The organism is Sphingomonas radiodurans (assembly GCF_020866845.1).
Classification (GTDB): Bacteria; Pseudomonadota; Alphaproteobacteria; order Sphingomonadales; family Sphingomonadaceae; genus Sphingomonas; species Sphingomonas radiodurans.
Map to the genome: position 1 here is coordinate 1,249,637 of NZ_CP086594.1, position 450,082 is coordinate 1,699,718.

427 protein-coding genes, 3 tRNA genes and 3 pseudogenes (2 of these 433 cut by a window edge) are annotated in these 450,082 nt (G+C 66.5%); 199 read left to right on the top strand and 234 right to left on the bottom strand.

Going from position 1 to position 450,082, the window contains the following annotated elements; genetic code table 11:
• Positions 1-801, top strand: the 3' portion of a protein-coding gene (locus LLW23_RS06045; protein WP_228947867.1) for a class I SAM-dependent methyltransferase. Its footprint begins 84 nt before the window's first position; only the last 801 of its 885 coding nucleotides appear in the window; its start codon lies off the left edge, out of view; its stop codon occupies positions 799-801.
• 229 nt (positions 802-1,030) lie between these two features.
• Here the strand turns inward: LLW23_RS06045 and rpmB are convergent, their stop codons facing one another.
• Positions 1,031-1,327 (bottom strand): 50S ribosomal protein L28, encoded by a 297-nt coding sequence (gene rpmB / locus LLW23_RS06050; RefSeq protein ID WP_228947868.1) that lies wholly within the window; start codon positions 1,325-1,327, stop codon positions 1,031-1,033.
• Between the two features lie 140 nt (positions 1,328-1,467).
• On the opposite strand from rpmB, the gene LLW23_RS06055 reads away from it, so the two are divergent.
• On the top strand, positions 1,468-1,707 hold the full coding sequence (locus tag LLW23_RS06055) for a hypothetical protein (RefSeq protein ID WP_228947869.1): 240 nt from the start codon (positions 1,468-1,470) through the stop codon (positions 1,705-1,707).
• Positions 1,708-1,753: 46 nt separating this feature from the next.
• Positions 1,754-2,203: a nucleoside deaminase gene (locus tag LLW23_RS06060; protein WP_228947870.1), complete on the top strand. Its 450-nt coding sequence runs from the start codon at positions 1,754-1,756 to the stop codon at positions 2,201-2,203.
• Between the two features lie 6 nt (positions 2,204-2,209).
• Here LLW23_RS06060 and LLW23_RS06065 read toward each other — a convergent pair whose 3' ends face one another.
• Complete coding sequence (locus LLW23_RS06065) at positions 2,210-2,887, bottom strand: OmpA family protein (protein WP_228947871.1); 678 nt, start codon at positions 2,885-2,887, stop codon at positions 2,210-2,212.
• Between the two features lie 133 nt (positions 2,888-3,020).
• On the opposite strand from LLW23_RS06065, the gene LLW23_RS06070 reads away from it, so the two are divergent.
• Positions 3,021-4,316 (top strand): hemolysin family protein, encoded by a 1,296-nt coding sequence (locus tag LLW23_RS06070; protein WP_228947872.1) that lies wholly within the window; start codon positions 3,021-3,023, stop codon positions 4,314-4,316.
• Between the two features lie 223 nt (positions 4,317-4,539).
• Positions 4,540-5,253, top strand: coding sequence for an esterase/lipase family protein (locus LLW23_RS06075; RefSeq protein WP_228947873.1), 714 nt, complete (start codon positions 4,540-4,542; stop codon positions 5,251-5,253).
• A 93-nt stretch (positions 5,254-5,346) separates the two neighbouring features.
• Here LLW23_RS06075 and ppc read toward each other — a convergent pair whose 3' ends face one another.
• Genes ppc through LLW23_RS06090 form a run of 3 tightly spaced genes read right to left on the bottom strand, consistent with a single transcriptional unit; the run spans position 5,347 to position 9,045 of the window.
• The gene (gene ppc / locus LLW23_RS06080) at positions 5,347-8,004 is read right to left on the bottom strand and encodes a phosphoenolpyruvate carboxylase (RefSeq protein WP_228947874.1); all 2,658 of its coding nucleotides are present in this window, start codon (positions 8,002-8,004) and stop codon (positions 5,347-5,349) included.
• A gap of 44 nt (positions 8,005-8,048) precedes the next feature.
• Positions 8,049-8,453 (bottom strand): EF-hand domain-containing protein, encoded by a 405-nt coding sequence (locus tag LLW23_RS06085; protein WP_228947875.1) that lies wholly within the window; start codon positions 8,451-8,453, stop codon positions 8,049-8,051.
• Positions 8,454-8,475: 22 nt separating this feature from the next.
• Positions 8,476-9,045, bottom strand: a complete 570-nt coding sequence (locus tag LLW23_RS06090; protein ID WP_228947876.1) for an HNH endonuclease — start codon at positions 9,043-9,045, stop codon at positions 8,476-8,478.
• Positions 9,046-9,144: 99 nt separating this feature from the next.
• On the opposite strand from LLW23_RS06090, the gene LLW23_RS06095 reads away from it, so the two are divergent.
• The 6 genes from LLW23_RS06095 to egtD all read left to right on the top strand — a co-directional run bounded on the left by LLW23_RS06095 (position 9,145) and on the right by egtD (position 14,129).
• Positions 9,145-9,936, top strand: a complete 792-nt coding sequence (locus tag LLW23_RS06095; protein WP_228947877.1) for an enoyl-CoA hydratase/isomerase family protein — start codon at positions 9,145-9,147, stop codon at positions 9,934-9,936.
• Between the two features lie 97 nt (positions 9,937-10,033).
• On the top strand, positions 10,034-10,909 hold the full coding sequence (gene gluQRS, locus LLW23_RS06100; protein WP_228947878.1) for a tRNA glutamyl-Q(34) synthetase GluQRS: 876 nt from the start codon (positions 10,034-10,036) through the stop codon (positions 10,907-10,909).
• 9 nt (positions 10,910-10,918) lie between these two features.
• A complete protein-coding gene (locus LLW23_RS06105) occupies positions 10,919-11,155 on the top strand; it encodes a twin transmembrane helix small protein (protein ID WP_228947879.1) in 237 nt (78 codons plus the stop codon).
• A 100-nt stretch (positions 11,156-11,255) separates the two neighbouring features.
• A complete protein-coding gene (locus LLW23_RS06110) occupies positions 11,256-11,813 on the top strand; it encodes a cob(I)yrinic acid a,c-diamide adenosyltransferase (RefSeq protein WP_228947880.1) in 558 nt (185 codons plus the stop codon).
• Between the two features lie 62 nt (positions 11,814-11,875).
• Positions 11,876-13,129, top strand: a complete 1,254-nt coding sequence (gene egtB / locus LLW23_RS06115) for an ergothioneine biosynthesis protein EgtB (protein WP_228947881.1) — start codon at positions 11,876-11,878, stop codon at positions 13,127-13,129.
• A gap of 22 nt (positions 13,130-13,151) precedes the next feature.
• Positions 13,152-14,129 carry an L-histidine N(alpha)-methyltransferase gene (gene egtD, locus LLW23_RS06120; protein WP_228947882.1) on the top strand — a complete coding sequence of 326 codons (978 nt, stop codon included), beginning with the start codon at positions 13,152-13,154 and terminating at the stop codon, positions 14,127-14,129.
• 4 nt (positions 14,130-14,133) lie between these two features.
• On the opposite strand, the gene kynU is transcribed toward egtD, so the two are convergent.
• Positions 14,134-15,327 (bottom strand): kynureninase, encoded by a 1,194-nt coding sequence (kynU, locus tag LLW23_RS06125; protein ID WP_228948485.1) that lies wholly within the window; start codon positions 15,325-15,327, stop codon positions 14,134-14,136.
• A gap of 29 nt (positions 15,328-15,356) precedes the next feature.
• The gene (locus tag LLW23_RS06130; protein WP_228947883.1) at positions 15,357-16,181 is read right to left on the bottom strand and encodes a tryptophan 2,3-dioxygenase; all 825 of its coding nucleotides are present in this window, start codon (positions 16,179-16,181) and stop codon (positions 15,357-15,359) included.
• Positions 16,182-16,287: 106 nt separating this feature from the next.
• Between LLW23_RS06130 and LLW23_RS06135 the strand changes: the two genes are divergently transcribed.
• The 8 genes from LLW23_RS06135 to LLW23_RS06170 all read left to right on the top strand — a co-directional run bounded on the left by LLW23_RS06135 (position 16,288) and on the right by LLW23_RS06170 (position 24,714).
• The gene (locus LLW23_RS06135; protein WP_228947884.1) at positions 16,288-17,265 is read left to right on the top strand and encodes an NAD-dependent epimerase/dehydratase family protein; all 978 of its coding nucleotides are present in this window, start codon (positions 16,288-16,290) and stop codon (positions 17,263-17,265) included.
• 172 nt (positions 17,266-17,437) lie between these two features.
• Positions 17,438-17,974: a glycoside hydrolase family 108 protein gene (locus tag LLW23_RS06140; RefSeq protein WP_228947885.1), complete on the top strand. Its 537-nt coding sequence runs from the start codon at positions 17,438-17,440 to the stop codon at positions 17,972-17,974.
• Positions 17,975-17,986: 12 nt separating this feature from the next.
• Positions 17,987-18,394 (top strand): holin family protein, encoded by a 408-nt coding sequence (locus LLW23_RS06145; RefSeq protein ID WP_228947886.1) that lies wholly within the window; start codon positions 17,987-17,989, stop codon positions 18,392-18,394.
• Between the two features lie 100 nt (positions 18,395-18,494).
• Positions 18,495-19,058 carry an ATP-dependent protease subunit HslV gene (gene hslV / locus LLW23_RS06150; protein ID WP_270049253.1) on the top strand — a complete coding sequence of 188 codons (564 nt, stop codon included), beginning with the start codon at positions 18,495-18,497 and terminating at the stop codon, positions 19,056-19,058.
• A gap of 255 nt (positions 19,059-19,313) precedes the next feature.
• Positions 19,314-20,735 (top strand): amidohydrolase, encoded by a 1,422-nt coding sequence (locus tag LLW23_RS06155; RefSeq protein WP_228947887.1) that lies wholly within the window; start codon positions 19,314-19,316, stop codon positions 20,733-20,735.
• Positions 20,732-22,024, top strand: coding sequence for an amidohydrolase family protein (locus LLW23_RS06160; protein WP_228947888.1), 1,293 nt, complete (start codon positions 20,732-20,734; stop codon positions 22,022-22,024). Before LLW23_RS06155 ends, LLW23_RS06160 begins: the two co-directional genes overlap by 4 nt.
• A gap of 207 nt (positions 22,025-22,231) precedes the next feature.
• The gene (locus LLW23_RS06165) at positions 22,232-24,190 is read left to right on the top strand and encodes a heme lyase CcmF/NrfE family subunit (RefSeq protein WP_228947889.1); all 1,959 of its coding nucleotides are present in this window, start codon (positions 22,232-22,234) and stop codon (positions 24,188-24,190) included.
• Entirely contained in the window at positions 24,187-24,714 is a 528-nt protein-coding gene (locus LLW23_RS06170) for a redoxin family protein (protein ID WP_228947890.1), read from the top strand. Before LLW23_RS06165 ends, LLW23_RS06170 begins: the two co-directional genes overlap by 4 nt.
• A 23-nt stretch (positions 24,715-24,737) precedes the next feature.
• On the opposite strand, the gene LLW23_RS06175 is transcribed toward LLW23_RS06170, so the two are convergent.
• A complete protein-coding gene (locus LLW23_RS06175; RefSeq protein WP_228947891.1) occupies positions 24,738-25,367 on the bottom strand; it encodes a TetR/AcrR family transcriptional regulator in 630 nt (209 codons plus the stop codon).
• A gap of 78 nt (positions 25,368-25,445) precedes the next feature.
• On the opposite strand from LLW23_RS06175, the gene LLW23_RS06180 reads away from it, so the two are divergent.
• A complete protein-coding gene (locus tag LLW23_RS06180) occupies positions 25,446-26,528 on the top strand; it encodes an aldo/keto reductase (protein WP_228947892.1) in 1,083 nt (360 codons plus the stop codon).
• 112 nt (positions 26,529-26,640) lie between these two features.
• Here the strand turns inward: LLW23_RS06180 and LLW23_RS06185 are convergent, their stop codons facing one another.
• On the bottom strand, positions 26,641-26,952 hold the full coding sequence (locus LLW23_RS06185) for a DUF805 domain-containing protein (protein ID WP_228947893.1): 312 nt from the start codon (positions 26,950-26,952) through the stop codon (positions 26,641-26,643).
• 311 nt (positions 26,953-27,263) lie between these two features.
• On the opposite strand from LLW23_RS06185, the gene LLW23_RS06190 reads away from it, so the two are divergent.
• The 4 genes from LLW23_RS06190 to topA all read left to right on the top strand — a co-directional run bounded on the left by LLW23_RS06190 (position 27,264) and on the right by topA (position 32,587).
• The gene (locus tag LLW23_RS06190) at positions 27,264-28,052 is read left to right on the top strand and encodes a glutathione S-transferase family protein (protein WP_228948487.1); all 789 of its coding nucleotides are present in this window, start codon (positions 27,264-27,266) and stop codon (positions 28,050-28,052) included.
• 29 nt (positions 28,053-28,081) lie between these two features.
• A complete protein-coding gene (locus LLW23_RS06195; RefSeq protein ID WP_228947894.1) occupies positions 28,082-29,437 on the top strand; it encodes a cytochrome P450 in 1,356 nt (451 codons plus the stop codon).
• A gap of 10 nt (positions 29,438-29,447) precedes the next feature.
• Positions 29,448-29,801: a hypothetical protein gene (locus LLW23_RS06200; protein ID WP_228947895.1), complete on the top strand. Its 354-nt coding sequence runs from the start codon at positions 29,448-29,450 to the stop codon at positions 29,799-29,801.
• 218 nt (positions 29,802-30,019) lie between these two features.
• A complete protein-coding gene (gene topA / locus LLW23_RS06205; RefSeq protein ID WP_228947896.1) occupies positions 30,020-32,587 on the top strand; it encodes a type I DNA topoisomerase in 2,568 nt (855 codons plus the stop codon).
• A gap of 138 nt (positions 32,588-32,725) precedes the next feature.
• Here the strand turns inward: topA and LLW23_RS06210 are convergent, their stop codons facing one another.
• Complete coding sequence (locus LLW23_RS06210) at positions 32,726-33,022, bottom strand: hypothetical protein (RefSeq protein ID WP_228947897.1); 297 nt, start codon at positions 33,020-33,022, stop codon at positions 32,726-32,728.
• A gap of 70 nt (positions 33,023-33,092) precedes the next feature.
• Positions 33,093-33,935: a pantoate--beta-alanine ligase gene (gene panC, locus LLW23_RS06215; RefSeq protein ID WP_228947898.1), complete on the bottom strand. Its 843-nt coding sequence runs from the start codon at positions 33,933-33,935 to the stop codon at positions 33,093-33,095.
• An 81-nt stretch (positions 33,936-34,016) separates the two neighbouring features.
• Here panC and LLW23_RS06220 point away from each other — a divergent pair, with 81 nt between their 5' ends.
• Complete coding sequence (locus LLW23_RS06220) at positions 34,017-34,799, top strand: division plane positioning ATPase MipZ (RefSeq protein ID WP_228947899.1); 783 nt, start codon at positions 34,017-34,019, stop codon at positions 34,797-34,799.
• Positions 34,796-35,083, top strand: coding sequence for a J domain-containing protein (locus tag LLW23_RS06225; RefSeq protein WP_228947900.1), 288 nt, complete (start codon positions 34,796-34,798; stop codon positions 35,081-35,083). The genes LLW23_RS06220 and LLW23_RS06225 overlap by 4 nt, the downstream gene beginning before the upstream one ends.
• A 7-nt stretch (positions 35,084-35,090) precedes the next feature.
• On the opposite strand, the gene LLW23_RS06230 is transcribed toward LLW23_RS06225, so the two are convergent.
• Positions 35,091-35,750, bottom strand: coding sequence for a hypothetical protein (locus LLW23_RS06230; RefSeq protein WP_228947901.1), 660 nt, complete (start codon positions 35,748-35,750; stop codon positions 35,091-35,093).
• Between the two features lie 25 nt (positions 35,751-35,775).
• On the opposite strand from LLW23_RS06230, the gene pgmG reads away from it, so the two are divergent.
• The 6 genes from pgmG to LLW23_RS06260 all read left to right on the top strand — a co-directional run bounded on the left by pgmG (position 35,776) and on the right by LLW23_RS06260 (position 42,125).
• Positions 35,776-37,143: a phosphoglucomutase/phosphomannomutase PgmG gene (gene pgmG, locus LLW23_RS06235; protein WP_228947902.1), complete on the top strand. Its 1,368-nt coding sequence runs from the start codon at positions 35,776-35,778 to the stop codon at positions 37,141-37,143.
• 66 nt (positions 37,144-37,209) lie between these two features.
• Positions 37,210-37,968 (top strand): exonuclease domain-containing protein, encoded by a 759-nt coding sequence (locus LLW23_RS06240; protein WP_228947903.1) that lies wholly within the window; start codon positions 37,210-37,212, stop codon positions 37,966-37,968.
• A 58-nt stretch (positions 37,969-38,026) separates the two neighbouring features.
• Positions 38,027-39,538 (top strand): sensor histidine kinase, encoded by a 1,512-nt coding sequence (locus tag LLW23_RS06245; protein ID WP_228947904.1) that lies wholly within the window; start codon positions 38,027-38,029, stop codon positions 39,536-39,538.
• Positions 39,535-39,978: a response regulator gene (locus tag LLW23_RS06250; RefSeq protein ID WP_228947905.1), complete on the top strand. Its 444-nt coding sequence runs from the start codon at positions 39,535-39,537 to the stop codon at positions 39,976-39,978. The genes LLW23_RS06245 and LLW23_RS06250 overlap by 4 nt, the downstream gene beginning before the upstream one ends.
• Positions 39,978-41,003, top strand: coding sequence for a sensor histidine kinase (locus LLW23_RS06255; RefSeq protein WP_228947906.1), 1,026 nt, complete (start codon positions 39,978-39,980; stop codon positions 41,001-41,003). Before LLW23_RS06250 ends, LLW23_RS06255 begins: the two co-directional genes overlap by 1 nt.
• A gap of 15 nt (positions 41,004-41,018) precedes the next feature.
• Positions 41,019-42,125 (top strand): S-(hydroxymethyl)glutathione dehydrogenase/class III alcohol dehydrogenase, encoded by a 1,107-nt coding sequence (locus LLW23_RS06260; protein ID WP_228947907.1) that lies wholly within the window; start codon positions 41,019-41,021, stop codon positions 42,123-42,125.
• Positions 42,126-42,276: 151 nt separating this feature from the next.
• Here LLW23_RS06260 and LLW23_RS06265 read toward each other — a convergent pair whose 3' ends face one another.
• Both LLW23_RS06265 and LLW23_RS06270 read right to left on the bottom strand, forming a co-directional pair.
• Positions 42,277-42,561 carry a hypothetical protein gene (locus LLW23_RS06265; protein ID WP_228947908.1) on the bottom strand — a complete coding sequence of 95 codons (285 nt, stop codon included), beginning with the start codon at positions 42,559-42,561 and terminating at the stop codon, positions 42,277-42,279.
• A complete protein-coding gene (locus LLW23_RS06270) occupies positions 42,561-43,541 on the bottom strand; it encodes a glycerophosphodiester phosphodiesterase (protein WP_228947909.1) in 981 nt (326 codons plus the stop codon). Before LLW23_RS06270 ends, LLW23_RS06265 begins: the two co-directional genes overlap by 1 nt.
• 99 nt (positions 43,542-43,640) lie before the next feature.
• On the opposite strand from LLW23_RS06270, the gene LLW23_RS06275 reads away from it, so the two are divergent.
• Genes LLW23_RS06275 through LLW23_RS06295 form a run of 5 tightly spaced genes read left to right on the top strand, consistent with a single transcriptional unit; the run spans position 43,641 to position 48,806 of the window.
• Positions 43,641-44,159, top strand: a complete 519-nt coding sequence (locus tag LLW23_RS06275) for a 2Fe-2S iron-sulfur cluster-binding protein (RefSeq protein ID WP_228948488.1) — start codon at positions 43,641-43,643, stop codon at positions 44,157-44,159.
• A complete protein-coding gene (locus tag LLW23_RS06280; protein ID WP_228947910.1) occupies positions 44,156-45,130 on the top strand; it encodes an FAD binding domain-containing protein in 975 nt (324 codons plus the stop codon). Before LLW23_RS06275 ends, LLW23_RS06280 begins: the two co-directional genes overlap by 4 nt.
• Complete coding sequence (locus LLW23_RS06285) at positions 45,127-47,331, top strand: xanthine dehydrogenase family protein molybdopterin-binding subunit (RefSeq protein WP_228947911.1); 2,205 nt, start codon at positions 45,127-45,129, stop codon at positions 47,329-47,331. Before LLW23_RS06280 ends, LLW23_RS06285 begins: the two co-directional genes overlap by 4 nt.
• A gap of 4 nt (positions 47,332-47,335) precedes the next feature.
• Positions 47,336-48,259: an XdhC family protein gene (locus LLW23_RS06290; protein WP_228947912.1), complete on the top strand. Its 924-nt coding sequence runs from the start codon at positions 47,336-47,338 to the stop codon at positions 48,257-48,259.
• Positions 48,246-48,806, top strand: a complete 561-nt coding sequence (locus tag LLW23_RS06295; protein WP_228947913.1) for a nucleotidyltransferase family protein — start codon at positions 48,246-48,248, stop codon at positions 48,804-48,806. Before LLW23_RS06290 ends, LLW23_RS06295 begins: the two co-directional genes overlap by 14 nt.
• Positions 48,807-48,978: 172 nt before the next feature.
• Here the strand turns inward: LLW23_RS06295 and LLW23_RS06300 are convergent, their stop codons facing one another.
• From LLW23_RS06300 to LLW23_RS06355, 12 genes are all read right to left on the bottom strand, one after another.
• Entirely contained in the window at positions 48,979-50,187 is a 1,209-nt protein-coding gene (locus LLW23_RS06300) for an ABC transporter permease (RefSeq protein WP_228948489.1), read from the bottom strand.
• A complete protein-coding gene (locus tag LLW23_RS06305; RefSeq protein WP_228948490.1) occupies positions 50,187-50,918 on the bottom strand; it encodes an ABC transporter ATP-binding protein in 732 nt (243 codons plus the stop codon). The genes LLW23_RS06300 and LLW23_RS06305 overlap by 1 nt, the downstream gene beginning before the upstream one ends.
• A gap of 31 nt (positions 50,919-50,949) precedes the next feature.
• Positions 50,950-52,338: an efflux RND transporter periplasmic adaptor subunit gene (locus tag LLW23_RS06310; protein ID WP_228947914.1), complete on the bottom strand. Its 1,389-nt coding sequence runs from the start codon at positions 52,336-52,338 to the stop codon at positions 50,950-50,952.
• Positions 52,338-53,786, bottom strand: coding sequence for an efflux transporter outer membrane subunit (locus tag LLW23_RS06315; protein WP_228947915.1), 1,449 nt, complete (start codon positions 53,784-53,786; stop codon positions 52,338-52,340). Before LLW23_RS06315 ends, LLW23_RS06310 begins: the two co-directional genes overlap by 1 nt.
• Positions 53,787-54,138: 352 nt before the next feature.
• Positions 54,139-56,220, bottom strand: a complete 2,082-nt coding sequence (locus tag LLW23_RS06320) for an acetyl-CoA carboxylase biotin carboxylase subunit (protein ID WP_228947916.1) — start codon at positions 56,218-56,220, stop codon at positions 54,139-54,141.
• 151 nt (positions 56,221-56,371) lie between these two features.
• Positions 56,372-57,394, bottom strand: a complete 1,023-nt coding sequence (gene bioB, locus LLW23_RS06325; protein ID WP_228947917.1) for a biotin synthase BioB — start codon at positions 57,392-57,394, stop codon at positions 56,372-56,374.
• Positions 57,382-57,822: a lysozyme inhibitor LprI family protein gene (locus LLW23_RS06330; RefSeq protein WP_228947918.1), complete on the bottom strand. Its 441-nt coding sequence runs from the start codon at positions 57,820-57,822 to the stop codon at positions 57,382-57,384. Before LLW23_RS06330 ends, bioB begins: the two co-directional genes overlap by 13 nt.
• The gene (scpA, locus tag LLW23_RS06335; RefSeq protein WP_228948491.1) at positions 57,819-59,981 is read right to left on the bottom strand and encodes a methylmalonyl-CoA mutase; all 2,163 of its coding nucleotides are present in this window, start codon (positions 59,979-59,981) and stop codon (positions 57,819-57,821) included. The genes LLW23_RS06330 and scpA overlap by 4 nt, the downstream gene beginning before the upstream one ends.
• Before the next feature lie 182 nt (positions 59,982-60,163).
• Complete coding sequence (locus LLW23_RS06340) at positions 60,164-60,958, bottom strand: enoyl-CoA hydratase-related protein (protein WP_408642020.1); 795 nt, start codon at positions 60,956-60,958, stop codon at positions 60,164-60,166.
• A gap of 23 nt (positions 60,959-60,981) precedes the next feature.
• Positions 60,982-61,401, bottom strand: coding sequence for a methylmalonyl-CoA epimerase (mce, locus tag LLW23_RS06345; protein WP_228947919.1), 420 nt, complete (start codon positions 61,399-61,401; stop codon positions 60,982-60,984).
• 292 nt (positions 61,402-61,693) lie between these two features.
• Positions 61,694-62,065: a contact-dependent growth inhibition system immunity protein gene (locus LLW23_RS06350; RefSeq protein WP_228947920.1), complete on the bottom strand. Its 372-nt coding sequence runs from the start codon at positions 62,063-62,065 to the stop codon at positions 61,694-61,696.
• Entirely contained in the window at positions 62,062-63,588 is a 1,527-nt protein-coding gene (locus tag LLW23_RS06355) for an acyl-CoA carboxylase subunit beta (protein ID WP_228947921.1), read from the bottom strand. Before LLW23_RS06355 ends, LLW23_RS06350 begins: the two co-directional genes overlap by 4 nt.
• A gap of 218 nt (positions 63,589-63,806) precedes the next feature.
• On the opposite strand from LLW23_RS06355, the gene LLW23_RS06360 reads away from it, so the two are divergent.
• From LLW23_RS06360 to LLW23_RS06390, 7 genes are all read left to right on the top strand, one after another.
• On the top strand, positions 63,807-65,168 hold the full coding sequence (locus tag LLW23_RS06360) for a helix-turn-helix domain-containing protein (RefSeq protein WP_228947922.1): 1,362 nt from the start codon (positions 63,807-63,809) through the stop codon (positions 65,166-65,168).
• A 173-nt stretch (positions 65,169-65,341) separates the two neighbouring features.
• The gene (locus LLW23_RS06365) at positions 65,342-68,185 is read left to right on the top strand and encodes a PAS domain-containing hybrid sensor histidine kinase/response regulator (protein WP_228947923.1); all 2,844 of its coding nucleotides are present in this window, start codon (positions 65,342-65,344) and stop codon (positions 68,183-68,185) included.
• A gap of 61 nt (positions 68,186-68,246) precedes the next feature.
• Positions 68,247-68,435: a hypothetical protein gene (locus LLW23_RS06370; protein WP_228947924.1), complete on the top strand. Its 189-nt coding sequence runs from the start codon at positions 68,247-68,249 to the stop codon at positions 68,433-68,435.
• A 23-nt stretch (positions 68,436-68,458) separates the two neighbouring features.
• The gene (locus tag LLW23_RS06375) at positions 68,459-69,145 is read left to right on the top strand and encodes an HNH endonuclease (RefSeq protein WP_228947925.1); all 687 of its coding nucleotides are present in this window, start codon (positions 68,459-68,461) and stop codon (positions 69,143-69,145) included.
• Positions 69,146-69,830: 685 nt separating this feature from the next.
• A complete protein-coding gene (locus LLW23_RS06380; RefSeq protein ID WP_228947926.1) occupies positions 69,831-70,547 on the top strand; it encodes a phosphoribosyltransferase family protein in 717 nt (238 codons plus the stop codon).
• Positions 70,548-70,862: 315 nt separating this feature from the next.
• A complete protein-coding gene (locus tag LLW23_RS06385) occupies positions 70,863-71,462 on the top strand; it encodes a hypothetical protein (protein WP_228947927.1) in 600 nt (199 codons plus the stop codon).
• Positions 71,462-72,538: a helix-turn-helix domain-containing protein gene (locus tag LLW23_RS06390; RefSeq protein ID WP_228947928.1), complete on the top strand. Its 1,077-nt coding sequence runs from the start codon at positions 71,462-71,464 to the stop codon at positions 72,536-72,538. The genes LLW23_RS06385 and LLW23_RS06390 overlap by 1 nt, the downstream gene beginning before the upstream one ends.
• Before the next feature lie 57 nt (positions 72,539-72,595).
• Here LLW23_RS06390 and LLW23_RS06395 read toward each other — a convergent pair whose 3' ends face one another.
• The 3 genes from LLW23_RS06395 to LLW23_RS06405 are packed head-to-tail and all read right to left on the bottom strand — an operon-like array spanning position 72,596 to position 75,437.
• Positions 72,596-72,928, bottom strand: coding sequence for a DUF6527 family protein (locus LLW23_RS06395; RefSeq protein ID WP_228947929.1), 333 nt, complete (start codon positions 72,926-72,928; stop codon positions 72,596-72,598).
• Positions 72,925-74,328: a ThiF family adenylyltransferase gene (locus LLW23_RS06400; protein ID WP_228947930.1), complete on the bottom strand. Its 1,404-nt coding sequence runs from the start codon at positions 74,326-74,328 to the stop codon at positions 72,925-72,927. Before LLW23_RS06400 ends, LLW23_RS06395 begins: the two co-directional genes overlap by 4 nt.
• On the bottom strand, positions 74,325-75,437 hold the full coding sequence (locus tag LLW23_RS06405) for a multiubiquitin domain-containing protein (protein WP_228947931.1): 1,113 nt from the start codon (positions 75,435-75,437) through the stop codon (positions 74,325-74,327). Before LLW23_RS06405 ends, LLW23_RS06400 begins: the two co-directional genes overlap by 4 nt.
• A gap of 165 nt (positions 75,438-75,602) precedes the next feature.
• Between LLW23_RS06405 and LLW23_RS06410 the strand changes: the two genes are divergently transcribed.
• The 4 genes from LLW23_RS06410 to LLW23_RS06425 all read left to right on the top strand — a co-directional run bounded on the left by LLW23_RS06410 (position 75,603) and on the right by LLW23_RS06425 (position 79,028).
• On the top strand, positions 75,603-75,986 hold the full coding sequence (locus LLW23_RS06410; RefSeq protein WP_228947932.1) for a helix-turn-helix domain-containing protein: 384 nt from the start codon (positions 75,603-75,605) through the stop codon (positions 75,984-75,986).
• The gene (locus LLW23_RS06415) at positions 75,983-76,900 is read left to right on the top strand and encodes an ImmA/IrrE family metallo-endopeptidase (RefSeq protein ID WP_228947933.1); all 918 of its coding nucleotides are present in this window, start codon (positions 75,983-75,985) and stop codon (positions 76,898-76,900) included. Before LLW23_RS06410 ends, LLW23_RS06415 begins: the two co-directional genes overlap by 4 nt.
• A 518-nt stretch (positions 76,901-77,418) precedes the next feature.
• Positions 77,419-78,318 (top strand): HNH endonuclease, encoded by a 900-nt coding sequence (locus tag LLW23_RS06420; protein WP_228947934.1) that lies wholly within the window; start codon positions 77,419-77,421, stop codon positions 78,316-78,318.
• 554 nt (positions 78,319-78,872) lie between these two features.
• Positions 78,873-79,028: a helix-turn-helix domain-containing protein gene (locus tag LLW23_RS06425; protein ID WP_333473796.1), complete on the top strand. Its 156-nt coding sequence runs from the start codon at positions 78,873-78,875 to the stop codon at positions 79,026-79,028.
• Positions 79,029-79,040: 12 nt separating this feature from the next.
• Here the strand turns inward: LLW23_RS06425 and LLW23_RS06430 are convergent, their stop codons facing one another.
• Together LLW23_RS06430 and LLW23_RS06435 are read right to left on the bottom strand one after the other, a co-directional pair.
• A complete protein-coding gene (locus tag LLW23_RS06430; RefSeq protein WP_228947936.1) occupies positions 79,041-80,261 on the bottom strand; it encodes a tyrosine-type recombinase/integrase in 1,221 nt (406 codons plus the stop codon).
• Positions 80,262-80,425: 164 nt separating this feature from the next.
• Positions 80,426-80,512, bottom strand: a tRNA-Leu gene (locus LLW23_RS06435).
• Between the two features lie 110 nt (positions 80,513-80,622).
• Here LLW23_RS06435 and LLW23_RS06440 point away from each other — a divergent pair.
• The 8 genes from LLW23_RS06440 (at position 80,623) to LLW23_RS06475 (ending at position 90,453) form a co-directional block, all read left to right on the top strand.
• Complete coding sequence (locus tag LLW23_RS06440; protein WP_228947937.1) at positions 80,623-81,549, top strand: complex I NDUFA9 subunit family protein; 927 nt, start codon at positions 80,623-80,625, stop codon at positions 81,547-81,549.
• A 46-nt stretch (positions 81,550-81,595) separates the two neighbouring features.
• Entirely contained in the window at positions 81,596-82,396 is an 801-nt protein-coding gene (locus LLW23_RS06445) for an undecaprenyl-diphosphate phosphatase (protein WP_228947938.1), read from the top strand.
• Positions 82,397-82,530: 134 nt separating this feature from the next.
• Positions 82,531-83,973, top strand: coding sequence for an NAD(P)-dependent oxidoreductase (locus LLW23_RS06450; protein ID WP_228947939.1), 1,443 nt, complete (start codon positions 82,531-82,533; stop codon positions 83,971-83,973).
• Entirely contained in the window at positions 83,970-84,272 is a 303-nt protein-coding gene (locus LLW23_RS06455; RefSeq protein ID WP_228947940.1) for a nucleotidyltransferase domain-containing protein, read from the top strand. Before LLW23_RS06450 ends, LLW23_RS06455 begins: the two co-directional genes overlap by 4 nt.
• Positions 84,269-84,739 carry a hypothetical protein gene (locus LLW23_RS06460; RefSeq protein ID WP_228947941.1) on the top strand — a complete coding sequence of 157 codons (471 nt, stop codon included), beginning with the start codon at positions 84,269-84,271 and terminating at the stop codon, positions 84,737-84,739. The genes LLW23_RS06455 and LLW23_RS06460 overlap by 4 nt, the downstream gene beginning before the upstream one ends.
• A gap of 91 nt (positions 84,740-84,830) precedes the next feature.
• Positions 84,831-85,481: a hypothetical protein gene (locus tag LLW23_RS06465; protein WP_228947942.1), complete on the top strand. Its 651-nt coding sequence runs from the start codon at positions 84,831-84,833 to the stop codon at positions 85,479-85,481.
• 103 nt (positions 85,482-85,584) lie between these two features.
• A complete protein-coding gene (gltB, locus tag LLW23_RS06470) occupies positions 85,585-90,066 on the top strand; it encodes a glutamate synthase large subunit (RefSeq protein WP_228948493.1) in 4,482 nt (1,493 codons plus the stop codon).
• Between the two features lie 51 nt (positions 90,067-90,117).
• A complete protein-coding gene (locus LLW23_RS06475) occupies positions 90,118-90,453 on the top strand; it encodes a VOC family protein (RefSeq protein WP_228947943.1) in 336 nt (111 codons plus the stop codon).
• 19 nt (positions 90,454-90,472) lie between these two features.
• On the opposite strand, the gene LLW23_RS06480 is transcribed toward LLW23_RS06475, so the two are convergent.
• Positions 90,473-92,599: a transglycosylase domain-containing protein gene (locus tag LLW23_RS06480; protein ID WP_228947944.1), complete on the bottom strand. Its 2,127-nt coding sequence runs from the start codon at positions 92,597-92,599 to the stop codon at positions 90,473-90,475.
• 60 nt (positions 92,600-92,659) lie between these two features.
• Here LLW23_RS06480 and LLW23_RS06485 point away from each other — a divergent pair, with 60 nt between their 5' ends.
• From LLW23_RS06485 to LLW23_RS06555, 15 genes are all read left to right on the top strand, one after another.
• Complete coding sequence (locus tag LLW23_RS06485) at positions 92,660-93,268, top strand: NADPH-dependent FMN reductase (protein ID WP_228947945.1); 609 nt, start codon at positions 92,660-92,662, stop codon at positions 93,266-93,268.
• Between the two features lie 263 nt (positions 93,269-93,531).
• Positions 93,532-94,644 (top strand): hypothetical protein, encoded by a 1,113-nt coding sequence (locus LLW23_RS06490; RefSeq protein WP_228947946.1) that lies wholly within the window; start codon positions 93,532-93,534, stop codon positions 94,642-94,644.
• On the top strand, positions 94,641-96,053 hold the full coding sequence (locus LLW23_RS06495; protein ID WP_228947947.1) for a phosphotransferase family protein: 1,413 nt from the start codon (positions 94,641-94,643) through the stop codon (positions 96,051-96,053). The genes LLW23_RS06490 and LLW23_RS06495 overlap by 4 nt, the downstream gene beginning before the upstream one ends.
• Complete coding sequence (locus LLW23_RS06500) at positions 96,050-98,314, top strand: CaiB/BaiF CoA-transferase family protein (RefSeq protein ID WP_228947948.1); 2,265 nt, start codon at positions 96,050-96,052, stop codon at positions 98,312-98,314. The genes LLW23_RS06495 and LLW23_RS06500 overlap by 4 nt, the downstream gene beginning before the upstream one ends.
• Positions 98,315-98,329: 15 nt before the next feature.
• Entirely contained in the window at positions 98,330-99,133 is an 804-nt protein-coding gene (locus tag LLW23_RS06505; RefSeq protein ID WP_228947949.1) for a crotonase/enoyl-CoA hydratase family protein, read from the top strand.
• Positions 99,133-100,635 carry an acetyl-CoA acetyltransferase gene (locus LLW23_RS06510; protein WP_228947950.1) on the top strand — a complete coding sequence of 501 codons (1,503 nt, stop codon included), beginning with the start codon at positions 99,133-99,135 and terminating at the stop codon, positions 100,633-100,635. Before LLW23_RS06505 ends, LLW23_RS06510 begins: the two co-directional genes overlap by 1 nt.
• A gap of 258 nt (positions 100,636-100,893) precedes the next feature.
• Positions 100,894-102,963 (top strand): malate synthase G, encoded by a 2,070-nt coding sequence (locus LLW23_RS06515; protein WP_228947951.1) that lies wholly within the window; start codon positions 100,894-100,896, stop codon positions 102,961-102,963.
• On the top strand, positions 102,960-103,802 hold the full coding sequence (locus LLW23_RS06520; RefSeq protein WP_228947952.1) for an HpcH/HpaI aldolase/citrate lyase family protein: 843 nt from the start codon (positions 102,960-102,962) through the stop codon (positions 103,800-103,802). The genes LLW23_RS06515 and LLW23_RS06520 overlap by 4 nt, the downstream gene beginning before the upstream one ends.
• Positions 103,803-104,055: 253 nt before the next feature.
• Entirely contained in the window at positions 104,056-104,508 is a 453-nt protein-coding gene (rpiB, locus tag LLW23_RS06525; protein WP_228947953.1) for a ribose 5-phosphate isomerase B, read from the top strand.
• On the top strand, positions 104,505-105,812 hold the full coding sequence (gene glyA, locus LLW23_RS06530) for a serine hydroxymethyltransferase (RefSeq protein ID WP_228947954.1): 1,308 nt from the start codon (positions 104,505-104,507) through the stop codon (positions 105,810-105,812). The genes rpiB and glyA overlap by 4 nt, the downstream gene beginning before the upstream one ends.
• A gap of 11 nt (positions 105,813-105,823) precedes the next feature.
• Positions 105,824-105,994 (top strand): hypothetical protein, encoded by a 171-nt coding sequence (locus tag LLW23_RS06535; protein WP_228947955.1) that lies wholly within the window; start codon positions 105,824-105,826, stop codon positions 105,992-105,994.
• Between the two features lie 46 nt (positions 105,995-106,040).
• Positions 106,041-106,502, top strand: a complete 462-nt coding sequence (gene nrdR / locus LLW23_RS06540) for a transcriptional regulator NrdR (RefSeq protein WP_228947956.1) — start codon at positions 106,041-106,043, stop codon at positions 106,500-106,502.
• A gap of 91 nt (positions 106,503-106,593) precedes the next feature.
• Positions 106,594-107,760, top strand: coding sequence for a TrmH family RNA methyltransferase (locus LLW23_RS06545; RefSeq protein WP_228947957.1), 1,167 nt, complete (start codon positions 106,594-106,596; stop codon positions 107,758-107,760).
• 65 nt (positions 107,761-107,825) lie between these two features.
• Positions 107,826-108,647, top strand: coding sequence for a ThuA domain-containing protein (locus LLW23_RS06550; protein ID WP_228947958.1), 822 nt, complete (start codon positions 107,826-107,828; stop codon positions 108,645-108,647).
• Positions 108,644-109,345, top strand: a complete 702-nt coding sequence (locus tag LLW23_RS06555; RefSeq protein ID WP_228947959.1) for an SDR family NAD(P)-dependent oxidoreductase — start codon at positions 108,644-108,646, stop codon at positions 109,343-109,345. The genes LLW23_RS06550 and LLW23_RS06555 overlap by 4 nt, the downstream gene beginning before the upstream one ends.
• A gap of 143 nt (positions 109,346-109,488) precedes the next feature.
• Here LLW23_RS06555 and LLW23_RS06560 read toward each other — a convergent pair whose 3' ends face one another.
• From LLW23_RS06560 to LLW23_RS06585, 6 genes are read right to left on the bottom strand one after another with little or no spacing between them, the layout of a single operon-like run.
• Positions 109,489-110,247, bottom strand: a complete 759-nt coding sequence (locus LLW23_RS06560) for an SDR family NAD(P)-dependent oxidoreductase (RefSeq protein ID WP_228947960.1) — start codon at positions 110,245-110,247, stop codon at positions 109,489-109,491.
• Between the two features lie 19 nt (positions 110,248-110,266).
• On the bottom strand, positions 110,267-110,785 hold the full coding sequence (locus LLW23_RS06565; RefSeq protein WP_228947961.1) for a VOC family protein: 519 nt from the start codon (positions 110,783-110,785) through the stop codon (positions 110,267-110,269).
• The gene (locus LLW23_RS06570) at positions 110,778-111,554 is read right to left on the bottom strand and encodes an SDR family NAD(P)-dependent oxidoreductase (protein ID WP_228947962.1); all 777 of its coding nucleotides are present in this window, start codon (positions 111,552-111,554) and stop codon (positions 110,778-110,780) included. Before LLW23_RS06570 ends, LLW23_RS06565 begins: the two co-directional genes overlap by 8 nt.
• On the bottom strand, positions 111,554-111,961 hold the full coding sequence (locus LLW23_RS06575) for a nuclear transport factor 2 family protein (protein ID WP_228947963.1): 408 nt from the start codon (positions 111,959-111,961) through the stop codon (positions 111,554-111,556). Before LLW23_RS06575 ends, LLW23_RS06570 begins: the two co-directional genes overlap by 1 nt.
• The gene (locus tag LLW23_RS06580; RefSeq protein WP_228947964.1) at positions 111,961-112,311 is read right to left on the bottom strand and encodes a putative quinol monooxygenase; all 351 of its coding nucleotides are present in this window, start codon (positions 112,309-112,311) and stop codon (positions 111,961-111,963) included. Before LLW23_RS06580 ends, LLW23_RS06575 begins: the two co-directional genes overlap by 1 nt.
• A 9-nt stretch (positions 112,312-112,320) precedes the next feature.
• A complete protein-coding gene (locus LLW23_RS06585; protein WP_228947965.1) occupies positions 112,321-113,706 on the bottom strand; it encodes an MFS transporter in 1,386 nt (461 codons plus the stop codon).
• 71 nt (positions 113,707-113,777) lie between these two features.
• Between LLW23_RS06585 and LLW23_RS06590 the strand changes: the two genes are divergently transcribed.
• Positions 113,778-114,797 carry an NADP-dependent oxidoreductase gene (locus LLW23_RS06590; RefSeq protein ID WP_228947966.1) on the top strand — a complete coding sequence of 340 codons (1,020 nt, stop codon included), beginning with the start codon at positions 113,778-113,780 and terminating at the stop codon, positions 114,795-114,797.
• A gap of 160 nt (positions 114,798-114,957) precedes the next feature.
• Here LLW23_RS06590 and LLW23_RS06595 read toward each other — a convergent pair whose 3' ends face one another.
• Genes LLW23_RS06595 through LLW23_RS06620 form a run of 6 tightly spaced genes read right to left on the bottom strand, consistent with a single transcriptional unit; the run spans position 114,958 to position 121,825 of the window.
• Positions 114,958-116,298, bottom strand: coding sequence for an aromatic ring-hydroxylating oxygenase subunit alpha (locus tag LLW23_RS06595; protein ID WP_228947967.1), 1,341 nt, complete (start codon positions 116,296-116,298; stop codon positions 114,958-114,960).
• Between the two features lie 27 nt (positions 116,299-116,325).
• Positions 116,326-116,859, bottom strand: coding sequence for a nuclear transport factor 2 family protein (locus LLW23_RS06600; protein ID WP_228947968.1), 534 nt, complete (start codon positions 116,857-116,859; stop codon positions 116,326-116,328).
• Positions 116,860-116,865: 6 nt separating this feature from the next.
• Complete coding sequence (locus tag LLW23_RS06605; RefSeq protein ID WP_228947969.1) at positions 116,866-117,387, bottom strand: nuclear transport factor 2 family protein; 522 nt, start codon at positions 117,385-117,387, stop codon at positions 116,866-116,868.
• Positions 117,384-117,890 (bottom strand): nuclear transport factor 2 family protein, encoded by a 507-nt coding sequence (locus LLW23_RS06610; protein ID WP_228947970.1) that lies wholly within the window; start codon positions 117,888-117,890, stop codon positions 117,384-117,386. The genes LLW23_RS06605 and LLW23_RS06610 overlap by 4 nt, the downstream gene beginning before the upstream one ends.
• 4 nt (positions 117,891-117,894) lie before the next feature.
• On the bottom strand, positions 117,895-119,253 hold the full coding sequence (locus LLW23_RS06615) for an aromatic ring-hydroxylating dioxygenase subunit alpha (RefSeq protein WP_228947971.1): 1,359 nt from the start codon (positions 119,251-119,253) through the stop codon (positions 117,895-117,897).
• Between the two features lie 34 nt (positions 119,254-119,287).
• Positions 119,288-121,825 (bottom strand): TonB-dependent receptor, encoded by a 2,538-nt coding sequence (locus tag LLW23_RS06620; RefSeq protein WP_228947972.1) that lies wholly within the window; start codon positions 121,823-121,825, stop codon positions 119,288-119,290.
• 162 nt (positions 121,826-121,987) lie between these two features.
• Between LLW23_RS06620 and LLW23_RS06625 the strand changes: the two genes are divergently transcribed.
• On the top strand, positions 121,988-122,731 hold the full coding sequence (locus LLW23_RS06625; RefSeq protein ID WP_228947973.1) for a TetR/AcrR family transcriptional regulator: 744 nt from the start codon (positions 121,988-121,990) through the stop codon (positions 122,729-122,731).
• 60 nt (positions 122,732-122,791) lie between these two features.
• On the opposite strand, the gene LLW23_RS06630 is transcribed toward LLW23_RS06625, so the two are convergent.
• The 7 genes from LLW23_RS06630 to LLW23_RS06660 all read right to left on the bottom strand — a co-directional run bounded on the left by LLW23_RS06630 (position 122,792) and on the right by LLW23_RS06660 (position 130,419).
• Complete coding sequence (locus tag LLW23_RS06630; RefSeq protein ID WP_228947974.1) at positions 122,792-125,230, bottom strand: TonB-dependent receptor; 2,439 nt, start codon at positions 125,228-125,230, stop codon at positions 122,792-122,794.
• Positions 125,231-125,283: 53 nt separating this feature from the next.
• The gene (locus tag LLW23_RS06635) at positions 125,284-126,531 is read right to left on the bottom strand and encodes a cytochrome P450 (protein WP_228947975.1); all 1,248 of its coding nucleotides are present in this window, start codon (positions 126,529-126,531) and stop codon (positions 125,284-125,286) included.
• Between the two features lie 86 nt (positions 126,532-126,617).
• Positions 126,618-127,370: a TetR/AcrR family transcriptional regulator gene (locus LLW23_RS06640; protein WP_228947976.1), complete on the bottom strand. Its 753-nt coding sequence runs from the start codon at positions 127,368-127,370 to the stop codon at positions 126,618-126,620.
• On the bottom strand, positions 127,325-127,939 hold the full coding sequence (locus tag LLW23_RS06645; RefSeq protein WP_228947977.1) for a glutathione S-transferase family protein: 615 nt from the start codon (positions 127,937-127,939) through the stop codon (positions 127,325-127,327). The genes LLW23_RS06640 and LLW23_RS06645 overlap by 46 nt, the downstream gene beginning before the upstream one ends.
• Before the next feature lie 12 nt (positions 127,940-127,951).
• Entirely contained in the window at positions 127,952-128,356 is a 405-nt protein-coding gene (locus tag LLW23_RS06650) for an MAPEG family protein (RefSeq protein ID WP_228947978.1), read from the bottom strand.
• A 6-nt stretch (positions 128,357-128,362) separates the two neighbouring features.
• Complete coding sequence (locus tag LLW23_RS06655; protein ID WP_228947979.1) at positions 128,363-129,298, bottom strand: SDR family oxidoreductase; 936 nt, start codon at positions 129,296-129,298, stop codon at positions 128,363-128,365.
• Positions 129,299-129,327: 29 nt separating this feature from the next.
• Positions 129,328-130,419: an acyl-CoA dehydrogenase family protein gene (locus LLW23_RS06660; RefSeq protein WP_228947980.1), complete on the bottom strand. Its 1,092-nt coding sequence runs from the start codon at positions 130,417-130,419 to the stop codon at positions 129,328-129,330.
• Positions 130,420-130,566: 147 nt separating this feature from the next.
• Here LLW23_RS06660 and LLW23_RS06665 point away from each other — a divergent pair, with 147 nt between their 5' ends.
• The gene (locus tag LLW23_RS06665; protein ID WP_228947981.1) at positions 130,567-131,355 is read left to right on the top strand and encodes a TetR/AcrR family transcriptional regulator; all 789 of its coding nucleotides are present in this window, start codon (positions 130,567-130,569) and stop codon (positions 131,353-131,355) included.
• A gap of 222 nt (positions 131,356-131,577) precedes the next feature.
• Here LLW23_RS06665 and LLW23_RS06670 read toward each other — a convergent pair whose 3' ends face one another.
• From LLW23_RS06670 to LLW23_RS06700, 7 genes are all read right to left on the bottom strand, one after another.
• Positions 131,578-131,805 carry a biotin/lipoyl-containing protein gene (locus LLW23_RS06670; protein ID WP_228947982.1) on the bottom strand — a complete coding sequence of 76 codons (228 nt, stop codon included), beginning with the start codon at positions 131,803-131,805 and terminating at the stop codon, positions 131,578-131,580.
• A 10-nt stretch (positions 131,806-131,815) separates the two neighbouring features.
• Positions 131,816-132,850, bottom strand: a complete 1,035-nt coding sequence (locus LLW23_RS06675; RefSeq protein WP_228947983.1) for an alpha-ketoacid dehydrogenase subunit beta — start codon at positions 132,848-132,850, stop codon at positions 131,816-131,818.
• Positions 132,847-133,833: a thiamine pyrophosphate-dependent dehydrogenase E1 component subunit alpha gene (locus LLW23_RS06680; RefSeq protein WP_228947984.1), complete on the bottom strand. Its 987-nt coding sequence runs from the start codon at positions 133,831-133,833 to the stop codon at positions 132,847-132,849. The genes LLW23_RS06675 and LLW23_RS06680 overlap by 4 nt, the downstream gene beginning before the upstream one ends.
• A gap of 129 nt (positions 133,834-133,962) precedes the next feature.
• Positions 133,963-135,105, bottom strand: coding sequence for a thiolase family protein (locus LLW23_RS06685; RefSeq protein WP_228947985.1), 1,143 nt, complete (start codon positions 135,103-135,105; stop codon positions 133,963-133,965).
• Entirely contained in the window at positions 135,102-135,551 is a 450-nt protein-coding gene (locus tag LLW23_RS06690; protein WP_228947986.1) for a Zn-ribbon domain-containing OB-fold protein, read from the bottom strand. Before LLW23_RS06690 ends, LLW23_RS06685 begins: the two co-directional genes overlap by 4 nt.
• Positions 135,548-136,777, bottom strand: a complete 1,230-nt coding sequence (locus LLW23_RS06695; protein WP_228947987.1) for an acyl-CoA dehydrogenase family protein — start codon at positions 136,775-136,777, stop codon at positions 135,548-135,550. The genes LLW23_RS06690 and LLW23_RS06695 overlap by 4 nt, the downstream gene beginning before the upstream one ends.
• 13 nt (positions 136,778-136,790) lie before the next feature.
• Positions 136,791-137,549 (bottom strand): 2-oxo acid dehydrogenase subunit E2, encoded by a 759-nt coding sequence (locus LLW23_RS06700; protein ID WP_228947988.1) that lies wholly within the window; start codon positions 137,547-137,549, stop codon positions 136,791-136,793.
• 53 nt (positions 137,550-137,602) lie between these two features.
• Between LLW23_RS06700 and LLW23_RS06705 the strand changes: the two genes are divergently transcribed.
• Together LLW23_RS06705 and LLW23_RS06710 are read left to right on the top strand one after the other, a co-directional pair.
• Positions 137,603-138,607 (top strand): NADP-dependent oxidoreductase, encoded by a 1,005-nt coding sequence (locus tag LLW23_RS06705; protein ID WP_228947989.1) that lies wholly within the window; start codon positions 137,603-137,605, stop codon positions 138,605-138,607.
• Positions 138,608-138,611: 4 nt separating this feature from the next.
• Positions 138,612-138,926 carry a 2Fe-2S iron-sulfur cluster-binding protein gene (locus LLW23_RS06710; RefSeq protein WP_228947990.1) on the top strand — a complete coding sequence of 105 codons (315 nt, stop codon included), beginning with the start codon at positions 138,612-138,614 and terminating at the stop codon, positions 138,924-138,926.
• A gap of 191 nt (positions 138,927-139,117) precedes the next feature.
• Here LLW23_RS06710 and LLW23_RS06715 read toward each other — a convergent pair whose 3' ends face one another.
• The 9 genes from LLW23_RS06715 to LLW23_RS06755 form a co-directional block, all read right to left on the bottom strand.
• Positions 139,118-139,873 carry an SDR family NAD(P)-dependent oxidoreductase gene (locus LLW23_RS06715; protein ID WP_228947991.1) on the bottom strand — a complete coding sequence of 252 codons (756 nt, stop codon included), beginning with the start codon at positions 139,871-139,873 and terminating at the stop codon, positions 139,118-139,120.
• Between the two features lie 2 nt (positions 139,874-139,875).
• A complete protein-coding gene (locus tag LLW23_RS06720; protein WP_228947992.1) occupies positions 139,876-140,670 on the bottom strand; it encodes a ThuA domain-containing protein in 795 nt (264 codons plus the stop codon).
• The gene (locus LLW23_RS06725) at positions 140,667-141,215 is read right to left on the bottom strand and encodes a VOC family protein (RefSeq protein WP_228947993.1); all 549 of its coding nucleotides are present in this window, start codon (positions 141,213-141,215) and stop codon (positions 140,667-140,669) included. Before LLW23_RS06725 ends, LLW23_RS06720 begins: the two co-directional genes overlap by 4 nt.
• Entirely contained in the window at positions 141,212-142,030 is an 819-nt protein-coding gene (locus LLW23_RS06730; protein WP_228947994.1) for an SDR family NAD(P)-dependent oxidoreductase, read from the bottom strand. Before LLW23_RS06730 ends, LLW23_RS06725 begins: the two co-directional genes overlap by 4 nt.
• A 20-nt stretch (positions 142,031-142,050) precedes the next feature.
• Positions 142,051-143,595, bottom strand: coding sequence for an AMP-binding protein (locus LLW23_RS06735; protein WP_228947995.1), 1,545 nt, complete (start codon positions 143,593-143,595; stop codon positions 142,051-142,053).
• Between the two features lie 13 nt (positions 143,596-143,608).
• Positions 143,609-144,973 carry an MFS transporter gene (locus LLW23_RS06740; protein WP_228947996.1) on the bottom strand — a complete coding sequence of 455 codons (1,365 nt, stop codon included), beginning with the start codon at positions 144,971-144,973 and terminating at the stop codon, positions 143,609-143,611.
• A gap of 147 nt (positions 144,974-145,120) precedes the next feature.
• On the bottom strand, positions 145,121-146,551 hold the full coding sequence (locus LLW23_RS06745) for an aromatic ring-hydroxylating oxygenase subunit alpha (protein WP_228947997.1): 1,431 nt from the start codon (positions 146,549-146,551) through the stop codon (positions 145,121-145,123).
• A 129-nt stretch (positions 146,552-146,680) separates the two neighbouring features.
• Positions 146,681-146,998 carry an NIPSNAP family protein gene (locus LLW23_RS06750; protein WP_228947998.1) on the bottom strand — a complete coding sequence of 106 codons (318 nt, stop codon included), beginning with the start codon at positions 146,996-146,998 and terminating at the stop codon, positions 146,681-146,683.
• A complete protein-coding gene (locus tag LLW23_RS06755; RefSeq protein WP_228947999.1) occupies positions 146,995-148,008 on the bottom strand; it encodes an NADP-dependent oxidoreductase in 1,014 nt (337 codons plus the stop codon). The genes LLW23_RS06750 and LLW23_RS06755 overlap by 4 nt, the downstream gene beginning before the upstream one ends.
• Before the next feature lie 80 nt (positions 148,009-148,088).
• Between LLW23_RS06755 and LLW23_RS06760 the strand changes: the two genes are divergently transcribed.
• Entirely contained in the window at positions 148,089-148,871 is a 783-nt protein-coding gene (locus tag LLW23_RS06760) for a sugar phosphate isomerase/epimerase family protein (RefSeq protein WP_228948000.1), read from the top strand.
• Between the two features lie 9 nt (positions 148,872-148,880).
• On the top strand, positions 148,881-149,669 hold the full coding sequence (locus LLW23_RS06765; RefSeq protein WP_228948001.1) for an SDR family oxidoreductase: 789 nt from the start codon (positions 148,881-148,883) through the stop codon (positions 149,667-149,669).
• Between the two features lie 104 nt (positions 149,670-149,773).
• Here LLW23_RS06765 and LLW23_RS06770 read toward each other — a convergent pair whose 3' ends face one another.
• Genes LLW23_RS06770 through LLW23_RS06785 form a run of 4 tightly spaced genes read right to left on the bottom strand, consistent with a single transcriptional unit; the run spans position 149,774 to position 153,438 of the window.
• The gene (locus LLW23_RS06770; protein WP_228948002.1) at positions 149,774-151,054 is read right to left on the bottom strand and encodes an aromatic ring-hydroxylating oxygenase subunit alpha; all 1,281 of its coding nucleotides are present in this window, start codon (positions 151,052-151,054) and stop codon (positions 149,774-149,776) included.
• Entirely contained in the window at positions 151,051-152,268 is a 1,218-nt protein-coding gene (locus LLW23_RS06775) for an aromatic ring-hydroxylating oxygenase subunit alpha (protein ID WP_228948003.1), read from the bottom strand. The genes LLW23_RS06770 and LLW23_RS06775 overlap by 4 nt, the downstream gene beginning before the upstream one ends.
• Positions 152,269-152,326: 58 nt before the next feature.
• Positions 152,327-153,076 (bottom strand): glucose 1-dehydrogenase, encoded by a 750-nt coding sequence (locus tag LLW23_RS06780; protein WP_228948004.1) that lies wholly within the window; start codon positions 153,074-153,076, stop codon positions 152,327-152,329.
• Positions 153,077-153,087: 11 nt separating this feature from the next.
• The gene (locus LLW23_RS06785) at positions 153,088-153,438 is read right to left on the bottom strand and encodes a Rieske (2Fe-2S) protein (protein WP_228948005.1); all 351 of its coding nucleotides are present in this window, start codon (positions 153,436-153,438) and stop codon (positions 153,088-153,090) included.
• Between the two features lie 75 nt (positions 153,439-153,513).
• Here LLW23_RS06785 and LLW23_RS06790 point away from each other — a divergent pair, with 75 nt between their 5' ends.
• Complete coding sequence (locus tag LLW23_RS06790; RefSeq protein WP_228948006.1) at positions 153,514-154,341, top strand: enoyl-CoA hydratase-related protein; 828 nt, start codon at positions 153,514-153,516, stop codon at positions 154,339-154,341.
• A gap of 47 nt (positions 154,342-154,388) precedes the next feature.
• On the opposite strand, the gene LLW23_RS06795 is transcribed toward LLW23_RS06790, so the two are convergent.
• The 10 genes from LLW23_RS06795 to LLW23_RS06840 form a co-directional block, all read right to left on the bottom strand.
• Entirely contained in the window at positions 154,389-156,443 is a 2,055-nt protein-coding gene (locus LLW23_RS06795; protein WP_228948007.1) for a hybrid sensor histidine kinase/response regulator, read from the bottom strand.
• Positions 156,433-157,878, bottom strand: a complete 1,446-nt coding sequence (locus tag LLW23_RS06800) for an ATPase domain-containing protein (protein WP_408642021.1) — start codon at positions 157,876-157,878, stop codon at positions 156,433-156,435. The genes LLW23_RS06795 and LLW23_RS06800 overlap by 11 nt, the downstream gene beginning before the upstream one ends.
• Positions 157,879-158,084: 206 nt before the next feature.
• Positions 158,085-158,549: a DUF1203 domain-containing protein gene (locus LLW23_RS06805; protein WP_228948009.1), complete on the bottom strand. Its 465-nt coding sequence runs from the start codon at positions 158,547-158,549 to the stop codon at positions 158,085-158,087.
• A 31-nt stretch (positions 158,550-158,580) separates the two neighbouring features.
• Positions 158,581-159,210: an SURF1 family protein gene (locus LLW23_RS06810; RefSeq protein WP_228948010.1), complete on the bottom strand. Its 630-nt coding sequence runs from the start codon at positions 159,208-159,210 to the stop codon at positions 158,581-158,583.
• Positions 159,207-159,590 carry a DUF983 domain-containing protein gene (locus LLW23_RS06815; RefSeq protein WP_228948011.1) on the bottom strand — a complete coding sequence of 128 codons (384 nt, stop codon included), beginning with the start codon at positions 159,588-159,590 and terminating at the stop codon, positions 159,207-159,209. The genes LLW23_RS06810 and LLW23_RS06815 overlap by 4 nt, the downstream gene beginning before the upstream one ends.
• An 18-nt stretch (positions 159,591-159,608) precedes the next feature.
• Positions 159,609-160,532, bottom strand: a complete 924-nt coding sequence (locus tag LLW23_RS06820; protein WP_228948012.1) for a cytochrome c oxidase subunit 3 — start codon at positions 160,530-160,532, stop codon at positions 159,609-159,611.
• 35 nt (positions 160,533-160,567) lie between these two features.
• The gene (locus LLW23_RS06825; RefSeq protein ID WP_228948494.1) at positions 160,568-161,092 is read right to left on the bottom strand and encodes a cytochrome c oxidase assembly protein; all 525 of its coding nucleotides are present in this window, start codon (positions 161,090-161,092) and stop codon (positions 160,568-160,570) included.
• A gap of 20 nt (positions 161,093-161,112) precedes the next feature.
• The gene (locus LLW23_RS06830; RefSeq protein ID WP_228948013.1) at positions 161,113-161,253 is read right to left on the bottom strand and encodes a hypothetical protein; all 141 of its coding nucleotides are present in this window, start codon (positions 161,251-161,253) and stop codon (positions 161,113-161,115) included.
• Positions 161,250-162,149, bottom strand: coding sequence for a heme o synthase (locus LLW23_RS06835; protein WP_228948014.1), 900 nt, complete (start codon positions 162,147-162,149; stop codon positions 161,250-161,252). Before LLW23_RS06835 ends, LLW23_RS06830 begins: the two co-directional genes overlap by 4 nt.
• Positions 162,150-162,245: 96 nt before the next feature.
• Positions 162,246-162,944 (bottom strand): nitroreductase family protein, encoded by a 699-nt coding sequence (locus LLW23_RS06840; protein WP_228948015.1) that lies wholly within the window; start codon positions 162,942-162,944, stop codon positions 162,246-162,248.
• Positions 162,945-163,060: 116 nt separating this feature from the next.
• Between LLW23_RS06840 and LLW23_RS06845 the strand changes: the two genes are divergently transcribed.
• The 6 genes from LLW23_RS06845 to LLW23_RS06870 all read left to right on the top strand — a co-directional run bounded on the left by LLW23_RS06845 (position 163,061) and on the right by LLW23_RS06870 (position 170,209).
• A complete protein-coding gene (locus tag LLW23_RS06845) occupies positions 163,061-164,806 on the top strand; it encodes an N-acyl-D-amino-acid deacylase family protein (RefSeq protein WP_228948016.1) in 1,746 nt (581 codons plus the stop codon).
• A gap of 5 nt (positions 164,807-164,811) precedes the next feature.
• Positions 164,812-165,696 (top strand): BKACE family enzyme, encoded by an 885-nt coding sequence (locus LLW23_RS06850; protein WP_228948017.1) that lies wholly within the window; start codon positions 164,812-164,814, stop codon positions 165,694-165,696.
• Positions 165,697-165,773: 77 nt separating this feature from the next.
• Positions 165,774-166,541: an IclR family transcriptional regulator gene (locus LLW23_RS06855; RefSeq protein WP_228948018.1), complete on the top strand. Its 768-nt coding sequence runs from the start codon at positions 165,774-165,776 to the stop codon at positions 166,539-166,541.
• Positions 166,542-166,574: 33 nt separating this feature from the next.
• Positions 166,575-168,320: an N-acyl-D-amino-acid deacylase family protein gene (locus LLW23_RS06860; RefSeq protein ID WP_228948019.1), complete on the top strand. Its 1,746-nt coding sequence runs from the start codon at positions 166,575-166,577 to the stop codon at positions 168,318-168,320.
• Positions 168,321-168,377: 57 nt separating this feature from the next.
• Positions 168,378-169,520, top strand: coding sequence for a glycosyltransferase (locus LLW23_RS06865; RefSeq protein WP_228948020.1), 1,143 nt, complete (start codon positions 168,378-168,380; stop codon positions 169,518-169,520).
• The gene (locus tag LLW23_RS06870) at positions 169,517-170,209 is read left to right on the top strand and encodes a heparin lyase I family protein (protein ID WP_228948021.1); all 693 of its coding nucleotides are present in this window, start codon (positions 169,517-169,519) and stop codon (positions 170,207-170,209) included. The genes LLW23_RS06865 and LLW23_RS06870 overlap by 4 nt, the downstream gene beginning before the upstream one ends.
• A 3-nt stretch (positions 170,210-170,212) precedes the next feature.
• Here the strand turns inward: LLW23_RS06870 and LLW23_RS06875 are convergent, their stop codons facing one another.
• From LLW23_RS06875 to LLW23_RS06885, 3 genes are all read right to left on the bottom strand, one after another.
• A complete protein-coding gene (locus LLW23_RS06875; RefSeq protein ID WP_228948022.1) occupies positions 170,213-170,938 on the bottom strand; it encodes a sugar transferase in 726 nt (241 codons plus the stop codon).
• Positions 170,939-171,029: 91 nt separating this feature from the next.
• Positions 171,030-172,226: a polysaccharide deacetylase family protein gene (locus LLW23_RS06880; protein ID WP_228948023.1), complete on the bottom strand. Its 1,197-nt coding sequence runs from the start codon at positions 172,224-172,226 to the stop codon at positions 171,030-171,032.
• Entirely contained in the window at positions 172,223-173,221 is a 999-nt protein-coding gene (locus LLW23_RS06885) for a GNAT family N-acetyltransferase (RefSeq protein ID WP_228948024.1), read from the bottom strand. The genes LLW23_RS06880 and LLW23_RS06885 overlap by 4 nt, the downstream gene beginning before the upstream one ends.
• 95 nt (positions 173,222-173,316) lie before the next feature.
• Here LLW23_RS06885 and LLW23_RS06890 point away from each other — a divergent pair, with 95 nt between their 5' ends.
• The 8 genes from LLW23_RS06890 to LLW23_RS06925 all read left to right on the top strand — a co-directional run bounded on the left by LLW23_RS06890 (position 173,317) and on the right by LLW23_RS06925 (position 183,082).
• Positions 173,317-174,381: a lipid II:glycine glycyltransferase FemX gene (locus LLW23_RS06890; RefSeq protein WP_228948025.1), complete on the top strand. Its 1,065-nt coding sequence runs from the start codon at positions 173,317-173,319 to the stop codon at positions 174,379-174,381.
• On the top strand, positions 174,374-175,045 hold the full coding sequence (locus LLW23_RS06895) for a hypothetical protein (protein ID WP_228948026.1): 672 nt from the start codon (positions 174,374-174,376) through the stop codon (positions 175,043-175,045). Before LLW23_RS06890 ends, LLW23_RS06895 begins: the two co-directional genes overlap by 8 nt.
• Positions 175,046-175,092: 47 nt before the next feature.
• Positions 175,093-176,652: a murein biosynthesis integral membrane protein MurJ gene (murJ, locus tag LLW23_RS06900; protein ID WP_228948027.1), complete on the top strand. Its 1,560-nt coding sequence runs from the start codon at positions 175,093-175,095 to the stop codon at positions 176,650-176,652.
• Positions 176,649-177,710, top strand: a complete 1,062-nt coding sequence (locus LLW23_RS06905) for a glycosyltransferase (RefSeq protein ID WP_228948028.1) — start codon at positions 176,649-176,651, stop codon at positions 177,708-177,710. The genes murJ and LLW23_RS06905 overlap by 4 nt, the downstream gene beginning before the upstream one ends.
• A 159-nt stretch (positions 177,711-177,869) precedes the next feature.
• Positions 177,870-178,616, top strand: coding sequence for a polysaccharide biosynthesis/export family protein (locus LLW23_RS06910; RefSeq protein WP_228948029.1), 747 nt, complete (start codon positions 177,870-177,872; stop codon positions 178,614-178,616).
• Complete coding sequence (locus LLW23_RS06915; protein ID WP_228948030.1) at positions 178,616-180,592, top strand: hypothetical protein; 1,977 nt, start codon at positions 178,616-178,618, stop codon at positions 180,590-180,592. Before LLW23_RS06910 ends, LLW23_RS06915 begins: the two co-directional genes overlap by 1 nt.
• Positions 180,573-181,883: an O-antigen ligase family protein gene (locus tag LLW23_RS06920; RefSeq protein WP_228948031.1), complete on the top strand. Its 1,311-nt coding sequence runs from the start codon at positions 180,573-180,575 to the stop codon at positions 181,881-181,883. Before LLW23_RS06915 ends, LLW23_RS06920 begins: the two co-directional genes overlap by 20 nt.
• The gene (locus tag LLW23_RS06925) at positions 181,880-183,082 is read left to right on the top strand and encodes a glycosyltransferase family 4 protein (protein WP_228948032.1); all 1,203 of its coding nucleotides are present in this window, start codon (positions 181,880-181,882) and stop codon (positions 183,080-183,082) included. Before LLW23_RS06920 ends, LLW23_RS06925 begins: the two co-directional genes overlap by 4 nt.
• A gap of 9 nt (positions 183,083-183,091) precedes the next feature.
• On the opposite strand, the gene LLW23_RS06930 is transcribed toward LLW23_RS06925, so the two are convergent.
• The 6 genes from LLW23_RS06930 to LLW23_RS06955 all read right to left on the bottom strand — a co-directional run bounded on the left by LLW23_RS06930 (position 183,092) and on the right by LLW23_RS06955 (position 188,869).
• Positions 183,092-183,985: a cupin-like domain-containing protein gene (locus tag LLW23_RS06930; protein WP_228948033.1), complete on the bottom strand. Its 894-nt coding sequence runs from the start codon at positions 183,983-183,985 to the stop codon at positions 183,092-183,094.
• Positions 183,982-185,073 (bottom strand): GNAT family N-acetyltransferase, encoded by a 1,092-nt coding sequence (locus tag LLW23_RS06935; RefSeq protein WP_228948034.1) that lies wholly within the window; start codon positions 185,071-185,073, stop codon positions 183,982-183,984. The genes LLW23_RS06930 and LLW23_RS06935 overlap by 4 nt, the downstream gene beginning before the upstream one ends.
• Positions 185,074-185,181: 108 nt before the next feature.
• A complete protein-coding gene (locus tag LLW23_RS06940) occupies positions 185,182-185,967 on the bottom strand; it encodes an SDR family NAD(P)-dependent oxidoreductase (protein ID WP_228948035.1) in 786 nt (261 codons plus the stop codon).
• A gap of 11 nt (positions 185,968-185,978) precedes the next feature.
• Positions 185,979-187,169: a zinc-dependent alcohol dehydrogenase gene (locus tag LLW23_RS06945; protein ID WP_228948036.1), complete on the bottom strand. Its 1,191-nt coding sequence runs from the start codon at positions 187,167-187,169 to the stop codon at positions 185,979-185,981.
• The gene (locus LLW23_RS06950) at positions 187,169-187,792 is read right to left on the bottom strand and encodes an SRPBCC family protein (RefSeq protein ID WP_228948037.1); all 624 of its coding nucleotides are present in this window, start codon (positions 187,790-187,792) and stop codon (positions 187,169-187,171) included. Before LLW23_RS06950 ends, LLW23_RS06945 begins: the two co-directional genes overlap by 1 nt.
• Before the next feature lie 129 nt (positions 187,793-187,921).
• Positions 187,922-188,869, bottom strand: a complete 948-nt coding sequence (locus tag LLW23_RS06955; RefSeq protein ID WP_228948038.1) for an alpha/beta hydrolase — start codon at positions 188,867-188,869, stop codon at positions 187,922-187,924.
• 93 nt (positions 188,870-188,962) lie between these two features.
• Here LLW23_RS06955 and LLW23_RS06960 point away from each other — a divergent pair, with 93 nt between their 5' ends.
• A complete protein-coding gene (locus tag LLW23_RS06960) occupies positions 188,963-189,439 on the top strand; it encodes a YaiI/YqxD family protein (RefSeq protein ID WP_228948495.1) in 477 nt (158 codons plus the stop codon).
• Here LLW23_RS06960 and LLW23_RS06965 read toward each other — a convergent pair.
• The 7 genes from LLW23_RS06965 to nadB form a co-directional block, all read right to left on the bottom strand.
• On the bottom strand, positions 189,436-190,308 hold the full coding sequence (locus tag LLW23_RS06965; RefSeq protein ID WP_228948039.1) for a copper resistance protein B: 873 nt from the start codon (positions 190,306-190,308) through the stop codon (positions 189,436-189,438). The genes LLW23_RS06960 and LLW23_RS06965 overlap by 4 nt on opposite strands.
• Positions 190,305-192,062, bottom strand: a complete 1,758-nt coding sequence (locus LLW23_RS06970) for a copper resistance system multicopper oxidase (RefSeq protein WP_228948040.1) — start codon at positions 192,060-192,062, stop codon at positions 190,305-190,307. The genes LLW23_RS06965 and LLW23_RS06970 overlap by 4 nt, the downstream gene beginning before the upstream one ends.
• Positions 192,063-192,186: 124 nt before the next feature.
• Positions 192,187-192,639, bottom strand: a complete 453-nt coding sequence (locus tag LLW23_RS06975; RefSeq protein ID WP_228948041.1) for a PaaI family thioesterase — start codon at positions 192,637-192,639, stop codon at positions 192,187-192,189.
• 109 nt (positions 192,640-192,748) lie between these two features.
• Complete coding sequence (locus tag LLW23_RS06980; protein ID WP_228948042.1) at positions 192,749-194,266, bottom strand: lipopolysaccharide biosynthesis protein; 1,518 nt, start codon at positions 194,264-194,266, stop codon at positions 192,749-192,751.
• A 123-nt stretch (positions 194,267-194,389) separates the two neighbouring features.
• Positions 194,390-197,158, bottom strand: a complete 2,769-nt coding sequence (polA, locus tag LLW23_RS06985) for a DNA polymerase I (protein ID WP_228948043.1) — start codon at positions 197,156-197,158, stop codon at positions 194,390-194,392.
• Positions 197,159-197,218: 60 nt separating this feature from the next.
• Positions 197,219-198,340, bottom strand: a complete 1,122-nt coding sequence (locus tag LLW23_RS06990; protein ID WP_228948044.1) for a serine hydrolase — start codon at positions 198,338-198,340, stop codon at positions 197,219-197,221.
• A gap of 326 nt (positions 198,341-198,666) precedes the next feature.
• Positions 198,667-200,259, bottom strand: a complete 1,593-nt coding sequence (gene nadB, locus LLW23_RS06995) for an L-aspartate oxidase (RefSeq protein ID WP_228948045.1) — start codon at positions 200,257-200,259, stop codon at positions 198,667-198,669.
• Between the two features lie 123 nt (positions 200,260-200,382).
• Between nadB and LLW23_RS07000 the strand changes: the two genes are divergently transcribed.
• The gene (locus tag LLW23_RS07000; protein ID WP_228948046.1) at positions 200,383-202,185 is read left to right on the top strand and encodes an aminopeptidase P family protein; all 1,803 of its coding nucleotides are present in this window, start codon (positions 200,383-200,385) and stop codon (positions 202,183-202,185) included.
• Between the two features lie 4 nt (positions 202,186-202,189).
• On the opposite strand, the gene LLW23_RS07005 is transcribed toward LLW23_RS07000, so the two are convergent.
• A complete protein-coding gene (locus tag LLW23_RS07005; RefSeq protein WP_228948047.1) occupies positions 202,190-202,345 on the bottom strand; it encodes a hypothetical protein in 156 nt (51 codons plus the stop codon).
• Between the two features lie 93 nt (positions 202,346-202,438).
• On the opposite strand from LLW23_RS07005, the gene LLW23_RS07010 reads away from it, so the two are divergent.
• The 4 genes from LLW23_RS07010 to LLW23_RS07025 all read left to right on the top strand — a co-directional run bounded on the left by LLW23_RS07010 (position 202,439) and on the right by LLW23_RS07025 (position 205,355).
• Positions 202,439-202,513 (top strand) — tRNA-Thr (locus LLW23_RS07010).
• Between the two features lie 176 nt (positions 202,514-202,689).
• Positions 202,690-203,274 carry a GNAT family N-acetyltransferase gene (locus LLW23_RS07015; protein WP_228948048.1) on the top strand — a complete coding sequence of 195 codons (585 nt, stop codon included), beginning with the start codon at positions 202,690-202,692 and terminating at the stop codon, positions 203,272-203,274.
• Positions 203,275-203,341: 67 nt separating this feature from the next.
• The gene (locus LLW23_RS07020; protein ID WP_228948049.1) at positions 203,342-204,067 is read left to right on the top strand and encodes an alternative oxidase; all 726 of its coding nucleotides are present in this window, start codon (positions 203,342-203,344) and stop codon (positions 204,065-204,067) included.
• Positions 204,060-205,355, top strand: coding sequence for a glycoside hydrolase family 130 protein (locus tag LLW23_RS07025; protein WP_228948050.1), 1,296 nt, complete (start codon positions 204,060-204,062; stop codon positions 205,353-205,355). Before LLW23_RS07020 ends, LLW23_RS07025 begins: the two co-directional genes overlap by 8 nt.
• Here the strand turns inward: LLW23_RS07025 and LLW23_RS07030 are convergent.
• The 3 genes from LLW23_RS07030 to LLW23_RS07040 all read right to left on the bottom strand — a co-directional run bounded on the left by LLW23_RS07030 (position 205,331) and on the right by LLW23_RS07040 (position 209,751).
• On the bottom strand, positions 205,331-207,970 hold the full coding sequence (locus LLW23_RS07030) for a cation-translocating P-type ATPase (protein WP_228948051.1): 2,640 nt from the start codon (positions 207,968-207,970) through the stop codon (positions 205,331-205,333). The genes LLW23_RS07025 and LLW23_RS07030 overlap by 25 nt on opposite strands.
• Positions 207,970-208,968 (bottom strand): L,D-transpeptidase, encoded by a 999-nt coding sequence (locus LLW23_RS07035; RefSeq protein WP_228948052.1) that lies wholly within the window; start codon positions 208,966-208,968, stop codon positions 207,970-207,972. The genes LLW23_RS07030 and LLW23_RS07035 overlap by 1 nt, the downstream gene beginning before the upstream one ends.
• A 117-nt stretch (positions 208,969-209,085) precedes the next feature.
• Positions 209,086-209,751 (bottom strand): VIT1/CCC1 transporter family protein, encoded by a 666-nt coding sequence (locus LLW23_RS07040; RefSeq protein WP_228948496.1) that lies wholly within the window; start codon positions 209,749-209,751, stop codon positions 209,086-209,088.
• A 270-nt stretch (positions 209,752-210,021) separates the two neighbouring features.
• Between LLW23_RS07040 and LLW23_RS17515 the strand changes: the two genes are divergently transcribed.
• The 4 genes from LLW23_RS17515 (at position 210,022) to LLW23_RS07055 (ending at position 212,953) form a co-directional block, all read left to right on the top strand.
• A complete protein-coding gene (locus LLW23_RS17515; RefSeq protein ID WP_270049254.1) occupies positions 210,022-210,153 on the top strand; it encodes a hypothetical protein in 132 nt (43 codons plus the stop codon).
• A 125-nt stretch (positions 210,154-210,278) separates the two neighbouring features.
• Positions 210,279-211,832, top strand: coding sequence for a PAS domain-containing sensor histidine kinase (locus LLW23_RS07045; RefSeq protein ID WP_228948053.1), 1,554 nt, complete (start codon positions 210,279-210,281; stop codon positions 211,830-211,832).
• Positions 211,825-212,481, top strand: coding sequence for a response regulator transcription factor (locus LLW23_RS07050; protein ID WP_228948054.1), 657 nt, complete (start codon positions 211,825-211,827; stop codon positions 212,479-212,481). Before LLW23_RS07045 ends, LLW23_RS07050 begins: the two co-directional genes overlap by 8 nt.
• A 52-nt stretch (positions 212,482-212,533) precedes the next feature.
• Positions 212,534-212,953, top strand: coding sequence for a response regulator (locus LLW23_RS07055; protein WP_228948055.1), 420 nt, complete (start codon positions 212,534-212,536; stop codon positions 212,951-212,953).
• 18 nt (positions 212,954-212,971) lie between these two features.
• Here LLW23_RS07055 and LLW23_RS07060 read toward each other — a convergent pair whose 3' ends face one another.
• From LLW23_RS07060 to LLW23_RS07080, 5 genes are all read right to left on the bottom strand, one after another.
• Entirely contained in the window at positions 212,972-213,157 is a 186-nt protein-coding gene (locus LLW23_RS07060; RefSeq protein ID WP_228948056.1) for a hypothetical protein, read from the bottom strand.
• Between the two features lie 129 nt (positions 213,158-213,286).
• Positions 213,287-214,360 carry an acetate/propionate family kinase gene (locus LLW23_RS07065; protein ID WP_228948057.1) on the bottom strand — a complete coding sequence of 358 codons (1,074 nt, stop codon included), beginning with the start codon at positions 214,358-214,360 and terminating at the stop codon, positions 213,287-213,289.
• A complete protein-coding gene (locus LLW23_RS07070; protein WP_228948497.1) occupies positions 214,357-216,675 on the bottom strand; it encodes a phosphoketolase family protein in 2,319 nt (772 codons plus the stop codon). Before LLW23_RS07070 ends, LLW23_RS07065 begins: the two co-directional genes overlap by 4 nt.
• 53 nt (positions 216,676-216,728) lie before the next feature.
• Complete coding sequence (locus LLW23_RS07075; protein WP_228948058.1) at positions 216,729-217,400, bottom strand: NAD(P)H-dependent oxidoreductase; 672 nt, start codon at positions 217,398-217,400, stop codon at positions 216,729-216,731.
• Between the two features lie 212 nt (positions 217,401-217,612).
• Positions 217,613-218,065, bottom strand: coding sequence for a PA2169 family four-helix-bundle protein (locus tag LLW23_RS07080; protein WP_228948059.1), 453 nt, complete (start codon positions 218,063-218,065; stop codon positions 217,613-217,615).
• Positions 218,066-218,172: 107 nt separating this feature from the next.
• Here LLW23_RS07080 and LLW23_RS07085 point away from each other — a divergent pair, with 107 nt between their 5' ends.
• Together LLW23_RS07085 and LLW23_RS07090 are read left to right on the top strand one after the other, a co-directional pair.
• A complete protein-coding gene (locus LLW23_RS07085; RefSeq protein WP_228948060.1) occupies positions 218,173-219,318 on the top strand; it encodes an AraC family transcriptional regulator in 1,146 nt (381 codons plus the stop codon).
• Positions 219,319-219,355: 37 nt separating this feature from the next.
• Positions 219,356-220,798 carry a S41 family peptidase gene (locus LLW23_RS07090; RefSeq protein ID WP_228948061.1) on the top strand — a complete coding sequence of 481 codons (1,443 nt, stop codon included), beginning with the start codon at positions 219,356-219,358 and terminating at the stop codon, positions 220,796-220,798.
• 22 nt (positions 220,799-220,820) lie between these two features.
• Here the strand turns inward: LLW23_RS07090 and LLW23_RS07095 are convergent, their stop codons facing one another.
• Entirely contained in the window at positions 220,821-221,159 is a 339-nt protein-coding gene (locus LLW23_RS07095) for a hypothetical protein (protein ID WP_228948062.1), read from the bottom strand.
• Positions 221,160-221,306: 147 nt separating this feature from the next.
• On the opposite strand from LLW23_RS07095, the gene LLW23_RS07100 reads away from it, so the two are divergent.
• Positions 221,307-222,944 (top strand): FAD-dependent oxidoreductase, encoded by a 1,638-nt coding sequence (locus LLW23_RS07100; RefSeq protein ID WP_228948063.1) that lies wholly within the window; start codon positions 221,307-221,309, stop codon positions 222,942-222,944.
• 5 nt (positions 222,945-222,949) lie between these two features.
• Here the strand turns inward: LLW23_RS07100 and LLW23_RS07105 are convergent, their stop codons facing one another.
• On the bottom strand, positions 222,950-224,194 hold the full coding sequence (locus LLW23_RS07105; RefSeq protein WP_228948064.1) for an RNA polymerase sigma factor: 1,245 nt from the start codon (positions 224,192-224,194) through the stop codon (positions 222,950-222,952).
• A gap of 10 nt (positions 224,195-224,204) precedes the next feature.
• Entirely contained in the window at positions 224,205-224,564 is a 360-nt protein-coding gene (locus LLW23_RS07110) for a YciI family protein (RefSeq protein WP_228948498.1), read from the bottom strand.
• A gap of 115 nt (positions 224,565-224,679) precedes the next feature.
• On the opposite strand from LLW23_RS07110, the gene LLW23_RS07115 reads away from it, so the two are divergent.
• The 5 genes from LLW23_RS07115 (at position 224,680) to LLW23_RS07135 (ending at position 232,022) form a co-directional block, all read left to right on the top strand.
• Positions 224,680-226,260 carry a cryptochrome/photolyase family protein gene (locus LLW23_RS07115; RefSeq protein ID WP_408642022.1) on the top strand — a complete coding sequence of 527 codons (1,581 nt, stop codon included), beginning with the start codon at positions 224,680-224,682 and terminating at the stop codon, positions 226,258-226,260.
• 37 nt (positions 226,261-226,297) lie between these two features.
• The gene (locus LLW23_RS07120; protein WP_228948066.1) at positions 226,298-227,047 is read left to right on the top strand and encodes an enoyl-CoA hydratase/isomerase family protein; all 750 of its coding nucleotides are present in this window, start codon (positions 226,298-226,300) and stop codon (positions 227,045-227,047) included.
• 121 nt (positions 227,048-227,168) lie between these two features.
• On the top strand, positions 227,169-229,547 hold the full coding sequence (locus LLW23_RS07125) for a TonB-dependent receptor plug domain-containing protein (RefSeq protein WP_228948067.1): 2,379 nt from the start codon (positions 227,169-227,171) through the stop codon (positions 229,545-229,547).
• A complete protein-coding gene (locus LLW23_RS07130) occupies positions 229,547-230,809 on the top strand; it encodes an aminotransferase class V-fold PLP-dependent enzyme (protein ID WP_228948068.1) in 1,263 nt (420 codons plus the stop codon). The genes LLW23_RS07125 and LLW23_RS07130 overlap by 1 nt, the downstream gene beginning before the upstream one ends.
• 109 nt (positions 230,810-230,918) lie before the next feature.
• Positions 230,919-232,022, top strand: coding sequence for a DUF3616 domain-containing protein (locus tag LLW23_RS07135; RefSeq protein ID WP_228948069.1), 1,104 nt, complete (start codon positions 230,919-230,921; stop codon positions 232,020-232,022).
• Here LLW23_RS07135 and LLW23_RS07140 read toward each other — a convergent pair.
• Positions 232,019-232,999, bottom strand: coding sequence for an aldo/keto reductase (locus LLW23_RS07140; RefSeq protein WP_228948070.1), 981 nt, complete (start codon positions 232,997-232,999; stop codon positions 232,019-232,021). The two genes, LLW23_RS07135 and LLW23_RS07140, sit on opposite strands and share 4 nt — an antisense overlap.
• 99 nt (positions 233,000-233,098) lie before the next feature.
• On the opposite strand from LLW23_RS07140, the gene LLW23_RS07145 reads away from it, so the two are divergent.
• The 5 genes from LLW23_RS07145 (at position 233,099) to LLW23_RS07165 (ending at position 238,366) form a co-directional block, all read left to right on the top strand.
• Positions 233,099-233,461 (top strand): hypothetical protein, encoded by a 363-nt coding sequence (locus LLW23_RS07145; RefSeq protein ID WP_228948071.1) that lies wholly within the window; start codon positions 233,099-233,101, stop codon positions 233,459-233,461.
• A 5-nt stretch (positions 233,462-233,466) separates the two neighbouring features.
• Positions 233,467-234,465: a ribosome small subunit-dependent GTPase A gene (gene rsgA / locus LLW23_RS07150; RefSeq protein WP_228948499.1), complete on the top strand. Its 999-nt coding sequence runs from the start codon at positions 233,467-233,469 to the stop codon at positions 234,463-234,465.
• A 69-nt stretch (positions 234,466-234,534) separates the two neighbouring features.
• Positions 234,535-235,959, top strand: a complete 1,425-nt coding sequence (locus LLW23_RS07155; protein WP_228948072.1) for an amidase — start codon at positions 234,535-234,537, stop codon at positions 235,957-235,959.
• Positions 235,926-237,218 (top strand): D-arabinono-1,4-lactone oxidase, encoded by a 1,293-nt coding sequence (locus tag LLW23_RS07160; protein ID WP_228948073.1) that lies wholly within the window; start codon positions 235,926-235,928, stop codon positions 237,216-237,218. The genes LLW23_RS07155 and LLW23_RS07160 overlap by 34 nt, the downstream gene beginning before the upstream one ends.
• 5 nt (positions 237,219-237,223) lie before the next feature.
• Positions 237,224-238,366, top strand: coding sequence for a DSD1 family PLP-dependent enzyme (locus tag LLW23_RS07165; RefSeq protein ID WP_228948074.1), 1,143 nt, complete (start codon positions 237,224-237,226; stop codon positions 238,364-238,366).
• Positions 238,367-238,384: 18 nt separating this feature from the next.
• Here the strand turns inward: LLW23_RS07165 and LLW23_RS07170 are convergent, their stop codons facing one another.
• The gene (locus tag LLW23_RS07170) at positions 238,385-239,110 is read right to left on the bottom strand and encodes a haloacid dehalogenase type II (protein ID WP_228948075.1); all 726 of its coding nucleotides are present in this window, start codon (positions 239,108-239,110) and stop codon (positions 238,385-238,387) included.
• Positions 239,111-239,142: 32 nt separating this feature from the next.
• Complete coding sequence (locus tag LLW23_RS07175) at positions 239,143-241,077, bottom strand: energy transducer TonB (RefSeq protein ID WP_228948076.1); 1,935 nt, start codon at positions 241,075-241,077, stop codon at positions 239,143-239,145.
• 62 nt (positions 241,078-241,139) lie between these two features.
• Between LLW23_RS07175 and LLW23_RS07180 the strand changes: the two genes are divergently transcribed.
• The 3 genes from LLW23_RS07180 to LLW23_RS07190 all read left to right on the top strand — a co-directional run bounded on the left by LLW23_RS07180 (position 241,140) and on the right by LLW23_RS07190 (position 244,313).
• A complete protein-coding gene (locus LLW23_RS07180; protein WP_228948077.1) occupies positions 241,140-241,577 on the top strand; it encodes a TlpA family protein disulfide reductase in 438 nt (145 codons plus the stop codon).
• A gap of 65 nt (positions 241,578-241,642) precedes the next feature.
• Complete coding sequence (locus LLW23_RS07185) at positions 241,643-242,797, top strand: acyl-CoA dehydrogenase family protein (RefSeq protein ID WP_228948078.1); 1,155 nt, start codon at positions 241,643-241,645, stop codon at positions 242,795-242,797.
• A 199-nt stretch (positions 242,798-242,996) separates the two neighbouring features.
• The gene (locus LLW23_RS07190; protein WP_228948079.1) at positions 242,997-244,313 is read left to right on the top strand and encodes a methyl-accepting chemotaxis protein; all 1,317 of its coding nucleotides are present in this window, start codon (positions 242,997-242,999) and stop codon (positions 244,311-244,313) included.
• A 22-nt stretch (positions 244,314-244,335) separates the two neighbouring features.
• Here the strand turns inward: LLW23_RS07190 and LLW23_RS07195 are convergent, their stop codons facing one another.
• Both LLW23_RS07195 and LLW23_RS07200 read right to left on the bottom strand, forming a co-directional pair.
• Positions 244,336-245,874: a methyl-accepting chemotaxis protein gene (locus LLW23_RS07195; protein WP_228948080.1), complete on the bottom strand. Its 1,539-nt coding sequence runs from the start codon at positions 245,872-245,874 to the stop codon at positions 244,336-244,338.
• A complete protein-coding gene (locus tag LLW23_RS07200) occupies positions 245,874-246,176 on the bottom strand; it encodes a hypothetical protein (RefSeq protein ID WP_228948081.1) in 303 nt (100 codons plus the stop codon). The genes LLW23_RS07195 and LLW23_RS07200 overlap by 1 nt, the downstream gene beginning before the upstream one ends.
• Positions 246,177-246,464: 288 nt before the next feature.
• On the opposite strand from LLW23_RS07200, the gene LLW23_RS07205 reads away from it, so the two are divergent.
• On the top strand, positions 246,465-247,856 hold the full coding sequence (locus tag LLW23_RS07205; RefSeq protein ID WP_228948082.1) for a DEAD/DEAH box helicase: 1,392 nt from the start codon (positions 246,465-246,467) through the stop codon (positions 247,854-247,856).
• Positions 247,857-247,929: 73 nt separating this feature from the next.
• The gene (locus LLW23_RS07210) at positions 247,930-248,178 is read left to right on the top strand and encodes a hypothetical protein (RefSeq protein WP_228948083.1); all 249 of its coding nucleotides are present in this window, start codon (positions 247,930-247,932) and stop codon (positions 248,176-248,178) included.
• Positions 248,179-248,440: 262 nt separating this feature from the next.
• On the opposite strand, the gene LLW23_RS07215 is transcribed toward LLW23_RS07210, so the two are convergent.
• Both LLW23_RS07215 and LLW23_RS07220 read right to left on the bottom strand, forming a co-directional pair.
• Complete coding sequence (locus LLW23_RS07215) at positions 248,441-250,960, bottom strand: ABC transporter permease (RefSeq protein WP_228948084.1); 2,520 nt, start codon at positions 250,958-250,960, stop codon at positions 248,441-248,443.
• A complete protein-coding gene (locus LLW23_RS07220) occupies positions 250,957-251,652 on the bottom strand; it encodes an ABC transporter ATP-binding protein (RefSeq protein WP_228948085.1) in 696 nt (231 codons plus the stop codon). The genes LLW23_RS07215 and LLW23_RS07220 overlap by 4 nt, the downstream gene beginning before the upstream one ends.
• Before the next feature lie 21 nt (positions 251,653-251,673).
• Between LLW23_RS07220 and LLW23_RS07225 the strand changes: the two genes are divergently transcribed.
• Positions 251,674-252,378 (top strand): arylesterase, encoded by a 705-nt coding sequence (locus LLW23_RS07225; protein WP_228948086.1) that lies wholly within the window; start codon positions 251,674-251,676, stop codon positions 252,376-252,378.
• 181 nt (positions 252,379-252,559) lie between these two features.
• On the opposite strand, the gene LLW23_RS07230 is transcribed toward LLW23_RS07225, so the two are convergent.
• Positions 252,560-252,946, bottom strand: coding sequence for a VOC family protein (locus tag LLW23_RS07230; RefSeq protein WP_228948087.1), 387 nt, complete (start codon positions 252,944-252,946; stop codon positions 252,560-252,562).
• Between the two features lie 22 nt (positions 252,947-252,968).
• On the bottom strand, positions 252,969-255,716 hold the full coding sequence (locus LLW23_RS07235) for a [protein-PII] uridylyltransferase (RefSeq protein WP_228948088.1): 2,748 nt from the start codon (positions 255,714-255,716) through the stop codon (positions 252,969-252,971).
• A 146-nt stretch (positions 255,717-255,862) separates the two neighbouring features.
• Here LLW23_RS07235 and LLW23_RS07240 point away from each other — a divergent pair, with 146 nt between their 5' ends.
• Both LLW23_RS07240 and LLW23_RS07245 read left to right on the top strand, forming a co-directional pair.
• Positions 255,863-256,039 (top strand): hypothetical protein, encoded by a 177-nt coding sequence (locus LLW23_RS07240; protein WP_228948089.1) that lies wholly within the window; start codon positions 255,863-255,865, stop codon positions 256,037-256,039.
• Positions 256,036-256,425 carry an antitoxin Xre/MbcA/ParS toxin-binding domain-containing protein gene (locus LLW23_RS07245; protein ID WP_228948090.1) on the top strand — a complete coding sequence of 130 codons (390 nt, stop codon included), beginning with the start codon at positions 256,036-256,038 and terminating at the stop codon, positions 256,423-256,425. The genes LLW23_RS07240 and LLW23_RS07245 overlap by 4 nt, the downstream gene beginning before the upstream one ends.
• 154 nt (positions 256,426-256,579) lie before the next feature.
• On the opposite strand, the gene phbB is transcribed toward LLW23_RS07245, so the two are convergent.
• The 4 genes from phbB to LLW23_RS07265 all read right to left on the bottom strand — a co-directional run bounded on the left by phbB (position 256,580) and on the right by LLW23_RS07265 (position 262,350).
• Positions 256,580-257,302 carry an acetoacetyl-CoA reductase gene (phbB, locus tag LLW23_RS07250; protein ID WP_228948091.1) on the bottom strand — a complete coding sequence of 241 codons (723 nt, stop codon included), beginning with the start codon at positions 257,300-257,302 and terminating at the stop codon, positions 256,580-256,582.
• A gap of 32 nt (positions 257,303-257,334) precedes the next feature.
• Positions 257,335-258,342, bottom strand: coding sequence for a ferrochelatase (gene hemH / locus LLW23_RS07255; RefSeq protein ID WP_228948092.1), 1,008 nt, complete (start codon positions 258,340-258,342; stop codon positions 257,335-257,337).
• Positions 258,339-260,543 (bottom strand): molybdopterin cofactor-binding domain-containing protein, encoded by a 2,205-nt coding sequence (locus LLW23_RS07260; RefSeq protein ID WP_228948093.1) that lies wholly within the window; start codon positions 260,541-260,543, stop codon positions 258,339-258,341. Before LLW23_RS07260 ends, hemH begins: the two co-directional genes overlap by 4 nt.
• Positions 260,544-260,634: 91 nt before the next feature.
• Positions 260,635-262,350 (bottom strand): class I adenylate-forming enzyme family protein, encoded by a 1,716-nt coding sequence (locus tag LLW23_RS07265; RefSeq protein WP_228948094.1) that lies wholly within the window; start codon positions 262,348-262,350, stop codon positions 260,635-260,637.
• 71 nt (positions 262,351-262,421) lie between these two features.
• On the opposite strand from LLW23_RS07265, the gene lgt reads away from it, so the two are divergent.
• The 4 genes from lgt (at position 262,422) to pgeF (ending at position 265,720) form a co-directional block, all read left to right on the top strand.
• Positions 262,422-263,303, top strand: a complete 882-nt coding sequence (gene lgt / locus LLW23_RS07270; protein WP_408642023.1) for a prolipoprotein diacylglyceryl transferase — start codon at positions 262,422-262,424, stop codon at positions 263,301-263,303.
• Positions 263,304-263,367: 64 nt separating this feature from the next.
• The gene (locus LLW23_RS07275) at positions 263,368-264,441 is read left to right on the top strand and encodes a class I SAM-dependent methyltransferase (protein ID WP_408642024.1); all 1,074 of its coding nucleotides are present in this window, start codon (positions 263,368-263,370) and stop codon (positions 264,439-264,441) included.
• On the top strand, positions 264,438-264,953 hold the full coding sequence (locus LLW23_RS07280) for a GNAT family N-acetyltransferase (RefSeq protein ID WP_228948095.1): 516 nt from the start codon (positions 264,438-264,440) through the stop codon (positions 264,951-264,953). The genes LLW23_RS07275 and LLW23_RS07280 overlap by 4 nt, the downstream gene beginning before the upstream one ends.
• Positions 264,950-265,720: a peptidoglycan editing factor PgeF gene (gene pgeF / locus LLW23_RS07285; protein ID WP_408642025.1), complete on the top strand. Its 771-nt coding sequence runs from the start codon at positions 264,950-264,952 to the stop codon at positions 265,718-265,720. The genes LLW23_RS07280 and pgeF overlap by 4 nt, the downstream gene beginning before the upstream one ends.
• 89 nt (positions 265,721-265,809) lie before the next feature.
• Here pgeF and LLW23_RS07290 read toward each other — a convergent pair whose 3' ends face one another.
• From LLW23_RS07290 to LLW23_RS07315, 6 genes are all read right to left on the bottom strand, one after another.
• On the bottom strand, positions 265,810-268,587 hold the full coding sequence (locus LLW23_RS07290) for a TonB-dependent receptor (RefSeq protein ID WP_228948096.1): 2,778 nt from the start codon (positions 268,585-268,587) through the stop codon (positions 265,810-265,812).
• A gap of 237 nt (positions 268,588-268,824) precedes the next feature.
• Positions 268,825-269,358: a translation initiation factor IF-3 gene (gene infC / locus LLW23_RS07295; protein ID WP_228948097.1), complete on the bottom strand. Its 534-nt coding sequence runs from the start codon at positions 269,356-269,358 to the stop codon at positions 268,825-268,827.
• 127 nt (positions 269,359-269,485) lie between these two features.
• Positions 269,486-272,296, bottom strand: a complete 2,811-nt coding sequence (locus tag LLW23_RS07300; RefSeq protein WP_228948098.1) for a TonB-dependent receptor — start codon at positions 272,294-272,296, stop codon at positions 269,486-269,488.
• A 145-nt stretch (positions 272,297-272,441) separates the two neighbouring features.
• Positions 272,442-273,011, bottom strand: a complete 570-nt coding sequence (locus LLW23_RS07305; RefSeq protein WP_228948099.1) for a Uma2 family endonuclease — start codon at positions 273,009-273,011, stop codon at positions 272,442-272,444.
• Between the two features lie 9 nt (positions 273,012-273,020).
• Complete coding sequence (gene thrS, locus LLW23_RS07310; protein ID WP_228948503.1) at positions 273,021-275,006, bottom strand: threonine--tRNA ligase; 1,986 nt, start codon at positions 275,004-275,006, stop codon at positions 273,021-273,023.
• 571 nt (positions 275,007-275,577) lie between these two features.
• Positions 275,578-275,922: a glycine zipper 2TM domain-containing protein gene (locus LLW23_RS07315; RefSeq protein WP_228948100.1), complete on the bottom strand. Its 345-nt coding sequence runs from the start codon at positions 275,920-275,922 to the stop codon at positions 275,578-275,580.
• A 138-nt stretch (positions 275,923-276,060) separates the two neighbouring features.
• Here LLW23_RS07315 and LLW23_RS07320 point away from each other — a divergent pair, with 138 nt between their 5' ends.
• From LLW23_RS07320 to LLW23_RS07340, 5 genes are read left to right on the top strand one after another with little or no spacing between them, the layout of a single operon-like run.
• The gene (locus LLW23_RS07320) at positions 276,061-277,029 is read left to right on the top strand and encodes an esterase-like activity of phytase family protein (protein ID WP_228948101.1); all 969 of its coding nucleotides are present in this window, start codon (positions 276,061-276,063) and stop codon (positions 277,027-277,029) included.
• Positions 277,030-277,075: 46 nt separating this feature from the next.
• Positions 277,076-278,125 (top strand): type III polyketide synthase, encoded by a 1,050-nt coding sequence (locus tag LLW23_RS07325; RefSeq protein WP_228948102.1) that lies wholly within the window; start codon positions 277,076-277,078, stop codon positions 278,123-278,125.
• Positions 278,122-278,817 (top strand): methyltransferase domain-containing protein, encoded by a 696-nt coding sequence (locus tag LLW23_RS07330; protein ID WP_228948103.1) that lies wholly within the window; start codon positions 278,122-278,124, stop codon positions 278,815-278,817. Before LLW23_RS07325 ends, LLW23_RS07330 begins: the two co-directional genes overlap by 4 nt.
• A 38-nt stretch (positions 278,818-278,855) precedes the next feature.
• Complete coding sequence (locus LLW23_RS07335) at positions 278,856-279,893, top strand: NAD(P)/FAD-dependent oxidoreductase (protein ID WP_408642038.1); 1,038 nt, start codon at positions 278,856-278,858, stop codon at positions 279,891-279,893.
• A 60-nt stretch (positions 279,894-279,953) separates the two neighbouring features.
• Positions 279,954-282,089, top strand: coding sequence for a transglycosylase domain-containing protein (locus LLW23_RS07340; RefSeq protein ID WP_228948105.1), 2,136 nt, complete (start codon positions 279,954-279,956; stop codon positions 282,087-282,089).
• Here the strand turns inward: LLW23_RS07340 and LLW23_RS07345 are convergent.
• The 3 genes from LLW23_RS07345 to LLW23_RS07355 form a co-directional block, all read right to left on the bottom strand.
• Positions 282,056-282,727 carry a M48 family metallopeptidase gene (locus LLW23_RS07345; protein ID WP_228948504.1) on the bottom strand — a complete coding sequence of 224 codons (672 nt, stop codon included), beginning with the start codon at positions 282,725-282,727 and terminating at the stop codon, positions 282,056-282,058. The two genes, LLW23_RS07340 and LLW23_RS07345, sit on opposite strands and share 34 nt — an antisense overlap.
• Positions 282,728-282,828: 101 nt before the next feature.
• The gene (locus LLW23_RS07350) at positions 282,829-283,260 is read right to left on the bottom strand and encodes a YcgN family cysteine cluster protein (RefSeq protein ID WP_228948106.1); all 432 of its coding nucleotides are present in this window, start codon (positions 283,258-283,260) and stop codon (positions 282,829-282,831) included.
• Positions 283,257-283,838: an SCO family protein gene (locus tag LLW23_RS07355; RefSeq protein ID WP_228948107.1), complete on the bottom strand. Its 582-nt coding sequence runs from the start codon at positions 283,836-283,838 to the stop codon at positions 283,257-283,259. The genes LLW23_RS07350 and LLW23_RS07355 overlap by 4 nt, the downstream gene beginning before the upstream one ends.
• Before the next feature lie 68 nt (positions 283,839-283,906).
• On the opposite strand from LLW23_RS07355, the gene LLW23_RS07360 reads away from it, so the two are divergent.
• Positions 283,907-284,506, top strand: coding sequence for an ankyrin repeat domain-containing protein (locus tag LLW23_RS07360; RefSeq protein ID WP_228948505.1), 600 nt, complete (start codon positions 283,907-283,909; stop codon positions 284,504-284,506).
• Positions 284,507-284,696: 190 nt separating this feature from the next.
• The gene (locus LLW23_RS07365) at positions 284,697-285,995 is read left to right on the top strand and encodes a WcaI family glycosyltransferase (protein ID WP_228948108.1); all 1,299 of its coding nucleotides are present in this window, start codon (positions 284,697-284,699) and stop codon (positions 285,993-285,995) included.
• On the opposite strand, the gene LLW23_RS07370 is transcribed toward LLW23_RS07365, so the two are convergent.
• The 6 genes from LLW23_RS07370 to LLW23_RS07395 form a co-directional block, all read right to left on the bottom strand.
• On the bottom strand, positions 285,939-286,901 hold the full coding sequence (locus LLW23_RS07370) for an acyltransferase family protein (protein ID WP_228948506.1): 963 nt from the start codon (positions 286,899-286,901) through the stop codon (positions 285,939-285,941). The two genes, LLW23_RS07365 and LLW23_RS07370, sit on opposite strands and share 57 nt — an antisense overlap.
• A gap of 35 nt (positions 286,902-286,936) precedes the next feature.
• Positions 286,937-288,361, bottom strand: a complete 1,425-nt coding sequence (locus LLW23_RS07375) for an SGNH/GDSL hydrolase family protein (protein ID WP_228948109.1) — start codon at positions 288,359-288,361, stop codon at positions 286,937-286,939.
• Positions 288,358-288,786 carry a hypothetical protein gene (locus tag LLW23_RS07380; protein ID WP_228948110.1) on the bottom strand — a complete coding sequence of 143 codons (429 nt, stop codon included), beginning with the start codon at positions 288,784-288,786 and terminating at the stop codon, positions 288,358-288,360. The genes LLW23_RS07375 and LLW23_RS07380 overlap by 4 nt, the downstream gene beginning before the upstream one ends.
• 62 nt (positions 288,787-288,848) lie before the next feature.
• A complete protein-coding gene (locus tag LLW23_RS07385) occupies positions 288,849-290,018 on the bottom strand; it encodes a glycosyltransferase (protein WP_228948111.1) in 1,170 nt (389 codons plus the stop codon).
• Entirely contained in the window at positions 290,015-290,941 is a 927-nt protein-coding gene (locus LLW23_RS07390; protein WP_228948112.1) for a glycosyltransferase family 2 protein, read from the bottom strand. Before LLW23_RS07390 ends, LLW23_RS07385 begins: the two co-directional genes overlap by 4 nt.
• On the bottom strand, positions 290,938-291,516 hold the full coding sequence (locus LLW23_RS07395; protein ID WP_228948113.1) for an LbetaH domain-containing protein: 579 nt from the start codon (positions 291,514-291,516) through the stop codon (positions 290,938-290,940). Before LLW23_RS07395 ends, LLW23_RS07390 begins: the two co-directional genes overlap by 4 nt.
• A 303-nt stretch (positions 291,517-291,819) precedes the next feature.
• On the opposite strand from LLW23_RS07395, the gene LLW23_RS07400 reads away from it, so the two are divergent.
• Positions 291,820-293,304 carry a hypothetical protein gene (locus tag LLW23_RS07400; RefSeq protein ID WP_228948114.1) on the top strand — a complete coding sequence of 495 codons (1,485 nt, stop codon included), beginning with the start codon at positions 291,820-291,822 and terminating at the stop codon, positions 293,302-293,304.
• Here LLW23_RS07400 and LLW23_RS07405 read toward each other — a convergent pair.
• From LLW23_RS07405 to LLW23_RS07415, 3 genes are all read right to left on the bottom strand, one after another.
• Positions 293,226-294,317: a glycosyltransferase family 4 protein gene (locus tag LLW23_RS07405; protein WP_228948115.1), complete on the bottom strand. Its 1,092-nt coding sequence runs from the start codon at positions 294,315-294,317 to the stop codon at positions 293,226-293,228. The two genes, LLW23_RS07400 and LLW23_RS07405, sit on opposite strands and share 79 nt — an antisense overlap.
• A complete protein-coding gene (locus LLW23_RS07410) occupies positions 294,307-295,614 on the bottom strand; it encodes a lipopolysaccharide biosynthesis protein (RefSeq protein ID WP_228948116.1) in 1,308 nt (435 codons plus the stop codon). The genes LLW23_RS07405 and LLW23_RS07410 overlap by 11 nt, the downstream gene beginning before the upstream one ends.
• Positions 295,615-295,710: 96 nt before the next feature.
• The gene (locus tag LLW23_RS07415) at positions 295,711-296,676 is read right to left on the bottom strand and encodes an alpha/beta fold hydrolase (protein WP_228948117.1); all 966 of its coding nucleotides are present in this window, start codon (positions 296,674-296,676) and stop codon (positions 295,711-295,713) included.
• A 77-nt stretch (positions 296,677-296,753) separates the two neighbouring features.
• Here LLW23_RS07415 and LLW23_RS07420 point away from each other — a divergent pair, with 77 nt between their 5' ends.
• A complete protein-coding gene (locus tag LLW23_RS07420) occupies positions 296,754-297,458 on the top strand; it encodes a DUF2490 domain-containing protein (RefSeq protein ID WP_228948118.1) in 705 nt (234 codons plus the stop codon).
• A gap of 113 nt (positions 297,459-297,571) precedes the next feature.
• Here the strand turns inward: LLW23_RS07420 and ctaD are convergent, their stop codons facing one another.
• Both ctaD and coxB read right to left on the bottom strand, forming a co-directional pair.
• Positions 297,572-299,248: a cytochrome c oxidase subunit I gene (gene ctaD / locus LLW23_RS07425; protein WP_228948119.1), complete on the bottom strand. Its 1,677-nt coding sequence runs from the start codon at positions 299,246-299,248 to the stop codon at positions 297,572-297,574.
• Between the two features lie 5 nt (positions 299,249-299,253).
• Positions 299,254-300,399: a cytochrome c oxidase subunit II gene (gene coxB / locus LLW23_RS07430; protein WP_228948120.1), complete on the bottom strand. Its 1,146-nt coding sequence runs from the start codon at positions 300,397-300,399 to the stop codon at positions 299,254-299,256.
• A gap of 214 nt (positions 300,400-300,613) precedes the next feature.
• Between coxB and pyrE the strand changes: the two genes are divergently transcribed.
• The 7 genes from pyrE to maiA are packed head-to-tail and all read left to right on the top strand — an operon-like array spanning position 300,614 to position 306,076.
• The gene (pyrE, locus tag LLW23_RS07435) at positions 300,614-301,195 is read left to right on the top strand and encodes an orotate phosphoribosyltransferase (protein WP_228948121.1); all 582 of its coding nucleotides are present in this window, start codon (positions 300,614-300,616) and stop codon (positions 301,193-301,195) included.
• Positions 301,192-302,250, top strand: coding sequence for a serine hydrolase domain-containing protein (locus LLW23_RS07440; RefSeq protein WP_228948122.1), 1,059 nt, complete (start codon positions 301,192-301,194; stop codon positions 302,248-302,250). Before pyrE ends, LLW23_RS07440 begins: the two co-directional genes overlap by 4 nt.
• Entirely contained in the window at positions 302,250-302,990 is a 741-nt protein-coding gene (locus tag LLW23_RS07445; protein ID WP_228948123.1) for a pyridoxine 5'-phosphate synthase, read from the top strand. The genes LLW23_RS07440 and LLW23_RS07445 overlap by 1 nt, the downstream gene beginning before the upstream one ends.
• On the top strand, positions 302,987-303,391 hold the full coding sequence (gene acpS / locus LLW23_RS07450) for a holo-ACP synthase (RefSeq protein WP_228948124.1): 405 nt from the start codon (positions 302,987-302,989) through the stop codon (positions 303,389-303,391). Before LLW23_RS07445 ends, acpS begins: the two co-directional genes overlap by 4 nt.
• Positions 303,388-304,347 carry a signal peptidase I gene (gene lepB / locus LLW23_RS07455; RefSeq protein WP_408642026.1) on the top strand — a complete coding sequence of 320 codons (960 nt, stop codon included), beginning with the start codon at positions 303,388-303,390 and terminating at the stop codon, positions 304,345-304,347. Before acpS ends, lepB begins: the two co-directional genes overlap by 4 nt.
• The gene (locus tag LLW23_RS07460) at positions 304,344-305,438 is read left to right on the top strand and encodes an AI-2E family transporter (protein WP_228948125.1); all 1,095 of its coding nucleotides are present in this window, start codon (positions 304,344-304,346) and stop codon (positions 305,436-305,438) included. The genes lepB and LLW23_RS07460 overlap by 4 nt, the downstream gene beginning before the upstream one ends.
• Complete coding sequence (gene maiA / locus LLW23_RS07465) at positions 305,435-306,076, top strand: maleylacetoacetate isomerase (protein WP_228948126.1); 642 nt, start codon at positions 305,435-305,437, stop codon at positions 306,074-306,076. Before LLW23_RS07460 ends, maiA begins: the two co-directional genes overlap by 4 nt.
• On the opposite strand, the gene LLW23_RS07470 is transcribed toward maiA, so the two are convergent.
• Positions 306,063-307,142, bottom strand: coding sequence for a glycosyltransferase (locus tag LLW23_RS07470; protein ID WP_228948127.1), 1,080 nt, complete (start codon positions 307,140-307,142; stop codon positions 306,063-306,065). The two genes, maiA and LLW23_RS07470, sit on opposite strands and share 14 nt — an antisense overlap.
• A gap of 135 nt (positions 307,143-307,277) precedes the next feature.
• On the opposite strand from LLW23_RS07470, the gene LLW23_RS07475 reads away from it, so the two are divergent.
• The 3 genes from LLW23_RS07475 to LLW23_RS07485 all read left to right on the top strand — a co-directional run bounded on the left by LLW23_RS07475 (position 307,278) and on the right by LLW23_RS07485 (position 309,895).
• Positions 307,278-308,189: a hypothetical protein gene (locus tag LLW23_RS07475; protein ID WP_228948128.1), complete on the top strand. Its 912-nt coding sequence runs from the start codon at positions 307,278-307,280 to the stop codon at positions 308,187-308,189.
• Positions 308,190-308,308: 119 nt separating this feature from the next.
• Positions 308,309-308,704 (top strand): DUF2141 domain-containing protein, encoded by a 396-nt coding sequence (locus tag LLW23_RS07480; RefSeq protein ID WP_333473797.1) that lies wholly within the window; start codon positions 308,309-308,311, stop codon positions 308,702-308,704.
• Between the two features lie 12 nt (positions 308,705-308,716).
• Positions 308,717-309,895, top strand: a complete 1,179-nt coding sequence (locus tag LLW23_RS07485) for a glycosyltransferase (RefSeq protein WP_228948130.1) — start codon at positions 308,717-308,719, stop codon at positions 309,893-309,895.
• A 1-nt stretch (position 309,896) separates the two neighbouring features.
• Here LLW23_RS07485 and LLW23_RS07490 read toward each other — a convergent pair whose 3' ends face one another.
• Complete coding sequence (locus LLW23_RS07490) at positions 309,897-311,306, bottom strand: hypothetical protein (RefSeq protein WP_228948131.1); 1,410 nt, start codon at positions 311,304-311,306, stop codon at positions 309,897-309,899.
• 84 nt (positions 311,307-311,390) lie between these two features.
• Here LLW23_RS07490 and LLW23_RS07495 point away from each other — a divergent pair, with 84 nt between their 5' ends.
• Positions 311,391-313,010: an alkaline phosphatase D family protein gene (locus LLW23_RS07495; RefSeq protein WP_228948132.1), complete on the top strand. Its 1,620-nt coding sequence runs from the start codon at positions 311,391-311,393 to the stop codon at positions 313,008-313,010.
• A gap of 18 nt (positions 313,011-313,028) precedes the next feature.
• Here LLW23_RS07495 and LLW23_RS07500 read toward each other — a convergent pair whose 3' ends face one another.
• From LLW23_RS07500 to crtY, 4 genes are all read right to left on the bottom strand, one after another.
• Positions 313,029-313,985: a phytoene/squalene synthase family protein gene (locus tag LLW23_RS07500; RefSeq protein ID WP_228948133.1), complete on the bottom strand. Its 957-nt coding sequence runs from the start codon at positions 313,983-313,985 to the stop codon at positions 313,029-313,031.
• 62 nt (positions 313,986-314,047) lie between these two features.
• Entirely contained in the window at positions 314,048-314,629 is a 582-nt protein-coding gene (locus LLW23_RS07505) for an LOG family protein (RefSeq protein ID WP_228948134.1), read from the bottom strand.
• A 160-nt stretch (positions 314,630-314,789) separates the two neighbouring features.
• Positions 314,790-316,271 (bottom strand): phytoene desaturase, encoded by a 1,482-nt coding sequence (locus LLW23_RS07510; protein WP_228948135.1) that lies wholly within the window; start codon positions 316,269-316,271, stop codon positions 314,790-314,792.
• Positions 316,268-317,437, bottom strand: coding sequence for a lycopene beta-cyclase CrtY (gene crtY / locus LLW23_RS07515; protein WP_228948136.1), 1,170 nt, complete (start codon positions 317,435-317,437; stop codon positions 316,268-316,270). The genes LLW23_RS07510 and crtY overlap by 4 nt, the downstream gene beginning before the upstream one ends.
• 155 nt (positions 317,438-317,592) lie before the next feature.
• On the opposite strand from crtY, the gene LLW23_RS07520 reads away from it, so the two are divergent.
• The 4 genes from LLW23_RS07520 to pdeM all read left to right on the top strand — a co-directional run bounded on the left by LLW23_RS07520 (position 317,593) and on the right by pdeM (position 320,419).
• Entirely contained in the window at positions 317,593-318,408 is an 816-nt protein-coding gene (locus LLW23_RS07520; RefSeq protein WP_228948137.1) for a sterol desaturase family protein, read from the top strand.
• The gene (locus LLW23_RS07525; RefSeq protein WP_228948138.1) at positions 318,353-318,763 is read left to right on the top strand and encodes a DUF2141 domain-containing protein; all 411 of its coding nucleotides are present in this window, start codon (positions 318,353-318,355) and stop codon (positions 318,761-318,763) included. The genes LLW23_RS07520 and LLW23_RS07525 overlap by 56 nt, the downstream gene beginning before the upstream one ends.
• A 66-nt stretch (positions 318,764-318,829) precedes the next feature.
• Positions 318,830-319,705 (top strand): MipA/OmpV family protein, encoded by an 876-nt coding sequence (locus tag LLW23_RS07530; protein WP_228948139.1) that lies wholly within the window; start codon positions 318,830-318,832, stop codon positions 319,703-319,705.
• Positions 319,706-319,756: 51 nt separating this feature from the next.
• The gene (gene pdeM, locus LLW23_RS07535; RefSeq protein WP_228948140.1) at positions 319,757-320,419 is read left to right on the top strand and encodes a ligase-associated DNA damage response endonuclease PdeM; all 663 of its coding nucleotides are present in this window, start codon (positions 319,757-319,759) and stop codon (positions 320,417-320,419) included.
• A 6-nt stretch (positions 320,420-320,425) separates the two neighbouring features.
• Here pdeM and LLW23_RS07540 read toward each other — a convergent pair whose 3' ends face one another.
• The 5 genes from LLW23_RS07540 to rpmF form a co-directional block, all read right to left on the bottom strand.
• Positions 320,426-320,767, bottom strand: coding sequence for a MerR family transcriptional regulator (locus LLW23_RS07540; protein WP_228948141.1), 342 nt, complete (start codon positions 320,765-320,767; stop codon positions 320,426-320,428).
• Positions 320,764-321,066 (bottom strand): integration host factor subunit alpha, encoded by a 303-nt coding sequence (locus tag LLW23_RS07545; RefSeq protein ID WP_228948142.1) that lies wholly within the window; start codon positions 321,064-321,066, stop codon positions 320,764-320,766. The genes LLW23_RS07540 and LLW23_RS07545 overlap by 4 nt, the downstream gene beginning before the upstream one ends.
• A gap of 86 nt (positions 321,067-321,152) precedes the next feature.
• A complete protein-coding gene (locus LLW23_RS07550; protein WP_228948143.1) occupies positions 321,153-322,121 on the bottom strand; it encodes a beta-ketoacyl-ACP synthase III in 969 nt (322 codons plus the stop codon).
• Positions 322,118-323,149: a phosphate acyltransferase PlsX gene (gene plsX / locus LLW23_RS07555; protein WP_228948144.1), complete on the bottom strand. Its 1,032-nt coding sequence runs from the start codon at positions 323,147-323,149 to the stop codon at positions 322,118-322,120. Before plsX ends, LLW23_RS07550 begins: the two co-directional genes overlap by 4 nt.
• A gap of 70 nt (positions 323,150-323,219) precedes the next feature.
• The gene (gene rpmF, locus LLW23_RS07560) at positions 323,220-323,399 is read right to left on the bottom strand and encodes a 50S ribosomal protein L32 (protein WP_228948145.1); all 180 of its coding nucleotides are present in this window, start codon (positions 323,397-323,399) and stop codon (positions 323,220-323,222) included.
• A 190-nt stretch (positions 323,400-323,589) separates the two neighbouring features.
• Between rpmF and LLW23_RS07565 the strand changes: the two genes are divergently transcribed.
• Positions 323,590-324,036, top strand: coding sequence for an MAPEG family protein (locus LLW23_RS07565; RefSeq protein ID WP_333473798.1), 447 nt, complete (start codon positions 323,590-323,592; stop codon positions 324,034-324,036).
• 23 nt (positions 324,037-324,059) lie between these two features.
• On the opposite strand, the gene LLW23_RS07570 is transcribed toward LLW23_RS07565, so the two are convergent.
• The 4 genes from LLW23_RS07570 to hisG all read right to left on the bottom strand — a co-directional run bounded on the left by LLW23_RS07570 (position 324,060) and on the right by hisG (position 326,714).
• A complete protein-coding gene (locus LLW23_RS07570; protein WP_228948146.1) occupies positions 324,060-324,236 on the bottom strand; it encodes a DUF4169 family protein in 177 nt (58 codons plus the stop codon).
• Positions 324,236-324,703 carry a transcription antitermination factor NusB gene (gene nusB, locus LLW23_RS07575; RefSeq protein WP_228948147.1) on the bottom strand — a complete coding sequence of 156 codons (468 nt, stop codon included), beginning with the start codon at positions 324,701-324,703 and terminating at the stop codon, positions 324,236-324,238. The genes LLW23_RS07570 and nusB overlap by 1 nt, the downstream gene beginning before the upstream one ends.
• Positions 324,704-324,768: 65 nt before the next feature.
• Entirely contained in the window at positions 324,769-326,052 is a 1,284-nt protein-coding gene (gene hisD / locus LLW23_RS07580) for a histidinol dehydrogenase (protein ID WP_228948148.1), read from the bottom strand.
• Complete coding sequence (hisG, locus tag LLW23_RS07585) at positions 326,049-326,714, bottom strand: ATP phosphoribosyltransferase (RefSeq protein ID WP_228948149.1); 666 nt, start codon at positions 326,712-326,714, stop codon at positions 326,049-326,051. Before hisG ends, hisD begins: the two co-directional genes overlap by 4 nt.
• Positions 326,715-326,759: 45 nt before the next feature.
• On the opposite strand from hisG, the gene LLW23_RS07590 reads away from it, so the two are divergent.
• Positions 326,760-327,860, top strand: a complete 1,101-nt coding sequence (locus LLW23_RS07590; protein WP_228948150.1) for a DUF2332 domain-containing protein — start codon at positions 326,760-326,762, stop codon at positions 327,858-327,860.
• Positions 327,861-328,009: 149 nt separating this feature from the next.
• Here the strand turns inward: LLW23_RS07590 and LLW23_RS07595 are convergent, their stop codons facing one another.
• From LLW23_RS07595 to LLW23_RS07610, 4 genes are read right to left on the bottom strand one after another with little or no spacing between them, the layout of a single operon-like run.
• Positions 328,010-328,912 carry a pirin family protein gene (locus LLW23_RS07595; protein WP_228948151.1) on the bottom strand — a complete coding sequence of 301 codons (903 nt, stop codon included), beginning with the start codon at positions 328,910-328,912 and terminating at the stop codon, positions 328,010-328,012.
• Positions 328,909-329,361 carry an NUDIX hydrolase gene (locus tag LLW23_RS07600; RefSeq protein ID WP_228948152.1) on the bottom strand — a complete coding sequence of 151 codons (453 nt, stop codon included), beginning with the start codon at positions 329,359-329,361 and terminating at the stop codon, positions 328,909-328,911. Before LLW23_RS07600 ends, LLW23_RS07595 begins: the two co-directional genes overlap by 4 nt.
• Entirely contained in the window at positions 329,354-330,061 is a 708-nt protein-coding gene (locus LLW23_RS07605) for a glutathione S-transferase (RefSeq protein ID WP_228948153.1), read from the bottom strand. Before LLW23_RS07605 ends, LLW23_RS07600 begins: the two co-directional genes overlap by 8 nt.
• Positions 330,058-330,348: a BolA family protein gene (locus LLW23_RS07610; RefSeq protein WP_228948154.1), complete on the bottom strand. Its 291-nt coding sequence runs from the start codon at positions 330,346-330,348 to the stop codon at positions 330,058-330,060. Before LLW23_RS07610 ends, LLW23_RS07605 begins: the two co-directional genes overlap by 4 nt.
• A gap of 39 nt (positions 330,349-330,387) precedes the next feature.
• On the opposite strand from LLW23_RS07610, the gene LLW23_RS07615 reads away from it, so the two are divergent.
• Entirely contained in the window at positions 330,388-330,975 is a 588-nt protein-coding gene (locus LLW23_RS07615; protein ID WP_228948155.1) for a J domain-containing protein, read from the top strand.
• 299 nt (positions 330,976-331,274) lie between these two features.
• On the opposite strand, the gene pnp is transcribed toward LLW23_RS07615, so the two are convergent.
• The 5 genes from pnp to LLW23_RS07640 all read right to left on the bottom strand — a co-directional run bounded on the left by pnp (position 331,275) and on the right by LLW23_RS07640 (position 336,511).
• Positions 331,275-333,629, bottom strand: a complete 2,355-nt coding sequence (gene pnp, locus LLW23_RS07620) for a polyribonucleotide nucleotidyltransferase (RefSeq protein WP_228948156.1) — start codon at positions 333,627-333,629, stop codon at positions 331,275-331,277.
• Positions 333,630-333,812: 183 nt separating this feature from the next.
• Positions 333,813-334,082, bottom strand: a complete 270-nt coding sequence (gene rpsO, locus LLW23_RS07625; protein WP_228948157.1) for a 30S ribosomal protein S15 — start codon at positions 334,080-334,082, stop codon at positions 333,813-333,815.
• 19 nt (positions 334,083-334,101) lie between these two features.
• Positions 334,102-335,118: a tRNA pseudouridine(55) synthase TruB gene (truB, locus tag LLW23_RS07630; protein ID WP_228948158.1), complete on the bottom strand. Its 1,017-nt coding sequence runs from the start codon at positions 335,116-335,118 to the stop codon at positions 334,102-334,104.
• Entirely contained in the window at positions 335,115-335,804 is a 690-nt protein-coding gene (locus LLW23_RS07635) for a site-2 protease family protein (protein WP_228948159.1), read from the bottom strand. Before LLW23_RS07635 ends, truB begins: the two co-directional genes overlap by 4 nt.
• Positions 335,805-335,935: 131 nt before the next feature.
• Positions 335,936-336,511: a thymidine kinase gene (locus LLW23_RS07640; protein ID WP_228948160.1), complete on the bottom strand. Its 576-nt coding sequence runs from the start codon at positions 336,509-336,511 to the stop codon at positions 335,936-335,938.
• 117 nt (positions 336,512-336,628) lie between these two features.
• On the opposite strand from LLW23_RS07640, the gene LLW23_RS07645 reads away from it, so the two are divergent.
• Positions 336,629-337,090, top strand: a complete 462-nt coding sequence (locus LLW23_RS07645) for a DUF4126 family protein (protein ID WP_228948161.1) — start codon at positions 336,629-336,631, stop codon at positions 337,088-337,090.
• On the opposite strand, the gene rbfA is transcribed toward LLW23_RS07645, so the two are convergent.
• From rbfA to LLW23_RS07680, 7 genes are all read right to left on the bottom strand, one after another.
• Complete coding sequence (gene rbfA / locus LLW23_RS07650) at positions 337,087-337,485, bottom strand: 30S ribosome-binding factor RbfA (RefSeq protein WP_228948162.1); 399 nt, start codon at positions 337,483-337,485, stop codon at positions 337,087-337,089. The two genes, LLW23_RS07645 and rbfA, sit on opposite strands and share 4 nt — an antisense overlap.
• 156 nt (positions 337,486-337,641) lie before the next feature.
• A complete protein-coding gene (gene infB, locus LLW23_RS07655; RefSeq protein ID WP_228948163.1) occupies positions 337,642-340,479 on the bottom strand; it encodes a translation initiation factor IF-2 in 2,838 nt (945 codons plus the stop codon).
• Positions 340,476-341,216 (bottom strand): DUF448 domain-containing protein, encoded by a 741-nt coding sequence (locus tag LLW23_RS07660; RefSeq protein ID WP_228948167.1) that lies wholly within the window; start codon positions 341,214-341,216, stop codon positions 340,476-340,478. Before LLW23_RS07660 ends, infB begins: the two co-directional genes overlap by 4 nt.
• Positions 341,217-341,278: 62 nt before the next feature.
• Positions 341,279-341,518 (bottom strand): tautomerase family protein, encoded by a 240-nt coding sequence (locus LLW23_RS07665; RefSeq protein ID WP_228948168.1) that lies wholly within the window; start codon positions 341,516-341,518, stop codon positions 341,279-341,281.
• Positions 341,518-343,161: a transcription termination factor NusA gene (nusA, locus tag LLW23_RS07670; RefSeq protein ID WP_228948169.1), complete on the bottom strand. Its 1,644-nt coding sequence runs from the start codon at positions 343,159-343,161 to the stop codon at positions 341,518-341,520. Before nusA ends, LLW23_RS07665 begins: the two co-directional genes overlap by 1 nt.
• Positions 343,161-343,712 (bottom strand): ribosome maturation protein RimP, encoded by a 552-nt coding sequence (rimP, locus tag LLW23_RS07675; protein ID WP_228948171.1) that lies wholly within the window; start codon positions 343,710-343,712, stop codon positions 343,161-343,163. The genes nusA and rimP overlap by 1 nt, the downstream gene beginning before the upstream one ends.
• 141 nt (positions 343,713-343,853) lie before the next feature.
• Complete coding sequence (locus tag LLW23_RS07680; RefSeq protein ID WP_228948173.1) at positions 343,854-344,300, bottom strand: AAC(3)-I family aminoglycoside N-acetyltransferase; 447 nt, start codon at positions 344,298-344,300, stop codon at positions 343,854-343,856.
• Positions 344,301-344,486: 186 nt separating this feature from the next.
• On the opposite strand from LLW23_RS07680, the gene LLW23_RS07685 reads away from it, so the two are divergent.
• The gene (locus tag LLW23_RS07685; RefSeq protein ID WP_228948174.1) at positions 344,487-344,630 is read left to right on the top strand and encodes a lmo0937 family membrane protein; all 144 of its coding nucleotides are present in this window, start codon (positions 344,487-344,489) and stop codon (positions 344,628-344,630) included.
• A gap of 40 nt (positions 344,631-344,670) precedes the next feature.
• Here LLW23_RS07685 and LLW23_RS07690 read toward each other — a convergent pair whose 3' ends face one another.
• The 3 genes from LLW23_RS07690 to LLW23_RS07700 all read right to left on the bottom strand — a co-directional run bounded on the left by LLW23_RS07690 (position 344,671) and on the right by LLW23_RS07700 (position 348,532).
• Positions 344,671-345,990, bottom strand: a complete 1,320-nt coding sequence (locus LLW23_RS07690; protein ID WP_228948175.1) for a dihydrolipoamide acetyltransferase family protein — start codon at positions 345,988-345,990, stop codon at positions 344,671-344,673.
• 6 nt (positions 345,991-345,996) lie between these two features.
• Positions 345,997-347,001: an alpha-ketoacid dehydrogenase subunit beta gene (locus LLW23_RS07695; protein ID WP_228948509.1), complete on the bottom strand. Its 1,005-nt coding sequence runs from the start codon at positions 346,999-347,001 to the stop codon at positions 345,997-345,999.
• A 244-nt stretch (positions 347,002-347,245) separates the two neighbouring features.
• On the bottom strand, positions 347,246-348,532 hold the full coding sequence (locus LLW23_RS07700) for a 3-methyl-2-oxobutanoate dehydrogenase (2-methylpropanoyl-transferring) subunit alpha (protein WP_228948177.1): 1,287 nt from the start codon (positions 348,530-348,532) through the stop codon (positions 347,246-347,248).
• A 192-nt stretch (positions 348,533-348,724) separates the two neighbouring features.
• Here LLW23_RS07700 and LLW23_RS07705 point away from each other — a divergent pair, with 192 nt between their 5' ends.
• Both LLW23_RS07705 and LLW23_RS07710 read left to right on the top strand, forming a co-directional pair.
• Positions 348,725-349,477 (top strand): ImuA family protein, encoded by a 753-nt coding sequence (locus tag LLW23_RS07705; RefSeq protein ID WP_228948179.1) that lies wholly within the window; start codon positions 348,725-348,727, stop codon positions 349,475-349,477.
• Positions 349,389-351,737, top strand: coding sequence for a DNA polymerase Y family protein (locus tag LLW23_RS07710; protein WP_228948180.1), 2,349 nt, complete (start codon positions 349,389-349,391; stop codon positions 351,735-351,737). The genes LLW23_RS07705 and LLW23_RS07710 overlap by 89 nt, the downstream gene beginning before the upstream one ends.
• A gap of 43 nt (positions 351,738-351,780) precedes the next feature.
• Here LLW23_RS07710 and LLW23_RS07715 read toward each other — a convergent pair whose 3' ends face one another.
• Positions 351,781-352,185, bottom strand: a complete 405-nt coding sequence (locus LLW23_RS07715; RefSeq protein ID WP_228948183.1) for a type II toxin-antitoxin system VapC family toxin — start codon at positions 352,183-352,185, stop codon at positions 351,781-351,783.
• On the bottom strand, positions 352,182-352,481 hold the full coding sequence (locus tag LLW23_RS07720) for a type II toxin-antitoxin system Phd/YefM family antitoxin (RefSeq protein WP_228948184.1): 300 nt from the start codon (positions 352,479-352,481) through the stop codon (positions 352,182-352,184). The genes LLW23_RS07715 and LLW23_RS07720 overlap by 4 nt, the downstream gene beginning before the upstream one ends.
• Positions 352,482-352,534: 53 nt before the next feature.
• Between LLW23_RS07720 and LLW23_RS07725 the strand changes: the two genes are divergently transcribed.
• The 3 genes from LLW23_RS07725 (at position 352,535) to LLW23_RS07735 (ending at position 358,151) form a co-directional block, all read left to right on the top strand.
• Entirely contained in the window at positions 352,535-355,912 is a 3,378-nt protein-coding gene (locus LLW23_RS07725; RefSeq protein WP_228948186.1) for an error-prone DNA polymerase, read from the top strand.
• A gap of 62 nt (positions 355,913-355,974) precedes the next feature.
• Complete coding sequence (locus tag LLW23_RS07730; RefSeq protein WP_228948188.1) at positions 355,975-357,288, top strand: cytochrome P450; 1,314 nt, start codon at positions 355,975-355,977, stop codon at positions 357,286-357,288.
• The gene (locus LLW23_RS07735; RefSeq protein WP_228948189.1) at positions 357,285-358,151 is read left to right on the top strand and encodes a PaaI family thioesterase; all 867 of its coding nucleotides are present in this window, start codon (positions 357,285-357,287) and stop codon (positions 358,149-358,151) included. The genes LLW23_RS07730 and LLW23_RS07735 overlap by 4 nt, the downstream gene beginning before the upstream one ends.
• Before the next feature lie 36 nt (positions 358,152-358,187).
• Here the strand turns inward: LLW23_RS07735 and LLW23_RS07740 are convergent, their stop codons facing one another.
• The 4 genes from LLW23_RS07740 to LLW23_RS07755 form a co-directional block, all read right to left on the bottom strand.
• Positions 358,188-359,192, bottom strand: a complete 1,005-nt coding sequence (locus tag LLW23_RS07740; RefSeq protein WP_228948191.1) for a fumarylacetoacetate hydrolase family protein — start codon at positions 359,190-359,192, stop codon at positions 358,188-358,190.
• A gap of 98 nt (positions 359,193-359,290) precedes the next feature.
• A complete protein-coding gene (locus LLW23_RS07745) occupies positions 359,291-360,670 on the bottom strand; it encodes a TolC family protein (protein ID WP_228948192.1) in 1,380 nt (459 codons plus the stop codon).
• Positions 360,671-360,693: 23 nt separating this feature from the next.
• Complete coding sequence (locus tag LLW23_RS07750) at positions 360,694-361,770, bottom strand: efflux RND transporter periplasmic adaptor subunit (RefSeq protein WP_408642027.1); 1,077 nt, start codon at positions 361,768-361,770, stop codon at positions 360,694-360,696.
• Positions 361,754-363,451, bottom strand: a complete 1,698-nt coding sequence (locus tag LLW23_RS07755; protein ID WP_228948197.1) for an ABC transporter transmembrane domain-containing protein — start codon at positions 363,449-363,451, stop codon at positions 361,754-361,756. The genes LLW23_RS07750 and LLW23_RS07755 overlap by 17 nt, the downstream gene beginning before the upstream one ends.
• 117 nt (positions 363,452-363,568) lie before the next feature.
• Here LLW23_RS07755 and LLW23_RS07760 point away from each other — a divergent pair, with 117 nt between their 5' ends.
• From LLW23_RS07760 to LLW23_RS07770, 3 genes are all read left to right on the top strand, one after another.
• Entirely contained in the window at positions 363,569-364,480 is a 912-nt protein-coding gene (locus LLW23_RS07760) for a LysR family transcriptional regulator (RefSeq protein WP_228948199.1), read from the top strand.
• A gap of 113 nt (positions 364,481-364,593) precedes the next feature.
• On the top strand, positions 364,594-366,660 hold the full coding sequence (locus tag LLW23_RS07765; protein WP_228948200.1) for a DUF3857 domain-containing protein: 2,067 nt from the start codon (positions 364,594-364,596) through the stop codon (positions 366,658-366,660).
• Positions 366,661-366,767: 107 nt separating this feature from the next.
• The gene (locus LLW23_RS07770) at positions 366,768-367,370 is read left to right on the top strand and encodes a hypothetical protein (RefSeq protein WP_228948202.1); all 603 of its coding nucleotides are present in this window, start codon (positions 366,768-366,770) and stop codon (positions 367,368-367,370) included.
• A gap of 213 nt (positions 367,371-367,583) precedes the next feature.
• On the opposite strand, the gene LLW23_RS07775 is transcribed toward LLW23_RS07770, so the two are convergent.
• On the bottom strand, positions 367,584-367,991 hold the full coding sequence (locus tag LLW23_RS07775; RefSeq protein WP_228948203.1) for a MerR family transcriptional regulator: 408 nt from the start codon (positions 367,989-367,991) through the stop codon (positions 367,584-367,586).
• Between the two features lie 58 nt (positions 367,992-368,049).
• Between LLW23_RS07775 and LLW23_RS07780 the strand changes: the two genes are divergently transcribed.
• A complete protein-coding gene (locus LLW23_RS07780) occupies positions 368,050-368,850 on the top strand; it encodes a MauE/DoxX family redox-associated membrane protein (protein ID WP_456299977.1) in 801 nt (266 codons plus the stop codon).
• 97 nt (positions 368,851-368,947) lie between these two features.
• Positions 368,948-369,310, top strand: coding sequence for a hypothetical protein (locus LLW23_RS07785; RefSeq protein ID WP_228948205.1), 363 nt, complete (start codon positions 368,948-368,950; stop codon positions 369,308-369,310).
• 57 nt (positions 369,311-369,367) lie between these two features.
• Here LLW23_RS07785 and LLW23_RS17655 read toward each other — a convergent pair whose 3' ends face one another.
• Positions 369,368-369,736: a DUF983 domain-containing protein gene (locus LLW23_RS17655; RefSeq protein WP_408642028.1), complete on the bottom strand. Its 369-nt coding sequence runs from the start codon at positions 369,734-369,736 to the stop codon at positions 369,368-369,370.
• Positions 369,672-370,775, bottom strand: coding sequence for a two-component system sensor histidine kinase NtrB (locus tag LLW23_RS07795; RefSeq protein ID WP_228948206.1), 1,104 nt, complete (start codon positions 370,773-370,775; stop codon positions 369,672-369,674). Before LLW23_RS07795 ends, LLW23_RS17655 begins: the two co-directional genes overlap by 65 nt.
• A 113-nt stretch (positions 370,776-370,888) precedes the next feature.
• Here LLW23_RS07795 and LLW23_RS17520 point away from each other — a divergent pair, with 113 nt between their 5' ends.
• The gene (locus LLW23_RS17520) at positions 370,889-371,023 is read left to right on the top strand and encodes a hypothetical protein (RefSeq protein ID WP_270049255.1); all 135 of its coding nucleotides are present in this window, start codon (positions 370,889-370,891) and stop codon (positions 371,021-371,023) included.
• A gap of 33 nt (positions 371,024-371,056) precedes the next feature.
• Here the strand turns inward: LLW23_RS17520 and LLW23_RS07800 are convergent, their stop codons facing one another.
• Entirely contained in the window at positions 371,057-372,244 is a 1,188-nt protein-coding gene (locus tag LLW23_RS07800; RefSeq protein ID WP_228948208.1) for a PAS domain-containing protein, read from the bottom strand.
• A gap of 149 nt (positions 372,245-372,393) precedes the next feature.
• Between LLW23_RS07800 and LLW23_RS07805 the strand changes: the two genes are divergently transcribed.
• Positions 372,394-373,158: a Crp/Fnr family transcriptional regulator gene (locus tag LLW23_RS07805; protein ID WP_228948209.1), complete on the top strand. Its 765-nt coding sequence runs from the start codon at positions 372,394-372,396 to the stop codon at positions 373,156-373,158.
• 110 nt (positions 373,159-373,268) lie between these two features.
• Here the strand turns inward: LLW23_RS07805 and LLW23_RS07810 are convergent, their stop codons facing one another.
• From LLW23_RS07810 to LLW23_RS07835, 6 genes are all read right to left on the bottom strand, one after another.
• Entirely contained in the window at positions 373,269-374,183 is a 915-nt protein-coding gene (locus LLW23_RS07810; protein ID WP_228948210.1) for an alpha/beta hydrolase-fold protein, read from the bottom strand.
• The gene (locus tag LLW23_RS07815) at positions 374,180-375,349 is read right to left on the bottom strand and encodes a putative peptidoglycan glycosyltransferase FtsW/RodA (RefSeq protein ID WP_228948211.1); all 1,170 of its coding nucleotides are present in this window, start codon (positions 375,347-375,349) and stop codon (positions 374,180-374,182) included. Before LLW23_RS07815 ends, LLW23_RS07810 begins: the two co-directional genes overlap by 4 nt.
• Positions 375,346-375,657: a PadR family transcriptional regulator gene (locus LLW23_RS07820; RefSeq protein WP_228948213.1), complete on the bottom strand. Its 312-nt coding sequence runs from the start codon at positions 375,655-375,657 to the stop codon at positions 375,346-375,348. Before LLW23_RS07820 ends, LLW23_RS07815 begins: the two co-directional genes overlap by 4 nt.
• Before the next feature lie 90 nt (positions 375,658-375,747).
• Positions 375,748-376,179, bottom strand: coding sequence for a DUF411 domain-containing protein (locus LLW23_RS07825; RefSeq protein ID WP_408642039.1), 432 nt, complete (start codon positions 376,177-376,179; stop codon positions 375,748-375,750).
• A 76-nt stretch (positions 376,180-376,255) separates the two neighbouring features.
• Positions 376,256-376,687, bottom strand: a complete 432-nt coding sequence (locus LLW23_RS07830; protein WP_228948215.1) for a hypothetical protein — start codon at positions 376,685-376,687, stop codon at positions 376,256-376,258.
• A gap of 194 nt (positions 376,688-376,881) precedes the next feature.
• A complete protein-coding gene (locus LLW23_RS07835) occupies positions 376,882-377,571 on the bottom strand; it encodes a hypothetical protein (RefSeq protein ID WP_228948216.1) in 690 nt (229 codons plus the stop codon).
• Between the two features lie 245 nt (positions 377,572-377,816).
• Between LLW23_RS07835 and LLW23_RS07840 the strand changes: the two genes are divergently transcribed.
• Complete coding sequence (locus LLW23_RS07840; RefSeq protein WP_228948217.1) at positions 377,817-378,212, top strand: DUF4174 domain-containing protein; 396 nt, start codon at positions 377,817-377,819, stop codon at positions 378,210-378,212.
• Between the two features lie 116 nt (positions 378,213-378,328).
• The gene (locus LLW23_RS07845; RefSeq protein WP_228948219.1) at positions 378,329-380,116 is read left to right on the top strand and encodes a YbhB/YbcL family Raf kinase inhibitor-like protein; all 1,788 of its coding nucleotides are present in this window, start codon (positions 378,329-378,331) and stop codon (positions 380,114-380,116) included.
• A gap of 73 nt (positions 380,117-380,189) precedes the next feature.
• On the opposite strand, the gene LLW23_RS07850 is transcribed toward LLW23_RS07845, so the two are convergent.
• Genes LLW23_RS07850 through LLW23_RS07940 form a run of 19 tightly spaced genes read right to left on the bottom strand, consistent with a single transcriptional unit; the run spans position 380,190 to position 397,763 of the window.
• Positions 380,190-381,020 carry an alpha/beta fold hydrolase gene (locus tag LLW23_RS07850; protein WP_228948221.1) on the bottom strand — a complete coding sequence of 277 codons (831 nt, stop codon included), beginning with the start codon at positions 381,018-381,020 and terminating at the stop codon, positions 380,190-380,192.
• A 22-nt stretch (positions 381,021-381,042) separates the two neighbouring features.
• Positions 381,043-381,600, bottom strand: coding sequence for a carboxymuconolactone decarboxylase family protein (locus LLW23_RS07855; RefSeq protein WP_228948223.1), 558 nt, complete (start codon positions 381,598-381,600; stop codon positions 381,043-381,045).
• A gap of 10 nt (positions 381,601-381,610) precedes the next feature.
• Positions 381,611-382,324 carry a DUF3108 domain-containing protein gene (locus tag LLW23_RS07860; protein ID WP_228948224.1) on the bottom strand — a complete coding sequence of 238 codons (714 nt, stop codon included), beginning with the start codon at positions 382,322-382,324 and terminating at the stop codon, positions 381,611-381,613.
• 8 nt (positions 382,325-382,332) lie between these two features.
• Positions 382,333-383,322 carry an MDR family NADP-dependent oxidoreductase gene (locus LLW23_RS07865; protein WP_228948225.1) on the bottom strand — a complete coding sequence of 330 codons (990 nt, stop codon included), beginning with the start codon at positions 383,320-383,322 and terminating at the stop codon, positions 382,333-382,335.
• Entirely contained in the window at positions 383,319-384,110 is a 792-nt protein-coding gene (locus tag LLW23_RS07870) for an aspartate/glutamate racemase family protein (RefSeq protein WP_228948226.1), read from the bottom strand. The genes LLW23_RS07865 and LLW23_RS07870 overlap by 4 nt, the downstream gene beginning before the upstream one ends.
• A complete protein-coding gene (locus LLW23_RS07875) occupies positions 384,110-385,009 on the bottom strand; it encodes a hypothetical protein (RefSeq protein WP_228948227.1) in 900 nt (299 codons plus the stop codon). Before LLW23_RS07875 ends, LLW23_RS07870 begins: the two co-directional genes overlap by 1 nt.
• Positions 385,006-385,773: an enoyl-CoA hydratase/isomerase family protein gene (locus LLW23_RS07880; protein ID WP_228948228.1), complete on the bottom strand. Its 768-nt coding sequence runs from the start codon at positions 385,771-385,773 to the stop codon at positions 385,006-385,008. Before LLW23_RS07880 ends, LLW23_RS07875 begins: the two co-directional genes overlap by 4 nt.
• Positions 385,770-386,636: a polysaccharide deacetylase family protein gene (locus LLW23_RS07885; RefSeq protein WP_228948229.1), complete on the bottom strand. Its 867-nt coding sequence runs from the start codon at positions 386,634-386,636 to the stop codon at positions 385,770-385,772. The genes LLW23_RS07880 and LLW23_RS07885 overlap by 4 nt, the downstream gene beginning before the upstream one ends.
• The gene (locus LLW23_RS07890) at positions 386,636-387,433 is read right to left on the bottom strand and encodes an SDR family NAD(P)-dependent oxidoreductase (protein ID WP_228948230.1); all 798 of its coding nucleotides are present in this window, start codon (positions 387,431-387,433) and stop codon (positions 386,636-386,638) included. The genes LLW23_RS07885 and LLW23_RS07890 overlap by 1 nt, the downstream gene beginning before the upstream one ends.
• Positions 387,433-387,738, bottom strand: a complete 306-nt coding sequence (locus LLW23_RS07895) for an REDY-like protein HapK (RefSeq protein ID WP_228948231.1) — start codon at positions 387,736-387,738, stop codon at positions 387,433-387,435. The genes LLW23_RS07890 and LLW23_RS07895 overlap by 1 nt, the downstream gene beginning before the upstream one ends.
• A gap of 11 nt (positions 387,739-387,749) precedes the next feature.
• Entirely contained in the window at positions 387,750-389,051 is a 1,302-nt protein-coding gene (locus tag LLW23_RS07900; RefSeq protein ID WP_228948232.1) for an amidase, read from the bottom strand.
• Positions 389,051-390,421, bottom strand: coding sequence for a phenylacetate--CoA ligase family protein (locus tag LLW23_RS07905; protein WP_228948233.1), 1,371 nt, complete (start codon positions 390,419-390,421; stop codon positions 389,051-389,053). The genes LLW23_RS07900 and LLW23_RS07905 overlap by 1 nt, the downstream gene beginning before the upstream one ends.
• The gene (locus LLW23_RS07910) at positions 390,418-391,731 is read right to left on the bottom strand and encodes an MmgE/PrpD family protein (RefSeq protein ID WP_228948234.1); all 1,314 of its coding nucleotides are present in this window, start codon (positions 391,729-391,731) and stop codon (positions 390,418-390,420) included. The genes LLW23_RS07905 and LLW23_RS07910 overlap by 4 nt, the downstream gene beginning before the upstream one ends.
• The gene (locus LLW23_RS07915; protein ID WP_228948235.1) at positions 391,728-392,963 is read right to left on the bottom strand and encodes an MmgE/PrpD family protein; all 1,236 of its coding nucleotides are present in this window, start codon (positions 392,961-392,963) and stop codon (positions 391,728-391,730) included. The genes LLW23_RS07910 and LLW23_RS07915 overlap by 4 nt, the downstream gene beginning before the upstream one ends.
• Positions 392,960-394,039: a CaiB/BaiF CoA transferase family protein gene (locus LLW23_RS07920; RefSeq protein ID WP_228948236.1), complete on the bottom strand. Its 1,080-nt coding sequence runs from the start codon at positions 394,037-394,039 to the stop codon at positions 392,960-392,962. The genes LLW23_RS07915 and LLW23_RS07920 overlap by 4 nt, the downstream gene beginning before the upstream one ends.
• Positions 394,039-395,244, bottom strand: a complete 1,206-nt coding sequence (locus LLW23_RS07925; protein WP_228948237.1) for a CaiB/BaiF CoA transferase family protein — start codon at positions 395,242-395,244, stop codon at positions 394,039-394,041. Before LLW23_RS07925 ends, LLW23_RS07920 begins: the two co-directional genes overlap by 1 nt.
• Positions 395,241-396,401 carry an acyl-CoA dehydrogenase family protein gene (locus tag LLW23_RS07930; RefSeq protein ID WP_228948238.1) on the bottom strand — a complete coding sequence of 387 codons (1,161 nt, stop codon included), beginning with the start codon at positions 396,399-396,401 and terminating at the stop codon, positions 395,241-395,243. The genes LLW23_RS07925 and LLW23_RS07930 overlap by 4 nt, the downstream gene beginning before the upstream one ends.
• Positions 396,402-396,430: 29 nt before the next feature.
• On the bottom strand, positions 396,431-396,940 hold the full coding sequence (locus LLW23_RS07935; protein WP_228948239.1) for a MaoC family dehydratase: 510 nt from the start codon (positions 396,938-396,940) through the stop codon (positions 396,431-396,433).
• On the bottom strand, positions 396,933-397,763 hold the full coding sequence (locus tag LLW23_RS07940; RefSeq protein WP_228948240.1) for an HpcH/HpaI aldolase/citrate lyase family protein: 831 nt from the start codon (positions 397,761-397,763) through the stop codon (positions 396,933-396,935). Before LLW23_RS07940 ends, LLW23_RS07935 begins: the two co-directional genes overlap by 8 nt.
• 355 nt (positions 397,764-398,118) lie before the next feature.
• On the opposite strand from LLW23_RS07940, the gene LLW23_RS07945 reads away from it, so the two are divergent.
• From LLW23_RS07945 to LLW23_RS07975, 7 genes are all read left to right on the top strand, one after another.
• Positions 398,119-400,641, top strand: coding sequence for a TonB-dependent receptor (locus LLW23_RS07945; protein WP_228948241.1), 2,523 nt, complete (start codon positions 398,119-398,121; stop codon positions 400,639-400,641).
• Positions 400,642-400,649: 8 nt separating this feature from the next.
• Positions 400,650-401,921: an MFS transporter gene (locus LLW23_RS07950; protein ID WP_228948242.1), complete on the top strand. Its 1,272-nt coding sequence runs from the start codon at positions 400,650-400,652 to the stop codon at positions 401,919-401,921.
• Positions 401,902-403,458 (top strand): FAD-binding oxidoreductase, encoded by a 1,557-nt coding sequence (locus LLW23_RS07955; RefSeq protein WP_228948243.1) that lies wholly within the window; start codon positions 401,902-401,904, stop codon positions 403,456-403,458. The genes LLW23_RS07950 and LLW23_RS07955 overlap by 20 nt, the downstream gene beginning before the upstream one ends.
• On the top strand, positions 403,455-404,513 hold the full coding sequence (locus tag LLW23_RS07960) for a nitrilase-related carbon-nitrogen hydrolase (protein ID WP_228948244.1): 1,059 nt from the start codon (positions 403,455-403,457) through the stop codon (positions 404,511-404,513). The genes LLW23_RS07955 and LLW23_RS07960 overlap by 4 nt, the downstream gene beginning before the upstream one ends.
• Positions 404,510-405,706: a class I SAM-dependent methyltransferase gene (locus LLW23_RS07965; RefSeq protein WP_228948245.1), complete on the top strand. Its 1,197-nt coding sequence runs from the start codon at positions 404,510-404,512 to the stop codon at positions 405,704-405,706. Before LLW23_RS07960 ends, LLW23_RS07965 begins: the two co-directional genes overlap by 4 nt.
• A 67-nt stretch (positions 405,707-405,773) precedes the next feature.
• Positions 405,774-406,136 carry a hypothetical protein gene (locus tag LLW23_RS07970; RefSeq protein ID WP_228948246.1) on the top strand — a complete coding sequence of 121 codons (363 nt, stop codon included), beginning with the start codon at positions 405,774-405,776 and terminating at the stop codon, positions 406,134-406,136.
• Positions 406,133-406,867 carry a hypothetical protein gene (locus LLW23_RS07975; RefSeq protein ID WP_228948248.1) on the top strand — a complete coding sequence of 245 codons (735 nt, stop codon included), beginning with the start codon at positions 406,133-406,135 and terminating at the stop codon, positions 406,865-406,867. Before LLW23_RS07970 ends, LLW23_RS07975 begins: the two co-directional genes overlap by 4 nt.
• Before the next feature lie 75 nt (positions 406,868-406,942).
• Here LLW23_RS07975 and LLW23_RS07980 read toward each other — a convergent pair whose 3' ends face one another.
• Genes LLW23_RS07980 through LLW23_RS07990 form a run of 3 tightly spaced genes read right to left on the bottom strand, consistent with a single transcriptional unit; the run spans position 406,943 to position 409,438 of the window.
• Positions 406,943-407,857 carry a polysaccharide deacetylase family protein gene (locus LLW23_RS07980; RefSeq protein WP_228948250.1) on the bottom strand — a complete coding sequence of 305 codons (915 nt, stop codon included), beginning with the start codon at positions 407,855-407,857 and terminating at the stop codon, positions 406,943-406,945.
• Positions 407,854-408,753 (bottom strand): polysaccharide deacetylase family protein, encoded by a 900-nt coding sequence (locus LLW23_RS07985; protein ID WP_228948251.1) that lies wholly within the window; start codon positions 408,751-408,753, stop codon positions 407,854-407,856. The genes LLW23_RS07980 and LLW23_RS07985 overlap by 4 nt, the downstream gene beginning before the upstream one ends.
• Positions 408,746-409,438, bottom strand: a complete 693-nt coding sequence (locus LLW23_RS07990; protein ID WP_228948252.1) for an isochorismatase family protein — start codon at positions 409,436-409,438, stop codon at positions 408,746-408,748. The genes LLW23_RS07985 and LLW23_RS07990 overlap by 8 nt, the downstream gene beginning before the upstream one ends.
• 82 nt (positions 409,439-409,520) lie before the next feature.
• Here LLW23_RS07990 and LLW23_RS07995 point away from each other — a divergent pair, with 82 nt between their 5' ends.
• The 8 genes from LLW23_RS07995 (at position 409,521) to LLW23_RS08030 (ending at position 417,083) form a co-directional block, all read left to right on the top strand.
• Positions 409,521-410,882, top strand: a complete 1,362-nt coding sequence (locus LLW23_RS07995; RefSeq protein ID WP_228948254.1) for an alpha/beta hydrolase — start codon at positions 409,521-409,523, stop codon at positions 410,880-410,882.
• Between the two features lie 2 nt (positions 410,883-410,884).
• Entirely contained in the window at positions 410,885-411,385 is a 501-nt protein-coding gene (locus LLW23_RS08000) for a DUF3598 domain-containing protein (protein WP_228948255.1), read from the top strand.
• Positions 411,378-412,778 (top strand): 3-isopropylmalate dehydratase large subunit, encoded by a 1,401-nt coding sequence (locus tag LLW23_RS08005; protein WP_228948512.1) that lies wholly within the window; start codon positions 411,378-411,380, stop codon positions 412,776-412,778. The genes LLW23_RS08000 and LLW23_RS08005 overlap by 8 nt, the downstream gene beginning before the upstream one ends.
• Positions 412,775-413,395, top strand: coding sequence for a 3-isopropylmalate dehydratase small subunit (gene leuD / locus LLW23_RS08010; RefSeq protein WP_228948256.1), 621 nt, complete (start codon positions 412,775-412,777; stop codon positions 413,393-413,395). The genes LLW23_RS08005 and leuD overlap by 4 nt, the downstream gene beginning before the upstream one ends.
• Positions 413,392-414,318 (top strand): hydroxymethylglutaryl-CoA lyase, encoded by a 927-nt coding sequence (locus LLW23_RS08015; protein ID WP_228948257.1) that lies wholly within the window; start codon positions 413,392-413,394, stop codon positions 414,316-414,318. The genes leuD and LLW23_RS08015 overlap by 4 nt, the downstream gene beginning before the upstream one ends.
• Positions 414,315-415,439 (top strand): CaiB/BaiF CoA transferase family protein, encoded by a 1,125-nt coding sequence (locus LLW23_RS08020; protein WP_228948259.1) that lies wholly within the window; start codon positions 414,315-414,317, stop codon positions 415,437-415,439. The genes LLW23_RS08015 and LLW23_RS08020 overlap by 4 nt, the downstream gene beginning before the upstream one ends.
• Positions 415,440-415,532: 93 nt before the next feature.
• The gene (locus LLW23_RS08025) at positions 415,533-416,285 is read left to right on the top strand and encodes a GntR family transcriptional regulator (protein ID WP_228948261.1); all 753 of its coding nucleotides are present in this window, start codon (positions 415,533-415,535) and stop codon (positions 416,283-416,285) included.
• A gap of 150 nt (positions 416,286-416,435) precedes the next feature.
• Complete coding sequence (locus LLW23_RS08030; protein ID WP_228948262.1) at positions 416,436-417,083, top strand: hypothetical protein; 648 nt, start codon at positions 416,436-416,438, stop codon at positions 417,081-417,083.
• 75 nt (positions 417,084-417,158) lie between these two features.
• On the opposite strand, the gene LLW23_RS08035 is transcribed toward LLW23_RS08030, so the two are convergent.
• Together LLW23_RS08035 and katG are read right to left on the bottom strand one after the other, a co-directional pair.
• Positions 417,159-418,172, bottom strand: a complete 1,014-nt coding sequence (locus tag LLW23_RS08035; RefSeq protein WP_228948263.1) for a zinc-binding dehydrogenase — start codon at positions 418,170-418,172, stop codon at positions 417,159-417,161.
• A gap of 591 nt (positions 418,173-418,763) precedes the next feature.
• Positions 418,764-420,989, bottom strand: coding sequence for a catalase/peroxidase HPI (gene katG, locus LLW23_RS08040; RefSeq protein ID WP_228948265.1), 2,226 nt, complete (start codon positions 420,987-420,989; stop codon positions 418,764-418,766).
• Positions 420,990-421,082: 93 nt separating this feature from the next.
• On the opposite strand from katG, the gene LLW23_RS08045 reads away from it, so the two are divergent.
• A complete protein-coding gene (locus tag LLW23_RS08045) occupies positions 421,083-421,985 on the top strand; it encodes a hydrogen peroxide-inducible genes activator (RefSeq protein WP_228948266.1) in 903 nt (300 codons plus the stop codon).
• A gap of 201 nt (positions 421,986-422,186) precedes the next feature.
• Here LLW23_RS08045 and LLW23_RS08050 read toward each other — a convergent pair whose 3' ends face one another.
• Positions 422,187-423,026 carry a PhzF family phenazine biosynthesis protein gene (locus tag LLW23_RS08050; protein WP_228948267.1) on the bottom strand — a complete coding sequence of 280 codons (840 nt, stop codon included), beginning with the start codon at positions 423,024-423,026 and terminating at the stop codon, positions 422,187-422,189.
• Positions 423,023-423,358: a UrcA family protein gene (locus LLW23_RS17660; protein ID WP_408642029.1), complete on the bottom strand. Its 336-nt coding sequence runs from the start codon at positions 423,356-423,358 to the stop codon at positions 423,023-423,025. Before LLW23_RS17660 ends, LLW23_RS08050 begins: the two co-directional genes overlap by 4 nt.
• 100 nt (positions 423,359-423,458) lie before the next feature.
• On the opposite strand from LLW23_RS17660, the gene LLW23_RS08055 reads away from it, so the two are divergent.
• Together LLW23_RS08055 and LLW23_RS08060 are read left to right on the top strand one after the other, a co-directional pair.
• Positions 423,459-424,859 carry an aminotransferase-like domain-containing protein gene (locus tag LLW23_RS08055; RefSeq protein ID WP_228948268.1) on the top strand — a complete coding sequence of 467 codons (1,401 nt, stop codon included), beginning with the start codon at positions 423,459-423,461 and terminating at the stop codon, positions 424,857-424,859.
• Positions 424,860-425,573: 714 nt separating this feature from the next.
• On the top strand, positions 425,574-425,804 hold the full coding sequence (locus tag LLW23_RS08060; protein ID WP_228948269.1) for a hypothetical protein: 231 nt from the start codon (positions 425,574-425,576) through the stop codon (positions 425,802-425,804).
• A gap of 508 nt (positions 425,805-426,312) precedes the next feature.
• Here the strand turns inward: LLW23_RS08060 and LLW23_RS08065 are convergent.
• Together LLW23_RS08065 and LLW23_RS08070 are read right to left on the bottom strand one after the other, a co-directional pair.
• A complete protein-coding gene (locus tag LLW23_RS08065) occupies positions 426,313-427,560 on the bottom strand; it encodes an acyl-CoA dehydrogenase family protein (protein WP_228948270.1) in 1,248 nt (415 codons plus the stop codon).
• Positions 427,561-427,574: 14 nt separating this feature from the next.
• A complete protein-coding gene (locus LLW23_RS08070; RefSeq protein WP_228948271.1) occupies positions 427,575-428,690 on the bottom strand; it encodes an acyl-CoA dehydrogenase family protein in 1,116 nt (371 codons plus the stop codon).
• A 542-nt stretch (positions 428,691-429,232) separates the two neighbouring features.
• Here LLW23_RS08070 and LLW23_RS08075 point away from each other — a divergent pair.
• The 5 genes and pseudogenes from LLW23_RS08075 to LLW23_RS17525 all read left to right on the top strand — a co-directional run bounded on the left by LLW23_RS08075 (position 429,233) and on the right by LLW23_RS17525 (position 433,575).
• Entirely contained in the window at positions 429,233-429,907 is a 675-nt protein-coding gene (locus LLW23_RS08075) for a response regulator (RefSeq protein WP_228948273.1), read from the top strand.
• Positions 429,904-430,920, top strand: a complete 1,017-nt coding sequence (locus LLW23_RS08080; protein WP_228948274.1) for a sensor histidine kinase — start codon at positions 429,904-429,906, stop codon at positions 430,918-430,920. The genes LLW23_RS08075 and LLW23_RS08080 overlap by 4 nt, the downstream gene beginning before the upstream one ends.
• A gap of 30 nt (positions 430,921-430,950) precedes the next feature.
• Positions 430,951-432,063: an efflux RND transporter periplasmic adaptor subunit gene (locus tag LLW23_RS08085; protein ID WP_228948275.1), complete on the top strand. Its 1,113-nt coding sequence runs from the start codon at positions 430,951-430,953 to the stop codon at positions 432,061-432,063.
• Between the two features lie 14 nt (positions 432,064-432,077).
• A pseudogene (locus tag LLW23_RS08090) lies at positions 432,078-433,424 on the top strand (efflux RND transporter permease subunit); the annotation flags it as partial.
• Between the two features lie 28 nt (positions 433,425-433,452).
• A complete protein-coding gene (locus tag LLW23_RS17525) occupies positions 433,453-433,575 on the top strand; it encodes a hypothetical protein (protein ID WP_270049256.1) in 123 nt (40 codons plus the stop codon).
• Between the two features lie 71 nt (positions 433,576-433,646).
• Here the strand turns inward: LLW23_RS17525 and LLW23_RS08095 are convergent, their stop codons facing one another.
• Positions 433,647-433,847 (bottom strand): hypothetical protein, encoded by a 201-nt coding sequence (locus LLW23_RS08095; protein ID WP_228948277.1) that lies wholly within the window; start codon positions 433,845-433,847, stop codon positions 433,647-433,649.
• A gap of 26 nt (positions 433,848-433,873) precedes the next feature.
• A pseudogene (locus tag LLW23_RS08100) lies at positions 433,874-433,966 on the bottom strand (IS5/IS1182 family transposase); the annotation flags it as partial.
• A 230-nt stretch (positions 433,967-434,196) separates the two neighbouring features.
• Here LLW23_RS08100 and LLW23_RS08105 point away from each other — a divergent pair.
• From LLW23_RS08105 to LLW23_RS08115, 3 genes are read left to right on the top strand one after another with little or no spacing between them, the layout of a single operon-like run.
• Entirely contained in the window at positions 434,197-435,858 is a 1,662-nt protein-coding gene (locus LLW23_RS08105; protein WP_228948278.1) for a ShlB/FhaC/HecB family hemolysin secretion/activation protein, read from the top strand.
• Positions 435,859-435,909: 51 nt separating this feature from the next.
• Positions 435,910-438,723, top strand: a complete 2,814-nt coding sequence (locus tag LLW23_RS08110; RefSeq protein WP_228948279.1) for a two-partner secretion domain-containing protein — start codon at positions 435,910-435,912, stop codon at positions 438,721-438,723.
• A complete protein-coding gene (locus tag LLW23_RS08115; RefSeq protein WP_228948281.1) occupies positions 438,720-439,361 on the top strand; it encodes a L,D-transpeptidase in 642 nt (213 codons plus the stop codon). Before LLW23_RS08110 ends, LLW23_RS08115 begins: the two co-directional genes overlap by 4 nt.
• Here LLW23_RS08115 and LLW23_RS08120 read toward each other — a convergent pair.
• Complete coding sequence (locus LLW23_RS08120) at positions 439,358-439,888, bottom strand: M48 family metalloprotease (protein WP_228948283.1); 531 nt, start codon at positions 439,886-439,888, stop codon at positions 439,358-439,360. The two genes, LLW23_RS08115 and LLW23_RS08120, sit on opposite strands and share 4 nt — an antisense overlap.
• Before the next feature lie 262 nt (positions 439,889-440,150).
• Between LLW23_RS08120 and LLW23_RS08125 the strand changes: the two genes are divergently transcribed.
• Positions 440,151-441,065 (top strand): IS1595 family transposase, encoded by a 915-nt coding sequence (locus tag LLW23_RS08125; protein WP_228948285.1) that lies wholly within the window; start codon positions 440,151-440,153, stop codon positions 441,063-441,065.
• Positions 441,066-442,093: 1,028 nt separating this feature from the next.
• On the opposite strand, the gene LLW23_RS08130 is transcribed toward LLW23_RS08125, so the two are convergent.
• The 5 genes from LLW23_RS08130 to LLW23_RS08150 form a co-directional block, all read right to left on the bottom strand.
• On the bottom strand, positions 442,094-442,540 hold the full coding sequence (locus LLW23_RS08130) for a hypothetical protein (RefSeq protein ID WP_228948286.1): 447 nt from the start codon (positions 442,538-442,540) through the stop codon (positions 442,094-442,096).
• A 144-nt stretch (positions 442,541-442,684) separates the two neighbouring features.
• A complete protein-coding gene (locus LLW23_RS08135) occupies positions 442,685-442,981 on the bottom strand; it encodes a hypothetical protein (protein ID WP_228948287.1) in 297 nt (98 codons plus the stop codon).
• 341 nt (positions 442,982-443,322) lie between these two features.
• Complete coding sequence (locus LLW23_RS08140; protein ID WP_228948288.1) at positions 443,323-443,532, bottom strand: hypothetical protein; 210 nt, start codon at positions 443,530-443,532, stop codon at positions 443,323-443,325.
• A gap of 318 nt (positions 443,533-443,850) precedes the next feature.
• Positions 443,851-445,002, bottom strand: a complete 1,152-nt coding sequence (locus LLW23_RS08145; RefSeq protein WP_228948289.1) for a hypothetical protein — start codon at positions 445,000-445,002, stop codon at positions 443,851-443,853.
• Between the two features lie 168 nt (positions 445,003-445,170).
• Positions 445,171-445,261 (bottom strand) — tRNA-Ser (locus LLW23_RS08150).
• Between the two features lie 93 nt (positions 445,262-445,354).
• Between LLW23_RS08150 and LLW23_RS08155 the strand changes: the two genes are divergently transcribed.
• Positions 445,355-446,284 carry a peptidylprolyl isomerase gene (locus tag LLW23_RS08155; protein ID WP_228948291.1) on the top strand — a complete coding sequence of 310 codons (930 nt, stop codon included), beginning with the start codon at positions 445,355-445,357 and terminating at the stop codon, positions 446,282-446,284.
• Positions 446,285-446,287: 3 nt separating this feature from the next.
• Here LLW23_RS08155 and LLW23_RS08160 read toward each other — a convergent pair whose 3' ends face one another.
• The 6 genes and pseudogenes from LLW23_RS08160 to LLW23_RS08185 all read right to left on the bottom strand — a co-directional run.
• Positions 446,288-447,451, bottom strand: coding sequence for a hypothetical protein (locus LLW23_RS08160; RefSeq protein WP_228948293.1), 1,164 nt, complete (start codon positions 447,449-447,451; stop codon positions 446,288-446,290).
• A gap of 63 nt (positions 447,452-447,514) precedes the next feature.
• Positions 447,515-447,715, bottom strand: a pseudogene (locus LLW23_RS08165) (PLP-dependent transferase); the annotation flags it as partial.
• 7 nt (positions 447,716-447,722) lie between these two features.
• Entirely contained in the window at positions 447,723-448,154 is a 432-nt protein-coding gene (locus LLW23_RS08170; protein WP_228948294.1) for a hypothetical protein, read from the bottom strand.
• Between the two features lie 31 nt (positions 448,155-448,185).
• Entirely contained in the window at positions 448,186-448,923 is a 738-nt protein-coding gene (gene gloB, locus LLW23_RS08175; RefSeq protein ID WP_228948295.1) for a hydroxyacylglutathione hydrolase, read from the bottom strand.
• A 17-nt stretch (positions 448,924-448,940) separates the two neighbouring features.
• Positions 448,941-449,396: a VOC family protein gene (locus LLW23_RS08180; protein ID WP_228948296.1), complete on the bottom strand. Its 456-nt coding sequence runs from the start codon at positions 449,394-449,396 to the stop codon at positions 448,941-448,943.
• An 11-nt stretch (positions 449,397-449,407) separates the two neighbouring features.
• A protein-coding gene (locus LLW23_RS08185) for a tetratricopeptide repeat protein (protein WP_228948297.1) crosses the window boundary here: on the bottom strand, positions 449,408-450,082 show its 3' portion. The gene runs 42 nt beyond the window's last position; 675 of the gene's 717 nt are visible here — the last part of the coding sequence; its start codon lies beyond the right edge, outside the window; its stop codon occupies positions 449,408-449,410.

Consider the following 450,082-nt stretch of genomic DNA (forward strand, 5'->3'; position numbering starts at 1 on the left):
GGCGACTATCGCTTCATCCGCCCCGAACCGCAGGCCTTGTGGGCGCCGGCGCACGCCGATTGGCAAGCACACGGCGAGTTCATCCCGGGCAGCGACGAGGATGGCGGCGGCCAATGGCATTATAATCGCTCCACCCCGCGCGACGGTTGGCCGCTTAGCTGGGGCATCGGCGCCGAGGCGGTGCGCTTCACCGCGCAGACCACCCCCTTCCGCCACCTGGGCTTCTTCCCGGACATGGCGCCGGTCTGGTCCTGGCTGCGCGAGCGGCTGAACGGCGTCGCCGAGCCCGAGGCGCTGAACCTGTTCGGCTACACCGGCGTCGGCACGCTCGCGCTCGCCGCGCACGGCGCGAAGATGGTCCATGTCGATGCCTCGAAGAAGTCGGTCGAAGCGGCGCGCGGCAATGCGCGGCTGTCGGATCTCGCCGATCGCCCGGTCCGCTGGATCGTCGAGGACGCCGCCAAATTCGTCGCGCGCGAGGTCCGCCGCGGGCGGCGCTACGATGCGATCCTGCTCGATCCGCCCAAATACGGCCGCGGCCCCGATGGCGAGATCTGGCGCCTCGAAGAGCATCTGCCGGCACTGATCGCCGATTGCCGCCAGCTGCTCGACGCGAATTCGCGCGCGCTGTTTCTAACCGTCTATGCCGTGCGCATGTCCGCACTGGCGATCGGCGAGATGCTCCGCCAGGCGTTCTCCGATCTGCCCGGCACGGTCGAGGCGGGCGAACTCGGCGTGCGCGAAGAAGCCCGCGGGCTGGTGCTGCCAACCGCGATCTGGGCGCGCTGGTCGAACGACTGAAACGTGATGACTTGATTTCAGACCGTTCGTGCTGAGGAGGCATTGAGCTTGTCGAAATGCCGTCTCGAAGCACATGGCGGGGCGTGCCCTGCGAGACGAGGCTTCGACAAGCTCAACCCCTCCTCAGGGCGAACGGAAGTGTTCAAGCTCAAGTCGTCACGCGCTAAACGCAAGAAGGCCCGCCGCTCGATCCGAGCGGCAGGCCATTCAACACCGGCAACCGCCAGTCTTAAGCAGCGACGGCAGTCGCCAGCTTCTTCACGACATCGCGCTTCAGGCGGCGCGCGCGCAGCGACAGCTTCTCGTCGCCCGTCTTGACCAGCCAGTTATCCAGCCCGCCGTTATGCTCCACCGAGCGCAGCCCGTGGGTCGAAACGCGCAGTCGCACGCTCTTTTCGAGCGAATCGGAGATCAGCGTCACGTTCTGCAAATTGGGCAGGAAGGTACGCTTGGTCTTGTTGTTGGCGTGGGACACATTGTGTCCAACCTGCCGACCCTTGCCGGTCAGCTCGCAAATGCGCGACATGGTTCAGATCCTGAGTTTCGGGGTAGCCCGGAAAGTCGGCGCGAGTAACCGGCGCGTGCCCGTTCGTCAAGCTTGGAGCCGCTGCAACTTATCTAGATAAGGAGCGCTGTTCCGGTAGCGAATCGGTTGGAGACCTTACAATGCGCGCTTTGCTCGTTCTCGTCGGCATTGCCGCCCTAGTGATTCTCGCAGGGATGGCGACCGGCTTCATCAACATCGATCAGACGCAGACCGCGCAATTGCCCCGGCTCGAAGGCGGTCAGGCGCCCGAGTTCAAGGCGGACGTCGGCCGGATCGATGTCGGCACCGAGACCAAGACGGTCGAGGTCCCTCGGATCCAGCTGCAGAAGCCCGAAGCCCAGCCGACGCCTGCACAATAAGTGCGCCGCTAGACCGGAGAGCATCCGCGGCGCTAGGACGCCGCCGATGTTCCCGCTCCCCGCCCCCATGCGCGCGGCGCTGGATGCCGCGCATGAGGCGGCAGCGGCCGGAGAAGTGCCGGTCGGCGCTGTCGTGATGCGGGAGGGCGCAATCGTCGCGGTCGCGGGCAACGCCCCGCGTCGCCTGCAAGACCCCACCGCGCACGCCGAGATCCGCGCGATCCGCGCCGCCGCGCAAGCGCTCGGCCGTGATCGACTCGAGGACTGCGACCTGTGGGTCACGCTCGAGCCCTGCGCGATGTGTGCCGGCGCGATCGCCCATGCCCGGATCGCGCGTCTCTATTACGGCGCGTTGGACCCAAAGGGCGGCGCGGTCGAACACGGCCCGCGCTTCTTCGCGCAGCCGACCTGCCATCACCGCCCGGAAATCTATTCCGGCATCGGCGATGGCGAAGCGGCCGACTTGCTGCGCGGCTTCTTCGCCGCGCGGCGATGAGTGGCGTTACCCCACTTCGCTTTGCGAAATCGGCACGATCTTGATCTCCACGCGTCGATTGGCCGCGCGGCCTTCCTCGGTCTCGTTGGTCTCGATCGGCTGTGTCTCGCCGAAGCCGCGCGTGCCGATCCGTGCGCTCTGCACGCCGCGGGTCGATAGATAATCCGCCACCGATCGCGCGCGCTGTTCGGAGAGCCCCTGGTTGTACGAATCGCTGCCCGTCGAATCGGTATGGCCGTACACGTCGACATAGGTGCGGTTATACTCGCCCAGCACACCCGCCACCTGGTCCAGCGTGCGCTGGAACTGCGGCTGAACCGTTGCCGAATTGTACGCGAAGTTGATCCCGCTCGGGATGTTGAGCAGCAGGTCGTCGCCCTGGCGGATCACCTGCACGTCGGTGCCGGCGGTGCGCGCCCGCAGGTCGCGCTCCTGCTTGTCCATGTACGCACCGATGCCAGCACCCGCGATGCCGCCGATCCCGGCGCCGACGATCTTCTCGGTCCGATCGCGCCGCCCGCCGACGAGATCGCCCAGCAGATATCCGCCCAGCGCGCCGCCGATGCCGCCGATCGCCGCCTTCGAAATGCGCTGCTCGCCGGTCACCGGATCGGTGGTGCAGGCGGCGGTGGTGACGAGCGTGCCACCGGCGATGGCCGCGATGAGCGCAGATTTAATCCGCATCGAGAAGTCCCCTGTTCTGTTCATTCAGACCTGAAAACCGGCCCTGATGAAGGTTGTTCCGCATCCGTGCTGAACCACCGATGACGCAGATGGTTGTCGGCGGACCGGTTTCCCGCCAATAGAGCCTCACATCATGCTTCCGCCGTTCCCCTGGATCGACGTCCTCATCATCCTCGCGCTCGTGGCGTTGAATGGCGTCTTCGCGATGAGCGAACTCGCCATCGTCTCCGCGCGCCGGGCGCGGCTGGAGGCGATGGCGCGCAACAACCATCGTGGCGCCCGCGCTGCGCTGACGCTCGCGTCCGATCCCGGCAAGTTCCTCTCGACCGTCCAGATCGGCATTACGCTGATCGGCGTCATCAACGGCGCCTATTCGGGCGCGAGCCTCGGCACGCCGACCGCGGCGCGCATCGCCGCGCTGGGGGTGCCGGCGACACTGGCCGACAACATCGGCTTTGCGGTCGTCATCGGCCTCACTACCTATGCCTCGCTGATCATCGGCGAGCTCGTTCCGAAGCAGTTCGCGCTACGCAAACCCGAGCCGATCGCCGCCTGGATCGCGCTGCCGATGACTTACCTGGCCGTCGCGACGCGCCCGATCGTCTGGGTGCTCGATGCATCGAGCGCATTGATCTTCCGCTTGCTTCGGCTGAACCGCGAATCGGAAGAACATGTGACGGCGGAGGAGCTGCACATGATCGTCGCGGAGGCCTCGAAGTCGGGCATTATTGAGGAGCATGAACGCTCGATCATCTCGGGCGTCGTCCGCCTAGCCGATCGGCCGGTACGCGAGGTGATGACGCCGCGTACCGAAGTCGAATGGCTCGATTCGGCGCTCGACGATGCCGCGATCCGCGCCAAGATCCTCGCCTCGGCGCACAGCCGCCTGCCGGTCGCGCAGGGATCGATCGACGCGGTGATCGGCGTCGTCCAGGCACGCGATCTGGCCCGCGCCCTCGCCCGGGGCGAGGTGCTCGATCTCAAGCAGCTCGTGCGCAAGGCGCCTGTTATCATCGACCAGATCGATGCGATGGACGCGCTCGTCGCGTTGCGCTCCGCCGACGTGCCGATGGCGCTGATCCACGACGAATACGGCCATTTCGAAGGCATCGTGACGCCCGCCAACCTGCTCGCCGCGATCGCCGGCGAGTTTGCGTCCGATTCGGAGCCGGGCGACGGCCCCAATGTGGTCGAGCGCGACGATGGCTCGCTGCTCGTCGCCGGCACGATGGCGGCCGACGCGCTGGCCGAGCGGCTCGGCATCGATCTGCCCGGCGACCGCGATTATGCCACCGTCGCCGGCCTCGCGCTCGCGGTGTTCCGCCACTTGCCGGGCGAAGGCGAAAGCTTCGTCGAACAGGGCTGGAAGTTCGAAGTGGTCGACCTCGACGGCCGCCGCATCGACAAGCTGCTGGTCAGCGCGGCGTAAACTTCTCCTTCTTCCCCCCTCCCGCTTGCGGGAGGGGTCGGGGGAGGACCTGTCAGCTAGTACACCGCCCCCGTTACATTCCCTCCCCTAACCCCTCCGGCAATCGGGAGGGCGAAAAGAACACGCACCCCCTATCCCATTCACCTCCCATTATGTCATGGAACTGTAACGCGGCCCAATGCGCTTGGCCCGTTCGCGCCCGCGCGCCGACACAGGACCATGAATGACCGCCTACGCCTTACCCGTTCCCGCCTCCCGCCCCCGCAACTGGGCCGTAGAACCAGCCCGCTCGATCGCCGGCATCGTGTCACTCGTCGGCGCACGCCACAGCCTCCTCGCCGCGCCCAAGGGTGACGGCCGCACCGTCGTCACGCTGCCCGGCCTGTTCACCGGCGATCGTTCGATGTTTCCGATGCGGCGCTATCTCACGTGGCTCGGCTATCACGCCGAAGGCTGGGGGCTCGGCGCAAACTTCGGCGCGCGCACGATTGGCTCCGACTGCGAGAAGCTGTTCGCCCGGCTCGAAACGCTCGTCGCCGAGACCGGCCCGGTCACGCTGGTCGGCGTCAGCCTCGGCGGGATCATCGCGCGGCTCGCGGCACACCGCCGCCCCGATCTGGTGCGCGAAGTGATCACGATCGCCGCGCCCTACGCCGGCGATCCGCGCGCCACCAATGTCTGGCGACTGTTCGAATGGATGACCGGTGAGCGGATCGACGGCCCCGCCGTGCAGGATCGGCTCCGCGAAATCGCCCGCCCCCTGCCCGTCCCCGCCACCGCGATCTGGAGCGCGACCGACGGCATCGTCAACGGCCTGATCTGCCACGCCCCCGGCGAGCCTGGCTGCCGCTCGGTCGAAGTCGTCTCCAGCCACATGGGCGTCCAGCACCGCCCGCAAGTGATGCTCCAGGTGGCGAAAACACTGGCCGGGCGGTAACCCCTAAACTGTCATCCCGGCCTTGAGCCGGGATCCCGCTTCTTCTTTACCGCCTCGGCAGCGAGACCCCGGATCAAGTCCGGGGTGACGAAGTCAGCCAGAATTCCGCAACGCCGTCGCAATCGCATTGATCGACAACAGGATCCCCTCGCCGATCCGCGGGTCCTCATCCCCCGCGCGATGCCGCCGCATCAGCTCGATCTGCAACAGGTTCAGCGGCTCGATATACGGCAGCCGCAACCGGATCGACGCGTCGAGCGCCGGATGCGCCTCCAACAGCCGCGACTGGCCGGTAATCGCGAGTAGCCCGTCATGCGTCGCTTGCCACCCGTCACGGATGCGCCCGAACACGCGGCCCCCCAGCTTCTCGTCCTCGACGAGGCCCGCATAACGCTCCGCGATCCCCATATCGGATTTCGCCAGTACCATTTCCATGTTGGCGAGCGTCGCGGCGAACAGCGGCCAGCCCTGTGCCATCTCGGCGAGCAGCCCCTTTTCCTCGAACCCGGCGATCGCTTGCCCCACGCCATACCAGCCCGGCAGCATCACGCGCGCCTGCGCCCAGCTGAACACCCAGGGGATGGCGCGCAGATCCTCGATCCGCGCCGATTTCGTCCGGCTCGCCGGGCGGCTACCGATCTTGAGCCCGGAGATCTCCGCGATCGGCGTCATCTGGCGGAAGAAGGTGCGGAACCCCTCGGTGCCGTAAACGAGATCGCGATAGGCATGGAACGCCGCCTCGGAGAGCGTGTCCATCGCGCCGGAGAAAGTCTCGTTCTCGGCGTTCGACAGTGGCGCCGGCGACAGGCTCGCGAGCAGCGCCGCCGAGGCCATCGCCTCCAGGTTGGTCGTCGCGCTTTCGCGCGTGCCATATTTGCCCGCGATCACTTCGCCCTGTTCGGTGATGCGAATACGGCCCTGCACCGTGCCCGGCGGCTGCGCGCGGATCGCGGCGAACGCCGATCCGCCGCCGCGCCCCACCGCACCGCCGCGGCCATGGAACAGCTGCATGCCCACGCCCGCCGCCTCGAACACCGGCTTCAGCGCGGTCGACGCTTTCGACAGCTGCCACGTCGACGTCAGATAGCCGCCGTCCTTGTTCGAATCGGAATAGCCGATCATCACTTCCTGATGCCCGCGCTTGCTCGCGATCGCCGCCACCTCGGGCAGCGCGAACCACGCCGTCATGATCTCGGGCGCAGCCTCGAGATCCTCGATCGTCTCGAACAGCGGCACCGCCATCACCGCGGCACTTGGCGGATCGCCCGGCACGTACAGCCCGACTTCCTTCAGCAGCAGGTGCACTTCGAGCAGATCGCTCACCGACTTGCACATCGACACGATATATTGCCGGATGCACCCCGGCCCATACGCCGCATGCGCATCCGCCGCCGCCGCGACGATCGCCAGCTCGCCCGCGGTCTCCTCGCTATACGCGATGAAGCGGCTGGTCAGCGGCCGCGCCGTCGCCAGCTCGCGCGTGAGCAGATCGACCCGCGCCGCCTCGTCGAGGCTAGCATAATCGTCGCACACGCCCGCCGTCTTGAGCAGCTCGGCAACAACGCGCTCATGCACCGCGCTGTTCTGCCGCAAGTCGAGCGTCGCCAGATGGAAACCGAACACCTCGACCGCGCGGATCAGCCGCCCGAAGGCCCCACCGCTCGCAAGCAACCCGCGCGCCAGCGGGCGCGCGATGGTCACGAGATCCGCGCGCAACTCGTCCGGGCTGGCATAAGCCTCCGCCGGCCGCCCCGGCCGCGGCGCACGCGTGCCCGTCAGCGCTTCATAGGTCGCCGCGGTGCGCCCATAGATCCCCGACAATGCCCGGCGATACGGCTCGTCACTCCGCGTCTCGGCATCGTCGCCGCTCGCCTCGGCCAGCGCCAGAACCGCCGCGTCGACCGGCGCATGGTTCATCGAGATCGACAATTCGGCGCCCAGCGCGTGAAGCTGGTCGAGATAGAAGCCAAGCACCGCCCCCGACGCCTTGGCGAGCGCCGCGCGCAGCGAATCGGCGGTCACGAACGGATTCCCGTCGCGGTCGCCGCCGATCCAGCTCCCCGGCTTCAGGAACCCCGGCACGCGCGCGCCCATCGCGCGATCCCAGCGCTGATAGAGCGCCGGGATCACCGGCAGGAACACGTCGCGCAGATAGCTCAGCGCAGTCTCGACCTCGTCCGTCACATACAGCCGCTCGCGCCGCAGCACCCGCGTCTGCCACAGCAGCGCGACTTGCCGCACGATCGCCTCATCGATCAGATCGCCGTCAGGCGATGCCTCGGCCCCCGTATCGCGCAGCGCCATCAGCTCTGCGATGCGGTTGCGGTGGTCAATCATGCTCTTGCGCCGCACTTCGGTCGGGTGCGCCGTCAGCACCGGCGCGATCAGCGCGTGATCGAGCAGCTTTGCCACCGCCGCCTTGTCGACCCCCTCGCCAGCTAGCCGCTCCAGCGCCGAGGCGACGTCCGCGCCCGCGTCCGCCGCAATCCCCTGACGGTCCTCCGCGAGGTTCGCGAGCATCGAGAACAGCATGAAGCCGCGCACGAAATCGAGCGTCTCGTCGAGCGACAGCGCATCGAGATGATGATCGACCGGCGCCCCGCCGTCGCGATGCCGCTCCACCGAGGCCGATCGGATCGCCTCGGTCGCGGCGAACAGCCGCTCCCCGCCAAGCTCGCGGATCACGTCCCCCAGAACGCGGCCGAGATAGCGGATGTCGTCGTTGTTGGTGATCGGCGGAAGCGCGTTCATATCGTCATGCTGCACCGCAACAGCGCCTCGGTCAACGCGCCGATTCAGCGCGCCGCCTGGTCTCCGGACCGGGCATCACGCCGACTCTGGCGCGCGGCAACCCGCTCCTCGGTGGTGACGCTGCCGTCCTTGTTCAGGTCCTGCCGGTCGAATCGCGCAAGCATCAGCGCGCCCCATTCGTCGGAACTCAGGCTGCCATCACCATTCGTGTCGCCGCGCATCAGCACGCGCCGCATCCGCTCGGGCAGTTCATCTTCCGATAATTTGTCGTCGATATTCTTGTCGAGGCGATGGAAACGGCGCTCGATCTGGCCGCCGTAATCGAGCCGCGAAGTCACGCTGGGCGGGCGGTAATTGGCCGCAGCGGCATTCGCATCGGCCGCTTCCTCGGACGTGCCGCACCCGGCGAGCACCGGCAACACCCCGGCCAGCACCATCAAAACCCGCATTCCACCCGACTCCCCCACGCAATTAGGCTTCCAGCTCAACGTCCCAATAAAGCCAATCGTGCCATGTTTCGTGGAGATAATTCGGCGGATAACTGCGGCCATGCTCCTGCAGATGCCAGTTCGTCGGGCGGATCGGATCGAGATGCAGCGGCATCGCCGCTTGCTTCGGCGTCCGCCCGCCCTTCTTCAGATTGCACGGCGCGCACGCGGTGACGACATTCTCCCACGTGGTCCGCCCGCCCTGTGCGCGCGGCACGACATGGTCGAACGTCAGCTCGCGCTGGTGCGTGCCGCAATATTGGCAGGCGAAGCGATCGCGCAGGAACAGGTTGAAGCGCGTGAAGGCCGGGAATTGCGACGGCTTCACATATTGCTTCAGCGCGATCACCGACGGCAGCTTCATCGCATGCGTCGGGCTGCGCACCTCGCGCTCGTACAGCGCGACGATGTCGACGCGATCGAGGAACACCGCCTTGACCGCGGTCTGCCACGGCCAGATGCTGAGCGGATAATAGGATAGCGGGGTGTAATCCGCATTAAGGACGAGCGTCGGGCACGCGTCCGGATGGCGGATCAGATCGGGATGGAACAAGCGCGCTCCTCTTCGATACCGTGTCGGCGGTCGTGTGATACCGCGCGATGACGCCATGATGACAGCCGGGGAATCGACCGGTCAAGAGGAGAGGATATAATGATGGATAGCGTCACGTACGAAGTTGCGGAGAATATCGCGACGATCACGCTCAACCGCCCCGAACGGCGCAACGCATTGAACTGGGATGCCTATGCCAAATTGGAGGCCGCCTTCCGCCGCGCGGTGACCGACGAGGACGTGCGCTGCGTCATCGTCACCGGCGCCGATCCGGCCTTCTGCTCGGGCGATGACGTCGGCGAGATCATGGCCGGCCCCGATGCCTTCGCCAAGCGCAAGGGCGCCCCCGTCGTGCGCCACCAGCCGACCCCCGCGGCGATGGCGGCGCTCGAATGCGACAAGCCGGTGATCGCAGCGGTCAACGGCGCCGCGGTCGGCTGGGGGATGGAACTGGCGCTGTATGCTGACATCCGCATCGCATCCGACAAGGCGAAGTTCGCCGAACTCTTCATCAAGCGCGGGCTCGTGTGCGACGTCGGCGGTTTCTATCGCCTGCCGTCGATCGTCGGCCCGGCGAAAGCGGCGGAATTGCTGTTCACCGGCGACGTGATCGACCCTGCAGAGGCGGCCCGCATCGGCCTAGTCCGCGAAGTGGTGCCGCACGACGAATTGATGGCCCGCGCCCGCGCGCTGGCAGCCCGCATCGCGATCAACCCGCCGCTCGCGCTGCGCTTCATGAAGGAAGGCCTGCGCCGCGCTGCCTATGGCGACGCCCGCGAACTCGGCGGCTGGGCGATCGAAACGATCCGCCGGCTGATGGCAACCGAGGACCACAAGGAAGGCGTCGCAGCTTTCATGGAAAAGCGCGAGCCGGTGTTCAGCGGGCGGTAGCGGGTTCCTTCGACGACCGTCACCCCGGCCTTGAGCCGGGGTCCCGCTACCTTCGCACCAACCAAAAAAAGTAGCGGGATCCCGGATCAAGTCCGGGATGACGGGGGTTGCCGCACCATCCCCCACCCCGCACATCCCGCGCGTGATCGTCACCCGCTTCGCCCCCTCCCCCACCGGCCGGCTCCACCTCGGCCACGCGTACAGCGCCATCCTCGCGCACGACCGTGCCCGCCAAATCAACGGTCGCTTCCTGCTGCGGATCGAAGATATCGACGGCACGCGCAGCCGCCCCGAGCACGTCGCGACGACCCTCGCCGATCTCGCCTGGCTCGGCCTCGCGTGGGACGGCGAGATCGTCCACCAGTCGCACCGACTACCCGCCTACGCCGCCGCGCTCGACCAGCTCCGCGACCTGAACCTGCTCTACCGCTGCTATTGCACCCGCGCCGACATCGCCGCGGCGAGCCTGTCCGCACCCCACGGCGCCGAGCCGATCTATCCCGGCACGTGCCTCCGCTTGACCGATCAGAACAGCGACCGGCCGCATTGCTGGCGGATCGACATGGCCGCCGCCGTCGCCCGCGCCGGCCCACTCAACTGGCGCGATCACGCCACGACGATCACCGCCGATCCGCTCGCCGCGGGGGACGTGGTGCTCGCGCGCAAGGATGCCCCCGCAAGTTACCATCTGGCAGTGACGGTCGACGACGCATGGCAAGGCGTCACCGATGTGGTCCGCGGCAATGACCTGTTCGCCGCCACCCACGTCCACCGCCTGCTCCAGGCGCTGCTCGGCCTTCCCACCCCCAAGTACCATCACCACCGGCTGCTGACCGCGCCCGACGGCACGCGCCTCGCCAAGCGCACCGGCGCGCCGACGCTGGCGGCGCTGCGCGAGGCGGGCGTCGACGGGCGCGCGCTTGCCGACGATCTGCGCGCCGGGCGCCTTCCCAATCGCGGCGAGGCTTCCTAAATACGGAGCATGCAGACGTTCCTGGTCATTCTCCTCGTCGCGGCCCTCATCGCGACGGTCGTCGCGCTGGTCCGCGGCATCGTCGCCTTCCTGCAAAACGCCAGCGACGAAGCGCGCGGGATCACCACCGACGGCCCGAGCGCCAGCCAGATGAAATCGAACAAGATGATGCAGCAACGCATCCTGTTCCAGGCGCTGGCGATCCTGATCGTCGTCGTCCTGTTATTCTCCGCCGGCCGGACCTGAGCGCCGATGCCGGCCCGTCGGACCGTTCGTGCTGAGGAGGCATTGAGCTTGTCGAAATGCCGTCTCGAAGCACATGCCCTACACGTGATCGGCTGAGGCGATGGTAAAGCTCAACCAGATCTACACGCGCACTGGCGACCTCGGCACGACCGGCCTCGTCGACGGCAGCCGCATCTCGAAGGCCGATGCGCGCATGGCCGCGATCGGCGATGTCGACGAAACGAACAGCGCGATCGGCGTCGCCATCGCTGCGCTGGGCAATCATCCCGTCACCACAGCGCTCACGCGAATCCAGAACGATCTGTTCGACCTCGGCGCCGATCTCGCGACACTGGGGGACGATTTCACGCCGTCCGAAATGGTGCTCCGCATGGTGCCCGCACAGGCCGACTGGCTGGAACGCGAGATCGATGCGCTCAACGACCATCTCGAGCCGCTGCGCAGCTTCATCCTCCCGGGTGGCGCAGCCGCGTCGCTGCACCTCGCACGCGCCATCGCGCGGCGGGCGGAGCGCTCGGCGGTGGCGATCGACGCCGGCGTCAATCCGGCCGCGCTTATCTACCTGAATCGCCTGTCCGACTATCTGTTCGTCGCCTGCCGCGCGGTGAACGATGCCGACGGCGGCGATCCGCTCTGGGTGCCGGGCGCCTCGCGCTAAGCGCTTGGGGCGCATCCAATTCGAGTGTCGCGCGTAGTCCGCTTTCTGGAGGGCTGAACCGAATGCGAAATCTCGCCGCATCCCAATGCGATGCGCTGGCCTCCAGCTATGCCCAGGTCCGCGATCTGAGCACCGCGCTCGTCGCGCCGCTGGGCGATGCCGATGCCACCGTCCAGTCGATGGACGATGCGTCGCCGGCAAAATGGCACCTCGCGCATACCACTTGGTTCTTCGAGACGTTCGTGCTGCGCGATCACGTGCCCGGATATCGCCTGCACGATCCGCGCTTCCCGTTCCTCTTCAACAGCTATTACGAGGCCGAAGGCCGGCGCCACGCGCGCGGCCGCCGTGGGATGATCACGCGTCCCAGTCTCGACGAAGTTCGCGATTATCGCGCCGCGGTCGACGCCGCAGTGATCGCGGCCCTGCCGTCGCTCGACGACACGGCCCGCACGCTGGTCGCGCTCGGCTGCCATCACGAACAGCAGCATCAGGAACTGCTCGTCACGGATATCCTGCACCTGTTCAGCGAGAATCCGCTCGAGCCCGCGATCTGGCCCGCTGCGCGCAAGGTACCGGTCGGCATGCCACCGGCGATCAACTGGATCGAGCGCGGCGAGTCGGTGGTCGAGATCGGCCACGACGGTTCCGGCTTCGCATTCGACTGCGAAGGCCCGCGACACCGCACGCTGCTCGCGCCGCACGCAATCGCCGACCGCACCGTGACGAACGGCGAGTGGCAGGCATTCATCGCCGACGGCGGGTACAGCACGCCGCGCTGGTGGCTGGCGGATGGCTGGGCCTGGGTGCAGCGCGGAGGCATCACCGCGCCGCTCTATTGGGAAGAACGCGACTCGGTCTGGACGCGCTTCGGGCTCGACGGGCGCCGTGCGATCGATCCCGCCGCGCCGGTCACGCACGTCAGCTTCTTCGAGGCTGATGCCTATGCCGCCTGGGCCGGCGCACGCCTGCCGACCGAATTCGAATGGGAAGCCGCCGCCGCCGCGCATGATCCGGCGGGCGGCAACCAGCTCGACAACGCCGGCGCGGTCGAGCCGCGCCCGGCCTCGACTGGCGCCGCATTCTTCGGCGACGTGTGGGAATGGACTGGCAGCGCCTATCGCCCCTACCCCGGCTTCACCGCCGCCGAGGGCGCGGTCGGCGAATATAACGGCAAGTTCATGAGCGGCCAGTTCGTGCTCCGCGGCGGCTCGTGCGCCACCCCGCGCGGCCATCTCCGCGCGAGCTACCGCAACTTCTTCTACCCGCACCAGCGCTGGCAGTTCACCGGCGTGCGCCTGGCGCGGGATGTGTGACACCAGGACGGGCGACGATACCATGCTGAAGCCAGAGATCGAGGACGGCCAGGCATCGCTGGCCGATCCGCAATTCCGTGCGGACGTGCTCGCCGGGCTCGAACGCCGCCCGCGCGCGATTCCCGCGCGCTGGTTCTACGATCGCCGTGGGTCCGAGCTGTTCGAACAAATCACCGACCTGCCGGAATATTACCCGACCCGTACCGAGACGAGCATACTCGCGCAGATCGCCACCGAGCTCGCGCGCCAGGTGCCGCCGCACGCCGCGCTGGTCGAGTTCGGCTCGGGCTCCTCGACCAAGACGCCGCTCGTGATCGATGCGATCGCGCCGTCGGCCTATGTCCCGATCGACATCTCGGGCGAGTTCCTGCGCGATTCCTCACGCGTGCTGTCGACCGCTTACCCCGACCTGCTGGTGCTGCCGTTCGAGGCCGATTTCACCCGCCCGCTCGCGCTGCCGCGCACGATCGCCGACGCGCCCAAGCTCGGCTTCTTCCCCGGCTCGACGATCGGCAACCTGATCCCGCTCGCCGCGGTCGATCTGCTGCGCGCGATGCGCGCATCGCTCGGCCAAGGCGCACAACTGCTGATCGGGATGGACCGGATCAAGGACAAAGACGTCCTAGAGCGCGCCTACGACGACGCCGCCGGCGTCACCGCGGCGTTCAACATGAACCTCATCGGCCGCATCAACCGCGAGCTCGACGGCACGATCCCCGAAGACGCGTTCCGCCACCGCGCGATCTGGAACGACGATCGCGCGCGGATCGAAATGCACCTCGAAGCGACGCGCGACGTGTCGTTCACCGTGGAAGGCCGCGACTTCTCCATCGCCTCGGGCGAAACGATCCACACCGAAAACAGCCACAAATACGGCGCCCGCGACGCCCGCATCCTGCTGCGCGCCGGCGGCTGGACGCCGGTCGCGGAGTGGACCGACCCCGACGGTCTGTTCGCCGTCTATCTCGCGGAGGCGCAGGAGCCGCGCCCGGCGCCCTGAGCGCTCAGGTCACCGCCGCGCGCACCGCGTAGGCTGGATCACGCCAGCTTTCGTGCGCCAGCACGTCGGCAATGATCTCCACCGCGCGCCAGACATCCTCGAACGACGTATACAGCGCCGTAAGCCCCAGTCGCAGCACGTCCGGCGCGCGGAAATCGCCCACCACGCCGCGCGCGATCAGCGCCTGGCAGATCTCCCACGCATGGTCGTGCGCCACGCTCACATGGCTCCCCCGCACCGCCGCATCGCGTGGGGACACGAGCGTGAGCGCCGGGCAACGCGCATCGATCCCCGCGATCAGCAACGCGCTCAGCGCGCGGCTCTTCGCGACCACCGCATCCATCGTCACGCCGTCGAACGTATCGAGCCCCGCCTCCAGTGCCGCCATCCCCAGGATCGGCGGCGTCCCGCACAGGAAGCGCTTCATCCCCGGCGCGGCGGCATAATCGTCGCTGAAGTCGAACGGCGCCGCATGCCCCATCCAGCCCGTCAGCGGCGATTGCAGCCCCTCCTGCAACGCGCGCGCGACATACAGGAACGCCGGCGCCCCCGGCCCGCCATTGAGATATTTATACCCGCACCCAACCGCCAAATCGGCGCCGCACCCGTTCAGGTCGATCTCGATCGCCCCGACGCTATGGCTCAGATCCCAAAGCACCAGCGCGCCCGCTGCTTGCGCCGCCGCGGTGATGGCCGCCATGTCGAGCATCGCGCCGCTCTTGTAATGGACGTGCGTCAGCAGCACGACCGCGGTATCCGCGTCGATCGCCGCCGCCACATCGCTGGCGGCATGCACCCGCCGCCCCGGCAGCGTCGCCGCAACGCCCTGCGCGACATACAGATCGGTCGGAAAATTCCCTGCCTCGGTCAGGATCGTTGATTGCCCCGACCGCGCCTCGCACGCCGCCACGAGCAGCTTGAACAGGTTCGCCGAGGTCGAATCGGCGACGATCACCTCGTCCGCCCCCGCCCCGATCAACGGTGCAATCCGCGCGCCCAGCCGCGCCGGCGCGTCGATCCAGCCATGCGTGTTCCAGCTCGCGATGAGGTCAGTGCCCCATTGCCGCTCGACCGTCTCGGCCACCCGCCCCGCGGTCGCCACCGGAAGCGCGCCGAGCGAATTGCCGTCGAGGTAGATCACCCCCTCGGGCAGCACGAACCGCGCGCGGCACTGCGCCAGCGGATCGGCGGCATCCATCGAGCGTACGTCGTCAAGCGTCGGCCAGCTCACAGCACCGCCCTCACCGTCAGCAATTCGGGAAAGAACACCTGGTCGATCACCTTGGCGAGATACGGCACCCCCGCCGTGCCGCCCGTGCCGCGCTTGAACCCGATCACCCGCTCCACCGTCTTCAAATGCCCGAACCGCCACAGCTGGAAGCGATATTCCAGATCGACCAGCTTCTCGGCGAGTTCGTACAGATCCCAATAGCGTTCCGGCGCGGCATAGACGTCGCCCCAGCACGCCTCGACCTGCGCCGATGTCTCATAGGGCTTGGTGAAATCGCGCGTCAGCCGATCCTCCGGCACCGGCAGCCCGGCCCGCGCCAGTGCGCGCAGCGCCTCGTCGTAGATGCTCGGCGCATGCAGCGCGTCCGCCAGCACCGCCTGCAGGTGCGGCGCATCGGCGAACACGCCGATCATCGCTTCATTCTTGTTGCCCATCAGATATTCCATCGCGCGATACTGATGCGACTGAAACCCCGAGCTGCCGCCCAGCGCATGCCGCATCGCCGAATAATCCGCCGGGGTGATCGTCGCGAGGATTTCCCAGCTGCCGATCAGCTGCTGCTGGATCCGCGCCACCCGCGCCATCATCTTGAACGCGGTATCGAGCTGGTCCGCCGCAATCGCCGCGCGCGCCGCGTCCAGCTCGTGCAGGCACAGCTTCAGCCACAGCTCGGACGCCTGGTGGATAACGATAAACAGCATCTCGTCATGCGTGTCGGACAGCGGCGCCTGGCACTTGAGCAGTTCGTCCAGCTTGAGATAGCTGGTGTAGCTCGGTCCGCTTCGTGGTGGGGCGGGGTGATCGGTCTCGCGGGTTTCCATAAGCGGCGGTGTACGCGCAACGATGGTTCACGCGAAACCTGTGAACTACTTCACTACCTATCCGCGCGTAGCTACCCGTCAGAAGCGATCGCGGAGTAACAGGAAGATGGCCTATCTCGTCACCGGCGCTGCCGGCTTCATCGGTGCCGCGGTCGCCCAGCGGCTGCTCGATCGCGGCGAACAAGTGATCGGGATCGACAACCTCAGCGATTACTATCCCGTCCACCTGAAACGCGACCGCCTCGCGACGCTCGCGCACCCCAACTTCACCTTTGCCGAAGTCGATATTGCTGACGCCGCCGCGCTCAAGGCCGCGCTCGCACCGCAGCCGATCACCCACATCATCCATCTCGCCGCGCAGGCCGGCGTGCGCTATTCGATCACCAACCCGGAGGCGTACGTGCAGTCGAACCTCGTCGGCCACGTCAACATGCTCGAATATGCGCGGCGGTGCGACGGCCTCGTCTCGATGAGCTACGCATCGTCGAGCTCGGTCTACGGCGGCAACACCAAGCTGCCGTTCGCCGAGGACGACCGCGTCGACGCGCCGATCTCGCTCTACGCCGCGACCAAGAAGGCCGACGAGCTGATGGGCAACGTCTACGCCCATCTCTTCCGCCTGCCGCTGACGGGACTCAGGTTCTTCACCGTCTATGGCCCATGGGGCCGGCCGGACATGGCGCTATGGCTGTTCACCGACGCGATCCTGCAGGGCAAGCCGATCCGCGTGTTCAACCACGGCGACATGAGCCGCGATTTCACCTTCATCGACGATATCGTCGCGGGCGTCGTCGCGGTCACCGACAGCCCGCCCGCCGATGACGGCAAGGCCCCGCCGCACTGCGTCTACAACATCGGCAACAACAAGCCCGAACAGCTGCTGCGGATGATCGACGTGCTCGAAGACGCGATCGGCATCAAGGCGATCCGCAGCCTCGAACCGATGCAGCCCGGCGACGTCCCCGCCACCTACGCCGACATCACCGCCATCGCGCGCGACCACGGCTTCGCCCCGACCACCCCGATCGAAGTCGGCATCCCAAGGTTCGTAGAGTGGTTCAAGAGCTACACCGGCTTCGAATAAAGCAGCCGTCATCCCCGCGAAGGCGGGAATCCATACGCCCTGACCTCTCGGCGCTATCGCAACCAGCAGCGCCTATGGATCCCCGCCTGCGCAGGGATGACGATCGCACGCGCCTGTCCTACATCGCCCCCAACCCGTATGTTCCTGTTCTGTTCTAATACAGGAGGGAACATTGATCGACGACCTGATCGACGCCGTCATCGACCGCGAAGGAAATTACAGCCACCACCCCGCCGACCGCGGCGGCGCCACGCGCTGGGGCATCACCGAAGCCGTCGCGCGCGCCAATGGCTACACCGGCGACATGCGCCACTTCGCGCGCGAAGCCGCCGCCGCGATCTACCGCCGCATCTACTGGCACCGCCCACGCTTCGATCAGGTCGCCACGCGCGCACCGGCCATTGCGGCGGAGCTGTTCGACACCGGCGTCAACATGGGGCCGGCGGTCGCCGTCGCCTTCCTCCAGCGCGCGCTCAACGCGCTTAACCGCGGCGCGCGCGACTATGCCGACGTGCTGCTCGATGGCCGCATCGGCGCGCAGACGCTCGCCGCGCTCGACGGCTTCCTCGCGCATCGCGCCCCCGCCGGCGAGACCGTGCTGCTCAAGGCGATCGAGGCGCTTCAGGGCGAACGCTACCTCAGCCTCGCCGAGCGCCGCCCGGCCAACGAGGCGTTCCTCTACGGCTGGCTCGCGAACCGCCTCGGTTAAGGGGAAAACGACATGGCATTGCTCGATGCGATCATCGGCCCCGTCGCAGGGCTGATCGACAAGATCATCCCCGATCCCCAGGCGCGCGAGGCGGCAAAGCTCGAACTGCTGCGGCTGGAAGGCACGCAGGAACTCGACCGGATCAAGGCGCAGATAGCCGGCGTGCTGGCCGAGGCCGGCTCCACCGATCCCTGGACCAGCCGCGCACGGCCAAGCTTCCTCTACGTCATGTACGCGCTGCTCTTGTGGTCGATCCCGATGGGGCTGATCGCCGCAATTCGCCCGGAAACGGCGGAGGCGATCGCGCGCGGCATGAACGCCTATCTCGCCGGCCTACCCGAGCCGCTCTACGCGCTCTTTGGCACCGGATATCTGGGCTACACCGTCGCGCGCGAATGGGGGAAAGCCAAGGTGCGGTGAGAAACCGACGATAGCCTCAACTTCCTCAACATTCGCGCCAACAAGCCCGTGTCTCCGCCCGGTCGTTGACCCGCCGGGCGGGGTCACCATATCCCGCCGCATGAGCGAACATAACAGCATGCCGGTGTGGCACGGCACCACCATCCTCTCGGTGCGCCGCGGCGGAAAGGTTGTCGTCGCGGGCGACGGCCAGGTCTCGATGGGGCAGACGGTGATGAAGCCCAACGCCCGCAAGGTGCGCACGCTCGGCCCGGAGGCGAAGGTGATCGCCGGCTTCGCCGGCGCGACCGCGGACGCCTTCACGCTGTTCGAGCGGCTCGAAGCCAAGCTCGAACGCCACCAGGGCCAGCTGATGCGCGCCGCGGTCGAGCTCGCGAAGGACTGGCGGACCGACAAATATCTCCGCAACCTAGAAGCGATGATGATCGTCGCCGACAAGGACGTGTCGCTGATCCTGACGGGCAACGGCGACGTGCTCGAGCCCGAAGCCGGCATCGCCGCGATCGGCTCAGGCGGCAACTTCGCCCTCGCCGCCGCCCGCGCGCTGGTCGATTACGAACAGGACGCCGAAACGATCTGCCGCAAGGCAATGAAGATCGCAGCCGAAGTATGCGTCTACACCAATGACCGGCTGGTGGTGGAGACGCTCGACAGCTCGAGCTAAATCCCCCACCGCACTCGCACCCACCCCCACGCGCCCCGCTCTGCCCCTCCCCCGTTCGTGCTGAGGAGGTGCTGAGCCGCAGGCGAAGTGCCGTCTCGAAGCATGTGGCGCGCATACCCTTCGAGACGGCACCTCGCTCCGCTCGGCACCTCTTCAGGGCAAACGATGAGGGGAGGATCGGTCGAGTCATTCCCCTGATCCCGGGCAACCCCTAACCGCTTGTCATCCGCCCTCCCCGCGTCCAATCACCACCCCATGATCTCTCGCACTTCCGCCGTCGTTCGCTGGCTGGCGACCGGCGCCACCGCGCTTTCGCTGATCGCCTGTTCGCAAGGCGATGCCCGTCCCAAAGCCGCCTCGTCCAAGGCGCCGCCAAAGCCCTATTCCCGCGATCCCTACGCCAGCACCTACCGCGCCTACCCCGGCGTCCCGACGGTCGTCCGCAACGTCACCATCTACGACGGCGAAGGCGGCCGGATCGACAATGGACAGGTGCTGTTCGCCGAGGGCAAGATCGTCGCCGTCGGTCAAACAGTCGATGCCCCCACCGACGCACAAGTGATCGACGGCACCGGCAAGTGGGTCACCCCCGGCATCATCGATATCCACAGCCACCTCGGCGATTATCCCACCCCCAGCGTGCAGGCGCACAGCGACGGCAACGAGGCGACCGGCCCGATCACCGCCGACGTCTGGGCCGAACACAGCGTCTGGCCGCAGGATCCCGGCTTCAGCCGCGCGCTCGCCAATGGCGGCGTCACCACGCTGCAGATCCTGCCCGGCTCGGCGAACCTGATGGGTGGCCGCTCGGTCGTCCTCAAGAACGTCTACGCCCGCACGATGCAGGCGATGAAATTCCCCGGCGCGCCCTACGGCCTCAAGATGGCGTGCGGCGAGAACCCCAAGCGCGTCTACGGCTCGAAGGGTCGCCAGCCCTCCACCCGCATGGGCAATGTCGCGGTCGATCGCGCCACCTGGGCGAAGGCGCAGAGCTATCGTCGCAAGTGGGACAAATACGATGCCGACGGCGGCGACATGCCCGATCGCGACATCGGCATGGACACGCTCCGCGGCGTGCTCGCGGGCGAAATCCTGATCCAGAACCACTGCTATCGCGCCGACGAAATGGCGATCGTCGAGGATATGGCGAAGGAATTCGGCTACAAGGTCATCGCGTTCCACCATGCGGTGGAAGCGTACAAGATCGCCGACATCCTGAAGGCCAACGGCACCTGCGCCGCCGTCTGGGCCGATTGGTACGGCTTCAAGATGGAAAGCTACGACGGGATCGGCGAGAATCTCGCGATCCTCGAGCGCGCCGGCGCCTGCGCGATGATCCATTCGGACGACGAAAACGGCATTCAGCGCTTGAACCAGGAAGTCGCCAAGGTGCTCGCCTCGGGTCGCCACGCCGGGATCGACATCGCGCCGCAAGTCGCGTGGAAGTGGCTGTCGCTCGGCCCTGCCACCGCGCTCGGCATCGCCGACAAGACCGGCAGCCTCAAGCCCGGCAAGATGGCCGACGTCGTCTTGTGGAATGGCGATCCGTTCAGCGTCTACACCCGCCCCGAACGCGTCTGGATCGATGGCGCGTTGCTCTACGACGCGAACGATCCGAAACGCCGCCCCGTCAGCGATTTCGAACTCGGCCAGCCCGGCTCGGGAGACGTTAAGTGAAGCGGGCGTTCCTCCTCCTCGCCACGATGCTGGCCAGCCCCGCGGCGGCACAAACGGTCGCGATCACAGGCGCGACCGTCGCGACCGGTGACGGCTCGGCACCGATCGAGAATGGCACCGTCGTCTTCCAGAACGGCCGCATCGTCGCCGCCGGCGCAGGCGTCGCGGTCCCCGCCGGCGCGCAAGTAATCGATGGCACCGGCAAGTGGGTCGCCCCCGGTTTCGTCGCCGGCTTCAGCGATCTCGGCATCACCGACGCCGCTGGCGTTCAGGAAAGCAATGATTCCGGCGCGCGAACCGCGCCGTTCAACGCCGCGCTCGACGTGTCGGTGGCGATCAACCCAGCCGAAGTGAAGATCGCCAACGAGCGCCTCGGCGGCGTCACCCGCGCGCTGATCGCGCCCGAGGCATCGAACTCGATCTTCGCCGGCCAGGGCGCGGTGATCGACCTCGGCGACGATCCCGACGCCGTCACCCGCCCACGCGCCTTCCAGTTCGTCGAGCTGGGCGAAGCCGGCGGTCGGCTCGCCGGCGGCAGCCGCCCCGCCGCCTACGCCATGCTCCGCGACGCGCTGGCGCAGGCAGAGGATTATCGCCGCAACCCGGCCGCCTTCGGTGGCCGCGAGAAGGATTCGCTGGTCAAGCGCGGCGACGCGCAGGCGCTGCTGCGCGTGCTCGACGGCACCACGCCGCTCGTCGTTCATGTCGAGCGCGCGAGCGACATCCTGACCGTGCTCGCGCTGCCGCGTGAGTATCCCAAGCTCAAGCTGGTGCTGACCGGCGCCAGCGAAGGCTGGATGGTCGCGCGCGAAATCGCCGCGGCGCGCGTCCCCGTCATCGCCGCCGCGCTCGCCGATCTGCCCGCACAGTTCGAATCGCTGGCGGCAACCGAGTCGAACGTCGGCCGCATGCGCGCCGCCGGCGTCACCGTCGGCCTCGCCTCGACTGGCGCCAGCGGCGGCGAGCATAATCTGCGCCAATTCGCCGGCAACCTCGTTGCGATCAGCCGCGTGCCCGGCCATTCGGGCCTCACCTGGGGCCAGGCGCTCGCCGCGATCACCTCCGGCCCGGCGGCAGCGCTCGGCATGGACGGCGAGCTCGGCTCGCTTCGTGCCGGCCGTCGTGCAGACGTCGTGCTGTGGGACGGCGACCCGCTCGAACTCTCCTCCGCCCCCACCGCCGTCTGGATCGACGGCCGCGCGCAACCGATGCGCTCACGCCAGCGCGCGCTGCGCGACCGCTATCTCGTGCCCACCGAAGGCGCGTTGCCGAAAGCCTATGAGCGCTGAGACCTGCGTCATGCCGGGTTCGTCCCGGCATCCACGTCGCCGCTTGGCCATCAGCGCAGGGTGCGCGGCACGGTGGATGCCGGGACAGGCCCGGCATGACGAGGTAGCTACCGCAAGCACCGCCCCCCGCCGTTCCCCGGCGAAGGCCGGGGCCCAGTCGCAAGCGGGCCGTAACTGGGCCCCGGCCTTCACCGGGGAGCAAGAAACATGATCGCCGAAACCGGCCTCATCGCGCTGTGGCTCGCCGCAACGCTCGCGCTGATGCAGCTCGCGCTCGCCGCGCTCGCCGTGCATCGGGGCGACGACACGCTCGCCGCCGCCGTCCGCCCTGTCGCGATCGTGCAAGGCGCGCTGGCACTACTCGCGATGGCAGCGCTGATCCGCGTCTTCCTCACGTCGGACATGTCGGTCGCGCTGGTCGTCGCGAACAGCCATTCGGCCAAGCCGTGGCTGTACAAGTTCGCCGGCGCATGGGGGAACCACGAAGGCTCGATGCTGCTGTGGGTCACGATCCTCGGCCTTGCCGGCGCCGCGGTCGCCGCGCTCGAGCGTCGCCTCGCCGAACGTACGCTCACCGCCACGCTCGGCGCGCAGGCGGCGATCGCACTCGGTTTCTACGCCTTCCTGCTCTTCGCCTCGAACCCGTTCGCGCGGCTGTTCGATCCGCCAGCCGACGGTCAGGGCCTCAACCCGCTGCTGCAGGATCCCGGCCTCGCCTTCCACCCGCCGACGCTCTACGCCGGCTATGTCGGGCTCTCCGTCGCCTTCTCGTTCGCGGTCGGCGCGATGATCACGCGCGATGTCGGCCCGGTCTTTGCGCGCGCGATGCGCCCGTGGGTGCTCGGCGCCTGGATCTTCCTCACGCTCGGCATCACCGCCGGCAGCTACTGGGCTTATTACGAGCTCGGCTGGGGCGGTTGGTGGTTCTGGGATCCGGTCGAGAACGCCTCGCTGATGCCCTGGCTCGCCGCGACTGCGCTGCTCCACTGCGTCAGCGTGCTCGCCACCCGTGATGGCCTGCGCGCCTGGACGGTGATGCTGGCGGTCGTCGCATTCAGCATGTCGATGCTCGGCACGTTCCTGGTCCGCTCGGGGATCCTGACGAGCGTCCACGCCTTCGCCGTAGATCCCTCGCGCGGCACTTTCATCCTCATCCTCCTCGCGCTCTACATCGGCGGCGCGCTGGCCTTGTTCGCGACCCGCATCGGTTCCGTCCGCGCCGGCACCACCTTCGATCCGGTGAGCCGCGAAGGCGCGCTCGTCGCCAACAACCTCCTACTCTCGGTGATCCTCGGCGTCGTGCTGATCGGCACCTTTTACCCGATCGTCGCGGCATCGTTCGGCACGCAGCTCTCGGTCGGCCCGCCGTTCTTCGAAAAAGCCGCCGGCCCGATCGCGCTCGTCCTGTTCGCGATCATGGCCGCCGGGCCGCTCCTGCGCTGGCGCCGCGACGACGCGCGCGCGCTGCTGAAGCGGATGGCGCTGCCGATCGCCGCAACGGCGCTCGCAGCCGTGTCGCTCATCGCCCTCGCCGGCCCGATGACCATCCTCGCGCTCCTCGGCCTCGCGCTGGCCGCCGGGCTGGCAGTGGCGAGCGTCGCGCCGCTGTTCGGCCGCAACCTGCTCCGCACGCCGCTGTTCGTCTACGGTATGGTCGTCGCGCATCTCGGCATTGCGGTCAGCCTCGCCGGCATGACCGCGTCGAACGCCTTCACGCGCGAGACGCTGGTCGCCGCCACCATCGGCGAGCCCGCGCGGGTCGGCCCGTGGCGCGTCGTGCTGCGCGGTATCCGCCCGGTGATCGGCGACAATTGGACCGCGCTCGAAGGCCGGCTCGAGGTACAGCGCGGCGAGGCGCCTGCGCTGCTGCTCAAGCCGCAATCGCGCTTCTTCGCCAATCCGCCCACGACCACCAACGAAAGCGCGATCCTCACCGCGCCCGATGGCCAGCTCTACACCGTCCTCGGCCAGTCCGACGCGCGCGGCCGCTGGCAGCTGCGGCTATGGTGGAAGCCATGGGTAACGCTGATCTGGTTCGGCGGCGCGCTGATCGCGTTCGGCGGCCTGCTGTCGATCGCCGGCCATGCCTTGCGTGACCGGCGACAGAAGCGCCGCGCGATCGAGGCCGAGCGAGCCGCCGCCTATCGCGAGGCCTGGGGCGCGTGAGCCGCTGGCTGCTGTGGCTGCCGCTCGCGCTGTTCGCGATCGTCGCGGTGTTCGCCGCGCGCGAGCTGCGCCACCCCAACGACCGCACCGTCTATTCCGCGATGAACGGCGAGCCGGTGCCCAACTTCGCGCTGCCGCCGATCGTGTCCGGCAAGCCAGGCCTCGCGATCGCCGACCTCAAGACCGGGCAGCCGCGCCTCCTCAACGTCTTCGCCAGCTGGTGCATGCCGTGCATCGTCGAGGCGCCGCAACTGATGAAGCTGAAGGCGCAGGGCATCCCGATCGACGCCATCGCCGTCCGCGACACAGGCCCCGAGCTCGCCGCGTTCCTGGCGCGCAACGGCGACCCCTACGCCCGCATCGGCGACGATCGCGACAGCCGCGTCCAGCTCGCGCTCGGCTCGGCGGGTGTCCCCGAGACGTTCGTGATCGACGGCCGTGGCGTCGTGGTGAAACAGCACGTCGGCGTCATCAGCGACGACGACGTGGCCGCGCTGGCAAAGGCGTGGCGCGACGCGCGGTAGGCGCGAGACTGTCGCGGCAATCGTCAATCAACATCCTGCGGCCACGCATCCATCGCCGTCTCGACAATCGCCAGCAGCGCGTCGCGCGGCGCCCCATCACGCGCCAGAACCGACATGCCCTGCGCCACCGCCATGACGAGCCCGGCCAACGCGGTGGCATTCGCCTCGCGCGGAAGAACGCCGCTCGCCACGTCGCGATCGATCCGTGCCTCGAGGCTCGCGGCCAGCGATCCGCGGATGGCGGCGATCGCGCGCTGGACATCGCCGGAGGCGGCGGAGCCGCTCGCCGTCGCGCTGGCGAGCAGGCAGCCGGGCGGGGTCGCGTCCCCCGTATAGGTAACCGCCGCGCCCATCAGCATCGCGCGGGCCGCATCACGCGCGCTTGGCGCATCGTCGATCGCCCGCGCAGCCGCTTCCTGGTCGCCGGCGTAGCGGCGCGCCGCCTCCAGAAACAGGCGCTTCTTGTCGCCGAACGCCGCGTACAGACTGGGCGCCGTCACCCCCATCGCGGTGGTGAGATCGACGATCGAGGTCGTCTCATAGCCATGCCGCCAGAAGGTCAGCATCGCTTGTTCGAGTGCCGCCTCGCGATCGAACGACAAAGGCCGGCCGATCTTGCGGCGCGACGGATCAGCAATGCTCGAATATTTCATAGTGATCGCTCGGAAAAAGGTTGACGGTCCCAATCAGAGGTAGCATGGCTTTCATATCGAACGCTAGGAAACTTACACATGCCCCTCTCCGATTACCGCACGCTCGGCCGCTCCGGCCTCGTCGTCAGCCCGCTCGCGCTGGGGACGATGACCTTCGGGCCCGGCGAATGGGGCGCTGACGAAGCAGAATCTCGCGCGATCTTCGATGCATACCGTAAGGCGGGCGGTAATTTCATCGACACCGCGGATATCTATTCAGGGGGCGAGAGCGAGGCGCTGGTCGGCCGCTTCATCACCGACAGTAATGCCCGCGACGACCTCGTCCTTGCCACCAAGTTCGCCTTCAACGGCTCCGCAAGCCCGCTGGCCGCGACGACGCCGGGCCGCGGCAACCCGAACGCGGGCGGCGCCGGGGCCAAGAACATCCACCGCGCGCTCGACGCCTCGCTCAAGCGGCTCGGCACCGATTACATCGACCTGTACTGGATGCACATCTGGGACGGCGTGACGCCCATCGAGGAGATCGTCCAGACGCTCGGAGATCTCGTGCGCGCGGGGAAGATCCGCTATTATGGCCTGTCCGACATGCCCGCATGGTTCGCGATGAAGGCAGCAACGATCGCCACCGAGCGCCGCGTCCCCGGCCCGATCGCGCTGCAGCTCGAATATTCGCTGGTCGCGCGCGACGTCGAGGGCGAGCATTTCCCCGCGGCGCGCGAGGGCGGCATGGGGATCATGCCGTGGAGCCCGCTCGCGGGCGGCTTCCTCACCGGAAAATACGCACGCGGAAACACCGCCGACACCGGTCGCCTGAGCGGCGCGAACCCGTTCGGCGACAGCAAGTTCGTCGATCGCAACTGGGATATCCTCGACGTGCTGAAGGCAATCGCAGTCGAGCTCGATCGCCCCGCGGCGCAGGTCGCGCTCGCGTGGACGCTGGCCCGCCCCGGTGTCACGTCGACCCTGATCGGCGCGAGCAAGGTCTCGCAACTCGAAAGCAACATCGCCGCCACCGACATCCACCTAGACGCCGAACAAATGCAGCGCCTCGACACGGCCAGCGCGCCGGCAGCCGGCTTCAGCGCATCACTGACGCAACCCTTCGTCCGCCGGATGATCTTTGGCGGACACGATGTCAGCGGCTGGAGCGAACAGCCATAAGGTCGCCACCGGACATGAATGATTGGGGGAAGTCACGAAAAGGCCGTGACGCGTTCGGGGCGCCACGGCAACCCCTTACGCCCGCATTGGCGTTGATCGCCATAGCGCCTCGCTACCGCAGGCTCGGTCCGAAGCGGTTTGCCTTGCGCGAGCCGGGCAGTGCCATCACGACCAGATAGGCCAGCGCCGCGATAGTATCGATGGCAGGGATCGCACCACCCACGAAAAACAGCGCGAGCCACCATCCCCGCAAGCCCAGGTCGTGCAACCGCCGCACCGTCACCGCGAACAGCGGCACGATCAGCGGCAACAAGGCGAACCCGGCCCATGTCGTGAACCGGTTCTCCAGCGCCCGCTGGCCGCCCGTCGAAACAAGAACGAGCATCACGACGAAGAAGATCACGGCGAGGAGAAGCTGGAACATCCAGTATTCGCGCCGACCGGATCTTCCCGCGAAATCGGCGTACCGGCAGATGGGCATGATCATCGAATTCAAAATCATTTCTCCGTCGCAGCGTCGTGCTAGCTGAAACGCCACAGAGCGTAGGGCCGGACAACCAACTATCGGAATTTAGACGACGAATCGGCAGCGTGCCAACTTGCCGGCGCTGTTGGCGCCGCGCCACGTGCCATTGGTTCGGCGCCAATCCTGGTCGATTAACACTGGATTCCGCCACCGCACCCGCATAGCGTCGCCACCAGAACAAAAGTTATGGGGAGGGCCGAAGCTTGGCCGTGACACTCTGGGATCACCCGCTGTCGCCATATGCGCAGAAGGTGAAGATCGCGCTGCGCGAAAAGGGCGTGGCATTCGAGACCGCGGTTCCCGGCGGGATCGGCGTCGGCGGCGCCGCGGGCGATTTCGTCGCCGCCAACCCGCGCGCCGAAGTGCCCGCGCTGATCCACGACGATGTCAGCATCTTCGATTCGACGATCATCCTCGAATATATCGAGGATGCCTGGCCCGAACCCGCGCTGCTGCCCGCGTCCCCTGCCGATCGCGCCCGCGTGCGGATGATCGAGGACGTCGTCGATACGCATCTCGAAGCCGTGAATTGGGGCCTCTCCGAACTGCGCTGGTTCGGCCGCGCGAAAGGCCCGCTCGGCGATTCGCTGGCCGACAAGGCCGCCACGCAGATCCGCGGCTATCACGCCTGGCTCGAACGCGCGCTGGGTGATCGCACCTGGTTCAATGGCGATGCCTTCGGCTGGGGCGACCTGTCGGTCGTGCCCTATATCAACGGCTCGGCCGGTCACGGCGTGCCACCCGAGGCGGGATCGAAACTCGCCGATTGGCTCGCCCGCGCCAACGCCCGGCCGTCGGTGCGCGCGACGACGGTGGAGGCGGCAGCCGTCGCCACCTCGGGCGGCATGGGCGATGTCGCCAAGCTGCTCGAACAGGGCCTCTTCAAGCGCGAATATCGCGATCACCGGCTCGAATGGATGATCAAGTCGGGCGGGCTCGAGGTCGTCACGCAAGGCATGGCCAAGGACAATATCCGCTTCTCCCCCGATCTCGCCTGATCCCACAAGTTTCACAGGAAAACAGCACGATGCATCTCGTCAGCGACCACATCGTCGAAGGCCGCGCCGGCCCGACGTTCGACCAGGCCTATCCCACGGTTCCCGGCGTCGATCTCATCGACATCAAGCGCTTCACGCAGGGCCAGCCGTGGGACGATTTCGCCCGGATGCGCGCTGAAGCGCCGCTGATGTGGCACCCTATGCCGCGCGGCGGCGTCGGCTTCTGGGCCGCGACCAGCTTCGAGGGCGTGAAGCAGATCAACGGCGATCCCAAGACGTTCAGCTCGGAAACCGGCGGCATCCTGATGGCGCTCGGGCCGCAGGAAACGCGCCATCCGACGCTGTTCTCCGCCTCGACCAATTCGATGATCAACCTCGATGGCCGCCCGCACCGAGAGATGCGCCGCGAACATATGCCGTATTTCACCGCGACCTATATCAAGACGCTGCGTGAACGCGTGTCGGGCGAAGTGACTCGGCTGCTCGATACGATGGCGCCGCTCGGCAAATGCGATCTGGTCGAGAAATTCTCGCAGCGGCTGCCGATCTTCACGCTCTGCGAAATGCTGGGCGTGCCGCATTCGGATCGCGAGCGGTTCATCGGCTGGATCCACTTCCTCGAAATGGCGCAGCAGGTCGCCACCGAACAGGCCGAGCAACTCGCCGGCGGCGGCGAGATGAGCCCGCAGATCCTCGCCTTCATCGAGATGTTCAACAAGAACGTCGCCGAGATGTTCGAATATGGCCGGCACATGATCGCCAAGCGCCGCGCCGATCCGCAGCCCGATCTGATGAGCGCGATCGCCAATGCGGTGGTCGAGGGCGATCAGCTGCCCGATCCGTATCTCGACGGCGCGTGGCTGCTGATCGTGTTCGCGGGCAACGATACGACGCGCAATTCGATTTCCGGCGCGATGAAATTGTTCACCGAGCACCCGGACCAGAAGGCGCGACTGCAGGCCGACGGCAGCCTGCTGACCAACGCCGTCCACGAGATCACCCGGATGGTCTCGCCGGTCATCTACATGCGTCGCACCGCCACCGTCGATACTGAGGTCGAAGGGCAGAAGATCGCCAAGGGTGAAAAGGTGATCATGTATTACGGCGCGGCCAACCGCGATCCGGCGATGTTCCCCGATCCCGACCGCTTCGACATCGGCCGCGCCAATGCCGAAAAGAACATCGCCTTCGGCTACGGCCCGCACATCTGCATCGGCCGGATGACCGCGCAGCTCCAGCTCGAGGAAGCCTATCGCCAGATCTTCGCCCGCTTCCCCGACATCCGCTGGACCGGCGATATGGATATCGCGCCGAACAATTTCGTCCACGCCGTCCGCCGCCTGGAAGTCGAATTCACGCCAGAACGGGCTGCGCAGGCCGCGTGAGGGTGGCAGCATGAATGCACCCCGCTGGGTCCGCTTCTGGTTCCGCATCGCCGCGATCTACGGCCTCGTCGCGCTCCTGCCGCAGTTCCTCCTTCCGCAGCCCGCGGGGGCGGAGCTGGTGGCATACGCCTTCATCGGCACCGCAAGCGCGTTCCAGCTCGTCTTCTGGGTGATCGGCGGCGATCCGGCGCGCTATCGCTTGCTGATGCTGCCGGGCGTGGCCGAGAAGCTCGCGTTCGGCGTTCCCGCCGTCCTGCTCTTCGCGGCGGGCAAGGTCGCGGCGCTGGTCCTGGTGTTCGCCATCATCGATCTGGCGCTCGGGCTCGGCTTCTTCCTCGCCTGGCGCGCCACGCCGCGGCGATAAGTCACCACGCGGGGGGGCGCATGGCCGCGTCCCCCGCCAGCGGCGGAACTCACCCCGCCGATCTCGGAATCTCGGTGTCGCTCGGATATGGTTTGCCGCCGCCCTCCCCCGAAAACACCCCGCGCATGCGCCACCCGCAGATTCAGCATCTGCTTGACGGCGGCTCGAACCGCCGCTCACCCTCGCGCATACGAGTAAGACATCCTAGTTAGGCCCCAATGCAGCTTGTCATCGTCGAATCGCCCGCCAAGGCGAAGACCATCGAGAAATACCTCGGCTCGGATTATCGCGTTCTCGCGAGCTACGGCCATGTCCGCGATCTGCCGCCGAAAGACGGCTCGGTCGATCCCGATGCGGGCTTCGCGATGGAATGGGAAAACTACGCCGACAAGGCTAAGCAACTGAAAGCAATCGCCGATCTCGCAAAGGGCGCCGATCGGCTGATCCTCGCGACCGATCCCGATCGCGAGGGCGAGGCGATCAGCTGGCACGTCCAGGAAGTGCTCGCCAAGCGCAAGGCGCTGCCCAAGGACGTCCAGCGCGTCACCTTCAACGCGATCACCAAGGCCGCGGTGCTGACCGCGATGGCGAATCCGCGCGAACTCGATACCGACCTGATCGACGCCTATCGCGCCCGCCGCGCGCTCGATTATTTGGTCGGCTTCACGCTTTCGCCCGTCCTGTGGCGCAAGCTCCCCGGCGCGAAATCCGCCGGCCGCGTCCAATCGGTGTCGTTGCGTCTGATCGTAGACCGCGAACGCGAGATCGAGGCCTTCCGCGCGCAGGAATATTGGTCGGTCACCGCCGCGATGGAGCAGGACGGCACGCCCTTCACGTCGCGGCTGGTGCAATGGGACGGCAAGAAGATCGATCGCCTGACGATCGGTAACGAGGGCGATGCGCTCGCGGCCAAGGCGGCGGTCGAGGCCGGCCGCTTCGCGGTCGAGCGCGTCGAAACAAAACCCGCGACGCGCAACCCGCCGCCGCCCTTCACCACCTCGACGTTGCAGCAGGAAGCGGCGCGCAAGCTCGGCTTCTCGGCCGATCACACGATGCGGATCGCGCAGCAACTCTACGAGGATGGCGCGATCACATACATGCGCACCGACGGCGTGCAAATGGACGGCAGCGCGATCGATGCCGCGCGCGGCGCGATTGCGAAGCGCTACGACGCGAGTTATGTACCTGACAAGGCGCGACAATATCAGACCAAGGCCAAGAATGCGCAGGAAGCGCACGAGGCGATCCGCCCCACCGACTTCTCGCGCGACAAGGTCGGGTCAGGCGATCACGCGCGGCTCTACGATCTTGTGTGGAAGCGCGCGCTTGCCAGCCAGATGGCGTCGGCGCGGATGGAGCGCACGACGGTCGATTTCGCCGACGGCACGGGCCGCAACATGCTCCGTGCGACCGGCCAGGTCGTGCTCTTCCCCGGCTATCTCGCGCTGTACGAAGAGGGGTCGGACGACAGTGCCGACGAGGATGCCAAGCGGCTGCCGAAGCTGCGCGAGGGCGATTCACCCGCGATCAAGTCGGTCGACGCCGAGCAACATTTCACCCAGCCGCCGCCGCGCTTCTCCGAAGCGTCGCTGGTCAAGCGGATGGAGGAACTGGGGATCGGTCGCCCGTCGACCTACGCGTCGATCATCAAGACGCTGAAGGACCGCGCCTACGTCCGCGTCGAGAAGAACCGCTTCTTCGCCGAGGAATCGGGCCGTCTGGTCACGGCCTTCCTCGAACGTTTCTTCGAACGCTACGTCGGCTACGATTACACCGCCGGGCTCGAGGACGAGCTCGACGACGTCTCGGGCGGGCGCGCGCAGTGGCAGACCGTGCTTGAGAGCTTCTGGCGCGATTTCAAGCCGCGCACCGCCGAGGTGATGGAGTTCAAGCCGAGCGAAGTCACCGAACAGCTCGATGTCTTCCTCGAATCGTATCTGTTCCCCGACAAGGGAGACGGCAGCGACGCGCGGTTATGCCCGAATTGCGGCGACGGACGGCTCGCGCTGCGTGGCGGCCGCTACGGCGCGTTCATCGCCTGCTCGAACTACCCCGAATGCAAATACACGCGCCGTTTCGCCCAAGTCGGCGGCGAGTCTGGCGACAGTGGCGAGCCCGAACAGCTCGGCCAAGATCCCGAAACCGGCCTGCCGGTCGAGCGCAAATCAGGGCGCTTCGGGCCGTACATCCAGCTTGGCGACGGCAAGGAAGCCAAGCGCGCCTCGATCCCAAAGGATATCGGCGAACTCGATCTCGAAATGGCGCTCAAGCTGCTCAGCCTGCCGCGCACGATCGGCAAGCATCCCGAAACGGGCAACGACATCGTCGCCTCGATTGGGCGCTATGGGCCGTATCTGCAGCATGACGGCAAATATGCGCGGCTCGGCGCGACGATGGACGTGTTCGAGACCGGCATGAACGCCGCGGTCGTGAAGCTCGCCGAAGCAGCAGCCGGCGGCGGACGCCCGCAGCGCGGCTCGCGCGAGCCGCTCAAGGTGCTCGGCAAGCATCCGCGCACCGAGGCGGAGATCAAGCTGATGGAAGGCCGCTACGGCCCGTACGTCACCGACGGCGATACCAATGCAACGCTGCCCAAGACGATCGCGCCTGATGCGCTGACACTCGAGGAAGCCGCGCAGCTGATCGACGATCGCGCCGCAATGCCGTCGAAGGGCAAGCCGGCGAAGAAGAAAGCGCCAGCGAAGAAGAAGGCGGCACCAGCCAAGGCAGCCGAGGCAGCGCCCGCCAAGAAAGCCGCACCGAAGAAGGCTGCGGCAAAGAAGTAGCGCAGCCTGCTCCCCTCCCCTTGTGGAAGGGGCTGGGGGAAGGGCGGTGTCTCACCGAGACCATCGTCCCCCAGTGAGACGCTCCTCTTACCCGGCGCGTCAAAAACGGTTCGTTATCAACGAGATAGCTGTAGCGGCTTAGGCCGCCCGGCGCGCGCTCGCAGCGATCCAGTCGCGCGCTGCGCGCTGTGCCGTCGCGATCTCGCGTGCGCTCATGTCGTCGGCGACTTCGGCGCGCGCGGCCTGCGCTGCCTCATATCCGGCAACCGCCGCCAGATTGAACCATTTGTGCGCTTCGATCAGGTCGTAGTCGGCGCCCGCAGTGCCGGTCGAATAGGCAACGCCCAAGTCGTAGCAAGCCAGGCCATCGCCGCGCATCGCGTCGGCAATCCGGCTGTCGATCAGAAAACGCGCACTCTTCAGACTGTTACCCATGTCGATCGCCCCTGTTCATGTCCCCATGCGGCGATCTTGGCGCGATTCGTCTCACCAAATGGTTAATGGGTTAATCGGCATCGATCGCGATGTTGTCGATGAGCCGCGTCTGCCCCATCCGGGCCGCGGCGAGCAGCCGGCGCGGGCGATCGGCGGGCGGTGCCGGCGCAAGCGTCTCGGCATCGACCAGCGCGACATAATCGACCACGAAGCCCGCCGCGAGCAGGCTGTTCTGCGCATCGCCTAGCGCCGTCTCGGCATCGTCCCCACGCCCGATCGCCCGCGCCGCCACACCCAGCGCACGCGGCAGAGCAACCGCCTTCGCGCGCTGCTCGTCGTCGAGGTAGATGTTACGCGAGGACAGCGCGAGGCCATCGTCGTCGCGCTGCGTCGGAACGCCGACGATCTCCAGCCCGAAATCGAGATCGGCCACCATCCGGCGGATCACCGCGAGCTGCTGGAAATCCTTCTCACCAAAATAAGCGGCGTCCGGCGTCACTTGGTTGAACAGTTTGGCGACCACCGTCGCGACGCCGTCGAAATGCCCAGGCCGCGCAGCGCCGTCGAGCCCCTCGGACACGCCCGCCACACCGATGCTGGTCGCAAACCCCTCGGGATACATTGCCTCCACCGGTGGCAGCCACAGGAGGTCGCATCCCGCCTCCACCAGCATGCGCGAATCAGCTGCCTCGCGCCGCGGATAGCGCGCAAGATCCTCGTTCGGGCCGAATTGCTTGGGATTGACGAAGATCGACGCGACGACCTTCGTCCCCGGACGCTTCGCCGCCTCGACCAGCGCGACATGCCCGGCATGCAGCGCCCCCATCGTCGGCACCAGCGCCACGCGCGCGCCATCGGCGCGAAAAGCCGCCACCGCAGCGCGCAGGTCGTTCAGATCACGGACCGTCTGCACGCTCGTTGAAACTCCACTCGTAACGGAAACCCGGGCCATCTATGGGGGACTACCAAAGCGATCAACAAGGGATACGACGACTTGCCGACCGGTTCCGACAACACCCATGTCATCGTCTTTGCCAATGAAAAGGGCGGGACGGGCAAGTCGACGACCGCGGTACACGTCGCGATCGCCCTCGCCGTACGGGGTGCACGCGTCGCGTGCCTTGATCTTGATCATCGCCAGCGCACCATGGGCCGCTATCTCGACAATCGTACCGAAACGGTACGTCGCACCGGAGCGGACCTTGTCGTGCCGCGGCATCGCACCGCGCACGAGGATTTCGAGGAAGCCTTTGCCACGATGGCGCAAGGCAGCGACTATCTGGTGATCGACACGCCCGGCCGCGACGATCCCTACGCCCGCGCTGCGGCCACGCGCGCCGACACGCTCGTCACGCCGATGAACGATAGCTTCGTCGATTTCGACCTGATCGGCCAGGTCCATCCCGAAACCTTCAAGGTGACGCGGCCCAGCTTCTATTCCGAGCTGATCTGGGACGCGCGCAAGGCGCGCGCGAAGGCGGATGGATCGACGATCGACTGGGTCGTCCTGCGCAACCGCCTGCAACACATCGAGGCGCGCAACATGCGCCGCGTGTCCGAAGCGCTCGACCAGCTCGCCAAGCGTGTGGGCTTCCGCATCATCCCAGGGCTCGGCGAGCGCGTAATCTATCGCGAGTTGTTCCCGTCGGGGCTGACGATGCTTGATCCCAAGGAATTCGGCGCGATGGGGCTCGGCCATGTCGCCGCGCGCCAAGAGCTGCGCGAGATGATGGCCGGGCTGGCATTGCCCGAGCCCGCCGTGCCCACGTTCGCATGATGTGGAAGCTGATCATCGCCCTGCTGGTGGCCTATGCCGGCTGGCGGCTGTGGAACGACGCGCTGGGCGCCAAGCCGAAACGGCGCGCCATTCCGACGAGCGAGCCGATCGACGCGGCAGCGGCGCGTCGCCTGCTCGGGGTCGATCGCGCCGCCGACGAGCCGACGATCCGCGCCGCGCACCGCCGCCTGATGGCCGAAGCGCATCCCGACCGCGGCGGCTCGGCCGACGAAGCCCGCGCGCTCAACGCCGCGCGCGATCTGCTGCTCGGACAAGCCGCCTGATCCGCCACTACTTCAGTCGCGCGAACAAGACCGCGATATAGACGACGAGCAATGCGGCGATCGCCACCGCGCCAGCCTCGTGCAGCCGTCGGTGATGACTGATCGCGCAGGCGAGCGCGACGGTTGCAAAGACGACGTGGAAGGCGAGGTTGGCGCCGGACGGCAGATAGCCGTCGATCAGCAGATCCTTGAGCACGCTGACGAGCAGGATCGCAACCAGAATGCCGAAGAAGGGCCGTGTCTCGCGATAGTAATGCGCGCGAAGGTCGGCCGGTTCGCCGAACTTGATGTCGGGCAGCACCAGTGCGGCCAGCATGTACAGCAACGTCGTCTGCACCAGCACGATGCCGAACTCGGCGAAGGTCCATTCGGCATGGTCCGCCAGCCCGAAGCTCGCCCACCACATCTGCACCGCCATCAACAGGATCGTGCCCGCCCACAGCAGCACCGGCGGATAAAGTGCGACATGCCGCCGCGACAGCATCAGCCCGCGGATCCCCTGCAGCACTTGCGTGATCGCAAGGCCCAGGATGATCGACAGCAGGACGGAGAGGTAGGAGAAGGCGTCCATGGCGACATTGGTGTGCTGCCCGGCGGCGGCGCGCAAGTCCGCAATCGCGTCGTCATGCCGGGCTAGCCCCGCATGACGATGATTGATGACGGACAAGGCAAAGGGGCCTTAAACACGTGCGATGCAGCACCATTTCCACCCCTCGATCCTGCGCGAGTACGACATTCGCGGCACCGTCGGGCGTACGCTCGGCCCCGAGGATGCCCGTGCCGTCGGTCAGGGGTTCGGAAGCATCGTGCGACGCGGCGGGGGGCGCCAAGTCGCGGTCGGTCGCGACGGGCGGCGGTCCTCGCCGGCGCTGGAGGCAGCACTGATCGAAGGGCTCGTCGCAGCCGGGATCGAGGTGGTGCGCATCGGGCTCGGCCCGTCGCCGATGCTATACCATGCTGAGCGCAGCCTGAAGGTGGATGGCGGCATCCACGTAACCGGCAGCCACAATCCCGCCGACGACAATGGCTTCAAGATCGTACTTGGCCACCGCCCGTTCTTCGGCGCGGACATCACCGCGCTTGCCGCCCTCGTGGCGCGCGGCGACGTGGAAAGCGGCACCGGCCAGGTCACCGAGGCAAACGTGCTCGCCGACTATGTCGCGCGGCTGGTCGAAGGCCCGCCTCTGCCGCCGTTCCGCATCGGCTGGGATGCCGGCAACGGCGCCGCCGGCCCCGCAGTCGAGCGCCTCGTGCAGCTGCTGCCGGGTGAGCATCATCTGCTGTTCACCGATGTCGACGGCGATTTTCCGAATCATCATCCCGATCCCACCGAGGAAGCCAATCTTGCCCACCTCCGCACGCTCGTGGCGGAGGAAAGCCTCAATTTCGGTGTAGCGTTCGACGGCGATGGTGATCGGATCGGCGCGATCGACGCGCACGGCCGCGTCGTCGCCGGCGATCAGCTGCTGGCGATCCTGGCCGAGCCGGCCCTGCGCGCCCAGCCCGGCGCCGCGATCGTCGCCGACGTGAAGGCAAGCGCCACGCTGTTCGACCGGATCGCCGAACTCGGCGGGCGGCCGGTGATGTGGAAGAGCGGCCACAGCAACATCAAGACGATGATGCACGAGGTCGGCGCCCCGCTCGCCGGCGAGATGAGCGGGCATCTGTTCTTCGCCGAGCTCGGCGGGCACGACGACGCGCTCTACGCCGCGGTACAGCTGATCCGCGCGGTCGGCGCGAGCGGCGGATCGCTCGCCGACCTGCGCGATGCCATGCCGGACGTGGTCGCAACCCCCGAACTGCGCTTTGCGGTCGACGAGCCGCGCAAGACGGCGGTCGTCGAGGAAGTGCTCGCCCGGCTCACCGCCGAAGGAGCAAGCGTCGATCGCACCGACGGCGCACGCGTGACGACCGCGGACGGCTGGTGGCTGCTGCGCGCATCGAACACGCAAGCGATGCTAACTGCGCGCGCCGAGGCGCGCGACCCCGCAGCGCTCGACCGGCTGGTGGAAACGATCGACGCGCAGCTCGCGGCAAGTGGCGTGGTACGCGCCAGGTAGCCGGCGGCGCGCTTTCACGTGCCGGAAGCGGATGACACCGCCCGCCTCAGCCCCCACATGCCCATCATGCGTCAGCAACCCAGCATCATTCGCGTCATCGACCTCGAGACCACCGGCAACGCCCCGCCGACGCATGGCGTGTGCGAAATCGGCTGGCAGGATGTCGCGCTTGGCGCCGACGGGCGCTGGGAGATCTACGGCGAGGGCGGCAACCGGCTGGTCAATCCGGGGCGCTCGATGCCGCCGATCACGCAGGCGATCCACCATATCCGCGACGAGGATGTCGCCGACGCGCCATGGTGGCACGATGTCGCGCGCGCGGTGCTCGATCCCTATCCGCGCCGCGTGGCGCTCGCCGCGCACCGCGCCGACTTCGAGCAACAATTCTGCACCCCGGCGATGACGCATGGCGCCAGCTGGATCTGCACGTGGAAGTGTGCGCTGCGGCTGTGGCCTGATTCACCCAGCTTCTCGAATCAGGTGCTGCGCTACTGGCGCAAGCCGGCCGGTCTCGAGCACGAACGCGGGCTTCCCGCGCATCGCGCCTTCCCCGACGCCTATGTCACCGCCTTCCACCTGCGCGACATGCTCAACGAGGCAAGCGTGGCGCAGCTGATCGAATGGTCGAACATCCCCGCCCTGCTGCCGCGCGTCCGCTTCGGGGTCGACCGCGGCAAGGCCTGGACCGAGATCGAGGCGGAAAGCCTCGCCAAGTTCATGACCGATCGCGATCCCGACGTGCGCTTCACTGCCGAGACCGAGATGGCGCGGCGCCGCGGCGGCGGGTCGGTCGGACGGATGACATCGCAGGAACTGCTGCTCTGATCCTGCCCGCAGTCGCGGCACTGGCGCTTTCCCGGCGCGGTCCGTAAACGACGCGACGATGGCGATCGCATTGGGGCACAGGTTCACGGTACGCGAAGGGCGGATCGGCCAGGTGCTGATCGGCTTCATGATCGCCGGCTTCGTCGCGCTCCTCGCCGCGGGAGTCGCCGGTGCATGGGTAACCAGCGAATTCCAGCGCCACAACGAGGCGGTCGCGCATACCTATGAGGTAGAACTCGCAGTCGCCGATACGCGCCGCCTGATCGAGCAGGGCGAGACGACACGTCGCGGCTATCTGCTTTCGCCCGATACCCCGGGCTTTCTGCGCGCTTACCGGGAAGCGAGCAACGCCTTGCCGCAATCGATCGGGCGACTGCAGCGGCTCACCGCGGATAATCCGCGTCAGCGGACAAGCATACGTGCGCTGACGGAACGCACGCGCGACCTCTTGCAGCGGCGCGAACAGACGCTCGCTCTGGTGGGGGAAGGCAGAACGGCAGCGGCGGTCGCGCTATTCCGCCGGGAGCTGAGCGCCGAGCGGTTGCGCGCGATCCGCGGCGTCTTCGATGCCATGACGCGCGAAGAGCGCCGCCTGCTGCTGGAGCGTGATGCGGAGCAGCAACGCAGCATCATGCTGTTTTACGTGGTGCTCGCGGCCGCCGGCGTGCTGCTGCTGCTCGTCGCGATCGCTGCGTTGCTCATCGTCCTTCGCTACACTGCCGATCTCGGCCGATCGCGCGCGGATCTCCAGCAGCTCAACGAAAGCCTTGAAGCGATCGTGCAGGAGCGAACGTCGGATCTGACGCGCGCGAACGACGAGATCCAGCGGTTCGCCTATATCGTCAGCCACGATCTGCGCTCGCCGCTCGTCAACGTGATGGGCTTCACCGCCGAGCTCGAGACCGCGACGACCGCCTTGCGCGATCTGGTCGACCGCACCGAGGCGGAGTCGCCCGCCTTGCTAACCGAGGACGCGCGGCTCGCGGCGCGCGAGGATCTGCCCGAGGCGATCGGCTTCATCCGCACCTCGACGCAGAAGATGGATCGGCTGATCAACGCCATCCTCGCGCTGTCGCGGCAGGGCCGCCGCGTGCTTGCGCCCGAGCGGCTCGATCTGGCGCAGCTCGTCGGCGGTATCCGCGACTCGATCGCTCACCGGCTTGACGAGCAGGGAGCGACCGTCACTGCCGAGGGCAAGCTGCCGGACATCGTGAGCGACCGCGTCGCGATCGAGCAGATCCTGTCGAACCTGATCGAGAATGCGGTGAAATACCGCCATCCCGATCGCCCGGTGGCGGTGCGCGTGAGCGGCGGCGCGACCGGCGATCGCGCCTGGATCGCAGTGAGCGACAATGGCCGCGGCATCGATCCGCGCGATCACGAGCGCGTGTTCGACCTGTTCCGCCGCTCGGGCACGCAGGATCAGCCCGGCGAGGGCATCGGGCTCGCACATGTCCGCGCGCTCGCCTATCGTCTCGGCGGCACGATCACCTTGCGCTCGGCGCTTGGCGAAGGTGCCACCTTCAGCCTATCGCTTCCCACGACGCTGAGCATTCAGGAAAAGCCATGAACGCACACCAATCCGTCGGCATCATCATGATCGAGGATGACGAGGGCCATGCCCGGCTGATCGAGAAAAACATCCGCCGTGCCGGAATCATGAACGACATCAAGCATTTCGTCGACGGCACCACCGCGCTCGATTATCTCTTCAACGGCGCTGACGGCCCGACGCGCAACGGCCCGGCGCTCGTGCTGCTCGATCTCAACCTGCCCGACATGAGCGGGACGGATATTCTCACCAAGATCAAGCAGTCCGACGGCCCGCTCAAGCGCACCCCCGTCGTGGTGCTCACCACCACCGACGACAGCCGCGAAATCCAGCGCTGTTACGATCTCGGTGCGAACGTCTACATTACAAAGCCGGTCAATTACGAAAGCTTCGCCCAGGCAATCCGTCAGCTCGGCCTGTTCCTGTCGGTGATCCAGGTTCCCGATCTCGAGGATTGATGAACCGCATTCTCTACATTGACGACGACGAGGGCATCCGTCGCCTCGCCTCGCGCGCGCTGGCGCGCCGGGGATGGGACGTGACGACCGCGGACGGTGGCCAGGTCGGGGTGCAGATCGCGTCGGAGCAGCGTTTCCAGCTCGTGGCGGTCGATCACTATATGCCAGGGATCGACGGGCTGGAGACGGTCAACCGGTTGCGCGCGCTCGATGCGCCGCCAAGCATCGTCTATGTTACCGGATCGGAAGAGCAGAGCGTCGCCGTCGCGGCGCTGCGCGCGGGCGCTTCCGATTATGTGGTGAAATCGGTCGGCGATGATTTCTTCGATCTGCTCGACGCATCGTTCCGCACCGTGGTCGCACGCGCGCAGCTCGAACGGCAAAAGGCAACCGCCGAGGAATCGCTACGTGTCTCGAACGCACGGCTCGAGGCGCTGCTGAGCGAGGTCAACCATCGCGTTGCTAACTCGCTCCAGATCGTCTCGGCGATGGTGCGCCTTCAGGCGAGTGCGCTGATCGATCCGGCCGCACGCGCGGCCCTTGAGGATACGCAGCGGCGGATCAGTGCGATCGCACAGGTCCATCGCCGGCTCTATACCGGCGGTGACGTCGAGCAGGTCGACATGCGCGAATATCTCTCCGCGCTGGTCGATGAGCTGGCGGAAACCTGGTCGACCGAGCAGCAGCCGCGCGCACTCCGGCTGGTCGCCGATCCCATCCATCTGCCCACCGATCGCGCCGTCTCGCTCGGCGTGATCGTCACTGAGCTCGTCAGCAACGCGTGCAAATATGCTTATCCGGCGGGCAGCGGCGAGGTGCGCGTTGAGTTGCATCGCGAGGGGAACGACGTGTTCCTGCTCGCGGTGGAGGACGATGGCGTCGGGATGTCCGGCGAAATTTCACCCGGCGGCACCGGCGTTGGCACAAAGCTGATCCGCGCGATGGCGCAGAGCCTTCAGACATCCGTCGAATATGACACCAAGCATCGCGGCACCCGCGCCACGCTGCGCGCCGCGCTTGCCTGAACCGAAGGAAATTCCATGAAGACCCGTGCCGCCGTCGCGTTCGAAGCGAAGACGCCGCTCGAGATCGTCGAGCTCGACCTCGAAGGCCCCAAGGCCGGCGAAGTGCTGGTCGAGATCATGGCGACCGGCATCTGCCACACGGATGCCTATACGCTCGACGGGCTCGACAGCGAGGGGCTGTTCCCCTCGGTGCTCGGCCATGAAGGCTGCGGCATCGTGCGCGAGGTCGGGGCGGGCGTCACCAGCGTCGCACCCGACGATCACGTCATCCCGCTCTACACGCCCGAATGTCGCCAGTGTAAGTCGTGCCTCAGCCAGAAGACCAACCTGTGCACCGCGATCCGGGCGACACAGGGCAAGGGCCTGATGCCCGATGGCACGAGCCGGTTCAGCTACAAGGGCCAGCAGATCTTCCATTACATGGGCTGTTCGACCTTCTCGAACTTCACCGTGCTGCCCGAAATCGCGCTGGCGAAGATCCGCCCCGACGCGCCGTTCGACACCAGCTGCTACATCGGCTGCGGCGTGACGACCGGCGTCGGCGCCGTCGTGAACACCGCAAAGGTCGAGGCGGGCGCGACGGTGATCGTCTTCGGTTTGGGCGGCATCGGGCTGAACGTGATCCAGGGCGCGAAGCTCGCCGGCGCGGCACGGATCGTCGGCGTCGACATCAACCCCGATCGCGAGGAATGGGGCCGCCGCTTCGGCATGACCGATTTCGTGAACCCGAAGGACGTCGGCGATATCGTCCAGCATCTCGTCGCGATGACCGATGGTGGCGGAGACTATACCTTCGACTGCACCGGCAACACGACGGTGATGCGCCAGGCGCTCGAAGCCTGCCATCGCGGCTGGGGCGAATCGATCGTCATCGGCGTCGCCGAAGCCGGCAAGGAAATCGCCACCCGCCCGTTCCAGCTCGTCACCGGTCGCGTGTGGAAAGGCAGCGCCTTCGGCGGCGCCCGCGGCCGCACCGACGTGCCCAAGATCGTCGACTGGTACATGAACGGGCTGATCCAGATCGATCCGATGATCACGCACCGCCTGTCGCTCGACGAGATCAACAAGGGCTTCGACCTGATGCACGCCGGCGAAAGCATCCGCAGCGTGGTGGTTTACTGATAGGGCCTCCCGTCACCCTGAACTCGTTTCAGGGTCCACCGCTCAACGAACGCATGCGTCACGTGTGAGGCGGTGGATGCTGAAACAAGTTCAGCATGACGGCGGCATTGGGCGACTACGGCGGCGATCTGTCCGTATCGCCGGCCCGGCCTCAGTTATCGCGCCCAGCCACATACCCATCATACGCCCCGCAATTCTCCGGATCCTTGCGGCAGCGCTTCTGCCAGTCGCGGCGCTCACGGCCCTCGCGCGCTTCCTTCTTGCGCATTTCGCAACCGAAGTTGCGGTCGGCCTCATCCTGGCTCGTCGTCGCCCAATCCGCGGCCTGGCCGGCGACCTTGAATGGCGCGGTCACCACGCTCGCCGTCGTCCGAATGCACCCGCCAGCCAGAAGCGGCAGCAGCGCCGCTGAGACCATGATCCTTACCGTACGCATCACTTCACTCCCCGTGCATCGTTACGCGCCTTAATGCCGATCGCTGGAAAATCTGTGAAGAATCCGTCGATACCAAGGCGAAGCGCCGCCGCGATCTCGCCCGCAACATCGCCATGCTCGACCGGACTTGCGCCACGTCGGAAGGCGGCGGGCAGAAAATAATTCTCCGCACGATACGTCCACGGATGGACGCGCAGCCCCGCCGCATGCGCATCGCGCACCAGCGGCGCCGGCGTTTCGCCCTGCCACAGCATCGCCTTGTTCGGCCCGAGCCCGAAGGCATAAGTGGCGATCGTCGCGAGCCCCGCCGGCGTCACCATCGCGGCATAGCTCGGCGCGGCCCCATCGGCCGGCGCGCCTTCGCCATCCACCAGCTGGATCAGCCGCACCTTCGTCATGTCCTTCAGCCGCTGCAGGTTCTTCACCTCGAACGACTGGATGAACACCGGCGCGTCGGCACTGTCCCACCCCGCCGCCTTCAGCGCCGCGACGAGCGGCGCGTCGGTGCCCTTGCCGATCGATGCGAAATAGGTCGGGTGCTTCGTCTCGGGATAGATCGCGACCTTGTGCTTCTTGGCGAGCGCGATCACTTCCTCAAGAGTCGGGATCGTCTCCTGCCCGTCGAACGCACTGTTACCCGGCCGCAACTGCGGCAGCCGCTCCTTCGCGCGCAGCGTCTTCAGCTCGGCCAGCGTGAAATCCTCAGTAAACCAGCCGGTCTGTGCGCGATCGTCGATCGTCTTGGTCGCGCGCCGCGCAGCAAATTCGGGGTGATCGGCGACGTCGGTCGTCTCCGAAATCTCATTCTCGTGCCGCGCCACCAGATGGCCGTCACTCGTCGGCACCAGATCGGGCTCGATCACGTCCGCCCCTTGCGCGATCGCCAGTTCATACGCCGCGATCGTGTGTTCGGGCCGCTCGCCCGAAGCGCCGCGGTGCGCGATGACGATCGGCGGTGAAAGCGGCGTGGCAGTCTGCATCAGGGGAACTTGCGGCGAAGCGCAGCCGCCCGCCAGAGCCATAACAAGAATTATCATGGCATACTTGGATCGGGCGATTGGCTGGCGCATATTGCGCTCATGCGCTTCACCATCAACGGCAGCAAGCGCGAGGCCGAACCCGATATTCGCGCCTCGCTCCTCGACCTCCTGCGAGAGGATCTTCGCCTTACCGGCACGAAAAAGGGCTGTGATCATGGTCAGTGCGGTGCCTGTACGGTGCTGGTCAACGGGCGGCGGATCAATGCGTGTCTCACGCTCGCGGTGATGCATCAGGATGATGACATTGTGACGATCGAGGGTCTCGGCTCCGCCGATTCGCTCCATCCGATGCAATCAGCCTTCGTGCGGCACGACGGCTATCAGTGCGGTTACTGTACCCCGGGCCAGATCTGCTCGGCCGTCGGCATGCTCGACGAAGTCGCGAAGGGCTGGCCGAGCCACGTGTCGGACGACCTTACCGACGTATCGCTCGACGATGCCGAAATCTCCGAGCGGATGAGCGGCAACATCTGTCGCTGCTCGGCGTATCCCAACATCGTCGACGCAATTCGCGAAGTTCACGGCCGCGAAGTCCATGGCGCCGAGGTGGACGCATGAAGACCTTCAACTACGCCCGCGCCGAAAGCCCCGAAGATGCCGTGCGCGCCGGCGGCCGCTTCATCGCGGGCGGCACGAACCTGATCGACTTGATGAAGCTGCAGGTCGAAACGCCAGAGAAACTCGTCGATATCAGCCGGCTCGATCTGAATGCGATCGAAGAAAAGGACGGCGGGCTGCTGATCGGCGCTTTGGTGCCCAACAGCGATCTCGCCGCCGACCCGCGCGTGATCGCGCTCTACCCTGCGCTCAGCCGCGCATTGCTCGCCGGCGCCTCGGGCCAGCTCCGCAACAAGGCGACGACCGGCGGCAATTTGCTCCAGCGCACGCGCTGCTATTTCTTCTACGACACCCACGCCGCCTGCAACAAGCGCGCGCCCGGCAGCGGGTGTGATGCACTCGGCGGCTTCAACCGCATCCACGCCGTGCTCGGCACCAGCGACCAGTGTATCGCCACCCACCCCGGCGACATGCCGGTCGCGATGCGCGCGCTCGACGCGACGGTGGTGACGCTCAAGCCCGATGGCGACCGCCGCCGCATCCCGCTGGCGGATTTCTACCGCCTCCCCGGCAACACGCCGCACATCGAAACCGCGCTCGAGCCAGGCGAACTGATCACCCACATCGCCCTCCCCGCCCCACCCGCCGGCGCGCGCCAACTCTACCGCAAGGTGCGTGATCGCGCTTCCTACGCCTTCGCGATCGTCTCGGTCGCTGGTGTGATCACGATCGAGGACGGGAAGATCGCCCACGCCGCGCTCGCCTTCGGCGGCCTCGCGCACCTGCCCTGGCGCGATCCCGCCGTCGAAACCGCGCTAGTCGGCCAGGCCCCGACCGAAGCGACGTTCGCCGCCGCGGCCGACGCGCTGCTCGCCGATGCACGCGGCTTCGGTCACAATGATTTCAAGATCCCGCTCGTGCGGCGCGTGCTGATCGCCGCGCTGCGTGACCTGACGCAGGATGCCGCATGAACGATCTCGCGATGGACGCCCCCTACCGCCCAGCGGCACTCGACCGCGCGCAGCAGGGCCTGCTCGGCAAACCGATCGACCGCTACGAAGGCGCGTCGAAGGTCAGCGGCGCTGCCGCCTACGCCTATGAACAGGCGCCCGAGAACACGGCGTATATGGCACTCGTCACCGCGAGCATCGGCCGCGGACACGTGACCTCGATCGACGCGACGCAGGCCGAGGCGTTGCCCGGCGTGATCGCGGTGATCCACGGCGATCCCCGCATGCCGAGCAACGAATCGAACTCGCGCCAGCCGGCCAATCTTGGCGCGACCGAGGTGTTTCACTACGGCCAGGCCGTCGCGCTCGTCCTTGCCGAAACGCAGGAAACCGCCCGCGCCGCCGCCCGCCTCGTCGATGTGACGTACGATGAGCAGGCCGGCCGCTTCGATCTCGACGCGGTCGAGGTGCAGCGCGATCACAAGCTCGGCTTTTTGCCCCCGATCGACCGCGGCAATCTCGACGATGCGCTCGCCACCGCTGACGTCGTGCTAGACCGCAGCTATACCACCCCGATCCACTTCCCCGCCGCGCTCGAGCCGCACGCCACCACCGCGTGGTGGGAAGGCGATCGGCTGATCGTGCGATCGAGCAATCAGGTGATCGGCGGCGCCAAGGTGACGATCGCCGCCGCGCTCGGGATCGACAAGGATCGCGTCCGCGTGCTCGCACCGTACGTCGGCGGCGGCTTCGGCGGGAAAACGGGCGTTGGCCCCGAAGTGATCTTCGCCGCGATCGCCGCCGAGAAGATCGGCCGCCCGGTAAAGATCGCGCTCAGCCGCCGTCAGACCGCCTACATGGTCCACCATCGCTCGCCGACCACGCAGCGGCTGCGCATCGGCTGCGACGCCGAAGGCCGGATCAGTGCCTTCGGGCACGAAAGCGTCGCCTATCAGAACGATGACGGCGCGTTCCTCGAACCGGTTCCGTTTGGCACGCTACCGCTCTACGCCGGCGCGGCGCGGCGCTTTCGCACCGATCTCGGCCGTATCGATCTGCCCGCCACCGGCGCGGTGCGCGCGCCCGGCGAGGCGATCGGCACCTTCGCGGTCGAATGCGCGATGGACGAGCTCGCCGAACAGCTCGGCCTCGATCCGATCGAACTGCGCCGCCGCAACGAGCCCGAGGCCGATCCCACCACCGGCAAGCGCTTCTCCACGCGCCGCATGCTCGATTGCTACGAAGAAGGCGCCCGCCGCTTCGGCTGGGACCAGCGCAACGCAACGCCGGGCAGCCGGCGCGAGGGTGAGTGGCTGATCGGCATGGGCATGGCAGCGGCACTGCGCGGCAACTTCACCGTCAACGCCGAGGCCGAAGTGACGCTCGGCGCGGACGGCCGCGCGACGGTGCGCACCGATATGACCGACATCGGCACCGGCACCTATACGATCCTCGCGCAGGCGGTCGGCGAGATGCTCGGCCTGCCGGTCTCCGCGATCGACGTGGTGATCGGCGACAGCGATCTACCGCCGAGCGCGGGTTCGGGCGGATCGTTCGGCGCCGGCAGCGCCTGCGCCGCGGCAATGCTCGCCTGCGAGGACATTCTTGCCGAACTGGCGCTGCGCATGAACGCCGCGCCCGAAGATCTCGCGCTCAAGGACGGCCAGGTCACCGCCGGCGGCCGCACCAGCCCGCTCGCCGACCTCGTCCGCGACCGCCCAATCGACGCCAAGGGGAAGACCTCGCCCGGCAAGGAATCGCAAGCGACCAGCCAGGCGAGCCACGGCGCACAATTCGCCGAGGTTGCGGTCAACGCGGTGACTGGCGAAGTGCGCGTGCGCCGCATGCTCGGCGTGTTCGATATCGGCCGCGTTCTGAATGAAAAGACCGCGCGCAACCAGATCGTTGGCGGCATGGTCTGGGGCGTCGCCTATGCGCTCACCGAGGACGGCATCGTCGATCCGCGCAACGGCCGCTTCGTGAACCCCGATTTCGGTGAATATCACGTCGCGGTGAATGCCGACGTGCCGCAGATCGAGGCCTATTTCATCGAGGAAATCGACGACTCGGCCAATCCTGCGGGCGCCAAGGGCGTCGGCGAACTGGGCATCGCCGGATCGGGCGCCGCGGTCGTCAACGCGATCCACAATGCGACCGGCGTGCGGTGCTACGACATGCCCGTGACGCTCGACAAGCTCCTCGCCTCGCTCCCCCCGGTGTAGCCGCATGGCCGATAACGACTCCGTCCTCGCCGCCGCCGAAGCGTGGAAAGGCTCGCGGATGGCAATCGCCACCGTCGTGTCGACCTGGGGCTCGGCGCCACGCCCGCGCGGCAGCCACATGCTGGTGCATGAGGACGGTCGCTTCGAAGGCTCGGTCTCGGGCGGCTGCGTCGAAGGCGACATCCTCGACACCGCGGCGCAAGTGATCGCCGGCGCGCCGTTCGCGGTGAAGGACTATGGCATCGCCGACGCGAGCGCATGGGAAGTCGGGCTGCCCTGCGGCGGCCAGATCAGCGTCATGGTGCAACCGGTGTCGGCCGAGGGCTTCGACCCCGAACTGTTCGACCGCATCGTCGAAGCCCGCGCCGATGGTCAGTCCCTGACCGTCACGACCGATCTCGCATCCGGTCACTCCGACCTGCAACCAGTGGAAACCGGCGAGATCTTCGCCAACCGCTATGATCCGCCACGCCGGCTGATCATCATCGGCGCGGTGCAGATCGCGCAATCGCTCGTCGGCCTCGCGCGCACGCTCGGCATCGAGACGGTGGTGGTCGATCCGCGCGGGCGCTTCCTCACCGATGAGCGCTTCCCCGATACCACGCTTGACGATCGCTGGCCCGACGAGGCGGTCGCCGCCTACAAGCCAGGCCCATCGACCGCGGTGGTGACGCTGAGCCACGACACCAAGATCGACGATCCCGCGCTCCTCGCGGCGCTGTCCGCGCCGACGGGCTATGTCGGCGCGCTCGGCAGCCGCAAGAGCCACGCCGCCCGCCGCGAGCGACTGGCCGCGGCTGGCGTCGCGGAGGCCGATCTCGACCGGATCGACGGACCGGTCGGGCTCGATATCGGCGCGATCGGCCCGGCGGAGATCGCGCTGTCCATCGCCGGCGCGATGGTCAAAGCCTTCCATGATCGCGGCTGAGGACGTCGCTCTAGTCCTCCTCGCCGCCGGCAAATCGACCCGCTTCGGCGACAGCAAGCTGGACGCACTACTCGGCGATCAGCCGCTCGGCCTACACGCCGCGATCACATTCGCGGCAATCCCCTTCGCACGGCGCATCGCGGTGACGGGCCGCTGCCAGCTCGATTACAGCGCGCACGGCTATGCGGTCGTCACCAACGACGATCCGGTCGGCGACATGGCCTCCTCACTCCGCCTCGGCATCGCCGCAGCGGGCGACGCAGCAGCGGTGCTTGTCATGCTCGCCGACATGCCGCGCGTAACAGCAGCGCACGTCGGTCAAATGCTCGAAGCCGCCGACGGCCCCGATGCGATCGTCGCATCCAGCGACGGCGGCGTGCCACGGCCGCCAGCACTATTCGGCCGCGCCTGGTTCGCCACACTCGCAACGATCACCGGAGACCACGGCGCACGCGACCTGATCCGGTCGGGAAAGCAAGTGGCAGCACAGCCAGGCGAGCTGGTCGACATCGACACGCCTGAAGACCTGCAACGCCTCGCCACTTAACCCGCACGGGCGCGCCGTCGCCCCAATTACCTCGTCATGCCGGGCTCGTCCCGGCATCCACGGTGCAGCAAGCGCTCAAGCCGACAAATTGGCGGCACGGTGGATCCCGGGACAAGCCCGGGATGACGGAGCTCTGGACGGGACTTATGCCTTCACAATCATCCCCACCACCTCACTCATGCCGCAAAGCATCGATCGGATTGAGCGCCGCCGCCCGCCGCGCCGGGAAATAACCGAACACCACCCCGATCACCGCCGAAATCCCGAAGGCGATCAGGTTGATCGTCGGATCGAACGTCCACGGCACTTGCATCAGCGGCGTCGCCACCAGAATCACGACCTGCGCCAGCGCCAGCCCGATCAACCCGCCCAGCATCGACAGCGCGATCGCTTCGACCAGGAACTGCATCAGCACCTCGTTCGCCACCGCTCCGATCGCCAGCCGGATGCCGATCTCGCGTGTCCGCTCGGTCACCGAAACGAGCATGATGTTCATGATCCCGATCCCGCCGACCACGAGGCTGATCGCCGCCACCGCCGCGACGATCCGCGTCAGCAGCGTCGTCGTGCCGGTCAGCGTATCGCTGATCTGCTTGGTATCGAAGATGTTGAAATCGTCCTGCTTCCCGCCGGTGATCGTGCGGCGTTCGCGCAGCAGATCGGTGATCGACGCCTGCACCGCCTCGGTCGAATAGGCTTGATCCACCCCGACGAGCATCAGCCGCACGTCGCGGGTGCCGGTAAAGCGCCGCTGCACCGCCTTGATCGGCATCACGACGGTATCGTCCTGATCGCCGCCAAACCCGGCCTGTCCGCGCGCAGTCAGCACGCCAATCACGTCGCAGCTGATCGCGCCGATCCGCATCCGCTGGCCGATCGCGTCGCCACCTCGAAACAGGTTCTGCCGCACGGTATTGCCGATGATGCACACCGCCTTGCCCGCCTGCTCCTCCGCCGGCGTCCAGGTGCGCCCCTGCGCCAATGGCCAGGGCTGAACGGTGAAGATCGCGTTGGTGGTGCCCTGAATCGTCGTCGACCAGTTCGCGCCCTCGTAGATCGCGGTGGCGGTTGCCGACGCTTGCGGCGCGACCGCGGTGACGCCAGCGACCTGCTGCGAAATCGCGGTCACGTCCTCGGGTTCGAAATCCGGCGGGCGCGGTCCACCGCCACCTCGACCGAAGCCTTGGCCGGGCCGTATCTGAAGCACGTTGGTGCCGAGCGCCGAGATCTGCTGCTGCACCGCGCTGGTCGTCGCCTTGCCCAGCGTCACCATCGCGACCACCGCACCGACGCCGATAACGATGCCGAGCGTCGTCAGGAACGAGCGCAGCAGATGTCGGCGGATCGATCGCAGCGCCAGCGACAGCGTGGTGCCGATCATCATGCGCTTGGCTCCTGCACGGGCAGGACCGAGGGTGCGGTGGCAACATCCTGCCCCGGCCGGTGATTGGCGTCGATCCGCTCGACCAGCCCGTCCTTGAAGTGGATCACGGTGCGCGCGAACGCCGCCATGTCGGGCTCGTGCGTCACCATCAGCACCGTGATGCCGCGCTCGCGGTTGAGATCGGTGAGCAATTCCATGATTTCGACCGAGCGTTCGGAATCAAGATTGCCGGTCGGCTCGTCGGCCAGCAGCACGTCGGGATTGGTGACGATCGCGCGCGCGATCGCGACTCGCTGCTGCTGCCCACCCGATAGCTCGGCCGGCGTATGATCCCACCAGTCCGCCAGCCCGACCTTGTCGAGCGCCGCCATCCCGGCATCGTGCCGCGCCTTGCGATCGTCGCCACGATACAGCAGCGGCAGCTCGACATTCTCGAGCGCGCTCGTCCGGCTGAGCAGGTTGAACCCTTGGAAGACGAAGCCGAGATAGCGCCGGCGCAGCAAGGCGCGCTGGTCACGATCCAGCGCCTCGACGTGATGCCCGCGGAACAGGAAGGTGCCCGCCGAAGGCACGTCGAGGCAGCCCAGGATGTTCATCGTCGTCGACTTGCCCGATCCCGACGGCCCCATCACCGCAACGAAATCGCCCGCGGCAATGTCGAGATCGACGCCCTTCAGCGCCTGGAATGCGGTCGGCCCGGCGCCATAGACCTTGGTAACGCCGCGCATCGTGATGATCGGGGCTGGCCCGCCGCTGGGATCAGGCGCCACCGCCCGCCCCCTGCCGCTGCCGGCGCTGCCCCCCGCCGCCACCACCGCCGCTACGCGCGCCGGCCGCACCTTCATCACCCGAAAGCTGCCCGGTGATCACTTGCATGTCGGCGCGCAATCCGCCCGAAAGAACTTCGGTGACCGAGCCGTTGGTGTCACCGGTGGTCACCTGGATCGCGCGTGGCTTGCCGTCCTCGCCCTTCACGTACACCGTCTGCTGCGCGCCGCGGCCCACCGTCACTTGCCGCTCCGCCCCGCCGCCGCGGCGCGGGCGGAAGGTGAGCGAGCTGGCGATCCCCCCGCCCGCGCCCGCCTCTGCGGTCGGCTTGAAGCGGAACGCCGCGTTGGGCACGAGCAACACGTTGCGCTTGTCCGACGTCACGATATCCGCCGTCGCAGTCATGCCGGGCCGCAACTCCATCGTCGTATTGGCCACCGTCAGGTCGGCGGCATAGGAAACCACCTGACCGGTCGTGCTCGTGGTCGTCGTGCTGCTGGACGAGCTTGCGGTGCTCGCCGTCAGGTTCGATCCCAGATCAACGCGCGTGATCTCCGCCGGAAAGGTGCGACCGGGAAACGCATCGACCGCGAACGAGGCCTTTTGCCCCTCCTTCACCGAACCGACGTCCGCCTCATCGATCGCCACCTCAAGCTTCATCTTGCTGAGATCTTCGGCGATCACGAACAGCGTCGGCGTGTTGAACGATGCCGCGACCGTCTGGCCCGGATCGATTTGCCGCGCGAGCACGACGCCATTGACCGGCGAGATGATGATCGCACGCTGCCGCTGCGTCTGGCTCTGCGCCAGCGTCGCGCGCGCCGCGGCGACGTTCGCCTGCGCCACCCTCAGCGCCGCGACCGCGCGCTGCGCATTGGCCTGCCCGGCCTGCAGCTCGGTCTGCGACGGCACCCGCCCGTTCGACAGGCGATACACTTCCTGCAACCGCGCGAGCTGCGCCTGCGCCTCGGAAACGGTCGCGCGCGCCTGGTTCACGCCCGCAATATTGGCGTCGAGCTGCGCCTGGCCGGCGCGGATCTGGTCGTCGATCTGCTCGGGATCGATCAGCGCCAGCGCTTGCCCCGCCGTGACGCGATCGTTGACGTCGACCACCACGCGCGTGACGAGCCCCGACAATTGCGAGCCCACCGTCACCTGGTTGGTCGGCGCGAGCTTGCCCGTCGCGGAGACGGTGACGGTCAGGTTGCCGCGCCGCACCGGCACGGTCGCATAGCCAGTCTCGGGGGTCGGCCCGAAGAAGCGATACGCCAGCAGCGCCAGCAGCAGCACGCCGATCGCGATCGCGACCCACTTGATGTAGCGCCGCCACGCCGGCTGCTGCTTCACGCCGAGAAAATCGTCGAGTTGCTCGGTCGCCATCAGCGAATTCCGTCCTGCGTGGTGCGTTGGGGGTCGGGGGCTTGCGGCGTAACGCTGGCATCCCAGCCGCCGCCCAGCGCGGTGTAGAGCTGCACAAGCGCAGTCGCCTGATCGCCGCGGGCCTGCGCGGCGCTGTTGCGTGCGGACAGCAATGCCGCTTCCTGCTGGCTCAGCGTCGTGAAATCGGTCAGCCCGGTGCGATACTGGCTACGGCTGAGGATCGCCGAGGCGTTCGCCGCATCCTGGGCGATGGCGAACTGCCGCGCGCGCTCTTCGGCGGTGCGCAGCGCCACGACGGCATTCTCGACATCCTCGAGCGCGGTCAGCACGGTCTGCTTGTACGCCGCGAGCGCGCCATCGGCCGCCGCTTCGGCACCACGCACCTGGCTGCGCAGCCGCCCGCCGTTGAAGATCGCTTGCGTCAGCCCAGCGAAGAGTCCGCCGGTGATCGTCTCCAGCAGGCTCCCGAAGGCACCCGCATTGGTGTCGATGCTGCCGCTGATCGCGAGCGCGGGATAGAGTTGCGCCTTCGCCACGCCGATCTGCGCCGTGGTTGCGGCAAGATTGCGCTCGGCCGCCCGAACGTCGGGGCGCTGGCGCAGCACGTCGGCGGGAATGCCGACGCCGGCGGTCTGTGGTCCGCGCGGGATCGGCTTGACCGGTGCCAGCAGCGGCTTGAGCGCGCCGGGTGCCTCGCCCGTCAGCACGCCGAGCCGTGACACAGCGGCATTATATTGCTGCTCGATCAGCGGCACCGACGCGGCGGTCTGTGCGCGCTGAACGCGTGCCTGTTCCTGATCGAGGCTCGACACGAGCCCCGCCTGAACGCGGAACCCAGCGATCTCGAGATTGTCGTCCTGCAGCGCGAGGCTGTCACGCGCGTTGGCGAGCTGCAACTGATAGAGCCGCGCGAGCACATAGTTGCGCGCGACCTCCGCCTGCACCGACAACAGCACCGTCGCCTGATCGAACCCCGACGCTTCATATTGCGCGCGGCTCGCCTCGACGGTGCGGCGCACCTCGCCGAACAGCCCGACCTGATATTGCGCGTCGAGCCCGAGCGAGAAGTTCGATCCCCCGCCCCCGCCGACATTCTGCACCGTGCCGTCGGGCAAAGTGATCAGCGAGCCACCGCCGCGCAGCGTCTCCGATCGGCTCAGCCCGCCCGATCCGCTGATCGTCGGCAACAGGCCAGCGCGGTTCTGCACCAGCGCCTCACGCGCCTGCCGCAACCGCGCGGTCGCCTGCGCAATGTCGAGGTTCGTCGCCGCGGCGCGCTCGACCAGATCGCCAAGCACCGGATCGTCGAAACTGCGCCACCAGCGCGTCAGATCCTCGCGCGTCGGCGCCGACGTGACCGAAAAGGCATCCGGCACGCCGAGCTCAGCGGTGGTACGCGGCCGATAGTCCGGCCCGACGGAGCACCCGCCAAGCGCGGCAGCAAGCATGAGGGAAGCACGGAAACGCTGCATAAGATCGGGATGGCGAGCGCGAGCCCACCGGTCCAGCAATTATATGTCGCGATTTGTCGCAGCGCGCAGGTGAGCGGCCTCGCCGCGGTGCCGTCAGGCACACCAAGCGCGGCCGGCGGGTCGCGCAGCGAATCCGTCCGACGACGCGGGATTTACTCCCGCGTTTGCCGTCAATCCTCCCAATCCTCCCCGGAACGGGGAGGGGAACCACGCGAAGCGTGGTGGAGGGGCTGGCCAGGCGCGACCGTGCCGCCGAGCCAGCCCCTCCACCACGCCGCTACGCGCCGCGGTCCCCCTCCCCAAGCAAGCTCGGGGAAGACAAAATCCCCTACTCCAGCTCCAGGATCACCTGATCCACCTGCAGGCTCCCGCCCACCTCGGCGTTCACCGCCTTCACCGTCGCGCTCTTCTCGGCGCGCAGGATATTCTCCATCTTCATCGCCTCGACCACCGCGAGCGCCTGCCCCGCCTCGACGCGGTCGCCGACCTTCGCGTCGAGCCGCACCAGCAGCCCCGGCATCGGCGCGATCAGGAACTTCGACAGATCCGGCGGCACCTTTTCGAGCAGATGCTGTGCGAACGGCGCGACATGCGCCGGCAGCACGCGCACCTTGTGGCTCGCCCCGCGCGCGTTGAGCGTAAAGCCGGTGCGTGTCTTCGCGAGCTTAACCGTCAGCGCCACGCCCGCGTCGTCGAGCGGCTCGGCAACGATCACGCGATCGCCCGGCGTATATTCCAGCGCCAGCGGCAGATCCTCGCCATCCACAATCAGCGCATCGGGTGAAACGGTGACGGCGTGATCCTTGCCGTCGATCCGCACCACCCAATCGGCTGGCGGATTCAGCTGGTCGCCGAGCTGGCCATCCACCCGCCGCGCCCGATCCGCCTCGGCCGTCGCCGCGAACGCCGCTACCCCCGCGAGCGCGCGGATCGTCTCGTCGGTCGCCGGCGCGCCGTGGAACCCGTCCGGATATTCCTCGGCGATGAACCCCGTCGTGATGTTGCCCGAGCGGAAGCGCGGGTGCTGCATCAGCGCGGAGACGAAATCGAGGTTCGTCCCCGGCCCCACGATCTCGAACTCGTCGAGCGCCGCGATCTGCGCATCGATCGCCCCCTCACGCGTCGGCGCCCAGGTGATCAGCTTCGCGATCATCGGATCGTAGAACATCGAAACTTCGCCGCCCTCGATGACGCCATCGTCGACGCGAACTCTCACACCGGCAGCGCCCCCGTCTCCGTTCGTGCCGAGCAACGTCGAGGCACCCTGTCCCTCGACTTCGCTCGGGACGAACGGGGCTTGGGGCTCGGTCGCAACCGGCGGGTTGTATCGCACCAGTCGCCCGATCGACGGCAAAAACCCGCGATACGGATCCTCGGCATAGACCCGGTTCTCGACCGACCAGCCGTTGATCTTCACGTCCTCCTGCGCGAACCCCAGCGGCTCGCCCGCCGCGACGCGGATCATCTGCTCGACCAGATCTAGCCCGGTGATCTCCTCGGTCACCGGATGCTCCACCTGCAGCCGCGTGTTCATCTCGAGGAAGTAGAAGCTCTCGCCCGTCGTATCGGCGCCCGACACGATCAGCTCAACCGTGCCCGCACTGAAATACCCGACCGCCTTGGACAGCGCGACCGCCTGCTCGCCCATTGCCTTGCGCATCTTGGGCGTCACGAACGGCGACGGCGCTTCCTCGACCACCTTCTGGTGGCGACGCTGCACCGAACATTCGCGCTCGTTGAGATACACGACATTGCCGTGCTGATCGCCGAGCACCTGAATCTCGATGTGCCGCGGGCTTTCGATGAACTTCTCGATGAACACGCGATCATCGCCGAAGCTCGCCAGCCCCTCGCGCTTGGTCGCCTCGAAGCCCTCGCGCACGTCCTGCTCGCTCCACGCGAGCCGCATCCCCTTGCCGCCGCCGCCGGCCGAGGCTTTCATCATCACCGGATAACCGATGCCCGACGCGATCTCGACCGCGTGATCGGTGCTGTCGATCTCCCCCAGGAAACCCGGGACGACGTTGACGCCCGCCGCCTTCGCGAGCTTCTTCGATTCGATCTTGTCGCCCATCGCCGCGATCGCGTGTGGCGGCGGGCCAACGAACGCGATCCCCGCGTCGGCGCACGCCTTGGCGAAGCTCTCGCGTTCGGAGAGGAAACCATAGCCCGGATGGATGCAATCCGCGCCGGTCTCCTTGGCCGCGAGCAGGATCAGCTCGGCTTTCAGATAACTCTCCGCCGCCGGCGCCGGCCCGAGCCGAACGCTCTCGTCTGCCATCAGCACATGCGGCGCGCGCGCATCGGCATCCGAATAGACCGCGACGGTCTTGATCCCCATCTTCTTCGCGGTCCGAAACACCCGACACGCGATCTCGCCACGATTGGCGACCAGGATTTTCTTGAACATGACGGCCCCTAACCAGCGCGTTCGCGCATCGCGCGAACCCTTTTGCCGTCACCCTGAACTTGTTTCAGGGTCCACCGTGCCACGGGCACGGACGGCGCTTGTGGATGATTGGATGCTGAAACAAGTTCAGCATGACGGCTTTGAAACGTCCTCACTCCGCCGCCTCGACCAGCGCTTCGTTGCGGCACGCCCGCATCGGCTCTTCGCCCGCCATCGGCCGCACGCCGAGCTTCGCGAACATCGCGGCATCCGCGCTGTCGCCGCGGTTGCCCGCCGTCAGCAGCTTGTCACCCGTGAAGATCGAGTTCGCCCCGGCCATGAAGCACAGCGCCTGCGTCGCCTCGGACATGCTCTCGCGCCCGGCGGACAGCCGCACCATGCTACGCGGCATGGTGATCCGCGCCACCGCGATCGTGCGGACGAATTCGATATCGTCGATCTTCGCCAACGGCGTATCCGCCAGCATGTTGCCGAGCACGGTGCCCTTCACCGGCACCAGCGCGTTCACCGGCACGCTCTCGGGATGCCGCGGCAGCGTGGCGAGCGCGTGGACGAAGCCGACACGATCCTCGCGCGTCTCGCCCATGCCCACGATCCCGCCGCAGCACACGTTGATCCCCGCGGTGCGGACATGTTCCAGCGTGTCGAGCCGCTCGCCGAAGGTGCGCGTCGTGATCACCTCGCCATAGCGTTCGGGCGAGGTGTCGATATTGTGGTTATAGTAATCGAGCCCCGCCTCGGCGAGCATGTCGGCCTGCCGCGGGGTGAGCATGCCCAGCGTCATGCACGTCTCCATCCCCATGCCGCGCACGCCGCGCACCATCTCGACGATCGCGGGCATGTCGCGGTCCTTGGGGTTGCGCCACGCCGCGCCCATGCAGAAGCGCTGGCTGCCCGCATCGCGCGCTTCGGCCGCCCGCTGCAGCACGCTGCGCACGTCCATCAGCTTGGTTGCCTGCACGCCGCTGTCGGCCAACACCGACTGCGAGCAATAGCCGCAATCCTCGGGGCAGCCGCCGGTCTTGATCGACAGCAGCGTACACAGCTGCACCTCGCCCGCGGCATGGTGCGCGCGGTGCGTCCCCTGTGCGCGCCACATCAGCTCGTCGAAGGGCAGATCGAACAGCTCGGCAATCTCCGCGCGCGTCCAATCGGTGCGGATCAACGGTTCCACATCAGGTTCCTCAATTGAATGGTTCGTTCCTTGGTCAGCCGCGCGAGGCACGCCGCGCGCACCATCGGCTGCATCGATCCACCAGCGGCCTCGCCGCCCTCGATCACGCATTGCGCATCGCGGAACTTGAGCCACGCACGCTGGCTGGCAAGCGTCGCCGCGGCGTAACCGAACCCGCCGCCACGCGAGTTATCCTGCGCGTCGCGGCGCTTCATGGCGGCGTAGGTGCGCGTCCACTGTGCCGACATCGCAGCGTCTTCGCGCCGATAGTCGCTGGCGGCGGCAGCGTTCATCTGCGCCTGCGTCTGGGCGAGCGCGGGTGCCGTCGGCACCGCACACGCAAGTACCCCGGCGAAGGCCGGGGCCCGGTTGCGCGCGGCCCGATGCTGAGCCCCGGCCTTCGCCGCGGTGGAGATAGCGGGGATCACTCCGCCGCCTCTTCTTCCGGCGGCATGTTGTGCCCCAGCAACCGCAGCACATCCTCGGCCGCCTTGATCAAATTCGTCCCCGGCCCGAAGATCGCCTGCACGCCCGAGTCATACAGCGATTGATAATCCTGCGCCGGGATCACCCCGCCCGCGATCACCTTGATATCCGGCCGCCCCGCCTCGCGCAGATGCGCGATCAGCTCGGGGATCAGCGTCTTGTGCCCCGCCGCCAAGCTCGACGCGCCGACGATGTCGACGTCCTTCTCGAGCGCAACGATCGCCGATTCCTTCGGCGTCTGGAACAATGGCCCGGCGACAATCTCGAAGCCGAGATCGCCGAACATCGACGATACCAGATTGGCCCCGCGATCGTGCCCGTCCTGCCCCATCTTGGCGACCAGCATCCGCGGTTTCCGCCCCAGCCGCCGCTCGGTCGCCTCCACGCCGCGCAGCAGGCGCGCCCAGCGTTCGTCGTCCTTGTAGGCGCCCCCGTAAATGCCCTTCACCGGTGTCGGGAAGGTGCCGAAACGCCCGAAAACATCCTCCATCGCCGCCGAGATCTCGCCGAGCGTCGCCCGCGCCCGCGCGCACTCAACGGCCAGCTCGAGCAGATTGCCGCTGCCCTTCGCCCCTTCGCGCAGCGCGTCGAGCGCCGCCCGGCACGCCGTGTCGTCACGCTCGGCCTTCACCTTGGCGATCCGGCGCAGCTGCGCCTCGCGCACCGCATGGTTGTCGACATCGAGTATCTCGATCGGATCCTCATTATCCTTGCGATACTTGTTGACCCCGACGATCACGTCCTCGCCGCGATCGACCCGCGCCGCGCGGGCGGCGGAGGCTTCCTCGATCATCGCCTTGGGCCAGCCGGCGGCGACCGCCTTGGCCATGCCGCCTTCACGCTCGACGCGCTCGATGATCTCCCACGCGCGATCGACCAGATCCTTGGTCAGCGCCTCGACATAATAGCTGCCGCCGAGCGGATCGACGACCTTCGTCATCCCCGTCTCTTCCTGGATCACGATCTGCGTGTTGCGCGCGATCCGGGCGGAGAAATCGGTCGGCAGCGCGATCGCCTCGTCGAGCGCATTGGTGTGGAGCGACTGCGTGCCCCCCAGCATCGCCGCCATCGCCTCGATCGTGGTGCGCATGACGTTGTTGTACGGGTCCTGCTCGGTCAGCGAGACGCCGCTCGTCTGGCAATGCATCCGCAGCATCTTCGAGCGCTCGTCCTGCGCGCCCAAGTTCGTCATCACGCGATGCCACAGCACGCGCGCCGCGCGCAGCTTCGCGATCTCCATGAAGAAGTTCATGCCGATCGCGAAGAAGAAGCTCAGTCGCCCCGCGAACTTGTCGATATCCAGGCCCGATGCGACGCCGTATTTCACATATTCCATGCCGTCGGCGATGGTGAAGGCCAGTTCCTGAACCTGCGTCGCCCCGGCTTCCTGCATGTGATAGCCGGAAATCGAGATCGAATTGAACTTCGGCATCTCGCGGCTGGTGTAGCCGAAGATGTCCGAGATGATCCGCATGCTCGGCTCGGGCGGATAGATGTACGTGTTGCGGACCATGAACTCCTTGAGGATGTCGTTCTGGATCGTCCCGTCGAGCTGCGCGCGCGGCACGCCCTGCTCCTCGCCCGCGACGATGAAGAAGGCGAGGATCGGAATCACCGCGCCGTTCATCGTCATCGAGACCGACATCTGATCGAGCGGGATGCCGTCGAACAGGATCTTCATGTCGTCGATCGTGTCGATCGCGACCCCCGCCTTGCCGACGTCGCCCGTCACGCGCGGATGATCGCTATCGTATCCACGATGCGTCGCGAGATCGAACGCGACCGATAGGCCCTTCTGCCCCGCCTTGAGGTTGCGATGATAGAAAGCGTTCGACGCCTCGGCGGTCGAGAACCCGGCATATTGCCGCACCGTCCATGGCCGCCCGGCATACATCGATGCGCGCACGCCACGCGTGAACGGCGCAAAGCCCGGCAGCCCCGGCTCCCAGCCCTCGACATCCGCCGCGGTGTACAGCGGCTTCACGTCGATCCCCTCGGGCGTCGCCCACGTCAGATCCTTGCCCTTAACCTCCTTCGCGGCGGCCTTCGCCCAGGTCTCCAGCGTGGGAGACGCGGGCGGCGCAGCAATCTCGGTCGGCATCGGCGCCGGCTTGGGAGCGCTGCCGGCGTCTTCGCCGAGGTTGGTTTCAGGCTGGTCGGTCATGTCTTTTCTCGCTCCCCTCCCGCTTGCGGGAGGGGCTGGGGGAGGGCTTGTCCGGAGAGGGCGCCGCTTCTCGACAGCCCCTCCCCTAACCCCTCCCCTAAAGGGGAGGGGAAACTAGATTACGCGCCCTTGAACACCGGCTTGCGCTTCTCGAGGAAGCTCATGCCGCCCTCGCGCGCGTCCTGCGAGCCGCCGGCGAGCCGCTGGCCCTCCGCCTCGGCACGCAGCACCTGATCGAACGTGCCGTCGAGCGCGATGCCGATGTTTCGGCGCATCGCTGCCAGCGCCACCGTCGGGCCGGCCGCGAGCCGCGTCGCGAGCGCCAGCGCTTCATCCATCAGCGTGGCATCATCGACCGCCTTGTAGATCAGGCCCCATTGCTCGGCCTGTTCCGCGCTGATCCGCTCGCCGAGCATCATCATCTGCGTCGCGCGTGCCTTGCCGATCGTCTTGGTCAGCAGCCACGTCGAGCCGCCATCGGGCACCAGCCCGATGTTGACGAACGCCTGGAGAAAATACGCGCTCTTGCCCGCGAGCACGAAATCGCCCGACAGCCCCATCGAGCAGCCGACGCCCGCCGCCGGGCCGTTAACCGCGGTGACGACCGGCACCGACAGGTTCATGATCTGCGACATCAGCGGATTGTAGAAATTCATCAGCGCGCGGTGGCTGGTGTCGCCACCCTTGATCACGCTGTCGCCACCGCCGCGCGCTTGGAGATCGGCACCCGAACAGAACGCCCGGCCCGCGCCCGTCAGAAGCACCGCGCGGGCACCCTGCAGATCGTACAGCGCGACCGTCAGGTCCTCGGCAAGCTGGATCGACGCCGCATTCAGCCGCTCGGGGCGGTTCAGCGTCACGACGAGCACGTCGCCTTTTTTCTCGGTCAGGATCGTTTCGTAATCGGCCATCATCTCTCTCCTATGTTCTGCTTTGATCAGTGATCGCCCTTTGGCGTTTCCATCAGCTCGACGAGCATCCCGCCGAAATTCTTCGGGTGGACGAACACGATCGGCGTGCCATGCGCCCCGATCCGCGGCTCGCCGAGCACCGTCGCGCCATTATCCTTGAGATGCGCGACCGCCTCGTGAATGTCCGGCACCTCGAAACATACATGATGCTGCCCACCCGCCGGGTTCTTCTTGAGGAACCCAGCGATCGGCGAGCTTTCGTCATACGGCTCGATCAACTCGATCTGCGTGTTGGGTGCATCGATGAAACAAACCTTCACGCCCTGCGCCGGCAGATCGAACGGCTCCCCGATCGCTTCGGCGCCGAGCAGCGTGCGGTACGTCTCGATCGATGCGTCGATCGATGGCGTCGCGACGCCGACGTGGTTCAGGCGGCCAAGATTCATCTAGCTCTCCGTCCCTCTAATCGACGAGGGGGTAAAGGAATTGAGGCCAATCGCGGGAACACCTCGAAAAGGCGACCGTCACGGCCAAACTCTGCTCGTGCGGACCGAAGCCCGTCGACCCATGCCTGGAACTGGTACCGTTCGGTCAACCACGGAAGCGCCTGCCGCATTTCGGCTACCGGCAGAACTTCGGACACCAACCATCCGTCGATTTCCTGATCTGTGGCATTTGCGAGCGGGTACCACAGAGGCAGCGTCGCATCGGCGTTTTCGGTAACTTGTTCGCCGTCCTTCATCGCTTCCACTCCGGCTTCCACTTGGCCTCCGTCTCGGCGCGAACCGATACGACCACCTTATCATAAACCATGTTCATGAAGTGCCGTGCGTCCTCTGGAGAATTTAGCATCACCGCTACGCCCAAACCTTCGTTGACCGCAGGTCTGGGGTCAAATTGCGAACCTTCCTCGACATTCCAGTCACGCCACTCACGCAACACCTTCTGCCGATCCTCAAGCCCATAATCGGCGATCGCCGCATCGATGGCGCCTTCGAGTGATCCATGAAAGTCAGGAAAGTCCTGATGGCAGTATGCCGCCAGAAACTGATACAGCGTCGGCCAGCGTTCCTCCGCTGCCCGACGCCGCTCGAACGACTTCCGGCTCACAACGGAATGTTGTCATGCTTCTTCCAAGGGTTCTCGAGGCTCTTGTTCTTGAGCTTGCGCAAACCCAGCGCGATCCGCCGCCGCGTTGAGTGCGGCTGGATCACCTCGTCGATGAAGCCTTTGCTCGCCGCCACGAACGGGTTGGCGAAGCGCGCCTCATATTCGCGCGTCTTCTCCGCGATCCCCTCCGCGTTGAGCCCACGGAAGATGATCTCCACCGCGCCCTTCGCGCCCATCACCGCGATCTCCGCGGTCGGCCAGGCATAGTTCAGATCGCCGCGCAGATGCTTCGACGCCATCACGTCATAGGCGCCGCCATAGGCTTTGCGCGTGATGACGGTGATCTTCGGCACCGTCGCCTCGGCATAGGCGAACAGCAGTTTCGCGCCGTGCTTGATGATCCCGTTATGCTCCTGCGCCGTCCCCGGCAGGAAACCCGGCACGTCGACGAACGTCACGATCGGGATCTCGAACGCGTCGCAGAAGCGCACGAACCGCGCCGCCTTTTTCGATGAATTGATGTCGAGCACGCCCGCCAGCACCATCGGCTGGTTCGCGACCACGCCGATCGTCTTGCCCTCGATCCGCCCGAAGCCGCAAATGATATTGCCCGCATGCGCCGGCTGGATCTCGAAGAAATCGCCCTCGTCGCACACCTTCCGGATCAGCTCGTGCATGTCGTACGGCTGGTTCGCGCTCGGCGGGATCAGCGTGTCGAGGCTCTCCTCGATCCGGTCCCAGGCGTCGGCGGTCGGCCGTTCGGGCACGCCGGCGCGGTTCGATTCGGGCAGGAAATCGATGAAGTCGCGCGCCGCGAGCAGCGCCTCGATATCATCCTCGAACGCTACGTCCGCGACGCTCGTCTTGGTGGTGTGCGTGATCGCGCCACCCAGCGCTTCCTGCGTCACCACTTCATTGGTCACCGTCTTCACCACGTCGGGGCCGGTGACGAACATGTAGCTCGAGTCCTTCACCATGAAGATGAAGTCGGTCATCGCCGGCGAATAGACCGCGCCGCCGGCGCAGGGACCCATGATAAGGCTGAGCTGCGGCACCACGCCGCTGGCGAGCACGTTGCGCTGGAACACCTCGGCATAGCCGCCGAGCGACGCGACGCCCTCCTGAATCCGCGCGCCACCTGAATCGTTCAGGCCGATGACCGGCGCACCGACCTTCATCGCCATGTCCATCACCTTGCAGATCTTCTGCGCGTGCCGTTCGGACAGCGAGCCGCCGAAGACGGTGAAATCCTGGCTGAAGACGAACACGAGCCGGCCGTTGATCGTGCCCGATCCGGTGACGACGCCATCGCCCGGATACACTTGATCCTGCATCCCGAAGTCGACGCAATTATGCTCGACGAACATGTCGAGCTCCTCGAACGATCCCTCGTCCAGCAGCACGTCGAGCCGCTCGCGTGCGGTCAGCTTGCCCTTGCCATGCTGCGCGTCGATGCGCTTCTGCCCCCCACCCAGCCGCGCTCCGGCGCGGCGGCGTTCAAGTTCCTGAATCGTCGACGACATGCATCTCTCCTGACAGTGGCGCTGTCTGCGCCGCCCCGCGCGCAGAGGCAAATGTGAATTTGCGAACTTGCGAAGAAAGAGATTGTGAATACCCGTCCGTTCGTGCTGAGGAGGTGCTGAGCCGAAGGCGAAGTGCCGTCTCGAAGCACCGGCTGCGAAGCACCTGCCCTTCGAGACGGCACCTCGCTTCGCTCGGCACCTCCTCAGGGCGAACGGCTGTGGTGAAACCTAGATTGTACGCCGGCACACAACTCCGCGCCCTGCGCACCGCCGCCGGCTTGAACCAGCGTACCATGGCCACCCGCCTCGGCCTCTCCGTCAGCTACCTGTCGCAACTCGAAACCGGCGAGCGCCCGCTCACCGGCGCCGTCACCGCCGCGCTCGCCCGCCACTATCCGCAAGCGCTCGCCGCAATCGAGGGCGAGGCCCCCGCCCGCCGCCTCGCCGCACTCGGCGACGCGCTCGCCGACCCATCGCTCGCCGGCTTCGATCCGTCCGACCCCGCGCGGCTGGCGGAGCAGCAGCCCGACATCGCCGATCGCCTCATCGCGCTCCACGCCGCCAAGCGCGCCGCGGAGGAACGGCTCGCGCTCGCCGAGGAATCGCTGGTCGCCGGCAGCGGCGCACGACTGCCCTGGGAAGCGGTGCGCGACTGGTTTCACGAGGCCGGCAATTACGTCGATCCGCTCGACCGCGCCGCCGAGCAACTCGCCGCCGACGCACCCAGCCTGTCTGGCGCACTCGCGGAGCACGGCATCGCGCTCGCCACCGATCATGACGAAGTCGCCCCGCTGTCGCGCTTCGATGGAGCGCGGCTCACGCTCAACGCCGCACTCCCGCCCGAAAGCCAGCGTTTCCTCGTCGCGCACCGCCTCGCCGCCACCGCCTTTTCCGCCGAGATCGAGCGGATCGTCGCCGCCGCCGAGCTGCCGGGCAACGAAGCGCGCCGGCTGCTCGCGGTGGGCCTCGCCAATTACGCCGCCGGCGCGCTTGTCATGCCCTACGCGCCCTTCCGCGCCGAGGCGCAGCGGCTGCGGCACGATATCGACCGGCTCTCGCGCCGCTTCGACGTCAGCTTCGAACAGGCCTGCCACCGCCTCTCGACGCTGCAGCGCCAGGGCGCCGAGGGCGTGCCCTTTTACTTCTGCCGCGTCGACATGGCGGGCAACATCACCAAGCGACATTCCGCCACGCGGTTGCAATTCGCCCGCTTCGGTGGCGCCTGCCCGCTGTGGCACGTCCACGAAGCGGTCGCGATCCCCGACCGCATCCTCGTCCAGCACGCCGAAACGCCCGATGGCGTGCGCTATATTTCGATGGCCAAGGGGCTGGTGAAATCGTCCGGCCGCTTCGACCGGCTCGCGCGACGCTACGCCGTCGTGCTCGGCTGCGAAGCGAGCCACGCCGCGGACTTCGTCTATGCCGAAGCGATCGACCGCGGCGGCGCCCCCACGCCGATCGGTATCTCCTGCCGCCTGTGCCCCCGCACCGACTGTGACCAGCGCGCCTTCCCCCCCAGCGACCGGGCGATTGCCGTCGAGCCCGCGATACGCGGCATCGTGCCGTATCGCGTGCTCTAGCGCAGCGACCAATCGCGCCGGCAACAGAACACACAAATGGCGAAACATCTTGGCTTCAGCAGCCCCCCGCCGGCAGACTTCCAGAACTGTTCCCAATGACCTAAGCCAAAAGTGTTGTCTGATTTGCGGCACGGGGCCGCGTCCGGCCGTCGAGCGGAAGAACACCTGCCTGTATGCCCGTGCGTAGCAATGCCGCCAGTTCGAACGGTTCGGACTTCATGACCGGCGGCGAGATGGGTGCCATCATGCGCGCTCACGATTGGACGACTTCGCCGCTCGGCACGCCGGACGCTTGGCCGCAGTCGCTTCGAGCGGTCGTCGGCCTGATGCTCGGGTCGCAATTCCCCATGTTCGTCGCCTGGGGGGATGAGCTCGGTTTCCTCTACAACGATGCCTATGCGGAGATTCTGGGCAGCAAGCACCCGCAGGCGCTCGGCGCCCGCTTCAGCACTATCTGGGCAGAGATCTGGAGCGATATTTCGCCGCTGATCGATGCAGCGATGGCGGGTGAAGCGACGTACCACGAAAATCTGCCACTCATCGTGAACCGCGGCGGCTTCGACGAACAAGCGTTTTTCACCTTCAGCTACTCGCCGGTGCGAGACGAAAGCGGCGCAGTTGCCGGCATGTTCTGCGCGGTCACCGAGACCACCGCGCAGATACTGTCGGAGCGGCGGATCAAGGACGAGCGCGAACGGCAGCGCCACTTGTTCGAGCAGGCACCGGGATTCATCACCATCCTCTCGGGCCCCGAGCACCGGTTCGAGTTCGTCAACGCGGCCTATAATCGGCTCTTCGGGGCGCGTGATTTCGTGGGTCGAACCGTGCGCGAGGTATTCCCGGATCTTGCAGGCCAGCCGTTCTTCGACCTCCTCGACACCTCGTATTCCAAGGGCGAACGCTTCATCGCGCGGGCCACGCCGGTCCGGCTGCAGGAGACACCCGATGCCGAGCCGACCGAGCGCTTTCTCGACTTCATTTACGAGCCGGTGCGCGACAGCGATGGCGCCGTCACCGGCCTCTTCGTGGAGGGTTACGATGTCACCGACGCGCACCGAACCCGCGAGGCATTGCTCGAAAGCGAGGCGCGGCTGAAGCTGGCGTTGGAAGCGGGTCGGCTGGCCGAGGTGACGATCACTCTCCCCAACAAGTTCGTCCATTCGTCAACGTTCGCCGAGCTGCTTGGCCATCCGCCGGAGAAACAGGTGACGCTCGCCGAGTTTCGCGCGCAATACCATCCTGACGACCATGATCGCGTCGTCGCGTTGCGCGCCGAAATTCTGGGCAGTGCCGAAACCTTCTACGAGATCGAGAAGCGGATCATACGGCCGGACGGGGAAGTCCGCTGGGTATACGGCCGTGGCGGCGTTCAACGCGACGAAGACGGGCGCGCCCTTTCGCTGACCGCTGTTTACCTCGACGATTCAGACCGGAAGCTTGCCGAGATCGCGCTCCAAGAATCCGAGGCGCGCTTGCGCGCGGTACTCGACGCGGCTCCGGTCGGGCTCCTGTTCTCGGACTCGTCCGGAAACATCATCGGCGGCAACGCTCATCTCCAGGAGATCATCGGCAAACCGATCACCCTGTCCCACGAGATCAAGGACTATCGCGACGATTATGTCGCGTTCCACGCGGATGGGCGCCAGGTCGAGAGCGATGATTACCCGCTCGCGCAGGTCCTGAAGGGCGAGGCCGACCGCGCGGAACTCGAGGTTCAGGTCCAGCTACCCGATCAGTCGCTGCGGTGGGTGCGCTACATCGCCACCACGATCCGCGACGCCGGCAGCCAGTTGCTCGGTGCGGTCGTCGCATCGCTCGATATCGAGCGGGACAAGCGCTTCACCGAGAACCTGGCGCAGGAGGTCGAACGCGCCGTCGCCGAGCTGGAAGCGGCACAGGAGGCGCTGCGCCAGAGCCAGAAGATGGAAGCCATGGGTGCCCTGACGGGCGGCGTGGCGCATGATTTCAACAATCTGCTCTCGCCGATCATCGGCGGGCTTGATCTGCTCCAACGCCGTGGCGTTGGCGACGAGCGCGCACAGCGGATGATCGCCGGGGCGCTCCAGTCGGCCGAACGTGCCAAGACGCTCGTTCAGCGGCTGCTAGCCTTCGCCCGACGCCAGCCATTGCAGCCGACCGCCGTCGACATGCGGGCACTCGTCGAAGGCATGGCCGATCTTGTCGCGAGCACCACCGGGCCGCAAGTCCACGTCGTCGTCGAGGTGGCGACAGACCTTCCGCCCGCGAAGGCAGACGCCAACCAGGTCGAAATGGCGCTGCTGAACCTCGCCGTGAACGCCCGCGATGCGATGCCGGGCGGCGGCACGCTGACGATCACGGCCGCCGAAAAAGCCGTTGGTCCAGGCCATCGCGCGAACCTCATGCCAGGCAATTATGTGCGCTTGCTGGTGTCGGATACCGGGATCGGCATGGACGCCGAAACCCTCCGGCGCGCGGTGGAGCCGTTCTACAGCACCAAAGGCGTGGGCCAGGGCACAGGGCTCGGCCTGTCCATGGTGCACGGGCTTGCCGCGCAGCTCCGCGGCGGGCTGCACATCGACAGTCAGGTAGGACTGGGAACCACCGTGGAGCTCTGGCTTCCGGTCGCGAACACCGCCTCTCCCGCGCAACCGAAGACGGTGGGGGCGGATGCGGCCGCGGTCACCGGCACCGCGCTGCTCGTCGATGATGAGGAATTGGTGCGGTCGAGCACGGCCGAAATGCTCCTCGACCTGGGGCTGGGGGTCGTGGAGGCGACCTCCGCCGAGGGGGCGCTCCGCCTGCTCGAGGACGGCCTCTCGCCTGACATCCTGATTACCGACCATCTCATGCCCAACATGACGGGAACCGAGCTTGCCCGCGAGGCGCGCGACCGTCTGCCCGGCGTGCCGGTCCTCGTCATCTCGGGCTACGCCGCGGTCGACGGCCTCGCCCCGGATCTCGCGCGCCTGACCAAACCCTTCCGCCGCGCCGATCTCGCCGCCGCGATCGCGGAGCTGATGCCGCGGGTCGCGTAGAAGATCGCTCGCAAGGCTGCGTGGTCACTGGCGTCGAGGCATCGGACGGTTACTCTAACGCATGGCTTACGGCGTCTTCATCCACCGCACAGATTCGATCTACGACGACAGCCCGGCCGAGCGGTACCAGTTCCCCGGCCAGTATCTCGGCCGTGTGCAGGCCTGTATCGGCGACTGGATCCTCTACTATGAACCACGCAAGGTTGCCGACACCCGCGGCTATTCGCTGTCGCCCGGGTCGAGCGGGTAATGCCCGATCCGTCGGCGCCCGGCATGCATCTCGCGCTGATTGAACCCGGCAGCTATCTCGACTTCGCCAATCCCGTCCCGTTCGGCGACGCCGACGGCGTGGTCGAGCGGGGAGTCCTCAACGAGGCCGGACGCATCTCCGGCCGCGCGCAATCAGCGGTGCGCCCGATCTCACCCGCCGATTTCAATCGCATCCTCGAGCGGGGGCTGAACGAGCCCGAGCCGCTGCTGCCGCGGGTCGACATCGCCAAGACTCTGTGGGTGGTTCGCGACGAGCGATCCGAGTTCGTGTTTGAACAACAGCGCGAGCGCATATCCACACTCGGCTCCCGGCTGGTCCGCGACCGAGTGTTCCGGCGGGTGCTGTTGCGTGCCTATGACGAGCGCTGCGCGATCACCGGGCTTAAAATCATCAATGGCGGCGGGCGCGCCGAGGTCGAGGCAGCGCATATCCGCGCGGTCGAGTTCAATGGGCCAGACATTGTCAGCAACGGACTCGCGCTCTCGGGCACTGCGCATTGGATGTTCGATCGCGGGCTGATAAGCTTAAGCAACGATCTGGAGGTACTAGTCTCGCGCCAGGCCAACGATCCCGACAGCGTCCGCGGGGTGATCAACCCAAGCGGTTACGCGCTGCCACCCCGGCGCCCGTCCGACCGGCCGCATCCGCATTTTCTCGCCTGGCATCGCGAGCATTGTTTCAAGGCGTAAATTGTCTCACCCCTTTGTGGTCGCGCTGCCGCCCGCGCTCCGATCGCCCAGACTGCCAACGACAATGAGGAGGCCACCCCGCCCTGTTAAATCCGGCAATGAAGACTGCGATTAGTAGCAGTCCTGACCGCGACAGCGTCCACCCGCGCGCAGGAGAAATGGTGCCAGAAGAGGACTCATATCTGCGGAGTATCTGTCTGATTTGAGTAGGTTATTGCGAAGACAGCAAGCCAGCTTCTACCCTACATCTACCCTCAATTTGGTTCTTTTGGGCGGTTCGATTCCCGGAGGCGGCAGGTAGAGACTTGTCGTTCAAGCTTGCGGCAGAGCGTGCCAGCCGCACGCTCAATCGTCAAAGCGAAAGGCCTGTTTGCGCAACCGGGATATGCCGGGCTTCCACGACTATCGTCTCGCGCGGACCATTGTCGCCGCTCTCCGAGCCTCAGCCATGCATCTTGCAGATTGGTTAGCGCGTGCGGCGAATGGACAAGGGATCGGTGGAAAGCTGCCCGTACGATTGCAAGCGGCGATCAACTGTAAATAGCCACTCGTTCAGGTGACAAGGTTGGGAGCTTTAGCGGATTCCTGCTGAAAGGAATCGCCTGTCCGCTTGAAGCGGCATTGGTCACTCATCATCGGATCGCCGCTATGGCCTCTGTCGGTCACGGCGTTGTAGACAGCCGCGATGGGAATTGATGTCGATGCGGCGAAGGTCGTCACCTATAATCCGACGCATGAGCATCGTGTCGCAACCGATCCGGCCCGGCCCTTTCCAACGGCCCGTTACGGCTCGCTGGAGGTCGTCAGCATTTTTCGCCGACGCCGCGCGAAACATGACGACGACGACGGCAACCCGCTGATTTACGCGCTCAAGGACAAATTCGGCTATACGATCGCCCTCGCCGATGTCCGGCAGTTGCTGATGGCCGGTCAACAGATCCTGCCCCCTGCGTTGGCGACCCTGGCGTTCGATATCGTCGTGCCGCTCCCCTCGAGCTCGCCTGTCGCGAGCATTGTCGCCAAGCGTGCCGCCCGCGCCGGCGGTCCTTGTCCCATCGTCGGATGCCTCGACAAGGCGACAGTTGCCCAGGTTCTGGCGCAGGCGCCTGCACCGGAACAAGTCAAATCTCGGGATCGCGGCTTCTATACCTCGCAGCTGGCGAGGATGCAGGAGACATCCGGCGACGAGATCATCGAGATGAAGTCGGTGCCGCTCCGGGTCCGGCCCTATTTCACGCCGATCGCGGCGAACGCCCTTGCGCCCGCTTGCGCCGGTCGTCATGTGCTGCTTGTCGACGACATTGTCGGATCGGGGACTAGTCTGGTCGCGGCGGAAGCCGCGCTGCTTGCCGCCGGGGCGGCTGGCATCAGCGCGATGACACTGCTGAGCCGCCTGAGCTGATTCATTGACTCTTAGGGCCCAAAGCCTATATCGAACCCTACACGGACCGCACGTACACCTTGCGGTCTTTAAATATGAGGCACTTCTCACAAGGAGTGTAGGATCGGGCAGCGCCACCAGCGGCCAAGCCGTAAGGGCAAGTAGCTGGAGATCGGGTACCGACCGACGATTTCTAAGGGGCACCGGGCAGCCGGTGCCCCTTTTGTTTTGCGCCTTGGACTCGCGCTTGCATGTTAAGATTTATGGCCGCATATGAGGCATAGAAACTTAACACGGACGAAACTGATGGCCGTTGTCGCTAAAGATTCTGAGGTTATGCCCCGGCTGGAGCAGTTGGGCGCCACCAAGGCGCCGCTCCTCGACGTTATCCGCGCTGCGGTCGGCGGTCGGCGCAACGCAACGTCCTATCATCCCTTGAGCGCAGGCGGTCTCCAGTCTTGGATCGAAGGCACCGCGCATCTGCGCCGCGTCTTCCTGCCGCTTGGTTGGGAGATCTGCCGGCGCGACAATATCGAATCGGTCTACAACCCGAAGACCGGCATCAAGATCGTCTTCCAGAACGCCGATCGCGCGGGCGATCCGCTCTATGACCCCATCGCGACGTCCCGGAAAGGCGCCGGCTCGGCGCGTGCGGTCGAGCTCGGGCAATTTGAGCTTTTTGCCGAGGACGAGGAACGGAAGGAAAAGGAAATCGCCGAATTGACGGCGGCGACCTGGATGTTGTTCGTCCATGCCGATCGCGATGACGTACGCGCCGAACTGTCGTGCCCGATCGCGATCAGCGACGAGCAGTTCGATGGATTTCACGAGCGCATCCTGCTCGTGCAGAAGGGCGAGTGGGACGGTCCCGATCCGCTGGCGGACGACGATGAGCCGCCGGCCGACTATAAGGTGAACGTCTCCCGCAAGGGTTGATGGCCGCAGTGTTCAATCCTCAACGACTGATTCTTGGCCGCAAGCGGCGCAAGCTGACCGCCCGTGCGCTGGCCGGTGCGGTGGGCGTGTCGCCCATCACGATCTCGCGCCTGGAAAATGGTGCGAACGAACCGGAGATCGAAACCGTCGAGGCGCTGGCGCAGGCGCTGTCGTTCCCGAAGGCATTCTTCTACGCCGAAGACGTCGACGAGCTGCCCGCCGAAGCGGCGAGCTTTCGCAGCCTGTCATCGATGACGGCGAAGGAGCGCGATGCCGCACTGTCCGCAGGCGTGATCGCCTATCTTTTCCACGACTGGGTCGCCGAGCGGTTCAACCTGCCGGAAAGCGAGGTACCGAACCTGCGCGGCGATGCGACGCCTGAGTCTGCCGCGCAGATCGTGCGCGCGCAGTGGGGGCTTGGCCAGCTGCCGATCTCGAACATGATCAAGCTGCTCGAGTCCAAGGGCGTCAGGGTCTTCTCGCTGTACGAGGACACCGCCAATGTCGATGCATTCTCCTGCTGGCGCGACGATCAGCCGTTCGTGTTCCTCAACACGTTCAAGTCGGCCGAGCGCAGCCGCTTCGACGCGGCGCACGAACTGGGGCATCTCGTCATGCACAAGCATGGCGCGCCCCAGGACAGCCGCCAGGCGGAGAGCGAGGCCGACCGGTTCGCATCCGCGCTGCTGATGCCCGCAGACGACGTAACCAGCCGGATCCGCTATGTCTCGGACCTCGACAGCCTCATCCCGGCAAAGAAGCGCTGGGGCGTATCGGTCGCAGCGCTCGCCTATCGGCTTCACAAGCTCGGGGTGGTCAGCGACTGGCAGAACCGCAGCTTGAACATCGAGATTTCGAGCCGCGGCTATCGCCGCCGCGAGCCCGAGGGATTGCCGGGGGAATCCTCAGCGCTGTGGCCGCAGATCTTCACGACGCTGTGGCGCGAGCGGATCACGCGCGACCATATCGCCGCAGAGATTCATGTACCGACCAGCGAGCTCGACGGTATCTTGTTTCAGTTGACGGGCCGATGCTCGGCAGCCGGCGACGAGCTGGCGAGGATTCGCGTTGTCTGAGTGAAGTTGCCTCGGGGATTAGCACGCGCCGGGTTAGTACGCCGTTCGCGCAATACCCTAGCCGCACCATTCTACGCGGCCGCCGCGAACCCAGAAATGCGACCGGCAGCCGGCGCGCCGCCACACCGAGGGCGACAAGCTGGGCCGGCCGTGGCGGTCGAATGCCAGCGACCAACGGGGCTTGGCCTCGGCGACCAACACGAGCTCGATCGTATCGCCGCATCCGCACGGGCAGCGCATGCCGACGCTCCAGTCCTCGCCATCGTCGCGGACGACGACGAGATCGCGGCTCGGCAGTGTGGCCGGCAGCGTATCGCCATCGGCGACCCGAAGCCGCCGCCATGGGCGCCAGCGCTCCTTGGTGTTGCGCCACCAGTGGTGGAGATTCATGTCGTGCCCCCGGTATTCAGCTTGGCAAGGGCGGGCAGCCCGAGCAGCGGCTCGCGCGCGCCGCGGGCGAACGCGGGATTACGCGCCTTGGCGAAGCTGTCCTCACGGAAATGATCCTCGTCGCAGGCGGCCAGGCTGAACATCGTGCGGGCATAGCCAAGATTTGCCTCCAGCCGGAACGGATAGGCGCGGGCGATGAACTCGTTCATGCAGGCCGACGCTGCGCGCATGTTGAGCGTGATGACGGCCGGCGCCTCCTCGACGGCGCCCTTGATGTAGCCGGCATCCAGCTCCTGGGCATGCGCGGCAGGCGCCGCGCGGCGCAGATACTCGCCCCGCAAACTCTCGGGCGTATAGACCTGCCGGTCGCCCAGCGTGGCGCCGCCGGGTTGGACATAGTCGATCCGGCCCACCGCATCGGCGATCGCGAGCCCGTGAAGAGTCTTGCGCACCGGAATGACCACCCCAACGTCGAACAGCGGCAGCAGGAATGCCGCCGCGATCAGATCGGCGATATGGCGCGCCTCGAGGCTGTCGACGCAGCAGAACAGCACGTCGCCCTGCGCGGCGGCCAATACCGCATCGCGTGTGTTGATCGACTCGGCGCAGGGGAGCGCCACGCTCGGTCCGCGATAGGCGGTAACCGCATCGGCAAAGGCATCGACCTTAAGGCGGGCGGCCTGTGCGTCTGCGATCGTCGTGTTTAGTATGCGGTTCAAGTTCTTGTGCTCGATGCGGTCGAAATCGATGAGCGTCACCCGGCCGAAACCGAGCCGTGCGGCCTGTTCGGCCTGGATCGATCCGGTCCCCGACACGCCGATCACGACGGCGTGCAGCCGGCCCAGCTCGGCGGTCATGGCGCCGGTGAACGCCACCGGCCTGACGAGCGGCGCCGCGCAGAAGGCAGCGTCGCCCCACCAGAACGCGATGTCATCGCCCGCGCAAGTGACCAGATCGACCGGCGTGGCCACGAGGTCGGAGGCGTAGAGCCGTGCCCGCACCGCGCCGTCCGGCGTCATGATTGCCGATCCATGACGCTCGCCATAGGCCTGGAACAGGGCCGGGATGGTAACGCAGTCGCTGGCGTCGTCGATCTCCGAAAAGGCGAACAGGCCGCCGGGATGCGAATGGAGCAAGACGATGGTGAGCGCTTCGCTCTCGCCGCGATCGATCGCCTGCTCGAGATAGGCGCCGGGCCAGGTGATCGCGTCCCGCTCGCGCCGCGCGCATTCGGCATGCGGCACTAGGAGGACGTCCCGCACGACGAGCTTGAAGCGCGGTCCCGGCGTGAGCGCGCACAGCAGGATGGCGGCCGCTTCGCGGCCGTCGCTGGGAAAGAGATGATCGTGGAGCATGCTGTGCTGCACGCCGGCGATCGAGAGCGTCGTGCGCGGGGTCACTCGCCGACCTCCTTGGCCAGCGCGGCTTCGACGAGCCCAAGCTGCGTCACAACATTGTCGGTGGCCGCGTCCCAGGGTGCCGACGGCCCGCGATAACGTGACCAGCCGTGAAACTCGACGCCGAGCAGCGTTCCGCGCAGCTGCGTGTTCGGGATTTCGCACCCAGACGTGAGCGCGAGTGGCGGATAGGCATAGAAGCCGTAGATCGCGGCGCCAGGATAGGCGGGCGGGATTTCCAGCGCGAGGCGCACCTGGGTCTTAGTGTAGCCGGCGGGCACCCGGTAGCCATGAATCAGCAGCCACCGGCGGTCCGCCTCGACAATCGTCTCCCACCTCAGCCCCAGCCGGTCGAGATAAGCCGTATCGACATCGAGCAGCGCGAATTCGCGGTGAGGCGCCGGCGGCGCCTCACCATTGTCGACATTCTTCGGAGTCAGCCGGAGTTTTTCGATGCCCGGCGTATCAAGATCGAGCCCGGTGTCGAGCTCGACCGGCTGCTTGGGCTGGCCCACCACCTTGAAGAACATGTGCCACGGCTTGGCCGTGTCGAAGCCGGCCTGCTCCATCGCGTCGCGCACCGTGATGGTCGACGCGGCGACGTCGATCACGACGCCGTGCACATTGAGCTTCCACACCGCCTTGCGCGCGATGAAGGATTCGGTACCCTCGGGGTCGAGATCGACGAGATCATGATCGTCGATGCGGCGGTCGGGCCGATCGGCCTTTTCGAGATAGATCGCCATGTCCGGAGACACTGCGCCCAGCTTGCGGATCAGCCCGCCGGTCACGACCCGACACGGCCATTCGAACCGGTCACCGCTTAGCTTGAAAAAATAGAGCCGGTCGGAAGCGACGATCACGAAGCGACCGTCCTGGTGCCGCAAATCGACCGGCTTTTCCGGTTCGACGAGGTCGAGCGCTCCGTCGGCGCCGACCTGCAGCACCACCGCATCGTCGGGGGGCTTGACGCCCGCCGCGCGCGCCAGCTGCAAGCCGGTAGGCGTGAGATCGTCGATCTGGACGGTACGGTAGGTCAGCGACGCATCGGCGACTTCGATGCTGTAACGGTCTTTGCCACGGCGGAGCGCGGCTTCTGCAATCTGGGACATTCGAACAACTCCGTTGCGTGCCGGCGCCCTTGCCGGTGCCGCTAACATCGCTACGCATGCTAAGTTTGTCAAGCATTGACTTAGCGGCGCTTGATGTTCTTAGCGAGCCGTAGTAGGAGTCATGCGTCGGACTGCGTGTCCGGCGTACCTAAGCAAGGAGGCCAGATGAGCGATGAGAAAACTACCGATGCGGGGAGGCCGGACGGACTGGGCCGATATCTCAAAAGTGTTCGGCTCGGCCTCGATCTGTCGCTCCGGGACGTCGAAGAGGCGACCGGGAAAGAAGTAAGCAATGCCTATTTGAGCCAGTTGGAAACCGGCAAGATCAACAAGCCGTCACCCCATATTCTGTATGCTTTGTCGACGGCGCTCGGGGTACCGTACGAGTCGCTCATGGAGCGCGCGGGATATATTGCTCCCTCGAAGGAACGGGCCGCGGGCGCGAAACATGGACGGGCCGCGACCTTCGCGATTGATAATCTTACTCAGGACGAGGAGCAGGCCTTGCTGGACCATCTCGCTTATATCCGCTGGCACCGCAATAAATGACCCGGCGGCCGGACGACTGCAGCCTGACCCCGGTGCAGTTGGCGAAAATCCGCAATGAGGCCGAGCGCGCGCTGCGAGAAGCAGGCGCGCTCGGCGTGCTCCCGACGCCGATCCAGGACATCCTCGCCGTCGCGAATGTCGAAGAGGTCAAGGAGGATGTGCTCAACGAGGGCTTTCTCGCAAGAATGCGCCACAAGGCGGGCGACGCCGTCAAGCGGGCTCTGTCCAAGGTCATGGGGCTGTTCGATGCCGCGGCCGGGCTGATCTTTCTCGATCAGCTGCTGATGCCGGTGAAGAAGCGCTTCGTCACCCTCCACGAAGCCGGCCACGGCTTCCTTCCGTGGCAGCGCGCGATGTACAAGCTGGTCGAGGATTGCGACCAAGCCCTCGATCCGCAAGCTGCCGACCTGTTCGACCGCGAAGCGAATGTGTTCGCATCCGAGGTGCTGTTCCAGAACGACGCGTTCCATCACATGGCCGCCGACGAGAAGTTCAGCATCTGGACGCCGATTAAGCTGGCCAAGAAGTTCGACGCCTCGCTTTATTCGTCGATCCGGCAATATGTCTCCAAGCACGACAAATGTTGCGTCGTCCTCGTGCTGAACCCGCCCGAACTGATCGAAGGCGACGGATTTCGATGCACTCTTCGCCGGGTCATCGCGTCGAACAGCTTCCTTGCCACGTTCGGGGAGCACCCCTGGCCCGCCGTTTACACGCCCGACGATGAACTCGGGCGTTTCATCCCGGTGGCGGGGCGCAAGTCATCGGGCAAGCGCCAGACCGCGCTGGTCGATCGCAATGGAGATCGGCACGATTGCGTCGCCGAGTCCTTCACGCAGACGCATCAGGTGTTCATCCTGGTTCATGCTGTAAAAACGCTTGGCCCGCCGCCCTTCCTGCTACGCGCGGCCTGATTCCCACAAAGTATTAGCGCTCCTTTGACGTCCTAAGCGCAGTCGGGGGCGAAACTGGTCTTCCACAATTGGTAATGGCACCTCGCGCGGGTGACCTCGCGCGCTTGCGTCCTATTTTGCCGGCCTGTGCCGGTCGTCACCGAGCCCTTCGCCGGGTCTCAGCCCATCCGGGTAACGGTCGGCCAGGTTGACGGCGGCCTCTGGCCGACCTGAACGAATGAGCGAAGTCGGGCGCCGACATATGGTCCTGAGCGTCCGCATCTGGATCTGCTACGCCACTAAGTGGCCCCGCTTGAACGAGACGGGTTATCTGAAAGAACGGGTTGTGAGTAGGATCAGACAGCGATCCGACTTTGCGTGCCTGCTTCCTGCAAGGCAGCAAACCGCCGTCTCCGCCAAGACAGGATCGGCTGGCAGGCGTTCTATGCTGCAACGCTAGCGACCTGAAATACCCACACGATGCTGCCCACTTCCGGGCAAGCTGCGATACGGCTAGCTCGGCATCGAGGGGCTCTCATATGACGCTTGGCGTATTCGTTCACCGGACCGATTCGATCTACGATGACAGTCCGGCGGAGCGCTACCAGTGCCCGGCACAGTATCTTGGACGTGCCCAGGCATGCGTCGGCGACTGGGTACTCTATTATGAGCCAGTCAAGGTGAAGGAGACCCGCGGTTATTTTGCGGTCGCACGGGTGCAGGAGATCATCCCAGACCCCGCCGTGGGAGCCATGTTCATCGCCGTGATCGAGCCTGGCAGCTACCTCGAGTTCGCGAGTCCAGTGCCGTTCAGCGGCGCTAAAGGGTTAGTTGAACGGGGACTGTTGAACGAGCAGCAGCGCATCTCCGGCCGGGCGCAATCCGCCGTGCGGCCGATCTCACCGAGGGACTTCAACCGCATCATCGATCTGGGCCTGGGCGATGATGAGGCGCTGTTGCCGCGGACCGATGAAGCGGCTGGTCCATCCACCTTGCAGGAGGAGCGAGCGCCCTTCCTGTTCGAGCAGGAACGCCAGAGGATATCTGCTTACACGTCGCGTATCTTCCGCGATCGCGTGTTCCGCAAGGTCGTCCTGCGCGCCTACGGCGAGCGGTGCGTGATCACTGGTCTCAGGATCATCAACGGTGGCGGTCGGGCCGAGGCGGAGGCCGCACACATCCGCCCGGTCGAGGCGAATGGTCCGGACATCGTCACCAACGGACTGGCGCTCTCGGGCACGGTTCATTGGATGTTTGATCGTGGGCTGATCAGCCTTTCGGATGACCTCGAGATCCTGGTTTCAAGGCAGGCGAACGACCCCGAGAGCGTGCGCGGCATGATCAACAAGACCGGCAGGGCCTTGCCACCAGGAAGGCCGCTGGATCGCCCGCATCCGCACTTTCTTGCGTGGCACCGGGAGCATTGTTTCAAGCGTTGAAGGCTGCCTTTCGGCCCGTTCTCCGCCTACGGGGAAAGCGTTGGCCGGCTGCGCAGCTCCCCCGGTAAGCGGCTGAGGAACGACGAGCCAGACGCACTTGAACACGTCGCAGGAACGGCTCGACAGGGGGGAATTGCATGCACACCTTACGCGGCGCACCGCAAATTTAGACAGCAAAGACAAAGACTTGGTGCTGACCACCAAATTCGTGAGTCATGGTCAATGACCACCACGACCATCATTGATGACCATTTACGCTAAGTGTTTGTTTCTAGAGCTCTAAGCGGAGGAGCCATTTGTCGTTCGGCCCGAATTCCTGCAGCTGGGACCGACGGCGACGCCGCCTGACCATAGCGCTTGAAAGCGCGAGTTCCCTTCTGATCGAGCAACCTTGCGGCCCGGTCCTGTTCTGTCTATGTTCTGCTTTGCCTTGCGTAGTGCCTGCCACGCTCCCCGAACATTGGAAGCGTGTAATGAACAAGCATATAGTCCGGTCCAGAGCTGCGTCCGAGCAGGAGCGCGGACAGCTCCCAACGCCAATCGAACCCATCGCGGTGCGCATACCTGAGGCCACGCGGCTGACTGGTATCGGGCGGTCCAAGCTCTACGAGTTGATCGCATCGGGCGACATCGAGACGGCAAAGATCGGCACCTGCACGCTGATCACCGTCGCCAGTCTCAGGCAGCTGATCGACAGGGCGCGGCGGTGATTGGCGTCGCGCTCAGCGTCTGCCGAATGCTCCTTTCAGCACCTTTCCGCTCGACCGCAACTGGTCGAGCTGGTCCGACCATGACTGCATCATCCGGACCCGCTCGTCCCAATGTTCGCCGCGTGCATAGGCGCGGCGGACATTGTTGCCCTCGACGTGCGCGAGCTGGCGTTCGATCGCGTCGGGGTGCCACTTCCCCGTTTCATTGAGCAGCGTGCTCGCCATCGCGCGGAAGCCATGCGAAGTCATTTCCTCGCCCGTGTAGCCGAGCCGACGCAGCGCCTGATTGAGCGTGTTCTCGGACATCGGACGCCGCATGGTGTAGAAGCTGGGGAACACATACTGGCCCGAGCCGGTGATGCCGCGCAGGTCCGATAAGATGCCGAGTGCCTGGATGGAAAGAGGCACACGATGCGGCCGGCGCATCTTCATCTTGTTAGCCGGGATCGTCCAAACGGCGGCGTCCAGGTCGATCTCTGACCACTCGGCATGGCGCAGTTCGCCGGGTCGCACAAACAGGTGCGCCGCGAGCTTGAGGCCTGCGCGTGTGGTCGCATGGCCGGTGAAATCGTCGATCGCGCGGAGGAGCACGCCGACCTCAACCGGGTCCGTGATCGCAGCGCGGTGGGTCACCTTGGGGGTGATTAGAGCGTCGCGCAGCGCTGACGAGATGTCGTGATGTGCGCGTCCGGTGGCGATGGCGTACCGGAACACCCGGCCGCAGACGCTCCGCAGTCGGCGGGCGCTCTCATAACGTCCGCGGCCCTCGACGCTGCGGAGGACGGCCAGCAGTTCCAGCGGCAGAATGTTAGCAATCGGACGGTCACCGATCAGCGGATAAGCGAAGTCGAGGAGCCACCTGATCTTACCGAGCGTGATCTCCGCGCGCCCCTCCTTCTCGACCTTCGCCAACCACTCCTCAGCGATGTCCTTGAACGTGGTGGCGGACGAAAGCGAGGCGATCAGCTTGTCTCGCTTCTTACGCGCGAACGGGTCCTCCCCAGCGGCCAGCGCGCGTCGCGCTTTGTCGCGAGCGGCCCGCGCGTCGGCAAGGCTGACCTTCGGGTACACGCCGAGAGCCAGCGTCTTGTAGCGCCCGCTCAGGCGGTAGTTCAGCCGCCAGTAGCGGCCACCCTGCGGCGTCACCAGGAGGTAGAGGCCGTCAGCGTCGTTGAGCTTGTACGCTTTGTCGCGGACTTGGGCTTTGGACACGGCCAATGCAGATAGAGGCATGGGGGTATCTCGCTTCAGGGCATGCGATTTTTGATACCCTGATCATACCCGATTTGTTCTCGGAAACCCAGACCCGCCGGCGGACGCCAGCGGACCGACAGTCTGCTAAACTGCCGGTTTTCCGGGGCATTTTGGAAGCCGGCGGACGCCGGCGGAAGAACAAATGGTGCCCAGAAGAGGACTCGAACCTCCACGCCCTTGCGAGCGCCAGCACCTGAAGCTGGTGCGTCTACCAATTCCGCCATCTGGGCACGGGGAGCTTCAAGCTCGGGTAGGGGCGGGCCTCTAGGGCGGGGGTGGCGGCCTTGTCAACAGCGGTCTGCCGCGGCTAGGGCCGGGGCGATTTTCCGCGGAGCTGCACATGAAGGACAGGCTGGTCACGCTGGTTGGCGGTGGCGGTTTTCTCGGCCGCTACGTCGCGCAGGCGTTGCTCGAAACAGGTGCGCGGGTGCGCATCGCGCAGCGCGATCCGCGCGAGGCGTGGTTCTTGAAGCCGCTCGGCGGGCTGGGGCAGACGCAGTTCGTCGCGGCCGACATCACCCGGCCCGACACGTTTGCGCGCGCCATCGCCGGCGCGGACGCGGTCGTGAACCTCGTCGGCAGCTTCACCGGCGATCTCGATCGCATCCATGTCGCCGGCCCGCGCGCGCTCGCCGAGGCGGCCCGTGCAGCAGGCGTGTCGGCGTTCGTCCACGTCTCGGCGATCGGCGCCGATCCGCAGGCGCCCTCGCGCTATGGCCAGACCAAGGGCGCGGGCGAGGCCGCAGTGCGCGAGGCCTTCCCGCAAGCAACCATCATGCGCCCCTCGACCGTGTTTGGCCGCGAGGACCAGTTCGTGAACATGTTCGCCGGCATGATCGCGAAGCTGCCGGTGGTGCCCGTGCTGAAGCCGGGCGCGCGGTTCCAGCCGGTGTTCGCGGGTGACGTGAGCGCGGCGATCGTCGCAGCGCTGCGCGACCCCGCGCAGTTCGGCGGGCGCACGTTCGAGCTCGGCGGGCCGGACGTGCTGACGATGCTCGAGCTGCAGCAATGGATCGCGCGCGCGATCGGGCGCAAGCCGGCCTTCGTGCCGCTGCCCGATGCCGCGGGCAGCCTGCTCGCCGCATTGCCGGGCGCGCCGATCTCGCGCGATCAGTGGAAACTGCTGCAGAGCGACACGGTGGTCGGCGAAAGCGCACACGGCCTCGCCGCGCTGGGGATCACGCCGACGCCGCTCGCCGCGGTCGCGCCGGGCTGGCTCGTGCGGTATCAGCGGCTCGGCCGCTTCGCCAGCCCGCGCGCCGCCTGAGATCAACCCGTGCCGGCGCCGAGGGCGGCCGAGCTGAAAGGCCACTATGTCCGATCTCCTGATCGCGATCCTGCTCGGCATCGTCGAAGGCGTGACCGAGTTCCTGCCCGTATCGTCGACCGGCCATCTCGTCCTCGCCACCGAGCTGATGGGCTATGATCCGCAGCGCTGGGCGGTGTTCAACATCGCGATTCAGCCGGGCGCGATCCTGGCGATCGTCGTGCTGTACTGGCGCACGTTCATGGCGGTTGGGTCGGGGCTGTTGAAGCGCGAGCCGAAGTCGATCGCGTTCGTCCGCAACCTGCTGATCGCCTTCGTCCCCGCAGTGGCGCTTGGCCTGGCCTTCAACGATCAGATCGAGGCGCTGCTTGAGAATGCGGTGGTGGTCGCCTGGGCGCTGATCGTCGGCGGCGTCGGGATCCTGGTCGTCGAGCGGCTGGCCAAGACGCAGGATGTCGGCGGCATTTCGGGCGTATCGACCAGCCAGTCGGTGAAGATCGGCCTCGTCCAGTGCCTCGCGATGATCCCCGGGGTCAGCCGCTCGGGCGCGACGATCATGGGCGCGATGGCGCTCGGCATCGATCGGCGTACGGCGGCGGAATTCTCCTTCTTCCTCGCGCTGCCGACGCTGAGCGGGGCGACCGTGCTGCAGCTCGTCAAGCATCGTGATGCGGTGACCGGCGGCGATCTGCAACTGATCGCGGTCGGCGCGCTGGTCTCGTTCGTTGTCGCGCTCGCGGTGGTGAAGGGCTTCCTCGCGATCGTGACGCGACACGGGTTTGCGCCGTTCGCCTGGTACCGGATCGTTGCTGGCGCGCTGGCTCTAGTGTTCCTCTACACACGGTAGGTCCGGTTCGGTACTTTTTGCCAACTTGATTTGTGAGGATCGATCGCATCCGAAACGGTTTCCTATATTTTAGGTAAGGACCGCTGACTTGATGTGATCGCCATGGTGTGAGACCTGCCAAATCGGAGGGCTCAATGGCTGCTGACACCATGTTACGATTCGTCGAGACGCCGCAGTCCTACCCGGACAAGCGTGCTGCGGAAGCACGTGCCGAGGACTTCCGCGAGATCGCCGATCGCTACGCCGTGCCTCGCGCCGAGGAACAGGCCGGGCGCTGCTCGCAGTGCGGCGTGCCCTATTGCACCGTCCATTGCCCGCTCCACAATCACATCCCCGATTGGCTCCGCCTCACCGCCGAGGGCCGGCTGCGCGAGGCATATGAACTGTCCAACGCCACCTCGACCATGCCCGAGATTTGTGGCCGCATCTGCCCGCAGGATCGGCTGTGCGAAGGCAATTGCGTGATCGAATTCACCGGCCACGGCGCAGTCACGATCGGCTCGGTCGAGAAATTCATCACCGACACCGCCTGGGAGCAGGGCTGGATCGAGCCGCTCGTCCCCGGCCCGCCGCGCGGGCAATCGGTCGGCGTGATCGGCGCCGGCCCGGCCGGGCTGTCCGCGGCGGAATATCTGCGCCGGAACGGCTATGAGGTTCACGTCTACGATCGCCACGATCGCGCCGGCGGGCTGCTCACCTACGGCATCCCCGGCTTCAAGCTCGAAAAGCACGTCGTCACGCGCCGCGTCGATCGGTTGAAGGCCGGCGACATCGTCTTCCACGAGGGCTTCGCGGTCGGCGACGATGCGAGCCTCGCCGATCTGCGCAAGCGCCACGATGCGCTGCTGATCGCGACCGGCGTGTACAAGGCGCGCGCGATCCACGTGCCGGGCGGCGACGCCGGCGGCGTGATCGAGGCGCTCGATTATCTGACGGCCTCGAACCGCAAGGGCTTCGGTGACGCCGTGCCCGCGTTCGACGACGGCAGCCTCGATGCCGAGGGCAAGAACGTCATCGTGATCGGCGGCGGCGATACCGCGATGGATTGCGTGCGCACCGCGCTGCGCCAGGGCGCGACGTCGGTCCGCTGCCTCTACCGCCGCGACCGCGCCAACATGCCCGGCAGCCAGCGCGAAGTCGCGCACGCCGAGGAGGAAGGCGCCGAATTCGTCTGGCTCTCCGCCCCGCATTCCTTCTTGGGCGATCCCGTCACCGGCGTCCGCGCGAACCGCATGCGGCTCGGCACCCCCGACGCGAGCGGCCGCCGCGCGCCCGAGGTCGATCCCGGCGGCCCGGTCGACATGCCCGCTGACATGGTGATCAAGGCGCTTGGCTTCGACGCCGAGGAACTGCCGCATCTGTGGGACGCCCCCGAACTCGGCGTCACGCGCTGGGGCACCGTGCTGGTCGACAACAAGACGCTGATGACCAGCCTCGACGGCGTCTTCGCCGCGGGCGACATCGTGCGCGGCGCATCGCTCGTGGTATGGGCGATCCGCGACGGCCGCGACGTCGCGACGTCGATGCACAAGTATCTCAAGGCGAAGGTTGGCACCGGGGTGAAGGTGGCGGCGTGAGGCTGAAGCCGCGAGACATCGACGCCATCAAGACAGCCGCACGCGAAGTGTTCGGCCCGACGGCGACCGTGCGGCTGTTCGGCAGTCGCGTCGATGACCAGTTGCGCGGCGGCGACATTGATCTGCTGATCGAAGCAGACCCCGCCACTGAAACGGAGTGGGAGCGCGTTGGTGCGTTCCGGGACGTACTTTTTCGCCACATCGACGAGCAGAAGGTGGACGTCGTGCTCGTCGAGCGCGGACAGCCGGCCTCCAGCTTTGCCCGTGTCGTTGCACCCGGATCGGTGCCGATCACGTGAATACCGAGGATCTGATCCGCATTGCAGTGGCGCGTTGCGACCGCATTGTGCTGGGCTTCGACGACGTTCGCCCGATTCTTGCGCCGGTACTGCCATTTGCCGGCGACGATCTTGCGCGATTGCCCCTGGTCGAACGGATAGCCAGTGTCGCGCTGCTCAAGCGTTACGAGCAACTGCAAGACATGCTGGGCCGGCTGTTTCGCGCGTACCTTGATTGGGAGCTGGAAGACGTGCGCGCGATGACGCGGCGCGATCAGGCAAACCAGCTCGAGAAGTTCGGTGTCTTTGACGACGCCGACGATTGGATCGTCGCCGCAGAACTCCGCAACCGTCTCGTCCATGAATATCCGATCGACGAAGATGAGCAGGTCGAGCGCGTCAACGCGACCTGGGCTGCCGCTTCGGGCCTTATTTCAGCCTATCAATTTCTGCGAGCGCGGCTCGCTGACAAAGGTCTTTTGTCATGATCCATCACGCTGACCAACGCGAATATCTCGCCACCCACGGCATGTACCGCCCCGACTTCGAGGGCGATGCGTGCGGCGTCGGCATGACGGCGTGACACGTTGGCTGCGCACCGCGCTGCTCTGCCTGTTCGCGGCCATGATGCCCGCGTCCATCGCTCGTGCGCAGGAGACCAAAGATCAATCAGCCGACGTCGCCACGATTGTTGATGCGATCTCGGGCGAGGCATTGATCGTGGACGGCATGGTCAAAGGGCTGGCAAGATCGCTTGACGGGCAGCCCAAGTTCAAGGCGTTGGAGGATCGTCACCCTGGGTTTCGGGCCCACGTCGAAGACGATCTGCTGGTTCTGTTTCGCGAGACGGTCCGGCAGCGTTATCCGATCGTCCGCCCGAAACTGGACGCTCTCGTACGCACATCGGCAAAGCCCGACGAACTAGCGACCATCGCGGCCTATCTGAAGAGTTCGGCGGGAACTCGGTTCCTTGCTGCCTGGGGTAAGGACGATGAAACCGATCTTCTCGAATATTGGACGCGTTATACGTCCAGCTACGCCAGCGATACATCACCGCTGGATCGCACGGCCGATGCCCAGTTCGCGACGTCGGGGGCGCTGCGAACACTCGCAAGCTTGAATGACGTGCTCGATCCGCCGTTATCAGAATGGTCGGACGAGCTCGTCGCCGAAATGAAGCCCCGGCTTCCCCAAATCCTCAGCGCCAATATCGCGCGGACGACGCCATGATCCGGCTCGTCCTCACTCGATTCTGCCCTGCCCCTCCATCCACGAATACCGGAGATCAGATGTGACCAACGTGAGCGAGCGCGAACGCCTTGCCCGTGAGGGCATGTACCGCCCCGACTTCGAGGGCGATGCGTGCGGCGTCGGTATGGTCGCCGCCACCGATGGCAAGCCGTCGCGCCGCGTTGTGCAATCCGCGATCGATGCGCTCAAGGCGGTGTGGCACCGCGGCGCGGTCGATGCCGATGGCAAGACCGGCGACGGCGCCGGGCTCCACGTCGATCTGCCGGTGCGCTTCTTCGACGATGCGATCGCGCTCGGCGGGCATAAGGTGCTGCCGAACCGGCTCGCGGTCGGCATGGTCTTCCTGCCGCGCACCGATCTTGGCGCGCAGGAAACCTGCCGCACGATCGTCGAAAGCGCGATCATCGACGCCGGCTACACGATCTACGGCTGGCGCCAGGTGCCGGTGAACGTGTCGGTGATCGGCCAGAAGGCGCAGGCCACGCGCCCCGAGATCGAGCAGATCATGATCGCCGGGCCGATGCCCGACGCGGTCGACGCCGCCGAGTTCGAGAAGAATCTCTATCTCGTCCGCCGCCGGATCGAGAAGCGCGTGATCGCCGCGCAGATTCAGGGTTTCTACATCTGCTCGCTGTCGTGCCGCTCGATCATCTACAAGGGGCTGTTCCTCGCCGAGAGCCTGTCGGTCTTCTACCCCGATTTGACCGACAAGCGCTTCGAAAGCCGCGTCGCGATCTTCCACCAGCGCTATTCCACCAACACCTTCCCGCAATGGTGGCTGGCGCAGCCGTTCCGCTGCCTCGCGCACAACGGCGAGATCAACACGATCCGCGGCAACAAGAATTGGATGCTCAGCCACGAGATCCGCATGGCCTCGATCGCGTTCGGCGAGCATTCGGAGGACATCAAGCCGGTGATCCCCGCCGGCGCGTCGGACACCGCGGCGCTCGATGCGACGTTCGAGGCGATCTGCCGCTCCGGCCGCGACGCGCCGACCGCCAAGCTGATGCTCGTCCCCGAGGCATGGCAAAGCGACATCGCCGACGACATGCCGCCCGCGCATCTCGCGATGTACCAGTATCTCGCCTCGGTGATGGAGCCGTGGGACGGCCCCGCCGCGCTCGCGATGACCGACGGCCGCTGGGCGGTCGCGGGCATGGATCGCAACGCGCTGCGCCCGCTGCGCTACACGCAAACCATCGACGGCCTGCTGATCGTCGGTTCTGAGAGCGGCATGGTCGTCGTTCCTGAATCGACCATCATCGCCAAGGGCCGGCTCGGGCCGGGGCAGATGATCGCGGTCGATATGGTCGAGGGGAAGCTCTACCACGATCGCGCGATCAAGGACCGGATCGCCGCCGAGGCCGATTACGCCGGCATGATCGGCAATTTCGCGACGATCGACGATCTCCCCCCTGCGCCTGCCAGCGGCGTGCCGCGCTACGACCGCGCCGAGCTCGCGCGCCGCCAGGTCGCCGCCGGGCAGACGCTCGAAGACATGGAGCTGATCCTGTCGCCGATGGTCGAAACGGCCAAGGAAGCGATCGGCTCGATGGGCGACGATACGCCGCTCGCCGTCATTTCGGACAAGCCGCGCATCATCAGCCAGTTCTTCCGCCAGAACTTCAGCCAGGTGACGAACCCGCCGATCGACAGCTTGCGCGAACGCTATGTGATGTCGCTCAAGACGCGCTTCGGCAATCTGGCCAATATCCTCGATACCGAGGACAGCCGCGAGCGCGTGCTGGTGCTCGATTCCCCCGTCCTCACCTCGTCGCACTGGGCGCGGCTGAAGGGCTATTTCGGCCGCGCCGCCGCCGAGATCGACTGCACGTTCGAGGCGAACGGCGGCCCCGAGAAGTTGCGCGCCGCGATCCAGCGCATCCGCAACGAGGCCGAACAGGCCGTCCGCCAGGGCAAGAGCGAATTGTTCCTGACCGACGAGCATATCGGCCCCGAGCGCGTCGCCATCGCCGGCGTCCTCGCCGCCGCCGCGGTCCACACGCATCTCGTGCGCCGTGGCCTGCGCTCCTACGCCTCGATCAACATGCGCACCGCCGAATGCCTCGACACGCATTATTATGCGGTGCTGATCGGCGTTGGCGCCACGACCGTGAACGCCTATCTCGCCGAGGCCGCGATCGCCGATCGCCAGGCACGTGGCCTGTTCGGCGATCTCACGCTCGACGAATGCCTCAAGCGGCATCGCAAGGCGGTGGAAGAGGGCCTGCTCAAGATCATGTCGAAGATGGGGATCGCGGTGATCTCCAGCTATCGCGGCGGCTACAATTTCGAGGCGGTCGGGCTCTCACGCTCGCTCGTCAACGATTTCTTCCCGGGCATGCCCGCCAAGATCTCGGGCGAGGGCTATGCCTCGCTTCACGTCAACGCGACCGACCGCCACGACGCGGCCTATGACGAAGCGGTCGTGAACCTGCCGATCGGCGGCTTCTATCGCCAGCGCCACACTGGCGAGGCGCATGCCTATTCGGCGCAGCTGATGCACTTGCTGCAGACGTCGGTGTCGACCGACAGCTATTCGACGTACCTGCAATTCTCGCGCGGCGTCGGCGATTTGCCGCCGATCTATCTGCGCGATCTGTTCCAGTTCAACTTCCCGTCGGAAGGCGTGCCGGTCGATCAAGTCGAGGCGATCACCGAGATCCGCAAGCGCTTCATCACCCCGGGCATGAGCCTCGGCGCGCTCTCCCCCGAGGCGCACGAGACGCTCGCCATCGCGATGAACCGCATCGGCGCGAAGGCGGTGTCGGGCGAAGGCGGCGAGGACAAGAACCGCTATCAACCCTATGCCAATGGCGACAACGCCAATTCGTCGATCAAGCAGATCGCGAGCGGCCGCTTCGGCGTCACCGCCGAATATCTCAACGCCTGCGAGGAGATCGAGATCAAGGTCGCGCAGGGCGCCAAGCCCGGCGAGGGCGGGCAGTTGCCCGGCTTCAAGGTCACCGAATTCATCGCCAAGCTGCGTCACGCCACCCCCGGCGTCACGCTCATTTCGCCGCCGCCGCATCACGACATCTATTCGATCGAGGATCTCGCGCAGCTCATCTACGATCTGAAGCAGATCAACCCGCGCGCGCGCGTCTGCGTGAAGCTCGTCTCCTCCGCCGGCATCGGCACCGTTGCCGCCGGCGTCGCGAAGGCGCATGCCGACGTGATCCTCGTCTCGGGCAACGTCGGCGGCACCGGCGCCTCCCCGCAGACCAGCATCAAATACGCCGGCACGCCGTGGGAAATGGGCCTCTCCGAAGTCAACCAGGTGCTCACGCTCAACGGGCTGCGCGGCCGCATCAAGCTGCGCACCGACGGCGGGCTTCGCGTGGGTCGCGACATCGTCATCGCCGCCATCCTCGGCGCCGAGGAGTTCGGCATCGGCACGCTCAGCCTCGTTGCAATGGGCTGCATCATGGTGCGCCAGTGCCATTCGAACACCTGCCCGGTCGGCGTCTGCACGCAGGATCCGCGGCTGCGCGACAAGTTCGTCGGCACGCCGGAAAAGGTCATCAACCTGATGACCTTCATCGCCGAGGAAGTCCGCGACATCCTCGCGCGGTTGGGCGTGCGCAGCCTCGACGAGATCATCGGCCGCACCGAATTGCTCCGCCAGGTCAGCCGCGGCGCCGAGCATCTCGACGATCTCGACTTGAACCCGATCCTCGCCAAGGTCGACGCGACCGACGCCGAGCGCCGCTTCTCGCTCACCACCTTCCGCAACGAAGTGCCCGACAGCCTCGATGCGCAGATCATCAAGGATGCCGCCGCGGTCTTCACGCGCCGCGAAAAGATGCAGCTCACTTATTCGGTCCGCAACACGCACCGCGCGGTCGGCACGCGGCTGTCGAGCGAGATCACCCGCCTGTTCGGGATGAGCGCGCTCAACGACGATCACGTCACGATCCGGCTGCGCGGTTCGGCCGGGCAAAGCCTCGGCGCGTTCCTGTGCAAGGGCATCACGCTCGAAGTGTTCGGCGACGCCAACGATTATGTCGGCAAGGGCCTCTCGGGCGGCGTCATCGTCGTGCGCCCGGCAGTGTCGTCACCGCTGGCAAGCCAGGAAAACACGATCGTCGGCAACACCGTGCTCTACGGCGCGACCTCGGGCGCGCTGTTCGCCGCAGGCCAGGCCGGCGAGCGCTTCGCGGTGCGCAACTCGGGCGCGACGGTCGTCGTCGAAGGCTGCGGCGCGAACGGCTGCGAATATATGACCGGCGGCGTCGCCGTCGTGCTCGGCGCGGTCGGGCAGAACTTCGGCGCCGGCATGACGGGCGGCATGGCCTTCGTCTACGACCACGACGACACCTTCGCCCGTCGCGTCAACGCCGAGAGCATCACGTGGCAACGCCTCGCCTCGGCGCACTGGGCCGGCGAGCTGAAGAGCCTGATCGCACGCCACGCCGAAGCGACCGACTCCAAATGGTCGCGCAGCATCCTCGAGGATTGGGACCAGACCGCCGGCCGTTTCTGGCAAATCGTCCCCCGCGAAATGCTGACCCGCCTCCCCCACCCGCTCGACGACGCCCTGGCGCTGGAAGCCGCGGAGTAGCGCCCCGGCCTTCCAGCTGAACCGAAGGCAAGCGAGCATAGGAGAATAGCCATGGCACGCATCAACTTCGTCGAGCTTCCTGCGCGCGACCTCGGCGCGGCGCGGAGTTTCTACTCATCCGTGTTCGGGTGGGAGCTGACCGACTTCGGGCCCAGCTATTCATGCACCATGACGGGCACCGTCGACCTCGGGCTGCAGGGGGACATGAGCGAAGCGCCAACCGCGCCACTGCCGGTGGTGCTGGTGGACGACATCGACGCCGCCCTAACCGCCGTCGAGGCGGCCGGGGGGAGCATCAGCAAGCCGATCTTCGCATTCCCGGGCGGCCGACGCTTTCACTTCCTCGATCCCAACGGGCTCGAGCTGGCGATCATGCAGACGGACTGACCGCGGCTACAGCCCGCTCTCACTGCGGCTCGAACAATTCCTCCGGCAGCGGCTCCTCGCGCCGCCGCCGCACCGGCGCCTCCTCGCGCCGCGGCGCAAGCGAGATCGACCCGTCCGGCCCCATCTCCAGCTCCATCCCAAGCCCTTCCAGCCGCCCCGCGATCGGCGCGACCTCGTTCTCGATCACGCCCATGATCCCCGCCTCGGGATCGACATCCTCCACCACCGGCGCCTTCACCACCGGCGCCAGGTCGAGCGCGCTCACCATGAAGTTGCGCCAGATCTGCGCCGGGATGCCGCCGCCGTGCAGCCCGGGGTTGGGCGTATTGTCGTCGTTGCCGATCCACACGCCCACCACCAGGTCGCCCGCAAAGCCGATGAACCACGCATCGCGCCCCGATTGCGACGTTCCCGTCTTGCCATAAGCGTCCACCGACAGCGCCGCCGCGCGCCCCGTGCCGCGAATCGACGCCGCGAGCAGCGTCAGCATGTCGTCGTGAATGCGGCTGGGCAGCTTCTTTTGCCCGTCGGTCAGCGCCTGATACCATTTCTTGTCTTCGACGTTCCTCAGCCCGTGCGGCTGCACCGGATAGCGCCCGTCGGCCACGCCCGCGAACGCCGCGGTCAGCTCCAGCAGCGACACTTCGGACGTGCCGAGCCCGATGGTGGCCTCGTTCGCGATCGGCGTCGTGATCCCCATGTCGCGCGCCGCGCGGATCACGTTGCGCACGCCCACCTGCTGCGTCAGCCGCGCCGCCACCACGTTCGACGAACGCTGGAACGCGCGCCGCATGGTGATTTCGCCGAGGTAGCGATTGTCGTCGTTCTTGGGCTTCCACCCGGCGATCTCGACGCGCGAATCATCGACCATCGTCTCGGGCGTCAGCCCGGCGCGCAGCGCCGCGAGATAGACGAACAGCTTGAACGTCGATCCCGGCTGCCGCCGCGCCTGCGTCGCGCGATTGAACGGGCTCTTGGCATAATCGCGCCCGCCGACCATCGCCACGACTTCGCCGTCGCGCTTCATCGCCACGATCGCCGCCTGCGCCTGGCGCAGCCCGGCCTGGCGGATCACGCGCTCGGCGGTGCGCTGCAAGTCGCGGTCGAGCGTCGTGCGCACGCTTGCCTCGGTCTGGATCTCGCCTGCCTGGTCGCGCGCGCTGGGCAGCACCCAGTCGGCGAAATACGTGCCCGTCGGCAGGCCGCGCGCGCGCCGCGCCAGCACGCGCTGCGGCTGCACGTCCTCGCCTTCCCCCTTGGTCAGGAAGCCGGCATCGACCATCGCCGCGACCACCACCGCCTGCCGCTTGCGCGCACCCTCTAGGTTGCCCGTCGGCGCCAGCCGCGACGGCGCCTTCACCAGCCCGGCCAGCATCGCCGCCTGCCCGATGTTCATCTTCTCCGGCTCGCGCCCGAAATAATGTTTCGACGCTGCGCGCAGACCATAGACGTTGTCGCCGAAATACACGTTCGACAGATAACGCGAGAGGATCTCGTCCTTCGTCAGCCACGCCTCCAGCCAGAAGGCGATCATCGCCTCGCGCAGCTTGCGCGCCGCGGTGCGATCCGAATCGAGGAAGGCGTTCTTGGCGAGCTGCTGCGTGATCGTGCTGCCGCCCTGCCGCACCCCGCCCGAGCCGACGTTCGCCCAGGCCGCGCGCGCGATGCCACGTGGCGAAATGCCCCAGTGCGAATAGAATTGCCGGTCCTCGATCGCCAGGAACGCCTCGGTAACGTGCTTGGGCAGTTCGGACGCGACCACCGGCGCGGCGATGATCGCCCCGCGCCGAGCGATCGGCGTGCCATCGGTCGCGGTCAGCGTGATCGACGGCGGCGTCGGGGGTTTTAGCGATTGCGAAAGCGGCGCAGTGATCGCCAGCCACGCGATCGCAATCACCAGCAGGATCAGCATCGCGCCGATCGCGCGCGTGATCCAGCGCAGCGGAATCCCGCGCCGGCGCGTGCGGATCGGCTCGCCCGGCGGTGGCAGATCGCCGCCATTGGCGCCATCGTCGCGCCAGGCAGCGAAATCGGGCATCGCCTGGGGTTGTTCGCCCGCCGAATGATTGTACCGCACACGCCCCGCGTCGTAGGGGCGCTGCTCGAAGGGATCTGGGCGCATATCGTCGTTCCGGCGGTCGGCCATCCGTATTACTTCACTAAGACAGTTGCCGCAAGGATGCGCATCGTGCGAGGGAATAGGGACATGAATGGCTTAGCGGAAGCACCTCAATCGGATCGACGCCCGCTGGTCGTCGGCATCGGCGGCACGATCGGCGGCCCCTCCTCCACCGAACGCGCGCTGCGCATCGCGCTCGATGCTGCCTGCGAACAGGGCTTCCGCACGCGCATGTTCGGCGGCGACGACATGGCGAAGCTCCCGCTCTACGATCCCAAGGCGGTGACGCGCACGCCCGAGGAGCAGGAATTCGTCACCACCGTGCGCGCCGCCTCCGCGCTCATCATCGCCTCGCCCGGCTATCACGGCAGCATCTCGGGCGTGGTGAAGAACGCGCTCGACCTGCTCGAGGAAACCGCGCGTGACGCCGATCGCCCGTATCTCGCCGACATGCCCGTCGGCCTGATCGCCACCGCCTACGGCTGGCAAGCGACCGGCTCGACCATCGCCGCCTTGCGCTCGATCGTCCACGCGCTGCGCGGCTGGCCGACACCCTTCGCCGCGACGATCAACAGCCAGCTGACGAAGTTCGACGACGAAGGCGGCGCGAACGACCCTGCCGTGGTCGAGCAACTCCGCCTGATCGGCAAACAAGTCGCCCGATTCGCGCCGCTGGCAGGGCTGGCGGACACATAATCCCCCTCCCGCTTGCGGGAGGGTTAGGGGAGGGGATGTCAGCCTCCATGCAGACCTACGCTCGCGGACAAGCCCTCCCCCAGCCCCTCCCGCGAGCGGGAGGGGAGTAAGAAGGCGCCGTTTCGCGAGGCGCGCTGTCCTTCCCTCTCCTCCGACACACCACGCAACGTAACTTCTGTTATCCCCCCGTTGACAGCCCCGCCGCCGCTGGTCCAACCCGCACCCCGAGCCGGCACCGATCGGCGATCATTCGGAGAGCAGGCATGGTGCTGACCAAAGGCGACGAATACCCGATCCATCAAACGGCGGAGCCGGTCGCCTATTCCGGCACCGACCGCAATTTCTACGATCGCTTCTTCTTCAACGGCTACGCCCCCGGCGCCGACGAAGACGGCTTCTTCGCCGCCGCGATGGGCATCTACCCGCACATCAACATCATCGACGCATCGTTCTGCTGGCTGAAGGACGGCAAGCAGATCAACCTCCACGCGAGCCGCGGGCTCGGCATGGAGCGGATGGATACTTTCGTCGGCGGCATCAAGGTCGAAGTGCTTGAACCGCTGAAATCGGTGAAGCTCAGCGTCGACGCCCCCGATCACGGCATCCGCGCCGAGCTGACGTACGTCGGCCGCGCCTTCCCGCTCGAAGAGCCGCGCTTCACCCGCCGCAACGGCCCGCGCATCCTGATGGACGTCACGCGCCTCACGCAGAACGGCACGTGGCAGGGCTGGATCGAGGTCGACGGCGTCCGCACCGAAGTCGCCAACTGGCTCGGCACGCGCGATCGCTCATGGGGCGTGCGCCCGATCGGCGCCCCCGATGCGCAGCCCGCCAGCCCACCGATGATGGCGCAATTCTACTGGCTGTGGAGCCCCACGGCGATGGAGGACGGCGACTTCTATTATCACACCAACGACGACGAACACGGCCGCCCGTGGAATCGCCGCGCCGCATGGCGGCCGCTCGGCGGCGGGATCGAAGACGAGCATCATTACGACACCGCCGACAGCACGATTCACTGGAAACAGGGCTCGCGCCACGCGCAGAACGCCAGCGTCACGCTGACCGACTCGACCGGCGAAACGAAGGTCGAGTTCGACATCGGCCCGAACTTCATGATGCTCGGGCTCGGCTACGGCCATCCCAAATGGGGCCACGGCCGCCACCAGGGCGACGGCGAGACGATCGAGCGCGAGGATTTCGTGCCCGCCGAGCTCGACGTGATGCAGCCGCACCACCTCCACGTCCAGGCGGTGTCGACCGTCACCATGACCGGTCCGGACGGCAAGGTCCGCCACGGCAAGGGCGTGCTCGAACAGCTCGTCATCGGCCCGCACGCCCCATCGGGCTTCAAAGGGATGCTCGACCCGGCATGACCAGCGCGCTGACCCCGTTCGAGATCGAGGCCTATCTCACCCGCGTCTGGCAGCAGCCGGTGCGCGTCGAGGGCCTCGCGCGCATCCCCGGCGGCGCGAGCCGCGAAACCTATCGCTTCGACGCGATAGCTGGTGACGAGACGCACCAGCTCATCCTCCGCCGCGAGCCCGCCAAGGGCCTAATCGACACCGAAAGCGCCACCGAGTTTCGTGCCTACCAAAGCGCCGCAGGCGTCGTGCCGGTGCCGCGCGCCATCGCGCTCGAGCCCGACGGTGCCGAGCTCGGCCGCCCGTTCTTCATCATGGAGCGCGTCGAGGGCGGCGAAGTCGCGGGCAGCTTCGCGCGAGATCCGTTCGGCGCGCATGGCGCCGCCATCGGCGAGGCGTTCTTCGGCGCGCTCGGGCGCTTGGCGGCGCACGACCCCGCCGGATCGCCGCTCGCGAACCATTCGCCGGCGCCCGCGCCCGACGAATGCTGGCGCGTCGCGCTCGATTACTGGGCCGGCGTGATCGAGGAGGATGCGCTGCTGCCGCAGCCGATCGCGCGCGCCGCGATCCGCTGGCTGCGCACCAATCCGCCACCACCGGCGCAGCGCGTTGCGATCGTCCACGGCGATTATCGCTCGGGCAACGTCATGCACGACGGTTCGGGCGGCATGCGCGCGATGTTCGATTGGGAAATGGCGCACCTCGGCGATCCGCTCGAGGATCTCGGCTGGGCGCTCGATCCGATCTGGGATCATTTCGTCCCCGGCTCGGCCAGCGGCATGGTCCCGCGCGCCGAGGCGATTGCCATCTGGGAGCGTGCGAGCGGCCTCACCGTCGATCCCGTCGCGATGCGCTGGTGGTCGCTGTTCGCCTCGGTGAAGGGCATCGCGATCTGGCTGTCGGCGTTTCGCGAGTTCGTCGACGGCGGGCGGCAGGACGTCGTCCTGGCGGTATCGGGCTGGTACACCGCGCGCCGGCAGGACGCGATCATCGCCGCGCAATTGGTCGGCAAGACGTTCGATCCGGTCCCAGCGATGCCGACCAGCGATCTCGCGCAAGTGCTGCTCGGCGCGGGCATCGCCGCCGCGGGCGCGGGCGAGAAGATGGGCGCGGTCGACGTATTCGCCGGCTCGACGCTGACCGTCGCGGCGCTGCTCGCGCTGCTCGGCGCGCAGGAGGCCGAAAAGGCCGCCGCTTGGCGCCACGCCGACATTGCCGACATGCGCCGCCTGCTCGGCTCGGACGCGCCGGCAATCGGCGAGGGCATGACGCTCGCTGCGCTCGACACCGCCTGGGCGACGCTCGCCACCGCGCTGATCGCGCACCACGATCAACTCGCCGAGCACGGCGGCGACGATAGCGCGCTGCTCGATTTCTACCGCGAAAGCGCCGCGCGGCGCGAGCTCGCCTGGCCGCTATGATCGATCTCCCGCTCACCGGCGTCCGCGTCCTCGATGCCGTCCCGGGGACGCTCGGCGCGGTCGGGCGGCTGTTCGGTGAGCTGGGCGCGGAGGTCATCCGGATCGAGCCAAGCGACGGCGGCGCGGATCGGCGGACCGGGCCGACCGTCGCGGGCGTCAGTCTCTCTTTCGTCGCCGCCAACCTCGGCAAGCGCGTCGCGACGATCGATCTCCCACACGATCACGATCGCCTCCTCGCGCTGGCGGCGGAAGCCGACATCTTCCTCGAAGCCGGTCTCGCCGGGCTCGATCACGACGCCCTGCTGGCCGCAGCGCCGCAGCTGATCCACGTCTCGATCCGCGATTTCGGCAGCATCGGGCCGTGGCGCGATTGGCAGGCGAGTGACGCCGTGCTGCACGCGCTGACCGGCAACCTCTCGCGCTCAGGCCTTCCCGGCCGACCGCCGCTCCTTCCCCCCGGCAATCTCGCGCTGGAAACCGCCTGGGCGCAGGTCGCGGTCGCGACGCTCGGCGCATATATCCGTCGCCTGCGTACCGGCGAAGGCGACCGGCTCGACATGTCGCTGCTCGAAGCCGCGATGCAGGCGCTCGATCCCGGCTTCGGGCTGAACGGCAGCGCACAATCGGGCGTGCCGAGCTGGAAGCAGCCGCGCGGCCGCACCGACGAACGCTTCCGCTACCCCATCCTCCCCTGCGCCGACGGCTTCGTCCGGCTGTGCGTCCTAGCGCCGCGGCAATGGCGCAGCATGTTCGCCTGGCTCGGCGAGCCCGCCGAGTTCGCCGGTCCCGAATGGGCGAACCTCATGGTCCGCTACAAGTCGCCCGACTTGCTCCCCGCGATCACGCGCTTCTTCGCCGACAAGACGCGCAGCCAGATCGAGGAAGAAGCCGCGCGACGCGGCATCCCCGCTGCCGGCCTCAACGACATCGACGAAGCGGTCGCGACGCCGCAGATGATCGCGCGCAACGCCTTCGTCCCGATCGAGATCGCGCCGGGGGTCTCGCGGCCCTTCCCCAACGGCACGATGGAAATCGATGGGGGGCGCGCCGGCCCCCGCGAATTCGCTTTGCAAACCGTCCAATCGCGGAATCCCGGTGACGCTTTTGTATCGTCACGGTTCGATTGCCCCCAAGAATCCCCGGTTTCTGCCCCCCTCGAAGGCGTTCGCGTCCTCGATCTCGGCATCATCGTCGTCGGCGGCGAGAGTGGCCGGCTGCTCGCCGATCTCGGCGCGGACGTCATCAAGGTCGAGAACGCCGCCTTCCCCGATGGCCAGCGCCAATCCCGCAACAACGATCCCGTCAGCCTCACCTTCGCCGCCGGCCACCGCAACAAACGCGGCCTGTCGATCGATCTCAAGTCATTGCGCGGCAAGGAGATATTCCTCGATCTCGTGCGCCAGGCCGATGTGCTTTTGTCGAACTTCAAGCCCGGCACGCTCGATGCCTTGGGCTTCGATGCGGCTTCCCTAACGGCCGCCAACCCCCGCCTGATCACCGTCGACAGCTCCGCCTTCGGCCCCACCGGCCCCTGGTCCAGCCGTTTGGGCTACGGCCCACTGGTCCGAGCTTCCGCCGGGCTCAGCAAGCAATGGGTCTATCCCGATGATTCAGAAAGCTTTTCTGACGGGACGACGGTCTATCCCGATCACGTCGCCGGCCGCATCGGCACCGTCGGCGCGCTCGCCTTGCTGATCCGCAGCATGCGCACCGCCCGCGGCGGCAGCATCAGCATCAGCCAGGCCGAAGTCATGCTAGGCCACCAGGCCGCCGCCATCGCCGCCCGCGCGGCCGGCGACGCAACCAGCGGAGATCAGGCCGAAAACCTGCTCCTCTCCTGCGCCGGCGAAGACGAATGGTGCGTCGTCACGCTACGCAACGACGCCGATCGCACCGCGCTAGTGTCGCTCGTGGGTGACGATGCCGAAAGCTGGGCACGCGATCGCTCGCCACAAGACGCGATGGAACAGCTCCAAGGCGCCGGCATACCCGCCGGCATGATGGTCCGCGTCGTCGATCTACCCGATCTGCCCGGTTATCAGGCGCTTGGCACCTTCTGCGAGGTAACCCACCCGCTCCTCGAAGCACCGTTTCAGGTCGAAGCAAAGCTCACCCGCTTCACCCGCGTACCGCCACCCGACCAGCGCCCGGCACCGCGCATCGGCGAGGACAGCGTCGCGGTGCTGAAGGACTGGCTCGGCCTCACCGACGACCAGATAGCCCCGCTCCTAACCGACAAGATCATCGAACAAGCTGCCTAGAAAGGGACTGAAATCATGGCCGAATTGGGAAACGACGCCGTAACCGTCGAAACACGCGGCAACGTGATGCTCATCACGATCAACCGCCCCGACCAGCGCAACGCCGTCAACCGCTTCGTGCACGAAGGCGTCGGCGACGCGCTCCACGCCGCCGATGAGGATCCCGAGATCCGCGTCGTCATCGTCACCGGCGCGGGCGACAAGTCCTTCTGCGCCGGCGCCGATCTCGTCGCCCTCTCGCGCGGCGAAAGCCTCGCACCCGACGACAAGACCAAGCAAGCCTGGGGCTTCGCCGGCATCGTCAGCCACGCCATCTCCAAGCCAGTGATCGCCGCCGTCAACGGCATGGCGCTCGGCGGCGGGCTCGAAATCACGCTCGCCTGCGACCTCGCCGTCGCGGTCGACGAGGCAAAATTCGGCCTGCCCGAGCCCAAGCGCGGGCTGTTCGCCGCGGCCGGCGGCGTCTTCCGCCTGCCCGAGCAATTGCCCAAGAAGATTGCGATGGAGATGATCCTCACCGGTGACCCGATCACCGCCCAACGCGCGCTCGAGCTTGGCCTGATCAACGCCGTCGCGCCGCGCGACCAGTTGCTCGACAAGGCGTTCGAACTCGCCGAGCGGATCGCGGTCAACGCGCCGCTTTCGGTGCAGGCCTCCAAGCGGATGGCGCAGGGGATTTCGGGCGGCAAGGTTGCGCGCGAAGAAGCCGCCTGGGCGCAGAACCGCGATGAAACCAAGATCGTCTTCACCAGCGAGGATTCGCGCGAAGGGCCCAAGGCGTTCGCCGAGAAGCGCGCACCGGTGTGGAAGGCGAAATAATGAGCGATCCGGAAAAGATCGCAGTCATCGTCGGGGTCGGGCAGGTCAACGACCGTCCGGCCGATCCGATGGCGGGCAAGGATTCGCTCGGCCTGATGATCGCCGCGCTGGAAGAAGCCGATAAGGACGCCGGCGGCGGCTGGCTCGCGGATGTCGACTCGGTCGCCGTCGTGCAGCAGATCAGCTTCCGCAAGGACAATCCGCTGGCCCAGAAGGTCGCCGACGGCATCGGTTCCAAGGCCAGCATCGTCTACGAATCGGTCGGCCCGAACGGCGACAGCCCGATCCTGCTGCTCAACGAAGCGGCCAATCGCATCGCGCGCGGCGAGATCACCATCGCCGCGATCACTGGCGGCGAGGCGCTGCGCACCGCCAGCCAGCGCGCCGCGCTCGCCGCCAAGACCAGCGTTGCGGACCAGAACCCGCTGCGTAACCTGAGCAAGGGCGCCACGCCAGGTTATCGCCAGATCTACGGCCTCGCCACCCCGGTCGACGTCTATCCGCTCTACGAAAACGCCGGCCGCGCCGCCTACGGTCAGAGCCTCGCCGAAGGGCAGCGCGAATCCGGCGAAATCTGGTCGCGCTTCTCCCACGTCGCGGCACAGACCCCCGCGGCGTGGATCCACGCGCCCCGGACACCTGAAGAGGTCATCGAGCCGACTGCCGACAATCGCCCGATCGCCTTCCCCTACACCAAACTGATGGTCGCCAATTCGAGCGTCAACCAGGGCGCCGGCTTCATCGTGACCAGCCTCGCCGAAGCGCGCCGCCGCGGCGTGCCCGAAGACCGCATCATCTACGTCGGCCGCGGCGCAAGCGCCCACGAGGCCGACGATTTCCTCGCCCGCGACCGCTACGACACGTCGCCAAGCATGGAAGTATGCCTGCGCCGCACACTCGAATTCAACGAGGTGACCGCGAACGACCTCGACCTGGTCGAGCTATATTCCTGCTTCCCCTGCGTCCCCAAGATGGCCCGCCGCGTCATCGACTGGCCGCTCGACAAGCCAGCGACCGTGTTCGGCGGGCTCACCTTCGGCGGCGGGCCGATCGGCAATTACATGGCGCACGCCGTCGCCGAGATGGTCGACAGCCTGCGGGCGGGCGAGGGCCAGAAGGGCCTGCTGTTCGCCAACGGCGGCTTCGCGACGCACAACCACGCGATCGTCCTCGGCACCGCGCCACTGCCCGGCGCGGGCGAGGCGCATGAGTACGATCTGCAGGACGAAGCGGACGCCGCACGCGGGCCGGTGCCGGAGCTGGTGAAGGATTACGTCGGCCCAGCCGACGTCGAGACCTACACGGTGTTCTACAACCGCGATGGCTCGGCAAAATCGGGCGTCGTCGTCGCGCGCACGCCCGATGGCCGACGCACGCTGGCGCAAGTGCCTGGTGCGGATGTCGCAACGATAGCCTTCCTCAGCGACGGCCACGCCGAACCAGTAGCCACCAAAGGCGAAGTCGTCGCCGAAGGCGACCTGATGATCTGGAAACGAGCCTAACAATCCGAATCCTCCCCGAGCTCCGCTCGGGGAGGGGGACCATCCGCAAAGCGGATGGTGGAGGGGCTGGCTTGGCGCGACCGTTCCACCAGACCAACCCCTCCACCACGCCCTACGGGCGCGGTCCCCCTCCCCAAGCAAGCTTGGGGAGGATTAACTCGGGAAGGATTCAAGAAGGTTGCGCTTCCCCATACCCATCGCCTAATCGCGCCGGTGCCCTCCCCAGGCGCTCGATCATATCGTCAGGAGGATTCCCCCATGCAGACCCGCGCCGGCCTATCGGTCGATGACCGCCTAGCCGCCTTCGTCGAGAACGAAGCGCTCGCCGGCACCGGCATCGCCCCCGACGCCTTCTGGCAGGGCGCCGCCGGTATCTTCGCAAGCTTCGCGCCTGAAAACCGCACACTCCTCGCACATCGCGAGGAACTGCAAGCCGCGATCGACGCGCGCTACACCGCCGGCGAACCGGTCGATGAGGCCTTCCTGGCTGAGATCGGCTATCTCGTTCCCGAGCCAGCGCCATTCACGATCGGCACGCAAAACGTCGATCCCGAGATCGCGACGATGGCCGGGCCGCAGCTCGTCGTCCCCAGCCTCAACGCCCGCTTCGTGCTCAACGCCGCCAATGCGCGCTGGGGCAGCCTGTACGACGCCTTCTACGGTACCGACGTACTGCCCGGCAAAGCGCAGCCCGGCGGCTATGACGCGACACGCGGCGCCCAGGTGATCGCGCGCGCCAAGGCCGTCCTAGACGAGGCCATACCGCTCGCGACCGGCTCCTGGACCGATTGGCAAGGCGGCGATCTGACGCTTGCGGACCCCGCGCAGCTCATCGGGCACCACTGCGACAATCCGGTGCTCAAGCACAACGGCCTCCACATCGAAATCGTGATCGATCCCGCGCACCCGATCGGCCGCGACGATCCCGCCAACATTGCCGACGTGATCCTCGAATCCGCGCTCACCACGATCGTCGATCTCGAAGACAGCGTCGCCGCGGTCGATGCCGAGGACAAGGTCGCCGCCTATCGTAACTGGCTCGGCCTGATGCGCGGCGATCTTACCGAGACGTTCGAGAAGGCCGGCCAATCGCTCACCCGCCGCCTCGAAGCCGACCGCACGATCACCACCCCGACCGGCGAGACCCCCCTCCCCGGCCGCTCGCTCCTGTTCGTCCGCAACGTCGGCCACCTGATGACGACGCCCGCGCTTCACCTCGCCGATGGCAGCGAAGCGCCCGAGGGCATCCTCGATGCGATCATCACGTCGCTGATCGGGCTGCATGACCTGAAGCGCCTCGGCACGTTACAGAACAGCCGCACCGGCTCGATCTATATCGTGAAGCCCAAGATGCACGGTCCCGGCGAGGCCGCCTTCACCAACCGCCTGTTCGACGCGGTCGAGGATCTGCTCGGCCTCGCGCGCCACACGATCAAGGTCGGCGTGATGGACGAGGAGCGCCGCACCTCGGCCAATCTCGCGGCGTGCATCCATGCGGTGCGTGACCGGATCGCGTTCATCAACACCGGCTTCCTCGATCGCACCGGCGACGAGATTCACACCGCGATGCGCGGCGGCGCGGTGATCCGCAAGGCCGAGATGAAGGGCAGCGACTGGATCAAGGCCTATGAGGATCGCAACGTCCGCATCGGCCTCGCTTGCGGGCTTTCGGGCAAGGCGCAGATCGGCAAGGGCATGTGGGCCGCACCCGACATGATGGCCGACATGCTCGATCAGAAGATCGGCCACCCCAAGAGCGGCGCGAACACCGCCTGGGTGCCCAGCCCCACCGCCGCGACGCTCCACGCGCTTCACTATCATGCAGTCGACGTGTTCGCGCGTCAGCGTGAGATCGCCGGCGAGGCCCCGCCCGCGCTCGATCGCCTGCTGAGCGTGCCATTCGCCGCCGGGCGCAACTGGACGCCCGACGAAGTGCGCGAGGAACTCGACAACAATTGCCAGGGCATCCTCGGCTATGTCGTGCGCTGGATCGATCAGGGCGTCGGCTGTTCCAAAGTGCCCGATATCCATGACGTCGGACTGATGGAGGATCGCGCGACGCTGCGCATCTCGTCGCAGCACCTCGCCAACTGGCTGCTCCACGGCGTCTGTACCGAGGCTGAAGTCGACTCCGCGCTCGATCGCATGGCGAAGAAAGTCGACGCGCAGAACGCCGGCGACGCGCTGTACCAGCCGCTCACCCGCGACGGCTTCGCCTTCCAGGCAGCGCGCGCGCTGATCTTCGAAGGCGTGACGCAGCCGTCGGGCTATACCGAGCCGCTGCTCCACCGCTTCCGCCAAGAGGCCAAGGCGCAGAAGGCCGCATGACGATCCGTCCGCGCCGCTCCGCGCTCTACATGCCCGCCTCGAACGCGCGCGCGATCGAGAAGGCACGCAGCCTCGAATGCGATGTCGTGATCCTCGATCTGGAGGATGCCGTCGCACCCGAGCAGAAAGCGGCGGCGCGCGCGCAGGCAGTAGCGGCGGGTGGCTTCGGCCATCGCGAATGGGTCATCCGCGCCAACGGGCTCGACACCGAGTGGGGCGCCGACGATCTCGCGGCGATCACCGGTGCGGGCTGCGACGCGGTGCTGATCCCCAAGGTCTCCGATCCTGCAACGCTGCACGCGGCGCGCGAGAAGCTCGGCCCAGGCCCCGCGCTATGGGCGATGATCGAAACCGCGCAGGCAATCGTCGACCTGCGCGCGATCGGCGAAGCAGCTGCCGAGACCGGCCTTACCGCCTTCGTCGTCGGCCCCAACGATCTCGCCAAGGAACTGCGCCTGCGCCCCGGCGTCGATCGCGCGCCGCTGCTGCCGATCCTCAGCCAGATCGTCACCGTCGCCCGCGCCTACAGGATCGTCCCGCTCGACGGCGTGATGAACGCCTTCGACGACGAAGCCGCGATCGAGGCCGAATGCCGCCAGGGCCTCGCCTTCGGCTTCGACGGCAAGACGCTGATCCACCCCAACCAGATCGCCCCCGCCAACCGCGTCTTCGCGCCGTCCGACGATGAGGTGGCGTGGGCGCAGACGATCGTCGCGGCGTTCGACGCACCGGAAAATGTCGGCAAGGGCGCAATCAAGGTCGAGGGCAAAATGGTCGAGCTCCTCCACCGCGACGATGCGCGGCGCACGCTGGCGCTGGCGGCGGCGATCCGACGGTAGGTGAGGGTCTCCCTTCCCGCCCACCCCCGCTCTTACCCACCCGTTCGTGCTGAGGAGGTGCTGAGCCGGAGGCGAAGTGCCGTCTCGAAGCACCGTTGCGAGACACATCCCCTTCGAGACGGCACCTCGCTACGCTCGGCACCTCCTCAGGGCGAACGGGTGTATTGAGGATCACGCTCGCAACAGTGGCATTCCCGTTACAACCCCGCTAAAGCCCCAGCACCCGCCACAACCGAAAGCCAAGCCGATCCCGATGCGAGTCGCCATCGCCTCTGATCATGCCGCAGTCGCGCTGAAGGCCACGCTCGCTGCTTGGCTGCGCGAGGAAGGTCATGACGTCGCCGATCTCGGCCCGGCCACCGACGCGCGCGTCGACTACCCCGATTTCGGCTACCGTCTCGCCGCCGCCATCGCGGATGGCAGCGCCGAGCGCGGCATCGCGCTGTGCGGATCCGGCATCGGCATCTCGATCGCGGTCAATCGCAACCCCGCCGCTCGCTGCGCGCTCGTATCCGAGCCGCTGTCCGCAGCGCTTGCCCGCGAGCACAATGACGCCAATATTCTCGCCATGGGCGCTCGCCTGACCGGCGAAGACATGGCGCGCGCCTGCATCACGGCTTTCTTGGCGACCGCCTTCGCCGGCGGCCGCCACGCCACTCGCGTCGACAAGCTCGGCGTGCCTTCTTTCGAACAGGAGCCCGCATGAGCACCAAACCGGTTACCCTGCATGATGTGCAGCCCGATGGCTTCTTCACCCGCGGCCTCGCCGAGGCCGACCCGGCGATCTTCGCCGGCATCGCGCACGAGCTCGATCGCGAGCAGACGCAGATCGAGCTGATCGCAAGCGAAAACATCGTCTCCAAGGCGGTGCTCGAAGCACAAGGTTCGGTGTTCACCAACAAATACGCCGAGGGCTATCCCGGCAAGCGCTACTATCAGGGCTGCCACCCGTCGGACGAGGTCGAGCAGCTCGCGATCGATCGCGCCAAGCAGCTGTTCGGCTGCGGCTTCGCCAACGTCCAGCCGCATTCGGGCGCGCAAGCGAACGGCGCGGTTATGCTCGCGCTGGTGAAGCCCGGCGATACGATCATGGGGCTCAGCCTCGATGCCGGTGGCCATCTGACGCACGGCGCCAAGGCGGCGATGAGTGGCAAGTGGTTCAAGCCAGTGCAGTACGGCGTCTCCCCCGACACCCATCTGATCGACTATGACGAAGTCGAGCGGCTCGCGATCGAAACGCAGCCCAAGCTGCTCATCGCCGGCGGCTCGGCGTACCCGCGCCAGATCGATTTCGCCCGCTTCCGCGCGATCGCGGACAAGGTTGGCGCCTATTTCATGGTCGACATGGCGCATTTCGCCGGCATCGTCGCCGCCGGCCATCACCCCAGCCCGCTGCCGCACGCGCACGTCGTTACGACGACTACGCACAAGACGCTGCGCGGCCCGCGTGGCGGCATGGTGCTCACCAACGACGAGGCGATCGCCAAGAAGATCAACTCGGCGGTCTTCCCCGGCCTGCAGGGCGGTCCGCTGATGCACGTCATCGCCGCCAAGGCAGTCGCGTTCGGCGAGGCGCTCCAGCCCGATTTCAAGAGCTACATCGCCGCTGTCGTGGAGAACGCCAAGGTGCTCGCCGCAACGCTCAAGGAGCGCGGCTGCAACCTCGTCTCGGGCGGCACCGACACGCATCTCGCGCTGGTCGATCTGACGCCCTTGGGTGTCACCGGCAAGGATGCGGACGAGGCGCTCGAGCGCGCCGGCATCACTTGCAACAAGAACGGCATCCCCAACGATCCGCTGCCGCCAACCAAGACGAGCGGTATCCGCGTCGGCTCGCCCGCCGGCACCACGCGTGGCTTCGGCACCGCTGAATTCCGCGAGATCGGCAACATGGTCGCCGACGTGCTCGATGGCCTGGCAAAGAACGGCGAGGCCGGCGATGCGCAGGTTGAGGCCGCGGTGCGGGAACGAGTTCGCGCGCTATGCGCTCGCTTTCCTATCTACCAGTAAGGAAAATCGCGATGTCGAAAATCGAAGAAGTACAAAATACCGTCAAGAACACCCCTGGTCTCGGCAAGAAGATGGCGAAATACGGCGCTGTCGGCGCGGTGATCGCAATCCCCGTTCCGTTCATCGGCCCGGTGCTCGGCGCGATCGTCGGCGCTGGCGTTGCGTATGCGAAGCGCGACTAATACTGAATCCATCCGGCACGCGCCGGATCTCTGAGGTCGATCACTGATGCGCTGTCCCTTCTGCGGCCACGACGCGAGCCAAGTGAAGGACAGCCGCCCGACCGACGACGGCGCCGCAATCCGCCGGCGCCGCCAGTGCGAGGGATGCGCTGCGCGTTTCACGACGTTCGAGCGCATCCAGTTGCGCGAACTCACCGTGCTGAAGTCCGAAGCGCGCCGCGAACCGTTCGACCGCGAAAAGCTGCTCCGCTCGATCGGAATCGCCGCACGCAAGCGCCCGATCGACGGCGTCGCGATCGAACGGCTCGTCAGCGGCATCCAGCGCCAGCTCGAAACGAGCGGTGACGCCGAAGTCACCTCCAAGCGCATCGGTGAAATGGTGATGGAGGGGCTGAAGGGCCTCGACTCCGTTGCTTATATCCGCTTCGCCAGCGTCTATCGCGACTTCAGCGAAGCAAGAGACTTTGAGGAATTTGCGGGCAGCGTTGAGGAAGCGGCGCGGGGCTAGGCAGCACACCCAGCTCAGCTATCTTAATCCCGTTTGTCCCGAGTAGCCTTCGAGCTTGTCGAGAAGGCGTATCGAGGGATACGCGCAACGGATGACATTCTGGGCGTACATCCTCCGCTGCAACGACGGCAGCTACTACACCGGCCACACCGACAACCTCGAACACCGCATCGGCCAGCATCAGGCGGGCGAGATCCCCGGCTACACGCAACAGCGGCGTCCGGTCGCACTGATGTGGTCGCAGAATTTCCCATCGCGCGCCGAAGCCTTGGAGGCCGAACGGCAGATCAAGGGTTGGTCGCCGAAGAAGAAGGAGGCGCTGTTCGAAAACGATTGGGAAAGCCTTTGCGTTTTCGCCAGCCGGGCAGTGCTTCGAGACGGCACTTCGGCCGGGCAGAGCCCGACCTCAGCACCTCCTCAGCACGAACGGAATGTAGCGTCCCCGGCCGTCACCCCCAGCCCTGCCCCCACCCCCCTTCGCCCTGAGAAGGTGCTGAGCGAAAGCGAAGTGCCGTCTCGAAGGACAAGCCCCAACGCCCCACCCCCCATCATCGTCCTCGTCCGCCCCCAACTCGGCGAAAACATCGGCAAGGCCGCCCGCGCGATGCTGAACTTCGGCCTCACCGAAATGCGCCTCGTCGCCCCCCGCGATGGCTGGCCGAACCCCGCCGCCGGCCCCGCAGCGTCCGGCGCAGATGTCGTCCTCGCCAACGCGCAGGTGTTCGACACCGTCGCGCAAGCCGTCGCCGATTGCCCACACGTCTATGCCACCACCGTGCGCAAGCGCGGCGTCACCAAGCCCGTCGTCACGCCCGAGCAAGCCGCGAGCGACATACGCGCCGCGGACGGCCGCAGCGCGATCCTGTTCGGCCCCGAACGCTCCGGGCTCGAGACCGACGACGTCGCGCTCGCCCGCACGATCCTCACGGTGCCGATCAATCCCGAATTCGGCAGCCTGAACCTTGCCCAGGCGGTAATCCTCGTCGCCTATGAATGGTCGAAAGGCGAAGCGCTCGCCTCCCCGCCCGAAGTCACGCTCGATCCCCCCGCGCCGCAGGAGGAGCTGGAAGGCATGATTGGCCAGCTCGATGCGATGCTGGAGCAGGCGAACTTCTTCTTCCCGCCCGATCGCATCCCGACCGTCCGGCGTACGCTGCGCACATTGCTCACCAAACCGGGCTGGTCGAGCCAGGAAGTCCGCACCATGCGCGGCGTCCTCTCCGCACTCGCCGGCGCAAAGGCTCGGCGGTCGGGCTGAACGCCACCCGTGGAGCTTGATAGCATACGCGTTGCATATTTAGTAATGTGTGCCATCGTTGAAGAATGGAGACGATCGACCACCACGCTGCCATCCGCGTGCTCGCCGCCGTGCGCGGGCATCCCTTCGATCGCAGCGCCTTCGCCGCGCTGTTCACCGACATGGCGGGCATCTCCGTCACCTTCGTCGATCAGCCCGCCGCCGCGCTGCTGATGCGCCCGGCGCTCGTCGACGCGTTCGACGTGCTGCTGCTGTACGACATGCCCGGCATCGACTTCGCCGCCGAGCAGCGCGCTTCCGCGATCGGCCCCGACGCGGCGACACGCGAGGGCATCACCGCGCTGCTCGATCGCGGGATCGGCGTGGTCGCGCTGCACCATGCGCTCGCCGGTTGGCCCGGCTGGGAGGCATTCGCCGAGATCATCGGCGGCCGCTTCCTCTATCGCCCCGCGACGCTGCGCGGCACCGCTCGGTTAGACTCGGGCTATCGCCACCAGGTCCACTACACCGCCGAAGTCGCCGCGCCGCTGCATCCGGTCATGGCCGGCCTCCCCGCGACATTCGACCTGACCGACGAACTCTATCTCGCCGAAGTCTTCGAGGAAGATGTGACGCCACTGCTCCGCGCGCGCCGCGCCTTCGTCCGCGACAATTTCTACTCCGCCACCGCCGCGATCGAAGGCCGCATGTTCTCGAACGACGGCTGGTCGCATTCGCCCGGCAGCGACGCGATCGGCTGGGTCAAGAAAGCGCGCCGCAGCCCGCTGGTCTACCTCCAACCGGGAGACGACGACGTGACGTACACCAACCCCAACTACCGCCGCCTCGTCGAGAACGCGCTGCGCTGGACCGCCTCGCCCGAGGCGCACGCCTGGGCCGCCGCGTGAACACGCGCCGCATCATCGTCACAGGGGCCGGCTCCGGCATCGGCGCGGCGACCGCAACACGGCTGCGCGCGGATGGCGCGTCGGTCTTCGGGGTCGACCAGAAAGGCGCGGTCGACTTGACGATCGACGTCACCGAGCCGGGCGCAAGCGAAGCGATCATCACAGACGCCACCGACGCGCTCGGCGGCATCGAAGGTGTCGCCGCATGCGCCGGCATCTCGGGCGCACAGCCGCTCGATGGCCACGACGATGCTTTCTGGGACCGCGTGATGGCGGTGAACGTCACCGCAGTGTTCCGGCTGATCCGCGCCGCGACGCCAGCGCTCGCATCCTCGGGCCGCGGCCGGATCGTCACGATCGGATCGGTGATGTCGAGCTTCGGCGCCTCCGGCCTCGTCGCCTATGCCGCGTCCAAGCACGCGGTACTCGGCATGACCCGCGCGCTGGCCGCCGAGCTCGGCCTGCACGGCATCACGGTCAATTGCGTCCAGCCCGGCGCGATCGACACGCCGATGACCGCCCCCGCCTTCACCGCCGATCCCGCTTACGGCGAGTTCTGGCGGCAGAAAGCGCCACTCGGCCGCCTCGGCACGCCCGAGGACGTCGCCGACGTGATCGCCTTCCTGCTATCCGACGACGCCCGCTTCGTCAGCGGCCACGGCATTTTCGTCGACGGTGCCGCAATGGCGCGGCCGTAAGGCGCCCACCGTTCGTGCTGAGGAGGTGTTGAGCCGAAGGCGAAGCGCCGTCTCGAAGCACATGGCGCGCATACCCTTCGAGACGAGGCTTCGACTTCGCTCAGCCTCTCCTCAGGGCGAACGGATGTGGGTCGTCAAACCCCTCAGAACTGCACCCGCTTCGTATACCCCCCATCCACAACCAAGTTCGTCCCCGTGATCCAGTCAGCCGCCGGGCTCGCCAGAAACGCAATCGCCCGCGCCACATCCTCGGTCCGCCCAAGCCGTTTCAGCGCCGTCGTCTCCTCGAACGATTTGTACATGTCGGGCGCGCCTTGCTTGATGTCGTCCCAGTTTCCGCCCTCGAACCACACCGGCCCGGGCGAGACGGCGTTGACGCGAATTCCCTTCGGCCCCCACGCTTGGCTCAACTGCCCCGAATAGGTGATCAGCGCCGCCTTGATCGCGTTGAAGGCGTTGGGCGCGAAGAACGTCTCGGTCGCCGCGATGCTCGCCAAGATCACCACCGCGGCGTGCGAGGATCGTTCTAGATACGGCGCCATCGCCTCGCACCCGCGCACCGTGCCGAGCACGTCCATCTTGTAGCAAGCGTCCCAATCCTGCGCGAGCTTCGAACCCGAGGCGCTCGCCGAGGGGATGAAGATGTCGCACCCGCCAAGCTCGTCGGCGATCTCCGCCAGCAGCGCCGGATATCGCTCCAGATCGTTCAGGTCGCCCTGCCGCGCTACCACCTTGCCGCCGTGCTTGGCATAAGCCGCTGCCGCTTCGTCGATCTGCTCCTGGTTGCGCGAGAAGAAGCCGACATCGGCCCCTTCGGCGGCGAACAACTCCAGCGTCGCGCGGCCGGTGCCGCGGCTGCCGCCGGTCAGGACGACCTTGAGGCCCTTCAGTCCGAGATCCATCGTGATTCTCTCCTAGGATTTACGCGTCACCATCCGCCATCGCCCGGACGCGGGCGTAGAAATCGAGCAGCACACGGCTCGGCTCGTAGAGTTCGATCATGTGGCCATAGTGCCGGACGGTATCGATCATCGCGAACGCGGTCGCGCTGGTCTCGGCATAGAGCGCGCACTCGTCGCCGCCGGCGGCAAAGCGATCGATCGCCGCGGTCAGATCGTCGACGAACAGCGCGACATGATGCATCCCGAACCGCCCCGATCCGCTCGGATACATATCGTGGAACGCCGACGGCCCGGCATCGTGCTGCTGCACGAACTCGACCATCACCTCGCCCCATTGCCCATAGGCCGATCCGTGATCGAGCACGGCCGGCCGCCCGCGGTGGCGCACGATCGGCGTCGGCACATGGTCGATCACCAGGAACGGCCCCGATCCGAACGCCGCGCGGTGCGCGTCGGCGGCGGCACGGATGTCCGGCACGAAATAGGCGATCTGGCGCGCGGGCAGCGCGACGGGCAGTCCGACGGTCGGGTCACACACCCGCCATGCCCGCAGTCGCCCCGCCATCGACCACATAGTCCGCGCCGGTGATGAACGCGGCATCGTCCGATCCGAGGAACGCGACCAGCCCCGCAATCTCCTCCAGCGTCGCCATCCGCTTCATCGGCGAAACGCCTTCCAGCATGGTGCGCGCCGCCGCCGGATCGGGCGCTCCGGCGATCGCCCCCTCGATCAGCGCGGTCGCAACCACGCCAGGCAGGATTGCGTTGCAACGGATGCGATAGCCGCGCGCCGCGCAATGCATCGCCACCGATTTCGCCAGCAGCCGCGCGCCGCCCTTGGTCGCGGTATAGCCGACGTTGCCGGCAAGCCCGAGCATCCCGCTGATCGAACTGTTGATCACGATCGCGCCGCTCGGCCCGTCGGGATTGTCACGCATCACGCGGATCGCGGTCTGCGCGGTCAGCATCGGCCCGGTCAGGTTCACCGCGAGGATCGCGTTCCAGTCCGCCACCGCGACATCCTCGATATTGGTGTCGCCACCTTCCATCCCGGCATTGGCGAACGCCAGATCGAGCCGCCCGAACGCCCGCAACCGCGCCTCGACCTCCCCCCAGCCCTCGGCATCCTCCACCGAATGCGCGAGAAACTCGCCGCCAGTCTCCGCCGCGACGGCCGCCCCGGCCGCGGCATTGCGCCCGGTGAACAGTACCTGCGCCCCCTCCCGCGCGAGCCGCCCGACCGTCGCCGCGCCGATCCCGGACGTGCCGCCCGTCACCAGCGCGACCTTCCCGCGATATCGCTCCATCAGCGCACCTGCAGCACGCTGTACGACCGCGTGACGAAGCGCCATTCGCCATCAGCGTCGCGGCGCAGGCGATCGTCATAGCGGCCCGACACCAGCCGCTCGACGCCATCGGTCTGCTTGAGCATCTCGAGCATGTATGCACGCGAATCGGCGTGATCGCCGTCGATCGCAACCGATCCCTGCGCGAGATACATGCCCGCCGCAGAATAGCCCGCCATCAGTGTCAACCACAGGTCGCGGATCGCCGCGCGGCCCTCGGCGCGGTGCGGCCCCACCTCCCAAACCGCGTCTTCCGCCCAGCATTCCGCCCAATCGTCGGCGTCGTTGCGGAACACGGCATCATTATAGCTCTCCAGCCGCTGGCGGATGGCGAGGCGGTCCTCGACGCTCCCGTTAAAGCCGCGCATCACTGCGCCACCCGGCCGAAATGCGCCTGCGGCACGCCGCCGGAATCGTACACCGGCTCGATCGCGTCGCAGCGATACTTCTGCGAGCGCGCGGTGATCAGCCCGGATGCGCCCACATGATCGCGCATCGCGGCATAGCTGGGATCGCGGAAATGCCCGGCGAGCGCCTCCTCGCTTTCCCATTCCTCGAACACGTGGATTCGGCCGGGCGTCGCCGGGTCGACCGCCCAGTCATAGGCGATGCACCCCGGTTCGGCGCGCGACGCCGCGATGAACGGTTGCGCATCAAGCAGCGCGCGCTCGACGCGCTCCGGCTCCAGATCGATGACGGCCGAGATGATGACGGGCATGGCAACTCCTCACAGGGGGTCGGGAATCGGGGTGGCGGCACGGATCGGCCGCGTGACGACGAGGCTTGCGAGCGCGACCGCGATGCCGCCGGCGAGCGCCAGGAACGGTGTTCGGAAGTCGCTCGCGACCAGCTCGCTGCTGCCGGGATCGAGCAGCATCAAGGTGATCGTCGCGCCAAGCCCGGTGCCGACCTGCTGCGCGGTGAACAGCAGCGCCGTGCCCACGCCCTGTTCGCGTGGCATGAGCGGCGCAGTCGCGGCCTGCATCAACACGATGAAAGCGCTAACGCTGCCGAGCGCGCAGATCATCATCCCCGGCGCGATGCTGGCGGCATAGGGCTGGCCCATGCTGAGCGCGAGCCATGCGAGCCCGGTAAGATTGACGAGCCCCGCGCCCAGCAGCGCACTACGCATCGGCACGCGCGCGAGCAGCGTCGGCGCGATCTGCCCACCGGCGATCACCGCAATCGCATACGGCATCGCGCCAAGCCCGGCCGCCGCCGCGGAGAAGCCGAGCACGCGCTGCATGTACAGCTGCGACAGCACGAACAGCCCGCCGACCGCGGCCAGGAACAGCATCAGCATCAGGCAGGCGAGCGCAAACATCGGCCGCTGCACCAGCGCGCCCGGCACCAGCGGCGAGGCGACCCGGCGCTCGATCCACACGAACAGCGCGATCGCGACGCCCGCGCCCGCCAGCATCCCCAGCGTCGTCGTGCCGACGCCGAGCCGCCCGATCAGCGCGATGCCGCCGACCAGCAGCCCCATCCCGATCGTCGCCACGATCGCACCGCCGCCGTCGATCGGCTCGCCGCGCATCGTCGGCACCTTGGGCAGCCATGCGATTGCCATGCCCAGCGCCACGACCAGCAGCGGCACGTTGACGAGAAACGCCCCCCGCCAGCCAAAAGTCGTGACGATCCACCCGCCGCCAAGCAACCCGACGATCAGCGACACGCCCTGCGTAATGCCGAAAATGCCCAGCGCACGGTGCCGAACCGGCCCGTCGGGAATGAAGGCGGTGATCAGCGCGAACGCGCCGGGCGACAGCAGCGCGACCGCCAGCGCCTGCACCATGCGCGCGGCCAGCACGAGACCGAAGCTCGGCGCGAGACCCGCAGCGATCGACCCGAGCGTGAACAGCGTCAGCCCGAACCCCAGCGCACGGCGATGCCCGAACCGGTCGACCAGCTTGCCCCCGACGATCAGCGTGCCCGCCAGCACCAGCGTGTTCGCGGTGACCACCCATGCCAGCAAGGAGGGCGCGACGCCCAGGTCGCGGCCGATTGACGGCAATGCGATGCTGACGATCGCAAAGTCCGCGGTCAGGATCAGCTTGGTCAATGCCATCAGCGCGATCACGCGCCGGTGACCGCGCACATCGTTCGCGTCCATCGCCCTCTCCCGCTATTGTGGTCTTCTGCGATAACCTGCACAGCGTGTTATTATTTAGAGAGGAGAATTCAATGACTGTCAATCGCCGCTTCCTGCTGACGAGGCGTCCGCACGGCGTGCCCGTGCCAGACGATTTCCAGCTCGCGGAAGAGGCAGTCCCGCAGCCCGGCGAGGGCGAGTTCGTGGTTCGCACGATCTACGCTTCGCTCGATCCCGCGATGCGCGGCTGGCTCGATGACGTGCCTTCGTACATGCCACCGATCCCGCTCGGCGATGCGGTCCGCGCGAGCGTCGTCGGCCGCGTCGCCGCGTCGCGCGATCCCGCGTTTCCCGAAGGCGCGTGGGTCAGCGGGCTCGGCGCGATCGAGGAATATAGCGTCGCGCGATCGGGCGGCTTCATGCGCCGGATCGATCCCGATGCGGTGCCCTCGCCCTCCAATTACCTGTCGGTGCTCGGCGCGGTCGGCATGACCGCCTATTTCGGGGTGACCGACGTGCTCGCCGCCAAGCCGGGGCAGACCTTGCTGGTGTCGGGCGCGGCGGGCGCGGTCGGCTCGCTCGTCGGGCAGATCGGCAAGATCATCGGCTGCCGCACGATCGGCATCGCCGGCAGCCCAGAAAAGGTCCGGCGGCTGACGCAGGATTACGGCTATGACGTTGCGATCGACTATCGCGGCAAGGATCGCGCCGCGCTCGAAGCCGAAATCCACGCCGCGGCGCCGAACGGCGTCGATCTCGTGTTCGAGAATGTCGGCGGCGACATCCTGGATGCCGCCCTCACCAACCTCGCCGACCACGCGACCGTGGCGCTGTGCGGGATGATCAGCGAGTATAACTCGCCCGAGAAGATCGGCGCGCGCAACGTGTGGCAACTGATCGTCCACCGCGCGACGATCCGCGGCTTCCTCGTGTCGGACTATCTGCCGCGCTTCGAGGAAGGGATCGGCACGATGGCCGGCTGGCTCGGCGAAGGCCGGCTGCGCGTCGACGAACATATCGACCGCGGCATCGAGAACGCCCTCCCCGCCTTCCTGCGGCTGTTCGAGGGAACGAACGAGGGCAAGATGATCCTGCAGGTGGGCGAGGCGTAACCTCACCATCGCCGTCACCCCGGGCTTGACCCGGGGTCCCGCTTCTTCTTTTTTGTCGCGCGGGCAGCGGGACCCCGGATCAAGTCCGGGGTGACAACCAAAAAAGAGCAAAAAAATCGCCCGCCGCCCCGCATGCGGTGGCGGCGGGCAGGTGGAGAGCTCAGTCCGCCATCCAGTGCTCGAGATTTTCGTGGAAATAGCGCACGCGGCGCTCCTGCCACGCGAGATAGTCGCGCTTGTAGCCGCGCGAATGCAGCCCACGCTGCTGCACTTCCCACACGTCGACGTCCTGCGAGATGCCCGGCCCCATATCGACCTCGCCGGTCTTGCCCTGGATGTGCGGAGCGGGCACCGACACGTCGACCCATTCGGCCATGCTCGCCGAATAGTAACGCTCGGTCCCCTCGGGGAAGAGCGTCATGTACCACATGTCGAAATTGCATTTCTCGGGATCGGTTTCGTGCGGCCGCCCGCGCAGCCAGATGTTGCCGTCGGGCTTCAGGCTGAACGACAGGTTCGGGAAGATCGTGAAATGCCAGTGATCGGTCAGCTGGTCGTCGTGATAGGTCGAAAAGTCGAAGCCCTTCTCGGCGCCCTTCTCGCGCTTCGCTTGCTGCAGCGCGGCGCGGATCTCGCCGGTCTTGCCGCCGCGGAAATTCTCGGGGTCGAGGCCCCAGAATTCCAGCTCGTTCTTCAGATACTCCAGCGTCTCGTTCTCGCCGCCGCGCAATTGCTTGGTCGGGCCGGCGCCGGGCATGAACATCCGCGCATGGCCCTCTTCATACAGGTCGAACTGGCAGTGGTGATGCGAATATTCCATCACGAACTTGGTCTGCGGATGGACGAAGGGGACGTGATAGCTTTCGTTGAAATTGTCCTGGATCAGCTTCCAGTTGAAATTGCCCTCGATCGTCATCCAGTGCGTGCGGACCATCTTGTCCATCGGATACGTGTCGATCTGCGCCGCGATCGGCCCGAGGAAGTCGCGCAACGGCTTGGCCTGGTCGTCCATGTTGATCCACACGAACCCCGCCCAGGTCTCGCATTTCACCTCGACCATGTTGAGCTTGCCGCACGGTGATCCCTGGATGAAATCCGCCTCGTCGGGCACTGTCTTCAGCTTGCCCGCGAGATCGTATGCCCAGCCGTGATACGGGCACACCAGCCGCTTGGCATTGCCCTGTGCCCCGACCACCACCGGCATCCCGCGATGCTGGCACACGTTGTAGAATGCGCGCGTCGTATCGTTCTCGCCGCGCACGCATACGATCGTCTCGGGGCCGAAATCGGCGGTGAACCAGTCGCCCTGCTTCTTGAGCTGCGCGGTCAGCCCGGCGATCTGCCACGTCTTGGTCCAGATCTTGTCCCACTCGCGATCCGCCCATTCCTTCGAGAAATAGCGATCGGGCGTGATCGGCGTGTTGCGGAACTCGGGCTCGCGGAATTTCGACATGTCGGCGCGGGGCGGCGCCTCGTCGGGGCGATTGATGACGGTGGCCATATCTCTCTCTCCTTCTCTGGCGCCAAATCAGACGGCGGCGTGGTTGCTGAAATGGGCGTACGAAAGATCGGCCGCGCCGCGCTCGCCAAAGGCATAGTCCGGCAGCGACGCGCGATCCCAGATGTCGGACGCGCCGGCGACCGTGCTCCAGTCGTACACGGCGTGGCGATGTGCGATCCGCCACGCGCCGTCGCGCCGCTCGAACCGGTCGAGGTAGCGCCCCGCGGCAACCATGAAGCGCTCGCCCTCATCGCCCGGGAGCACATGATGCGCGATGAAATAACTCTCACCCTGCGCCCGATCGCCGTCGGTCTCGATCAGCACATTGCCGATCATGTGCTGGGTCCGCCGCATGCCCTTCAGCACTTCCATCACCCACGGCACGAAGTCGTTCGCGGTGCCCTTGAAGCTGCCATGGTCGTCGGTCGCGTCGGGGTGGAATACGCGCCCCACGAGGTCCGCGTCGCACCGATCGATCGCGCGCGCGAGCTTGTGGACCAGCTCTACGCAATCGTTCTTGTCGACAAGGCGTTGCAGGCGCGGATCGAGGGGGTCGCTCATTGTTGGTCAGGCTCCCGTATAGGATGGATCATCGGGCACCCGCGCGCCGCGCCGCTGGAGCCCGCCGTACAGCGAGCCCTCCCAGGCGGCGGTCGAGGGCGTGTTGCGGTTCCAGTCGAGCACGTAGCGGCGGTGCGCGATGCGCCACTCGCCACCGCGCTTTTCGAGCTGGTCGAGATAGCGGCCGCCGACCTCCATCTCCTCGGGTCCGGCGTCGCCGTCGATCTCGTGATAGGCGCGGCAATAGGTCTCGGCAGTGGCGCGGTCGCCGTCGATCTCGATCAGCATGTTGCCGAGAAAATGCTGCGTCCGCCGCATCGCAGCGAGCGCCACGACCACCGAACCCGACCAGTCGCCCGCGTCGCCGGCCCCGCTCCCGTAATCGGCAATCGCCCCCGGCCACCACACCGCGCGCAGCACCGCCTCGTCACAGCGATCGATCCCGCGCGCGTAGCGGCATAGCACGTCCTGGATCGCCAGGCGGTCGGCAAGCGCGGCAAGGGCGGCAAGGGCGGCAAGATCGCTCATCGCACCCGCATCTCGTCACGCCGGCAGCTGAGGTCGTGCGGCGCGCGCGCACCGAGCGGAAAGCCCGCCCCGTCGCTCGTCGCCGGCTCACGGCGCACCCAATCGACCAGCTCGCTGCGATGCGCGATCTTCCACGTCGCCCCGCGCCGCTCGTAGCGATCGACATAGCGCCCCGCCACGAACAGGTCGGCGTCCGCGCCATCCTCCACCAGCCGATGATGCGCCTGGAAATAGACCTCGCCGAACGCCGTATCGGTGCCCTCGAAGTCGATCCGCACTTGACCGATCATGTGGTGGTTCGCCGCATGCGGCGTCAGCACGCCTTGCGCGAAGGCGACGAAGCCGTCCGCATCGCCGCGATAGCCGTCGCCATAATCGGTCGTCGCATCGTCGTGAAACACCGACCGGTGCAGCGCCGCGTCGAGCCGATCCTGCCCGCGCATGTAGTCGCAGACGAGATCGTAGATCGCGTGCCAGCTTTCGAGGCGGTCGATCCGATCCATCGTCCTATGGCCGCCCCAGATAATCGTCGATCGTCTGGTGGAAGCGCCGGATCCGCGCCTCCTGATAATTGCCCAGCGTCTGCCCGCGCTTCGCCGATGCCTGGAAGCCGCGATATTGCATCGCGAGATTGTCGGTATCCTGGTCGTACACTGCGCCCAGCCCCGGGTTCATCCCCGGCGCATCGGCATAGGATTGTTCGGCCGCCACTGGGATCGGATCGGGCGGGTAATCCATCGGCGTGCCCTCGGGCACCAGCTTCAGGAACATGAGGTCGAACAGTGTCCGCCCCGGGTCCATCCCGATCGGACGGAAGCGATAGATCATCGGCAGCGACACGCCGGGGAACAGGCACATGTTCGGGAACAGGTGATATTCGATCGAATCGAGCATCTCGCTGTCGGAATAATCTGCCAGATCGACCCCCGTCTCCGCGCCGATCTGCGCGCGCAGCTTCTCCGCCGCCACCGATCGCGCGGTGCGCCCCTCGGGCACCAGCACGCCATCGACACGCATCTTGTCGAGGATCTCCTGCTGCGTCTGCGCCTGCGTATAATGCGGGCTCGGCGTGCCGATCGTATGGACGAAGCGCGTCACATGATCCGAAAAGATGTCGTAATTGGCATTGGCGTCGCCCGCCGTCGCCAGTCCCTGCGCGTGCGTTTCATAGACGTGATACGCCTCGAGGAACGCCTCCTGCGCCGCCTTCCAGTTCGTCGGCAGCTCCTTCTGCAGGTGCAGCGAAACGCGGCGGTTCGCGAGATCCCAGCGCCCGCGAAAATGCTCCGCGAGCGGGCCAAGCTGGTCGGCGAGCGGCGCGGCCGCGGGATCCATGTTGACGAAGACGAACCCGCCCCACGTCTCCACCTTCACCCGCGGCAACGCATATGCTTCGTCGGTGACGTGCGGGAAATCCCAGCGGCACGGCACGTTCTTCAGCCCGCCCTCGAGCGTCCAGCTCCAGCCGTGGAACGGGCAGCGCAACTCGGTCGCCGCGCCGCTCTCGTTCGACCGCTTCAGCTGCGTGCCGCGATGCAGGCAGGCATTCGGAAAGGCGCGGATCGCCATATCGTCGCCGCGCACGATCAGCACCGAATGCCGCCCGACATCATATGTCAGCCAGTCGCCGGCCTCGAGCAGATTCTCCTCGCGGCACACCCATTGCCAAGTGCGCGGCCAAAGGTGAGTCATCTCGCGCTCGAAGAACGCCGGCGAGACATAGCGATCGTAGCCGATGTCCTCGTCACCGAGGAAAGCATAGCTCTCGGCGACCAGCGCGTCGGGCACGTGCCAGCCATCGGCTAGGATGATGTCGCGCGCCGCCGGGCCGGGGCAACGTGCATGTCCTGGATCGTCGAGCGCCATAACGACTCCTTTATAGCACGCGTTATACCATCTGTCAGTAACGCACAGTCAGCTGCAGCCGCACGGTGCGCGGAAACGATCCCAGCCCCGAGATGTCACCCGGCACGACATTGTTCGTCCCCGTCCCGCTGCCGGTCAGCGGCGCGGTGCCGGCACCGATCAGATAATATTTGTTGGTCAGATTCTTGCCGATCAGCGCGGCTTCCCAGCGCTCGTCTTCCGATCCCACGCGGATCCCCGCATCCAGCACGGCATAGGCGGCCTGGCGCGTGCGCGGATCGCCGAAGCCAGATCCGATATACGAGCCACTGTAGCGCATGTCGGCGCTGCCACCGAGCTTCAGCCCCGATCCGGCGACCGTGTCATAGGCAACACCCGCCGTCGCGGTCCATTTCGGCGCGGTCGCGGTCGGCACGCCGCTCAAATCCTGGAAGTCCGCCGCAACGCCAGCGGGCGGCGCAACGCCTGCGCTCGTCAGCGAGCATCCCTGCGCGATGCTTTGCCCGGCATAGCAGGCTGTCAGGAAGTCCTCGTAGCGCGAATTGTTGTAGTTCAGCGTCCCCCGCAGCGTCAGCCCCGGCAGCCCGCGCGGCGCGAATTCCAGTTCGGTCTCGACCCCCTCGGATCGCGCCTTGCCGGCATTGTAGGTGATATAGGCGAAGATCTGCGAGTTGAAATAATCGATCTGCAGATTGGTATATTCGATCGAATAGGCCGTGACGTTGAAGCGCAGCTGATTGTCCGCCAGCGTCGTCTTCACCCCCGCCTCGAAGCCACGCCCCTTTTCGGGATTGAACGTCAGGTCGCGCGCCGGATTGGTCGCCAGTGCCGAATTGATCGCACTGTTGGAAAAGCCCCCCGATTTGTACGCCACCTTGTACGCGCCATAGAGCAGGATATCGTCTGTCGGCTTCCAGCTCAGCGTGAAATCGGGCGACCAATCGTCGAACGTCTGGTCACCGAACAACGTCCCGTTCACTGCAGCGCTTTGCGGCCGGAAAAGCCCGGTCAGCGACGCGTTCACATAGGGCTGGGTGAAGTAGCTGTCCTTGGTCTCGTGGGTGTAGCGAACGCCCGCGGTCGCCTCCAGCGTCGGCGCGATCTTCCACATCACCTGGCCATAGCCCGACAGCGTCTCGCCATCGGTCCGCGACAGTTTCGCATAGGAGATGAAGCGATTTGACGGCGCTACGCGGGTATCCTCCGACCCGGCGAACACCACCGCCTGATAGAAATCGCGCCGCGTCTTCTGGTACAGCGCACCGACCATCAAATTAACGGGCGCATCGAAATCGGTCTGCGCGCGCAATTCCTCGCTGAACGCATTGTAGCTCGCATCCTCGGTCGCCCACACGTCGCCACCGAGGAAGTCGCAGTCGCAGGTGAAGCGATTGTTGTTCCAGTTGTAATTGGTGATCGACGTCAGCGTGACATTGTCGAACCGGTAACTGGCCGTCCCCGTCACCTGCCACGAGCGGTATTTGTTGTAGAGCTGGCCATCGTCACGCGCGAACGGCAGCGTCTCCGCCAGCGCCTGCGGCAAATCGTTCTGATATTGGATGAAGTCGCGGCGGCACGCATAGGTCGGGTTCGCCGTCGTCACCCCATTGTTGCAATTGACCGGCGTGTAGTTCCAGCCGTTGCCGACCGTCTCGTTCAGCGATCCCGATGCCTTCACCGTCATCGTCAGGCGATCGTCTGGCTCGTACTTCAGCGTGATCCGCCCGATCAGCTCGCGCTCCTGCGGCTGCAGCCGCGCCGCCGCCGGCGCGGTCCGGAGGGTGCTTGCGCCATTGGCCGAATTGATCGTCGTATAGGGATCGGCAACCGCGAGATTCTCGTAATAGCCGCCCCACATCTTCGATGCGCGGATCGCGACACGAAGGCCTAGCGTGTCGGTGAGCGGCGTCGAGACGATCCCCTCGCCGTAGAGCTGGTCGGCCCTGAATTCGTATCCGACACGGCCGATATATTCGGCCCGGTCGCCGGGATCGGCGGTGGTCAGCGAGATCACGCCCGCGGTTGCGTTCTTGCCGAAGAACAATGCCTGCGGCCCCTTCAGCACCTCGACTCGCGCGAGATCGAAGAAGCCTTCGTTGATGACGCGGCCTTGCCCGTAATAGACGCTGTCGACGACCACCGCGACCGATTGCTCGATGCCGATCGAGGTCGCGGAGGAGCCGATGCCGCGCATCGTCAGCTGCGCGCCGGCGCCGTTCGACGATCGCGAGACGGTGAATTGCGGGGTCGCCGCGGCGATCTTCTCCAGGCTCGTCAGGTCGCGCTGCTGGATCTCCTCTGCGCTGATCGCCTGCACCGAAACCGGAATGTCCTGCACGCTTTCCGCGCGCCGCCGTGCGGTAACGACGATATCCTCGAGCCCGCCCGAGGTGAGCGGCGCCTGCGCCTGCGCCTGCGGCTCGGCCGCCTGTGCGACACCCAGATCGCCCCCACCAGCCGAGGTGGCCGGGGATGTGCCGGGCTGTGCCTCCTGCGCCAGTGCCGGCGAAGCCACGGCCATCAGCACCGAGCTCGCAAGCAAGCGAGCACGCGACGAAGCGAACGTCGTCATCCTATCCCCTCCCAAGGCAGCAGGGCCATGTTGCGCCCTTAGATTGGGAGCACACGTATCACTTTTACTGGGGTGCGCAACACTTTCTGCAGTGCGTACGACTATCTGCGAGAACGCGCATCGAGACTGGACTTTTCACGCAATCCGCCCGACAGAACCCCCATGTCGCCCGCCAAGCCAAGCGGTGCGTTGGAAGCGCATCCGGACAAGCCCTTACTTTACACCAGCCCGCTGATCATCGAGCGGCGCCGGCGGCTCCTGCGCGAGGCTCGGCACATGATCGCCGATGGGGGGATCGAGAATTTCAGCGTGCGTCGGCTTTGTCAGCGCGCCGAAGTTGCACAGCGCACGCTCTACAACGCCTTCCACAACAAGGATCGCGTGATCGCGCTCGCCATCCGCGAGGCGTTCGACGAATTCAACCAACACGTCCGCTACCGCACCGACGTGAACACGCTGGCTGGCGTGCTCGATCGCACCATCGCGATCAACCGCCGCAATTTCCGCGTTCGCAATTATACGAAGGCGGTCGTCTCGATCTATTTCGGCGCGAACACGCCCAAGGACGTGTGGGAAACGCTACGCGACATGTCGGTCAACGCCACGCATGCCTGGCTGCTGGCGATGGCGTCGCGGGGCGAGCTTCGCCCGTGGGTCGACGCGTATCATTTCTCCACCACCATGGCGAACGTGCAATATTCGGTGATCAACGATTGGTGCCTCGGGCGCCTCACCGACGAAGAATATCTGCCGCGGCTGGCGGAAAGCATGTTGCTGCTGCTCGTCGGCGCTGTGCAGGGGGAGGTGCGCGCCGAGGCCGAACGCTATCTGGTCGACATGCGCAAGACCGGCGACGTCCCCAAATTCCCCAACCCGATCTGGTCCCCACCCCGCAACGACACGTGATCGCGCGGAGTGACCGGCGGCGCATCGCCGCTGGCCCTCCGCTCAGCCGCGGCCCTCCGCTCAGAAGCGCACCGTCGCCTGCACGATGATCTCGCGCGTGCGCGCCGGCTGCTGGCTGATCTGGTTCAGCGTCGTCGGCGTCGCGAGCGGCTTGTCCGCCGACGAGATGCCGTAGCGCTGGTTGCCGAGGTTGCGGCCGATCACCGCCAGCTCCCACTTGTCGTCGATTTCGTGAAGCCGCGCGCTTGCGTTGAACAGCCAGAACGCGCGCTGCAAGGCCAGTGGGTTGAGGTTCTCCTGCGTATAATAATCGTCGGTGAACTTGGTGTCGCCCGTGATGCCGAAGGCGATATTGTTGCTCAGCGGCACGTCATAGGTGGCGCCAGCGTTGAGCGACCAGTCCGGTGCGCGCACCAACTGCCGATTGGTCAGATCCTGCACCCCGCCGACGCAGCCCTGCGCCGCGGTCTGCAGGAAATAGCAGGACGAGGTCGGAAAGCTCAGATACCGCGCGGCATTGTAGCCGATCGCGCTGCGCACGCTGAATGCGTCGGTCACGCGCACGTTCGTCTCCACCTCGAAGCCGGTGGTCCGCGCCTGCGCGGCGTTGCGGATCGTGAAAGTGGTCGTGTCCGCGTTGAACGAGGAAAGCTGCAGCCCGTCGAAATCGTAGCGATAGACCGCCGCGTTGATCGAGATGCGCCCGTTCGCGAACGATCCCTTGAATCCGATCTCGCCGCCTTCCGCCGTTTCCGATCCGAACCGCGTCTGGTTGATGTCGGCATAGTTCGCCGACAGCGCCGACGGGTTGGAGAAGCCGCCCGATTTATACCCCGTCTTGTACGCGGCATAGAGCGTCGTCTGCGGCGTCGGGTGCCAGGTCAGCGTCGCCTCGGGGGACCAATTGGTGTCCTTGAACGTGCCCGCCACGACGGTGCCTTCGGCCAGGAAGACACCCGGCGGGAAGCGCGAATGCAGGAAGGTGTGCCGCATGTCGATCGTCTTGCGCTCGTGCGTCCAGCGCACGCCGCCGGCGAGCTCGACCGCCTCACCGAACTTGTAGATCAACTGGCCAAAGCCCGAATACGTATCGCCCTTGTTGTTCGCCGGGCGGTTCCACGTTTCATACTTCCCGTTGCGCGGATCGGCGCCGAGCGGCGCGACGCGGCCGTTGGTCTCCTGATCGCGCCGCACATTCTCGTAGAACCCGCCGACCACGAAATTGAGCGGTGAATCGAAATCCGAAATGACGCGGAATTCCTGGCTGATCGAACGATAGGCATCGTCATTGACGCTCTGTACGAGGCCGATCGAGGTATAATCGAAGTTGTCCCAAGTATTTACCTTGTAATCGTAAACCCCGCTGACCGACGTCAGCGTGATCGGCCCGGTGCGATAATTGGCCGTGATCGATCCATAGATGCCGCGGAATCGCGCATAATGCTTGCCATCGTCGGGCGCGCCCGGCCACGGATTCAGCAGCTCGGGATTGTTCGGCGCGTTGGTCGATGAACGCCGCCCGTCCAGCCGGCAGTCACCGAACGTATCGGGAATGCCCAGCGTCGTCGGCAGCGCATTCGGATTGCTGCACACCACTTCGGCGATGCTCTCGGCATTCTCCTTGGAGTAATTGCCGAACAGCTTGGCAGTCAGGTCGAACGCGTCGCTCGGCCGCCACACCATCGTCAGGCGGCCGGCATAGGCCTCGCCGCCCGGCTGGCGACGGTTCCCCGCGGGAAGCGGGAAGTTCGGCTCGAGCGGGTTGGCGCGCGCCGGCGCGGTGTTGACGACCCATCCCTCCATCGCACTCGCGCGCGCCGCCAATCGGAACCCCAGCGTATCGCTGATCGGCCCGCCGACGGCGCCCTCGATATAGCGCTCGTCGGCCTCGAATTCGTAGCCGCCGCGCGCATAGCCCTCGAACGTCGAGGTCGGCCCCGCCGTCCGCACCGAGATCACGCCGCCGGGGCTGTTCTTGCCGAAGAACAGCGCCTGCGGCCCCTTCAGCACTTCCACCTGCTCGACATCGAAGAAGGATTGCAGCACCGCGCGCCCGCGGCTGATCTGGATACCGTCGATGTTGACCGACACGGTCTGCTCGATGCCCGCATCGCCCGCCGACGATCCGATGCCGCGGATCGTGAAGCTGCCGCCGGTGCCCGCGCCCGATCGCACGATCTGCACTTGCGGGATCAGCTGCCCGATCTTGCTGAGGTCGTTGGCGGCATATCGCTGCAGATCCTCCGAGGCGAGCGCCGTTATCGCCACCGGCACGTTGAGCAATGTCTCGTTGCGGCGCCGCGCCGTGACGATGATCTCTTCGGCGGTGCCACGCTGCAGATCGCCCGCCGCGATGCCCGCTTCCGTCGGCGATCCCTGCGGCTCGGTCGCCGTCTCGCCGGGTGCCACTTGCGCCAGCGCAGGCGCGGCACACAGTGCCGCCGCCAGCATCAATCCGCTTGTCGACAGCCGCAGCGCCGACATCATGCCGTTCGTCATCGCATCCTCCCTTGGTCGCCCGTTCGGGCGTCTTGCTTCGGCCGCCCCGCTTCTCAGGCGGGTGTTCGGCCGTGCATCGTCACGTTGAGCTTGATCAGGCCGCGCAGCAGCCGGTTGGGCGCGTGGCGGAAATCGTTGAGTCCCTCGGGCAGTTCGAACCGGTCGTAGCGAGCGAGCAACCGCTCGAACGCCACCGCCAGCTCCTTTCGCGAGAGCATGTTGCCCACGCACATGTGGATGCCGCGACCGAACGCGAGATGGCTTCGCGCATTCTTGCGCTCGACATCGAACCGGTCGGGCTCGGGAAAATAGTCCGGATCGCGGTTCGCCGCGGCAAAGCGCAGCATCAACATCTGCCCCTTCGCGATCGGCGTGCCGCCAAGCTCGGTATCGTGCGCCGCGACCCGCCACAGCCCGGCGGTCGGAGACAGCAGCCGCAGCATCTCCTCGACCATATTGGGGATCAGCGCAGGGTTCGCCTGCACCTTCGCAAGTTGATCGGGATTTCGGATCAGCAGCAGCAGCCCGCCGGCAAGCGTCGAGGTGGTCGTTTCGTTGCCGGCAACCATCAATTGCTGTACCACCGACATGATCTCGGCGTCGTCGAGCGGCCGCTCGCCATCGATCCGCGCGTTGACGATCGCGCCGAGCAGATCATCCGGGCCCTGGCCGTCGCGCCGCATATCGATCCGGCGCTTCACCGCCTGCTGGAACTCGACGATTAGCCGCGCACACTCGAGCTCGCGCGCGCGATCGGCCATCCCGCCGAGCCGGTCGGCAAAGCCGTCGGACCAGCGTTTCACATCATCGATGGCGTCGACCATGCCGATTTGCCGCGCGATCACGATCACGGGCAGCGGCACCGCAAACTCATGCACCAGCTCGATCACATCGCGCCCGTCGAGCCGATCGAGCAAGCCATCGACGATCTCGCGGATCTCCGCCTCCATCGCGTTCACGCGCGGCATCGAGAAGGCGAGATTGACGAGCTTGCGGAAGCGGGTGTGGACCGGCGGATCGGCGGTCAGCATGGTGTTGACGGCTGGCCAGCCCTCCGCCTCGATCGCGCTGATTTCGGCATCGCCACCCCGCGCGCCTTGCATCATCCCGCCGAAATCACTCGAGAAGTCTGCGTGCCGCCCGGCCGCGTCCGACACGAGTTTGTGCGAGAGCACGAGGTGGACGGTGCCACCGCCTGCCTTGGTGATCGGCCCGCGCGCCAGCGCCTGCTGATACCAGTCGAACGGCTCCTCGAGCACATGCGGCTCGAAGAAATCCGGAAGTGTTGCGGCTGTTGCCATTCCCCTCTCCTTGGTTGGGGAAGAAGCACTTTATGCAACGTGTCGCAATATGTATCGACTGCGGTAATTTAAAATTCGCGCGCGTGTTACCGATTGGCCACGGGTGCCTTCATCGCTGCTCCCGCGATCACCATCGCCTCGTCGGTCACCACGTCCTCGGGCGGACACGCCAGCCCCGCCGCCAGCCGCGCCCGCCGCTGGATCACCGCCTGCAGCGCGAGCCCCGCCACCATCTGGATTCGCAGGTCGAAGATCGCGCGCGGCAGCCCGCAGGCGCGGAACAGCCGCTGGTGCGCCGCGATCAGCGACGGCAGCAGCGCCGGGGCATAGTCGAGCGGATGGCGCAGTCCGCTGTCGCGGTGCCGATTAAGATACGACGCGAGCAGCTTGACGTAATTGTACCGATCTTCGGGATCGGCGATCATCAGCGGCGGGCGAATGACGATCGCGAGCAGCGCGTCGATCGTCTCGGGTGGATCGGGCTCGGGCCCTTCCGGCGGCACGCGCGCGAGCATCGCGGCGCGCACCGGCTCCATCTCGCTTTGCCGGTGCTCGAAGATCGCCTCGATCAGCCGCTCCTTGTCACCGAAGTGATAGCGCACCGCATTGGTGTTGCGCTGCCCGGCGGCGGCGCAGATCTGGCGCAGCGACACCCCATCGATGTCGTGATGCGCGAACAACCGCTCCGCCGCCCGGATCAGCCGCAGCCGTGTCTGCGGTGACCGGCCCCGCAGCCGCGTCTGCTGCGACCAGCCGGTGCGCGCCTCCGCCGCCGCGCCCCGGCCGGTTGCGCTCATCCCGCGGTTGCGCTTGGCCGTGCCGCGACGCGCTCGCGCCATGCGGCCAGCTTTGGCAGGTCACCGGGCATTGGCTGCCCGACCATCGCGCCGAACTCGATGAACGCGAACAGCGCGATATCGGCCAGCGTGAAGCGGTCGCCGACGATCCACTGATCGCCCATTTCGGCCTCGATCGCCGTGAGCCCGTCCTTCGCGAGCGCCTTCAGGTCGTCCGCTGCGTCGGCGCGGATCACGCGCATCCGCGGCTCGAACATCGGACGGCCCTCCGCGGCGCGAAAGCCCGTCGTCATCGGCTCGGTGACGGTCAGGTCGATCCGCCGCACCCACATGCGCGTTTCCGCGCGCTCCTTCGGCGTCGTGCCGATCAGCGCCGGCTCGGGGTGCACTTCGTCGAGATATTCGCAGATCGCAATCGTCTCGCACAGCGTGCTGCCGTCGTCGAGCACCAGCGCCGGCGTCGTGCCCGCGCGGCGCACGTCGAGATACGAGCCGCTGCGATTCTCGCCCTTCACGATGTCCAGCATCCGCTTCTCGATGGTCAGCCCCTTCTCGGCCACGAACATCGTCACCACGCGCGGATTCGGCCCGATCGAATCGTACAGGATCATGCAGTCTCTCCCCTAAAGTCGTATCAGATGGACGATCGATCCGATGATCGTCCCCAGCACGAAGATATAGATCGGCGGCATGCTGGCATAGATGCCGATCCGCCGCTTCTCCGCCGCGCGATGGTATCCGATCGCATAAGCGAGCCGCGCCGGCGGCCAGATCGCCCCGATCGCCGCCGCCCATAATGGCGAGACGGTTAGCGCGAACAGCCACATGCCCGGCAGGAACAGCACCAGATGCTCCAGCGTGTTCTGGTGCGCGCGCACCCGGCGGATATAATCCTCCGGCCCATCGTGCGACGGCGCTGGCACCTTGAAGCGCACACGCGCGATCCCGGCGACCAGCAGCGTGAAATAATAGGTGAGGAGCGCCAGCCCGCTGACCAGCGTCACCCACCAATAGTCCGGCGTCAGCATTGCGGCTCAGCCGGCGGGCGGGCGCGGCGCATTGCTGTTGCGCCAATCCTGCCGCTTCGCCCACTCGGCAAAGGTCTCCAGCTCGATCGGGATGCGCCGCGCCATTTCCGCCTCGTCCACCTCGAACGGCCGCGTCGGCGCGTTGACGTTATATTCGTAGAATTGACCGATCCCCTCGGCCATCGCGTCGCCCTCTTCCTTGTCCATCGCGTCGCCATAAGCGTTGACGAGGTGGCGGCCGAACTCCGCCGGGCTGCACCCGTCATAGACGATCTCCCGCCCGAGAACCTCGCTCAGCGCCGACGCAAGCTGCGCCGGCCGCAGCCGCTCAGGCCCGCCGATATTGATCCAGGCGCCTTCCATGTCGGGCCGGTCGAGCGAATGGATCATGATCCGCGCGACATCGTCCAGGCTGATCCAGTTCGCCTCGGTCGTCTCCTTGTGCGCGTAAACGAACCGCCCTTCGTTGACGATGAATGGCCGCGCCCAGTTGGTCAGCAGATTGTCCATGAACAGCACCGAACCGAACACCGTCGCGCCCACACCGGTGCGGAACAGCGCATTCAGCCCCGCCGTATTGCCGGCATAAGTGAAGGCGTCGCCGGGCTGGTCGGGAATCCAGCTCGACGTATTCCACACCACCCGCGTGACACCCGCCTCCTTCGCCGCGGTGCCCACCGCATGCGCGAGCTGCGCACGATCGGAACGCGCGCGCAGCGGGTGGGTATGGAACACCGCTTCCGCACCCGAAAAGGCGCTGACGAGCGACTCGTGATCGTATAGGTCCGCCGGCACCACCTCGACATTGTCGGGCGTGCCCTCGCCATAGAAAGGGTCGGGGCTGCGCGACAGCGCCCGCACCGCGAACCCCGCCTTGACCAAGTGGCGCACCTGCGCGCCTCCCTGCCGGCCGCTCGCGCCGACCACTGCGACTGTCCGCATCGTCCCTCTCCCTATCGTGTTTCCTGTCGTCAAATTGCGTCAGCGTCACCCATGCGCTTGAGGTGATAGGCCGCGGTGCCGAACTGGCTCTGCATCACGGTGGCGCGTTTGAAATAGTGCGACACCGCGATGTCGTCGGTCGTGCCGATGCCGCCGTGCAACTGGATCGCCGCCTCGCCGACCGACTTCAGCGTATCCCCCACGAATGCCTTGGCGGCAGAGACCGCGCGGCGCCGCTCGCCCACCGGCAGGCCGAGCGACAGCGTCGCCATCACGCTCATCGATCGCGCGCGTTCGAGCAGCGTCGCCATGTCCGCCATGCGGTGCTGGAGCGCCTGGAAGCTCGCGATCGCGACGCCGAATTGCTCGCGCTGCTTGGTATAGTCGACCGTCCGCGCCAGCATCGCATCGATCACGCCGACCGCCTCGCTGCACAGCGCCGCAATCCCCTCGTCGATCCCGCGCTCGATCCGCGGCAGCGCCGTGCCGGGCTCGCCGATCCGCGTCGCGGGCGCGGCGGCGAACGTAACGTCGGACGCCGGCTTGCCGTCGATCAGGCTGAAGTCGCGCCGCGACACCCCCGCCGCCTTCGCATCGACCAGGAACAGCGACACGCCCGCCTCCTCGCGCGCCGATACCAGCAAGTGAGTCGCGATCGGCGCCGCCGCGACCACCGATTTCTCGCCGTCGAGCACAGGCCCGTCACCGCTCGCGCGCACAGTGACGACGCTAGGCTCGAACCGCCCGCCCGTCTCGTACAGCGCCGGCACCACGAGCGCCGTTCCCGCCACGATCCCCTCGCGCAGGTCAGCAGCGTCGGTGCCGCGCAGCAGCGCGTTCGCCACCACTACGCTTTCGAGATACGGCTCCATCACCAGTGCGCGGCCGAGCTCCTCCGCGATCAGCATCGTCTCGACCGCGCCGCCACCAAAGCCGCCCTCGGCTTCCGACAGTGCGGCGCCGAACAGCCCTAAATCATCGGCGAACCCGGCCCAAATCTCCGGCCGCCATCCACCGTTCGCCGCGGCCGCACGCCGCGCATCGAAATCATACCGCTTCTGCAAAAACCCGACGAGGGACTCACGCAGAAGCTTCTGCTCGTCCGTCAATTGAAAGTTCAAGACTGCCCCCAAAAATGTCTCGCGCGCTACTTTTATGCGGGGCTCCTCTTTTTGCAAGTTTGTAATGTGCCCCGTTGCGCTCCGCAGTCACCTGCGCCACGCTATTTTCCTGATACCGCTCCCGCGGCTCGCATGGTTCGGACGTTTATGGCTACATCCTTTGGCGCAGGAGAACTCTCGCCGCATCCCGATAAGCCGCTGCTCTATTTCAGCCCGATGATCCTCGCGCGGCGCCGGCGCCTGCTGAAGGAAGCGCGGCACATGATCGCGGAAGGCGGCCTCGACGGGTTCAGCATCCGCAAATTGTGCCAGCACGCAGGCGTGGCGCAGCGCACGCTCTACAACGCCTTTCAGAACAAGGATCGCCTGATCGCGCTCGCCATCCGCGAGGCGTTCGACGAATTCCAGGCCTATGTCCTCACCGGCACCGATCGCGAATCGCTGCAGGGGTGGCTGTCGCGCACGATCGCGATCAACCGCCGCAACTTCCGCGTCCGCAACTATACCAAGGCGGTGTGCGCAATCTATTTCGCGCCCACCACGCCGCGCGACGTCTGGGGTACGCTGCAGGACATGTCGTTGCGCGGCAATGGCGAATGGTTCGCGAAACGCCGCGCCGATATCCACCCCTGGATCGATCTCGATCACTTCGGTCACTCGATGGCGAACGTGCAATATGCCACGATCAACGATTGGTGCCTCGGCCGGCTGACCGACGAGGAATATCTCCCGCGGCTGGCCGAGAACATGCTGCTTCTCCTGATCGGCGTGGTCCACGGCACGCTGGCCGAGGAAGCCGCGGAATATCTGACGGCGATCCGGAACACCGGCGACGTCACCGCGATCGTCAGCCCGATCGCCGATCCACCCCAGCGCCCGCGCGAACCCGAAGTGGTGAAGGAAGCCCCGAAGAAACGGAAGAAGAAGGCGGAGTAGGCGCTTCCCTTCGATCGCGAGACGGGCGGGCGGCTCGACCCACCTCCTCCGTCATGCCGGGCTCGTCCCGGCATCCACCCGTCCCAGAACCCCGCCGCCGCTGGAGGCGCGGCACGGTGGATGCCGGGACTAGCCCGGCATGACGGATCGATGACCTGCCGTCCCAATCATTTCTCTCGCCTGGAGATAGCCCTCTGGCCCTCCTCACGCAGGAAGCGAACCCTACTCCACCCGCGCAATCAAATGCCCCACTTCATAAACCTCGCCCGGCTCGGCGATGATCGTCAGCGTGCCCGACACCGGCGATTGCACCTCCTGCACGCTCTTGTCGGTCTCGACCGCGTACAAATCCTGTCCCTCGGTCACTTGGCCGCCATCCTCGACGAGCCACTCCACCAGCGTCGCTTCGGTCATGCTCATGCCGAGCTTGGGTATCGAGATATCGGCCATTGTGCCCCTTTCAGCCGCGCGCGCGGCGATCGATCGTGCCGCGCACCGCCGCGGCAATCTGATCCTGGCTGTAGATCCACGCCTTCTCGAGCGGCGGCGAAAACGGCACCGGCGAATAGGTCGAACCCACCCGCGCGACCGGCGCCTTCAGCGTGTCCCACAATTCCTCGGTGATCCGCGATGCGATCTCGGCGCCGGTGCCATAGGCCTTCACCGCCTCGTGGACGACCACCGCGCGCCTCGTCTTGCCGACCGAAGCGAACACCGTCGCCTCGTCGAACGGCGCGATCGTGCGCAGGTCGACCACTTCGGCCGACACGCCATCGCCCGCCAGCCGCTCCGCCACCGCCAGCGCATCGTTCACCGCCGGGCCATAGGCGATGATCGTCACGTCGGATCCCTCGCGCGCGATCGCCGCCTTGCCGAGCGGCACACGGTACCCCGGCTCGGGCGCAGCCCCCATCTGGCCATAGGCCTTGATGTTCTCGATCATGATGACGGGATCGTCATCCTCGATCGCCGACGCCAGCAGCCCCTTCGCGTCCGCCGGGTTCGACGCCATCACGATCTTCAGCCCCGGCACATGCGCGAACCATGCCTCGAGCATGTCCGAATGCTGCCCGCCAAAGCCGACGCCAGCGCCGGTCGTGGTGCGGATCACCAGCGGCACATGCGTCTGCCCGCCGGACATGAAGCGCAACTTGGCGGCATGGTTGACGATCTGGTCCATCGCCACCGTCACGAAGTTCATCAGCATGATCTCGGCCACTGGCCTGAGGCCGACGATTGCCGCGCCCACCGCCGCGCCGATGATCGCCTGTTCGGAAATCGGCGTCGATCGGATGCGGTTGGTGCCGTATTTCTCAGTCAGCCCCTTGGTAACCTTGAAGATGCCGCCGCCCTGCGCGTCCCCGATGTCTTCGCCCAGCGCGATGACATTCTCGTCCGCCGCCATCGCCTCGTCGAGCGCTTGGTGCAGCCCCTGGATGAAGTTGATCTTGGCAACCTTCACCGGAGCTTCCGTCACTTCTGCTGGCGCGTTCATGCCGCGATCTCCTCCTTGACGACATCGATCCTGAGCTCGTCCACTTCAGGGAACGGGCTCTCCAGCGCGAAGGCGACCGCCTCGTCGATCTCCGCCTCGATCCCGGCGACAATCGCGTCGAGTTCGCTCTCGCTCACCTGGAGGTCGAGCAGATGCTGGCGGAAGCGCGGGATCGGATCCTCGCGCACGCCCTGCTCCGCCACTTCCTTGGGAACGTAGCTGAAGTCCGCGCCGAACAGATGCCCGAGCATCCGGAACGTCATCGCCTCGATCAGCGTCGGCCCCTCGCCGGCGCGCGCGCGATCCACCGCTGCCTTGGCGGTATTGTACATGTCGACCGCGTCATTGCCGTCGCACTGCACGCCGCGCATGCCATAGCCGGCCGCACGGCTGACGATCGACTCGCTGTCGGTATGCGCCGCAAACGCGGTATGCTCGCCGAACTTGTTGTTCGAACACAGGAAGATCACCGGCAGCTTGTAGAGCTGCGCCATGTTCATCGCTTCGTGGAACGCGCCGATGTTCGATGCGCCGTCACCAAAGCACACCACCGTCACCTTGCCGTCGCCGCGGTTCTGCGAGGCAATGCCGAGCCCGTTGGCGATCGGCAGCCCCGATCCGACCACGCCGGTCGTCACCATCACGCCCGTTTCGGGATGCGTGATGTGCATCGGGCCGCCCTTGCCCTTGCACGTCCCCGTCACGCGCCCGGTGAATTCGGCCCACAGCAGCTTCGATGGGATGCCCTTGGCGAGCTGGTCAGCGACGCCGCGATACGTGGTGACGAGATAATCGTCCTGGTTCAGCGCCGCCATCATCGCCGCCGAGACGACTTCCTGCCCGCGCACCGGATAATAGACGATCGCGAGCTTGCCCTGTGTCAGCAGCGCGCGAAACCGCTCGTCGCTGCGATGGATCAGCATCGCGCGCCGATAGATATCGAGCAGGGTCTCGCGATCCGGCCCTGATTGCGTCTCAGCCATATTTCCCCTCCCAAGGGTAGTTTAGTTGATCGCCCTCACCCTTCCGCGCCTTCGGCGCTCCCTCCCTTTCCCGGCGGGAGAGGGAAGGGGCCCGCCCGGCGTCAGCCGGGTGGGAAGGGTGAGGGCAGGTTACCGCTCCAGCACCACGCACCCCGAAAGCCCCGGCGCACCATAAACCTGGCTATATCCGATCCGCGCACCCTCGACTTGCCGGCCATCCGCGCGGTCGCGCAGCTGCTGCGTATTCTCGTAGATCTGCCGCAGGCCCGATGCGCCGATCGGCTCGCCGCACGCGAGGCATCCGCCGTCGGTGTTCACCGGCAGCCGCCCGCCGATCCGCGTGTCGCCATTGGCGATCATCGCTTCCTGCTCGCCGTCCTTGCAGAAGCCGTTCTCGGCCATGTGCATGATCTCGGCGCCGCTCTCGGTATCCTGCAGCTGCGCGACATCGACATCCTCCGGCCCAACGCCCGCCATCGCCCAGGCCGCCGCCGACGCCAGCTCGACCGCCGACTTGCCGCGCTCGATCTCGAGCGACGGCGCGAACACCTCGAAGCTGCCCAGCGGCCGCGTGCGGATCGCCGCGCCGCGCACCTTCGGGCCGCTGAGGCCCAGCTCGCGCGCCTTCTTTTCGGAGGCGAGGATCAGTGCGGTGCCGCCCTCCGCCGGCGAGCAGAACATGTATTTGGTCAGCGGGTCGGACACCATCTGCGCGTTCATGATCGTCTCGAGATCGACCGGCGAGCGGCGCCACGCGTGCGGCGTGCGCGTGCCGTTCTCGAACGCCTTTTCCGCGACCCGCCCGAGCGTTTCGGAGGTGATGCCGTGCAGCGCCATGTAGCGCGTGATCTTGTTGGCGAAGAATTGCGTCGTCAGCATCATCCCCGTCTCGCCATACCAGCGCGGCAGGCCCGACGCTTCGGGATCGGCGTTGAACGCGCCGCGCGGATGCTTGTCGAACCCGACCACGATGCCAAGCTCGAACTCGCCCGACTTGATCGCCGAATAGCCTGACAGCAGCGCCGATCCGCCCGTCGCGCAGCCATTGTTGACGTTGATGAACGGAATCCCCGTCAGCCCCAGCCGCGGCAGCACCGCATCCGCCGCGCCCGCTGCCGACGATCCGCCATAAGCGAATTCCATGTCTTCCCAGTCGAGCCCGGCGTCGGCCAGCGCCTCGCGGATCGCGAAGACTCCCTGATCCAGCCCGCTGCGCCCGTCGGTGCGCCCGAACGGGTGGATCCCCGCCCCGACGATCTGCACGTCCGTCATGCCGTTGCTCCTTCGCGAATGGGGGTGAAAGCATAAGTGATCACGGGTTCGCCCGTATCGTCGGTGCGATAGGCCTCGGTGGTCAGCCGCATCGGCTCCCCGATCGTCAGCGAGGTGAGATCGTCCGCCACCAGCCGCGATTCGACGATCAGCTGCCCCGGCAGCTCGACATAGCCGACGCCATAGGGCTTGAAGTTGCGATCATCGCCATCGCCGTTGAACGGCGTCTTCGGGCGGAAACGCTGCACCGTGTACGACCACAATTTGCCCTCGGTCGCCAGCTCGACCAGATCGTAATCCTCAGCATCGGCACCATGCGGATAAGGGAAGCGCAGCCGCCCGTCGGCGCGCTTGCGGCCGGCGAGAAGCCGCACCTCGTCGCCTTCCATCCGAAACAGATTGTCCGCCACCGGCCGTCCCATCGTCGTCTCTCCCGCCGCGCTCAAAGCCCCAGGCCCTTGGCGATGATGTTGCGCTGCACTTCGCTCGATCCGCCGAAGATCGTCGCCGCGCGCGTGTTGAGGTAGCGCGCCGTCGCGGTCAGCCCGTAGTCGGGCCCGATCGTCGGCTCGTTCGCCGCGACGCCCAGCGCATGCCGCTGGTCCGCCGCCGCATAGGGCCCAAGCGCCTCGGAAGTGAGTTGCGCCAGCTTCTGCGTCGCCTCGCTGGCGGTCAGCTTCAGGATCGAGGCGAGCGTATTGTTGCCCACCTCGCCCGCGGCGCGCGTGGCAATCTGCCGCCGCTCGGTCCAGTCGATCGCCAGGATCTCCGTTTCGAGCCGCATGATCCGCTCGCGGAACCCGGCATCGTCCCAAAGCGTGCCGCCGCCATCCCCCGGCTGCGCGCGCGCGATCGTCTTCAGCTTGGCGAGCTGCGCATTCAGCCGCCCCGCCGCCGATCCGCCGCCACGCTCGAACGTCAGCAGGTATTTCGCGATCGTCCAGCCCTGGTTCTCCTCGCCCACGCGATGCGCCACCGGAACGCGGACATTGTCGAGGAACACCTGGTTCACTTCATGCTCGCCCGACATCGATCGGATCGGCGTCACGGTTAGCCCCGGCGCATCCATCGGGCACAGCAGGAAACTGATCCCCGCCTGCTTCGGCCCGTCCTTGGCGGTGCGCACCAGCAGGAACACCCAGTTCGCCTCGTGCGCGTGCGTCGTCCAGATCTTCGTGCCGTTGACGACATAATCGCCTGTCCCGGACCCAGATCCGGGATCGCCGTCGCGGATCGCGCGCGTCTTGAGCGAGGCGAGGTCCGAGCCCGAGCCCGGCTCCGAATAGCCCTGGCACCAATAATGCTCGCCCGAGAGCATCTTGGGCAGGAAGAACGCCTTCTGCTCGGGCGTCCCGAATTCCATGATCACCGGGCCGCACAGCGCCAGCCCCATGCCCGGGAGCGTCGGCGTGCCCGCCAGCCCGCATTCGCGCTCGAAGATATAGCGCTGCATCGCGGTCCAGCCGGTGCCGCCATATTCCTTCGGCCACGTCGGCGCGATCCAGCCCTTTTCATGCAGGATGCGATGCCACGTGCGCGCCACCGATCCTTCGGCGAACACGCCCGCCTGTTTCGCCGACGCTTCGCGCAGCGCAGGCGTGAACTTTTCCGCGAGGAAATCGCGTACCTCTTGTTCGAAAGCGCGATCCGCGTCGGTCGGGGTCATGTCCATTATAGGCTGTCCATCATGAAAGGCTGCTCGCATCGGCGACTGCGGCGGCGAGCGCCTGCAGCCAGCGTGCGCCGGTCGCGCCGTCGATCACGCGATGGTCGCACGTCAGCGTCACCGTCATCATCTTGGCGACGCCCGGTGCACCGTCGATCGCGACGACGCGCTCCTCGACCGCCCCCACCGACAGGATCGCGCCATGCGGCGGATTGAGGATCGATCCGAAGCTCGACACGCCGAACATGCCAAGGTTCGAGACGCAGAAACTGCCGCCATTATATTCGTCGGGCTTCAGCCGCTTGCGCTTCGCCCGATCGGCCAGGTCACGCACCTCGATCGCGATCTGCCGCACGCTCTTCGTTTCGGCCTCGCGCACGATCGGCGTGATCAGCCCGCCGGGGATCGCCACCGCCACCGCGACATCGGCGTGATGATGCCGCACCAGCCCGTGCTCGGTGAAGCTCGCATTTACCTCGGGCACCGCGACCAGCGCGCGCGCCACCGCCGCGATCAGCAGGTCGTTGACCGAAACCTTGCCCGCCTCTTGCGGGTCATACGCCGCGCGCGCATCGAGCAACGGTTGCGCCGCCAGATGCACCACCAGCGGGAAATGCGGAATATCGCGCGCCGCCTCGGTCAGCCGCTTCGCCACTACCTTACGTACCCCGTCGAGCGGAACGAGATCATACCGGCCGCGGGCAATCCCCAGCAGCTCCAGCGCTTGCGCCGTCTCGTCCTTCACGGACGGAATCGCGATCGATGCTTGCGTCGCCATGGGGCTTGGTACACAACATTTTGCACAACGCATCAACTTTTTTCGGAGCCCCCATGCAGTGGAGAATTGCCGCCCGGCCGACCGGCCGTGAGCTGCGCGCCGACGATTATACGCGCGACGATCGACCGCTCGATGCGCCGCTCGCCGAAGGTGAATTGCGCGTGCGCGTGCTGATGCTGTCGTGCGATCCGGCGCAGAAGGGCTGGATGGAAAACGCCGGCGGCTATGCCGCGCCGACCGAGATTGGCGACATCATGCCCGCCGGCGGAATCGGCCAGGTGATCGAAAGCGCCGCCCCCGGCTTTGCGCCCGGCGATCTCATCCAGGGCTCGCTCGGCTGGGCGGAGGAGATGATCGTCTCCGCCACCGGCAAGCGCGTCGTCCCGCCCGAGCCCGATGCGCCGCGGCTCAACCTCGGGCTGCTCGGATCGAGCGGGCTCACCGCCTATTTCGGTCTCACGCGGATCGGCGAGCCGCGCGCCGGCGACACGCTCGTCGTCAACGGCGCGGCGGGCGCGGTCGGGTCGATCGTCGGCCAGCTCGGCAAGATCGCCGGCTGCCGCGTGATCGGCATCGCCGGCGGCGAGACGAAGTGCCGCTGGCTCACGCAAGAACTCGGCTTCGACCACGCGATCGACTACAAGACCGAAAAGGTGAAGCCCCGCATCCGCGAGCTCGCCCCGCGCGGCATCGACGTCTTGTGGGACAATGTCGGCGGCGACATGCTCGACGATCTGATGGCCCGCATCGCGCACAAGGCACGCGTCGTGATCTGCGGCGGCATCGCGCGCTACCAGCAACAAGGCACGCCGCCCGGCCCGGGCAATTACTTCAACATCGTCTTCAAAAGCGCGCGGATGGAGGGCTTCCTCTTGTCCGATTTCACCAGCGACCACGATCTCGGCCGCGAACGTCTGCGCGCCTGGCTCGCCGAGGGGCGGATCAAGCAGCGCGACGAAGTGGTCGACGGGCTCGAGAACGCCCCCGAAACGCTCATGCGCTTGTTCCGCGGGGATAATGTCGGCAAGTTGCTGATCAAGGTAGCGGAGCCGACCTAACTCCATGATCGATATCGAGTTCGTCCAGCCGGACGGCACCCGCGAGCGCGTCTTCAGCCGCGAGGGCTATACGCTGATGGAAGCCGGGGTGCGCGCCGGCGTGCCCGGCATCCTCGCCGAATGCGGCGGCGCGTGCGCCTGCGCGACGTGTCACGTGATCGTCGATCCCGCCTGGGTCGACCGCGTCGGCCCACCCAATTCGATGGAGGAGCAATTGCTCGACCTGGTCGACCTGCGCGACCCCGCCTCGCGGCTGGCGTGCCAGGTGAAGCTGAAGCAGGCGCTGGACGGACTGGTAGTCCACGTAGCGCCGCGCTGACTTTTCTAAATCCTCCCCTTCTAAATCCTCCCTGAGCAAAGCTCGGGGAGGGGGACCGCTCGCCGCAGGCGAGCGGTGGAGGGGCTGGCTTGGCGCAACCGTCCTACCAAGCCAGCCCCTCCACCATCCGCTACGCGGATGGTCCCCCTCCCCAAGCAAAGCTTGGGGAGGATTTAGCGGGGAGGATCACCTCAGAACTGCACCCGCTTCGTATACCCCCCATCAATAATAACATTCGTCCCCGTCGTGTACGAAGACGCCGGGCTCGCCAGGAACACCACCGTCTTCGCCACTTCCTCCGCGGTGCCGAAGCGGCCCATCGCCATCTGCGCCTCGGTACCCTTGTAGAAGTCGGGCATCCCCGCCTGAATCTTTGACCAATTGCCGCCCGGGAAAAAGATCGGCCCCGGCGAGACCATGTTCACGCGGATGCCCTTTGGCCCCCACGCCTGGCTCAGCTGCTTGCCGTACGTAACCAGCGCCGCCTTCAGCGCGTTGAACGCCGCCGGCTGGATAAACGTCTCGACCGCCGCGGTGCTCGACATCAGGATCACCGATCCTGCCTCCGACGCCTCGAGATACGGCTGTAGCGTCGCACAACCATCCACCGCGCCCTTGACGTCATATTGGAACGTCATGTCCCAATCGCCCGTCCCGCCCGCGCCCGACGAGCTGACGTTATGGATGAAGATATCCACCCCGCCCAGTTCGTCCGCCGCCTTCTTCAACCAGTCGAGATAGCCGCCGCCGGCCATGTCGAGGCTGTCGGCGATCACCTTGCCACCGCGCGTCTCCAGCGACGCCTTCGCCTCGGCCACCTGCCCCGCATCGCGCGAGAAGAACGCGACATCCGCGCCCTCGTCCGCAAAGATTTCCAGCGCCGCGCGCCCCAGCCCGCGGCTGCCGCCCGACAGGATCACCTTCTTGCCCTTGAGCCCCAGATCCATGCTTATTCTCCCTTCATTTTAGTGATGGCGGGGTACTTCGCCCAGGCGAGCCCACGGCGAAGCAGCTCGTAATAGACGTCGAGTTCCCACGAGCAGCGGTCGACCGTCGGCCAGAAATCCATCAGCGGCTGGATGTCGTAATGCCCGCGGCAATGCCCCAACGTGTTGTAGAGCACCGCGCCGTCACCCAGCGGGCGCAGATAGACGATCGGATACCGCGCCTTCTCCCAGTGCGCGTCGACGAAGCCCGGCGTCTCGCCGCCGAATTCGGTATCGAGCAGCACGTGCAGTTCGGCGCGCGGCCGGCTCAGATACAGCTCGTCGGTCGTCTCGAACGGCTCGATCCCCGCCGACAGCGGATGCGAGCCATCGGCCACCTCGACGCGGAATGGCTCGATCGGCGGGTGCGAGGAAAAGGCCGATCCCAGCGTCTCCATGAAATGCGGTGCCCAGTCGGGCGCATCGACCAGCCCATTTTCCAGAAAGCGCAGGATCGAATTAGTCCCGTGCAGCGCATAATAGCGCCCGCCGCCCGCCACCCACGCCCGGATCGCTTCCTGCGCCTTCAGGCTCGGCGTGACGTCGCAGGTATAGCTCACGAGGAAGTCGCAACCGCGAATCGCGTCGACCTGCTCGAAATCCTCGAATACGCGCGTGCGGATGCGATCGTCCTCGGCGAGCAGCTTGAGCAGTTCGAGCCGCGCAAAATCGATATCGTGGAACCGCCCGCCCGCGATCAGCACGCAGTCGATGCGTTTCTGGTCTGCCGTTGGTCCGGCCGCCTTGGTGTCGCTCATCCTCGCCCCCTGATCGGATCGCTGCCGTCCCAGTCGCGATGTGCCGCGCGCATCATCGCAAAGCCCTGATGTCCCGGCTCGCCGATCTGCAGATATTCCATGATCGTCCCCGGCCCGCCGCCGGTATCGACGTAGATCACCGCGCCCATCCCGCCCGGCAGGATGCCTTCCTGCACCACGATGCCGCCCTGCGCCGCCACGCGCCGCCGCGCCTCTTCGATATCGTCGACCAGCACGCACATATGCTGAACGCCCTCGCGCCCCTCGGCACGCCACTCGGTATACATCGAGGGCGCGTCATTGTGCTGGCGGATCAGCTCGATCTGGATGTCGCCGAGGTATCCGAGCGCCATCGAGAAATCGATCGCGCTCGGCTCCCCGCGAAACTTCACATCCTCCAGCTGGACGTGATGGTTCTCGAAGAACGGCCCCGCGCCCACCGACAGCCAATAGGCCAGCGCCGCATCGTAATCGGCCGGGCAGAACGACAGCTGCATCACCGGCCCCAGGCCGGCGAGGCTGTCCGCGGGTGCGGGTGCGCTCATTCCGCCGCCTGCGCCTGCATCGCCGTCATCACCGCGCTTTGGATCTCGTGCTTCCACGGGTTGCGCCGCAACGTCAGCCCGCCGTTCACTTGCAGGTTCTGCCCGGTCATGAAGCATTCGTCCGACGACAGCCACACCGCCGCTGCGGCGATATCGTCCGACGTGCCGACGCGCCCCAGCGGATAACTCGGCACGAACGCTTCCCACAGCCCCGGCGTCTTGCCGTTCGCCGCGGTCATCGGCGTCTCGGTCAGCCCCGGCGAAATCGAATTGGCACGGATGCCGCGCTCGCCGAACTCGTTGGCGATGCAGCGGATGACGTGATCGGTGCCCGCCTTGGTCCCCATGTAGGCCGCATGGTCGTTGAGCATGATCGTCGCGGTCGCCGACGAGATCTGGATCAGCGAGCCGCCCCCAGAACCGCTGGCGCTCATCGCTTCGATCATCGACTGGAAGAACAGGAACGGCCCCTTGAACTGGAGATCGCTGATCTGTTGCAATTCCTCCTCGGTCGTCTCGAGGAACGGCTTCAGCAGCCCCCAGCCCGATGCGTTGATGGCGATGTCCACCCCGCCCATCTGCTCGGTCGCCGACTTTGCGAGCGCATCATTGTCGGCTTCCTTGGTGATGTCGGCCAGCGCCATAAAGCCCTTGCCCGGATTGGCCGCGACGAACGCCTCGAGATGCTCCGGCTTGCGCCCCGCGACCAGCACGTGCGCGCCTTCCGCCACCAGCCGCCGGGCGATCACTTGCCCCATATTGTCCTTGCCAGCCGCCCCCAGCACGACTGCGCGCTTTCCTTCCAGCTTGCCCATATCCCTCTCCTTTATGTTGCTTACCCGCCAATCGTTCGGTCGGACGGCCAGAACGGCTTGCGCAATTCGCGCTTGTTCACCTTGCCCATCGCATTGCGGCCGACCGTCTCGACCAGGTCGATGCTGCGCGGGCGCTTGTATCCGGCGAGCGTCGCGCGCGCGTAGGCGGCGAGGTCGGCGCTGGTGACGCTGGCGCCCGGCCGCGGCACGACGAGCGCCTTCACTTCCTCGCCCATGTCCGCGCTAGGCACGCCGACGACGGCGACATCCTCCACGTCCGGATGCGCGATCAGTGCCTGCTCGATCTCGGCCGGATAGATGTTCACCCCACCCGACACGATCATGTCGGACGATCGATCGGTGATGAAGACATAGCCTTCGTCATCGACATAACCGATCTCGCCCAGCGTGAAGACGCCCGGCTCGATATGCGCCGCCGCGGTCTTGGCGGGATCGTTGTGATAGACGATCCCGCGCCCGCTCGGGTCGCGGAAATACAGCTGGCCCACCTCGTTCGGCCCCAGCCGCGCGCCGTCCTCGCCCACCACCACCATCTCGAACGGCGGCATCGCCTTGCCCACCGATCCCGGCTTGCGCAGCCATTCCTCCGAGGTGATCATGTTGGTCGATCCCGCCTCGGTCGCGCCATAGGCTTCCAGCAGCACCGGGCCCCACCAGGCGATCATCGCATGCTTGGCATCGATCGGGCACGCCGCGCCGGTATGCGACACGAGCCGCAGGCTGCTGACGTCGTATCTGCGCCGCACCTCTTCGGGCAGCGCGAGCAGCCGCTGGAAATGCGTCGGCACCATCACCGATGTCGCGACACGGTGGCGGTCGATGTTGACCAGGATCTGCTCGGCATCGAACTTGGGCATCACGACGAGCGGCCGCCCGCCACCCAGCTGCCGCACCGAGCCGAGCGGCCCGGTATGATAGTTCGGCCCGACCAGCAGGATCGGCCCCGGCGCCCCCGCGGCGACTTGCTCGCCCAGCGCGCGGAACAGCCCCGCCACGTCCGACTCGCGCGGAAACATGTTGGGCGGCGTCTCGGTGCCCTTCGGCCGCCCGGTCGTCCCCGACGTATAATGCATGTACGGCAGCGGCCGCATGTCGGTCGGCGGCTCGTCCTCGCTCGCGCCGGCGAGCCAGTCGTCCCACGGCGTCACCCCATCGACATCCGCGCACCGCCACCCGACGACGCGCTCGATCCCCACCTGTCGCGCCGCGGCGACACCCGTCACCGCCGTTTCCGGCCCGACGAACACCAGCCGCGCCCCGCTATCCCCCAGGATGTACGCCAGCTCGTCCGCGGTCAGGTGAAAGTTCGCCGGCACGCCCGATACGCCCGCGTGCAGCATCGCCAGATACGCCAGTGCGCTCTCGGTCGAGTTATGCGCGAACACCGCCGCCCGCGGCGGATCGCCCAGTGCCTCCGCCAGCAGCGCATTGGTCGCGCGGTTCACGATCGGGTCGAGCGCCGCCCAGCTCAGCGTCAGCGTGCCATCGGTGACGGCCATCGCTTCCGGCATCGTGCGGGCGCGGTCGGCGGCGGCAAGCGACATCGTCTCTCCTGTCCTAATCGGCCTGCCACGCTTCGGCGGCGGTCAGCGCGGTGCGGAAATGGGCAAGGCAGCGCCAGATGCAGAAGGCGGCGACCGGGTAATTCACCGCCGCCATCAGCGCGAGCGTGCTGCCCAGCGATTGCCCGCCGAACACCTGATCGCTGATCAGCCCACCCAGCAGCGGCCCCAGCGTGTAGCTGAGGAAATTCACGACGACGTAATACAGCGCCATCACTTGCCCGCGCAGCTCGTTGGGCACGATGAACTGCAGCGCCGCGGTGCCCAGCCCATTGGGCCAGCCCATGAAGAAGATCGCGACGCCGACGAGCGCCATCGCCAGCGCGTAACTCGGCACCAGGAACGCCGCGACGCCGACCGGGATCAGCGCGATCGACGACGCCAGCACCAGCCGCAACGTCGCATCAGGCCGCCCGGCCTGCATCATCCGCGCCGAAAGCTGCCCCGCGAACACCCCGCCCGCGGTACCGATCACCAGCGCGATCAGCCCGAAGGTGAAGCCTACCGTGGCCCGCTCGGCATCATGGTCGCGCAGGAAGAATTCGATCACCCAATAGAAGATCGCCCAGCCCTGCATCGCGAGCGCGGTGAAGCCGATGAAATGATACGTCAGGAACCGCCGCCGCCCCGCGAAGAACGTCGCCGCCTCGCGCAGCGTCATGCCCTTCGCGGCGGCCGCCTCCTGCGCCATCCGCCCGATCCGCTTCGGCTCGCGCACCGTCAGCGTCACGATCGCGAGCAGCACCCCCGGCGCGCCGACGATCACGAACATCGCCTGCCACGATCGCATCGTCCCGAACAGCGGCAGCACGATCTCCGGCATCGCCTCCAGTTTCGCGATCACCATCCCGCCCAGCAGATTGGCCAGCCCCACCCCAATGAACGGCGCCGCCCCGAAGATCGCGATCGCCAGCGGCAGGCGGTGGCGATCGAAATAGTCCGACAGCATCGATATCGCCGCCGGCGCCAGCGCCGCCTCGCCGATCCCCACCGTCGCGCGCGCGATGAACAGATGCGAAAACCGCCCCGCCATCCCGCACGCCATCGTCGCCAGGCTCCAGAAGAAGATCCCCAGCCCGATGATCCGCCGCCGATTGGTGCGATCCGCCAGCCACGCCATCGGCAGCGTCAGCGCAGTGTAGAAGAGCGTGAAGGCAAGGCCGCCGAGCAGCCCCATCATCGTATCGCTCACCTGCAGATCGCGCTTCACCGGCCCGATCATCAGCGCCAGGATCTGGCGATCGATGATCGACACCGTCGAGGCGAGCGTAAGGAACCCGACGACATACCAGCGATAGAAGCCGCCGGCAGGAACGCTCGCGGGGGCAGCGGTCGCGGGAGGTGCAGTGACAGTGGCCACTCAGCGACCCGCAGTCGTGATGCGAGGCGATTGGCGCCACGGCCCCGCGCGCAAGGATAGCGTCGTCATACCACCCTCTCCCACGCGCACCTCTCCCAGCGGCGGCGCTCAGTGGCGCCGCCGTCTCTCATCCAGTAATCGAAACGCTCAGCCCGCCTTGGCTGCGGCCTTTTCCATGCCCTCGGCGATGATCTTGTCGAGCATGTGGTGCATCTTGCGGATGCGCATCTCGGCATAGCGGCCAAAGTGCAGCACGCCGATCTCGGATGCTTCCATGCCCGTCTGCACGTGCGGCAGGTTGCTCATGTCCTGTTCGAACACCGCCGCGAGCCCGGCCGACATGCCGCTCTTTGGTGCCAGTTCGACCATGCTTTCGTCGACGCCGATCTCGAACACCGGCGATGGCTTGGGCCGCGGCTTCCCCTTGGGCACGCGCTTCATCATGTAGATGTCCATGATCGATGTCGTGTGATCGTGCCCGTTAGGCCGCCAGCGATACGTCAGGTTAGGCATAAATCCGGCCCAGAAGCTCATGTGCGGGAAGACGTTGTAGAGCAGCGCGTCGACCATCTCGGCATCCGACGCCGCGGCATAATCGTAGCCGTCTTCCGCCGACAGCGTCTTGCGCGTCACTTCGGCCATGAACGTCCGCGCGGTCTCGCCATCGGGCACGCGCATCTCGTCCGCCGACGCGCCAGCGCCCGCCGCCGAGCGCGATCCGACGCCCAGCAGCGCCTGGACGATCTCGTCCTCGCTGTAATCGCGCTGGTTGTACGGGCTCGGCACCATCTGCGCCGAAAATTGCCGCGTCACATAATCCGACAGCACGTCATACTGGCTGTTCACGTCGGCGAGGTACGGCAGCAATTGCGGGTGCGTGGTGATCGCGTGGTGGCTTTCCATGAACGCCTCGGCCGCGGTCTTCCAGTTGCACGGCACCACCTTTTGCACGTGGAAATGGATGTACCGCTCCTCGTTGGCGTAGCGCGCGAAATGCTCCTTGATCGGGCCGAGCACTTCGTCGAGCGGCGCCGCATCGCGGTCCATGTTGATGAACACGAAGCCCGCCCAGGTGCCCACCTGCGCCTCGGGCAGCGACACGTCCTTCCCTTCCCACTGCGGGAAATCCCAGGCGATCGGATTGTCCTTGAAGCTGCCGTCGGTGTTCCACGCGATGCCGTGATAGGGGCAGCGGAACTCGTTCTTGCACCCGCCCAGCGTCGCCAGCTTGCGGCCACGATGCAGGCACGAATTGTGGAACGCGCGGATCGATCCGTCTTCCTGCCGAGTCACCAGCAGCGAACGGCCGGCGATCTCGTACACCGTCGTATCGCCGGCGTTGGGGATCTCTTCCTCGCGGCACGCCATCTGCCAGATGCGTGGCCAGAGATACTTTTCCTCGAGCCGCGCAAAGGCGGGATCGATGTAACGATCCACCGCGATCGGGTCGGTCCCGATGTCGGGCACCGGGCCTTCGCGCAGATGCTCGGGGATCGGGCGCGTGTCACGCTCGAGGATCTCCTCATACGTTTCCGCAGGATGGCGATCGGATCGAAAAGTCTTGACCTGCACGTTCATGGCTATCTCCGGCCCCTCTCCATGAGAGAAACTAACACAATCTGCAAACTTGAAAAGGGCTAACAGTTCGTTTGGAAACGCGCTGCGCTTTTCCGGCACCGCACGCTCGCGTGCGTGTCCAGGCAAATTCTACCGCCCATCGGGCACCCACGCCGCGCGCATGCCGAGCACGACCGTCTCGCGCTCGATCGCATCGGCGAGCACCCGCGCCATCGCTGGGAACCCGGCATGGCCGCGCAACGCCGCCAGCCCGCGCGCATAGGCGTCGAGATCGGGCAGTCGCCAGATGTCGATCGCAGTGTGCAGCCGCCCGGTGATCTGCTCGAACGCGGTGACGAGATGCCAGCCCTCGGCCTCCACCACCGCCACCAATTCCTTCATCGTCGCATGGAAGGCATCACGATCGCTCGCGCGCAGTTCCAGCGTCGATTGCATGTAGACCGTCACGCGTCGCCGCCCAGCCGCAGCAATTGCTTGCCGACGTTCGCGCCCGAAAACAGCCGCATCAGCGTACGCGGCGCATTTTCGAACCCCTGCTGCACGTCCTCGCGCGCCACGAGTCGCCCATCCGCCAGCCAGCGCGACAGCCGCGCGCGCGCGACCGGGAAATCGGCCTCGTAATCGTTCAGGATGAAGCCGCGCATCGTCGCGCGCTTGAACACCAGGTTGAAGTAATTCTCCGGCCCCACCGGCATCCCGCCCGTCTTCGATCGCGAAATGCCGCCGCAGATCGCGACGCGCGCGTTCAACGCCAGATGCGCCAGGATCGTGTTGAGGATCGTGCCGCCGACATTGTCCCACACCACGTCGATGCCGTCCGGCGCGAGCCGCTTCAGCTCCGCGCCAAGGTCGGCGCTGCGATAATCGATCGCGGCATCCGCCCCCAGTTCGTCGATCAGCAGCCGCGTCTTCTCCGCGCCGCCAGCGATCCCGATCACCCGGCAGCCCGCAATCTTCGCCAATTGCACCACCACCGCGCCGACGCCGCCCGCAGCGCCCGTCACGACCATCGTGTCGCCCGCAAACGGCTGCGCGACATGCTTCAAGCCACAATAGGCCGTCAGCCCCACGACGCCGAGCACACCGAGATGCGCCGACGGCGGGATATCGCCATCCAGCGCCTGCACCGACTCGGCCGGCAGCGTCGCAAATTCCTGCCATCCGAACGGCCCGAGCACCTTCGTGCCCACCGGCAGCCGCGGCGCGGCGCTCTCGATCACCGTGCCGACCCCGCTGCCGCGCATCATGTCACCCAGCTCGGTGCGCGCGACATAGCCGCCGATATTCTCCATCCAGCCCTTCATCGCGGGCTCGAACGCGAGCAGATCGACCTGCACCAGCACTTCGCCCTCGCCCGGCGCGCGCGCCGCGCCTTGCTCTAGCCGGAAATCCGCTTCGGTCACGTCACGGCCCACCGGCCGATCGGCGATCACCCAACGACGGTTGATTCGCTCCATCGATGCCCTCTCCTTGGCGCCCTAATGCCTGTGATCGCTTTCGAGGTCGACAACTTTATCACGCGCTGCATAATGGGCCGATGCTTTCCCTCGCTGCCGGGGTGCTCCCCGATCATTCGCCGCAGGTCACTGCCCGCGCCGCCGCCACCGCCGGTTACGACGCAACCGGCGTCTGGATCGATCGCGATACGTGGACCGATGCGGTCACGCGTGAAATGCAGGCGATCCTGTCAGGCGAAGGTCTGCCTGCGCTCGATGTCGAAGTCGTCTGGCTGATGCCCGGCGCACCCGACGATCACCACCGCCGCGTCGTCGATATCGGCCGCACGCTCGGCGCTGCCAATGTCCTGGTGGTCAGCTCCGATCCCGACGATGCCGCCACGGCCGCCAAACTGCGGCTGCTATGCGAGCACGCGGCGGGAGACATCCGCATCGCGCTCGAATTCGCCTTGTTCACCGAAGTGAAGACGATCGCGCAGGCCAGCGCGATCCTGCGCGCGGTCGATCACCCCGCCGCCGCGATCCTGATCGATCCGCTGCACCTCGCGCGCAGCGGCGGCACGCCCGCCGACGTCGCCGCGCTGCCCCGCGCTTGGCTCCCCTATGCGCAATTCTGCGACGCCGGGCTGCTGGCCTTCGACACCGAGGATCGCGCCGCAATCATCGAGGAAGCCGTCGATCACCGCCTGCACGTCGGCGAGGGCGTCCTCCCGCTGCGCGACCTGTACACCGCGCTGTCGCCGGGCCTTCCACTCAGCATCGAACTGCGATCGAAAGCATTACGCGATGGCCATCCCGATCCGGTAGACCGCGCCCGCGCCGTCCTCACCGCGACACGGCGCTTCCTCGACAGCAACGGCTAAGGGACGAACATGGACCTCGGACTATCCGGCAAGACCGCGCTGCTCGCCGGGGCGAGCGCCGGCATGGGCAAGGAAGCCGCCCGCGCCCTGGCCCGCGAAGGCGTCTCACTCGTGATCTCCGCGCGCGGCGCCGACCGGCTCCACGCAACCGCGCAGGAGATCGCAGGCGAAAGCGGTGTGTCGGTGGTGCCGGTCGTCGCCGATCACGGCACTGCGGAAGGCCGCGCCGCGCTCCTAGCCGCCTGCCCCGCGCCCGATATCCTGATCGTCACTTGCTCGCCGCCGCGCGCCACTACTGGCTATCGCGATGTCGAGGCGGCGGAGTGGATGGAAACGCTCGAAGCGACGCTCGTCGGCCCGATCGAGCTCGCCCGGCTGGTGCTTGATGGCATGGCCGAGCGCAAGTTCGGGCGGATCGTCAACATCGGCACTGGCGCCGCGAAGAACCCGCACGAGATGCGCCTCCTCTCCGGCCCCGCCCGCGCCGCACTCGCCAATTGGCAAGTCGCCGTGTCGAAGCGGCTGATCCGCGACAATGTCACGATCAACAGCGTCCTGCCCGGCATGTTCGACACCCCCGGCTCACGCGACATGCTGGAAGCACGCGCCGCCAAGCGCGGCACGAGCTTCGAGGAAGAGAAGCGCCACTTCATCGACACGATCGGGATTCCCGCCGGTCGGTTCGGCGATCCGGCCGACGTCGGCGCCTTCTGCGCGATGCTGTGCGGCCGCTATGCGAGCTTCGTGACAGGTCAGAGCATCATCATCGACGGCGGTTTGATCAACGCGGTGTTCTGACCGTACGAGATTCCCCGCCAGCGCCGGTTTTCGAGTGTCGCAACCGTTTCAACACCGTCTCGGTCGGATAGGGTTTGCCCCCAAAAACCCCTGCTAATCCCCCGCTATTCCGCCGCCTCCTGCAGCGCCATCTCACCCAGCCGCGGATCGTTCGGCGCGATCCATTCGTCGCCGATCACCGGCACCACCCGCAGCTCGGGCGGAATGTTCTCGGCGCCGATCAGCGCGTCGGCGGCTTGATGCCAATGGTAGATGCGCGCTTCCTGATAGCTCAGCGGCACACCCGTAAACCCATAGCTTTCCTGGCTTTTCTGGATCCAGGTGCCGAACTCGGTATCCTCCTCCAGCACGCTGTTGAGGTAGGAAATGGTCGCATCCCAGAACGCCGGCCGCGGTCCCTCGCCCCAATCGGGCCCGAACCATCGCACTTCCAGCTTCGATTTCGTCGGTCCGTTCGGCCAGAAGTTGAGGATGAAATATCCGGTCGGCCCAAGCGGCGAAACCCAGTTGGGAAACAGGTTGTAGCTCTGCGTACAGGTCCGCCCGATCTCGCCTACCGTATTGATTTCAGGGCGTTCGAACTGCCCGACCTTGGCCGCGCGATAATTCTCGCCTTCCTTGTTTTCCCATCCCGGCGCGACCATCCGGCCGTGCCCATGCGGGTAAAGCGTGTTGACGTTGCGGCGATGATCCAGCCCCAATGCCACCGTCGTCGGATGGATGTTGGGCACATGGTACACCTCCATGTTCGCCTCCATCGCGATCTTCCAGTTGCAGTCGAGATCCCAGATGTACTGGTCGACCAGCCGCGTGTTATCGAACTGGAATTCGGCCCATTCCTCGGCAAACGGCCCCAGCCAATCCGTAAGCGCCGGCGCCGCCGGATCGAAGGTCACGAAGATCAGCTTGCCGAACCGCTCGCACCGCACCTGCCGCAGCGACCGGCACGAGAAGTCGAGCCCGTCGAAATCCTCGGCGTCGCGGATCGAGACGAGCTTGCCCTCGTCGTCATAAACCCAGCCGTGATACTTGCAGGTCATCCGCGCCCGCCGGCCACTTTCCTGCGTCACCACCGGCGCGCCACGGTGGCTGCACGTATTGTAGAAGGCGTTGATTTCGCCCGATCTTGCGTGGACGATCACGACCGGCTGACCGGCAGTCTCCCATAATTTGAAGCAGCCGTGCTGCGGCACCTCGTCCATGTGCGCGGCCAGCAGCCAGCTCTTGCGCCAGACATGCTCGCGTTCCAGCGCATGGAAACGCGGGTCGGTGTAGCGGCCGCCGGGCACGTCGGGCAGCCGCGGAAAGTCACGCGGCGGCGCCGTGCGCGCCGCCTCGTATCCCATCAGCGCCCGCAGGTTCGCGACCGCGGCCGCGTCCATCATTCCGCCGCCTGCGCTTGCGTCTGCGCGGGTGCGAACATCGCGACCAACTCGTCGTCATCCGCCGCGATGATCCGGTCGGTCCATGTGTGGAAAGCCTGCGCCCCGCCCTCGTTGCGGCCGAATAGCACATATTCCAGCGTGCCATGATCCAGCGCGCGCTGCTGGCGCAGGCCGGTGGCGTAATCCTCGTCCTCGACGACGACCTTCAGGAACGCGAACTGCCCGTGCGCGGCCTCGATCTGCTCCGCCGTCGGCTTCTTCTCCATTAAATACATCTGCCGCGTCCACGACTCACCAACCTTGTCGCCCGGCAGCAGCTGCGAGATCATCACCCCGCGTCCGCCGCCGTCGAAGCTCGCGATCGAGATGCACGGGAAGATCGTCCAGACGCCGTTAAGCACCAGATTATCTGGCCATTCGCCCTCGGGCATCGCGCTCAGCTCGCGCGCCGCACGGTCGGGCGCCACCATCCGCTGGTGCGGCCCCCACGCATGGTAATGCGCGCGATTGCCGAACGTGCCGTTCGCGTTGAGCGTGTTCTTATGCAGCACCGGCAGATGGTAGAAATCGAGGTAGCCGTCATAGGCGATCTTCCAGTTCGGCCCCCGCAGCATCCGGCTGTCGAAGAAATACCAGTCCTTGAAGTTGAACAGCTCGAGCAGCGAATCATAGCCGCACAGGAAATCGTCGATGTCGAGCTTCAGCTTGGGATCGACGCTGCCGAAGATCAGCCCGGCCCGCTCCGCAACCGGCAACGGCGTCAGGTTGAGGCAGGATTTGTCGACTCGCCCGAAATCGGCGTTTGAGGCGATCGCAAGCAGTTCGCCCTCCTGACCGAACGACCAGCCGTGATACGGACACACGAACTTCTTGGCATTGCCAGTTGGCTCGGTGGCGACGTTCGTGCCGCGGTGGGTACAGCTGTTGATGAACGAGCGCACCACCCCGTCCTGCCCGCGCGCCAGCAGGACGGGAATGCCGGCGACCTCCATCGTCTTGAAATCGCCCGGTTCGGGCAGCTCGCACGACGGCGCCAGCATCAGCGGCAGCCGACGGAAGATGCGATCGACTTCCAGTTTGAACCGTCCATCGTCGGTGTAATTTTTCGCCGGCACCTTCAGAACATCGTCGACCTGCTCGAACGTATTGTCCCGCGCGTGCTGCACGCTGTGACGCATGACTCGGGCGATATCGGCGTTGTGCATGGCGGTCATGCCGGCTCTCCTACATAAATATAGTTCGCGTTATACCTTCTGACGAAGACGCTTGCAATCAGATCGTAGCACCACCGTCGACGACCATCGCGGCGCCCGTAACGAACTTCGATCGATCGGACGCGAGATAGAACACCATCTCGGCAATATCGTCCGGCTCACCGATATGACCGATCGGATGGACCGCGACGAAGCCGGCCATCAACGCGTCGGGATCGGGCACCTGCGCCATCACTTTGTCGAGCATCGCGGTGCGGATCACGCCTGGGTGGATGGTGTTGACGCGGATGCCGGTGCGCGTGGTGGCACAATGCATCGCGATCGATTTACTCATCAGCGTCACGCCCGCCTTGGCGGCATTGTACGCCACAAGGTTCGCCGATGCCTGAAGCCCGGAAATCGAGGCGATGTTGATGATCGACCCACCCCCGCCGCGCTTCATCAGCGGTAGCGCTGCCTTGCACCCCAGGAACGTGCCGATCAGGTCGATGTCGATCGTCCGGCGAAACCCTTCGAGGCTCATTTCCTCGATCGAGCCCATCAGCGTGATGCCAGCATTGTTCACGAGAATGTCGAGCCGCCCATGGCGCGCTTCGGTCTCTTCGATCGCACGCGCCCAAGCGGCTTCATCGGCCACGTCGTGCGGCACGAACAACCCATCCAGCGACTCGGCGACGGCCCGCCCAGTCGCTTCATCGACGTCGGTGACGACAACCGCAGCACCCTCCGCCGCCAGCCGTCGCGCAGCCGCCGCGCCCAGCCCCGCCGCAGCGCCCGTCACTAGTGCGACCTTGCCTGCCAGTTCCATTGCACTCTCCCCTATCGTGTCACCGGCCGTTCGTCCGATCCAGGTGCCTCGTCCGGCACGTCGATCTCGATCCAGCCATCCACCTCGCGGCAGGCGAAGGTCCGCAGCGGCTTGTAGAGACCGCCAATGCACCGCCCGTCGCGTATATCGAAACGCGCGCCATGCGCCGGGCACATCAGCACGCTGCGCCGAATGCGTCCGCCCGGCAGAAACGCTGCGGCTGCGTGCGTGCAGCGGTTGATCGCCGCACGTGGGACGAAATCGACTCGCGCGACCACGATCGCCCAGCCGGCAATATCCACCGCCTCGACCGCACCCTCACGCAGCGCCGCCGCGTCCATGACTTGCCGAAAGATAGCCACTCCGTGAGTTGATCACGCGTGTCAGTATTGACCGAACTTCGCACTCCTGCAAGCGTTGTGGAAAGGAGAGACAAGATGGTGGATGAGGATTTGGTGCTGGTCGATCGGCCGGCCGAGGGCGTGCAGCGGCTGACGCTCAACCGCCCCGCGAAGCGCAACGCACTATCGAACGCGTTGCGCGCGCGGCTGTTCACGTTGCTCGAGGAAGCAGACCGTGATCGCGACCTGCGCGTCACGATCCTGCGCGGCGCCGGCACGTGCTTCTCAGCCGGTTACGATCTCGGCGGCGGCACGGGCGCGCCCTACCCCTATCACACCGCACCCGGCGCAGGGCATTGGCCCCGCCACGTGGTCGACGGCGCGTTCCGCATCTGGGATCTCGCCAAGCCGGTGATCGCACAGGTTCACGGCTGGTGCCTCGCCGGCGGATCGGAACTCGCGACGGCGTGCGACCTCGTCTACGTCGCAGAGGATGCCCAGATCGGCTACCCTCCGGTGCGCACGATGAGCCCGCCGGACAATCAGTTCCACCCGTGGCTGTGCGGGATGCGTGCGGCCATGGAGATGATGCTGACCGGCGACGCCATCGACGGGCTCGAAGCCGTTCGGCTCGGCTTCGCCAATCGCGCTTACCCGGCTGACGAACTCGACGCCGCGGTCGTGGCCATGGCGACGCGCGTGGCTCGCGTGCCGACCGACGTGCAGGCGATGAACAAACGTTCGGTCCACCGCGGCATGGAGATCATGGGGCTGCGCGCCGCGATTCGCGCCGGCACCGAGATCCAGGCGCTCGCGATGACGACTGAGACGAGCCGGGCGACCTTCGCCGAGGTGCGCGAAAGCGTCACCAAGGCGCTCGATTCGCGCGACAAGGGCTTTGGCGACTATCGCACCTCACGCTGAACCTTTGTGGTAGGGCGTACGGAGCGATCGTAACGTCGCGGGGCGCGTCAGGCCGCCATCATCTCCGCGATCTTGGCAGACAGCGCTTCGATTGCGAACGGCTTGGTGATCATCCCCATGCGCGTCCCCAGGAAGTCCGCCCGGATCGCCGCATTCTCCGCATAGCCGGTGACGAACAGCACCGGCAGCTCGGGCCGATGCTCACGCGCAATCTCCGCAAGCTGGCGGCCGTTCATGCCCGGCAGTCCCACGTCGGACACCAGCAGGTCGATGCGCCGCCCCGAGCGGATGATCGGCAGCGCTGCGTCCGCGTCACCCGCCTCGAGCGTCTTGTACTGCAGTTCCTCCAGCACCTCACGCACCAGCAGACGAACCGAGGGATCGTCCTCCACCAGGAGCACCGTCTCGCCACCACCTTCATGCGTGATCGCCTCGGCGGCGGGATCAGCCACAGCCGCATCCCCGTTGGCGACCGGCAGGTAGATCTTCACTGAAGTACCGACACCGACGTCACTATGGATCCGCACGTGCCCACCTGACTGGCGCGCGAATCCATAGACCATCGACAGGCCAAGCCCGGTGCCCTGCCCGGTCGGCTTGGTGGAGAAGAATGGCTCGAAAACCTTCTCGATCATCTCCGGCGGCATGCCGACCCCGGTGTCTGACACCGCGAGGATGACGTATCGCCCCGGCGCCACGTCTGACTGCACGGCCGAATAGTCCTCGCTCAGGTCGGCGACTCTGGTCTCGATCGTAAGCTGGCCGCCGTTCGGCATCGCATCGCGCGCGTTGATGACCAGGTTCAGCAGCGCATTCTCGAGCTGGTTCGTATCCGCGACGGCGAGCGGCAGCCCGTCGCTCGGCACAACCCGCAGCGCAATGTTTTCGCGCACCGATTGCTGCAGCAGATCCTCCAGCCCGAGCGCGAGCGCATTCACGTCGACCGGCTTCGCATCGAGCGACTGGCGCCGCGAGAAGGCGAGCAGCCGTCCGGTCAGCGCGGCGGCGCGCTGCGCCGAAACGGCGGCTGCATCCATGAAGCGTTCGAGATCGTCGGTCCGCCCACTCGCCAACCGCCGCTTCATGATGTCCATCGCGCCGATCACGCCGGTCAACATGTTGTTGAAGTCGTGCGCGATGCCGCCCGTCAACTGCCCGACGGCCTCCATCTTCTGGCTCTGGCGAAGCGCCGCTTCGGCGGACGAGCGGATCTCCATCTCGGCCTTAAGCTCCGCGGTCCGCTCGGCCACGCGCCGGGCAAGCTCCTCCTCGATCTTCTTGCGATCGGTGATGTCCATCGCGAACACATGAAAGCCATCGACCGTGCCGTCCGCTGCGCGACGCGGCAGATACCGAATCTCGGCATCCCGCCGGCGGCCGTCTCGGTGGGGCATGGCGCGTTCGATATGCACCGGCTCTCCCGCAAGCGCGCGCGTGATCTCGGCCTCTCGGACGGCAAAGGCATCTTCACCTAGCACGTCGCGCACATGCCGCCCTACAACTTGGCTGGGCGTAAGATAGAACCAGTCCTCATAGGCACGGTTGGCAAAGCGATAGCGACCGTCGCGACCGACGAAGCCGATGATCATCGGCAAGGTATCCGCAACAACGCGCAGTTCCGCTTCGCTCGCGGCCAGCGCGGCGCGACTCCGCTCCAGCTCCACCATACGATCGCGCGTTTCGAACTGGCGCTGTCGTGCCCGCATCGCCGATGCGGTAGCGCTGATCAGTGATGCCAATCCGAGCGGCCGCTCGAGCACGATCGTGTTGCCGGTAAGATCGAGCAATTTTGCGCGCAACGCATCCGACGAGCTGCGCTCGCCACGCTGGCGAGCGGCGAGCAGGATGAACGGCACGTCCGACCAACTCGGCTGCGCCGCCAGCCGAGCCCGCAGCGTATCGATCCCTGCGCCAAGCGCCTCTTCGGTCAGCATGACAACGCCGACCTCGTCGTCCAATGCCGCCGCAACTGCTTCCAGCCCCGCGCAATCGTGCGCATCATAATGCTGCTCGCGAAGCAGGCGTACGACCGACTCGGCGTCCCGGCCGTAGGGCGCGGCGACGAGCACCTTCCGGCCTTCGGCGGCGTCCTTATTCGGCAACGAACCGGTCTTCCATCAACGGCGCCCGATCGCCGGTATATTCAGGCGTACCGGTCAGGACGCCGCGGAAGGCCACCAGCGGCTCGCCGACGCGCAGGCCTTCTGCATCAATGCGGAATTCCCGAATCGCATCCTCATGCGGCCCAGCGCGGTTTTTCAGCACGGAGATCGCCTTGCGGATCCGGCCCTCCGCCTCGAAGAAGCGCAGCAGCAATACCGCATCGGCGATGTAGGAGATGTTGAGATTGGTCGGCATCGTTCCCAACAGGCCCTGCTGCGGGTTGACGATGAAGGTCACGACTCCCTGCTGGTTAAGGTACGACAAGAGCTCGTGGAGCTGCAGGATCAGTTGCTGCTCCTGCGGCATCGCGGCGAGATAGCCGTTGAGGCTGTCGATCACGATCATCCGCGCGCCGCGACTTTCCACCTGATCGCGCACTCGCTGCGTGAACTCTCCCGGCGACAGTTCAGCCGGATCGACCTGCTCGACGACGAGGCAGCCGGAGTCGATGTGCTTCTGGAGGTCGAGGTTGAAGGCAGCAGCCCTGGCCAGCAGCGTGCCGATCCGTTCGTCGAATTCATAGATGACGGATGGCTCGCCGCGCTCGCAGGCTGCGTGAAGATACTGCAATGTGATGGTGGTCTTGCCCGTTCCCGCAGGACCCGTGACCAACGTGCAAGTTCCGCGCAGCGGCCCACCACCGAGCAAACGGTCGATCTCGACCACACCACTCGCCACCGGATCTCCAATGAAGGGGGCGTGATGGTCGGACGCGACCAGGCGCGGATAAATGTCGAGACCGCCCTTGCGGATGTTGAAATCGTGGAAGCCAGCAACGAAGTCGATGCCGCGCAGCTTCTGAACCTGCAGGCGCCGGCGCGCAGCGCCGAAGTCGAGCGTCAAGCGCTCCAGCGTGATGACGCCGTGACACAGGCTGTGCAACTGCGTGTCCGAACCTTCCTTAGAGGCTGTAAGATCGTCCACCAGCAGCACAGTCGTTTTCCGCCCCGCGAAGAACTGCTTCATCGCCAGCACTTGCCGCCGGTAGCGCAACGAATCCTGCGCCAGCAGGCGTAATTCGGACAGGCTATCGAACACGACCCGGCGTGGCTGCACACGCTCAACTTCGGCTTCGATCAGTCGGATCGTCTCGCTGAGTTCCATCTCCCAGGGATACAGAATTGACTGCTGTCGGCCTTCGCTCAGCACTTCTTCGGCGGCGTTGAGCTCGAACACATCGAAGTCGTCGATGCTCCAGCCGTGCGAGGCCGCCACGACGGCCAGCTCTTCGCGCGTTTCCGATAACGTGATGTAGAGCGCTTTCTCGCCACGCCGGACGCTCTCGCGCAGGAACTGCAGCCCGAGCGTGGTCTTCCCCGATCCGGGCGCGCCTTCCAGAAGATATAGGCGATGTGCGGGCAGCCCGCCGTGCAATATACGATCGAGACCGTGATTGCCGAACGGCAGCTGAGCAGCTTCTTCCATCAATTAGAATCCAGATGCCCTGTACCGTACTGGCGGGGTCGCTCCCCCTCCTAACGCCGACAACCATGCATTAACAACATGAAGCAGTTTTCGATCCGTCAGCGGGCAGCGCCGCGACCCTGTTCTCACGCCCCTTGTGATCCGGGGCGATCAGTTCAAGCAATGCGGTCCACGCGCGCGGCGTAGCAGCCAAAGCGCGCATAATGCGCGTGGAGGTACGCCGCCCCCGGCAGATTCAACAGCGCGTCGATGGTTGATGCTGCGTCAGCGCCTTCGACCACGCCGGCATCGAGAATGTTTCCTTTAGCGTCGAAGGCCCGCAGCGACAGGAGGCGCATGGCGAGCGCCGGTGGGATCTCTCCCGGTGCCGGTCGCGCCTCGATTGCCTGCTCCCGCACGAAGATCGCGTGGCTCGCCCGATAAGGCGTCGCTGCAGGTTGATGGACGTGGTTGATCAGCAGCAAGCGCTCACCCGGCTTCGCATCGATCAGGCTGACACGGCACGGCGCGCCCGGCTGGTCGATCATCAGCCGTGCGTGGCGGGCGGTGAGCGCTTCCTCGTCGAGCGCGAACAGACCGGCAAACGTCGCATAGGGCAGTCCGGAAATTTGAAACGGCATGGCGGCATCCTTTCGCCGACCCTAATGCGCATTACCCGCGAGCGGCGCGCCCCGATCCTTGCGGCCGAACTCGGCGACGCAGCGCCAACATGTAGATTACCGCGGCAACGGCGGCGAAGAAGAACCATTGGCCAGCGTAGGCGAGGTGGTTGTTCGGCACGAGCCCGATGTCCGGTCGCCTGTTCGGCGCTAGCCCTTCTGGCGAGCGATCTGCAACCAGCAGCATTTGCCGGGGTATGCGGGTGAAGAAACGCGCGCCGAGCGGCGTCGCGTCGGGCGCATGGCTGATCCAGCCGCTCACCAGCCCCCCGGTCCATGCCGCCTGCTTTGCCGGGTCGGGCGTGGTGCCGAGCTGCACTTGCACTGGCGGCGCTCCGGCCGAGGTACGGCACACCGCGATTAGTCGGTATCCGGCACCCCCCGCTCCAGCGCGCGTGATCGTCTCGACCTGCCGGCACTCTGCGAAGCTGCGGCGGAACAGCAGGCTGTCGTCGGGCGCGCGCGGAAAGGCAATCGGCGGCCGAGACGGGTTGGCAGCGAGCTGGGCGAGCTGCGCTTCCTTCTCCGGCAGCCGGATCAGCAGCTGCCAAAGGCCAAGCGCGATCATCGCCGCGATCGCCAGGCCCGCCACGATCGTGGGTAGAATCGGGACCCGCCTCACTGGCGCGGACGCCCTTCTTCGGCTTGGTTGCGATACTCTAGCGCGAGCAGCCAGCCCTTCGCGATCCGAAGACTCGCCACGACGCCGACGAACGACACCGGCGTCCAGATCAGCATGTGCAGCCACAAGGGCGGCGACAGCGTAAGCTCCAGCGCGATGGCCCCGATCACGATGATCGTGCCCAGGATCAGCGTTAGGAACGCCGCCGGCCCGTCACCCACGTTGAACGAGGAGAAATCGAGGCCGCACGCGCTGCACCGCTCGGCGTAGCGAATCCAGCTCGCGAACAGCGTTGGTGCGCCGCAGCGCGGGCAGAGCCCCTTCAACCCGCAGGCGAGCGGGGGCGGCTCGCCTAAAGCCGCGCCCTGCTCGTCAGCCACGGGTGTCAGTCACTCGGATCAGCCCCCGTGGATCGGCGCGCCCCAGCCGCCCCAGACATAGACGGTGACGAACAGGAACAGCCACACCACGTCGACGAAGTGCCAATACCAGGCCGCCGCCTCGAAGCCGAAGTGCTGCTTGGGCGTAAAGTCGCCCTTGTAGGCGCGCACGAGGCAGACGATCAGGAAGATCGTGCCGACCAGCACGTGAAAGCCATGGAAGCCGGTCGCCATGAAGAACGACGCGCCATAGTTGTTGCCCTTGAACGGGAACGGCGCGTGCGCATACTCATACGCTTGGATCGCCGTAAACACCGCGCCGAGCGCGACCGTCAGCCACAGCCCCTTGAGCACGCCGTCGCGGTCACCCACGCCGATCAAGCCCCATAGCCCGCGCTTTTCGCCGCCACGCTGATTGTGGATCAGCGAATGGTGCGCCCATGTCACCGTCGTCCCCGAGCACAGCAGGATCAGCGTGTTGAGCAGCGGCAGCTCGAAAGCATTGATCACCTCGAGGCCCTTGGGCGGCCATTGCGCCACCAGCGCCGCACCTTCGGTCGCCCGCTCAACCGCACCATCGACGAAGCTGATCGCATCGGGGAACAGCGCGAAATCGAAAAACGCCCAGAACCAGCCGACGAAGAACATCACTTCGGACGCGATGAACAGGATCATGCCGTAGCGGAAATGCAGCTGCACCACCGGCGTATGATCGCCGGCATGAGCTTCCTTGATCACGTTGCGCCACCAGCTGAACATGCACAGCAGCACCGCGGAAAGCCCGGCGAAGAACAGGATTCCGCCGCCGTTAGGCTTGCCGACATGCCCGCCGTGCATCCACATGATGCCGCCGGCGGCCATCGCCAGCGCCGAGAAGGAGCTGACCAGCGGCCAGATATCGGGCGGAAGGATATGATATTGGTGGTTCTTGGCGCCGGCCATCTGGCTATCCCTGTTGGTACGCGTTCGGGGACCGCTTAGCTTGAGGCTTTGCCGGAATCCACCGGGTAAAACGTATAGCTGAGCGTGATCGTGTCGATGTCGCGTGCGTCAGGGTCGTCGAGGATCTTGGGATCGACGAAATAAATCACCGGCATCCGCATCGTCTCGCCGGGCTTCAGCGTCTGCTGGGTGAAGCAGAAACACTCGATCTTGGTAAAATATTTCCCCGCCTGCGCCGGCGTCACGTTGAACGTCGCGGTGCCGGTGATCGGCTTGTCAGCGCTATTGGTCGCGGTGAAAAAAGCCACCGAGCGCGCGCCGATCGCGACCGTCTGGTTCGCCTGTTCGGGGGCGAAGCGCCACGGCAGCTTTGCGTTGGTATTGGCGTCGAAATCGACCTGCACTTGCCCGCCCGCGACCGCACCCGGCGCCGCTAGCCCGCGCTGCGTAGTACCGTTCAGCCCGGTGACCTGGCAGAACAGGCGATAGAGCGGCACGCTGGCGAACGCGAGGCCGGTCATGAAGCAGATCCCGAGCACGGCCAGCGTCGCCGTGCGCATCTTGCCCGAGAAGACGCGGATCACGTGTGCACAATGCCCAGCTGGATCTTCACGATCGAAATCGCGAACACCAGGATCACGAAGGCGCCCAGCAGCGCCGCCATCACGAGCGCACGGCTTTTTTGACGCTGCCGGATCAAGTCTTGGTCGTTGTTCATCATGCTACCCATCGATCGACGACCAGCGCGCCGAACACCACGAACAGATATAGGATCGAATATTTGAATAGCGCCTTTTCCGGCAGCATTTTGTCGCCATCGGTGGTCGTGCGCACCGCGACGCGTAGCGCCAGCAGCGCGAACCAGCCCGTCGTAAGGATCGACACCGCGCCGTAGACTGGCCCAGCCAGCCCGAGCGGCCAAGGCGCAATCGCAACGAATGCCATCGGGATCGTGTAGAGCCCGATCTGTTGCCGCGTCACCTTCTCGCCGGCGACTACCGGCAGCATCGGCACGCCGGCATTGGCGTAATCGATCTTCACGAACAGCGCGAGCGCCCAGAAGTGCGGCGGCGTCCACAAGAAGACGAGCAGGAACAGCAGCACCGGCAATAGCGCCAATTGGCCCGTCGCCGCGGCCCAGCCGATCAACGGCGGAAACGCACCCGCCGCGCCACCGATCACGATGTTCTGCGGCGTGCGGCGCTTCAGCCACACGGTATAGATCAGCACGTAGAACAGGATCGAAATCGCGAGGATCGCCGCCGCCGCGATGTTCAGCGCCAGCCCCATGAGGATGACCGAAAACACCCCGAGCCCAACGCCGAAGTGCAGCGCCGCCTGCCGATCCATCCGCCCTGCTGGCAGTGGACGCTGCGCGGTGCGCTTCATCACCGCATCGATGTCCGACTCATACCATTGGTTCAGCGCACCCGCCGCGCCGGCCGCAACCGCGATACACAGGATTGCGGTAAATCCGAGCACGGGATGGAGCGACACTGGCGCCACAAGCATGCCACACAGCGCGGTGTACACGACGAGTGTCATCACCCGCGGCTTGGTGAGCGCGAGAAAATCCCGCCAGTCGGCGGGCGGCAATAAGGGAGCTGCAGGGGTCATTTGAGGCCCGCGCCATACGCGCATGTGGGGCTGGGGGGAAGGGTTGGAGGACCAACCTTGGTTGGGCGCCCAGCCTCCCCTCCCGGTCGTGTCGAATTAGTCGTGCAGCACATGATCCCGATCGCGCACTGTCCGCGCCGCGTTCGCCGGGTGCGCCGCGTCCTCATAGCCAAAGGCGATGCCGAACAGCAGCTTCTGATCGTCCCCCACCCCCAGCTCGCGATGCACGATCTCGGCATGATGGCTCAGCGCGCCTTGCGCACACGAGGCGAGACCATTGGCGGTCAGCGCCAGCATGAACGACTGCGCATACATCCCGCAATCCGCCGCCTCGCGCATCCCCGCCCACGCCGGGATGAAGAGGAACATCGCGTGCGGCGCATCGAAGAAGAGGAAGTTGCGCAGGAACGACTCGGTCCGCGCCGCCACATCCTCGCGCGCCACGTTCGTCGCCGCGAACAGCGATTTCGCGGCGTCGATCTGCCGCCCGCGATAATGGCCCGGGTATGCGCCGGTCAGAGGAAAGTCCGGCGTCATCTTGGTGCCGCTCTTCGCAGCATCGTGCAGCACGGTCCGCATCCGCTCGGCCGCACCGCCCGAAACCACGTGCGCCGTCCACGGCTGGACGTTGCAGTTCGACGGCGCAAGCTGCGCCATGTCGAGCACGCGCTCAAGCAGTGCCGCGGGCACCGGATCGGGCTTGAACCCGCGCACCGAACGCCGCTCGCGCAGCAGGTCGTAAAGTACGTCGCTGTCGTCGCGGCTCACCTGATCGATCGCTGCCGTCGCCTGCATATCTATTCCTCTCTCGTATTCTGTATGGAGAATGTTGTTCTTCCACGCGAATAAACCTTGCCTCACCCGCACGTCGAAGTCACCGTCGCCCCAAATAAATCATGGGAGAGGGCGTCATGCACGACCTGATCATTCGTAACGGTACGATCGTCGACGGCTCGGGCGCCGCGCCCTATCGCGGCGATGTCGCGATCGACGGGGACCGGATCGTCGCGCTCGGCGCTGTCGAAGGCTCCGCCCGGCGCGAGATCGACGCCACCGGCAAACTCGTCACCCCCGGCTGGGTCGACATCCATACGCATTACGACGGCCAGATCACGTGGGCCTCGCGAATGGATCCGTCCTCGACGCTCGGCGCGACGACCGTCGTCGTCGGCAATTGCGGGGTCGGCTTCGCCCCCGTCCGCCCGCAGGATCACGACACGCTGATCCGCCTGATGGAAGGCGTCGAGGACATCCCCGGCGCCGCGCTGCACGAAGGGCTGTCGTGGGAGTGGGAGAGCTTCGGCGAGTACATGGACGCCATCGACCAGCTGCCGCACGACATCGACGTCGCTGTCCAGGTGCCGCACGGCGCGCTACGCGTCTATGTGATGGGCCAGCGCGGCGCCGACCGCGATCCTGCCACGCCGGAAGAAAACGAAGAAATGCGCCGGCTGACCGCCGAAGCGATCCGCGACGGCGCACTCGGCTTCTCCACCACGCGCACGATGGTCCACCGCACAGCTGACGGCGATCTTACCCCTACCGTCCGCGCCGCGCGTGCGGAAATGGAGGCGATCGCCCGCGGCATTGCCGACGCCGGATCGGGCGTGATTCAGTGGGTCTCCGATTTTCAGGACATGGACGAGGAATTCAGCCTCGTGCGCGACCTGACGAAGATTGCCGGCCAGCCGCTCAGTTTCTCGATGGTCCAGGCAGACGTCGTCCCCAACCAGTGGCGCCAGCTGACCGAGCGACTCGATGCCTCGGTCGCCGAGGGCTATCCGCTCAAGGCGCAGATCGCCGGCCGTCCGGTCGGGCTGATGCTCGGGCTGCAGGGTTCTGTCCATCCCTTCATCAGCCGGCCGAGCTATCGCGAGATCGCCGATCTACCGCTCGCCGAGAAGGTCGCCCGGATGCGTGACCCAGACTATCGCGCGCGGCTGATCGCCGAGATGCCGATGAAGGATCACCCCTTCGTCAACTCGGTCGCCGGCGCGCAGCACAAGATGTTCCGCATCACCGACCGCGTCGATTACGAGCCCGATCCTTCGACCAGCCTCGCCGCCGAGGGCGAGCGGCTCGGCCTCCACCCCGACGAGCTCGTCTATGATGCGCTGCTGGAGGACGAAGGCCGCGCCTTCCTGTTCTTCCCGATGCACAATTACGTCGAAGGCAATCTCGACAACGTCCACGCGATGATCACCAATCCCAATACGCTATCCGGCCTGTCGGACGGCGGCGCGCACGTCGGCGCGATCTGCGACGTCAGCCTGCCCACCTTCATGCTCACACACTGGTGCCGCGATCGCACACGCGGCCCGCTGCTCGACCTTGCGGACACCGTGAAGCAACAGACCCGCGACACCGCGCTCGCCGTCGGCCTCGAGGATCGCGGGTTGATCGCGCCCGGCTATCTCGCCGACGTCAACGTGATCGATTTCGACGCGCTCGAACTCGGCAAGCCGTACATGGTCTATGATCTGCCGACCGGCGCGCGCCGCCTGATGCAGAAGGCCAAGGGCTATGTCGCGACGATCAAGTCCGGCCAGGTGATCTACGCCAACGACGAGGCGACAGACTTGCTGCCCGGCAAACTGATCCGCGGGCGGCAACCGGCCCCCGTCGCTCGCCCCATCCGCGAGGCGGTAGCGGCCTAACCAGCGTGGAACCCCTGATTATCGAAGCCGCACTCAACGGCGCGACGCCCAAGGCGCGGAATCCCAACGTGCCGGTCTCGCCGGAGGAGATCACCGCCGGAGCCCTTGCCGCAATGGAGGCGGGTGCGGCGATCGTCCACACGCACATCGAGCGGATGGACATGACCGGCGGCGCGGCGGTGGTGCGCTACATGGAAGGCTATGCGCCCGTGCTCGCCGCGCGGCCCGACGCGATCTTGTGGGGTACGGTGGCGACCGGGCCGGATGTTGAGGCCCGCTTCGGCCACTATCGCGGGCTCGCAGTGGCAGGCGTGCGGATGGGCGCGTTCGATCCGGGCTCGGTCAACCTCGGCACGCATGGCGCGAACGGCCTGCCGGGTGCCTCGATCGTCTACGCCACGTCATACCGCGACATCGCCTGGCTCGCCGACCTGCACCACGAGGAAAAGCTCGGCCCAGCGATCGCGATCTACGAGCCCGGCTGGCTGCGCACCACGCTCGCCTATGAGAAGGCGGGGAAGCTGCCTGCCGGCGCTTTCGTGAAGCTCTATTTCGGCGGGCGATACAATTTCCTCGATGGCAAGCGCAGCGACGTAACCTTCGGCTTGCCACCGACCGAAAAGGCGCTCGATGCCTATCTTGAGCTGCTCGAAGGATCGTCGTTGCCTTGGGCGGTCGCGGCGATTGGCGATTGCGTGATCGAGACCGGCCTGGCGAGCCTCGCGATCGCGCGCGGCGGTCACGTCCGCGTCGGGCTGGAAGACTTCGGTGGCCAGCGCAAGCCGGGCAACCTCGAGTTGATTGCCGAAGTGGTGGCGTTGGCGGCAGACGCCGGGCGGCCGCTGGCTAGCCCGACCGATGCGGCGCGCATTCTTGGTTTGCCACGATGAATCAACCTCTCCCCGCCCCACGCACTTTCCCCCTTCGTGTCGAGCGCAGTCGAGGCACCAACCCCAGCGGGCATACCATGTCCCTAGACTTTGCCCGGGACGAACGCGCGGACCTGGTCAAGCCAGTCGGCGCCGTGATCACCGCGCTCGCGATCCTGCGCTGCATCGGCCGCCACCGCGAGGCGCTGCGCCTGTCCGACATCGTCCGCGAGGAATCGATCAACGCCTCCACCGCGCACGCCATCCTGCGCACGCTCGAACACGAAGGACTCGTTGCCTTCGACCGCCGAACCAAACGCTACACGCTCGCCAGCGGCCTCACCGATCTCGCCGCGCCGCTCACTGAGCGCGACGATCCCGCGATGCGCGCCGCCAACGCGATGGCCGCCGCCGCGCAGGAACTGCACGCCACGATCGGCTTATGGCGCCGCGTCGGCGACGAGGTCGAGTTGCTTCACGTCGCCGACAGCTCGGCGACGATGCGCGTCGCCTTCACCATCGGTCGCCGCCTGCCGATGCTGCTCGGCGCAATGGGGCGCCTGGTCGCGGCCCGCGGCGATTTCGACGAAGCGACGCTGGAGCGCGGCTTCGAAGCAGTGCCCTGGGCGATCGTCCCCGATTACACGACGTGGCGCGCGGAAGTCGCGACTGCCCAGCGCGACGCGATCGGGCTCGATCACGGCCACGTCAACGCCGGCATCCTCGGGGTCGCCGTCCCGGTCGAGCATGACGGCCCGCTCCGCCACGTCGTCGCCGCCGCGATGTTCGACGCCGGCCCGCATCCGGACACCACCGTCATCGTCGATCGCTTGCGCGCCGTCGCAGCGGTCGCCGGCGACCAATAAACACATTCAAAACATAAGCTTAGGAGAGCCACCATGTACGACCTGCTCGTCAAGAACGGCACCATCGTCGACGGCACCGGCGCCCCCAGCTTCCGCGGTGACCTGGCTGTGCGCGACGGCAAGATCGTCGCGGTCGGAGACGCCTCCGGCCCCGCCCGCGAGACGATCGACGCCGAAGGTTGCATCGTCACACCAGGCTTCGTCGACATCCATACGCACTACGATGGTCAAGTTTCGTGGGATCAAGTCCTCGCCCCCTCCTCGATCAACGGCGTCACTTCGGCCGCAATGGGCAATTGCGGCGTGGGGTTCGCGCCCGCGCGCGCTGACAAGCACGATTGGCTGATCCAGTTGCTCGAAGGCGTCGAAGACATCCCCGGCACTGCGCTTGCCGAAGGGCTGACATGGGATTGGGAGAGCTTCCCCGACTATCTCGACGCGCTCAGCCAGCGCGAATATGCAATCGATCTCGGCGCCCACCTCCCCCACGCCGCGCTCCGCGCCTATGTTATGGGTGACCGCGGCGGCGATCACCTTGAACGTCCCTCGACGGGCGAGATCGAGCGGATGGCGCGGCTGACCGCTGAAGCGATGGAGGCCGGCGCGCTCGGCTTCACCACATCGCGCACGCACGCCCACCGTAGCCGTGACGGCCTCAATATCGGTACGCTGACCGCGGAAGATCCCGAACTGCTGGGGATCGTCGGTGCGCTGCGGCAGACCGGCAAGGGTGTGATCCAGCTGATCTCGGACGCGTATCTTACGGCGGACGACGCGTTCGCCACCGCTGAACTCCAGCTGATCCGCCGCCTCGCCGAGACGAGCGGCCGCCGCCTGTCGTTCACCGTGCAGCAGACCGACGACTCGCCCGATCGGTGGAAGAGCATCTATCGAGAGATCGATCAGATGGTCGCCGATGGTCTGCCCGTCAGTGCGCAAGTCGCACCGCGCCCGATTGGAGCGATCCTCTCGTTCGCCTCCACCACCAATCCATTCATCGTCGCACGCACCTATCGCCGGATCGCCGCCGAGAGCGCCAGCATCGACGCACGGTTGCAGGCGCTCGCTGACCCGGCGGTGCGTGCCGCGATATTGGAAGAACATGCCGCCTTCCACGCAAGCGAGGGCTTCATCGCCATCATCACGCGCGGCTTCACCCGCATGTTCCGGATGACCGACCCGGTCGATTATGAACCGCACGAAAGCCAGTCGCTTGGCGCGGAGGCAGGACGCGCCGGGGTCGATCCCGCAGCGTTCGTCTACGACACGCTGATGGAAGAAGGCGGCCGTCGGCTCCTATACATGCCGTTGATCAACTATGCACACGGCAACCTCGACGACGTGCATGGCATGTTGACGGGCAACCATGTGCTTTACGGTCTCTCAGATGGCGGCGCGCATTGCGGGACGATCTGCGACGGCAGCTTCCCGACCACCACGGTCGCCTTATGGTCGCGCGGCAACAAGGCCGGGCTGTCGACCCCGCTCGAACGTCTCGTCCACGGCTATTCGCAAAAGAACGCGGCGCATGTCGGCTGGTACGATCGCGGCGTGCTCGCGCCAGGCTACCTCGCCGACATAAATGTAATCTCGCTTGACGAACTCGCGCTTGCGCCGCCGGAAATCGTTCAGGATCTGCCGGCAGGCGGCACACGCCTGCTCCAGCAACCCCGCGGGTATCGTGCTACGGTTAAGTCGGGGGTGCCGACGTTCTCACGCGGTGCCTGGACTGGGCGGACGCCGGGGCGGTTATTGCGGGGGGCGCAGGCGTTTGGCTGAAGGCACGGGACGCCATGTTAGCCTTGTCCTAACGAGACCCGCGCTAGAGGCGGCGCGATGCAGTGTCTCGCCTGGACTCTTCTCCTGCTGCCGGTAGCTATCTTCGCTGGCTATCCGGCGCTGATGCTCGCTGCGGCGGCGACGCGGCCGCGGCGTTTTACACCACAAGTCAGCGCCTTACCGTCCATTACGATCCTCATCGGGGCGCACAACGAAGCCGCAAATATCGGCGATAAGCTCGCGTCTGTTGGTGCGGCGCTTGCCGAATGGCGCGGTGAGGCGGAAGTGATCGTGGCCGACGATGGATCGACCGATGACACCGCCGCGATCGCCGAGGCGCAGGGCGCGCGCGTGCTGCGGTGCCCGCGCGGCGGCAAGGCGGCTGCGCTTAACATAGCTATTTCAAAGGCTTGTGGCGACATCATTGTGATGACGGATGCCGATCCACTGTTCGATGCGGCGACGATCCCCGCCATTCTCGCGCCGTTCGCCGATCCGGAGGTCGGCGCGGTCGCCGGACGGGTCGAGACGATCATTCCCCGCGATCGGGGCAAAGGCGGGCGATTTTCGGGGGCTGACCGGTGGTTTCGACTCTATGAATCCGCCTTGCGCGGGGCGGAAGACCGACTTTTCGGCTGCATCTCTGCCGACGGGGGTCTGTATGCCATCCGCCGCTCGCTGGTCCCGATCGTACCGGCCGATGTGACCGACGATTTCCACATCAGCACGGCGGCGGTCGCGGCCGGCTATCGCATCGCCTTTGCCGATGACGCGCGGGTCTGGGAGCATAGCATCGGCGGCGGGCGGCAGCAGTTTCGCCGCCGCGTGCGGATCACCGTGCGCGGGCTCACCGCGCTGTGGCGCCGACGCGCGCTGATGAACCCCTTCGTGACCGGCTGGTATGCGCCGGCGCTGGTGCTGCACAAGGTAGGCCGACGGCTCGCGCCCTTGTGCCTGCTGCCACTGTGGCTGGTCAGTGGGTGGCTCGGCGTGCAGGGGTCGGCGTGGTGGGCGCTCATCGCCTTGGGGTTGACCGGTGCGGCACTGGTCGCGCTCGCGGGAGCGGCGGGGGTGCGGCTGCGCGGACCGCTCAAGCTGGTGCATGGCGCGATGCTGCATCTCGCGGGGCTCGCCACCGGCACGATCCTGTTCGCGATCGGGCGGCGCTACGCACAATGGACGCCGCAGAAGCAGGCATGATGCGAGTCCTGCTGTCTCTCCTGGCGCTTGCCGCCGGCCCCTCGAGCGGCGGCTTCGTCGAGGATTTCGAGCATGACATGCGGATCGGCCAAGGGGGCCGCTGGGCGCTCGCGCAACAGATCAACGGGCGCGTCCGGTTGGTGCCCGCGCCGGCGCGTTCGGGCCGCGCATTGCTCGCCACGGCGGGGCCGAAGCGGGGGGAAACAGTGGCCAAGGCCGATCTCGTCGCACGGGTGGCGACGATGCCGGCCGGCACGCAGCTGTCGATCGCGTTCGATCTTCGCATCCCGGCCGCCAGCCCGCGCGATTCGCTGCAGCTGGTCGACGTCGAGTGCGCGATCTGCGGCGAAAGCGGCAATCCGGGCATTCGGCTATACCTGCGACGCGGTCGCCTGCGCATCGATCGCGCCAAGATCGGCATCCGCCACGCCTGGACGCGTGACGATGCGCCCGTACTCGCGCCCGACCGCTGGCATCGCATCACCTGGCAGCTTCGACTCGATCCCGGCGAAGCCGGTGCGGCGCGCGTCCTACTCGACGGGCGCGAAGTGCTCGCCGCGCGCGGCGCAACGCTGGCGGACACGCCACGCATCGGCGCCGATCGCGTTCAGATCGGCATTACGGCAAACTCGAATGCCGTGCCGGCGATGGCTTGGTTCGACAATATCGCAGTGACGGTCCGCCGCTGATCCTCAGCAGGCGCCATCACCCTTCTTCACCGCGTTGATGGTGCGGACGATCAAGTGCAGATCCTGCTTTGCGGAAAGCGACCTGATGTAGCGCATGTCGAGCTCCGCGCGCTCGTCAAAATCGATGTTCGCCCGGCCCGAGACTTGCCACAGCCCGGTCAAGCCCGGCTTCGCCGCAAGCCGCGGCAAGTGCGGCATACGATAGGTGCTGGCATCGAACGACGTCGGTCGCGGGCCGACCAGTGCCATGTCGCCGCGCACGACGTTCCACAGGTTCGGCAGCTCGTCGATGCTGGTCTTGCGCAGAATGCGCCCGACGCGCGTGACACGCGGATCATTGGCAAGCTTGAAATCGGGCGAATCCGGCGCGTGGATGTTGTGCGCGCGCAGCTTCGCCTTCAGCGCCTCGGCGTCCACCACCATGGTGCGAAACTTGAACAGGCGAAAGCGGTGGCCGAGATATCCGGTGCGACGTTGAATGAAAAACACGGGGCCACGATCGTCGAGCTTGATCGCGATCGCGACGATCACGAGCAGCGGTGACAGCACGATCAGCGCTGCCAACGCGACCACCGCGTCGAACACAGGCTTCAGCCGCCGTGCATAGCTGCCACGCCGAACCTCGAGATGCAGCGGAACACCGCGCATGTCGCTTTCGAATCGCACCCGCCGCGCCATATCCTGGCGCCGCTCGGTCGGAAAAGCTTCGGTAGGTGCGTGATCGGTCATCTAGAATCGCGTTTGAGGGCTGCCGCGGCATACCGCCAATGACAATTCTTTCGGTTTTTTGCGTGGCAAAAGAGAGTTAACGGCAGAAATACTAACAAAAATCATCGCCGAGGCGCGAACGCAGCGCGATCATAAAGCGTCTGAACGCCTGCATCGGCGCGAGGAGCAGATACCAATAATGGTTGCCCTGCATCAGCCGTACCGACGCACGCAGGTACAGCGCTTCGGCAGGCAACCAGCGAAAGCCTAAAGCGCGATCATCGATGTGGAGGCGCGAGAGCACCTCCGCTGGTTCCTCGGCCGTATTGCGCCTCTTGCCACCGGTAGAAGCCACATAGCCGAGCCGCCGGGCGATCTCCCGACCCTCGTTGCCGACCTTGTTCTCGGGCCAGCAGAATATGCGCGGTGGGCTGCCCAATCGTTGGCTGAAAGTCGTCCGACAGGCGACGAGGTCGCGCTCGATCCGTCCGACGAACGCGGTCGTATCCTCGCGCGCGCTGCCGATCCAGGCGCGTTCGGCGAGCGCCAAGCCGGATGCCGGGATCGGGCTGCCGAGCGGCACCGCGGCGGGCGCCGCCATGCGAAACCAGTCGTGCTTGGGCCCCGGCGTCGCCGCCCATTGCATCCAGGCATGCTGGCGCCAGTTCGCGGCATCGAGCCTGCCAACGATCTTGTCCGACGTCGGCACGCGCGCATGGTCCACGCCGTGCGGCTCGACCTCGAAGCCGAACGCACGCAAATCAATGAGTTCGGCCCAGCGCATATAGCCTTCGCCGCTGCCATCGTGGCGCGGCCGATCGTCGGGCTCGATAAAGTCAAGTGACGGAAAAAAGGTCGCCGGCATGGCATGGCGCTGCAGCAGCGGCATCGCATACTGGTGATTGTCGAGATAGCCGTCGTCGAAATGCAGCACGACCGAACGATCGGGCACCGGCTCACCAGCTCGCCGTCGCTCGACGAATTCGCGTGTCGCGATCACCTTGGCGCCGATCCGATCGAGGGTCGCGAGGTGGCGCGCGAAGGTATCGGGATGAACGGCGATATCACGCGACCACGGCAGCCAACCGGGTTGCGGACTAATCGAGTGATACGTCAGAATGGCGACGCCTGGCGGGGCAATCATCACGCGATGACCCGCCACCAGCGCAAGCAGCACGGCCAATGCCGCGGCAATTAGCCCGAGCGCTCCCGGGATCAGCAGCACGATCGCCGCCGCCGAAACGATGCCGGCGCCCAGCATTGCGCTCCAGCGTAACACGCGGCGGCGCCGTTCCTCCTTGCGCGTCATGCCCTGTCCCTCCGCGCATCGCGCCACGCCTTCGCCCGCGCGCGAAGGCCATCGTGCGCGTAAGCCAACCTGCCCCGAACGCCCGGCGCATAGACCGTCACGCGATACAAAGGATCGCTGTGATCGGCGAAGCGCAATTTATACTCTGCTGGGCTCATGCCGTTGCCCATCTTGTCGTACCAATCGACCCCGGGATGGCCGACGCAATGGCGGATGTGTTCCGCCGCTAGCACATAGCCGACAGAGATTTCCGCATACGCCTCGTCATAACCCACTTTCAGCAGAAACACGCGCCGCCCGCCGCGGATGCCGAACTCGAACGCCGCGAGCCGCTCACCATGCCATAACAAGGCGATGTGCAGTGCGCCCGCCGCCGCGGCTTCCCGCACGAGCGCGGTGTAGAAGCGGCACTCGGCAGGATTGTCGCTGATTGCTGTGCCTTCACGCCCCTTCCACCCCGATCGCTCGACCGCCAGGATTTGGTCGAACAGATCGCTTGTCGTCGGGTCGTCGGTGCGGAACTCGGTCGTCATCCCGAGCGTGCCGAATACCTCCTTGCCGTCGCGGCGCAGGCGTTGCCGGATGCGCTTGCTGCGCGCAACGAGCCAGCGATCGTAGCCGTTGCGACAATCGACCACCGGTGCGAGTGCATGTGGCGCGATCCGCACGCGATACCGCGTCGACCAGCCGCGGGCCGCCGCAAGCAACGCGGCATCTTCGGCAATATACTCGAACCGCAGCAGGGCCGCGCCATGATCGCTCATCAGGCGCATCGGCAGATCGGCAGGCACCGGCGTGCCAGGAGCAACATCGTAATGCACGCTATGCGGATTGGTCGCGCTCCGCAGGCTCCGCACGCTGATCGGGCCCAATCGCTCGTGACCTGCAACGAGCGTCAGGCCGTTCTGGCGGATCACGGGGCCAAAGGCGGCAGACCAGCAGGCAAACCAGGCATCACCGAGATGAAAGGCGTCGCCCGATCTCGCCGCCAGCACTTAACCTCTCCGCAATCAGCCCCTGTTAACGCGGCGATTACCGCAACGCTTGCGAAGAAATGGTGAATGTCGCCGCTGAAGATCTCTCTACCGCGATGACGATTCATTCGCAGCTCGTGCCGTTGCTCGATGGCGAGGAGGCGACGCGTTTCGACGCGTTCCTGCAGGGCAGCCCGTTCGCGGCGTACCAGCAATCGCGCGCCTGGCCGCGCGCCGCGCCGCAGCACGCGCGCCGCGACTGGCGCTTCTTCGCGGCGTTCGACGATGCGGAAATGATTGGCGCGTGCGTGATCCGCAGCACCCGGCTCGCGATGGGCGCGTGGCTGGCGACGGTGCAGCGTGGGCCGATCGTGCATGATGCAGCGCGGCTTGGCGTGGTGCTTGGTGAGCTGCGCCGCGTGCTGCGGCAAGCGGGGTGCTGCTCGGTACAGATCGGGCCCCGGGTGCGTGGTCGCACGCTGCCGATCATGGCCGAAGCGATGCGTGACGCCGGCTTTGCGCCGATGCCGCCCGACGAACAGGCGCTGCATCATGCGACCGGCATCATCTGGCTCGACAAGCCCGAGGCGGAGGTGCTCGCCGGATTAAAGCAACGCGCGCGTCGGGCGCTGAAGGCGGCGGACAAAGGCAGGATCGTCGTTCGCGCGGTCGAACACTCCGACGATCTTGCGACCTATCAGCGCCTGCTCGATGCCTTCGCCGCTAGCCGGCCGGATTACGATCGCTCGGGCCAGCCCAACGCCCGCGCGCAGGCCGACCTGATCGCAGCGCTGGGTGGCGCGATGCTGCTGGCGGAGCGCGAAGGATCACCGATCGGCGCGCATGCCTTCGTGCGGCAGGCGGACGAGGCAATCTGGCTGTCGCTCGCGACGGTCGATCGCGACGGCGCCTCGCCCGGCTATCCGCTGTTGTGGGAAGGGATGCGGCGCGCGCGCGCGATGGGCTGCGTCGGCTTCGACCTGGCCGGCCTGCCCGAGGCGGAACCGACCGACCCGGGCGAAGCGGGCCGCGCGCAGTTCAAGAACGCTTTTGCGCCGCACCGCCGGCTGATGCCGCCGATGCAATTCGCCGCGCTCGATCCGGTGCGGCATACCGTGCTGCTCGGCGCGCGACGCATCTATCGCACCCTGAAGCGCCGGTCGGGTGCCGGCGGTGGCTGAAGGAAAGTGGCGGGCGTTGCGCCAACGGATTGCACGCGACGGTCTGCCCGCGACGCTCCGCAAGGCGATCGGCGACCATGTGTTCCGGCACAGCGCGAGCGTGGTGATGGAATTGCGCCGCGAGGATGCGCGGCTCGGGCCAGTGCGGGCGGACGGGAGCATCCGCTTCGTCATTCTGCGCGATGACGACGAGGTGCCGCCGCTCTGCCCGTTTCTGGCGCACCGGCGGCGCGATTTCATTGACAGCTTGGCGATCGGCAAGCTCGGCTTCTTCGTGTTGCGGCATGAGATCGCGGTCGGCTGCGCCTGGGTGGCGCTGTCGGACCATCACGATTCCCGGATGCGCGAGCGCTATCGCGTCGCCCCTGGCGAGGCGTATCTCTATAGCTGGCTGCTCGACCCGGTCGAACGGCCGCGCGGCACGGCGCTGATGTTCGCGCGCTGGGTGATGCAGGTGCTGCTGGGGATGGCCGTGGAGCGCATGTTCTGCGTGATCGATCGCGATAACCGCGCTTCGTATCGTATCCATCAGCATTTCCGGTATCGCGAGAGCGGGCTACTGGTGCGTCACTTCCACCTGCTGCACCTCCGCTGGACTTTGATGTCGCGATACAAGGGCACTTTAGGGCTGCGCGATCCTGCGCGGGGCCGGCGCGCCGCATGAACCGGGAAGTAGCTGCAGCGAGGCGCCCGCGCTTCAGCAGCGGGCGAATGCTGGTGCGTTCGGCTTTGGTGGTGACGGTGATCCGTGCGCTGGATTTCGGGCTGTCGTTCCTCGTTTCGGTGTTGCTCGCCAATCGCTTCGGCGCCTCGGGGCTGCTCGATGCGTTTTTCCTCGCGCGGCGGACGACGGTCGGGTTCGCGGATACGATCCGCAAGCTGGTCGGGCAGATCGTACTGCCGCCGGTGCTGGCGGCGGTCGATCGTGGCGAGGTGCCCTCGGTGCGGCATCTGCCGCGGCGGATGGGGTGGTTCCTCGCGTGCTTCGCGTTGATCATGGTTGCCGGCATGCTGGTGCCATCGGCGTGGGCGCGGCTGTTCGCGCCGGGCTTCCGTGGCGAGCAACAGACGCTGACAGCGGACATGATGCGGATCATGCTGCCGCTGCTGCCGATCGCGGTGGTAGCCTCGCTGCTCGCCGCAGTCCTGCAGGCGCGGCGGCGTTACCTGCTGAGCGAGGGCACCAACCTCGTGCAGCGCGCGATCCTCGTGCTCGTGCTGGCGCTGTTCGTGCCGCCGCTCGGGATCGTTGCGGGTGCGTGGACGATGCTGGTGGCTGGCGTGATCGGCTTCCTGATCCTGCTTGCGGGTGCGTGGTCGATCGTTCGGCCCCGGCAGCGGGATGCCGCTGCCGAGACGAAACCCGCCGCGCCGGAGATCGCCGGTGGCGGGCTGGCCGCGGCGATCGTGATCAACGTCTATTTCCAGGCGACGGCGCTGCTCGATTTCGGGTTTGCGACCACCACTGGCGATGGTGCGGTCGCCTCGCTTGAATATGGATCGCGGCTGGTGTCGCTTGTGCCCGGGCTGGTTATGTCGAGCCTTGCGACGGTGCTGACGCCAGAGCTGATCCGCGCAGTGCAGCAATCCGATCGCGCGGCTGCCGCAGCCGGCATCCAGCGTTTCCAGCGGATCGGCATGTTCGCGCAGGCGCCGGTGTCGATGGGCATGATGCTCGGCGCGACGCTGATGGTGAGCGCGCTGTTCGGCCATGGTGCGTTCGGCCCGGAGGCGATCGCGTCCGCCGCAGCCTGCACTGCCGGCTATGCCGCCGCGGCGGTCTTCCTGGCGCCGATGAGCGCGATCACCACCTCGATCTACGCCGATCCGCACGCCCCGGCGCTGCGTGATCTGACGCTGATAGCGGTGATCGGCACGGCCATTCGGGTAGCCACATTGGCGATCGTTGCGCCGATCTGGGGTGCCCCGGGCATCGCCTATGGCGCGGCGGTGGCGACCGCGCTTACCTTTGGCGTCGCGCAGATCGTGGCCGCGCGGCGCTTCCACCATTTCCAGATGCGCGCGCAGCTTGCCGACCTGGTGCAGACCGCGGCGTGCGCGGGAATCGCGGCGGCGGCGGGGTGGCTTTTGCTGTGGCTGATCCCCGATCCGCACAAGCTGTATAGCGAACTGGCGCTGCTGGCGGCGCTCGGCGTGGTGATCGTGCTCGTCTACTTTGCCGCCGCGGTCGCACTGCGCGTGCCCGAGATGGCGGCGCTGCGCGACGTCGCCGCGCAGATCGTCGCGCGCCGCCGGGCGAAGCGCGGATGAGCGCGCAACGTGTCGGTTTCCTGCTGCCGCATTTCCGCACCGGCGGCGCCGAGCGGGTAGTGCTGCACTGGATCGAGGCGCTCGACCGGTGCCGCTGGCAGCCAGTGCTTCTGCTCGGGCGGGTCGAGGGCGATTTGCTGGCGCACCTCCCGCGCGACGTGGCGGTGATCGCGATCGGCGGCGGGCGGGCGCTGTTGCGGCCGTTACGGATCGCGCGTGCGCTGGCAGCACAGCGGATCGATGTCGCTTATTCGGCGACCTCGGCGATGAACCTCGCGCTGCTCGCTGCGCCGACGAAAGTGCCCCGAATCGTCTCAGAACATACGCAACCAGATGCGTTCCGGCGCGAGGCGAAATGGCCGCTGCTGCGCCAGGCGGGAACGCGGCTGCTGACGCGACGTGCAGCAGCAGTGGCAGTGCCGACCGCGGCGATCGGAGAGGCTGTGCGCGGCGCGCCGGTCGTCGTCGTCCGCAATCCCGTGCTGCGCGAGGCGCCGCCGCCGCTTGGTGACAAGCCGCGTCACGGTTCGCGCGTGGTGGCCGCGGGACGCCTGGTGCCGGCGAAGGGCTTCGACACGATGCTTGAAGCCGCCGCGCTGCTGAAGGCGCGTGGCGTGACGTACACGCTCACCATCTACGGCGAAGGCCCTTTGCGCGATGCGCTGGTCGCGCAGGTGGCGCGGCTCGGGCTTGGCGACCACGTCACGCTGCCCGGAACCACCGACTCGCTGTCGGCCGAACTGGCCGCCGCGGGCCTCGTCGTCTCGTCATCACGTCGCGAGGGGTTCGGCAACGTGTTGATCGAGGCGATGGCGGTCGGCACGCCGGTGTTGGCGACGCGTGCGGGCGGACCGGAGACGTTCATCGATCATGCGCGCAACGGTTTCCTTGTCGCGGCGGACGATCCGGCGGCGCTCGCCGACGCCATCGGGGGGCTTCTTGCCGACGCTGACCAACGGCTAGCGGTGCGCGAGCCTGCAAGAGAGACGGCGGCGCATTATACTGTCACCGCATCGGTCGCGGAGTTCGAGGCGCTGCTGCTAACGCGGGTGACGTAGCGCGATTTAACACGCCCTCCCCCGACCCCTCCCGCAAGCGGGAGGGGAGAAGATGGCGCCGCTCCTGCCTGCCCATGAAACTGCCAAACACCGGTTTAACGGTAAAGTTACGGCACTCGCGCCATAGCATCGCGGTCGGTAGCGCTAGTTGAGAGTTCAATGCGTCATTTCCTGAATGCTTGTGTCCTCGTGCTCGCCACCGCCGGCTGCGCCGGTCCGGTGCGCTATGCGCCCGCGCCCGAAGTGGAGCTGACCACCGGCTCGCTCGATCTCGCGCGCGAGGCGGGGCGGATGGTCGAGGATCGGCTGAACCAGGATGGCGACTTCCACCCGGGCGATCTCGTGCGGCTTTCCTTCCCGTTCACGCCGCAGCTCAACACCGACCAGCGCGTGCAATTGTCGGGCGCGATCAGCCCGCCGCTGCTGCCGCCGCTGTCGATCCGCGGCATGAGCACGGCGCAGCTTCAGGCCGAGCTCGAGGCACGCTATCGCCCGAAGCTCGCCCGCCCGACGGTGTCGGTCGCGCTCCTGGAATATAACCGCCCGCCCCCGCCGCCGGAGATCTTCGTGCTCGGCGAGGTCGTGAAGCCGGGCAATTTCCCCTATCGGGACGGCACGACGCCGTTCGAGGGCATCGCGCGCGCCGGCGGTGGCAATCGCGACGCCGATCTCTCGCGGGTCGTGGTGATGACGCCGATCGGCGACAAGCTCGTCGCGCGGATGCTTGATCTGTCCGCGACGCTCAACGGCAGTACCCGGCCGCTCGACTATCTGCCGCCCTATACCGTGCTGATCGTGCCGCCGACCGGCATCGCGCGCGACGCCGACCGATCGCGGCAGATACGCCAGATCATCGGCTTCAATGGCATCAACGTCGGCTCCGCCGTCACACTGATCCAGCCCTGATGGCGTTAGGGCTTGTCTATCTGCGCGTGATCCTGTCGCGCTGGCGGCTGGTGCTTGCGCTCGTCGCGCTCACCACGCTGATGGCGTGGGGCATCAGCGTGTTCTATCTCGCGACCAAACCGAAATTCGAGGCCGCGGCGCGGCTCAACATCGTGCCGACCGCGGAAGAGCTCGGGTATGCCAGCCGCTTCGTGCGTGGCACGACCTTCGATGGTGGCAGCGTCCTGCTCGGCACTTATGCCGAGTTCGCGCACACGCGCCCCGTCGTCGAGCCGATCGTCGATCGCTACATCGCCGAGGCGGCCGCTGCACAAGGCATGAGCCCGAGCGCTTGGCTCACCGCCAACACCGGCCCGCCGAGCTTCTCGCCCGGCCGCATCCTGGCGATCCTCAACTATGGCGAAGCGCCGGTCGTGCCGCTGCGCGAGGAAATCATCGAGGAGCTGATCGAGAATACCAAGATCGAGACGATCGAGGGCACGTACCTGATCCGCCTTGGCGTGGAGTGGGAGGATGCGCGGTCTGCCGCGTGGTTCTCCAATGCGCTGGCGGATGCGATCATCGCCCGCGCCGAGCGCGCCTCGCGCAGCACTGGGCGCGAGATCGCCGGCACGCTGGAAGCGCGGCTTGCCGCAAAGCGCAGCGAACTTGCCGGGTTGCTGCGCCAGAGCCGCGGCCTCAAATCGTCGATCGGCGTGGTCGACCTCGATCGGCAGAAGACGTCGCTGCTCGAAGCGCGACTGACCGAACAGGCGCAGCTGACCACCGATCGCGCCGCGCTCGACGCCGCGAAGAGCCAGGTCGCCGCGCTGCGCCAGCAATCGGGCGGCAAGCTCACCGGCGCGCAATCGACGGTCGAGCAGACGCTGGCCGTCGAGGCACCGCGCGCCGCTGGCCTTGCCCAGAGCGTAGCCATCCGCGCCGCGCGGATCGGCCAGCTCGACCGGCAGATCGCAGGGCTCGGCGGATCGGAAGATCGCGTGAAGTCGCTCGACGAGCGTGCCGCGCTGCTTCAGCAGGAAGTCAACGCGCTCACCGAGCGCGTCAGCTTCAGCCAGACCGAGAATCTCGCCAATGGCCCGCGGATCCAGCTGATCGAGCGCGCAACGCCGCCCAAGACGCGATCGAGCCCGAAGATCTTCTTCAACACGGTGTTGGGGTTCATCGGCGGGTGCGCGCTCGCGGCGTGCGCGCTGCTGCTGCTCGGCCCTGCTCCGCCGCGCGCCGAGCCAGCGCAGGAGGACGAGCGGGTCGAACCGATCGAGCCAGTGGCTGACGAAGCGGACGCCGAACCGACGCCGACATCGCGTCCTACCGCCAAACTTCACGCGATCCACTCCGAGCCAGTGCCAGCCGCATCGGCCGAAGTTCCGCCCCCACACGTATCCCACCCTGGCGAACCTGTGAAACGACGGCCCTCTGTCGCACCCTTGGTGGCGGTCAGCGCGGCGCTGAAGCGGGAAGACGCGCCCGCTCCCGAACCAATCCCCGTACCCGTATCCCAAGCTGTCGAACCGCCCCGCCCACCGGTGGTCGACGAACGCTTTCCCGGCACGCTGCCGCGCCCGGCAAATGGTGAATCCTACACCAGCAGCGAAGCCGCCGCGATCCAGCGAACGTTCGGGACATGGTTGTTCGAGCAGCTTGCCGCCGATGCGCGCGGGTTGTTCATCGGTGCGGTGACTCATGAAGCGGATGCGCGGCAACTCGCGCAGCTGACGCATTTCATGCTCGGTCGCGCGGGCATCCAGCTCGCGGTGGTCGATGGGCGGCAGGCCGGCGCGCGCGCCGACCGGCCAGGCAAGCCGTTCGTTTATGTCGGCCCGCTCGATGCGACCGCAGCCCAAGAGGCGCTTGCCGCAATGCCACCGAGCGCGCATTTGGTGCTCGCGACCCGCGAGGGCGATCCGCTCGACTGGCGCAATCACCATGCGGTCGACGTGCCGCGCGCCGCCTATGTCGTCGCTTTCGGCTAACCGCGTCGCACCCGCGCCGTCGTTCGCCGAAGCGGCGACGACGATGCGCCTGGTCGCGATGGCCCCGCTCCTCCTCTATGCGCTGCTCACTCAGCTCGATGCGTTCGGCAACCAGATTTCCGCGCGGCTGCCGATCGGCACGACCGAGCTGATCCTCGCCGCGCTGCTCGGCACGACGCTGCTGACCCTGCTGCTGCCGACTACCCATGGGGTGCGTGGCAGTCACACCGGCGCTCGGCTGATCGCGGCGATGTTCTGCTGGGCGGTGTTCAGCTGGACGATGTCTCTGCACCGCACCGAGGGGCTGGATTACCTCCAGAAGCTCGCGACTGCGCTGCTGCCGGCACTGTGCCTGCTAGCGATCGTCGACACGCCGGCACGGATGCGCTGGGTAATGCTGGCGATCATCGGTGCCGGCGCCGTCTCCGCAGCGATCATCGTGATCGAATCACGCACCGGCACGCGGCTCGTCTCGACCTCGATCGCCGCCACCACCGCGGGATTCGAGGGCGTGGCGCGCTCGGCGGGCGGATCGGACCAGAATCCCACCACGGCGGCGCAGATGCTGCTCGTATCGGTGTTGCTCGCGGGCGGATTGCTGTTCGCTGGCGAGCGACGGTGGCGCGTCGTGCTTGCCGGGGTGGTTGCGCTCGGCGGCGTCGCGCTGGTGTTCACCTCGGCGCGATCGGCGCTGATCGGGCTGATGCTGGGGGCGGGCCTAATCGCACTGTCATTCCGCCATCGCGGTTTCTTTCCGCTGATGGTGCTTGGCGGCATCGTCGCGATCATCGCCGCGATCCCGTTCCTGCCCGCGACACTGGTCGATCGGTTTGCCGCGATCGGCAATTTCGGGATGGATCCGACGCTGTATCGCCGGATCACCTATCTGCGCATCGGTGGCGACCTGATCCAGCAATCCCCGGTGTGGGGCGTGGGGCCGGGCAATTATCCGCTATATTATGTGACGGACGCCTATCGCTGGATGCCGGGGCGTGAGATCTTCCCGCGCGAGCTACACAATACCTATCTCGACGCCGCGACCGAATATGGCCTGGTCGGGTTCGCGCTGTTCGCCGCGACGCTCGGCTATGCGCTGCGATCGGCTTGGCGGGCGGCGCAGGCTCGGTCGCCCGAGCTTGCACGGCTCGGCATGGCGGCAGTGGTAGCGCTCGCGGGGCTGATGGCGGCGTGCTTCTTCATGCCGCACAAGGATCTACGCTATCTGTGGTTGCTGGTGGCGATCGCGATCCAATGTGGCCGGCTGCGCACTGCCGAGGAGCGGCGCGGATGAAGCTTGCCGTCATCGTCACCGAATTTCCCAAGTCGACCGAGACGTTCATCTATCGCGACCTCGTCACCTTTCTGGAGGCGGGGGTCGAGGTGCGGCTGTACCATCTCGCGCCGTATCGCGCGCGCCAGACGCTGCACGGCTTTGCCGCGCCGCTGAAGGAGCGCGCGGTCGATCCCGGCTTTTGGCGACCGGCCGCGCTTGGCCGCGCGCTGGTGCGTCGGCCGGGCGCCTTGCTCGGCAGTGTGACGCAGATGCTGTGGGCATACCGGCGGCATCCGAAGCTTGCCGCCAAGTCGCTCGCGTTGGTGCCGAAGGCGCTCGCGATCACCCAGGATGCGCGGGCTTGGGGCGCTACCCATGTCCATGCCGAATTCGCCGGCCATCCCGCTACCGCTGCCTGGCTGGGCGCTCGGCTGGGCGGCTTGCCCTATTCGGTAAGCTGCCGCGCGCATGATCTGTTTCGCACCCAGGCGCTGCTGCCCGCGAAGCTTGGCGAAGCGGCGGCAGTGCGCACCGTCAGCGATTTCGGGCGCGCTTTCGTGCGCGAGCGGGTTGCGGGGATGGGAGCCCGCGCGGTGCATGTGATCCACTCGTCGGTCGATGTCGGGCGGATCGATCCGGTCGAGACCGTTCCGGCGACGGACCCGTTCCACATCCTGTACGTCGGCGCGCTGGAGCCGAAGAAGGGCGTCGGCCATCTCTTCGATGCGCTGGTGATTGCGAACGCGCGGTTGGGGAACTGGCGCTGCACGCTGATCGGCCACGGCCCTGACGCGGAGCTGTTGAAGGCGCGCGCCGCCGCGCTGGGACTTGGCGATCGCGTGACCTTCGCCGGGATGCAGCCGTTCGAGAGGGTGGCCGAAGCGTATCGCACCGCGAGCGTCTGCGTCGCGCCGAGCGTCATCGGCCCGAACGGCCGGCAGGAGGGCATCCCCAACGTGATGATCGAGGCGCTCGCCTACCAGCGCCCGGCGATCACGACCAACATCTCAGGGATTCCCGAGCTGATCCGCGACGGCGATACAGGGCTGTTGGTGCCGCCGGGCGATCCACAGGCGCTGGCGACCGCGCTGCTGCGGGTGCGCGACGATCCCGAGGCGGCACTGGCGATGGCACGGCGTGGGCGCGCGCACGTCGAGCAGGAATTCGATCTCGCCGTGAACGCGCGGCGGCAGCTGGCGCTGTTCTTCCCGGACTGATCCGTACCGCTAGTAAGCCGCCCGATCGCGCTCCTTGCCGACCGCGCGGCGCGCCAGGGCCACCGCGCCTTTTACCAGCCGGTGTCCGGCGACCTTCGCCGCATCCGTTCCGGGCGACGCCCCCGGCGCCCCCGGCGCGATGCCGAGGCGGCGCATCCGCTGGTTCACACGATGCAGCCGTGCCTCGCCGTCGCTCATGCGCGAGCGCCATGTGATGCTGAACGAGATCGACGGCTCCGGCCCGTTCTGCACCCAGTGCGGCGCCTTCACCGGCACGTACACCGCCTGGCCCGGCCCCATCGCGAAATCGCGCGCATGTGCGTCAAACTTGGGATCGTGGCGCATGTTGCGATGCGCGCCGCCACGGTGGAACGCCTCGTGGACGGTCTGCGGCACGATCGAAAGGTCACCCGCGGGATAGACGCGCATCGTCTTGCTGCCCGCGATCTGGAGCAGGATATTGTGCTCCGGATCCATGTGGAACGGCGTCACCGAGTTTGGCGCGGAGAGGAAGATAAAGGCTTCGCGGCGGCGATATGCCCCCGTCGTGCGAGTTGCGACCGGCGCGATTTCGGCGAGGCATGCGTTGATCAGCGCGGCATAGGCGGGATCGACATCGACCTTCTTCAGCACCATCCAGCAGCCATTGTCCGCCAATGTCCGAACGATCTCGCCCGGCGACAGCGCCGCGCGGGGGATCGCATCGGGTCGCTGATCGACCGCGAGATTGCCGAGATTGTGCTCGACGTGGCTCGCCGGCAGCCGCTCGGCGAGATCCGCCAGCGCGTCGATCCGGAACAGCGGATGATCGTGCAGGCGATGCGCTACGGGCGCCGATCCGCCCGGGTAGGCGGCGGCGAAATCGCGGAGACCTTCGGGGGCGAAACATGCTGGCGCGGTCATGCCGGCGATCCTTCCACAGCAGGGTTAAGCGCCGGTTTCCGCCGCGCGCGCCACGCGGCCTGCGTACGGCAGAGCAAGCGCGACGACCAGCGGTCGTGCGGCACCACGAGCGACACGATCTGTCTCCGATCGGGCCAGATTCGGTCGATCATCGGATGGCCGGCGCGCGCGCAGCTATCGACCCGCGCCAGCCCGCGTTCGTCGAGCGCGTACGCCAGATAGGCCATTTCGAGTAGCACGCCGGGCGAGAAGCTCGCCCACGCTTCGTCATAAGCGATCTTGAGCTGGAACGCCTCTCGCCCATGCTCGAGGTTCGCGAGCATCGCGATCGGCTGTCCGCCGACGCTCATGCGATGAAAGTCGAGGTTGTCCGCGCGCTGCGCCGCCAGGATCAGGTGGCGGAAGCAGGCCTCCGTGGCAGCGTCGGCCGAGGCGGCGACACCCTCACGTCCCTTCCATCCAGTCTCCTCGAGCCGGAACAGCTCGTCGATCCAAGGCTCAGAATCGGCATCAGGGGCAAGGCGATCGAAGCGAAGTTCGCCGCGGTCGGCCAAACGCGCGCGCAACCGTCGGTGCTCCTTCAATACCTTGCCGCGGACGTGCTGGGCAGCGTGTTCCTCGCTGCTGAGCCCGTGGTGAAGCACGGCCCGGCCGTAGCGGCGGGTAACGTAATGCGCTCCGCCAGTCTGCTTCAGGACCGTGAACAACGCCCGCGTCGAGGCACTTTCGGCGTCGAGCGCGGACAGTCGCAACCAGTGCCCGGGAAGGCCTGCGAGCGCCGGCAGGGCGACGCGCCAGAACTCCTCCTCGGCCCCGTCGTAGATCAGTGGCTCGCCGAGAGCGCGCAGCCGCTGGTCCCAATTTTCGACGTACATCGCGACACCGCGGCGTCGCTGAACGGTGATCGGCAAGGCGCCGAGCAGTCCGCTGCCGTCACGGACTAACAATAACCGAGGCCGTCCGCCTTCCGGGAGCAACATTCCGGCCGCAACGCCAGCGGGGTCATAGAACGGATTGGCCGTGCCCGCCGTGGCGGCGAGACTGTCCCACGCCGCGCGATCGTCTGCCGTTAACGGCAAGTCGATCACTTGGGCCCGTATGCCGCCTAGGTGCGCATCCTTTCGCATGGGGATGTCGCATAGCGAAGAGTGCTGACCGATTGGTTCACGCCAGAAATCTAATTTGCCGGCGAGGCCTTACTCCTTGTCTGACCCGGGCTCGGCCATGCCGCGATGCAATTGCGCCAACACCGCTTGCGGTACGACGCCGGACGCGAGCACCTGCAACTTGTTCGCGATGCCAGACACGATGTGCCCCTTGCCGGCAATCAGCGCATCCCAGCCATCCTGCGCCACCGTCGCGGGATCGGCCTTCGCCTCGCTCTTCCCCACCGGCGTGTCGAGCATGTCGGCGCGGGCAAAGAATTCGGTGTCTACCGGCCCCGGCATCAGGGTCGTCAGCGTGACGCCGTCGACATCCTTGATCTCGTTGCGCAGCGCTTCGGTAAAGTTGTCGATGAACGCCTTGGTCGCGTTGTAGATCGCGTTAAAGCTGCCGGGGATGTAGCCCGCGATCGAACCAGTAACGAGGATCTTGCCCGAATTGCGCGCGACCATTTGCTGCAATGCCTTCTGCAACAGATAGACGGTGCCGGTGACGTTGGTGTCGATCGAGTGGCGCCAGTCAGTGACGCTCTGATCTAGAAAAGCGCCGCCCTTGCTGTTGCCGGCATTCGCACACACTAGATCGATCGGGCGTCCGTTCGCGGCGGCAAGCACGCGATCGACGCCGTCGATCGTCGACAGATCGGCCTCGACCGATTGAACCTGCGTGCCGAACTGCTCGAAATCGCGCGCCGCGGCGTCGATCAGCGGTTCGTTGGCGACGACGATCAAATCGTATCCTTCGCGCCCGGCGATGGAGGCGAGCTCAAAGCCGATTCCGGTCGATGCACCGGTAATGATGGCAAGTTTATTGGCCATGGTATCGCTCCTCAAAGGGTAACGCGGTCGAGCCCGGGCTTCAGCACGACCTTCGTCACCTCGTTCTGCTGGTTCTTGAACATGCTGTAGCCGTCGGGCGCATTTTCGAGCGGCAGCGTGTGGCTGATCAGGAAGGTCGTATCGATCGTCCCTTCCATGATCGCGTTGAGCAACGCGGGCATGTAATGTTGGACGTGCGTCTGCCCGGTCTTGAGCGTCAGGCCCTTTTCCATGAACGCGCCGAGCGGAAACTTGTCGACGAACCCGCCATAGACCGCAGGCATCGAGATGCGCCCGCCCTTGCGGCACGCGATGATCGCTTGCCGGATCGAGTGGATGCGATCCGTGCCGAGGAAAGTCGATGCCTTGATCTGATCGACGATGTTGTCGACAAACATGCCGTGCGCTTCGAGCCCGACCGAATCGATGCAGGCGTCCGGACCGATCCCGCCGGTCATTTCCATCAGTGCTTCGTAGGTCGCGCTTTCCTCGAAGTTGATCGTCTCCGCGCCGAACTTCTTGGCGAGCTCCAGCCGATGCGGGAAATGATCGATCGCGATCACGCGCGCTGCACCCATCAGAAACGCCGACTGCACCGCGAAAAGCCCGACCGGACCGCAGCCCCATACCGCGACCGTATCGCCCGGTTCGATGCCGGCATTCTCCGCCGCCATCCAGCCAGTCGGCAGGATGTCCGACAGGAACAGCACCTGCTCGTCCGGCACGCCATCGGGAACGACGATCGGGCCGACGTCGCTGAACGGCACGCGGACATATTCCGCCTGCCCGCCCGAATAGCCTCCGGTCATATGGCTATAGCCGAAGAGCCCGCTCATCGGCTGGCCGTAAATCGTCTGCGCGATATCCTGATTGTCGGCCGGCAGGCCATTGTCGCACGCCGAATATTGATGCTTGCCGCAATGGAAGCACGAGCCGCAGGCGATGGTGAACGGCACCACGACGCGCTGGCCCTTCTTCAGGGTCGACTTGGGGCCCGTCTCGACAACCTCACCCATGAACTCATGGCCGAGAATGTCGCCCGACTGCATCGTCGGGATGTAATTGTCGTAGAGATGAAGGTCAGAACCGCAGATCGCCGTCGAAGTGACCTTGATGATCGCGTCACGCGGATTGAGGATTTCGGGATCGTCGACCGTATCGACGCGCACGTCGTGCTTCCCGTGCCAGGCCAGAGCGCGCATCAGTTCTTCCCTTCGTCGAGCAGGCGCTGGTTGCGCGCGCCGGTGGCGATCTCGCCGGTTTCCATGAGTTGCTTGAAGCGGCGCAGATCACGCCGCGCCTGGATCGCCGGTTCGCGCTGGAACATCTTGGCGATCACCTTGCCGATGATGCCGGCGGGTGGATCGTAGAGGATCGTCGCGGTGACGATCGTCCCGCGATCGCCCTGCGCGTCGCGGAAATCGACCCGGCCGCTGTTCGGCACATCTGCGCCTTCTTCCGATGCCCAGGCGATGTATTCGCCCTCACGCTCATCGGTGATCGCAGCGGTCCATTCGACGGTGGTGCCGCCTGGCGCCTTTACCACCCAGTGCGTGCGGCGATCATCCAGCGGTTCGATCCGCTCGACATTCTCCATGAAGGTCGCGAGCCTGGGGAAGTCGCGCCAGTAAGCGTATAGCTCTGCGCGCGGCTTGTTGATCGTCACCGTGCGGCCGACCAACGTGTCAGCGTTGCCGTCCGCGGGCGCGTCGATCAAGCTGCCGGTGGCAGCTTCGACGGCGTCGGATCTGTTCTTGGTAGTCGTGACCGGCGAATCATCCGCCTGTCCGTTTTCTATGCTGGTCTGGTGGATCGTATCGGCCATGCCATCCTCCTGAAGATGACGCCTCAACGACGCGTGCGACGCGGCCGTTCCGAAAACAGCCTTGTTGCAGGCCAGATATTCCGAGAAAATCGCTTTTCTTAAAATAGGTTAGGTACTGAGCCTCGACACCTAGCCGTGCAGGGCGCGGCGCAGCGCCTCGCGGCTGTCGCGGTTCGACTGCTGCGCGGTGCGCGCGCCCGGCACGAGATTGAAGGCGTGGAACGCGCCGGGATAGACGTGCAACTCGGTCGGCACACCGGCCGCGATCAGCCGCCGCGCGTACAGCAGATCCTCGTCGACGAAGAGATCGAGCGCACCGGTCGAAATGAACGTCGGCGGCAGGCCGGCGAGATCGGTGGCGCGCGCGGCGGCGGCGTAGGGCGATACGTCCGCGCCGCCGGGGGCGTGGCCGAGCAGCGCGGTCCAGCCGAACACGTTCTTGGCGCGGTTCCAGATGAACTCGCCCGCGGTCGGGTGCGGCGGCTCAGTACAGGTGCGATCGTCGATCATTGGGTAAATCAGATGCTGGAACGCCAGCGCATGCTCGCCGCGATCACGCGCGAGCAGCGCCAGCCCAGCGGCCAGCCCGCCGCCCGCGCTTTCGCCCATCACGCCGATGCGCGTGCGATCGAGCCCCAGCGCGTCTGCCTCGCGCATCACGAAATCGAGCGCGGCGTAGCAATCCTCGACATTGCCGGGGAAGCACGTCTCGGGCGCAAGGCGATAATCGACCGAGACAATCGCGCAGGCGAGGTCCGCCGCCAGCGCGCGGTGAATGTCGGTCAGTTCGCTAGCCTTGCCCGCGACATACCCGCCGCCATGAAGGTGCAGGATGCACGGCAGCGCACCATCGGCGCCGTTCGCGCGATACACATGGAGCGGCACGGCAGGCGCTCCGTCGCGTCCAGGCGCCTCCATCCGATCGAACCGGACATCGACCGGTGGGGCGGGCGGGCGCGGCAGCGAGCGAGCGCGGATTGCCGGCAGCATTTCCACGCTCAGCTCGACGTTGGGCCAAGCGTCGAGCAGCGGCGCGAGTTCGGGATCGACGAGGTGCCGGGTATCGAGCGTTGCCATGGTTGGTCATCCTCATCCTGTTATGCCAGCCATCTTTCCACCGGCGTGAGCGGCGGGCAAGCTCGAGCACCGACGCTTCGCGCGGCGCACGTGATGTGGCAGAGCGGCGCGATGCTCTCACCGCAGATTCTCGTCGATGCCGATGCTTGCCCGGTGAAGGACGAGGTGTATCGCGTCGCGTATCGGCTAAACGTGCCCGTAACGATCGTCAGCAATGCGCATTTCCGGGTGCCGGCGCACCCGCTGATCGCGCGCGTGGTGGTGGATAGCGGATTCGATGCGGCCGATGACTGGATCGCCGAGCGCGCTGATGCCGCCGCAGTCGTCGTTACCGCGGATATCCTGCTCGCGGATCGTTGCTTGAAGGCGGGCGCCACCGTCATCGCGCCGAACGGCAAGTCGTTCACCAGCAGCTCGATCGGCAATGCCGTGGCGGTGCGCGCGATCATGAGCGATCTGCGGGCGGGGGGTGATCGGATCGGGGGGCCGGCGCCGTTTGCGAAGGAGGATCGATCGCGGTTCTTGTCAGCGCTCGACGGTGCGCTCACGAAGCTGCTCCGCAACGCCTAGAACCAGGTGCGCACGCCTAGTGCCAGGGCAAAGCCGCCGGTGCTTTCGCCATCCGCGCGCGCGAACCGCGCGGTGTTTCCGAACCGGCGTTCCCACGATACGCCGACATAAGGCGCAAATTCGCGCGCGATTTCATAGCGCAAGCGCACGCCTACTTCGGCCTGCGACAGGCCGGCGCCAATCCGGCTGGCGGGCATGTCCTGCGCCGCGAGGTTCACCTCGACGCGTGGCTGGAGGATGGCGCGTTGGGTGAGGCGTTGGTCGTACCAGGCTTCGGCGCGGGCCAGCACATCGCCTTTGTCGGAGAGGAACAGGGTGGCTTCGACGTCGAACCAATAGGGCGCGAGGCCCTCCACGCCGACTGCGGCGTAGGTACGGCGCGGGCCGGCGGCGAGATCCTGGCGGACACCGGCCAGCAGATTCCAGTACGGATCGAGCGCGCGGGCGTAGAGCGCCTGGACTTCCGCGGCCTCGACGCGCTCGCGAAAAATGCCCTCTCCTTCGGACTTTACGACGAGGCGATCGCGATCACCGCCGAACCAGCCCTCGCCATCCCAGCGATATCCATCACGCCCGTTGCGGATCTGGACCTCGGCGAGATTGAAGAAGACCTGGCCGAATTGCATCCCGCCATGTTCCTTGCGCATCGCGCGATCGGCGGCCGCGACGGCGGCCGGATCGTAGAAGCGGGCGGCGGCGCGATCGGTCGGCGGGGGCGGTGGGGAGGCATTTCCCGGGGCCGGATCGGGGCTTTTCGGGGCGGAATCTACCGGAGCGACATTGCAATGCCCCATCGCGGCATGTTCGGGAGCGCAGGTAGCGGGGATCTGCGGGACAGCTGCCGCGAGCGCCATCGCCAGCACGATCATGCCGCCGGCTCCGCACGAACGGTGACGACCTGCATCATGCCGGCATGCATGTGATACAGCAGGTGGCAGTGGAACGCCCAGTCGCCGACCGCGTCCGCGGTGAGATCGAAGGTGACGGTGCCGCCTGGCGCGACGTTCACGGTGTGCTTGCGCGGGGCGTGATCGCCGTGGCCGGTGACCAGCTCGAAATAATGGCCGTGCAGGTGGATCGGGTGCGCCATCATCGTATCGTTGACGAGCGTGACGCGGACGCGCTCGCCGGCGCGGAACGGGATCGGCGCCGTCACCTCGTTCAGCTTCACCCCGTCGAACGCCCACATATAGCGTTCCATGTTGCCGGTGAGGTGGATGCGGAGCTGCCGCGAAGGGACGCGCACGTCGGGGTTGCGCGCGACCGCGACGAGATCGCGGTACACGAGCACGCGATGGCCGGCGTCGGCAAGGCCCTGCGGCGGCTCGCCGGTGCGGTCGACCGGCATCGGCGAGATCGTCTGGACCGTCGGCGTGCGGGGCAATTCGGGCGCGTTGGCGAAATCGCGCATGCTGTGATCCATCGCCATCCCGCCCGACGGCGTGCAATGCCCCATCGCGGCGTGCTCCGGCGGGCAGGCGGCGTCGCCAGCGCCGTGATCCACGCCGGCCATTCCGCCCATGCCCATGTCCTTCATCGTCGCGAGCGGGCGGCGACGCAACGCGGGGACGGCGGCAACCATGCCGGCGCGCGGGGCAAGCGTGGCACGGCCCATGCCGGAGCGATCGGACGCCTCGGCCACCAGCGTATAGGCGAGTGCCTCGACGGGCTCGACGATCACGTCATAGGTTTCGGCCACGCCGATCTGGAATTCGTCGACCGCGACCGGGCGCACGTCCAGACCGTCGGCCTGGACGATCGTAAGCTTCAGCCCCGGGATGCGGACGTTGAAGATCGTCATCGCCGAGGCGTTGACGACGCGCAGCCGCACCCGCTCGCCCGGCGCGAACAGCGCGGTCCAGTTATCCGCCGGGCCGTAGCCGTTGACGAGAAAAGTGTACGTCGATCCCGTCACGTCCGACACATCGGTCGGGTCCATCCGCATCGCGCCCCATTCGGCGCGTTCCTTCGCCGTCTGGCCGCGGCCGGCGAGCATCCCGCCGAGCGTTTGCTTCTGGAAATTGAAATAGCCGCCCTGCAGCTTCAGCCGGCGGAAGATCGCGTGCGGATGCAGCGGCGAATGATCCGACAGGACGATCACATGCTCGCGATCCGAGGCGATCGGATCGGGGCCCTCGGGATCGATCACGAGCGGACCGTAATGCCCCATCTGTTCCTGCAGCCCCGAGTGGCTGTGATACCAATAGGTGCCGGCCTGGAGCAGCGGAAATTCGTAGGTGAAGGTGGTGCCGGGGCGGATGCCGGGAAAGCTGATCCCCGGCACGCCATCCATCTGGAACGGCACCAGCAGGCCGTGCCAGTGGATCGACGTATCCTCGGCCAGCCGATTGGTGACCGACAATCGCGCGGTCTGCCCCTGCCGCAGCCGGATCAGCGGCGCGGGCACGGTGCCGTTGATGGCGATCGCGTGGCTGCGCTTGCCATCGATCGTCATCGCATGATGCGCGACGGTGAGCGCGACATCGGGACCGGTGAGCGTCGGCAGCGGCGTGGCGATCCCGGCCGAAACCGGCTGCGCCCAGGCCGGCATCCACGGCAGCGCCACCCCGCCAGAAGCGAGGGTAGCATCGCGCAGGAACTGGCGGCGGGTGGGACGTGTCATCGAGGGTCCGGGTAGGGCACGCCGAGCGATAGCTCCTGCGAGGTGGCTATCTCATGAACCACCCCGTCAACGCTTGAGACGCGACCGGCGTCGCGCAGGAACCGACCGTAAACGGCACTAATCGTCACTTGCGCGTGATCTTCTTGATGACTCCCGAGAAGCTCATCACGGGATCGCCCGCGTCATCGATCAGCCCGCGCACGAAGATCATGCTGCGACCCGCCTTCACCACCTCGCCGCGCGCAGTGAGCAAGCGATCGGCTCGGCCGGCGCCGACGAATTCGGCGTTCAGCGTCGCGGTGACGCCGTGGAATTCGGGCAGCACGGCCGAGGCAAACATGAACAAGGCGAAATCGGCGAAGGTGAGCAGCGCGCCGCCATGCACGTTGCCACCGCCGTTGTTGTTCTTCGCCTCCGGCCGGAACCCGCAGACGATCGCGCCGGCATCGTCGTGGCGCGCATAGAATGGCCCGGCGTGATCCTCGAACGGATCGACGCTGGGCCAGCGCAGCCAGCCATCCCAGATGCCTTCGGTGACGGGGATCAGGCGCAGGCCGGTGGTTGGGGTGGTGTTCAAGATCGATACTCTCTTTCCGTCATCCCGGGCTCGACCCGGGATCCCGCTTCGTTGTCCCGGCCAGAAGAGAAAGCGGGACCCCGGGTCAAGCCCGGGGTGACGATCCAAATCAGCGCGTCGGCGCGCCAAGGTTGGGCAGCGTCGCCTCGTCGGCGCGTGGCATGCGGCGCAGCAGGGCGCGGTCGGCCGGGCCGGAGGCCCAATGCCACAGGATGAGGAGGTAGACGATCGCGATCGACGGCACGCCGATCACGATCTCGGCCCACTCGAAACGCTTGGGCAAGGCGGTGAACGCGCCGCCGACCATGCCGGCGGCGAGCGCCGCCCATAATAGCGGCCAGCGCAGCGGCGAGACGGGCGCGGCGAGGATCTGGCGCAGCAGCCGCGCCTTGATCACCGAGGTGAGCGCGAGGCTCGCCATCAACGCCACTGCCGGCCCAGCCGCCTGGGCATTGGTCGACCAGCCGAGCGCGCGCATCGCGAAGATCATCCCGATGCTGAGCACCACCTGGAACGCGAGCATCACCGCCGAGATGATCAGATTGCGATGCCGCGCGATATAGACCAGCGCGGTCTCGCACACCGCCCCGGTCGAGGCGAGCGCTTCGGCGATCAGCAGGAAGGCGAGCGCCGCGGTGCCGACGACGAATTGCGGGCCGACCACCCCCATAACGGCCTCGCCGGGGATCGAGCCCATCAGCGCCAGCCCGACCTGCGCGGCGACGATCCAGAAGGCGACCTGCCGAACCTGATTGGCGATCGCGGTGCGGTCCCCCGCGGCGAGGCTTTTGGTGATGACGGGGCCGAGGATCGGATCGAACGACGTCTTGAGCTTGGCCGGGATCGAGGCGACCTGCTGCGCCATATAATAGATGCCGACGATCTTGGGCTCGAACATCACCCCCAGGATGAAGCGATCGACGTTGCGCGTGCCCCATTCGAGCGCGTCGGCGCCGGCGATCGGCACGTTCTCGCGTGCGAGCGCCAGCAGCTCGGCGAAGTGTGGGGACCAGCCGCGCGGCCAGCCATAGCTGCGCAGCAGCGGCACGATCGATGCCACCAGCGCAGCGATCATCGACACCACATAGCTCAGCACCAGTCCGTCGCGCGTGGTGAAGAAGGCAAAGATCCAGGCCGCGATCGAGATCGTCCACGGCTCGACCACGGCGCGCGCGGTGACCGCCGCCTTGACGTTCAGCCGATACGCCAGCGCCGCGAGGCTGACATCGGACCAGGCGATCGCGAGGATGATCAGCGGCAACCAGCGATCGAGGCCAGTGATCGGCGTGTTGGGATACATCACCTGCGGGAAGGTGCACAGGATCGCGCTGGCGATCAGCGACAGGATGCCGGCGACCGCCATGCCATCGAAGACGACATGGACGTGCGGTCGATCGGTGCGGCTGAGCGCTTGCGCGAGGCCGCGCTTGAGCCCGAGCGTGGCGACAAGCGCGGCAAGCTCCACCACCACGACCGCGATGGCGAAGCGCCCGACGAGATCGGGGCCGTAGAGCCGGCCGGCGATGAACAGGAAGGGGATCCGCGCTGCGAGCCGAAGGATGAAGCCGGCGATGTTGGTGCGGCCGCCCTTGGCGAGTTGCGCGATATCCTGCGTGGTTTCAGGCAATGGCGTTGACCAGACAATTTGCCGTCATGCACGCCGCGGCAAAGCCGCGTCGTCGGACGGGCGTTGCCCGCCGGCCGCGCTGGCGCGTGTCATCCGGACGCGGCCGGCTGCCGCGCTGCGCGTTCAATGCGCCGCTCCCCAACTGGAACCAACACCGATTTCCACCGCCAGCGGCACATCGAGCTTCACCGAGGGCTCCGCGGCGGTCGCCATCACCCGTTCGATCACTGGCTTGGCGGCTTCGACCTCGCCCTCCGGCACTTCGAACACCAGTTCGTCGTGAACCTGCAGCAACATCCGCGTGCCCGTCAGCCCGGCATCGGCGAGCGCGGGCTCCATCCGCGCCATTGCGCGCTTGATGATGTCCGCGCTGGTGCCCTGGATCGGGGCGTTGATCGCGGCGCGTTCGGCGCCTTGCCGCTCGTGCTGGATCTTAGAGGCGATGCGCGAGAAATGCGTCTTGCGGCCGAACAACGTCTCGGTGAAGCCCTGCTCGCGCACCGCCGATAGCGTTTCGGCGATGTAGCGGTTGATGCCGGGAAAGCGCTCGAAATAGCGGTCGATCATCGCCTGCGCTTCGTCCGCGGTCACGTCGAGCCGGCCGGCGAGGCCCCAGCGGCTGATGCCGTAGAGGATCGCGAAGTTGATCGTCTTGGCGCGGCCACGGGTGTCGCGATCGACCGTGCCGAACAGTTCCTGCGCGGTCATCGAGTGGATGTCGTCACCGCGCGCGAAGGCGTCCTTGAGCGCTGGCACATCGGCCATGTGCGCGGCGAGGCGCAGCTCGATCTGCGAATAATCCGCTGCGAGGATGACGTTGCCCGGTTCCGCCACGAAGGCGTCGCGGATCTGGCGGCCGATCTCGGTGCGGATCGGGATGTTCTGCAGGTTGGGATCGGTCGATGACAGCCGGCCGGTCTGCGCGCCGGTGAGCGAGTAACTGGTGTGGACGCGGCCGGTGACGGGGTGGATCTGCTCCTGCAGGCTGTCGGTGTAGGTCGATTTGAGCTTCGAGAGCTGGCGCCAGTCGAGCACGCGCGCGGCGATTTCCTTGCCGGGCGAATCCTTGTCGGCGGCGATCCGCTCCAACTCGGTCACGTCGGTCGAATAGACGCCGCTCTTCCCCTTGCGCCCGCCCTTGATGCCCATCTTCTCGAACAGCACGTCGCCCAATTGCTTGGGGCTGCCGATTGTGAACGGGCCGCCGGCGATGCCGTGGATCACGCCTTCGAGCTGCACCATCTGGCCGGCGAATTCGGCGGAGAGGCCGGCGAGCCGCTCGCGATCGACCTTGATCCCGTGGCGCTCCATCCGCGAGATGACCGACACGAGCGGGCGATCGACCATCTCGTACACGCGCGTTGCGCGCTCGACCGGCAGCCGCGCGCGGAAGCGGCGCCACAGCCGCAGCGTCACGTCGGCATCCTCGGCGGCGTAGCGGGTGGCGGCCTTCAGATCGACTTCGTGGAAGCCGATCGCCTTCTTGCCGCTGCCCGTCACGTCCTTGTACGCGATGCAGCTGTGCGAGAGATGCGTCGCGGCGAGCTCGTCCATGCCGTGGCCGTGGAGGCCGGCGTCGAGCGCGAAACTCATGACGATCGTGTCGTCGTACGGCGCGACGTCGACACCGAGCCGGCCGAGCACGGTGAGATCATATTTGAGGTTGTGCCCGATCTTGAGCACCGCCGGGTCGGCGAGCAGCGGCTTGAGCCTGGCGAGCGCCACGTCGCGGTCGATCTGCACCGGCTTTTCGGCGAACATGTCGCTGCCGCCGTGCGTGAGGGGGACGTAGCAAGCGCGGTTGGGGGCGAGCGCGAGCGACACGCCGACCAGCTCGGCGAGCATCGGATCCTTCGCGGTCGTCTCGGTATCGATCGCGATCCAGCCCTGGTGGCGCGCGGCGGCGATCCATTGGTCGAGCGCGTCTTCGGTCACGACCGTCTCATAGCCGTCGTGGTTGCAGGGCGGATCTTCCTCCTGCGGCACGCCGGTCGCCTCGGGCGGGGTGGGATCGACGCCAGCGTTCTGCTCGGCGGCGAGCTTCATCAGCAGCGTCTTGAAGCCGTGATGCTCGAGGAAGGCGCGCAGCGGCGCTTCGGGGATGCCGTCGAGCGCCATCTCGTCGAGCGGTTGCGGCAGGGGCACGTCGCACGCGAGCGCCACGAGCTTGCGGCTGAGGCGCGCCATTTCGGCATGCTCGATCAGATTGTCGCGCAGCTTGCCCTTCTTCATCTCGGGCGCGGCGGCGAGGACGCCTTCGACGTCGCCGTGTTCGATGATCAGCTTGGCGGCGGTCTTGGGGCCGACGCCGGGGACGCCGGGGACGTTGTCGACGCTGTCACCCATCAGCGCGAGCACGTCGCCGAGCTTGTCCGGGCCGACGCCGAACTTCTCGACCACTTCCTCGGGGCCGAAGCGCTTGTCCTTCATCGTATCGAGCATGTCGATGCCCGGTTCGGTGAGGAGCTGCATCAGATCCTTGTCAGAGCTGACGATCGTTACTTGCCAGCCCTGCGCCAGCGCGGCCTTGCTGTACGAAGCGATCAGATCGTCCGCTTCCCAGCCGAGTTCCTCGATGCACGGCAGCGAGAAGGCGCGCGTGGCATCGCGGATCATCGGGAATTGCGGCTTCAAGTCCTCGGGCGCGGGCGGGCGGTGCGCCTTGTACTGATCGTACATCTCGTTGCGGAACGTGTGTTCGGACTTGTCGAGGATCACCGCCAGGTGGCTGGGGCCCTCGGCCTTGTGCAGCTCGTTGGCGAGCTTCCACAGCATCGTGGTGTAGCCGTACACCGCGCCGGCGGGCTCGCCGTGCTTGTTCGTGAGCTTGGGCAGCACGTGATAAGCACGGAAGATGAAGCTCGATCCGTCGACGAGGTAGAGGTGCGGCATGGCGCGCGGCTTAGCGGATCAGTGCGCGGGGAACAAACGATGGGTGGGGCTCGCCGGCGCTCAGTTCCCGACCTCGCCGTCCTCGCCCGCCGAGGTCAGCGTCGCGGGGCCGCGGTAGCCGGTGATGGTGGCGGCGACCGACTGGATCAGCTGCTGGCGATCACGCATCGGGCGCATCGTATCGCCGATCATCACCGCGACGGCATAGCGGCGGCCATCGGGCGCGGTGAGCAGCCCGACATCGTTGAAGCCGGCGTTGCGGCGGCCGAGTTCCTGGCCGGTGCCGGTCTTATGCGCGAGCGTCCAGCCGGGCGCGACGCCGGCCTTCAGCCGGGCACGGCCGGTGCGGCTCGATTCCATCGTGCTGATGATCAGCCGGGTCGAGGTTTCGGACAGTAATTCGCCGCGCGCGAGCCGCGCCAGTGCATCGGCGATGGCGAGCGGGGCGGCGCCGTCGGGCGGATCGGCGATATACGCCTGCATCGCCGCCGACCGAACCTCGGGCGACAGGCGCGAACGCATGATCGAGAAGGTGTTGCCGACGCTCATCGACTGCTGCCACGTCAGCCCCGCGGTGCCGGCCTGGAGCAGCCGTTCGCCCGGCCCGAAGCGGATGTCGCCCAATTGCTTGCGCTCGATGAACGCGCGGACGGCGCTGGGGCCACCGACGACCCGCAGCAAGCGATCGTTGGCGGTGTTGTCGCTCTGCGTCAGCGCGCGGAACAGCAGATTGCCGACAGTCGTCTGAAACGTCCCGCCCTTCACCAGATAGGCGATCGGCTGATGGAACACCGTCAGGTCCGCGGGCGTGATGGTGACGGGATCGTCGAGCCGCAGCCGGCCCTGATCGCGCTGATCGAGCACCGTCATCGCGACCCACAATTTGCTGACGCTCTGCTGCGGCATCCGCTGCCGGCCGTTGGCCTGCACCGTCCAGCCTTCGTCGACCGCGCGGACCGCGACGCCGGCGGTGCCCGGGAAGTCGCGGACGAGCTGCTGCACCGCAAGCGCGATCGGGCGCGGCGCGTTGCTGGCGGGCAGCGGGCGCGGCGCCGGAATGGGGATCGCGACGACATAAGCGGGGGCCTGCACGGGCGCCTTGGACGATTGCGACGGACGCGGTTCGACGTTGCATCCCGCCAAAGCGAGGACCGCCACCACCGCGATCAATCGTCCGATCATGCCCCGTATTTGCCCCATCTCGCCGCCATCACCACGCTAGCTGCGAAAGCGTCATTGAAAACCGTATGTTATCGCTTCTGCGATGAACGGCGCCTTGCGCGCGGTGGAACATGGCTAATTGGGGGAACGGGCGTCAGGGGACGCTCTTAATCGTCATGCCGGGCTTGTCCCGGCATCCACGGCGCAGCGCATCCTATGCCGACGGGCTTGCGGGACGGTGGACCCCGGCACGAACCTGTCCTGAGCAACGCCGCAGGCGGCGTCGAAGGGGCCGGGGTGACGGTGGTTACTTGGCTGACCTCACGAGCTACGAAGCCTGAAGCGGGTCACGGAACGAGCACGGTGTCGACAGGCTCGGGCAGCGTCTCGGGCCAGTCGAGCGTATAGTGCAGCCCGCGGCTTTCGTGGCGGTGGAGCGCCGAACGGACGATCAGGTCGGCGGTCTGGAGCAGGTTGCGCAGCTCGATCAGGTCGGGCGTGACGCGGAAGTGGCCGTAATAATCCTCGATCTCGCCGGTCAGCAGCTTGATGCGGTGCTGCGCGCGTTGGAGCCGCTTCGTCGTGCGCACGATGCCGACGTAATTCCACATGAAGCGCCGGATCTCGGTCCAGTTCTGCTTGATCACGACCTCTTCGTCGGAATCGGTGACGCGGCTTTCGTCCCATGGGCGGATCGCGGGCACGGCGGAAAGCGCGTCCCAATGTGCCGCGATGTGCTTGGCCGCCGCCTCGCCGAAGACGAAGCATTCGAGCAGCGAGTTGGACGCGAGGCGATTGGCGCCGTGCAGCCCGCTCTCGGTGCATTCGCCCGCCGCGTACAGCCCCGGCAAATCGGTGCGCCCGTCGCGATCGATCACGATCCCGCCGCAGGTGTAATGCTGCGCGGGGACGACCGGGATCGGCTGGGTCGTCATGTCGATGCCGAGCCCGAGCAGCTTTTCATGGATGTTGGGGAAGTGGTGGCGGACGAACTCGGCCGGTTGGTGGCTAATGTCGAGATGGACGTAATCGAGCCCGTAGCGCTTGATCTCGGCATCGATCGCGCGCGCCACCACGTCGCGCGGGGCGAGCTCGAGCCGCTCGGGATCGTAATAGGTCATGAAGCGCTTGCCGGTCTGCGGATTGATCAGCCGACCGCCCTCGCCGCGCACCGCCTCGGTGATCAGGAAGTTCTTGACGTCGAGATTGTAGAGGCAAGTCGGGTGGAACTGCATCATCTCCATGTTGGAGACGCGCGCGCCGGCCCGCCACGCCATCGCGATCCCGTCGCCGGTCGCGCCGCGCGGGGCGGTGGAGAAGAGGTACGTGCGCCCTGCCCCGCCGGTCGCGAGAATTGTCGCGCGTGCGGTGTACAGGTTCACGCGCCCCGTGGTGCGGTCGACCGCATAGACGCCCCAGACGTTGCCGGCGCCCGAATAGCGCTCCTCATGCCGGCCAGTGGCGAGATCGATCGCGACCTGGTCGGGAACGAGCGTGATGTTGGGATGCGCCTCGGCGGCGCGTTGCAGCGCCACCTGCACCGCCCAGCCGGTCGCGTCGTCGACATGGACGATGCGGCGGTGCGAGTGGCCACCCTCGCGCGTGAGGTGCAGCGCGCCGCCGTTTTCGGGGCCCTCCTGCGCGAACGGCACGCCGAGCTGCTGGAGCCGGGCAATCGCGGCCGGGGCGCCCTCGACGACGAATTCGACGATCGCGCGATCGTTGAGCCCGGCGCCGGCGACCATCGTATCCTCGACGTGGTTGTCGAACGTGTCGCCGGGTTCGAGCACTGCGGCGATGCCGCCCTGCGCCCAGGCGGTCGAGCCTTCGTTGAGCGCGCCCTTGGCCAGCACGGTCACCTTGAAGCGATCGGCGAGGTTGAGCGCGGCGGTAAGGCCGGCGGCGCCGGAACCGACGATGAGAACGTCCGCGCTCGTCATGCGCGGTTCTGGAGAAGGCGGATCATTGCCGCTGCATGGCACGAAGCGCACTAACCTGCCATATGTCGGCGCGATCCGGCCTGTCTCCTTGTGAGGCTTGGCGCAGTACGCTTGAGGACTCGCATGTCGACCTACACAGCCCGCCTCGCCGCCCTTCGCGACCAGCTCGCGCGCCAGCAGCTCGACGGTTTCGTCGTCCCGCTCACCGACGAACATATGAGCGAATATGTCGGCGCCTATGCGCAGCGGCTTGCGTGGCTGACGGGCTTTCAGGGATCGGCCGGCACCGCCGTGGTGCTGCCGGCGGAAGCGGCGATCTTCATCGACGGGCGCTACACGCTGCAGGTGCGCGAGCAGGTTTCGGCGGACGACTGGCAGTTCGTCGGCGTGCCCGACACGAGCGTAGCGGACTGGCTCGGCGGCCACGCCGCACACGGCGCGCGGATCGGCTATGACGCGTGGCTGCACACCCGCGCCTGGGTCGACGAGGCGACGCACGCGCTGGCCGCGGTCGGCGCGACGCTGGTGCCGGTCGATACCAACCCGGTGGATGCGATCTGGCCCGATCGGCCGGCGCCGTCAGACGCCAAGCTCGCGGTGCACGACGAGGTTCACGCCGGGCGCTCGTCCGCCGACAAGCGCGCCGCGGTGGCCGACTGGCTGACCGAACAGAAGGCCGACGCGGTCGTTCTGGCGGCGCTCGAATCGATCGCGTGGCTGCTCAACGTGCGCGGTGGGGACGTGTCGCGCACCCCGGTCGCGCTATCCTATGCGGTCGTTAATGCCGATGGCACCGCGGATCTTTATGTCGCGCCCGAGAAGATGACCGATGCGGTTGCGCAGCATCTCGGCAATGCGGTGCGCGTCCATGATCGCCGTGACTTTGCGCCGGCGCTGTCACAGTTCGCGGGCAAGCGCGTCGCGATCGATCCGACGCTATCGGTCGCGGCGATCCCGCTCGCGATCGAGGCGGGCGGCGGGACCGTCGTGCCCTTGCGCGATCCCACGGTCATCCCCCGCGCGCGCAAGAACCCGGTCGAGCAGGCCGGGCATCGCGCCGCCAGCCTGCGCGACGGCGCGGCGCTGACGCGGTTCCTGCGCTGGATTTCGATCGAGGCGCCCAAGGGCGGGCAGACCGAGCTTTCCGCCGCCGCGAAGCTGGAGGAATTCCGCCGCGCGACGGGCGTGCTGAAGGATCTGTCGTTCGATGCGATCTCGGCGACCGGGCCGCATGGCGCGATCCCGCATTATCATGTGACCGAAGAGTCGAGCCTGCCGATCCGGCCGGGCGAGCTCTATCTGATCGATTCGGGCGGGCAATATGACGATGGCACGACCGATGTGACGCGCGTCGTGCCGATCGGCACCCCGACCGCGGAGATGCGCGACCGCTTCACGCGCGTGCTGAAGGGCCATATCGCGCTCGCCACTGCGGTATTCCCGCGCGGCACCACGGGCGCGCAACTCGACGCGCTGGCGCGGCTGCCGCTGTGGCAGGCCGGGCTCGATTTCGCGCACGGCACCGGGCACGGCGTCGGCAGCTATCTGTCGGTCCACGAGGGGCCGGCACGCATCGCCAAGCCGAGCTATCCCGGCAGCGGACCTGCCGAGCCGCTGCTGGCGGGGATGATCCTCTCGAACGAGCCGGGCTATTACAAGGCCGGCGAATACGGCATCCGGATCGAGAATCTGCTGCTGGTCGAGGAACGGTCGATCGCCGGTGGCGAAGCGGTGATGCTGGGGTTCGAGACGCTGACGCTCGCGCCGATCGACCGCGACCTGATCGATCCGGCGTTGCTGTCGTCCGACGAGCTGTCGTGGCTCAACGCCTATCACGCGCGCGTCGCGGCGGCGCTGAGCGACCTGCTCGCGGGCGAGGAGCGCGACTGGCTGCTCGCGCGATGCGCGCCGATCGGTCTCGCGTAACGGGCTATGCGTCGGGGGTGGTCGGCGCGGCCTGATCGGGGTCTGCGGGCGGATCGGCCGCGGCATCCGCCGCCTGGCCGCGCGCCTGTTCCTTGCGGCGTTTCAGGTTGGTCCTCAACGCCGCCGCGCGCCGCGCATCGCGTTCCGCCTTGCTTTCCATAAGACGGCTATCGCCTGCCCCCGCTGCCTTGACAATCCACCGCGCCTCGTCTCTAGCGCCCCCTCGCCCGCGGCCAAGCCGCCGCTGGCCAGTGCTGCCGTAGCTCAGTGGTAGAGCGCATCCTTGGTAAGGCTGAGGTCGTGAGTTCAATCCTCACCGGCAGCACCATTTTTCAGCAAGTTCGCTGGTGGCGAAGGCGCCCTTGTCCGGCGGCCTATCGATATTCCCCGTCACTACGTGTTTTCCGACGCTGAACGCGCCGTGCGGTGTCGGCTAGGGCCCGTCGCATCGATCGGCTTTCGCAGGCCGTTTACCCGTTCCGGGTCGATGCAATGGGATCCCTTGTGACACAACAGTCCGCTACTGGCGCTACGGCCGCCAATGACCCTTCGGCCCTGGCGCAGGATGCCGACTGGACCGCGGATATGGTCGCGCAGAGTGGCTATCACTTCCATGTCCGGCCTGCCGTGCCCGAGGACGAGGCGCTCCTCGCCGACTTCTTCACGCATGTCGACAAGGAGGATTTGCGCTTCCGCTTCCTTACCGCGGTGCGGACGGTTGCCCCCAATCAGTTGAAGGCGCTGTTGACGCTCGATCATCAGCGGACCGAGAATTTCCTCGCGATCGACGCGGAGACCGGAGTGATGATCGCCACGGCGATGCTCGCGGCGGAGGAGACGCTGGCCAGTGCCGAGGTCGCGATTGCGATCCGATCCGACTTCAAGGGCCGCGGGGTCGGCTGGATGATGCTCGATCATGTCGCGCAGTTCGCGACCGCCAAGGGCATCGGGGCACTCGAATCGGTCGAGAGCCGCGACAATCACCAGGCGATCAAGCTGGAGCAGGAAAAGGGCTGGACCGCGTCGTCCGTCCCCGACGAGCCGGGGCTCATCAAGCTGCGCAAGACGCTCCAGATTTCCGCGGGCTGATCGCACGGCGCGCGGCCGACGCCCGCGACGCGACGACACCCCACCTACTGCCTTCAGGAAACCCAATATGGTCAATTCGATACTCGCCCCCGACGCGCGCGCGCTGAGCGATGAACGCGCCGCCGAGCCGATCATCCATCACGAGCCGCATGGGATCTCCGATCGCTTTGCGCTCGGCTTCACAAAGCTGCTGCGGTTCAGCGCGGATACCTTCTTCGCCAAACGCTATGGCCATCGTGCCATCGTGCTGGAAACGGTGGCGGCGGTGCCCGGCATGGTCGGCGCGATGTTCACGCACCTGCGCTGCCTGCGTTGGATGCGCAGTGACGAGGGCTGGATCCGGACGCTAATGGAGGAAGCCGAGAACGAGCGCATGCATCTGATGACGTTCATCGAGATCGCCAAGCCGACATGGTTCGAGCGGATGGTGATCCTGGCCGTGCAGGGCGTGTTCCTGGTCGCTTTCTCGATCCTGTATCTCCTCTCCGCGCGGACTGCGCACCGAGTGGTCGGGTATTTCGAGGAAGAGGCGGTGACCAGCTACACGCTCTACCTTCAGGAAATCGACGAAGGGCGCTCGCCCAACGTGCCGGCCCCGGCGATCGCGCGGCATTACTGGCAGATGGCGGACGATGCGACGCTGCGCGACGTCGTGCTTTTGGTCCGTGCGGACGAAGCGCATCACCGCGACGTCAACCACGGGTTTGCGAGCACGCTTGGCGGCACCGGGCATGATGCTCGGCCGATCGCGCCTTATCCCGTGCATGCGACCGAACTCAGCGTTGGTGCCTGATCGACTGCCCGGCGCGCCGTTCGTTCGCCGATTGCCGATCGAACTGCGCGCCGATCCCTCGCGCGTCGTCGTCCGCCCCTATGTTCCGGGGGCGGACGACGATCACGCGCGTGCGCGGCGGATCGCCGCGCGCGTGATGGCGCTGAGCGCGGCGCATGTCGCGGACGAGCTGCAGGGCCTGATGCGCGATTTCGGCGGTCACGAGACTCAGGTGAAGGCTGGGTTCCGCCAACGCTATGCCGAAGTCGCCGGCGTGATCGCGCTCGACGCGCCGGCGAACGATACGCAGGCACTCCTGATCGGCGCCTATTTCAGCCAGGAATATGGCTACGAGGCAGCCGCGCTGTTCAATCCCAGCATCGTGCCACACCCCAATCAATCGGGCGTACCTGACGGCGCCGTACGGTTCGTGCTGTCGCTGCGCGCGGTCGGCGAGGGGCACGTCTCGTCGATCGCCTTCCGCACCGGCATCTGCGACGCGGCGGGCTGGATCGTGCTCGCGCCGCAAGGCGAACGCGCGGTAGTTCCGGTGATCGAGGATGCGGCGCTGGGCGGCTCGCGCGCGGCGGGCGTCCGGATGCGATGCGACGACGGCCTCGCTCTGTCCGAGATCGTGATCTTTCCGTCCACACCGGCGCAGCGCAACGGGATCGAGGATCTGCGCCTCGTCCGCTTCACCGAGGACGATGGCAGCGTGGCGTGGCTGGGCACCTATACCGCCTATAGCGGACAAGGCATCCGGCAGGAGATCCTGCGTACCACCGACTTCGCTTCCTTCTCGCTCGACCCGATCCGGGGAGCGGCCGAAGCCGGCAAGGGCATGGCCTTGTTCCCGCGACGGCTCGCGGGACGCTATGCGATGCTGGGCCGAGCGGACAACGAGACCATTTCGCTCGCCTTTTCGGACGACCTGTACGAATGGCCGACCGGCCCGACGATCATCGCGCCGCGCTGGCCGTGGGAGTTCGTCCAGATCGGCAATTGCGGCGCCCCGATCGAGCTCGACGAGGGGTGGCTCGTCGTGACCCACGGGGTCGGCGCGATGCGCAACTATGTGCTGGGCGCATGCCTGCTCGATGCGCGCGACCCTTCGCGACTGATCGCGCGAACCACGCGCCCGCTGATCCGGCCCGACGCGACCGAGCGCAAGGGCTATGTCCCCAACGTGGTCTACAGTTGCGGCGCCATGCTGCACGGGCGGACGCTGGTGCTGCCCTATGCGGTGGCCGACAGCTTCACGACGTTCGCGACGATGCCGGTCGATCAGCTGCTGGCGGCGATGGACTGAGCGGCCTCCCGCTGCCGCCATCGCGCGACAACGAACTTGGTGATCTCGGTCACCACGATCGTTGCGGCAGTCGAGCCTGCACAGAACCAGAGCGTCCGGCTCGATACCGGCGACGTGCCAAGGATACCGCCGAGCACCGGCCAGAACATCGCCACAAGTTGCAGGCTGAGCGCAATGCCGACCCCGAGCAACAGCCACGGGTTGGACAGGATCGGCTCGCGCACGAGCGAGCGGCGTTCGCTGCGCATGCACAGGACGTAGACGTTCTGGAACAGGACAGTCATCAACAGCACCGCATTCTGGATCTCCGCGACGGGATGGCCGTCGCGGTGCAGACCGTGGACGAGGTATAGCGCCAGCCCGGTCATCAGGAGAGCTGGCGGGATCATCAGCGCGATGGCGCTGCGATCGAGGATCGGCGCCTCGCGCGAGCGCGGTGGCTGGCGCAGCTCCTTGCCGTCGCCGCGGCCGAAGCCCAGCATCACATCCTGCGACCCATTAGTGACGAGGTTGAGCCAGAGCAGCTGGACCGCCGTCAACGGCATCGGCAAGCCAAGGGCGACCGCGCCGATAAACATGCCGATTTCCGCAAGCCCGGTGGCGAGGAGGACGATGACGATCGCACGGACGTTGCCGTACGTGACTCTTCCCTCCTCCACCCCCGCCACGATCGAGGCGAAATTGTCGTCGGCCAGCACCAGATCGGCAGCGCCGCGCGCGACGTCAGTGCCGGCGAGCCCCATCGCCACGCCGATATGCGCGGCCTGGAGCGCGGGCGCATCGTTGACGCCATCGCCGGTCACCGCGACCAGTTCGCCGCTCGCCGCGAGCACGCGAACGATCTCCATCTTCTGGACCGGCTCGATCCGCGCGAACACGCGCCCGCCCAGGATCAGTGCGGACAGCGCCTCGGGCTGACCCGCCAGATCGGTCATTTGCGATCCGGTGACGACTTGATCCTCGCGGACGTCTAGCCCCAGGCCGCGCGCGATTGTCAGCGCCGTGCCGGGATGATCGCCCGTCACCATGCGGACGCCGATCCCTGCCTCGGCGCAATGCGCGATGGCGGCGGGGACTTCGGGGCGAACCGGATCGATCAGGCCGATCCAGCCGAGGAGGGTCAATCCGCGCGGCGCTATCGCATCCACCGCGGCCGAACCATCCGAGGCGGCGACCGCAATGATCCGATAGCCTTCGCGCGCCATCGCATCGGCGCGGGCAATCAGCGCGGCGTCGATCGACCGACACATCGGGCCGATGACTTCGGGCGCGCCCTTGGCGAAGACGCGCACGCCTGCGCCTTCGTCCACCGCCACGGTCGAGAATTTGCGGGCGGGCTCGTATGGCAGGGCATCGATCCGGTCGATCGCATGGAGCGCGGCCAGGTCAGCGCCGCCATCGGCCGCGAAGCCGAGCAGCGCGACATCAACGGTATCCCCCACCGGCGTCCCGTCCTCACCGATCGAAGCTTCGTTGCACAAAGCTGCGGCGTGGCGGATCGCGGCGAGCGCATCGGCGTGGTCGCGCCAGTCGGCACGATCGAGCTGCGCACCGTCTGCCAGCAGGATGCGTTCGACCGACAGGATGTTGCGCGTGAGCGTTCCCGTCTTGTCGCTGGCGATGATCGTGCAGGCGCCGAGCCCCTCGACCGCGGGAAGCGACCGCACGATGACGTTGCGCGCGGCCATCCGCCGCGTGCCCGCCGCCAGCGCGACCGTGACCGCAATCGACAGCCCTTCGGGGATCGCCGAGACCGCCAGCGCGACGGCCAGCAGCAGGATTTCGTCGCCCGGACGCCCCTGGATTAGCAGGATCGCCGCAAACGGCACGATCAGCGCCATCGCGCCGATGCTGATCTGCCGCGCGAGACGATCGAGGCGGAGAACCAGCGGTGGCGGGGTCGCCTTCTCACTACGCAACGACGCATCGATCGCGCCGAGCGCCGTGGAAGATCCGGTCGCAACGACGATGCCGACGCCGCGCCCCTGTTCGATCATCGTGCCGGCAAGCAGCATTGTCGTGCGATCACCCGGCTGCATGGCATCGGGCAGCGTGGCGCCCGGATCCTTCGCGACCGCCACCGATTCGCCAGTGAACGTCGACTGGTCGACGTGCAGGGCTGCGGCGGACGACAGGCGGATATCGGCGGGCACCGCCATGCCGCTTTCCAGCTCTACGACATCGCCAACAACGATGTCGCGCGCGTCGATGACGGCGACGGATCCGCCGCGCCGCACCGTCGCATCATGCCCGATCATATCGCGCAGCGCCGCGAGGCTGCCGGCAGCCTTGCCCTCCTGTACCGTCCCGATCAGCGCGTTCAGGAACAGCACGATGCCGATAAAGCCGGCATCGGTGTAATGGCCGAGCCCGAGCGAAATTGCGGCGGCGGCGATCAGCAGGTAGATCAGCGGGCTGTTGAATTGCCGTATGAACAGCAAGATCAGTGAGGGGGCCGGCGGCGGCGCGAGCTGATTGCGACCGTCGCGCTTCAGCCTTGCGGCGGCCACGGAGGGCTGCAATCCCGCGTCACCGGTTTCCAGCCGCGCCGCGACGTCAGTGCTGGACAGCGCGTGCCATGCAGGCGTTGCGACGGCGGCAGCGCTGGCGGCCATCAGTGGTCCGTCTCGATGATCGTCACCGCCGTGCCGGTGCCCGAGGTGGCCAGCGTATCGCGCGTGACCAGCAGCGTCGCGCCCGGCGTGAGGATCGTCGACAGAGCGGCGTGAAAGCCGTCCGGCAGGCGCGCCTTCGCGCGATCCTCGGGGCCGATTTCGCGCGATCCGGTCTCCCCCGGCAGCGGCAGGCTCAGCCAATGTTCTCCGGCCTCGTCGATGCTCTGGAGCGTGAAGGCGGCGGTGCGGTCGATCGGGGCGTCGAGCGCGATCGGGCTCGATCCGATCTCGACACCGTTGCGCAGGACGATGACTCGCCGATCGCGTCCGCTGACGACGATCGATACCGGGCCAGTCGGTGCCCGCGCAGGGTTCCACGCGAAGGCGGCGCCCGGCGCGGTCGGAGCGATGTTCCGCCCGAGCGGCGATGGCCCAGCGACGACGACCGGCACCAGCGCGTCGTCGGTGATGACGACGGTGATGCCCATTCGCGTGATGCCGAACAGCAATTTGGCAAAGGCGAGCGGCATCCGGATGCAGCCATGCGAGGCAGGATAGCCGGGCAGATTGCCGGCGTGCATCGCGATACCGCCCCAGGTGAGCCGCTGCATGAACGGCATGGCCGCATCCTCGTAGAGATTGGACACGTGATCCGCGTCTTTCTGGAGCACGGTGAAGACGCCGGTCGGCGTGACATGCCCCTTCCTGCCGGTGGACACCGTCGTCACCCCGATCGGCACGCCATTGCGATAGACATAGGCGCGTTGAGTCTTCAGGCTGACGATGATCGTGACGGGACCGGCCGGCGCGATCCCGGGCGCCCAGAGATATTCGCCGGGCTTCAGCCGTTCGATCCGGCCATCGGCGGTGGTTATCGGCAGGACGGTGGGGTCGGCAGCCGGCGCGGCTTGCGCCGACGCAAGCGACGGGAGTGACATCACTGCCAGCGCGAGCGCGGCGAGCGCTGGCGTGCGGCATCCCAACAGGGCCATAGTCATGTGTCGATCCGATGCACAAAGCTCGCCGTGCGCCCGCGATCGGACAGCACAGGCCTCGGCGACAGTGCCCAACCGCACGCGGCGGCGGCACCATCGGAATCTACGCAGGCCGGCCGATCACACCGCTGTGCCGATCGCGCGACCGATCAGCGCGGTCACCGCCATTGCGAAGGCGCCCCAGACGGTAACCCGAAAACTGCCGCGCCCGATGGCGGCCTCACCGGCCTTGGCCCCCAATGCGCCGAGGATCGCAAGAAACAGCAACGACGCGCCCGCCACGCCCGGAATGACGAAAGCGGCTGGCATGACGAAGACCGCCAACACCGGCATCGCTGCGCCGACCATGAAGCTGGCGGCGGAGGCAAAGGCTGCCTGGATCGGCCGGGCGCGCGTGCCGATCGTCATCGCCAGTTCGTCGTGCGCGTGCGCCGCCAACGCGTCGCGCCCCGTGAGCTGGGTCGCCACCGCCAGCGCGGTCGCATCGTCGACGCCGCGTGCCGTGTAGATGCCGGCGAGCTCCGCCAGTTCGCCCGCCGGATCGGCTGCCAGCTCGTCACGTTCGCGATCGAGCTCGGCGGCCTCGGTGTCGGCCTGCGCGCTGACCGAGACATATTCGCCGGCCGCCATCGACATCGCGCCCGCAACCAGCCCCGCGGTGCCCGCAATGGCGATCTCACCCGATCCGCCACCTGCCGCCGCGACGCCCAGGATCAGGCTGGCCGTCGACACGATCCCATCATTCGCACCGAGCACGGCGGCGCGCAGCCAGCCCACGCGATCCATGACATGGCGCTCGCGATGACGGCGCAGCGAACCGGACGCCACGGTCAGCGGTGCCGCGCCGGAAGTATGTAGACCGGCAGATGCCGGCATGCTTCGTCATCCGGCATTGTCATGTCCTTTGCGCGTGCGGGCTGACCTTAAGGCGGCTCGCGACTTGCGCTACTTGGGGAGACTACGTGGTCGCTGGACCAGCGCCGATCTGCGTAAAACCACAATAGGCCTGTGTCGATAACGTCGGCAGGACAGCGGCGACCATCGAGGATCGGCCACGTGCTGCACTTATTTCACCATTGTTTCGGGCCGCTGATCGCGATGAATCGCCGGATATCGATCGGCGGCGGCGTCCTGATGCTGGTAATGGGCGGCCAAGCCGTGGCGATGCTGGTCAGCCCGCTTGGCTGACACGGGCCGAACCTGCGGCCCCGCGCGTTGATAGGCTGCCGGTTGCGGGTATCTTGCGATCGCCCCGAAGCAGAGAGCTGCCGTTTGATGACCAGAGCCCCTCGCCGCCAACCCGTGCGGCCGACGTGAACTCGGCGCCGACGCCCGATGCGTCGACCTCGATCGAATCGACGGTACGCCGCAGCGCGATCGTGGCCGAGGAACTCGGGCTGCTGATCGATGGTGCGATCGGTTACGCGATCTACATGCTCGATCCCGAGGGCCGCGTGACGATCTGGAATCGTGGCGCCGAACGCATGAAGGGGTGGACCGAGGCCGAGGTCGTCGGGTGCGACAGCGCGATGTTCTACACCCCCGACGACGTGGCTGCGGGCCGGCCGCGCGACGATCTGGCGCGCGCCGCCGCGCTCGGCCGGATCGAGGAGGACAGCTGGCGGCTGCGCAAGGACGGCTCCGAATTTCTCGCGAGCGTGACGATGACCGCGCTGCGCGACGAGGCGGGCGCACTGCGCGGCTTCGGCAAGGTGATCCGCGACGTGACCGACCAGAAGGCGGCGGAAGCGGCGGTGCTGCGGCGCGAACATCATCTGCGCTCGATCCTGGCGACCGTGCCCGATGCGATGATCGTGATGGACGAGCGTGGCATCATCTCGTCGTTCAGCAGGACCGCCGAGCAGATGTTCGGCCATGCCCGGTCCGCGGTCGTTGGCCAGAATGTCGGCATGTTGATGCCCGCGTCGGAGCGCCATGGCCATGACGCCTATCTGCGCAACTATCTGGCGACGGGAGTTGCGCACGTCATCGGATCGGTGCGCTTAACGACCGCCCAACGTGCCGACGGCAGCACCTTTCCGATCGAACTCGCGGTCGGCGAAACGTCGATCGGTGGCGAGCGCATCTTTACCGGTTTCGTACGCGATTTGACCAACCGGCACGAAACCGAGCGCCGGATGAAGGAATTGCAGTCCGAGCTCGTCCATGTCTCTCGCCTGAGCGCGATGGGTACCATGGCATCGACGCTGGCGCACGAGATCAACCAGCCGTTGACCGCTATCGCCAATTATCTCGAAGCCAGTCGCGCCATGATCGGTGAGACGCAGGACAACCTCCTCGCCGAGATCGCCGAGGCGATCGAACTTGCGGCAGCGCAGTCGCTGCGCGCAGGGATCATCGTGCGCCGGCTGCGCGCGTTCGTGGAGGGCGGCGACACCGGGTTTCGGATCGAGCGGCTCGACCAGCTGGTGGACGAAGCGACCAGCCTGGGTCTGCTCGGTGCGCACGAGGCGGGCATCGAAGTGACGATGACGATCGCCGCTGGGCTGGACCAAGTGCTGGTCGATCGGGTGCAGATCCAGCAGGTGCTCGTGAACCTGATCCGCAACGCCATCCAGTCGATGGCGACGACGCCGTGCAAGCGATTGACGATCGCGACCGCACCCGACCGCGAAGGATGGGTTCGCGTGACCGTGGCGGACACGGGGGTCGGGCTTGATCCGGGCATTCGCGATCGCCTGTTCGATGCCTTCGCCACGACCAAGGAGGACGGGATGGGCCTGGGCCTTTCCATCTGCCGCACGATCGTGGAAGCGCACGGCGGGCGGATCTGGGCAGAGGCGATGACGCCGTCGGGCACCGCCTTCCACTTCTGCGTGCCGCTGGCCGGAGACGAGCATGTCTGACCCCAATCGCACCGTTCACATCGTCGACGACGACGAGGCGATCCGGCAATCGATCGGCTTCCTGCTGCGCAAGGACGGATATGAGGTGCGGACGCATGCGTCGGGCACGGCTTTCCTGAAGGAAGCAACGCGCGAGACGCCGGGTTGCGTGCTGCTCGACGTACGGATGCCAGATCTGGACGGCTTGGAAGTGCAGGCGCGGCTGGCGGCGCAGGGCATCGCCCTGCCCGTCATCATGCTGACCGGGCACGGGGATGTGACGCTCGCCGTGCGCGCGGTGAAGGCGGGCGCGGTCGAATTCCTCGAAAAGCCGTTCGAGCGTGTGGCGCTGCTGGCGGCGATCGAGGAGGCGCTGCGCCAGGCGGGCCGGAACGATCGCCACCGCCTGGCGGCGACCGAAGCCAAGGTGCGTCTTGCCGCGCTGACCCCGCGCGAGCGCGACGTGCTGGATGGCATGGTGATCGGGCGGCCGAACAAGCTGATTGCGTTCGATCTCGACATCGCGACGCGCACGGTCGAGGTCCATCGTGCGAACCTGATGGAGAAACTGGCGGCGCGGAGCTTGTCCGACGTCCTGCGCATCGCCTTTGCCGCCGGCCTCGGCGAACCCGAGGTCCAGGCATCCGAAAGCCCCTCGTCTACTACGTAAAGACTTGGCGCCGCCGACCTGCGATTTCGGCGGAAATTCCAAGGACTTTCACATGCAGGACGCCGCCAACACCTCGCCGATCGACGCCATCCGAATCTCGCTCGTCGATGGCGAATCCTCGGTCCGTCACGCGCGCCAGTTGATGCTTCATGCGGAAGGATTTGCCGTGCGTGCGTATCCAACCTGCGCCGCGCTGCTCGCCGATCCGCAGGCGCGCCACGACGCGTGCATCATCCTCGACATCGACATGGAGGATGTCGACGGGCCGACGCTGTTGCGCCGGATGCGGGAGACCGGCTGGCGCGGCACGGCGCTTCTGCTCGACGGCGTTGCGCCTGACACTTCGGTGCTGCTTGAGGCCGGACGGCATGGCGATACGGTGCTCCGCCGCGATGTCGGTGACCGGTCGTTGCTGGCGGCGATCAGGGGGGTGGTCGATGGCGGCAGGACAAACGGGACCGGCAAAGACTGAACGCCGGACCGTCAGTGATCAGAATGCGATCGACGGATCGCCAGCGTCATCCGGGTGCGTAAGCGCTGCCAGCCGCTGCGCATACGCCACGGCCAGGCCATGATGCGATGCCCGCGCGCAGCTGTCGGTGGACGCAATGGCCAGCGCCGTCGAACGGGCAATCCGCCGGGCACAATAAGCGGCTTCAGCAGCATGATCGGGCATGGGAGACCTCCAGAGCGGGTTCCCGCGTCGCCAGATCGCGGACAACGGGTCATGTCTCGTAGATAGTGCGCCGGCGCACGATCCACGACGATCGGGATGTACCTAGGGCGCCTCAGACGCCGGGCCGGATCAGCCGCCGGCCAGGATCGTCTGCATGTGGCGCGCGATCTGATGTTCCTCGCGCGAGGGGAGCGTGGTCGCCGGGCACGATTGCGGCGCGGGATCGTCATGCTGCGATAGCGTGACGCCCGCCCAGGCCAGATCGTGACAGATCATCTGTCGCACGAGCGGATCATGCTCTCCGATGCCGCCGGTGAAGACGATCGCATCCGCGCCGCCGAGCGACGTCATCATTGCAGCGATTTGCTTGGCGACCGACCGCACGAACATCGCGACCGCCAGATCAGCGCCCGGATTACCGCGGGCGGCGTGCAGCGCGCGCATGTCGCCGGACAGGCCCGAAATGCCGAGGAGGCCACTTTCCTTGTCGATCAGTCTTTCAAGTTCCACCGGATCGCACCCGCGCGTCCGCAGGAGGTGGATCAGGACACCGGGATCGATATCGCCGGTTCGCGTGCTCATGATGACGCCGCCCGATGGCGTGAGGCCCATGCTGGTATCGATCGAACGGCCATCGCGCACAGCGGTGACGCTCGCCCCGTTGCCCAGATGCGCGACGACCAGCCGGCCGGGCAGCGCATCGCCGAGCTGGAACACGACGGACTCGCACGAAAGGCCGTGGAAGCCATAGCGATGGACGCCCTCGTCCCGCAGCGAATGCGGGATGGGCAGCGTCCGCGCAACGCTGGGCATGTCCGCATGAAAGGCGGTGTCGAAACAGGCGATCTGCAGGCAATCGGGATATTGCAGCGTCGCGCGTTCGAGGAGCGCGAGCGCGGGGGGCACGTGCAGCGGTGCGAAGCGTTCCGCGGCCGACAGCTCGCCAAGGACGGCATCGTCGACCCTGCAATGCGAGAGCAGCTTCGGGCCGCCGTGGACGATGCGATGCCCGATGGCGACCGGAGCAGCCGCGCCGACCTTTGCCAGCGCCGCATCGATCGCTGCGAACGGCGGATCTCCCTTCGCGGGATCGACCTGCCCCGCGACAAGTTCGCGCACGTCATCCTGCGTGATGTCGAACGCCGCGAACTTCAGGGACGACGAGCCGCTGTTGAGGACCAGTGCGACACGTTCGCCGGTCACGCCGGCCAGCGCCAGTCGAGCACCTCGGGCATGTCGTCGCCCTCTTCGGCGATATAGGATTTGTGCCGTTCCATTGTCGCCCAGTAGCGCGCGGTCTCGGCCGGCACGCGATCCGCCAGCCGCGGGATCCGCTCGATCGCGTCGAGCGCGAGGCGGTAGCGGTCGACATCGTTCAGGACCACCATGTCGAACGGCGTGGTCGTGGTCCCTTCTTCCTTGTAGCCGCGGACGTGGATGTTCGCATGATTGCTGCGGGCATAGGTCAGCTTGTGGATCAGCGCCGGATAGCCGTGATAAGCGAAGATCACCGGCTTGCCGGCAGTGAACATCGCATCGAACGCGCGATCGTTCAGCCCGTGCGGATGTTCGGACTGCGGCTGCAGGACCATCAGATCGACCACATTGACCACCCGGATGCGAATGTCGGGAACATACTCGCGCAGCAGCGTCACCGCCGCGAGCGTTTCCAGCGTCGGGACGTCGCCGGCACAGGCCATGACGACGTCGGGATCCTCGTCGTCCCCCGCCCAGGACCAGACCCCGGCCCCGACCGTGCAGTGCCGGACGGCGGCATCCATGCCGAGCCACTGCCAATCGCGCTGCTTGCCGGCGACGATCACGTTCACATAGCCGCGGCTGCGCAGACAGTGATCCGCCACCGACAAAAGGCAGTTCGCATCCGGCGGCAGATAGATCCGCGCGACGTCCGCGGTCTTGTTGGTGATATGATCGATGAAGCCCGGATCCTGGTGCGACAGGCCATTATGATCCTGCCGCCAGACGTGCGAGGTCAGCAGATAGTTGAGCGATGCGATCGGGCGGCGCCACGGGATCGACTTGGTGACCTTCAGCCACTTCGCGTGCTGATTCACCATCGAATCGACGATGTGGATGAACGCTTCGTAACAAGAGAACAGCCCGTGCCGGCCGGTCAGCAGATAGCCCTCGAGCCAGCCCTGGCACAGATGCTCGCTCAACACCTCCATCACCCGGCCGTCGGTGCTCAGGTCGGTGTCGTCCGGGTGCGTTTCGGCCATCCAGACCTTGTTCGAGGCATCATAGACATCGGCGAGCCGATTGGACGCGGTTTCGTCGGGGCCGAACAGGCGAAAGTTCGCGGTGCCCATGTTGAGCGCCATCACATCGCGCAGATAGTGGCCCAGAACACGCGTCGCCTCCGCCGCGACCTGGCCGTGGACAGGCACCGGGACGGCGAAATCGTGGAAGTCGGGCAGCGACAGCGGGGTCAGCAACTCGCCGCCATTGGCCTGCGGGTTCGATCCCATCCGGCGACGCCCGGTCGGCGCCAACGAGGCATAATCGTCGCGAAACTTGCCGTTCGCGTCGAACAGCTCCTCCGGCCGATAGCTGCGCATCCAGTCTTCGAGCTGGCGCAGATGCTCGGGATCCTTGAAGTCCGCGATCGGCACCTGATGCGACCGCCATGTTCCCTCGACGGGCTTGCCATCAACGACCTTGGGGCCGGTCCAACCCTTGGGCGTGCGGAACACGATCATCGGCCACCGTGGCCGTTCGGGTGACGCGCCCTCGGCGCGCGCCGCCGCCTGAATGGCCTGGATGCGTGCCAGTGCGGTGTCGAGCGTCGCGGCAAGCTGCTGGTGCACCTGCTCGGGATCGCTGCCTTCGACGTAGAAGGGTTCGTGGCCATAGCCGCGCAACAAGGCATCGAGCTCGTCGTGATCGATGCGCGCCAGGATCGTGGGGTTCGCGATCTTGAACCCGTTGAGATGCAGGATCGGCAACACCGCGCCATCGCGCGCGGGGTTCAGGAACTTGTTCGAGTGCCAGCTGGCGGCCAGCGCGCCGGTTTCCGCCTCGCCGTCGCCGATGATGCACGCGACCAGCAGGTCAGGATTATCGAACGCCGCGCCATAGGCATGGGCGAGCGAATAGCCCAGCTCGCCGCCCTCGTGGATCGATCCGGGGGTTTCCGGCGCGACATGGCTCGGGATACCGCCCGGCCACGAGAACTGGCGGAAAAGGCGGTGCATTCCCGACCGGCTGCGCTCGATCGCAGGATAGCGCTCGGTGTACGACCCTTCGAGATACGTGTGCGCGACCAGCCCCGGCCCGCCGTGGCCGGGGCCGATGATGTTGATCATGTCGCGATCATGCTCGACGATTAGCCGGTTGAGATGGACGTAGAGGAAGTTCAGCCCCGGGGTCGTCCCCCAATGGCCGAGCAGCCGCGGCTTCACATCGGCGATCGTCAGCGGGCGATCGAGCATGGCATTGTCGCGCAGGTAGATTTGGCCGACGGACAGGTAATTGGCGGCGCGCCAATAGCCGTCCATGCGACGCAGTTGATCGGGGCTGAGCGTCGGGCCGCCGGTTTCGTTCAGGATGGTCAATCCGGCTGCCCCTGTGTGACGGCGCCGGCGTGAAGCGCGGCGACTTCGACACACAGGCGCTGCGCCTCGTCCTTGACCTGCGTCAAATGATGCGCTGCCGCGCTCTCCGCGAGATCGTCGGTAATGTAGGCGAAATGGACATGCTTCTCGCCGCGCATGCCGAAGGCGTGCATCAGATAGCGATCGAATACCGTGTTGAGCGCTGACTGCTGCCCCTGCGCGTCGAGCCACGCTTCATCCGCCGCCGAGGTCGTGAAACTCACCAACTGCTGCTCGCCGAGGAGGCTGGTGGGGGCCTGTTGCTGAATCGCCGCAGGCACGACCCCAGTGCCCAGCACCCGATCGACATAGCCCTTCAGCATCGCCGGCGCGCTGCCGAACCAGATCGGGTAGATCAGCACGAGCACGTCGCTGCGCCGGATGATCTCGATCTCGTCGGCGACATCGCGCAGCGGATGGGGATGTTCGGGGCCTGGACGTTCGATCGCCTTCAGGACCGGGTCGAAGCCGATATCATATAGGTCGCGGAGCACGACCTCCTGGCCGCACCAGCGCACCGTATCGCAATACGCCTGCGCGATGGCGTGATTGAAGCTGCCCGTGCCCGGGTGACACAGGACGACGACATGCCGACCGGCGGCTTTCGATGCTTGAGATTTGTCGGCCATCGAGATCCGTTCCGATCGTTCGGCGCGGCTTTCAATTGGCCGGCGCAAGGTGGGCGCGGCCGTCGCAGCGGACAGCCAGCATCACCATTCGCTTAGCCGATCGGATCGGCGGATTTGACCCTCGGTAACTACGCAGTGCGGGGCGCGCACGCGTATCAGAACGCAATCAGACAAGGTAAGCCGGAGGCGGTTACGCCTCCGGCTCAATCCGATCAGGCTTCCATCGAATGCTTCAGATCGCGCATCTCGTCATGCCCGCTCTTAACCGAACCCCAGGCCGACCCGATCGCCGACTTCGTGGCCGCGGAAAGCTCGTTGTCCTGCATCGCGCTTTCGAACTTCGCCTTGATATGATCCTCGCCGCGCTCGACTTCGTTCACGATCGCCTTGTCGTCCTGGCCGGTGACTGCAGCCTTCAGGTCGAGGAACACCCGATGCGCGCCGGCCAGCACGGTGCCGTCGTCTTCCGGATTGCCGCCCTGACGCGCTACTTCAGCCTGCAGGTCCGTTACAACCTGACGGCGCTCGGACGCGCGCGCAAGGAAACGATCGGTGAACCGGCCGGTCTCGGCGTCCTTGGCGGCAGCTTCATAACCGTCGGCGCTGTCGAGCGTCGTTGCGATCAGGCCGTTCAGCGTGCGAATGTCGTGGCTGGTGTCAGTCATGGGTTACTCCCTTACAATGAAGTAGGTTTAACGGGCGCCCGACGCATCCGTTCCGGCATCCGCGGTTGATCTCTTCCGCTCGCCTGCAGACCTGTTAGCTTTCTGACATGCTCGACGGTCTTGTTTTCGGCTGGCGTTCGGCTCTGCTGACATTCGCAGTACTGCAACTGCTGGCAATCGCGGCAGCGTTGCCGCGGACGATCGTGAACCGGACGGCGAACCGCACCTTGGCGGCGCTGCTGGTCGTTCTGGCCGGCGTGCTGGCGCCGTGGCTGATCGGCTTTGCCGGCTTCTACGACCGCTGGCGCTGGCTCACCTTCGCGCCGCTGGCCTGCCCGCTGGCGATTGCGCCGCTGCTTTGGTTCTACGTTCATGCCCTCGTGCAAGGACGGTGGCCGCGCGATGCTCGTCTGCACCTCGCGCCGGCTGCGGCGCACCTGCTGTACATGGCCGCAAGCTTTCTGTTGCCCCTGCCGCTGAAGGACGGCTGGGCGGATCTGACGCTGGGGCCAGTGAACCGTATCGCGTGGCTGTTTTCGGCAGTCGGTTTGGCGGCGTATGGCGTCGCCGGCCTGCGACTGCTGCGCCGTTATCGCGGGCTCCTCGACGCACAACACAGCGATGCGCACCGCTATGCCGCGCGCTGGCTCAGCCGCGCCATCGGCGCGACGCTGGTGTTGTTGCCCGTCTGGGCGATCTATGCGGCCTGGAATGCCGTCTCACCGCTCGGCTATTTCGCGCTGATGGGGCTGCACCTCGCGATCGCGATGTTCGCGCTGTACCTCGCGGTGGAGGGCTGGCGCCATGCCGGCCTGCCGTTCCCGACGATGGACACGCTGGCACCCGCGACCACGCCTGAACCCGCTGGCCGGGACTGGCGAGCGCAAGGCGCCGTTTGGGCCGAGACGGTGCGACGCGAGGGCTGGGCCGCAAACGCTGAACTGTCGCTTGCCATGCTCGCGCGCCAGTTGGGCACCAACACCAGCCATTTGTCGCGCGCGCTGAACGAGGGGCTTGGAATGGGCTTCTCCGGCTTCATCAACGGGTTGCGCTGCGAAGCAGTGGCCGCGGCGATCGACCGGGGCTCTCAGGATGACCTGCTCGATCTGGCGCTGGAGGCGGGGTTCAGCTCCAAGGCGAGCTTCAATCGCGCGTTCCAGGCCGCCTATGGCATGACCCCGTCCGCGTACCGCCGCGCGGCGCGAGGACACACGTCGCAAATCGCAAATTTCACAGCGGAAGCCCGGATCTGAGGCGCGCCGACGGCCGCCGATGTCCATGCCGCCCGACATGAACCGACGCCAACTCATCGCCGCGCTTGCCGCGAGCGCTTTTCTTCCCGGCTCCGCCGCGGCGGCGCCACCAACGCCGGAAGCGCTCGCGACCGACATTGCCCTCCTGCGGCGCGCGCTGGCGCTGCATTGCGGCCTTCACCGGTACAACACGCCTGCGCAGATGAACGCCAGGATCGAAGCCTTGTCGCGCGACTTCGCGGCTGCCGCCGATACCGCGCAGCGCTATTTAATCCTCTCGCGCTTCCTGGCGACAATCCGTGATGGGCATAGCTACGCCAACTTCTTCAACCAGCGGCGCAGTGTCGCCGCCGAGCTGTTCGATCGACCGACCCGCGTGCCATTTCACTTTCGCTGGCTCGACCGGCGCATGGTCGTCACCGCATATGGCCGCGACCAGCTACCGCCCGGAACGATCGTCGAGCGGCTGAACGGCACGCCCGATCGCGACATCCTGTCCCGCCTGCTGCCCTACACCCGCACCGATGGGCATAACGAGGGCAAACGCGTGTCGCTGCTCGAGCTCCGCGGCACCGAGTCGATCGAGACGTTCGACGTCTTCCATGGCCTGGTCTTCGGGCCGCCGCCGGAAAGCCGGCACCGGATCGAGGCGGTAACCCCGGATGGTCGACGCTTCACGGTGGAACTGCCCGTCATCAGCCTCGCGCAGCGCCGTGCGCAGATGGTGGTTCAGGAGGACGGCGACGGCCCGATCTGGACCTGGACGGTGCGGCCGGACGGCATCGCCGTGCTCGATATGCCCAGTTGGGCGCTGTACAACAGCAAGTGGGATTGGGAGCCGTGGCTGCGCGCCAGGCTCGACACGCTGCCGTCGCTCGCGGGGCTGATCATCGATCTGCGCGGGAACGAGGGCGGGAACGACTGCGGTGCCCCGATCCTCGCGCGCTTGATCGCTACCAAGCTGACGCGCGATGCGGGCGAGCGCCGGGTTCGGTTTCGTACCACGCCGAAGGATCTCGACCCGTATCTGGACACCTGGGACGACAGCTTCCGTACGCTCGGCGTGGATGCCGCAGACCTGGGCAACGGCTTCTTCCGGCTGCCTCCCGTCGCGGGTGTCGACTGGATCGACCCTGTCGCGCCGCGGATCGTTCGGCCAGTGGCGGCGCTGGTCGGGCCGGTGAACAGCTCCGCCACCTTCCAGTTCGCGCATCTCGCCAAGCGTAGCCGCGCGATCCGGCTGTTCGGCGAGGAGACGGGCGGCAACCTGCAGGGCACGATCGGCGGCGGCTTCTTCTTCGTGCGCTTGCCCGCGAGCGGGCTGGAGTTCGACCTGCCGCTGATCGGATACGATCCGAGCGGGCCACGGCGCGATGGTGGCGTACGTCCCGATGTGGCGATCCGTACGACCGCCGCCGACATTGCCGCCGGGCACGACCCGACAATGGACGCCGCCGCGAGGTGGATATCGTCCGGCTGAACGGGCCGAAGCCGCGGCTTGATCAGCGTTGCTTTTTGGCCGTGGTCGCGGTGAAATCGGGGTCTTTTTTTGCGACCCAATCAACGAACTTGCGCACGTTGGGGTTGGCCAGCAGCATGTCCACGTCGGTGCCGTGGCGCTGCAGTTCGGAATTGGTGAAATTGGCGATCAGCGTCTGCTGGCAGATCGGGTGCATGGGAACAGTATCGCGCCCGCCGCGGCTCTTGGGCACGGGATGGTGCCACACGATCGTCTTCCCGGTGGGCCGGCCGCAGAGCCAGCACGCGACCACGGGGGCCGGCGCCTCGTCCTCGGGCGGCGACTCGACGTAAGCACCGTGTTTCGAATGTTTGCGCGCCATGCTGTCCCCCGACTTCCTGCGCTCGCTTTGATCATATTGGCAGGTTCTCGCAATCCGGTTCGACCGTGCGCGCCGCGAAGGGGCCGGGGCGATCCATCCGTTTGCGCGGTGCCCGGTTGCGGTTATCCTCGGGCGAGGGGAATCCGCATGACCGATGTTCCGTTGCCCGGCGCTCAGCGGCGCGACCAGATGTTCCCGACGCTTGGGGCCGACGATGTCGCGCGCGTGGCGCGGTTCGGGGTGCCGCGGCGCTATGCCGCGGGCGAGGCGCTGTTCCGCACCGGAGCGACCGGCGTGGGGCTGTTCGTCGTCGTGCGCGGGCGCGTCACGATCACGCGGCATGATGCGATCGGCGTCGAGACGCTGGTGGTGGAGCATGGCGCAGGGGCGATCATCGGCGAAACTACGGGGCTTTCCGGGCGCCCGGCGCTCGTCGATGCATTCGCGGCGGAGGATACCGACACCGTCGCGCTCGATCCCGCGGCGCTGCGCGCACTGCTGGTGGCCGAGGCGATGCTCGGCGAGCGGATCACGCGCGCGCTGATCCTGCGCCGGGTCGATCTGATCGCGAGCGGTGCCGGCGGGCCGCTGATCGTCGCGCCCGCCGATCATCCCGGCCGCGTCGTGCTGGCGAACTTCCTGCGCCGCAACGGCCTGCCGTTCCGCGCGCTTGATCCTGCGACCGATCACGAGGCCGACGAACTGCTCGCCTCGATCCACCCCGAGCCGGGCGATTATCCGCTGGCGCTGCTCGCCGACGGCACGGTGCTGCGCGCGCCGAACGAAGCGACGCTGGCCCGAGCCCTCGGCATGATCGGCGAAGCGGATGCGGACAAGGTGTATGACGTCGCGATCGTCGGCGCCGGGCCAGCTGGGCTCGCCGCATCGGTCTATGCCGCGTCCGAGGGCCTGTCGGTGCTCGTCGTCGACCAGCGCAGCTTCGGCGGGCAGGCCGGCGCAAGCGCGCGGATCGAGAATTACTTCGGCTTCCCGACCGGCATCACTGGCCAAGCGCTCACCGCGCGCGGCTTCGTCCAGGCGCAGAAGTTCGGCGTCGAGATCGCGATCCCGACGACGATCGCCGCGCTCGACTGCGGCGGCGCGGGCGGGATCCATCGGCTGCGGACCGAGGACGGGCGCATTTATGCCGCGCGGACGGTGGTGATCGCGTCGGGTGCGCGCTATCGCCGCCCGCCAATCGACCGGCTCGCCGAGTTCGAGGGCCGCGGCATCTGGTATTGGGCGTCGCCGGTCGAGGCGCAATTCTGCGCGGGGCAGGAAGTGGCGCTCGTCGGCGGCGGCAATTCGGCGGGGCAGGCCGCGGTGTATCTCGCGGGGCATGCCCAAAAGGTACGGATGATGGTGCGCGGGCCGGGGCTGGCGGAGACGATGTCGCGCTATCTGATCGACCGGATCGCCGCCGATCCGCGGATCGAACTGATGCCGCATACCGAGATCGTCGCGCTGGAGGGCGATGCCTCGGGGCTGCGCGGAATCACCTGGCGCGACCGCCAGCACGGCCATTCGACCTCGGCGCCGATCCGCAACCTGTTCCTGTTCATCGGAGCCGACCCGGCATCGGAGTGGCTGGCGAGTTGCGGCGTGACGCTCGACGACAAGGCCTTCGTCGCCACCGCGGCTGGGCTGGCGACCGACCATCCGGGGATCTTCGCGATCGGCGACGTGCGATCGGGATCGGTGAAGCGCGTCGGCGGGGCGATCGGCGAAGGCGCGGCGGTGGTCGCGCAGATCCATGCGTATCTCGCGGCGGTGCAGCCGGCTTAGGCGCTTCAGGATGCCGCGGGGACTTCTCGGAAACCGCCGTCGAGCAGGAAGCGACGCACGCTCGGATCGTTGCTGAGCCCAGCCGCGGTTTGCGCCGCGCGCTCCGCTGCACCCTCGTCGCCGGCAAGCCAGCAAATCCGCGCTTGGGCGGCCCACCACGGCTGGTACGCGCCAGCGCCGGCGATTGCGTACAATTGCGCGAGGCCGGCAGCGTGATCGCCGTTCTCGGCATGTGCGACGGCACGCGCGACCAGCACGCCAGTCGTCGGCGCGAAGGATGCGAGCATGTCGTACAAGCCGGCGAGCGGCGCGGTGAAGCGTTCGCCGGTCAGCCGCTGGTGCGCGTGGAGCGACTGGATCGCCGCCTCGGTCTGGAAGCGGCCGGGCTGCGCGTGCTGCGATGCGCGACGCAGCAGCGCCTCGGCTTCGCGCACCATCTCCCGCGACCAGCGCGCCGTATCCTGGCGATGCAGCGGCACATAGCGTCCGTCGGCATCGCGGCGCGCGGCGCGGCGCGATTCGCAGTGCAGCATCAGCGACAGGAGGCCCATCACCTCGGGATCGTCGGGCAGCAGGTCGCCGAGCAGGCGCGCAAGCCAGATCGCCTCCGAGGTGAGCCCGGCAAGCTTGTCGTCCGCCCCGGTCACGTCCTCCCACGCGGTGCCATAGGCCGCATACACCGCCGCCAGCACGCCGCCGATCCGGGTGCGCGCCTCGGCCGGCTCGGGGATGGCAAAGGCGATCCCGGCATCGCGGATCTTGCGCTTGGCGCGGACCAGCCGCTGGCCCATCGTCGCGCTCGACACGAGGAAGCTCGCAGCGATCCGCGCGGCGTCGAGCCCGAGCACGGTCTGCAGCATCAGCGGCGCCTGCGCCTCGATCTCGATCGCCGGGTGCGCGCACACGAACATCAGCGCGAGGCGCTGATCGCCGAACGGCGCTTCGACCGCCGCCTCGCGCTCGTCCTGCAACAGCCGCACCGCGCCGGCCGCCGCTTCGGCAGTGCGCCGTCGGCCCGCGGCATGCCCGATGCTACGCCGCGCGACAGTGAGCAGCCAAGCGATCGGGTTGGCCGGCGCCCCGTCGCGCGGCCATTGCGCGACCGCCGCTGCAAGCGCCTCGGCCAGCGCATCCTCAGCACCGGCGATGTCGCCGGTCCGCGCCGCGAGGATCGACAACAGCCGGCCATAGGAATCGCGCGCCGCAAGCTCCGCGTGATGCGCGGCGATGCGGCGCGCGTCGTTTACCATTTAGGTGGCATTAGTTCGTCGGCGCCGGCGGCGGCGGCATGACTGGGCGGATCTCGACCGACCCGGCGCTGACGCACGGCGCGCGCGCCGCCCATTCGAGCGCGCCATCGAGATAGGCGACATCGAGGATCACATAACCGCCCAGTATTTCCTTGGTATCGGTGAAGGGGCCGTCGACCACGTGGCGCTTGCCGTTCTCGACGCGGATCGTGGTGCTCACGTCAGGCGGTTGCAGCCCGTTCCCGCTCACCATCGCGCCGCTTTGCGCGATCGCGCCCATATAAGCGGTCCAGCCGCCCCAATAAGCGTCGGCCTGCGCCGGATCGGTGCGCTTGCCCATCTCCTCGGGCGTCTCGTTGAACAGCAGCATGTAATGCACGGATGCGTCCTTCCCTGGCAGTGGCGAGCGACGTCGTGCCGCTCCGTTCCCATGTGCGGCGAGGCGCGCTGATTCAGACGAGTGACGCAGAATTATCGCGCGAACAATGGCGGCGACGGACGGGCGCGCTACATGCTCTCCAGTGACGATTCTCATCCCCGTGCTGGGCGACCAGCTCTCGTTCGATCTCTCCTCGCTAAACGGCGTCGATCCCGCCGACGCCGTGATCTTGATGATGGAGGTGGCCGACGAGACGACGTACGTCCGCCACCACAAGACCAAGCTGGTCTATATCCTGTCGGCGATGCGGCATCATGCGGAAGCGTTGCGTGCGGCGGGGTGGCGCGTCGATTATGTCGCGCTGGACGATCCGGCGAACGAAGGCAGCTTCACCGGCGAGATGGCGCGCGCGATCCAGCGGCATGCGCCGGACCGCATCATCGTGACCGAGGCGGGCGAGTGGCGCGTCGCGGCGATGCTCGACAGTTGGGAGACGCTGTTCGGCCTGCCGGTCGATATCCGCCCCGACACGCGCTTCCTTTGCTCGCATGGCGAGTTCGCCGCCTGGGCCGAGGGGCGCAAAACGCTGACCATGGAGTTCTTCTATCGCATCATGCGCGTGAAGGCCGAATTGCTGCTCGACGATGGCAAGCCGACCGGCGGGCGTTGGAACTTCGACAAGGAGAATCGCAAGCCGGCGCGCGGCGATCTGCTGATGCCGCGCCCGCTTGCCTTTGCACCCGACGCGATCACGCAAGCGGTGATCGCGCTGGTCGAGCAGCGCTTCCGCAACCATCCCGGCAGCCTCGACGGGTTCGACTATGCGGTGACGGCGCAGGATTCCGAGCGCCAGGCGGCGAGCTTCTTCAGCAATGCCTTGCCACAGTTCGGCGATTACGAGGATGCGATGCTGACCGGCGAGCGCCACCTGTGGCATTCGATCCTGTCGCCGTACATCAATTCGGGGCTGCTCGATCCGCTCGACCTGTGCCGCCGCGCCGAGGCCGAATATCGCGCCGGGCGGGCGCCGCTCAACTCGGTCGAAGGCTATATCCGCCAGATCATCGGCTGGCGCGAATATATGCGCGGCATCTACTGGCGTGAGGGACCGGATTACGTCGACCGCAATTTCCTCGGCCACACCCGCGCGCTGCCCGGCTGGTACTGGACCGGCGAGACCGACATGCACTGCCTGCGCGAGACGCTGGGCCAGACGCTCGCGAGCGCGCACGCGCACCATATCCAGCGACTGATGGTGACGGGCAATTTCGCGCTGCTGATCGGGGCGGACCCAAAGCAAGTCCACCAATGGTATCTCGAGGTCTATCTTGACGCCTATGAATGGGTCGAGCTGCCCAATACGCTGGGTATGAGCCAGTTCGGCGACGGCGGCCTGCTCGGCTCGAAGCCGTACATGTCGTCGGGCGCGTACATCAATCGCATGTCGGATTACTGCCGCGACTGCCGCTATGCCGTCGGCAAGCGCATCGGCGAGGACGCCTGCCCGTTCAACGCGCTGTACTGGGATTTCCTGGAGCGACATCGCGACAAGCTGGGCGACAACAACCGGCTCGCCATGCCGTATCGCACGTGGGACAAGATGGCGCCGGCGGATCAAGCGGCGACACGCGAGCAGGCGGCGGGCTTCCTGGCGACGCTCGATGCGAGCGGGGATGCGGGTTACTGACAACAAGAACCGCGAGGGCGGACCAACGAGGGAGAGCATGATGACCGAACCCCTGATCCTGCGCGAGGATCGCGCCGGCTGGACGATCCTGACGCTCAATCGCCCCGACAAGCTCAATGCGCTGACGGTGCCGCTTTTCCGCGAGCTGCGCGCGCATGTCGTGGCGCTGGCAAGCGACGATGCGATCGGCTGCGTCGTGCTGCGCGGCGCCGGGAAGTGCTTTTCCGCCGGCCATGACCTCGGCGACATCGCGAGCGGCGAGGACGTGCCCTCGCGCGGCTGGCACAGCGAGACACTGCGGATGATGGAACGGCTGCGCAAGCCAGTGATCGCTGCGGTGCATGGCCATTGCTACACCGGGGCGCTTGAAGTCGCGCTGGCGTGCGACTTCATCATCGCAGCGGACAGCGCGCGGTTCGGCGATACGCATGCCAAATGGGCGCTGACGCCAATCTGGGGGATGAGCCAGCGGCTGCCGCGGCGCGTCGGCACCGCGACCGCCAAGCGGCTGATGTTCACCGCCGACATGATCGACGCGGCCGAAGCGGTGCGCATTGGCCTCGCCGAATACATGGTCCCGGCGGCGGAGCTCGATGCCGAGATCGAGCGCATCGCCGCGCGGATCGTCGCCAATTCGGCGTTCAGCCACGCCGCGAACAAGCGGCTGCTCGAGGCGACCGATGGCGGCGCGCTCGATGCGGGGCTGCAGTGGGAAGTGATGGAGAACGAAGGCGTCGGCCCCGACATGCGCGATCGCATCGCGGCCTTTACGGGCAAGCGCGGCTGATTTGGCAAAGACTTAGGCCGTCATCGCGGTGACCCGCAGCGGTCACATGGCTGTCGCCAAGCGGGACTAGCCGACCGGGCGTAGCAGCGGCACACCGCATACTCGTCCAAAGGGGTCGTCCATGAAATGCCAGTCCGGCAGCGCGCTCGTCGCGCTCGTTTTCGCTTGTCTGCCAGCCGCCGCCTGGGCGCAGGCCACGTCGACTGCGGTCGATGTCGCGCCGACGGACGGCGAGCAGATCGTCGTCACCGGCACGCGCGAGCGCGCCCGGACGCAATATGACACGCTGGCGCCGGTCGACGTGCTGTCGTCGTCGGCGATCCAGTCGAGCGTGTCGGGCGATCTGAGCGACGTGCTGGCGCAGCTGCTGCCGTCGTTCAACGTGCAGCGTCTGCCCGCCGCCGACGGACAGGCGTTTGTACGCCCGGCGACGCTGCGCGGGCTTTCGGCGGATCAGACGCTCGTGCTGGTCAACGGCAAACGCTACCACCGCTCGGCGCTGCTCGGCACGCGCGGCGCGCAATCGGCGGACCTCGCGAGCATCCCCAGCGCGGGGATCGGCCGGGTCGAAGTGCTGCGCGACGGGGCGGCGGCGCAATATGGCTCGGATGCGATCGCCGGCGTGATCAACGTCATCCTCGATGATCGCCCGGGCATGGATGCCTGGGGTCAATTCTCGCAATATGACGAAGGCGACGGCAAGGAATATCAATGGGGCATGCGCGGCGGGCTGGCGCTCGGCGATCGCGGGTCGATCGTCTTCACCGGCCAGTATGACAAGCAGGAAGCGACCTCGCGCACGCGCCAGCGGCCCGATGCGATCACCTTCCAGGCGAACAATCCGGGGCTGACGGTGCCCGATCCGGTCCAGCGCTGGGGCCAGCCCGATCAGTCGCGCGTCAGCGGCGCGGTGAACGCGCACTACGACCTGACCGATCAGGTGGCGGTCTACACGTTCGGCACGGCCCAGTCGGGCGAGGGCGTGACCGACTTCAACTGGCGCAACCCGGCCGATACGACCAGCGTCTATCGCGCGAGCACGGCGTTTCCGGGCTTCACCTTCCGCTCGGTCTATCCGGCGGGGTTCACGCCCCGCTTCGGCACGCAGTTCAGCGACTTCCAATCGGCCAGCGGGCTGCGCGGAGACCTGAGCGAGCGCTTGCACTATGATCTGAGCGCCTCGTTCGGGCGCAGCCGGATCGAATATACGTTGGACGAGAGCCTCAATGCTTCGCTCGGGCCGGCGAGCCCGACGCGCTTCTATCTCGGCCGCCTGGAGCAGCGCGAGTTCAACCTCAACGCCGACTTCACGTATCGCCTGCCAGTGTCGATCGGCGAGCCGATCAACATTGCCTTCGGCGCCGAGCGGCGCGTGGAGACCTATCAGGTGTCGCCGGGCGAGCCTGCGTCCTACGCCATCGGTGCCGGCGCGGCGACGGGGCTCGCGCCCAATGCGAACGGCTTCCCGGGGTTCAGCCCCGTGCAGGCGGGCGACTGGGATCAGCGCAGCTATGCCGGCTATCTCGATCTCGAATGGAAGCCGGCCGAGCTGCTGACGCTGGGCGCGGCCGGGCGGTACGAGGATTTCTCGACCTTCGGCGGCACGTTCAACTACAAATTGTCGGCGCGCATCGAGCCGATCCGCGGATTGGCGGCGCGCGGATCCTATTCCACCGGCTTCCGCGCGCCCACGCCGGCGCAGCTCAATACCCGCCAGGTGACGCAGGGGCTGAACGCCCAGCTGCAGGTGTTCAACCAGGGCCGCCTGTCACCGAGCGACCCGATCGCGCTCGCGCTCGGCGCCAAGCCGCTTACGCCGGAGGAATCGCGCGCGCTGACCGCCGGCCTCACCGCACAGAGCGATTTCGGGCTCAGCGCGAGCATCGATCTGTACCAGATCGACGTCGACGACCGCTTCAGCCAGTCCGCCAGCCAGACCGTGCCGGCGAACTTCGCCAACCCCGATCGCTTCACCGCCGTCACCTATTTCACCAACGATTTCGACACGCGCACGCGCGGCATCGATGCGGTGGTGAGCTATGCGCGCGGCGTTGGGCCGGGCCGCGCAAACCTCAGCCTCGCGTACAATTACAACCAGACGCGGGTGCGGAGCGGAACGAGCGCCGCCATCGCCAACGCCACGCAGCGCCGCATCTTCGAGGAGCGGCTGCCGCAGCACAATGCCACCGGCACGCTCAACTATGATCTGGGGCCGGTCGGCTTGCTGATCCGCGGCCGCTATTACGGGCCGTGGACCGACGTGAGCACGCTGCCAACGGGCGATCCGTTCCAGCGCTTCGACGGGATCGCGCTGTTCGACGCCGCCGTCACGCTGGAGGTTTCGCGCAACGTATCGCTGCGGGTGGGCGCGGAGAATATCTTCGACACTTATCCCGACGAAGCGACCAACCAGGCCAACCGCGGCCTGATCTATTCGCGCAACGCACCGTACGACACCGATGGCGCGCAATATTACGCTCGGCTAGGCCTGCGCTTCTGATGCAGAAGATCAACCGACGGATGATGTTGGCGGGCGGGCTCGCGTTCCCCGCCGCCGCCGGCGCTGCGCTCGCCCCCGGTGACGATGACGAGCGGTTCTGGAGCGCGATCGCGGCTGAGTATGCGCCGCCGGCGGGTGTGATCCAGCTCGAGAACGGCAATTGGGGCATGATGGCACGCCCGGTGCTGCAGGCGTACCAGGAGCTGGTGGCGCGCGTGAACCGCGACACCAGCTTCTACGCGCGGCGCGGCATGACGCGCGATCTGATGGCGGCGCGCGATCAGGCCGCCGCCGCAATGGGCGTGCCGGCGGACGAGATCGCCTTCACGCGCAACGCGAGCGAAGCGCTCCGCGCGCTGATCCTCGGCTACAACCGGCTGACGCCGGGCGACGCCGTGCTGTACGCCGACCTCGATTACGACGCCATGCAGACGTGCATGGAGAGCCTCGCCACGCAACGGCGCGCACGCGTGGTGCGCATCGCATTGCCCGAACCGGCGACGCGGCAGACGCTGATCGACACTTATGTCGCGGCGATGGCGGCCAATCCGCGGCTGAAGTTGATCCTCCTCACGCACCTCAGCCACCGCACCGGCCTCGTCGTGCCGGTGCGCGAGATCGCAGGCCTGGCGCGCGCACGCGGCATCGACGTGATCGTCGATGCGGCGCACAGCTGGGGCCAGCTCGACTTCACGTTGCGCGATCTCGATTGCGACTTCGTGGGCGTGAACGGCCATAAATGGCTGGGGGCGCCGCTGGGCGTCGCGTTCCTCCATATCCGCAAGGCCGCGCTCGATCGCATTGATCGCGATCCGCTGAACGAAGCGGGTGGGCACGACGGCATCCACACGCGGGTGCATCTTGGCACCTATGACTTCGCCGCCAGCCTGACGGTGCCCGCCGCGCTCGCCTTCCAGGCGCGGATCGGCTCGGCGCGCCGCGCCGCGCGCCTGCGGATGCTGCGCGATCGTTGGGTAACAGTGGCGCGCACGATCCCCGGCCTCGACGTGCTGACGCCCGACGATCCCACGATGCACGGCGCGATCACCAGTTTCCGTGTTCGCGGGATCACCGACAGCGCGCGCAATGCTCGCCTTGCGAAATGGCTGCTGGACGAGCGCGGGATCTTTACCGTGCAACGAGATGGCGTGGCTGGCGGTGCGTGCGTGCGCGTGACGCCGGCTGTCTATACGCGCGTGTCCGACGTAGATGCACTGGCCGCCGCCCTGCCTGGCCTAATGGGATTTTCCCGGACGATCTGATCCGGGCGATCGCGCTGCCCCGGTGGGCGTGATCCGGCCGCTTGCCATCGCGCCGATTTGACCCGATGCCGATCGCCCGGTGAGGGAACCACCGGCCGGAGGAATGACGATGCCCGATCCCACGCCCGCGCGCTTGCCCTGGCCGCCGACGACTGAGCCGGCCGGGGAGGAGCGCCTGGTGCTCGATGCGGATAGCAGCGGCACCGACGATCCGACGCTCGATCTGTCCGCTGCCGCACGGCACGGGGATACGCTGTTCCTCGGCAGTGACGAAGGCGTCTGCATCGATCGGCTGACGCGCGGCGAGGCCGGCACATGGTCGCGCCACCGCCGCTTCCCGCTCGATGCGATCCTCGATCTCGAAGCGTCGAGCGAGGCCGATATCGAGGGGCTGGCCGAAGAGGATGGATGGCTGTGGGTGCTGGGATCGCACGCACGGACGCGGCCGAAGATCGGCAAGAAGGGCGACGACCGGATCGACCTCGACGCCTTTGCGACCTTGAAGGACACGCGCCCGCGCTGCCTGCTCGCGCGACTGCCGCTGGCGCCCGACCCGCAAGCGGCGGGCACGATGCTGCCGGTGGGGCGCGACGGCGATCGCCGCGCCGGGATGCTGCGCCAGACGACACGCGGCAATCGACTGGCGCGGATGATGGCCGATAGCCCGCTGATCAAGCCGTTCACGCGGATCGCGGCGAAGGAGGGGGGCGTCGACCTTGAGGGGATCGCCGCCGCCGGCAACCGGATCGCGATCGGGATGCGCGGGCCGGTGATCCAGACCTATGCCGTGCTGCTCGAGCTGGAAATCGCCGTCAAGAAGTCGGGCCGCCTGACGATCACCGGGCCGCTGCACAAACGGGTGCTCGAGCTCGACGGGCTAGGCATTCGCGACCTGAAGCGCGACGGGCGCGACCTGTTGATCCTCGCCGGGCCGACGACGGGGCTCGACGGGCCGTGCGGCGTCTATCGCTGGGCCGATTGGCTCGGCGATCCGCCCCGCGACGACACGATCGTCCGACGCCACCGGCCGGAGCGGATCATCGACCTGCCGTTCGGCCGCGGCGACGATCACCCCGAAGGGCTGGTGCTGCTGGACGGCGTTGACGGCGCGCGCGACCTGGTCGTGATCTGCGACGGGCCGGCGGCGGGGCGGATCGATGCGGCGGCGCGCACCGTGCGGTGCGACCGGTTTCGCATACCGCCGGCGGGCTAGGCGAAGCCGACGACGGCGTGGGGAACGTAAGGCGCCTCTAGCCGCGCGATCTCGGCTTGCGTGAGGCCGAGCGACAATGCGGCGAGCGCATCGTCGAGGTGCGACGGCTTGGAGGCGCCGACGATCGGCGCTGACACTTCCGGCTTGGCCAGCACCCACGCCAGCGCGACCTGCGCGCGGGGCACGCCTCGCTCTGCGGCGACGGCGGCGACCGCCTCGACCACTTGTCGATCCGCCGCCGCCGTCCGCGCGTAAAGCGTCTTGCCGAACATGTCGCTTTGCGAGCGCTCAGTCGTCTCGTCCCAGTCGCGCGTCAGCCGGCCCCGCGCGAGCGGGCTCCACGGGATCACGCCGATCCCTTCCGCCCCACACAGCGGCAGCATCTCGCGCTCCTCCTCGCGATAGAGCAGGTTCACGTAATTCTGCATCGTCGCAAAGCGCGTCCAGCCATTCGCCTCGGCAACGTGAAGCATCGTCGCGAATTGCCAGGCGTACATCGAGGAGCCGCCGATGTAGCGCGCCTTGCCGGCCTTCACGACATCGTGCAGCGCCTCGAGCGTTTCCTCGATCGGCACGTCGTAGTCGAAACGGTGGATCTGGTAGAGGTCGACGTAATCGGTGCCAAGCCGCGTCAGGCTGGCGTCGATCTCCGCCATGATGGCCTTGCGCGACAGGCCCGCGCCGTTCGGGCCAGGGCGCATGCGGCCGTGAACCTTGGTCGCGATCACGACATCGTCGCGGCGGGCAAAGTCCTTCAGCGCGCGGCCGACGATCTCTTCCGACGTGCCGTCGGAATAGACGTTCGCGGTGTCGAAGAAGTTGATCCCGGCTTCGACCGCCTGGCGCAGCAGCGGGCGGCTCGTTTCCTCGTCGAGTGTCCACGCATGGTTGCCGCGATCGGGGATGCCGTAGGTCATGCACCCCAGGCACAGCGGCGATACGTCGAGGCCAGTGCTGCCGAGCTTTTTGTACTTCATGGTTCGCCTCGCCTGATGGTCGCCCGCTGAACGTATGGACCGACTAGGCGGTTCAGGCGAGCCTCGGTATGCGGCGGGCTTGGTTGACGGGTGAATGGCGTGGCGGTTGGTGTGGCGAAGGAATGGGACGGCGCGGTCGTGCGGGCGTGGCTGGAAAGCCGCATCGCCGCAGCGCGCACCGATCAAGTGGCGGCGGAGCGCGGCGGCCGAGAGCTGCAGGACGATTGCGACAAGGCGACCGCGGAGGAAATGGTCTGCACGCTGATGATGCGCGGCCGATCGGATTGGTCGCAGGCGGCGCTGCTGGAAAGCTTGCGCACGCTGCTTGAGCGCGACGAACATGTCTGGCGCGGGGTGTACAACGATACGAAGTTCGACCGGCACGTCCGCACCTTCATCAAGAAGCTCGTCAAGATGACGAAGGCGAATGACGGGTTCGCCAATGTGGCGCATTACCAGTGACTGACATGAAACCAGTCGACCAACCCCTTCAGGATCTCGGCTGGACCGAGCATTTCGCCGCGCAAGTGACCGACGCGGAAGCCGGCCACTGCCGCCCCGTCCGGGTGATGGCGGTCCACCGCGGCGCGATCATGGTGTCGGGCGGCGGCGAGCAGCAGTCGATCACGCCCTATCTGCCCGGTGCGAAACCGACCGACGATCATCCGACGGTCGGCGACTGGCTGCTGATCGACGAACAGACGGCGCAGCCGGTGCGGGTGCTCCAGCGCATGAACCTGTTCAAGCGGCTTGCGGCGGGCGATCCGCGCAAGGAGCAGATGATCGCCGCCAACGTCGACACCGTCTTCCTCGTCTCGTCGTGCAACCAGGACTTCAGCGTCGCGCGGCTGGAGCGCTATCTCGTGCTGGCGCGCGAGGTCGGCGTGCCCGCGGTTGTCGTGCTTACCAAGACCGACCTGACCGACACGCCGGAAGACTTCGTGGCGGCGGCGCGCGCGATCGAGCCGGGGCTGCCGGTGGAAAGCGTCGACGCGCGTGATGCCGCCACGGTCGCGCGGCTCGCGACATGGTGCGGGCCGGGCAAGACGGTGGCGCTGCTGGGCTCCTCCGGCGTGGGCAAATCGACGCTCGTCAACACGCTGCGCGGATCGAACAGTATCGCGACGCAGGCGATCCGCGAGCATGACGGCACCGGCCGCCACACCACCACCGTGCGCGAGATGCACCGGCTGGAGTTCGGCGGCTGGCTGCTCGATCTGCCCGGCATGCGCGAAGTGCAGCTGACCGAAGCCGCGACGGGCATCGCCGAGATTTTCGACGACATCGCCGCGATCGCGCAGGATTGCCGCTTTTCGAATTGCTCGCACGGTAGCGAGCCGGGCTGCGCCATCCGCGGCGCGATCGAGAGCGGCGCGATAACGGTGGAGCGGTTCGAACGCTGGCGCACGCTGGAAGCCGGGGAGAGCGCGAACGCCGCGCGGCTGGCGAAGCGGCGGCCGCGGTAGCGCACGAACGGCGGTTGCCCCCGCCGACGTTCCGGACCAGCATGCGGCCTCGTAACTGGCGGAGCGGCGATGCAGGACTATTCCTCTCATGACGCGATTGGGCTGGCGCAGCTCGTGCGCAGCGGCGCGGTCTCGGCGCCCGAGCTCGTCGAGGCGGCCATCGCGCAGGTCGAGCGACTCGACGACGCGATCAACGCGGTCGTTCATCGCGCGTACGACGAGGCGCGCACGGTAGCGGCCGGCGCACTGCCCGACGGGCCGTTCACGGGCGTGCCGTTCCTCGTCAAGGATCTCGGTGTCGGGGTCGCGGGCTGGCCGAACACTGGCGGCAGCCGCTTCTGCGCGGATGTCGTCGATACCGAGGATAGCGGCCTCACGCGCCGCTATCGCGACGCCGGCGTCGTGCTGCTCGGCCGCGGCGCATCGTCCGAATATGGCATCGTCGGCAATGTCGAGACGACGCTGTACGGGCCGACGCGCAATCCGTGGAACCCAGGCCATATCGCGGGCGGCTCGTCGGGCGGATCGGCCGCAGCGGTGGCGGCGGGGATCGTGCCGATGGCGCATGCGTCCGACGGGCTCGGCTCGATCCGCATCCCGGCGGCGTGCTGCGGCCTCGTCGGCATGAAGCCGACGCGCGATCGCGTGCCCAACCTGCCCGACGGCTTCGATTATGCGATGGGCTTCGTCGTCGACCATGTAGTCACGCGCAGCGTGCGCGACAGCGCCGCGATGCTCGATGCGACCGGGATCTCCGAGCCGGGTTCGCCCTATGCGGTGCCGGCCAAGGACGCGCCGTATCTGGACCAAGTCGGCCGCAGCGTCGGCAAGCTGCGCATCGGCTGGTCGCCCGAGACGCCCGCCGGACAGCCGCTCCACCCCGACGTCATGGCCGTTCTCGAACACACCGCAGCTACGCTGTCCGCACTGGGGCATGACGTGCGCGAGGAATCGCTTGGCGTCGATCATCGCGCGATGGCGCGGGCGCGCGCGCCAGTATCCGCCGCCAATTTCGCCGCCGGCATGCGCCGCGTGATCGAGCGGATCGGCCGCGAACCGCGCGAGGACGAGCTCGAACCGATGACCTGGGCCGCGCTGCAAGGCTCGCGGCAAGTGACCGGCGAGCAGGCGTTCTACGGTTATCAGGAGTTGCGCATGCTCACCCGCGGCGTGCTGCAGCGCTTCGAGGCGTTCGATGCCTACCTCACGCCGGTCATGGCGGCCCCGCCGCCGCCGATCGGCTTCTCCGATCCCGCCACCGTCAGCCCACGCGATCTCGGCAAGGCGCAGGTGGCGCTGTATCCGTTCACCCCGCTGTTCAACTTCACCGGGCAGCCATCGATCTCGCTGCCGCTGGGGATGAGCGCGGACGGCCTGCCGATCGGGATGATGTTCACTGGCCGCTATGCCGACGAGGCGACCTTGTACCGGCTCGCGGGGCAGCTCGAAAAGGAAATGCCGTGGGCGCAGCGCCGCCCGCAGGTATGGGCATGAGCGAATGGCGCAACTGGTCGGGCAGCGTCGTCGCGCATCCTGACGTGATCGCGCGGCCGCGCGACGAGGCGGAGCTGGCGACGATCGTGCGCGAAGCGAGGGCCGTGCGCGTCACCGGCGCCGGGCATTCGTTCATGCCGCTGTGCGAGACGAGCGGCACGCTGGTGTCGCTCGACGACATGGCGGGCGAGCTGATCGTCGCGCCCGACCGGCAGAGCGTCGACGCACCCGCGGGCTGGAGCCTGAAGCGACTGACGCAGGCCTTGTGGGCGGAAGGGCTGTCGCTGCCCAACCAGGGCGACGTGAACCCGCAGTCGCTGGGCGGCGCGCTGGCGACAGGGACGCATGGGACGGGGCGGGATCTCGGCTCGCTGGCGACGCTCGCGCAATCCTTTCGGCTGGTGACCGCGGACGGCAGCATCGTCGATTGCGATACCACGACCAATCCCGAGCTGTTCCAGGCGCAGCGACTGTCGCTTGGCTTGCTCGGCATCGCGACCCGCGCGCGCATCGCGGTGATCCCGGCGCTGCACCTCGAGGAGCGGATCGAGCGGCGCCCGCTCGCCGAGGTGCTCGAACGCCTGCCCGAGCTGGCGGCGGCGACGCGGCACATGGAATTCTTCCTGTTCCCCTACGCCGATACGGTGTCGCTGAAGACGCTTCACCCGACCGAGCCGGCCAGCCTGTCGCAGGGGGACGATGACGATCGCGTGTTCCAGGCGTGTTGCGATTTCGCGGCCAAGGTGCCGCGCAGCGTGCCGATGATCCAGCGCACGCTGGCGCGCATCATGGGCGCCTCGCACCGCGTCGGGCCGGCATGGCAGATCTTTCCTTCAGAACGCACCGTGCGGTTCGAGGAAATGGAATATGAGCTGCCGGTCGCGAACGCGGTCGCGGCGCTGCGCGAGGCGCTGGCGCTGCTGCGCGCGCGCAAGATGCCGCTGGCCTTCCCGTTCGAGTTCCGGATGGTCGCGGCGGACGACATCTGGCTGTCGCCGTTCCACGCCGGCCCGTGCGCATCGATCTCGGTGCATCAATACGCCCCGATGCCGTGGGCGGCGCACTTCGCTGAGCTGGAAGCGGTATTCCGCGCGCACGGCGGCCGGCCGCACTGGGCCAAGCGCCACACGCTGACGAGCGCCGACGTGCAGTCGCTCTACCCAAAGGCGGCAGCGTTCGGCGCGGTGCGCAAACGGATCGATCCGGAGGGCAAGTTCATGAACGATCATTTGCGCCAGCTGTTCGATTTCTCGCTGTGAGCGGCATGCATCGCGACACCGCTAGCCAGCGCCTGCACGGCGATCTGATCGGCCAGCCGGGCTCGCGCGACCGGCTCAACACGCCGGCGCTGATCCTCGATGCCGACGCGTTCGCGCGCAACGTCGCGCGTATGGCCGATTTCGCGCGGCGGCATGGCCTGATCCTTCGGCCGCACGCCAAGTCGCACAAGAGCGCCGACATCGCCCGCGCGCAGCTCGCGAGCGGCGCGGTGGGGCTGTGTTGCGCGAAGCTCGGCGAGGCCGAGGCGCTGGCGGCGGAGGGGATCGACGGGCTGCACCTCACCTCCCCCGTCGTCACGCCGCCGGGGATCGCGCGGCTGGCGGCGCTGGCGCGTCGCATAGCGGCGCTGAGCATCGTGGCGGATCATCCCGACGTGGTCGATGCACTCGCCGTAGCCGCGCAGGGTGGTCCGCCGCTGACGGTGTTCGTCGACATCGATCCCGGCATCCACCGTACCGGCGTCGCCTCGCCGCAAGAAGCGGTGGCGCTCGCCCGGCGCATCGCCGATCACCCGAGCCTGCGCTACGGCGGCGTGCAATTCTACTGCGGCGCGCAGCAGCATATCCAGGACTTCGCCGAGCGCCGCGCCGCGATCGTCGAGCGCACCGACTATCTAAGCACGTGCCTAGCGGCGCTGACGGCGGCGGATCTGGCGCCGGCGATCGTGACTGGCGGCGGCACCGGCAGCCACGTCATCGATGCCGAGCTCGGCGTGCTCACCGAGCTGCAGGTCGGCTCTTACATCTTCATGGACCGCGAATATTCGGATTGCGATCTGGGCGACGGCGGCGCGAAGCCGTTCGAGACCGCGCTGCTGGTCGACGCAGGCGTGATCAGCGCCAACGCGCCCGGGCTGGTCACGATCGACGCCGGGCTGAAGGCGTTCGCTACCGATACCGGCCCTCCAGCGATCCTCGCCGGCGCGGGCGAAAGTGCGCGTTACCGCTTCATGGGCGACGAGCATGGCGCAGTGATCGGCCCCGATCTCCCGGGGATCGGCGCGCGGATCACGCTGGGCACGCCGCACTGCGACCCGACCGTGAACCTGTACGATGCCTATCACGTGATCCGCGGCGACGTGCTGACCGCGATCTGGCCCGTCACCGCGCGCGGGCGCTCCGCCTAGCGGGCTAAACCCGCGATCTCAGCACCCCAGCTGTTCGGCGAGCGCGATCAGACTGTCGGCCGACCAATCCCACTCCTCCGCCGCTTTGATATCGGGCGCGCGCCGGCCGCCATATTCGTCCGGCCGCGCGATATACGCCGTCCCCAGCCCACACGCGCGCGCCGCCGCCAGGTCGCTATGATGCGCAGCGACGAGGCAGACTTCCCCGGGTTCGACGCCAAGGATTTCAGCCGTACCGAGATACGCGCGCGGATCGGGCTTGTAGGCGCGCGTCACTTCGGCTCCGAGGATCGCATCCCACGGCAAGCCACCGCGCCGCGCCATCTCCATCATCAACGCGATATTGCCGTTCGACAGCGAAACGAGTGGAAACCCGCGCTTCAGCCGCGTCAGGCCCTCGACGGTGTCCGGCCACGGTGTCAGGCGACGCCAAGCGAACGTCCAGTCGCGCAGCCATTCCTCGTCCAGGCTGGCAGGATCGATGCCTTCGGCGAGCAGCGTTTCGTCCAGCATCTCGCGATGCAGCACGTCGAGCACCGTGAAACCCCGCCCCGACGCGGCGAACGCCTTCATCACGCTAAGGTAGCGAAAGCGCCACGCGTCAGTGAACGCGAACGCGTCGATGTCCGCCCGGCCGATCCGTTGCAGGAAGCCGACCGACTCGGCCGCGATGCTGGACCGCCAGTCCACTACGGTGCCGAACACGTCGAACGCGAGCACTTTGGGTGCTGTTGAATCAGCCAATGGAACAGTCTCGATCATGTCGTGAGCAAACATCAGGGCAGGCGAAAGACCATCGATTGCTGCTGGCCCGAACACGCCAACGCGCCCGCCGGCCGATAGCTGCTGGTGAAGCGCGCGTCGCGCAAGACGCCCACCGCCGCCTCGTCGAAAATGAAGGGTGGATACGAGATGACCGCCCGCTGCGATCCCGTGCGCCCATCGGCGGTGACGTCGAACTCGGTGCGCACCCAGCCTTCGAAACCCATCCTCACGGCGGCCATCGGGTAATCATCGCTGCTCGCGCCCGTACGCGTTGTTGCGGGGCGTAGGCCAACCAACGAACATTGCTCCGCCGTCAGCCCCGTGCGCTGGAACGCCGCCTGCGCGCCGGCGAAGTCGTTGGCGGCGGCGAGCAGGTTCGCCTGCTGCAAGAGCGCCGCCACCTTGAGCGGATGCGTGTCAGGCAGCGGCGACGTGATGACACCGTCAAGCAACGCCATCGCATCGGCCGGCGAGCGCGACTTGAAGCCCGGCGCGGCGATCGACAGGCGCAGCGTGCCGGCGGCGATCGGGTCGGCCGCGACGCCGGGTTCGGCCAGCGCCGCACGCAGCCCCTCGCGATAGCGCGTAGCGTTGTATTTCTTCTGGTCCCACACGAGGGCCAGGACGCGGACGGCAGGTGGCGCCTGAAGCGCGGCCGACCGCGCTTGAACCTGCTGCCGCATCGCCTCCTGTTCCTTTTCGTCCGCAGCGGGATTGAGCGCCACCGACAGCGCGCCACGCAACGCCAGCACGCCCTCACCAGACGCAGCCGCACGCTGCAGCGGCAAGGCGCGCGCATCCGGCAGGCCTTCCCACGCCGTTTCGGTGATGCCCCGCGATGCGAACCACGCCGTCACCGCGTCGGCGAGCGGCCGGTAGAGCGATGGTCCCTGGGGCGCCCGCAGGCAACGCAACTCGACGCGCGTCGAGGCGCGAAAGATCAGTGGAATCGCCTTCGCGTCTTCCGCCCGCCACGACCAATCGCTCACCGCCTGGGCAAAGGCGATCGCGGTCGGCCGCTGCCCGGTCGTGAAGACCGTCGCGACATCGGCGACATGGCCATCATCCTCCAGCGTGAATTCGACGACCGCCATGTCGTCGGGGCTGAGGCCGGCAGCAGGATCGCATGCCGGCGGGTCCATCGCGACAGCGCGCGAGAACGGCGTGTCCTTCATGCGACCCGCGCCGGTATAAGCGAGGTAGCGGCGCGCGTTGTCCATGTCCTTGTTGCGCAGCGCGGCGATGGCGAGATCGGAGCGCGTGGCGATGTCGTCGAGGCGGATGCTCGTGTCGAGCCCGCCCTGCTTGGCCAGGCTGTCGCGCAATACGGCATAAGCCTCCTTGTCGCGTCCCTGGTTGAGAAGGACGCGGGCGTATACCGTCTGCACCCGCGCGACATCGCGCTTGTCGATCGTCGGTGTGGCCCTGACGATCGCCAGCGCCTCTTCGGCATAGCGCAAAGCACGACCGTCACGGTCGAACATCAACGATCTTGCGAGTTGCAACAGCGGCAGGATGCGGTTCACGCCAAAGGATTGATCGAGCGCCGCCTGATTTTCGACGATGGCCGCGTCATAATCGAACCGGCGATACGCTGCCGTTCCGAGCATGATCGTCGCATCGCGCACGTCGTTGGCGAAGCTCGCCCCGCGTGCCTCGAGTTGCGGCAAGCCGCGACGGATCGCCGCCTCGCCTTCGCTATCGCGCCCGATCATTACCAGGCATCGGCCTTTGCGCACATCGATCGCCGCGGCGACCAGCGCGTTGCGCTTGGCCGCGCCCGACCGCTCGATCGCCTCGAAGGCCGCAACCGCCTCGGCGCATTTGCCGGGCGTCGCCGCCGCGTCGCTGGCGGCGTCGAACTGCTGCTGCAACGTCGCGGGGGCGGTGGGTTTCGGCGGCGTCGCCGCTTGACCGGCAGCCAATAGGCCAAGCAGAAGCAGCATCGTCGTCATCCCCCCAGAAGGCCCCGAAAGATCACGATTTTCGATCCGAGTCGAGGTGTCAGATGAGGCGTTCGTTCGCCGCGCTGCTCGCGCTCGCCCTGTATGGCCCGGCGTGCGGCCCGGCGATGGCCGAACCGCCCGCGCATTACCCCGAGCGGACGATCCTGCTGCTGGTCGCCAGCTGGTGCGCGCCGTGTCGCGGCGAGATCGCGCGGATCGAGGAGATCGCCACGGCCGCCCGGCCGTTTGCCGTCCGCGTGCTGCTCGTCGATGATACGCGCGCCAGCCAGCGCATGATCGCAGCGTTGCCGGCTACGCGACGCTGGTCGCCCGATCCGGATCACGTCGCAGCCGTGCGCGCCGGTCTGCTCGCCCGCACGCCGGGCCTGCCATACAGCGTCGCGTTCGACCGGCAGGGACGGCTGTGCGCCGACCGGCGCGGCGGGCTCAATCCCGAACAGGCGAAGCTGATTGTCGCGCGTTGCCTGACACCACCATAACAAAAGTTACTTGACCCGTCGGCGGCCCGTCGCGACAAGCGATCAGCAGTTTTTTGGAGGCATTGATGTCGCTCGATCAGGTCGCGGGGCGTTTCGCGTATAACGAAGATCACGAGGCGTTCCGCCAGACGGTGCGCAGCTTCCTCACCAAGGAAGGCGTGCCGCACGCCGACCAGTGGGAGAAGGACCGGCTGGTCCCCAAGAGCTTCTGGCAGCAGGCCGGCGAGATCGGCATGCTCTGCCCGACCGTGCCGGAGGAATATGGCGGCCTCGGGCTCGATTTCGGCTATAATGCCATCGTCGACGAGGAAATGTCCTATTCGGGCGTCCCCGCGGGCTTCTCGCTCCAGTCGGACATCGTCGCCGGCTATATGGAGCATTACGGCTCCGAAGAGCAAAAGAAGGAATGGCTGCCCAAGATGGTCGCGGGCGAGGTCGTCACCGCGATCGCGATGACAGAGCCGGGCACCGGCAGCGATCTCCAGTCGATCCGCACCACCGCGCGCAAGGACGGCAACCATTACGTCATCAACGGCTCCAAGACGTACATCACCAATGGCCAGAACACCGATCTGACGCTCGTCGTCGCCAAGACCGATCCCAATGCGTCGCCGGCCTATAAGGGCATGTCGATCATCCTGGTCGAGAGCGACCGCGAGGGCTTCAGCAAGGGGCGCAAGCTCGACAAGATCGGCCAGGACGCGGCCGATACGTCGGAGCTGTTCTTCGAGGACGTCCGCGTACCGATCACCAATTGCCTCGGCGAAGAAGGCATGGGCTTCATCTATCTGATGAGTCAGCTGCCGCAGGAGCGGCTGTCGATCGCGGTGAGCGTGCAGGCGAATGCGCAGCGCGCGTTCGACGACACCGTCACCTTCACCAAGGATCGCCGCGCCTTCAAGGGCACCGTGTTCGACTTCCAGAACACCAAGTTCGTCCTCGCCGACCTCAAGGCGAAGCTGCAGGTCGGCTGGGCGCATCTCGACTGGGCGATCAAGCGCCATCTCGATGGCAAGCTGACCAACGAGGAGGGCGCCGCGGCGAAGCTGTGGCACACCGATCTCGAATGGGAAGTCATGGACAAGTGCCTCCAGCTGCACGGCGGCGCGGGCTATATGAACGAATATCCGATCGCGCGCATGTGGCGCGGCGCACGCGTCAGCCGGATCTACGGCGGCACGAGCGAGATCATGAAGGAAGTGATCGCGCGCAAGCTGTAAGCCCTGTTCCCCCTCCCGCTTGCGGGAGGGGCTAGGAAAGGGAATGTCAAAGACGGCGCGTGTGTCGACACGCCCTCCCCCGCCCCCTCCCGCACGCGGGAGGTCAGGCACCAACGCGTCACCAAACCGCAACAAAACCCTAACGCCCTGTTTACCGCTCCCCCGGTACCGGCGGGCGGCAATGATGGGGTGCGCAGCAATGGGTCGGGGTGTGGCGGATGGGGCACCGGCAGCGGTCGACGCCGGTCGGATCGATCCGGCCTGGATCGGCGATCGATCTACGGTCGATGGCGGTGCGCTGCTGCTCGATGTCGTGAAGGTATTCCGCGCCGCGCCGCACCTGCGCATGGTCGCGGTGGTGGATGCAGCCCGGCGCCCGATCGGCGCGGTGTATGAGCGCGACGTGCGGCAATTGCTGTTCAGTCCGTTCGGCTATGCCCTCGCATCGAACCCGAGCCTCGCGATCCGGATCGGCGATCGCCTGCAGCCCTGCCCGACCGTATCGATCGAAAGCGGGGTGAGCGGCGCGCTCGCCTGCTGGCAGCAGCATCGCGGTGCCGAGGGCCTGATCGTCACCGAGCAGGGCCGCTATTGCGGGACGATCGACCAGCAGACGCTGCTCCGCGTCGCGGCCGAGCGCGACATCGCCAACAGCCGCCGTGCCGGCGCGCGCGCCGCTGCGATCCAGCACGCCAGCAGCGCCTTCGAGGAGGAGGCGCGCGCACTTGCCGCAGGCCTCTCGCAAGCGTCGCATACCGTCGCCGACACCGCCGCACGCATGGCCGAACGCGCGCAGCAGGTCGGTCATCGCACCGCGGCGGTGGCTGCCGCAACGGTGCAGGCGTCGGCCAATCTTGCCGAGGTGGCCGGGCGCACGCGCGCCTTCGCCGGCGCGCTGGGCGAGGTCGCGATGCGCACGACGCAGGCCCGCGCAGCGACCGATGCGGCGGTGCTGCGCGCGCGATCGGGCGCGCAGCAGATCGATGGGCTGGTCGAGGCGGCGAATTCGATTGGCACCGTCACCGCGCTGATCGACGAGATCGGGCAACGCACGACGATGGTCGCGCTCAACGCGACGATCGAAGCAGCGCGCGAGGGGCAGTCGGCGCGCGGCTTCACCGCCGTCGCCAATGAAGTGAAGGCACTCGCGGCGCAGACGCGAACCGCCGCCGCTGGCATCGCACGCGACGTGGTGCGCGTCCGCGGTGCGATCGGCGATGTGCGCGCGGCGCAGGGCGAGCTGGTGGGCGCAGTGGACGCGGTAGATGGCCTGTCCGCCGCCGTCGCCGAAGCCGTCGCCGAGCAAACGCGCGCGGGCCAGCAGATCAGCGGCCATGTCGCCGAAGCGAGCGTCGCGACCGATCACATCCGCGGCAATATCGACGAAATCCTGCACGGTGCGCTTGCCGCGGGCGACGATGCCGGCGCGATGACCCAGCTGGCCGGATCGCTCGCCGCGCGCGCCGACGAACTCGAACGGCACATGCTGCGCTTCCTGGATGCGATGGCCGCTTAGCCGTTGCCGGCGACGGCGGCGTTTACCCCGCCACCCGCTCCCCCGTCCGCAACTGCTCGACGAACCCGTCGGTCGTCCGCCGCAATTGGCGCGCGTGATCGGATAGTGCGCCGGCCGCCGCGCGCACGCCGCGCGACAAGGCGTCGGCTTCGTTCGCCGCGATCGCGACCTCGGCAATCCGCCGCTCGATCATGTCGACCCCCTGCGCGGCTTCGTGCGCAGTGCGCTCGATATCTGCCGCCATGCCGCGCTGCGCGCTCACCGCGCCGCGAATATCGCCGGCCGCCGTCGCCACACGCCGCACCGCATCGGCGGCGCCGCCGATATTCTCCTCGGTCGCGCGCACCCCGGCCTGCACGTTGTGGATCAGCGCGACGATCTTGTCGGTCGCGCGCGCGGTGCCGCCGGCGAGCTGCTTCACTTCGCCCGCGACCACCGCGAAGCCACGCCCGGCATCGCCGGCGCGCGCCGCCTCGATCGTGGCGTTGAGCGCGAGCAGGTTGGTGCGCGCGGCGATCGCATGGATCTCGCCGACCAGCCCGCCGATGTCGCCCGCGCGCGAGGCGAGATCGAGCACCGCGCGATTGCCCGCGTCGGCATTGTGCTGGACGGTGCCGGTGAGCGTCGCCTGCGCTTCCGCACTGTCGGAAATGTCGACGATCGATCCCGTCAGCCGATGGACGGCATCCGCCACGTCCTGCGTCGCGCACGCCGCCTGGCACGCGCCGGCCGCGACTTCGCTCGCCTGGCGCCCGGCATCGGCGGCGATCCGCGTCAGCGTGCCGGCGGATTCCTCCAGAGTCGCGGCGGCATCCTCGATCGCCACGGCAACACCGACAACGGTCCGCTCGAAATCGTCGGCCAGCGCCATGAAGGCGTGGCGCCGTTCGCCGGCGAGCCGCGCCTCGGCATCCTTGCGGCGCGCGCGTTCGTGCTGCGAGCGTTCCTCGGCGAGCGTCGCTGCGGCCAACGCATCGATCGCGCGGCGGCGTTCCCCCTCCGCCTCGGCGACCAACCGTTCCGCCTCCGCACGCGCCGCATCCTGCGCCACCACCAGCGCGCGCAGCCGCGTCGTGAGATACGTCAGCGCCGCAAACTGCAGAGATACGGCGATCGCATGAAAGAGCACGCGCCCGACCGTGCCGCCGCTTTGGAACACCCATTGCGGCATGGCGTACGTCAGCACGAGGTGATGCACCGCGATCAGAACCGCGGCAAGCGCGAGCGGGCGCCAGTCGCACAGCACCGCGAGCAGCGACAGCGACACGAAGAAGTACATGTGCGCATCCATCTGCCACGGGCTTCCCGCAAGCAGGAAGACGTAGCTCGCCGGCAACAGCGCAGCGATCACGCCGAAGGTCATCCGCGCGGCGAGATCGTGGCGCGCGCGCACCGCCATCATGGTCGGGGCGATGTTGACGAGCGCCGTGACGGCGATGGCCGGCGCGATATTGCTCGACCCGAGCAGATGCCCCCAGACATACAACAACGGCAGGCACAGCCAGCCGACGATGGCGAGCGTCCGGATGCCGCGCACCCGCAGCACGTCGAGCGACGACATCACGTGATTCCCCCGCAGTACCGCGCCGGTGCGGCGACCGTCAGGACACCGGCGCGCAACAGCGGCCAGAACAACGCCCGGCGCTCGCCCATCACGATCAGCTTGCCCCCGGGCGTCGTCGCCAGCAGCAACGCATCGCCGTCCCGCGCGAGCCGCGCGACCGGCGCGCTGTGCCCCAGCGGCAGCAGCACCATCGCGCCGCTCGCAGGCGGCGCCAGTGCCAGCGCCGCCAGCCCGCCGACGCCCACGGCGCACTGCGCGGCCAGGACGAGCCAGATCCTGAAGGTGGGGCGGTCGCTCATCCTACCCGTCTTGACGGGGGATGGTTAGCAACGCGTAAAATATGCTGCCATTTCGGCAAGATTATGTGGATGTTACATATTTAGATCATGGAGCGCTTGTCTTGACTTTCGAGCGTTTCGCGCATAACGAGCCCAGCATCGAGGCGTTTGCAGCGTGATCGGGCGAATAGCCCCGGCTCCGTCTCGGTTGATCGAACCGGCTTCCCAAGTCACGCGGGGTGTCATCTCTCCCCCGCGTTCCGCGCGCCTTTGTCGTGCGCGGGCTGCGATCACGTAGGTACTATTTCCATGTCATTTTCCGATCTCGGCCTGGCCGAGCCGCTTGTCCGCGCGCTCGAAACCAAAGGCTACACCACCCCCACCCCGATCCAGCGCGATGCGATCCCGGTCGTTCTGACCGGCCGCGATCTGCTCGGTATCGCGCAGACCGGCACCGGCAAGACCGCCGCGTTCGTCCTGCCGTCGATCCAGCGCCTCGTCGAAGGCCAGAAGCGCGTCCTGCCGACGCACGCCCGCATGCTCGTCCTCGCCCCGACGCGCGAACTGGCCAGCCAGATCGCCGAGAGCGCGCGCGGCTATGCCAAGAATTCGCGGATGACGGTCGCGACCGTGTTCGGCGGCACCAGCCTGCACAAGAACCGCCAGGATCTCTCGCGCGGCGTCGACATTCTCGTGGCCACCCCCGGCCGGCTGCTCGATCTCGTCGAGCAGGGCGCCTGCAACCTCACGATGCTCGAGATTCTCGTGCTCGATGAAGCCGACCAGATGATGGACCTGGGCTTCATCCATGCGCTCAAGAAGATCGTGCGGATGGTGCCGCGGCGCCGCCAGACGCTGTTCTTCTCGGCCACCATGCCCTCGTCGATCCGCGAGCTGGCCGATCAGTTCCTGACCGATCCGCAGACGGTTTCGGTGAAGCCCGCCGCGACCACCGCCGAGCGCGTCGATCAGCAGGTCGTGTTCGTCAACCAGGCCGAAAAGCAGGCGCTGCTGACGATGATGATCCAGGAGGACAAGATCGAGCGCGCGCTCGTCTTCACTCGCACCAAGCATGGCGCCGACCGCGTCGTGAAGCTGCTCGCCGGCAATGGCATCGCCTCGAACGCGATCCACGGCAACAAGAGCCAGCCGCAGCGTGAACGTGCGCTCGCCGAGTTCAAGTCCGGCCAGGTGCCGATCCTGGTCGCGACCGACATTGCCGCGCGCGGCATCGACGTCTCGGGCGTCAGCCACGTGTTCAACTTCGAGCTGCCCAACGTCGCCGAGCAGTACGTCCACCGCATCGGGCGCACCGCGCGCGCGGGCGCGAGCGGCATTGCGATCGCCTTCTGCGCCGAGGACGAGCGGCCTTACTTGCGCGACATCGAGAAGGTCACGCGGCAGAAGATCCCAGTCCGCGCGCTGCCGGAAGACTTCATGAAGCGCGCCGACGCGCTGAAGGCCGTCCGCATCAAGACGATCGGCAACGATCCCGCCCCGCGTGAGGATCGCCCACGCCAGCAGCGTGGCCCGGCACGTCCGCGCGCAACACATGCGCCGACCGCAACGCGCGATTATGCCAACGCCAGCCGGCGCGGGCCGAGCGGTGGTGGCGGCAGCGGCGGTGGTGCCGGCGGCGGCGGCCGTGGTGGTGGCCAGGGCCGGGGCCGCGGCGGGCCACGCGCGACTGCTCAAGCCTGATGCCGATCGACGCGGCGCGGTGAAACTCCGCGCCGCGTGATCTGTTGCTTCTCCGCAACCAAGGAGAAGCGTCATGGATATCGCAACCGGCCCCGTCGTGGAACGGATCGCCCGCGTTCTCGCCGGCCAGCGGATCAGCGCGAACGGCGGCGGCGATCAGGCCTCCGCCAGCGCCGAAGTCGACGCGACATGGCGCGACTACCGCCACGACGCGCTCGCCGTGCTCCACACCCTGCGAGCGCCGAGCGAGGCGATGGCCAACGTCGGCGACATCGCGGCGTGGGAACGCATGATCCACGCCGCGATCGACGAGGCGGCCTAGGCGCTACTTGAAGCGAAACCGCCCAGTTCGTCATTCCCGCGCAGGCGGAGATGCATAGACCCCGCGCCCGGCAAGACCCGCCACGATCGGGGCTTACTGACCCTGCTTTCGTGTCCGACCGGGGGTCGTTTCGGCGCTTCAGTACCTCCGCATGCGCGGCCAGTCCGCACTCCAGCATTGAAGACCATGCGCAACATGCTCATCGGTCGCGTCCAGCCCGCCCGACGTTCGATCTCACCTCCGCGGGGATAACAACCCTTGGCTAAAGCGTCCGCAACGCCCGCGCCGGCCGCAACGCCATCAGCGGCAGCGATCCCGCCAGCCCAATCCCCAGCGTCAGCACCGCGCCGCCCCCCAGCGTCGCGAGCACCCGCCCCCAATCCGGCGCCCAGCCAAAGTCGAACACCTGCACGATCACGAACCACGCTGCCGTCATCCCCAGCACAAGGCTCACCGCCGCCAGGATCGCCGCCAGCAGGCCATATTCAAGCGCCTGCGTTCCCAGCACCTGCCACCGCGTCGCGCCCAGCGTCTTCAGGATCACGCTGTCATACGCGCGCGACTGCCGCGACGCCGCGATCGCGCCCACCAGCACCGCGATCCCGGCCAGGATCGCGATCGAAGCCGCCGCGACGATCGCTTGCGCCATCTGGTCGAGGATCGCACCGACCTGTCCTATCACTTCGCTCACCGCGATCACCGACGCGCCCGGAAACGCCCCGAGCAATTCGCGCGTCACCAGTCCATCGCGCGCCTTGTCCATCGTGATCGTCGCGGTGATGCTGTGCGGCGCGGCCGCGAGCGTGTTGGGCGAGAACACCATGATGTAGTTGAACCCCATCGTATCCCAGTTGATCTTGCGCAGCGATCCGATCCGCGCCTCGATCTCGCGCCCGAGCACGCTCACCGTCAGCCTGTCGCCGACGCCAATGCTCAGCACCTTCGCCGCCTCGGCATCGAGCGAGACGAGCGGCGGCCCGGCATAATCCTTTGGCCACCATTGCCCCGCCACGAGGTCGCTCCCCTCGGGCAGCGTCGCGCTATACGTCGCGCCTCGCTCGCGGCCGAGGAACCACGCGCCTTCGGGTAAGGTCTTGAGATTGGCGACGCGCTGGCCGCCATAGGCGACGATCGTCGCGCGCAACGCCGGCACCACATTGAGGTCCGCCGCCGGCGCCGCCCGCGCGATCGTCGATCGGAACCGCGCCTCGTCCATCGATGGCACGTCGAGCACGAACAGGTTCGGCGCCTTCTTCGGCACCGTCCGTTCGATCTCCGCCGCCAGGCTCGTCTGGATCCCTGCGAGCGTCACGAACAAGGTCAGCGCCAGCCCCAGTGCGACCACCAGCGCGCTGGTCTGCGCACCGGGGCGGTAGAGGTTGCCCAGCGCCAGCCGGAACAACGGCCGTCGCGGTCGCGGCAGTGCGCGCGCAACCCGCGACACGCCCCAGCCGAGTACCAGCAGCAGCAACAGCACGCCCGCTACCGCCCCAAGCACCGCCGCCGAGAACAGCGGCTCGCGCGCCGTTCCGAGCGCCACCGCCACCAGCGCCGCCGCCGCGCCCGCGACCCACAACGCCGTCCGCCGGTCGATCGTCAGCTTGGGATCGACCAGCGCGCGGAAGATCGCCGCAGCCGGCTGCGTCCGCGCGCGCGCCAGCGGTGGCAGCGTGAAGGCCAGCGCGATCAGCACGCCATAGATCGCGCTCGTCGCCAGCGGCAACGGATGCACCGCGAACCCCGGCCGCACCGGCAGCACGTCACCCAGCAGCGCGACGATCCCCGGCGGCACCAGCGCGCCGACCACCAGCCCGCTCGCGATCGCCACGACTGCCACCGCGCCGACCTGCATCAGATAGATGCGCGCGATATCACCGCCGCTCGCGCCCAGCACCTTCAGCGTCGCGATCGCACTGCGCTTGAGCGACAGATACGACGACACGCCGTTGCTCACCCCGATCCCGGCGATCACCAGCGCGGCGAGCCCGATCAGCGACAGGAATTGCCCCATCCGCTCGAAGAAGCGATTCGCCCCCGGTGCAGCGCGCGCGTGATCCTTGAACGACCAGCCTTCCGCGGCATAACGCTTCGTCAGCTGCTCGCGCAGCGCGGGCGCATCGACGCCGGCGGGCGTGCGGATGCGATACTTGCTCTCATAGAGGCTGCCCGGCTGGATCAACTGCGTCCGGCGCAACCCATCAAGCGAGACGATCGCCACCGGTCCCAGGGTAAAGCCCTCGCCGACGCGATCGGGCTCGTCAGCGATGACCCCGGCAACGGTGAAATCCGCCTCGCCATAACGCAGCCGCGCCCCCGGCCCGATCGCCAGCCGATCAGCCAGCGCCTGGCCGATCAGCACACGGTCGGGCGCGAGCCGATCATAGCGCCCGTTCTGCACCGTCAGTGTCCCGTACAGCGGGTAGACGCGATCGACGCCCTTCAGCTCGGTCAGCACCGCGGGCGGCGCATTGCCCTGCTGAGGCCCGACCGTCCGCGCCATCGCGCGCATGCGAACCGTCTCGCTCACTTGCCCCAGCCGGCGCAGCTCGCCCATCCGCACGCCGACCTCGCGCTGCATCATCGAAACTTCGATGTCGCCGCCCAACAGAGTGCGCCCACGCGCCGCCAGCTCCTGCGTGATCGAGGCGGTGAGGCTACCGATCGCCGCCAGCGTGCCGACACCGAGGAACAGGCAGACGAAGAGCAATCGAAGCCCGCGAAACCCCGCATGCAAATCACGCCGCGCGATCCGCCACGCCGCCCCCCAATCCAAGGCGTTCAAACGCGTCGCTCCCCGGCAATCCGGCCATCACGCATCTCGATCACCCGCTCGCACCGCTCGGCAAGCGCCGGATCGTGCGTGATGATCAGCAACGTCGCCCCCGCCGCACGCTGGCGATCGAACAGCAGATCGATCACTGCCGCGCCCGTGCTTGCGTCGAGATTGCCCGTCGGCTCGTCGGCGAACAGGATCGTCGGCTTCGGCGCGACCGCGCGCGCGATCGCAACGCGCTGCTGCTCGCCGCCCGATAGCTGCGCGGGATAATGATCAAGCCGATGGCCCAGCCCGACCGCCTCGAGCTCCGCCGCAGCGCGGTCGAAGGCGTCGCCAGCACCGCTCAGTTCGAGCGGCACCGCGACATTCTCGAGCGCCGTCATCGTCGGCAACAGGTGGAAAGCCTGCAGCACGATCCCGATCCGCCCGCGCCGCGCCTTGGCCAGCCCATCCTCGTCGAGCGTCCCGAAATCGACCCCGCCGACGCTCACCGATCCGCTGCTCGCACGTTCGAGCCCCGACAGAACCGCCATCAGCGACGACTTGCCCGATCCCGACGCGCCAAGGATCGCCAGGCTCTCGCCCGCCGCGATATCGAGGTCTACGCCCTTGAGAACCGCGACCGGCGCGGCGCGGCTGCCCAGCGTAAGCGTGACATCGCGCGCGCGGACCGCGATAGGGGCGTCCGATAGGGTCATGTGAAGGGACGCTCCTTGGTGATGGCGAAGCGGCATTTGGTGGTGGCGGTGGCGCTTGTCCACCTGAGCACGGCCTGCAGCCCGGCGACGGACGAACAATCCGCCGCGACGAACGCGTCGAGCGCCCCCGCGCCGGCCCCCGTTGCGCGAGCCACTGCGGAGGCCGCCGACACCAAATTGGTCGTCGCGCTCGGCGACAGCCTCTACGCCGGCTATAATCTCGGGCCGACCGAAGGGTTCGCGCCAGTGCTGGAACGCACGCTCAAGGAGCGCGGGGTCGCAGCGCAGGTGGTCAACGCCGGTGTGTCGGGCGATACCAGCGCCGGCGGGCGGGCGCGGGTCGCGTTCGTGCTCGACGGTCTGGCGCGCAAGCCCGATCTCGTGATCGTCGGGCTCGGCGCGAACGACATGCTGCGCGGGCTCAGCCCGGCGCGCACGCGCGAGAATATCGAGGCGATCCTCGCCGAACTGAAGCGTCGCGACATTCCGATGATGCTGACCGGCATGGTCGCGGCGCCGAACATGGGCGCTGACTATGCCGGCGCGTTCAATGCGATCTATCCCGATCTCGCGAAGAAGTACGGCGCCCCGCTATATCCCTTCTTCCTCGACGGCGTGATCACCGATCGCCGCCTGTTGCTGGGCGACGGGATCCATCCGAACCCGGCGGGCGTGAACCGGGTAGTGAGCAAGGTGGCACCGCTGGTCACAGAGGCGCTGAAGTAATCCTCCCTTCTCATTCCTCCCCGAGCTCCGCTCGGGGAGGGGGACCATCCGCAAAGCGGATGGTGGAGGGGCTGGCCAGGCGCAACGGTTCCATCAAGCCAGCCCCTCCACCATGCTTCGCATGGTCCCCCCTCCCCAAGCAGAGCTTGGGGAGGAATGTTTTGGGGGAGGATTAGCGACGTCACACCTCCGCCGGCGGCTCCCACAACTCGATCGGATTCCCCTCCGGATCATGGATGCGCGCAAACCGCCCCGTCTCCGGCGCGTCCCATTCCGCCCGCGTCTCCACCGCGATCCCCGCAGCCGTCAACGACTCGATCAGCGCAGCGATGCCGCTAACCCGCAAGTTGATCATAAACGCCTTGTCGGCGGGAAAATAATCGGTCGTCGCTTTGAACGGCGCGAAAACCATCGGGCCGCCCTGCACCTGCCAGAACCATTCGCTCGGCTCACCCTCCCCGGTCGAATTGCAACCGGCGCCGACTCCGAGATGATCACGATACCACGCGGTCAACGCGTCGGGATCCTGCGCGCGAAAGAACAAGCCACCCATTCCCAGAACCGGCATGTCGCGTCCCCCCTCGCTATGCTCAGGCCGCCAGCTCCACCGCTCTGCCTGCCGCCGCATCGAGCAGCCGCTTCTCCAGCGTCTTCAGCCGCGCACCGCTGGCGATCTTATCACCGGTCAGATCGGTGAGATAGAAGGTGTCGACGGCTCGCTCGCCATAGGTCGCGACATGCGCCGAATGGATCGTCACCTTCGACTGGAACAGCGCATTGGCCAGCTGATTGAGCAGCGCTGGCCGGTCGCGGGCATTCACCTCCACCACGGTGAAGCGGTTCGACGCCTTGTTGTCGACCAGCACGTTGGGCTCGATCCGGAAGGCGTCGGCGCGCGTGCGCGGCAGCGGCTTCGCCTTCAGCCGATCGACCAGCTTGCCGCGGTTCGCCAGCGCATCTTCGATCGCGGTGCGCAGCCGGGCGAGCTGATCGTCCTCGGCAAACGGCCGGCCGAACGGATCCTGGACGAGGAAATTGTCGAGTGCCATGCCGTCGCGCGTCGTGTGGATGCGCGCGTCGATGATGTTGCCACCCGCAAGGTGGATCGCGCCGGCGATACGATAGAAGATGCCGGGATGGTCGGCGGCGTACACCGTCACCAGCGTCGCGCCGCGCTGAGCATAGACCTGCGCGTCGATCGCGAGCGGCACATTGCCCACGCGCGCCACGAAGCGCGCGTTGTGGGCGAGCACGTCGTCGGGCTCGGCAATCCAATACGCCTCGGGGAAGCGCCGGACATAGGCGGCAAGCGCGCCCTCGTCCCACTGCATCGCAGCAGCAAGATTCTCGTGCTTGATGATGATCCGCTCGCCACGGCCCTTCTGCTTGTGGCCGAGCCGGAGCACTTCCTCCGCGGATTCATAAAGGTCGCCGAGCAACTGGCGCTTCCACCCGTTCCACGTTCCCGGCCCCACCGCTCGGATGTCGACGATCGTCAGCACCATCAGCAGCCTCAGCCGCTCAGGCGATTGCACGATCGCGGTATAGTCGAGGATCGTCTTGAAGTCGGAGAGGTCGCGCTTGAACGCGGTCGCCGACATCAGCAGGTGATAGCGCACGAGCCACACCACCGTCTCGGTTTCCGCCGGGGTCAGCCCGAAGCGCGGGCACAGCTTCTCCGCCACCGCGGCGCCCAGGATCGAATGATCGCCGCCGCGCCCCTTGGCGATGTCGTGCAGCAGCACCGCGACATACAACACACGGCGCGATACGATCTGCGGGACCAGCTCGGTCGCGATCGGGTGGTCGGCCTTTAGCTCGCCGCGCTCGATCTGCGAGAGCAGCCCGATCGCACGGATCGTATGCTCGTCGACGGTATAGTGATGATACATGTCGAACTGCATCTGCGCGACGACGCGGCCGAAATCGGGCACGAACCGGCCGAACACGCCGGTTTCGTTCATCCAGCGCAGCACCAGCTCGGGGTCGCGTGGGCTCGTCAGCACGTCGAGGAACAGCGCGTTGGCGCGCGGATCACGCCGCACGCTATCCACCAGCTTCGCATCGCGCGTGGCGGCGCGCGCGGCGAGCGGATGGATCTCCACGCCGTGGAGGTCGGCGAGCTGGAACATCTCGATCAGCCGCACCGGATCCTCGGCGAAGAAGCTGTCATTCGGCAGCGCAAGCCGCCCGCGATCGAGCACGAAGCCGTGCAGCCGCGTCGGCCGCCGCCGCAGCCGCGGCAGCCCGAAACGCCGCCCACGCGCGGCGAACTGCTCGTCGAGATGCGCGAGAAAGAGCCCGCTCAGCGTGCCGACCGACTTCGCTTGCAGGAAGTAGTATTGCATGAACCGCTCGACCGCGGCCTTCCCCGGTCGATCGGAGAAACGCATCCGCTCGGCGATCTCGCGCTGCAGGTCGAACGTCAGCCGTTCCTCGGCCCGCCCGGCCACCAAGTGCAGGTGGCAGCGCACCGCCCAGAAGAAGTTGTCGGCGCGGTGGAACAGCCGGTATTCCGACGCGGAAAACAGCCCGACGTCGACCAACTGTGCCGCCCGATCGACATCATAGACATATTTGCCGATCCAGAAGAGCGCGTGGAGATCGCGCAGGGCGCCCTTCCCCTCCTTCACGTTCGGCTCGACCACGTAGCGCGTGTCGCCCATCTTCACGTGGCGCACGTTCCGCTCGGCCAGCTTGTCGGCGATGAACTGTCGCTCGGTGCCGTGCGTCACCTCGGCCTTGAAGCGGCGCATCGCTTCCTCGTGCAGCGCGACATCACCCCAGACGTAACGGCCTTCCAGCAGCGCGGTCCGGATCGTCACGTCGCCCTTCGCCTGGCGCACCATCTCGTCGAGCGAGCGCGACGAATGGCCGACCTTCAGCCCCATGTCCCACAGCGCATAAAGCATCGATTCGATGACTTGCTCGGCCCAGCCCGTCTGCTTCCAGGGGGTGAGGAAACCGATGTCGACATCCGAGAACGGCGCCATCTCGCCACGGCCGTATCCGCCAACCGCGATCAGCGACAGCCGCTCGCCGGCGGTGCGGTTGGTCGGCGGATAGAGCCGCTGGGTGATCAGATCGAGCAGTATACGCAGCAGCTGATCGACCAGGAACGCCTGCGCATTGGCTGCCTCGAGCCCGCGCGACGGGCGTTCCTCCAGCCGCCGCGCGATCTCTGCGCGCCCTGCGTCGAGCGCGTCCTTGAGCATCGCCGTGGCAGTGCGGCGCAGCAAAGCACGATCGTCGATCTCGAGCGCCGCGATCGCATCGGCGAGCGCGCGCCGATCGACGATCGCACGGCGATTGGGCAAGGTATCGAAGCGTGGGCTCATGCGGATGGCGATTAGGGCAAAGCACGCGCGCTTGGAACCAAGGCCGATCGTTCCTATATGGAAACAATCGCGAGCAGTTCCAAAAAGTAGGCGCTGGCGACTGAGAGACGCACGTGCTCCCGCTTACGCGACGGGAGTCTCGCTTCTTGGATCTCAATCATCTCTTCGCGCGGCACCAGATGTCGCTCGTCAACGCCGAGCAAGCGGCGACGGCTGAAGCGCGGCACGCCCATGCGGGCCTGATGCACGGCTATGCGGCACGGATCGCGACTCTTCAGTCTGATAGCGGCGCGACCAGCCCGATGCGGATTGACGCAGCTTGAGCGAGACAGCCCCCGAAGCTGCTGCGGAAACCGTGGCAGAAACCGCTGCGGAAGCCGATCCGGTCGCTGCCGTCGAAACCGCCCCTGAAGCTGCTGTCGAAGCCCCGACGGAGGCGCCCGCCAGCCTCGCGAACCCGATGCGGCGTCGCCAGTTTCGCCCCGCCTCGGTCAAGTCGAAGCTGTCCGCGGATGAGGCCAATCGCCAGGGACGCGCCGTCCGCATGGCGTTTGAGATCATGGGTCGCGACGAAGCGCGCGTGTTCCTGAACGAGCCCGACGAGGCGCTCGGCGGCCGTCCGCTCGACGTGGCGACGGCTAGTACGGACGGAATGCAGGCGGTGGAACAGGCGCTCGCAGCGCGGCGTGGAACCGGCTCGCAGGCTTGATGGTGTGCCGGGCTTTGGCCGGGCATTGCTTTTGAAGTAGCACGCCGCGGCAAAGCCGCGTCGTCGGACGGGTTCGGCCGAGGCCGACCCGCCGGCCGTGCCGGGCAATGCGCCTTGCGCACCGGCGCGTCGCCTCGCGACGCGCCTTTGCCCGTCAGTACATATGCTGTCCGCCGTTGATGCTCAGCGTCGATCCGGTCACGAACCCGCCCTCCTCCGAGCACAGGAACGCCACGCCACGTGCGATCTCGTGCGCCTGGCCCAACCGCCCGACCGGGATCTTCGCGACGATCTTGTCGAGCACGTCCGGCGGCACCGCCGCGACCATGTCGGTATCGATATAGCCCGGCGCGATCGCGTTCACCGTCACGCCGGCGCGCGCGCCTTCCTGGGACAGCGCCTTGGTGAACCCGTGGATGCCGCTCTTCGCCGCGGCATAATTCACCTGCCCATATTGCCCGGCCTGCCCGTTGATCGAGCCGATGTTGACGATCCGGCCCCATTTGCGATCGCGCATGCCCGGAAACACCGCCTTGGCCATGTTGAAGCAACCGCCAAGGTTCGTATCCATGACTTCCTTCCACATCTGGTAGGTCATCTTCAGGATCGTGCCGTCGCGCGTGATGCCGGCGTTATTGACCAGCACGTCGACCGGCCCGAGCTCCTCCACAACGCGCGCGGTGCCGGCCTGGCAGGCGTCATAGTCGCTGACGTCCCACTTGTACGCCTTGATCCCGGTGCGCTCGGTGAATTCGGCCGCCTTGGTGTCGTTGCCGGCGTAATTCGCCGCGACGGTCATGCCCATGTCCTCGAGCGCAAGGCTGATCGCCTCGCCGATCCCGCGCGTCCCGCCCGTGACGATCGCCACCCGTGCCATTGTAGCCTCTCCTTCGTGTCGTTTGCCCGACGCTACGGAAGCCGCACCCAGCCTTCAAGCTCCCGCGCGAGCAGCGTCTGCAACAAATCAATGCCGACCGGGCTGTCGTTGAGGCACGGCAGATACGCGAAGTGCGTGCCCCCCGCTTCGATGAACGATTCCTTCCCACGGATCGCGAGTTCTTCCAGCGTTTCGAGGCAGTCGGCGGAGAAGCCCGGCGCAAAGATGGCGACCTTGCGCACGCCCTGACCGGGGAGCGCCTCCAGCGTCACGTCGGTCGCGGGCTCGAGCCATTTCGCCGGTCCGAAGCGCGATTGGAAAGTGATGCGAACCTCACGCCCCATCGCCTCGGCGAACAACCGCGCGGTCTTCTGGCAGTGGCAATGATACGGATCGCCGAGCTCCAAGGTGCGCTTGGGCATGCCATGGAAGCTTGCGATCAGCAGGTCGGGCGCAAAGTCGAGCGCCGCGAGCCCCTCCTCCACCGATGTCTTCAGCGCGGAAATATAGCCGGGATCGTCGTGATACGGCGGCAAGGTGCGGATCGCTGGCTGCCAGCGCAGCGAGGCGAGATGCTCGAACGCCTTGTCGTTGGCCGTCGCCGTCGTGGCGGCACAATATTGCGGGTAGAGCGGCGCCAGCAGGATGCGCTCGCAGCCGGCATCCTTCATCGCCTTCATCCGGTCGGCGATCGATGGCTTGCCGTAACGCATCGCATAATCGACCGTCACGCCCTCGCCGAACGCCCCTTCCAGCGCCTTGGCCTGCGCGCGCGTTACCGCCGCCAGCGGCGAGCCATCCTCGCGCCACACCTGCGCATAGGCCTCCGCCGATTTTTCCGGGCGCGTGGTCAGCACCGCGCCGCGCAGGATCGGCTGCCACAGGATCTGCGGGATCTCGATCACCCGCCGGTCGGACAGGAACTCCGCGAGATAGCGGCGCACCGATTTCGTATCGGGCGCGTCGGGCGTGCCGAGGTTGATCAGCAACACCCCCACGCGGCGGGGTACGATCGGCGGGTGATCGGCAGGAACGTTCATGGGTTTCCCAACGGTAACGAGCGTAAGCGGTTGCCGGTCGCGGCGGCAAGGGCATTGGCGATGGCAGGTGCGACGGCGCAGACGCCGAGATCGCTCACCCCGCCCGGATCGGCACCACTTGGGATCAGCTCCACGGTGATTTCGGGCGTATCGGCGAGCCGCGGCAAGCGCAACTCACCCAGTGAGCGAACGCCGGCAATCCCATCAGTAAATTGTAGCCCGGCTCCGGTCGCGAGCCCCAACCCGAGGACGATCCCGCCCTCGATCTGCTGGCGCACGATATCGGGGTTGATCGCCCGGCCGCAATCGACCGCCGCCACGATGCGATCGACGCGCGGCCGCCCGGCGCCATCGAACTGCGCCTCGGCGAGCACCGCGATTCGGCTGCCCGCCATCGCATGGCACGCGAGCCCCTGCCCGCTGCCAGCACGGCCACCATCCCACCCGCCAAGCGACGCGGCGGTGGTAAGGCAGCGCGCGAGCGCGGCATCATGGCCGAGCATCCCGATCCGGAACGACATCGGCTCCGCTCCCGCACGATGCGCGAGCTCGTCGATGAAGCATTCGGTGGCGAATGCATTGGCGCGATCCGCCTGCCCGCGCAGATGCCCAACCGGCACGTCGATCGCGGCTGGATGATGGTCGATCGCGAGTGCCGCCAGGCGATACGGCGGCACCGCGCCTGACATGGCATAGCCATCGGCGGCCGCCGGCAGCAGCCGTTCCGCGCCGATCAGCGGGTCGGACGGCATCAACCGCGCCGCGAGCGCGGCCCCCGTCGCCGGCGTCGCGAGCTTCGCGTGCCAGCCGATGATGCGCCCGTCGGTCGACAGCCGCGCCGCCATCCGCGCCTTCACGGGCGCGCCGAACCGATCGTGCAGGATCGCCTCGCGCCGCGACCACGTCAGCTGCACCGGGCGGCGCAGCGACACCGCAAGGATCGCCGCTTGCTCGACCGCATCATGTTCGAGTGCCTGGCCGAACGATCCGCCCACCAGCATCGGGTGGATCGTCACCGCGCGCTCCGACACCCCGATCGCGCGCGCGGCGGCAGCGCGGGCGAGGCCCGGCGCTTGCGTCGGGATCCACAGTTCGAGCCGGTCGGCGTGCCACCAGGCCGTCGCGGTCGGCGTCTCCAGCGCAGCGTGGATGCCGAGCCCGATCGTGTAATCGGCATGCATCACGTCGCCGCGCAGCACGGCCGCGACATCGCCGATCTCGGCCACACGGTGCCCCTCACCGCCCAGCGCCGCGTCGAGCGCGCCAGCAACGGCGGCATCGTCCGCCAGCCGCCCGCGCGTCTCGAAGCGCGGTGCAAGCGCGGCGATCGCCCGGTTCGCCGCCCACCAATTGTTCGCCGCCGCCGCGATCCAGCGCGGGTTCTCGATCACCCCCACAACCCCGCGCACGCGATCGGCCGCGGCCTTGTCCGCGCGCACCAGCCGGCTCGTGCCACCTACCGGCCCCTGCGCGATGCTGGCGAAGACCATGTCGGGCAACCGCACGTCGGCCGCATAATTGGCCGATCCGTCCACCTTCGCCGGTGCGTCGAGCCGCGGGAGCGGCTGGCCGCTCAGCCGCCCCTCGTCGCCAATGCGCAGCGGCAGTTCGGCCGGCAGTTCTTGCCCAGCCGCTGCCGCCGCAAGGTCACCGAAACGCAACCGGCGATTGCCCGAAATGACGAACCCATCGCGCGTCTCGCACGCTTCCGGTTCGATCCCCCAGCGCGCCGCCGCCGCCTTCGCCAGCAGCACCCGCGCCGCCGCGCCGGCCTGCCGCAGCGTCCCCTCGAACATGCGAACCGACGTCGAACCGCCCGTCAGCATCATCGCCGATCGCACCCAATGTTCGCGCGCGCCCGCGGTCGGCGCGCGCGTACTTCCGAAGAGCACGTCGGCGGCGAGCGGGTTGGCATAAAGCGGGCTGAGCAGCGCGGCCTCGACCCCGATCGTGCGCCAATCCGCACCAAGCTCGTCGGCGACGATCTGCGGCAGCGTGGTGTACACGCCCTGGCCGTGCTCCGCCTGCGGCACCGCGATCGTGATCTGGCCGCTCTCCGCGATCTTCAGCCACGCGCCGAGCTGAGTCTCATGCGCCGCAGGGGCGAGGTCGACCACGTACGACCGCGGCCACACTGCCCAGGCCACCGCAAGCCCGAGCCCCGCACCACCGGTGACGAGCAGAGAGCGTCGCGTGATCATCCTTGGCGCTTAGCGGGGGAAAACCGTGACGTCACCGGCTTGCATCGTCATGCCGGGCCCGGCCCGGCATGACGAGCTTCGGACGGGGCATTTACACCGCGGCGGTATCCGCCTCGGTCGCCGCCAGCGCACGATATTTGGTGCGCAGCGAAACCTTGTCGATCTTCTCCGTCCCGAGCCGCGGCAAGGCATCATCGGCAAGCCAGATCCGCGCCGGCACCTTGAACGCCGCGATATGCTGATGAAGGAACACGTTCAGATCCTCGGTCGTCACCGCGCCGCGCTGCGCGAGGTGGACCACCGCGCCTGGCACTTCGCCGTACCGCTCGTCGGCCAGCCCGAACACCGCCGCCTCGGCAACCTCGGGATGCTGGTACAGCGCCGCCTCGACTTCCTGGCAGCTGATATTCTCGCCGCCGCGGATGATGATGTCCTTCTTGCGATCGACGATGAAGAGATACCCCTCCTCATCGAGATAGCCGATGTCGCCGGTGCGAAAATAGCCATCGGCGGTGTAGCAGCTCGCCGTCGCCTCGGGCTTGCCCCAATATTCCTGGAAGTTCGCCGCCGAACGGATCGCCACTTCGCCGCGCGCGCCCTGCGCCAGCACCGTGCCGGCATCGTCGAGGATCGCGAGGTCGACCAGCGGCGGTGAAGGCCGCCCGGCCGAATTGGGCTTGGCGATATAATTGCTCCGCCAATTGCCGGTGCCCACGCCGTTCGTCTCGGTCAGGCCATAGCCAATCAGCGGCGCGCCCTCCATTTCGTCGTCGATCCGCTTGACGTGATCGGCCGGGCGCGGGGCGCCACCCGCCGCGATGTCGGCGACGCTTGACAGATCGTATTTGTGTCGGTGCGGATGGTTGAGCATTTCGAAGCTCATCAGCGGCACGCCGACGAAATACGTGATCTTCTCCTGCTCGATCAGCCGCATCGCCTCTTCCGCGTCCCACTTGGGCATCAGCACCAGCTTGCGCCCGATCGCGAACGACTGGAGCATCACCGGCACTTCCGCGGTAACGTGGAACAGCGGCACGTTGAGCAGCGTCGAGGGCTGCAACCCGGTCGGCGCCTGGCCGTCCTGCGCGGCGAGCGCGAGCATCATCATCGCCGATCCGAGATAGTTAAACACGCCCTGCGTCACTTGCCGGTGCGTCGAGAGCGCGCCCTTCGACTGGCCGGTCGACCCCGAGGTGAACAGGATCGTCGCGTGATCGTCCGGCCCGAGCGGCGGCAGCTCAGCGGTGCCGTCACCCTTCGCGACGATCGGCGCGAGCGCCGTGTCGAGCGGCTGGATATCGTCGAATTCGACCACGCTGGCGGCAAGGCCGACGATCGCGGCGAGCCGCTTCGCACGCGGCGGATCGGCGAAGACGATGGTGCAGCCGACGTCGTCGACGCCTGCCTGCAATTCCTCCGCCTGCCACCAGCCGTTGAGCAGCGTGGCGACGCCGCCGGCCATCAGGATTCCCATGTACAGGACGATCCACGACGGCGAATTGCGCGCGGCGATGCCGATCCGGTCGCCCTTCTTCACCCCGAAACCACTCACCAGCGCGGCCGCGACCGCGCGCGCCTTGGCATGGGTATCGGCAAAGGTCAGCCGCTCGTCTCCCGCGACGAGGAATTCGACTGTGGCGTGCTGCTGGCAATAATGATCGAAATAGGCGGACAGCGTCGGCGGTGCGCCGGCGATGATCGGCAGCTGCTGGCCGAACCGTTCGATCGAGCCGAGCGCAAGTGGACCGCCTTCCGCGGTCATCGCCGCCATCGTGGCATCCATCTTGAGATCGAGTTCGGTCTTCATGCGTCTCTCCGCTTGGTATTGGTCTTGGTGCCCCAGGCCTTTATGGAGGCGCGACACCGAAGGGGAAAGCCTTGATCCTGCCCATGCTTGCTGCCGCCGGCGGCCACATCCGTTTCGAGGAGCTTGGGCTGCACCCCGACGTATTCTCGATCGGCTTCTTCACGCTGCGCTGGTACAGCCTCGCCTATATCGCTGGGATCGTCATCGGCTGGTGGTATCTGCTGAAGCTGCTCGATCAGCCCGGCGCCCCGATGGCGCGGCGCCATGCCGACGATCTGGTGTTCTACGCAACGCTCGGCATCATCCTGGGCGGGCGGATCGGCTATGTGTTGTTCTACGCGCCGGACATGCTCCTGCATCCGCTGCGCATCCTGCGGCTGTGGGATGGCGGGATGAGCTTCCACGGCGGCGCGATCGGCACCAGCATCGCGATCATCCTGTTCGCGCGCAAGAACGGGCTGAACTGGCTGCGCATCCACGATTATGTCGCGTGCGTCGTGCCGTTCGGGCTGTTCTTCGGCCGGCTGGCCAATTTCGTGAATGGCGAATTGTGGGGCAAGCCTGCCGACGTGCCATGGGCGATCGTGTTCGAGCGCACCGTTCCGGCGGGGTTCGCCGAGCCGGCTCGCCACCCCAGCCAGTTGTACGAGGCTGGCCTCGAAGGGCTCGCGCTGTTCGCGCTGCTGTGGTTCGTCTTCTGGCGCACAAAGGCGCGCTACGAGCCCGGCCGGCTCGTCGGCGTGTTCCTGCTCGGCTACGGCCTTGCACGTTTTTTCGTGGAATTCTTCCGCGAGCCCGATTCGCAATTCGCCGGCACCTTCTTCGCGACGACGATCCACATGGGGCAGGTGCTGTGCGTGCCGATGATCATCGGCGGCCTGTACCTGATCGTCACCGCACCGGGCCGCCGCCAGCGCGTCGAGCCGATCGCAGGCGCCCAAAGCGTCGCCTGACCCTCCCCTTCTTCCCCCCCTCCCGCTTGCCGGAGGGGTCGGGGGAGGGCATGTCCCACCGCCAATGATCGACATCCCCTCCCCTAACCCCTCCCGCAAGCGGGAGGGGAACGCCGACGCGCAGGACGCTGGCCTCGCCGATCGCCTCGCCCGCGCCATCACGCTCGGCGGGCCAATCCCGGTGAGCCAATATATGGCCGCCGCCAACGCCCACTATTACGCGACACGCGATCCGCTCGGCGTGGGCGGCGACTTCGTCACCGCGCCCGAGATCAGCCAGATGTTCGGCGAACTGATCGGGCTATGGGCGGCAGACCTGTGGGATCGCGCCGACCGCCCCGACGTGCGCTGGGTCGAGCTCGGCCCCGGCCGCGGCACGCTTACCGCCGATGCCTTGCGCGCCGCAACCAAGGCCGGCTTCGCCCCACCAGTGCATTTCGTCGAGACCAGCCCGGTCCTGCGCGCGACGCAGTCGGAGCGCGTGCCGCACGCGATCTGGCACGATGATGTCGAGGAACTGCCCGCAGACCGCCCGCTCATCGTCATCGCCAACGAATTCTTCGATGCGCTCCCCATCCGCCAGCTTGTGCGCGGCCGCGGCGGCTGGCACGAGCGGCTCGTCGCCTGCCAGGACACGCTGTTCCTGCCGATCCCCGGTAAACAGCTTCCCGACGCCATCATCCCGCCGCACCTCGCCGATGCGCCGCTGGGTTCGACCATCGAAACCTCGCCCGCCAGCGTCGGCATCATGCGCGTGCTCGCCGCGCGAATCGTGGCGCAGGGCGGCGCATGCCTCGCGATCGACTATGGCTATGAAGGCCCGGCGGTCGGCGAGACGCTGCAGGCGGTGCGCAGCCACGCCTTCGCCAATCCGTTCGAGGCGCCGGGCGAGCGCGACCTCACCGCGCACGTCGACTTCGCCACGCTCGGCCTCGTCGGCACGGCGAGCGGCGCCAGCGTCTCCGGCCCGATCGGCCAGGGCTCGTTCCTCACCGCGCTCGGAATCGACGCCCGCGCCGCCGCGCTCGGCCCGCGCGTCGCGCCCGATCGCGACCGGCTGGTCGAGGCGATGGGGGCGCTGTTCAAGGTGCTGGCGATCCGCCATCCTGATTGGCCAACCCCGGCAGGATTCGCATGATCGACTATCGCAACGCGGTGAACACCGATGGCGCGGCGCTCGACGCAATGGCGCGGCGCGTATGGCTAGCAACCTTCGCGCATTCGGCGCCACCCAGCGATATCGATGCCTATGTCGCCAACGCCTACGGCCCCGAAGGCACGCTCCGGCGCCATCTCGCGGACCCGGCGTACGATTTCCAGATCGCGCTGAAGCAAGGCGCAGTGATCGGCTATTGCAAGCTTGGCCCGACCTTCTTCGACGGCGAGGTGCCGACCGACAATACCGTCCACCTCCACCAGCTCTATGTCGATCCCGCCGAGCACGGCAGCGGCGTCGCGGCCACCTTGCTGCGTTGGGCATGCGACGTGGCACGCCGGCGCGGCGCGGTCGCGATCCAGCTGACGGTGTGGGAGGAGAACCACCGCGCCCGCGCCTTCTACGAAAAGCACGGCTTCCGCCATATCGGCGATTATGCGTTCAAGACCGGCAGCCAGATCGATCGCGACATGATCATGCGGTTCGACCTGTGATCGCCGAAGCGGCCGCCGTCGAAGTGATCCGCGCCGCCGCGCTGGACGGCGTCGCGCACGGCTTTCTCGGGCGACGTGGCGGCGTGTCGGCCGGGCTGCATGGCGGCCTCAACGTCGGCCTCGGGTCGGACGACGATCCCGCCGCGATCGAGGAAAACCGCCGCCGCGCGACCGACGCGGTGCTGCCCGGCGCAGCGCTCGTCACGTGCTACCAGATCCACTCGGCCGACTGCATCACCGTCGCCGAGCCCTTGGCCGAACGCCCGCACGGCGATGCACTGGTCACCGACCGGCCCGGCATCGCGCTCGGCATCCTCACCGCGGATTGCGCGCCCGTGCTGCTCGCCGACACGTCCGCCGGCATCGTCGGCGCGGCGCACGCCGGATGGAAGGGTGCGATCGGCGGCGTCACCGACGCGACGATCGCCGCGATGGAAGCGCTCGGCGCCCAGCGCGAACGGATCGTCGCCGCGATCGGCCCGTGCATCGCCCGCGCGAGCTACGAGGTCGACGACGATTTCCGCCGCCGCTTCGAGGCGGATGATCCAGCAAACGAACGGTTCTTCGCCGACGCCCGCGCCGATCACGCGCAGTTCGATCTGGAAGGCTATGTCGCGCACCGCCTCGCGCGCGCGGGCGTGCGGCGGATCGAGGCCCTAGGGCTCGACACCTACGCCGACGAGCCGCGCTTCTTTAGCTACCGCCGCGCAACGCACCGCGGCGAGCCAAGTTACGGCCGCCAGATCGCGATCATCGGGCTGCGATAAGCGAACCACAAACGAAAACCCCGGCGAAGGCACGAGACCTTCGCCGGGGCAGCGTTCGATAAGCGGGGCGCCCCAAGACGCCCGCCCGATCAGAAGCGCTTCCGCGCCGTGATGCCATAGGTGCGCGGCTCGGCCAGGAACGACGAGAAGATCTGGTTGCCCGTCCCCCCGAAGCGCTGCACCTGCGCCAGGCTGCCCGCGCCCTGGAACGGGGCGTTGAACGCGACCTGCTGGTAATCCTCGTCGAACAGGTTCTGCACAAACGCCTCGAGCGCCCAGTTCGAATCCGCGCCGCGGATGCCGATGCGCGCATTGGCGACGACGAAGCCGTCCTGCTCCTTCTCGACGAACAGGTCCGAGCCGGTGTTATAGTCGCTCGACATGCGGCCATCGATGTAGAACAGCGCGGAAAGGCCGTTGCTGCCGATGTCCGGCGTCCAGCTGAACGAGCTCGTCACCACATTGCGCGGCGCGTTAGACATCTGGCTGCCCGGCGTCAGGAACAGCGCCGGATCGAGCGCTTCGCCCGAAGCCGAACCGACCAAATTGTCGCGGAACTTGGTGTCGGCGAGCGTGTAGCCCAGGTTCACCGCCACGTTGCGCGCCGGATAGATGCCGAGTTCGACCTCGACGCCCTGGCTGCGCACGCCCGTGCCGACCTTGCCGGTGCAAGCGCCCGTCACGCCCGATGCGTCCTGATCCGCGCCGTTCAGATCGTTCTCACACGAGCCGATGTTCTGCACGACGAAGTTGGTGCCGTTGAACGTGTTAAGCTGGAAGTTCTGGAAGTCCGAACGGAACACCGTGAAGTTCGCGGTGAAGCGGCGCGTCGAATACTTCAGGCCCGCTTCGTAGCTGTTCACCAGCTCCGGATCGAAGCGCAGCCGCGCGGCGCCGGCGTTCGTCGGCGGAGCGAAGGCGTTGGGCGCCAGTTCCGACCGATCGAGATTGTAGCCACCGGCCTTATAGCCGCGCGAGTAGCTGGCGTAGAACATCAGGTCGCGATTAGGCTTCCACGAGACGACACCGGTGCCGGTGAATTCATTCTCGCTGAAGTTGTTGCGCAGATCGAGCCCGTTCAGCGCGACCGACGAATTGCCGGTGCAGCCCAACGTGATGATCCCGCCGGCCAGCGCCGCGGTCGCTGCATTGCCGAGCAGCGGCGAGAGCTGCTGCTGCAGCTGCGGGCAGACGGTGTTGGTATTGTCGAAGTTCGCGCGGAACGCCTTTGCCTCGTGCGTCCAGCGCAGGCCGGCGGTGATCGACAGCGTATCGGTCAGTTTGAAGATGTTGTGCGTGAAGAACGCGTAATTCTCGCTGTCCTGATAATAGCGCGCGTTGCGGTCGCCGAGATTGTTGAGCGTCGACAGCGTGTTCAGCCCGTTGATCAACGCCGGCGCAACGCCGGGAGCCGCGGCAAACGCCCCGTTGATAGTGGCCGTTCCTGCGGCGCTCAGGCAGCCTGGCGCCGCCGGGTTGCGCAGCGCCGCTACCGGGCTGACGGTCGCGACGATCCGGCACGAGGCGAACGCGCCATATTGCGACCCGAACTGAAGGTTATCGCCGATGACGAGGTCTTCGTTCGAGTAGAAGCCACCGACCAGCCAGTCGAAGCGATCGTCGAACAGCGAACCCTGCAGGCGAACTTCCTGCGTGAAGGTGTGGAACTGGCGAAACGCGCGGCCGTCGTCGGCGCGATAGCCGAGATCGACGTTGCCGAAATCGATGTCGCCGGCGTTGCCCGCCTTATATTCGCGATACGCGGTGATCGACGTTAGCGAGGCATTGCCGAAATTATAGTCGATCTGCATCGACCCGCCGTAGTCCTTCGTCTCGTTCGAATAGGCGCGGCCCGGCGTGAAGGCGATCTGGCGGTTGTACGGATCGCCCGCGCTCGGGAACACGCCGCCCAGGCTGCGCAGCACGTCGACGATGCGGTTGCCGTTCGGGTTGACGGTGAAGTCACCCGCAACGCCCGGCGTCGGATCGAGCTTCTCGCGCGTGTCGACGTAAACCGCGCCGCAGCATGCTTCGTCACGGAAGGTGTAGTCGCCGATCAGGCGAACCGACAGATCCGTCGTCGGCTCGAACAGCAGCTGGCCGCGCACGAAGTAGCGGTCACGGTTGTTGTAATCGACGTTGTTGACGACGTCCTGGTAGAAGCCGTCGCGCTTGGCGAACACGCCGTCGAGGCGGAACGACAGCAGATCCTTCACGATCGGCCCGGTCACCGCGCCGGCGATGCGGATATTGTCGTAATTGCCGTAGGTGCCCTCGACATAACCGCCGAACTCGTTCGACGGTGCCTTGGTGTAGACGTTGATCGCGCCGGCCGAGGCGTTGCGGCCCGAGAGCGTGCCCTGCGGCCCGCGCAGCACTTCGATCCGATCGACCTCGCCGATGTCGTTGAGGCCCGAGCCGGTGCGGCTACGGTAGACGCCGTCGATGAACACCGCGACCGAGCTTTCGAGGCCGGGATTGTCACCGACCGTACCGATGCCGCGGATACGCGCCGAGGCGTTCGCTTCGCTGCCCGTCGACGAGATCAGCAGCGACGGGGCGAGCTGCACCACGCCACGAATGTCGTTCGCGCCCGAGTTCTGCAGCGCGACCTGGCTGACCGCGGTTACTGCGATCGGCACGTCGGCGAGCCGCTCGGAGCGGCGCGTGGCGGTGACGACGATGTCGCCCGCGCCTGCGTCCTCGGTGGCGGTCGGATCAGCGATGGCGGCGTCGCTGGCGGGGGCGGGCTGCGGTGTTGCGACCGAGCCGGCGGCGGTCGGATCCTGGCTCGGCTGCTCCTGCGCAAGGGCGGGCAGTGCGGCGAACAGGGCGGCAGTGGACAAAAGCGAGGCGGTGCGACGCATCGGGCTCTCCGTTTTATTTTTTTGAAGAATGAGTTTGGAGCGGCGCCTTTAGAGCGACAGATGCTGGCGCATAGGAAATTCGCGCGCTCACAAGGATTTTCGAATGTGGCTGTCGCACGATTGCCACGATCGGGCCGCGCCGGACCTGTCACGCCCGCGAAATGACGCTACGTCAGCCAAGAAAAAGGCCGCACCTCTCGTCGAGGCGCGGCCTGCTTTTCCGCCAATTACGAAATTTTACTTCGGGGCGAGCACCATCAGCATCTGGCGGCCTTCCATGCGCGGATAGGCTTCCACCTTCGCCGTCTCGGCCACCTGCTCCGCGACGCGCTGGAGCACCGCCATGCCGAGCTGGCCGTGCGAAAGCTCGCGTCCGCGGAAGCGCATGGTCACCTTCACCTTGTCGCCTTCATCGATGAATTCCGCCACCTTCTTCATCTTGGTGTCGTAATCGTGGTCATCGATGTTGGGACGCATCTTGATCTCCTTGATCTCCTGCGTCTTCTGGCTCTTGCGGGCGAGGTTGGCCTTCTTCTGCGCCTCGTACTTGAACTTGCCGACATCGAGGAACTTGGCGACCGGCGGATCGGCGTTGGGCGACACTTCGACCAGGTCGAGCCCGAGCTCCTTGGCCTGGTCCATCGCCTCGCGAGTGTACATCACGCCGAGATTCTCGCCCTCGTGATCGATCACGCGGACCTTCTGGCTCTGGATCCATTCGTTGAATCGCGGGCCGTTCATCGGCGGCGCCTGGTTAGGCCGGCGCATCATGGGCGGACGTATGGTTTGATCTCCTGTCGATTCACAAGCACGCAATATAGGCCTATTGCGTCCGATCCGGAAGAGACGAAACGGCCGTCACTGTAATGAAGCGATGGCCGCCGTCAAATCGCCGAGATCAGAAGCTGCCGCGCAGCGTTACGCCGTACATCCGCGGCTCGCCCGGGAAGCCCACGAACAGCTGGTTGGCGGTCGCCGAGAAGCCGGCCGACACTGGCGCGGTGACCGAACCGATGCTGCCGCTGCCCTGCAACGGCATTTCAGCACCGATCTGGAAATAGCGCTGGGCGAAGATGTTCTGCGCCCACAATTCCAGCCCCCAGGCGCGCTTGTCGCCATAAATGCCGATGCGACCGTTCACGACCGCGAAGCCGTCCTGAATCTTCTCGGGGTCGAGATCCGATCCGGTGTTGGTGTCGCTCTGCAGGCGGGTGTCGAAATACACCAGCCCGGTCAGCCCGCTGTCGCCGATATCGGGCGTCCAGCTGATCCCGGCGGTCGCGGCATAGCGCGACGAGTTGGAGACGTTGCCGCCCGGCAGCTGGAACAGCACCGGCGACAGCGGCCGACCGCCCGTCCCCACCAGATTCTCGCGGTAGAACGAATCGACATAGGTCAGCGCCATGTTCACCGAGATGTCGCGATGCGGGCGCAGGAACGTCTCGATCTCGAACCCCTTGGAGATCACGCCCGGCCGCAGCCGATCGGCAGCACACCCGCCCGTCGCGGCCGAATTGTCGCGGTCGCCGCCGCCCAGGTCGTCCTTGCACGATTGGATGTTGGTAACCTCGAAGTTCACGCCGTTGTACGTGTTGAGCTGATAATCCTCATACGCCTGGTAGAAGGCGGCGAGGTTGATATCGATGCCCGGCCCGTTCCACTTGGCGCCGATCTCGTACGCCCACACCTTCTCGCTCGCGAAGCCGAGGTCCGACGCCTCGGCGCGCCCATTGCCCGAACTGTTCGCCGGCAGCGCCAGCCGCGCAGCGCAGGCAGTGTCGAACGCGACGTAGCAGGGCCGGTCGAGTGCGGAGAAGTCGAGGTTGAACCCACCCGCCTTGTAGCCCTTCGACACCGATCCGTAGAGCAGCAGTGTGTCGATCGGCTTGAACGCCAGCACCGCCGTGCCGGTCCATTCGCTATCGGTGAAGCGCGTGCCCGGCGATCCGGCGGCGAAGTCAGGCGCGGTGCCGTTGGTGACACATGGCAGAGCGGCAAGCGATTGATAGACCGAGTTCACAATCAGTGGGCAGAGCGTATTGTTGAGGTTCGCGTCGGCCGCCAGATTCTTCTGCTCGTGCGTGTAGCGCGCGCCGAGCGTCAGCATCAGCCTGTCTTCGATGATGTCGATCGTGTTGTGCGTGAAGAAGGCGTAATTCTCGCTGTCCTGACGATAGCGCGTGTCGACGTTGCCGGTGCCGTTGATCGCGATGTTCGGCTGCCCCAGCACCGCCGCGAGGCTGCCGAAACCGGGCCGTGCCGTGTTGGCGATCAGCGACGACAGCGTGCCGATCGACGCGCGCCGCGGATCGCCCGCGGGCAGCGCGTTCAGCCCTGCAATCGTCGCCTGCACCACCGGCACGTTCACGCAGAACGGATTGCTCGGCAGCACCGCGGTCGGCAGCACGCTCGAGAACAAGGTGCAATTGGCGTAGCGCTCGAAATCCTTGCCGTATTTGATGTCGTCGGAGACATCGAGCTTCTCGTTCGAAAAATAGCCGCCGACCAGCCAGTCAAGCCGGCCGTCGAACAGCTCGCCCTGCACGCGCAGCTCCTGGCTGAACAGGCGGAAGCGGCGGTCGAGGTTGAACCGGTCGAGCAGCCCCAGCGCGCTGAAGTCGCCGTCCTGCCCCTGCTTGTTCTTATAGTCGCGATAGGCGGTGATCGACGTCAGGCTCGCGCCGCCGAAATCATAGCTGATCTCGCCCGAGACACCCCAATCATCGCTGTCCGAGGTGTAGCGCGTGCCCGGCGTGTTCGGCATCGCATATTCGAAGCGCCGGTCCGCCGAGGTCGTCGTCGGGTAATTCGCGCCGAGCGCCTGTACCAGCCCGAACAGCGCGTTGGGTCCGGCCAGCGCCGATCCGTCCGCCTGCCGCGTCAGCCCGCGCACCGGCCCGAGCAGCACGCCAGCGCAGCAATTCTCGTCACGCGTCGAATAATCGCCGATCAGCCGCACCTTGAGCGCGTCGGTCGGCTCGTAGGCGAACTGGCCGCGCACCAGCCAGCGATCGCGATCGTTCATGTCCGGCTCGCCGGGCGTCAACGCCTTGATATAGCCGTCGCGCTGCTGCCACACGCCGTCGAGGCGGAAGGCGGCATTCTCGCCGGCCGGGACGTTAACCGCCCCATCGAGACGGACGAAATCGTAATTGCCGTAGGTCGCCGATCCCTTGGCCATGAAACGGCCGAGTTCGGGCCCTTTGGTGACGATGTTGATGAGGCCCGCCGTCGAATTGCGGCCAAACAGCGTGCCCTGCGGCCCGCGCAGCACTTCGACGCGTTCGATATCGCCCAGTTCGGAGAGGCCAACGCCAGTGCGGCTGCGATAGACGCCATCGATGAACAGGCCGACCGAGCTTTCAAGCCCGGCATTCTCGCCCACCGTGCCGATGCCACGGATGCGCGCGGTGAAGTTTACTTCGCTCGTCGCACCCGACACGAGCAGCGACGGCGCCACCTGGTTGAGCGCGCGAACATCCGTGGCGCCGGTATTCTGCAGCGTCTCGCCCGACACGGCGGAAATCGCGATCGGCACGTCGGACAGCGCCTCGGAGCGGCGCGTCGCGGTGACGACGATGTCGCCCGGATCGGCATCCGCCTGCGACTGATCCGCTACCGGCGCCGCCGCCTCCTGCGCCGCGGCGGGCATCGCCAGCGCAAGCGGTGCGGCCGTGACAAAACAACGGATCAGAAACGTCGAGCGCATAATGGCATCCCCCCAGACGCGACCCTTTCGGTCGCTTGCGGGCGCCATTTGCACGATTTCGGCAGCACGTCACCTGAGCCGCAGGCAAAAGGTTTCGCGATTGCAACAAACTGCGTTCTTTGGGCAACGCTACCGCGCCACCCACTCAGTCGAGCGTGTCGAGCCGGATCATCACGCCATCGAGCAGCAGCGGCGCGATCGCGACATCCTCGTCATATTCCTCGACGTCCTGGTACACGCCCTCGCGCGGATCGCGATGCACGCGCACGGTCCGCCGCACTGCATCCACCACCCAGTATTCGCGCACGCCATGCGCCGCATATAACGGCGCCTTCACGCGCAGGTCGTAGCTGAGCGAACTGTCCGCGACCTCGATCAGCAGCAGGATATCGGGCCCGCGCATCGATCGTGGCAGGCCGTCCTTCCGCCATACCGCAAGATCGGGTTCGAGCAGCAGCGTCGGCGACAAGGTGATCGACGCTTCGACAAATAGCCGTACATCCTCCGGCAGCGTGCGGACGAGGGCGCGGTTCAAGCGCGCTACCATGATCGAATGCCAATCCGCCTTCGCCGCCGCCATCGGCACGATCTCCCCATCGATCAGCTCGAAATGCTCACCCTCGCGCAGCACGCCGGCTTCGGTCAGCGCATAGACCTCATCGACGGTCAGCCGCGCCGGGATCAGTCCCTTCCTGATGTTCTGGAACACCGTCATGGTCGCTCCTTAGCACAGATCCGGTGCGCGCGCCTCTTCCACCAGCCGCGCGACGATCGCGTCGAGCGCCACGATTTCCTGCCCCTGGCTGCCCAGCCGGCGCACCGCGACGGTGCCCTCCTCCGCCTCGCGCTTGCCAATCACCAGCATCGCCGGAACCTTGGCCAGGCTGTGCTCGCGCACCTTGTAGTTGATCTTCTCGTTGCGAAGATCGGTCTCCACCCGCAGCCCGGCCGCGACGAGCTTGTCGCGCACCACATGCGCATAATCATCCGCATCGGACACGATCGTCGCCACGACCACCTGCACCGGAGACAGCCACAGCGGGAAGCGCCCCGCATGATGCTCGATCAGAATGCCCAGGAACCGCTCGAACGTGCCGAGGATCGCGCGGTGGAGCATCACCGGGCGATGCCGCTCGCCGTCCTCGCCGATGTAGCTCGCGTCGAGCCGCTCGGGCAGCACGCGATCCGACTGGATCGTGCCGACCTGCCACGTCCGCCCAATCGCGTCGGTCAGATGGAATTCGAGCTTGGGCGCATAGAATGCCCCCTCGCCCTCGAGTTCCTCGAACCCGTCCTTGATCCGCTGCGGCAGGTTCGACGCCAGCACCGCGCGACGCAGTTCGTCTTCGGACTTGTCCCACATCGCATCGTCGCCGAAGCGCTTCTCAGGCCGCAGCGCCAACTTCACCGCATAATCGGTGAAGCCGAGATCGTGATACACCGAGTCGAGCAGGTCGATGAACTTGGCGACTTCCTCGACCAGCTGATCCTCGCGCACGAAGATATGCGCATCGTCCTGCGTGAACTGGCGCACGCGCATGATGCCGTGCAGCGCGCCGTGCGGCTCGTTGCGATGGCAGCAGCCGAATTCGGCCATGCGGATCGGCAGATCGCGGTACGATTTGATCCCCTGGCGGAAGATCAGCACGTGTGCCGGGCAGTTCATCGGCTTCAGCGCCATCCAGTCGGCGTCCTCCGACACCAACGCACCCTCGTCGGTCACATTGGGCACTTCGTCGGGGATCACGAACATATTCTCGCGATATTTGCCCCAGTGCCCGGATTTCTCCCACTGGCGCGCGTCCATCACCTGCGGCGTCTTGACCTCGTCATAGCCCGCTGCGTCCAGCCGCCGGCGCATATACGCCTCCAGCTGGCGCCAGATCATATAGCCCTTGGGATGCCAGAAGACGCTGCCGTGCGCCTCGGCCTGGAGGTGGAACAGGTCCATCTCCTGCCCGATCTTGCGGTGATCGCGCTTGGCGGCTTCTTCCAGCATCGTCAGATGCGCGTCGAGCTGCTTCTTGTTCAGCCAGCCGGTGCCGTAGACTCGGCTGAGCATCGCGTTCTTCTGGTCGCCGCGCCAATAGGCGCCCGAAACGCGCGTCAGCTTGAACGCCTGCGGATCGAGCTTGCCCGTCGTCGGCATGTGCGGCCCGCGGCACATGTCGAGCCACTGGCCCTGGCGATAGATCGTCAGTTCCTCGCCGTCGGGAAGCTCGGCCGCCCATTCGGCCTTGAACGTCTCGCCCTGCCGCTGCCACGTCTCGATCAGCTGCTCCCGGCTCCACACTTCGCGCGTGAACGGCTCGTTGCGCGCGATGATGCGGCGCATCTCGGCCTCGATCGCGGGCAGATCATCCTCGGTGAACGGCCGCTCCTTCGGCGCGAAATCATAATAGAAGCCGTCGTCGGTCGACGGACCGAAGGTGATCTGCGTCCCCGGAAACAGATGCTGCACCGCTTCGGCAAGCACATGCGCGAAATCGTGCCGCGCGAGTTCCAGCGCATCCTTCTCGTCGCGCATCGTCACCAGCGCGAGGCTCGCATCGCCCGCGAACGGCCGGGTCAGGTCGCGCAACTCGCCATCGACGCGCGCGGCGATCGCCGCCTTGGCGAGGCCCGGGCCGATCGCGGCGGCGATGTCTGCCGGCGTCGATCCCGGCGGCACCTCGCGTACCGAGCCATCGGGAAGCGTGATCGAATACATGTTCATCTGAAGCTTTCCTGCAATGCCGATGCGCTTAGGCGAGCACGCCGCGCGCGAAAAGAGCGTCCGGTAGCTGCAGGAACGAGATGGAGGACGCCGACCCACCCGTCCCCGGGCGAGCGCGCCGGCCGCGCCTAGCGCGTGCCGAACCGCCCCCGGGCAACCGGGGTGGTGGTAGTGGTCGACGCGCTTGGGTGCCGCATGGGAAGAATATAGCGGGCCGGTGATTAACGGACAACTGTCCTCGATCCGTGCCCTCATCTCCGTTCGCCCTGAGGAGGGACTGAGCGAAGCGCAGCGTAGTCGAAGGCCCGTCTCGAAGGGGATGGGGAAGTGCTTCGAGACGATACTTCGCCTTCGGCTCAGCATCTCCTCAGCACGAACGGTTTGGAAGCGAGGTGCGGGCGCATCCACCTCGCACCCCCCAAAAAAACAACGGGCCCGCCTCCTTTCGGAAGCGGGCCCGCGCCCTCAAACGCTACGCGAGGGATAAGCAGGCCTTTCGGCCATCTCGTGGGCGGCGAGGCCTAGGCCCCGCCTGCGTCAGCGGCAGCGCCGCGACCCCGCCGCGTTAGCGGCAGCGCCGTGCATTGCCCGATTTCTCGATCGCGTTGCCGGCGACCGCGCCACCGACACCGCCAAGCACCGTGCCGAGCGTGCGATCACCGCGGCTGTCGATCGTGCGGCCCAGCAGGCCACCCGCGATCGCGCCGACGATCGTGCCGGTCGTGCCGTTGTTGCAGCGCTGGTTGCGATAGTAGCGACGGTCGTCACCGCGATAGTTGCGGTAATTGTCGTTGCCGCGATACTGGCGCTCGTAGCGGTCGCCGTAGCGCTGCGCCGAGGCTTCGGCAGGGATCATGGCAACGGTGCTCATCGCGAGCGCGGCGCCAGCGAGCGAAAGCTTCTTGAACATGGGGCGTCTCCCGTTTCGTGTTTCGGTGCGAGCCGGCGGGTGCCGCCTCGATGAATACGGTTATGGTCGAGTCGCCTTGAGTGATCCCTGAATGCACTCGTTATCGACGGTTCAGGGAAGAAGCGCGTAAGGCAGCGCGTGCGCTGGTTCCTGTCGATCCCTCTCTCCACCCTCGCCGTCCTGCTGATCGTGCCGCGCTGGAGCGGAGACGAGCGGCTGCCGCTGATCGCCCCCGCCCCCACAATCTCGGCCAAAAGCTACGTCCCCAAGGGCGGCTGGCCGAAGCGGATCGGCGCGCTTGAACCGATCGGCGCGCTGACGCTGTCGAGCGACGATCCCGCCTGGGGCGGCTTTTCCGCGATCGCGCTCGATCGCGGCCACGCGACCCTATTGTCCGACGGCGGCAACCTCGTGCGCTTCGCGATCAACGGCGGGCGGATCGGCGCGGCGCAAGGCTTCGTCCTGCACGACGGGCCGGGCGTCGGCTGGGAGCGGTGGGATCGCGACAGCGAATCGCTCGCGCTCGATCCCGCGCGCGGCACGGCGTGGGTCGGCTATGAAAACTACAATCAGATCTGGCGCTACGCCCCAGCGTTCGCCCGCGCCGAGGGACGTGCGAGCCCGCGCGCAATGCGATCGTGGACACGCAACCAGGGCGCCGAATCGCTCGTCCGCCTGCGCGACGGGCGCTTCATCGCCATCGCCGAGCGCCGCCCCAATCGGCGCACCCGCCACGCGGTGATCTTCTCGGGCGATCCGACGCGGCCGGGCACCCGCACCACACGCTTCCGCGTCATCCCGCCCGACCGTTACGATCCGAGCGACGCGGCCGAGCTGCCCAATGGCGATCTGCTCGTCCTCACCCGCCGCTTCCAATATCCCTTCACCTTCTCCGCCAAGCTGCTGCGCATCCCGCGCGCCGCGATCCGCGCGGGCGCAGAGGCGCGCGGCACGGTGATCGCGACGCTCGCGCCGCCGATCATCGGCGAGAATTGCGAAGGCATCGCGATCACGCGCGAAAATGGCGCGACGATGATATGGATCGTCACCGATAACGATTTGATGTCATGGCGACCGACCTATCTGATGAAGTTCCGCCTGCGGTGAATCGACCAGGGCAGCCGATGTCCGCTTCCGCGCGTTACATGCTGGCATGACGGCTTACCTCAACGCGATCGGCACTGCGGTGCCCCCGCACGACATCCACGACGCGTTCATCGCCTGGGCCCGCACGCGCCTGCCCGAGCGCGAGCGCAAGCTGTTCGATCGCATGGCGACGCGCTCGGGGATCGGGCATCGCTGGTCGGTGCTGCCCGACGTCAACGGCTCGCCGGTCGACCCCGGCGGCTTCTACGCCAGCGAGCCGCACCCCGGCACGGCCGAGCGGATGACGCTTTACGCGCAAGCCGCGCCGACGCTCGCTCTCGCCGCGATCGACGATCTCGCGCAACAGATGCCGCTTGGCGCGATCACGCATCTGGTCGTCGCGAGCTGCACTGGCTTCGTCGCGCCCGGCATTGACCAGATCATCGCCGCGCGGCTCGGCCTGGAGCCGAGCGTCGAGCGGCTGCTGGTCGGCTTCATGGGCTGCTACGCTGCGGTCGCCGCGCTGCGCAGCGCGCGCCACATCGTGCGCTCCGAACCCGACGCGCGCGTGCTGGTGGTGACGGTCGAACTGTCGACGCTTCACCTCCAGGCCGTCGACGGGCTCGAGCCATTGCTCGCGATGCTCCAGTTCGGCGACGGCGCCGCGGCGGCGCTCGTCACCGCCGAGCCCGCCGGCTTCGCGATCGAGCGCCCGTTCGCCACCACTTTGCCCGATTCGGCCGAGCTGATCCGCTGGAACGTCACCGATCACGGCTTCGCGATGCATTTGTCGGGCGAGATCCCCGGCCGGATCGGCGTCGCGCTGGCCGATCCGGCGCTCGTGTCCACGCTCACCGAAGGCACGCCGCCGGATTGCTGGGCGGTCCATGCCGGCGGGCGCTCGATCCTCGACGCGGTCGAGCAGGCGCTCGCGCTCGATCCGACGACGCTCGCCGCGTCGCGCGACGTGCTCGCGGCGAATGGCAACATGTCGTCCGCCACCTTGATGTTCGTGCTCGCTCGCCTGCTCGCCGGTGCGCCCGTCCGGCACGGCGTCGCCCTCGCCTTCGGGCCGGGCCTCGCCGCCGAGGGCTTCGGCTTCCGGAGCGCGGCATGAGCCTCGCCGTCCGCGCCGACGCCGAAGAGCTGATGGACGCGGACGATCTCGATCCAGCGACCTACGCCGCGGTCGTCGGTGATCTCGCCAAGGCCAATGTCGTCACGCTGGCCGCACGCCCGACGCTCGCCTTCCTCGCCCGCGCCACGCAGCCCGGTGGCAAGTATCGCCTGCTCGACGTCGGCTTCGGCGATGGCGACATGCTCCGCCGCATCGCGCGCTGGGGCGTCCGGAACAAGCGCACGTTCCAGCTGGTCGGGGTCGATCTCAACCCGCGCAGCGAAGCGGCCGCACGCCCGCGCACGCCCGCCGCGATCCGGCTCGTAACCGGCGACTATGCCGATCTCGCGACCGAGCCATGGGATCTGGTCATCTCCAGCCTCGTCGCGCATCACATGGACCATGCGCAGCTCGTCAAGTTCCTCCACTTCATGGAAGCGCACGCGCGCATTGGCTGGCTGGTCAACGATCTCCACCGTCACGGCTTCGCGCACCGTGGCTTTCCGCTGCTCGCCCGGATCGCGCGCTGGCACCCGATGGTGCGACACGATGGCACGCTGTCGATCGCGCGCAGCTATCGGCCCGCCGAGTGGCCGCCGATCCTCGCCGAGGCCGGCATCATCGGCGCAACCGTGAAGCGCGTTTTCCCCTTCCGGCTCTGCGTGGAGAAGCTGTGCACACCAAAGCGCTGATCGTCGGCGGCGGGCCGGCCGGCACGGCCACCGCGATCATGCTCGCGCGTGGCGGCGCGCCGCATCTCCTCGTCGAGCGCAGCCGCGAAACCGGCGACGCGCTGTGCGGCGGGTTCATGAGCTGGCGCACGCTCGAAACGCTTGGCGAGCTCGGCATCGAGGCGGACGCGCTCAACCGCGAACGCGTCACGCGGGTGCGCCTGTTCGCCGGCGGGCGCGTCGCCGAGGCGGCGTTGCCCAAGCCCGCGATCGGCGTGTCGCGCCACCGCCTCGATACGCTGCTGATGGCACATGCCGCAGCCAGCGGCGCGACGATCGAGCGCGGCGTCGCAGTGCGCGCGATTGACACGGCCGGTCAACCAACCGTCCGCACCGACGACGGCGCCGAGATCACGCCGCAAGCGCTGTTCCTGGCCAGCGGCAAGCACGACGTCCGCGGCCTGCCGCGCCCGGCGTCCGCGCGCGGCGACGATCCCGCGCTCGGCCTGCGCATCCGCTTCGCCGCGCATCCCACGCTCGATCGGCTCGTCGGCGACGCGATCGAGCTTCACCTGTTCGACCGCGGCTATGCCGGGCTCGTGCGGCAGGAGGACGGCTCCATGAACGTCTGCCTAGCCGTGCGCCGCTCGCGGCTGCACGAGGCGGGCGATCCCGTCGCGCTGATGGCGCGGCTCGGCGAAGAATTGCCGAGCCTCGGCGAACGGCTCGGCTTCGCACACGCCCCCGCCGACGCCATCGCCAACGTGCCCTATGGCTGGCGCGAGACGCACGCGCACGCCGGGCTGTTCCGGCTCGGCGATCAGGCCGGCGTCATCCCCTCGCTCGCCGGCGAGGGCATGGGCATCGCGCTGGCGAGTGGCGTATCTGCCGCGCGTGCTTATCTGCGCGACGGGCCGAATGCCGCGTGGCAGCAGCGCTTCGCCCGCCGCCTGCGCCGCCCGATCGGCGTCGCCGATGCGATCCGAGCCGCCGCCGAACACCCGCGCGTCCCCGCCGCGCTGCTCCCGGCGCTCGCGCACGCGCCGTTCCTCACCCAGATCATCGCCCGCGCCACTCGGATCAGCACGGCCCGCTGATCCGCCGCCCACACACCTTGTTAACCAACGCCTAAGCTTCTATCCCGCAAGGCGCTCATAATGGCCCGCGCCCCCGCTCCCCGCTCCTCTCCCGCTGCTCGCCCAGCGTGGCGCCGGCGCCTGTCGATCACCCTCAAGGTGTTGATCGGGCTTGGCGTTCTGGCGCTCGGTGCGCTGGTGACGGCGGTCTATATCGCGAAGGCACAGCTGCCCTCGTTCGAGGATCTGAAATCCTCCCCCAACGGCCAGATGATCCGCGTCCATGCCGCCGACGGCACGGTGATCGTGTCGATCGGGCCAAGCTACGGCGATTGGCTGCCGTTCGATCGCATTCCGGCCGTGATGCGCAGCGCGACCATCTCGGTCGAGGACAAGCGCTTCTACAGCCACTTGGGCGTCGATCCGATCGGCGTCGCGCGCTCGGTGAAGGTGCGCTACGATCGCGGCCGCTGGGTGCAGGGCGGCTCGACGATCACGCAGCAGCTCGCGCGCAACGTCTTCCTCAACAACCAGAAGAAGTTCGGCCGCAAGTTCCGCGAATGGATCCTCGCGCTCGCGATGGAGCGCAAGTTCAGCAAGAGCGAGATCCTCGAACTGTACCTCAACAAGGTCTATTACGGCGGCGGTGCCTACGGCATCGACGCTGCCGCGCGAAAGTTCTTCGGCCATGGCGCCAACGACCTCACGCTCAGCGAGGCGGCGATCATCGCCGGGCTCGTCAAGGCACCGTCGAACTATTCGCCGACCGCCGATGCACAGGCCGCGGTCGATCGCGCAGGGGTCGTGCTCCGCGTGATGGCCGAAAATGGCGACATCAGCCCCACCGAAGCCGCCGAAGCCAGCCCGCAGGAAGTGAAGCTCGCGCCCGAGCCCAGGCAGAACAGCGTGCGCTATTTCACCGACTGGGCGCTGCCGCAGCTCGAAATGCTGATCGACGAAACCGAAAAGCCGCTCGAAGTGTGGACGACGCTCGATCTGTCGATGCAGCGCGCGGCGGATGCGGCGGTGCGCAAGAACTCCCCCGCCGGCGCGCAGGGCGCGCTGGTCGCGCTCGATCGCGACGGCGCGGTGCGCGCGATGGTCGGCGGCAAGGATTACGTCTCGTCGATCTACAATCGCGCGACGCAAGCGCAGCGCCAGCCGGGCTCGGCGTTCAAGCTGTTCGTCTATCTCGCCGCGCTCGAGGCCGGGAAGACTCCCGAATCGACCGAAGTCGACGGGCCGGTCTCGATCAACGGCTGGAGCCCGCGTAACAGTTCGCGGCGCTTCTCGGGCACCGTTACGTTGCGCACCGCGTTCGCCTATTCGCTCAACACCGTCGCCGCGAAGCTCGGCCAGATGGTCGGCTTCACGACGGTGGCCGACATGGCGCGCCGCTTCGGCATATCGTCCACCATCAACACGCAGCCATCGATGGTGCTCGGCACCTCCGAAGTGCGGCTGATCGACATGACGCGCGCGTTCGCGAGCGTCGCCAACAAGGGCGTGGCGGTCACGCCGTTCGGCATCACGAAAGTGACCGCCAACAACGAAGTGATCTTCAACCACGAGGTCGATCGCAGCCGCGTGCTGGTCGCGCCCTATGTCGCCGCGCAGATGACCGATCTGCTGCAGACCGCAGTCAACACCGGCACGGGCCGTGCCGCACAGATCGGCCGGCCGGTCGCGGGCAAGACGGGCACCACCTCGGCGTCGAAGGACGGCTGGTTCCTCGGCTTCTCGTCCGGCATCACGACTGGCGTGTGGATGGGCCGCGACGATGCCAAGCCGATCGCCGGCCTCCAGGGCGGCACCGCGCCGGCGCGCGCCTTCGCGCAGTTCATGACAGCAGCGGTCGCCAAGCGCCCGATCGAGCAATTCGAAACCGAAGTGACACTGCCCGAATGGCAGCTCGAACCCGACGAGCAGAGCTATTTCGGCGAGCCCGACGATGCCGTGTTCGTCGACGAGAATGGCGATCCCGTCGCGGCAGGCGGCGTCCCGGCTCAGGAGACTTACGAAGCCGGCCAGGGGGTCGAGCGGCCATCCGCGCGCAGCGAGCGCCCGGTGCCCGAAGTCGATCCCGGCGCCCCGCCGCCCGAGCAGCAGCTCAACCAGGATTGGATCGATCGCGTCACCGGGCGCGATCCGCGCCAGGCTCCCCCGCCCAATCAGCCGCGCAATCAGCCGCCCGAGGACGAGCGCCCATACCAGTGAAGGCTGGCGCCATTGGCGCGCAGCCAGCGGCGATGCGGCGTCGGGTCACTGCCATATAGCTGCGCCACCAGCGCGTGGAATGCCGGCGAATGATCCATGTGCACGCGATGCGCCACCTCATGCGCCGCGGTCGCGCGCCGAACCGCCTCCGGCGCGAGCACCAGCCGCCAGCTGTAGCGGATTGCGCCGGTGCTGCTGCAGCTCCCCCAGCGCCCGCGCGGATCGCCGATCGCGACCTTGTCGACCGCCACGCCCGCACGCGCCGCATACTGCGCCGTATCCTCCGCGAGCAGCCGCAGCGCCTCGCGCCGCAGCCACGCCTCGACCCGCCGCCCGATCGTCTCGCGCGGCCCCGACAATAGCAGCAGTTCGCCCTCGCGCCGCACGATCCGCGACGCGCCCTCGCGCCACACGATCGTCAGCGTCTCGTCGCCCAGCGGCACCGTGGCGCCCTCGGCGAACGGCCGCGCCTGCGGCAATTTCGCGCGCTGCGCCGCGATCCAGTCGCTATATTGCCCCGCCCAGGCGAGCGCCGCCTTGGCCGAAGCGCGCCGCGGAATCGTCAGCCGCACCCGCCCGCTCGAAGGATCGAACGCCAGCTTCACGCGCCGGGCGGTCGGATGCCGGACGACGTCGATCGAGCCCGCACCGTTCGTGTCGAGCGAAGTCGAGACACATTGCCGTGACCCGGTAACGCCTCCCTCGATTGCGCTCGGGACGAACGGAGTGGTGTCGCCGCTCAAAGCACCCGATCGACGATATGATGCTCGAATTCGCCCGCATCGTCCTCGCTGACCGTCCAGCCGCGCACCGACTCGCCCGCGCGGTGCACCGCATCGCGATCGCCCGACACCAGATAATGCCAGTCGGGCAGCTGCTCGCCATTGGCGCGCAAGCGATAGGCGCACGTCATCGGCAGCCAGTCGATCTTGTCGACGTTGCGCATCGTCAGTCGCACGCATTCCGAGACATAGGCATGGCGGTGGCGATAGTCCGAACACAGCCCGCTGCGCCGATCGAGCAGCCGGCACGCGACGTTCGTCGGCAGCAGCTCGCCCGTCTCCTCGTCCTCCAGCTTGTGCAGGCAGCATTTGCCGCAGCCGTCGCACAGCGCTTCCCATTGCGCGCGATCGAGCTTGCTCAGCGGCGTATCTTCCCAAAATCGGTTCATGTCGCCCAGCGCTTGATCTCGTCGACGATCGCCTGCGGCGTGCCTTCCTGCGGCAGCAGCGCAAGCGGCTTGCCCTCGGGGGACATCAGATACGCCTGCCGGCTATGGTCCATCATGTAACCATCTGGGGTGCCGTCACCGCGTTTGAAATAGACGCCATATTCCTTCGCGACGCGCGCGATCTCGGCGTCGCTCCCAGTCAGCCCGATCATCCGCGGATGAAATGCCGAGACGAACTGCTTGATCACTGCCGGCGTGTCGCGCGCCGGATCGATCGAGATGAACACCGGCACGATGCGCTGCGCCAGCGCCGGATCGCTCGTGTCCAGCAGCTTCATCGCCGCGCCGATCTTCTGCACGTCGACCGGGCACACATCGGGGCAGAAGGTATAGCCGAAATACATGATGCGATATTTGCCCGCTAACGCCGCATCGGTCGTCGCGCGCCCGTTCTGGTCGGTCAGCGCGAACGGCCCGCCGATCCGCGCGCCTTCCAGCGGCGGGCGCGCCGGCGGCGCCTCGGGAGAGCAGCCGGCGAGCGCAAGCGTGGCGAAAATGATTGGGATACGGACGTTCATGGCATCGCCAGCCTTGGTCTGTTAGATCACAGGCTGCAACCACGACGATGGATCCGCCCGTGACGACGATGCGCCGCCTGCTCTTTCCCGTCCTGCCGCTTGCGCTGATCGTCGCGGCCCCGCCCGCCGCGGCGCAGCAGCAGTCGCAAAGCTACAAGTTCCTCGAAGCGGTGAAGAACGAAAAGGGCGACGAGGTCATCAAGATCCTCGACCAGCCCGGGCAGACGATCGTCAACACGCGTGACATCACGTCCGGCGAGGGCGCGCTGCACATCGTCGTGAAGCGCGGAAACGGCATGTACCTGCGCTATCTCCTGTCGCGCGGTGCCGATCCGAACCTGCGCGACGGGCGCGGCGATACGCCGCTGCTGCTGGCGGTGCAGTTCGGCCAGAACGCGCTGGTCGACATCCTCACCGCGGCCAAGGCCAATCCGAATCTGGCCAATGGCGGCGGCGAAACCCCGCTGATCCGCGCGGTGCAGAAGCGCGATCTCGCGCTCGTGCGCACCCTGCTGGCGGCCGGCGCCAATCCCGATCAGACCGACAATGTCGCCGGCATGTCGGCGCGCGATTATGCCCGCGCGGATGCGCGCACACCGGCAATCGCCAAGCTGATCGACGAGACGCCGAAGCGGGCGCCACGCGCTGTAGCTGGGCCAAAGATGTAGCTGGTGATCCGAATCAGATCACGTTCACATTGAATCTTCGAGAAACTTTACAAGTGATTAACATATGATACCTTTTGTTCGACTCGCGGGGGCAAGGCGAGTCGAACAGGGGGGGCGCAATGGCTTGGTCCATGCTGGGGAAACGTGCGCGCGCGCTTCTGGCGCAAACATCTGACGGTCGGGTCGACCAATGATCGTCCGGCCGATGGATATTGTGATCGTCGGTCATAACTATGCACCGGAACTGATCGGGATCGGCCCCTGCACTGCCGGCATGGCCGAAACACTTGCAGCGAGCGGCAATCGCGTGCGCGTCATCTGTGGCCAACCCTCCTATCCATCCTGGCGCGTCGCCAAGGAGCATCGCAGCGTCTTTCCCCGCCGCACGATCGAGAACAACGTCGCGGTGCGCCGGCTCCCGCTTTACGTGCCCGCCAATCCGCGCGGGCTGCGGCGTATGCTCCACAATCTCAGTTTCGCCGTACTGGCGTTGATCGCGCTGATCGTGACGCTGCGGCGCGGGCGGCCGGAAGTGATCATTGCCATCGTGCCGTCGATCGCCTCCGCGCTCGTCGCACGGCTGGTCGCATGGCTCTGCAGCAGGCCCTTGTGGCTGCACGTGCAGGATTTCGAAGTCGATATGGCCAGCGCGACTGGCCAGTTGCGCCACGCCGATAACCGCCTGCTGCGCCGGGTCGAGCGCTCCGGCTTGCACGGTACGCGCGCGAGCAGCATCTCGCCGCGCATGTGTGATCGCCTGGTGCTGCGCGGCAACGATCGCGCGCGGGTTATCGAGTTTCGCAACTGGGCGAGCCCGCACGTGCGCCCGCTCTCGGCGCCATCCGTCTATCGCGCGCAATGGTCGATCAATCGCCCGTTCGTCGCGCTCTATTCGGGCAACATCGCCGCCAAACAGGGGATCGAGATCGTCGTCGAGGCAGCGAAGCGGCTGGCCGGGCGGCGCGACCTCCTGTTCGTCATCTGTGGCGAAGGCGCGCATCGCGCGGCCCTGCTTGCAGCCACGTCGGGCTGCGACAACATCCTCTTCTGCGATCTGCAGCCGGCCGAGCGGCTCAACGATCTGCTCGGGCTGGCGACGGTTCACTTGCTGCCGCAGATCGCCGATGCGGCGGATCTCGTGCTCCCGTCGAAGCTGCCCAACATGCTCGCCTCGGGCCGCCCGGTCGTCGCTACCGCGTCGGCCGGCACGAGCCTCGCGGAGGAGGTCGACGGGTGCGGCATCGTCACGCCGCCGCACGACGCGCCAGCCTTCGCGCGCGCGATCGAAACGCTGATCGACGATGCCGTGCTGCGCGACGAACTCGGCCGTGCGGCGCTGGAGCGGGCCGCGATACGATGGAACAAGAGCTACATCCTGGCCGATTTCGAGCGCGAACTCCGTCGGCTCGACGCCGAATGGCGCGCGGAGCGGCTATCGTGGGATCGGAGTTTTCAGCCTGGTCTGGGAATCGGCTCGCTCGCCGAGTAGCAGCGCACGCGTCACGGCGAAGTGTCGCAACGCCAGCCAGAGTGTAATCGGCAGCGCAATGGCGAGCGTCGCGACCACCCCCTCCGGCAGACGATCGCGCACCGCGTAATAGATCGTCAGATGAACATACATGATCACGAGGCTCGCCCGCCCGATCACGCCCACGATCCGCGACGGCGGCACGCGCTGCGCCACCAGCAGCACGAGGTGGCATAGCCCGACCGCAGCGACGATGCTCAGCAGCGGCGTGCCATACTCGGCAATCTTGATGTCGAGCGGCGCCGAGACCGCCACCAACGCCGCCGCGCCAACCGCAACAACCGTCGCCCGCCACCCCAGCCGCACGGCATTGCGTCGATGCAGCACCCCGGCCAGGAAGAAGAACAGCCCCAGCGGCACGCTGATCACCCCCCATGGGCTTGGCCAATGCCGCACAAGAAGCACCACGCCCAGCATCACCACCGCGACCAGCAGGATCTGCCGATCCGGCCGCCGCACGATCGGCGCCGCCACGAGCTGCACTATGAACAGGCACGTCACGAACCAGAAGATCCCCATCGGCCCGACGAGAAACGTGCCGCCCAGCACCAGCCGCGCCAGCGCCACCACCGGCCGATCCCACGGCAGGAACGCCGCACCGCCGGTCACCGCCGAAATCACGACATCGGCGCCCGCAACCAGCGCCAGCCACAGCGCATAAGGCAACAGCAATGTACGCGCCCGCCGCCGCGCCACGTCCCGCACCGCGCCGGGCGCGAACGTCATGCCCGACAGCATGAAGAACAGCGGCATGTGGAAATGGTACACCGCCGCCCAGATCGCGCGGTCGCTGGTCACATGCCCCGCAACCACCGCGACGATCCCGATCGCGCGCGCCGTATCGAGCCAGCCGATGCGTTCCCCCATACGCACCGGCTTACCCATTCATTCTTGTCTCGTCTCTACCCCGCCGCGAGCGCCGTCAGCACGGTCGCGCGGATCGCCTGCTCGATGCGCTGCGCATAATAGTCGAAGCCGATCTCCGGCGGATGGACATTGTCCGCCGCAACATACAGCCCGCCGTTCACCGTGCCCGCCGGCACCCCGCTCGCATTGTTCCAGCTCCCCAGCACCCACGGCGGGGTCGCGCCGCACACGGCCACGAAGAACGCGAGCGGATCGCCCGATTGCGCCACCGCCGCCTGCACCGCCGCCTCGGTCGCCGCCGCCCCAGCGACATTGATCGACGGCACGCCGACGACGACGATCGGCGCATCGCTCCCGGCGCGGATCGCCCGCAGTGTCTGCGCCACCTCCGCCTGCACCGCCGCCGGCGCGTACCCCACGTCGTTCGTCGACCCCATCAGCAGCACGACATCCGGCGTCAGCGCCAGCGCCTGCCCCACGCGCTGGCCATATGTCGTGAACGCCGAGGCGGACGGGTTGAGATAGCCGGTGCCACCCACCGACAGGTTCCAGGTATCGCGCCACCCCAGCCGCTTGGCGAGCAATTGCGCGATCGACCCGCCCGCCAGCCACGGGCGATAGCTCGACCCAGCGTTATAGCTGTCGCCGATCACCACCATCCGCGGTGCCCCCGTGCCGCCAGCGCTCACGATCGCCGAGGTCGCAGTCTGCGCGCAGCCGAAGAACGAAGCGCTCTTGCCCGTCTCCAGCTCGTACCGGCGCACCCTCCGCCCGCTGCTGCCCGTCCAGTCGATCACCATCCACTGGTCCGCACCCGTCACGACATGGCTGCCCGGCGTCAGGTAGCGCCCATCGACGATCACGCGCACTTGCCCAGAATTGGCCGGCAGGAACAGCGCGAGCCTGTCGCCATCGCAGTCGAACACCACCGACGCCCCCGCCGACATCGCCACGCCCGCCTTCGCCTCGAACGCCGCCAGCGACCAGAAGCTGGTGCGATACGCAGCCGGCGCAGCACCCCGCACCGCATAAGCGCCCGGATACGTCCCCGGCAGCCAGTTCGCGCCCAATGCCGGGTTGCTCGTCACCACCGACACCGCCGGCGCGCCATCGCCCGGATCAGCCGCCCGCGCGCCACCAAGGCAAGTCCAGTAAACCGCGCTCCCGCCGTCCTGCACATATTGCCCGCTCCCGCTCGTAGCCGGCCCGCCGCCACTCGCCGGCGTCGTCCCGGCGATCCCGCACATGAACCACTGCCCGCCATGCGCGACGACCTGCCCCGCCGCATAGGCCGTACTTGCCGCGTACGCCGTGGCGCCAAGCCACGGCGGCAGCACGACCGCGTTGCGCCCCTCCGCCGCATCGGCTGCCCGCAACAGCCGCGCATGGCGGTTGCTCGCCGCAACGGCACTGCGCGCACGGCTCGCGATCCCGCGCGCGACCACATCGAGCGCGCTCATTGCGCCACCCGATAGTTCAGCGTGCCCGCCTGCAGCGTCACCCCGAGATAATAGCTCGCCCCCGCCTCATATTCCTCCGCCACCATCTCGTTGGCATTGGCAGTGAACCGCCCCCAGCGCTCGCCACCCGCGGTCAGCGGCAGCATCGTCGCGCCACCGTCGGCTGATCGCAGCACCTCGACCACGCCGCTCCAGCTCCCCGACAATGTCACCCGGATCGGATGCCCAAGCGCAGGCAAGAACGGCCCGACCATCCCGCTCACCGCAATCGATCCGCCAAGCGCCGCCGTCCCCGCCGCCTGCGCCACGGTCCGCACCGGCAACGGGTTCGCCGCATGCACCGCTACCGCTGGCGCATCCACCGCGCCGAACGCGACCGCATATTGCGGCACGAAGCCCCCCGGTATCTCGACATCAGCCATCATGTCCCGCCTCCCTGTTGTTCGTGGTATGTTCTACCGCGAAACACTGGATGTAGGACAGCGGCTCAGCCGACGCGGCGTTCGATCAGGTCGAGCAGGCTCTCCGCCGTCTCCTCGATCCGAAACCGCGACTCGAAACACGCCCGCGCCGCAACCCGCATCGCCGCGCGCTCACCCGGCGACAGCGCCAGAAACCGCGCGAGCAGATCCGCCGTCCCGGCCAATGTATCGGGCGCGACCAGCCCCGCGCCATCGGCCAGCACCTCGCGCCAGATATTCACCTTGTCGCTGATCAGCACCGGCGCCCCGCCCGCCAGCGCCTCCGCCACCGCAATGCCGAAATTCTCCTGATGCGACGGCAGCACGAACGCCTCGGCCGCGCGCAACGCCCCCGCCTTCACCTCACCCGCCAGCATCCCCGGAGCGTGGATCCGCGCATTCGTCTGGCTGTCCAATCCCCCGCGAAGCCCCGCAATCAGACTAGCCTCATCCGGCCCGGCAATCACCAGATCGAGCCCCGGATCGCGCGCGGCCACCGCCGCAAACGCCGACACCAGCATGTCGCACCCCTTCTTGGGATGAATCCGCCCCAGAAACAGCAGGAACCGCCGCTCGCCCAGTGCCGGCACCGCCGCCCGAAACGCCGCGATCTGCGCCGCCGGATCACCCCCGAGATCCGCCGTGCCATAACCCACCACCGCGCCATTCACCCGGTACGGCCAGAACGCCCCCTCCGCCCGCCGCATCTCCTCCTCGCTGGTGAACAGCACAGCCCGCGCTCCCCCGAGCAACCGCCCCTCGGCCCACCACCACGACAGCTGCTTGCCGAGATGCTTCAGCAGCGCGCCCTCGCGAAACCACGGATCGAGCATCCCATGCGGAAACACGAAATACGGCACGCCGCCGTCGGCCAGCCCCACCATCGCGCCGCGCGCCGCATACCGCCACAACCCCGAGACGATCACCGCATCATAATCGCGCGCGTGCGCCGCCAGCCAAGGCACCATCGCCGCGCTGTAGCGATAGCGGTTTCCCAGTCCCCCGCCCCGCGGCGGCCCGATCGGAATGATCGCACCCGGATAGTCGACAAGATGCCGCTCGCCGGGCGGATCGAGCGTCAGCATGTCCTGCCGATGCCCCTGCCGCGCCCAGATCTCGCCGACGCGCCGCGCGCCCTCGATCGGCCCGCCAGTGCGCGGATCCGCGCTGGTGATGATGCGCAGGATTCGCGTCACGCGATCGGCAGCCCGGTGAGCTCCGCCAGCCGCGCAATCCGCGCCTCACGCGTGCCGCAGCACGCCAGTTCGCCATCCCATTCGGCCACTTTGGCGGCGACCAGAAAGCGATACCAGAAGCCCTGCAACACATGGTAAATCAGCCCCGGCCGCCCATCGAGAAAGCCGAGCTGCACCACATAGCGATACAGGAAATATCCCAGCGGCCCGACCCAGAGTGGCAGCCGATCATAGACCCGCGTCTTCAGCCACCGCTTGCGCCGCGCCTGCCCGCTCGACGGCAGTTCCGCCGCCGCCGTGCCGAACAGATCGTAGCGCGCCGCCAGCACCTCGATCGCCTCGCGCGTCGCATAGCCATTATGCTTGGCGGTGAAGAACCCGAGATCACCCAGGTTCCAATCCGCAAAGCCCCCCGCCAGCGCGATCGTCCGCCCGCGCTCGACCACGACATGCTCGTCCATCCAGCGCTGCTCGACGCGCCCCGTGCCCGTCCGCCACAGTCGCAACAGCCGCAGCGGATAGCGCCCGCCGTGCCGGATCCACCGCCCCATGAAGATATGCTTCCGGTCGAACGTGATCCCCGTCACCTCGCCGGGCAGCGTCGGCAGCGCAGCCACGATCGCCGCCGCCAGATCGGGTTCGATCACTTCGTCCGCGTCGAGCCGCATCGTCCAGCCAGTCGCGATCCCGCCATGATCCAGCGCCCATTGGAATTGCGCGGCATGGTTGACGAACGCGTGCTGCACCACGCGCGTACCGGCCGCCTGCGCCAGCGCGACCGTCGCGTCGGTCGAGAAGCTATCGACCACCACGATCGTGCGCGCGATGCCGCGCACACTCTCGATCGCGCGCACGATATGATGCGCCTTGTTATAGGTGAGGATGACGACCGTCAGATCGGCGGTCGGGCCGGGCGCGCTCACGCCGGCTCACCGAACCGAATCCGCCGCTGCCTTATCTCTTGCGCCGGATTGCCGCCGCAAACCGTCCAGGCCGCAATGTCGCGCATCGCGCACGCCCGCGCGCCCAGCACCGCGCCCTCGCCGATCGTCACGCCCGGCCCGACGAACGCCTCCGCCGCGATCCACGCCCGCGCGCCGATCGTGATCGGCCGCGCGCGAAGCTGGAACGCCGCATCCTCGATATCGTGCGTGCCCGCGCACAAATGCGCGCCCTGCGAGATCACCGCATACGCGCCGATCGTCACGCGCCCCATCGAATAGACCGTCGCACGCGGCCCGATCGCGGCATGGTCGCCAATCGCCAGATTGGCCGGCGACCAGATCCGCGCGCTGCCATAGACGTTCGCGGTTGGCGCCACCTGGGCACCGAACAGCCGCAGCAGCATCCGCCGCCATCCGCGCAACGCCGGCGGCGTCCACGCCGCCAGCAACAGCCACGTCGCCTGCCACGCGACGCGATACACCCGGTTGGCGAACGAAAAGCTCGCACCGCCCTCCCACGAGCGCGCGGCATGGCCGTCGAGCGGCTCGATCATCGTCGCGTACGACCCGCCATGATTGTCCCCCCGGACGAACTCTAGAGCCTGATAAAATCCTGCCCAAGCCCGTTCCCCCTGAGGAGAGGCTGAGCGAAGTCGAAGCCTCGTCTCGAAGGGCATGCCCCGGTGCTTCGAGACGGCATTTCGACAAGCTCAATGCCTCCTCAGCACGAACGGCTGAAGATAATCTCGGCGCACCCTAAGCAGCGGAATTGCATGGCGCAATCATACGCAGCGCATCGACGCGACGGTTAACACAAGTTATCGTTCGCTCGGGGACATTGGGGGCGAGCAGGACGCATGACGTCGCTTCGTTGGCTGTACGTGGCGGGGCTGGCGCTGCTCGTTGGCGCGCAGCTGCTGCTGGGCGCGAACCTGTGGGTGCTGAGCGCGCTCGCTGCCGTCGCGGGTGCCGCCGTCTGGCCACTCAGCCGGGGCGGATGGCGGATCTCCGACGGGCTCTATGCCATCATGTGCATCTATTTCGGCACCGCCAGCCTCGTCGTGAAGACGCTGGCGCGGCAGCCGGTGCAATCGAACCTTCAAGTGCCCGATCTTTCCGCCGGCTATCTGCTCGCCGGCTTCGCCTCGATCAGCCTCGGCTATCTCGCCAGCCAGTCGCTCCGCCAACCATTGCGCTTTGCCACGCGGCTGCGCGACATCACGGCAAATCCCCGTAATCTGTCGCGCTTCGCGGCGCCGGTGTTCCTCCTCGGCGCGATCTTCTACTTTCTCCAGACGCAGTTCCGCGCGCTCGCCACCAACGGCGGGTTCGAGGCCGGAGGGTTCGGCGGCTTCGGCACCTTCTATCCGCTGCTCGTCTTGGGCGCTGCGCTGCAGACCGCGTTGATCGCCCAGCGTCCACGCGCGTCGCGCCACAAGGTCGTGCTCGGCGCAATGGCCGCGGTGATCCTCGCGCTGACGCTGGCTGACAATACGAAGCGCACGCTGTTCGACTTCCTGTTCGTCGTCACCGTCACGTTCCTCGCCTTCGGCGTGCGACTGCGCTGGCGCTGGATCGTGCCGCCGGCGATCGCCGCGGCTGTAACAATCGTCTACGTCGTGCCCGCGATCCAGATCGTGCGCGCGCAGGCCGACGTGCGCGGCCTCGACCGGATCGCCGCCACGCTGAATGTGATCGCGGAGCAAAGCTACGATCCTGTCGCGCTGGCCGACCAGGCGGATCGGATCGCGACCAACTATCACCTCACGTATCGCGACAGCTACGTCTATCCGCTGACATGGAACAGCGAACGCTTCACGATGATCCAGCCGATCGATCTCGTCGCGCGCAAGCTGGCGGAACGCGGCACGATGGGTGGCGCGGAGTTGCTCCGCGATCCGGCCGAAACGCTGCTGCCGTCACTGCTGATGTCGAAAACGCTCGCAACGGCGCCCGATCGCATCGCCTGGCATTACGGCTTCCGCGCCAGTGGATCGATCGCGCGCCCGGTCGTCGGGCTGATCGCCAGCAGCCTTGCCGCGTTCGGGCTGGTCGGCGTGCTGCTGCTGCCGGGGCTTACCGTCGCCTTCACCTTCGTCGTGCTTGATGGCGTCGGCGGGCGGCTGGTCGACAATAGCTGGGCGACCTTCCTGTTCGCCACCACCGCTTTCCTGGCCGAGCGCGAGGTGAGCACGACGCTGTCGTTCTTCTGCCGCAGCTTCATCTTCATTCTGCTCACCGGGTGCGTCCTGTTGCTCCTGGGTCAGCGCAAGGTGCGGCGGTCGCGCGCGACATCGGTCAGCAGCGCGCCCAGATTGGCGACGAACGCCTCGCCTGAATAAAGCCGCTCCACCTTCGCCCGCCCCGCCGCGCCCATCGCCGCGGCGCGCGCTCGATCACCGAGCAAGGCGATCAGCGCATTGGCCAGCGCGGGCACGTCTTCCGGATCGATCGTGAAGCCGTCCACACCATCTTCGATCACCTCGGCGGCTGCGCCGCGATTGGCGCCGATCACCGGCAGGCCAGTCGTCCACGCCTCGAGATAGACGATCCCGAACCCTTCCTTCGCCGACGGCAAGGCAAACACCGAGGCCTCGGCATAAGCACGATCGAGCGCCTCGCGCGAAACAGCGCCGGGCAGCGCGACATGCGCGCTGACCTCAAGCGCCACGGCAAGCTCTTGCAGCTGGCCCCGCAGCTGCCCCTCGCCGATCACCACCAGCCGCGCGTCCGGGATGGCCGAGATCACCGACGGCAGCGCGCGGATCAGCTTGTCGACATGCTTCTCGCGCTCGCCCGCGCCCAGCCGCGACACCGCGAGGATCGTCGACGCGGTAGGCTCACTAGAAACCAACGGCCGAACATCGACGGCGTTGGGGAACAGCGTGAACCTGTCCGCCTCCAACCCGAACGCGCGCGCCATCCGATCGCGCGAATAGCGGCTGACGATCGCGATCCGATCCACCACGCGCCGCAGCAGCGCCGGCTCCCATCGCCGCGCCGCGCGATAGTCCGGATCGCCCCAGACCTCGATGCCGTGCGCGAACATGATCACGCGACCACGCGGATGGCGCAGCCGATACAGCAGTGCGAACGGCAGCAGGTTGATATGCCCCAGCAGCAGCACCTCTGCCCCCGCCGACCTCAGAAAAACCGTCTCGCTCAATGAGAGTTTGCCGCCGCCAAACCCCGAAACTTCGCCGTTTGTCTCCGCATCCGCCAGCATCAGCACCGTGGCCGGAACATCGAGCTGCTCCAGCGCTGCGATCACCCGCCGGTTGAAGCTCTGGATCCCGCCATGCCCCGCGGCCGACAGCCCGACGAACAGCACCCGCGGCCGGCGGTCAGCGGTCATGTATCTGGTTTCGCGCCACAATCAGGCAGATCGGGATCATCGCCGCATGTGCCCCAAGCACCGCCAGCGCCGCACCACTCAAGCCGAGCCATCCAATCAACGGCCCACACAAGGCAAGCGCCGCCGCCGCCGCTACCACGAACGCAAGCGTCACCCCGCGATGCCGATTCACTGCCGCAACCGGCGTAAATACCGCCGACCAAACCATCTCCGCCGCCACGCCAATCACCACGAGCAGAAAAAACGGCTGCATGATCAACACGGTATCATGCGTCAGCAACGACATCGCATACGGCGCGATCGCCAGCACGACGCCTGCATAACCAAGCGTCGCGATGGTCGTGACCGTCAGTTGCATCCGGAACAGCCGTGCGAAGGCGGTCCGATGCCCGGCACCGGCGAGCGCCGAATATTCGCTGATAACAGAGTTGTTTATCATATTGATCCCGGCCGTCCCCAGCCGAGCGAGCGTCCGCGATGTCGAGAACACGACCACCGCCACCGCCCCCAACGTACCACCGATCACCAGCACCGGCCCCTGGATCAGCAGCGCCTGCGCGATCGGCATCGCCATATAGGCAAGCGCGGGGCTACTCAGCCGATGCAGCTCACCGCGATCGGCCTGCGCGAAGCCCAGCCTCAGCCAAGCCGACAGCCGCCGCAACCACCAATAACCGACGGCAAGGAACAGCACCCTGCTGGCCACCATCGCAGCCGCCGCTACCACGACGCCACCGCCAAAAAGCACGGCGAGCGCCACCGCGGCGCCCTCACCCAATCGCGCGCTGGCCGCCCACATCGCTTCGCTCGCCGGCCGATTCTCGGCACGAATGCCCGCGCAGATCAGCAGAAAGAGCTGATACAGCAGCACGTTACTCACCAGCAGCAGCAGCACCACACGCACCGCCATTCCCGACACCGCATCGATCGAAAGCAACGCCGCGACATCGACCGTGAGGATGATCGTGACGCTCGCCAGCAGCAGCAGCGGGATGCCGATACACAGCAGCGCGAAGATGCTCTGGAACACCCGTAACGCAGCCTCGCGCCGCCCGGCCGCTACCGCCATCACCATCGCGTTCTTGGCGACGAAGGTGAAGCCGAAGTCGCTGAACGTCAGGTAGAAAGGGATCGCCGAGAGCAGCAGCCACGATCCATAGACGCGCGTCCCCCAGGCGCCGGTCAGCAGCGGCACCAGCGCGAGCTGCACCGCGACGGTGACAAACTGGCCATAAGCCTGCGCCGAAAAGGTACGCCCGAGCCGAAACGCCGTGGCGCGATCGAGCGAACGGATCATCCGCCTTCGCGCAGGCCGATCACAACCATGTCAGCCCCCGCTGTTACCCCGCGGCGCAACCTGCTGACTTTGCCCCATTCAGGCAAGGGGTCGCCGCTACGCCACCCGCTCGAGCCAGTCGAGCAACAGTCGGTTCACCTCATCGGGCCGCTCCTGCTGCGTCCAATGGCCACATCCGTCGAGCAAATGCCCCTCCACCAGCGGCACATGCGGACGCATCAGCGCGATAGGATCCTCGACCGCGCCGAACAGCGTGGTTGCGGGATCCTTGGTGCCACCGATGAACAGCGCCGGCTGCTCGATCCGCCGCTCGCGGTACGGCTGCAGCCACTCCCAGTCGCGCTCGTGATTGCGATAGCGGCTGATCGGCCCAAAGAAGCCCGACGCCTCGAACTCGGCGACGTAATAGTCGAGATCCTCGGGCGTCAGCCATGCGGGGAACTCCCCTGGATCGATCATATCCTGCAGCATCGAGGCGCCGGCCGGCTTGTTCGGCCACGTGCCCGGCGGCGCATCGCCCGAAATGGCGTAACAGAATTTGCGCAGGAAATCGCGCACGTCGCCCTCCGCCTCCGCCTCCGCCGGGCCGACCGCCTGAAACCATTCCTGGTAGAAGAAACGGCCCTTCTCGGTGAAGGCACGGCGGAACGTCTCGGTGAAAGGCCGCGCAGGGACGCCGGCATATGGCACCGACAGCGCAGCAACCGCTGCGAAGCGATCGGGCAGCGTCAGCGCCGAATTCCACACCTGGGGCGCCCCCCAATCATGGCCAAGGAGGATTGCTGGCGCATCCGGCTGCAGCACGCCGGCGACCGCAGCGATGTCGGCGATGAGCTGCTCCATCGCGTAAGCCAAGACCTCGTCGGGCCGGTCGGAGCCGCCATAGCCTCGCACGTCGATCGCCGCCGCAGTGAAGCCCGCTTGCACCAGCGGCGAGAACTGATGCCGCCACGAATACCAGCTCTCGGGAAAGCCATGCACCATCAGCACGAGCGGCCCGGCGCCCTCGATCGCGACGCGCAGCCGCACCGGACCGGTATCGATCATCCGGAACTCGGGCATTGACCTCTCCTGACGTTTTGTTGCTGCTTTAACGCTGACCATGACGTGGCCGTGACGTGGCGGCTAGGGGCAAATGCATGCGCACATTTGCTCCCGCTTTCGTCCGGTTATCTGCCGCTTTTCTTCCGTCGCTGCTAATCATTGCCGCTCCGGCCCAAGCGCAGACGACGCATGACGAAGGGGCATGGATCAACGCGACGGTGATGGGTCCGGTCGACGGCCGGGTTGTCTTTTTCGCCGAGGTGCAGCCGCGCATCAATGACGGGGTCTCGCGCCTGACGCAGCTGCTGCTCCGTCCCGCGATCGGCTATGCCGTCTCCGACGATCTGACGATCTACCAGGGCTACGCCCGCGTGATCGACGCGGTTGAGAACGGTTCCGATCTCAGGGAAGATCGGCTGTTCCAGCAAGTGACATGGAACGTCGGCAAAATCGGCAAACTGGAAGTGCAATCGCGCACCCGCCTCGAAGAGCGCTGGCGATCGGACGGTGATGGCATGTCGCTGCGCGTGCGCCAGATGATGCGGTTCGAATATCCGCTGGCGGCGGGGAAACGGCGCGTTGCGGCGTTAGCGTCGAGCGAGGCGTTCGTCGGGCTAAAGTCCGCGCAATGGGGCGGCGTTGAGGGGTTCGACCAGTTGCGCACTTTTGCCGGCGTGGAGATCCCATTGCCCGGCACCTCGACGCTTGAGGCCGGGTATCTCAACCAGACCCGCGACGCGCCGGGTCAGCGCGTGAACATGGTGCCCGTCGCGTCGCTCACGCTGTTCGTCCGCCTGTAGCGCGATACCGGCACACACCTACGCCGCCAAAACGAAACACGCCCCGCGAGTCTCCTCGCGGGGCGCTTCTCATTTCACCGACCTGCGATCAGGAATGATCGTTGGGCCATATCTCAGTGCTTGTGATCCTCGATCACCGGCAGTGTCTCGAACTGGTGGTACGGCGGCGGCGAGGAGAGTGTCCACTCCAGAGTCGTCGCCCCCTCGCCCCATGGGTTCTCGCCCGCCTTCTTACCCGCGATCAGCGACCAGATGATGTTGACGAAGAAGAACGCCATGCCCAGCGCCATCAACTCATAGCCGTGTGTCGCGATCTTGTTCCAATAGGCATAGGCGTCGGGATAATCGGGGTAACGCCGCGGCATCCCCTGCAGGCCCAGGAAGTGCATCGGGAAGAACAGCACGTTCACGCCGACGAAGAACACCCAGAAGTGCAGCTGGCCGAGCAACTCATTGTACATCTTCCCGGACATTTTCGGGAACCAGTAATAGAAGCCCGCGAACAGCGCGAACACCGCACCGAGGCTTAGCACGTAGTGGAAGTGCGCCACCACGTAGTAAGTATCATGCATGTAATCATCGACGCCGCCGTTTGCGAGCACAACGCCCGTCACGCCGCCGACGGTGAACATGAAGATGAAGCCGATCGCCCAAACCATGGGCGTCTTGAAGCTGAGCGAACCGCCCCACATCGTCGCGATCCACGAAAAGATCTTGATGCCGGTCGGCACCGCGATCACCATCGTGGCTGCGGTGAAGTACATCTTCGTGTTCACGCTGAGGCCAGTCGTGAACATATGGTGCGCCCACACGACGAACCCAACCACGCCGATCGCCACCATGGCATAGGCCATGCCGAGATAGCCGAACACCGGCTTGCGGCTGAACGTCGCGATGATGTGGCTCACGATGCCGAAGCCCGGCAGGATCATGATGTACACTTCGGGGTGGCCGAAGAACCAGAACAGATGCTGGTACAGAACCGGATCGCCGCCGCCGGCCGGATCGAAGAAGGTCGTTCCGAAGTTACGATCGGTCAGTAGCATCGTGATTGCAGCGGCAAGCACCGGAAGCGCCAGCAGCAGCAGGAACGCGGTGACCAGCACCGACCACGCGAACAGCGGCATCTTGTGCAGCGTCATGCCAGGCGCGCGCATGTTGAAGATGGTGGTGATGAAGTTGATCGCGCCGAGGATCGACGACGCACCGGCAAGGTGAAGCGACAGGATCGCCATGTCGACCGACGGGCCTGGCTCACCATAGGTCGATAGCGGCGCGTACACCGTCCACCCCGTGCCGGCACCTCCGAAGAACGGCGACGCGAGCAGCAGCATGAAGGCCGGCACCAGCAACCAGAAGCTGATGTTGTTCATGCGCGGGAACGCCATGTCCGGTGCCCCGATCATGATCGGCACGAACCAGTTGCCGAACCCGCCGATCATCGCCGGCATCACCATGAAGAACACCATGATCAGACCATGCGCGGTGATCATCACGTTCCACAGGTGGAGCGCTTCGTCGAACGTGCCCGGGCCGTGCAACATCGCGAGCCACGTCGGCAGATACTGGATGCCGGGATCGCGCAGCTCGATCCGCATGAGTCCCGAAATCGCGCCGCCGATGATGCCGGCGGTGATCGCGAAGATCAGATAAAGCGTGCCGATATCCTTGTGGTTCGTCGACATGAACCAGCGCTGGAAGAAACCGGGCTTGTGATCGGCATCGCTGTGATGGTGCGCATGATCGCCATGCGCCTGGAATGCGGAGGGGTTGAGGGCGGTATCGGTCATGATCTTTAGCGTCCCATGTCGCCGGTGCCGCCCGGATTACCGGTGGCGCCCTGCGGGGAGGTGGAAGGCGTGACGGTCGCGTTCTCGACCGGGCCGGCAGCGTTCGACGTCGCCGCAGCGGCATCAACGGCAGCGGCCGACGTGTCGGCGCCCGGCTGCGGGATCACCGCCGACGATGCCTCGCCAGCGCCCGGCATCTTGCCGCCCCTGGCTGCGATCCACGCCGCGAACTGCGCCGGGGGCACCGCCTCCACCGCGATCGGCATGTAAGCGTGGCGTGCGCCGCACAGTTCCGAACACTGGCCGAAGTAGACACCCGGTTTTTCGATCGTGAAGCTTGTCTCGTTCAGGCGACCGGGAACGGCATCCAGCTTGATCCAGAACGCTGGCATCGCCCAACTGTGGATCACGTCGTTGGCCGTCGTGATCAGGCGGATCGGCACGCCGACCGGCAGGACGATCCGGTTATCGGCGGCGAGCAATCGGGGGCCATCCGCGTCGGTACGCGACCGCTCTCCGGCGCCGACCTCACTTGCCTCCTTCAGCATGTTGGCGGTGATCTCGATTCCGCCATGGTCTGGATACTGATAGCTCCAATACCATTGGTTGCCGATCGCCTTCAGGGTCACCGCGCCCGCGGGCGCCGGCTTGAACTGTGCCGAGAGCAGCCCGATCGAGGGCACCGCGATCGCGACGAGGATCAGCACCGGCGCAAGCGTCCAGACGATCTCGATCGGCGTATTGTGGCTGGTCTTTGACGGTACCGGGTTGGCCGCCTGACGATAGCGGATCGCGACGTAGATGATCAGGGCAAGCACGAAGAGCGAGATGATCGTGATCAGCGGAAACAGTATATGATCATGAAAGCTCTGCGCGCGCTGGCCGTTTTTCGTTACCTGCGGCTGGATCGACATCAGGCGATCGGTCGGTTGGCCGATCCCCGGTTTTGCGGACACCACGGGCGCGCCGTCTTGGGCCAGCACCGGCGCTGCAGGAACAGCGTCGGGCGCGACTTGCGCCGTGTCGGCCGAATTGCCGATCGTGGTCGGCGCAGGCGCCGCGATAGTTCCGGCCGGTTGGGCAACCGCCGGGGCGAGCCCCGCCAGCGCGAGCCCAGTCGCCAGCATCAATCCCTTGAACGCGCTTCTCATCGTCTCGTCGTCACCTCTTGGCTCAACACGGCCCGTCGTCGGCCTCGTCGCGGCGCCTGCGCGTGCGCCACGCTGACTCCATCGCGCGGCCTATACGCAGGCCAACCACGCGCCTCAAGCGCGGCAACGCCTTTATTTATCTGCACTGCAGCACGTTCCGTTGCGCGTCATTGGCCGGATCCGTATCTCGCGCATGAAGCATAGGGGGAAGCGCGTGACCGAAGACGAGGTGTTGGCCGAGTTCCGTGCGGCTGACGCGCTGCTGGAAGGCCATTTCATCCTCTCCTCGGGCCTGCGATCATCACGCTACCTGCAGTGCGCGCGCGTGCTGATGGATCCACGTCGAGGCGCCCGCTTGGCAGAAGCGCTCGCTGCGCGCTTGCCGGCCGAGTTGCGCGCGCGGATCAGCGCGGTGGTGTCTCCGGCGATGGGCGGGGTGATTGCGGGGCACGAGATGGCGCGCGCGCTCGGCGTGCCGGCGATGTTCGTCGAGCGTCCGAGCGGCACGTTCGAGCTGCGCCGCGGTTTCCGCCTCGAGCCCGGGGAAGAAGTGCTGATGATGGAGGATGTCGTCACCACCGGATTGTCGTCGCGCGAGGCGATCAAGGCGATCGAGGCCGCAGGTGGTCGCGTGATCGTCGGCGCGGCGCTGGTCGACCGCTCGAACGGGTCGGCGGACATCGGCGTGCCCTTCTTCCCGCTGATCCGGCTCGACGTCCCGACCTACGAAGCCGATGCCCTGCCGCCGGAGCTAGCGGCGATCCCGGCGATCAAGCCCGGGAGCCGCGCTGCATGAGGCGGATGCTGATTGCGTGCGTCGCGCTGCTATTGCCCGCGATGGCGCCGGCGCAATCTGCTACGCAAGTTGCCGAGCGGGCCGGTTTCGTCGGCACGATTCTGATATCGCAGGGCCACGTTGTCGAGACTCGCACGAGCATCGGCAGCGCAGCGCCCACTGGCGGCGCGCCCGTCGCGACCGATGCGGTATGGCGCTGGGCGTCGGTCACCAAGCAGATCGTTGCCACGCTGGTGATGCAGGAAGTGGCGGCTGGGCGGGTCGCGCTCGACACGCCAATCGCGCGCTACCTGCCCAAGTTTCGTGGGCCCACGGCCGGTCAGATCACCGTCCGCCAACTACTGCGCCATCAGTCCGGCCTGCCCAATCCCAGCGGCGACGAAACCGCGGTGCCGGTTTACTACACCCCCAGCTACAAGGGCGATCGCAGCCCGCTGACCGGATATTGCGCCGGCAAACCGCTGACCGCTCCTGGCGGCAACTGGCAGTACAACAATTGCGATTACATCGTCGCCGGCGCACTGCTGGAGGCGGTAACCGGCAAGAGCTGGGATCGCCTGCTGCGCTACCGGATCACCGCACCGCTGCGCCTGCGCTCGGTAAGCGCGACGCGCTCGCTGGTTGCCACCGTGCCCGGCTATGAAGACGGCAAGCCCGAGGCGCCGCAGGATCTGGCCAGCTACGGGGCGAGTGCAGCGCTGTCAGGCACGATAGACGATCTGTGGCGGGTCGATCGTGCGCTGCTGTCGGGCCAGTTGCTTACGCCGGCTGCGCGCGCGGAACTGTGGGATGGCCAGCCGGCGCTCGGCTTCATCGCGCTTGGCCAATGGGTGTTTACGGCACCGCTGAAAGGGTGCGCGAAGCCGGTGAAGCTCGTCGAACGGCGCGGTTCGATTGGCGGGGTCGAGGTGCGCAACTTTTTACTGCCCGAGGCCGACCGGGTCGTGATTGCCTTCTCCAACCGCGCCCCGTTCGAGTTCGGCGAAGTTTGGCAGGGCAAGGGCTTTAGCCACGATCTGCTCGCCGCCGCGGCGTGCGCACCGGGGGAAAAGTGATGAGCGCGACGTATCCCGCCCCCCTTCGTCTCGGCGTCAACATCGATCACGTCGCCACGGTGCGCAATGCGCGCGGCGGCGCCACGCCCGATCCGGTCCGCGCGGCGCTGCTGGCGGTCGCAGCGGGCGCGGACGGGATCACTGCCCACCTGCGCGAGGACCGCCGGCACATCACCGACGACGATATCGCGCGGCTGATGGCGGAACTGACGGTGCCGCTGAACCTCGAGATGGCAGCGACGGAGGAAATGCTGGCGATCGCGCTGCGGCATCGCCCACATGCTGTGTGTATCGTGCCTGAGAAGCGCGAGGAGCGCACGACCGAGGGAGGGATCGACGCCGCGGGCCAGCACAACCGCCTCGCGCCGATCATCGCGGCGCTGAACGACGCCGGGTGTCGCGTATCGCTGTTCATCGAACCCGACGCACGGCAGATCGACGCAGCCGTTCGGCTATGCGCACCGGTGGTCGAACTGCATGTCGGCCGCTACAGCGAGCTCGACGGTGCCGAGCGCGCCGAGGAGCTTCGCCGCTTGTCGGACGCCGCAGCGCTGGCGGCGAAGAACGGTATCGAAGTCCACGCCGGCCATGGCTTGACGTTCGACAATGTCGCCGCAATCGCCGCAATCCCGCAAGTGATGGAGCTCAACATCGGGCATTTCCTGATCGGCGAGGCGATCTTCGTGGGGCTCGACGAAGCGGTGCGCGAGATGCGCCGCGCGATGGATGCGGCGCGTTGATCATCGGTCTCGGCTCCGACCTCTGTAATATCGAGCGTATCAAGGCATCACTCGACCGTTTCGGCACTCGGTTCGAGCAGCGGGTGTTCACGCCCCTCGAGCGCGCGAAGGCGCAAGCCCGGCCGCTCACCCGCGCAGGCACCTATGCCAAGCGCTTTGCCGCCAAGGAGGCCTTTTCCAAGGCGGTCGGCACCGGTTTTCGCAACGGCGTGTTCATGGCCGACATCGGCGTTGTCAATGCGGCCTCGGGCGCGCCGACGCTGGCGCTGACAGGCGGCGCGAAGGCGAGGCTTGACGCGCTGATCCCGGAACGCCACGCCGCGCGCATCCATTTGACGTTGACCGACGATCATCCCTGGGCACAGGCGTTCGTGATCATCGAGGCGATACCGGTAGAATGAACGCAAGCCGAGTGAGTGATCTGGCCGACGATCTGGCGCCGCAGCACGACCCTCCGGCCGGCGATTCGCCGCGGCCGAGGACCCGCGGGTTCGATTGGTGGGGCGAGGCGAAGGGGCTCTTCTGGCTGATCCTAGCGGTGCTCGGCTTCCACAGCTTCATCGCCAAGCCATTCTACATCCCGAGCGAGTCGATGCTGCCCGGGCTGGAAGTCGGTGATCGGCTGGTCGTGTCCAAATTTGCTTACGGCTGGTCGTTCGTGTCGCCGACCATCCCCAATCCGGTCGCGATCTTCGAGGGCGCGGTGCTGCACCGGCCGGTCGAGAGCTGGTCGTTCCAGCCGCCGGCGTGGCGCGGCCGACTGTGGGGCGCACTGCCCGCGCGCGGCGACGTTGTGATCGTCACCCCGCCGGGCCAGAGCAGCGACTATATCAAGCGCGTGATCGGCCTGCCCGGCGATACGCTTCAGGTGCGCGGCGGCCGCGTGATCCTGAACGGCAAGCCGCTCGCGCGCGGCGCGCTTCACTACAAGGATGTGCCGGTCGATGCGAATGCGACCTGCGACGAATGGCAATATCCCGGTGCTCGGATCGCGCGCGACGATGGCGCGCTGGTGTGCCGCCTGCCGATCATCACTGAGACGCTGCCCGAAGGGCGCCGCTACGACACGGTGGAGCTCGGCGCGAGCCCCGGCGACGACTACGGCCCGATCCGAATCCCGGCCGACCACGTCTTCCTGATGGGCGACAATCGCGATCGCTCGGCGGACAGCCGCTTCGCACTAGGCGGCAGCGACAAGGGGCTTGGGGGCCCCGTGCCGTGGGAAAATATCGGCGGTCGTGCCGAATTCATCACCTTCTCGGTCGATGGCACGGCAACCCTCAGCCCGCTCACCTGGTGGCCATCGCTGCGCCCGGGTCGCGCGGGTAATTCGCTCCATCCGGAGAAGGTACGATGAGCGACGAACAGCTTCAGGTCGTTGAAGGCGCCAGCCCGAACGAGGTGCGCGATCCTGCGACGCGGCGTGAGATCAAGCGCGCCGCAGTGTGGCTCGGCATGGCATCGGCGATCGCTGTCGTCGTGCTGCTCATCCAGCCGTTGCTGATCATTTTCGCCGGCCTCGTCTTCGCCTCGCTGCTTGACGGCGGCGTGCGTCTGATCGGCCGCGTCCTCCCGATCGGGCGGGCGTGGCGGCTGCTGATCGTTTGCCTGCTGACGATCGCGTTCCTGGTCGGCACCTTTTACCTCACCGGTGTCCAGGTCGCCGAGCAGATCGGCCAGCTGCGCTCGACGCTCGAAGGCCAGACGGTGCGGCTCACGTCGTGGCTGACGAGCCAAGGGCTGATGCCCGGTGCGTCCGACATCAGCGGCGTCGCGCGCCAGGCGCTCAGCTCGGTTGGGCGGCTCACCTCGTGGGTCGGGAGCGCGTTCGGTGCGCTGACCACGATGTTCATGATCGTGGTGATCGGGCTGTTCGTGGCGATGGACCCGCGCGTCTACGATCGCGGGCTGCAGTGGATGATCCCCGAGGATAGCCGGCAGGAGTTCGCGCTCACCACGCAGCGCATGGGCCACACGTTGCGCCGGCTGATGTTCGGCCGCATCGTCGGCATGGTCGCGGAGGGCGTGCTTACGTGGTTCGCGCTGATGCTGGGTGGCGTGCCGATGGCGATGATCCTCGGCATCCTCACCGGCATCCTCGCCTTCATCCCCAATATCGGCGCGTTCGTGTCGGGCGCCCTGATGGTGGCAGTCGGCTTCTCGTCGGGGGTCGATACCGGGTTGTGGGCGATCGGCACCTATTTGATCGTGCAGACGTTCGACGGCTATGTGCTGATCCCGATGGTTGCGAAACGCACCGTCGACATGCCGCCCGCGCTGACGCTCGGCACGCAGATCCTGGCGAGCGCGCTGTTTGGCATCATGGGCCTGGCGCTGGCCGATCCGATGACGGCGATGCTCAAGACCGCGATGGAGCGTCGCAGCGAAATCGAAGAAGAAGAACGCGACGACGATGGTGAGGGATCTGCCGGCAAGGCCCGCGCGTGAACATCGTCCTGCACGATTACTGGCGATCGTCGGCGGCGTATCGCATCCGCATCTGCCTGAACCTGAAGCGCGTCACCTATCGTTCGATGCCGGTTAACCTGCTCGCCAACGAACAGGCCTCCGACGACAATCGCACGATCAACCCGCAAGGCCTCGTGCCGACGCTAGTCGTCGACGGCCACCCTTTGGTGCAGAGCCTAGCGATCATCGACTGGCTCGACGCCAATTTCGCCGATCCGCCAATGGTCGCGAAAGATCCGTTCGAGCGGTCGGGCCAGCTTGCCCGCGCGCTGGTGATCGCGGCGGACATACACCCGATCGACAATTTGCGCGTGCTGAAGCGCCTCGAAACGCAGTTCGGTGCCGATCAGGCGGCGCGCGACGCCTGGTATCGCCACTGGATCGCCGAAGGGCTTGGTGCGCTGGAGGTGATGGCGCGCGACAAGCCTGCATCGGGCCCGTTCCTCGGCGGCGAGACGCCGGACATCGCGGACGTCTGCCTGGTGCCACAACTTTACAATGCGCGCCGTGTGGGCATGTCGCTCGAACCCTATCCCACGTTGATCGCGGCCGAGACGGCGAGCCTCGCACTGCCGGCAGTACAAGCCGCCGCGCCGGATCGCGTCAGGCCGGCATGAGCGAATCGAACAGCGCAAGGTAACGCGCTGCTGAATCAGCGCCGGGAGGCGGCACCGGAGCAGGGCGAGGCGCGCCGCCCAACCAATGATCCAGAGCCGCGACCAACGCCGCCCGATCGTCGCGTGGCACGATCGTGCCGAGCGCCGATGACGTGACGATCTCCGCCACAGCCGGCGTCGAGTCGGTCGTCACCACTGGCGTCCCAACCGACAGCGCCTCCCGCAGCACGCCTGGGACGCCCTCGAAGTCGGAGGTAAGCGCGAGCACCGCCGCGTCCGCCATCGCAGCCAGCGGATCGGCGGAATGGCCCGGCATCAGCAGGCGATCCTCGACGCCCAGCCCCCGCGCCTGCGCCACCAGCGCGGCGCCGCCATTGCCTTCGCCCAGGATCACAAGCGGCACTGCCCGATCGCGAAGGTGCGGTAGCGCAGCAATGAGCCGCTCCCAGCGCTTCTGCGGCGCCAGCCGGCCAACCCCGAGCACGTAACGCGGCGGCAGATGCAGTTGCGGCGCGTCAGTCACCGGCCGCGCCGGCGGGTTGGGTATCACGGCGAGTTGGCGCGGCGGCAAATGCATTTCAGCCGCGACGGCCGCCGCGCTCGCCGGCGTCATCGCTACCACCCGGTCGAGAAAACGCGGATGCATGCGCAGCCAGGCTGAGTGGCCAGCCTTCGTCAGCGCGCCATGATCAGGGCGATCGAGTGCGTTTGATACCTTCCCGACGATCGGCGGGCAGCCAGGTCCCAGCCGCAGCCGGGTCCATGCCGCAATCGCCGTATAGTGGCTGCCGGGGCAGAAAATCACGTCCGGACGCAATGTCAGCACGTGCCGTGGCAGCGCGAGGAGCGCGCGATAGTCGCCCGAACCCAGCGACACGATCGACACGCCCGATGTCAGCTCGCGCGCCAGCGGCCCCTCCGCCGAACCGATCACAAGCGTCACGCGCCGGCCCTGCTGCACCCAGTCAGCAGACAGCCGAAGCAGGGCACGCTCCACCCCGCCGCCCTTGAGGCTTTGGGCGTAACTGAGGATATGCCCGGCGACGCTCATCTTGAAGCCTGCCATGCTACAGCCCAGATTGCCGCCGAAAGAAACCACATTCTGCCGTCATTGGCCGATCACTCCCATCGTGCGTTGAGCGGGAGCGTGCAGAGGAAATCGCCCGTTTTGACCGCGAAGGCTACAAGGTTGACGGCCGGCATGATTGACGCCGAACTGCCGGACATAGCGGCGCTGGAGCCGACCGAAACGCTGCGCCGCCGCTGGCCGACGATCCTCGGCGGGCTGCTCAGCGTCGCCATGGTGGTGATGCTGGGGCGCGAGTTGCTCGGGTCGGGGCTTGCCGGGCTCAGCCGTGCGACGCCGGACTCGCCCTTGTTCTACCTCGCCTTTTTCGGCCTCTACATGGCCGCGCCGACTGGCGACTTCATCATATTCCGACGTTTATGGAAGATCCCGGCCGCAGGCTTCGTCGCGCTGCACAAGAAGCGGATCGCGAACGACGTCGTTCTCGGCTACTCGGGCGAGGCCTATTTCTACGCTTGGGCACGCGCTCGGGCGAACCTCGTCGCGGCACCGTTCGGTGCGGTGAAGGACGTGTCGCTGCTGTCTGCGATCGCGGGCAATGCCGCGACGATCCTGCTGTGCGCGCTCGCTATCCCCGCCGGCTACCAGCTGATGCCGCCGAACGTGCTCAATGCAGTCGCGGGCTCGGTGATGATCACGCTGGCGATCAGCCTCGGCCTGATCTTCTTTTCCAAGCGCGTTTTTTCATTGCCACGGCGCGAACTGTGGTGGATTTTCTGGATCCATAGCGGGCGGCTCGCGGCGAGCTCGCTGTTCGTCGCGCTCGCGTGGCATTTCGCGATGCCTGAAGTTTCCTTGTGGACATGGTTGTTCCTGTCGGCCGCGCGGCTGCTCGTCTCACGTCTGCCGCTGGTGCCGAACAAAGATTTGCTGTTCGCCAGCTTCGCAATTCTGCTGATCGGACAGGATCAGGCGTTGAGCGAGATGATCGCCTTCGTTTCCGCGCTGACGCTTGGTGTCCACATCCTGCTGGTGGTGGTATTCGCAGCCGCCTCGGCCTTTTCCTTTAAGGGTCGACGGCCATGACACGAGTGATCCTGGCGGCGCTGACCGCGATCCTTATACCCGCGTCAGCCGGTGCTGCGCCGATTGGTAGTGATGCAGCCGCATGCTTGGGCCGATCCGGGCCAGCAATCGAGGTGAACGTGCAGGGTTTAAAGGACCGTACCGGTGCCCTGAAGCTTGAACTCTTCCCGGCGACCGAAGCCGATTTCCTCAAGGACGATCGCGACTTGCGCGCCGAAGGCAAGTTCTTCCGCCGTGTCCGCACCGATACGCCCGCGAGCGGCGCAGTCACCTTGTGCATCAAGGCGCCACAGCCGGGCCGCTACGCCTTGTTCTTCACCCACGATCGCGACGGCAAGAATAAGTTCAACGTCTGGGCGGATGGCGCAGGCGTCGTCACCAACGAGCGGCTCGGCCGATCGAAGCCGAAGCTCGCCCAGTCGATCGTGACCGTGCCGCAGGGCATCACGCGCCTCACGATCCGCGCGCAATATCTACGCGGCGTGATCCCGAGCTTCGGCCCGGTAAATGACTGAGGTGACAGGCTGATGCGCGTCGTCGACGTCAATGAATTTTACTCGCCCACCGGCGGCGGGGTGCGCACGTATATCGATCGCAAGATCGGGATCATGAACGAGCTCGGTCATGAGCTGATCGTGCTGGCGGCTGGCACTGAGGACCGGATCGAGGACCGCCCCGGCGGCGGCCGCATCCACTATGTCCGCTCGCCCAAGCTGCCGTTCGACAGCAATTACGGCCTGTTCTGGGATCGCGAGGCGGTAACGCGGTTGCTCGACCATTACGATCCCGACGTGGTCGAATGCTCCTCGCCGTGGCGGCCGGCATGGTTCGTCGGCCAGTGGCAGGGCCGTGCGGTGAAGTCGTTCTTCATGCACAACGACAATATGGCCGCTTATGCGCAGCGCTGGTTCGAAGGCGTCGCCAGCCACGAGCGGATCGAGCGCGCGTTCGGCTGGTACACACGCTACATGGCCCGTTTCCTCGATTTGTACGATTGCGTCGTCACCAACGGGCCGGCGCTCGAGAAGCGGCTGCGGGCACGCGGCCTGCGGATCGATGCGGCGATGCCGCTGGGGATCGAGCGGAGCCATTTCTCGCCGAGCTTCCGCGACGAACAATTGCGCGCCGCACTGCTCGCGCAGTGCGGCCTGCCGGCGGACGGCCTGCTGCTGCTCGGGCTCGGGCGGCATCATCCCGAAAAGCGCTGGCCGCTGGTGATCGACGCGGTCGAGCGCGCCGGCGCCACCCTGCCGGTAGGGCTCGTGATGCTCGGCCACGGCGTCGATACCGAGCGGATGGAAAAGCGCATCGCCGGTAGCCCCCACATCCGGCTGTTCCACCCGGTCTACGATCGCGAGCGGCTGGCACGCATCATGTCGAGCTGCGACGCGCTGATCCATGGCTCGGAGACCGAGCCGTTCGGGCTGGTCGCATCGGAAGCGATGGCCTCTGGCTTGCCGCTGATCGTGCCTGACACTGGCGGCTGTGCCGAAGTCGCCGATCCGCTGTGCGCCGAATTCTATGCCGCGCGCGATCCGATCGCGTGTGCCGAGGCAATCGGGCGCATGCACGCACGCGAACCCGCGATGCTGCGTCGCGCCGCCGTGATCGCAGCCGGGCAAGTCCGCACCGATCGCGAGCATACGGTGGATTTGATGGCGTACTATGCTGCGCAAGTAGCGGCGAAGCGCGCGCGGGCGGCGTAGTTCAGCGGCGCTTGTAGATGGTCAGCGTCTCGCTCCCCAGTTGGCGTCGCGCCGCCACGAAATAGTCGCGCGCAATCACCCGTTCTACCCCGCTGCGGATATCGAAACGTTCTCCGATCGATCTCGGTCGCATAATGATTGCCGCCGGTTTTTCGCCGAGAATGCGCCGCACTTCTACTGCTTGCGGGACACCGATCGCTCCCGATTCGCGCGTGCGGTAAAGATGGCTGGGAAAGATATACTTCGTCACCCGGCAGCGATCCGCCGCCGCGTAGATCTTTGGCGTGCCGGAATACACCCAGAGACACCCCGGTCCCGACCCGATCGCCGCGATTAACGCATCGAACTCAGCCGGCCCGCCGCGCCCAATTCTGTTGGCGATTACAGTGACCTGCCCGATCACCGCCACCAGCGCGAGGACGTACGCCCCGCCCCGCCGCCGGCCGGCAAAGAACCCGCCTGCGCAAATCGCACCCGGCACGAACGCGGGCAGCGCATAATGGTCATACCACCCACCGAAGATCACGATGCCCGCCAGCGCCGTGCCGAACCACCAAAGCATGAACCGCCGCTCTATCGACCCGCCCGGCGCCTGCCGCACCGAATCGACCGCCATCGCAACGAGCGGCGCAAGGAACAGCACCAGCTTCCCGAGATTGCTCCAGCGCTCGAGCGGCGGATCGATCCCGCGCGACGAGATCGACAGGAAATTGGCGAACAGAAACGCGTCGAGCTGCCCGATCGCGGCGTAGGCTCCGATCGCCCCCGCCGTCGGCAGCAGCGCGATCACCGCGAGCGCGGTCGCTCGAACAAGGAGCCGAACGATCCTTTTTCGCGCCCGCCAATCGTGGATCATGATCCACAGGCCGAAGAACAGCCCCTCGAACACCGCCGAATATTTGATCTGCAACGCGATGCCAACGAGCAGCATCGCCGCCGCATCGCGCCACCAACGCCGACCTTTGTTGGCGACGATTAGCCACCCCGCGCCCGCCACCAGCGGATTGTAGAAGATCGGCGATTGTCCGCCCTGCCCTCCCGCAACGTTCAGCCACAGAATATAGGCGATGCCCGACAGCGTCGCCCCGCGCGCCCACCCCCCCAGCGTCGCAAGCCGCGCGATGATCCACGCCGTCCCGACAACCGCCGCCAGCGCCATCGCCTGATACGCGAGGATGCCCCAGACGAATGGCAGCGCGGTCGGTAGAAGATAGACGAGGAACAACCCCACCGGCTTACGGTCCCACACGTCAACATAGGGGATCGCGCCACGCCACATTGCTTGAGCCGCAGTGAAGTAGAAATCCTCGTCGACGTGGACGATCGGGTTGCCGAACGTCGCCGCGCGCGCCGCGATCGCAACCGCAAGCAGCACCAGCAAACGGTATCGGTCTAGCCATCGCGCATCCATCCCCGCGCGCGTAGCCGCGACGACACCGATCTGTCACCTTCTCGGCGCAGGGGAGCGGCAGCGCATCGCCTTCGGGAGGGAAGAATGATTGACGTAAGCCGCCGCTCGTTGCTCGCCACCGGCATGTTCGGCGCGGGCGCGCTCGCCATCCCAGGGCTCGCCAGCGCGCAGACCGTGCTGGCGGCACGCGGCTTCACCCATTCGGTCGCGAGCGGCGAGCCGGGGCCGGACGAAGTGCTGCTCTGGACTCGTTATGTGCCGACAAGTGGCGATCAGGTGCGGCTGAAGGTGGAGCTGAGCGAAACGCCCGATTTCGCGCGCGTCGCGGGCGGCGGCGAGACGATCACCGGGCCGTGGCGCGACTGGACCAGCAAGATTACCGTCACCGGACTCCAGCCGGGTCGCGGCTATTATTATCGTTTCGTGGCGCCGGACGGCACCGCGTCGCCGATCGGCCGCACCAAAACCTTGCCCGATGATCGCGCGAGCACCTTCCGCGCGGCGATCTTCTCCTGCTCGAACATCGCCTTCGGTTTCTTCAACGCCTACGGCCACGCCGCCGCGCGCGATGATCTGGATCTGTGGATCCACCTCGGCGACTATTTCTACGAATATGCCAACGGCACATACCCGTCGCTGCAGGACACCGTTTCGAATCGCCTGCCGCAGCCGGCGAGCGAAATCATTCACCTCGCCGATTACCGCCTGCGCTACGCCAGCTACCGTGCCGATCCCGATCTTCAGGCGCTGCATGCCCGCCTGCCGGTGATCGCTTCGTGGGACGATCACGAAAGCACGAACGACAGCTGGGAAGGCGGCGCGCAGAACCACGATCCCAAGGCGGAAGGCGAATGGAGCATCCGCAAGGCCGCCTCGATCCAGGCGTGGCGCGAATGGATGCCGGTCTCCGACGAGCCGTGGAAGGCGTATGACATCGGCACGCTCGCTACGCTGTTCCGCACCGATACGCGGCTGTCGGCACGATCGCGCCCGGTGGAACTGGGTGATCTGCTGCGCGCGCCCGATCCGGCGCGGGCGATGGCACAGTATCGCGACAACGAGTGGAACGATCCCGCAAGCACGATGCTCGGATCGCAGCAGGAAGCCTGGCTCTATCGCGGGCTCAAGCGCTCGGTCGCGGCCGGCGCGCGGTGGCAGATCGTCGGCTTCGGCACGATCATGGGCGAGACGAGCGTGCCGCCCGAAACCGAAGGCTGGCTGTCGACCGCGAAGCCCGCAACGGCAATGTATCTGCGCGCGGGGATCGCCGCGGGTAAAGCCGGGCTGCCGTCGAACTTGGACTCTTGGGCCGGATATCCGGCCGCGCGGAAGCGGTTCCTGAGCGCAGCGCAGTCCGCCGATGCGAATCTCGTCGTGCTATGCGGCGACAGCCATAATGCCTGGGCGTTCGATCTCGCGCAGGACGCGCCGGTCGGGGTGGAATTCGCCGGTCATGCGGTTTCGTCGAGCGGGCTCGAAAGCGCGCTGACCGTCGATCCGGCAAGCGTCGCGCGCGCGCTGGTTGGCGCCAGCCCGGAACTGAAATGGTGCGACACATCGCGGCGCGGATACATGGCCGTGACGGTCACGCCCGAGCGCGTAAGCAACGACTGGCTGTTCGTCGATACAGTGAAAACGCGGACCCCGACGGCGAAGGTAGGCCACACCGCCACGGTTCGGCGCGGACAGCGACGGATGGGATGAACTGGTTCCGGAGTAGAGCTACCGCGGTCGCGTCCACAGGCGTGAGTCCCGCGGCTCCTCCGGAACCGTACGCCGCGACGCTAGCGCGGCCTTCGCGACCCAGCCGAGTTTGGATTTCGCGGACGTCGATACGCGGTGATCCCATGCGTGTGCGCCCCGCGCAGCAACCTCGCGCGCGATATCACCATAGATTCCCGCCGCCGCCAGCACCGCCCAGCGTGCGCGCGGCGGCAAACGATTCGCGCCGATCCGCGCGCTCGCCTCATGCAGCGCAGCACGCGTCGCCATCCGGCGTGAAAGCACGACCAGCCGGTCACGGAACGGCGGCTTCATGTGCTGGCCGGGGGGGATGTCCATCTCGACCAGCCATTCCTCGGGCAGGTAGCAGCGGCCGACACGGTCATCCTCTTCGATATCGCGCGCGATATTCGCCAGTTGGAACGCAACGCCGAGATCGCACGCCCGATCGAGCGTTTCGTCGTCAGCAGGATCGATCCCCATCACGATCGCCATCATGCAGCCGACCGCGCCAGCGACATAATAACAATAACGATACAGATCGTTCTCGCTGCGCGGCCGCCACTCCTCGGCATCGAGGCGAAAGCCGGTGATCAGATCACGCGCGAAGCGCGCTGGCAGCGCGGTTTCCGCGGCGACCACGCGGAGCGCGTCAAACGGCATGTCCCCGACGACCGCGCCCGCCAGTGCCGCCTCGGTGCGCTCGGCAATGACCGCGACGCGCCGCTCGGCATCCGCGACATGGCGCGCACCATGGCCGTGATCCTGACCATCGACGATATCGTCACACGCGCGACACCAAGCGTAGAGCAGCCACGCCCGCTCCCGTGTGGCGCGATCGAACAGGTTGCTGGCGAGGGCGAAACTCTTCGACCCACGAGCAATCGACGCACGCGCAGCGGTGACGAGCGTGGCGCGATCCGCTCTATTAGAGCTGAGCTTCTCTAAGGGCTGCACTGTCTCGCCGTCGTTATGAAGAGGGAATAGGCTTTGACACGATCAGCCCGATCACGATCCGCCTACAGATCCGCCGCGGTCATTCGCACGATCGGCTGCGTCGGCTGATGCGCCGCCATTCGTTCGAGCAAACCGTCGAGCGTATCGGCAACAATAAGCAGGTCGCGATGCTGCGGGCGGAGGAAGCCGACCTGACCCATTTGCGCCCAGAAAGCGATCAGATGATCGTAGTAGCCGGCGGTATTGAGCAACCCAACGGGATCGGCATGATAGCCCAGCTGCGCCCAGCTCAGCGCCTCCCACAATTCATCCATCGTGCCGGTGCCACCGGGAATAGTGACGAAGCCGTCGGCCAGGTCGGTGAACAAGCGCTTGCGTTCGTGCATCCCGGCCACGACGTGAAGCTCGGAAAGGCCGCGATGCGCCACTTCGGCGTCGACCAGCGCCTGTGGGATCACACCGATCACTTCGCCCCCGGCAGCAAGCGCGCTATCCGCGATCGCGCCCATCAGGCCCAGCTTGCCGCCACCGTAGACGATGCCGATCCCGCGTTCGGCGAGTGTGCGGCCGACCGTACGAGCTGCTTCGAGGTAAAGCGGATCGCGCGGCGTGGCGGAGCCGCAGTAGACGGCGAGACGACGCATCAATCCTCCCCATCGCAGATGGGGAGGGGGACCGCCGGCCAAGGGCCGGTGGTGGCGGGGAATGCCACGAGCGCGTCGCCTGTGGCATTTCCCCTCCACCATCGCTGCGCGATGGTCTCCCTCCCCGAGCAAAGCTCGGGGAGGATCTGACGCACCAGAATCACCGCTTCACCCCCTCCAACATCAGCGCGGCGGTCGCCTTTGCGCTGCCCACCACGCCGGGAATGCCCGCGCCGGGGTGGGTTCCCGCACCCACGAAATACAGGTTCGAAATCGCATCGTCGCGATTGTGGACGCGGAACCAGGCGCTTTGCGTCAACGTCGGCTCGAGACTGAAGGCGCTGCCGAGATGCGCGTTCAAATCGTGCGAGAAATCCTTGGGCGAATAGCTGAACTTGGTGATGATCCGCTCGTGGATATCGGGGATCAGCCGCCGCCCGATCTCATCGAGGATGCGCTTTTCGAGGATCGGTGCGATCCGGTCCCAATCCTCGGGGAACTTGCCCATGTGCGGCACCGGGGCGAGCGCGTAGAACGTCGAACATCCCTCCGGCGCCATCGAAGGATCGGTGACGGTCGGATGGTGCAGGTACAGCGAGAAATCCTCGCTCAGCACGCCATGATCGTAGATGTCGGTCAGCAAGCCCTTATAGCGCGGGCCGAAGAGGATCATGTGGTGCGGAATGCCCGGCCACGTGCCCTTGATGCCGAAATGGACCACGAACAGCGAGGGCGAGAACTTCTTCCGCTCGAGCTTCGCGGCCGAGCGCCGCGCACTCGTCGATCCGCTCAACAGATCGCGATAGGTGTGGACGATGTCACCGTTTGAGGCGACCATGTCGGCCTCCTGCCTCCAGCCGCTCGCCGTGCGCACCGCCGTCACGCGATCGCCCAGCGTCTCGATCTCGGCGACCGGATCGTTCAACCGCAGCGTCCCGCCAAGCCGCTCGAACAGCGCGACCATCCCGCGGATCAGCTTGTTGGTGCCGCCATGTGCGAACCACACCCCGCCGTCACGTTCCAGCTTGTGAATCAGCGCGTAGATCGCGCTTGCGGTGAAGGGGTTGCCGCCGACCAGCAGCGTGTGGAACGACAGCGCCTCGCGCAATTTCTCGCTCTTCACGAACGACGAGACCATCGAATAGACCGAGCGCCACGCCTGATATTTCGCCAGCGCCGGCGCGGCCTTGATCATCGAGGCGAAGTCGAGAAACGCGACATGGCCGAGCTTCTGATAGCCCTCGCGATAAACGCCGGCGGCATATTCCAGGAACTTGGCGTAGCCGGCGACGTCCGCAGGGTCGAGCTTCGCGATCTGATCGCGCAGGATCACGTCATCGTTGGTATAATCGAAATTGGTGCCGTCGGGCCAATTGAGCCGATAGAAGGGCTGTACCGGATCGAGCAGCACATCGGCTGCCATATTTTGCCCGGAGAGCCCCCACAACTCCTCAAGACACGCGGGGTCGGTGATCACCGTCGGCCCGGCATCGAAAGTGAAACCCTCGCGCTGCCAAAAATAGGCGCGCCCACCCGGCTTGTCGCGCGCCTCGACGATGGTCGTATCGACACCCGCCGACTGTAGCCGAATCGCGAGCGCAAGGCCGCCGAAGCCCGCGCCAACAACGATCGCGCGAGTCACTTTATTCCCCGAATCGCACCCACGCCACGCCAGAACGGCACCGGCGGTTTGCCCGCAAGGACGCGCATTTTATCGGCCAGCGTCGAGCGCGCGGCATAGAAGCGCCCGATCAGGCCAGGTCGCAGGCGATAGAACCGTTCGAGAACCCGGTAACGGGCATCGGGATCGGCAGCGCGGAACAGCATGGCATCAAGCATCCGGTAAAAACGGCGCTCGTCCCAACGCGCTCGGGCATAATCATGGGTCAGCGTGTGAAGTGCCTCGCCACTGAAATCCTTAGTTTCGGCGATCAGCACGGCCAGCCGGACCGCGTCGGGCAACGAATAGCCGGTGGTCGGGTGGAACAGCCCGGCACGCGCGCCCGCCTTCGCGACTTTTGCACCCCCCCAGCGCCAATAAGCCTCGAAGTCCCCCGAGATTACGACCGGCAACGCGCCCTTCTCGTCGCGCCCATCGTTCGCACCGGTCGCGACCGTCCAGCCACGCGCCGCCGCATAGACATCGATACGGCGGTTCAGCGCGCCTACGTTCAGCGATGGCGTGTCGCTGTAATAGGTGTCCTCGACGAACAACCGGGTTGGCGAGAAGGGCAGCAGGTACACGAAACGATAGCCGTCGTGCTGCGTCACCGTCGCGTCCATCACCGTCGGCCGCTCGACCCCATGGCCGGCGGGCACGTCGATCGTCCGCCCGACGAACTTCTGCCAGCCCACTTCGAGCATCGACAGATCGCCCGCGCCACGCGCGTCGATCACGCCCTTTGCCTCGACCCGATCGCCATCGGCAAATACCACCGCAGTCGGGCTGCAGGCGAGCACCTTGCGGCCCATCAGCAACGCCTCAGGTGGCAAAGCTTCCCGAACAACGCTGTCGAAGCGCTCCGACTCGATCGAATAATATGGCTGGGCGATCGTGCGCGCGTGCGCAGGGAACTGCACATCGTACGACGGCCACGCGTGGCAGACGAGCGGCGTGAGCAACCAGCGATCGTCCTTCGAGACATCGCCGTCGAAGAACGACCAGATATGATTGCCGCCCAGCGTCTCGCCGCCATCGACGATCCGCACCACCAGATCGGGTCGGCGATTCGCGAGCGCCAGCGCGATCAGGCCGCCTGCCAACCCGCCGCCGACAATGGCGAGGTCGCAATGGTGGTTTTCCGGCATCAGGATTGCCTAGCGGATCGGCGGTGGGGACGGAAGCGGGGATTGCGGCGCCGCATGAGACATATCGTGCCAACGAACGTCGCCATGCCGAACCGGTCGCAGCGGGCCGCTATGTCGCTTCCCCCCTTGGGCTCCAGCGCCTACAAGCGGAGGTGATGACCGTCCTGCTTGCCATCATCGCCTCCGCCGTCGTGATGACGGTTATCGTCGGCGTGCGTTACCTCGCCGCCAGCGGCGCCTTCGCGCTGGCCACGCGCGCGAAACATCCGGGCCTTTATGCTGGGCTTGACCCGCAGATCCGGCGCGAGATCGCCTGGAGCCTAGCCTCCGCCGCGATCTACGGCATCCCCGCCGGCGTCGTCGCTTGGGGATGGCAGAACCGCGGCTGGACACGGATCTATACCGATACCGATGCTTGGCCGCTTTGGTATCTGCCGGTGTCGGTGCTGCTATTCTTGCTGGCACATGACACATGGTTTTATTGGACACATCGCTGGATGCACCGACCGGGGCCGTTCAAGCTCGCGCATGCTATCCACCACGCCAGCCGACCGCCGACCGCCTGGGCGGCAATGGCCTTCCACCCGATCGAAGCGCTGACCGGCGCTGTGGCCATTCCGCTACTGGTGTTCGTCATTCCGATCCATGTCACCATGCTGGGTTTGGTGCTGACGGTGATGACGGTTATGGGCGTAACCAATCACATGGGTTGGGAGGTTTTCCCAAGGTTCATGTGGAAGGGGCCAATGGGGGCATGGCTGATCACCGCCAGCCACCATCAGCGACATCACGAGCGGTACGGGTGCAATTATGGACTCTATTTCCGGTTCTGGGATCGGCTTTGCGGCACCGACGGCGGGATCGGGGATTTCGCACGTGACCAGACGCGGGGCCGCTCGCGCGCTCGCTCGGGTGATGTTGGGAGCGGCAGCGCTGCTGACGATCGGCGCGGCGCCCGCCGCCCGGCTTGACGTATCGTTCGATCACGTGCGCTCCGCCAAGGGAATGCTGCGAGTCTGCCTGACCGGTGATCCGAAAAACTTCCCCACCTGTATTGACGACCATAATGCAACGAAGCGCTCGGTTCCCGCGAGTACCGCCACGCTCCGCTTCGACGGCCTTCCACGCGGCGGCTATGCCGTGGCGGTGATCCACGACGAGAACGACAATCGGAAGCTCGATACCTTCGCCGGCATTCCACGCGAGGGCTTCGGCTTTTCGCGTAATCCGACGATAGGATTCGGCCCGCCGCGGTTCGCCGCCGCGCGCTTTGCGATCGACAGTGATGCTGAAGCGCAACAGGTGCGGCTGAGATACATTCTTTAGGTCAACAACCCGGACCTAATCTTGATCAGGCGTGTTACGGCTCCCGAATAAAAAAGGGATCTTGACGTGACCGCTAGCTATCTGATCGGGCTTGTCGCCCTCGCCGCCGCGCTGCCGACGGCAGCCGTAGCGCAGGACGTTTCGGCGCCACCAGCAGGTGCGGCACTCCCGATGGAGGATTTGGGCCGCGAGACGATCACGGTCGGGGTCGGCGTTGGATATCTGCCCGACTACGAGGGGTCGGATGATTATCAGTTCACCCCAGTGCCGGCCGCTGTCGGCACGATCGATGGCGTCAATTTCTCAATCCTCGGCAATCGCGCCAGCGCGGATCTAATTCCGGGTCAGCCGGGACCGACGTGGGACATTCAGGCGGGGCCGATCGGCGTCCTTAACTTTACGCGCAGCAACCGGCAGGGCATCGATGACCCGCGTGTCCGTCGGCTCGGCGAGCGCGACACGGCGATCGAACTCGGCGGCTATGTCGGTATCGGAAAGACCGGCGTGATCACCAGCCCGTACGACAAGCTCTCGGTCTCGGTGAGTTACCGGCACGACGTCAGCGGAGTGCATGAAAGCGGCATCTGGCAGCCGACGATCAACTATCTGACGCCGCTAAGCCGCAAGGCGGCGGTGGCGCTCTTCGGATCGGCGGAGCGGGTCGAAACGAAATACATTCGGACCTATTACAATGTCGGCCCTGCGCAGAGCGTTGCGAGCGGTCTGCCGACTTATACCATTGGCCGCGGCGGCTGGAAGAGTTGGACCATCGGCGGCATGGGTGCCTATTCGTTGACCGGCGACCTGCTGAAGGGTTTGAAGCTCGTCGCCGGCGGCACGTATCGCAAGCTGATCAACGACATCGCTGACAGCCCGCTCGTCAGCGTGGCGGGCTCGCGCAATCAGTGGCTGGGGGTCGTTGGCCTGGGGTACACGTTCTAACCCGATACGGTCGTTGTTGATCCGGCGAGTCGCATCGGGCATGGCTCGGCCATGGTTCCCTTTTCGTTCGCCGGCCACGATCTGACGCCGCTGCCGCAGGGCGCGATATTCTGGGCCGCGCGGCAGGCATTGCTGGTGGCCGATCTGCACCTGGAGAAGGGGAGCTGGTTCGCGCGCTTCGGGCAGATGCTGCCGCCGTATGACTCGCTCGCGACACTTACTGATCTCACCGCGCTGGTCACGGCGACCGGCGCGCGCGAAGTCTGGTGTTTGGGCGACAGCTTCCATGATTCGGCAGGGTGCGAGCGTTTGCCCGAAGCGGCGCAGTCGATGCTGCGCGCGCTGACCGGCGCGACGCGCTGGACGTGGATCACCGGCAATCACGATCGCCACTATGTCGATCGCTGCGGCGGCGAGGTGTGCGAGGAGGCGGTCGTCGATGGCTTGGTGTTGCGCCATGAGGCGAGCAGCACCGAGGTCCGACCCGAAGTGTCGGGGCATTTCCACCCCAAGCTGCGTATCCGCGTGCGCGGCAAGCTGGTTTCGCGTCGCTGCTTTGTGGCGACAGGTGACAAGATCATCCTACCCGCGTTTGGCTCGATGACCGGTGGGCTCGACGCGACACATCCGGAAATCGTGCGGGCGGTAGGCGGATCGGCGCAGGCACTGATCCCGGTCCACGATCGTCTGCTGCGATTCCCGCTAGCGGCGTAAATTCGTTTACGCCGCGTCGAGCGCGTGCTGAAGGCGATCGCGAATGGCGGTCAGCATTGCCGACGGATCGTTCAAATTGGCGGGCGCTTCCACTGCTGGCTCTTCGATCGCGAGCAGCTTCTGAACACCCTTTACCGTATATCCCTCGGTGCCGAGCAGGCGGTGGATACGCCCGACCAAGGCGACGTCCGCGGGGCGATAGTAACGGCGATTCCCCGCGCGGGTGAGTGGGCGAAGCTGCGGAAACCGCGTTTCCCAATATCGCAACACGTGCGGCGCGACCCCCGTCGTCGCAGCGACTTCCCCGATGGTGCGGTAAGCGCCCGCTGCCTTGTCGTCGCCGCTCACGCCGCGCCGTCGACGATCCGATCGCGCATCATCTGGCTGGCGCGGAAGGTAAGCACGCGGCGTGGCGCAATCGGCACCTCGACGCCGGTCTTCGGATTGCGTCCGATCCGCTCGCCCTTGTCGCGCAGCACGAACGTACCGAAACCGGAGATCTTGACGTTCTCCCCTTTCGACAGCGCGCCGCAGAGCTTTTCGAGAATCTGCTCGACCAGATCGGCCGAGTCGGCGCGGGACAGCCCGACTTGCCGGTGCAGGGCTTCGGAAAGGTCCGCCCTGGTCAACGTGCCAGCTTCGCTCATTTTCTTGCCATCTCCCCCATCGCCTTTATCGACGTTAACACCACCAAACGTAGTGCGGAAGACCGATATAGCGATGGCGAGGTCCGTCAGAAGCGGACGACGGCAGCGCCCCAGGTAAAGCCGCCGCCCATGGCCTCGAGCACCACGATCTGACCCGGTCGCACCCGCCCGTCACGCACCGCCGTGTCGAGCGCCAGCGGCACCGAGGCGGCGGAGGTATTGGCGTGCTGGTCGACTGTCATCACCACCTTTTCCGATGGCAGGCCGAGCTTGCGCGCAGTCGCATCGAGGATGCGCGCGTTCGCCTGATGCGGCACCACCCAGTCGACGTCGGCAGACGTGAGCCCCGCAACGACAAGCGTCTCTTCCATCACCGCAGCCAGATTGACCACCGCGTGGCGGAATACCTCGCGGCCCTTCATGCGCAGCTTGCCGACGGTGCCGGTCGTCGATGGCCCGCCATCCACGTAGAGCAGGTCGTTATGACGCCCGTCGGCGTGCAGACGCGTCGCGAGAATCCCGCGCCCGTCCGCGTCGGCGCTGTCCTGTGCCTCCAGCACGATCGCGCCAGCGCCGTCGCCGAACAGCACGCAGGTGGTGCGATCCTCCCAATCGAGGATGCGGCTGAACGTCTCGGCACCGATCACCAACGCGCGCCGATGCGCGCCGGCGCGGATCATGCTGTCGGCCACCTGAACCGCGTAAAGAAAGCCGGAGCACACCGCGCCAACATCGAACGCGACGCAATCGCCGATCTGAAGCATCGCCTGCACCCTGGTGGCAGTCGAGGGGAAGGTCTGGTCCGGCGTAGCGGTGGCGAGCACAATCAGATCGATGTCCTGCGGCGTCACCCCTGCCGCTGCAATCGCACGAACTGCAGCGTCGCGAGCCAACGTGCCCGTCGTCTCGTCGGGCCCGGCGATGTGGCGAAAGCGGATGCCAGTGCGTTCGACGATCCACTCGTCGGTCGTATCGACCATCTCGGTCAGTTCGGCGTTCGATACCCGCCTGGTCGGCAGCGCCGATCCGGTGCCGGTGATAACGCTACGAATCATGCCGCCTGCTTCTCGAAATATCGGAGGTCCTCGGCGATGCGGCGGGCGAGATCAGCCTGCACCATCTTCGCCGCCACGCCGATCGCATTGGCCACGCCGACCTCAGTGGCACCACCATGGCTCTTCAGCACCAACCCGTTGAGGCCGAGGAAAACCGCCCCGTTATGATTGTTTGGGTCGAGATGATCACGCAGCAACTGAGTCGCCGGGCGCGAGATCAGGAAACCGATCTTCGAGCGCACAGAACTGGTGAAGGCGCGCTTCAGCAGATCAGCGACGAAGCGCGCAGTACCTTCCGCGGTCTTGAGCGCGATGTTACCAGAAAAGCCGTCGCAAACGATCACGTCATGCTCGCCACGCGACAATCTGTCGCCCTCGACGAAGCCAGCGAAGGTCATCGGCAGGTGCGGCGCGGCGCGCAGCGCGGCGGCGGCGTCACGGATCTCATCGGTGCCCTTTTGGTCCTCACTGCCGATGTTGAGCAGCGCAACGCGCGGGCTGTCCAGATCCATCGCGACACGCGCATAGGCGGCGCCCATCACCGCGAATTGGACGAGGTTCTTCGCCTCAACTGCGGTGTTCGCACCAAGGTCGAGCACCACGACGTCGTTGTCGCCGAGCGTCGGGAGCAGCGCTGCGAGCGCCGGACGGTCAATGCCGGGCATGGTGCGCAGCGCTAGCTTCGCCATTGCCATCATCGCGCCGGTATTGCCTGCTGAGACTGCAGCGCCTGCGCGCCCCTGCTTTACGCAATCGATCGCGAGGCCCATCGACGTGACCTTGGCGCGGCGCAGCGCCTGCCCGGCCTTCTCGTCACCCGAAATCACCTCGGGCGCATGAATCACCTCGACGCCATTCGCCAAATCCCGATGCCGTTCGAGCCCCGCGCGAATTGCCACCTCGTCACCGACGAGCAAAAATTTCAACGCACCGGTCCGTTGCCGTGCACGCGCGACACCCGCCAGCATCACCGCCAGCCCTTCGTCGCCGCCCATCGCATCGACGGCGATCCACGAACTGTCGGCCATTATCTGACGAGCTCCGTTCGTAGCGGATCAGCGAGGCCGCGAGGATGCGGCACCGATCGGGAAAAGAGCGTCAGCCCTCGACCGAGACGACCTCACGGCCGTTATAATGGCCGCACGCCGTGCACAGATTGTGAGGGCGACGCAGCTCGCCGCAATTCGGGCATTCCTGGAACGCGTCGACGGAAAGCGCGTCGTGCGAACGGCGCATGCCGCGGCGGGAGGGAGAAGTCTTTCGCTTGGGGACGGCCATCGCGGCACCTTGATTTGTTAGTTCGCAAGAAAAACGAAGAGCCCGACGACGACTGGCGCGGCCCGGCATATCACCGTCCGCGCCGGACGGCCGGGCGCATCGCGAAGCTCAGCGCCTATAGCGGAACGCGCGGCGGTTGCAAGCCGCCTCCACGCCTGCCACGCTTCCTGGCACGCACAGGGGGACGAACATGATGCAACTGCCGGTAACGCTTGTCATTGCCGCGGCGTGCGGCGTCATCAACATCTGGCTGGCGCTGCGGTTGGTACGCGGCCGGCTGAAGGGTAAGGTGCTAATGGGCGATGGTGGCGATCCGGCGATGGAAGCCGGCATGCGCTCGCACGCGAACTTCATCGAATATGCGCCGATCGTGCTGATCCTGATGGCGCTGATCGAGCTTGCGCGGGGGCCACTGCTGGCTCTGTGGGTCATCGGCGCGCTGTTCGTGCTCAGCCGAATCGCTCACCCGCTCGGCATGTCACGCCCCGCGCCCAACCCGTTCCGCGCAGGCGGAGCACTGATCACCTGGGCAGTGACGTTGCTGCTTGCAGGATGGGCGCTGGCGATCGCGATCGAGTCCCCGCGCACGATGCCGACGTCGATCGTGCCGGTCGAACAGGGGGCGCCGCGCGCGTAGCCGTGGTAAAACTAGGGAGTCGCTCAGTCCTCCCGTTTTACCCCGTCGAGCGCCCGTTCGCTGCGTGTTAGCGCATTCGAAACCGCGTCGCGCTCCCCCTTGGTTCGCCCGAATTTCACCCGATTCGCCCCGGCCTTGGCCGCCTCATCGACCCGCGCGCGCGCCTTGCGGGCGCGGCGAAGGTTGATGACCTCACCCATCAGGTGCGCACATCACGCGCGATGGCGTCGAGCAACCCGTTGACGAAGCCCGATTCGCGCTTCTCGTAGAAGGCGTGCGCGACATCGACATATTCGCTGATCACCGCACCTTTAGGCACGTCGGCGCGCGCGAGCAGCTCGTAGGTGCCGGCGCGCAGAATCGCCTTCATCGGCTTGTCGAGCCGCTCGAGCGTCCACCCGGTGGCGAGCTTGCCCACGATCAATTTGTCGATCTCGCCGAGCCGCGCTTGCGCGCCGGAGACGATGTCGTCGAAGAAATCGACATCGGCCTCGGCATATTCGACGTCCTCGATCGTGGCGCCGATGCGGTGCTGGTGAAACTCATGGAGCAGGGCGGGAATCGCTGTCCCCTCCATCTCATGCTGATAGAGTGCCTGTGTGGCGGCGAGGCGCGCCGCGGCGCGGGCCTTGGTGCGGGTGCTTATACGGGGAGCGGTTGACGACATACGGCCGCGCCTTACGCCTCCGGGCGCGGAACGACCAGTCCCCCGCCCTTTCGATCGGCCCGCGCTTAGAGCCGCAACGCGACCGACTGCGCATGTGCGGGCAGCCCCTCGGCCGTCGCGAGCGCCACCGTTGCCGGGCCGAGCAGCGCGAGCGCCGCCGGGTCGAGTTGCAGGAAGCTCGTCCGCTTCATGAAGTCGGTCACGCCCAGCCCGCTGGCAAACCGCGCACGTCGGCCGGTCGGCAGCACGTGATTCGGCCCGGCAACATAGTCGCCGATCGCCTCGGGCGTGTGGCGGCCGAGGAACGCCGAGCCGGCGTGGCGCAATTTGTCGAACAGTGGCTGCGGATCATCGACCGCGATCTCGACATGCTCGGGTGCGAGCGCGTCGACGAGCGGGATCGCTTCCTCGAGATCGCGCACCAGCACGATCGCTCCATTGGCCTCCCACGCGATGCGCGCGGTCTTGCCGGTCGGCAGTTCCACCAGCTGCCGTTCCACCGCTGCGACCACCGCGTCGGCAAAGGCAGGTGATTCGGTGAACAGGATCGATTGCGTCGTCACATCATGCTCGGCCTGGCTAAGCAAATCGGCGGCGATCCAGGCGGGATCGTTCGCACCGTCGGCGACGACGACGATCTCGCTGGGCCCGGCGACCATATCGATCCCCACCACGCCGTAGACCTGCCGCTTGGCCTCGGCGACCCAGGCATTGCCCGGCCCAGTGACGACATCGACGCGCGCGATGCGATCCGTGCCCCAGGCGAGCGCGGCGATCGCCTGTGCGCCGCCGATCCGCCATACCTCGTCGGCTCCGGCGAGATGCGCTGCGGCGAGAACCAGGGGGTTGATGAAGCCATCGGGGGTGGGGGTTGCCACTACCAGCCGCTCGACGCCTGCGACCTTGGCCGGGATCGCGTTCATCAGCAGCGTCGAGGGATAGGCCGCGCGTCCACCCGGGACGTAGATGCCCGCCGCGTCAACGGGCCGCCAGCGCGCGCCGAGCCGCACGCCGGCGTCATCGGTAAAGGCGCTGTCCTCGGGACGCTGCTTTTCGTGATAGGCCCGGATGCGCGTTGCGGCGAGTTCGAGTGCCGTGCGCAGCGTGGGATCGAGTGCCTCAAACGCCGCCGCGCATTCGGCGAGCGGCACTGACCACCCGCTCGAGTCGAGATCATGACGGTCGAAGTCCTGCGTGTACGCCCGCAGCGCCGCATCACCCTCGTCGCGGACGCGGCGCAGGATCGCCGCGACATCACGCGTCACGTCTGAATCCGCCTCGCGTCGCGCGTCGACCAGCGCGGCGAAGGCGGCTGGGAACGACGTGTCGGCGGTCGAAAGCCGGATCATGCCGCCACCGCCATGCCCATCGCGGCACGACGAAATGCCTCGACCAGCGGCACCACAGCGGCGCGCGTCTTCATTGCCGCACGATTGACGATAAGCCGCGAGGAGACCTCGAGAATTCGCTCGACTTCGACCAAACCATTTTCCTTCAAGGTCCGCCCCGACGAGACGAGATCGACGATGCGTGGCGCCAAACCGAGCATCGGTGCGAGTTCCATCGCGCCGTTGAGCTTGATGCATTCGGCCTGCACGCCGCGCCGGGCGAAATGCTGCGCGGTGAGGTGCGGATATTTGGTCGCGACGCGCACGTGGCTCCAGCCGCGCGGATCGTCGGTGGCGGCGAGTTCGGCCGGTTCTGCAACCGACAAGCGGCAATGGCCGATGCCGAGATCGACCGGGGCGTACAGCTCCGAATAAGCAAATTCGCCGAGCACGTCTGATCCGACGATGCCAAGCTGCGCCGCGCCGTGCGCCACGAAGGTTGCGACGTCGAAGGCGCGGACGCGGATTAACGCGATGCCGTGATCTTGCGTGGCGAAGCGCAACGCGCGGCTGTTCTCGTCGAAGAACGCCGCTTCGGGCACCACGCCGGCCGCGGCGAGCAGCGGCTGCGCCTCGGCGAGGATACGCCCTTTCGGGACGGCGATAACGAGCGGTTCGGGCATGCGGCGGGCTTTACGCAGGCTCCTTTGTGGGCGCAACAATGGCGGATGGGGACAGAGGTAGAGAACCGCGAGTCGTTCCACATTCAGGCGGGCTATTGCAGCGCCATGGCAGCGCCAATCACCGCGCGCGTCGCGACGGCGCTCGCTGATGCGCTCGATCGGAGCACGCAAACCGGGCGGCGGGTGCTTGATTGGCCGGGGGAGCCGGTGGCGGATGCGATCGTGCTGCGATTGATCGGTGGGCTCCATGCGCTGCATCGCAGTGGGGACGACCCGGAGGTTTCGCGGGTGTTTTCGGGGGCAATCCATACCCAAGCGTCACTCGAAAATTCGCTAAACGGCGCTTTGCGCCGCCATGATCGGTTTCTTTCTTCATGGCTCGATGGGCCGCCTCAAACCAACGAGGCGGGGCGCTCGGCGGGGTTGATGACTGGGCTGCTGCATCTCGCCGAAAGCTTCGGCCCGGCATTTGAATTGCTGGAGATCGGATCGAGCGCCGGGCTCAATCTGCTGATCGATCGCTACGCCTTCGATCTCGGCGGGGTGCGCAAAGGACCGGGCGACGCGCCGGTGACGATCGCGCCCGAGTGGCGCGGGCCGCCGCCGCCCGATGCGCCGATCGACATCCGGTCCGTGCGCGGGGTGGACATCGCGCCGATCGACGTGACGGACCCTTCCGAGGCGGAACGGCTGACAGGATATGTGTGGGTCGACGCGGCGGAGCGGCTGGCGCGGATCGAGCGCGGCATTGCGATGATCCAGCAGCATGGCGTTCAGCTCGACCGCGGCGATGCTGCCGATTGGATCGTGGACCGGCTCGCCGAGCCGCAGGAAGCCGGCACGACGCGCGTGCTGATGCATTCGGTAATGTGGCAGTACCTGCCACCTGCTGGCCGCGAGCGCATCCGCGCGGCAATGTCCGGGGCCGGCGCGCGCGCGACGGACGAGCGGCGACTCGGCTGGGTGATGATGGAGCCGAACCGCGATCTGCACCGTCACGAAGTCCGCGTGCGGGGTTGGCCGGGCGAACGGGCGATGGAGCTGGTTGCGCTGACGCATGCGCATGGCGCGTGGGTCGAGCGGCTGGAGCCGCCGTACGAGACGCGGGACTACGTGATGTGGCGGGGACCGTACGAGAAGGAGTAGCTACCCCCCTCCCCTTCAAGGGAGGGTCTGGGGCGGGGCTTTCTCGACGGACACGGCAGTGCGCTTGGACAGGCCCTCCCCCACCCCCTCCCGCGCGCGGGAGGGGAGTTTTTGGGTAACGCCCTCCCGCGCGCGGGAGGGGAGCTTTCTTACGGGTAGCTGACGGTCTTCGGCTCACCCGGGATCGGGATCCATTCGATCTCGTCGCCGGGGACCACGGGGAACTCGCGCGCCATCCAGGCGCGGCGGGCTTCCTCGATGCGCTCGCGCGAGGAGCTGACGAAATTCCACCAGACGTGACGCGGCGTGGCGAAGGCGTCGCCGCCCGCGAGCATCGCGCGCGCGCCGCTCGTGGTGCGGAGTGTCGCGGCGATGCCGGGGCGCAACACGTAGAGCCGCTGCGGTTCGAGCGGCATGCCTTCGAGTGTCGCGTCGCCCTCGACCAGATAGATCGAGCGTTCGTCGGCGTCGGCATCGATCGGCACGCTGGCGCCCGCCGCCAGCACGATGTCGGCGTAGATCGTGCCAGCGTAGGTCGTCGTCGGCGCGGTCTTGCCCCACAGGCTGCCCATGATGATGCGCGCGGTGACGCCGGCGCCCTCGATCACCGGCAGCGCATCGGCCGGGACATGCTCGAACGCGGGGTCGATCTCCTCGCGGCCGTCGGGCAGCGCGAGCCATGTCTGGATGCCCGACAGGGCCGGGCCGCCGGGTCGCTCCTCGGCGGGCGAACGCTCGGAATGGACGATACCCGTGCCCGCAGTCATCAAATTCACCGCGCCGGGGCGGATGACGATCTCGGTGCCTAGCGAATCGCGGTGGCCGATCGCGCCGTCGAACAGATAGGTGACGGTGGACAGGTTGATGTGCGGATGCGGGCGCACGTCGATCCCCTGGCCCGGCGGCAGATGCGCCGGCCCCATCTGATCGAAGAACAGGAACGGCCCGACCATCGTGCGCTCGCGATGCGGCAGCGTGCGATGGACTTTGAAGCCGCCGATGTCGTGCGTCGATGGCGTCAGGGTGATTTCAATCAGCTCGTCACGGGTCATGGGTCGGTTGCTTCCAGCATGGGCAAGAGATCGTCGGGGTAGATCCATTCGGGCCAGCCGGCGATCTCGTCGCGGGCGAACCAGCGCCATTGCGTCATCACACGGCGTTCGAGTTCGGTATGGCCTGCGGGATCGATCTCGCCACCATCGACATCGATGCGGAACCAGCGTTCGTCGGCGGTGACTTCGACTCGTTCGATGGTTAGGAAATCGACCGTCCGCTGCGCGATCTCCTCGCCCGGATCGGCGTGGATGCCAGTTTCCTCGAACAATTCGCGCCGTGCCGCCGCAGCATAGCTTTCGCCGGGATCGAGCGCGCCGCCCGGCGTGCACCAGAACGGCGCGCGATCGTCGCCCGGGGCAAAGCGGAACAACAGCACGCGGCCGGCGCGATCGACGAGCAGGATGCGCGCCGCCGGGCGCGCGGCACGGGCTACTGCGTCAGTCACTGTCGAGCTCGGGATAGTGGCGGAAGATGCCTTGCGTGTTGAAGGGCAGCCGACGATCGCTCTTGAGATACGCCTTGATCCCCGGCAGCTCGGCGACCGCATCGTGGATGCGCACGATTGCGGGATAGTCGCCTTCGATCGCCGCCATGCGACGCGGGAACATGTAGCGCAGCCCCGCGACGACCTGGAACAGCGACGTATCGGCATAGCTCCAGCGATCGCCGACCAGCCAAGCGCCGCTTTCCGCGCCCGCCGCCGCCTCGAAATGATCGAGGAACTTCGGCATGCGATCCTCGCGGAACTGCGCGGCTGCACGCGCCGCCTCGGGCTTCTGCTCGTCGTAATAGGCCATCGGCTCGACGGGATGGTGAACATTGTGCACCTCGGCAACCAGATCGGCGATAGTGAGCTGAAGCTGGTGCAACCAGTAACGATCGGCCGTCGTCGATGGCCCGAGATCGTGGCGCTCGCCGAGATACAGCAGGATGGCGGCGACCTGCGCGATCGTCTTGCCGTCGCAGTCGAGATACGGCGGCGCGAACGGCGCACGACCGCCGCGCGCTTCCATGTCGGCGAGCAACGCCTCGGCGCCCTGTTCGCGCGCGCAATCCTCGTATGGGATCCCCGCCGCCTCGAGCGGCAGGCGAACGAACTCGCCGCGCCCCTGAAGATCGGGCCAATACCACAGGCGATAGGTCATCGCGGCTCGCCGGGCGCGAGCGTTCGCATCGCGAGCGCGTGGATCGAATCGCGCAGCAGATCGGCGAGCGCCTGATTGACGAGGCGTTGGCGCGCGACGCGGTTGAGCCCGGTAAAGGCCGCACTCTCGACCACCACGCGGAAGTGCGATTCGCCCGAGCCATCATCGCCCATATGGCCGCGGTGCTGCGCGCTTTCGTTGATCACTTCGAGATGCGTCGGGTCGAGTGCCTCGACGAGACGGGCGGCGATCGCGTGCTGGACGGGACCAGTGGAAGGGTCGGACATCGATCTTATATAGCCCGCTTTTGCGGGAAAGATGAGATTTTGGCGAAGGAACGGCCCAGCGCGCGTTTTCATGGGCGGATCGAGGGCGATCGCCCGTGCAGCGCCCCCGGCTGCGACGCGTGCGGCGAGTTCCGCGCGCCGCCGCTGGAAGGGCCGAGCAGCGACGGGCCGCCGGCCTTCCGCTGGTTCTGCCTCGATCATGTGCGCGAATTCAATGCGCGCTACAATTACTTCGACGGGATGACGGCGGACGAGATCCACCATGCGCAACGCCCAATGGCGGGCTGGGAACGCGAGACGCGCGCCTTCGCGCGGGCGATGGGGGCGGACCAGGGGCCGAAATGGTCCGATTTCCCCGATCCGCTCGACGCGATCAGCGCGCGCTATCGCCGCGAGGCCGCGCCCGAGCGGAGCGACGGCAAGCCGCTATCGGGGCAGGATCGCGCGAGCCTGAAGGTGCTGGGGTTGCCGGCCAATGCGGACCGGATGGCGCTGCGCAAGCGCTACAGCGAGCTGGTGCGGCGCTATCATCCCGATCGCAATGGCGGGGATCGCAGCCAGGAGGCGATGCTGACGAACGTGATCGCGGCATATCAGCAGTTGCGGCAGGCGCCGGCGTTCTTGTGAACCTCTCGTCACCCCGGGCTTGACCCGGGGGTCCGCTGCCTCGCGACGGTGGGGCAAGAAGAAGCGGGACCCCGGCTCAAGGCCGGGGTGACGGTGGTGTGAGGTCAAGGTTTGCCTTCGTCATGCCGGGCTGGTCCCGGCATCCACGGTGCCGCACATCCTACGACCGCGGTGTTTGTGGACGGGTGGATGCCGGGACGAGCCCGGCATGACGGTAGTGGGGACCGTCTTCGTTCTCACAAAAAAAAGGCCCCGGCATTGCTGCCGGGGCCTCTCTTCATTCCACCTAAGCGGAAGAATTAATCGCGATCGTTCGTCAGGAAGGCTGGGGCGAACTCGGGCGCTGCGCCCTCGTCCTTGTTGCCTTCGGGACGCGGGCCGCGATCGCGGCGGGGGCCGCGGTCGCCGCCGCCGCTGCCGCGCGGACCGCGATCGCCGCCGCCGCTGCGCGGGCCACGATCACCGCCACCGCCGCCTTCGCGACGCGGGCCACGATCACCGCCGCCGCTGCGCTCCGGGCGCGGCTCGCGGGCAGGACGGGTATCTTCCAGCTCGGCGCCGGTTTCCTGATCGACGACGCGCATCGACAGGCGGACCTTGCCGCGCGGATCGATCTCGAGGACCTTGACCTTCACGGCCTGGCCTTCGGACACGACGTCACCCGGCTTCTCGACCCGCTCGTTCTTCATTTCGGACACATGGACGAGACCGTCCTTGCCGCCCATGAAGTTCACGAACGCGCCGAAATCGACGATGTTGACGACCTTGCCGTCATAGACCTTGCCGACCTCGGCCTCCTCGACGATCCCGCGGATCCAGGCGATCGCCGCCTCGATCTGCGAATGATCGGACGAGCTGACCTTGACCACGCCCTCGTCGTCGATGTCGACCTTCGCGCCGGTGGTGGCGACGATCTCGCGGATCACCTTGCCGCCGGTGCCGATGATGTCGCGGATCTTCGCCTTGTCGACCGTCAGCGTCTCGATGCGCGGTGCATGCGCCGAGAGTTCGCCACGGGTCTCGCCGAGCGCCTTGTTCATTTCTTCCAGGATGTGCGCGCGGCCTTCATGCGCCTGCGCCAGTGCGACACGCATGATCTCTTCGGTGATGCCGGCGATCTTGATGTCCATCTGAAGGCTGGTGATGCCTTCGCTGGTGCCGGCAACCTTGAAGTCCATGTCGCCGAGGTGATCCTCGTCGCCCAGGATGTCCGAGAGGACGGCGAAGTCCTTGCCCTCGAGGATAAGGCCCATCGCGATGCCCGAGACGGGGCGCTTGATCGGCACGCCGGCATCCATCAGCGCGAGGCTGCCGCCGCAGACCGTCGCCATCGACGAGGAGCCGTTGCTCTCCGTGATGTCGCTGGTGACGCGGATCGTGTACGGGAATTCTTCCTTCGACGGCAGCACGGCATGCAGCGCGCGCCAGGCGAGCTTGCCATGGCCGATGTCACGTCGCGATGGCGCGCCGAAGCGGCCGACTTCACCGACCGAGTACGGCGGGAAGTTATAGTGCAGCATGAAGTGCTGGTAGGTGAGACCACCCAGGCCATCGATCATCTGCTCCGCATCGCGCGTGCCGAGCGTCGTGGTGGCGATCGTCTGCGTCTCGCCGCGGGTGAACAGCGCCGAGCCGTGCGCGCGCGGCAGGAAGTGAACTTCCGCCGAGATCGGACGGACCGTCTTCGTGTCACGCCCGTCGATGCGACGGCCGGTCTTGAGGATCGCGCCGCGGACGATTTCGGCCTCGACCTTCTTCACCAGCTTCAGCGTGCCGAGATATTCCGACGGGTTGCTTTCCTTGAGGTCAGCGAACGCCTCGCGTGCCTTGGCGCGCGCGTCGTTGATCGCGGTCTGGCGGGCCTGCTTGTCGGTCAGCTTGTAGGCTGCCTCCATGTCCTTGCCGATCAGCTTCTTGAGCTTCGTCTTGTGCGCCGACAGATCGGCACCCGAGTTCAGCTCCCACGGCTCCTTGGCGGCCTGTTCGGCCAGCTTGATGATCGCGTCGATCACTTGCTGCGAGGCCTTGTGCGCGAACATCACGGCGCCGAGCATCACGTCCTCGGACAGCTCCTTGGCTTCCGATTCGACCATCATCACCGCGTCGTGCGTGGCGGCGACGACCAGGTCGAGCTCACCGGCGGCGACATCGGCGTCCGACGGGTTGAGCTGATATTCGCCATCCTTGTAGCCGACGCGCGCGGCGCCGATCGGGCCCATGAACGGAACGCCCGACAGCGTCATCGCGGCCGATGCGGCAATCAGCGCCAGCAGATCGGGCTCGTTCTGGCCGTCATAGCTCATCACCTGCGCGATGCAGTTGATCTCGTTGTAGAAGCCTTCGGGGAACAGCGGGCGCAGCGGGCGATCGATCAGCCGGCTGACGAGCGTCTCGCGCTCGGTGGCGCCACGCTCACGCTTGAAGAAGCCACCCGGGATACGACCGGCCGACGAGAATTTTTCCTGATAGTGGACGGTGAGCGGGAAGAAATCCTGCCCTTCCTTAACCGACTTGGCGGCGGTGACGGCGCACAGCACGACCGTTTCGCCGAGCGTCGCGAGAACCGCGCCGTCAGCCTGGCGGGCAACGCGGCCCGTTTCGAGCGTCAGCGTCTGGCCGCCCCACTCGATGCTTACCTTTTTGGTATCGAACATTTGGTTTCCTTTGGACCGGCCGCCCAATGCGACCGGGGCCTAGAGGGGCATCTGCGACGTCGCAGGTGCCCGGGTGCAGGCTGTCCGGCCTGCGCGGTGCGGAGCGAGTTATCGCCCCATGCCCCTGCGCCGGATTACGCGGGAGGCAGATACGAGAAGGGCGCCGCAAGGGCGCCCTTCGGGTTACTTGCGAAGACCGAGCTTCGCGATGAGCGAGAGATACCGGTCGCCGTCCTTCTTGCGGAGATAATCAAGCAGCGTGCGACGCTTGTTGACCATCATCAGCAGGCCGCGGCGGGAATGGTTGTCCTTCGCGTGGCCCTTGAAATGCTCGGTGAGGTTGCGGATCCGCTCGGTCAGGATCGCGACCTGTACCTCGGGCGAACCGGTGTCGCCCTCGATCCGGCCATGTTCCTTGATGACTTCCTGGCGGCGTTCTGCAGTGATCGTCACGTATTTTCCTTCGACATCGTCATAAGTTGAAACCGCGGACGACACGGCCCTCGCGGGCCTGGACCTCGATCAGCGCAACCGGCACGTCGTGCAGGCAGGCGAAATACTGTCCATCGTCGGCAGCGATCCCGTCCAGAACACGCCCCTGGCGGAGCGCCCCTGCCTGGTCGGGTGTGAGGGGTAGAGCCGGGATGTCGTCCAGCCCCGCCCTCAGCGGCAGAAGTACCTGTTCAAGGTTGCGCGCCTTAGCGACTTCGCTCAATTTGTCCAGCGATATCGCCTGGGCGAGGCCGAACGGGCCGGCCTTGGTGCGGCGCAGGTAGGTGACGTGGCCGACGGTGCCGAGCGCCGCTGCGATGTCGCGCGCGAGGGAGCGAATGTAGGTGCCTTTCGAGACGTGGGCGGTGAGGGTGATTTCGTCCAAATCCTCCCCAAGCTTTGCTTGGGGAGGGGGACCGCCAGCCGCAGGCTGGTGGTGGAGGGGAAGAGCCGCGAGCAGATCGTCCGTGGCATTTCCCCTCCACCGCTCGCCTGAGGCGAGCGGTCCCCCTCCCCGAGCAAGCTCAGGGAGGATGGTCAAAGAATACACCGTCACCGCTCGCGTCGCGAGAACCACTTCCTCCCCCGCCCGCGCCAGATCGTACGCGCGCTGACCGTCCACCTTCAGCGCCGAAAACGCCGGCGGCATCTGTTCGATCGCGCCGGTGAAATCCGCCAGCACCGCCTCGACCGCCGCCAGCGTCGGCCGCACTCCGCTCGTTGCGATCACCGTGCCTTCGCGGTCGAGCGTGTCGGTCTGTTCGCCGAAGCGGATCGTGAAATCGTAGACCTTGTCGCTGTCGAGCATTCGCCCGGCGAGCTTCGTCGCTTCGCCCAGCGCGATCGGCAGCACGCCGGTCGCCAGCGGATCGAGCGTGCCGCCGTGGCCGACCTTCGCCTTGGCATAGCCGCCTTCGCGCAGCGCGCGCTTCACCGCGCTCACGCCTTGCGTCGAGCCCAGGCCCAACGGCTTGTCGATGATCAGCCAGCCGTTCACGCGAAAGCTTGCGCGAAATCCAGATATTGGCGGATCACCCAGTCGGCGGGCGGGCCGACGAGCTTTTCCACGATGTTCGCGCTCGGCCAGATCATCGGCACGACGACCAGCAGGATGATGATCAGCGGGAAGCCGAAGCGCGCGAGCTTGCTCCACTCGATTGCGAGCCGCCGCGGCAGGATGCCCTGCACGACATGGCCGCCATCGAATGGCGGCAGCGGCAGCAGGTTGAACACCGCCAGGAAGATGTTGATCAGCAGAAAGTTGAACAGGTTCGCGAGCAGGAAAGCGCCGATTCCCTGCGGCGGCGAGCCCTGCATCTGCCCCGAGATCAATCCGAGCGCGACCGCGGCCACGGCGGCCAGCGCGAAGTTCATCCCCGGCCCGGCGAGTGCCACCGCGACCATCCCCCAGCGCGGGTTACGCAGGCGGCGTCCGTCGACCGGCACCGGCTTCGCCCAGCCGAACACCGGCGCCTTCGCGAGCGCCAGCGCCAGCGGCAGGATCACCGTGCCGACCGGATCGACGTGGCGCAGCGGATTGAACGACAGTCGCTTCAGATCTGCCGCAGTCGGATCGCCGAGCGCGCGCGCCATCAGCCCGTGCGCCACTTCGTGGAAGACGATCGCGATCACCAGCGGGATGATCCACACTGCGGCGGTATAGACGATACTGTCGGGGTTCATGGTGCGCCGAGATAGGGCGGCGGCGGGCGAAGTGCCAGCGCCCTACCTCCGTTCGTCCCTAGCGCAGTCGAGGGACCAGCCGCGAGCGCGACGCGTGAGCATGTCCCTCGACTGCGCTCGGGACGAACGGATTATGCCAGCGCCTCGCCGAAATGGCGGCGGCACAGCGCGACATAGCGATCGTTGCCGCCGATCTCGGTCTGCGCGCCCGCGGCGACCGGGTGGCCCTGCGCATCGAGCCGCAGGTTCATCGTCGCCTTGCGGCCACAGGCGCAGACCGACTTGATCTCGATGAGCGCGTCGGCAAGCGCGAGGAGCCGCGCCGAGCCCTCGAACAGCTGACCCTGGAAATCGGTGCGCAGGCCATAGGCGAGCACGGGGATGCGATCGATATCGGCCAGCCGCGCAAGCTGATCGACCTGGCCCGCGGTGAGGAATTGCGCTTCGTCGACAAGGACGCACGCGATGCTTTCCTCGGCATGGCGGTCGAGCACGCACGCGGCGATGTTAGTATCAGCGTCGAACATCGTCGCCGGCGCCGACAGGCCGATGCGCGAGGTGATGGTTCCCGCGGCAAAGCGATCGTCGATCGCGGCGGTGAACAGCATCGTCGCCATGCCGCGCTCGCGATAGTTGAAATCGGCCTGGAGCAGGTTCGTCGATTTGCCCGCGTTCATGCTGGCATAGTAGAAATAGAGCTTGGCCATGAGCGGGTGTCGCTGATCGCGACGCGGAACGTCAACGTTTTCTGCGGGCTGACCATCCTTGCGAGGGATACGAGTCGACGGTCGATGATTGACGATATGAACCGCAGGAGAAGTGCCGTGATTCGTTCGTATCTGATCGGCCTCGCCGCGGGCCAACGCGGCATCGTGCCACTCGCGGCGCTCGCCACCGCCGGCCGACGCGGTGACCTGCCCGACGACATGCCGCTCGCCGGACTGTTCAAACACCCGCTGATCGCCGGCGGGGCGATCGCGCTCAGCGCGGCCGAGATGGTGGGCGACAAGCAGAAGAGCGCCCCCGACCGGATCGTGTGGATCGGGCTTGCCGTGCGGAGCGTGACCTCTGCTTACGCCGGGGCGGCGCTGGCGCCGAAGGGCAGCCGGGTCACGGGCGCCGCGGTCGCGCTCGGCACCGCGCTCGCATCCTCCTACGTCGGTTGGAAGCTGCGGGTGACCGCGATGGAGCGTTACGGCCAGACCGCGACCGGCTTTGTCGAGGATGCGATGGTGCTCGCGACGGGCCTCGCAGCGGTGGACCCGCGATTGACGCGGGCTGCCTAGGCTTCGTCCTTACCCGCAGCCAGATCCTGCGCCACCTTGGGGGCGCGGAGCAGCTGTTCGATATGCGTGCCTTCGTCGAAGCTGTCGTCCGCCAGGAACTTGAGCTTCGCGGCATATTTCATCTTCACGCGCGCAGCGACCTCGCGCTGGAAGAAGGCGGTGTTGGTGCGCAGCGCCTTCAGCACCGTTTCCTCGTCCTTGCCGAGCAGCGGCTTCACGAAAACGGTCGCGTGGCGCAGATCGGGCGACATGCGTACCTCGGTGACGCTGATGAGGTGCGCGGCGAGCACGTCGTCATGCACGTCGCCGCGCTGCAGCACCTCGGAGAGGATATGGCGGATCTGTTCGCCGATGCGCAGCGTGCGGACGGACTTTTCTGGTGGATCCTGGTTCATGGCTCGACCTCGTTCCCCTCTCCCCTTGTGGGAGAGGGAGGGGCCCGCCGCGTCAGCGGCGGGAGGGTGAGGGGGAGTGGCGAGAGGCAGACCCCCTCACCCTCCCGCCGCCTGCGGCGGCTCCTTCCCTCTCCCACAAGGGGAGAGGGACGGTGATTACAGCGTGCGTTCGCGCATCTCGACTTCGTAGGTTTCGAGATAGTCGCCCGCCTTGATGTCAGTGAAGTTCTGCGTGAACGTCACGCCGCACTCCAGACCGGCGCGCACTTCGGGAACGTCGTCCTTGAAGCGGCGCAGCGATGCGATCTCACCCTGGTAGATGATGACATCGTTGCGCGTGATGCGCGCCTTGAGCGCCTTGCGGATGATGCCCTCGACCACCAGCAGACCGGCGGCGCGGCCGTGCTTGCCGGCGGAGAAGACCTCGCGGATTTCCGCACGGCCGACGACCGTCTCGAACGCTTCCGGCCCGAGCTCGCCCGCCATGCCGGCGCGGATCTCGTCGATCAGATCGTAGATGACGTCGTAATACTTCAACGCCACCCGATGCCGGTCGGCGATCTCGCGGGCCTTCGCATTGGCGCGCACGTTGAAACCGATGATCGGCGCGCCAGATGCCGAGCCGGCGTTCACGTCGCTTTCGGTGATGCCCCCGACCGCGGCGTGCAGGATGCGCACGCGGATATCGGCAGTCGACAGCTTGTTGAGCGACGAAACGATCGCCTCGACAGTGCCCTGCGTATCCGCCTTGACGACCAGCGGATATTCGATCGCCTTGTTCGCTGCGAGCGCGGAGAACATGGTCTCGAGGCTCGCCGGGGCCGACGTGGTGCGCTTCTGCGTCAACACGCTCTGGCGATATTCGGCCACTTCGCGTGCGCGCGCCTCGTTCTCGACCACCTGAAGCTGATCACCCGCCGACGGCGTTCCCGACATGCCGAGCACTTCGACCGGCATCGACGGATCGGCGCGCTTGAGCTGACGACCCTTGTCGTCGACCAGGGCGCGCACCTTGCCGCTTTCCGCGCCGACGACGAAGATGTCGCCGACCTTCAGCGTGCCGCGCGTGATAAGCACGGTCGCGACCGGGCCGCGGCCCTTGTCGAGTTTCGCCTCGATCACCACGCCTTCGGCGGCGCGATCGGGGTTGGCGGTCAGCTCCATCAGCTCGGCCTGCAGCTGGATCTTTTCGATCAGCTGCTCGAGCCCGGTCTTCTTGAGCGCGGAGACTTCAACGTCCTGCGTCTCGCCGCCCATTTCCTCGACCTGGATGTCGTGCTCGAGCAACCGCTCGCGCACGCGCTGGGCATTGGCGTCGTGCTTGTCGATTTTGTTGATCGCCACGATCATCGGCTTGCCGGCCGCCTTCGTGTGATTGATCGCCTCGATCGTCTGCGGCATCAGCCCGTCGTCGGCCGCGACCACCAGCACCACGATATCGGTGACGTCGGCGCCGCGCGCGCGCATGGCGGTAAACGCCTCATGGCCCGGCGTGTCCAAGAAGGTGAGCTTCGACTTGTCCGCCAGCGTAACCTGATAGGCGCCGATATGCTGCGTGATGCCACCGGCCTCGCCGCGCACCACATCGGTGCCGCGCAGCGCGTCGAGCAGGCTGGTCTTGCCGTGATCGACATGGCCCATGATCGTGACGACCGGGGGACGCGGCAGCAGCTCGTCGTCGGTGTCGGCTGTGGTGTCGAGCACCAGATCGATGTCACTGTCACTGACGCGCACGACATTATGGCCGAATTCGGTGACGAGCAGTTCGGCGGTATCCTGGTCGATCGTCTGCGTCATCGTGACGGGCGAGCCCATCTTGAACAGCGCCTTCACGAGGTCGGCACCACGCTCGGCCATGCGGTTGGCGAGTTCCTGGACAGTGATCGCCTCGGGCACCTGCACGTCGCGGACCTGCTTGGCCTGCGGCTCACGCGGGCCGGTCCAGCCACGCTTTTCCTTTTCGCGCGCACGCTTGAGCGCGGCGAGGCTGCGCGCACGCGCGCCATCCTCGTTGAGCGCGCTCGACACGGTCAGGCGGCCGCCGCGACGCTCGTCGCCCTTGCGGTCACGCTGCTGCGGACGTCCCGGGGGGGCGTTGCGGGCGGTTGCCTGGCCAGCCGGAAGCGGGCGCTGCGGCGACCCGGCGGTTGCCGTGGCACCAGCAGCGGTCGTCGCCGTCGCGGCTTCGGGCTGCGGCTCGGGCTTGGGCTGCGGCTTGGGAATCTCGGGGCGTGCGACGGGCGAGAAGCGGCGCGGCGCTGGCATTGCCGGATCACGTGCCAGTTCCAGCGTTGGTGCCGGAGCGGGCGCGGCGCGCGGCGCTGGCCGGGGTGCCGGGGCCGGGGTCGGCGCTGGTGCGGCAACCGGTGCGGCAGGCGCGGGCGCATCGGCAACCGGTGCGGAAGCAGCAGGCGCTGGCGCCTCAACTGGCGGGGCTGAAACGACTGGCCGGAACATGATCGGCTCGACACGGATCTCGGGCACGGGCGCGGGCTCAGGAGCGGCAGCGACCGGCTCGGGAGCCGCGGGCTCAGGAGCGGCCGGCGCTGGCGCGGGCGCTTCCGGCACTGCGGCTGCGGTTACTTTTTCCTCGGCACGGCGGCGCTCTTCCTCGGCGGCGCGCGCGCGATCGGCCTCGGCGCGGTGGCGCTGCTCTTCGAGCGTGCGCATCCGCTGATCTTCGGCTTCACGCAGCATGCGCGACTGGCGCTCCTGCGCCGTCTCGTTCGATGGGACGCGCGCGGGCGCTGGTGCCGGCGCCGCCTGCTGGACGACGGGCGCAGCTTCGGCCTCGGGCGCCGCGATCGTCTCGATCGGTGCGGGATCGCCCGGGCGACGCATCGTGCGCGCCTTCTTCGTCTCCACGATCACCGTATTCTTGCGACCGTGACTAAAGCTTTGCTGCACCTTGCCGGTCTCGACCTTGCGCGGCCCGCCCACAGACAAAGGCGCGCGCATGCCAAGTTTCGGCTTTTCGTTGTCGGTGTCGCTCACTCAAATTCCTCGTGTGTCGTCACGGCCGGTTCGTGCCCGGAAAGTCCGGGCGCCGATGCGCCTTGCGCGGCCGTTGCGCAAGATGCGGAAATTACGCCACCCGCCAAAGCGCTGCTTTGATGGGATCCCAACAGATCAGGGCCGATGAAGTACCGCCAGCGATCGAGCGCCTCGCCCAACCTGCCGGCCGCCAAGCGGTCAGTGACGCCGATATGTACCACGTTTTCGCGGCCCAGCGCCACCGACAATATGGGGCGCGCGATCGGGAGAACCAAGCCCCGCAGATCGCTGCCCTCCTGATCGGACCCGACTCGCCACGCCTGGGCGAGGCGGCGGCAGCCATCTTCGCTCGCATCGGCGGCGTGATAGAGCGCGTGGAGCTTGCCCGCGCGCGCGGCGTCGGCGATCCGCTCGGAGCCGGTCAGCAACATGCCCGCGCGCGATTCGAGCCCGAGCCGATCGAGCGCGTTGCGTTCGAGCGCCGCGGCGACGAGCGCGGGCAGATCGTCCGGTATCTGAAGATCGCCGGTCTTGAACGCACGCGCGAGCGCACCGCGCAGCTTGCCCTTCTTCTGCGCGACCGCGAGCTCGGCCGCCGTGACGCCGATCCACGCGCCGCGGCCCGGCGCCTTGGCGCGCACATCGGGGAGGATCCGGCCATCGGGCGCGAGCACAAGGCGGACGAGATTGGCCGGCGGCGCGGCGGCGCGCGTGAGGATGCAGGAGCGCTCAGTCATGAGCGTTCCCTCGCGCCAGGCCGGGGTGACGCAGACAACAGGATGAGTGCGGCGCTACCGAATCATTGCGAGGGTTCCGCATGGGCGTCTCCCTCGTTGCTTGCCACCTTCGGGGCGTCGCGATCGACGATCAGCACGCCGCCGGCGCCGTAATTCTCGGTCGACACTTCCTCGATCACGATCTGCACCGCGGCCGGGTTCTTGCCCAGCCGGGTGACGAGCGAGGACGTGACGTCAGCCACGATCCCCGCCTTCTGCTCCTTCGAGGCGGAGCCCGATATCCTGATCGAGACGAACGGCATCAGGCGTCCGATTCCTCGCCGGCAGACTCTTCCGCTGCCGACTCGTCCGCTGCCGGCTCGTCCGCCGCGGGCTCTTCGTCGAACCAGTGCGCGCGGGCGGCCATGATGATCTCGTTGCCCTGCTCCTCGGTGAGACCGTATTGGCCGAGCACGCCACCCTTGTGTTCGGGGCGCTTGGGTGCGTCCTCGTTGCGGCGGCGCGGTTCGGCGCGCTTCTTCTCGATCAGCTCGTCAGTCGCGAGATCGGCGAGATCGTCCAGCGTGCGGATCCCCGCCTTGCCGAGCGTGACGAGCATCGCTTCGGTCAGGTGCGGCAGGTCGGCGAGCGCGTCCTCGACGCCAAGCGCCTGGCGCGCCTCGCGGTTGGCCTGTTCGCGGCGGTCGATCGCCTCGGCGGCGCGGTTCTGCAGCTCGCTCGCCAGTTCGTCGTCGAAGCCTTCGATCCCGGCGAGTTCGTCCAGCTCGACATAGGCGACCTCTTCCATCTCGGTGAAGCCCTCGGCGACCAGCAGCTGCGCGAGCGTCTCGTCGACGTCGAGCTCGTTCTGGAACATCTCGGTCCGCGTGACGAAATCGAGCTGACGCTTCTCGCTCGAATCAGTCTCGGTCATGATGTCGATCGCCTTGGCGGTCAGCTGCGAGGCGAGACGCACGTTCTGGCCGCGGCGACCGATGGCGAGCGACAGCATGTCGTCGGGCACGACCACTTCGATCCGCTCTTCTTCCTCGTCGATGATCACGCGGCTGACGTTGGCCGGCTGCAGCGCGTTGACGACGAAGGTCGCGATATCCGGCGACCAGGGAATGATGTCGATCTTCTCGCCCTGCATTTCCTGCACGACGGCCTGCACGCGGCTGCCCTTCATGCCGACGCACGCGCCGACCGGATCGATCGACGAATCGTGGCTGATGACGCCGATCTTGGCGCGGCTGCCCGGGTCACGCGCGGCGGCCTTGATCTCGATGATGCCGTCGTAGATCTCGGGCACTTCCTGCGCGAACAGCTTCTTCATGAAATCGGGATGCGCGCGGCTGAGGAAGATCTGCGGGCCGCGGTTCTCGCGCACGACCTTCAGGATCAGCGAGCGGATGCGATCGTTGACGCGCACCACTTCGCGCGGGATCTGCGCGTCGCGGCGGATGACGCCTTCGGCGCGGCCCAGATCAACGACGACATGGCCGAACTCGACGCGCTTGACGACGCCGGTGATGATCTCGCCGGCGCGATCCTTGAATTCCTCATACTGGCGCTCGCGTTCGGCATCGCGGACCTTCTGGAAGATCGTCTGCTTGGCGGCCTGCGCCTGGATGCGGCCGAACTCGATCGGTGGCAGCGGATCGACGAGATAGTCGCCGACCTTCGCGCCCGCCTGGAGCTTCTGCGCGCCGGCCACGTCGACCTGCTTGTAGAGATCGTCGACTTCCTCGACCACCTCGACGACACGCCACAGGCGAAGATCGCCGTTGCTCGCGTCGAGCTTCGCGCGGATGTCCATTTCCTGGCCGTAGCGCGTGCGCGCGGCGCGCTGAATCGCATCTTCCATCGCCTCGATGACGATGGCCTTGTCGATCATCTTTTCCGAAGCGACGCTGTTGGCAATCGCGATCAGTTCCGCACGGTTCGCGGTGACGCCGGTGGCCATTACTCGGTTTCCTCTGCTTCGATTTCTTCTTCTTCCGCGCCCTCGAGCGAGAGCGGGACGGTAGCGGCGATCAACTTGTCGGTGAGCACGAGCTTCGCATCGACGATTCGGCCGAACGGCACGGTGGCAACGCTGCCGGTGCGGTTGCGGATCGCAACGTCCTCACCCGCCACGCTATCGATCTCACCACGGAACTGCTTTTGCCCGTCGAGCGGCGCGTCGAGCGTCAGCTTCGCCTCGTGACCCAGCCAGTCGGTGTAATCCGACAGCCGCGTGAGCGGGCGATCGATGCCGGGGCTCGACACTTCGAGTCGGTACGCGCCCTCGATCGGATCTCGACCCGCCTCCTCGAGCGCATCGAACACATCCGAGATGCGGCGCGACAGATCGGCACAATCGTCGATCGTCAGCTGGCGCGTGTCGGGGCGCTCGGCCATCACTTGCAGCGTGCGCTCGTCACCCTTGCCGAACAATGCCACGCGCACGAGATCGAAGCCGAGCGCAATCGCCTCGGGCTCGATCAATCGGGTAAGCGCGGAAGTGTCCGTCATCAATGCTCCATGCACGGGTCGTTGCCGCCGCGGAGCGAGCCCCGCGACCCCTTGCATCTAACGATGTAAGAGAAAGCGCTCGCGATATAGAACGACAGCCCCCCGGGCACAATCCCTTACGCGCCGCAGCAACCCGCGGTGTCAGTCGACCGCGATATCGAAGTGCATCACGTCCTCGCGCGTGCCGAGCTTCGTGTAGAGCGCGATCGCGGCATCGTCGCCATAATCGGCCTGGACGAAGATTACCTCTGCCCCCGCCGCACGCGCGAGTGGCTTCAACGCCTCGATGAGCGCCGTCGCGATGCCTTTGCGGCGGTAGTGCTCGGCGACCGCGAGATCGTAGATATAGACTTCCACGCGGGCCTGCTCGTGCTTGTCGAGCGCATGGGCGACAAGCCCGCCGACGACCGTTCCATCATGCTCCGCGACAAGCACGAAGACATGCGGCTTGGCCAACAACGTCGCGAGATAAGCATCGTCCGGCGGAGCGGCGACGAATGCCGGATCATGATCGAACGCGTCGTGGAACAACGCGTTGAGCGCACGCATTGCCGGCAGATCATGCGGGCCGAGACGACGGGTTATCATGCGTAAAGTCCGATGGTTCTTGCATGATCGTGCATAGTTAATCCCCAATGGTCACGAGCGTCGCTTGGCGACACACGACCATAGCATCGATCGCGCCAAATAGACTTTCGCGAATCATTGCTGTGCCGGGGGGAACGGCTGCTTCACGATTCCGTTCATTGGGTATCTGTGAAGGAGAATATTGCCATGTTGTGGACCATCGTCGTGATCCTCGTGGTCCTCTGGCTGCTTGGTTTTGGCCTGAACGTCGCCGGCGGGTTGATCCACATCCTGCTGGTGATCGCGCTGATCGTTGGGCTGGTGCAGCTGTTCACCGGGCGGCGGGTGTAGCGAAACCTTCTCCCCTCCCGCGAGCGGGAGGGGAATTGCGTCAGTCGGCGAACAGCAACACCGGCGTTTCGAGCAGCTTGCGCACCGCCTGGACATAGCTTGCCGCGTCCCAGCCATCGACGACTCGGTGGTCGCAGCTGATCGACAGATTCATTAGCTTCGCGCGGACGATATCGTCGCCCCGGAACACCGGCCGCTCGACGATCTTGTTCGGGCCGATGATCGCCACTTCGGGGCGGTTGATGACCGGCGTCGTCGCAATGCCACCCAGCGGGCCAAGCGAGGTGACGGTGATCGTGCCGTTGCCGAGCTCCTCGGGCTTGAGCTTCTGCGTGCGGGCCGCTTCCGCCAGTCGGCCGATTTCGGCTGCGAGCTGCCAGACGTTCTTGTCCTGCGCATCGCGGATCACGGGCACCGTCAGCCCAGCGTCGGTCTGTGCCGCGATCCCGAGATGGACGCGTCCCGAGCGCGTCACCACGCCCGCCTCATCGTCGTAACGCGCGTTAAGCATCGGGAAGTCGGGCAACGTGCGGCAGATCGCGACGATCAGGAACGGCAGCATCGTCAGCTTCGGCCGGACGCCGCGATTGGCGTTGAGATCGGCGCGCACATCCTCGAGCGCGGTCACGTCGATCTCGTCGACATAGGTGAAGTGCGGAATGTTGCGCTTCGACGCGGCCATGTTCTCGGCGATGCGGCGACGCATCCCGATGACCTTGACCGCCTCGTCCGGCCGCGCGCGGCTGGCGTGCGGGGCATGATAGCCCTGGCCGTCGGCGTAGCGGAGATATGCGTCGAGATCGGCGTGGCGGATACGGTCGCCTTCGGCGATTTTCACTTGGCTCAGGTCGACGCCGAGATCCTGCGCGCGGGCGCGGACCGCGGGGGAGGCGAGAACCTGACGATCCTCCCCGGCACGGGGAGGGGGACCAGCCGCAGGCTGGTGGAGGGGGGCTTCCACAGGCGCTTCGCCCAGCGGCGATCCCCCTCCACCACCGGCTTCGCCGGCGGTCCCCCTCCCCGTGCCGGGGAGGATCGTCTCTTCCACGCCTGGATTTTCGGCCTCGTAGGTCTCGGCCGCTTCCTCGCCGCCAAGCTTTTCCTCCACCTCGTCCAACGCATCGGTCTCGATCACCACCAGCATCCCGCCGATCGCGATCTGATCGCCGACCTCGCCGGCTACCTCGACCACAATGCCCGACACCGGCGATTCGATCTCGACCGTCGCCTTGTCGGTCATCATGTCGGCGATGTTCTGGTCTTCCTCGACCCGATCGCCCACGCGCACGTGCCAGCCGACGATCTCGGCCTCGGCAATGCCTTCGCCGATGTCCGGCAGCTTGAAGGTGAAACGCGCCATCGCCGATTAGTCCTTCAGAATCTTCTTGAGCGCCATGCCGATGCGCACGGGGCCGGGGAAATAGGCCCATTCCAGGCTGTGGGGATACGGTGTGTCGAAGCCCGTCACGCGCTCCACCGGCGCCTCGAGATGGTAGAAGCAGCGCTCCTGCACCAGCGCCGAAAGCTCCGCGCCGAAGCCGCCGGTGCGCGTCGCCTCGTGCACGATCAGGCACCGACCGGTCTTCTTCACGCTTTCCTCGATCGCCTCGATGTCGAGCGGCACGAGCGTGCGCAGATCGATGATCTCGGCGTCGATGCCGGTGTCCGCGACGACCTGCAGGCAGACGTGCACCATCGTGCCATAGGCGAGCATCGTCACCGCCTCGCCGCTGCGCACCACTGCGGCCTTGCCGAGCGGGATCTTGTAATAGCCCGTCGGTACCTCGCCGGCCGGGTGCTTCGACCAGTTCGCCGCGGGGGCATCCCAATTGCCGTTGAACGGTCCGTTGTAGATCCGCTTGGGCTCGAAGAAGATCGTCGGATCATTGTCCTCGATCGCGGCGATCAGCAGCCCCTTGGCGTCGTACGGCGTCGAGGGGATTACCGTCTTCAGCCCAGATACGTGCGTGAAGATGCCCTCGGGCGATTGCGAATGCGTCTGCCCGCCGAAGATACCGCCGCCGAACGGCGAGCGCACCGTGATCGGCGCGGTGAATTCGCCGTCCGAACGATAGCGCAGCCGCGCAGCCTCGCTGACGAGCTGGTCGAGCGCGGGGTAGATATAATCCGCGAACTGGATCTCGGGCACGGGGCGCAAGCCATAAGCGCCCATGCCGATCGACACGCCGATGATGCCGATCTCGGTGATCGGCGTGTCGAACACGCGCGTCTTGCCGTATTTCGCCTGCAGCCCCGCGGTAGCGCGGAACACACCGCCGAAATAGCCGACGTCCTCGCCCATCACGATCACGCCGGGATCGCGCGCCATCATCACGTCCATGGCGGAATTGATCGCCTGGATCATGTTCATGCGGGTCGTTTCGGAGTCTGTGTCGGTCATTGCGTCACTCATTACCCTCTCCCCCCAAATGACAGGATGGGGTGGGAGAGGGAGGGGCCCGCTGCCGAAGGCAGTGGGAGGGTGAGGGGAGCGACCGCGCCGCGGTCGCGCGGCGCGCGGCGCCGCTCACCCCTCATCCAACCTACGCTAGGCGACTGCGTCGCCAAGCTTCGGTATCCTTCTCCCACAAGGGGAGAAGGTTTGAAGCAACCACTCACTTCTTGCGATCCCATGGCCGGCCGCTTTCGGTCTCTTCCGCCAGCATCTGCGCGCGCTGCTCGCGCAAATGCCACGGCATTTCCTCGAACACGCCGTCGAACAGCGTATCGAGCGACTGGAGCAGGCCGTGGCCGAGGATGCCGTTCTTCTCGGCCTCCTTCTGCGCCGCCTTCACTTCGTCGGCGACATCCTTGTCCATTGCCGCCTGCCGCTCCTCGCTCCATTCGCCCAGCGTGATCAGGTGATCCTTCAGCCGCCGGATCGGATCGCCGAGCGGCCAGGCGGTCGGCTCCCCGGCGGAGCGATATTGCGTCGGATCATCGGAGGTCGAATGGCCCTCGGCGCGATAGGTGAAATGCTCGATCAGCGTTGGTCCGGCGTTGGTGCGCGCGCGCTCGGCGGCCCATAACGTCGCGGCGTACACGGCGAGCGCGTCATTGCCGTCAACCCGAAGGCCGGCAATGCCATAGCCCACCGCGCGTGCCGCAAAGGTCGTCGCTTCGGCGCCGGCGAAGCCCGAGAAGCTGGAGATCGCCCATTGATTGTTGACGACGTTAAAGATCACCGGCGCGCGATAGACGGTGGCGAAGGTCAACGCGGAATGGAAATCGCCCTCCGCGGTCGATCCCTCGCCGCACCACGTCGCGGCGATCCGCGTGTCGCCACGCGACGCAGAGGCCATCGCCCAGCCGACCGCCTGCGGATATTGCGTCGCCAGATTGCCCGAGATCGAGAAGAAACCGAAGCGCTTCTCCGAATACATGATCGGCAGCTGCTTGCCCTGCAGCTTGTCGCCCCGGTTCGAATAGATCTGGTTCATCATGTCGACCATCGGGCAGCCGCGCGCGATCAGCAGGCCCTGCTGGCGATACGACGGGAAACACATGTCGTCGGCATCGAGCGCATAGGCCTGCGGCACCGCGACCGCCTCCTCGCCCATCGACTTCATGTAGAAGCTGGTCTTGCCCTGCCGCTGCGCGCGGAACATGCGTTCGTCGAACGCGCGCACCGTCGCCATGTGGCGCAGCATGCGCCGCAGCGTGTCGGGCGAGAGCTTGGGATCCCATGGGCCGACCGCGCGGTTCTCGTCGTCGAGCACGCGGACCATCGTATAGACGAGATCGGTGAAGTTGCGCGCATCCTCGGCCGTGTCGGGCCGCCGCGCGGAACCGGCGGGCGGCACCTCGACGTCGCTAAAATCGACCGTGTCGCCGGGGCGATATTTGGGCTCGGGCACATGCAGCGCGAGCGGTGGCAAATTGCTGCGGGCGGCGTCCGCCATGGTCTCTCCGGTTTGCAACGTGTCGACAAAACGCACGAACACGCCCTCAAGCGCCTTGTTATTAAATTTCAAACGGGCGCGCTAGTGATGGTTTCACTTGAGACCAACTCCGCTCCGTCGCTGCGAGTCGCACGATTGACTCAGTCGAGATAAGGAACAAAATAGGAACATCCTTCTTGTCGAGTCGTGTCTGTGCCATCCCCTGCCATCATTGCCGAGCTGCGTGAAACGCTCCGCGCCATTGAGGGCGACGGGCATCAGCGGCGCGAGACGCTGCCGTTCGGGATCCCTGCGTTCGACGCCGGGCTGGCCGATGGCGGGCTGCGACTCGACGCGCTGCACGAGGTAGCGGCGGGCACGGCCGGGCTCGGCGACGATGCTGCTGCCACCTTGTTCATCGCCGGCATCGCGGCGCGCGCCTGGGGGCCGGTGCTGTGGGTGGTGCGACGACGCGACCTGTTTGCGCCAGGACTTTATCAAGCAGGATTGGCGCCTGAGCGCGTGCTCTATGCCGAGGCACGCGACGATGCCGAATTGCTCGCGCTGATGGAGGAAGGGCTGCGCCACCGCGGGCTGGGCGCGGTGATCGGCGAGGTGAAGCGCGCCGGCATGGCCTCCACTCGCCGGCTGCAGCTCGCCGCCGAGGGCGGGCGCACGATCGCGCTGCTGATGCGGCGTCACGCGCGCGAGGGGGTCGATCCGCTCGGCATGCCATCTGCCGCATTGACCCGCTGGCGCGTCGCCTCGGCGCCGTCGGCGCGGCTGCGCATGGGCGGTATCGGCCGCGCGCGCTGGAACGTCGGCCTGACACGCCAGCGCGGCGGCGAACCTTTTGAAATGTTGATGGAGGCTTGCGATGACACGGGTCGTCTCGCTCTACCTGCCGCACTGGGCGATCGATCGCGTGCGTCGGGCCGAGCGTCGCCGCGCACCGCCGCGGCTTGATACGCCGCTGGACCTCGCGCCGCTGACCGCCGCCGCGGCTGGCGAGCGCGCGTTGCAGTGCGATGCGCCGAGGAACACCGGCTGGCGCCCCGGCGCACGCTGGGCGCGCGGCGATGCGGCGGCACCGGACGAGAAGCCCTGGTCGCAATCGAGCCGCGCGGAGGTCGCGCACCGCATCGAAGCGATGCCGGCGCACCAACGGCCGCCGATGCGCGAGATGGGCCGGCGCAGCGAAGCGGCGGACCATCCGTTCCGCGCGATGCCGCCCGACGAAGGCGCGCGCGTCATGCCGACCACGCTGCCGTCGCGTCCCGATCCCGAGGATGCGCCGGGAAAGCGCTGGCGCGGGTTCGACGGGCTCGATCCCAATGCCGATGACCGTGCCGCCAAGGCACTGGCGCGGTGGAACGCCACGCCTTCCGTACGCTCGCGCGGCGAAGGGGCGCGGCCGGACAAGCACGCGCGGGCGGGGTCGAACGATGCCGGTGCGGCGGTGCCCAATGGAGGAGCGTTCTTCAATACCGGACGCAGCCTGTCGGGCACGGTCGCGCGAACGTGCGAGCCGGCCGCAAACGTCGTCCGCCTTCCCGCTCCCGTTCATGAGCGCGCTGCCAAACCAACCACCGTTCGTGTCGAGCAAAGTCGAGACACCGTCCGAGCGCAGCCGAAAACCCGCGTGCCAACTGCGTCGCGCACCAGGTCCCTCGACGATGCTCGGGACGAACGGCGGCAGGGTGCGCACCACCTCCCATCACCTGCCCCCCCGCCGCTCGTCACTGTCCACAAGATCGGCAGCCGGATCGAGATCGCCGCGGCGTGCCCCGCCGCGAGCGCGCTCGGTCTCGCGCCCGGGATGGCGCTGACGCAAGCGCGCGCTGCGGTGCCCGACGTCGACGTGCGCGACGCCGATCCCGCCGGCGACCGCGCCGATCTCGAGCGGCTGGCGATTGCGCTCGCGCGGCGCTGGTGCCCGGTGGTCGCCATTTCGGACGCTGATGGGCTGTTCCTCGACATCACCGGCACCGCACACCTCCATGGCGGCGAGGAGGCGCTGGTGCGGCGGTTGCTGCGGGTGCTCGCTCGGCTCGGCGTTGCGGCGCAGATTGCGATCGCCGACACCCCCGGCGCCGCCTGGGCGCTGGCACGGCAGCGCGAGACCGCGCTGGTCGTGCCGCCCGGCGGGCACCATGACGCGCTTGCCGCGCTGCCCGTCTCGGCGCTGCGGCTCGACGAGGCCGCGCTCGAACTGCTCGCTCGGCTCGGCGTCGATACGATCGGCGCGCTGCAGGCAATGCCGCGCGCGCCGCTCGTCCGCCGTTTCGGCCCCGCCATCGCGCGCCGGCTCGACCAGGTGACCGGCGCTGCGCCCGAGCCGCTCGATCCCGTCATTCCGGTGCAGCCGATCGCGGTGACGCGGCGCTTTGCGGAGCCGATCGCCACGGCAGAAGCGATCGAGCATTGGCTGGCGGGCCTCGTCGGCGAACTGACCGACGCGCTCGCCAAGGCGGGGAGCGGCGCCCGCGCGCTCGCCTTCGTCGCAGCGCGCGTCGATTCGACCGACCAGGTGATCCGCATCGGCCTCGCCCGCGCGAGCCGCGATCCGGCGCATCTGTTGCGGCTGATCGCGCGGCGCATCGAGGAGATCGATCCGGGCTATGGCATCGACGCGCTGGCGCTGCATCTCGTGCGCGCCGATCCGCTGGGCCCCGAAACGCTCGGCGCCGCGCTGGCGGCAGAGGAGACGACACCCGATCTTGCGCCGCTGGTCGATACGCTCGCCAACCGCATCGGGCCATCACGCCTGTGGCGCCATCAGCCGGTCGAAAGCGACGTGCCCGAACGCTCGGTCGCGCCCCTCCCCCCGCTCGATTCAGTCAGTGCTGGCGCGCTGCGGCTAAAGCCGGACGACGTGCGCCGGCTCGATCTGCGCGCGCCCGATCACCCCTGGCACCCGCGCTGGCCCCGCCCGGCACGGCTGCTGCGCCGGCCCGAGCCGGTCGATCACGTGATGGCCGAAATGCCCGACCATGCGCCGCGCCGCTTCACCTGGCGCGGGCGGCTCCACACCGTGACCTTTGCCGACGGGCCCGAGCGGATCACCGGCGAATGGTGGCGCCGGACCGGCGAGCGCGATGCGGTGCGCGATTATTTCCGCGTCGAGGACCAGGAAGGCCGCCGCTTCTGGCTATTCCGCCGCGGCGACGGCCTGCGCGCCGAAACGGGCGATCTGAGCTGGTATGTGCATGGCACGTTTGCGTGATCGGACGGGCCTTAGCTCCCTTACTACTGCAGAGTATTGCCGCTCAGCGCCGCGCGTCGATTGCCGTGAGGTGGCCCTTTGCCGCGTAATCGAGGATCTTCTCGTCCGCGGTAACGAGCGCGCAGCCGAGCGCACGGGCAGTGGCGATCATGATCCGGTCGCATGGGTCGCCGTGGATTCCGTCACGCAGGCGGCCCGCATCGGTTGCGATCGCACCGCTGACCGCTACCTCGTACGCATCGATGATCCGAAAGCTATCCGCGAGCCATTCGGCGAGCGGCTTGTGGAAGGCGAACCCCTTCTTGTCCGCGACCATGGCGATCTCCCACGAGACCATCGCCGACACCCGGCGTTCGACATCGGCCGCGATCACTTGCCGTGCCGCCTGTCCAAGACGTGAACTATCGCCAACCATCCACAGCACGACATGCGTGTCGAGCAGGATCATCGATCGTCCGGATTGCCACGCACGGGCAAGCCGAGCCGATCCCATTTAGCCTCCCATTTCGCTTCCCAGTCAGGGTCGATGGGCTGAGTAAGATCAACGTCGTCAGGCACGGTAAACGTCCCCTTCATACAGCCGAAAATGCTCTGTTTGTCCGGCTTCTGAGCGCGCTGCGCGGTGAGCGTCAGCGACGGCTTGCCGCGGCGCGTGATCGTCAGCGGCTCGCCGCTGCGCTCCATCTCGTCGATCAGCGCGAGGCATTTTGCCTTGAACTCGGTCGCCGGGACCATCTTGGTCATGGCCATTCTCCTGAACTGACCATTTCATATAGTCATTTCGTGCAGCGTCGTCGATGACGTACAGCGAGCTTCAGGTGACGACGCATTTCTCGTTCCTGCGCGGCGCATCGTCGTGCGAGGAATTGTTCACCACTGCGGCGCTGATGGAGATGCCAGCGCTCGGCATCGTCGATCGCAATTCGGTCGCCGGCGTCGTGCGCGCGCTCTACGCCTGCGATCAGCTCAAGAAGAAATACGGTCTCGTCATCCGCTCGATCCCCGGCTGCCGGCTCGATCTCGTCACTGGCGAATCGCTACTCGTATGGCCCGAGGATCGTGCAGCATGGAGCCGGCTTACCCGGCTGCTGACGCGCGGCAAGGCGCGCGCGGATGCGAAGGCCGGTGAGAAAGGGCAGTGCTTCCTGCATTGGGAGGATGTCGCAAGCCATGCCGACGGGCTGGTCGCGGCGCTGGTGCCGGGGCGCGGCGGCGCCGACGCCAGCGCGCTCGCCGCCACCGCCGAGATCTTCGGGATGCGCGGCCATGTCTGCCTGACGCCCTGGCGCCGACCCGGCGAGCGCCTGCGGCTCGACGAGACCGCGCGGGCGGCCGAGGCGCATGGGCTGACCCCGCTCGTCACTGGCGACGTGCTCTACCACACGCCCGATCGCCGGATGCTGCAGGACGTCGTCACCGCGATCCGGGAGAAATGCACGATCGACGAACTCGGCTTCCGCCGCGAGCGCCACGCCGACCGCCACCTCCAGCCGCCCGACGACATGGCGCGCCGCTTCGCCGACTATCCCCAGGCGCTCACCGCGGTCGAGGCGATCGTCGAGCGCTGCACCTTTTCGTTGCGCGACCTCGACTATCAATATCCTGACGAGATCATCATGTCCGGTCGCAGCGCGCAGCAAGCGCTGGAGCGGCTGGCCCGCAATGCCCTCGCCGACCGGTTCGCCGGCGCCCCGCCGCCGCCGGCCTATACCAAGCTGCTCGAGCACGAGCTGACGCTCGTCGGCAAGATGGGCTATGCGCCGTACTTCCTGACGGTGAATTCGATCGTCAGCTACGCGCGCTCGATCGAAATCCTGTGCCAGGGGCGCGGCTCGGCGGCCAATTCGGTGATCTGCTTCGTGCTCGGCATCACTTCGATCGATCCGGTCAAGCACCAGCTATTGTTCGAGCGCTTCGTCTCCGAGGAGCGCCGCGAGCCGCCCGATATCGACATCGATTTCGAGCACGAGCGGCGCGAGGAAGTGATCCAATGGATCTACGAAACCTACGGTCGCGACCATGCCGCGCTGACTGCGGTGGTCAGCCGCTTCCGCACGCGCGGCGCGATCCGCGAGGTGGGCAAGGTGCTCGGCCTGCCCGAGGACATGACGGGTGCGCTGGCCGGGCAAGTGTGGGGCTGGTCGAACGAGGGTGTGCCGCAAGCGCATGTCGAAGCGCTCAACCTCGACGCGAGCGAACCGCGGCTCGCGCTCGCACTCGAACTGGCGCGCGAGCTGATCGGGACGCCGCGGCATCTGTCGCAACACCCGGGTGGCTTCGTGCTGACGCGCGAACCGCTGCACGACCTGGTGCCAATCGAGCCGGCCGCGATGGAGCTGCGCCACGTCATCGAATGGGAGAAGGAGGATATCGAGGAACTCGGCTTCATGAAGGTCGATATCCTCGGGCTGGGCATGCTCGGCTGCATGCGGCGCGCGTTTAATCTGCTGGCTAAGCACAAGGGCGTCGCACTCACGATGGCGAGCGACGAGATGCAGGACGAGGACGAGCCGACGTTCGAGATGATGCGCCGCGCCGACACGCTTGGCGTGTTCCAGATCGAGAGCCGCGCACAGATGAGCATGCTGCCGCGGATGAAGCCGAAGAATTTCTACGATATCGCGATCCAAGTCGCGATCGTCCGCCCCGGCCCGATCCAGGGCGACATGGTGCATCCGTATCTCAAGCGCCGCGAAGGGCGCGAGAAGGTAGAATATCCCAACGACGCGCTGCGTGCGGTGCTGGAAAAGACGCTCGGCGTGCCGCTGTTCCAGGAACAGGCGATGCAGGTGGCGATCATCGGCGCTGGCTTCACGCCGGGCGAGGCGGATCTGCTGCGCCGCGCGATGGCGACGTTCAAGATGACCGGCGGGGTCGGCGAATTTCGCGAGAAGTTGATCGGCGGGATGCTGGGCAACGGCATCAGCCAGGCGTTCGCCGAGCGGCTGGTGAAGCAGATCGAGGGCTTCGGCAGCTACGGCTTTCCCGAGAGCCACGCGGCGAGCTTCGCCAAGATCGCTTACGCTTCGTCATGGATGAAATGCCACCATCCCGACGTGTTCTGCGCCGCGCTGCTGAACGCGCAGCCGATGGGGTTCTACGCGCCGGCGCAGATCGTGCGCGACGCGCGCGAACATGGGGTGGACGTGCTGCCGGTGTGTGTGATGGCGAGCGAATGGGATACGAGCGTCTTATCTCCCTCTCCCCGCTTGCGGGGAGAGGGTGGCCGAGCCGAAGGCGAGGTCGGGAGAGGGGCAGTATGCCACGCCTCCTACACTGCCCCTCTCCCCTGCCCTCTCCCCGCGAGCGGAGAGAGGGAGATTCAGCTCTACCCCCTCCGCCTCGGCCTGCGCATCGTCCACGGGCTGTCGGCGGCGGACGCCGGCAAGATCCTCACCGCGCGCGCGGCGCGCCCGTTTACCTCGGTCGAGGACGTGTGGCGCCGCTCGGGCGTGCCGCTCGCTGCGCTGGAAAAGCTTGCCAAGGCCGATGCGTTCGCGGACATGGGGCTCGATCGGCGGCAGGCGTTATGGGCGATCCGCGGGCTCGGCGACACGCCGCTGCCGTTGCTCGCCGCGATCGAGACGAAGGAAGAGCCCGTCCACCTGCGCGCACTCACCGCCGGGCGCGAGGTCGTCGAGGATTATCGCGCCACCCAGCTCACGTTGCGCGAACACCCGCTCACCTTCCTGCGCGATCGGCTGAAGGCGCGCCGCATGGTGCCGTGCGGCGACCTGAAGACGATCAAAGAAGGCACCAAGATCGAGGTTGCCGGGATCATCCTCGTCCGCCAGCGGCCGGGCAGTGCCAAGGGCGTCCTCTTCATCACGATCGAGGACGAGACGGGGATCGCCAACGGCATATTGTGGCCCGACCGGTTCGAGGCGCAGCGCCGCACGGTGATGTCGTCGGCGATGGTCAGCATCAAGGGCCGCGTGCAGAAGGAAGGGATCGTGATCCATGTCGTCGCGGATCTGATCACCGACCTCACGTGGATGCTGCGCGAGGTCGGCGAGATCGACCTGCCGTCACTGGTCGCGCGCGGCGACGGTGCGACGCACCCCGGCGCGCCCGATCGCGGCGATCCGGGCTGGAAGCAGAAGGGGCGCACCGATTACCATTTCCGCGACAAGCCCGAGGATGTGATCCCGATCCGCAGCCACGACTTCCATTGATAAAGCGATCGGCTTAACGTCCGCCCGAACCGGCATCGACCGGCCCGACGGAGAGATCGACCATGGCCACCGCTGCGCTTGCCCCCGAACCCGAAATCGGCCTGACGCCGAACGTCCCCGCGCCGACCGACAAGGCTGCGTTCGACGCCGCGATCGTCGATCCCGACAGCTATGCCAATGAGGAACGCTATCACGCGATCTTCAAGCATCTGCGCGAAGAGGCACCGGTCTATTGGTGCGAGCCCGAAGGCTATCGCCCGTTCTGGACCGTGGCGCGGCACGCCGACATCAAGCGCGTCGAGCTCGACACCGACACGTTCCTCAACGATCCGCGGCTGACGCTGAGCTCGATCGCCGACGAGGAGCGCGTGAAGGCGCTGACCGGCGGCAGCGACAAGCTGACGCGCAACCTCGTCAGCATGGACAATCCCGATCACCGCCATTTCCGTGCGATGACGCAGGCCTATTTCTCCGCCAAGCACATGCGCCAGTTGGAGGATGACATCCGCGCGCTGGCCAAGGAGAGCGTCGAGCATATGGCGGCGCTCGGCGGGCAATGCGATTTCGCGGCCGAGGTCGCGGTGTGGTTCCCGCTGCGCGTCATCATGCTCACGCTCGGCGTGCCGCGCGAGGACGAGACGTTCCTGATGAAGATCACGCAGGAAGTGTTCGGCGCGCAGGATTTCGATCACATGCGCCCCGAGGAGATGGGCGGGCTGTTCGCCACCATCGCCGAATTCAACGCCTGGTGCGACCGTATCACGGCGGACCGCAAGATCAATCCGCGCGAGGACGTGTCGACGATCATCGCCAATGCGACGCTCACCGATGGATCGCCGATGGGGAATATGGAGGCGATGAGCTATTATCTCATCATCGCCGCCGCCGGACACGACACGACGAGCTCCTCGTCGTCGGCCGGGCTCCTCGAACTGATCCGCAACCCCGCCGAGATGAAGAAGCTGCGCGACGATCCGTCGCTGCTGCCCAATGCGATCGACGAGATGATCCGCTGGGCGAGCCCGGTGAAGCATTTCTTCCGCACCGCCGCGGTCGATGCGGATGTCGCCGGCATGGCGATCAAGGCGGGCGACGGGCTGGTGATGGCCTACCCGTCCGCCAATCGCGACGCGGCGATGTTTGAGGGTCCATTCGCGTTCCGCGTCGATCGTGCCAACGCAAAGCAGCATCTCGCCTTTGGTTATGGCCCGCATCTGTGCCTGGGCCAGCATCTCGCGAAGATGGAGATGCGCATCCTGTTCGAGGAGTTGCTCGCGCGGTTCGACGATTTTGAGCTTGCCGGCGACCCGGCCTGGACGCGCGCTAGCTTCGTCAGCGGGATGAAACGCCTGCCGATCCGGTATCGCACCAAGTGAGCCGCGCCGATCCCGAGCAACTGTATCCGGGCTTTCCCGGCAGCGATGCGAACGAGCATTTGCGGACGATCCCGGCCTGCGCCGCCCTCGGCATGACACAGCGTGCGGCGCTGGGCGGGCCGATCGTCACGTCGCTCGACGTCGCGCTCCCGGCGGTGCGTGACGCTGCCGGCCGAGTATCGCGCGGCGCCGCGCTCGTGCTCGCCGATCAGGCGACCGCGAGCGGCGTGTTCGCCAGCCTGTCGCAGCCGACGCCGATGATGACGCTCGACTTACGAGTCGACTGGTTCGGCCCGCTGCCGGCAGGGCCGCTCGACTGCGCGATCGACGACGTGTTCCGCGAGGGCGGCCTTGCGCTCACGCGGGGCCGGCTGACTGCGGACGGGATGCCGGTCGGTGCGGTGACGGCGCGCTATCTGGTCGGCGCGATGCCGGGTGGCGGCACCGAAGGGCTCGAGCGGCGCACAGCTATCCTGCCGCCGTCCGATGCCGCGAGCTTTACCGCGTATCTCGATGCGGTCCCGACCGCCAATGGCGTCACTATGGCGCCGCGGCCCGAGCATGTCGGCGCGCCGCTGCCCGCGTTCCACGGCGGCGTGATCGCGGCGCTGCTCGAACAGGCTGCGGTCGCATCAATCGACGCGGCGTTCCGGCCGCTTGACATCGAGATCCGCTTCCTCGCCCCGGCCCGCGCCGATCGCCCGCTGGTTGCCCGCGTCGTCCCGCGCCGGGTCGGACGGCGCGCGGTGACGATCGACATCGATGCGCATCAGGGCGATCCCGACAAGCCAGTCGCGATCGCGCGGATGCTTGCGATCAGCGATCCGGCGGGGGACGCTCGGCGGGTGGAGCTACCGCAGTAACGTCCCCCTTCCCTGAAGGGGAGGGGCTAAAATGCGTCAGCCACCCACAACTTGCTCGATCACCCCGAAGATCGGGTGGTGGCGATCGTCTTCCGCCCAGATCCGCACGGTATCGCCGGCCTTGAGGAACGGCGTCACCGGATTGCCGCCCGCGATCGTCTCGATCGTCCGCACTTCGGCGATGCACGAATAGCCCACGCCTCCTTCAGCGATCGGCTTGCCCGGCCCGCCATCGGCGTCGCGGTTCGAAACGGTGCCCGAGCCGACGATCGTGCCCGCACCTAACCCGCGCGTCTTCGCGGCATGCGCGATCAGCGTGCCGAAATCGAACGTCATGTCCTCGCCCGCCTCGGCACGGCCGAACGGCTGGCCGTTGAGATCGACCATCAGCTTGCGGTGCAGCTTGCCGTCCTGCCACCAGTCGCCCAGAGCATCTGGCGTCACGAACACTGGCGAGAAGGCCGATGCCGGCTTCGACTGGAAGAAGCCGAAGCCCTTGCCAAGTTCACCGGGGATCAGGTTACGCAGCGACACATCGTTGGTGAGGCCGACGAGCCGGATCGCCGCCAGCGCTTCCTCGCGGCTGGCGCCCTGCGGCACGTCGCCGGTGACGACCACCACTTCGGCCTCGAGATCGCAGCCCCAGCTTTCGTCGGCGAGCGGGATCGGATCGCGCGGCGCCAGAAAGCCATCGGATCCGCCCTGATACATCAGCGGATCGTGCCAGAAACTGTCGGGCATCTCAGCGGCGCGCGCCTGCCGCACCAAAGCGACATGGTTCACATATGCCGACCCATCGGCCCATTGGTACGCCCGCGGCAGCGGCGAGGCGGCGTCATGTTCGTGGAAGCGCTCGCGCGGGATCACCTCGTGCGCCAGATCGGTCGAGAGGTTCTCGAGATCGAGCGACAGCCGATCCCAATCGTCGAGCGCGGCTTGCAGCGTGGGCGCGATATGCGTGGCGTCGGCGCACCAGGCGAGATCGTTCGAGACCACGACGAGCTTGCCGTCCCGGCCATGTTTCAGGCTCGCAAGTTTCATCGGTCAGCTCTCCTTTGCGCATGGTGATAGGCGCGAAGTGGCCGGGCGGCTAGGGGATCGGCGTGGCTGCGCTCAATGCCGGCGCAGCTGGGCTGGACTCAAGGCAGCAGCTGATCGCCAAGCCCGAGCGACTGCCGATCGGCCGTCGCCCCCGCCAGATCCGCAGCCGCCAGCGCCGCGCGCGTCTGCGCTTCGATCAGGCGGACCCGCGCATCGGTGGCTGCCTCCTCGCGTAGGTTGAGCAGGAAGAAGTCGCTCGCACCAAGTTCGAAGCGGCGCCGCTCGGCCGCGGCCATCCGGTCGGCAAGGTCGGCTTCCTCGGCCGCCAGCACCGCGGTTTTCTCCGCGCCGTCCACCGCGATGACGATGCCGTTCACCTCCACCATGATCTGGTCCCGCACGAGCTGCTGGCGGGTCTGCAGCCCGTCGATCTCGGCGCGTGCCTCGGCAATGCGGCCCTTGGCCTGGCGGCGTTGCAGCGGCATCGACAGCCGCACGCCCACGATTGCTTCCTCGCCGTCGCGCGACCGTCCGCCCAGCCCCGTCGGCCCCAGATCGTAGGAAAGCTCGCCGCGCAGATCGAGGCGTGGCTTCAGATCGTTCTCGGCCAGCGCGAGCCGCAACTCGGACTGCTCGAGGCGCGCGCCGAGCGACAGGATGTCGGGTCGATTGGTGGGATCGCCCGGGCGCCGCAACCGGAATGCCGGAAACGACGCCGGCAGCCGCTCGGCATCGGGCGACACGCGCTCACCTTCATTGTCGCGATAGAAGAACGACAGCGCATTGGCCGCGGCGGCGAATTCCTGCTCCGCGCGCACCACCAGCGTGCGACGCCGAACGATGTTCTGATCGGTCTCGGTCAGCAGGATGGTCGGTCGCGCGCCGAGCTGCACTTGCCGCGCGATGCCGCCCCGCCGCGTCTCCGCGAGACCGAGCAGAGACCGGTACACGCGCAACCGCAACCCGGCCGCGGCCCAATTCTGGTACGCGGCGATCGCGCGCGCCTGAACCCCGATCGCCACCATCTCGCGATCGAGCCGCGCCACGTCGATGTCGCGCGCGGCAATCGCGGTGCGCCCGCGCCGCTCGTCGATCGCGCGATCACGCAGCAGCGCGAAGAGCCCGCCCACCTTCAGCTCGCCGAGCCGATCGGTGTACGACTTATCCTCGTAGATCGGGAACGTGCCGCGCGACACGCGATACCCGCCGTAGAGCTGGCCGCCGTTGCCGGTCAGCGGGCGGGTGGCGCGGCCTTCGGCATAGGTGCCGTCGTAATAGCCTACGACGCGGCTTTGCGCATCGACATCGAACACCGTGTCGAATGCGCCTTCCGCCGCTAACGCGCGACCCTCCGCCTGGCGGACGCGGGTGAGCGCCTCGATGATCTGCGGCGCATGCGTCGCCGACGAGCGCAGCACCTCGTCGAGCGTCAGCGGGCTCGCCGGCTGGGCGAGTGCCTGGACGGGCCAAAGCAGCAACAAACCAAGCAGTAATCGGCCAATCACTTCGGCTTGCCTGCCTTGCGGACGATCGAATCGTCTTCCTTCGGCGCACCGTTCGTGGCGACGCCCTGGCCCTGCCCGAACTCCAGCGGGAAATCGTTCAACTGCCGCCAGAGCTCGTACCCGACCGACACGGTTTCCATCTGCACCCAGCCACGCACCTTGGCGCCCAGCCGCGTGAAGCGCTGGTCCGGCCACGCAGGCTTGCCCGGCATCGGCTCGACCAGCACGCGGAACAGCCCGGTCGCGCTCGCCGTCGGATCGACGTTGCGCACGCGGCCGTCGAACAGCCCCTGCGCCACCGACGGCCAGCCGCTGAACTGGATGGCGGGCCAGCCCTCGAACTCCAGCCGGACGCGCTGGCCGATCCTGACCAGCGCCACGTCGCGACCATCGACGTACAGCTCGACCGCGCGCTCGACGCGCTCGGGCGCGACGACCGCCAGCACCGTACCCGCAGAGATCAGCGCGCCGCCCGCCGCCGCGTTGATGCTCTGGATGCGCCCATCGCGCGGCGCGCGGACGAGCTGTGCGGACTGGCGATTGAGCTGAACATCGATGCGGTTCAACTTGGCCCGCGATTCTGCCAGCTTCGCCGCGGAATCGGCGACCTTGATCTGCGCGAGCTCCAGATCACGTCGCGCCGCGAGCCCTTCGGCCAGCAGCTGACCCGCGCGGCGAACGTCGATCCCCGCCACCGCCTGCCCCTGTTGCACGGCGGCGATCTCGGCCTGCACCTGCGCGCGCTCGGCGGCGAGGCGCGAGAGCAGATTGGGATCGACATCGACGACGCGCGCAATCGGCTGGCCACGTTCGACCGCCTGGCCATCATTGACATACCAGCGCTCGACGCGGCCGCCGACCAGCGCCGTCACGTCCTGCGCACGATCACCCGGGTCTAGCGCCGCCACCTGGCCATCGCCGATCGCGGTCTGCACCCACGGCACATAGACCATGATGACAGCGGAAAGCGCGATGGAGAGCGCGATCATCCATGCCAGCGCGACCGTCGCACGCGGCGGCCGCATCGCAGCGAGCGTCGGGAAGTGCGCCAGATGCTCAGGACGGTACGGCAAGCGCAGCCTCCCGTTCTGCAAGGAACGCGTCCAGCTCGGCTTGCGAGGCAAAGCGGCGCTGCCCCTCTCGGCCGAGCCAAAGCCAGCCGTCCAGTGCGATCGCGCCGGGCCGGCCAGTGCACAGCAGCACCGTCGTCCCCGCCGTCTTCAGTCGCGCGAGCACCTCACGCAGGCGGCGCGGCGGCATCACGTCGAACAAGGTCGACAGCACCAGCACCTTCGGACACGCGAGCAGCGCATTGGCGAGCTTGAGCTGCATGACCTCCGCGGCAGTGAGCGGCCAACCGGAGGACGCGAGCGGCGTATCCAGCCCCTCGCCGAGCGAGGTGATCCGCGCGCTCAAGCCAACCGCGTCGAGCGCATCAAGCATCGCCGCGGCGCTTGCCTCCGGCGCGGCGAGCGACAGATATTCGCGGATCGTCACCTCGACGATCGTTGGCCGATCAAGCACGACGACTTCCGAGCGGAGCAGATACATGTCGAGCCCGCCGAGATCGGATCCGCCGACGGTCACCAGCCCGTGCTCGGGCGTGACATGGCGCTTCAGCAGCACCGCCAGCAGCCGATCCGCGCCCGGATCCGGCACCGTGACCAGCTGCTCGCCGGACTTTACCGCGAAATCGAAGCAAGCATTATCAAGCCGCACGCTGCGCAACGCAATCGCGCCGTCCTGCGGGCCCTGCCGGCTCGTCGTGGGAAGGTGCTCCTGCGGGATCGCGAACACCAACGAGAGCTCCTCGGACGAGGCGACCAGATCGTAGAAAGTGTCGAGATACCAGCCGAGCTGCGAGATGCCGTAGAAGACCCCCGACAGGATCAGTTCGGCCGACACGAGCTGCCCGATCGACAGTTCGCCCGCGAGGATCAAATTGCCGCCCAACGCCAGCAGTGCGGCGGAGGCGAATGCGTACAGCAGGAAACAGGCGAGCGTCTGCGCGAAACTGTAGCGGAAGTAGCGGCGGTGTTGATCGACATAGGTCTTGGTCGCCGCTTCGGAACGATCCATCGCGAAGTTCAGGTGGCGGCTCGATTTGTAGAAGCCGTTGGAGCTGCCCACGCTTTCGAGCCAGCGCGCAGTATCGTGCTTGGCGTGCGACAGCGCGACCGCCGCGGTCAGCGACCCGCGCGACCAGAGCAGCCAGACCAACAGCAGCGCGAGCAGCAGGACGACGTTGAAGGCGAGGAAAAACGGATGGTAAAAACTCGTCACCGCCAAGCCGACCGCCGATTGCAGGACGATCGTGAAGCCGCCGATCAGCAGGCTGGGCACCGCCTTCTGCACGATCGCCAGATCGAAATAGCGGTTGAACAGGTCGCCGCGCCTTGTGTCGCCGAAGAAGGGATCGCGGGCATGGACCGCACGGATCGTGATCTCGGCGACGACGCGGGCGAAGATCCGCCGCTCGAACAGCGCCATCAGGTGGACACGGAACGCGCTGAGCACGGCGACCAGCAACAAGAGGCCGAACAAGACGCCCGACAGCGTCCAGAGCGGCGCCGGAAGCGCGGTATGCGCGACGCTGTTGATCAGCAGCTGGACGGAAATGGGCGTGGCCAGCGACAGCAGGCTGATCGCGACACCATAGATCGCGGCCAGTCGCAGATACGCCGCATCCGGCCCGATGATCTCGGCCAGCCAGCCCACCGCATCGCGCACACTGACCCGACTTGGAACGCCCATTAAGCCCTCTTGTTCTCCCGCGCCGACCCCGATGCTTACCTAGGTTATGCGCCATTTTCCCGCGGCGCCAATCACTACTATTGCCGAGGAGCTATAGGCTATGGCTATACCCGTGGCATGACGACGCTGCGACAACTCGAATATCTGGTGACGCTCGCGGATACCAGTTCGTTCGCCCAGGCGGCGCGGCTGGCCCATGTTTCGCAGCCGACGCTGAGCCAGCAGATCAAGGCGCTGGAGGATCGGTTAGGCGTCAAGCTGCTCGAACGCTCGACGACCGGCGCCATCCTGACGCCGATCGGCCGCAGCATCGTCGCCAGGGCCCGCACCGTGCTCGGAGACGTCGCCGACATCGCAGCGCTGGCGAAAAGCGCCGCTACAGGGCTGACCGGCACGTTGCGGCTCGGCACTACGCCGACGCTCGGGCCGTATCTGCTATCGCCGATCATTGCCGAGCTGCATCGTGCGGCGCCTGGCCTGAGGCTCTATGTGCGCGAGGGTATTCCGGACGTTCAGGCGCTGGCGCTATCGCGCGGCGACCTCGATCTGTTGCTCGGCCCGCTGCCAATCGCGGGCGACGATCTGGATGTGGAGCCGCTGTTCCGCGAGCCGCTGCTGCTGGTCAGCGCCATCGACAACGATCTCGCGGCCGGGCCGATCGAGCCCGCCGCGCTCGCCGGGCAGACCTTGCTGTCACTCGATACGCGCCATCACCTACACCGCCAGGCGAGCGACATCGCCGCGGCGCACGGCATGATCCTCAGCCCGGATTACGAGGGCACGAGCCTCGACAGCCTGCACCAGATGGTGGCGAGCGGGCTTGGGCTGGCGGTGCTGCCCAAGCTGTATCTCCGGTCGGACGTCGTCGGATCGGCGGGGCTTGCCATTCTGAACGTGGCTGGCTGGAACGTGCATCGCTCGGTCGCGCTCGCTTGGCGCCGGCGGTCCAGCATGGAAGCGGGCTTCCGCGTGATCGCCGATCAAGTGCAACGCTTCGCCCGTCGTGTCCTGGAGCACGACGGCGGATAGTCAGCGACTATCGTTGCGGCGAGGCCTTCTCCCGGTTGCCGTCCCACAATCCCCCTGTAAGCTGCGCGCATCGGGGGATAAGCGTGTTCAAGCAAGTCGGATGGGCCAGCACCATGCTGGCAGGTTTCGTTGTGGCTGCCGCTGCCGTGCAGGCGGCTGAGAAGGCGCCGGTCGGGCGCGAAGTGCGCTACGCGCCAGCGGCGCCATGGGTAATCGCGCCGCCCGCGAGCAGCGCCACGCCCACGCCGCCAGGCGCGCCGCTACGGATCATCTATTCGGACCAGCAAGTGCGTGTCTCCGCCAAGGGGCAGGAGGAATATCAAGCGTCGCGACTGAAGCTGCTGACGCCGGAGGCGCTTCCTGCCGGCAATGTTGGCATCACTTGGTCGCCGGCAAGCGAGGAAGTGGTGGTCCACCGGCTGTCGATCCTACGAGACGGCCAGACGATCGACGTGCTCGCCAACCAGAAGTTCGCGATCATCCAGCGCGAGAACAATCTTGAGCAGTCGATGCTAGATGGCGACCTTACCGCCACCTTGCAAGCGTCAGGGCTTCAGATCGGCGACGAGATCGAGTTCGCGATGACCAAGGTCCACCGCGAGACCAACCTTGCCGAGCGGCCGCAGGGCTTCATGCAGTTTCCGATGATCGGCATGCGCGGGGCGTATCGCTTTCGCTTTGTCGAGCCGAAGGGAAGCAACGTGTCGCTGCGCGCCACGGCGGACGTGCCGCAGCCGACGACCCGCGATCTCGAGGCCGAGACCGAGCGGCTTTACACATTGTCCGACCCTGCATCGGTAACTATCCCCGATGGCGCACCCATTCGCTATGCGGTGTCGCGGCTGGTGCAGTTCAGCGCCTATCCCGATTGGGCAGCCGTCTCGCACGCATTCGCCACGCCATTCGCGCGCGCCGCCGCCGTATCCCCGACGTCGCCGATCAAGGCCGAGGCAGCACGTATCGCGGCCACCACGACGGACCCCGCACGCCGGGTGGAAGCGGCGTTGCAGCTCGTCCAGGATCGCATCCGCTACGTCTATGTCGGGCTCGATGGTGGCAATTACCGGCCGGTCGACGTTGACGAAACATGGAAGCGGCGCTTTGGCGATTGCAAGGCCAAGACGGTGCTGCTGATCGCCCTGCTGCGCGAAATGGGGATTGCGGCCGAGCCGGTGCTCGTGGCTAGCAAGGGCGGTGACGGCATCGACCAGCGGCTGCCGACCCCGGCGCTGTTCGACCATGTCGTCGTGCGCGCGACGGTCAACGGCGCGCCCGTCTGGCTCGATGGTACGCGAAATGGCGACCGGGCGCTAGCCGGGCTTGAACCACCGCGCTCGCGCTGGGCGCTAGCGCTGCGCGCGGCGGGCGGCACGCTCGAATCCATCGCGCCGACGCCGCTGCGCTACCCCACCAAAATCGAGGTGGTCGAGATCGACGCCTCCGCAGGCTTCGACAAACCGGGCAAGTACCGCATCCAGCAAACGATGCGCGGCGACGAGATCTTTTCGGTTCGTGCCCAGCTGGCCGGCGTGGCGGCGGCAGACGCGGACAAGATGCTTCAGGCCTATTGGCGGCAGCAATATTCGTTTGTCGAAGCGACGGGCACCACCTGGCGCTTCGACGAGGACAATCGCCTGCTGGTGCTCGGGCTGGAGGGTGAAGGCAAGGTCGACTGGGACGGCGACACTACGGAGGGTCGCACCCATTACATGTATGGCGGCGGCTTCAACCCGCCACCCGAGATGAAGCGCCCGAAGGATCAGGCGCAGGACGCCCCATATGCGAACGAATATCCCGCATTCACTTGCTACGCGACCATCGTGAAGGTGCCGCCGGCCCGAAAGGGTTTCCGCTGGTCCTTCTCGTCCAAGCCGATGGACCGGTCGCTCGGCGGCACCGCTTATTGGCGCATATCGTCGTTCGACGGCCAAGTCGCGCGGATGGTCAAGAGCCGCCGAGTGGACGTGCCGGAGATCAGCGCAACGGAAGCCTTGGCGGTGAACGCCGCGATCGCCGGATTCGACAACAACAAGTCATACGTTTGGGAAACCTCAACGAAGGGCGGCAGTGTGCAGGCGGATGGCGTGAGCACGTTCGGCAGCTTTGACGACTTCGCCGGAGCGGCGCCGCCATGCCAGAGCCAAGTGCGACCCACGTCCACGAACGGCGCCGCGCGCTAAACGAAACCGCGTACCCACGCGGGGTGCCACGACAGCGTGTGGATCTGCTCCCGGACGTGATTTTGCGTTGGGCGGGGGGGGGGGGGGCGTCTGGGGGAGGAAGGCCGTTGAGTGCGTTCGAATTGGTGTTTGCGGTCTATGGCTTGCTGCTTGGCCTTGCGCTGTCGGAGGTGCTGGGGGGATTCTCGCGCGCGCTGAAGCTCAAGCGCGGCACGCGGCCGGTGCGGATCGGGTGGTTGACGCCGCTGCTGGGAATGCTGGTGATGCTCGACCTGTCGAGCTTCTGGATGCTCGCATGGGACGCGCGCGAGCAGATCGGCGCCAATTACGTGACGCTCGTCGGCGTGCTCGCAATGGTGGGCGTCTATTATCTCGCCGCGACGCTGATCTTCCCCGACACGCCGGAGGAATGGCCCGATTTCGACGATTGGTACGACAAGCAAAAGCGGCTCGTGGTGGGCGGGCTGCTGGCGGCGAACATCACCAGCTGGATCGGCGTCGGCGTGCTCGATACGCTGCACCCGCTGCCCGAGGTGGCCGGCACGGCGGACAACGCGGCCGTGGACCTCGTCTATTTCACCAGCGGTTTCAGCATCCTGGGGCTTTTCATCGCCTTGATGTTCGTGCGCGGCCGGCACTGGAACGTGGCGATGCTGGTGGCGCTGTGCGGCTTCATGATGATCTCGGGCATCGTCGAACCGTACGTCTGAGCGAGGCCGCGATCTGCTTGCGGCGGACGCGGCTTTCGGGGTGCGTGGCTGGGGTATTTTCGGGGGCTGGCGGCGGCAAAGTGCCATCGAGCGAGACGCTCGCGCCGCGGGCAGCGGGGCGGGCAGCGGAGTTAGCGGGGTTGTGTGTCGAAACTGGGCTTTCGGCTTCTCTCCGGCGATCGGTGTCGGCCTGTCGACACTGCATCCGCTGCGCTAGCCGGATTCAAAGGCGGTCAGGATCGGGCATGGCCCTTCCAATCCCGCCGCGCATTCGCGCGCGAGGGTGTGGAGCGAGGCGCGCACGCGTTCGAGCTCCGCGATCCTGGCGTCCAGCGCGGCGATGCGTTCGCTGGCCAGCTGGCGGGCACGCGCGCGATCGTCGGTTGCGTCGAGCACCAGCAGCTCGCCGATCTGATCGAGCGTGAACCCTGCCGCCTGCGCCGAACGAATGAAGCGAAGCCGGCGCGCATCATCGGGGCCGTAGCGCCGGATACCGCCGCCAGCCCCCGCCCCGCCCGGCCGATCGGGCGTGTCGAGCAAGCCGCGGCGCTGATAGTAACGCACCGTCTCGACCCCCACGCCGCCCGCGTCAGCCAGCCCCGCAATCGTCATGCCTGCCATGCCTTGACTCCGGACTATGGTACGGACCCCATATAGGCCGGGCGACAATCGGAGAAAGATGATGGCGACCGCCCCCGCCGGACAGAAAACGATCGGACAGAATACAGTCAGACAGGCGACGATCTACCGGATGGTGATGCCGGGCCATTTCTGCCCCTATGGCCTCAAGGCGACCGATCTGCTGCGCCGCCAGGGCTATGCGGTGGACGACCAGTGGCTGACGACGCGCGCGGAGACGGACGCGTTCAAGGCGAAGCACGGGGTCACGACGACACCGCAGACCTTCATCGGTGGCGCGCGAGTGGGCGGCTATGACGATCTGCGCCGCTTCTTCGGCAAGACGGTGCGCGATCCCAAGGCGCTCACCTATCGGCCAGTGATCGCGCTGTTTTCGATGACCGCGCTGATGGCGCTCGCCGCCAGCCACGCGATGCTCGGAACGCCGTTCACGATCCGCGCGGCGGAATGGTTCATCGGCTTTTCGATGTGCGTGCTGGCGCTGCTGAAGTTCCAGAACATCGAGAGCTTTTCGAGCATGTTCCTCAATTACGATCTGCTCGCCAAGCGCTGGGTGCCCTATTCCTACGTCTATCCCTTCGCGGAAGGCGGCGCCGGCGTGCTGATGATCGCGGGCGTGCTCACCTGGATCTCGGTGCCGGTGGCGCTGTTCATCGGCACGATCGGCGCGGTCTCGGTGTTCAAGGCGGTCTATGTCGACAAGCGCGCGCTGAAATGCGCGTGCGTCGGCGGCGACAGCAATGTGCCGCTGGGCTTCATATCGCTGACAGAGAACGTCATGATGGTAGCCATGGCGCTGTGGATGGTGGCGGCGCCGGCCGCCCTGTCGGTGGCGCATTAGGGTCCAAGCGCGCATCGTCATCAATGCTGAAGGTGGCCTGCCCAATACCGATGCAATGCCGGCTTTCGCGCACCATCGTTGATGCTACAAGACAGGCATGGATCCGCAGATCATCGTGCCGGACATCAATGCCGGGGCAAGCAGCCGGACGCAGGCCGATCTGCTTCTCTACGATTACTACAAGCACATGACGACGCTGATCCTGGCGACGCTTGGCGGCATCCTGTCGATCTCGCAACTGAGTGGAATAGCGGTGCCGATCCGCGATGTTCTACCAGCGCTGGCGCTGATTTCATTTGGCGGGATTACCGCGCTTTATGCGATGGAAGGGATGATCAGTGCCCGCCTTCGCCAGAAATCGACCCCGTCATGGGTGCGATGGTCGCGGCAATTGGTAGGCGGCAGTTTCGGGCTTGGCGTGGGCGCGTTTCTTGGCCGGATGACCAATCTGGTCGGTTAAGGCCGGTGCGCGGCCGGCCTGCTAGCGATGGCCCGTCGAGGGTGGGAGGCGGACGATCTACCAACCCATTGGACTATTGGTGGACCATTGGTCGAACTCGCTTTTTGAAGCGTCGCTGCCATGAAGCTGCGCCCAAAGCACATGCGAACCTGCTTCTTGTGCTCGGTTCACATACTGCGACGCGACTAGCCAACCCTTGATCGGACGAAGGGGCAGAAGGCAGCCCAGCAACATTACCGGCGAGGAGGTAAGCAGGTGAACCCACCACGCAGGGTCAAACGCGGAATCGACCAGCAGCTGAAATTTGGCCAGCACTCTCGCAGTAGCCGCGCCGCAGGCAGACGCTTGTCTCGATGCGATCCTATATCGCTTCTCTTGGTAGGAGCAGCGAGACCGAGGTTCCAACACCGAGCGCGCTTTCGACATTGATGGCGCCGCCGATGTCGTTGACGAACTTCGCTATGCTGCTGAGCCCCAGGCCAGTGCCTTTCCCATCTGGCTTGGTCGAGAAGAATGGGAGGATCGCATTGCGTGCAACCTCTGGCGACATGCCATTCCCGGTATCTCGCATGGTGACTTCCACATATTGTTCGGGATAGTGCAATGGTGCGGACGTTGCCCGAACCATGTTTTTCGCGGATATCACGACTTCGCCTTCCCCATCGATCGCATCACGCGCGTTCGCGGCGAGGTTCATCATCGCGATTTCGAACTCGTTCTTGTCGCAGCAGGCCTTCCACAGATCCGAAGACAGATCGAATCTAAGCCTTATTCGTTTTCCAAGTGCGCGTTGCATCATATAGCGGCAGGACGATACCAGCTTATCAACATCATGAGGAACAGGATTCAATTTTTCCTTCCGTGCAAATGATGTCAGCCGACGGGTTAGCGCGGCGCCATTATCAATCGCCTTCTGGGCTTCATCAAGAATCATGTCGCGTTTCGCGCGATCAATATTTTCATCGCCAATATTACGCAATGCGATCTGGAGAATCGTCAAGACATTGTTGAAGTCATGCGCGACGCTTCCGGAAAGTTCGCCGAGCGCCTCGAGCCTTTGCGCGTGGAGCAGGCGTTCATTCAGCGATTTTATGTCGGTTATATCACGCGCACTCCCCAGAACACCTGCGACACTGCCGCTTTCGTCAATCAGCGGGTAATAATATGCATCATAGACCCGCCCGCTCCCGTCGGTGCCCAAAGCGCCACTGAAGTGATACGGCCGGCCCTGGTGGAAAGCTTCGGAGATATTATATTCTACAGCTTTTCCATATTCTTCGCCCATCACTTCTACCGGCGTAAGCCCGAGCAGCTCGTCTTCCGTCGATCGGCCGACAACAGCCAGGGCTGCGGGATTGGCGTGAACGTACTTGAACCGACCGTCCTCGTCCCTTTTTACATAAAACTGGCAGTCGGACGTCGCTTCGAAAAACTTCGCGAAGCGTTGAGCCGCGGAAACTGGCATTCCCCCCCCTTTTTGCGTTTGAGAATTCAACTTCGACAGAGCCCGACCGTTAAGCGCGAAAGCTATCGGTCGCAAATCCACCGGCGTAGCACATCGGATCAGGGAGCGGGGCAATGGTCGCGTGTCTTCGGCTAACCTTGGTGCGCGCGAGCTGCTGGGCTGGTGATCGATCCCGATCGCTGGGGCTGGCGGCGTTGCTGTATCTCGTGCTGAAGAAGCGGTTGCGCGCGCTTCGCAAGCGTGACTGATCGTTCCCTGGGCGACCTGCCGGCCGCGCCGCGTCACCTGGCGTTCGGGCCGAGGTGCAGGCGATCGAGCGGCAGGGCCATTTCGACGCTGAGGCCGTCGGCGGTCCAGATGCGCTCGATCGTGCCGCCCAGCTGCTGTTCGACCGTGCCGCGGATCAGGGCGGTGCCAAAGCCACTGCTGACGGGCTCCTGCGGCACCGTCGGGCCACCGCGTTCGACCCAGTCGATCTTGAAGAACGACCCGTCGATGTCGGTGGTGATCGAGATCGTGCCGGTGTGGTGCGTCAGCGCGCCATATTTGATCGCGTTCGTGCAGAGTTCGTGGACGAGCAGCGCGATCGCCGTCAACGCACCATCGTCGACGGTGCGATCGGGGCCCGACATGGCAAAGCGGGTGCCGCGTTCATCCTCATAGGGCTTGGCGATCGCGCGAATGACGCCGTGGACCGAGGCGCCGACCTCAGCCGAGACGCTGGCCGGGCTGCGGACCAGCCGGTGCGCCGCATAGAGCGAGCCGAGCCGAGCCTGCATCGATTCAGCCAGCGCCTCGACCGAATCGGCATGCCGCGATTCGAGCGACACGAGCGATCCGACGATGGCGAAGAAATTGGCGATGCGGTGGTTCATCTCCTCCGCCAGCAATTCGGCGCGATCGGCCGCAAGCCGTTCCTCGTGAACGTCGGTGCAGGTGCCGACCCAGCGGACGATCTCCCCGGCGCTGCCGGTGATCGGCAGCGCACGGCCAAGCATCCAGCGATATTCGCCATCGCGCCGGCGCAGGCGATATTCGACCTCATAGGGCTCGCCGGTGGCCAGGCATTGCTGCCAGCGTGCCCAGCAGCTTTCGCGATCATCGACATGGAACATGCCGTTCCACGCGTCACCGTCGGTCGATCCGGGTTCGACGCCGGTATAGCCATACCATTGGGCGTTGTAATAATCGTGATAGCCATTGGGCCGCGCGGACCAGATCATCTGCGGCAGAGCGTCGGTCGCCATGAGCGAGATCGCATCATGGAATGCGCCTTCGGGCTTGTGACTGGCCAGTGAGACGCTGTCGAAGCTGCGCCCGATCCGCGATGGAGCGACGCGGTCGGGCTGAGGATCGGTGGCCGGGCTCGAAAACGCTTCCGGCGCCACGCCGTCGAGGGTGCTTGTTGCCGATCGCCGCGCCATTGCCGCGCGCTGGGCGTAAAGTGCGTCATCAGATGTGTCCGACACGTAATCCCCTTGCCGCCGACTGACGCGAACAACCTATGTTGGATACGGGGCGGTGCGGCTGGTGTCTGTTGCGCGCCCAACAGACAGCGAGCAGATCGGCCGGTATTGTCGCCGCGAGTGCCCTTGCTGCTGGGACGGAGTTCCCCAGTATGACCGAGCCTCAAGTCACCGAGATGATTCACAAGAACCAGTTGCTCGGTGCGTTCACGGCAGAAGCGTGCGAACGGATCATGCCGCACATGACGCGCGTCGACCTGAAGCTCGGCACCACGGTGTGCGAGGCCGGCGGGATCCTGACGCACGCCTATTTTCCGCAAGGGAGCGTCCTGTCGCTCCTGACCGTGCTGGAGAATGGATCGGAAATCGAATGCGCCAACATCGGCCGCGAGGGCGCGTTCGGGCTGTTCTCGGCGATGTACAGCCGCGTGTCGTTCAACCGCTGCACGGTGCAGCTGGAAGGCCCGATGCTGCGTTGCCCGATCGAGCCGCTGCAGGAGGAGTTCCACGCGAGCGCGCACATGCAGGACCTGTTCGTCAGCTATTCGGAGACCTTGCTGTCGCAGGTCATGCAGACCGTGGCCTGCAATTCGCTCCATTCGGTCGAGGAGCGGCTGTGTCGCTGGCTGCTGATGATGCACGATCGCGCCGATGGCGAGCAGCTCACCTATACGCACGAATTCCTCTCGCGCATGATGGGCGCGAACCGCACGTCAGTGACGCTGGCGGCGCAATCGCTGCAGAACAAGGGGCTGATCGCCTATCGCCGCGGGCTGATGCAGGTGTGCGATCGCGCCGGGCTCGAGGCAGCGGCGTGCGAATGCTATGCGATCGTCAAGGTGCGGTTCGATGCATTTCTCAAGCCACCATCGGGCGCGGCGGCGGGTGATTTCGCCGGGCGCACGCAGACGAAGTGATCGCTCGCCGGATTGCCGTATCCCCTAACATAAGCTGAGCGCGGCCCGGCACTGTCGGCATGGCGACGACCATACATGTCGACATGTTGTGCGGCAGCGAGCGCTAAGCGCTACGACGCCAGGAACGACGCCAGCGAAGTTGCGTCGATCGAGCAATGGCCGCCGTACAGCGGGCGGAACTGCGTCGCTACGCCGCGCCGTGCGGCGATCCGCGCGAGCCGCTCGGTGCCCTCGAAATTGCCGTACGCATCGTAGAGCCCGTTCGAGAGATAGAGCGCGGGATAAGTGGGATCGGATCGCTCGATCAGCGCCAGCGGCGAGAAGCGCTGCCATTCGCGCTCGTTCGCCAGATGCTGGCGTGCCAGCATCCAGACGCCAAAGGCGATCTTCGGGTTGGCGCCGGTCCGCGCTGCCGCAGCGCGCAATTCGCCGAAGGAGGCGAACGGCGACACGGCATAGACGCCGGGGCACAGCGCGGCGATCTTCGCGAAGCGCTTGGGGTAGGTCAGGCCCGCGACGAGGACGTTGAGGCCGCCCATCGATTCGCCGAGCAGCAATCGCCGGCGCGGCGCGCCGAGCGCGCGTTCGATCAGCGGCAGGCGCTTGATGAAATCGTCGAGCAAGCCGCTGTCGGGGCGCTCGCCCTTCGCCGCCAGAAGCCAGCTCGGGCCATAGGACAAGGTGACGACGGTGGGCGGGCGGACGCCGCTGCGCTGCCAGGCCGCCTGCACCAATGCGGTGAAATAGGTGTCGTCGTTCCAGATCTGCTCGTCGAGATTGCGGCCGTGCAGATGGTAGAGGATATCGCCGTTGGTGCCGGCGCTCGCGCGGTAGATGCAATAGCGGACGGCGCCGGACGCCTTGCAGTGCTTGCTGGCCGGGCGAAACACGACCTCCTGCGCGCCTCGGGTGCGGGTGACTTGCGTCCAGGCGTAATAGCCCAAGCCCACGACGAGGCCGAGGAGCAGCCAGTAGCGGCGCGCGCGGACGACGCTTGCGGCGCGGTGGAAGCGGCCTGCCGTCATGCGAGATGCGGCGCGAAGGGGGAGCGGGCATCGCGTGCGGGTGCGGCTTCGGGGGATCGTGGCGCGGCGCGCGCGGCGATCGGCACGCGGGCCGCGCGGGCAAGCGCACCGAGGCTGAGGAGGTAGCCCAAGATCGCGCTGCCGCCATAGCCGACCACGGGCGTCGGATAATTGCCGAGCGCGGCCGCGACGATGATCGACAGCCACACCGCGCCGAACACCATGAATGGGGTGCGGTCGTGCGACCCAAAGCGCAGGCCATGCAGCGCCGGCACCAGGAGGAGCGCCGCACCCGCGGCAACCGCTGCTCCTGCCGCGACATGCAGATCGAACGCCGTGTAGAGAATACGATCGACATACGGCACCGCGGGCAACGGATCGGGGCGGATCATCGCTACGAGGAACGCAAGCGCGCTGGCCGCCAGTGCGACGAGGACGAAGCGATCACGGCGCGCGATCGCGAGCACCGTCAGGCCGGCAACCAGCACGCCGGCCATCGCCCGGTCGGGCTGCACCGCCAGTGCAAGCGCAGCGAAGAGCACCCCGGCCGTCGCCACGGGCCCGCGATCGTGCGCGAACAGCAGGATCATCGCGGGCAGGAGGATCAGGCTGGGCTGGATGGCGAGCGGACCCATCGTCATCCAGCGTGACGCGCCATCGACCGCCGCGCCGCCGAGCGCGGTCGCGAGAAGCGCGAAGGACATGAACAATATCGCCAGGCCGCGTTCGTGCGCGGGCGCCGCGGGCATCCGCGTCCAGATCATCACGGCCGCCACGCCAGCAAGCAGCGCACCGACGTTGATGGCGAGCATGTGGAGCGGCGCCCCGGCGGCATGGAGATAGGCAAGGCCGAGGCAGACCGCGCCGATCGCGCATGCGATGCCGTGATGCCCCGCGCTGGAGCCGCCAGCGGCTTGGTCGGCCGCGGGCATGATCCTCGAAAGCCGGCGCAGCAGACCCGCGAACCCGGCGAAAAGCCGCTCCGAGAGCGACAGCAGCACGATGCCGCGAAGCGCATCGAGCGCGAACAGCAACGCCGCGCCGTCATCGGCGATCGCGTCAGCCTCCGCCCGAATGGCGTGCGCCCACATCTCCTGCCGCTCGGGCAACACGTCGAGAAGAAGGTCGCAGATCCACCGACAGGCCTGACGTCGCACCGCGCTCATGCCGGCGCCGCGCCGGACAGGGGATCGACGCTGGGGTGCGGCTCGGGAAGATTGCGCCGGGCAAGCTCGACGCCGCTCGCCGTCAACCGATAGACTTGCCGCGGTGGGCGACCCGCCACCTCGGGCGCGCGCCATTCGGCCTCGAGGAAACCCTGATCGGCCAGCCGCATCAACAGCGGGTACAGCGTACCCGACTTGATCCCGACCCGCTGGATGATCTCATACCCGTGAGCGCCGCTGCGGCCCTCGTCGAGCAAGGCGGAAAGGACCTTCCTGGTCTGGAGTGATAGTGCGCGGGGTTGGGACATGCACCACTAGTCTACCTATGTAGACTTAGATGCAAGTGCGATTTTCACCGCGGCCTGAATGGCCGGTTTCAGGAGATCGGCACGCGCGCCTCAATGACGTGCGAAGACGCGGCGTCCGCTGGGGCCGAAGGCGACGACGGCGTAGGATTGCGCCGGGCGGCCGGGCACTTCCATGCCGGGCGAGCCGATCGGCATGCCTGCGACGGCGAGGCCGCTGACGCCCTTCGGGCGCTGTGCCAGCGCGCGCTTCATGTCGGCGATCGGGACGTGGCCCTCGAAGCTCATGCCGTCGATGATCGCGGTGTGGCAGGAGGCGAGATCGGCGGGGACGCCGCGCGCCTTCATCAGCGCGGGCCGGTTCGCATCGTCGATGATCCGCACCGTGCGGCCGAACTGCGCTTTCACGATTTTCGCCCATTCGCCGCAGCAGCCGCATCCGGGATCACGGTGGATGAGGATGGTATCGGCCGCCACCGCGGCTGCGGGAAGGCCGAGCATCAGGGCAGCGAGCAGGTAGCGCATCTTGGTCATGAACGCGGGTGTACCGCGGTACGACGCTGCGCGCAAAACCCGGTCGTTTGCGAGCAGCCGGACTCGATCAGGAGGCAGGCTTGCCCGTCATCATCGCGTCGATCTTCGCCTTGGGCAGGTTGATCAGCAGGCCGTTCTTGTTCTTCGCGAACGAGCTGACATCGACCTCGACGCTGCCGCGCTCGCTCGACACCACGGCAACGCCGCTGTCGACCTTGGCGACGGTGCCGACCACCAGGCCCTTGGCGTCGCGCACCTCGACGCCTTGCGCGACATCCTTGGGGCGGGCGGGAACAGGGCGGAGCGAGCGCGCCGACCCGGAGACATCTTCGTCGAGCCGCCGATAATTGGTCTGACGATCCATGAAGCGGTCTGCCGCATCGCCCGACATCCCGCTCATGTTGGGCTGGACCGAGGGAACCCCCGGCGCGCCCTGGGCAGTTGCGGCGCTGGCGAGTGCAAGAGCTTGCGCCGTCAGCGCGGCCGCGAATACACGCATCACCCTCTCCCCTTGTATTTGTTATGGCGTGAAGTTTAGCGCTAACATGAGGCGGCCGCAATCGCTGCGCTGACGTATGTCGCGGCGTGGCGAGGCATGTTCTGGGTGAACACTTGTGGTTGCGCCGATGCTGCACTGCGACAACAGGCGGATGCGCTGGCGGAATATGGGCGCTGCTGGGATTGCGGTGTGATCTAGCCGTTGGGAGACGGTGTACGCTCGACGTCGATGCCGCCCATGCCGCCACCACCCATACCCATACCACCGCCACCCCCCTGCCCGCCTTTCGCCCCGCCATCGTCCCTTGCGCCGCCTCGGCCGCCAGCACTCGACGGGCGCGTCGGGCCTTGCATCGGGAGTTGCAGGTCGGCCGGGATCGGATCGAGATCGAGCGCCTCGCGCACGAACGCCCGCAGCGCGACGACCAGCGCATGCGTGTGGACCGGGCGGCCAGCGACGAGCTCGCGCACCGCGGCCTCGGCCAGGCGGACATGCTCCTCGGTGCCGAGCAGGATGATATCCGACAGCGCCGCCTCGACCGCATCGCGGATGCGCCGGGTGCGATCGGATTGCGCGGCGGTTTCCGCGCTTAGGTCTAGCGCGGCCATAGGTTCCGACGCAGCGGCGGCTGTCGCGCGGAGCCGCAGGTCGCGCTTGTGCGCAGGATCGACCGCGAGATCGCCGGTGAACGAGCCGCCGAGCGTCTTGTACGCCGCGATCAGCGTGCGCAGCCGTTCGTTGATCTGCCGGTTCATCCGCTCGCGGCGCTGCTGGAACGTCATCATCATCAACAGCCGGATCCCAACGCCGAGCAGCGTGATGAGCGTGATCCCCAGGATGGTCGCGAGCACGCTTTGCCAGGAACTGAAATCGAACGTGCGCACCGCGGAGCCTTTGCTATTCGCGAGCGAACCGATTGCGGTGGCGGGGGTTCCGTGGCGGAGGCGGTCGCAGTGACAGGCTCGGCTTATGTCGTTCGGCAGACCGATGGTTTTGCGATCGATCTCAAGGGCCATTGACGATCGTGGATCGGTCGCCACGGAGCCGATCTGAGCTGAACCTTTTGGTGGATCAAACATCACACTGATCGCGGCAAGGCACACCGACGGGCTCAATGCGTTGTCGCCAGATGATCGCGAAAATCATCCTCGCAGCAGCAACCCTCTCGGCTAGCTCCTTACCGAGCATCTCGGCGATGAAGTGGGACAGGCGCGTCCTGCTTGTCTGTGCTCCGGACCAGGAGGATCCGGCCTTGATTCAGCAGCGTCGCGTGATGGCACGCTGGAAAGCCGGCGCAGAGGCGCGCGACCTGACGATCGTCGAGATCGTCGGTACCAAGGTGGTTGGCGCGAGCGACGCGGCAGATACGCTCCGACGGCGCTACAGGTTGCCGGGCAACGCCTTCGCGGTGGTCCTGATCGGCAAGGATGGTGACATCAAGCTACGCGAGGCGCGGCCGATCCCGGCCAGTACGCTCGAGGACACGATCGACGCGATGCCGATGCGTCGCAGCGGAGGCCGGTAAAGTCTGGGCACGCAGATCGTTCGGTGTCGGCGAACTATATCTCACTGCTCCGTCGATCCGGGGGAGCGAGAGGGCAGGTCACGCATTTCATCCTCGGTAACAACGGGATGACGTACATGAAGGCCGCCCTGCTCGCATCGACGCTCCTCCTGATTGCCGCCCCGGCCGCCGCGCAGAGCAGCCCGGAGGATAACGACAAGGCGAAGTTCGAAGCGCATTTCTACGAATTGACCCCGCTCAAGCCCGGGGCGGACTTCGCTTCGTCGCTGAAGCTCCCGCGCGGCTATCGCGCCAGCGTGTGGGCGAGCGACCTTGGCAACACGCGCGTCATGGCGGCCGCACCCGACGGCTCGATCTACGTCAGCCGGCGGTCTGAGGCGGACATCATCCGCCTGACCGACGCGAACCGCGACGGGCGCGCCGATGGGCCGCCGACGGTGATCGTCAACCGCCCCGGCCTGCACGGGCTGACCATCCACGAGGGCATGCTTTACTTCATGACCGCGCGCGAGGTGTTCCGCGCGCCGTTGCGGCCGGATGGCGGCATCGGGGAGGTCGAGACCTTGATGGACGACCTGCCCGACGCCGGGCAGCATCTGAACCGCACGCTCGCGGTCGGGCCCGACAAGATGCTCTACATCAGCGCGGGATCGACCTGTAATGCCTGCGACGAATCCAGCCAGGAGAATGCGACGCTGATCCGCGCGAGCCTCGATGGCAAGTCGCGGCGGATCTGGGCCTCTGGGCTACGCAACACGATCGGCTTCGGCTGGCATCCGCGGACCGGCGAGCTGTGGGGCTGGGATCAGGGGATCGACTGGCTCGGCAACGACCTGCAGCGCGAAGAGGTCAATCGGCTCGAACGGGGCAAGCGATATGGCTGGCCCTATGTGTTCGAGGACGGAAAGCTGAATCCGCAGGACGAGCCGCCGGGCGGAATTACGGGGGCGCAGTGGGCGGCCGCCTCGACCAACCCGGTACTGATGCACGTCGCGCACTCCGCCGGCATGCAGATGGCGTTTCACCCGGGAGGTGGCTTTGGCCCCGACGCGGGCGGCGATGCTTTCGTGGCGCTGCGCGGAAGCTGGAACCGCAAACCTGCGTCGGGCTATGAACTCGTCCGCATCCGCTTCGATGCGAACGGCCAGGCGACGCGCATCGAGCCGTTCGTCAGCGGCTTCATGAGCCGGGACGGCACTGGTCACTACGGCCGGCCGTGCGGCGTCGCGGTGATGCGGGACGGCTCGATCCTTTTGTCCGACGATGCGAACGGCGTGATCTACCGGATCACCTATGACGGCGCGACCGGCCAGGCCGCTGCGCTGGCGCCGCCGGCGGGGCCGATGCTGGAGCAAGCCGCACGCGGCAACAACGTGCCGCTGGCGCTCACCAGGCCCGAGGCACGCGCCACAAGCGCTGCGCGGCTCACCGTGAGCGCCAGTGCCTTCACGGCGGGCGGCACGATTCCGCGCGAGCAGAGCGAATATGGCCTCGGCATCTCGCCTGCGCTGAGCTGGACGGCAGTGCCAGGCGCCGCGTCCTACGCCATTATCGTGGAGGACCCGGACGGGGCCGCCAAGCCTGTGATCCATTGGGTCGCCTGGAACGTGCCCGCCGGCACCACCCGCCTACCCGCCGGCCTGCAGGAGCGCGACCGCTTGAGCGGCGGGCCGCTGGAGGGGATCATGCAGGGGGCGACGGGACGCGGCACGGTCGGCTGGTATGGCCCCCGCCCACCGAAAGGCGATCGGCCGCACCACTACCACTTTCAGGTGCTGGCGCTCGACCGGCAGCTGGAGCTGTCGATCGGCGCGACACGTGACCAACTGCTGGCGGCCGCAGCGGGCCATGTGCTGGCGACGGGCGAAGTGATCGGAACCTACGCCGAAGCCGAGCGCCCGTAACGATCCGCAGGATCCTGTATCGGCTTCGTTGCGCTCGCTTCGGTGACGATGTGGCTGCGCTTTATCCCATGTTTCAGCTAACGGGCGTGAGGTCACCGTCAGCCGGATCTCGATCGAGAAATCGACGGACGAGCACGCAGGCGTCTCGCGTCGCAGCGTCGAGGAAGCCGTGAGACCAATCCGGTCGCTCGACGATCAAACCGTTGACCAGCAACGGCGCAGCCTTGCGCGTGTAGTCGGTCAAATCATCGTTGCCGTTGATGACCATGATCGGCTGGTGGATCTGCGGCAGGCCCATGTCGGGCAAGTGGTTGAACGCCGCGCGATGGCCCCACCATGCGCGCCCACGGCCGAGTAGCGCATCCGGGAACATGTCGGCGATCGTCTCAAGCGGCAGGCCGCTGGGCCGGTTGTGGCGGAGCCAGCCGTTCCAGCGCTTCAGGACGTGCGACCCATCCTCCTTCGGGGCTTCCGGCGCGTAGAGGGTGCGCATCGCTTCGCGTTCGGCATCGGTGAAGATCGGGGCGGACACGAGCACCAGCCGTCTGATCTCGTCCGGCCGCGCGCGCGCGACATCGCAGGCGATCATTGATCCGGTGTGATAGCCCATCAGGTCGACCGGCCCCGTAACGTCCAGCGCGTCGATCGCAGCGAGCATCGCACGCGCATAATCGCCGATCTCTGGTGGGGTGTCCGGCGTATCCGACATGCCGAGCCCCGGCGTGTCCACCGCCACGATCAGGCGATCCTCCCCCATCATCGCCATGAAGTTGCTGTACACACGGCCACTCATGGGGCTCATGTGGAAGCAGAACAGGGCAGGCCTTTCGGTCGCCTTGCCGGCGATCCGCACGTGCAATTGCCCGAACGGGCCATCGACATAGTGACGACGTACTTCGACCAATGGTTCGTCCTTTCGATTACGGTCAGACAAGCGGGCAGTAATCTTCCTTCTCGACCAGATCGTAGGCGAAGATGAACTTGGCCATGCCCGTCAGCACCGCCATCACCACGCCCAGCTCGACCAGTTCGGCGTCGCTGAAATGCTGCTTGAGGCGATCGTAGAGCGGCCTCGACACGGCGCCCTTCAGGTTGGTGAGCGCCATGACGTCGGCGAGTTCGAGCGCCGATTGCTGGCGCGCATCGAAGGGGCCGGCGGCATAGTCGCCGATCGCGTCGATCTCCGCGTCGCTCAGCCCCGCGGCGCGGGCGGCGAGGCGGTCGCTGCGGTTGCAGAAGGCGCAGCCATGCAGATTGGCGAGGCGGAGGCGGACGAGTTCGAGCACTTTGCGGTCCACGCGTCCGGAGTGGAACAGGTCGCCGTAGAAACTGTCCGTATACCATCTGGTGACGGCGGGAGCGTTGCCCATGACTTCCACGAAGGTCGTGTCGCCGTGCAGCGCCTGGGTGGCATCCCACATCGGCAGCAGCGCCGGATCGAGCGCGTCGCGCGGGACTCGGTTGAACGGAGTGACGGGCTGCATCGATGCGCTCCTACTGCTGCTCGATCGGCGCGCCGGTGAGCTCGTCGAGCTCGAACACCGACGCCATGTAGCCGCCGACCACACCTTTGACGTAGAGGTGGTCGCCATCGGTGGAGAGCCACATGTCGTAGGGCGGATGATCGTTGGTCGTGCCGCGCAGGCGAATGCGCCGGCATTCGAAGGTGCCGGCGGGCACCGTGACGGTTTCGAGCCCAACATATTCCAGCCCGCTTTTGGTCGTCGCCAGGAACGGCCCGCTGGCACCCAGATGGTGCAGGCTGTGCATCAGGTTCTGGCCCCAGAATTTCACGTGACCCGCCCCTTGATCGAACGGGAATGCGGCGCCCAGCCAACCGTCGCTCTGCACGGCATGCACGCCGAACCCGCGGAGCGGGCGCTGGATCGCAATGCGTTGCGACAGCCGCCCCTCGGCTGCGGTGAAGCCCTCGTATTCGGCATATTCCCGATCGAAGCGGAACCAGCCCGAACCGGTCAGCCGCCCCTGGTTCATGATCCGCACATAGGCCTCGCAAGGCTGGAATGCGGCATCGACGGAGAGGACGCTGTCGCGCACCACGACGTCGGCACGCAGGGCCATTTCGCAATGTGCGGTCAGCACGCGAAGACCATCGGCGCCGCGCGTCATGCTCCAGCGCTCGCTCCCCCACCGTTCGCCGTCGGCGTGGCGGTACGTGATCACGCCGTCACGACGCGGTAGTGGCACGTAATCGCTCATCCGCCGATACGAACGAGCGCCCGCCCTTCCGTCTTGCCGAGCGACACGCGCTCGATCTGCGCGCCGGCCTGCGCGAGGCCCTCGGCAATGTCCTGCACTTCGACCAGCGTGCCGTCCCGGATGTGCGGGGCGGCATAGTCGATCCACTCGGCGCGGCGGGCGAAATAATCATACACCACGACGCCGAAGATCTGCGCGCGCTTGCCGATGATCGGGCCGACGGGGAGCCGCGCGACGCTGCCGTCGCCATAATGCTGCGCGAGGCCGCACAGCACCATGCGCGCGTTGATCGCGAGCCGCGGCAGCACCGCATCAAGCACGCGCTGGCCGACATTCTCGAAATGGACGGTGATGGCGGCGGGCAATTGCTGCTCCCAACCATCCGTATTGTAGTCGACACACGCGTCGAAGCCGTAGCGATCGGTGGCGATCGCGCATTTGTCCGGGCCACCGGCAATGCCGACGACCGTCGCGCCTTCGATCTTCGCGATCTGCCCCGCCGTTCCCGCCACGACGCCCGCTGCGGCATCGACGGTGAAGACGTCGCCCGCGCGTACCTTCGCCAATTGCGTCATGCCGGCCCACGCGGTGAGGCCGGGCATGCCGAGCACGCCGAGATGCTCGGCGATCGCGATGGCAGGATCGACGCGGCGCAATCTGGCGACCGGTACGATCGCCTCCTCCGCCCAGCCGCAATTACCGACGACATGATCGCCAGCCACGAACGCCGGATCGTTCGATGCGAGCACTACCGCGACGCTTTCGCCCGGCAGCGACTCACCGGGGGCGGGCGCCTTGTCACCCATGTGCCGGGCGCGCAGCGTCTGCCCGACATAGGGATCGAGCCCGAGCCACAGCAGGCGGACATGGACCGTGCCTGCGAGCGGCGTGGCGGGCAGGCGGCGCTCGATGATCTCGAAATCGGCCGCGACGGGGGCATCGGTGATGGCGTGGCGGAGCACGACCTCGCGAATGGCGGCGCTCATGCCGCCGTCGCCACGCAGACGGGGCAATCTTCGATCGGCGCATTGGCGACCGATGCGACCATGGTCCTGAGCAAGTCGATTCTTCCTTCTCTTACATGCGGGGCCGAGCGCAGCGGCGTGGCAGCGAGCGCCGCCTTCACCCCTTCGGCAAGCGGGTTGATGACGGGAATGGTGGCCGTCGCGGCGATGCGCGCGGCGATCGGGGACATGCAGGTGCAGCCGAGCAGCACCGCCTCCGCGCCCTGCGCCGCGGCCCTGGCGACGGCTGCAGCTATCGCGTTCAGGAGGGCGTCCTCGCCGCGCTTCACATCGGCAAGATAGCCGTCAGGGCCGGCGAGCCGATCGAGGTCACCTTCCTGCCCGACGTTGTCGATCGAGAGGCAGGCGGCCTCGTACCCGTAAGCGCGCAGCAGATCGGTGACGACGAAGTTCATCGATGCGGGCCAGACGGTGACGATCGCAAAACGCCCGTGCGCGGCGGCGGCGGCCATGCCGGCCGCGCCCGATCCGATGGCGGGAATCGCGAGTGCCGCCCGCATGACGTCCAGCCCGTAATCGCCGACGCTGTCGATCACCACGGCGTCGCAGCCCTGCTCGGTCGCGGTGATCGCAGCTTCGGCATGGCCGATCGCCTGCATCGCCCGCTCCAGCGGCGTGTAAGGGAAGGCCCCGACACGCGAGGGGAACGCGATGAGCGTGGCTTCTGCCGGCAACAGCGCTGCGAGTTCCGGGGCCGGCGCAGCGCGGTTGAACGGGTCGTATGGTGTGCCGATCAAGCCGATGCGCATCACCCGATCTCGACGAGTTCGAGCAATTCGCCGGCCGGGCCGACCACGGTCGCGGCACGCCGACGGCCGTAAAAGGGGCCATCGCGCGCCACCGGCGGGGCAACGAAGTCGAGCCCGCGGCCATCGAGCGAGTCGATCGCCAATGTCACCAGCGCATTGCCCGGCGGCAGCCGACCGTCGTCGCGGGCGCGCGGACCGGCTTGCGCGGGATAATCGTCGATCTCGACGATCGGCATTCGTCCGGCCTGCGCCATGCTGATCGTCGTCAGCGTCGCCGGGTCGAGCGCGAAGGCGTTGTTAATCATCGAATAGGGGATGGTGTAGGTGCCGCCTTCCTCCAGCCCCAGCCGCTCCTCGTACCAGCGCATGGTCGTCGCGCGATCGGGGGTTGCGAGGATGACGATGAACAGGTGGTCGACCGAAGACGCGGCGCGCGGCAGATCGGAGGTGGGCGTGTCCTGCCGGACTTCGTTGAGATAGACCATTTCGCGCCCGCGCCCGAGCATCTGCATCGCCACGAAATAGGGGAGACCAGGGATTTCCTTGGGCAAGCCGACGATATCGAAGCCGCTGCCCGCGAGCCGTGCGGGCCAGCCGAATACGTCCTGCACGGTGATCTCGTAGGCCGCCCATCCGTAGGTGCGCGCCGGCACGAAATCGGATCGCAGCGGCTGCTCCACGAGCCGCACGTGGCAGGGCGCACCGCTGGTCGGAGCGAGGGTCGCAAAGCGTGCCCCAGCTGCGGCCGGACAGCCCCAACTGGCTGCGAGGCCGGCGTCGATCACGCCGTGTTCCACCACCATGAGGCCGAGCGCGTCGCGATAGTCGGTGAGCGCGCCGGCGAGGTCCGGGACGGTCGAGAGGCCACCGATGATGCGGCCATGCGTCAGGAAGGTCATGCGCCGCCTCCGCGTCGGAAATCGGGTGGACGCCGGGCGAGGAAGGCCTCGACGCCCTCGGCGAAGTCGGGGAGCGAGAACGCTTCGGCGAACAGTGCGGATGTCTCCGCGTCGTCGTCGGCCTGGCCATCGAGGATGCGGCGGACGATCGCCTTGGAATGTCCGATGCTGTGCGCCGAATTGGCGGCGATCGTCTCGGCGAGTTCCTGCGGATCGTCGGCGACGAGGTCGATCAGGCCGATGCGCAGCGCCTCGTCGGTGTCGAGCAGCGCCCCGGTGAACAGGATTCGCTTGGCTTGCGACGGCCCGACCAGATCGACCAGCAGCTTCGTATCGTGCAGCGAATAGACCAGCCCCAGTTTCGCAGGGGTAATGCCGAAGCGCGCCGGCGCACGCGCGACACGCAGGTCGCAGGCGATCGCGATGCCGCAGCCACCGCCGACGCAGTCTCCTTCGATGAAGGCGATGACCGGCTTGGGCGCGCGCGCCAGCGTCCGCTGCGCGTGCGCGATCGCGGCCTGGTTGGCGGCGCGCCAGTGCGGATCACGTGCGCCCGCGCCAAACTCGGCGATGTCCGCTCCCGCGCTGAACGCGCCCGGCTCGGCGGCGCGCACCACCAGCACGCGGACGGCGGGATCGGCCATCGCCTCGTCGATCAGGGTGGGCAGCGCCTCCCACATCGCCTGGGTGAACGCGTTGCGCTTGGCCGCGCGATCGATCAGCAAGTGCGCCACCGCGCCGCGACGGTCGAGCCGCAACGTCATGCCGGATCGACCTTCGCCAGATGCTGCGCGATCTCTCGTCGAGTGGCGACCCACACACCATCGTGCGCACGCACGTGACGCAGGAATTCCTCGAACGCCCAGATTCGCCCGGGCCGCCCGATGATCCGCAGGTGCAGCCCCAGCGACATCATCTTGGGATTGCCCTGCTCGCCTTCGCGATACAGCTGATCGAAGCAGCGGCGCGCGTAATCGAGCCAGTCCTGCGGCGTGTAGGCCGGATCGGTCCACATCTTCATATCGTTGTCGTCGATCTGATACGGCACGATCGCGATCGGACGGCCCGGCACGGTCTCGCGATCCCAAAAGGGCACGTCGCCCGAATAATCGTCCATGTGATAGTCGAACCCTGCCTCGATCAGGAGGCGCCGGGTATTGTCGGTGTGGAGATAGCGGCTGAGCCACCCGTAAGGGCGTGTGCCGGTGGTCCGTTCGATCGAGGCGACCGCCTTGGCGATGAAGTCCCGCTCGGTCGCTTCGTCCATCTTGAACTGGTGGATCCAGCGCCAGCCGTGGCTGACCGGCTCGTGCCCCAGATCGCGGATCGCGGCGGCAATCTCGGGATGGTTCTCCAGGCTGACCGCGGCGACTGTCCAGCTTGCGCGGCTGTCATAGTCGCGCAACAGCTTCACGATGCGCGGGGCGCCGGCCTTGATGCCGTAGCGGTAATTGCTTTCGTTGCCGTAGTTGCGCAGCGCGCCCTTGATATGGATGCCCAGTTCATCGACCGGCTCCATCCCGCGATCGCCGCGCGCGACCGTCATCTCGGAGCCTTCCTCGACATTGACGACGATCGACAGCGCGATCTTCTCGCCGGCGGGCCAGTCGATCCGTTCCTCGCGCATCAGTGCATTTCCTCGCCGCCGGAGACGTTGATCGCCTCGCCGGTCACGTAGAAGGCGTCGTCGGATGCCAGCCAGGCGCAGGCGGCCGCCGTGTCGGCGGCGTCACCCGGGCGCCCCATCGGGTTCTTTGTCGCCATGTTGGCAAGGTACGACGCGGTATCGCTGAACCCGAGCAACGCGGCGAAATACTCATTCTGCTGCGCGCCGAGCCCCGTCGTGACGTGGTTGGGGCAGATCGCATTGACGGTGATCCGGTGCGCGCCGAGCTCCAATGCGCTGGCACGGGTAAGCCCGATCATGCCGTGTTTGGAGCTGACATAGGCCGGCAAGTGCGGAAAAGCGGTCTTGGCCGCCTGGCTGGCGATGTTGATGATGCGACCGCCCTTGCCGCGCGCGATCATCGCACGGGCCGCAGCCTGCGTGCCGTAGAAGGCACCTGACAGGTTCACCGCGATCACCGTCGCCCAATCCGCCGGATCGACGTCAAGGAACGGCTTCATCATGAAGCCGATGCCGGCGTTGTTGACGAAGACGTCGACGCCGCCGAACAGCCGATCGGCTTCCGCGACGAGCGCGGTGCATTGCGCCGGATCGGACACGTCGCAGGCGATCGCCGCAACCGTGGCGCCGGTCGCGCGCAGGCCGTCCGCAACTGCCATCGCTTCGTCGTCGATCACACGATCCGATACGACGCAATTCGCGCCCTCATCAGCAAAGCGCCGCAGGATCGCCTGGCCAAGCCCTTTGTCCTTGCCCGATCCGGTGACGATTACCGTGCGCCCGGCGAAACGCGCCATCACAGATCCTCGGTGAGCATGAATTGCGGATTATCGGCGAAATCGGCGAACGCGCCGGCGACCTTCTGGAATGCCTCCGTCGACACTTCGGCGACGAACGGATCGAGCGCGGTGATGTCGATGACCTCGACATATTGATACGGCGCGGGCGCTTCGCTGCCGAACAGGCCGGTCGTGCGGTGAACGCTGAAGCGCTCGACCGATTTCAGCGCATTGGCACCCGGGATGTCGCTTTCGCGCGCCCATGCCTCATAGGCGCTCGCATCGACGCCGGGCTTCAGATTGAACAGGACGACGATCCGCATGGAATTCTCCATCAAATGAGCAGGGGGGCAGGCATCGCGGCGACGATGTGACGCGCGAGCGCGATCAACGCAGCCTCGCTGTTCGGCGGGCCGATCAGCTGGACGGCGACGGGCATCCCGTCGGCATCGAATCCGGCAGGGAGCGAAAGCGCGGGGAGGCCAGCGATGTTGGCTAGCGCGGTGAAGTCCGCCTGATTGGCTGGGGCTCGGCTGCCTTGCGCGAAGGCGACCTGCGGCGCGGTGGGCAGCAGCAACACGCCGTCGGCGCCGATCGCCTCGCGGATCGTCGCGCGGGTGGCGGCGAGCAGCGCCGGATCCGCGGTGGCACGGTCGGCATAGTCGAGCAGCCAGCGCAGATCCTTCGAGAGCAGCTCGGCGCCAGTGGCGCGCTCGTCCCCCAGCCATCGCGACATTTCGCGCGCACTTTTGACGAAGCCCGCCGTCCGAATCGCGGAGAGTTCATCAAGCCGAAGGGGCACTCGCTCGAGCTGGTCGAGCGTATGCAGCGCTGCTTCGTACCCGGCCAGAACGGCCGGCTGGCAATCGACGCCGGCAAGGTCGTCCAGCAGGATCAGCCGCTTGAGCACGGGTGAATCTGCGCCGCCGCCCAACGCGAGCCACACCGCCTCCAGGTCAGCGAGCGACCGGGTGAGCGGACCGATGCAATCAAGTGAGCGCGACAGTGGAACCAGCCCGTCGTCGCTGAGCGCACCGTTGGTCGGCTTCAGCCCGTAGACACCGCAATACGCGGCCGGGATGCGGACCGAGCCGAGCGTATCGGTGCCAAGGGCGAGGATGCAGAACCCGGCCGCGACCGCCGCCCCGCTGCCCCCCGACGAGCCACCGGGCGTCCGCGCGGGATCGAGCGGGTTGCGCGCGCTTCCGAACCACTCGTTATCGGTGGTGGCGCCAAGCGCCGCTTCGTGCATGTTCAGCGTGCCGAGGATGATCGCACCGGCCGCGCGCAGCGTCTCGACCACAGCTGCGTCGCGATCGGCAACGATGGTTCGGCGCAGGCTCATGCCCGCATTCCAATGCAGCCCCGCAACCGCGATGTTCGCCTTCACCGCGACGGTAACGCCTTCGAGCGGGCGTGCTGTGCCGTCTGCGATCCGTGCGTCGCTTTCCACCGCGGAGCGGCGCGCGCCCTCGCGATCCACGTCGATGAACGCGCGCAGCACGGGATCACGACGATCGATCTCCGCGAGCGCCGCGTCGACCACCGCGCCGACGCTGGTCTCGCCGGCGCGGACGACGGCATGCAGTTCGGCGATGTCGAGCCGATCGAGCGCGGGCAAAGCGGCGGTCGGCATCAGCCGCGCTCGTCGATCAAGCGGATCGGCTTCTGCCGCACGTCGATCTGCGTCAACGACGCGGTGCCGCCAGGCGTCGTGAACTCGACCCGCACTTCGACACCGAGCCCCCGGCGCAATATCGCCGCGATCTCGCCACGGTCACTGTCGCCGCGGCTTTCGAGCAGCACGACCATGTCTTCGCGCTGGGTCGCGGGATCGCGCACCATGCGGCAGACGAACTCTCCCGTCAGATCGGGGCGGTTCTCGATGATCGCGCCGATCGCGTGCGGGAACACGTTGATACCGCGCAGCTTGACCATATTGTCGCTGCGGCCCTTGAAGCCGGCGATCCGCTTGAAGACGATACCGGTGTCGCTTTCGCCCGACAGTTCGTGCGTGATGTCGTGCGTATTGAAGCGGATGCACGGGGCGATATCGTCCTTGTAGAGGCACGTGACGACCATATCCCCGGTGCCGCCCGCCTCGACCGCCGCGCCGGTATCGACGTCGAGCAGTTCGAGATATTGGGCGTCTTCCCAGACGTAGAGGCCGTTGCGGTCCGGCCCTTCCCCGGCAATCGCGCCGGTGTCTCCGACGCCATACCAATCGAACGCCTTCGCGCCGCCCCAAGCGGCCTCCACCGCGGCGCGATCCTCTGTCCCGAGATGGGCGAAGATCATCCGCACGCCGAGTTGCTCGAGAATACCCTCGTCGCGCGCAACATCGGCCAGCTTGCGCAGATAATCGATGAACCCGACGAGCACGGTGACGCCGAAGTCGGCCATCAGCCGTACCTGATTGATCGACCGCGTCTCGATCCCCGTTCCGGCCGACAGGAAGATCGAGTTGGTGTAGCGCGTCACCGCCTCGCGGATGTAATGCCCGCCGTTGATCATGCCGTGGCCGTAGACCGACTGGACGACATCAGACGGCTTCAGCCCCTGCCAGCGGTACATGCGTCCGACGAGCAGATTGGGAACCTCGCGTCCCTTCGGACCGAACAGCAAGGGTTGCGGGCGACCGGTGGTGCCCGACGTGGTGTGAAAGATCACCGGCGGATGATCGTCACCCTCGATCCCGGCGAAATCGCCCAGCGGCGGATAAGCGGCGACCGAGGCCATTACGTCCGACTTGTCGTACGTCGGCAGCTTCGTGATGTCCGCCAGGCCATTGATATCGCCCGCTTCGATCCCTTTCGCGCCCCACAGGCGCCGGTAGAACGGAATCTGCCATCCGCGCTGCATCAAGCGGCGGAACTGTGCATCCTGGATCGCGAACAATTCGTCGCGGCTCATCCCCTTATAGCGTGCTTCGAACGCGTCGCCGATCGGATAGGCCCGGAGCAATGCCTTGGCGTCGATCGCCTCGAAATAGGTCGGGAAGGTCATGCCGCCTCCGGTTGCGTGAAATAGGCCAGGGGATCGTCGAACAGGCGCGGATCGACGGCGGGGTTTGCCAGTTCGCGTGCGAGATCGCGTTTGGCGGTGGCTGCACTGGCGTCGAGCGGTGCGGCGGGGCTGCCGTACGTGTCCGCGATCGTGCGTTCGATGCGGGCGCCGTCGGTGCGGACAACGGTCAATTTCTGCGGTGACAGCGCGTTCGGATCGGGATTGTCGTCGACCGTGACGGTCATGCGGCCAGCCAATGACAGCAGCTTGGGGTCGGCGAAGCTCTCGGCCGTGACGCGGCGCGGGTCGATGCGTCCGTCGCACAACATCAGCGCCGCGAGGAAGGGCAGGCAGAGCCGCGCATAAGCCGGCGTCATGTCCGGGGTCGGAGCGCGGCCGACGAGGCGCGCGATCAGCGGCGGGACATGCGCGTGGATCGCGGCGACCGTGTCCGGCGCCACCGCTGTTTCGCGCATCAGGTCTGCCAGCGTGGCAAGCGTCGCGTGACTGGCGCGGCCCGAGGGATAGGGCTTGGTGCTGACTTCCGCGATGCGCCAGACGTTGCCGAGATCGCGCCTATAGCTCGCCAGATCGCCATCATCGATCAGCTTGAAATAGCCGAACGGCCCTTCGAGCGCGTCGTGCGGCCCGGTCAGCCCGGCACGGACCAGATCGACCGCGCTGATCGCGGCGCGCGCGGCAGTCGCGACCTGGAGGGGGAGCGCGACCGAGCCCTCGACATGCGCCTGCATCGTCCCTGCGCAGGCGGAATACGCGAGGCCGAGAACGTCGTCGAATTGCGCGCGCGAGAGGCGCTCGATCCGGGCAACCGCGAGGGCGCCGCCGATGCAGCCGGCGGTGGCCGGGCGGAAGAAGCGCAGCGCGCTGGTCGCGGCGATGCCGAGCCCGCTGGCGATATCGACACCGACCGCAATCGCGCCGAGCGCCTCATCCGCACTGCACCCGCGGCGGCGATCGATCGCCGCGCCGACCGCGGCAGTAACGACCGACAAGGCATGGACCACGGCCGCTTCGTGAACCGAATCCCATTCGAGGCAGTGGATCGCAAAGCCGTTGAAGAAGGCGGCGGATGGCGCGGGAAGACGTTCGGCGCGGTCGAGCAGCCGCGCCGCATCGCCAACGCCCCAGCTCGCGACGGCGGCACGAACGGCCTGCGCGGCGGGCGACGCGGCACCGGCCGCTCCCACGGCTAGCGTGTCGGCGAGCAGACGGCGTGTGTGATCGCGTACGTCGGCGGACAGCCGATGATCGGCGTGCGCGAAATCGAGCAAGGCGGTTGTCGCGCTCACGCCCATGCCGCGATCCACGCGCGCGCTTCATCCGGGTCGTTACTGTCGAGCGCGGCTGCGAGCGCGGCGTCGATCCCCGCCCCGTCCACGCCGCCCCAGGCAAGCAATGCACGCGCCTTGGCGACGATGGCGTCGCGATTCATCGGTCGTTCGGGATCGCCCAAGGTGTCGATCAGGACGACCTCGCCGCGCTCGCTGCGGACCGACGCACCGAAATGCGCCGGGTAACGCGCGGTAAAGCCAGCGTCCTCGCGCACCGTCACGTGCGCTCGTGCGTCCGCCAAGGCGTCGAAGCTGTCGGGCTCGAAATCGGTTAAGGTGGGCTCGCCGCGTTCGGTGACGATCGCAACCGCGTGCTGCAGCGAGAACTTCGCTTCGATCACGCTGCTCGGCGTTTGGCGGTCGCAGAAGGTGATCGCGTCGGCGTAGGTCGCAACCTCGATCGCGCCGAGCAACTGCCCCCGACGCTTCAGCTCCAGCGCGGCTTCAATCGCCGGATGCGCATGCCGGCACGCACCCCATGGCTTGAAGCTGACTTCCTCGATCCGCCATCTGTCTCCCAGCATCAACGGGCGCGGCGCATCGCACGTCGCGGCGTGCAGGCCGAGCGGGCCGTCGAGGATAGCGCGCGGGCCGGTGACACCCTGCGCCGCAAGCCGGGCAGCGCGCAGGCCAGTTTCGACTGCCTGGACGATATGCCATTGCTTGGCATCGTTGGGCTCGCGGCGCATCTGCCACAGCCCACCCGCCACCGATCCAGCGAGGCCGAACGCGGCGACATAATCGTCGGGCGTAGCATCATTCAGGCTTGCGGCGGTTGCTGCCGCGCCGAACCCACCCGCGGTCGCACTAATATGGAAGAAGGCGTAGTGGCGCGCGTCGAACGTCGCGCCGATCGCGATCATCGCCTCGTATCCGCGGACGGCAGCATCCAGCAGCACGCCCATGTCGCGTACCCCGCTTAGTAGCGCGGTGGGCCAGACGACGGGGCCGGGATGGAGGATGGCTCCGCGATGGACGTCGTCCATTTCCATCAGATTGCCCAACCACGCCGCGCGTTCGAGCGCCGGCTCGCCGCGCAACTTGCTTGCGAGTGGGGATCGGCGCGCAGCCCCGACGCAGCCGAGCCAATCGAGCAGGTGCATTCGCGCAAGATCCCGCGATGCCGCATCGACCGGGCGCATGAGATGCACCGTAAGCCGTTCGGTCAGCGTGAGGCTATCGCTGCTCACGCGCCCAGTTCCGGTGCGCGTGCGGGAGACCAATGCTCGCCGGCAAAGCGGATCGGGGGTGCCAGATGGTGCGCGCCATTGGCTTCGACCAGCAAGCCGCGCTCGCCGATGTGCGGTGCGCGCAATGCCTCGGCGAAATCGAGGACCGGCGCGAACGCGACGTCACGGTGAGTGAACCAAGCGGTCCATTCGTCGCGTGTGCGCGTCGCGAACGTCGCGCGCAGGAACGCCATGACGGGAGCTTGCCCAGCCCCCGCCTCGCCTTCGGCCGACGCGATCAGGTCGGGTCGGCCGAGCGCGGTCAGCAGCGTGCGGACGAATTTCGCCTCGCGCCCGCCAAGGGCGACATGACGACCGTCGGCGGTGGCATAGACCTGATAGAAAGCCGCGCCGCCGAGCGAGCGTTGCGTCGCGGAGCGCGGCGGCTCGCCGCCCGCCAGCGCGCCGCCCGCGATGTGGACGCACCACGGCAACAGCGAATCGAACATCGCGATGTCGAGGTAATCGCCGCGCCCGGTCTGCGCGCGGCCCAGCAGCGCCATCAACACCGCGGACAAGGCCGTCAGCCCAGCGGCCATGTCCGCCGCCGGGACGCCGGGGACGACGGGCGCGCCGTCGGCGCCGTCATTGACCGACAGGAAGCCCGCGAGCGCCTGCACCACCATATCGTGCGCGGGATGGTCCGCCAGCGGCCCTGACTGGCCGAAGGCACTGACCGAACAATAGACGACCCGCGGCGCGCGCTGCGCCACCAAATCCGGCGCGAAGCCGAGCCGCGCCATGACGCCGGGGCGAAAGCCTTCCACGAACACGTCGGCGCTTTCGACCAGCGCCCACAATTCGGCCTTGCCCGCATCGGTCTTGAGATCGATGACGCGGCTCTGCTTGCCGCGGTTGAGATTGCGGAACCACACCGACTGGCCGTTCTCGAACGGCGCCATGCCGCGTACCGGATCACCCGCGGGCGGCTCGACCTTGATGACCTCGGCGCCCTGGTCGGCCATCATCACCGTCATCATCGGGCCCGGCAGGAACTGCGAACAGTCGACCACGCGGATACCCGACAATTTGCCCATCAGACGATGCCGTCGCGGCGCAGCGTCGCGATCTCGTCGGTATCAAAGCCGGCTTCGGCCAGCACCGCATCGGTATCCGCGCCAAGCAAAGGTGCGGCACGGTTTGGCAACCGCGCGCCGTCGAGGCTGATCGGGTTGGCGAGCACCTTCATGGCGGCGCGATCGTTGTGCGAGACCTCGTCAACCATGCCGGTTTCCGCGAGGAACGGGCTGTCCAACGCGCCATCTAGGCCATGCACCGGCGCGACCGGCATCTGGCCCTGCAGGGCATCCAGCCAGAATGCCGTCGGCTGTTTGGAGAAGACTGCGTCGAGTTCGTTGGTCAGCGCATCGCGGTTGGCCGTGCGATCGGCGGGTGCGGCAAAGCGCGGATCGGTGGCGAGATCGGACTGCCCGATGCGATCGAGCAGCACCGTCCAGAATTTCGGCAGTTGCGCCATCACGAAGATCCAGCCGTCGGCGGTGCGAAACAACTGGCTGGGCGTGACCGAAGGGTGGCTCGACCGCGGCGTGCGCGTCACCACATCACCCTCGTTCATGTACCACATCGCGGGATAGGTGGTCTGGTGAAGCGCGGCGGACAGCAGGTCGACATCCACGTCGCGCCCGAGGCCGGTGTCCTTGGCCGACAGCAGCGCAGCGAGGAGCCCGACCGACATCATCGTGCCCGTCATGAAGTCGACCATCGACAGGCCAAAGCGCGTGGGCGGTCCGTCAGGCTCGCCGGTCAGCGACAGGAAGCCCGCCTCCGCCTGCATCAGATAATCATAGCCGGGCCACTTCTCGCGACTGTTGCCGCGCCCATAAGCGGACAGATGCGCACAGACGATCGCGGGATTGACGTCCTTCAGCGCGTCGTAAGTGAGCCCAAGCTTTGCGGGCAGATCGCCGCGCTGGTTGTTCGCCACGGCATGGCTGCGCGCGGCAAGGCGGCGGAATACCTCCTGTCCGGCCGCGCTCTTCAGATCGAGCGTGATCGAGCGCTTGTTGAGATTGAAGGTCTGGAAGAACAGGCTCTCGTTCGGGCGCAGGAAATGCGGCCCGACGGCGCGCGCCGTATCGCCGAACGCCGGCGACTCGATCTTGACAACATCGGCGCCAAGCTGCGCGAGGAACATCGTGCCGTATGGCGCGGCGCCATATTGTTCGGCGGAGAGGATACGATAGCCGGCAAGCGGCAATGGGCGGGCAGGCGCATCGTTCATGCCGGGTTCCGCTTCACCCACTGTTTGGAGATGATGATGCGCTGCATCTCGTTGGTGCCCTCGCCGATGCACATCAGCAGCGCGTCGCGATAATAACGCTCGATCTCATATTCCTTGGAATAGGCATATCCGCCGTAGATGCGCATCGCCTCTTCCGCGTTCCGGACCGCCGCTTCCGACGCGAAATACTTCGCCATGCCCGCCTCCATGTCGCACCGGTCGCCGCGATCATAGGCCTCGGCGGCATCGAACGTCAGCAGCCGTGCGGCGCGGGCGCGCGTCACCATCTCGCCAAGCTTCAGCTGGATCGCCTGATGCTCGGCGATCGGCTTGCCCATCGTCTCGCGCACCTGCGCATATTCGGTCGCCAGCCGCAGCGCGCCTTCTGCCAGCCCCACGCCGCGCGCCGCGACATTGATCCGGCCCAGCTCGAGCCCGCCGGTCGCCTGGTAAAAGCCCTGTCCCTCGACGCCACCGATCAGATTGGCGGCGGGGATACGATAATCCTCGAACACCAGTTCGGCGGAATCGATCGACTTGTAACCAAGCTTGTCGAACTTCTTGCCGACGCTGAACCCCTCGCCCTTCGGCGCGATGAAGAGGCTCATTCCCTTGTAGCGCGGATCGGCGGTGGGATCGGTCTTCACCAGCAGCGCAAAGCAGCTGCCGTTGATGCCGTTGGAAATCCACGTCTTCGTGCCGTTGATGACGTAATCGTCACCATCGCGGATAGCGGTCGTGCGGATCGCTTGCAGGTCGGTTCCGGCATTGGGCTCGGTCAGCGCAAGCCCGCCGCGGATTTCGCCGCTCGCCAGCCGCGGCAGCCATTCGCGCTTCTGTTCCTCGGTGCCGAACCGCTCGATCGCGACCGCGAGCATCAGATGCGAGTTGAAGATGCCCGTAACCGCCATCCAATAGGAAGAGATCAGCGAGACGATCTTCACGTACGTGACGGCCGGCAGCCCGAGCCCGCCATATTCCGGGTCGATCACTGCGCCGAACAGGCCGAATTCGGCCATCTGTTTGACGATCGCCGCCGGCCAGATGTCGCCGTGATCGTGCGCGACGACGACCGGGCGGACATCGCGCTCGATCCAGCGCGCGATCATGTCGAGCAGCGCGGCTTCCTCTTCGGGCGGCAAAGCGGCGACGGGCATGCGGGTTTCCTGGTTGCTCATCTGATCAATCAATCGTCCACCGGGCCGAAGCCACGCTTCCAGATCAGCATCGTCCGCTTGAACGTGCACACGACATCACCGTGCTGATTGACGCCTTTGGTATGCACGGTGACGATGCCCTGCTCGGGCCGCGAGCTCGACTCGCGTTTCTCCAGCACTTCGCTTTCGGCGTACAGCGTATCGCCGGGGAACAGCGGGGCAGTCAGCCGGATCTCGTCCCAGCCCAGGTTCGCGACCGCCTTCTGGCTGAGATCCGACACGCTCATGCCGACCATGAGCGCGACCGTCAGCGGCGAGCAGACCAGCGGCTTGCCGAACTCCGTCTTGCGGGCGAACTCGTAATCGAAGTGCGCCGGGTGCGTGTTCATCGTCAGCAGCGTGAACCAGACGTTGTCGGCATCGGTGATCGTCCGGCCTGGCCGGTGTTCGTAGATGTGGCCGACGACGAAATCCTCGTAGGCGCGGCCGAACACCTCGCGGAACCGGCCGGGTGAGACTTCCCTTGTCCCCTCACGCATTCTTTCTGCTCCCCTGATGGTCTGACTGGGCGAGGATGCGGTTCAGCCGGCGCATCACTGGCGCCTCCAGCATCCGGCCGTTGAAGCGAATGGCACCCCCGCCTGCGGCTGCGAACGCGGCGACCGCCGCGCGTGCGTCGGCCACTTCCGCGGCGGTCGGGCGCAATATGCCGTTGATGGTGTCGATCTGCGTCGGATGGATCGCAGCCTTCGCTTGAAACCCCATCGCCTTGGCGCGGCGCGTTTCCTCGGCGAGGCCCTCGGCGTTCGCAAGGTCGATGAACGGCACGTCGATCGCGGGCTTGCCCGCCTCCGCACAGCCGAGCAGGAAAGCGCCACGGGCCGCCAGCAGCGGCTCCCAGGCAAGCTCGACGCCAAGCTCGGCAGACATGTCGCCCCCACCGAACATCACGGCAGCCACCGAAGGCTCGCTCGCGATGCGTGCGGTTTGGCGCAGTCCGGCGGGCGTTTCGATCAGTGGGACGAGCGCGACGCCCGGCAGTATGCTCGCCACGATTCGCACGTCGGCGGCGGATGCGATCATCGGCAGCAACAACAACGCTGGTCGATGAGGATGATCGACCAGCGCAAGCAAGTCGCGCAGGCCCTCGACCGTACCGATCGAGTTGATCCGCAGACACAGGCGCGGCGAGGCATCGAGTGCCGCAATTGCATTCACACGAGCCGCCGCCTTCGCCGCCGCGGGCACCGAATCCTCGAGATCGATGCACACCACGTCGGCATCGCTGTCCAGCGCCCGCACGATTCGCGTCGGCGTCGCGGCCGATACGAACAGAAGCGACGAGAGAAAGGCTGCGGACAAGGTTCCACCCCGATTGGCTAGACCATAGAGTTGTCCGGACAATATGGTTTGGTCAAGATATTTCTACGGCACACGCGAACTTGTCGCCTCAAGGCAGGTGATTGGCGCTGCAGGTGCCACCGAAACGGACAAAAGCCGTTTGATATGAATGGTATAGTGCCGCTTGATCGAAGCGGAGTCGATAAGGATCGTGGATTATCAAACGGCGATCCGTACCGCAAAGAGCTGATTTTCGAGTGTCTTCGAAGTGTCAATTTTGGCGCTTGACAAGCCAAGGCATAAACGAGAACTTGTCCGGACAAATAGAACAAACTGCCGCAGGGGATCTTGTTCAGAACCTTAGGGGGAATAGGTCATGAGATTGAAGCTTCTCGCGTCTGCCAGCGTATTGTGCGCCGTCTGCGCGACTCCAGCCTGGTCGCAAACCGCCGCGTCGGCGACGGCCACCACAGCCGCGGAAGCTCCCGCTCAGGCGTCAGACGGATCGGAAGGCGGTCTCTCGGATATCGTCGTTACCGCGCAGCGGCGTGTTGAAAGCGTACAGACGGTGCCGATCGCCATCTCTGCCTTCTCGGCCGAGGCGCTTCAGGAACGCGGCATCACGAACACGCTCGAGATCGCGCAATATGTGCCCAACATGGTGGCGCAGGCGAATACCGGGCTCGGGTCCGCCAACAGCTTCTACATTCGCGGCCTGGGATCGACGGAAACCGTCCCCACGTTCGATGCCCCCGTCGGCACCTATATCGACGATATCTACATCAGCCGCCAAAGCGCCAACAATTTGAGCCTGTTCGATGTCGAGCGCGTCGAAGTGCTGCGCGGCCCGCAGGGCACGTTGTTCGGCCGCAATACCACGGGCGGCGCGGTCAGCGTCATCATGGCGCAGCCCAAGTTCGGCGAGTTCGGCGGCTTCGCCGAGGTCGGCTATGGCGCGTACGACAAGAAGCTCGCGCGTGGTTCGGTCGATATCCCCCTCGCGCCGACCTTCTCGGCCAAGGTCAGCGGCTATTGGCAGGATGACGATGGCTATGTGCGCAACGTCACCACCGGTCAGCGCCTGAACGACGATGACGGCTGGGGCGTGCGCCTCGGCCTGCGCGGCGAGCTTAGCAGCAGCGTGCGCTGGCAGGGATCGTATGCGCACATCGTCGCGGATGGCGAGAATATCCTGAACTTCCCGTGCAATCCGCTCGCACCCACCGAGTGCAACGGGCGCTATTCCTCGACCGGCTATCGGGCGGGTGGATCGGCTGACACGTCGCCGTTCGCACCGCTCGTCATCTCGGGCCGCAAGGCGAACTACCTCAACGGCAATCACACGCAGAGCAATCTCGTCACGTCGAACTTCGCGATCGATCTGGCGGACAAGACAACGCTCACCTTCATCACGGGTTACGTGCGCCAGGCGCAGCAGTACGGCCTCGACTTCTACGACGGTCGCTCGGCACCGACGCTCGCCAACCCCAATCCGGCGATCTGGGGCGACCCGCAAGGCGGCTTCGTGATCCTCAACGACAGCTATGCCGATCAATTCAGCCAGGAAGTGAAGCTGGACGGCCAGTTGTTCGATGGCCGGATCGATTACGTCACCGGCTTCTACTACATCACCGAAACCAACCGTTCCGACTTCGCGGACGTCTTCAGTACCTCGCCGACCACGGCGTTGCTGCTCGCCGATCGGACGATGACCAACACGACCGAAGCCTATGCCGGCTATGCGCAGGCAGACTTCAATCTAAACGACGTGATCAAGCTGACCGCGGGCATCCGCTATACCGACGAAACGAAGACACTCGATTTCCGCGACAATCGCCCGCAGTGCGGCATCGTCAATCCGCTGCCCGCGACCTGCCTGTCGACGCCGAACCTGATCGCGGCGAATGGCGTGCGAATCCCGACCAGCCTGAACGCCAAGCTCTGGACCCCGCGGTTCGCGATCAACGTCACGCCGTCCGAGGATCTGCTGATCTTCGCCAGTGCCACGCGCGGGTTCAAGTCGGGCGGCTGGGCGGCACGCGTCAGTTCACCTGCGAACGCACTGCCCTTCGCGCCGGAAAAGGTGTGGAGTTACGAAGCAGGGGTGAAGTCGCAATTCTTCAACAACCGCGTTCGCGCCAACGTGACCGCCTATTGGATGGATGTCAGCGATCTCCAGACGCCAGCGGGCCTGGTGTCGCCGACCGGTGCGGTGACGTTCATCACGCGCAACTTCGCGGATTATCGCAACCGCGGGATCGAGGCGGAGCTGACCTTCGCGCCGATCGACGGCATGAACCTGTTCGTCAACGGCGGGTTTCAGGACGACGAGTACATCATCGACGCCAATGCACCGGCGCTCGATGAGTTCGGCACGCGATCGGTGGCGTCGCAACAGGCGTTATGCCTCGCGACGATCGCGGCCGGCGCCGTTGGCGGCGGTCCGGGCACGACGGGTGTGTGCGGTGCAGGCATCGTGACGACGCAGGGCGGCATCGCCAAGCCCGTCCGGACCCCCGATTTCACCTTGTCGCTCGGCGCCAGCTACGAAATACCATTCGGTTCGCTCGCACTCGTGCCGACGGTAAGCGCCAATTATCGCTCGGAACAGGAAGTCCAGTCCGCCAACGTGACCTACTATCAGGGCGCGGTATCGGGCACCAACGGCAGCTTCACCATCAACCCCAATGGAGGCGATATCCTTGTCGGCTCGCGCTCGCCGGGCTTCTGGCAGGTGAACGCCGGATTGACACTGAACGGCCCGGATCGCGCCTGGCAGCTGTCGGTGACCTGCACCAACTGCCTCGACGATTACGCCGCCAATACGTATCTGGGATATAACTACATCAATCCGCCGCGCGCCTGGCTGGCACGTCTGCGCTACAACTTCGGTCGGTGATCGATACCATGGCAACCTCCGCCGCGCAGCAGGGCACAGTCTCCGCCCCGTCCGAGTTCCAGCTCGGCGGGCGGGTGCTCGCGGCGGCGCTGCTGGGGACGGCGTGCGGCGCATCGCCATTGCCGTTCAATGTGCTGCCGCTGGTCATGGGCCCGATCCACGCCGAATATGGCTGGGATTTCGCCCAGATCAGCGTCGGCATGACGATCTTCGGCACGAGCGCCTGTCTGCTGGCCCCGTTCATCGGTGGCCTGGCAGACCGGATCGGCGTGCGGACGGTTGCCTTATGGTCGTTGCTCGCATTCGGGCTGGTCTTCGGATCCTTCTATTTCGTGCCCGGCACCTTGGCCGGCTGGTACGGCTTCTGGCTGCTGCTCGGCGTCATCGGGATCGGCTCGACCCCGGTCACCTGGAGCCGGGCAGTCAGCATGTGGTTCACGCGCCACCGCGGATTGGCGCTCGGCATGATGTTGCTCGGGACCAGCCTTGCCGCGATCGTGGTGCCGCAGATCGCCAACCGCGCGATCGCGGTGGGCGGTTGGCGGCTCGCCTTCCCGGCGGTGGCGCTGCTGCCGCTGCTGCTCGCGTTGCCGGTGACCTATCTGTGGTTTCGCGAGCCGCGCCCCGGCGAAGTCGCCGCAGCAGCGCTCACCGCAGACGGCGAGGTCGAAGGGCTCACGCTGGCCCAGGCGGTGCGCGGCTATCGCTTCTGGATGCTGATCGGATCGATCATATTGGTCTCGATCGCTTATGGCGGCGCGCACATCCACATGGCGCAGATCGTCGCCTTGCACGGCTTTACCGCCGCCACCGGCGCGAGCGTGTTGGGGATCGTGGCGCTGGGTATTCTGGCAGGGCGCGTGCTCGTCGGCCTGCTGTTCGACCGGGTCTGGGCGCCGGGTGTCGCCTTCGCGTCGATGCTGCTGCCAGCGGTGGCGTGCAGCTTGCTGATGGGCACGGGCAACAGCCTGCAGATGTTGATGACCGGCGCCTTCCTGCTCGGCTTTGCCGCAGGCGCGGAATCGGACGTCATCGCCTTCCTCACTGCGCGCTATTTCGGGATGCGCCACTACGGCCGCATCTACGGCATGCTCTACATGCCGTTCGGGATCGGATCGGGCATCTCGCCGATCCTGTATGGCGCCGTGCGTGATCGCACCGGCAGCTATGACGCGATGCTGATCGCGGCGATCTTCATGTTCGCAGCGGGCGGGGCGATGCTCCTGACGCTCGGACGCTACCCCAATCTTGGAGACCAGCGTGGCCACCAGACTGTCTGAACCGACCGCGATCGACACCGTCGCCGCCGCGGTCGGCGCCGACCTGATCGTCACCGACGAGCGCGAGCGCGCGCTCTACGGGCAGGATATCTTCAGCGTCGGGCGCCCGCCCGCCGGGATCTTCCGCCCGCGTGATATCGAGACCTTGTCGCGCGGCATCGCCGCGGCTGCTGCCGCGGGGCTGACGATCGTGCCGCGCGGCGGCGGGATGAGCTATACCTCGGGCTATCTTCCAGCGGAGGCTGGCGCGCTCGTGATCGACGTATCCGGCATGGATCGCATCCTGTCGGTGAACGCAGACGACATGACCGTCACGGTCGAGGCGGGCTGCACTTGGGCCAAATTGTACGAGACGCTGCACCCGCTGGGTCTGCGCCCGCCCGTCTGGGGGACACTTTCGGGGCTGATCGCCAATGTCGGCGGCGGCATGAGCCAGAGCGGCGTGTTCTGGGGCGCCGCACGCGGGCCGATCGTGTCGAGCGCGCTATCGTTCGACGTCGTGCTGGCCGATGGGCGCATCGTGCGCACCGGCAATCCGGGGATGCGGCCGTTCGGCCCCGACGTGACCGGGATCTTCGCGGGTGACTGCGGCGCCTTCGGGATCAAGGCGCAGATCACGTTACCGCTGATCCGCGAGGCCAAGGCACTCGCTTACGGCAGCTACGCGTTCGACGATGCCGCAGCGTTCATCGGTGCCACGAGCGAGATCGCGCGCGCCGGGCTTGCCACCGAAATCTTCGGTTTCGATCCGTTCCTGCAGGCGCAGCGGATGAAGCGCGAGAGCCTGGCCAAGGACGCCAAGGCGCTGGTTGGCGTGATGAAGTCGCAGGGCGGCTTCTGGAAGGGGTTGAAGGAAGGCGCAAAGATCGTCGCCGCCGGCCGCTCGTTCCTCGACGAAGCCGGCTTCTCGGTCCACACCATCTGCGAGGGACGCAACCAGGCCGCGGCGGATGCCGATCTCGAGGCGATCAACGCCATCGTGAAGGCGGCGGGCGGTCGTCCGGTCGAGAATACCATCCCCAAGGTAATGCGTGCGAACCCGTTCCCCAACGTCAATTCGATGGTCGGGCCGCAGGGCGAACGCTGGGTGCCGACGCATGGTGTATTGCGCCACAGCAAGGCATTGCCGACGCTGAATGCGATCATCGCGCTGTACGAAAAGCATCGCGAGGCGATGGAGCGGCTCGACATCGGTGCCGGCTATCTGTTCCTCACGATGGGGACGACCAGCTTCCTGATCGAGCCGGTGTTCTTCTGGCCCGATCAGCTCGAGCAGGCGCACGAGCGCGCGATCGAACCTGGGCATTTCGCCAAGTTGACGCGCTTCCCGGTAAATCCCGAAGGGCGTGCGCTCGTCGAGACGCTACGTGCCGGGCTGATGGAGATCTTCGGCGAGGTGGAGGCCGGGCATTTCCAGATCGGCCGGTCCTATCCGCTGAAAGCACGCAGCGATCCCGGCGCGTGGGACGTGCTGGAGGCCGTGAAGCGCGCGGTCGATCCCGATCATCGCATGAACCCGGGTTCGCTCGGCTTGTGACGACGCCCGCCCCCTTCGCCGCGATCGCACTCCAGCTGACCGCACGGTCGGTCGAGGATTGCGCCACGCGCGAGGCGGTGGCGGAAAGCATGGCCGCGACGATCGACGACACGGCGCGGAAGCTGCGTGCGTCCTGCGTGTTCGTCGAACAATATGGCGGCACGCGCGTGCGGCTGGCCGTGCTGCCCGAATATTGGATGACGAGTTATCCGGGGCGGATCGGGGTTGCGGCATTCGCGCAGAAAGCCGCGATCGACATGGACGGCGCGGAGTATGAACAACTCGGCCGGATCGCGCTGGCGCAGGATCTGTTCCTCGCCGGCAATGCTTATGAGCGCGACCCGGCCTTCCCCGGCCTGTATTTTCAGACCAGCTTCGTCGTCGCACCGACGGGCGCGGTCGTGCTGCGCTATCGGCGGCTTAACTCGATGTTCGCGCCGACGCCGCATGACGTATGGACCGCCTATCTCGACCGTTACGGGATCGACGGCGTGTTCCCCGTGGCGACAACCGAAATCGGGCGCATCGCTGCGATCGCATCGGAAGAGATCCTGTATCCGGAAATCGCCCGCGCGCATGCGTTGCGCGGGGCGGAGATTTTCGTTCATTCCTCCTCGGAAATCGGCGCGCCGATCGCCACGCCGAAGGCCATCGCGCGACGTGCGCGCGCGTTCGAGAACAGCGCCTATGTCGTGTCGGCCAACACCGCCGGGATTGCCGGAACGGCGATGCCGGGGGCGTCTGCGGACGGCAATTCGCAGGTCGTCGATTACAAGGGCCACGTGCTCGCGGAAGCAAATTCGGGCGAGACGTTCACCGCCTTCGCCGATCTCGATGTGGCGGCGCTTCGCGCGCATCGGCGAAAGCCCGGCATGACCAATCAACTGGCGCGCCAGCGGCTGGAGCTGTTCGCGCCGATCTATTCCGGCCGCGTGGTGCAGCCCGCCGATAGCCTGATCGCGCGCGACGGTGCGCTCCGTATTCCCGATCGGGAGCATTTCGCGCGCGTCCATGCCGGCGTGATCGAACGGTCCGCGAAGGAGGGTCTGATATGAAGCACGATGTTCCCCCACCCTATACCGCCGTCACGCGACACGCAGTGTTTCCGGAGGCCAGCCACGACGAGGCGGCGCGCTTCGATTTCCTCGCCAATCTGAACAAGTACATTTCCGGCAGCATCGGTGCGGGCAACAAGCGCGCCTACGACACGCGCGTGCTGCCCGCCTTCCGGGCCGAGCACGGCCGCGATCCGGCGGACCGGTTCGAGATCCGTCGGGCGATGAACAAGGATCCCTGGCACCTGTTCTGGTCCGCGCTGAAGCGCAATTCGATGGAGATGCGCCAGCAGAACGGCCGCCAGATGGCGCTGCGCCAGATGGACGAGCTCGACGCAAGGGTGCGCCAGTTCAACGAGGGCCGCGAGACGCTCGATCTGGACCCGGCGGTCACGACGCCGCGCTATCAGGCGGCGGTCGATATCCACTGCATGCCCGGCAGCTATCACGGTGAGGATCGGCCGGGCGACGTTTCGGCAGGCGCCAATTACGATGCCGGCATCTTCGCCACCACCGCCGGCGGGCTGGGTGCGCTGTCGGACGGCGGCGGGCAGGCGCTGGTCGAGTGGATCAGGCGCGAGCGGCCGGGCTGGACGCCGCGTCGCATCCTCGACCTGGGATGCACGGTGGGCCACAATATCGTGCCGCTGGCGCTCGCCTTTCCCGACACCGAAGTGATCGCAATCGACACCGCCGCGCCGTCGTTGCGCTACGGCCACGCCCGAGCGCAGGCGCTGGGGGCGCGCAACCTGCGCTTCGTGCAGATGAACGCCGAGGACATGAGCCGCTTCGACGACGGCCATTTCGATTGGGTGCAGACCACGATGTTCCTGCACGAACTGTCGGGCACCGCGCTGCCGCGCATCATCCGCGAGGGATATCGCGTGCTCGCCCCCGGCGGGCTGATGTTCCACCTCGAGCAGCCCGAATATTCGGACGAGATGCCGCTGTACGAACAGTTCATCCGCGATTGGGACGCGTTCAACAACAACGAGCCGTTCTGGTCCGCGATGCATGCGCTGGACATGAAGGAACAGATGATCGCGGCGGGCTTCGCGCCCGAGAGCCTGTTCACCAGCGGCGTGCGTGCCGTCGTCGATACCGACGTCTTCCCCGAAGCGAAATCGGGCGCGGACGAGGATCATGGCCGGGCGGCCTATTGGCACGCTTATGGCGCGTGGAAGGCCGCATAGGCGGACTTCGCACTAACCGGAAGAACACGGCGCGCGTGCGGACCTGCACGCGCGACAGGAGACAGATGTGAGCGACGACCCCCTCGACTGGATCGCCTTGGCCGGCAAGCGCGCCAAGGGAAAGCGGCCCGACTATTTCGCCGATCCCGCGACCGATCGGCTGCTGTCGATCGTGATGGCGCTGGTCGGCGAAGTGTCGGTCCAGCGGCAACGCGGAGACACGCTCGAACGGCTGCTGGCCGCCAAGGGTATCGTCACGCCCGAAGAGATCGAGGGCTTCGTGCCTGATCGTGCCGCCGCCGAGGAGCGCGGAGTGGCGACCAAGGCGTATATCGCGCGCGTGATGCGCGGCGTGCAGCAGGCGATGGAAGCGATGGCGGTCGAGGAAAAGCCGGTCGAACAGGTCAGCGAGGAGTTGAAGACGCTATGATGCCCCACCGCCAGGTTCGCGGAAAGATCCGCTACACGTCCAAGAAGCCCGAGATGCTCGATCAGGAACGCGGCCGCGAATGGTTCGCCTTCACGCACCACGGCGACGGATCGACCATCCTGCGCGCGCAATGCGAGATCGAGGAGCCCGCACCGACGGTGCTGCGCGACATCATCTACTCGGTCGGCCCCGACGGCAGCCCGCGCAATCTGCATGTCCATCTAACGGTGGGCGACACCTTCATGGGCTCGGGCTGGTTCGACGTGAAGGCGGGCCCCGACGGCGGCATCATCGAGTGCGAGAGCTTCGGCCCGAGCATCGGCCGGCTGTCGCAGGTCGTGCGGTTCGATGGCGCGATCGACGCGCTGGGAACGCATCCGATCATCGCCGACGCGTTCACCACGCGCTGCATGGACCTGTCGAAGGGGCCGCACCGCCGCACGATCCGCGCGTATCTGCCCTCCCCCGATCACCGCGGCGCGACCCCGCCAATGGCGGTCGAGGTGAAGATCGACCTGGAATATGTCGGCGAGGAAAGTGTGACGGTTACTGCCGGCACCTTTGCCTGTCGCCACTTCCGTTTCGTCGATGCGTCCGACGGCGGCATGGGCGGCACGACTCATCCGCATTACGATTTGTGGGTGACGGCGGATGCGGACTCGATCTTCGTCCAGGGCGGCGTCGGCGGCTACATGCAGACGTGGTATGAACTGGTCGAGCTCGACCGGTAATCGCGCCGCCGCGCGTTTGGCATCCCTATCGTAACCGAACAGCCCCCGCCCGCTGATCGCGGGCGGGGAGCAGGGTCATCGCCGTGCGCCCCACGCATCGACGATCGCGTCGCCCGGCGCGACGAATGCTTCGGAACGTCCCGCAAGATCGGAGATCAGCGCCTCGATCGCGTCGATCCGGTACGGCAGCGCCGAAATGTACGGCGTCAGGTGGATCGGCAGCAGCCGCGCATGATCCTGCCCCGCTTCGCCCGCCAGCCAGTCGAAGGCGTCGCGCAGCTGTTGTGCGTAGCTGTCGGCGGATTGCTGTTGCACGGTGATCACTTGCCGATCGGACAGTTCGTGGTTGAGCGGCAGGTTCACCAGCCCGTTGGTGAAGCGGTACGGGAGTTCGTCGTTCACCCAGTCGCAGCAATAATCGACGCCGGCTTCCTTCAGCAGGTCGGGCGTGTTCCAGCTCTGCGACCTTGCGATAGAGAGCCAGCCGCGCGGGCGCTTGCCCGCGGCCCGCTTGATCGTGTCGAGTGACCGCGCGATCAGCGCGCGTTCCTCTTCAATCGGCAAGCCGGTGGCGATCGTGCCGTTCATGTCGGTCGAATGCGCGATGATCTCGTGGCCCGCCGCGACGATGTCGGCAATGATGTCGGGATAGCGTTCTGCGATCGCGGCGTTGGTCGCGATCGACGCGGTGACGCCCGCGTTCGCGAAGGCGTCGAGCAGGCGGTAAAAGCCGACCCGCGTGCCATATTCGCGCGCGGTGTAATGCCGGTAATCGGGATAGGGCGTGACCATATGGCCCGGCGCACGGAACGGCACGTCGGCCGGGGTCAGCGGAAACCACTCCAGGCTGACGCAGAACCAGACAGCAACGCCCTTGTCGCCCGGCCAGCGCAGCGGTGGACGATCAGCGATCACGGACCAGGGATAGATCTCGTGGTCATACCCCAACCGGCGCTTGGGATAGGTGAGATACGCTGGATCGAGGCTCATGCGGCGTCTCCCGGTTGCTGCGCACGCCATGCATCGACGATCTCTCCGGCGCGCGCGATCCACGCGCGGCCGTCGGCGGCGATATGCTCCAGCACGCGCTCGAACGCCGCGATCCGATGCGGCTGCCCGATCAGATAGGCGTGCAGCGGAATGCACATCACCGTGCCCGAGCGTGCGCCCTCGCTGGCGAGCCGCTCGAACTGGCGGATTAGCGTATCGGCATAGTCGCGCGGCGACATGTTGTAGACGAAGAAGCCGTAATGGTCGTTGACCTCGAGGCTGTAGGGGATCGACGCGAGCTGCCCGCTCTTCACCTTCACCGTGCCGACCTGATCGTCGTGATACAGGTCGCAGGTGTAATCGAGGCCGTATTCGGCGATCAAATCCAGCGTGCGCGGCGTGTGCGTCAGCGCGGGCGCCAGCCAGCCGCGGATTCGTTGCCCGGTCGCGGCCTGCACCGTCGCGATGGAGTCTTCGATGATCGCGCGTTCCTGCGCCTCGTCCATGCCATAGGCGTAGCGCGTGTTGTAAATGCCGTGGCTGAAGAACTCCCAGCCGCGCCGCGCGCCGTCCTCGACCACCGCCGGATGATGCTGACACAGAGCGACCGACAGCGACACCGAGCCGGGGAAGCCGTTGCGGCTCATCGCCTCCGCCATCCGCCAGTGCGACACGCGGTTGGAATGATCGCGATGGCTATAGCCGACCGCATCGGGATGCGGCGTCGTCCAGCTCTTGCGATGCGGATTGGCGGGCGGGTCGATCTCGTAATATTCGAGATTGGGCGCGACCCAGACCGCGACCGTCTTCCCCGCCGGCCACACGATGCGCGGGCGATCGCGATAGCGTTGAAAGTCGTACAGGGCCGGGTCGGCGACCGGGGCGGCCTCAACCACGGCGCGCCTCCAGCCATGCGATGACGGTCTGCACGGGTTCGACGTCGGCATATTTGAGCTGCAGGTCGGTCAGGTTCGCGAAATGGTAGCTCGCGTGCTTGTCGGCGCAGGTTTCGATCGGGACGATCGTGCGATACCCGCGGCTGAGGCTATCGACTGCGGTCGCGCGGACGCATCCCGACGTCGACCCGCCTGTCACCACGACGGTGTCCACCTTGTGCCACACCAACAGGCTTTGCAGCGGCGTTTCGAAGAATGCCGAGGGCATCCGCTTGGTGTAGATCGCGTCCTTCGCATGATCGATGTCGCAGCGATCGTCGAAGGCGTGGCGGCGGCTGCCTTCCTTGATATTCTGCAAGCTGTCGGGCGTATCGGTGCGCGTGCCCCACACACCGGCATCGCTGGCGTCGGCCATATAAGCGACATGCGTCCAGATCACCGGCATGCCGCAAGCGCGCGCCAGCCGCGAGATCGTGTTCACATGCGCGATCTGATCGGGATCGGTTTCGTAGGCCGTCTTGAACTCGTCGATCCGCGTATAGGCGTTCTGAAAATCGACATTCACGATCGCGAGCTTCTCGCCGAAGCCGAATTTCGCACGCGCGGGATTGGACATCACGTCCTCGAAGATCTGACGCGCGGTTCGACCGTCGTCGATCATGTGAGTGCCGATGATTTCGCCCATGCGTGCCTCCTGCTCGATGCGCCAAGCATGCCCGACGCAAAAAGGACTTGTCTAGTTGAATTTGTCCGGACAAGTTGTGCGCATGACGATCACCCGCCACTTCGTTGATGTCGGCACGCGACGAGTCCATTATCGCCGCGCCGGAGCCGGCCCGGTGCTGCTGATGGTGCATCAGAGTCCGCGATCCTCGGCGGAATATGCGCCGCTGATGCGCGATTGGTCGCGCCACTTCACCTGCATCGCACCCGATTCGCCGGGCTTCGGGCAATCAGATCCGTTCGCGGATCTCGACGCTTCGATCGAGGCATTCGCGGACGGGCTGGTGGCGTTTCTCGACGCGCTGGGCATCGATCGGGTCGCGGCCTACGGCTTCCATTCCGGCGGCATCATCCTAGTCAACGCGTTGAAGCGGCACCCGTCGCGGTTCACTGCGCTGGCGATCGGCGGCTATGCGATCTGGACGCCGGAGGAGCGCCGGATCTTCTCGGACGGCTATCTGCCACCGTTCCGGCCGCAGCCGTATGGCGAGCATCTGACCTGGGCGTGGAACCGCGTGCTGGAGCAGACCTGGTTCTTCCCATGGTTCGCAGTGGAGCCCGCGACTCGCATGTCGGTGGCGCACGACGATCCGGTGCGCGTCGATGCGACGATCCGCGACCTGCTCGATTCGGGCGATGCCTATCGCACCGGTTACGGCGCGGTGCTCCGTGCCGCGCGTGACATACCTGCACCCGGCGAACCGACCGCGCCGGTGCTGATAACGGCCAGCACGGGCGATCCGCTGCAGGACCATATCGACCGGCTCGGCACGCTCCCGCCCCAATGGTCGGCATGCAAGGTGGCGACACCCGACGAGCATCAGCAAGTGAGCGTCACCTATCTGGCGCAATTCGCGTTGGCTGGGCCGGATCGTTTGGGCGAGGCCGCGGACGAAGGGTTCTTCCGGATATCGGTGCCGGGCTATGACGGGCTGATCCATTGGCGCGGCTCACGCGGCGCACCCTTGACGATCCACGGACCGGGCCGGGGGCTGGAACTGCTGCCCGAGGCGGCGCTAGCGATCGACCTGCCGGGACACGGCCTTTCCGATCCTTGGCCGGGCGAGCCACCCGTCGATGCCGCGTCATGGACCAGAGTGATCGAGGCGGCGGCCGAGGTGCTGGACGCGCGTGACGTGGTTTACGAGGCGATGCCGGTGGGTGACCCGGATCGCCTGTTTCCCGATTTTCAGCCCGATCGTTTCGGCGCTTATCTCACCCGCGCCTGGGGAATCGTGCGCGCCGGGCATCTATTCTCGCCGTGGTACGAGGCGAAGGCGGAGAATGCGATTGCGTTCGCGCCGGCCGATCTCGCCCCGGACCAACTCGCCATCGAGCATCGCGCGCTCATCCGCTCGAGCGCCGCGCGCGAATGGCTGATCGCTCGTCGTCAGCAGGAGGAATGATCATGGGAATACGTGAAGCGATGCCGTTGCTCGCTCGGCACGAGGGCGTGTGGGACGGGATCTACATCCATTACAATCAGGCCGGCGAGAAGATCGACGAACACACCTCGCGCCTGCTGTGCCGCGTGGACGAGGACAGCGCGCATCCTTACCATCAGACCAACTTCTACACCTGGGCCGACGGCCGCACCGAAACCCGCGACTTCCCCGCCGACTTTCGCGACGGCCGCATCTGGTGGGACAATGAGCTGATCGTTGGCTGGGCCGCGGAGGTCGCGCTGGACGAGAAGAAGCGCACGCTGATGCTCTATTGGCAGCGTACCGGCGATCCCGACCTGTATCTTTACGAGATGATCCAGCTCTCCGACGCGGGCGATTACCGCTGCCGCACGTGGCATTGGATCCGGGGCGGCGAAATCGCGAGTCGGACGTCGATCGAGGAGCGGCTCGTCTCGCGCGACTGGCGCGGGATCGAAGCGGCGATGGAGACAAAGGCTGCCTGAGCCGCGCACCCTGTTCGACAAGCTGTGGGAACAGCATCGCATCGCGCATCTCGACGGTGAGGACTTGATCGCGATCGACCGCGTCTTCCTGCATGAACGCACCGGTGCGGTGGCGCTGCGGTCGCTCGCGGCAAGCGGGCGGCGTGTGGCCGATCCTGCGCGCGTGTTCGCGGTGACCGACCACATCGTCGATACCCGCCCCGGTCGGACAGGCACGCTGATGCCCGGCGGCGATGCGTTCCTCTCCGCGACGCGCGAGGAAACGCGGGCCGCGGGAATCCGGCTGTTCGACGTGGACGATCCCGACCAGGGGATCGTCCACGTCATTTCCCCCGAGCTCGCGATCGTCCTGCCCGGAACGACATTGGTCTGCCCGGATAGTCACACGTGCAGCCAGGGTGCGCTGGGTGCGCTGGCCTGGGGCATCGGATCGACCGAGGCCGAACATGCGATGGCGACCGGCACGCTGCGGCTGGCTCGCCCCAAGACGACGCGCGTGACCTTCGATGGCGTGCTGGCGCCGGGCGTCACCGCGAAGGACATGGCGCTGACGCTGATCGCACGCTTCGGTGCAGGCGGCGGGCAGGGCCACGCGATCGAGTTCGCCGGGCCCGCGGTTCGCGCGCTCGACATCGAAGCGCGGCTCACCTTGTGCAACATGGCGACCGAATTCGCTGCCATGAGCGGCTTCGTCGCGCCTGACGCGAAGACGATCGCCTATCTCGAAGGACGCCGCTACGCCCCCACCGGCGCGGACTGGGATGCCGCCGTCGCGGCGTGGCGCGACTTGGTCAGCGACGAGGGCGCGCGCTTCGATCGGGAGATCGGAATCGACGCTGCCGACATCGCGCCGATGGTAAGCTGGGGGATCAGCCCGCAAAGCGCCGTGTGCGTCGATGATGCGGTGCCAGAGCTGCCCGATAGCGGGCTCGGCGTCGAGGGATATGCGCGTGCGCTCGACTATATGGGCATCGCGGCGGGCGATCGGCTGACACAGCTGCCGATCGATGTGGCGTTCATCGGCAGTTGCACCAACAGCCGCCTGAGCGATCTTCGCCGCGCCGCCGCCATCGTCGCGGGGCGCAACGTCGCGCCGGGCGTGAAGGCGCTGGTCGTGCCCGGCTCGTCTGCCGTGCGCCGTGCCGCGGAAGCCGAAGGACTCGATCGCATCTTCACCGATGCGGGCTTCGAATGGCGGATGAGCGGCTGCTCATTGTGCTTCTACGCCGGCGGCGAGGGCTTCGCGCCGGGATCGCGCGTCCTGTCGTCCACCAACCGCAATTTCGAGGGTCGGCAGGGGCCGGGCGTACGAACGCATATCGCGAGCCCGGAAACCGTCGCCGCCAGCGCGCTCGCCGGCCACATCGCCGATCCGCGTACGGTGTCGCGATGACTGCCTTTCCGCCCGTGCCGCGCGCCGAAGGGGTCGCCGCGCCGCTGTTGCGCGCGAATGTCGATACCGACGCGATCATTCCGTCGCGCGAGATCAAAGGCGTCGGCAAGACCGGGCTGGCGGACGGCCTGTTCGCGGCCTGGCGCTATACGGACCCCGTGGCACGCGTCGCCGATCCGGGCTTCGTGCTGAACGATCCGCGTTATGCGCATGCCCCAATCCTGCTGACGGGCGAGAATTTCGGCTGCGGATCAAGCCGCGAACATGCCGTCTGGGCGCTGCACGAATATGGCGTGCGCGCGGTGATCGCGCCTAGCTTCGCCCCGATCTTCCGCGGCAATTGCATCCGCAACGGCATCATTCCGGTAATGCTGGCGGAACCGATCGTGCGCGCGATCGCCGCAGCAGAGGGTTTGATTGCCGTCGACCTGATCGCCCGGCGGGTCGAGGCGGGCGATGCGTCCTATCCCTTCGAGATCGATGCGGAGGCCCGGGCGATGCTCGCCGAGGGCCTCGACGGCATCGACCTCACGATGCGCCACCGCGACGCTATCGCCGCCTTCCACGCCGCGGATCGTGCGGCGCGCCCCTGGATCTATCTGAGGCCACAGCCATGACCATCCTCATCAGTGAAGTCGGCCCGCGCGATGGGTTGCAGAGCATCGATCGAATCATGCCGCTTGCCGCGAAAAAGGCGTGGATCGCGGCCGAAGCCGCCGCGGGTGTGCGGGAGATCGAAGTCGGCAGTTTCGTGCCGGCGTTCCTGTTGCCGCAGATGGCCGACACCGCCGCGCTGGTCGCTTACGCCAACACGATCCCCGGCCTGAGCGTCGCGGCGCTGGTGCCCAATGCAAAGGGTGCGCAGCGCGCGCTGGCCGCAGGTGCGCGCAAATTGTCGATCCCGCTGTCCGCCTCGGAAACGCACAGCTTGAAGAACGTGCGTCGCACGCATGATCAGATGATCGCCGAGATCCAGGCCATCGCCGAGCTCGTCGCGGCATTGCCGGCGGACGAGCATGTCCACTTCGAGGTGGGCCTGTCGACTGCGTTCGGCTGCACGATCGAAGGCGCGGTGCCCGAAGACAAGGTGGTCGAACTCGCCGAGCGCGCGGTGGCGGCCGGTGCGGTCGAGGTCTGCCTGTCGGATACGACCGGCTATGCCGATCCCGCGCAGGTCCGCCGGCTGGTGCGCCGGGTGAAGGCGGCAGTTGGCGACGCACGCCTGAACAGCCTCCACCTTCACAACACCCGCGGCCTGGGCCTCGCGAATGCGCTCGCTGGGCTCAACGAAGGCATGACCACGCTCGACGCATCGCTCGGTGGACTGGGCGGATGCCCGTTCGCGCCGGGCGCATCAGGCAACATCGTCACCGAGGATTTGGCGTTCATGCTGCACGCGATGGGTTATGACACCGGCATCGATCTTGATGCGCTGATGAAGGTCCGCGAGATCGTCGCTGCTGCGCTGCCAGGCGAACCGCTGTACGGTTTCACCCCCGATGCGGGCCTGCCGCTAGGCCTCGATCGGCGTGCGGCATGACCAACCCACGCCCGCTCGCCGGCCTCACCGTCGTCGAATTCACCCACATGGTGATGGGGCCTGCAGCGGGTGCGATCCTCGCCTCGCTGGGGGCGGATGTCGTGCGCATCGAGCCGATCGGCGGCGATCAGACGCGCAACCTGCTGGGGTCGGGATCGGGCTATTTCCCGATGTACAACCGCCACAAGCAAAGCATCTGTCTCGATCTCAAGTCCGAGGACGGGATCGCCACGGCGCGATCACTGGTCGCGACGGCGGACATTCTCGTCGAGAATTTCCGTCCCGGTGCGCTCGACCGGCTGGGACTGGGCTACGATGCGCTGGCGCAGGATAATCCGCGGCTCGTCTATTGCTCGCTCAAGGGTTTCCTTCCCGGCCCGTACGAGGATCGCACCGCGCTTGACGAAGTCGCGCAGATGATGGGCGGGCTCGCCTATATGACTGGGCCGCCGGGTCGCCCGCTGCGCGCTGGTTCGAGCGTGATCGACGTTACGGGTGGCATGTTCGGCGTCATCGCGATCCTCGCCGCGGTCGAGGAGCGGCATCGCACGGGCCGCGGGCAGAAGGTGCAGGCCTCGCTGTTCGAGACGACCGCCTATCTGGTCGGCCAGCACATGGCGCAATATGCGGTGACCGGGAAACCGGCGGCCCCGATGCCGGCGCGTGTCTCGGCCTGGGCGATCTACGACGTGTTCGAGACGCGCGACGAACCCGTGTTCATCGGCGTCGTCACCGATGCGCTGTGGAAGAAGTTCTGCGCGCTGTTCGGCCTCGATCGTCTGTGGGCCGACGAGGGATTGCGGCGCAACAATGATCGTGTGCTCGCGCGTGATCGCCTGCTGCCGGAAATCCGCGCCCTGATCGCGACGTTCACTCGCGGCGAGGTAATCGCCCGGCTGGAGGGTTCCGGCCTGCCCTTCGCACCGATCGGCCGCCCCGAAGACATGTTCGATGATCCACACCTAGCGGCCGGCGGGCTCGAGCGGGTCGTGTTGCCGGACGGTCGGGAAACGCGGCTGCCGGCGTTGCCGATCGAGATGGACGGGAAGCGGCTAAGCCAGTGCTCGACGCTTCCCACGCCCGGCGCCGATGATGATGCGATCCGCGCCCGAATAAGCTAATCGATCCCATCCATCGGTTGTCGCCACCCTGCATCTGCGCCATGGGCAAGGGCGCGGCAGAATGCCGGGATTTCGATAGCTTGGGAGCAGGAATTGAGCCGCGACGCTACCGCTGCCGGAAAGGCACCGCCGCGCTATTTGCAGGTTGCCGACACGCTGCGCTCCGCGATCCTCTCTGGGGAGCTTTCGCCGACCGAATATTTCCCGACCGAAAGCGAATTGTGCAAGACCCACGGGGTCAGCCGGTTCACCGTACGCGAGGCCCTGCGGCGGCTCGAATCCGAAGGGCTGATCGCGCGACGGCGCGGATCGGGAACCGTTGTGCGGCCCGCGGCCGCGCGTGGCGGTACGCTGCACCAGCCATTGTCGAACGTCGGCGAGATCCTGCAATATGCGCAGGACACGTCGATTACGCTAAGCGCCGAGGGCGAGGCGAAACTGCCGCGCAAGATCGCCGACGAGGTCGGCACGCCTGCGAACGAGATATGGCACCACTTCCGCGGCGTTCGCCTCCGCGACGGCGATGAGCGCCCGATCGCGGTAACCGACGCCTTCGTCCATGGCCGGCTGGCCGATGTCGCCCGCGCGATCGATCTGACGCAGACCACGCTGTTCCGCCAGATCGAGCAATTGGGCAACATCAACATCGGCCGGATCACGCAGGACATTCAGGCCGTGTCGGCCAGTGCCGAAATGTCCGCCCTGCTGCGCGTACAGCGCCGCAGCCCGTGCCTGCGCATCCTGCGCTGTTACTATGACATCGCCGACGACCTGTTCGAGATATCGGCGAGCTATCACCCCGGTGAACGCTTCGCCTACTCCATGCACATCGAGAACGATCGCTAGCGTCAGTTTCCCCGCACGCGCGGTGGCATCTTTTCTCGCGAGCGCACCTGGCGGCGGTTGCGCGCCACGAACTGCTCTGCTCTAAAGTTGTCCGGACAATTACATGCTCGCCCGGAGGCTGCCCTGAGCGTTTACGCCTATCCCTCGCTGGTGTTCGCACACCTCCTGCTGTTCGTCCTGTGGCTCGGCGCAGATGTCGGCGTGTTCGTGCTCGGGCAGCATTTCCGCAAGCGCGGGCGCTACACGCTCGATCAGCGCCTGGCGCTGCTGAAGCTGCTGGTCGAGGTCGATATGGTACCGCGCACCGCGTGGGCGCTGATGGTCCCCGTCAGCCTGTCCGTCGTGGCAATGGGCGGCTTCTGGGCGGTGCCGGGATGGTTGCTCGCCGCGACCTGGGCCGTGGGGGCCTTCTGGACGTGGCTGGTGTGGGATGCGCATCTCCACGATCAGACGCCGCGTGCGCAGCGTGATCGCCGTATCGAGTTCGTGCTGAAGCTGGGGCTGACGGCATTTTACATCGGATTGGGCGCGGCGTCGCTGGCGGGCCAGGGGCCGTTACTGGCTGGCTGGCTGGCGACGAAGGCGCTGTTGTTCGGGCTGATCTTTGCCGCGGCGATCATGATCGACGTGGCGTTCAAGCCCGTTGGCCCGCTGCTCGGCCGGTTGATCAACGAGGGATCGAGCGACGCGACCGAACTCCCGCTCCTTCGCACGATGAACCGGACGCGCATCTGGGTGTGGACGGTCTACGCGCTGCTGCTCGCAACGGCGTATATCGGGCTGGTGAAGCCATGGTGATGGCGTAGCGGCACGGCCGAAAACAGCCGCAGGCTCCTCGATGCGGGCGAACGCGCCGCTGACGCGCCCGCAGGGCTACAGGTCCACCAGCACCTTGCCCATCGACTTGCCCGACAGCAGCCATTCCACCGCATCGGGGATCGCATCGATGCCGTGAAACGGCCGGTCGTCGCGGACGACCTCGATCAGCCCATCGGCGTACAGCTTGAACAATCGCTCGCGCGCGGCCGGGTGCAAGTCGCCGAGCAGCCCGTTCATGAAACCACGAACCGAGACGCCCTTATAGTAGATCGAATGGGCGATCCGCGGCGCCGACACGATTTCCGGCTTGCCGTCGAGATCCTGCGCCGCGCCGGAAACGACGAGCCGCCCATGCGGCGCCATGTTCGTCAGAAAGGCGTCGAAGATGCCGCCGCTGACGCTGTCGAGCGCCACGTTCAGGCCCGCGGGATACTCGGCCTGCAGCACTGCGCTCAGGTTCTCGCTACGGTAATCGACGACGCGATGTGCCCCCAGCCGACGCAGCATGTCCGCTTTCCGCCCGCCGCCGCACACCGCGATCACGGTGCAGCCCCGCAGCAACGCGAGCTGCACGAGCAGATGCCCCAGTCCGCCCGCCGCTGCGGAAATGGCGACGGTCTCGCCGTCGCGCACTTCACCGATGTGCTCGAGCGCGAGGAGCGCGGAGACGCCCGTCGTAACCAAGGTCAGAATGTCTGCAGTGGCGGCGGGAACCCGAACGAACGCGCTCGCGGGCGCAATCCCCAATTCGCGATAGCCGCCGCCGAAGCGTGTCGTTGCGACGGGATCGCCGATGGAGAAACCCTCGACCCCGTCGCCGATCGCCTCGACCGTTCCGATCGCCTCGACGCCAGTGAAGCTGGGCAATGGCAGCTTGATATAATCGACGGCATCACGTGCGATCTGCGTATCAAAGATGCCGTTGATCCCGCAGAAGCGGTTCCGCACTTGCAGTTCGCCCGCCATCGGGGCGCGTGCCGGCACGTGGACGATGTCGATCGCTTCTCGAAAGGAAGCTGCGAAACGCACGAGCTGGATAGCGCGAGACGTGACCAAGGCTTCCGGCATTTGATCTCCAATCGACGTGACAGTCCAAGTTGTCCGGACATGTTTGGTATGGTGGATGTGATCTCCGCGATCAAGGGTGGTGTAGAAATGCCCAACATCAGCCGGCACGCTAACGAGGCGCTGTTCGTTGCCACGATCGGCTGGATTACGTTCCGGGGCGATTGCAACCTGGCTTGGCCGCTCGTCATCGACAATCAGTCGGGGACCGTGCGCTGCGCCCGACGAGCACTGCAAGCTGGCTTGCCATGTGAGATTGGGCGAACCGTGTCGCGCAAACTGCGCTGCAGTTGGCGCGCGAACAGGTCGCGGGCTGGCTCAAGCGCGGCTTTCCGGGCGAAGAGCAGCAGCGCGTGGCGTCCTCAAGAAGAAGCTCGCCGAGCATGTGCGGGCGAGGCGCACAATCAGGCGCTCGCGCTATGCCGGCCTGACGCGCGCCGGGCAGCGGAAGAACTTCGCCTTACTGCTAGAAGCAAAATCCGCTCTCACCGTTGCCACCGAGGGTAAGATATTTGCGCCCAATGTGTTCAACCATGTGCAACGAAAAAAGGCGACCGCTTTCGCGACCGCCTTCTTTCTCGGATCAGGCGCTGATCAGGTCGCGATGTTCGACGTCACCGGCTTGGCCGTCACATCGAAGCGATCGGCATCCATCACCTTTACCCAAGCCTTCACGAAGTCCTTGACGAACTTCTCCTCGTTACCGTTCTCGGCATAGACTTCAGCCGTCGCGCGCAGCTGCGAGTTCGAGCCGAAGACCAGGTCGGTACGGGTGGCGCGCCACTTCTCGCCCTTGCCGCCACGGTCGTGTCCGATGAATTCCTCGTCGCTCGACGGATCAACAAGCTGCCAGAAGGTTTCGTTGTCGAGCAGATTGACGAAGAAGTCATTGGTCAGCTGACCCTTGCGATCGGTCAGGACGCCTTCAGGCTTGTCGCCATAGTTGGCGCCAAGCACGCGGAGGCCGCCGAGCAGCACCGTCATCTCGGGGGCCGACAGGCCAAGCAACGAAGCCTTGTCGAGCAGCAGCTCTTCGGTCTTCACGGACTGCCGCGTCCGCAGATAGTTGCGGAAGCCATCGGCCTGCGGCTCCATCCAAGCGAAGCTCTCGATCTCGGTCCACTCCTGCGTCGCGTCACCGCGACCACCGGTGAATGGCACCTTGATCTCGAAACCGGCATCCTTCGCCGCCTTCTCGATCGCCACCGAACCCGCGAGGACGATCGCATCGGCAAGCGAAATGCTGCCGCGCAGCTCGTTGAGCTTGGCAAGCACAGTCGCAAGCTCCGCGGGCTCGTTGATCGCCCAGTTCTTCTGCGGCTCCAGCGCGATACGCGCGCCGTTGGCACCGCCGCGGTGGTCAGACTTGCGGTAGGACGAAGCGGACGCCCAAGCCGTCTTGACGAGTTGACCGACGCTGAGGCCAGAGGCCAACACCTTTTCCCCAAACGCCGCGACGTCGGCATCGCTCGGCGCGGTTCCTTCAGGTACCGGATCCTGCCAGATGAGCGTCTCTTCCGGCACTTCCGGCCCGAGATAACGGACCTTCGGGCCCATGTCGCGATGGGTCAGCTTAAACCAAGCGCGCGCGAACGCATCGTCCAGCGCCGCCTGATCGTCGCGGAAGCGCTCAGAGATCGCGCGGAACTCGGGATCCAGTTTCAGCGCCATGTCGGCGGTCGTCATGATCGTCGGCACGCGCTTGTTAGGGTCGCGCGCATCCGGTGCCATGTCTTCCCATTCGGGATTGATCGGCGTCCATTGCTTCGCACCCGCCGGGCTGGCCGTCAGTTCATACTCATACTTGAATAGCAGACGGAAATAGTCGCCGGTCCACTTCGTAGGGTTGTTCGACCACGAGCCTTCGATCCCCGATGTGGTGATGTGGCCCTTGCCGATCTCGTCGCTGTCCGTGAGCCAACCGAGGCCCTGCATGTGGACGGCTTCCGACGCGGGCTCCTTGCCGAAATTCTCTGCAGGCTTCGCCCCGTGCGTCTTGCCGAAAGCGTGGCCGCCGGCCGTGAGCGCGACGACTTCCTCCGAGTTCATCGCCATGCGCGAGAACGTCGCGCGCATGTCACGCGCCGATCCCAGCGGATCAGGATTGCCGCCGGGCCCTTCGGGATTGACGTAGATCAGGCCCATCGAGTCGGCCGCCAGCGGCCCCTCAAGGTCAAGCTGCTCGTCGGGGCGAATGCGGCTCTTGTGATCCGCATGTCCGATGAACTGCTCCTCCGCGCCCCAATACGTATCGCCCTCGGACTGAAAGACGTCCTTGCGCCCACCAGCAAAGCCGAAGACGGGGCCGCCCATGCTCTCGATCGCGACATTGCCGGCGAGGATGAACAAGTCCGCCCAGCTGATGTGCTTTCCGTACTTCTGCTTGATCGGCCAGAGCAGGCGCCGCGCCTTGTCGAGGTTGCCGTTGTCCGGCCAGCTGTTGAGCGGTTCGAAGCGCTGCTGCCCCGACGACGCGCCGCCGCGTCCATCGGTTACCCGATAGGTGCCCGCGGCATGCCAAGCCATGCGGATCATGAACGGGCCATAGTGACCATAGTCCGCCGGCCACCACGGCTTGCTGTCAGTCATCAGGGCGGTGAGATCGGCTTTCAGCGCCGCATAATCGAGCGTCTTGAATGCCTCGGCATAGTCGTAATCCTCGCCCATCGGGTTGGGGGACACGCCATGCTGGTGCAGGATTTCGACTGGCAGCGCGTCAGGCCACCAATCCTTGTTGGTGCGTCCGAGCAGCGAGCGGACTTTGCCCGAGCCGCCGTTCTGACCCATTGGGCAGCGCTCGCCGGGATCTTCGTCAGCCATGTTCTCACTCCATTTGATTCGATGATGTAGCTTTAAATTCGGATTATAAATTTAGCCAATGAATTAGAGCTATTTCTGCTATCGCTTCAGTCGATGAAGCCTATCCCTTCGCTGAGGCAGCTCTCCTATTTGCTCGCGCTCCATGAGCATGGCCATTTCGGGCGCGCGGCAGCTGCCTGTTTTGTCTCGCAATCCACCTTGTCGGTCGGCATCGCCGAGCTCGAGCGGCTGCTGGGCACGAGCCTGGTCGAGCGCTCCAAGCGTCATGTCCGCTTCACCCTGATCGGGGAGGAGATCGTGGTCCGCGCCCGGCAGACGGTGCGCGCTGCGGAGGATCTTCACACCGTGGCGCAGCGCTCGCACGAGCCGCTGGTAGGGGCGTTGCGAATGGCGATGATCCCCACGATCGCGCCTTTCCTGCTTTCCAGCATCCTGCTCGCGCTTGCACGCGACTGGCCACTTCTGCAGCTCCATGTACGCGAGATGCTGACAAGTGTTGCGTGCGAGGCGATGGGGCGTGGGGAGGTCGATTGCGTGCTCCTCGCGTTGCCGGTCGAGTGCGGCGAGGTCGAGACCGTAGACATAGCAGTCGACCGCCTGTCGCTCGTCGCCGCGAAGGGGGAGGATGAGCTGGCGTTGCCGCTGTGCGACGCCGACGCGAAGCGATTGCTGCTTCTCGAGGACGGACATTGCCTCAAGGATCACGCACTCGCGGCTTGCAATCGTGCAACGGCGGTATCCGAGAGCCGGCTAATCGCCTCCACGCTGCATACGCTCGTTCAATTGGTCGATGCGGGCCTCGGCTACACGCTGCTTCCGCAGATGGCGATCGACGCTGGCATCCTCGTCGGCACGCGCGTCGAAGCGCGGCCGGTTCAGGGGCTTCATGCCTCGCGCCATATCGCGCTGGCGTGGCGCAAAGGCCATCCGCGTTCCAGCGACTTCGCGTTACTTGGCGAGGCGATCAAGCGAGCCGTGGGCACCGACGCGGTTTGACGCTGCGATAGCCCCTTCGGCATCGATGAGCGGGTTGCGGCGTTTCCATCGGCGCGAGCTTGTCTCGCAAAACCAACATGCGGATGCTCACGAACGCTTCCCAGATTCGACTTGAGAAGTTCATTCATGGTCGGGTGTCGTTGATCATCGGGCGTTCACGCGTGGCGGGCTTTTTGGCACGAGAAATCAACTCCGCGGCTTTCAGCGACAATGGCCCTCGAACAACGTGATCGTCCGTCCGCCGACCCAGACTCGACCATCGTTATCCTGCGTTACGTTCACTCGACCATCGCGGCCAATGCAGCCACCTTGCGCGGCAAGATAGCTATCTGCCGCACGGCCGCTCGCAAATATCCATTGCCCCACCGACGCGTTCAGGCTGCCGCAGACCGGATCCTCGATCAGCGTACCATGCGCGTCACTAAAGATCGCGCGAACCTCGAACGCCACCTCGCTGTCGGCTGGATGCGGACCGACGATGCCGACTGCGATTGGGCGATGATGATACCGCGCATGGTCGACCGCCAGCACCGCGTCGGCCGTCGACAGCATCACCGCGATCCAGCCAGGACCGTTATCGACCCACTCTGCATCAACGATCGCAGTTTGGTCTAACCGCAGCAGGTCGGCCACTTCCGCGATCTCCGCCTGTGTCGGTTTGCCGCTGCGGATCAGCGGCGGCGCGGAGAAGGCGAGCCGTTCGCCGCGCCGGTGAATTTCCACCAAGCCGACACCACATTCCTGCACGATCCTGCCGTCGCTTTTAGGCGTGCCGCCCGCTTCCAGCCAAGCATGGCAGGTGCCCAGAGTAGGGTGCCCGGCGAAGGGCAGCTCGCGGTTCAGGGTAAAGATGCGGGCACAATAGTCGGCGCGAATGTCCTTGGGCGGAAGCAGGAAGGTCGTCTCCGACAGATTGAGCCAACGCGTGATGCGCTGCATCTCGTCGGAAGAAAGGCCATCGGCATCGGCGATTACCGCCAGCGGGTTGCCGGTGAACGGGCCCGCGCCAAACACATCCACAAGCTTGAAGCGACGCGTCATGGCGCCTCTCCGCTGAGCGATTCCTGCCAAGCCTGCGCCAGCAACGGGGCATCGATTTGGCCAACCGCATCGTTGACCGCATTGCGCCAACAGGCCGACGTCCGAACTGCCCTTGTCAGTTCGTGAAGACTGCCCTCGGGGGCACCACACACCGCTGTTGCTGCGCGATCGATACGGTGGAGCGAACGCCGAGCCATAGCCGGCGTGCTTGACCGCAGATCGGACCGTGCCAGCGCCATGGCATAGCGGTCAGGCCTGAGCTTCATCTCTTGCGCCACACCTGAAACGGGCAACACGGCAAGGATCAAGGCACTGGGGAAAGACGTTCGCATGACAACCTCCTGATGAGGATCGATGCCAAAAGGCGATTCGTCATAACAGGGACAGGTGCGTACAATTCGGTCGAACTGTATTGGTCAAAAGAACGGTACGATGAGGACGAACACAGCACCCGAAACCCGCACCGAACAGGTTATTCATGCGATTCGTGAAAGGATCGAGCGACGAACGTTGACCCCCGGCGCAAGGCTGCCATCGGTTCGCGCAATGGCGGAGACGATCGGTTTTTCGAAATCGACCGTGGTCGAAGCGTATGACCGGCTTGCCGCGGATGGCACGATCCGGTCACGGCCAGGGTCGGGTTTCTACGTTGCTTCCCCGCTCGCACCGCTCGCGCTCGACCGGATGGGCGCGGCCGTCGAGCGCGAGGTCGATCCGCTGTGGATGCTGCGCCAGTCGCTTGCCGATGATCGCACGAGATTGATGCCCGGCTGTGGTTGGCTGCCCGAGGATTGGCTTGCAGGCGATGCCATCCGCAAGGGGCTTCGTGCGGCCGCACGGGACGGTCGCGATGGTGCGCTAACCGGCTATGCCTCGCTGCAAGGATCGCCACCGTTGCGCGCGTTGCTCGCCCGGCGGCTTGCCGGACAGGGCGTCGACGCCGCGCCGGAACAGATCCTGCTGACTGACAGCAGCACACACGCGCTCGACCTCGTCTGCCGGTTTTTACTCGAGCCCGGCGACACCGTGCTGGTGGACGATCCCTGCTATTTCAACTTTCTCGCCTTGCTGCGCGCGCATCGCGTGACCGTCGTCGGCGTGACGATGACCTCGACGGGGCCTGATCTGGGAGCGTTTGCAGCAGCGCTCGCCGATCATCGCCCGCGATTGTATTTGACCAACTCAGCGGCGCATAATCCTACCGGCGCGACCTTAGCGGCGGCCACGGCGCACAAGCTGCTCAAGCTAGCAGACGCGCATGACCTCGTGATCATCGAGGACGATATCTTCGCCGATTTCGAACATGCCATCGCCCCACGGCTGGCCGCGTTCGACGGGCTGAATCGCGTGATCCGCATCGGCAGCTTTTCCAAATCGCTGTCCGCGGCGGTGCGCTGCGGGCATATCGCTGCGCGACCGGACTGGATCGAAGCGCTCGCCGATCTCAGGATTGCGACATCAATGGCAGGCAACCCGCTATCGGCTAATCTGCTCCACGGCGTTCTCACCGACGGCAGCTTTCGTCGGCATATCGAGGCGGTTCGCACGCGGCTGTCGCGTGCGATGGCGAGGACGGTGAAACGGCTCCGCGCGGTCGGGGTCGAACCATGGATCGAGCCCACTTCCGGCATCTTCCTGTGGGCGCGGTTGGCGGACGGGATCGACGCGGTCACGTTGGCACGTGCAGCGCTGGCGGAGGGTATCATGCTAGCGCCCGGCAACGTGTTTAGTATCAGCGGATCGTGGAGCGACTTCATGCGCTTCAACGTCGCGATGAGCGACGATGAACGACTGTTCGAGTTTCTTGCCACCGCCTGTCGCAAAGCGCGCTGATATGTTCGGTGGCATTGCAGCGATTAAAGATTTCTGGTGCTGCAGACTCAGAAGCGCCCGCCTGGCTGTGGAAACGGGCCGCTCGACGCGCAAGCCCAATTTGTAGCGATAACGTCCCCTCCGCCGCGCATCGCGACCAGCGGCTTTATTCAGGCAGAATAAGGGCTTAGCGGAGCCGCAAAGGATCGATGATGGCCAATCACGCCGACATCCTAAATGCGTCTCAGGCCCAGCGATCAGCTGTGAAGGCGCCGGAGGCCGCTAATCGGAATTGAGATCGTTGACGAATATCGAGCATACAGGGGGCGTCATAGTTTAGTTATATAACGTGCCGTGATCTGTAACGGGATCCCGCGGATCCTCTGTTACCTTGATGGCTTCAGCGCCGCCAAAACGGCGCACTTGGTTTATAGCCCTAAAGTCTGCAAGACCAATAGCCGCCAAAAGGCGATTGCCGATCTGTTGCTGTTTTGCGGGCGCCGATCGAACCTGCGGCTGGTACTGTTGGTCTAGTACGAACCGCTGTCTCCACTATGCCCATCAGGCTTTGAGCATAGCGGCTTAGCTCGCGAGGAGCTCACTCTGCCAGAGTGGCAGAGAGGTGTTGCTTGCAGGTCTGCCGGTGGACGAAATGACTTTCAGGATTATACCTTGCATCTTTAGCAGCGGAAGCTCCTAGCCTAGATATCCACGCCGCGTAGCGATAGTGACGGTATGGGTCCGGTCGTCGACGCCAAGCTTCTCGAAGATCGTCTTGAGGTGACGAACGCCAAGCAGCGGTTCGTGCCGGCGAAGGACAATACGGTCGCCACGGCAAAGTCGGCCACCGATGCTGCGGCGGGCGCCGCTGCCGGCACCTCGTTCGTCCTCGTGCTGGCGCTGCTGGCCGGCGCGGCGGCCGCCGCTTTCGGCGCGACCACGGCAACCCGCCGCCGGCTGCGCTGAGTGTTCGCGGCGGGCCGGCGTATCGGGCTCGCCGGACCACTCGTCATTGCCACGTTGACGCGAGGAGAAGTACAACGATTAAGAAGATCGGGCTTTTCGCCGTAGTTCCGGCCAGCATTACGCTATCCGCGTGGGATACGGTGAACGGCGCCGGTAACGATCTGTAGTCCGAGGGACCGCTTTATTCGAGATCAACAGCTGGACGTTTCAGGTCCGCCGCGGCTACCCGTAAATTTTATCCGTTCAGCTACACAGAAGACCGCTCATGCGAGCGCAGCCGCGCTCGGGCGTCAACTACGAAGGGCAACGCCGCTAGGGTTTGCCGGTCGGCTCACGGCGGAGCGTGACATAAAGCGACGACCCGCAAGGTAAACAGGCCGCTGCAAGGGACGCCACCCTGCTACCTTGGCAGGATGGCAAACCCCCACAGCCTTTTTTCGCTGGGAGAAATCGTGGTGCATGGCCCAGAGACGCTTTCGCCTTAGCCTGACAGCACTGGTGCAACCTTTCAGGCCCGCGTGGGGATCTTGTCGAACGCCACATTCTTGTCGACGCGCACGTCGCCCGGCAGGCCGAGCACGCGTTCGGCAATGATGTTGCGCAGGATCTCGTCGGTCCCGCCTTCGATCCGCGTCGCGGGACTGCGCATCAGCACTTGCTGGAAGCGCGCGGCGGCGGCAGCCCGCTGGGGGTCGGTCAGCACCCCCGCCTCGCCTTGCTGATCGATCGCAAACATGGCGATGTCCTGCATCGTCGTGCCCGCCACGAGCTTGCCGATCGAATTCTCCGGCCCCGGCTGTTCGCCCTTCGAGAGCGCGGTCAGCGCACGCATCCCGGTGTATTTCAGCCCGCTGGCCTTGGTCGCCCAGTCCGCCAGCTTCGAGCGGATCGACGGATCGTCAACGAGCCGCCCGCCACTGGGCCCCGGCGCGCGGATCGCATAGTCGAGCAGCGGCTCGAACCCCGTCGACATGCCCGATCCGATCGACAGCCGCTCGTTCATCAGCGTCGTCAGCGAGACGTTCCATCCGTTGCCCACTTCGCCGAGCCGCTGGCTATCGGGGATGCGCAGATCGGTGAAGAACACCTCGTTGAACCCCGACTGGCCATGCGCCTGCAGGATCGGGCGAACCTCGATCCCAGGTGAGCGCATGTCGACCCAGAACATCGTCAGCCCCTTGTGCTTGGCGACGCTGGGGTCGGTGCGCGTGAGGAGGATGCCGTATTGCGAAATATGCGCACCGCTGGTCCAGATCTTGGATCCGTTGACGATCCACTCGTCACCGTCCTTCACCGCGCGGGTGCGCAGGCCCGCCAGATCGGAGCCGGCGGCCGGCTCGGAGAACATCTGGCACCAGATGTCTTCGCCCGCGGCGAGCGGCGGAAGCAGGCGCTGCTTGTCCTCCTCGCTGCCCCACGCCATTACCGTCGGACCGCACATTCCCTGACCGATGATGAAGGTGAAGGAGAGTTGCGCGTACACGCCCTCCTCCTGGTTCCAGACGACGCGCTGCATCGGCGTCGCGCCGCGACCGCCATATTCCTGCGGCCAGTGAAGGCAGGCCCAGCCGGCGTCGCACTTCTTCTTCTGCCACGCCTTGGCCTCGGCGAGCATGTCGATCTCGCCAGCCTCGGCCGACGTGCCGAAGCCCGATCCGGAGAGGATCGGGAGAAGGTGACTGGGTGCGTTTGCCTCGATCCAGGCGCGCGCCTCGGCGCGGAATGCGGCTTCTTCGGGAGTGTCGTCGAAGTTCATCGGTCCGTCCTTTCTCAGGCAGCGATTGGCATATTGACGGCGGAGAGTCGGGAGACGAGCTTCTCTTCCCAGTCAGGCGGGCCGCCGAGCGCGAGCGCGAGTTGGTTGGCGCGGCGATAGAAGAAGTGGCAATCCATCTGCCACGTAAAGCCCATGCCGCCGTGAACCTGGATGTTGTTCTTGGCGCAATGGCGGAAGGCGTTGGTAGCGGAAACGCGCGCGGTCGCTGCCGCCTGCGGCAGCTCCGACGCGCCTGTGGAAAGCGCCCATGCGCCGTAATAGGCGTTAGACCGCGCCAGCGTGGCCGAGACGTACATGTCGGCCAGCATGTGCTTGATCGCCTGGAAGCTACCGATCTGCCGCCCGAACGCCATTCGCTCCAACGCATAGTCGCGCCCCATCTCGAGCGCGCGATCGGCGCCGCCGATCTGCTCGAACGCGGTCAGCACTGCGGCACGGTCGAGCAAGGTCTGAAACATCGCCCAGCCCTCCCCACGTTCGCCCAGCCGCTCGGCGGGCGCGCCAGCGAAGACGATCTCGGCCTGGCCGCGCGACGGATCGAGCGTATCCAGCGGCGTGCGCGTCACGCCGTCAGCCGCAAGATCGACCCGCACGAGGCTGAGTGCGTCACCTTCCTTTGCAAGAACAATCGCGATGTCGGCGATATCGCCATCGAGCACCGGCGCCTTGGTGCCGTCGAGCCGGCCGTTTGCGAAGGCAGTCCGCAAATGGCGTTCGCTCAGCCGCTCGCCCTCCGCGGCGGCAAGGCAGCCGATCGTCGCTCCGGCCGCCAGACGCGGAAGCCATGCAACCTGCTGCTCTGCTGTGCCAAACGACTTGATCGCCTCAGCGGCGAGGTAGATCGAAGAGAGGATCGGCAGGGGGGCAAGCGCGCGGCCAAACTCCTCGGCGACCGCACATAGCTCCAGATAGCCCAGGCCTAGCCCGCCATGCTCCTCGGGGATTGCGATACCGAGGAAGCCCATCTCGGCGACCCCCTGCCACAAGGCGCGGTCAAAGCCGCCGCCTTCAATTGCCTTGCGCACCCGCTCGGGCGGGCACTCTGCAGCGAGGAAGCGGCGAGCCTCCTGGCGAAATTCCTGCTGCTGCTCGCTGAAATCGAACTGCACTCGCCCCTCCATAACATTCGTTATGGAGATGATGCACCGATTGCATGGGAGGTGCAACCATGTGCCGCAACGACTTGACGGACCTTGGATCAATGAGCGTCCGATCGCTCGCGTGACCTGCTGTCCGTTTCCTGGACCGTTTTGAGCTGAAACTTCCAGTCTAGGATTGCGGACCAGGTAACGGAGGGATCGATGAAGAGATTGAAGTTCAGCGAGGCGCAGATCGCGACCGGCAGGAACTGGATGAAAGGCCGGCCAATTAGTCCAAGATCAGGTAGCAGGTCACATAAGGCCGGTCTCTAGTTCCAGGTGGACGAAGAATCGGAGGGTCACGTCAGCCGGCCCGCGCGCTTTCCAAAACCGGCCGCTCGTTAATTTTGAGTTTGTCTCGGATTGGTCGCTGAATCCCGATCGATTAGGCCGCGGGGACTGACATAAAGCTCGCTGCCGCGTCCAGCAGAAGGTTTCAGGATAGCTATGTCAGGCGCTCGTCAGATTGGCGTTGTATTGGTTGACGCGCCTCTTCGAGTATCTGGAGTGTCATGGCCCGAGTTTTGATCGTCGAGGACAATACGCGATTGGCGGAGCTTGTATCGGCGGGACTGCGCGGACAGGGGCATGTATGCGACCGGGTCTCAACGCTTGCGGCAGCGACAGACGCGCTGGCGTCATTTGCGTTCGACGGAATCATCCTCGATCTCGGGCTGCCCGATGGCGATGGTGTCGACTGGCTGCGGCGGCGTGCCGGCGGGGAGCCTCCTGCGCTAATTCTGACTGCACGCGACGCGCTGGAGGACCGGGTGAAGGGGCTCGATGCTGGCGCTGACGATTATCTCGCGAAGCCGTTTGCGATGGACGAGCTTGCGGCGCGGCTTCGCGCGATGTTGCGAAGACCAGGCTCGCGTCGCCAAGTCGCGTTGGAGCTGGGAAACGTGATTTTTGACCCAGCATCGCACGCGGTAGCGATCGCGACGGTCTCGCAGGAATTGACCCGTCGAGAGAGCGCTTTGCTGGAACTCCTGCTACGCCGCGCAGGCGAGGTCGTCCGGCGAGGTGTGATCGAGGACGGACTCTATAAATTCGACGAGGCTGTCACACCGAACGCGGTCGAGGCGATCGTATCGCGTCTACGCCGGCGACTGGACGATGCGGGCGCCGATCTGGATCTGCATACGGTTCGCGGCGTCGGGTACATGCTGCGAGAACGGATTGCGTGATTCAAGAGCCGTCGATCACTCGTCGCCTGACGCGTAGCCTGGCAGTTGTCGGCGGGCTCGGCGCACTATTACTTCTCGTCTTCATCGGCGTTGAATATCGTCTGTCGTTCAATCATTTATCGGGCGGCGATGCGGCGCAGCTCGCGCTGCGTGAGCTGGCCGAGCACGTTTTGCTGCCGATGGCCGTGCTTATCGTTCCCATGGCACTGGCCGGGCGTTGGGCGATCCGTCGTGCCGTGGAGCCGCTGAGGACGGCTGCTGATGAGATCGACGCGCGAACCGAGGATGTGCGCGGCGTCCGCGTGTCGGCCGACGCCCTGCCGCAGGAGGCACGCCCCTTTGCCGATGCGATCAACCGGACCCTCGAGCGTATCGACCGAGTCGCATCGATGCACGAGGCCTTCGCCGCTGACATAGCACACGAATTGCGGACGCCGCTGACGTTGCTGTCGCTCGAACTCGATCGCCTGACCGTGCCTGAGGCATCCCGGCTGCGTGAAGACGTTGCGCAGATGCGTCGCCTGATCGACCAGTTGATGCTGTTGGCCCAGGTCGAAGCCGACGCGGCGTCGCTGACGTCGCCCAGCCGGATCGACCTTGCTGATCTGGCTGGCGACGTCATTGCCCGAATGGCGCCGATTGCCCTGGACCGGTCGGCGCATCTCGAGCTTGCGGCGGACATGCCCGTGTGGGCGTCGGGGCGCCGCGAAGCGATTGGCGCTGCGCTGCGCAATCTGTTGGAGAACGCGCTGCGCGTTACGCCGCCCGGGGGAACGATCCTGGTCCGCGTTACGGCCGACGGGACGATGGCGGTTCGCGACGAGGGGCCGGGGCTGAGCACATCATCCCTGGCTGACCTGGTCGGCCGCCATCGCCGCGCGGATTACGCGAGCACGGACGGCGCGGGTCTGGGACTGGCGATCGTCGATCGCATCGTGAAGGCGCACGGCGGAACGCTGAGCACTGCGCCTGACGCTCGCGAGATTCGGCTGGGCCTGCCCCTGTCAGGTTGACGTCAGGCTGCGGCGATAGCGGTGCTTATCATGAAGCATCGAACATTGATCTTCGGCGGCAGCGCAGCCGCGGTCACGGCGGCCGCGGCGTGGCTGGTGATCCCGGCCGACCCGGCCACGCCGCCGATCGCGCCCGCGGCCCAGCGCACCAAACCCACGGGATATATCGCACTGACGGGCGCGCAGGTTCGCAGCCTCGGCCTTGAAGTCGCCCCGGTCGATGCCGCCGACACGATCGCGCTAGCGACCTTGCCAGCACAGATTACGCCGCCGCCCAATGCAAGGGTTGCCGTGGCGGCTCAACTTCCGGGGGTCATCACGCGCATCTTCGTGGTCAACGGCCAAGCGGTGACGAAGGGGCAAGCGCTGGCGACTGTCGCTAGCCGAGATGTTGTAAGCCTGAGCGCCGATCTGGCCCGAGCGCGCTCGCGGCAGGCAGTGGCGAGCGCCCAAGCCGGCCGGCTGCAGCAATTGTCGCGTGAAGGGATCATTGCTCCTGCCCGTTCCGACGAAGCGTCGGCGCTGGCGGCACAGAGCGCCATCGACGTAAGCGAGCAGCACCGGCTGATTGCCTTGCTGGGTGGTGGGCGCATTGCCGGTGCGGGCTACACCCTGACGACGCCTATCTCGGGGCGGATCAGCAGCATGACCGCAGAGACCGGCAAGATGGTCGATCCGGCCATGGCGCCGTTCGTCATCGATGGCGCAGGCGCGCTGCAGGTCGCCGCGCAGGTTCCCGAGCGGCTGATCGGTTTGGTGCGTCCGGGCATGCAGGTCAGGGTCGGATCCGACGGGGTCGGCACGGTGCTGGCCGTCGGAGCCGCCGTTGATCCGACGACGCGATCGGCAACGCTGACCGCCAATGTCCAGTCGGCCCCGGGTATCTCGCCGGGAAGCGCGACGAGTGTCGTCATCGAAGGACCGGCACCGGCAGGCGCGGTGCGCGTACCGGCTGCGGCCGTCACCCAGATCGATGGGCGCACAGTGGTCTTTCTCGTCGTTCGGGGCGGGGTGTCAGTCCGCCCAGTTGTAATTTCGGAGGGCACCGGCGATCATGTGGTCGTCACGCGCGGCCTGACGCTCGGACAACGGGTCGTAACGAGCGGCATCAGCGAGCTCGTGACGCTCGCCAGCGCGAACTGACGGTGCCGGAACCGATGCTCCGCACCCTGCTTGCCCAAGCGCTCTCCTACCGGCTGTTCGTCATTGCGGCGGCGGTGGTCGTGGCCGGGCTTGGCGTCTGGGCTTTCGTCACGCTGCCGATCGATGCCTATCCCGACATCGCGCCGACCCAGGTCAAGATGATCCTGAAGGCACCCGGGATGACGCCGAACGAGGTGGAGACGCGCATCCTCGCGCCGATCGAGCAGGAGATGCTCGGCATCCCCAAACAGTCGATCCTTCGCGCGACCGCGAAATACGCCATTGCCGATGTGACGATCGACTTCGCCGACGGCACCGACATCTATTGGGCGCGACAACAGGTCAGCGAACGGCTGGCCGGCGTGATGGGGGATCTGCCCGCGGGCGTGACGGGTGGGCTCGCGCCGATCTCGACCCCGCTGTCCGAGATGTTCATGTTCACGATCGACGGGCCGCAATCGCTTCAGGACCGGCGGACATTGCTCGACTGGACGATCCGCCCGGCACTGCGCACGGTGCCCGGCGTGGCCGACGTCAACGCTCTTGGCGGCTTCGTACGGACGTTCGAGGTACGCCCGGATCCGATCGCCACCGCCGCCGCCGGGCTGACCGCCGCCGACCTCCGCGCCGCGATCGACCGCAGCAATCGCAACGACGGCGCGGGTCGGCTAGCGAACGGCGAGAATGCATTGATCGTGCGCGCAGTCGGTGCGATCGCAACAGTCGACGACCTGAAAGCGCTCGTCCTACGAAGCAACGACGGACGGGTCCTGCGGCTGGGCGATGTCGCCACCGTATCGATCGGCAGCCTCACCCGCTATGGCGCGGTCAGCAGCGATGGGCGTGGTGAGACGGTCGAGGGGCTGGTCATCGCGCTGCGCGGATCAGACGCGCGCCAGGTGGTCGCCGGGGTCAAGTCAAAGATCGCCGAACTGTCGCGTACGCTGCCCACCGGCACGACCATCAACGTCTTTTACGACCGATCCGACCTGATCACCCGCGCGGTCGGCACCGTGGAGAAGGCGTTGGTCGAGGCGACGATCCTTGTCGTCGTCCTGCTGATCCTGTTTCTGGGAGACTGGCGAGCGGCGGCGATCGTGGCGGTGACACTGCCGATCGCGGCGCTGATGACGTTCATGCTGATGCGCGGCTGGGGCCTGACAGCCAATCTGATGAGCCTCGGCGGCCTGGCGATCGCAATCGGCATGCTGGTCGATGGAGCGGTCGTCGTCATCGAAAACGTCGTCGAGCGACTGTCGCAGGCGAATGACGGCGGCGAGACACCCCGGCTCAACCAGATCTTCCGCGCCACGAGCGATGTCATCGTTCCTGTATCCGGCGGACTGCTGATCATCGCGCTCGAACCACGAATGCCGAGGCATGCGCGTTATGAGCCTGCTGCCCGACCTGCATTGCCGTGAAGGCGTCGGACTCGAAGAACGCGCGGCGCGTCAGCGGGCTTTCGAAGGCCAGTTCGATTACCGCGATCAACGCGCGCTCGGCAGGCACTAGATGCTCGACGTTGGGCGCGGGCGGGGCGGGCTCTGCGTTATCGTACCGATCCGGCAGGTGCGACCTCAGCTTCAACACCACAGCGTCGGCGGCGAGCGTCTCGGCAAATTCCCCATGAAAGCGCCCAACATCTCGGCATCGCTGCTCGCTGCGCTAAAGTGTACATGGATCCGGACGACGCCATCGTCGCCATTCGGAACCGGGTCGGCGATCCGGTCGACCAGCGCGCGCGATCCGTTGGGCAGCGCATAGGCGAGAGTGGCGGCGAACATAATCTGCTCGTCGGCGAAAAAGCCGAGTGCGGGCTGTAGTCGGCACGCGTCTCGCGCCAAGTCAGTCCGTTGCGGATCACGAACACAATACCGCCGAGGACAAGCCGGTCGTCGACCCTCCGCGCCGGCGACAGAAAACGTCCGATCTTCTCGCTAAGCCAGATAGTAACATAGGTTAGTAATATATCCCTTACAGCATTTTACGCCTAGTTAAGTCTTTTAGCCCTAGCTGAAGGCGATAATTCTCGACTGATCAGCACACTTGAAAACTACCCGAATGCTACTTGCCTCCTCTGCTCGCTGCGGGTGGAGACGAGCGTTTCATCACGCGGCCAGCTTAGAGGCAGTCTTGCTGAAATCCGGACTATCGATCGTGGCGCTGACGTTCGCGCCAGCGGCTTATGCGCAAGGCACCACCGCTGCAGGGCAGCTTCAGCAGATCCCGCCGACGCCGGCTGTCCCGACGACTGCGCCCGACATCAGCATCGCACCGCGCGCCACGCCGGCCGACACCGGCCCTGCGGGCGCGTCGGTCCGGGTTGATACAATACGCGTAAGCGGCGCGACGCTGTTCGACGAACCGACGCTGATCGCTGCCAGCGGCTTTCGCCCCGGAGGGGAGCTGACACTCGCGGCGATGCGCGCGCTCGCCGGGCGCATTTCGGCCTATTACCACGCGCGCGGCTATTTCCTGGCGCAGGCCTATGTTCCCGAACAGGACGTGCAATCGGGCGCGGTGACGATCGCCGTGATCGAAGGCCGGTACGGCAAGATCGGGCTGGAGAATCAATCCACCTTGTCGGACACTGTCGCTCGGCAGGGCCTGCGCGGGCTCGACAGTGGCGATATCGTCGAAGGCGCGCCGCTTGAGCGCCGCCTGCTGCTGCTGTCGGATCTTCCCGGTGTCGGCGTCAGATCGACGCTCAGTCCCGGCTCGGCGGTCGGCACGTCCGATCTCGTGGTCGATCTGACGCCGGGTCGCAGCATCACCGGCAGCGTCGAGGCCGACAACGTCGGTAACCGTTATACCGGCACCTACCGGGCGGGCGGTTCGATCAACCTAAACAATCCGCTTGGCGTCGGCGATCGGCTGAGCGGCCGGATTCTCGCCGCCGTCGACGGACTGGCCTATGGCCGGATCGCTTACCAGGCGCCGGTCGCCAACGTCACCTTCGGCATCGCTTACGCGCATATCCGCTACCAGCTCGGCCGCGAGTTCGAGAATCTCGACGCAGACGGCAACGCGAACATCGTCGGCGCCTATGCCAGCTATCCGCTGATCCGCTCGCGCAACCTTAATCTTTACGCGCTCGCCGATGCCGAGGCGCGCTGGTTCGTGGACAACATCGGGCTGGTCTCGTCACGCGCGACCAAGCGCAGCCGCGTCGCCTCGCTCGGCTTCGCGGCCGATTCGCACGACGAGTTCGGCGGCGGCGGATGGAGCAATCTATCGGCGGGCTGGAGCTTCGGCACGCTCGACATCACCAGCCCGCTGGAACGCGCCGCCGACGCGCTGACCGCGCGCACCGATGGCGGCTACAGCAAGATCAGATTCGCCGCCGCACGGCTGCAGACGATCAGTGGGCCGCTGTCGCTCTATGGCTGGGTGCGCGGGCAATATGCCTTCGACAACCTCGATACGTCGGAGAAGATGGAATTGGGCGGCGCGTATGGCGTGCGCGCCTATCCCGAAGGCGAGGCCTATGGCGATGAGGGGATCATCGGCACCGCCGAAGCACGCCTGACGCTGAACCAATGGATCGAAGCAGTGCCCGGCCAGCTCCAGGCGATCGGCTACATCGATGCCGGCGTGATCGATTTCGCGCACGATCGCTGGTTTCCCGGGCCTAATCGCAGCACGCGCAGCGGCGTTGGCGGCGGGCTCATCTGGACAGAGCCGCACGGCTTTCAGGTTCGAGCCAGCTACGCGCATCGACTGGGCGACCAACGCGTCACCTCCGGGCCGGACCGCAAGGGCCGCGTCCTCGTTCAGCTCGTCAAGATTTTCTGACGGTCGCGTCGCATTCCGCGGCGCCCCGCCCCCCACGCAAGGACCGTCAGTATGAACATCATCCGCACCAGGCAGTGGCTCTTCGGCTCGACCGCGCTGTACAGCGTCGCCCGCCTCGCGATGGTCGGGATCACGACCGGCGCGCTGGCGTTCGCATCGGCGGCGCACGCGCAGGGCGTCCCGACCGGCGGCAATGTGGTCGCGGGCAGCGCCACGATCGCGACTGGGGCAGGGTCGGTCACGGTCAATCAGGCAAGCCAAGCCACCGCGATCAACTGGGACAGCTTCAGCGTCGCGCAGGGCAACAGCGTGACGTTCGTCCAGCCTGACAGTCAGTCGGTCGCGCTCAATCGTGTGCTTGGTAACGATCCATCGTCGATCCTCGGCAACCTCACCGCCAACGGCAAGGTGTTCCTGGTCAATCCAAACGGCGTGCTGTTCGGCCAGGGCGCGCAAGTAAACGTCGGCGGGCTGGTCGCCTCGACGCTGAACATCAGCGATGCCGATTTCATGGCCGGTCGCTATGCCTTTGCCGGCACCAGCGGCGCGGCGGTGCTGAACCGCGGCACGATCAATGCGGCGGACGGCGGCTTTGTCGCGCTGCTGGGCGCCAACGTCAGCAATGAAGGCACGATCGTCGCGCGGCTGGGCACGGTGGCGCTTGCCGCCGGCCAGGGCGTCACGCTCGACGTGGCAGGCGACGGGCTGCTCAACGTCATGGTCGATACCGGCGCAGTCAACGGCCTGGTCAGCAACGGCGGCATGATCCGCGCCGATGGCGGGCAAGTGCTGCTGACGGCGCATGCGGCGGGCCAGCTGCTGCGCACCGCGGTCAACAACACCGGCGTGATCGAGGCCCGCACGATCGCCAGCCGCGAAGGCAAGATCGTGCTGCTCGGCGACATGCAGAGCGGCAGCGTCAACGTCGACGGCGTGTTCGACGCGAGCGCCCCGAACGGCGGCAACGGCGGCTTCATCGAAACCTCGGCCTCATTGATCAACGTGAAGGACAGCGTGCGCGTCACCACCGCCGCCGCTACCGGCACCACCGGCACGTGGCTGATCGATCCGGCCGATTTCATCATCGCGCCGCTCGGCGGCAACATCACCGGCGCGACGCTGTCGGCGCAGCTCGTCACCAGCAGCGTCGTGATCAGCACGATGGCGCCCGATGCGAGTGGCGGCAACGGCGACATCTTCGTCAACGACGCAGTCGCCTGGACCGCATCGGGCGAACCAACGACCCTGACGATGAACGGCTTTCGCGACGTCAATATCAGTGCCGCGATCACCGCCACGAACGGCAATGTCGTGGTGTGCTGCGGACGCGACGTGAACGTCAATGCGCCGATCACGACCACCAACGGCAGCGTCCTGCTCAACGCCGGCCGCGACGTACACGTCTTCCACGCGATCACCACCGTCGACGGAAACATCGCGCTATGCGCGGGCCATGACGTCCACATCGACGCGGCGGTGACACTGACGCGCGGCACCGTCATCCCGGCGCAGAGCCTTGGCCTGCCCGTCGGCCTCACGCTCATCGCGGGCGCCGCCGGCACCGGTCCCGGCGTGCTCGGCGGGACGATCATCTTCGCGCCGCTGACCCCACCCGTCACCGTCACGGTGGCGCCGGTGACGATCAACTACAATCCCGTCTCCTATGCCGCCCCGTCGGACTTCTCGACCAGCTTTGTGCTGACCGAAGGCGCATCGCTCACGCAGCGGATGCTGCTGTTCCCGAACGGCGACAAGGTGTTCGACGGCAGCACGACCACCACGCTGAGCGGGTTCAACACCAATGCGACATCCGGGCTGCCGAGCGGCGTAACGCTGGTCGCCGGGCCCGACGCAACGGCGGTGTTCGACAATGCGGCGGTCGGCTCGGGTGTCGGCATCACCTACAGCGGCTATACGCTGGCCGGCGAGAACGCCGCTCAATATGCGCTCGCCGGATCTTGCTGTGTCGCCACCTTCGCGACGACCGGGACGATTTCGCCTGCGATCATCGTTCCGCCGGTCGTTGAGCCGCCGGTTGTTGTCCCACCCGTGGTCGTTCCCCCGGTAGTGGTGCCGCCAGTCGTCGTGCCGCCGGTGGTAGAGCCGCCCGTCGTCGTTCCGCCTGTCGTGGAACCACCGGTAGTCCCGCCAGTCGTCGAGCCGCCCGTTGTTGTTCCGCCGGTGGTGGTCCCGCCGGTTGTGGAGCCGCCCGTGGTTGTTCCGCCGGTGGTCGTCCCGCCAGTCGTGGAGCCGCCTGTTGTCGTTCCGCCAGTGATCGTCCCGCCAGTCGTGGAGCCACCTGTCGTTGTTCCGCCGGTAGTCGTCCCGCCAGTCGTGGAGCCGCCCGTTGTCGTTCCGCCGGTAGTCGTCCCGCCGGTTGTGGAGCCGCCTGTCGTCGTTCCTCCGGTGGTCGTTCCTCCAGTCGTCGTGCCACCCCTTGTGGAGCCACCAGTCGTCTTTCCGCCGGTCGTGGTCCCACCCGTCGTGGTACCACCGGTCGTCGTGGCGCCGGTGGTGACGCCGCCGGTCACCGAGGTGCCGCCGGTCGTCGTCCTGCCGGTCGTCGTGCCGCCGCTCGCCGAACTGCCGCCGCTGGCGCCACAGCCGACGCCGGTTGCCGTGCAGCCGGACACTAGCATCCTGACCGGCTTGACGCCCGTCCCTGCGTTCGCCGCGGCGATCCCGCAATTCAGCGTGGTCGGCACCGGCGTGAACATGCCAACGGTCCAGCTCGCATCGGTCCAGCCGGCGCCGGTGCAACAGGCGCAGGACGATCGCCCGGCGGCCGGCGCCGAACGGGTCGGCAACGCATTCCTTCCAGCGCCTGCGGTGCCCGTATATCCCCGCAAGCAAGCGCGCCATTGACCGGACTGATCCTCGCGCTGCTGCTGGCAGCTGGCGTCACGACGCCCGCCGCTGCGCAGCGATCGCCCGCGGGGCAAGAAACACCGGACTTCGGCGCCGAAGCCGCCTCCGGTGAGGTTCAGGCGTTCGCCGCCCGGACGCTCGCCACGAACGATCACCGCGACCTGCCGTTCGTGATCATCGACAAGCGCGCGGCGAAGGTGTTCGTCTTCGATCGCCGCGGCCGGATCACCGGTGCCGCGCCAGCACTGCTCGGGCTGGCGATCGGCGACGATAGCGTGCCCGGCATTGGCCAGCGGCGGCTCGCGACGATCCAGCCGGCGGAGCGCACCACGCCCGCCGGGCGCTACCAAGCGTCGCTTGGCCATGATTTCGAGCAGGATATCTTGTGGATCGACTATGACGGGGCATTGTCGCTGCATCGGGTGATCGCCGGCAATCCGAAGGACCGCCGCGCCGCGCGGCTCGCCTCCGAATCCCTGCTCGACAACCGCGTGTCCTACGGCTGCATCAACGTGCCCGCCGCCTTTTACGACGACGTCGTGAAACCCGCCTTCACCGGCACCGTCGGCATCGTCTACATCCTGCCGGAAACGCGACCGATCGCTGACGTGTTTCCTGCACTTTTAGCGCGTTAATGCCGCGCGGGGCGGCCGGTTAGCTGCGCAACCGCCACCTTCAACATCGCCAGACGGCGAACTGATGGGGGGTGCGTCTCGGCGGCAGGGCCGTGCCGCTCGACCGGCGCGAGCAGGCGGCGTATCAAGGGTGCGGCCTGCGCGAGATCATAGCCAGCCGCGCTGGTTATGCGCGCCGCGAGACGATCTGCTTCCTCTTCCGTTTCCCGCATCTTCGCCGATCCTGCCGGGGAGACAGGCAGAAGCCCCATCTCCACGCCGTCCGCGACGAGCCGCGCGCGATGATGAAGGATGTTGTGCGACATTTCGTGCCCGATCACGAACGCAAGTTCGTCATCGGTGCGGCATTGATCAAGAATGGCAGTGGTTATCATCACCCGTTCCCCGTCCGCCCACGCATTGATGGTGTTGTCCGCCACGAGCTCGACCTGCGACAGACACGCACGGTCCGTGACACCATCGGCGTTCAGATCGATGGTCGAAGACGCTGCGTCTTCGGGTAGCTCGTTGCGAGCGGCCCCTTGCATGTCCGCGCCGAAGGCAGAATGATCCGCTGCCGCACTGCGGCGCGCATCGCTAGATCGTTTGAAGATCCGAGGCGTGTGCGCGGGCATTTGCAGGCATCATCGTTACTCAAACCAGAGAGAAGGGCGATAAATCAAGTAGAAGTCATCAGTGGCTGTTTTTAACAATAGTGCTAATCCTAATAGAATTGACTTTTTTGGCAATTATATACTTGACGTACTAGCAGCTTCCGCGTAGTTCTTGGGTATAACCAAGGACAACGCCGTGACCGACCTAACCAACCCGATTTACCACGACGCGAATAAGGCGCGGGAGCATCTAGAAGCGTTACATTGGCCACACGGCCCCGTTTGCCCGCGTTGCGGCACACTCGACAGGATCACGAAGCTGGCGGGCAAGTCGACTCGCCCAGGGGTGTACAAGTGCAACGAGTGCGCCAAGCCCTTCACGGTCACGGTCTGCACCGTGTTCGAGGATAGCAAAATCCCGCTCAACAAATGGCTTCTCGCCTTCCGGCTACTCAACGGCGCGAAGAAAGGTTTCAGCGCGCACGAACTTCATCGCTCGCTCGGCATCACCTACAAGTCGGCTTGGTTCTTGATGCATCGCATCCGGACTGCGATGGAGGGCGCCGCCCCAACCGGCCCGCTCGGCGGCGCTGGCGGCACGGTGGAGGTCGACGAAACCTACGTGGGCGGCAAGGCTAAGAACCGTGCGCACCGCAAACCCGCTCCCAAGAAGGCGGTTGTCGCGCTGGTTGAACGCAACGGCAATGCGCGCAGCTTCCACGTGGCGAATGTGACAGCGAAAGACGTTCGTCCGTTGGTCGTGTCGCATATCGATCGCGCCAGTTTCCTCATGACGGACGAGAGCCCGATCTACACCTGCATGGGGAAAGAGTTCGCCGGTCACGCAACCGTCAACCATAGCGCTGGCGAATACGTCTCGCTCAAAACTCTCCACAGCAACACGGTGGAAAATTTCTTCTCGATCTTCAAGCGCGGTGTGATCGGCACGTATCATCACATGAGCGAAGCGCACCTTGGCCGCTACTGCGCGGAGTTTGATTTTCGCTACAACACCCGCGAAATCAGCGACGCGGAGCGGTCCGACGAAGCCGTAAGGGGCGCTCGCGGGCATCGCCTTATGTACCGGCAACCTAGTCCGCTCGCCGCCTAAGACGGCCAAGACGCCCCGCTCGTTCGGGGAGCGTCGGAAACGCTATTTCGAGTGAGACTTTTTCGAGCGCTTCAAGATATCCTCATTGCTGATCGGGGGAGTCGCAAGGGCGCGTCGCAGCATTTCGTCACGGCGCTTATCGGCTTGCTCAGACCGGTTTTCGGTGGTTGGCAATGCGCATCCTCGGAGGTCGGCGTTGAAATTAGTTGCATCATATCAGTCATACACTCAATCAGCGAGCCCAGTCTGATGTTTCCAAATGAGCAAGTATTCGCCTGGGATTTTGAGTCACTTAAAGAAGTTGCAGCAAATCCAACTCCAAGGAATCTCTTGGATGCTTCAGCGATACTGCGAAGAATGTTATTAGACGACGGAGAGCCGCTTATATCTAAAGTATCCAAACCCCTAGGCGTCCAAGTTCTTTTAACTGTCTTTGCAGACGCAGGAAAGGTCACCTTTACCACAACCACGGAGAACATGCCGGGGGTCACACACTATTATGAAAACCCAGATACATCTATTTCAGATACAGCTAATACAAAAGGGTAGGACTAGGAGAGTTCTTAGCGATCCCGATGTCGCTAACAGGCGGGAAACTAATAACAATTAAAGAAGTAATACAGTATTGCGCTAACGTAGGTGGCGGAATTCATCAACGAAATCCAAGAGATAAAAATAACGCTAAGACGATCCACGCAACCGCTAATAGTATTTTGATCAATAACGTTCCCTATCCTATCGGATACCTCCGCAATATTGTTAATATCTGCATAATGGCTATTCTTCCGGTGTATGAACGCGTTCGAATTTGATGTCCCCACTAGGCACCCAAGAGGCTGATTCAATACACCAATCTCGTGGGATTCGCATCGCTCATTCACCGCCGTAGGGCTCGTCTGACTCTATGATCCACAGAGCTTCGAATATACCCTGACGACCTATCAATGCGGATGCTCCGCTCTTAAGATCATCAAGTTTTCTCGGTTCAAATTTACCAAAAACACGGCAGCCGGAACTAAAACAAACGCCTACCAGTTCGCCGCTCGGCCAAAGCATTGAAAACTCCGGATCGGTACGTCAGGTATATAATTGCCCTCCAGCCGGAGCAAAGTCATGGTCGAACGTCGGCGCTCGTCCAGATCGCTGAAAACAAAGGGTGGAGGATCGGGGAAGAGCCAGTTGATAAACCAATTTATTGGCCCGAATTTCACTACAATATAAGCGGCAACACCCAGTGTAAGAGGTCCGGCGACCCATCCCGACAGAAATTTTATAGTAGGGTGGGAATTTAGATAATCTTCTGGCTTATCGATCAGCGACGTGAACGCTTGAAAAAGGCTTATGAGAGCATTGATTGGGGTCCAGTCAAAAATCGCCTTCGAGGCATGGCCAACCGCACCCAGCAAGATGGGGATGCTCCACCTTTTCAGGAACTTGCGCGTTCTTATAATTTTTGTGGTGCGCAGATCGGCCATGACGTGCTCCCCCTTTTTCTCCGCCCATGAGTAGAGTTCGGGGTTGCCAGAGTGCCTTGGCGTGCGGGTTTCCGCAATCTGCCCCGCAGCATCAGCGGCCGTCAGCCCGCCTGACATGTATTAGCATGCAGAAATTATACGAAGTTAGAGCGACGGCGAAGGCAGTGGAGGGCGCACGGTGACACTATCGCGGCCTGTCAGCGCGTCATAGATCGCCGTCCCTTCCGCGTCTGTCATGCCAGCCACGACGACCGGCGCGCGGTCCCTGTAGAATGCCTTTTCCGATGATCTGGCGACCTTGCCCGTGTCATCAATGTAGAACGCTACCCGCTCTTTCAGCTTAGGAGCATCGGTTCTGACGATCGCCGTTGCGGCTTGATGGAGATCAAGCGCCAGCCCTGCCTTTGCGCTGGGCGGATCACGGTGATCCACACGCTCCAAAGCTCGCCCTTACATCTCCGCGTCCTTCAAATCGAGCTTGAGCGACCATCCGGAATTGTCGCGTGTCTCTATTTTCACCCATACGAACGCTCCCAGTCATTATCGCACTTGGCCAGATACCAGCGGCTCAGCCAAGCAAAGTTGTCGTCGCTCATACTGCCAGCATCCAACGGAGCGGGGATGTTCGCACCCGGGACCAGTTCGGGCGGGCGAGAGCGCCAGCAACTGGGTTGTAACCCGGCCGGCAGCTTTCGAACCGCGCAACCCCACCAAACTTCGGATAGCGATCTAGCCGATGTCGGGTGGCCACTTTCGGACGACGGGCAAAAAGCTCGGAGACCCTACTTTAGCGATGCGGTCACGTAGAGCCTGTCTAGAACGTCGCGCGTTTGTTCTCCGAGCGCGCGCATTGATAGCAAAAGCTGCTTTTGCCCTCGTGCATCAATGGATTGGTCCAGTGCATTCTTCACGCCGTCGATCGAAACTTCTAGCTTCTTCACGGCTCCCCGATCCTGTTCGGATTTCAAAACAACGCGCAGATCGACAAGCATCCATTGAAGTTTCGTTATAAGGTCCAGACAGTGTTGGCGCGCTTCAGCGACTTTCTTCGGGTCATTTACTAAGGCATCGTTCAACCGTCGGACTTTCTGTGAAAGCCCAATAATCTCCGCATTCAACCCTTCCGTCGCCTTCGCGATGTGCGCACTTCTCGCTTCGTCAACCTGATACTGCCTGTTAATTGCTGGCGCAATATAATAGGTGCCGACCGCGCTACAGCGCCCGCGACTAAACTAGCCAGTATAGTGAACCATACCGGCATCTTATCATCGACAAGAAAGGGCGCCTTTCTGTGGCACCAAACTTCAAATCTAACGAGCATTCAACTCTGCTCTATGGGTGGCGACTTCTACGCTATTACTCAAACTAGTCTTCATAGTGTCGTTAGACGGCTTTCCAAGCTTCTTTTGAACATCGGTCCAATTCACTGCGGTCATGCTATTTACATAACCGTCCAACTCTTGCGTCCGGGGGGCCTTGCCAGCGCCCGTCATGGCCCCGGAGACAGTCTGCACGGCTTCCGTTTTTGTTTGATTAAACGGTTGAGCCGGATCGGCGGTCGCGACGATCAAGCCTGCCGAAGCGAGAATGGAAAGCGAACCGACCGCTGCAATAATAGTGAATTTGCCCGGCGAATTAAAATTCTGGCCGAACTCACTCACTAACGTTTCGTCATAAAACGCGTCGATCGCAGCGTGCGGCTCTAACTTCTGGAACGCGGCGAACTCGCCTTTCTCATAAGCGAAAACCGAAGCCACGACATATTTGACCAGCAATGCCGACGCATACGGCTGAAGAGGGTCTGTGCCCGTGTAGGAATCCCCGAACACATCTAGCTTCGACTTTTGTCCCCATACGTAGCTGGGATAAACAAGACCGAATATGTCTTGATAGAGATCGGTATCGATCTTTGTGATCGCGTGCTGATTTTGAAGTCGCCGCGAAACTCTCGCAGGAAAGTCGCGCCTCGCAAGGGCGGTATTGAGCCACCGCACCTTCCGCGTAGGAACAAGTTCGTCTTCCAGAAGCGGGATCGGAGTGTCGTCTTCTTTGCGCCACGGTTGGGTAATTTCGCCGACAAGATAGGGGTCGAAGTGCCCGTGCGTCGGTGACAGCACCAGATCGCCCGGCTTTGCATCGATAAACAGTCGGTAGATATTGCCGAGTTCGTGCGCGAACGATCCCGCGTCGCTATTGGGATACGGGTTGTAGGAGTTCGGTCGCCTCGACGGCGGATTGCTGTCCGCGCCCGAAATCCATCGACCCACGGCATCAGACATAGCTAAGTGGCGACGGATGAGTTCGTCCGATTGGAAAACTGTTTCGTTCGCATCGAAACCCGGAAGGCTCAAAAAGACGCTGCGCGTTTGACGGAATAGGTCGAAAAACTTCCGCCCTCGCCCCGCATAGACAAGCCACACCGATACGTCGTTCCGAATCAAACGTATTTTCGAAACTTCCACCGCACACTCCCCACTTTTTTCGAATTTAACGCACCTTGGCGTCAAGTCGGTACCGCAGAGCAGGCGGATCGGACGCTAGTTAACCACGCAATTGATGTGGTATTTTAGGTGGTAGGATCACGACAGCATCTAAAATGTCGATTAATTTCAATAATTTAGAAGCTGCCTTGGCGGAGCGGGAGGGATTCGAACCCTCGATACGCTTTTGACGTATACTCACTTTCCAGGCGAGCGCCTTCGACCACTCGGCCACCGCTCCGCATCCCTGGGGTGCCGTGCCCTAGGCTGCCTAGGCCTGAGGCGCAAGCGCTGGCGCATTGCGTCCCATCCTTGTCGCTGGCACCGTGGCGGAATGATCACCCTGCTCCTTCCGCTTCTCCTCGCTCAGGCGGCCGCTGCGCAAGCCGCTGGGCGAGCCGAACCCGATCCACGATCGTCGTCCGAAATCGTCGCTACGGCGCCGGCGGGCGACTGGTCGACGATCGCGGCGGAAGATCTGCTGGTGATGGATCTTGCGCCGAACGCTGGAGCAAGCAGGCGTCGGATCGTCATCCAGTTGATGCCGCCGCCGTTCGCTCGGCCGTGGCTCGCAAACATTCGGACGCTCGCTACCGCGCATTGGTGGGACGGGACGAGCATCAACCGCGTGCAGGACAATTATGTCGTGCAATGGGGCGACGCGAGCGAGAAGAAGCCACTGCCACCGCGGATCGCCGCAGCGCCGGAAAGCGCCTACACGGTCGCTTATGCCGAGCTGACGAACGGCGCGTTGACCCCCGGCCCGGCGGATGTCTACGCGTCGCTGACGCACTTCTTTCGCGGCTGGCCGATTGCGAGCGACGCGCTGAATCCAACGCCACGTGCCGCATGGCCAGTGCATTGTTACGGCATGGTCGGCGTTGGGCGCGACGTATCGCCGAACACCGGGAGTGGTGCCGAGCTTTATGTCGTGATCGGCCACGCGCCGCGCCATCTCGATCGCAACATCGCGCTCGTCGGCCGCGTGATCGACGGGGTCGAACATTTGTCGAGCCTACCGCGCGGAACGCTCGCGCTCGGCTTTTACGAGCGTGCCGAGCAGCGCGTGCCAATCACCCAAATCCGGCTCGCAAGCGAGCTACCCACATCGGACCGCCCGCAGTTCCAGTATCTGTCGACCGGCAGCGAAACCTGGGCGCGATACGCCGCGGCGCGCGCCAATCGCAAAGACGCGTTTTTCATTCGCCCGGCCGGCATAGCCGATATCTGCAACCTGCCCGTGCCGATCCGCCGGATCCCCTGATATTCAGCGCAGGCCGGCGCCGATCCGACGCAAGATTACCGCCTGCCAGCGCGACTGTTCGACCCAAATGACCAGACGGCCGAATAGCCGGTTGAGCCATCCGGCACCGTTGCGCCGCAGCCACATGCGGACCTGCAGCACGCGAATGCGCAGCAGCATCGAGCCGGCCTGTGCGCCTGCATGCCCCGCCGCAGCGCGGCGCAGCGCTAAACTTGCCTGCTGACCATCGCCGTTCGCCTCAAGATGACTGGCGTAGCCGATCCACGCGACCGCATTGTTCGGCGTCCGGCGGATCGCCGCACGGTGCAGCGGCGCCGCTTCCTCGCACCGCCCAAGTCGGTCAAGCAATGCCGCCTGCGCGCTCAGGATGTGCGACTCCGGCTCGATCGCGGCGGCGCGCTCTAGCAATTGGACCGCGACCGCAGGACGGCGCTGCGCCCAACGACGCGCGAGCACGAAGTACTGGTGCTGCGAAGCGAAGCGCTCCCGCCGCACCTGCGTGCGCACCGCGCGTGGATCGAAATCGCCCGCTACGATGCCGCGGATCGCTGCCTGCAGCACACCCGTCTCGGCGAGAAGGGCGCCGACGGGGTGGCCACCGTATGGAATCGGGATGCGTTCCGTTGCGCCCGCACTCGCGATGAGATCGACATGGCGTTCATCGAGCGCGACCCGCGGATCGTAAAACACGTACTGCCGCGGGGCCGCGACATACGGCGGCTCGGCGAAGCGCGTGCGGACCACATCGGGCTGCCAGCGCACCTCCCAAGGCGTAACACGCGGATCGACGCTGAACTGCGGCGAGATGGCGGTCGCAACCTGAGCGCCGCACGGCACGGCGTAGCGCAATGCCGCATAGCCGCCCATGCTCGATCCATAAGTGATCACGCGATCATAACCGCTCACCGCTGTGGCGACTGCAGCGAGTGCCTCGTCGCGCTCGGGATGCTGATACCAGCGATTGAATCGATTGATAACATGGATCGCATCGATCCGAGCGCGGTGCAGGAATTCCTGGCCGAAGCCAGGGCGGTCGAGCGTCGGCTCGTTTGTGTACGATCCGAACGTGATGATTACAGCACTACCCGTTGAGATGCCCGCCGCCTTGCCAGCAACGCAAACGCGTCTGACGACGATATTCTCGGAGCGGAACAGCTCGTCGTGCAATCGACTCCTCCAATGTCGCACAGAGTAACCGCAGCTCCACACTGGAGCGAGCCCGATTCGTATTCATCCGGTCGCGGCGATTGCCTGGTCGAAGTCGGCAATCAGATCGTCGGCATCTTCCACACCGATCGGAGTGCGCACGAGATTGTCGGTGATACCAAGCGCCGCCTTTCGGGCATCTTGCACTGACAGATGCGTCATCCCAGCCGGATGGCTTGCCAGTGTCTCGGTCCCGCCCCGGCTAACCGCGAGTTTGGCGATCCTGCGAGACTTAGCCCTTCGTATAGGGTGTGAAGGGCCCGATCGCGCAGGCGCCGGTCTGGAACCGGGCGACGCGATCGACCGTCGTCGCAATATCACCGCGGCACAGACGCGTGCCGAACTGACGAGTTACCAGGATGTCACCACGCGCGACCTGCTCGCAGCCGCCCGCCGTTTCGCTGATGTAGATGCGGTTGCGGCTTTCGCGATAGATCAACTGGGAGCCGACGGCCTGGACGGCGACATTCCGGAACCGCGTATCGATGCAGTCGACCGGCGGCTTCGGTGTCAGACGAGCCAGATCCTGCTGAAGCCGCGCCTGCTGTCGCTGTTGCGGGCTTGCCCTCCGATCGGGTTCCTGCGTTCCTGCCATCGCAGTGGCGCCGATAAACGCCGAACCGGCAAGAACGACAATCGGGATCAGGGACTCGCGCATATGCATCACTCCATTTGCCGCCCTGACACAAAAGCGCTCAGCCGCGGAAAGTATCCTTTGCTGCACGGCGTTCGCCTAGCTCCGCGGCGTTGCGCGCGCGCAGGAACGGGTTGGTCGCCAATTCCTCACCAATCGTCGTCGGAATCGTCGCCTCGCCTGCTGCTCGCAGCGCATCGACGCGCGCCATACGCTCTTTGATCGCTCCGTTTTCAGGTTCGGCGGCGAGCGCATAACGACCGTTCGACTGGGTATATTCGTGTCCGCAATACACGCGCGTTTCGGGCGGCAGCGTGGCGTAGCGCTGCATGTTGCCGAACATGTCGGCCGGCGTTCCTTCGAACAGCCGACCGCAGCCCATCGCGAATAACGTGTCGCCGGTGAAGATCGCCGCATCGTCCGCAAAGTGGAACGCGATGTGGCCCTGCGTATGCCCCGGCACCGTCATCACCGCCGCCACATGCGCGCCGAGCATCGCGGTGTCACCCTCCGCTAGCCCCTGGTCGAGTGCACCGATCTTTCCGCGCTCCGCCTCCGGGCCGATCACGCGCGCACCGGTCGCGGCGACGATCGCGGCATTGCCGCCGACGTGATCGGGGTGCCAGTGCGTGTTCCAGACCTGCCCGATCCTCCAACCGTACGCGGCGGCCGCGTCGAGTAGAGGCTGCGCCTCGCCGGGATCGATCACCATCGTCTCGCCGCTGTCAGGATCATGGACTAGCCAGCTGTAATTGTCGCTCAGGACGGGCACGCGAACGATCTGAAGCGGTGAGGCCATGATGCCAATTCCTTCGCTTACCAGCTGCCGGTATTTGGCATCGACGCCCACGGCTCCTGTGGCGGTTTTGCGCCATTCAGCTGGAGCAGCTCGATCGAAATCCCGTCGGGCGACTTCACGAACGCCATATAGCCGTCGCGCGGCGGGCGGTGAACGGTGAAGCCGGCGTCGAGCACGCGCTGGCACGTCGCGTAGATATCGTCGCAATCATACGCGAGATGCCCGAAGTTGCGACCGCCAGTATATTCCTCAGGCGCGCTGCCGTCTTCAGCAGGCCAATTGTACGTCAGCTCGACCTCGGCATGCGCGCGTTCGCCCGGGCCGCGCATGTCGTCGGGCGTAGCGAGGAAGATGAGCGTGAAGCGCCCCGCCGTGCTGTCCATCCGGCGCACTTCCTTCAGGCCGAGCAGCTCGAAAAAAGCGATCGTCTTGTCGGGATCGGCAACCCGGATCATGGTATGAAGATAACGCATCGTTCCTCCGTTCACTTCTTCTCGTTGTTCGCGAATTGCGTCAACGCACGAGCGGCAGAAAGACCCGCCGGGCGATCGGGCGCGATCCGCGCCGCCGCCTCCCACGCCGCTGTGGCCCCAGCCTCATCGCCGCTGGCTGCGGCAATATTGCCTACTTCGAGTTGCACCTGTGCGTCATCGGGTGAGCGGCGCAGCGCCTGCGCGATGTCGGTTCGCGCGCGCGCCATCTCGCCCGTGCGCCGCGCAAGTGTCGCGGAGAGCAGCCAGGCAAGCGGATCATCTGCCGCATCGACGATCGCAAGGTCGAGATCGGAACGCGCAGATTTGGTGTCGCCCGTCGCTACCAGCGCGCGAGCGCGATCGAGCGCCGCCTCGCCACGCTCGAGCCCGTCGAGCGTCCCCGCCGCGAGTGCAGCGTCGAGTGCCGCGCGCGCTTTCGCCGGCTGCTCACCAGCAAGCCAGGCGTTGCCGGCCTGCGCCCAGAAGCGTGCCGCTTCACCGGTGCGGCCGAGTTCGGCCAAGCGGGCAGCTTCCTCAAAGGCCGGGGCGGCCTCGGCGAAGCGGCTCTGGCCGGCGAAGGCCAAGCCGAGGCAAGCGCGGCCGGATGCACTGCGATCGCTGCGCGCGCGCTGTTCGGCCGCGATGGGATCGCTCGCGGCAAGTGCGGCGCAACTGGTTGCAGGTGG

What these genes read in the sequence shown, in the direction of transcription:
- LLW23_RS06600 (WP_228947968.1), bottom strand. Translation starts at nt 116,859, where the DNA reads ATGAGCGACCCCCTCGATCCGCGCCTGCAACGCCTTGTCGACAAGAAC.
- LLW23_RS07005 (WP_228948047.1), bottom strand. Translation starts at nt 202,345, where the DNA reads ATGGAAAGCAAGGCGGAACGCGATGCGCGGCGCGCGGCGGCGTTGAGG.
- LLW23_RS06255 (WP_228947906.1), top strand. Translation starts at nt 39,978, where the DNA reads ATGAACCGCATTCTCTACATTGACGACGACGAGGGCATCCGTCGCCTC.
- LLW23_RS07155 (WP_228948072.1), top strand. Translation starts at nt 234,535, where the DNA reads ATGCAGGACTATTCCTCTCATGACGCGATTGGGCTGGCGCAGCTCGTG.
- LLW23_RS07040 (WP_228948496.1), bottom strand. Translation starts at nt 209,751, where the DNA reads ATGGATCGCGTGGGCTGGCTGCGCGCCGCCGTGCTCGGTGCGAATGAT.
- LLW23_RS07685 (WP_228948174.1), top strand. Translation starts at nt 344,487, where the DNA reads ATGTTGTGGACCATCGTCGTGATCCTCGTGGTCCTCTGGCTGCTTGGT.
- LLW23_RS07740 (WP_228948191.1), bottom strand. Translation starts at nt 359,192, where the DNA reads ATGAAACTTGCGAGCCTGAAACATGGCCGGGACGGCAAGCTCGTCGTG.
- LLW23_RS07050 (WP_228948054.1), top strand. Translation starts at nt 211,825, where the DNA reads ATGTCTGACCCCAATCGCACCGTTCACATCGTCGACGACGACGAGGCG.
- LLW23_RS06945 (WP_228948036.1), bottom strand. Translation starts at nt 187,169, where the DNA reads ATGCGCGCTCTGGCCTGGCACGGGAAGCACGACGTGCGCGTCGATACG.
- LLW23_RS06450 (WP_228947939.1), top strand. Translation starts at nt 82,531, where the DNA reads ATGGCTGCTGACACCATGTTACGATTCGTCGAGACGCCGCAGTCCTAC.
- LLW23_RS17525 (WP_270049256.1), top strand. Translation starts at nt 433,453, where the DNA reads ATGAGCCTGCTGCCCGACCTGCATTGCCGTGAAGGCGTCGGACTCGAA.
- LLW23_RS06630 (WP_228947974.1), bottom strand. Translation starts at nt 125,230, where the DNA reads ATGACGAACGGCATGATGTCGGCGCTGCGGCTGTCGACAAGCGGATTG.
- LLW23_RS06075 (WP_228947873.1), top strand. Translation starts at nt 4,540, where the DNA reads ATGACCGCCTACGCCTTACCCGTTCCCGCCTCCCGCCCCCGCAACTGG.
- LLW23_RS06990 (WP_228948044.1), bottom strand. Translation starts at nt 198,340, where the DNA reads ATGATCGGACGATTGATCGCGGTGGTGGCGGTCCTCGCTTTGGCGGGA.
- LLW23_RS07370 (WP_228948506.1), bottom strand. Translation starts at nt 286,901, where the DNA reads ATGGGGGAACGCATCGGCTGGCTCGATACGGCGCGCGCGATCGGGATC.
- LLW23_RS06845 (WP_228948016.1), top strand. Translation starts at nt 163,061, where the DNA reads ATGCACGACCTGATCATTCGTAACGGTACGATCGTCGACGGCTCGGGC.
- topA (WP_228947896.1), top strand. Translation starts at nt 30,020, where the DNA reads ATGCAGCTTGTCATCGTCGAATCGCCCGCCAAGGCGAAGACCATCGAG.
- LLW23_RS08110 (WP_228948279.1), top strand. Translation starts at nt 435,910, where the DNA reads ATGAACATCATCCGCACCAGGCAGTGGCTCTTCGGCTCGACCGCGCTG.
- gluQRS (WP_228947878.1), top strand. Translation starts at nt 10,034, where the DNA reads ATGACGGGGGTTGCCGCACCATCCCCCACCCCGCACATCCCGCGCGTG.
- glyA (WP_228947954.1), top strand. Translation starts at nt 104,505, where the DNA reads ATGAGCACCAAACCGGTTACCCTGCATGATGTGCAGCCCGATGGCTTC.
- LLW23_RS06315 (WP_228947915.1), bottom strand. Translation starts at nt 53,786, where the DNA reads ATGCTTGCTGCCGCGCTTGGCGGGTGCTCCGTCGGGCCGGACTATCGG.
- nrdR (WP_228947956.1), top strand. Translation starts at nt 106,041, where the DNA reads ATGCGCTGTCCCTTCTGCGGCCACGACGCGAGCCAAGTGAAGGACAGC.
- LLW23_RS06420 (WP_228947934.1), top strand. Translation starts at nt 77,419, where the DNA reads ATGACGCTTGGCGTATTCGTTCACCGGACCGATTCGATCTACGATGAC.
- LLW23_RS07900 (WP_228948232.1), bottom strand. Translation starts at nt 389,051, where the DNA reads ATGCCGACCGCCGCTTTGCCCGCGCTCGATCGGCTCGACATCGCCGAA.
- rpmB (WP_228947868.1), bottom strand. Translation starts at nt 1,327, where the DNA reads ATGTCGCGCATTTGCGAGCTGACCGGCAAGGGTCGGCAGGTTGGACAC.
- LLW23_RS06865 (WP_228948020.1), top strand. Translation starts at nt 168,378, where the DNA reads ATGCAGTGTCTCGCCTGGACTCTTCTCCTGCTGCCGGTAGCTATCTTC.
- LLW23_RS07780 (WP_456299977.1), top strand. Translation starts at nt 368,050, where the DNA reads ATGATGGCGACCGCCCCCGCCGGACAGAAAACGATCGGACAGAATACA.
- LLW23_RS07595 (WP_228948151.1), bottom strand. Translation starts at nt 328,912, where the DNA reads ATGACCCGTGACGAGCTGATTGAAATCACCCTGACGCCATCGACGCAC.
- LLW23_RS06830 (WP_228948013.1), bottom strand. Translation starts at nt 161,253, where the DNA reads ATGATGAACAACGACCAAGACTTGATCCGGCAGCGTCAAAAAAGCCGT.
- LLW23_RS06915 (WP_228948030.1), top strand. Translation starts at nt 178,616, where the DNA reads ATGGCGTTAGGGCTTGTCTATCTGCGCGTGATCCTGTCGCGCTGGCGG.
- LLW23_RS07085 (WP_228948060.1), top strand. Translation starts at nt 218,173, where the DNA reads ATGCTCGACGGTCTTGTTTTCGGCTGGCGTTCGGCTCTGCTGACATTC.
- LLW23_RS07445 (WP_228948123.1), top strand. Translation starts at nt 302,250, where the DNA reads ATGAGCGCGACGTATCCCGCCCCCCTTCGTCTCGGCGTCAACATCGAT.
- LLW23_RS06685 (WP_228947985.1), bottom strand. Translation starts at nt 135,105, where the DNA reads ATGACGGACGTGCAGATCGTCGGGGCGGGGATCCACCCGTTCGGGCGC.
- LLW23_RS06105 (WP_228947879.1), top strand. Translation starts at nt 10,919, where the DNA reads ATGCAGACGTTCCTGGTCATTCTCCTCGTCGCGGCCCTCATCGCGACG.
- LLW23_RS06495 (WP_228947947.1), top strand. Translation starts at nt 94,641, where the DNA reads ATGACCAGCGCGCTGACCCCGTTCGAGATCGAGGCCTATCTCACCCGC.
- LLW23_RS08055 (WP_228948268.1), top strand. Translation starts at nt 423,459, where the DNA reads ATGAGGACGAACACAGCACCCGAAACCCGCACCGAACAGGTTATTCAT.
- LLW23_RS06970 (WP_228948040.1), bottom strand. Translation starts at nt 192,062, where the DNA reads ATGACACGTCCCACCCGCCGCCAGTTCCTGCGCGATGCTACCCTCGCT.
- LLW23_RS06060 (WP_228947870.1), top strand. Translation starts at nt 1,754, where the DNA reads ATGTTCCCGCTCCCCGCCCCCATGCGCGCGGCGCTGGATGCCGCGCAT.
- LLW23_RS07000 (WP_228948046.1), top strand. Translation starts at nt 200,383, where the DNA reads ATGTCGACCTACACAGCCCGCCTCGCCGCCCTTCGCGACCAGCTCGCG.
- LLW23_RS07230 (WP_228948087.1), bottom strand. Translation starts at nt 252,946, where the DNA reads ATGCCGGTTCTGGGAATGGGTGGCTTGTTCTTTCGCGCGCAGGATCCC.
- LLW23_RS06155 (WP_228947887.1), top strand. Translation starts at nt 19,314, where the DNA reads ATGATCTCTCGCACTTCCGCCGTCGTTCGCTGGCTGGCGACCGGCGCC.
- rimP (WP_228948171.1), bottom strand. Translation starts at nt 343,712, where the DNA reads ATGACGGACACTTCCGCGCTTACCCGATTGATCGAGCCCGAGGCGATT.
- LLW23_RS07355 (WP_228948107.1), bottom strand. Translation starts at nt 283,838, where the DNA reads ATGAACGTCCGTATCCCAATCATTTTCGCCACGCTTGCGCTCGCCGGC.
- LLW23_RS06365 (WP_228947923.1), top strand. Translation starts at nt 65,342, where the DNA reads ATGCCCGTGCGTAGCAATGCCGCCAGTTCGAACGGTTCGGACTTCATG.
- LLW23_RS06290 (WP_228947912.1), top strand. Translation starts at nt 47,336, where the DNA reads ATGGCCGATAACGACTCCGTCCTCGCCGCCGCCGAAGCGTGGAAAGGC.
- LLW23_RS07140 (WP_228948070.1), bottom strand. Translation starts at nt 232,999, where the DNA reads ATGAAGTACAAAAAGCTCGGCAGCACTGGCCTCGACGTATCGCCGCTG.
- LLW23_RS06825 (WP_228948494.1), bottom strand. Translation starts at nt 161,092, where the DNA reads ATGCGCACGGCGACGCTGGCCGTGCTCGGGATCTGCTTCATGACCGGC.
- LLW23_RS07570 (WP_228948146.1), bottom strand. Translation starts at nt 324,236, where the DNA reads ATGGGTGAGGTCATCAACCTTCGCCGCGCCCGCAAGGCGCGCGCGCGG.
- LLW23_RS06305 (WP_228948490.1), bottom strand. Translation starts at nt 50,918, where the DNA reads ATGCGCGGCGTTACCAAGGTCTATGGCGCCGGGCCGACCGCATTCCAG.
- nusA (WP_228948169.1), bottom strand. Translation starts at nt 343,161, where the DNA reads ATGGCCACCGGCGTCACCGCGAACCGTGCGGAACTGATCGCGATTGCC.
- gltB (WP_228948493.1), top strand. Translation starts at nt 85,585, where the DNA reads ATGTACCGCCCCGACTTCGAGGGCGATGCGTGCGGCGTCGGTATGGTC.
- LLW23_RS07930 (WP_228948238.1), bottom strand. Translation starts at nt 396,401, where the DNA reads ATGCCCGTCGCCGCTTTGCCGCCCGAAGAGGAAGCCGCGCTGCTCGAC.
- hisD (WP_228948148.1), bottom strand. Translation starts at nt 326,052, where the DNA reads ATGATCCGGCTTTCGACCGCCGACACGTCGTTCCCAGCCGCCTTCGCC.
- murJ (WP_228948027.1), top strand. Translation starts at nt 175,093, where the DNA reads ATGCTGGTGCGTTCGGCTTTGGTGGTGACGGTGATCCGTGCGCTGGAT.
- LLW23_RS06505 (WP_228947949.1), top strand. Translation starts at nt 98,330, where the DNA reads ATGGCCGAATTGGGAAACGACGCCGTAACCGTCGAAACACGCGGCAAC.
- LLW23_RS06890 (WP_228948025.1), top strand. Translation starts at nt 173,317, where the DNA reads ATGACGATTCATTCGCAGCTCGTGCCGTTGCTCGATGGCGAGGAGGCG.
- LLW23_RS06625 (WP_228947973.1), top strand. Translation starts at nt 121,988, where the DNA reads ATGTCGCCCGCCAAGCCAAGCGGTGCGTTGGAAGCGCATCCGGACAAG.
- LLW23_RS07075 (WP_228948058.1), bottom strand. Translation starts at nt 217,400, where the DNA reads ATGGCCGACAAATCTCAAGCATCGAAAGCCGCCGGTCGGCATGTCGTC.
- LLW23_RS07840 (WP_228948217.1), top strand. Translation starts at nt 377,817, where the DNA reads ATGATCGCGAAAATCATCCTCGCAGCAGCAACCCTCTCGGCTAGCTCC.
- LLW23_RS07420 (WP_228948118.1), top strand. Translation starts at nt 296,754, where the DNA reads ATGCGCACATTTGCTCCCGCTTTCGTCCGGTTATCTGCCGCTTTTCTT.
- LLW23_RS07235 (WP_228948088.1), bottom strand. Translation starts at nt 255,716, where the DNA reads ATGAGCCCACGCTTCGATACCTTGCCCAATCGCCGTGCGATCGTCGAT.
- LLW23_RS06770 (WP_228948002.1), bottom strand. Translation starts at nt 151,054, where the DNA reads ATGATGGACGCGGCCGCGGTCGCGAACCTGCGGGCGCTGATGGGATAC.
- LLW23_RS07975 (WP_228948248.1), top strand. Translation starts at nt 406,133, where the DNA reads ATGATGCCCCACCGCCAGGTTCGCGGAAAGATCCGCTACACGTCCAAG.
- LLW23_RS06710 (WP_228947990.1), top strand. Translation starts at nt 138,612, where the DNA reads ATGATCGATATCGAGTTCGTCCAGCCGGACGGCACCCGCGAGCGCGTC.
- LLW23_RS06440 (WP_228947937.1), top strand. Translation starts at nt 80,623, where the DNA reads ATGAAGGACAGGCTGGTCACGCTGGTTGGCGGTGGCGGTTTTCTCGGC.
- LLW23_RS07865 (WP_228948225.1), bottom strand. Translation starts at nt 383,322, where the DNA reads ATGAGCGCCGCCATTCGCGAGGTCGTGCTCCGCCACGCCATCACCGAT.
- LLW23_RS07205 (WP_228948082.1), top strand. Translation starts at nt 246,465, where the DNA reads ATGTCATTTTCCGATCTCGGCCTGGCCGAGCCGCTTGTCCGCGCGCTC.
- LLW23_RS06320 (WP_228947916.1), bottom strand. Translation starts at nt 56,220, where the DNA reads ATGTTCAAGAAAATCCTGGTCGCCAATCGTGGCGAGATCGCGTGTCGG.
- LLW23_RS06265 (WP_228947908.1), bottom strand. Translation starts at nt 42,561, where the DNA reads ATGCGTACGGTAAGGATCATGGTCTCAGCGGCGCTGCTGCCGCTTCTG.
- LLW23_RS07820 (WP_228948213.1), bottom strand. Translation starts at nt 375,657, where the DNA reads ATGTCCCAACCCCGCGCACTATCACTCCAGACCAGGAAGGTCCTTTCC.
- LLW23_RS07980 (WP_228948250.1), bottom strand. Translation starts at nt 407,857, where the DNA reads ATGAGCCTCGATCCAGCGTATCTCACCTATCCCAAGCGCCGGTTGGGG.
- LLW23_RS06960 (WP_228948495.1), top strand. Translation starts at nt 188,963, where the DNA reads ATGTGGCAGAGCGGCGCGATGCTCTCACCGCAGATTCTCGTCGATGCC.
- leuD (WP_228948256.1), top strand. Translation starts at nt 412,775, where the DNA reads ATGACTGCCTTTCCGCCCGTGCCGCGCGCCGAAGGGGTCGCCGCGCCG.
- LLW23_RS07105 (WP_228948064.1), bottom strand. Translation starts at nt 224,194, where the DNA reads ATGGTAAACGACGCGCGCCGCATCGCCGCGCATCACGCGGAGCTTGCG.
- LLW23_RS06430 (WP_228947936.1), bottom strand. Translation starts at nt 80,261, where the DNA reads ATGCCTCTATCTGCATTGGCCGTGTCCAAAGCCCAAGTCCGCGACAAA.
- LLW23_RS07550 (WP_228948143.1), bottom strand. Translation starts at nt 322,121, where the DNA reads ATGATTCGTAGCGTTATCACCGGCACCGGATCGGCGCTGCCGACCAGG.
- LLW23_RS06110 (WP_228947880.1), top strand. Translation starts at nt 11,256, where the DNA reads ATGGTAAAGCTCAACCAGATCTACACGCGCACTGGCGACCTCGGCACG.
- LLW23_RS07315 (WP_228948100.1), bottom strand. Translation starts at nt 275,922, where the DNA reads ATGTTCAAGAAGCTTTCGCTCGCTGGCGCCGCGCTCGCGATGAGCACC.
- LLW23_RS06065 (WP_228947871.1), bottom strand. Translation starts at nt 2,887, where the DNA reads ATGCGGATTAAATCTGCGCTCATCGCGGCCATCGCCGGTGGCACGCTC.
- LLW23_RS08035 (WP_228948263.1), bottom strand. Translation starts at nt 418,172, where the DNA reads ATGCCGGAAGCCTTGGTCACGTCTCGCGCTATCCAGCTCGTGCGTTTC.
- LLW23_RS07965 (WP_228948245.1), top strand. Translation starts at nt 404,510, where the DNA reads ATGAAGCACGATGTTCCCCCACCCTATACCGCCGTCACGCGACACGCA.
- LLW23_RS06675 (WP_228947983.1), bottom strand. Translation starts at nt 132,850, where the DNA reads ATGAACGCGCCAGCAGAAGTGACGGAAGCTCCGGTGAAGGTTGCCAAG.
- LLW23_RS06835 (WP_228948014.1), bottom strand. Translation starts at nt 162,149, where the DNA reads ATGACCCCTGCAGCTCCCTTATTGCCGCCCGCCGACTGGCGGGATTTT.
- LLW23_RS07130 (WP_228948068.1), top strand. Translation starts at nt 229,547, where the DNA reads ATGCAGAAGATCAACCGACGGATGATGTTGGCGGGCGGGCTCGCGTTC.
- LLW23_RS08140 (WP_228948288.1), bottom strand. Translation starts at nt 443,532, where the DNA reads ATGCTTGTCGATCTGCGCGTTGTTTTGAAATCCGAACAGGATCGGGGA.
- crtY (WP_228948136.1), bottom strand. Translation starts at nt 317,437, where the DNA reads ATGCCGGAAAACCACCATTGCGACCTCGCCATTGTCGGCGGCGGGTTG.
- LLW23_RS07895 (WP_228948231.1), bottom strand. Translation starts at nt 387,738, where the DNA reads ATGCGGATCGTCGTCCTGTTCAATCTGAAGCCCGGCGTCGATGCGAGC.
- LLW23_RS07755 (WP_228948197.1), bottom strand. Translation starts at nt 363,451, where the DNA reads ATGGGCGTTCCAAGTCGGGTCAGTGTGCGCGATGCGGTGGGCTGGCTG.
- LLW23_RS06095 (WP_228947877.1), top strand. Translation starts at nt 9,145, where the DNA reads ATGATGGATAGCGTCACGTACGAAGTTGCGGAGAATATCGCGACGATC.
- ppc (WP_228947874.1), bottom strand. Translation starts at nt 8,004, where the DNA reads ATGAACGCGCTTCCGCCGATCACCAACAACGACGACATCCGCTATCTC.
- LLW23_RS06485 (WP_228947945.1), top strand. Translation starts at nt 92,660, where the DNA reads ATGAATGGCTTAGCGGAAGCACCTCAATCGGATCGACGCCCGCTGGTC.
- LLW23_RS07340 (WP_228948105.1), top strand. Translation starts at nt 279,954, where the DNA reads ATGGCCCGCGCCCCCGCTCCCCGCTCCTCTCCCGCTGCTCGCCCAGCG.
- LLW23_RS07415 (WP_228948117.1), bottom strand. Translation starts at nt 296,676, where the DNA reads ATGCCCGAGTTCCGGATGATCGATACCGGTCCGGTGCGGCTGCGCGTC.
- LLW23_RS07640 (WP_228948160.1), bottom strand. Translation starts at nt 336,511, where the DNA reads ATGGCCAAGCTCTATTTCTACTATGCCAGCATGAACGCGGGCAAATCG.
- LLW23_RS07090 (WP_228948061.1), top strand. Translation starts at nt 219,356, where the DNA reads ATGAACCGACGCCAACTCATCGCCGCGCTTGCCGCGAGCGCTTTTCTT.
- LLW23_RS07825 (WP_408642039.1), bottom strand. Translation starts at nt 376,179, where the DNA reads ATGCGCTACCTGCTCGCTGCCCTGATGCTCGGCCTTCCCGCAGCCGCG.
- scpA (WP_228948491.1), bottom strand. Translation starts at nt 59,981, where the DNA reads ATGCCGACCGAGATTGCTGCGCCGCCCGCGTCTCCCACGCTGGAGACC.
- LLW23_RS07880 (WP_228948228.1), bottom strand. Translation starts at nt 385,773, where the DNA reads ATGACGTTGCGGCTCGACCGTCGCGGCGCGGTGGCGCACTTGCTGATC.
- LLW23_RS07815 (WP_228948211.1), bottom strand. Translation starts at nt 375,349, where the DNA reads ATGAGCGCGGTGCGACGTCAGGCCTGTCGGTGGATCTGCGACCTTCTT.
- LLW23_RS06635 (WP_228947975.1), bottom strand. Translation starts at nt 126,531, where the DNA reads ATGGCAACAGCCGCAACACTTCCGGATTTCTTCGAGCCGCATGTGCTC.
- LLW23_RS07115 (WP_408642022.1), top strand. Translation starts at nt 224,680, where the DNA reads ATGGCGGCGACGGACGGGCGCGCTACATGCTCTCCAGTGACGATTCTC.
- LLW23_RS07490 (WP_228948131.1), bottom strand. Translation starts at nt 311,306, where the DNA reads ATGGATGCGCGATGGCTAGACCGATACCGTTTGCTGGTGCTGCTTGCG.
- hemH (WP_228948092.1), bottom strand. Translation starts at nt 258,342, where the DNA reads ATGAACGTTCCTGCCGATCACCCGCCGATCGTACCCCGCCGCGTGGGG.
- LLW23_RS07665 (WP_228948168.1), bottom strand. Translation starts at nt 341,518, where the DNA reads ATGCCGTTCGTCTCGATCAGGATATCGGGCTCCGCCTCGAAGGAGCAG.
- LLW23_RS08060 (WP_228948269.1), top strand. Translation starts at nt 425,574, where the DNA reads ATGGGTCCGGTCGTCGACGCCAAGCTTCTCGAAGATCGTCTTGAGGTG.
- LLW23_RS07120 (WP_228948066.1), top strand. Translation starts at nt 226,298, where the DNA reads ATGATGACCGAACCCCTGATCCTGCGCGAGGATCGCGCCGGCTGGACG.
- LLW23_RS07810 (WP_228948210.1), bottom strand. Translation starts at nt 374,183, where the DNA reads ATGACGGCAGGCCGCTTCCACCGCGCCGCAAGCGTCGTCCGCGCGCGC.
- LLW23_RS07410 (WP_228948116.1), bottom strand. Translation starts at nt 295,614, where the DNA reads ATGATCCGTTCGCTCGATCGCGCCACGGCGTTTCGGCTCGGGCGTACC.
- LLW23_RS06175 (WP_228947891.1), bottom strand. Translation starts at nt 25,367, where the DNA reads ATGAAATATTCGAGCATTGCTGATCCGTCGCGCCGCAAGATCGGCCGG.
- LLW23_RS07905 (WP_228948233.1), bottom strand. Translation starts at nt 390,421, where the DNA reads ATGACCTTCCCGACCTATTTCGAGGCGATCGACGCCAAGGCATTGCTC.
- LLW23_RS08020 (WP_228948259.1), top strand. Translation starts at nt 414,315, where the DNA reads ATGACCAACCCACGCCCGCTCGCCGGCCTCACCGTCGTCGAATTCACC.
- LLW23_RS06200 (WP_228947895.1), top strand. Translation starts at nt 29,448, where the DNA reads ATGAATGCACCCCGCTGGGTCCGCTTCTGGTTCCGCATCGCCGCGATC.
- gloB (WP_228948295.1), bottom strand. Translation starts at nt 448,923, where the DNA reads ATGGCCTCACCGCTTCAGATCGTTCGCGTGCCCGTCCTGAGCGACAAT.
- LLW23_RS07690 (WP_228948175.1), bottom strand. Translation starts at nt 345,990, where the DNA reads ATGGCGCGTTTCACCTTCAAGCTGCCGGACATCGGCGAAGGCATTGCC.
- LLW23_RS06930 (WP_228948033.1), bottom strand. Translation starts at nt 183,985, where the DNA reads ATGACCGCGCCAGCATGTTTCGCCCCCGAAGGTCTCCGCGATTTCGCC.
- LLW23_RS06925 (WP_228948032.1), top strand. Translation starts at nt 181,880, where the DNA reads ATGAAGCTTGCCGTCATCGTCACCGAATTTCCCAAGTCGACCGAGACG.
- LLW23_RS06965 (WP_228948039.1), bottom strand. Translation starts at nt 190,308, where the DNA reads ATGATCGTGCTGGCGATGGCGCTCGCGGCAGCTGTCCCGCAGATCCCC.
- LLW23_RS07785 (WP_228948205.1), top strand. Translation starts at nt 368,948, where the DNA reads ATGGATCCGCAGATCATCGTGCCGGACATCAATGCCGGGGCAAGCAGC.
- LLW23_RS07945 (WP_228948241.1), top strand. Translation starts at nt 398,119, where the DNA reads ATGAGATTGAAGCTTCTCGCGTCTGCCAGCGTATTGTGCGCCGTCTGC.
- polA (WP_228948043.1), bottom strand. Translation starts at nt 197,158, where the DNA reads ATGCCGCACCTCTACCTCGTCGACGGATCGAGCTTCATCTTCCGTGCT.
- kynU (WP_228948485.1), bottom strand. Translation starts at nt 15,327, where the DNA reads ATGGATGCCGCCGATCCGCTGGCGCAGTGCCGCGCGCGGTTCGTGCTG.
- LLW23_RS06670 (WP_228947982.1), bottom strand. Translation starts at nt 131,805, where the DNA reads ATGGCCGATATCTCGATACCCAAGCTCGGCATGAGCATGACCGAAGCG.
- LLW23_RS08170 (WP_228948294.1), bottom strand. Translation starts at nt 448,154, where the DNA reads ATGCATATGCGCGAGTCCCTGATCCCGATTGTCGTTCTTGCCGGTTCG.
- LLW23_RS06375 (WP_228947925.1), top strand. Translation starts at nt 68,459, where the DNA reads ATGCATCTCGCGCTGATTGAACCCGGCAGCTATCTCGACTTCGCCAAT.
- LLW23_RS08085 (WP_228948275.1), top strand. Translation starts at nt 430,951, where the DNA reads ATGAAGCATCGAACATTGATCTTCGGCGGCAGCGCAGCCGCGGTCACG.
- LLW23_RS06940 (WP_228948035.1), bottom strand. Translation starts at nt 185,967, where the DNA reads ATGGCCAATAAACTTGCCATCATTACCGGTGCATCGACCGGAATCGGC.
- LLW23_RS06135 (WP_228947884.1), top strand. Translation starts at nt 16,288, where the DNA reads ATGGCCTATCTCGTCACCGGCGCTGCCGGCTTCATCGGTGCCGCGGTC.
- LLW23_RS06280 (WP_228947910.1), top strand. Translation starts at nt 44,156, where the DNA reads ATGAAGACCTTCAACTACGCCCGCGCCGAAAGCCCCGAAGATGCCGTG.
- LLW23_RS06620 (WP_228947972.1), bottom strand. Translation starts at nt 121,825, where the DNA reads ATGACGACGTTCGCTTCGTCGCGTGCTCGCTTGCTTGCGAGCTCGGTG.
- LLW23_RS06500 (WP_228947948.1), top strand. Translation starts at nt 96,050, where the DNA reads ATGATCGATCTCCCGCTCACCGGCGTCCGCGTCCTCGATGCCGTCCCG.
- LLW23_RS06715 (WP_228947991.1), bottom strand. Translation starts at nt 139,873, where the DNA reads ATGGATCTGGGGCTCAAGGGCAAGAAGGTGATCCTGTCGGGCGGCAGC.
- LLW23_RS06805 (WP_228948009.1), bottom strand. Translation starts at nt 158,549, where the DNA reads ATGCCGTTTCAAATTTCCGGACTGCCCTATGCGACGTTTGCCGGTCTG.
- LLW23_RS07400 (WP_228948114.1), top strand. Translation starts at nt 291,820, where the DNA reads ATGACGTCGCTTCGTTGGCTGTACGTGGCGGGGCTGGCGCTGCTCGTT.
- LLW23_RS07165 (WP_228948074.1), top strand. Translation starts at nt 237,224, where the DNA reads ATGCATCGCGACACCGCTAGCCAGCGCCTGCACGGCGATCTGATCGGC.
- LLW23_RS06695 (WP_228947987.1), bottom strand. Translation starts at nt 136,777, where the DNA reads ATGGACATGACCCCGACCGACGCGGATCGCGCTTTCGAACAAGAGGTA.
- LLW23_RS07765 (WP_228948200.1), top strand. Translation starts at nt 364,594, where the DNA reads ATGCTGGCAGGTTTCGTTGTGGCTGCCGCTGCCGTGCAGGCGGCTGAG.
- LLW23_RS07935 (WP_228948239.1), bottom strand. Translation starts at nt 396,940, where the DNA reads ATGCGTGAGGGGACAAGGGAAGTCTCACCCGGCCGGTTCCGCGAGGTG.
- LLW23_RS07520 (WP_228948137.1), top strand. Translation starts at nt 317,593, where the DNA reads ATGACCGTCCTGCTTGCCATCATCGCCTCCGCCGTCGTGATGACGGTT.
- LLW23_RS06340 (WP_408642020.1), bottom strand. Translation starts at nt 60,958, where the DNA reads ATGATGGCCGATTACGAAACGATCCTGACCGAGAAAAAAGGCGACGTG.
- LLW23_RS06615 (WP_228947971.1), bottom strand. Translation starts at nt 119,253, where the DNA reads ATGGCGCTCGACGATCCAGGACATGCACGTTGCCCCGGCCCGGCGGCG.
- LLW23_RS07590 (WP_228948150.1), top strand. Translation starts at nt 326,760, where the DNA reads ATGGGGACAGAGGTAGAGAACCGCGAGTCGTTCCACATTCAGGCGGGC.
- LLW23_RS07795 (WP_228948206.1), bottom strand. Translation starts at nt 370,775, where the DNA reads ATGCCAGTTTCCGCGGCTCAACGCTTCGCGAAGTTTTTCGAAGCGACG.
- LLW23_RS07565 (WP_333473798.1), top strand. Translation starts at nt 323,590, where the DNA reads ATGATGCAACTGCCGGTAACGCTTGTCATTGCCGCGGCGTGCGGCGTC.
- lepB (WP_408642026.1), top strand. Translation starts at nt 303,388, where the DNA reads ATGAACGCAAGCCGAGTGAGTGATCTGGCCGACGATCTGGCGCCGCAG.
- LLW23_RS17520 (WP_270049255.1), top strand. Translation starts at nt 370,889, where the DNA reads ATGGTCGCGTGTCTTCGGCTAACCTTGGTGCGCGCGAGCTGCTGGGCT.
- LLW23_RS07180 (WP_228948077.1), top strand. Translation starts at nt 241,140, where the DNA reads ATGAGGCGTTCGTTCGCCGCGCTGCTCGCGCTCGCCCTGTATGGCCCG.
- LLW23_RS08045 (WP_228948266.1), top strand. Translation starts at nt 421,083, where the DNA reads ATGAAGCCTATCCCTTCGCTGAGGCAGCTCTCCTATTTGCTCGCGCTC.
- LLW23_RS06610 (WP_228947970.1), bottom strand. Translation starts at nt 117,890, where the DNA reads ATGGATCGGATCGACCGCCTCGAAAGCTGGCACGCGATCTACGATCTC.
- LLW23_RS06640 (WP_228947976.1), bottom strand. Translation starts at nt 127,370, where the DNA reads ATGGCGCGAGCGCGTCGCGGCACGGCCAAGCGCAACCGCGGGATGAGC.
- LLW23_RS07680 (WP_228948173.1), bottom strand. Translation starts at nt 344,300, where the DNA reads ATGATAACCCGTCGTCTCGGCCCGCATGATCTGCCGGCAATGCGTGCG.
- LLW23_RS08155 (WP_228948291.1), top strand. Translation starts at nt 445,355, where the DNA reads ATGATCACCCTGCTCCTTCCGCTTCTCCTCGCTCAGGCGGCCGCTGCG.
- LLW23_RS06855 (WP_228948018.1), top strand. Translation starts at nt 165,774, where the DNA reads ATGTCCCTAGACTTTGCCCGGGACGAACGCGCGGACCTGGTCAAGCCA.
- nadB (WP_228948045.1), bottom strand. Translation starts at nt 200,259, where the DNA reads ATGACGAGCGCGGACGTTCTCATCGTCGGTTCCGGCGCCGCCGGCCTT.
- mce (WP_228947919.1), bottom strand. Translation starts at nt 61,401, where the DNA reads ATGAATCTTGGCCGCCTGAACCACGTCGGCGTCGCGACGCCATCGATC.
- LLW23_RS07830 (WP_228948215.1), bottom strand. Translation starts at nt 376,687, where the DNA reads ATGCGTGTATTCGCGGCCGCGCTGACGGCGCAAGCTCTTGCACTCGCC.
- LLW23_RS07030 (WP_228948051.1), bottom strand. Translation starts at nt 207,970, where the DNA reads ATGGCCGCCAGCGCTGCCGCCGTCGCAACGCCTGCATGGCACGCGCTG.
- LLW23_RS06270 (WP_228947909.1), bottom strand. Translation starts at nt 43,541, where the DNA reads ATGCAGACTGCCACGCCGCTTTCACCGCCGATCGTCATCGCGCACCGC.
- LLW23_RS06285 (WP_228947911.1), top strand. Translation starts at nt 45,127, where the DNA reads ATGAACGATCTCGCGATGGACGCCCCCTACCGCCCAGCGGCACTCGAC.
- LLW23_RS06310 (WP_228947914.1), bottom strand. Translation starts at nt 52,338, where the DNA reads ATGGCGACCGAGCAACTCGACGATTTTCTCGGCGTGAAGCAGCAGCCG.
- plsX (WP_228948144.1), bottom strand. Translation starts at nt 323,149, where the DNA reads ATGGCCGACAGTTCGTGGATCGCCGTCGATGCGATGGGCGGCGACGAA.
- LLW23_RS07875 (WP_228948227.1), bottom strand. Translation starts at nt 385,009, where the DNA reads ATGACCTTCCTGACGCATGGCCGCATCATCGGTGGCCTCTCGACCGTC.
- LLW23_RS07080 (WP_228948059.1), bottom strand. Translation starts at nt 218,065, where the DNA reads ATGACTGACACCAGCCACGACATTCGCACGCTGAACGGCCTGATCGCA.
- egtB (WP_228947881.1), top strand. Translation starts at nt 11,876, where the DNA reads ATGCGAAATCTCGCCGCATCCCAATGCGATGCGCTGGCCTCCAGCTAT.
- LLW23_RS06520 (WP_228947952.1), top strand. Translation starts at nt 102,960, where the DNA reads ATGACGATCCGTCCGCGCCGCTCCGCGCTCTACATGCCCGCCTCGAAC.
- LLW23_RS07365 (WP_228948108.1), top strand. Translation starts at nt 284,697, where the DNA reads ATGATCGTCCGGCCGATGGATATTGTGATCGTCGGTCATAACTATGCA.
- LLW23_RS06920 (WP_228948031.1), top strand. Translation starts at nt 180,573, where the DNA reads ATGTCGTCGCTTTCGGCTAACCGCGTCGCACCCGCGCCGTCGTTCGCC.
- LLW23_RS06650 (WP_228947978.1), bottom strand. Translation starts at nt 128,356, where the DNA reads ATGCTGACGCCGGACTATTGGTGGGTGACGCTGGTCAGCGGGCTGGCG.
- LLW23_RS07200 (WP_228948081.1), bottom strand. Translation starts at nt 246,176, where the DNA reads ATGAGCGACCGCCCCACCTTCAGGATCTGGCTCGTCCTGGCCGCGCAG.
- LLW23_RS07280 (WP_228948095.1), top strand. Translation starts at nt 264,438, where the DNA reads ATGATCGACTATCGCAACGCGGTGAACACCGATGGCGCGGCGCTCGAC.
- LLW23_RS07470 (WP_228948127.1), bottom strand. Translation starts at nt 307,142, where the DNA reads ATGGCAGGCTTCAAGATGAGCGTCGCCGGGCATATCCTCAGTTACGCC.
- LLW23_RS07870 (WP_228948226.1), bottom strand. Translation starts at nt 384,110, where the DNA reads ATGCGCATCGGCTTGATCGGCACACCATACGACCCGTTCAACCGCGCT.
- LLW23_RS07330 (WP_228948103.1), top strand. Translation starts at nt 278,122, where the DNA reads ATGAGCCTCGCCGTCCGCGCCGACGCCGAAGAGCTGATGGACGCGGAC.
- LLW23_RS07325 (WP_228948102.1), top strand. Translation starts at nt 277,076, where the DNA reads ATGACGGCTTACCTCAACGCGATCGGCACTGCGGTGCCCCCGCACGAC.
- LLW23_RS07305 (WP_228948099.1), bottom strand. Translation starts at nt 273,011, where the DNA reads ATGACGGTGTTCCAGAACATCAGGAAGGGACTGATCCCGGCGCGGCTG.
- LLW23_RS06355 (WP_228947921.1), bottom strand. Translation starts at nt 63,588, where the DNA reads ATGTCGTCGACGATTCAGGAACTTGAACGCCGCCGCGCCGGAGCGCGG.
- LLW23_RS07890 (WP_228948230.1), bottom strand. Translation starts at nt 387,433, where the DNA reads ATGGCGCGTTTCGCCGGGCGCACGGTAATCGTCACCGGATCGGGCAAG.
- ctaD (WP_228948119.1), bottom strand. Translation starts at nt 299,248, where the DNA reads ATGACCGATACCGCCCTCAACCCCTCCGCATTCCAGGCGCATGGCGAT.
- LLW23_RS08000 (WP_228948255.1), top strand. Translation starts at nt 410,885, where the DNA reads ATGGGAATACGTGAAGCGATGCCGTTGCTCGCTCGGCACGAGGGCGTG.
- LLW23_RS06535 (WP_228947955.1), top strand. Translation starts at nt 105,824, where the DNA reads ATGTCGAAAATCGAAGAAGTACAAAATACCGTCAAGAACACCCCTGGT.
- LLW23_RS07135 (WP_228948069.1), top strand. Translation starts at nt 230,919, where the DNA reads ATGCCCGATCCCACGCCCGCGCGCTTGCCCTGGCCGCCGACGACTGAG.
- LLW23_RS06705 (WP_228947989.1), top strand. Translation starts at nt 137,603, where the DNA reads ATGCAGTGGAGAATTGCCGCCCGGCCGACCGGCCGTGAGCTGCGCGCC.
- LLW23_RS07720 (WP_228948184.1), bottom strand. Translation starts at nt 352,481, where the DNA reads ATGACCAAGATGGTCCCGGCGACCGAGTTCAAGGCAAAATGCCTCGCG.
- LLW23_RS07635 (WP_228948159.1), bottom strand. Translation starts at nt 335,804, where the DNA reads ATGAACCCCGACAGTATCGTCTATACCGCCGCAGTGTGGATCATCCCG.
- LLW23_RS06665 (WP_228947981.1), top strand. Translation starts at nt 130,567, where the DNA reads ATGGCTACATCCTTTGGCGCAGGAGAACTCTCGCCGCATCCCGATAAG.
- LLW23_RS07920 (WP_228948236.1), bottom strand. Translation starts at nt 394,039, where the DNA reads ATGGGCAAATTGTCGGGTATCCGCGTGGTCGACTGTTCGCAGTTCCTG.
- LLW23_RS07350 (WP_228948106.1), bottom strand. Translation starts at nt 283,260, where the DNA reads ATGAACCGATTTTGGGAAGATACGCCGCTGAGCAAGCTCGATCGCGCG.
- LLW23_RS07375 (WP_228948109.1), bottom strand. Translation starts at nt 288,361, where the DNA reads ATGAGCGCGCTCGATGTGGTCGCGCGCGGGATCGCGAGCCGTGCGCGC.
- LLW23_RS06720 (WP_228947992.1), bottom strand. Translation starts at nt 140,670, where the DNA reads ATGAGCGACACCAAGGCGGCCGGACCAACGGCAGACCAGAAACGCATC.
- LLW23_RS06195 (WP_228947894.1), top strand. Translation starts at nt 28,082, where the DNA reads ATGCATCTCGTCAGCGACCACATCGTCGAAGGCCGCGCCGGCCCGACG.
- LLW23_RS07020 (WP_228948049.1), top strand. Translation starts at nt 203,342, where the DNA reads ATGGTCAATTCGATACTCGCCCCCGACGCGCGCGCGCTGAGCGATGAA.
- LLW23_RS07055 (WP_228948055.1), top strand. Translation starts at nt 212,534, where the DNA reads ATGCAGGACGCCGCCAACACCTCGCCGATCGACGCCATCCGAATCTCG.
- LLW23_RS06765 (WP_228948001.1), top strand. Translation starts at nt 148,881, where the DNA reads ATGGACCTCGGACTATCCGGCAAGACCGCGCTGCTCGCCGGGGCGAGC.
- LLW23_RS06545 (WP_228947957.1), top strand. Translation starts at nt 106,594, where the DNA reads ATGACATTCTGGGCGTACATCCTCCGCTGCAACGACGGCAGCTACTAC.
- LLW23_RS07265 (WP_228948094.1), bottom strand. Translation starts at nt 262,350, where the DNA reads ATGAAGACCGAACTCGATCTCAAGATGGATGCCACGATGGCGGCGATG.
- LLW23_RS07545 (WP_228948142.1), bottom strand. Translation starts at nt 321,066, where the DNA reads ATGAGCGAAGCTGGCACGTTGACCAGGGCGGACCTTTCCGAAGCCCTG.
- LLW23_RS06380 (WP_228947926.1), top strand. Translation starts at nt 69,831, where the DNA reads ATGGGAATTGATGTCGATGCGGCGAAGGTCGTCACCTATAATCCGACG.
- LLW23_RS07095 (WP_228948062.1), bottom strand. Translation starts at nt 221,159, where the DNA reads ATGGCGCGCAAACATTCGAAACACGGTGCTTACGTCGAGTCGCCGCCC.
- LLW23_RS07070 (WP_228948497.1), bottom strand. Translation starts at nt 216,675, where the DNA reads ATGGACGGCTATTGGCGCGCCGCCAATTACCTGTCCGTCGGCCAAATC.
- LLW23_RS06550 (WP_228947958.1), top strand. Translation starts at nt 107,826, where the DNA reads ATGGAGACGATCGACCACCACGCTGCCATCCGCGTGCTCGCCGCCGTG.
- LLW23_RS06955 (WP_228948038.1), bottom strand. Translation starts at nt 188,869, where the DNA reads ATGGCAACGCTCGATACCCGGCACCTCGTCGATCCCGAACTCGCGCCG.
- LLW23_RS06405 (WP_228947931.1), bottom strand. Translation starts at nt 75,437, where the DNA reads ATGTCCCAGATTGCAGAAGCCGCGCTCCGCCGTGGCAAAGACCGTTAC.
- LLW23_RS07110 (WP_228948498.1), bottom strand. Translation starts at nt 224,564, where the DNA reads ATGCTGCTGTTCAACGAGACGCCCGAGGAGATGGGCAAGCGCACCGAT.
- LLW23_RS07175 (WP_228948076.1), bottom strand. Translation starts at nt 241,077, where the DNA reads ATGCTGCTTCTGCTTGGCCTATTGGCTGCCGGTCAAGCGGCGACGCCG.
- LLW23_RS07760 (WP_228948199.1), top strand. Translation starts at nt 363,569, where the DNA reads ATGACGACGCTGCGACAACTCGAATATCTGGTGACGCTCGCGGATACC.
- LLW23_RS07855 (WP_228948223.1), bottom strand. Translation starts at nt 381,600, where the DNA reads ATGCAGCCCGTCACTCCGTTCAACCGAGTCCCGCGCGACGCGCTCGAT.
- LLW23_RS07710 (WP_228948180.1), top strand. Translation starts at nt 349,389, where the DNA reads ATGACACGGGTCGTCTCGCTCTACCTGCCGCACTGGGCGATCGATCGC.
- LLW23_RS06245 (WP_228947904.1), top strand. Translation starts at nt 38,027, where the DNA reads ATGGCGATCGCATTGGGGCACAGGTTCACGGTACGCGAAGGGCGGATC.
- katG (WP_228948265.1), bottom strand. Translation starts at nt 420,989, where the DNA reads ATGGCTGACGAAGATCCCGGCGAGCGCTGCCCAATGGGTCAGAACGGC.
- rbfA (WP_228948162.1), bottom strand. Translation starts at nt 337,485, where the DNA reads ATGAACCAGGATCCACCAGAAAAGTCCGTCCGCACGCTGCGCATCGGC.
- LLW23_RS06415 (WP_228947933.1), top strand. Translation starts at nt 75,983, where the DNA reads ATGACCCGGCGGCCGGACGACTGCAGCCTGACCCCGGTGCAGTTGGCG.
- LLW23_RS07995 (WP_228948254.1), top strand. Translation starts at nt 409,521, where the DNA reads ATGACGATCACCCGCCACTTCGTTGATGTCGGCACGCGACGAGTCCAT.
- LLW23_RS07460 (WP_228948125.1), top strand. Translation starts at nt 304,344, where the DNA reads ATGAGCGACGAACAGCTTCAGGTCGTTGAAGGCGCCAGCCCGAACGAG.
- LLW23_RS07525 (WP_228948138.1), top strand. Translation starts at nt 318,353, where the DNA reads ATGTTGGGAGCGGCAGCGCTGCTGACGATCGGCGCGGCGCCCGCCGCC.
- LLW23_RS07300 (WP_228948098.1), bottom strand. Translation starts at nt 272,296, where the DNA reads ATGCGCTCGACGTTTCTGATCCGTTGTTTTGTCACGGCCGCACCGCTT.
- LLW23_RS06300 (WP_228948489.1), bottom strand. Translation starts at nt 50,187, where the DNA reads ATGATCGGCACCACGCTGTCGCTGGCGCTGCGATCGATCCGCCGACAT.
- LLW23_RS06875 (WP_228948022.1), bottom strand. Translation starts at nt 170,938, where the DNA reads ATGACCGATCACGCACCTACCGAAGCTTTTCCGACCGAGCGGCGCCAG.
- rpiB (WP_228947953.1), top strand. Translation starts at nt 104,056, where the DNA reads ATGCGAGTCGCCATCGCCTCTGATCATGCCGCAGTCGCGCTGAAGGCC.
- thrS (WP_228948503.1), bottom strand. Translation starts at nt 275,006, where the DNA reads ATGTATTCGATCACGCTTCCCGATGGCTCGGTACGCGAGGTGCCGCCG.
- LLW23_RS07190 (WP_228948079.1), top strand. Translation starts at nt 242,997, where the DNA reads ATGGGTCGGGGTGTGGCGGATGGGGCACCGGCAGCGGTCGACGCCGGT.
- LLW23_RS07805 (WP_228948209.1), top strand. Translation starts at nt 372,394, where the DNA reads ATGACCGAGCCTCAAGTCACCGAGATGATTCACAAGAACCAGTTGCTC.
- LLW23_RS06840 (WP_228948015.1), bottom strand. Translation starts at nt 162,944, where the DNA reads ATGCAGGCGACGGCAGCGATCGATCAGGTGAGCCGCGACGACAGCGAC.
- LLW23_RS07185 (WP_228948078.1), top strand. Translation starts at nt 241,643, where the DNA reads ATGTCGCTCGATCAGGTCGCGGGGCGTTTCGCGTATAACGAAGATCAC.
- LLW23_RS06680 (WP_228947984.1), bottom strand. Translation starts at nt 133,833, where the DNA reads ATGGCTGAGACGCAATCAGGGCCGGATCGCGAGACCCTGCTCGATATC.
- LLW23_RS07845 (WP_228948219.1), top strand. Translation starts at nt 378,329, where the DNA reads ATGAAGGCCGCCCTGCTCGCATCGACGCTCCTCCTGATTGCCGCCCCG.
- LLW23_RS06905 (WP_228948028.1), top strand. Translation starts at nt 176,649, where the DNA reads ATGAGCGCGCAACGTGTCGGTTTCCTGCTGCCGCATTTCCGCACCGGC.
- LLW23_RS06225 (WP_228947900.1), top strand. Translation starts at nt 34,796, where the DNA reads ATGATGTGGAAGCTGATCATCGCCCTGCTGGTGGCCTATGCCGGCTGG.
- LLW23_RS06820 (WP_228948012.1), bottom strand. Translation starts at nt 160,532, where the DNA reads ATGGCCGGCGCCAAGAACCACCAATATCATATCCTTCCGCCCGATATC.
- coxB (WP_228948120.1), bottom strand. Translation starts at nt 300,399, where the DNA reads ATGAGAAGCGCGTTCAAGGGATTGATGCTGGCGACTGGGCTCGCGCTG.
- LLW23_RS06595 (WP_228947967.1), bottom strand. Translation starts at nt 116,298, where the DNA reads ATGGCCACCGTCATCAATCGCCCCGACGAGGCGCCGCCCCGCGCCGAC.
- LLW23_RS07195 (WP_228948080.1), bottom strand. Translation starts at nt 245,874, where the DNA reads ATGTCGTCGCTCGACGTGCTGCGGGTGCGCGGCATCCGGACGCTCGCC.
- phbB (WP_228948091.1), bottom strand. Translation starts at nt 257,302, where the DNA reads ATGGCACGGGTGGCGATCGTCACGGGCGGGACGCGCGGGATCGGCGAG.
- LLW23_RS08180 (WP_228948296.1), bottom strand. Translation starts at nt 449,396, where the DNA reads ATGCGTTATCTTCATACCATGATCCGGGTTGCCGATCCCGACAAGACG.
- LLW23_RS06870 (WP_228948021.1), top strand. Translation starts at nt 169,517, where the DNA reads ATGATGCGAGTCCTGCTGTCTCTCCTGGCGCTTGCCGCCGGCCCCTCG.
- LLW23_RS06480 (WP_228947944.1), bottom strand. Translation starts at nt 92,599, where the DNA reads ATGGCCGACCGCCGGAACGACGATATGCGCCCAGATCCCTTCGAGCAG.
- LLW23_RS06390 (WP_228947928.1), top strand. Translation starts at nt 71,462, where the DNA reads ATGGCCGCAGTGTTCAATCCTCAACGACTGATTCTTGGCCGCAAGCGG.
- LLW23_RS06725 (WP_228947993.1), bottom strand. Translation starts at nt 141,215, where the DNA reads ATGAGCGCACCCGCACCCGCGGACAGCCTCGCCGGCCTGGGGCCGGTG.
- LLW23_RS07660 (WP_228948167.1), bottom strand. Translation starts at nt 341,216, where the DNA reads ATGACTGAGCGCTCCTGCATCCTCACGCGCGCCGCCGCGCCGCCGGCC.
- LLW23_RS06605 (WP_228947969.1), bottom strand. Translation starts at nt 117,387, where the DNA reads ATGAGCGATCTTGCCGCCCTTGCCGCCCTTGCCGCGCTTGCCGACCGC.
- LLW23_RS06910 (WP_228948029.1), top strand. Translation starts at nt 177,870, where the DNA reads ATGCGTCATTTCCTGAATGCTTGTGTCCTCGTGCTCGCCACCGCCGGC.
- LLW23_RS07730 (WP_228948188.1), top strand. Translation starts at nt 355,975, where the DNA reads ATGGCCACCGCTGCGCTTGCCCCCGAACCCGAAATCGGCCTGACGCCG.
- rpmF (WP_228948145.1), bottom strand. Translation starts at nt 323,399, where the DNA reads ATGGCCGTCCCCAAGCGAAAGACTTCTCCCTCCCGCCGCGGCATGCGC.
- LLW23_RS07290 (WP_228948096.1), bottom strand. Translation starts at nt 268,587, where the DNA reads ATGCGTCGCACCGCCTCGCTTTTGTCCACTGCCGCCCTGTTCGCCGCA.
- LLW23_RS06775 (WP_228948003.1), bottom strand. Translation starts at nt 152,268, where the DNA reads ATGACCGCCATGCACAACGCCGATATCGCCCGAGTCATGCGTCACAGC.
- LLW23_RS06645 (WP_228947977.1), bottom strand. Translation starts at nt 127,939, where the DNA reads ATGATCCTGTACGATTCGATCGGGCCGAATCCGCGCGTGGTGACGATG.
- LLW23_RS07475 (WP_228948128.1), top strand. Translation starts at nt 307,278, where the DNA reads ATGATTGACGCCGAACTGCCGGACATAGCGGCGCTGGAGCCGACCGAA.
- LLW23_RS07275 (WP_408642024.1), top strand. Translation starts at nt 263,368, where the DNA reads ATGATCGACATCCCCTCCCCTAACCCCTCCCGCAAGCGGGAGGGGAAC.
- LLW23_RS07440 (WP_228948122.1), top strand. Translation starts at nt 301,192, where the DNA reads ATGAGGCGGATGCTGATTGCGTGCGTCGCGCTGCTATTGCCCGCGATG.
- LLW23_RS06730 (WP_228947994.1), bottom strand. Translation starts at nt 142,030, where the DNA reads ATGGGCAAGCTGGAAGGAAAGCGCGCAGTCGTGCTGGGGGCGGCTGGC.
- pgmG (WP_228947902.1), top strand. Translation starts at nt 35,776, where the DNA reads ATGCAGCACCATTTCCACCCCTCGATCCTGCGCGAGTACGACATTCGC.
- LLW23_RS06560 (WP_228947960.1), bottom strand. Translation starts at nt 110,247, where the DNA reads ATGGATCTCGGACTGAAGGGCCTCAAGGTCGTCCTGACCGGCGGCAGC.
- pdeM (WP_228948140.1), top strand. Translation starts at nt 319,757, where the DNA reads ATGGTTCCCTTTTCGTTCGCCGGCCACGATCTGACGCCGCTGCCGCAG.
- LLW23_RS08095 (WP_228948277.1), bottom strand. Translation starts at nt 433,847, where the DNA reads ATGTTCGCCGCCACTCTCGCCTATGCGCTGCCCAACGGATCGCGCGCG.
- LLW23_RS06240 (WP_228947903.1), top strand. Translation starts at nt 37,210, where the DNA reads ATGCGTCAGCAACCCAGCATCATTCGCGTCATCGACCTCGAGACCACC.
- LLW23_RS07395 (WP_228948113.1), bottom strand. Translation starts at nt 291,516, where the DNA reads ATGATCGAGCCGCTCGACGGCCATGCCGCGCGCTCGTGGGAGGGCGGT.
- LLW23_RS07950 (WP_228948242.1), top strand. Translation starts at nt 400,650, where the DNA reads ATGGCAACCTCCGCCGCGCAGCAGGGCACAGTCTCCGCCCCGTCCGAG.
- LLW23_RS06260 (WP_228947907.1), top strand. Translation starts at nt 41,019, where the DNA reads ATGAAGACCCGTGCCGCCGTCGCGTTCGAAGCGAAGACGCCGCTCGAG.
- LLW23_RS07225 (WP_228948086.1), top strand. Translation starts at nt 251,674, where the DNA reads ATGGCGAAGCGGCATTTGGTGGTGGCGGTGGCGCTTGTCCACCTGAGC.
- pnp (WP_228948156.1), bottom strand. Translation starts at nt 333,629, where the DNA reads ATGTTCGATACCAAAAAGGTAAGCATCGAGTGGGGCGGCCAGACGCTG.
- LLW23_RS07715 (WP_228948183.1), bottom strand. Translation starts at nt 352,185, where the DNA reads ATGATCCTGCTCGACACGCATGTCGTGCTGTGGATGGTTGGCGATAGT.
- LLW23_RS07700 (WP_228948177.1), bottom strand. Translation starts at nt 348,532, where the DNA reads ATGGCGGACGCCGCCCGCAGCAATTTGCCACCGCTCGCGCTGCATGTG.
- LLW23_RS08130 (WP_228948286.1), bottom strand. Translation starts at nt 442,540, where the DNA reads ATGGCCGATCTGCGCACCACAAAAATTATAAGAACGCGCAAGTTCCTG.
- LLW23_RS17660 (WP_408642029.1), bottom strand. Translation starts at nt 423,358, where the DNA reads ATGCGAACGTCTTTCCCCAGTGCCTTGATCCTTGCCGTGTTGCCCGTT.
- LLW23_RS07885 (WP_228948229.1), bottom strand. Translation starts at nt 386,636, where the DNA reads ATGCGCGAGGAACGGATCGACTGGCCCGCCGGCGAGAAGATCGCGCTG.
- LLW23_RS06510 (WP_228947950.1), top strand. Translation starts at nt 99,133, where the DNA reads ATGAGCGATCCGGAAAAGATCGCAGTCATCGTCGGGGTCGGGCAGGTC.
- LLW23_RS07210 (WP_228948083.1), top strand. Translation starts at nt 247,930, where the DNA reads ATGGATATCGCAACCGGCCCCGTCGTGGAACGGATCGCCCGCGTTCTC.
- LLW23_RS06860 (WP_228948019.1), top strand. Translation starts at nt 166,575, where the DNA reads ATGTACGACCTGCTCGTCAAGAACGGCACCATCGTCGACGGCACCGGC.
- LLW23_RS07990 (WP_228948252.1), bottom strand. Translation starts at nt 409,438, where the DNA reads ATGGGCGAAATCATCGGCACTCACATGATCGACGACGGTCGAACCGCG.
- LLW23_RS06580 (WP_228947964.1), bottom strand. Translation starts at nt 112,311, where the DNA reads ATGCCCGTCATCATCTCGGCCGTCATCGATCTGGAGCCGGAGCGCGTC.
- LLW23_RS06250 (WP_228947905.1), top strand. Translation starts at nt 39,535, where the DNA reads ATGAACGCACACCAATCCGTCGGCATCATCATGATCGAGGATGACGAG.
- LLW23_RS06570 (WP_228947962.1), bottom strand. Translation starts at nt 111,554, where the DNA reads ATGGAGCGATATCGCGGGAAGGTCGCGCTGGTGACGGGCGGCACGTCC.
- LLW23_RS07485 (WP_228948130.1), top strand. Translation starts at nt 308,717, where the DNA reads ATGCGCGTCGTCGACGTCAATGAATTTTACTCGCCCACCGGCGGCGGG.
- nusB (WP_228948147.1), bottom strand. Translation starts at nt 324,703, where the DNA reads ATGTCGTCAACCGCTCCCCGTATAAGCACCCGCACCAAGGCCCGCGCC.
- LLW23_RS06180 (WP_228947892.1), top strand. Translation starts at nt 25,446, where the DNA reads ATGCCCCTCTCCGATTACCGCACGCTCGGCCGCTCCGGCCTCGTCGTC.
- LLW23_RS08015 (WP_228948257.1), top strand. Translation starts at nt 413,392, where the DNA reads ATGACCATCCTCATCAGTGAAGTCGGCCCGCGCGATGGGTTGCAGAGC.
- LLW23_RS06165 (WP_228947889.1), top strand. Translation starts at nt 22,232, where the DNA reads ATGATCGCCGAAACCGGCCTCATCGCGCTGTGGCTCGCCGCAACGCTC.
- LLW23_RS06780 (WP_228948004.1), bottom strand. Translation starts at nt 153,076, where the DNA reads ATGGAACTGGCAGGCAAGGTCGCACTAGTGACGGGCGCTGCGGCGGGG.
- LLW23_RS07380 (WP_228948110.1), bottom strand. Translation starts at nt 288,786, where the DNA reads ATGATGGCTGATGTCGAGATACCGGGGGGCTTCGTGCCGCAATATGCG.
- LLW23_RS06185 (WP_228947893.1), bottom strand. Translation starts at nt 26,952, where the DNA reads ATGTTCCAGCTTCTCCTCGCCGTGATCTTCTTCGTCGTGATGCTCGTT.
- LLW23_RS06475 (WP_228947943.1), top strand. Translation starts at nt 90,118, where the DNA reads ATGGCACGCATCAACTTCGTCGAGCTTCCTGCGCGCGACCTCGGCGCG.
- LLW23_RS07060 (WP_228948056.1), bottom strand. Translation starts at nt 213,157, where the DNA reads ATGCCCGATCATGCTGCTGAAGCCGCTTATTGTGCCCGGCGGATTGCC.
- LLW23_RS06880 (WP_228948023.1), bottom strand. Translation starts at nt 172,226, where the DNA reads ATGACGCGCAAGGAGGAACGGCGCCGCCGCGTGTTACGCTGGAGCGCA.
- LLW23_RS08065 (WP_228948270.1), bottom strand. Translation starts at nt 427,560, where the DNA reads ATGAACTTCGACGACACTCCCGAAGAAGCCGCATTCCGCGCCGAGGCG.
- LLW23_RS17655 (WP_408642028.1), bottom strand. Translation starts at nt 369,736, where the DNA reads ATGTCGAAAGCGCGCTCGGTGTTGGAACCTCGGTCTCGCTGCTCCTAC.
- LLW23_RS08050 (WP_228948267.1), bottom strand. Translation starts at nt 423,026, where the DNA reads ATGACGCGTCGCTTCAAGCTTGTGGATGTGTTTGGCGCGGGCCCGTTC.
- LLW23_RS06410 (WP_228947932.1), top strand. Translation starts at nt 75,603, where the DNA reads ATGAGCGATGAGAAAACTACCGATGCGGGGAGGCCGGACGGACTGGGC.
- LLW23_RS07495 (WP_228948132.1), top strand. Translation starts at nt 311,391, where the DNA reads ATGATTGACGTAAGCCGCCGCTCGTTGCTCGCCACCGGCATGTTCGGC.
- LLW23_RS06735 (WP_228947995.1), bottom strand. Translation starts at nt 143,595, where the DNA reads ATGTCGCTTGCCGCCGCCGACCGCGCCCGCACGATGCCGGAAGCGATG.
- LLW23_RS06210 (WP_228947897.1), bottom strand. Translation starts at nt 33,022, where the DNA reads ATGGGTAACAGTCTGAAGAGTGCGCGTTTTCTGATCGACAGCCGGATT.
- LLW23_RS06085 (WP_228947875.1), bottom strand. Translation starts at nt 8,453, where the DNA reads ATGCGGGTTTTGATGGTGCTGGCCGGGGTGTTGCCGGTGCTCGCCGGG.
- infC (WP_228948097.1), bottom strand. Translation starts at nt 269,358, where the DNA reads ATGATGCGCCGGCCTAACCAGGCGCCGCCGATGAACGGCCCGCGATTC.
- LLW23_RS06295 (WP_228947913.1), top strand. Translation starts at nt 48,246, where the DNA reads ATGATCGCGGCTGAGGACGTCGCTCTAGTCCTCCTCGCCGCCGGCAAA.
- LLW23_RS06575 (WP_228947963.1), bottom strand. Translation starts at nt 111,961, where the DNA reads ATGCGCGGCTTTAACGGGAGCGTCGAGGACCGCCTCGCCATCCGCCAG.
- LLW23_RS06950 (WP_228948037.1), bottom strand. Translation starts at nt 187,792, where the DNA reads ATGGCCGATACGATCCACCAGACCAGCATAGAAAACGGACAGGCGGAT.
- LLW23_RS06515 (WP_228947951.1), top strand. Translation starts at nt 100,894, where the DNA reads ATGCAGACCCGCGCCGGCCTATCGGTCGATGACCGCCTAGCCGCCTTC.
- LLW23_RS08075 (WP_228948273.1), top strand. Translation starts at nt 429,233, where the DNA reads ATGGCCCGAGTTTTGATCGTCGAGGACAATACGCGATTGGCGGAGCTT.
- LLW23_RS07335 (WP_408642038.1), top strand. Translation starts at nt 278,856, where the DNA reads ATGCTCGCGCGTGGCGGCGCGCCGCATCTCCTCGTCGAGCGCAGCCGC.
- LLW23_RS08120 (WP_228948283.1), bottom strand. Translation starts at nt 439,888, where the DNA reads ATGCAAGGGGCCGCTCGCAACGAGCTACCCGAAGACGCAGCGTCTTCG.
- LLW23_RS06445 (WP_228947938.1), top strand. Translation starts at nt 81,596, where the DNA reads ATGTCCGATCTCCTGATCGCGATCCTGCTCGGCATCGTCGAAGGCGTG.
- LLW23_RS06385 (WP_228947927.1), top strand. Translation starts at nt 70,863, where the DNA reads ATGCCCCGGCTGGAGCAGTTGGGCGCCACCAAGGCGCCGCTCCTCGAC.
- LLW23_RS06655 (WP_228947979.1), bottom strand. Translation starts at nt 129,298, where the DNA reads ATGCGGACAGTCGCAGTGGTCGGCGCGAGCGGCCGGCAGGGAGGCGCG.
- LLW23_RS06700 (WP_228947988.1), bottom strand. Translation starts at nt 137,549, where the DNA reads ATGGCGACGCAAGCATCGATCGCGATTCCGTCCGTGAAGGACGAGACG.
- LLW23_RS07035 (WP_228948052.1), bottom strand. Translation starts at nt 208,968, where the DNA reads ATGACTATGGCCCTGTTGGGATGCCGCACGCCAGCGCTCGCCGCGCTC.
- LLW23_RS07610 (WP_228948154.1), bottom strand. Translation starts at nt 330,348, where the DNA reads ATGTCCGACCCTTCCACTGGTCCCGTCCAGCACGCGATCGCCGCCCGT.
- LLW23_RS07125 (WP_228948067.1), top strand. Translation starts at nt 227,169, where the DNA reads ATGAAATGCCAGTCCGGCAGCGCGCTCGTCGCGCTCGTTTTCGCTTGT.
- LLW23_RS07925 (WP_228948237.1), bottom strand. Translation starts at nt 395,244, where the DNA reads ATGAACGATGCGCCTGCCCGCCCATTGCCGCTTGCCGGCTATCGTATC.
- LLW23_RS07220 (WP_228948085.1), bottom strand. Translation starts at nt 251,652, where the DNA reads ATGACCCTATCGGACGCCCCTATCGCGGTCCGCGCGCGCGATGTCACG.
- hslV (WP_270049253.1), top strand. Translation starts at nt 18,495, where the DNA reads ATGAGCGAACATAACAGCATGCCGGTGTGGCACGGCACCACCATCCTC.
- LLW23_RS06760 (WP_228948000.1), top strand. Translation starts at nt 148,089, where the DNA reads ATGCTTTCCCTCGCTGCCGGGGTGCTCCCCGATCATTCGCCGCAGGTC.
- LLW23_RS07725 (WP_228948186.1), top strand. Translation starts at nt 352,535, where the DNA reads ATGACGTACAGCGAGCTTCAGGTGACGACGCATTTCTCGTTCCTGCGC.
- rsgA (WP_228948499.1), top strand. Translation starts at nt 233,467, where the DNA reads ATGAAACCAGTCGACCAACCCCTTCAGGATCTCGGCTGGACCGAGCAT.
- LLW23_RS06395 (WP_228947929.1), bottom strand. Translation starts at nt 72,928, where the DNA reads ATGAATCTCCACCACTGGTGGCGCAACACCAAGGAGCGCTGGCGCCCA.
- LLW23_RS07505 (WP_228948134.1), bottom strand. Translation starts at nt 314,629, where the DNA reads ATGCGTCGTCTCGCCGTCTACTGCGGCTCCGCCACGCCGCGCGATCCG.
- LLW23_RS06745 (WP_228947997.1), bottom strand. Translation starts at nt 146,551, where the DNA reads ATGAACGTGCAGGTCAAGACTTTTCGATCCGATCGCCATCCTGCGGAA.
- LLW23_RS07695 (WP_228948509.1), bottom strand. Translation starts at nt 347,001, where the DNA reads ATGAACATGATCCAGGCGATCAATTCCGCCATGGACGTGATGATGGCG.
- LLW23_RS06585 (WP_228947965.1), bottom strand. Translation starts at nt 113,706, where the DNA reads ATGGACGCGAACGATGTGCGCGGTCACCGGCGCGTGATCGCGCTGATG.
- LLW23_RS07605 (WP_228948153.1), bottom strand. Translation starts at nt 330,061, where the DNA reads ATGACCTATCGCCTGTGGTATTGGCCCGATCTTCAGGGGCGCGGCGAG.
- LLW23_RS07775 (WP_228948203.1), bottom strand. Translation starts at nt 367,991, where the DNA reads ATGGCAGGCATGACGATTGCGGGGCTGGCTGACGCGGGCGGCGTGGGG.
- LLW23_RS06490 (WP_228947946.1), top strand. Translation starts at nt 93,532, where the DNA reads ATGGTGCTGACCAAAGGCGACGAATACCCGATCCATCAAACGGCGGAG.
- LLW23_RS06370 (WP_228947924.1), top strand. Translation starts at nt 68,247, where the DNA reads ATGGCTTACGGCGTCTTCATCCACCGCACAGATTCGATCTACGACGAC.
- LLW23_RS06130 (WP_228947883.1), bottom strand. Translation starts at nt 16,181, where the DNA reads ATGGAAACCCGCGAGACCGATCACCCCGCCCCACCACGAAGCGGACCG.
- LLW23_RS07260 (WP_228948093.1), bottom strand. Translation starts at nt 260,543, where the DNA reads ATGATCACGCGACGCTCTCTGCTCGTCACCGGTGGTGCGGGGCTCGGG.
- LLW23_RS07360 (WP_228948505.1), top strand. Translation starts at nt 283,907, where the DNA reads ATGCGCCGCCTGCTCTTTCCCGTCCTGCCGCTTGCGCTGATCGTCGCG.
- LLW23_RS06790 (WP_228948006.1), top strand. Translation starts at nt 153,514, where the DNA reads ATGGTGGATGAGGATTTGGTGCTGGTCGATCGGCCGGCCGAGGGCGTG.
- LLW23_RS06145 (WP_228947886.1), top strand. Translation starts at nt 17,987, where the DNA reads ATGGCATTGCTCGATGCGATCATCGGCCCCGTCGCAGGGCTGATCGAC.
- LLW23_RS07100 (WP_228948063.1), top strand. Translation starts at nt 221,307, where the DNA reads ATGACCGATGTTCCGTTGCCCGGCGCTCAGCGGCGCGACCAGATGTTC.
- LLW23_RS06070 (WP_228947872.1), top strand. Translation starts at nt 3,021, where the DNA reads ATGCTTCCGCCGTTCCCCTGGATCGACGTCCTCATCATCCTCGCGCTC.
- LLW23_RS06590 (WP_228947966.1), top strand. Translation starts at nt 113,778, where the DNA reads ATGACTGTCAATCGCCGCTTCCTGCTGACGAGGCGTCCGCACGGCGTG.
- LLW23_RS06275 (WP_228948488.1), top strand. Translation starts at nt 43,641, where the DNA reads ATGCGCTTCACCATCAACGGCAGCAAGCGCGAGGCCGAACCCGATATT.
- LLW23_RS06055 (WP_228947869.1), top strand. Translation starts at nt 1,468, where the DNA reads ATGCGCGCTTTGCTCGTTCTCGTCGGCATTGCCGCCCTAGTGATTCTC.
- hisG (WP_228948149.1), bottom strand. Translation starts at nt 326,714, where the DNA reads ATGCCCGAACCGCTCGTTATCGCCGTCCCGAAAGGGCGTATCCTCGCC.
- egtD (WP_228947882.1), top strand. Translation starts at nt 13,152, where the DNA reads ATGCTGAAGCCAGAGATCGAGGACGGCCAGGCATCGCTGGCCGATCCG.
- LLW23_RS07405 (WP_228948115.1), bottom strand. Translation starts at nt 294,317, where the DNA reads ATGACCGCTGACCGCCGGCCGCGGGTGCTGTTCGTCGGGCTGTCGGCC.
- LLW23_RS06755 (WP_228947999.1), bottom strand. Translation starts at nt 148,008, where the DNA reads ATGGAGCGAATCAACCGTCGTTGGGTGATCGCCGATCGGCCGGTGGGC.